Genomic DNA, 349,210 nt, shown 5'->3' with positions numbered 1-349,210 from the left:
TCAATGTTACGCTTGGTTGTCAACCCGCCGAAGCAGGTCTTACCATTTGTCTTTTCCATTCATTCAAAGAACGTGTGATGCTTCCAGTTGAAGCATCAGTGTGACCTATTTGGCCGGTGTTTTCTTTCGTTTTGTTTCCCTTCTTTCGATTTGGGAGTGCAAAGGTAAGAATATTTGTTGAATTGTCAAGCTTCCGATGAAAATTTTTTAGGATTTTTCTTTTTCGCTTTTCAATCTCTATTGCCTCCTATTGAAGCGGGGTGCAAAGGTACGGCGCCTTTTTCAGCTTCTGCAAGAACTCTAAGAAATAAATTTTCTAGGACTTTGCTTAGGCAGCACGAGCAGTAAGACAAGCAAACGTTTCGTGAAGTTCCGACGCTTTCAATTTTTCTAGGAGCTTTTGCTTTCGAGAAACCCGTTGTCCGTTTGACGTTTTGGGACTGCAAAAGTAGGAGGTTTTTTTGAAGAAGAAAAGCGTAGTCGAAAGGTTTTTGCTTGCTGAAGTTGTTCGGCTAGGATTTGGAGCAGGGCCGAGTTCTTAATCAGCGACTTATCAGCCGCATCTTTTTCGGAGTAATTTAGCGTATTGGCTCGGCGGGGAAGAATGCTACCAGATTTGGTCGGTACTGGCGAGGACGCTGGGCTTCGTATTGCTGGATGGAGCGACCAAGTTGAGCCAGAAATGGCAGGCCGATAGATTCGTATTCATAGGTACCATCGTTGATAATGCCGTTACGATTGACATACAGAACGGCACTGAGCATGAATTCTGATTGGTGAAGGGAGTCGGCGAAGTAGGCTACATCGGAGAGGTAGCCGTGGGACATGCCTACTATGTTATAGATGCGAAGCGCGGGTTGGCGGCGTAGTTTGGGGTTGCGGCCGTAATAGAGGTACTTCTTATAAGCATCGAAGTAACGCGCCGAGGTGTAAGGATGGAAGCCGGACTGGTGGGGGGTAGCGTGGAGGTAGCGACGGAGAAAGCGGTAACCGTCGGGGGTGAGGTTGGCTCGTTGGGAGGCAGGGACGCTGGTGGGGAAAAGAATGGTTTGCAAAAAGGTGGTGATGTCGGCAAGAGGGAAATGATTGGCGGTAGTGAAATCGTAGGGTTTGGAGAGGATGCGGCCACCGGCTTGATGGGCGCGGCCTTTGAAGACGGGCCCGAGGGGACTATTGTAGGGACGTGGATTGAACTTGGCCGGCTCCTTATATAAGGTATCGCCTTGGCGCGTGTGAAAGCTGATGGGGTTGGTGTGGCGATTGGCGGTGGTGTCGCAGGGGGCAAAGCGCCGGGTGATGCGCGTGTTGGGGTAGCCGAGTTGGGCAAGGCGGTCGTTGAGGGGGCGCTGGCCGAGGAATTCGTAAAGGCGGGTGTAGGCGATGTTGTCACTAACGAGGAGCATTCGCTTGATGTAGTTACCGACGGTGGCGGTTTGGTCGGAATCAGCGGGGGCTGCGAAGCGGACAGGCGTTTGGCAGTGGAAGGCAGCGCCGGTAGCCAGGATGGTGTTACGAGTGACTCTTGGCTTGTTGAGGGTATTAAGCTTTTCGAGGGATAGGGCCGCTATGGGGAGTTTTACCAGGCTAGCGGGGTTGAAATACTGGCCAGCGTTGAGGTGGAAGGTGTGGGGGATAAAGGTGGGGCGGTTTTGAGCGTCGCGGTTTATCTGGGTGTAAATGATTTGAAGTTCGTAGCTGGGGTTGATGGCGATGCGGGCGAGTTGAGGAGTGGTGCGGAGGAGACTGTCTAATAGCGAGGAGTCGCTGGGCACTAACACCTCCTCTTGGTTCCTGCTGGGCACGTCTTCTCTCCAATAAGAAAGGGCCCTATGAATAGGAGTTGATGCGGCTAAGACAGCTATAGTTGTAATTAATATACTTAGAGACACTGCTATTAGATAATAGCGTAGCGTCCTCAGTTTATAGCGCGTTTTCATAGGGCATAGAATAGAAAGGGCCGTGGTGTTGCCACCACGGCCCTGTGAGGCTGCACTTCTTGGATGATTAGTCAGCCAGAGGAATCAGGCGGCGGGCTAGCAGCAGATTAGAGTCTGTCTGGCGCCAGTTGTAGCCAGTGCCGAAAGGCAGGGCTTTGGGGCGGTGGGTAGAATCAGTGTAGGCGGTGGTGAGCTCGGGCTGGTAATGTTTGGCGAACAGGTTGATGGGACGCTTGTAAGCGCCGTAGTAGTTGAATTGCCAAGCTCCTTTTTGGAAGAACTTCATGGCGATGCCAGAATCATCTTGCAGGATATAGCGGCTGTGGCGCAGGACCAGGCGGCGGACTTCGCTGAAATAGAGTTTGTGCATTAGATACGTAGCCGACTTGACGTAGGTGGTGAGGGGGCCAAGGGAACGCACGAACTGGATGGGAGCCGGCTTGACTTGCAGGCCGTGGTTGCTGAGGTCCGTAGAGAAGTAGTAAACGGTTTTGGGCTGGCCGTCGGGGCCACGCAGCTTCATTTCAACGCCAGGAACGGATTTGGCTAACGCTGCCCCTCGGCTGGCGCTGGTGGCATTGCTGGTGTCGGTGGGAGCATCGAGGAGCTGGCCGGTGGCGTCGAGCTGTACGGGGCGAATGGCAGTGATTTGGTTGCCGGTGCGGGCGGCGAAGAGCATCATAAGCGGCAAGGCCCCGTCGAGCTCTACGGATTTTAGGTCAACAGCCATGTCGTTGGTGCGAAAAAAGCTGAAGTTCAAGACTGACCAAAGGGATGCTTTGACGGCTGGAAACAAGGCGGGATTTTCAAGAGAAGCGCGAACAGGCATGCTGCCAACGGGCTCGAGGCCCATGAGCACGTAGGTCTGGCTGGTGGGGAACATCGTGAAGACGTTCAGGAAATCGGGGCCGCTGAAGGGATAGAAGATGGTGGGGCTGTTTGAGTGCACTTCGTCGAGTTCGGCGCTGGCCCACTTGGTCATACTGGCAGTGTGGGTGGCGCGGTATTTATCCCAACTTTTATCCTGGTCTTGGGCAAAGGCTTGCCAAGCGGGCTGCTCAGCCAACTTGGTCAAGTTGCTTTTGTGGCTGGGGCGCAGGCCACCCAGATAAGCCGCGACATCTTGGGCGTAAGTAGTGTCTGGGTCTGGCGCAGTAAGGCGGTTGGGACGTACGGACGATGCGGTTGAAGAGGGCGATTTAGTGGAATCGATGGCATCTGCGGTGGAAGCCATGGTTTCGCTGGTGGCAACTGTATCCGTTTTGGTATTCGAATCGGAACAGGCGGTCAGCAGAAGCAGAGCGACTGGGAGCAGTCGGACTGCAGCGATGGGGACGTACATTATATAGAACGTAGTTAAAAGGGGGTAATCCAATGAGGATAAAGCCTGATAAAGAAGCTGCAAGTTACAGCTGTGCCTCAGCCTTGGGCAGCAGGCACTGAGCGGACAGTACGTTTCGTGAGGAAGTACACGAGCAAGCCGACGCCCAGGGTTGCCAAGCCATAGAGCGATTCAGTGGGCTTGTCGCGCAGGATAAAAGCCAGCGTCCAGCCGCTTAGGCCCAGGAAAATTAGCGGCGTGACGGGGTAACCCCAGGCACGATAGGGGCGCGGCAAGCCCGGCTTTCTTAGCCGGAGGACGAACAAACCCAGCACCGTGAGAAAGGTGAAAAGATTTAAGACGAAGCCCGCGTACACCAAAACCTCTTTGAAGCTGGGCTTGAGAATAAAAGCCATGGTAATAGCCGTTTGGAGCAAGAGTGCCCGCACGGGAATGCCGGCACTACTGCGGGGCGCCAGCCAACGCAGGGCGGAAATGTCCTCCCCCATCGTCTGCACAATGCGTGGGCCAGCAAAAATCATCGAGCTGATGGTGGAAACGAGGAGGGCCGCTATAACGCCGCCCATGAGCCGGCCGCCGAGGGGCCCGAAAAGTGAGGTAGCCGCAACAAACCCGACTTCAACCTGACCACTTAACCCAGCCAGTGGTGTGGAGCGGAGAAACACATAGTTGAGCCCTACATATAATAGGAGGACCACGGCCGTACCGGCCAATAGAATGCGAGAGAGGTTGCGCTTGGGGTTTTCAATTTCGCCGGTGACGTATACGGCGGCGTTCCAACCGGAGTAAGCATAGCTCACATAAACCAGTGAAACGGCAAATGCGGGACTGACTAGGGCTTCCCAGCCAGCCGCATCGGGCGCGAAGCTTAGGGGTTGTCCCTCCCCTATTACCATGCCGGCGCCGATGAAAACGACCAGCACCACGACTTTCAAGGCAGTGATAATGACCTGCAGGCGGCTGCCAACACGGGTGCTGCTACCATGAACTAAGGTGAGGGCGAGCACTACTGCGACGGAGAGCCACGTGGGCTGAAGGTTTGGCCAGAGGCTCTTGGCGTACTCGCCCAGCGCTAAAGCAGCCAAGGCTGTGGGTGCAGCAAAACCGACAGTTGCGGATACCCATCCGGAAAGAAAGCCAAGGGCTGGATGGTAAATCTGACTTAAGTAGTGGTACTCGCCACCTGAGCGGGGCATAGCGGCGGCCAGCTCACCATAACAAACGGCACCGCATAAGGCAATCAGGCCGCCAACCAACCATAGCATCAGCAGCGCAAAGCCGCTTTGGATGCCCATTACCTGAAACCCGAGGCTGGTGAACACGCCCGTGCCCACCATATTGGCGATGACAATGGACGCGCCGGTCAGGAAGGTAATTTTATAAGGTATGCGGGTAAGCTCAGGCATGGTGCAAAGATGCAAGCCTGTAGCCCGTTGAAAACGGAGTGGGTTCGGGTTGTGGACGCGACGCTTCGCGCCTTGTCGTTTGACGATTTACTTTCGGCGCGAACGACGAGACGCGAAGTGTCGCCTCTCTACAGCTAGAATGGTAGCTGCACTACGCTTGCACCTTGGGCTTTTTGTAGAGGGGCACGGTGCTGCATGGTTCGCCGTACATGATGCTGCTGGTGACTGGAAGCAATTTTTGCATGATGGCCACGTAGGCGTAAGTGGGTACGGGCACATTGCCGCAACCTTTTACTACCACTTTGGCGTCGCGGTACTCTTCGGTATCGATGGCCGCAATGGCTTCCTGAAAGAGGGACTGCTCCAGTGCTTCGAGATTGCCGAAGACGTAGCGGTGCGCATGATTCTGAAGCTTGGTGGCGAGCAGCATGTAGGCCCAGGTGGGCACAATGGCATCAGCAGAGCAGATAATGGCTACGTTCTTGCCGTCGTACTGGGTCCAGTCGTTGGTTTTGACGAACTCGCGGAAATCCTTCTCGCGCAGGATGAGGCCGTGGAAGAGGTTTTCTTTGATATCATACACCACCCGCTCGCCGGGATGAATGAATTCTTCCAGATTGAGGGTAACGAGGCCGCTATTGGCGACGCGGTTGACGAAGAGAGGTTCCATGAGAATATTCGTTATGAGTAGAGCGGCGTGCTGAGCGCAGCTGAGGCAACTCTACTGCTTTGTTATAGCTATAGATAACTTCTGAGGTAGAATTGTCCCGGCTGCGCTCAGCATGACGTTCCGTTTTTTGCGGACTACAAGTCCTTGCTACTTCTTGGGCGTCGTGGTATAAACTTCCTTTAGATAAAACGGCTCATAGTACGCTACGTCCTGAAATTCCTGACGGTGATAGGCCGCTACAGCCAATGCACCAACTGCCACAGCCGAAGGTTCGATGCCAGTTAGAAATCCAGCATTGGGATGTTCCCCCAGCAAGGTCTGAAACTTAGCAGCTCCATTACCAAAGAATAACACAGAATGGTGGCTCAATTGTTCGGCCAGCGTGTCGGCATCGAGTAGTAGCGGCGTGGGAGCTACTACTTTCTGCCCTTCATGGGTATAGAGCGCGGCGTAGACTTCCATGCGGCGAGCGTCCAGCATTGGGCAATACAAATGCGCCTCGGGCCGAGCAGTGACAGCGGCAACTTGTGCGGCGAGTGCCTGCAGTGTACTGATGGCTATCAATGGAATGTCAAGTGCGAAGCACAATCCCTTGACAGCAGCACCACCGATGCGCAGGCCGGTATAAGAACCGGGGCCGTCGCTTACAGCTACAGCAGCTAGGTCAGGCAGCGAATGGCCAGTGTTTGCGAGAAGTTGCTCGATTAAGATGGTGAGGTGGGTGGAGTGCGACTTATCGAGGCGCAGTTCGGTTTGGCCGACCAGGGAGCCATCCGCTACTCGGTGCAGAGCTACCGAGCAGACAGGGGATGAGGTTTCGAGGGAGAGGAGTAGCGTTGGCATTTACGATTACACAAAAAAGCAGACCCTCATGGGGGTCTGCTTTTTATTCATTTAACATCAAAACTACTACTTAGTCCCCGACGACTTCCTAGCACTAGCGGCTTGCCCCGTAGGTTTCAGCAGCGCGGCGTACCGGTTTGCATCATTAAGCACGGCCACGGCGGCAATGATATTGGGGTCGTCGTCGAAGCCAGCCTCGGTGCGACCCTTTTCGAAGTAGTAGCGGGAAACGATTTCCTGCTCCAGTAATTCCTTGATTTCAGGCTTGAAACGCTGGAGGTCGTTGGCCTTGTTTACGGTCACCTTCCTACGAATGGCTTCGAGCTCTAGCTTCACGTCGTCGTAGTGCTTGTCGTCTTTCACCTTTTTACCAAGCTCGGTGAGAGCTTTTTCGGCATCGGTGCTGTAGCTGATGTTTTTGCCCTGGAGGTAGTTTACAAACTTCTGGTACTCCGGGTCGGATAGCTTAAACTGGCGGGCCGGGGCAATGGTGGCGTGCTCGGCGCGGTAGCGCGTGGCATAGTCGAACAGGTAGCTTTTCTGAAGCAGAATGCGGGTGATGTCCGCAATCTCGCGGTCCTGCACTTCAATATCGGGGGCTACACCGCCGCCATCATACACGGTACGGCCAGCATTCGTTTTGAAAGCAGTACGTAGCGAATCGGGGAACTTGCCCAGCGTGCCATCATCGGCGCGGTGGGCGTAATCAATTTCTTGAATGCAGCGGCCGCTGGGAATGTAGTATTTGGCGGTGGTCACCTTCAGCTGCGAGTTGTAGCTCAGCGGGCGGGTGGCTTGTACAAGGCCCTTGCCGAAGGTGCGCTCGCCCACCAGCACGGCGCGGTCGTAGTCCTGGAGCACGCCCGACACGATTTCCGAGGCTGAGGCCGAGCGGTTCGACGTGATGATGGCCACCGGAATTTGGGTATCGAGCGGTTGGTCGAGGGCTTTGTAGGTTTTATTCCACTCCGTCACCTTGCCTTTGGTGCTTACCACGTCTAGACCTTTATCAATGAAAAGGTTGGAAATGTTCACAGCCTCATTCAGCAAACCGCCTGGGTTGTCGCGAATGTCGAACACGATTTTCTTGGCGCCCTGCTCCTTGAGCTTGTTCATAGCCATGCGCACTTCTTTGCCGGCATCCACCGTGAATCCACCCAACTGGAAGTAGCCAACATCGCCGGAAATCATGCCGGTGTAGGGCACATTATCCACCTGAATTCTATCGCGGGTTATGTCAATCTGCACGGGCTGGGTCTGGCCGTAGCGCGTTACCATGAGCTTAACTATCGAATTCGCCTGGCCTTTAAGGAGCTTGCTGATATCCGAATTGGTCTTTTTATCGACCACCACGCCGTTGATGTTCAGAATCTCATCGCCGGGGAGCAAACCGGCTTTTTGAGCCGGATAGCCTTCGTAGGCACTTTGCACGATGGTTTTGCCATTGCGCTTCACCACCGAGGCCCCAATGCCACCGTACTGGCCGGTGGTCATGGTGCGGAAGTCTTCGATGTCGTCCTCGGGAATGTAGTTGGTATAGGGGTCGAGCGAGCGCAGCATGCCGTCGATGCCCGTTTTCACGAGCTTAGCAGGTGTGATTTCGTCTACGTAGTAGGTGTTCACCTCCTTGAACAGGGTAACGAAAATGTCCAGGTTCTTGGCGATTTCGAAATACCGCTCGTTGTCAGAAGCCGCCCGGAAAGACACCAGGCCCAACGTACTCAAAGCCAGGGTAGCGAGTAGTTTTTTACGGATAGTCATAAAATACAGGTAGCAGGTAGGCAAATCTACGGGGCGGGTGGTGGAGCGGATGCTCCGGCCGTTGCGCTCAACAAACGTTGTATTCCGGAAATTAATTTTTTTTCCACCAACGTCAGCGGACTTTTTTCCTTGCCCGTGAAGATAATACCTAGAAGAGCGACCTGATGCCCGCCGGGTTGCTCCAGCAACCGATATTTATTGAGCCGATAGGCCTCGCGAATGAGTCGTTTGAGGCGGTTGCGGTCGACGGCCCGCTTGAAGGTGCGCTTGCTTACACTGATAAGCACCTGCGGGGGTGCCCCGGTGGGCGTGGCGCTCGGCACCCACACCATGCGAAGGGGGTAAACGCCAAAAGAGGAACTCTGCTTGCTAAAAAGCTCTTCGATGAGCTTCTTGCGACACAGGTGTTCCTCTTTTGGAAAGGTATAGCGCTTGGCTGGCGCAGTCCCGGGAACCTCACCTCCCGGCGCCCTCTCCCTTGGAGAGGGGGAGCCGGGTGATTGTGGTTCTTGCATTAGGGAGCTGTTGGCTAACAACTATTAGCTACTGGCTAACAGCTATGGAGACTAGCGCTTGTGCTTGCCTTCGTCGGATACGGTGAGGCGCTTGCGGCCTTTGGCGCGACGACGGGCCAGTACGTTGCGGCCGTTAGCGGTTTCCATGCGGAGACGGAAGCCGTGCTTGTTAACACGCTTGCGCTTCGAAGGCTGATAGGTACGTTTCATGGTATGTCTAGTTTCGAGTTGGGCCGGCAAAGGTACGGGCTTTCTCTGGAAAAGGCAAGGCCCTCAGCCACTTTTACCAGCAATGGGCCGGCTCGAAGTAGCTTTAAGGCCCTTTACACCGTTTTGGCTATGATTCACTACCGCGTTTCCTTCGACAATCCCCTAACGTTTTACCTCCAAATCGAGCTTTCGCTGGATGTGGCCGCTGCAGCTACAGCTCCACTGCAGCTGCAGCTACCCGCATGGCGCCCGGGCCGTTATGAGCTGCAAAACTTTGCGAAGAAAATTCAAAGAGTGGAGGTGTTTGATGCGGCTACCGGCCAGCCCCTCTCCTTCCGCAAGCTTACCAAGGACCGGTGGGAAGTGGCCAACGTTGCTGGCCTGACTGTGCGCGTGCGCTACAATTTCTACGCCCACCAGATGGACGCGGGCGGGTCTTGGCTCGATGAAACACAGCTGTATCTGAACCCGGTGCAGGCGCTGATGTACGTGGAAGGGCGGCAGCAGGAAGCCTGCGAACTGACCGTGGCCATACCCGAGGGTTGGCAAATAGCCTGCGGGCTGCCCCAAACGTTGCCCAACGTGTTGGCAGCACCGAATTTCGACCACTTGGCCGACTCGCCGCTCATCGCCAGCCCCACGCTGGTACACGAACAGTACGAAGCCGGTGGCCTGCCCTTTCACGTGTGGGTGCAGGGTGAGGCTAAACTGAACTGGCCGCAGATTCTAGCTGATTTCAAAGCCTTTTCGGAGGTCCAGCTGCAGCTATTTGGCGGATTTCCGGTTGCAGATTATCACTTCCTGAATCAGTTTTTGCCCTATAATCACTACCATGGGGTGGAACACAACAACTCCACGGTAATTACCCTGGGTCCGGCCGAGCTGATTATGAGCGAAGGCCTGTACAAAGAGCTGCTGGGTGTGAGCTGCCACGAGCTATTCCATACCTGGAACATCAAGAGCATCCGGCCTGCCGAGATGCAGCCCTACGACTACAGCCGCGAAAACTACTTCCGCACCTGCTTCATCGCGGAGGGCATTACCACTTATTACGGGGAATACCTGCTGGCGCGTAGCCACGTGCGCACACCAGAGCAGTATTTTGATGAGTTAAACACCGTGCTGCGCAAGCATTTCGACGATGCCGGCGGCGAGAATCTTTCCCTAGCCGATGCTTCTATGGACCTCTGGCTTGATGGCTACAAATCTGGGGTGCCCGACCGCAAGGTGTCGGTGTACCATAAAGGCGCTTTGGCGGCTCTGATTCTGGACCTTACCATCCGGCAGCTGTCTAGCCACGCCCGCAGTCTCGACGACGTGATGCGGCGGCTGTACGAGGAGTTTGGCAAAACCGGCATTGGTTACACTGAGGCCGATTATATCCGCCTTGTAAATGAAGTGGCGGGGCGCAACATGCAGGCTTATTTCGATAAATTCATTTACGGCACCGCCCCGCTCACCGACCCCTTAAACAAAGTGCTGCACACCGTGGGCTGCCAGCTGTTGGTAGCTGAGAACGGCTCGGCTTCAGAAGGCACATTTGGTTTCCGCACGGTGGTGAAGAACGAGCGCACCGAGGTAAGTGCCATCTGGCCGAACTCGCCGGCGGCGCTGGCCCTGACCGTGGACGATGAGATTGTGGCCGTAAACGGCCGGCGCGTCGACATGAACCTGCAGTCGCTGCTAAACGACGGGGCCGCGAGCTACGAAGTCAGTGTGTTTCGCCAGAGCCGGCTGCTGACCGTGACCCTGGCCGCAATGCCGGGAGTTAGCTTTGGCCAACGATACGCGGTGAACAAGCTAGAGGTGGCTGACACAGCCCAACAGGAAGGATTCAGCAAATGGATAGGGTGGAATTTCTAGTCCGGTGACTGCATAAAAAAGCCCCTTCAATTAGATTGAAGGGGCTTTTTATTTTATAACGACAGATTAGTTGGCTTTTCGACCCGGGCCTTTCTGACTTTTATCAACCGACATAGGCGAGTTGCCCTGCGGGTTACTGCGTGGCTTATTTACCTGCGAGTGGATAATGTCATTGACGTTACCACCCGGCTGGTTGCCCTTGATTTGGTTACCCGAAACAGTAATATGGTTCTGGTTGGCATTCTGGGTAATGGTGCTATCGCTACCCAAGACACCGGCCTCTACCGAAGCCGGAGGATTATTAGAAGCAGTAGGAGGATTCAGCGCATCGGGGCCCATGGGCGAGCCTGGGTCCTTCTTATGTTCAGACGAGTCGTTCTGTTTGTTCTTAGACATGGCAGTGAAGTCAGAGGGAAAGGCTGACAAGGTTTTTACCCTTGTTCCAAGCTTTTGGTTGCCTCTTTGGGGCATAGTCACAAGTTAAGAGCGTTCTGGCTTCTAACTTTTAACTCCCAAATCTTACCCATTAACTCTGCTTACTCCACGTTGGCCACAGCCGACATAGGTACCACGCGCACCAGTTCGGCAAACTGGGCTTCGCGAGCTTCAACCTCTTCATCAGTGAGGTTGAGCAGACGCTCCGTACCAAACTTCTCGACACAGAACGAAGCCATGGCCGAACCGTGGATGACGGCGCGCTTCATGTTTTCGAAGCTGATGTCGTCGGTAGCGGCGAGGTGACCGATGAACCCGCCCGCGAACGTGTCGCCGGCACCGGTTGGGGCAAACACTTCTTCTAAGGGCAGCGCTGGGGCGTAGAACACCTTGCTTTTGTGGAAGAGCAGGGCACCGTGCTCGCCCTTCTTGATGATGAGGAACTTGGGGCCCATGCCCATGATTTTCTTGGCAGCCTTCACCAGCGAGTACTCGCCGCTGAGCTGGCGGGCTTCCTCGTCGTTGATGCTGAGCACGTCTACCATTTCGATAGTGGCGATGAGGTCTTCTAGGGCAATGTCCATCCAGAAGTTCATGGTGTCCATCACAATCAGCTTGGGACGGTTTACCAACCGCTGAATGACTAGGCGCTGTACCTGCGGCGCCAGGTTGCCCAGCATGAGGTATTTGCAATCCTGGTAGCTATCGGGAATGATGGGGTCGAAATCGGCCAGCACATTGAGCTCGGTTACGAGGGTTTCGCGCGAATTGAGGTCCTGCGAGTACTTGCCCGACCAGAAAAACGACTTCTCGCCCTGCTTCACCTGCAGGCCTTCTACGTCTACTCCGTGCTCTTCGAGCAACATGATGTCGGACTGCGGGAAGTCTTCGCCAACCACGGCTACCAGTTTCACAGGCTTCAGCGAATAGGAAGCCGAGAGGCTGATGAAAGTAGCGGCACCGCCGATGATTTTGTCGGTTTTGCCGAAGGGCGTTTCGATGGCGTCGAACGCAACGCTGCCGATGACGAGAAGACTCATGTAGCTGGATTGTAGTGAGAGTGAACAGCCGTACTAAGACGGAAATAAAGCAAGCAACAAAAAAGTCCCCGGAAAATTTCCCGGGGACTTCTTAAATGGGTAAATAATGGGGCTCGAACCCACGACCTTCGGAATCACAATCCGACGCTCTAACCAGCTGAGCTATATCTACCGTGTTGGTTTTGGTGGTGCAAAGATAGAAAAGGAAGCCGAAATGGACAAAAAAAGTTCTGAGGCGCGTTGATTTGGTACCCATAGCTCAGCTTGACGCTCATTTTTCACTCATCTCCAAGCCGCGCGCTTCAAAATCCCGACCTTTGCAGGATGGAACCCAATACCACCCCATCGTTCAACGATTTTAAACTCAACAAACAACTTCTTAGCGCCGTGGCCGAAGCTGGCTTCACAGAACCTACGCCGGTACAGCAGCAGACCATTCCGCTCCTTCTGGCTGGGCACGACGTGCTGGGCATCGCCCAAACCGGCACCGGCAAAACAGCGGCCTTTGGTTTGCCCCTGCTCATGAAAGTGAAATATGCTCAGGGGACCAACCCCAGGGCCTTGGTGCTGGCGCCTACCCGCGAGCTAGCCATGCAAATTGAAACGCATTTGAAGGCGCTGGCGGTGAACACCGACCTGCGGATTTTTGCTATTTACGGCGGCTTGGGTCCCAAAACTCAGATTGAGACCATTGCCGAGGGCGTGGATGTACTCATTGCTACACCGGGCCGGTTGATGGAAATCTACCTGAAAGGTGCTTTGGTGCTTCGGGACTTGAAAACCTTCGTGATGGACGAGGCTGACAAGATGATGGACATGGGCTTTATGCCCCAGATTCGGCGCATTTTGGAAATCATTCCCCGCAAGCGGCAGAACGTGCTGTTCTCGGCTACCATGCCGGAAAGAGTGACGCTGCTGAGCGAGGAGTTTCTGGAGTTTCCGGTGCGCGTGGAGGTCAGCCCCCCGGCCAAAACTGCTTCAACGGTGACCCAGACGCTGTACCAAGCGCCCAACCTGCTCACCAAAATCAACCTGCTGAATTTTCTGCTGTACCGCGACGCGGATACCATGACGCGAGTGCTGCTGTTTACGCGAACCAAGGAGCACGCCGACCAGGTGGCTCACTTTCTGGAGCGCAAGGCGCCCGCTGGCGAGGTGCGCGTGATTCACGGCAACAAGGGCCAGAACGCCCGAATCAACAGCATGGACGCTTTCCGGGCTGGCGAGGTGCGCTACATGGTGGCCACCGACGTAGCCGCGCGGGGCATTGATGTGCCGCAGGTGACGCACGTTATCAATTTCGACGTGCCGATTGTGCACGATGACTACGTGCACCGCATTGGGCGCACGGGTCGGGCTCAGCACATCGGGGCCGCCATCACCTTCGCCAACGAGGCGGAAATGGTGCACATCGGCGAAATCGAGCAGCTTATCAATCAGAAAATCGAAGTGCTGCCGCTGCCCGAAGAGGTAGTGATAGAAGAAACGCCTTTTGAGGAACAGCAGAAAATGGGCCGCGAGCTCGACGAGCGGCGCAAAAAGCTGGACCCCACGTTTCAGGGCGCATTCCATGAAAAGAAAGAGTGGATTAAGCCCGGCGTAACCATCGACAAGCGCACTGGGAAGCCATTTAAAGAAGGCCAGAAGAAGAGCACCAAGGGCTCGAAGGCCAACGTAGGCAAGAAAGGCGGCTCGAACCCCGGCGTGAAAGCCATTAAGGCGCGGAAGCGGCGCTAATGCTGTAGTGGCCGGTTGCTTGTTGTCCGTTTATGTGACTCCTGACAGCGAGCAACCGACTATTATCGGCCGAACATGTGCCCGAAATGGATGCTGGCGAAAGTGAGTGCTCCGCCCCAAAAAAGGGCGCTCCAGAGCATGTGCAGCACAATGCGCTGGCGCGGCACGCCCAATAGCGTAGCGATGACCGTGCCGCCAATGGGTGAAAGCAATATGGGTGTGAGAAAGGCGATGCCTCCCATCCCAAATTTGCGAAACACCTTGATGATGTTGCGGGAGCGTTTTGTGAAGATGGGCTCGCGGCGCAGGCGCCGCTGCTTCTGACGGTGCTGCATCCAGACGCGGCCGATGCCCGAGAAGACAAATACGCTGGTCATCATGCCACCCACGGTGAGTGCCAGGGTCGCCCAAAAGTTCAGGCCCATAGAAGCTCCGGCCAGCGGGCCACCCAAAAACTTGACCGTGCTCAGCAAGAACACAGAAGCGAATTTAAAGGCGGGATGAACCAAAACGAGGTGGAAAAGCAGACTGTGAAACGGGGGGGTGTGATGCGGGGTGGGCGCCCTACAAAGATACCCGCTTTCTGTGGTCTGGGTTCCTTAACATAAGCTGAGCCATAGCTTATGGCGCCTATAGCTTGCTGCCGTAAGAAAGGTCGCCGGCGTCGCCCAGGCCGGGAATGATGTAGGCTTGGTCATTCAAACGCTCGTCGATGGCCGCTACCCAGAGGTTAGCTTCGGGGATTTCGCGGGCCACGTAGGCCAGGCCCTCGGGTGAGGCAATGACAGCGGCGATGTGTACCTGCCGCGGCGTGCCGAAGCGCAGCATGGCCCGGTAGGTTTGCACGAGGCTTTTGCCGGAGGCCAGCATGGGGTCGGCTAGAATTAGCACTCGCTCATCGAGGCTGGGCGCGGACAGGTAATCGACCTGTACCTGCACTTGGGCCGTGCCCTCGATGCGGTAAGCCGCGACGAAGGCGCTGGGCGATTGGTCGAAGTAGTTGAGGAAACCTTGGTGGAAAGGCAAGCCCGCGCGGAGCACGGTGGCGAGGATGGGAAAGTCGTGAAGCAGTTTGCCAGTGGTTTCGGCCAGGGGCGTCTGGATGACCTTGTCGGTGTAGCTGAGGTGGGCGCTGATGCGGTAGGCAATGATTTCTCCTAGGCGTTGTAGGTTGCGGCGAAAACGGAGGCTGTCCTTCTGCACCTCTTTGTCGCGCAGCTCGGCCAGGAAGTGGTTGGCAATGCTGGGTTCGGCACACACCACGTGCACATTGGCCAGCGTGTCGGCGGCATCGGTGGTAACGGCGGGCACAGAAGCAGCGGCCGAAGCAGTAGGAAGTGAAGTTTTGGCCATGCTGGAAAGAAGTTGGAAAGTGAAGGCGGGAAAGAGGGCCAGCCGGAGCCCCGAAGTTGGCAAAAAAACCGGGGGCGGGCAAGAAATGCCGGGGGAATTCGTCTGTACCACCCCCTGCCCTGGCCACGCCAAATGGGCCCATTGAGGGCCCCGGCGGAGGCCGAGCTTATCCTTGCCAACGGCCCGCTGCGTAGGTTTGTTAAGAAATAACCGCCCTTATGTTTTATTGGGTCGCGCCGTTTCGTTTTTTAGGAAGACTATCTGTATTTATGCATAAAGCTCTGCTTCTGATTTCTGCACTGGGGCTGCTGGCTGGCCCTTTGGCCGCCCAAACGGCGCCCACGCCCCCCGCAGAACCGGCTACGCCTACGACACCAACCCAAGAGGAAAAATCGCCCTGGCTGATTTTTGACCAGCCTTTGGATAGCCTTCCCTCTACGCGCAGCAAAGCGACGCGCGAACGCCCCCTTCGCGAAAAGGCGCTACGCACTAGCGCAACGCAGCAGCGTAGCGCGTCGGGCAATAGAGTAGAAGCTACCCAGGGGGCTAACTACGTACCCCTCGACCAAGACACTTACCGCCTGATTGACCGTTACGCCATCAAGTTCGGCGCTGATTCGCTGCATGACCCGCACACCAGCGTGCGGCCCTACAGCCGCATTGGCGTGGCCCACCTGGCCGAGCGCATGCTATCGCCGGACAGCACGCAGGCCTACGGCAACGGCAGCCTTTCCCGCGCCGACCGCTTTAACGCGCAGTATTTATTGAAAGACAACTGGGCCAACTCTGAGTTTGGCGCAGAAGCCAACGAGAGCGAGCGGCCCATCCTGAGTTACTTCTACCGCAACCAGACTGACCTGTACCACGTCGTAACGCCGGATTTCACCCTGCGCGTTAACCCAGTGCTGCTGCTGCAAGCCGGCCGCGACAACAAAATTGACGGCTTGCGCTACGTGAACACCCGCGGTGTGCACTTGGAAGGCACCATCGACCAGCGGTTGGGCTTCTACACGTTTCTGGCCGAAAACCAGATGGCGGTGCCGCAGTACGTGCAAGACCGAATTCAGCGCGACCAAGTGGTGCCCCACGAAGGCTATTGGAAGTATTTCAAGACAGTGGGGGGCAGTCAGTACGACTTCTTCACGGCGCGGGGCGGCATTACATACGCGGCCACCAAGCACATCAACCTACAACTGGCCCACGACCGCAACTTCATCGGCAACGGCTACCGTTCGCTTATTCTCTCGGACTACAGCGCGCCGTATTTCTTTCTAAAGATTAACACCCGCATCTGGAAGTTCAACTACCAGAACCTCTTCTCAGAACTCACCGCTGAGCGCAAAAACGAAGACCAGGTGTACCCTAAGAAGTACATGGCGATGCACCACCTGAGCTTCGATGTGACGCCTAACCTCAACATCGGCGTGTTTGAAGGCACCATTTTGGGCGGAAGCGCCGGGCGTGGCGGCTTTGAGCTACAGTACCTGAATCCACTTATTTTCTACCGGGCCATCGAACAGAATGTGGGCTCGCCCGACAACGCCATTCTGGGCCTGGACTTTAAGTGGAACATTCTTCACACCGCGCAACTCTACGGCCAAGTGGTGCTCGACGAATTTAAGTTGAGTGAGATACGGGCCAGCAACGGCTGGTGGGCCAACAAACAGGCGGCTCAGGTAGGTGCCAAGTACATTGACGTGGCCGGTCTGCGCAACGTTGACCTGCAGGTGGAGTTCAACTACATCCGTCCCTTCATGTACCAGCACGCCGACATTTACACCAATTACCAGCACTACCAGCAGCCCCTGGCCCACCCCATGGGCGCCAACGTGGCCGAAATCCTGGGCGTACTCAGCTACCAGCCCCTTCCCCGTCTGATGCTGGTGGGCAAAGCTTTTTACTCGCAGCAGGGCCTGGACTTAAATGATGCCGATGCCGACCTGCAGAACTACGGCGGCAACGTGCTCAAATCCTACAACACCCGCGTGAGTGAGTTTGGCAACGAAACGGCACAGGGCAACAAAAGCCGCCTGCTACACGCCGACTTCACGGCCACTTACCAGCCGCGCCTCAATCTGTTTCTGGATGCTAAACTGATTGGTCGCAAGCAGACCTTTACTCACACGCCTGCCCGCAATGGCAACGAGGTATATGCTTCGCTGGCATTGCGCTGGAACATCGCGCAGCGGCTCCACGAGTTTTAAACTATGGCTGCGACCACTCTCCTCTACCGCCCCGTTAATCAGCAGGAACTGGACCTGATTGCCGCACTGGCCTGGGAAGCTTTTCCGCCGCGCCTGCCAGAGCAACCCATCTTTTATCCGGTGCTGAACGAGGAATATGCTACCCAAATCAGCCGCGACTGGAATGTGCCTTATTACGGTGTGGGATATGTGGTGCGCTTTGCTGTGGGTGCGGAGTACCTGAAGCAGTTTCCGGTTCAGAACGTGGGCGACCAGCAGCACGATGAGCTATGGGTGCCCGCGGAGGAACTAGCCGTTTTCAATCAGCACATTGAGGGGCTGATTGAAGTAATAGCCGAGTTTCGGCGTTCTTAAAGTCGCTCGAAGCGCTTCCGTAAATGAAAACCTACCTCCGCATTCTCCAGTACGCGCGGCCCATCGCTGATTTTCTGCCGTTGTACCTGGTATACACGCTGCTGACCATTTTTTTTAGCATCGGCAACTTCACGCTCATCATTCCGCTGCTGGACGTGCTCTTCGACACGACCAAGGCTACCGTGGCCGACGCGCCCACGGCATTGCCCGCGTTTTCGCTCAGCATCGCCTACGTTACCGGCGCGTTCAAATACTATTTTGGCCAGATTATCGCCGAACACGGCCGCATTGGGGCGCTCACATTTGTGTGCCTTGTGGTGGTGGCATCGGTGTTTTTCAGCAACCTGTTCCGCTACCTCAGCTTGCGGCTGATAGCCCGGGTGCGGGCCCGCGTTATCCGGGGGCTACGCCTCGACTTGTACCAGCGCATTTTGCAACTGCCCCTCAGCTTCTTCAGCGGCGAGCGCAAGGGCGACCTCATGTCGCGCTTCACTAACGACGTGCAGGAAGTAGAAACCTCGGTGGTCAATACCCTGACCGGCGTTATTCGCGACCCGCTGACTATCGTTTTCTACTTCGTGGTGTTGTTCACGATGTCGACTCAGCTCACGCTGTTTTCGCTGATTTTACTGCCGATTTCGGGGGGCATCATTGCCACTGTGTCTAAGCGGCTGCGGCGGCAGGCCAAGCAAAGCCAGAAGACGCTGGGCACGATGCTGTCGGTGATTGACGAAACGCTGGGCGGAGTGCGCGTCATCAAGGCGTTTAATGCCCAGAAGTACATTCTTGGCAAGTTCATGGACCAGAACGACCAGTACGCCCGCACGTCGCGCAGCATCGACAACACGCGGGACTTGGCTTCGCCCTTCTCCGAGTTTGCGGGGGTGACGGTGGTGGCGGGTTTGCTCTACTTTGGCGGGGTGATGGTGCTGGGCGGACAATCGGACCTGACGGCGGCCAAGTTTATCGGCTACATCATCCTGTTTTCGCAAGTTCTTACGCCTGCCAAGGCCCTGTCATCCTCGTTTGGCAACATCCAGCGCGGTTTGGTGGCGGGCGAGCGAGTACTGAGCATTATCGATACCGAACCGGCCATTCGCGACCGGCCTAATGCGGCCGTGCTGCCACCTTTCGAACACGAGATTGAGTTTCAGAACCTGCAGTTCAGCTACGGCGAAACCCCGGTGCTGTTCGATGTAAACCTGAAAATCCGCAAGGGCAGCACCGTAGCGCTGGTGGGCTCAAGCGGCGGCGGCAAAAGCACGCTGGCTGACCTGCTGCCGCGCTTTTATGACCCCAGCGCCGGCCAAATCCTGATTGACGGTCACGACCTGCGGGCCTGTACCCTGCACTCGGTGCGCGACCAAATGGGCATTGTGACGCAGGAAAGCATCCTGTTCAACGACTCCATCTTCAACAATATCCGTTTCAATACCGAGGCCACAGAAGCCGAAGTAATTGAAGCCGCCAAGATTGCCAACGCCCATGAATTCATTGTGGCCAGCCCCGAGGGCTACCAGACGGTGATTGGCGACCGGGGCTCGCGCCTCTCGGGCGGGCAGCGGCAGCGGCTCAGCATTGCCCGCGCCATTCTGCGTAATCCGCCCATTCTGATTTTAGACGAAGCGACCTCGGCGCTCGACACCGAAAGCGAAAAACTTGTGCAGGAAGCCTTGCAGCGACTGATGCAAAACCGCACCTCGCTCGTGATTGCCCACCGTTTGAGCACCGTGCAGCACGCCGATGAAATTGTGGTGCTGCAGCATGGCCGCATTGTGGAGCGTGGCACTCACGATGAGTTGGTGCAACGCCAGGGCGGCGTATACCAACGCCTCAGCTCCATGCAAACCAACGCCGCGCTGGTGTAGTTTTTATCATCTAACCATCCGGCGGTAGGACCGGTGTCGATTACTTATCTGTTACGTTGCATTTATGCTTGGTAAAAATCCCTTCCGCTGGCTTTTGTTCATTGTCCTATTCATTGTCATAGCGAAGCTGTTCTATAACCTGGGCTACCGGGCCGTTACCCAGAAGTTTGGGCCGAAGGTGGAAACGCCCCGGTCTACTACCCGGGCCAACCGCGAAGCGGAAGGGTTGCGGGGCGTGACCATCGACCCGGCCGACTCGGCGGAAGCTGCTCAGATGACCGCGCCAGCCAAATAGCTCGTTTAATAAGCGCTAATTTGCGGCTGTCTCCGTTGGGCTGCATTTCGCGCCCTTACTTGTTCTCACCCTAGCTCATTTCGCCATGCTTGCCCTCAAACGCATTGTTACCGTCGCAGTAATGATTTACCTGCTGCTGGCGCTGTTGTTCGTTCTTGTTCCCGCGGTGCGCACCTCCGTGATGGGCATGGGCACCGGCCTGTCGGTGCTGGAGCAGGAGCGGCAATTCTATTACACCATGTTTGTGGTGGGCGCCGTGCTCCTTGCGCTGCATCTAATCACTGAGAACCTGGACAGCGTCCTGCTACGTCGTTCCGTGAGCCAGCACGAAATGCGGATTAATGAGCTTAAAGCCAAGCTCTATGACCTGCAGCAGCGTGCTTCGGCGCCGGTGGGCGTGCCCACGGCTCGCACCATCGATGGACGCGTTACCGATGCGCCTGTGGTAGAAAGCCGCCCGGCCAGCCCGGTTACCATTACCGAGCTTCATTCTCCTAACGCCGCGCCCCAGACTACCTCCCCGCAGAACGACCCCAGCCTGCCCAACACGCCGCCAGTCGACCGCCAACCGCTGTAAATTTGCCTGCCTGGGGTGCTGGTGCATGCCAACAGTCAGGTTGAAGCCTGCTAACCAACCTTCAGCCGGCTCCTGACGACTCAACCCCGAATATTCTTTTAAGTGTCCGATACACCCCTGCTCCCTGACCTCATACGCGCTGAATTGACTGAAGCACGCGACGTGCTCGACCGGTTCTTATCAGCGCCGGCCAATTTGGCTCGTATTGCGGAGGCCGCCGAGTTGATGTCCCGCAGCCTGCGCAACGGCGGAAAAATCCTGTCCTGTGGCAACGGCGGCAGCCTCTGCGACGCCCAGCACTTCGCCGAAGAACTCAGCGGCCGCTACCGCGCCGACCGCCGCGCCCTAGCCGCCATCGCCATCACCGAAGCCTCGCATATGACCTGCGTAGCCAACGATTACGGGTTCGAGTTTGTGTTCAGCCGCTTTGTTGAGGCCCTGGGGCGTTCGGGCGATGTCCTCTTAGCCATCAGCACCAGCGGCAACTCACCCAACGTGTTGCGCGCCGCCGAAGCAGCCAAAGCCGCCGGTATGCTGGTGGTATCGCTGACCGGCAAAGACGGCGGCAAACTGGCCAGCATCAGCGATGTGGACATACGGGCGCCGCATTCGGGCTTTGCCGATAGAATTCAGGAAATCCACATCAAGGTGATTCACATCCTGATTATGTTGATTGAGAAGCTGGTGCTGTAAATCCAGCCCAAGGCCAGCGCAGTTGAGGGTTAATTGGCCGGCCATTCGCGCTGCGTGGCTTAAATTGCTGGGCTTATCTCTACCACTTATTCAACTAGGCTCCCATTTAAAGTCGGAGTTACCACCATGCTCACCAAAACCTTCGGCTCGGCCGTGCAGGGCGTCAACGCCTACACCATCATTATTGAAGTGGTGGTTTCGGCCGGTACTGGGTTTAACGTAGTGGGGCTGCCGGACAATGCCATCAAGGAAAGCCAGCAGCGCATTGAAGCGGCCATGAAATTCCGAGGCTACCGGATGCCCCGCACCAAAGTAGTCGTGAACATGGCCCCTGCCGATATCCGCAAGGAGGGCGCAGCCTATGATTTGCCCATTGCGCTGGGCATTTTGCACGCTTCCCAGCAGCTCAATACCGAGCGCCTGAACGAGTACGTCATCATGGGCGAGATGTCGCTTGATGGTGAGTTACGGCCAATAAAGGGGGTGCTGCCCATTGCCATTCAGGCCCGCAAGGAGGGCTTCAAAGGCATTATTCTGCCCATGGAAAATGCCGAGGAGGCAGCCATTGTCAATAACCTTGACGTGATAGCCGTGGCGAGCATGCAGGAGGCCATCGACTTTTTTGAGGGCCGGCTGGAAATTGTGCCGACGAAAGTTGATACCCGCGACTTATTCCTCCATGCCGTCAACAAATACACCGCGGACTTTGCCGATGTGCAAGGCCAGGAAAACATCAAGCGGGCGCTGGAAATTGCCGCGGCCGGTGGTCATAACGTCATCATGATTGGACCACCCGGCGCGGGCAAAACCATGCTGGCCAAGCGCCTACCTAGCATTTTGCCACCGCTTAGCATGCAGGAAGCGCTTGAAACCACCAAGATTCACTCCGTGGCAGGCAAGCTGGCGGGCGGCGGGCTGTTGAGCACACGGCCGTTTCGGGCACCGCATCATACCATTTCGGACGTGGCGCTGGTAGGCGGAGGCAGCAATCCACAGCCGGGGGAAATCTCGCTTTCGCACAACGGTGTACTGTTTTTGGATGAGTTGCCGGAGTTTAAACGCACGGTGCTCGAAGTGATGCGCCAGCCGCTCGAAGAGCGCCGGGTAACAATTTCGCGGGCCAAAGTCAGCATCGAATTTCCAGCCAACTTCATGCTGATTGCGAGCATGAACCCTTGTCCCTGTGGCTATTATAATCACCCAGAAAAGGAATGCGTGTGTGGCCCCGGGGTCGTGCAGAAGTATTTGAACAAGGTTTCGGGCCCGTTGCTCGACCGCATCGACCTGCACGTGGAAGTCACGCCCGTGACGTTTGACCAGATGACAGAGACGCGCAAGGCCGAAACCAGCGCCGAAATTCAGCCACGCGTCGATAAGGCGCGGCAGGTGCAGGAGACGCGCTTTAAAGAATACCCCGACGTGCATTCCAACGCCATGATGCCGCCCCAGATGGTAAAAGACATCTGCGAGATTAACCCCGCGGGCCGCATGCTGCTGAAAACCGCCATGGAGCGCCTGGGCCTTTCGGCCCGCGCCTACGACCGGATTCTGAAAGTGGCCCGCACCATCGCCGACCTGGCGGGCACCGAGGAAATTCAAATTCAACACCTGGCCGAAGCCATTCAATACCGCAGCCTCGACCGCGAGGGCTGGGCCGGCTAACTTTATATGTACAAGTCACTCGTCAAACCCGCCCTGTTTACCCTCGACGCCGAGCGCGCCCACCACTTTGTTTTCGATAACCTGCGGCGGGCCGCCCGCGTGCCGGGCGCCAAGGCCATGTTAAGAGGGCTGTACGACTTTCAACACCCCAGCCTGGAGCGGGAAGTGTTTGGCCTGAAGTTCCCCAACCCGGTGGGCTTGGCGGCGGGGTTTGATAAGAACGCCGCCCTGACCGATGAATTGGCAACGCTGGGCTTTGGGTTTGTGGAGATTGGCACCGTGACGCCCCGGCCCCAATCAGGAAACCCGCAGCCGCGCTTGTTCCGACTGCCGCAGGACGAGGCCTTGGTGAACCGCATGGGCTTCAACAACGACGGGGCGGCGGTAGTGGCGGCGCGGCTGGCCCGGCGCCAGAACCGCCAGCTGCTCATCGGCGGCAACATTGGCAAGAACAAGGACACGCCCAACGAGCGGGCTGCCGAGGACTACGTGGCGTGTTTTGAGGCGCTGGCCGAGGTAGTCGACTACTTCGTGGTGAACGTGAGCTCGCCCAACACGCCCAACCTGCGCCAGCTGCAGGAGAAGAAGCCGCTGATTGACCTGCTGCAGCAGGTGCAAGAGGTGAATTTGAGCCGGGCCACTCCCCGGCCGTTGCTGTTGAAAATCGCGCCCGACCTGACCGATTCGCAACTCGACGACATCCTGGAAATAGCCCGCGAAACCAAGCTCAGCGGCCTGGTAGGCACCAATACCACCATCAGCCGCGACAACCTCCAAACCAATGCTACCCACGTGGCAGCCCTGGGCGCCGGCGGCCTGAGCGGCCGGCCTTTGCGGGCACGGGCCACGGAAGTTATTCGCTACCTGCACCAACGCAGCCATGGCGAGCTTCCCATTATCGGCGCCGGCGGCATTCACTCAGCCGCCGATGCGCAGGAGAAACTGGCGGCGGGCGCGTCACTGGTGCAGCTGTACACCGGTTTTATTTACGAAGGCCCGGCGCTAGTGAGCCGGATTAACAAAGCGTTGGTTCCTTAATAGTGTTGCATGAGCTTAGCAACAACGTTGCTTTTCTTCCTGAGCTAGCGAACAGCACTTCGAAAAAACAACCCGTGCTAATGCACAAGTACTGGCCGCACTAGAGCCGTGCCCCTATCCTGAACTCAACTACATCGGCTGCGCCACGGTGAATTTTTAAATCGACCGCTCCAAATGCCACGTTGGTGAATTGATATTTTAGTCCCAACCGCTCGTAGTAGAACGTGGCCGATTTGTAGGGATTGTACACGTAAATGCCCACGTGCGATACAAAAGCCAGGCGCCCAAACAGCAGCTCGTGGCCCACGAATACGCCGGCCTTTTTCACGTCGGGCTGCTTGATGCCGGCACGGGTGGTGTCTTTCAGCTGGGCTTTTAGCGACTTATCGTAGAAGCCCTCGGCACCTGCTACCAAGTTGGATTTGCGATTGACGCGCCGGCCCACGGCCGCCGTTATGGAATGCACCAAGTACTTCTGGCGGTCGCTTTCGGAGCGCTGCTTGTAGCCCAGGCTGGTGCTCACGTTGTAGAAGGTCTGGCCTAGGTCGGCGGGGGCAGGCGCACTGACGTTCACTCGGGGAGCCGCGCGGAATTCGTGGTAATTGAGGCCCAGCACCAGCGTGGGCAGGTTGGCCCCCAGATTAGGCTTGGTAGTAGCGCCATTGGAAAAATGGTTCAGGCCAAGCCCTGCCAATAGACCGAGGTGGGGTGTGAGAGCATAATCGTACTCAAGTCGAAACTGCAGGGTGGCATTAAAGGCCGAACTGGCCATGTTGTTTTTGTGATTGGTTTCGCGATTGTAAGGATTGGTGAGATAGGCTAGGCCCGTGCCAAGGCGGAAGCTCAGGTCGTGCCTAGGCCCGTGCGAGAACGATTTGTTGATGTAGGGGCTAACCGCCAGCGCATGGCCCAGGATGGGATTATGGAAGTCGTAGTAAATGAATGCTACTCCCACCTTGGGGTACTTATACCAGCCGTGCCAGGGCGCAGCGCCAGTTGTTTGCCGCTGAAAGTTTAACTCGAAGCCCGTGGGGTGCGAGGTCACCAAATGACGGATGGCGGGGGTGTGCGCCATGATGATGCTGCCCTGCGCATACGCCCCCACTATCAAGGGGGCACGCACAGGCACCTCTTCTGCAGTGTGCTCTTGCGCCCGCACGGCAATGCTCAAGCTGCAACTCAGCACCAGCAGAGCGAGCCATCCGCGACGAAAAAGGCAGTAAGTCTGTGGGGTCATGAATTTGCAAGTAGGCATCAAAAATAGAAATCTAATCAAATTCTAATCTCGGCCGAAAGCCCTACTTCATTGGGACTCGTTCGGTTCGATAAGTCGTACAGCCTGAGTTATTTTGGCAAAAATGACGATTTGGCCAAAAAAGCCAGAATACCCAGAGTCAACCCTGACAGCGAAAACCTCGTGCAACTGCACTGCATCACCGTCGTTAGATGGCGAGGACTTACCCTCGATAAAGTTTTTATCCACCCAATTTTTTATTCTGTCCACTATGAAAAAAATTGCTCTATCCCTTGGGCTGCTGGCCGGCGTAGCCGGTGCTGCCAATGCCCAAACTGCCCCCCGTTTCGGCCTCAAGGCCGGTGTTGTAGCCGCCAACGTTAACGGCAAAGATGCCGATGCTCGCTTTGGCGACAACACCCAGAACCGCTTTGGTTTCCAAGCCGGTATTACCACCACCTCCACCATTGGCGTTGGCAACCTGGTGCAATTTCACCCCGAGCTGCTGTATTCGCAGAAGGGTTTCCAATACAAGCAGGGCGGAGCCAACCAAAGAACCACGCTGCACTACCTCGATGTGCCCTTGCTGATGCGCCTGAACGCCGCCGGCCTTCTGTTTGAAGCCGGACCGCAGGCGGGCTACCGCATTGGCCAGTCTACGAAGGGAGACGTGGGCCTGCCCACCGGCAACACCCGTCGCTTCGACCTAGGTTACGTTGTTGGCGTAGGCTATGAGTTGGCCAGCGGCCCCAACATTGGAGTGCGCTACAACGGTGGCCTCCGTAGCCTCTACGGCGATGCCCGGGTTCTCAACTCCGTATTCCAGTTCCAGTTGGGTTTCGCGTTCCCCGGCCGCAGCTAAGGCCTTAGGCTAAGGCAACAGTTAGTTTGAAAAAGCCCGGCTCCCATAAGTGAAGCCGGGCTTTTCTGTAGCTAGGCCAACCGGCTCTCGCCTCAATGGACGGCGGGGTAAGTGGGGCAAAAATGCAGCTTGGTTTAATGGCCTTCTGAAAATCGAAGACCTTGATATGCTTGTTGAGCAAGCTGACACAGGCAGTTCAAATCGCGCCCAAAGCTCAGTTGCAGGGCACCCAGGACCGGCTCTGAACTGCAACAGAATCAAGATGGGAGCAGAGCTGACAGCACAAGCATGCCTTGGTTTTATTGCGCCTCCTTATGGCTGAGTGAAATGCCTGAGGGTCGCCTGCTTAACTCATGTTTTCAGGCCCTTAGCCAGATGCTGCCAGGCATTAAATGCCCGTTAAATATTACTTATTATGCAACCTTCTTCCTCGTTTGCACGGTAAGAGGCCCGAATTCACCGGCAAATAAATTGAGAACCGGTGAACGACCTATTCATTTTAGTTAACCTTCAATTAGCATTATCTGCCATGAAAAAGATTGCAGTACTAGGCTTGTCTCTTTTGAGCGTATCCGTTGCCCAAGCACAAGATGCAGGTGGCCCGCGCATCGGCGTAAAAGTTGGTGCCACCTACTCCAGCATTTCCGGCTCCAGCGTGTCGCAACTAGCTGGCCCCAATTTCGATTCGAGCCTAGGCTCCTATAAGTTGGGCTACAACGTTGGGGTTGGCACCAGCTTCCCGATAAGCAGCGATGGCTTCTTTTCTATTGCACCAGAGTTGATTTACAACCGCAAGGGCTATGAAATTGAGTCGAAGCAGAAAAGCGGTTTGCCCGCCGGTACTGCTTCAGTTGAATTTGAGCAGCAGCGCGTGTTGCACTACCTCGATGTGCCCATTTTGGCCAAAATCAACGCCGGGGGCCTGTTTTTTGAGCTAGGCCCCCAAGTTAGCTACTTGTTTGGTTCTAAGACCAAGCAGCAAACCACCACCAAGTACAACAACGGCGGCAAGGACAAGGTTGAGGACAACGGCACTTTCCAAGACTTCACGGGCGTATCGACCCGCGGGGATGGTTATAAATCCGACCTGGCCCAGTTCGACATCGCCGGCGTAGCCGGCATTGGCTACCAGAGCGAAGCCGGCCTAAGCCTGAACCTGCGCTACGCCCGCGGCTTCAACTCGTTGATTGATTCCAAAAATACCGACAACGAGCCTAAGGCATTCAACAATGCTTTTACTCTTCAGCTGGGCTACCTCCTGCCGCTGGGCCGCTAGGTCTCTCACCAGAAGCTAAGCTAAAAATTTAAAACGCTGGTTGCCGAATGGCAACCAGCGTTTTTTTTGTTGAAGGCGAATATTATGTTTTTTTTAATATATTCTATCACATTTAAAATCAGGCCACTTAAACATAATCCCATCTTATTGCCAAAGCAATACTTACTGCTAGCTCAGGGCTCATGTAAATACCAAGCTTATAATCTAGTATTTAGTTAAAAATTTACACATAGCTTTGCTGCGTAATTTCTTCCTCTCTCACCTTTTTCTCTCTCACACCCATGAAAAAAGTTATTTTATCCCTCGGCCTGCTGGCTGGCGTTGCCACTGCAGCCAATGCCCAAGAGGTTCGTTTCGGCCTGAAGGGTGGTGTTAACTATAGCACCATTACCACCGATGATAACGACGAAGACATTGAAAGCAAAATCGGCCTGCTGGGCGGTGCTTTTGCAAACTTCGGCCTAAGCGACCTGATTTCGATTCAGCCCGAAGTTCTGTATTCGCAGAAAGGCGCTCAATCGGAAAGCATGAACGACGCAAAGTTCAAGCTTAACTATATCGACGTTCCTGTATTGGTGAAAGTGAATGCTGGCGGCTTGTTCTTCGAAGGCGGTCCTCAAGTAGGTTTTCTGGCCGGCGCTAAGATTACGGACGGAACCACGTCGGTGGACGTGAAGGATAACTTCAAATCGGTTGATTTTGGCTATGCAGTAGGCTTGGGCTACCAAGCTGAGAGCGGCCCCATGATTGGCCTACGCTACAACGGTGGCATTACTAACATCAGTAAGGAAACCAGCGACAATGACAAAACTCGCAACAGCGCTTTCCAACTATATGTTGGCTTCGCATTCGGCGGTAGATAGGCTAGAGTTATAAGCTGAATTCAGCACTAAAAAAGCCCGTCTCTATAGCAGAGGCGGGCTTTTGGTTTGATTACAACCGCCTAGGTTAAGCGTACTGTAGCAATCAATCGTCTTTGGGAAGCAATCGGGTTGAGGCCGCGGCGGCGACTTATATTTGCATTTTTGGTGACTCTGCTACATTTTTCTCTCGCGCAGTAATCACAGTTGTAGTTTTGCGGCAGTATTCAATTTGCCGAATTATGAAAAAGTCAATTATTTCGCTTCTCCTCGTCGCTGGTCTGCACGGGGCGGCCCACGCTCAACGCGGCAACCTGGCCCTTGGGGTAAAGGCGGGGGCTTCACTGTCGCGCTTGGTAGGGGAAGACGCTAAGTCGCTGGAAAATATTTTCGGCTTTCACGCCGGCCTCCTTGCTAACCTTAGCCTTAGCAATCACATTGCCTTTCAGCCCGAGCTTTTGTATTCGCAAAAGGGCATGAAGCAGCCTAACAATAGCAGCCCTGTCATCGAAAAGCTCTACACTACCTACCGCTTTAATTACGTAGATGTACCCTTGGCCTTTCACGTCAACACCAACGGATTCTTTATTGAGGCCGGCCCACAAGTGGGCTTTCTAGTAAGTGCAAAATCAAAGTTTGGCAATGCCTCGACGGACATCGAGAGCCGCTACAACACCATCGATTTTGGCTATTTAGCCGGCCTGGGCTACCAGCGTAAATCGGGCCTGGGCGCGGGCCTGCGCTACAACGGTGCGTTCACCAACATCGGCAAGGAGAGTCTGCAGGGCTCTACTACTTACCAGGACCGGACACGAAATAGCGCGTTTCAGCTATACCTGACATACTCTTTTGGAAGGCGCTAAGCCCCGATAATGGTCATAAAAAAGCCCGGCTTCTTTTCAGAAGCCGGGCTTTGTCGTGATAGAAACTCCTTACTACTGCGCGGCTGCGTAGTTGCGGTAGAAATGCGGAATGGTTTCGATGCCCTTCAGGAAGTTGAACACCCCGAAATGCTCGTTAGGCGAGTGAATGGCATCGGAGTCGAGGCCGAAACCGAGCAGGACGGTATCCAGGCCCAACTCCGACTTAAACATGGCCACAATGGGAATGGAGCCGCCGCCGCGCGTGGGCACCGGGCGCTTACCGAAAGTGGTTTCCATGGCGTCGGCTGCGGCTTTGTAGGCCACCGAGTTGGTGGGCGTCACCACGGGCTCGCCGCCGTGGTGGGGGCGCACTTGTACGGTAACCCCGGCTGGGGCAATGCTGGTGAAGTGCTTCTGAAAAAGGTCCGAGATTTCGGCCGAGGTCTGGTGGGGCACCAGACGCATGGAGATTTTTGCGTGAGCCTGCGAGGCGATGACGGTTTTGGCGCCTTCGCCGGTGTAGCCGCCCCAGATGCCGTTCACGTCGAGCGTAGGCCGAATGCTGGTGCGCTCCATGCTGGAGTAGCCTTTTTCGCCGGCCGTGGCGGGCAGGCCAATGCTGGCTTTGAAGTCTTCTTCGGAGAAAGGGGCCTTGGCCATCTCGGCGCGCTCCTCAGCGCTTAGCTCGTCCACCTTGTCGTAGAAGCCGGGGATGGTGATGTGGCCGTTCTCGTCGTGCAGGCTGGCAATCATCTGGCAGAGGGCGTTGATGGGGTTCATCACGGCGCCGCCGTAGAGGCCGGAGTGCAGGTCGCGGTTGGGGCCAGTCACGGTCACTTCGTGGTAGCTCAGGCCGCGCAGGCCCACTTCGATGCTGGGCACGTCGTTGGCCAGAATACCGGTGTCGGAGATGAGGATGACGTCGGCTTTCAGCTTCTCTTTGTTGGCGCGCACAAAGATTTCGAGGTTGTTGGAGCCGATTTCTTCTTCGCCCTCGAACATGAACTTGATGTTGCAGGGCACGCCGCCCTGGCCATCGCGCATCATCATCTCAAAAGCCTTCACGTGCATATACACTTGGCCTTTGTCGTCGCAGGCGCCACGAGCGTAGATTTTCTCGTCCTTAATCACCGGCTCGAAGGGCGGCGAGGTCCACAGCTCGTAGGGGTCGGCAGGCTGCACGTCGTAGTGGCCATACACTAGCACGGTGGGCTTGCTGAGGTCGGTGAGGTAGTCGCCGTAGACGATTGGATTGCCGGCCGTGGGGCAGATTTCGACGTTGTTGACGCCGGCTTCTTCGAGGCGCATCCGGAGGTAGTCGGCAGCCCGCAGCACGTCGCCGTGAAACTTGGGGTCGGCCGAAACGGAGGGAATGCGGAGCCAGTCAATCAGTTCGTCGAGAAAGCGGGTTTGGTTGTCGGAAAGATAAGTGGCCATGCGAGGCTAGAGTTGAAGGATGATGGGTTGGGAACAGGGAAGTAAAAGTAGCGGGCGGGGCCGATACAGAAGCGGAACAGCAGGAGCTACTGCCGCGAGTCCAGCACCAGCTCTTTCAGCATCACATCCCCTAGCTTCCAGGCTTCGACCCAGTCTTTTTCCGGGCTTTCAAAAACAAGGATATACAGGGTGTCGGTCTTGGCATTGCCGATGGCCAGCTGGCAGATGATTTTGGGGTCCGCATCGGCCGGTGAGGCCCGGTAGCGAACCATGTACTTGTGAAAGAGGCCGTCTACGGTGGCTTGCTTTTCCAGCACTTCCAGGTTGGGACCAATGCCGGTGCGGGCGCTGAATGCCTTGGCATAGTCGGGCGCAGTCCGACCGGATTTGGCTTTTAGCTTCCGATTCACGTTGATGCTGACACCGGTTTGAAACTCGCCACCGTCCACAATTTCTTCCTGAGTGAGGAAGTAGGCGTTTGCATCTTTCTGCCCCTCGGGCTTGAAGTACCAGCCCTCGGGCATCAGCATGGCGCCTTTTATTTCGGGCAGTGCCTGCCAGGCAAAGCCAGCGGGCGGGGTACTCAGCTCGGCATTGTATTTCTGCGCAACCGCGGGCAGCGCAACGAGCAGCAAAAACAGAAAACGGAGCATAAAGGAGTGGAAAAGGAGTGAAATGACTGGTCGCTTGATATAGAACCGAAGAGCCGTTGTCAAATGCATTTGACTTCTATAGGCGCTGGTGCTGGCGCGCGTTTCTGACTGGCGACTTGGTTTGAGCCTCTGACTGGCCGCGTGAACGAGGCCCGACTGACCTCCGATTTAACCTTGAGCCAGAGGCTCAAAGCCATTTGGCAGCGCAACGAAAATGCGCGCCAGCAGCGGCTAAGCAGGCTCTTGTGAGAGCCACTCCCCAAGTTACTTTCGCCCAAACAGCGGCACCCGACTCTCGGTCCCGCTGCGCAACCGCCCAATATTGGCCCGGTGAGTATAAATGAGCAAGACAGCCAGCACAAACCCCACGTAGACCATGAAGGGCTGGGCCGGCCGGAACTGGGGCAGCAACTGTAGCAGCGCGAAGGTGAGGCCTGCCGTCATGCTGGCCAACGACACGTAGCGAAACAGCAGCAACATTACAATAAAGACCAGCAGGCACACGCCCACCGTAGCCGGTGCCACGCCCAGCATCATGCCTAGCACGGTGGCCACGCCTTTGCCGCCCCGGAATTGGGCAAAAATGGGATAGATGTGGCCCACAATGGCCAGCACGCCGCATGTCAGCTTGAAGTACAGCTCGTGCTCGGGAGCAATGGCCCCTTGGGTTACCAGCCACATCGGCAGTAAGTAGGCCGCTACAAATCCCTTCAGGGCATCAACGAGCAACACGGCAGAGCCAGCTTTGGGGCCCAGCACCCGAAAGGTGTTGGTGGCACCAGCGTTGCCGGAGCCATGCTTCCGGATATCGGCCAAGCCGAAGAAGCGGCGACCAACCCATAGAGCCGTCGGAATAGAGCCGAGCAGGTAGGCAGCCACGAGGGCGAGTAAGATGTAGAGATAGTTCATGCGGGGATAAATGTAGCGCGAAGCAACGACTACCGCATTTTGCCCATAAACGCAGAACGGCCATGCTAAGCATGACCGTTCGCTTTGCTGCCCTGCAGGGAAGCGCTTAGCTATCGCCGAAGGGGTCCTCTGTTCCTTTCTTCTTGCGTTTCTCTTCGTCCTTCTTCTGTTTCTCTTCCTGCTTTTTCAGCCTTTCGTCTTCCTTAGCCTTTTCCTTAGCCTGGCGCTCGGCTTCCTTTTTGTCTTGGGTAGCGTCGGCAGCTGGGTCAGGGGCGGGGGCAGCTTCTTTAGCTTTCTCCTTCTTGGCGGGCGCTACTGGGGCGGTGGCTTCGTCCATCACCCCATCGCCGAAGGGGTCGTTGGCCTTGGCTTTCTTCTTCTTTTTTGCGGGTTCGGCAGCGGCATCGGGTGTGCCGGGGTCGCTGGTACCAAAGGCGTCGTCGCCCTTGCCCTTTTTCTTTTTCTTGCCGTCCACGGTGTCAAAGTTGTCGGTCGGGGCAGGGTTAATGGGGCGAGCCGCCAGCTTGCCGCTCTTACCCAGGTAGTCTTTCTGGAAGTGCGAGCGGAAGGCATCCACATCCGAATAGTCGCCCACGAAAGCTCCATAGCTAGTGGCCGTGCTATAGTCATACTTGGCTTTGCTTCTGATTTCGTTTTCGAAGCTTTCGCTCGGCGACTTGGTCAGCAGCAGGTTATTAGCGTACTTAAGATAGTACCAGCTTTGCGGCTCCACCTCGAGGTACATCTCCACGACATCGGTAGAGTTTTCGCGGCGAATTTCAATGTGGCCATCGATGAGGGCATTGAGGGCCTGCTTGCCCACGCCCGACAAGCCAATCTTGCCCACCGAATACCAAGCACGGCGCTTTTCGCTCCAACGCAGGTTCACTCTGCTTAGCAAGATGGTATGCATCAGCTTGGGCGACATTTTCATGATGGGCTCGGGGCTGCCCTTGCGCATGGAGTACGCCTCTGTGGCTTTGTTGCCAACGAACTGAGCCAGCTTATACAGCTCGTTCCCGGACCCGTCCTGGGCCTCGGGCGAGCCTTTGGTGAGCTTGGCCAACTCCGCGCCCATTACATCAATGGCTTTCTGGGGCATTTCGATATCGATGCCGAGCATGGCATCAATGGAGTACCGGGCGCTGTCGGGGTTAGCAGACCCCACACCGCTGCCCACCATCTTGTAGTTCTTATTCGAGGTGATGAACGTCATAGGGCCCCGAAACTTCAGTGAGTTGGTGGCGTCGGTGTAGGTGAGGGCAGCGCCCTCGTAGGCGTTGACGTCGCTCGGGTCGTTGCGCGAAATGGTGTAAAGACCTTTTTTGTCGTCATAGCGCAAGTTGCCGTCCACCGTCAGAATGGGCACGTCAGCCTTGTCGGGCACCGCGGCGGCGTAGAGCGGGTAGACCTTGTTGCTCTGGTCCGAGAGGAACAGGCCCGTGATGAGCGGAGTGCCGTCTTCCGACTTGATGTCTTTGAGGTTGAGGCTAAAGTTCTTGGGGTCGATGGAGTCTTTCACTGCCACCCACGCGGCCGAGTTACGGTCTTTGCCAAATTGCAGCTGCACCTGGCCATCGAAGGCAAAGCCGCGGCGCTGCGAGTGCAGCTGCACGTTGCCCCGGTAGGCAATGCGGGGCGTGAGCTGAAATTTGGTGGTAGAATTGACAATCGCCGTGGCCACCGTGGGCGGACCGGCCACAGTCGATTCAAAGCCGCCTTTTTTGTCTTTGTCGCGCTGCAGGAGTTTCACCAGTTTGCCCTTTCCCGCCAGAATAGCCGCCGGGTCGGGCTCGAAGTTGGAGAAGCGCAGGGCTACCGTGTCGCGGGCCGTTTTGAAGCTGTACTCGGCGTTGCCCGTAAAGGCTTCCTTCGACACCACTTCTATCGTGCCTTTCACGAGCCTGTGGAATTTGCCCAATGAGTCTAGCTCGACGGTGGCGTTCTTAAAGCGCTGAATGCGTCCGTTGGCCAGGACATTGACCTTGCCGGAATCGGGAATAATCCACGCATCGGCGGCGGCGATGTAGGGCACACCGCCCACCTTCATCTGGTACTTGGCCAGGTCATACACGCCGCTGGAAGCCCGGAACTTCAGGCCCAGCTGGAAGGGGTTAGTGCTGTAGAAGTACGACTTGGTGGAGTCCGCATTGGCGGCTACGCGCAGCTGCACCTGCTTTTTCTTGAAGTCCCAGCGCCCACCGCTCAGTGTGGTTCTAAATTTAGAATAGGGCAAGTCGATGCTGGCTTTGCTGCCTTCTTCACGCTTAAAGTCGGCGTATCCCTTGTCCAGGTTGTAGTCGAAGGCCACCTCGTTGGCGGTGAGGGCCGGCTTGTTGGCTTCGGCCGATTTTACGTTGAGCGTAGACCGACGCCCGGAATAGCTACCGTTCTTGAAGACGAATTCCGGCGACTTAATAAAAGAATCTGGCCCGTCGAGGGTACCGCTGCCGCCCGTGCTCTTGGGCGTGAGCAGGGCCGTGCCTTTGAAACTATACCCCGACACGGTTTTGGCCTTGCGGTCGGCGGTGCTGTAGAGACGAATGGGCTCGCCCGAGCTGGGTGTGCTCAGGAACATCGAGTCGCGGCGCACATCCCAGTGCATGAGGTAGTTGGGTGGCAAGGTCATCTTGGCGATGTCGACGCCATCGCCTTTCTTGGCCGTAATCTGCCCCGACCGGCCCACCGTCACCACCGAGTCGCGGTAGAACACGAATTTATTGGAGGTGAACGTGCCTGTTTGGTAACTGACGCTGCCATCGGCCTGCAGGCCCCCGCCGTCCATTTTCACCTTATTAAACACACGGCCGCGGCCTTTGTAGAGCGGAAAGCCGTCTTTGGGTACTTCGTACACGAAGCCCAGCGAGCCGTCTTCCTGCACCGTGAGCTTGGTTTGAATATCCGGAATGATGCCGCCGCTGCGGAAGGTACCGTTGAAGCCCGACGCCGACTTACTGATGCCGTTGAGCGAGTCGAGCTTAAACGGCGGAATGTCGAACACCATGGTGGAGTCGTAGGCCCCGCCCAGCACCGACTGCTTGCCGAAGTACACGTTGGCCCCGCTTTGGGAGTCGAAGGCCGGGTACTGACCTTTCTTCTTACGGCCCGACTTGTTATTGGGGTCGTTGAGGAAGAGGCGTCCGGTAGACACCTTGCCTTTGTTGGTGAGGGCAAAGTCGGCGTGCTTGCCGGTGGGCCGGCCCTTGGCGTCCTTGGCTTCGCTGCGAATGACGATAGAGTCAATCTTGGCCATGTCGACGTAGAAGCCGTCGTAATCGAACTTGAAATCCCGGCCGCGAAAGCGCATGGCCGAGGCCACCACGGTGCCGTTGAAGTTGATGTTCCGGTTTTTCTGAATGCGGATAATGGCGCTGTCCGGCTTCACAAACACTGTAGCCGAGTCGTCGGTGAAGTTGAAACGCTCTACGCCCCGCACCAGCAGCTCGTTGGTCACGAGGTTGAGGGTGGCGTTGCGTCCCGAACCCGACAAGGACTTGATGGCAATGTGGTCGTAGTCTTTACGGTCGCGGGCCGAGGCCACGTAGTGCGAGCCCTTGGGCAGAATGATTACCTCGCCGGTTTGGGGAACCCATTGCACGTAGCCATCACGTGCGAGGCCGGCCATGGCGCTGCGCATATTTGGCTCCGAGGTTTTGAGCTCGGTAGCCAAGGTGCTCACATTGATAGTTTTGACATTGCCGTGGCTTTGGCTGTAGCCCAGCAGCATTTGCAAAGGGTGCAGGCGATTGATGCTCTTGAGCTGCTGGTAGCGGCTGTTGGTAAAGAACTCCTTGCTTTCGAAGTCGGCCGCCTGCTGGTTTTTCGAGGACAACACGGCGAAGTCGATGGTGGGGCTACCCAGGTTCCAGGTCAGGGCCTCGGTGCGGATGTCGAGTTGATGGTAAGAGTCGCTGTAGGGTGTGTTTTTATAAAGGCCTTCTTCGCGAGCGAGCTTCAGCTCCTTCTTGCTCTTATTGTACTTGAGCTCGGTGCCGGGGTGCGTTACCGAGTCTTTGGCGCCCTGGTAAATGGTAACTGCGGCGCGGCTGGCCGTGATAATGGAGTCGCCCAGCACGTAGGCCCGCGATGTGGCCTTGAACTTGGGCTTGCCCTCCAGGCTCACGATGAGGTTGGAGGGGGAACCGTCGAGGGCAGCGCTGAGCACCTTGCTGCCGGCCATGGAAATACCGCCGCGGTACTGCAGGTTCTCGCCCAGGTTTTTGATGCGAGCGTTGTTGGTGAGAGAGATGAAGCGCGGGTAACCCGTTTCGGTGTTGCCAGCCTTGCGCCGCACGTTTTTGTAGCTGAGGGCACCTTTCACAGGCGCTTCCAGCACCGCCGGGTATGCTACCGTCACGGTCTGGGCCGTGAATTCGGGCTTGGCCATATCGAAGTCAAACCCCTCCATCTCAGCCGTCACCGGGTTGGCTTTGATGAGCCAAGAAAACTGCCCGCCAGTGGCGACAAACCGATTGGTGTTGGGCACGGCAGTACCGCTTACTTTCTTCAGCATGACCGAGTCTCCGGCCGAGGCCAGGAACAGGTCGGCGTCCTTCACCACAAGCACGGCGCCGCGAGTTGGCGGGGCCAAATAGTCGTCGTAAGGCAGGGCCGAGGGCGTGAACGCTGCGGCAGGAGTGTCAAAGTCGGCGGCGCTTACCACGGGCGCAGCGGGCTTGGCGGGAGTTGTGGCTTTGGCTGGGCTGGCCTTGGCCGGTGCTTTGGCGGCAGTCTTAGCCGGGGCTTTCTTCACGGGAGCGCCCCAGCCATCGTCTGTATCGCCCCAGCCACCACCCGAGGGCGATGACCACATGTCGGCAGTATCCCAGCCGCTGCTGCTGGCTTTCTTCTTAGGGGCAGGTTTGGGGGCGGCCTTCACTGGCGCCTTGACCACAGCCGCGGGCTTTTTCACCGCAGGCTTAGCTACGGGCAGGGCTTCTTCTTTTTTAGGTGCCGGAGCGGGCGCCCCAAACTCCAGGTTGGAAGCCGGGGCGGCAATGGGTGAATAAGCAAACGACACCGTGCCGCCCACGGCCCGCAGCGTACTGTAGCCCGAGCGGTGGAGGTAGCCGCCGTTGAGAAAGCGGTTGGTGCTGACAATAAACTTCTCGGTTTCCTGCGGCGCTTCCTTTTCCAGAGTCTGACCCAGCACATCGAGGTACTGGTCCATTTGCTGGTCGCTGAGCTTGGCCGTGGTGGCACCACCGATTATGGCGCTAAACAGGAGCTCAAAGTGGGGGCGGGGCCGGAACTTCTTAGCCAGCATGGTTTGCGACAACGCCACTATGCGGGCCTGCTGCGACGAAGTAAGACGGTTGGTGCCCCACAGCTCTTTGAGCCGGGCCGCCGTGGCGCGGGCAGCCGCATTGTTGGTGCTGGCCATCATGCTCTGCACGTCCAGCATGTACTGAGCGGGGTCGGTGGAGAGCTTGCCCAACTGGTAACGCGGAGCGGCCGCCGCTGGTGGGGCGGTGGCGGCCGCTACGGGCGGTGGCGTCTTCGGCTGGGCCTGCGCCTGGGCCGAAGTATAGGCGCCCAATAGCAGGCCGAGCCACGAAGTAAGAATAACTAATCGCTTCATATAATCTAGTTGTCGTCTGTAATAGTGACTTGGGTAGCAAGCCGCGCGCGATACCTGTGGGTGATTAATCTAGCAACTCCTCTCCTGCCCTATTCGCACGCCGAATAAATGACAAATCCAGACGTTGATGGGCTGCTTTTTAAACACAAACACCTGGCATGAAGTATAGTGCCTAGTGTTGAGTCAAAAAACCCGGTACAAGTTAGGCACAATCAAAAAAGCAACACAATAACCATCGACCTTTAAGAATAATACCTCCTGATTATCAATAATTTTCTAGACAATGTCCTTTTTGGTTTCTCCTTGTTGTCCTACTTCGGTTACAGGGTAAGCAAAATCCTTGCCTTTACGCCAGCGCTTGGCCCGCGCCAGGGCCGGGCCTTGTGATTGGCAGGCGGGTGCGTTACTTTGGGCTATGAGCACTGCCCCTATTCGCACCGCCTTGCTGGCTTACGGCATGTCGGGCAAACTTTTTCAGGCGCCTTTTTTAAGCGCGCACCCCGGATTTGACTTGCAGTCGGTGGTGGAGCGCACCGAGCGGCGCATGCATCTCGACTACCCCGGCATTCGCAGCTACCCCAGCGTGGCCGAGCTGCTGGCCGACCCCGCCCTGGAACTCGTGGTGGTGAACACGCCCAGCAACACCCACTTCGACCTGGCCCAGCAAGCCCTGCGGGCCGGCAAACACGTGCTGCTGGAAAAACCCGTGGCTACGTCCGTGGCTGAGATGCAAACACTTTGGGCCCTGGCCAAGCAAATGGGCCGCCATCTGCTGGCTTATCAAAACCGTCGCTGGGACAGTGACTTTGGCGCCGTGCGCCGCGTGGTGGAAAGCGGGCAATTGGGCCAGCTTATTGAAGCGCATTTCCGCTTCGACCGCTATAAGCCTGCACTCAACACCAAGAAATTTAAGGAGGAGCCCTTGCCTGGCAGCGGCCTGCTCTACGACCTGGGCCCGCACCTCATCGACCAGGCCATCAGCCTGTTTGGCCAGCCCCTTGGCTTCCATAAAACCACTGGCCAATACCGTCCGGGCAGCCAGGTCAACGATTTCTTCTCGCTGCATCTGCGCTACCCTAAGGGGCTGAATGTGTGGCTGACCTCTGGCCTGCTCGTCGCTGACCCTGGCCCGGCCTATGTGCTGCACGGCGCCCAGGGCAGCTACAAGAAGGGCCGCACCGACCCGCAGGAAGCCCAGCTGCTGCAAGGCGTGTCGCCCCTAGCACCCGACTATGGCCACGAGAAATCCGGCCAGGAGGGCCGGCTTACCTTGGCTGCGGCCGATGGCCACCTCGCTACCCACCCCGAGGCCGCTGCTCCCGGCAACTACATGCAGCTGTTCGACGCTGCACACCAGACCATTCGCCGGGGTGTCCCCTACCCCATTCGGGAAGAGGAATTGCTGTGGCAAAACGAGCTGCTGGCAGCCGACGCGGACTGAGAGAGGACAGGCAAAGTCGCTTCAACTGTTAGGCAGAGCGCAGCGAATCATCTTCCACGCTTTTTTTGTGACGGGCTTCCTCGGCTACTACCAGAAAACCGTAGCAGAACACAAACAGGTTGAGGCCGATTTGCAGGCTTAGCATGTCGGCCACCATCATTACGGTGGCTTGGATGAGGATGAAAAAACCGATGTAGGGGTTTTGCCGCGAATGGCGCGGCACCAAGGGCCCAAACAGTACTGCGAGCCACAACCCCAGGCCGAGCACCCCGCCGCCGAGCATGGCGTTGAGGTACTGGTTGTGCACATCGGCTTGGTTGGCGGGACGCAGGCCAAAGTCTTTCCAGGCATACTGCTCGCGCATCACGGCCTGGGCATCGGCCGGGCCCACGCCCAGCAGCCAATGCTGTTTGATGATAACAACAGCCGTTTCGGCGGCGGCCAAGCGGCGGGCAAGGGAATAGTCGTTAATGTCGTGGCCGAGGAGGTACTGCTCCACGTCCCAAACCGTGGACAAGGTCCGTTGCCGCACCGACTCGAGCGTGTGATACGCCAGCCACGGGCCCGCCCCCAGCAGCAGCAGCAGCCCCAGGCCCAAAGACAGGCGTTTTTTGGCGAACAACTGCCCTACATATGCCAGCAGACCGACGTAGAGCACCAGCAGCCCGGTGCGGTAAGCCAGCACGTGCAGCGTGAGCGCGACCAGCACAGCGGCACCCATCAGCACGGCCCGCAGCCACGGCCGCACCAACGGGTGGCTCCGCAAAAGCAGCCCCCAAAAGCAACTTAAAGCCAGCATTACCCCAAAATAGACGTGAAACACGCCCGTGATGGACTGCATGTTCTGGCCGATGCTGATGGCCTCGTTGGCTGTGCTGGGGTCGAGCAGGTACTGAATGAGCGTAGCAAGGCACACGGCCGTCGTGCTCAGCACATAAAACAGCCCCACTGTTAGGCGCTGGCCAGCTGTGAGAGGCACGGCCAGCGTGAAGGCCAACGGCACACCCAGCCAGGGCAGGCTGCGAAACAGCTCGTGACGCCAGGTAGCCCACTCGCTGGTATAGAAGCCGCTCAGCAGCAGGAACACTACCAGGGCAGCCGCGCGCATAGCGGCACCGTTGCGGAAATAAGCGGGTATTTCGTGCCGCAAGTGCGGGTTGGCCAGCACGGCCGCTACGCCCACCAGCGGGGCAAGTGCCACCAGCGCCCGCGACGCCAGCAGCCCTGCCACACCCGCCAGACAAGCCAGCCACAAAAGGTGCTGCGAAAGACGGCCAGAGAAATAATATGGCACAGAAGAAAGCAAAGTGTAACTCAGGGAGTCAGTCAGCCGTTTGTCAACCGCAAAATCAGCAGCTGGCTGGAAACAGCTCACTAGGTTTGGGCTGTTTCCAGCACCAGCTTGCCGGTGAGTTCGGCCACAGCCTCCGGAGTTTCCATGCGCTTTTGGTACTCCACAATGAGGTGGCCACCGGTGAGCACGTTCAGGCTTTGGTTGAGCTGGGCCAGTTCGGTGTATACTTCAGGTCGGCGGGCCGACGGTGCACCACGTTTAAGGCCGCGGCGACGGGCCAGCCACCCCGCCACCCGCATCCAGGGGTAGTAGAAAGGCAGCAGCGCCAGCGAGGTATAGTTTACGCGGGTGGGGTGCACTTCTACAATGCGCAGGCCCGAGAGAGCGGCCAGCACCCGCTGCTTGGTCACGTTGGCGAAGAAGATGTGACCCAGGTAAACGTCGTGAATGGTTTGGGCATTATCAGAAGCCCAGACTGAGTCGGTTTCGTTCGGGGCCATCAGCTTGTAAGCTTCGCTTTCGAGCAGCAGGTAGCTCAGGCGGGTGCGCAGGTTCGAGTAATTGGGGGTGGTGATGATGGCACGGCCACCGGGCCGCAGCACCCGGTTCAGCTCTTGAAACAAGTGCAACTGATTGGGCATGTGCTCAATCCCTTCCTGGCAAATCACGAAATCGAAGCTGGCCGCGTCGAAGGGCAGCACGCCGTTTAGATTAGCTTTTACACATCTGATAGCTGGGTAGCGGAAAAACTCGGGGTAAAGGTCGGAGGCTGTAACCCTGGCCCCCAATTCGAGCAGAAGCTGAGAAGTGTCCCCGTTGCCTGCCGGCACGTCCAGCACGTCTTTGTCAACAAAATCAGTCTTTCGGCGACGTAGCATGTTGGGCAGCAGAACCTTTATGTCCTTGCTGCCGGAGAAAGCCGGGGGCGAAAAACGAATCATTGAGGGGCTTGGAAAATGAGCTGCAAAGTAAGGCTTCAAAAAATTAGGCCCCTGGTTACAAAGCAGGGCTGCCTCCGCTGCCCTCAGCCTGATGCCTGCGCAAGCTGCCTTTCGCTGACTGGTGCTCCCTCACCACCCCGATATCAGGGTAATAAAAGAATTATTAAAAGTTAATCTGCGCCTGCAGCCGCAACAGGCCGCCGCGCTGCCGGTTGTTAGGCCGCTGAAAATCCTCGAAGCGTCGCGATGACAGCGTGTACATGGTGACCAGTTCGAAGCTGCTGACGGGCTGCCATTCCACGCCCAGCTCTGCTTCGCGCACGGAGTAGCTGCGAGCGTCGCGTTCGTGCTTTTTGCCGCCCTCGTAGTATTGAGCCCGCAGGAAGGGATAAAACTGCTGTTTCTGCAGATGCACCCGATAATTCAACAACACGTAACCACCGTGGAGCGACTGGTTTTCGATAGTGCCAGTGCTGGGGTTGAACTCGGGGCCCCGCCCAATGTTGTACTCAGCCTGCACACCAAATGGCTGCGGGTAGAGCACGAAGGTGGCCGCCACGCGCTGGTCGAGGTAGTTGCGGTTCGGGTTGGTCTTCACCCCGGTAGATAGCTGGTCGGTAGCTACCACATAATTACCGGAATACGCCTGAATACTAGGTTCAATGATATGCCGTCCCACCACCAGCGGGTATGTGAAGCGGGCCACCACGTGCTGCTGGTTGTTGAGCTCGGGGCGGTTTGCCGTTTGGCCGTTAAAAACACCAAAGCCCAGCATTCCATAGTCGCCGGAGCCTTTCAGGCCTTCTTTCACCAGCCGCGCCAAGCGTTGGCGCACGGCAGTAGGCGCCCAGTAGAAAAACACGCCCAGGTCGCGCTCGTTGGAAAAGGCGCTGTTGATGGCATCGTTGCGGTCGAGGGGCAGCCGGTTTTGGCTTGACTGCATGTTTTCGAAGCCGAAGGGAATTTTGCTCTGGCCGATGCGGAAACGAAACTGATTGGCTTTGTCGAGCCCTACGTCAAAGTAGGCGTCGCGCAGCTGGCCAAACTGCAGGGAATTACTGCCGCTGGGGGCACTCGCAAAATCGGGCTGGATGTAGAAGTAAACCCGCTCACTCAGCTGCCCAAAGAAAATAATGCGAACCCGGCGCAGTAATATCCCACCGTTGCGCCCCCACGACCGGTCGCACTGCTCGCAGGTCAGGTCAGGATTGGTTTCGAGCAGGCGGTTGTAGCGCGCCTGCACATAACCCCGAATAGCGAAGGTTTCGAACCACTTTTTATCAGCTGGCCGTGCCTGCACTGTTGAATCAGAAGTCTGACCGAAAGCGCGCCCGGCCACGAAGACCATAAGGGCAATTAACAGTTTATTCATCAATTGATAATACTGGCACAAAGAGAGGCATTATCTATGACCTGTAGATGACCCGTATGTGACGGCAATATTACGAAACCTCCGCCCTATGGTTACCGCTTAAGGAGCCAAGGCGCTGTCCTGTGCTGTTCCTTACCGGGCACAACTGCGCTATCCCATGTCCTTTCGTTCTTTCTTATACTTCACTGCCAGCACGTTAGACAATTGCCTCACACTGAAGGGCCATGCTAGATTGGGCTTGTAGCAGGCGGGCCTAAAGGATGGCCCAGCAACTGTTTGGAAGAAAAACGTAACCGCTTGCGCTTGCTAGTAGTTGTTACTATTCTCCCCTGCCGCCACACGGCCAACTGGCTGGTGGCGAAACCAAGCGTTTTGGCGCACCACTTTTAATATAAAACAATGAGCAAGAACATTCTGATGGTACTGACCTCACACGACCAACTCGGCGATACTGGCCACAAAACCGGCTTTTGGCTGGAAGAATTTGCCGCCCCATATTACGTTTTTAAGGACGCCGGCGCCACCCTCACCCTGGCCTCGCCTAAAGGTGGCCAGCCGCCCCTCGACCCCAAAAGCGACGACCCCAGCGCCCAAACTGATGCTACTGGGCGCTTCAAGAAAGACGCCGACGCTCAGCAAGCCCTGGCCAATACGGTGCGGCTCGACTCGATTTCGGTGGCTGACTACGACGCCGTGTTTTACCCCGGCGGCCACGGTCCGCTCTGGGACCTGGCCGAGGACCAGACGTCCACTAAGCTAATTGAGGAGATGTACGCGGCTGGCAAGCCGGTGGCGTTGGTATGCCACGCGCCCGCCGCTCTGCGCCATGTGAAAGCCCCCGATGGCTCGCCGCTGGTGAAAGGCAAGGCTGTGGCCGGCTTCACCAACACCGAAGAAGAGGCCGTGCAGCTCACCAACGTGGTGCCCTTCTTAGTGGAAGACATGCTGAAGGAAAACGGCGGTAACTACTCCAAGGTGGAGGATTGGAAGCCCTATGTTCTGCGCGACGCCCACCTTATCACGGGCCAGAACCCGGCCTCTTCAGAGCCGGCGGCCCACGAGTTGCTGCAACTGCTGGGCTAATAGCCGAGCGACGTTATTTTGTCAACTGTTCCGGCCACGTCGAAAACGACGTGGCCGGGGCAGTTTTGTAATTGGAGAAAATGCTGTTTGGCTTATTGCCAATCAAGCAGGATGCTTGATGACTTCAACGGGCATTTAAAGGCTAAAGACTTATTGTTGAAGTCAAAACGACGATGAAAAATAATCTTAACTTTTTTTCGTGCGAATTAAATAATATATAAAACCTCAACCTGTTAAGAAAATACTTATCAACCAGCTAGTTGTACTATAATCCGGTGATATGTATCCTTAAACTGGAGAATATGTATTAAAAGGAGCCATAAAAGATTCGTTGAATAGTTCAAGTCCACAATGAGACTTTAAACGTAAGTCGGGTCAATCGTTGCGTTAAATGCAAAGTTTAAGTACTTATTCCGCTCAATTTTTCATCAAATTGAAGTAAATGAACAAAATAATACTATTTGCAACCCGGCTGGCTTTGGTCGCGGGGTTGCTAGTCGGGAATCTAGCCTCCTTCGGCCAAAGCAGTGGCAAAGCCGCTAAAGCTCCCGTGCCACGGGCAGCGCTAGACCACCTCAAAAAGAACCAGCAGGAGTTGCAGCTGGCCAACGAAGACTTGGCCGACCTGGTGCTGAGCAGCGAGAGCGAAAGCAAGCACAACGGCCTTAAGCACCTTTACATTCAGCAGCGCTACCAAGGCATTGAGATTTTCGGCGCGGTTTCGAACGTCAACCTGACTAAGGACGAAAAGGTGCTCAATGTGGGCAACCGATTCCAGAAGCAGCTCGGCAAAAAAATTAAGAGCAAGCAGGCGCAGCTCACCGCTCCGGCGGCCGTAGCCGCTGCGGCCCGACACCTCAACCTCTCTCTCAAAGCTCCGCTCACGGTTACGGAAGCCAGCCAGGCAGCCAATCGTGCCACGGTATTTACCACCGGTGGCATTTCGCTGCGCCCCATTCCGGCTCGCTTGGTGTACCAGCCTTTAGCCGACGGCCAGCTGGCCCTCGCCTGGGAAGTCTCCATCTATGAGCTGGACGCCCGCAACTGGTGGAACGTGCGGGTAGACGCCGTCACAGGTGCCGTACTCGACAAAGACAACATGGTGGTGGAGTGCAATTTCGATAGCACGCCCGGCCAAATGGTGCGCACCCTCCAGCCCGAGGCTGCGCCCTTTTCCTTTTACTCGGTAGCCGCTGGCCCCACGGCCAATGCCTACAACGTATTCGCCATCCCCACCGAAACGCCCAGCCACGGGCCGCGCTCGTTTGTGAGCACCAGCATTGCCGACACAAAGGCTTCGCCCATGGGCTGGCACACCACGGCACCAGGCGTGTCCTTCACCACCACCCGCGGCAACAACGTGCACGCTTACGAAGACCCGGACAACCTCAACGTAGCAGGCCCTAACTCCAGCCCCAATGGTGGCTCCGCGCTACTGTTTGACTACCCGGTTGACTTCAGTCAGCAGCCCGTCACCTACCGCGACGCTGCCACCACCAACTTGTTTTACATGAGCAACATCATGCACGACATTTGGTACCAGTACGGTTTCGACGAGGCCAGCGGTAACTTCCAGACCACTAACCCCAATGCACTGGTAGGCCTAGGCGCTGACCAGGTAAACGCCGAGTCGCAGGACAGCCGCAACGTGGCCACCACCCGCAACAATGCCAACTTCGCTACGCCCGTCGATGGCCAGGCACCCCGCATGCAGATGTATCTATGGAGCGGTGCTCCGGCGAAGGACCTGTTTCAGGTGAGCGCGCCAACCAGCATTGCCGGGATTTACGCAGCCTTGGAAGCATCCTTTAGCAAGCCCCTCACCGCCACCCCGCTCACGGGCAAGCTGGTGCTGGCCGAGTCCACGCCGCCTACTTCGACTGGTAAAAGCGAAGAGGGCTGTGCGGCCTTCACTAATGGAGCGGCCATCAGCGGCAACATCGCGGTGGTGTACCGCGGCAACTGCGCTTTTGCCGATAAGGTGCAGAACGCTCAGATTGCCGGCGCCATTGCCGTAGTGGTTATCAACAACATCAGCGGCGACCCCACCGCAATGGGCGGCACCCCCACCAACCCCACTCCCGCCATCAACATTCCGGCGGTGATGATTAGCCTCGAAACGGGCCAGAGCATCCGGCAGCAGCTGGATGCCGGCACGGAGGTAGCAGTTATTTTGAAAAACACGGGCTCCCAGCCCGAGCTGGACGGCGACTTCGACAACGGCATCATTGCCCACGAGTACGGCCACGGCATCTCGACCCGTCTCACCGGCGGCGCTAACAACTCGAGCTGCCTGCGCAATGCCGAGCAGGGCGGCGAAGGCTGGAGCGACTGGTTCGGCCTGATGCTGACCATAAAGCCCGGCGACACCAGCACCAAACCCCGCGGCATTGGCACCTACGTGCAGAACCAGCCCACCAGCGGCCGCGGCATCCGCCCCTCCCCTTACAGCACCGACTTTGCGGTGAACAACTACACCTACGGCCGCACCAACGACCCCGTGCTCACTGCACCTCACGGCGTGGGCTTTGTGTGGGCCACCATGCTCTGGGACATAACCTGGGCTTTGGTTGATAAGTACGGCATCAGCGAAAACCTCTACACCGGCAAGGCCGGCAACAACATTGCCATGCAGCTGGTCATCGACGGCCTGAAGCTGCAGCCCTGTAACCCGGGCTTCGTCGATGCCCGCGACGCCATTCTGGCTGCCGACCGCGCCAACAACGGCGGCGTTAACCAGCAATTGATTTGGACGGTGTTTGCCAAGCGCGGCCTGGGCTTCAGCGCCAAGCAAGGCTCCACCACCAACCGCTCTGACCAAGTGGAGGCCTTCGATATGCCCCCAGCATTTATATGCGCTGCGCCCACCATCACGGTGCTGCGGACTTCCGATGTGAACACCAACGGCCCCGCTTCCACCATTTACATTGGCTATGGCCCGCAAGACGTGCAGCTGCAAGCCAACAGCACCAGCACCGGCTCGGTGAGCTACACCTGGAGCCCCGCCGCTGGCCTGAGCAACCCCAACGTGGCCAACCCCATCTTCACGCCCACCGCCGTTGGCACCTACCCCATCACGGTGACTTCGACCAACAGCGCGGGCTGCAGTGCGTCGGCCACGGTAACCATTACGGTAGTCGACGTGCGCTGTGGCGCTTCGAACAACCAGGTACTCGTTTGCACCAACAAGAACACGCGTTGCGTGAACTCCAGCGATGTTCCTAACCTCCTAAAGCGCGGCGGCACGCTGGGCAACTGTGGCACCAGCACCAGCTCGTCAGCCTTTGCCGCTCAGGATACTGAGAAAGAAAGCGAGCTGACCAGCCTGCCAAACCCAGCCGTGGGCCAGACTTCGGTGTCCTTCATCCTGCCCGAAGAAGGCAGCTTCCGCTTGGAAGTGCTGAACATGCAGGGCGCCGTAGTGGCTGTGCTGGGCGAAGGCTCCGGTAAAGCCGGCCAGCGCTTCAGCTACGAGTTCAAGAAAGGCTCGCTGAAAGGTGACCTCTACATTGCCCACCTGGTAACGGGCAGCGGCAACAAGTTTACCCGCATCGAGTTGAAAGACTAAACCTGCGTAAGCACGGTGAATCAACCCGGGATTGTGCTTAGGCACGGTCCCGGGTTTTTCGTTTTTAACGTAGTCAGGTAAGGGAAATAAACGGTGGCCCTCTTTGCACCATCAGCTTTCTAGTGCTGTCTACTTTGGGAGATAGCAGGAAGCGAGAGGTATGCAGTTAAGAATGCCACCGTTTTCCTGAACAGCTTTGAAATATAGCTGGGGTCAAAACGCTGACATTCGGCTTCCTTCCCGGGTGTTGAGGCTTCCGCGGTGCTACCCGGCCATCGCAGCTCACAGGTACAGCCGAAACGTAGTGCCTTCTCCCGCCTTGCTGTTCACCGCGATGCGTCCGCCGTGGGCCAGCACCAGCCGGTTGACGAGGAACAGGCCCACCCCGGTGCCATTCGCCGCTTCGGGATGGAAGCGCCGAAAGAGTTGAAACAGCTCGTTCCCGTGCTGGTCCAGGTCGATGCCCAGGCCGTTGTCCTGCACTTCGAGCACCGCCTGACCGGCCTCGCAATAAGCGCGCAGCTGCACCAGCGGGGGCCGGCTGGGGTGGCGGTACTTCAGGGCGTTGGCCACCAAGTTCAGCAGAATCGTACGCAGGTTGCTGCGCACGCCCTCCATCTCGGGCAGGGCCGCAAAATCCGTGGTGATGCGGGCCTGCGTGGCCTGCACTTCCCGGCTCAGCGCCTGCGTTACTTCTATCACCACATCGGCCAGCAGTACGGTTTCGGTGGGTTGGTGACCGGAGGGGCGCTCTTCCTGCACCACGGCGGCCAGATCGGTGATGGTGGTGTCCAACGCGTCCAGCGAAGCCCGCACCAGCCGCAGCACTTGGGCTTCCTCGGGGTCGTGGAAAGTGGCGGTGCGGCGCAGCTCGTCGAAGAGCCCGCGCAAGTTGTTCACGGGCTGCTTGAGGTCGTGGCTCGCGGCGTACACGAAGTTATCGAGGTTGAGGTTGGCGGCGGTGAGCTGGGCGTTAGCGGCGGTGAGCTGGATGTTTTTCTGGGTGACTTCCGCGCGGGTGTTCTGCAGCTCGTCCAGCGAGTCGCGCAGCTGCTGGTTCACGGCGCGCAGCTCGTCATGGTAGGACGTCACGTACTGCCGCCACTCGTTTTTTTCGATGGCGTGCCGCACCGTTTTCATCAGCATGCCTTGGTCGAACTGCTGCTTGACCAGGTAGTCGAGGGCGCCGGTGCTCAGGGCGCGTACGGCCAGCAACTCGCTGCCGCCGCCGGTTATCATCACCACGCACAGGGTGTTGGGCGGGGCCAGGGCCAGGAGTTCAGCCAGCAGGCCCAGGCCGTCGGTGTCGGGCAGGTTGTAGTCCAGCAACACGCAGTCGGGCTGGTAGGCCGCGAACTCGGCCAGGGCCTCGGCGCCCGTGGCGGCCTCCCGGAACTCCAATTGCTCGTACCCCTCAGACTTGCTCAGGTAGCGCCGGTACAGCATGCGGTCCGGCTCGTTATCGTCGACCAGCAGTATTTTTTTCACTCACAGGGGCTAATTTATTCGGGGCAGCTCTGAAGCTTCCAGCCAGTACTGCACGGTCAGGCGCAGCTTGGCTTCGAAGGTGGCGTACTGAATGGGCTTCGTAAGGTAGCCGTTGGCGCCCAGCTGGTAGCAATGCTCCACGTCGCGGCGGCTGGACGAGGTGCTAAGCACCACCACCGGCAAGGCCTGCAGCCGGGGGTCCTGCTTCACGGCTTCCAGCACCGCGCGCCCGTCGGTACCCGGCATATTCAGGTCGAGCAGCACCAGGGCCGGCATCGTGTCGGGCCAACCGGCGGCCTGGCCGTGCCCTTGCAGGTAAGCCAGGGCCTGGTCGCCGTCCTCGCAGCGCACCACGGGATGGGGCAGGTTCAGCTTGCGAAACACGCGGGTGAGGGCCGTGAAGTCTTCGGCGCTGTCTTCCACCACGAGGAGGGGACGAAGGGGAAATACAGTCACTTACAAAGACATGGGAAGGGTGAAATAAAACGTAGCGCCTTCCCCGGGGGCCGACTCGACCCACAGGCTGCCGCCGTGCTTCTCCACCATTTTTTTGGCGATGGCCAGGCCTGCGCCGGTGCCACCGCCATACCTTTCCTGGGGGTGGAGGCGCTTGAACAGCTGGAAGATGCTGGCTTGGTGCCGGGCATCGATGCCGATGCCGTTGTCTCGTACGTAAAAAACGTGAAAGTCGGCTGGATACACGGGCCGGGCGGCGCTGGCCGCCGCTTCAGCCGGGGCTAGTCCCACCGTCACGGTTTTGGCCGGCTGGTCGTTGTACTTCATGCCGTTGCTAATCAAATTATACAACACCTCCTGCAGCCGCACGCGGTCGGCGCGCACCGTGGGCAGGGGGCCGGCCACCGTGAGCGTGGTGTGAGTTTGCTCGAAGCGCGGCTGCAGCAGGTCGGCCACGTCGGCCAGCACCGCGTGCGGGTCCACGTCGGCTACCACCAGGTCGGTGCGGCCCACGCGGGAGAGCTGCAGCAGCGACTCAATCAGGCTTTCCATGCGCTGGCTGAGGCGCACCAGGGTTTCGAGCTTGTGCACGCCCTCGGCGTCGAGGCGGTCGGCGTAGTCTTCCAGCAAAAACAGCGAGTAGTTGTGGATGCCCCGCAAGGGCTCTTTCAAGTCGTGGGAGGCCACGTAGGCGAAGGAGTCCAGCTCGTCGTTGCTGCGCTCGAGCTCGGTGTTGAGGCGGGCCAGGCTGTGGGCGCGGGCTTGCAGCTCGTTGAATACCTTGAGGCGGAGGTCGGAAATGTGCAGGCGGATGTCGCGGGCGGCCGCTAGCTCCATGGGCTGCCAGGGGGCCGAGGTGTTTTCCACCAGCTGCTTCCAGGCCTCAAACGACTGCCGGGGCGAGAGAAAAATCTGCCCGTTGGCCAGCACCTGCGGCTTGTCGTTGCGGCCGGCCCAGGTCACGGTTTGCACCACCTCGGGCCGGAACCAGAGCAGGTAGTTGCTGGGCGCATCGGTGAGGGAGGCGGCGATGAAGCCGCTGGCCGTGGCCCGCAGCGCCAGCCCCGCCGGGTTGAGGGCGGCGTAGGAGTTCGTGTAAAACACGTCCGTCTTAGCGTGTTCCTGTAGCCACGCCAGCAGCTCCCGAATCTGGGCCGGGGTGGGCGTCACGCCCACCGTCACCACCTCGTCGTCGAAGCAGATGGCCGCTCCGCCGCAGTCGAACACGTCCATCACCGTGGGCGCTTCGCGGTGCAGGCCGTCTACGAAATTGGGATGCCGCGACACCTGCGCAAACAAGTGGGCCTGCTGCTCCCGGATGCGCAGCTGCTGCGCCCGGGTGTCGTGCAGCTCCTTGCCGGGCAGCAGCGCCGAAAACGTCTTGCCGATGAACTGGCACAGCTCGCGCAGCTCGTAGCTCACTAGCCGCGGCGTGCGGTGGTGGCAGGTAATCATGCCCCACAGCTGGTTGTCCTGAATCAGCGAGATGGTCATCGTGGCCGCCGAGCCGATGTTGTGCAGGTACTCTAGGTGAATGGGCGACACGCTGCGCAGCATGGCGTGGGTCATGTCCGGCGGGCGGGGGTGCGTGGGGTGGCGCGCCGGCACCAGCGGCACCGGCACGTACCGCGCGTCGGCAATAAAGCGGAGCCAGTTTTTGAGGTACATGGCCCGCGCCTGCTGCGGAATGTCGGTGGCTGGGTAGTGCATTCCCAGCCACGGGGGCAGGTCGGCGTGCCGGGCTTCGGCAATGATTTCGCCGCTCTCGTCGGGCGCGAAGCGGTAGATGGCCACCCGGTCGAAGCCCGTGATGCCGCGCACCTGCTCCACAGCGTGCTGGCAAAAGTCGAGCACGCTGCCGGCGGCCAGCATCTGGCCCAGGGCCGCGTTGAGGAAGGGAAGGTCGAGGGGCGCGGCGTCGGTTTCGCTCACCGGCTCAAACTCTAGCCACAGCAGGTCGTCGTAGCGGTGCAGCACGATTTTGAAGAACGGCTGGCCCGCCACTGGGTCCAGGCGGGCGCCCACCAGCTTTGCCTCCACTCCCAGGGTGTCCAGCACGGCGTCCACCTCGGCCCGCCGGTCGGAACCCAGCAGCTGGTCGAGGCCACCGCCCAACAGGCTTTCGGCTTGCCGGCCAATCAGCGTTTCGGTGTTGGCGCTGGCGTGCACGATGCGTCGGGTGGCCGGGTCCAGGCACAGCACGAAACCGTAGGGCTGAATGGCCCCGGGAATGTGAATCGGCTCCCGGTCGCAGTTGGTGAGGGTAATGGGCACGCGCAGCATCGCCACGTCGGTCGGGCTCACGGTTGAGCTATCCATTGGTCGAGTCGTTGAAAGGTTAAGCCGGCCGACGCCACCACGTCGTCATGGTCCGGGCCGGTGGGGACGGCTTCCGTCAGCAGCTGGCAAAAGGCTTTCCACCGGGGCCCGGTGCGCGCGCCGTAGCCCGTGAAATACGCACGCAGCGGAATGCCGGCCTGCGCCAGCTGCCGGGTGATGAGCTGTCCGCCCAGTGTCGAGCCCTCCAGCACGTACATGGCGCCCAGCAGCTGCAGCCGCGTGTGCAGCGGCGGCATGGCCGGGCATAGCGGCAGGCCAGGCGCGGCTTCGGGCAACTCCAAATCCTGCAGAATCAGGTGGGCCCGCAACCGCTCGGCTAGTTCCCAGGCGGGCGAAAACTCTGCCGCGTGTTGCTGCAGCGCGGTTTCGTAGGGCGCCAGGAATCCGTACATCTTGGCCAGAAAATGCGCCGTTCCTTCGGCGGTCAGCGTGCCCGTCGTTAAGGCTTGATTAAAAGCTTGCCGCTCCAGGGCCTCGTGTTGGGGACGGGTTTCATTCCGCAGACGTAGTAGCAGAGTCGGCGTTTGAAGTGAAAGTGAAGTAGACAAAACCTAAGGAAAAAGGAAATTTGCTGAAAACCACAATATAGCACGTTCGCGGCCCCAACATGCCCTCGAAACCGAGCCGCCGAGTCCTCAAAGAACGACAAGGCGAAGAAAACAGGTGCTGAAAGAACCAGCAGCCGATTATATACGGACTGGGCAGCGCCCCGCCGGGCCCGGCAATTAAAATTCTCCTTTGGCTGAACCACTACCGATAGACGCTCACTGGCTTGGCGAAGGTGCCCAACTGTCCAGATTGAGTTTTAGAAGCTCGTTCACCCTGCAAAGTTCATTTAATTCGGATGGGACATAAGACTCGAAAACTCCTTGCAAGGGTGTTTCTGCGAGCGCTCTAAGGGGCGTCAATACCAATAGGGAGGCAGAACTGCCACGGTTAACCGAATTAGCCAAACGAGGGCTTGCGTACATAAAAACGCGGTAGCAGCTGCACTATGGCGATACCACCCTAATCCTAATGCGCGCTACAAATGAGGCAAGTTATGCCGCTGCAGCACGCCTAGTACCACTTGCAATTACGCAGCCTTGGTCATAGGCTGCGTCAGCTGCTTTTAGTACGAGTAGAGCCGCCATTCCAGCACATACCGCATCAACAGCAAAAAGGGAGGCCGCTGACTGCGGCCTCCCTTTTTTTTCCTCTAGTCAGCAAAGCTGGGAATTAGTCTTGCAGCACAATGCGGGTGAGATGGCTCTTACCACCCGACACAAGCCGGGCCATGTACAAGCCAGCGGCCAGGTTGCCTTTGCTGAACTCGTGCGAGAAGGCCTGACCTGCTTCGCCGTTGCCCTGGGCTACTACGGCGCCCAGCGTGTTCACCACCTCCAGGCGGTATGCGCCGCTCTGGGTGAGCGTGAAGGCAAGAGTGGTTTTGGCAGTAGCGGGGTTAGGCGCAGCCGTGAGAGCTGCATCGATGAGCTGGGACGCGCTGGCCAGGGTTCCATCCGCTGCACGTGACACCTGCTGGTCGCATGCTCCAATAACGGCTTCGCCACGTTCGCGGGTTAGCAGAGCAGTAGCATCGGCGGCATCAACGCACATTTGCTTTCCTTTGAAGCAAACCGAGACCTTTTGGTTCTTATTGCCGCAGCGTACGTCGATAACATTGATAGTAATAGAAGCCGTTCGCGTGCATTGGTTTGCGTTTACGGCTGTAACCGTGAACGTGTAGCTTCCGGCAACAGTAGGCCTAAACACGGGGTTGGCCACGTTGGTGGCGCTCAGGCCAGTGGCCGGCGACCAGGTGTAGGCGAACTCCGGGTCAGCCGCAATGTTGCTGGCCAGCAGCTGTACGCTCTGCGGGCCGTAGCCGAGGTAAATTGTGTTGGCAGCGGCACCAGGGAAATTGGCCAGTGCCGACGCCAGCGTGATGGTGGGCGCTGTGCAAGCATAGACAAGAGGAAGGTCAAAGGCCTCTACTTGGTCGAATCGGTTAGTGGTCAGGCCCTGCTTGGCGCTGAAGCCCAGGCCACGCTTGGCGAATGCACGCCAGATGAGTTCTTGGTTAGCGCCGCCATAGTTCTGGCGGTCGGCCAACAGAATGGCATCACGACCATCAACGAAACCGGGGCGGCAGGCTTGTAGCTTTAAGCCATCCACCACCAGTTGCATGGCCATGTTGTTGCCACCATTGCCCTGATACAAATCAGTATCGTAGCCATACTTATCAACTAACGCCCAAGTCATATCCCATATCATAGTAGCCCACACAAAGCCTATGCCGTGGGGCTGTGATATGGCAGCGTTGTTCGTAGCTGCGTAAGTGAAGTTATTAACAGCAAAGCTAGTGCTGTAGGGAGCTGGCCGAATACCACGGCCCGTAGTAGGTTGACCTGAAGCGTACGTGCCAATGCCTCTCACCTTGTCACCCTTGTCGCCGGGCTTGATGGTCATCATCAAACCAAACCAGTCGCTCCATCCCTCTCCCATCTGCTCGGCATTGCCTAAGCAGGATACGTTGGCTGGCCCGCCCGTTAAGCGGTTAGAGATGCCGTGGCCGACTTCGTGAGCGATAATACCGTTATCAAAGTCACCGTCCAGTTCAGGACCCGAGCCTTCGTTTTTGAGCGAAACAGTTACGTCCGTTCCGGCGTCCAGCACTTCGCGAATAAGCTTGCCGTCTTCTTGCCGAATCATGACAGATGGAATGACGATGGCGGGCACTGGATTGACGGGCGTGCCGCCCATTACAATGGGGTCACCAGACGCGTTATTGATTACAACAACGGCGATGGCGCCAGCTAGCTGGGCGTTCTGCACTTTGTCGGAAAAGCCGCAGTTGCCACGATAAACAACTGCAATGTTACCAGCGATAGCCGCGGCATTGCTAAAGGCTGCACAACCCTCTTTGCTTTTGCCAGTCGACGTGGGAGGCGTAGACTGGGCTACCACCAGCTTACCCGTCACTGGTACTGATGTCAGCCTTGTTGTGCCGAAGGAAGCCTCCCGGGCCGGATAAGCGCCGGTAAGGGAAGAAGGAGTCGTAACCCGGAACAAGTTCTGGTCTGGAATACCATTCCACAGGTACATCTGCATACGGGGCAGAGCGCCATCTACAGGCGTTCCGAAGTTGGCGTTGTTCCGTTGAGGGCCATTAGCCGACGTAATACGGGCGTCCTGAGCCTCGGCCCGTACAAAGTCGTTGCCGAGTCCGCCCTTTTTGAAATTATCGAACTGGAAGTTATCGCTGGCTTCATCAAAGCCATACTGGTACCACATATCGTGAATGATATTGCTCCAGTAGAACAGGTTGGTTGTAGCAGCATCAACATACGTCGCAGGCTGCTTGGTAAAGTCAACGGGGAAGTCAAACTTCAGATTCGGGCCACCGTCTGGACTGTAGTTAAGAACCGTGTAGTTCTTAGCAGCGGTCGGGAAAGGGTTCAGGCCATTGGGGTCTTCGTAGGCATACACGTTGTTGCCACGCGTAATAGTCTTGATGCCCTGAGGGGTATAATGCCAGCCTTCAGGAGAGGCAGTTTTGTCGGCTGCATCCGTTTTGATGAAATCACGTGAGCCGTGGCTAGGGCTCTCCGTTACAATCGGGTAGACTGTGTAGAAATTAGACGTTGGAGCGTTCGCCAAAATTGAGGCAAACTCGAACGACTTAGGCGCTACTGTTTGCTTGTGAGCATGGTTGTCGTGCAAAGGCAGACCATTGGGCCCGTCATTATCGAACTCGCAGTGTACCACAAGGTTGTCCTTATCTAAGAACTCACCCGTAACAGCATCAACCCTGATATTCCACCAGTTTTCAGCATTCAACTCGTAGATAGTCACCTCCCAGGCTAACCGTAGGCTACTATCTTCCATGGGCTGATACACCAGCTTGGCCGGAATGGGCTCGAGCGAAATGCCGCCCGTCGTTAACACCATTTCTTCATTTTTAGCGCCTGTCCGCTTATTCACAGCCAGCGGCTCTTTCACCGTTAGGTTCAGGTACCGAGCGGCGGCGGCTACGGCCGCCTGGGCTGTGAGCTTTGTCTTTACTGATTTTGCTCGGCCCGCAATGTTTTTTTGAAAGCGGTTGCCCATGGCCACCACCTTGTCCTCGCGGCTTACACTCAGGTTGGTCACCGCATTGTGAATCTCAATGCCCTGATGCATTTGCTGCAGGTAGAAATGCTTAACGCCGCTTTTCGCCGAGACAGATTGGCTGCTTAGCTCTATGTCAGCTAGGTCGGCGTCGGTAAGCTTCAGTGCCTGCTTGTTGGCGCGGAGGTAGTCCAGCGCGACCCGCGGCACAGCTTTCTGTTGTGCCTTGGCCGCCTCCTGTCCGAACGATGCATGGCTTCCCATGAACAGTGTTGCCGTTAGCGCGAGCCCGGCCACCCTTGGTATGAATTTATTAATTTATTGAATTTATAATGTGATTGAAGATTTAACCAATTTAAAAATTAATTTAATCATACCAAAAAACTATAAGATTAAAATGATTTAATCTTATCCTCCACTTTAAGCAACTCGCCTCTAAACTCGCTCTCACACATCGGCAGGACTTATTTTTTAATGTCCTTTAGATCGTAACATTATGCTATCTGCTGTCAAAAAAGAGTTCCCCCAGCTCTTGACTTAGCATCGAGATGCAGAAATAAGAACGGTGCTCCAGCTAACAACCGCATTATGAGAATGGTACTTTGGCGACGTACCCCTTCATGATTAGTGCCAACATTGTGCGCCGCGGGTGGCGTAAACAACCCAATATCCACCGTCTATGACAGAGGAGATGATGGCTTACCAAAACGCATCAAGTAGTTAGGCAGTAGTAACACCAAACGCTTCTCAGTTGGTAGCCCTAGTCCCTGCCACAGGCACCCATGACCCTTGTCGGGTCGGGCTCAAGAATCACAGAGCGAGAAAATCGAATGCCACCACCTAGCCCATCTGAACATGACCTGAGTATGTTTGAATGGGCGCTGCAGCAATAGGTGTCGTTGTGAAAACTCCGCGCCCTAAAAGCTACGGCAGCACCAGCCGGCTCCCCAAAGCGCGCTGCAAATCCGGTAAGTCATACCGCTGCAGCACGCCAGGCAGCACCTCCGAATACGCATCCTTGGCCGTTGGTTGCGCCAGCTGTTCCTGATACGCGACAGGTCGCTGCTCCAAGGCAACACGGGTGATGGCAGGTGAGAGCACGGCCGCATGCATTGCCGGGGCTGCGGTCCGGCCGTTGGCGCGAATTTCTATCGGCACGCCGCGGAGGCGGCTATCATTCCGCAGGAAAGCGGCGAGGGTAGCGATATCGGCCACGCGCTGGGCCAGCAGGGGGCGGCCTAGGTGCAGCGCCAGCATGGCATTACGGTATTCGCGGTTGTAGTATTTTGGGTCGTTGAAGGCGGCTGGGTCGGTGGTTTCGCCGAGGCCGCGCAAGTCAGCGAGGAGCACGGCAGTGCCCTGGCGGAGGTAGGCCTGCAGTTGTGCCGTGGTGTCGAGCGCGCTGGCTTTGCCCGCATCGGGAAGCCAGATAAGAATCTTGGAAGGTGGTATGATACTGGTGGGCAACGCCAGCAGCACGGGCAGCGGCGGCTCGCCTTCGCGGCGCAAAATGAGCCTCTGCAAGCTACTACCAGCCCGACGCAGAGTATCGAGTGTTGCTACCGATACGCTTGTAACCGCGACTGCAGATGTGCCTAATTGCTCCTGAACCAGGGCAACCAACGCCTCTGAACCAATTGAAGAACGGCGAGTCGCCAGCCGTTGCGCTGCGGCCCGATGCATCTCTGCCAAGGTAGCTTCGTTGCGGAAAGCGGTATTCACTTGTCCGGTTTTAGTGCACCTCAACTCTTTCTCCGACAAGGTCGCTAATATGCCTTCGCGAATGGGCGTTGCATCGCCATAGAACCACTGCCGAAACCACGTCACAGCCGCCTCCCGCTTGGGCTGGGAAATGCCATGCCCGTCGTCGTAAGTGAAAAGACTGAGCTGCTCCGGCTTGCTCAGGGCCGAGTAAAGGCGGCGGGTTTCATCCGTGGCAGCCGCAATTTGGGAGTAGTCGACAAAGTCGTAACGGCCAGCTAGCATCAGAAGCGGCTTGGGTGCGAACATGATGGGCCAATCGGCCAGGTCGAGGCGGGCGCGGCCAGCGCCGGGCAGCTGCACGCAGCCATCGGCAGGGCCGCTCAGCTCAAGGTTGCGCTCGCCGCTGGCCACGTAGCTGCACAGCGCCGCCACTTTCACCCGCGGCTCGAAGCCCATAAAGTAGGCCGTTTGGGTGGCGCCGCCGGAGTTGCCCAGGCAGCCGATGCGGGCAGTATCGACTTCGGCGCGGCTGAGCAGGTAGTCGAGGCCGCGCGCGTTGTCCCACAGCTGTTCGGCAGGCGTGGTATGGCCCAGCAGGGCTGCGCCAGCATTGAGTAACGTGTGCTCGGTGGTGCCGCCGCGGGCCAGAGATTTGCCGGCCGCATCAGTGAGCTGCATGCGCTCGCCCTGCGAAATGGGGTCGATGACCAGCACCACAAAACCGTGCTGCGCCAACAGGATAGCCGTTTTCTGATATGAAACCGTGGCTTTAGCTTCTTGCTCATGGCCACAGAAGAGCAGCACGCCGGGTTTTTTGCCCTTGCTCGCCGGCACGTACAAGTTAGCCGTAACGTGGTGGTTAGGCTGGCTTTCGTAAATAATCTTCTCGATGCGATATTGGTCGCGCGCCAGCTTGCCGGTAACCTGCGCCCGCAAAGGAGTGCGCACCGGTAGTGGCCCCAGTACCCGCCGGAAACGGGCGCGCACACTGTCGCGGTAAGCCGCAGCCCCGGCCGCCGACTGCGCAGCCTGGTCAAGTTCCGCGGCCCGCGGAGCATACTGGGCGTGCATCTGTTGCAACAGATAGGTGCTGAGCGTAGCTGGTGCTTTCCAGTCGAGCACGTTGGGGCTGCCTGTCTGTTGGGCAGCGGCAGAGTGCCACGTCAGCACCACGGCCATTAAGACAAGCAGAAAGGCCCTCCAACGCATGGCAACCAAGTTATTTCGTCGCGATGCAGCGAAGTTCCTCCACCAAATCGGCTGAGCCGACGAAAAGCGGAGCGCGCTGGTGCAAGTCCCTGGTTGGCGGCACATCGAGCAGCACATCGGCACCGCTCACGGCCACGCCGCCGGCTTGCTCAATGAGGTAAGCCAACGGGTAGCACTCGTAGAGCAAGCGCAGCTTGCCGCCGGGCTTGTCCACCGTGGGCGGGTACATGTAGATACCTCCCGTGAACAGGTTGCGGTGATAATCGGCCACCAGCGAGCCCACGTAGCGGGCCGTGAGACGGCGCTCTTTGCAGGTGGTGAGGAAGGTGCGCACAAATTCCGGATAGTCAAACCAGTTGCCCTCGTTGCATGAAAACACCGGCCCTTGACGCGGAATCTTGATATCAGGGTGCGAAAGAAAGAATTCGCCCAGCGAGTTTTCGTAGGTAAAGCCCGCCACGCCATGGCCCGTGGTGTACACCAGCATGGTGCTGGAGCCATACAACACGTACCCCGCGGCTATTTGCGCCCGGCCACCTTGCAAAAAGTCTTCCTTGCGAGCCGGCCCGCCAATACGCGACACGCGGCGGTAAATGCTAAAAATGGTGCCGATGCTCACGTTCACGTCGATGTTCGAGGAGCCATCGAGTGGGTCAATGGCCACCACGTATTTGCCATTGACGTTGCCAGTTTGAATGATTTCCTCGTCCTCTTCCGAGAGCACGGCGCAGGCTTCTCCCCCATTGGTAAGGGCACGCACAAAGCGGATGTTGGCTTCTACATCGAGCTTTTGCTGGTTCTCGCCCTGCACGTTTTTCTCGCCCATGGCCCCGGTGATGCGCGAAAGGCCAGCGCGGTTCACCTCGCGGTTTACGATTTTACCGGCCAGCGCGATGTCGCGCAGCAACTGAGAGAGCTCACCAGTGGCGTAAGCAAATTCGGACTGCTTGCGCATGATGTAGCGCTCGAGCGTGGTGCCAACGGGCGTGGCCAAGGTGTTTTCGGTAGTCTGGGACATTGGGTGGGATTTTAGATAGAGTTAGGGACCTACAGAACAGTGTAGATACGCCACACCGGCGTATTGCCGAAGAATAATCACTCGTGAACGATGCTGCCCTGTTGGCGCGAACGACAAGACGCCAAGTGTGGCGGCGTCTCTACAAAAGGTTTAACTCAACTTAAGAAGCTTGCTTCTGCGACTGCCACAGCACCACCTGCCAGCCCTGCTTGTTCTTCACCTGCACCACCACGTATTTAATGTGCGCCACGTTGGGTGAGCCGTCGGGCTTGTTGGGCTGATAAATGATGATTTGACCGTTGACAACGGCTGCTTTGCCGTTGTTGTAAGCGCGCACGTTGATGTTCTCCACTTCGATTTTATCATACACGCTCTTACCGTCGCGGATGCTCTGGATGTACTCTGTCTTGTTGTTTTGCTTGCCGTTGGAGTGGGTGTACACCAGGTCATCGGCAAAGGCTTTTTCCAGAAAAGGGTAATCCTTTTTTACCTGGGCTTCAAAGCGCAGGCGCTCCAGGGCCTCTACTTCTTTGGCGGCTTTATCGTTTTTGCCGTTGGGAGTTTGGGCCACAGCGGCCAGGCCCAGCACGAAGAGTAGTGCCAGCGTGAGCAGTTTTTTCATAGGATGGGCAAGCGCTAGGCTGCGGAGGGGGAAGGTTCGTCGAGGTTGATTTGCTTCATGTTTGGAGCCAGGAAGTGCATCAGCACCCAGGCCAGCAGGTAGGCCCCGCCGCAAATCAGGAACATGATGAAGTAAGCTGTTTCCAGCTGGCCAATGTTTTCGTAGTACACGAACATGCGCTTCTGCACCAGTGCCGACAGCAGAATGCCGCCCAGGCCACCGGCCATGCCGCCAATGCCCGTGACCGAAGCCACGGCCCGCTTCGGGAACATATCCGACACGGTGGTGAAGATGTTGGCACTCCAAGCCTGGTGCGCCGCTGCCGCAATGCCAATAACCAGCACGGCCAGCCACATGCTCATCTGGCCCAGGTATTGCGCAAACACAATTGGGAACACGCACAGCGCAATGAGCAGCATCGACAGCTTGCGCGCCCGGAAGGCGGCCATGCCGTTTCGCATGAAATTCAGCGGAATCCAGCCGCCGCCCACGCTGCCCACGCTGGACAGCACGTACACAGCCGCCACCGGCAAGGCCACATCAGTTCCTCTCAAGCCGTACTGCTTGTTCAGGAAATCGGGCAACCAGAACAGGTAGAACCACCAGATTGGGTCTGTTAAAAATTTACCCAGCACGAAGGCCCAGGTCTGGCGAAAGGTCAGAAGCTTAAACCAGGAAACCTTGGACTCGCTGCCGACGGCCACAGCCGCCTGGTCGTCCACATCGCTGTGGATGTAGTCAAACTCAGCTTTGCCGAGGCGCACTTGCCGGGCCGGCACTTCGTAGAAAATAAACCACAGAATAAGCCACACAAAACCCAGGGCGCCGGTAATCACGAAGGCCCACTTCCACCCTATCGTTTCGGCGATGAGCGGCACGGTGAGCGGGGCAATGATGGCGCCCACGTTAGAGCCCGAGTTGAAGATGCCAGTGGCCAGCGCCCGTTCCTTCTGGGGAAACCATTCGGCCGTGGTTTTGATGGCCGCCGGGAAGTTGCCGGCCTCCGTTACGCCCAGGAAAGCCCGGGCTACGCTAAAGCCCAGCGTGCTGCTCACAAAGGCGTGGCCAATGGCAGCCAAGCTCCACAGAAAAGTAGAGAGGGCATAGCCAATCTTGGTGCCCAGCTTGTCGATGATGCGGCCCACGCCCAGCATGCCCACCGAGTAGGCCAGCTTAAAGGCAATTTCAATGTTGGCGTAGTCGCCCGAATTCCACTTAAACTCCGTTTCCAGGTAAGGCTTAAGCAGAGAAATAACGGCGCGGTCGAGGTAGTTGACCGTGGTAGCAAAGAAGACCAGCGAACAAATGGTCCAACGGTACTTCCCAATCGCAGACCCCACATCGATGGATGGAACGTCCGGAGCTAGCTGCTGTGATGGCGTCATATATGGGCGGGTTTAAGGAAGGAAGAACGGTTACTTACCCAACTGGGCGACAATTTGCATTAATTCGGCGATGCGTGCGGCCAGCGCGTCGGTATCATCGGCATTTTTGAAGAGCTGCGAGCCCATGCCCACGGCATTCACGCCGGCTCCAAACCAGGCGCTCAGGCTCTCGCGGGTGGGCTCCACGCCGCCCGTCACCATGAGCTTGGTTTCGGGCATGGGGCCTCGCAGCGCCTTCACATAATCAGGGCCCACCACATTGCCAGGGAAGATTTTGACCACCGCCGCGCCCTGCTGGCTAGCATTGTAAATCTCGGTGGGCGTCATGGCACCGGGCAGCCACGGAATGTCGTGGGCGCGGCATACTTCAGCGACCTCCGCTGTGGCCAGCGGCTGTACGACAAACTCGGCGCCGGCCGCAATAAACTCCTCAGCTTCCTGGGCCTTGTAAATCGTGCCGATGCCGAGCACCATGTCGGGGCACTGCTGCTGCACAAAACCCTGCAGCTGCTCAAACACGGTCATGGCTTGCTCCCCGCGGTTCACAAACTCAAACACCCGAATGCCACCGGTGTAGCAAGCCTGCACAATGCGTTGGGCATAGGCGGCATCGGCATGGTAAAACACGGGCACCACCGGATGGCGGAGCAGGGTAGCAAGGGTGGCGGCAGGCGTGTGGCGGGGCATGTTTGTTTTGATAGTAAGAACAGGAAAAGGGTGACGATAGTCCGTCATGCAGAGCAGAGCGGAGCGAACCGCAGGTCGGCGTAGCCAAGCATCTTTACCGCTTCATTACCTTAAGCAATATTTCCTATTGAGGTAAAGATGCTGCGCTTTGCATAATGTTCTGTTTATTTTCTCATCGTAGCAGGCGGCCGCTGGTGTTGCCGCGCATAATGTCTTCCACTTCGGCCACCGACACGAGGTTGATATCGCCGTGAATCGTGTGTTTCAGGGCCGAAGCAGCGACGCCGAACGTCAAAGCCTGCTGCGGGTTGTTATAGGCCAGTGAGCCGTAGATGAAGCCTGCCATAAAGGCATCGCCGCCACCGATGCGGTCCACGATAGGGTTGATGTCGTAGGTGATGGTCTCGAGAAACTGCTCGCCGTCGTAGAATATGCCTTTCAGGCCGTTGTGCGAGGCGCTGTGGGTTTTGCGGCGTGTGGTAATGACCTGCTTGATTTGCGGAAAACGCTCCATCACCTGCTGAGCCACCGACACAAATTTGTTGTCGGTGCCAGGCAACGGCTGAATGCCGAACAGGTCTTCTGCGTCGTTTTCGGAGCACACCACAATGTCACAACCTTCCACCAGTTCCGACATCACGGCCTGGGCTGTCTGACCGTATTGCCACAGGTTGCGGCGGTAGTTCACATCGGCCGATACGGTGATGCCCAGGCGACGCGCGGCAGCAATGGCCTGGCGCGTGGCCTCGGCGGTGCTGGCCGAGATGGCCGGCGTGATGCCCGTCCAGTGCAGCCAGCCGGCGTCTTTCAAAATCTCATCCCAATCGAAAGCCGCTGCGTCGAGGTGAGCGAAGGCCGAGTTGGCGCGGTCGTACACCACCTTGCTGGGGCGCATCCCCGCTCCCACTTCCAGGAAGTACAGGCCAAGGCGGTCGCCTTGGAAAACTGTGGCGTTCATGTTCACGCCCAAGGCGCGGAAGTGTTGCGCCGCTGCCAAGCCCATGTCGTTGGCTGGAAAGCAAGTGACGTGCGCGGCGGGCACACCAAGGCCTGCCAGTGAGGCGCCCACGTTGGCGTCGCCGCCGCCGTAGGTGATTTCCAGGCTTTGCGTTTGCGCGAACCGATAATTCAGCGGCGGCGATAGCCGCATCATGATTTCGCCGAACGTGACAACTTGCTTCATTCTATTGGGAACTTAAAAGAACGTCATGCTGAGCGCGGCCGAAGCATCTCGCTCGCATCGTTCAATGGTTGAGTTACTACCACACGCGAGATGCTTCGAGAAGCTCAGCATGACGTTGCTTATGGCAATTCTTTATTACTGCGCAGCTACAGCCACTGGCGCTGCTGCTACTTTCTCGAAGCCAAAGTACTCCTTGGCGTTTCCGTAGCAAATATTTTGCACCGTGCGGCCCAGCAATTCCATGTCGGCTGGCAGTTCGCCGTTCTCCACGTCGTTGCCGAGCAGGTTGCAGAGCACGCGGCGGAAATACTCGTGACGCGGATACGAAAGGAAGCTGCGCGAGTCGGTGAGCATGCCCACGAAACGCGGCAGCAGGCCCATGTTTGAGAGCGAGTTGAGCTGCTTCTCCATGCCGTCCTTCTGGTCGAGGAACCACCAGCCGGAGCCAAACTGCATTTTGCCTGCCACCGAGCCATCGTTGAAGTTGCCAATCATCGTGGCAATGAGGTCGTTGTCGGCCGGATTGAGGTTGTAGATAATGGTCTTGGCCAGCTTGTCCTGGCTGTCGAGCCGGTCGAGGAACGTGGAGAGGGCGCGGCCCTGGGGGAAGTCGCCGATGGAATCCCAGCCCGTGTCGGGGCCCAGTTCGCGGAGCATACGCGAGTTGTTGTTGCGCAGCGCGCCAATGTGGTATTGCTGGGTCCAGCCCTTCTCCCAATCCATTTCGGCCAGTAGCACCAGCATAGCCGATTTGAACTGCAGATTCTCAGCGCTGGTCAGCTCACTACCGCCGCGGATTTTCGTGAAAATAGAATCGATTTCAGCGGCCGTGTAGTCGGCAGCATAAATCTGCTCCAGGCCGTGGTCCGACAAACGGCAGCCCAGGCTGGCAAAGAAATCGTGGCGGCGGCGCAAGGCCGTTTCCAGGTCGGCAAAAGTGCGGATGTCCACGGAAGCCACTGGACCCAAGCGGTCGAGGTAGGCGTTGTAACTGGTGGCATCGTCCACGGCCATGGCCTTATCGGCGCGGAAGGTGGGCAGCACGCGCACCTCGCAGCCCGAAGCAGCGATGGCCAGGTGGTGCTCCAGCGAATCAGCAGGGTCGTCCGTGGTGCAGAGGGTTTCCACGTTCATCTTACGCAGCAGGCCCTGCACCGAAAACTCGGGGGTTTGCAGCTTGGCGCTGCACTCGTCGTAAATGCGGCGGGCGCTGTCCTTGTTCAGCAGCTCCGTGATGCCGAAGTAACGCTGCAGCTCCAGGTGCGTCCAGTGGTAGAGCGGGTTGCGCAGCGTGTAGGGCACGGTTTCGGCCCATTTCTCAAACTTCTCCCAGTCGGAAGCATCGCCGGTGATGTAGCGCTCGGGCACGCCGTTGGCCCGCATGGCGCGCCACTTGTAATGGTCGCCGTAGAGCCAGATTTGGGTGATGTTCTCGAACTGCTTGTCCTCGGCAATCTGGTCGGGCAGCAGGTGATTATGATAGTCGATAATGGGCATCTGCTTCGCAAACTCGTGGTAGAGCGTGCTGGCCGTAGCCGTTTGGAGCAGAAAGTCGTCGTTGAGAAATGGCTTCATGGTCTTGTTCTTCTAATAAACCGTCATGCTTCACTCCGCTCAGCATGACGGCTTTTCTATTTTTCTACAGCGACACCCCGCGCTTCCACGGAATAAAATCGGCTTGGTCGTGACGCACTGCGGCAACTTCCTCGCCGCTGGCTACGCGGATGACGTAGTCGAGAATCCGCTCGCCGGCCTGTTCTATGGTTTCCTCGCCGTCGATTACGGTTCCGGTGTTTACGTCGATGATGTCGGGCATGCGCCGGGCCAGGGCTGTGTTGCTAGCCACTTTGATGACCGGGGCAATGGGGTTGCCGGTGGGCGTGCCCAAGCCGGTGGTGAACAGCACGACATTGGCACCCGAGCCTACCTCGGCAGTCGTGGACTCTACGTCGTTGCCGGGCGTACAAAGCAGGTTCAAACCGGGCTTGGTCACCAGTTCGGGGTAGTCGAGCACGGCTACTACGGGCGAAGAACCACCCTTGCGAGCCGCCCCGGCCGACTTCATGGCATCGGTAATCAGACCATCGCGGATGTTGCCCGGCGAGGGGTTCATATCAAAGCCTGAACCTACTGCAATAGCACTGTCGCCATAGGCCTTCATGAGGCTGCTGAAACGCTCGGCCGTGGGTTGGTCTATGCTGCGGTCGACCAGTTCCTGCTCTACGCCGCACAGCTCCGGGAATTCGGCCAGAATAACCGAGCCGCCCAGCGCCACCACCATATCCGACACGTGCCCCAGGGCGGGGTTGGCCGAGATGCCGGAGAAGCCGTCGGAGCCGCCGCACTCCAAGCCGATGTTCAGCTTGGACAGCGGGGCGGGCTCGCGGCGCGCCTGGTTGGCGAGCATCAGGCCCGCGAAGGTCTGGCGCAGCGCGGTACTGATGAGGGTTTCCTCGGTGCCCAGCTTCTGCTGGTCGAGAATATAGAGCGGCTTGCTGAAGTTGGGGTCGCGCTTGTTGATTTCGTCCTGCAGCATGCTGGCCTGCGCGTTCTGGCAGCCCAGGCTGAGCACGGTGGCACCGGCCACATTGGGGTGCGTGATGTAGCCGGCCAGCAGGCCGCACAGAGTCTGAGCATCCTGGCGGATGCCACCGCAGCCACCCTCGTGGGCCAGGAAGCGGATGCCGTCGACATTGGGGAAGGGGCGCGTGCTGCGAGCCGCATCCTGCGCGGTTTCCAGGTCAGCGCTCAAGATTTCTTCTACCGACTTGCCGGCCTGCAGCAAGCTCAGCAGCTTGCGGGTTTCGGGCTGATAACTCTTGCGGCGGCCGTAGCCGAGGTCAGTTATCAGGGCTTCCTGCAGCACTTGGATGTTGCGATTTTCGCAGAACACCAGCGGGATAACCAGCCAGTAATTGGCGGTGCCCACGCGGCCATCGGCGCGGTGAAAACCCATGAAGGTGCGGGTTTGCCAGGCGCTTACATCGGGAGCCGTCCAGGCGGGGCGCTGTTGGGCGTTCTCGTCGTAGCTGTTGGTGGCGTGCTTGATGTTGGCAGTGGTGAGGCGACCGCCGGGACGGATTTCCTCGCGGGCCGTGCCCACCAGCACGCCATACATGGTCACGGACTGGCCGGGGCTTAGGCCGAGGGGCGCGAGCTTGTGCTTGGCCGGAATGGCTTCGCTGGTGGTCACGAACTCATTTTCCCACGGCACTTCGGTGCCAATGGGCAGGTCGGCGAGGGCGACGAGCACATTATCAGCGGGATGAATACGGGCTACTTGATGCTTCACGGGGAAGATTAATTATTGATTGAAGTCGTGCTGTTGAACTAGCGCCTGTCATGCTGAGCTTGCGAACCGAAGGTCGGCGAAGCCATGCATCCTTTCATGTTGATATGGCACGTTCAGCGGAGATAAGCTGCTTCTTTCGTCAGCATGACCGACGTGTCATTCTACGAATTGACAATAGCCGCTTTCTTGGTAAAAAACGCCGCTAATGTCGAGGGTGCGCCTTCTTCCAGAAGCTGGTTAAGGTACTGGCTTACCCAATTGGAGAAACCAGGCAGGCGACTGAGGTCGTGGCCCCAGAGGGCGGTGTTGCGGAGCACGGCTGCGGTCAGCTCCTCGGGCGAGAGGCGGGCCCAGAGGTCGGCGAAGTAGCCGGCGCGGTCGTCCTGGATGGTGTAGGCATGGCCATTGGCTTCGCCCTGTCCTGCTCCCGGCGCCGAAGCCGTGTTGCGCATGAACAGCAAGTAGGCCGCAAAGCCCAGCGCAACGTAGTGCGGCACGGCCTGGTGCTGCTTGTAGTAGTGCAGCAGCGTGGGCACGTTGCGCATCTGCATCTTCATGGTCCCCTGCATGGCAATGGCCAGCCAGCGGTGCTCCAGGTAAGGGTTGCGGAAACGGTCGAGCACCTGCATGCCGAAGCGCTGGCCCACTTTTTCGTCGACCACGTAGGGGATACCGGGCAGCAGGTCAGCCAGCATCAGGTTGTGGATGAAGCGGGTCAGGTTTTCGTCGTCCATGGCTTCGCGTACCGTAACGCAACCCATCAGGTGGGCTAAGGCATAGCTGAGCGTGTGCGTACCGTTGAGCAAGCGTAGCTTCAGCTCGCGGAACATAGTGATGTCGGGCCGGATGACCACGCCCCGCGCCACTGAGTGAAACGACAGGATGTTGCGTACCTTCTCGCCGCCTTCAATGGCCCACAGCGAGTAGGCTTCGGCCACGGTCAGCAACTCGTCCTGGTAGCCCAGGTCGGCTTGCAGCTGCTCGTAGGTAGCGGAGTCGGGACGGCCGGGCACAATGCGGTCGACCAGTGTATTGCAGAAATGATTAGCCGCTTCGAGCCAGTCGATGAACTCGCTGCCCAGGTCGTTGCGGTGGGCCAACTCCAGTACAATGGCCTCGAGCTTGCGGCCGTTGTCGGGAATCAGCTCAGTGGGCACAATCACCAGTCCGCAGTTGACATCACCTTTGAAAGCCTGGAAGCGCTTGTAAAGCACGGCCAGCAGCTTGCCGGGAAACGACTGCGGGGGTGAGAGATGAATGTCTTCATTCACGAGCTGAATGCCGACCTCTGTGGTATTAGAAATTACTACCTGCAGGTCGGGGCTGGCGGCAAAGCTCAGCACCTCGGCCCACTGGCTTTTGGCGGACAAAACCCGGCTGATGCTGGCACACACCACGTTCTCCTCTACCGGCTGCCCATCGTCGACGCCGCGGATGCTCACGGTATATAGGCCATCTTGGCGGTCGAAAGCCGTGGCGTCGCCGCCATCGGTACTTTTCACCACCACAATGCGACCGTTGAAGACGCCCTTGCGGTTAGCCTCGTCAATCATGAAATCGGGCAGGCCGCGCAACAGCACGCCGGTGCCGAATTGGAGCACCTTCTCGGGTAGCGCAAACATCTCGGCTGTGGGCCAAGCCAGGGTGGTGGCGGTAGCGGGTGCAGCCAGGGCCAGCTCTTTGGTTAGGATAGTCATGGGCATGATAAATAGCCGGATTATTTTTTTGCTTCGCCGTTGGTGGTGTTCACGCGTTTTTGCCAGGCGGGGTATTCGGTGGCCAGCAACTTAGCTGGCCAAGTGCCGGCGTAGAGGTAACCAGCGCGGCGTTCGTTTTCAATCTCCGCTAGCTGATAACGGACCTTGCTGTCGCGGCCCACATAGATTGGCCGGTCGGTGTCGAGCTCGTAGAAACGGGCCCAGATGGTGGAGCCAGGCTCCGCTACGATGAGCCGGTCGAGCACTTTCTTGCTGCCTGGGGCTGTAACGACCTTGGTAGCGTAGCCAGTCAGCTTCACTTTTTCGAACCAGCTTATGGCACTTTCAATCGACTTCTTCACCGCATCAGAGGGCTTGTCGATGCCCATCAGAAACCGGACAATTTCCACTGATTCGTCGCCGCTCAGCGAAGCGAGTTCGAAGGCGCGGGCCTTGGCTGGCTGCAGGGTATTTTCGTCGTATTGGGCGCACCAAGCTGTGGGGCGGCCGTTGCGCACGTACTGGGTTTTCAGAATGCACTCCGTGCCGCGGTCCACGGCGGCTTGGGCCTGGGGCGCCAAAGCCGGGTTCAGCACAGCAAACTGCTTGCTCCGGGTGGCCACGTTCCGCAACAACTGCAGCACACGCACCATGGCGTTGTCGTTGTAGGTAATCTGGTGGCGGTAGCCACTGAAGTCGGGGAAGAACTGAGGAAATCCGCCATTGGCGTATTGCATCTTCAGCAGGTAGCGAACGCCGGTTTCGGCGGCCTCGCGGTAGGCGGGGTTGTTGGTTTTTTGAAACGCCGCAGCCAGGTAGCTGATTTCACGGGTCGTGGCATTGTTATCGATGGTGGCGTCGTTCCGGTTTTTGTCGGCCAGGGTGCTGGCCCGCTCGGCAGCGCTCATCGGGTGGGTGTAGTCCACTTTGGCGGTACCTACGGCCTTGGGCCACCCGCCAATGGCACGCTGAAACACCAGCATTTTCTCGGCCGTGGTGTCCTGAGCCGCGGCTTGCTGCGACCTTTGGGCGGTCCGGAAAATTTCCGAACCACCCGCGGCCACCGTCGCCTGCTGAGTCAGGGGCGTTTCAAGTCCCACCTTGCTCATTCCCGCCAACAGGAACAGTAGTTGCAGCGTTATCATGCGTTGATATAGTTGGGCCGGGCCCGGTTGGTATTGACTATAAAAAATCGGTGCGGGCAGGATTGAACACGTCGAGCAGCACGCCGGCTTCGAGGCACTCCACCCCGTGCCACTCGTTAGAAACGGCGTAGAAGCAGTCGCCTTCGCGCAGTACCTTCCGCTCTTCGCCCACAGTCACCACAAACACGCCGCTTTCCACATAGCTCAGCTGCGTGTGCACATGCTGATGCCGGCTGCCAATGCCGCCCTGGTCGAAGGCCACTTTCACCAGCATGGTGTTGGCATCGTAGGTCAGCACTTGGCGACGTACGCCGTCGGCTACCGTTTCCCAGGGCCGGTGTTCGGCCAGGCCGAACACCGGAGGATTTCCATTCAAAGCGTTTACCATGGCGTGAAAAGCAGCGATGAGGCATTGGAAGCCAATGCGACCTAATAACCGAAGTTTTGCTTCAGGACGGGGTCGGCGGCGATGGTGCTTTGCGGAATTGGCTGCAGCTCTTTGCCCATGTTAGGCATGTACTCGGCGGCTAGGCCAGCGCCCGTGCTGGTGGCGGTGGTAGCACCCAACGTGTAGGTAGTGCCGGTGGGGCGGGTATTGGCCACGTACGCGGCGTTGATGGCCAAGCGCCAGTTCACGCGGGTAGTGCCGGCAGGGGCCGTGGTGAGGGCCGTGGGGCGGTAGAACGAGTTCACCCACTGCACCGGGCCGGGCGCCGGCGTACGAAAAAACAGGTAGTCGGGCACGTTCTGGTAGGGCGCCTCGCCCTTGGCCATCTTCTCGATGTTGGATTTGGCTTCGGCCAGCTTCTGCTCAAACAAGTTCCAGCGCAGCAAATCGTACTTGCGGATGGCTTCGCTGCCGAACTCCAGGTAGCGCTCGTTCACGATGGTGTTGAACAGTCCAGCCTTGCTGGTCATGGTGAAACCGCCCGCGGCGAGGGTGCTCAGCGCCCGGGCGCGGTTGCCAGCAAAGGCGCGGGTGCGCACCAGCATCAAGGCATCCTGGGCGGCCTGGGTGGGGCCGTTAAGTTCGTTCTCGGTTTCGGCAAACATTAGCAACACATCCGAGAAGCGGATGAGGGGCCAGTTGTAGCCGAGGTAGTTGCTGGACCCGGTGAGGGGCGGGATGTGCCAGTCGCGGCGAAACTTGCCGTCGGTGATGTTGTTGAGAGCCACGCCCGACTGGAAATTGCTGCCAGTAGGAATGTTGTACGTAGTGATGGTGACGTCGCGGCGCGTATCGGTCGAATCGAAGGCGTAGAAGTAAGTCGGCACTACGGTTACGGCGCCTTGCGTGGAGCCAAAAGTGCCGCTGGCGTTTTGCAAACGCGGTCCGTTGTAGTAGCCCAGCTTGCTGTCCGAAGTTGCCGTAGAACCCGTCATGCCTACTTGAAACATAATTTCGGTGTTGACCTGGGAACGCTGCTCGTTGATGCTCTTAAATACTTCCAGAAAGCTCGGGGTCAAACGGTGCTCGCTGGGGTTGGCCATCAGGTCGGCGCACTCCCGCCGCGCAATGCGGTAGAAGTCGAGGTAGTCGGCGGGGCGCGTCATCTGGTTGCCTTTCAGCGAAAAACCGCCGCGATACAACGCAATACGGGCCCGCAGGGCTTTCACGGCGCCCTTGGTGATGCGCTCATTGGCGGGGCCAGCCTGGCTGCGCCACGGCACGAGTTTGGTGGCCAGGGCCAGGTCATCGACCAAGCGGGCGAGGGTAACGTTGCGGTCGGCGTTGGGCAGGTTGAAGTCCTGGCCCGATACTGACGGCGAGAACTGGGCCGGCACATCGCCCCAATTGCGCACCAGTTCAAAGTAGTACTGCGCGCGCAGGGTCAGTACTTCGCCGTGCAGGCGGTGCATGGCTGCGGTATCGGCCGAGGTGCCACCGTTGTAGAGCGGCGAGAGCGGAATCTGCTGGATGCAGATGTTGGACCGCTCCACTCCCTGGTACAGGGTGTTCCAGGGGTTGGTAATTTCGGTATTAGTGGGCAGGGCCTTGTAGCGCGCAATGCTGCGCCGCGCCCCATCGGGCGCGCCTGCCGAGCCAATCATCTCGTCGGAGTCGAAGGGGAAGTACATGCTGATGCGCGTGCCGTAGCTCTGGTCGCCCGAGAGGGGGTCGTAGGCGCCAATGACGGCGGCAGTAGACCCGGCCACGGTGCTAAACGTGTACTCCGTCGTGTTCAGCGCCAAGGGCTCCACGTCGAGGAAGTCTTTGCAGGAAGTAACCAGCCCGGCACCTACCAGGGCGCTCACGGCCAGTGCGGCACGGAAAGAAATAGAAGATTTCATATTGCTAGCGGGTGGGAGATTAGAGGGAGAGATTCACACCAAACAAGAGGGCACGGCTGCGAGGGTAGGCAGCGTAGTCTACCCCCGGCGTGAGGGGAGTGGCGCGGCGGGTGTTCACCTCCGGGTCGAAGCCGGTGTATTTGGTGAACGTGTACAGGTTGTTCAGCGTCACGTAGAAACGTACCTGCTGCACGTGGGCACGGGTGGTGAGGGCCTTGGGCAGGCTGTAGCCCATGGTGATGTTGTTGACGCGTAGGAACGAGCCATCTTCTATGGCCCACGAGTGCAGGAAGTAGTTGCGGGTAGGGGTCCAGATAGAAGCGTTCTGGTTTACTTCCTGCAAGCGCCCCAGCGTGGTGATGGGGGTGCCATCGGCTTCAATGGTGCGGTAGCGGTTGCTCATCTGATCGAGCAGGTTGCTGTACACCGTGTTGGCCGTGTTGCTCGTGAACTCAATCTTGTTGGCGTTGTAGACGTCGTTGCCCAACACGAAGTTGAGGAATACGCTGGCGTCAAAACCCTTGTAGGTGAACTGTTGGTTCAAACCGCCTACTGCTTTGGGGTTGGCGTTGCCAATTACCACTTGGTCCAAGTCGTTGATTACGCCGTCACCGTTCTGGTCTACCAACCGGAGCGTGCCGGGCTGGGCAGCCAAGCCGTCGGGGGTGCCCGACAGCAACTGGCCCGGCTTCAGCACCCAGCGGTTGCTGCTGGCGTTGTAGCTCTCGAAGTCATTGGCGGTGTAGAAGCCCTGGCGGCCGTTGGTGTAGTCGGTAACATAGCCGAACATCTGGCCTACTGGCTGGCCAACGCGGGCCACGTAGTCGCGGGCCAAAGCCGTGCCAGCCCAACCCGAGCTGATGGCGGGCAATTCGTTGAGGCCCGCGCCCAGGCTCTCAATGCGGCCGCGGTTGAACGAGGTGTTTGCCGTAACCGACCAAGTGAAGTCGGGGGTTTGAATGATGGTGCTGGTCAGCTGCAGTTCCAAGCCACGGTTCGAAGTCGAGCCGATGTTCTGGGTCTGGGTAGTGTAGCCTAGGAAAGCAGGCACCGTACGGTTGATGAGCAGGTCGCTGGTGGTGTTGTAGTAAGCATCAGCGGTGAACTGCACGCGGTTGTCGAACAAAGCGAGGTCGACACCCAAGTTGCGCGAGGTAGTGGTTTCCCACTTCAGGTTGGGGTTGGGCAGGGTGTTGGCTGCCGAGCCCAGCACAATGCTGTGGTTGAGGGCATACGGCGCGCTGCCGGCCGAAAAGAGCTGGTCGCCCAGGAAGTCGGCAATGCGGTTGTTACCCGCCTGGCCGTAGCTCAAGCGCACTTTCAGGTCGTTCACCTTGGTGATGTCCTTGAAGAAGTTCTCACGCGAGACGCGCCAGGCCACCGAAGCGCCGGGGAAGTAGCCGACCCGATTGCCGGGCTTGTACTTCGACGAGCCATCGGCCCGGAGCGTACCCGTGAACAGGTAACGGTCATCGAACGAGTAAGTAACTCGGCCAAAGCCCGACAGCAACCGGTAATCCTGGGGAATGCTCGTGGTGGGCAGCACCGGCTGGGCCGTTTGGCCCGCAGGCAGCACGCCCTGGTTGATGTTGGCCAGCGCTCGGTCGGCGGTGATGTCCAGGGGCAGGAAGTTGGTTTGAATGTACTGCTGAGTGTTGCGCTGGTAGTAGGTTTCTTCACCCACGAGCACGGTCAGGGCGTGAACGCCTTTGTTGAGCCGGTAATCAAGCACGTTGGAGTTGTTCAGCGTGTTCTGGGTACCCGTGGTAATGGAGGCTGTGGGCAGATTCTGGTAGTTGCCGGCTGGCTGGCGCAACAGCGGCGAGAAGCGGCCGTTGAAAGTACCCAGGTCGCCGTTGGTGATGTCGAAACCGGCCGTGGTGCGGAAGGTCAGGTTCTTAACAATCTCGAAGGCGATGTTGCCGCCGATGTTCAAGTTGCGGCGCTTGTCGCGGCGGTACTCGTTGTCGATGGTCAGAATGGGGTTCACCAAACTAGAGGTGGCAAAGAAGTCCTCGTCGAACGTGCCAGGGTCGAGCACCCGGCCCGAAAAGTTGGGCACAGCCAAGGGCTGGTACTGTACGGAGTTGCGCAGGCGCGAAGTGGTGTTCGAACCGGTGGAAGAAGTGCCAGCACCATTAGAAGTTTGGTCGTTGAAGCGCAGATTCAAGCCAAAGCGTAGCTTGTCGGTGGCTTTGGTGTCGAAGCGGAAGTTTACCAGCTTACGGTCGTAGTCGGAAGCGCGCTGAATGCCGTCTTCCCGGTTGCTGGTCAGGCTGAGTGAGTAGGTGGTGCCTTTCACGCCGCCGGCTAACGACACGTTGTGGGTCTGCTGGAAAGCGTCGCGGCCGAAGGTTTCGTCCTGCCAGTTGATGAAGGGGGCGTTGCGGGCCCGCAGCAAGGTGTCGCTGTTGAAGTTGGAGCTGCCGAACAGGTTCTTGAACGAGGGCAAACCGCCCGTGCCGGTACCGGCCTGCTGGGCGCGCTCAAACTGGTAGTTGAGGTAGTCTTCGGGCCCAAGCACGCCCAGCATCTTACTGATGCGGCGCACGCCGGCGAAGCCGTTGTAGCTGATAACAGTGCGACCTTCTGTACCCTTTTTGGTGGTGATGATAACGACGCCGTTGGCACCACGGGCACCGTAGATAGCCGTGGCCGAGGCATCTTTCAACACGTCAACGGAGGCAATGTCCTGCGGCGCAATCACGCCCAGGGCGTTCTCTACCTGAATACCGTCGACTACGTACAGGGGCGAGTTGTCCTGGGTGATGGAGCCACCGCCCCGTACCCGCACCTGCACATTGGTGTTGCCCGGCGTGCCCTCGGCCGAGGTGAGCTGCACACCGGCCAAACGGCCCGTAAGTGCTTCAGCGGCTGAGTTTACCGGAATGTCTTTAATTTGCTGGGCGCCTACCGAAGATACCGAGCCGGTCACGTCGCGGCGCTGCACTTCCTGGTAGCCAATTACCACCACGTCTTCGAGCTGCTTGCTGTCAGAGGCGAGGGTAACGTTGATGGTGGACTGGCTGCCCACCTGCACTGTTTGGGCCACAAAGCCCACGTAGCTAAACCGCAGCTTGGCTGCGGCCGCGTTGGCCTCGGGCAAGGTGATGCTGTAGCGGCCATCGCCGCCGGTAGAGGCACCGTTGGTGGTTCCCTCCACTAGCACCGTCACGCCGGGCAAGCCCTCGCCCTCAGCAGATTTCACGACGCCCTGAACCTGGCGGCTTTGCGCCGCTGCCAGTCCGATGCTCCCCAAGAGCAACAGCCAGAGCAGGAGAAAATGTTTTTTCATCTTTTTTTAAGTTTGGGTGGGAGGTTAAAAAAATCGGTTAGCGCAGGGCCTCCAGAGGCACGGCGTCCATGTCGGTGTATTCACGGTTCTCGCCGGCCATGCCCCAGATGAAGGCATAGGCGCTGGTGCCGCAGCCGGTGTGGATGCTCCACGGCGGCGAGAGAATGGCTTGCTCGTTGTTCACCCACAGCGGGCGCGTTTCGGTGGGCTCGCCCAGCAGGTGCAGCACGCGCTGGCCCTGCGGCAGGTTGAAGTAGAGGTAGGCTTCCATGCGCCGGTCGTGGGTGTGGCTGGGCATGGTGTTCCACACCGAGCCTTCCTGCAGCTGCGTGAGACCCATCACCAACTGGCAGCTTTGGATGCCTTCGGCGTAGATGTACTTGTAGATGGTGCGGCGGTTGGCGGTTTCCGTAGCCCCCATTTCCACGGGCGTAGCCTCCGCTTGGGTGCGGCGCGTGGTGGGGTGGGCGTGGTGGGCTGGAGCCGAGAGTAAGTAGTACTTGGCGGGGTTGGCGGCGTCGGCGCTGGCAAACGTCACTTCCTTGGCGCCCATGCCCACATAGAGGCAGTCCTGGTTGCCCAACTCGTAGGCCTGGCCGTCGACCGTGATGGTGCCGGCGCCGCCCACGTTGAGCGCGCCCAGTTCGCGGCGCTCCAGAAAGAAATTCGCTTTCAACGACTCCGGGCAGGGCAGGGCCAGCGACGAATCGTTGGGCTGAGCCCCGCCTACAATCATGCGGTCGTAGTGCGTGTAGGTGAGGCTAACCTCTCCGGCCACAAACAGGCTTTCAATCAGGAAATGCTCCCGAATGCCACTCGTGTTCAGAGTAGCTGTTTCACGTGGACCGATGGCGAAGCGAGTATTCATTAGGGGATTATGAGTTATAAATTTTGAGTTATGAATTGTTGGTGAGAGCTGATGAAGTGGGAAACCCATAATTCACAACTCATAATTCACACTCTAGCGTCCCATCCAGCCACCGTCGACGGTGAGGATGGTGCCGTGCACGTAGTCGGAAGCGGCTGAAGCCAGGAACACGGCCGGACCTTGGTAGTCAGTGGGCAGGGCCCAGCGCCCAGCCGGAATGCGAGAGAGAATAGCAGCGCTACGCTCCTCATCCTGCCGCAGGGCGGCGGTGTTGTCGGTGGCCACGTAGCCGGGCGCAATGGCATTGACGTTGATGCCCTTGCTGGCCCATTCGTTGGCCAGGGCTTTTACCAGGCTGCCCACACCGCCTTTGCTGGCAGCGTAGCTTGGCACGTTAATGCCGCCCTGAAACGTGAGCAGCGAGGCCGTGAAGATGATTTTGCCACTCCCCTGCTGCAACATTTGCGCGCCAATGGCGCGGGCCAGCCGAAACGGTGCGTCGAGGTTGATGGTCAGCACGGCATCCCAGTCATCGTCGGAATGCTCGGCGGCTGGCGCGCGGCGGATGATGCCGGCGTTGTTGAACAGAATATCAATAACCGGGAAATCGGCCTGCACCTGCTTGATGAAACCATCCAATGACTCGCGCTCGCCAAAATCGGCTTGGTAGCCGCGGTACTCGCGCCCCAGGGCCTGCACTGCCTGCTCCGTTTCGCCGCCCTGGGGCATGTGTACCGAAACACCGATGATGTCGGCGCCGGCTTCGGCCAAGCCCAAGGCAATGGCTTGTCCAATACCCCGGTCGCACCCCGTAACGAGGGCGCGCTTGCCGGCCAAACTAAAAGCGGAAGAGAATGCAGTCATAAAGAAGGACGATGCTGAGACAGTGAGTTGACAAAACCAAAGCCGCGGTGCTGTCGAGGGCGGTTTTGCTACTTAAAGGTTTCGTACAGCAGAACCGGAAAACAAGAGTTGGACAATATTTTTTTGTGCAATCGTTGCCGGGAACGATGCCATTGCCCAACGCCTCCGCTTTTATCCTCAATAATATGGCTCTACTTCATAAAAAACGCCAAATACCTGCCCTGCAAGCCAGCAAGTGTGGCAAGCCCGGTTTATTGCACTTTACCGATAAAACGAGCTTCTTATCTCACCAATCAGCACGACCTATACTGTGGCGTAGTTATATCTACCCGCTTTATAATACCACTAACTGTTGGCAACTTTTCACAAAACCAATCATGCTAACCTTCGGCTTAAAAGCCTTTTGCAGCCAGCCAACAACGCCCGAAACATTAAGCCACGATAGCAGAAGCGGCCGCACCCGGGAAGAGGTGCGGCCACTGAACAGGTCAATCAGGATGGTTTCGTGAGTTATGGCTCGATGTGCCACCAGTCCACGTCCACATTTCCGGAATCATTGGTCTTACCGACCCGACTGCAGAACAGGCCAACCTTGGCCCCAATCCATTTCCCCTCCCGTGCCTGAAATACTTCTCCAACATTCTCAAACTGCTGCCCGTCGGTGCTGTAGCTGAAGCGGCACTTGCCGCCGGCAAGCACCTGCACGCGCAGGTAGATTGGGCCCTTAGCAGGAGGCGTCGTTAGGGGTACGGTTCCGGTTTCCAGGGCTAGTTTTTCGGCATTGCGGCAGGTAGTCTGGGCAATGCGCCATTGGCCGTTTTGACTTGCCACGGATAGGTAGGCGTAGTCGAGGCCCATCACCATCAGTCCTACTTTCTCGCCGTCGGTGCGGGGCGTAAAGGTGAGCTTGGCCGTAGCGGTAAACGTTTCGGCCGGTAGCTTTTGCAGCAGCAGGTTGGGCACCTGCCAGTAATTTTTGAAGTTGGCGGGCACGGGCACGGCGTAGAGGCGGAGGTAGCCCTGCGCGCCGTTGGGATAGGCCCAGCCCATTTGGGGGTTGGCATGCCATTGCCACTGCAGGCCCAGCGAGTTAGCGCTAAACTCGTCGGACGTGGCCGGAGTGGCTAAGGGTTGCGCCGCGCCTGGCACGCGGGGCTTGCGGTGCGTGAGCACGGGCTCGCCCTTGCCATCGCCGTCGGGGTCGGCGCCGATAACGGGCCAGTCGTTTTTCCAGACCATGGGCTGCAGGTGCACCACGCGGCCATAGGGGCCCTGGTCCTGGAAGTGCAGAAACCAGTCTTCCTTGCCGTCAGGGGTGTCGACCCATGCGCCCTGGTGAGGCCCGTTGATGGTCGTTTTGCCCTGGTCCATCACAATCTGGTCTTCATAAGGACCGAACACGTTTTTGGAGCGCAGCACAGTTTGCCAACCGGTGGTGACCCCGCCGCCGGGGGCGAAAATGTAGTAGTAGCCTTTGCGCTTGTAAAACTTCGGGCCTTCGATGGTGGGGTGCTTGGCGTGACCATCGAACACGAGCACGTCGTCGCCAATGAGCTGCATACCGTCGGGACTCATGCGCGATACAGCAATGATGGACTTGAACCCCGCGCGGCTGCCCGCAAAAGCGTGCACGAGGTAGGCCTGGCCGTCCTCATCCCACAGGGGGCAGGGGTCAATCCAGCCCTTGGCTTCTTTGATGAGTTTGGGGGTTTCCCAGGGCCCGGCAGGGTTGCTGGCCCGGGTGACGTAGATGCCGTAGTCCGGGTCGGGGTAGTAGATGTAGAACTGCTTGTTGTGGTAGCGAATGGCGGGGGCCCACACGCCGTTGCCATGCTGGGGCTTCATGAACTCGGTCACAGGCGGTTGCTCACGAAAAACGGTCCCAATGATGGTCCAATTCACCAGGTCCCTGGAATGGAGAATTTGCAGGCCGGGCACAGAGTTGAAGCTCGACGAAGTGAGGTAGTAGTCGGCGCCAACCCGTACCACGTCGGGGTCCGAATAATCGGCGTACAGTACCGGGTTTTTGTAGGTACCGTTGCCCAGGTCGGGCACCCACACCTGGGACAGAGTCGATTGGGCTTCGGCTCGCAGGGCCACCCCAAAAAGCAAGAAGAAGTATACCAGCCGCTTACAATGTGTATTCATATTGAATAGAGTATCTCACGAAGCGAAATAAATAACGCCGGCTGTCCTGATGACAAAGCATCTTCTCCTTGCCGAACGGTTTGTTGTGGCATGATAGGATGCTTCGTGCCTCAGCATGACAGATGAGATGAAGCAAAAAAAGAATGAAGCAGGAGCCTACGCTTCGTAGGCTTTCAGCACCTGCCGGGAGGTGCCCAGGTTGTCGATACCCAGTTGCACCACGTCGCCGGGCTTGAGGTATACGGGTGGCTTAAACCCGGAGCCTACGCCCGCCGGCGTACCCGTCGAGATGACGTCGCCGGGTAGCAGCGTCATGAACTGGCTGACGTAGGAGATGATGAAAGGAATGTTGAAAATGAGGTTGGCGGTGTTGCCATCCTGCATTTTTTGTCCGTTCACGGTTAGCCACAGGCGCAGGTTGTTTACGTCGCCTATTTCGTCGGGTGTGGCCAGAAAGGGGCCCATAGGCGCGAAGGTGTCGCAGCCCTTGCCCTTGGTCCAGGTGCCGCCGCGTTCCAGCTGAAACTCGCGCTCCGACACGTCGTTGTGCACCATATAGCCGGCGATGTAATCCGCGGCGTCGGCTTCGGCTACGTAGGAAGCGCGCTTGCCGATAACCACGGCTAACTCCACCTCCCAGTCAGTCTTCACCGAGTTTTTGGGGATGATAATGTCATCGAACGGCCCGACCAGCGCCGTGGTCGACTTCATAAACAGCACCGGCTCGGCGGGGGGAGCCAAGCTCATCTCGCGGGCATGGTCAGAGTAGTTGAGGCCGATGCACAGGATTTTGGAGGGCCGGGCCACGGGCGCGCCCAGGCGCTCGGTGGCAGCTACTACAGGCAGGTTGCCCGCATTGGCAGCCACAAACTCAGCCAGCCGTTCCAGGCCGTCGTTCTCAAAAAAAGCTTCGTTGTAATCCTCCCCGAACGTGGATACGTCGTAGCGCTGGTCGCCTTGCAGGATGCCTGGTTTTTCTTGGCCGGCCGGGCCATAGCGGAGTAGTTTCATAAAGAATAGAAGGGTTTGGAAAGAAAGGGCTGGAAAGAATAAAAAAAGAACGTCATGCTGAGCGCAGCCGAAGCATCTCTACCGCGTACCTAACAAAAGATTAGTACTGAGGTAGAGATGCTTCGGCAAGCTCAGCATGACGTTTTCAATGGGATTAAGCCCTACACCTACCAATAAACAGTGTAAAGCGTGGTGAGAATAACCATGATGGTAATGGAGCCAATGGCAAAACCGCGGGTCGTTTTGAACATGCTGCGGTCAACCTCCAGGCCGTTGGTTTTCACGCCGCGGCTGGTTTCAAACAGGCTGATGGCGACCATGGCCGCGATGCAGATGATGAACACAAAGCCCATCCGGTCGAGGAACGGAATTTCGTAAACACCCTCAGCGTTTTTAACCGCAAAGCCCAACGGGGACAGGAAGGACAGGTCCGCGTAGAGGGGCAGAAACTTGAACATCACCGACAGCAGGAAGCCGCCAATGGTGGCAAACAGGGCTGCTGTAGAGGTCGTCTTCTTCCAGAAGAAGCCCAGAATGAACATGGCGAAAATACCCGGCGACACGAAGCCCGTGTACTCTTGAATGTACTGGAAACCGCCCTTCTTGTCGATGCCAAGGTGCGGCGCAATCAGCACGCCCATAATCATGGCCACGATAACGGCAATCTTGCCCACGTTCACCAAGTTCTTCTCCGAAGCGCTGGGGTTGATGACTTTCTTGTAAACGTCAAGCGTGAAGATAGTCGCAATCGAGTTGGCTTTGCCAGCCAGCGAAGCCACTACGGCCGCCGTGAGAGCCGCAAAAGACAAGCCCTTGAGGCCCACCGGAAGGATGTTGAGCAGCACCGGATAAGCGCGGTCGGGATTTAAGTCAGCGCCTTCGCCAAACTCGGCGGCCCCAAACACGTCGGCCTTAAACAGCACGTAGGCCGCAATGCCGGGCAATACCACAATCACAGGCATCAGCAGCTTAAGGAAAGCCGCGAACAGGATACCTCCACGGGCCGTGGGCAGGTCGGCGCCCAGGGCGCGCTGGGTGATGTACTGGTTGCAGCCCCAGTAATTCAGGTTCACAATCCACATGCCGCCGAGCAGCACAGTGAGGCCAGGCAGGTCGATGTAGTTGGGATTATCCCGCTTGAAAATCATTTGAAAGTGGTCGCCGGCCTGAGCCGTCATCAAGTTGAAGCCGCTGATAACCCCGCTTTCGCCGTAGCGCTCGGCCACCAGGTTCAGGGCGAGGTAGGTGGTAGCGAGGCCGCCCAGAATGAGGAAGAACACTTGAATAACGTCGGTGAAGCCAATCACTTTCATACCACCCAGAGTGATGAGCACGGCGAACGCCGCCAAGGCGTAGAGGCAGAAGGTAAGGTTAAGGTCGGCAATGCTGCTAATGGCAATGGCGCCCAGGTACAAAATTGACGTCAGGTTGACCACGATGTAAAGCGCCAGCCAGAAAATGGCCATAATCATGGCCACCGTGCCGTTGTAGCGCTGGCTCAGGAACTGCGGCATCGTGAAGATGCGATTCTTGAGGTATACTGGAATAAAGAACACGGCCACCACAATGAGCGTGATGGCCGCCATCCATTCGTAGGTGGCAATGGCCAGGCCCATTTTGAAACCCGAGCCCGACATGCCCACAAACTGCTCGGCCGAGATGTTGGAAGCGATGAGCGAGGAGCCGATGGCCCACCACGTCAGGGAGCCTTCGGCGAGGAAGTAGTCCTTGGAATCTCCCTCAATGGTGCCATCGTGGCCTGTTTTCCGGCGGTAAATCCAGATGCCGTAGCCGGAGACGATGATGAAGTAGACGAAGAATACGATGTAATCAATCGTGTCGAGCTTGTTCATTGAGAAGAGCGGAAATTGGTTTGCTGCAACTCACCATTGCGCAGAATAGCGCACTAGCGGCGAAGCCATGGGAAGGTAATGTTCCGCTAAAAAAACCGCTTCTGAAAGAAAAATCTTGGTTTTTACTTACAATAATTACCGGAAACGTTTCCGATAGCCGTTGAACTACAGAACCCACTGTTGGCCGCTATTTGGCAGTCAGGAGCCAATTCGCCAAGTCTTTTCCGGCCTGGAAATTCTGGTATTCGGCCGGAATCTTGCGCCCGTCCACGTACTCGTTGTACAGCCACGGGTCGCCCAGGACAAACACGCGCCCCTTACCCAGCTTAGCCGTGGCCATAATGACCTTGCCGCCGTTGGTAACCAGCGGCTGGGCGGGTGCCTGAGCCGACAGCACGGCTAACTCCTTCACGTAGGCTGTTTTGGCGTTTTTGAACACGGCTTTGCCGGAAGTTAAATCCACCTTGCCCTGCTCGAACTGGTCGCCTTTCACCATGTTCACGCTCTGGTCGGTGAATTGCACGCCAAAGTTCTTGGCCAGCTGGTTAAAATGCCTCGTTTCCGAGTTGGCGGTGTCGTTAGCGAAGAGCACGAGAGTGCCGCCACCCCGCACCCAATCGGTGATAACATTGCTGTGAGCTGGCGTGATGTAGTTGGGGCTGGGCGACTCCTTGCGCGTGTCGGGGTCGACGATGATGTAGACACTCAGTTTTTTGAGGCTGGCTGCCGTAGGCGCGGCCGGCACAGCCACGGTTTTGGCGCCCAGTTCCCGAAATTGGTTGCCCCAGAGCCAGAAGCCACCGTGGGTGCGCTCTTCCCAGGTGTAGTGCCATTGCTCCTGCTCGCCAGTAATGGGGTTCTTGCGCATCTCGTGGTTGAAATGGTAATCGAGGCCCACAGTTTTGCTCTGACCGAGCGCATTCTCAGCGGCAATTTCCATTTCGGTGCTGGCCAGAATAAACGGGCCGACACCCTTCAAATCGTTTTTACGCAGCGGCTCGCTGAGGTAGTACTCGTAGGAGCCATCGCGGTAGGGCTTGCCGCCCAGGCCGCCCACGCTCACTGTGCCGTTGAAGGCCAGCGCGCCAGTGGGCTCCGTGGCTACAAATGATTTTACCAGGCCATCGTACCCTTTCTGAGCCACTTTAGCAAAGCTCTTATCGAGGTAGCCCATGCGCACGCCCTTGGCCAGCGCGTACACAAACATGCTGGAGCCCGAAGCTTCGGCGTAGTTGCCCTTGCGGGATTCCTGCGCCATCACCAAGCTCCAGGTGCCGGTTTTGGAGTCCTGGTACTTGGCCAGCACGGGTGCCAGGCGCTGTAGGGCTTTCACAATGGCCGGGCGCTGGGGGTGGTTTTGGGGAAAGTAGTCGAGCACGTCGACCAGGGCCATGCTGTACCAGCCAATGCCGCGGTCCCAGAAATTGGGCGACTGGCCAGTGGTTTTGTTGGCCCACTGCTGCTGGCGGCTCTCGTCGTAGCCGTGGTAGAGCAGGCCGGTTTTAGAGTCGACGAGGTTCTTTTCAATCAGGGCAAACTGCTTGGCGATGTCATCGAACCCAGCTGGCTGGTTGAAAACCTGGCTGTATTCGGCGTAGAAAGGCTCAGCCATGTACAGGCCATCCAGCCACATCTGGTTTTCGTAGATTTTCTTGTGCCAGAAGCCGCCTTCTTTGGTGCGGGGTTGGCCGTCGAGCTGCTTGCGCAAAAGCTGGGCAGCCTTGGCGTACTTCTGGTTGTCGGGCACCGAGGTTTGGGCCAGCAGCAATAGGGCGTGGCCGGTGGTGAGGTTGTCGAGGTTGTAATCCTCGGTCTTGTAGGTGCGGATGCTGCCATCCTTCTGCACAAACTGGTCGAGGTCCTTCTTAATGTAAGTGAAGTACTTGGGGTCGCCGCTGCGCTGCCACACCCGCTCCATGGCCTTCAGCATGAGGCCCTGCTCGTAGTCCCAGCGGGCCGTTTTGCGGGTACCAATGAGAATGGAATCGGGGTGCCAGCCAATGAAGGCATCGGCCATCCGCTGCGACATGGGCACGGGGGCGGCTGCCGGGGCCGACTGGGCACTCAGGGATTGGGAAATGGATAGGAGCAGCAAGCTGCCGAACAAGCGAGATATCATAGCGGGGGTTTAGCTACCGGAAAGCAGGGTGGAAATGAAATTCAAAGTAAAGATGAAATTTGCTCTTGCAGGCGCCCCAAAGTTGACACGCAAAAAGCCGTCCGGAATTATCCGGACGGCTTTTTGCCTTTGCTAGGGCATTTTAACGGTAATCGGGGTTCTGGACAAACTCAGTCTTGTTGCTAATGGCATCGAGCTGACGCTGCGGGATGGGACGCACCACGTGGTGGGCCTTGATGTTGGGACCCGATTCCGGGTTGAAGCGCGTGACGCGGTCGACGAGCTTGCCGGTGCGCTTAAGGTCGAACCAGCGGGTTTGCTCGCCGGCCAGCTCGCGGGCGCGCTCATCGAGAAGGAAGTCGAGCGAGAGGTCGGCCGCAGTGATTTCCATTTGGGCCTCGCGGCCGGGAATGGCGGCCCGGCGGCGCACGGTGTTGATTTGGGTGACAGCCAGGGGCAGGTTGCCCAGCTTGAAATTGGCCTCGGCGGCCATCAGGTATACATCGGCCAGGCGCATGGTGAACACGTCGCGGGCGCTCTGGGCCTCGTTGATGGTGGCGCGGGTAGGGTCATCAAACTTTCTCAGGCACACGTAGTGCAGCCGGTCACCGCTCACGGTGCCATTGGCGCGGTACACGGCGCTTTGGTCCCAGATGCGGTACTTCTTGGTGGCTTTCACGGCCGCCGGAACAATGCGCTTTGTGGCAACGATGGCAGTGTCGCCCACGGCCAGGCTGCCCGCAACCGCAGCATTGGCAATCCACGTGGTTTTGAAGCTGGCGGCGTAGCGGGCGTCTTTGGTTTCGTCGAACAGGTTAAGCAGGAACAGCGACGGCATATAGCGGTTGAAAGGACGGCCGTTGGCAATGTCGCGTATCATGCCGGGCTGGTCGTCGTACTTCATCATCCACAGCAGGTGGCCGTTGTTGCTGCCGCGGGGATGCCCCCCGGGGTACGAAGCAGCATCGGCAATGTCGTTCAGGCTAAGGTCGCGGGCGTAGTTCACGGCCCACACCACCTCGCGGTTCTGCTCGTTGCTCATCACCCAGAGGTCGGCGTAGCGGGGCAGCAGCTGAAAGTTGTAGCTCGAAATGACCTTTTGAGCCAGCGTGGCGGCCTCCTGGTTGTTGCCGCGGGTGAGGTGCATGCGCGCCAGGAAGGCTTCGGCGGCGGGCTTGGTGGCGCGGCCGTACTCGGAAGTAGTATTGGGCAGGCTGGCTACCGCGAAGTTGAGGTCTTCAAAAATCTGCTTGTAGAAGTCGGTTACCGGCGTGCGGTTGGCGGTGGTCTGCACCCCCGTGGTGGGGTCGGTAGTGAAATGCACGCCGCCCCAGGTTTCCACAATGTGCCAATAATAGAAGGCCCGCAGGAAGCGTAGCTCGCCTTCCCGCGTCTTTTGCAGCGCGGCCGAGAGGCCCGATTTGCTCACGTTCTGCACGCCGGAGTTGCACACGTTCACGGCGGCGTAGAGCTTGCCCCAAAGGCTTTCGATGGCCGCTGAGTTGGACTGCAGCGTGGTGTAGTCGGTCAGGTCGGGGTTTACGTCGCCGGCGCCGCGGTGCCAGAGGTCGGTGCCCATTTCCGACATGCTGTAGCCGTCCTCCTTGCCGTACCACCAGCGGTTGTAGGAATAGGCAGCGTTCACCAGGCTTTCGAAGCCGGCTGGGGTGGCGTAGGCCGCCTCGGGCGTCACACCCGAGGGGTTGTATTCTTCCAGCTGCTTTTCGCAGGCCGGCAGAGTGCACAGCAGCGTTCCGGCTACCAGCGCTTTTTTCAGAAATGAAGCAGGGTATTTCATCCTTGTACAGTCGAAAGGGGTAGAGGGAAATTAAAAGCCAAGGTTGATGCCCACCGTGATAACCCGCGGAATGGGATTGGAGAGCGGCGCCAGGCCCACGCCGTTGTTGGCGTTGGTGTTCGAAGTTGTCACGGCCCGCTCGGGCGCCGACGTAGCGGCCGAGGCGGCGCGCTCGGGGTCGTAGTTGGCAATGCGGCTCAGAGTGAGCAGGTTTTTGCCCTGCACGTACACGCGGGCCGAGGCCACGCCTATTTTGCCTACCCAGCCGGCTGGCAGGTTATAAGCCAGGGTAGCGGCGCGCAGCTTCACGTACGAACCGTCGCGGTAGGCCAAGGTGGTGCCGTACAGACTGTTTTGCAGGGTCGATTTTGAGATGCTGGCGTCGGGCCGGGGGAAGCTGTTGGTGGGGTTTTCCGGGGTCCAGTAGTCTTGGCGCGAGCTGTTTTCGGTGCCCTGGGGGTCGAACAGCTGGTCGTATTCGTAGTTAATCATCTGGCCGTAGCGGGCGAAAATCTGTACGCCCAGGCTAAAGCCTTTGTAGCTCACATCGGAGCTGAGGCTGCTGCTCCACTTGGGCAGGGCCGAGCCCAGCACCTTGCGGTCGGCCGAAGCCGTGATGACGCCGTCGCCGTTCTGGTCCTTCACCTTAATCTGGCCGGCTTTCACGCCCGCGGGCTTGTTGTCGCCGGTTTGCCAGATGCCGATTTTCTCGTAATCGTAGAACACGCGGGTGGGATACCCAATAAACCAGCCGTTGTTGATATCGTTGGCGTCGGTGCTCAGGGACACTATTTCTTCCACGTTCTTGTACCAAGTGGCGCCCACGTTCCAGCGGAAGCCGCCGCGCTCCATCACGGTCCCGTTCAGGCCCAGTTCCACGCCGCGGTTGCGGGTTTTGCCCACGTTCTGGGTAATCACGCTCACGCCGGACGTGGCAGCCAGCACGCGGTCGAGCAGCAGGTCGTTGGTGTTGGTTTCGTACACATCAACCGAGCCGGTAAGGCGGTTCTGAAACAAACCAAAGTCTAGGCCGGCATTGGCCGTGGTCGAAAGTTCCCAGGTCAGGTCGGGGTTGCCGATGCGATTGCTGAAGGCGTAGCCGGGGGCTGATACGTCGCCGTAGGCAAAAGGAATGCGGTTGAGCAGCGACTGCGAGGAGTAGGGCGGAATGTCGTAGTTGCCGGCCAGCCCGTAGCTGGCGCGGAGCTTCAGTTCGCTCAACACGGTCTGGTCCTTGAGGAAGGCCTCCTCGGAGATGCGCCAGCCCACCGCTGCCGAGGGAAAGAAAGCCCACTTGTTGCCCTGGGCCAGCTTCGACGAGCCGTCGGAGCGGCCGGTAAGCGTGAGCAGGTATCGGCTCTTGAAGTTATACTGCGCGCGGCCCGAGAACGAAATCAGCTTGCTGTCGGAATAGCCGCTATTGATGTTCAACTGCTGGTTAGCGTTGCCCAAAGCATGGAAAAGCTGGTAGCCCAGCAGCTGATTTGCGCCCTGGGCGCGGCCGGTTTCGGTGTTGAATGTGAGCAGCGAGGTTACGCCGGTCAGCGTTAGGGAGTGGTCGCCGAAGGTTTTGCTATAGTTCAGAATATTTTCCCAGCTCCAGTTCGTGTCGAACTGCGTGGCGTACGACGCCTGCGGCATGGAGCCGTTGCGGTCCACGGTATTGGACCCCAAGTAGATGCCCGTGCGGACCGTGCCCAGGGTCAGGCCCACATTGGAGCGGAAGTTCAGGTCGGGCAGTACTTGGTAGTCGACGTAGCCCGTGATGAAGGTGCGTATGGTGCGCAGGTTGTTCTCGTAATTGCCGGGCACCTCGTCCGACAGCGGATTGATGAAGGCTCCGCGGTTGGGGAAAATGGCCAGGTCGCCGTTGGCCTCATAGGGCGAAGCCAGCGGGTCAATCTTGTTGGCGATGTTGAGCGGGTCGCGGCGGTTGTTCTGGTTGTAGTAGGTGAGCTGGTTTTGCGTACCGATTTTGAGCTTGGGCGAGAGGGAGTGCTCCACGTTCACCCGGCCCGAGTAGCGGTCGAGGTTATCGAGCCGCAGGTTGCCCTTCTCGTTGTAGTAGTCGAGCGAGAAATAAAACTTGGTTTGGTCGCTGCCCCCGGCCAGGCCAATCTGGTGCTCCTGCTGCATGCCCTGCTTCAGAAACTCCTTGGGCCAGCTCGTCGATTGCCCGCTGGCAATGGCCTGCTGCTGAAACGTGGAAAAGATTTTCGAGTCGTCAGCGGGGCTATTCCACTGCCCGGTGGTGCGGAACGCTTCGCGACGCTGCGCTATGTAGCCGGACGCGTCGTTCACCAGCGGGTAAAGCACCACGTCGGTCACGCCCACGTAGGAATTGAGCGTGGTGCGGGTTTTGCCCGAAGAGCCTTTTTTGGTGGTCACGATGATAACACCATTGGCCCCGCGCGAGCCGTAAATGGCCGTCGAAGCAGCATCCTTCAGCACCTCCATCCCGGCAATGTCGTTGGGATTGATATCCTGAATAGAGGTGTACTGAATACCGTCCACGATGAACAGCGGGCCGTTGTTGGCCGTGAGCGAGCGGTTGCCGCGCACGGTGATGTTTACGCCCGAGTTAGAGGCTCCGCTGCTGCGCGTGATGTCGACGCCGGGCAGGCGGCCCTGCAACGACTCCATCACGTTGGCCACCGGCACCTTCTTTAGGTCTTCTTCTTTCACCGACACAATGGCCCCGGTTACGTCGCTGCGCTTGGCCGTGCCGTAGCCGATAACCACCACCTCGTTCAGTGCCTTCTGGTCGGCCTGTAGCGATATATTGACGTTGCCTCCGGTGGCAGTCACCGTTTGGGCCACGTAGCCCACGTAGCTCACCACGAGGCGCACCTTGTCGGGGCTGGCCGGCACATCAAGAGTGAAGTTGCCATCGCCCCCGGTGCTGGTGCCGTTGGTTGTGTTCTCCACCACCACGGTAGCCCCTGGCAAGCCGATGCCTGATTCCTTGTCGAGCACCCGGCCGCTCACTTGGCGAGTGGCCTGGGCATGGCTCCTTATGGCGCTGCTCAGCAGCAACACCAGCAGGAGAAATCGCAGCGTAATATTTCCCATAGCATTTTGGTAAAAAAGGGTGAGGATGGCGCTTTAAACCTCAACTGCACTTACCACTTACTGAATCCGATGAGGTGGTCAATATTAGGTGTTCCTCAGACGCTTACTTCCAGGTCAATACTGTGAAACTGCTATTTATTTGCGCATACGTTACCGGGAACGTTCCCGGAAGCCACAATGCCAGTGGTTAGCTACTGGCTACCAGCACGTTTTTGTCCGCGCCAAATGGCGTAGCTCAACGGCAGCCCTCGCCATTAGCAAAAGCAGCCGTTAGCGGCCCCGGCCTTTTTGGGATGCTTAACTTTGGTGAGCACAACACCGCACCGCAGCAATTAAAGTCCCGTCGGCTACGCCACTGGAGTTTTATCCGTTAGGCTCTTGCTCGCCGGTGGGCTGCTTACTTCTTTGACAGCAACACCGTCTTTTTATTCAGCTTCTGGCCCAGCTCCACGCCTTTCTTGGCCAGCTTGGTGTTGGTGTTGGTGAGGCGAATGTCTTTGCTGCGGTCGCCGGTCACGCGCAGCAGCAGGTCGGCGCCGCTGGTGTAGCGGATGCCGTCGAGCGTGATGTTGCGGCTGTTCTGTACTTCCATCACAGGCTTGGTATTGCTCGAGAGTAAGGTCACATTTTTCAGGCGAATATTCTCAGCTTCTTGGCACACCAAGCCTTGCTTGCTTTCAAGCACCGCATTTTCAATGCTGATGTCTTTGATGCTCATCTCCGGTAGGCCGCGCACCAGAATGCCGGTGGCAGCACCCTTGCACGTCACGTTGCGGATGCGGAAGTTGCGGAACTGCGGGGTGCCTTCGTTCAGTGGCTCGGCCGTCATCACGGGCGGGGCAGTGCTCTCGCCCAACAGCGGTACGGGGTCCTTGGCGGCGTAATACATGTCGAAGAGAATGGCCTCGCCGGCGATGTCAGTCATGTCGACGCCGTCCACGAAAATGTTCTCGACCACGCCACCACGGCCGCGGGCTGTTTTAAAACGCAGGCCCACATCGGTACCCATAAACGTGCAGTTGCTGACGTAGATGTTGCGGGCGCCGCCCGACATTTCGGAGCCAATCACGAAGCCGCCGTGTGCGTGGTACACCTTCGTGTCGCGGATGATGAAGTTTTCGGTAGGCACGCCGCGTTTGCGGCCCTGCTCGTCGCGACCACTCTTGATGCAGATGCCGTCGTCGCCTACGTCAAACGTGCAGCCTTCCACGACGCCGTTGCGGCACGATTCCAGGTCCAGGGCGTCGGTATTCTGGCCATACCAGGGGTTTTTGGCCGTCACGTTGCGCAGGGTGATGTTGTCGCACAGCAACGGGTGAATGGTCCAAGCCGGTGAGTTTTGAATGGTGACGCCTTCGAGCAGAATCTGCTTGCAGCGCGTCAAACTCAGCATGTTGGGCCGCAGGAAATCCTTCACGTCGGCAAACTCTTCGGGCTTGGCCTCCTGCCCGGGCTTCAGGATGCCGGGTTTGTTGGCGAGGGAGCCTTTCAGTGATTGGGCCGAGGGGTACCAAGTGTCCTTTTTCTCGTTGAGAACGCCGCCCGAGTCCAGCAGCTTTTGCCACTGCGAAGGATTGAGCTTGCTCTTTTTCACCATGCGCCAAGCGTCGCCGGCGCCGTCGAAGGTGCCTTGGCCGGTGATGGCAATGTTCTCCAAATCGTGGCCGTAGAGCGGGGCCTGGTTGCGGATTGCCTCCTCCCCTTCCCACGTGGTCCGGATGAGGTGATAATCCGACAGCTTGCTGCTGAACTGCACCAGCGCGCCCTTAGCCGCGTGCAGGTTCACGTTGCTTTTGAGCTCAATAGAGGCCGTAAGCCAGAGGCCACGCGGAATGAGCACAGTGCCACCCTTTTCCGAGCAGGCATCGATGGCTTTCTGGATGGCGGCAGTATTCAGGGTTTGACCGTCGGGCACGGCGCCGTACTTCACAATGTTGAATGTGTCTTTGCGGAATACCGGCTCCAGCACCACCGGCAGGTCGTGGGCAAATTTGCCGTCGAAGGCTGTGTGAGCCAGGCGGGAGGCCAGGCCCAGTTTCTGCTCCTGCACGCCCTCAGCCACCAGCTGGGCCACGCGGGTAGCGCCGTACTCCGAAAAGTGAGTATTGTCGTTCTTGGCCGGCGCCACCGGGTTGGGCTGGTAGTAGCCGTTCTGGTAGCTCCAGAACAGCGGGCGGGTGCCCTGCTCGCCAAGCTGCGAGTACAGCGCCCAACTTTTCTCGTGCACATCAATCAGCGGCACTTTCTGAGCTTTGGCAACTTCGCGCACCACACCGGGGTATTCGCCGTGGTCGTCCTTGCGCTTGCCGTTTTCGTCAAAATAGCGGCGACCCACCGGGGTGAGTAGCACGGGGTTAGCGCCCTTCTTCTTGGCTTCCTGCACGTATCTAGTTAGGAGCTGGCGGTACAGTGTCTGGGCCGGGGCCGAGCGCACGCTGTCTTCTACTTTGGAGTCGTTGTGCCCAAATTGGATGAACACCCAGTCGCCGGGCTTGAGTTCTTCCAGCACCTTGGCCCAGCGGCCTTCGCGCAGAAAGCTTTTCGTGCTGCGGCCGTTCACGGCCGTGTTGCGGATAGTCACACTGCCATCAAAATACTGCCCAAACTCCATGCCCCAGCCGCGTTCGGGCTTGGTTAGGTCGGCTTTGTCGGCCATCGTGGAATCGCCGACCAGGAAAATCTGCGTTTTCGGCTCGGCTGCCGGCCGAAAGGCCAAGGTTAGGAAAGCCGCGATACCGGCCAGCAGTAGCACCAAAGTTGATTTAATCATGAGATATAGGAAGTAGTTGCACCCGCCGGCAGCTAGCAGCACGGGGAGTGAAGGCAGTATCGCCCTATACAATATTAGGCCAAATAAGGCCAACAATGAGCCGCGAAGGCCTTTTATTGGGCTGAAAAGACACCTTTTTTTGCGCAATCGATGCCGGGAACGTTCTCGCAACATAGCTTCGCCAGAGTAATTGCCGGCCTCATGCGTTTGCCAACTCAGCTCTTGAGCTGCCTTGCAGAGGCGCTGGCAACGTTCCCGGCATCGATTGCGCAACTAAATCCGCTCAGTTACTTAGATTTAGCAACTATAGATGCCAGCTTGCAAGTAAAACATGACGCTGTTCCTGCAGAGCATGCACTCGTTTTATTACAGATACCCATTTCTAACTACCTAAATTCACTTTACTCCCAACCCATGAAGCACCCATTACTCTCAGCCCTCTTGCTCGCCAGCTGCTTAGGCATAGCCGAAACTGCTGCCGCTCAAAGTCAGGTATTTGTGCACTGGCCCCTAAAACGCAATAACGCTGACAGCTCAGCCGTGCGCGTACCCGCCACTGGCATCACCGTCAGCCCTGCTACACTTAAGCGCTTCGTGCTTTCTAACGGGCTGCCCAACCCCACCTCAGCTGGGACGACAACCACTGCCTACGCCCCTTACTCGAGCATCGGCCAGGCCTTCTCTACTACCGCTGCCGGTGCAAGTGGCAGCGCCACCATCCCTGGAGGCCCGCGCCGTGGTTTCTATCAGCAATTTGCCATCACCAATTCCGGTACGGCTGACCTTCGGGTAGATTCGCTGATTTTTACAGCAGCTACTGCAAACTCGGCCAATGGACGAGTTGCTCTCTCTTACTCCACCACGGGCTTTACTACTGACTCCATTGACTTCGCAGCGGGCAAGGGCCCAACTGGAGCGTTGGCTGCCACAGCCAACGGCACTTTCGGGGCGGCCAGTACCACGCAACCCGCCGCCGCACCAGCGGTATTGCCACAGTACAATGCGGCCCTCACCACAATGGGCAGCACCTTCCGCTTTGGCTTCTTGAGCGGTGGAACTGGCCTAACGTTGGCTGCTGGGAAAACACTAACCGTGCGAATGTATTTCCGCGTGGGCAGCGACACCGAGGGCCGCTACTTCTTACTGCGCAATGTGATACTGAAAAGCACCCAAGCTGCATTGGCTAACCGTGCCATGGTTTCAACCAACTTGGGTGTATATCCCAACCCTACTCAAAACCGCCTAACTGTGCCCCACTCTGCTGCCAAAGCAGGTGCTCGCGTACTAGTGTACAGTGCTACCGGGGCCAAAGTAGCTAGCTACGTGGCCCAGCCCGGCACTACCGAGACGGCAGTTGACCTCACCGCATTAGCCAAAGGTCTCTACATGGTGGAATACGCCGACGGCGCCAATCGCAGCAGCGCACGCATTGTGAAGGAGTAGCGCCTCCTAATTTTATACCGTCTTTGCTTCCAAAGAAAGCGTCCCTGGTCGAACTGGGGGCGCTTTCTTTATATACAAAGTCTAGGATGCTCGTTGTCTGGTTTCATTGTTCTGTTAGGCCATCATTTACAGTGGTTAACTAGCCTTGTTGAAATTCATTTTGCCAGTTCTTCACTGGCATCGTTCCCGGCATCGATTGCACAAATAAAAAGGCTTCAAGCAGAGCCGTATGGGCCATGAGTAGGGTAATATTGGTCAGGATTCCCACCCAACACCATACCCCGTTTCTATGCCAAACTTCTTCTCTTCGTATTTGTCGTGGCGTGGCCCGGCCGGCCGGTTCCGGGTATTGTTGAGCCTTTTGGTGCTGGCCACGTTTGGCTCGCGCGCTTTCGCGGCCGACGTGACCGTGGCCAAAGACGGCTCTGGTGATTTCACCACCGTGCAAGCCGCCATCAACGCGGCGCCTACGGGTCGCACTGCGCTGTATAGCATCCTCATCAAAAACGGGCGCTACCGCGAAAAAATCAACATTCCTTCCAACAAGCCTTTCCTGCAGTTGCAAGGCGAAAGCGTGGCCAACACCATTCTGACCTACGACGACGGCGCCAGCACCATCGTGAATGGCGTGGCCCTGGGCACCCAGAACTCGGCCAGCGTCACGGTGAATGCGCCCGATTTTTCGGCGCTTAACATCACGTTTGAGAACACCTTCGGCGATGGCTCGCAGGCCGTGGCGGTGCTGCTGAACGCCGACCGCGCCGTGTTCAAGAACTGTCGCTTTCTGGGCAACCAGGACACGCTTTACGTGAAGGGCAGTGGCACGCCGCGGCATTACTTCCGCGACTGCTACATCGATGGCAACGTGGACTTTATCTTCGGCAGCTCGGTGGCGGTATTTGAGAACTGCGTGGTGTACGCCAAGACGCGCGCCACCAGCGGCAGCTCCTACATCACGGCGGCCAATACGCCGGCCGGTCAGGCCTACGGCTTCGTGTTCCGCAACACCACGCTGCCCTCGAACACCGGCGGCACCCTGTACGTCCTGGGCCGCCCCTGGCAGAACTCTACCGGCAACTCGCCCCTCGCCCACAACAAAACCGTCTTTCTGAAGTCGACGGTGGGCGCCAACCTGATTCAGCCCGCGGGCTGGGCCGTGTGGGACAGCGGCACCGACCCCAGCCTCATTACCTACGCCGAATTTCGCCCCCGCCACTTCAACGGCAACAACGTAAACACCGCCCAGCGCGTGAGCTGGTCGCGGCAGCTGGCTGCCAGCGACACCGCCCAATACCAGACCAGCACCATCTTCGGCAGTTGGAACCCCTGCAGTGTGGCGCCCAGCATCTGCACCAGCTTCACGCCCGACATCGCAGTATCGAACTTCCGCACCACCAAGGGCGCCACCCAAACCACGCTGAACTGGAACATCAGCTGGGCCATGGCCGGCATCCGCTACGACCTGCTGCGCTCGTCCGACAACGTGACGTTCACCCAAGTAAATACCGTGACGGCGGCTACCGACTCGACCTACAATTTCCAGATGACCGACGCCCTGCCCGCAGCCGGCAGCATTTACTACTACAAAGTGCAGGCCTCCAAAGCCGGCCTGGCCACCCACACCACCCTCGTAGCGCAGGTGTCGAGCATCGCCACCATCACCCCGAATACCGCCACCCTAGGCACCTTTGCCCAGTACCAAACCGGCACCTCGGCGGTGCAGACCTACTCCCTCGCGGCCACCAACCTCACGGCCAACCTGACCGTGACGCCCCCCGCAGGCTACGAAATTTCGCCCAACGGCGGCACGGCTTGGTACGGCAGTAGCAACCCGCTGGTGCTTACACCCACAGCCAACACCGTGGCCGCCACCACCATCAGCGTGCGGCTCAATGCCAGCGCCGTGGGCACCTATGCCGGCAACATTACCCACGCCAGCACGGGCGCCGTCACGCAGAACGTGGCCGTCACGGGCTCGAAAGTGAACACGCCCGCGCCCATCTCCAACCCGCTGAAGTGGTGGTCGCTTAAAGTCAGTGACCAGGACAGTGCGGCCATCCGCTCGGCCGCGACGACAGCCAGCGTGCCCACCTTCCGCCGCTTGGTGCTCTCCAACGGCACCACTGTCACGGCTTACCCGGCCCGCTCCACGCGCTACGGCCAGGCTTTCGCCGCCACGGCCGATGGCTTGTGGACCACCGCGAGCGGAGGCCCGGGCAGCGCCATGTCGCGCCAGCACTACGAGCAGTTCACCCTCACGGCCGGCCCCGGTGCCTCGGTGCGCATCGACTCGGTTACGCTGTGGTCGTCTTTCTACAACACCACCGGCAAGCTGGCTGTGCTGTATTCCAAGAGCAATTTTGCGCTCGATTCAGCAGAAGTAACCGGAGGCCGGGGGCCCGCGGGCGTGATGCCAACCACAGCCAACGGCGCTTTCGCCACTCCCGTAGCCCTGGCAAACCAAAACACCGGTTCCAACCAGACCTACCGCTTTGCTCTTAACAACGCTTCGGGCGTTACGCTGGCCACGGGCCAGACCTTGACAATCCGGCTGTACTTCGCCTGTAACAGCTCCAGCGCGGGCCGCTACGCCCTGCTGAAAGACGTAGTGCTCAAGGGCGAAAACCTGAGCACCGTGACATCCACGCGCGCCGCCAAAAATGGCAGCAGCCTACAACTCTACCCCAACCCGGCAGGCAGCCAGGTTTCAGTAGCTCTCACGGGTTACCAGAAAGCGGCCACGCTCACCCTCTTCAACGCGCTGGGACAGGTGGTGCATACGCAAGCGGTTTCGGGTTCGGCTACTCCCGTGCAGCTCGATTTAAGCAAACTGGCTGGTGGCGTGTACCTGCTCCGCGTGAGCAACTCCGACGTGACTCTGACGCAGCGGCTGGTACGCGAGTAGCTGGGGCCTTTCTTCGGCAGGCACAAACCTAGTCACCATAAAAAAGACCCGCTGGCAAGCCAGCGGGTCTTTTTTATGCCGTGAAACCAGCTATGGCCACAAGCAGTTGCTACTTCCCCTTCACTACCACCGTGCCAGTTCCCTGCGCTGGCTGCCCGGTTACGCTCACGCCTTCCACCACGGCCTGGAAGGTGCCGCTGCCATCGGCAGTGAAGAAGTGCAGCTCGGCTTCGCCGCGGGCATTGGTGCGCACACTAGGGTTCCAGTACAGAGTGCTGGTGCGCGGGTCGGCGGGCGGGTTGGTGAGCAGGGCATTGTAGCGGGGCTGGTAGAACTCGCGGGCCTGGTAGTAGCCCGGCACCTTCACGGTGGCAATGCCAGGCGCAGGCCCGGTGTCGGCGCCTTTGTAGCTGGGGTTGGCGCGCTTGGTGTAAATAGCGATGGCACCGCCCGTGCCGCCAAATATGGCGGCTTCAATGCCCTTGAATACTTCCACCGACTCTACTTCGGAAGATTGAACAGAGCTAATGAGCTCGATATCTGTGCGATTGCCATCCAGGACAAAAAGCGGTGTGCCCTGGCCCCGGATTTGGGCTGTCATATTGGGCGGGTTGCCGGTCACGGTCAGGCCGGCCACACGCCCTTGCAGCAACTGCAGAATTGACATGCCGGACTGAGCAGCAGGCATGCTGGCAAAGTCGATTACGGTGCCGCCGGTAGCCCCGTAAAGGCGGCGGGGGTCGTCTTTGGGCACTTGCACGCGCTTGGCCGTTACGGCTACGTTGTCCAGCCGAATGTTGCGAATGGCCTTCTCGGGGTGAAGCTCCAGGTCGGCGGCCTGGGCCTGGCGGCTGCGGCGCACAAAGGCCGCTACTCCCGCCGGCGCGGCAGCCAGCGACGGCAGCGACGGCAGTGGCTGGTTGCTGGGCACTGGCCCGGCATCAGGCCGGATGATGACGTTGGAGCCGCCCTGCGCCCGCCGGGCCTGTAGCGTGATAATGGCCGTATCGCGCAAGGGAAAGCCAGAAAAGGAAAACCGACCGTCGGCATCTGTGGTGCCGGTGGCCACGTTCCGGCTGGGCCGGGTTTGCATAAAAGTCAGCTGGCTGTTGGCAATAGGACGGTTGCCGTTTTCGCTCACCACCTGTCCGGTGAGCATGATGTCCTGCTCGCGCAGGAAGCGGGGCCGCGGCACTTGGCCGGCCAGCACTTCTTTCCACACAAAGCGCCGCCAGCCCTGGGTGAGCAGCAGGTCGTCGAGGGCCTGGGCCTTAGTAGTCGACTGCTCACGGAAATAATAGCCCGGGTTTTCAACGTACCCAACCAAGTCAGACGTCAGCAGAAGGTTGGAGGCGATGGTTTCGGCATTGGGGTCAAGGGCGGCCAGGCCGGCGTCGCTCACGGCTACCGAGAGGTGGGTGGCCACGGGCTGGCCCGCGGCGTCGGCTACGCGCACGGTGAGCTGCACGGGGGCATGGGCACCGTAGCTGGCTTGGTCGGCCGTAACGGTTACGCGCAAGGCGGCGCCACCATTCTGCACAAAGGCCAGCCGCTCGCACCGCGGCGTGCCCTCCGCATCAAACAAAGTGAAATGGATAATGCCATTGGGGTAGTTTTTTTTGGGCATCTGCCACGTAGCTGGGCTGCTCCCCGTGAGCGTGCGCGAGCCCGGATACGCCACCACGCCGCGCACCTGGGTGAGCAGTTGCACAGGCCCGGGAGCCGAGGCGCTCCCCACGCCCCGGTAGCGCGCTTCAACCAAGAAGTTTTCGGCGTTTTCAATTACGTGCAGGCTGTAGCCGGTGGGCTGCACGGCCGGCAGGGGGTAGTCGGCGGTGCTGCCATCGGGCAGGGTGAGGCGGGCATGGTAGCGCTGGCCGGTGCCGGGCACAAACATGAAGCGTCCCATGCCCGCGTGCCGGGTGCTGAAGCTGGGCACTACCACCGCTTTTTGAGCATTTAAAATCTGTCCCTTTACGGCAATGCTCCGGCCGCTGGCATCGGTGGCTTTGCAGGCCACCACGCCGGGCAAACCTTCTACCAAGTAGCCGCCTTCCGGAAAAAACTGTATGTCCGGCTTGGGCGCCGCCGTGGCCGCGCTCTTGGCTTTGGAAGTATTGCCAGAAGCATCGGAGCCAGTTTCCTGGGGCCCGATGGGCGAGGCTGGCCAGATGCTCAGGCGGCGGCTGTACACGAAATCATCGCCGGCGTTGCGCATCCAGTTGGTGTAGGCACGCAGCACGTAGGTGCCCGCGGCCAAGGAATCGGCAATGTCCAGGTCGCCGCTGGCCCGGCCGCCTTGCAGGCGCAGGGTGCGGCGCGCCACCACCTTGCGGGCGGGCGAGAGCAAGTCGACGTGCAAGACCTGACTGAGGGAGTCGAGTTCATGCCGGGAAGCATCAACCACGTAGGCGCTAAACCAGATGGTTTCGCCGGTGGCATACACAGGCCGGTCGAGGTGGAGGTAGGCTTTCTCGCCTTGGGCGGCGGCGTAAAACTCGCCCACCTGGCGGGCCACCCGCTGCATCAGGCCTTCGTCGGCGGGCTGGAAGCGAAAGGCCGTTATCAGCACTCCCACCGCCAGCAAAGCCGCCATCACTCCATTTTTCACACGCACTACTTTCATGTTTGCAATTCAATCGAAAACCGGTGGTTCAAGAACTCAAACCGACCAGGAAATTACGGCACAAAGATGGCGAAGCCACAAAGCCGGCCGCTTGCGCCGCATCAAGCGGGAGCAAATTGAGTGCAATGCCGCGAACCAATATGGCCTAATGACTCAGAATTAGCCAAAATTTGTTACTCTTGTGATAGATTTAGCCGGGTGAAGATTTCCAGAAGGTGTGTTGTTGCGCCGGCTGCCCATCTCATGAGGGCATCAGCGCAGGTTACAACCCAGCATGGGCCCCCTTTCCAAAAACCCGTCACGCTGCTAAATCTGGTCATTCAGGGAAAGCCACTAGCTTACTGAAACAGCTGTTTATTCTACCTCACTTAGTCAAAGCGCTTGGACCCCGTCACCATCAAGGATATTGCGCACGCCCTGAACCTGTCGACTTCGACGGTATCGCGGGCTTTGCGCGACAGCTACGAAATCAGCCCCGAAACCAAGCGGCTAGTGATGGAGTACGCCGAGCGCCTGAACTACCGGCCCAACCCCATTGCCCTCAGCCTGAAAGGCAGCAGCAGCAAGGCCCTGGCTGTGATTGTACCCCAGATTGCGAACAACTTTTTTTCGCAGGCCATCAACGGAATCGAGGCCATTGCCTACAATCGCGGCTACCACGTCATCATTTTCCAGACCCACGAGTCCTACGAGCGGGAGGTGGCCAATATTCAGCAAGCCGTGTCGCGCCGCGTCGATGGCCTGCTGCTCTCGCTCTCGAGCGAAACGTCCGACGTTTCGCACCTCAAAGCCCTGCATTCCCAGGGCATGCCGCTGGTGCTGTTCGACCGGGTGACGAGTGAGCTAGACGTGACCCAGGTAGTGGCCGACAACTTCGGCGGCGCCTATGCCGCAACTTCCCACCTACTCCAAACCGGCCGGCGCCGCATTGCGCATCTCACTATTCCGCCCTACCTCAGCATCACGCAGGAGCGGCTGGCGGGCTACCGCGCTGCCTTGGAGCAGTACGGCGTGCCCTACGACGAAAACCTAGTGCGCTACGGCACCTTTGGCCCCGACGAGGCCGGGCCCTTGGTAGATGAGCTCCTGGCGCTCTCGCCACCACCCGATGCATTTTTTACGGCCAGCGACCGGCTGGCCCTGGGTTGCCTAGCAGCCCTGCGCCAGCGAGGCGTCGACATTCCTGGCCAGGTGGGGCTGCTCAGCTTCACCAACTCCCAGTCGGCTCACTTGCTCAACCCACCGCTGAGCACCGTGACCCAGCCCGCTCAGGAAATCGGCCAGCTGGCCGCCGAGCGCCTCATCGAACTCATTGAGCGCAAGCACAAGAGCACAGGCCCCGGCACCATGAAGCTGCCCACCACGCTGGTGGTGCGCGAGTCGTCGAGCCCAGTACCCAAGCTTGGTGGGGTAGCCGAACTGCACTAAACCAACGCGTCACGTCGGGCTTGTCAAAGCATCTCTACTGCTTCGTTGCAGCGAAGAGAATCACACTCACCAGTTAGAATTCATTTCTCGTGGTAGAGATGCTTTGACAAGCCCGACGTGACGTTTCGTTTTGCTCGTCCAGTTGTTAACTCAGTTTCTTGCTGCTACTCCCGGGTGCACTTGGCCGTCAGGCTCACGTTGGCATCGGTGTACACCAGCAAGTAATTGCCTTTGGCCAAGGAGCCAATGTTTACGGCAGTTGAAATGCCGCCTGTAGCGGGCGCGAACGAGGCCACGCGCTGACCCACAAAATTGTACACCGTCAGCGCGGCAGTTGCGCTGGCTCGGGGGTGCTCCACCGTAAGACGCTCGCTGGCGGGGTTGGGGAACAGGCGCAACGGCTCGGTGATGGTGCCAATGGTCTTTTTGCCGCTGGTAACCACGGTTACAAGGCCGTTGAGGTAGTTTTCTAGATTGGTGTAGCCATTGGCGGCAATGCCTTGGCGGTCGGCGGCGTTGTTGGGGTTCAGGCCGTTGGCCAATTCGTAGGCATCGGTCATGCCGTCGTGGTCAGTGTCGGCGGGCGCGGGGCCACAGCTTAGCACTGGCCAGGCCGTCTGCGACGTGCTATAGGGCGTACGGGCTGGGTGGCCGCCCTGCACGTCGATGATTCGGCCCGTGCGGCTCTGCACTTCCTGGATGATGCGCTGGTCGACGGCATCGCGGGTAGGCAGCACGCAGCCCACGTTGGCCAGCACGGAGGCATAGGCGTCGGTGGCCGACTGGGTATTGAGCGGCGCTACGTTGAAGGGCGTGCTCACTTTCGACTGCACGGTGTCGGCCAGGGTGCCGCCCTGCATGGTCACACCCAGCCAGTTGCGCTGGGTATTGGTCGCCGACCCGTCCACGTAGTTGCCGGTCATGTACGCTTGGGCGTAGGGCAATACCGGCGCGGTGGTCTGCCTATAAGGATTCCAGATGCGGAAGCGCGAGCCTGAGCTGGTACTAGGGCCTGACTTGTAGTAGTTGTTGACGATGTTGTAGTTGCCGCCCTCGCCCCCGTGCACGTTGTTCGACCCCCAGTTATAGATGACGTTGTTGCGGAAATCGCAGTTTTCCGAGCCAATGGCGGCCCCGTAGCGGGTGCCGTTCCAGCGCGGCGTGCGGCTGAGGCAGTGCGCAAACAGGTTATGGTGGAAGCTAGCGCGCCGCCCGCCCCAGATGCCACCATAGCCGTGGCGCTGGTAGTCGGTATCGCCGGATTCGAAGTGATAGGAATAGTTCAGCGGCTCACTGATGAGGTTCCACTGCAGGGTCATCGAGTCGGTGTTAGCGCCATAGAACGTGAAGGCTTCGTCCATGCTCCAGCTCATGGTGCAGTGGTCGATGACAACGTTCTTGCGGTCCTGGCCGCTGAGGGCGTCTTCGTTGCCGTTGCCGTCCACCATGCCGATGTTGGTGATTTGGGGGTAGCGGTCGCCCAGGCGAAAGCGCAGGTAGCGAATAATCACGTTGTTGCCAGCTACCGATACCTGACGGTCGGCAATGCAGATGCCGTCGCCGGGGGCCGTTTGGCCGGCAAGGGTGGTGTTGGCCGGAATATTCATCCGGGCGGTGAGGTGAATGGTGCCGCACACCCGAAACACAATGGTGCGGTGCGGTGCAGCCGAAGCCGACTGGCTAATGGCATGGCGCAGCGTACCCGGCGTGTTAGTATCGGCCAAGCTGGTTACCTCAAACACCGTGGTGGGCGTGGCTGCCCGGCCCCGGCCCCCGCTCACAAACCGCCCGGCTCCTTCTACCCCCGGAAAAGCCAGCTGTTGTGCCTGCACAGGGGCAGCAGCTGCCAGGCTGGCTACGGTGGCACACAAGCTCAACCCCAGACGAGCCGAATGCCGAATTTGGCTGATGGAAGAAACAAAATGACGAGCGGAGAGATAGGGCATACGGAACGGAGTAGGGTCAGAATAGAACAAAACCGGGCTGCTGCCGCTACCAAATAGCGGCAGCAGCCCGACAATCCTATTCTAATATTACGACCCGAAGCATCCCAATAATGCAACTGGAGCTGGTTTTATTCGCGCAATCGTTCCCGGCATCGATGCCAGTCTGTTTCGCTGGTAGTCAGCCCAAGTCTATTCTTTCTCGAAGATGGCCGACACCCAGCTGCGCAGGGTACGGTGACGCTGGTAGCGCAAGCCACACTTGGTAGCCTCGGCCGTAATCTTGTCCAGGTCCTCCTCATAAAAGCCGCTGAACAGAATGGGGCGGCCGGTGGGCAGCAGGCGGGCATATTCGTGCATGTCTTCGAGCAGCACGTTGCGGTTGATGTTGGCCAGGATGAGGTCGAAAGGAGCTTCGTCGGCTAGGGTTTCCACTCCACCCAGGCGGCACTCGATGGTGCGGCACTGGTTTTCGGCGGCGTTGTCGCGGGCATTTTCCACGGTCCAGGGCTCGGTATCGACAGCCAGAATCTGGCGGGCACCCAGCATCTCGGCCATGATGGCCAGGATGCCCGTGCCGGTACCCATGTCGAGCACACGCAGGCCTTTGTGGTCTACGTCAAGCTGGTTTTCTATCATCAGGGCCGTGGTTTCGTGGTGGCCCGTGCCAAAGGACATGCGCGGCATGATGACGATGTCATAATCGACCCCAGCCGGCTCGGGATGAAACGGCGCCCGCACCGATACCCGCTCGGCAATGACGAGAGGCTGAAAGTTCTTCTCCCACTCGGCGTTCCAGTTCTGACGGGTGATAACGCGGTGGGAGTGGTTCAATTCCCCGATTCCAGCGTAGCGGGCTATGATTTCGGCCACGGCGTCGGGGTTGAAAACGCCTTCGGTGGTGTAGGCCCGAAAGCCTTCGTCGGTGTCTTCAAACGTGTCGAAGCCTACTTCGGCCAGCTCGGCTACCAAGATGTCGGCCAGCTCACGCGGCGCCTCAACGGTCAGTTCAATAAAATCCATTATTCAATGCTCAATTCAAATATGGTTGCAAAGGTCGCAGGAAAAGCCGGGCGTTACGTTGTCTCAGGCACTGAGGCTCCACCTTGGCCACTGCAGCGACGATTGTTGCGCAGCACGGTCTTCGGACCAAGCGACCTGACGAGGTTACGTGGATATGGCCGCATTAGCTGGCAGTGGCGAACGCGAAAGAACGTCATGCTGAGCGGCGCGAAGCAACCTATCACGTTCGAACGAATCGTTGTGGCGTGATAAGATGCTTCGCTCCGCTCAGCATGACGTTCTTTCTGATTACCAGAAAGCTAAGACTTCAAAGCCCTACTGCTTGCAGCCGGCAAACGAGCGCACCTTGGTATAGTGAATGGCAAAGTCGGCCTTGCCACGGTCGGGCGTTACGAATAGCACGTAGTCGGCAAAGTCCCGGGCAGGGGCATCAGCCCACAGCCCGACTTTATCGGCAAACAGCTTGTTGGTTTCCTTGAACACGATGAGGTTGGCAAAGGCCTCTTCGGGCTCCACGTACACCGTGCCGAAGCAGTAGCTGCGCCGGCTGGGGTCAGTTTCGAGGTACACCGAACCGTAGATTTTGCACGGCTCCAACGAGGCTGGTGCCGCTACATCAGGCGCGGCCAGAGGGACCCTGCCCACAGATGAAGAGGCGGGCGCAACAGCCAACAAAGCGGTAAGCAAGAAGGAAAAGAACATAGCGGAAGCAACAAATTTTAGCGCGGAACTACGCAGAAACAATAGGCCCGACCGCATCCAAGAACGGTGCCAAGCAGGATTTAGAACGACTGAATAATGGTAGCAAAGTCCGCAGCTTTTAGCGCGGCGCCACCAATCAGTCCGCCGTCAACATCGGGCTGCGAAAAAAGCTCCCGCGCATTCTGCGCATTGGCTGAGCCACCGTAGAGGATGGTGGTGTCGAGGGCCACTTTGCCGTCGTAGGCGCGGGCAATGCGCTCGCGAATGAAAGCGTGCACCTCCTGTGCCTGCGCGCTGGTGGCAGTGCGCCCCGTGCCGATGGCCCAAATGGGCTCGTAGGCAATGGTTACCTGGTCAAACTCCTCATTGCTGAGGTGGAAGAGACCATCCGCCAGCTGCTTGCCGATGAAGTTGAACGTCTCATCCGACTCGCGGGTGTCGAGCGGCTCGCCCACGCAGAAGATTGGTTTCAGGCCCGCGGCCAGAGCCGCTTTCAGCTTCTGGCCCAGCAAGTCGTCGTCTTCGCGGAGATACTGACGACGCTCCGAATGGCCCAGAATTACGTATTCGCAGCCCACAGAAGCCAGCATTTTGGGCGATACTTCGCCGGTGAAGGCGCCGCTTTCTTTTTGGTGGCAGTTCTGGGCACCAAGGTGGAATTTACCGCCTTGTGGCAAGGCCTGGCCTACGCCGTGCAACAGCGGAAAGGGCGGGCAGATGACGATTTCGGGGGCGTTGGCACCGGTGGCAGCCGAGCTGGCCGCGTTCACGATTTCACCTACCAGAGCGAGGCCCTCGGGGTAGGTCAGGTTCATTTTCCAATTGCCGGCAACGAGGTTTTTGCGCATAAGCTGAAGGTGCGGTAAGGGTGGAGTGATATCGCACAAAGCTAACAGGCCCTGCTTGGCTATCACTTGCAGTGTCGCCCTGGCTACTGGAGCACCCTTCCTACTTTTCCAAGTGCATGGCCCGAGAAGCCGCAATTTCGGCCTCGGCCGCGGCCGCTGCTTCGTCGCGCAGCTGCCAAGGTTCCTTGCGGCCGCCGCGCCGCGACAGCACCACGCCCAGCACCGCGGCCACCCCAGCACCCGCCATCGCGGCCCAGCCCAGCTCTGCCACTTCGCGTAAGCGCACCACCCAAATGGCCACCAGCGCCCAAGCTACTACCAGGGGGAACACCATGTCCCGAAAAGCCCGGCTCATAATCAAAGCCATAGCCACGATGACAAACAGCAGGCACAGCGTCAGGGTCACGGACAGGTTTTCGGCGGTTTGCCAGCCCATTTCCCGCAACCCAATGGTGAAGTTAATGACCGAAGCCACCGAAATCCACCCCAGGTACAGTGAAAACGGCACACCTACCCAAGTCGGAGCTGCACCAGCGAAAATGCGCCGCCGGACGCGTCCGTACGCCACCGCCAGTGAGCCCAGAATAAGCAGCATCACGCCCACGCTGGGCAAAATCATTTCGTAGGCAAAAAGCACAACCCACCCCCCGGTAGCCACGCTGGCCAGCGTTAGCGGCCTAGCCACAGCATCGGGCAGGGAGAGGTTGCGGGCCACGGGCAGCAATTGCCACACTGCGTACACGGCCAGGCTCAGGAAAATCATCCCCCAGATGCTGAACGCATAGTCCGCCGGCGTGAGCAGCGTCGGGTACTTGTCCGAAACTTCCCCCATCGTCTGCCCTGCAAAGGGATGGGTGTTGGCGTAATAGCTGAGGTAGATGTTGCCAAAAATGGCCAATGCCGCCACCCACCGCCACAGCCGGCCCGTGAACGAGCGGTTGGGCACAGCGTAGTTATCGGCAGGGGCTGACGTGGCAGTCATGGTTGAGCTTTTGATAACAAAACCTTCGAAGTGGCGCAGGGCTTTGGATTAGGACGAAAGGCGCCGGTTTTCAGCCAGGAAGCTTCTCGTTTAAACCATCATAACCGCCCTAAGGTTAGCCGCAACTGTAGTTGCTGGTCGCAACGTTACACCTTATCAGCCAGAAAACGTGCAGTATGATTTGTATCCTTCAATTTAACCATCTCTTCGGGCGTGCCTTCGAAGAGTAAATGCCCGCCGTTGAGGCCGCCCTCTGGTCCTAAATCAATCAGCCAGTCAGCACATTTGATGATGTCAACGTTGTGCTCGATGATGAGCACCGAGTTGCCCTGCTCCACCAGCGCGTTTAGAGCGGTGAGTAGCTTGCTGATGTCGTGGAAGTGCAGGCCCGTGCTGGGCTCGTCGAAAATGAACAGGATTTTGTCCTGCTGCAGCGTGGCGCCCTTGGTGAGGAACGAAGCCAGCTTCACGCGCTGCGCCTCGCCGCCCGAAAGCGTATTGGCCGACTGGCCCAGGCGGATGTAGCCCAAGCCCACATCCTCCAGTGGCTTGAGGCGCTCGGCCACTTTGGGCTGGCTTTTGAAGAACTGTACGGCGTCGCTCACCGTCAGTTCCAGCACTTCGTCGATGCCCTTGTCCTGGAATTTGATTTCCAGAATGTCCTGCTTGAACTTGCGGCCGCCGCAGCCTTCGCAGGTCAGGTAGATGTCGGCCATGAACTGCATTTCGATTTTTACCTGGCCCTCACCCGTGCAAACTTCGCAGCGCCCACCCTCGATGTTGAAGGAGAAGTGCGAGGGTTTCAGACCACGCGCCTTGGCCAGCGGCTGCTCCGAAAACAGCGTCCGGATGGCGTCGTAGGCTTTCACGTACGTCACCGGGTTGGAGCGCGACGACTTGCCAATGGGGTTCTGGTCGACGAACTCGACGTGCGACACCTGCCCGTTCACGCCGGTGAGGCGGTCGAACTTGCCAGTGCTTTCACCCGCGCCGCCGCCGAGCATTTTCATCAGCGCCGGCGCCAGTATGCGCTTGATGAGTGTGGACTTGCCCGAGCCGGACACGCCCGTCACTACCGTCATCACACCGAGCGGAATTTTTACGCTCACGTTTTTGAGGTTGTTTTCGCGGGCGCCGGTCAGTTCCAAAGCGTTACGCCAGGGCCGGCGCACTTTGGGCACAGGCACCTCCATTCGGCCGCTTAGGTACTGGCCGGTGTAGGTAGTGGTGTCCTGCAAGAGCTGCTCCATGGTGCCCTGGAACATCAGGTTGCCGCCACCGCTGCCCGCTTCGGGGCCGATGTCGATAATCTGGTCGGCGGCTTCCATCATTTTCTCCTCGTGCTCCACCACCACCACGGTGTTGCCGAGTTGCTGCAGGGAGCGCAGCACGCCGATGAGCTGTTCGGCATCTTTGGGATGCAGGCCAATACTGGGCTCGTCGAGCACGTACATGGAGCCCACCAGCGCCGAACCCAACGAGGTGGCCAGGGAGATACGCTGGCTTTCGCCGCCGCTCAGCGTGTTACTCAACCGGTTGAGGGTCAGGTATCCCAGGCCCACCCGATTGAGGTAGCCGAGGCGGTTGGTGATTTCGGTCACGAGGCGTTCGGCCACTTTGGCGTCGTGCTCGCTCAGGGTCATGTTCTGGAAAAAAGCCAGCGCGTCGGAGATGGGCAGCAGCACGATATCGGCGATGTTGCGGCCGTCGATGCGTACGTACTGAGCGTCTTTTCGCAGGCGGGTGCCGCGGCAGTCGGGGCAGGTGGTGCGGCCGCGGTAGCGGCTCTGCAGCACGCGGTACTGGATTTTGTGGGTCTGCTCGCTTACCCACTTGAAGTACTTATCGAGGCCGTCGAAGTGCTTGTTGCCGGTCCACAATAGGCGCTGCTCGGCTTCGCTGAGTTCGTTGTAGGGGCGGTGAATGGGGAAATCGAAGCGAATGCCGTTTTTCAGCAGTGGCTTCAGCCACTCGCCCTGCTTTTCGGTGCGCCACGGGGCAATGGCGCCTTCGTACACCGTGAGGCTCTTGTCCGGAATCACCAAGTCCTCATCAATGCCCAGCACCGAGCCGAAGCCCTCGCAGGTCTGGCAGGCGCCGTAGGGATTGTTGAAGGAGAAAAAGTTGACGCTGGGCTCTTCGAACACCACGCCATCCAATTCAAACTTGTCGGAGAACATGCGCGAATCGTCCTCGTTGAGGCGCAGGATGCAGGTGCCATGACCTTCGAAAAAGGCGGTTTGCACCGAATCCGAGAGGCGGAAGAGCAGGTCTTCGTCGTTGGGCCGCAGCACGGCGCGGTCAATCATGATGTAGACGTCGCCCTTCACTTCGGGCTTGCCCTCCCCTATCAGCTCTTCGATAAATGCAGTCTCGGTGCCCACCACCACGCGGCTGTAGCCTTTTTGCAGCAGCAAATCCAGCTCCTTGCTCATGGGCCGGGTAGGGTCGGCGCGGTGCAGCGGGGCCAGAATCATGGCCTTGGTGCCCTCGGGCTGCGCAGCCAGAAAGTCGACCACATCGGCCACGTTATCCTTGCGCACCTGCTCGCCACTTACGGGCGAAAACGTGCGGCCCACCCGCGCAAACAGCAGCTTGAGGTAGTCGTAAATCTCGGTGCTGGTGCCCACCGTGGAGCGATTGTTCTTGATGCTGACCTTCTGCTCGATGGCGATAGCCGGCGAAATGCCGCGGATGTAGTCCACGTCAGGTTTGTCCATGCGGCCCAGAAACTGGCGGGCGTAGCTGCTCAGGCTTTCCACGTACATGCGCTGGCCTTCAGCATACAATGTATCAAACGCCAGACTCGACTTGCCCGAGCCGCTCAGGCCCGTGATAACAATGAACTGGTTGCGCGGCAGCGCCACGCTGAGGTTTTTGAGGTTGTGAACCCGGGCATTCTTGATGAGAATGAATTCGCGCGGGTCGAGGTTATCAATGGCGTTGTCGGCGGGGGCCGAAACTTGCAACGAGTCTTTTTTGGGCATAAACGAACTAACAGCGGGAAGGGGGCGGAAGGTTTCGGCCCGGCGCAGCAACTTGGAATGCAAAGGTACGGCTGCCCGCAAGGCTACGGCCGAAGCTTGATGCGGCCCAAGCGCTTAACATTGTAGCATTATACTTTTTGAATTTACAAATGCTCGCTCCCAGCCCCGTTGCTGCTATCTACCAAGTCTTACAACAAGTGCAGGCCAAGGCCGAAGCCAACGCCGGCATTTTCCAGAAAAATGAGGCCGCCACCCGCGCCGCGCTCATTGACCCCGTGCTGCGGGCACTGGGCTGGGACACCAGCAACGTGCGCATGGTAGAACCCGAAAAGACCGTGAGCAACGAGCTGCGGATTGATTACTTGCTGAACGACCCCACCGGCAAACCCTGGGTGGTCATCGAGGCCAAATGCCTGGGCAGCAGCCTGGACAAGTACGGCTACGTGGGCAAGATTTTGGGATACGCCATTTCGCTCAACGTCCACACCGTTTGCATCACCGACGGCCTCGCCTGGCACTTGCACACGCATTTGCAAAATGGTAAGCCCGAGCCCATCGTGTTTACGCTAGCTAAAAACGACTTTTTATCAGCGGCCAACGAACTCCTTCGCTGGCTCGATGCCGCGCAGTGCGGCCACGGCATACTGCCAGTTGCGGAAGAAGCCATAGCTGCCCCCGCAACCCAAACACTGCTCACTAAGCCTGTTTCCAAGCAATTATCAAAACCAAAGCAACAGGCGAATCAGCAAATGCAAAGTGAAACGGCATTCACCAATGCTGCGCAAATACACCAGCTGAATCTATCGCCGGGCCAGAAGCCTAAGCAACTTAGGCTTCCCAATGGCACCATTAAACCCATCTCTACCTGGAAGGATATTTTGCTTGAAGTATGCTACTTGGTGTTGGCAACAAATGCTCATCTGGCCATGCCCTTTCCGGATAAAGCGGGTAAAAAGCGGTTTTTGCTCTCTAATTGAGAAGCAGCCTATTGGTGCAAGCTCTGCCGTGAGCTACAAAGGCCAGGCTGTATTTATTGGGACTAACTACAGCGCAGCTGATTGCATTGCCAATGCCCTTTTCATTATGCAGCAATTGCCGCCAGCCCAGCGCACAGCAAGTCTGGCAATCTCTATGGGGTAAGCTACGAATGCTTTTCAGGGCATGTACGACAACATAAGCTTCTCCAACTACCTGGGTGCCATTACGCAGCAATTTCGTTCTTCACACTTCATGCACATGCTTACTCGCCTTCTCACCGTTGCCATTGCGGCTCTGACTACCATCGGAGTTTGCGCCCAAACCGCTCGTCCCAGCCTTACCGGCAACTGGGTTGGCACCGTTGCCGGCACCGAGTTCACCCTTCACCTCAGCGACCCACCCACCGGGCCCCGCACCGCCACGCTCGACATTCCAGAGCAGAACGCGAAAGGCATTCAGCTGCAGTTCACTGCGCCCGGCGACAGCGTGTACCTGCGCTTGGCCCAGCCCGTGGCACAATTTGCCGGCCTCCGCTCGCCCGATGGCCAGCAGCTGGTGGGCGTGTGGCGGCAGGGCATGCGCGAATTTGCCTTCACCATCACCCGCGCAGGCAGTACCGCCAAGCCGGCCGGCCCGCGTCGGCCTCAGACGCCGCAGCCACCTTTCCCCTACCAATCGGCCGACATCACCTTCAGAAACGAAAAAGCCGGTGTGACCCTGGCCGGCACCTACACCGTGCCCGCCGACATGGGCCCGTTTGCGGCCGTGGTGCTACTCACCGGCTCGGGAGCGCAAGACCGCAACTCGAGCATTTTTGGCCACCAGCTTTTTGCCGTGCTCGCCGACCACCTCACTCGCCAGGGCATTGCCGTGCTGCGCTTCGACGACCGCGGCGTAGGCCAATCGGGCGGCGCTCAAAAAGGCATGACCAGCGCCGACTACACCACCGACGCCCTGGCGGCCCTAGCCTGGCTGCGCGCCCAGCCCGGCATTCGCAAAAGTCAGGTGGGCCTGCTCGGGCACAGCCAGGGCGGCACGGCAGCCGTGGGAGCGGCCGCTCAACCCGGCGGGCCCGATTTCCTGGTGCTACTGGCCTCGCCAGCCCTGCCCGGCGATGAGATGATTGTGCAGCAAGCAAAAGCAATAGCCACTGCATACAAAGCTGACCCTATCCAAATTGAGTTGATTGAAGGAGAGCAACGACAAATAATTGACATTATCAAAAAGACGCCGGATAATGTCTTGGCCCGCGCCGAACTGCTCCGGCTGCTAAATCGAAGCCACTCCACCAATCCTGCGATGCTGGCTCAGCTTAATTCCCAGCTTGACGTGCTCACCTCGCCCTTCTACCGCGACCTGCTGGCCGACCGTCCGGCCCAGACCTTGGCCAAAGTGCGCTGCCCGGTGCTGGCCATGGGCGGCAGCAAAGACGTACAGGTGCCGGTGAAGGCAAACCTGACCGCCACAGCTGCTGGTCTTAAAGCCGCTGGTAACCGTGACGTTACCCTCAAGGAAATACCCGGCCTCAACCACCTGTTTCAGACCGCCAACACTGGCGGGCCTACCGAGTATGGAACCATCAATGAGACTTTTGCGCCGGCCGCGCTTCAGGTGGTCAGCGACTGGATAAGTCAGCGCACAAAGAAATAATCAGGTTTCTATTATGCCTAGCAGAAAAGATAGCTGGCACATACTGTCGGCTATTTGCATTTTCAACAGCTACCTAAATCTCACATCCGCTTGTCAGTAATTTGCGTTTGTTGTACTTTTCAGCTCTTGTTTCACATAAATAGCTCTAAGGCCTGTATTTTATTGGACTATTTTTATGATAAAACTCCTACTAATCGTATCTGCTTCCCTCACGCTGTCTGCCGCACTGCTGGTACAATTGCCCGCTAGCGCCCAAACACGGCGTCCCGTATCCAGCCCTGCCAAAACCCGCCCTGCCGCAAAGCCCGTAGCCGGAAAGCCTGCCGCCGCATCCAAACCAACTGTTATTAAGCCACTCGCGCCACTCAATGGCCAGTGGAAAGGTCCTTTGAAGATGCTCGGCGGCAAAATCACCATCGTCATCACCATGGTGCCGCTCACCAACGGCACCTACTACGCCGCCCTCGACGCTCCACAGCAGCGCATCAGCCGCATGCCCGTAGCAGTGGAGCTGAAGGGCAACAACATCAAGCTTGACATTGAGCAAGCCGGTAGCCGCTTTGTGGGCAAGGTACTGGACGGTGGCGCCAAGCTCAGTGGCACTTGGACGCAGCCCGGCATCAAGGAGCCCATGGTGTTGCTGCGAGCCGCCGCAGGGCAGCCGGCTACGGCCGCTGCTGCTCCATTTCGCCCAGCGCCGCCCTACAGCGTTACCGAAGTAAGCTTCCAGAACCCGGCCTCCAGGCAGCACCTGGGGGGTACGCTCACGGTGCCCGCGGGTGAGGGGCCTTTTCCCGCCGTGGCGCTGCTCTCCGACTTGGGCCCGCAAGGCCGGGAGGTAGAAGTAATTGGCTACTGCATGTTTGGCCAGCTTGCCGACTACCTCACCCGCCACGGCGTTGCCGTGCTTCGATTTGATGACCGCGGCGTGGGCAAATCCTCTGGCACCTACGCCAATGCCACCACCGCCGACCTGGTGACGGACGCGCAGGCCGCGCTGGCCTTTTTGCGGCAGCGCCCCCTTATTGACGCCAAACGCGTGGGCCTGCTCGGGCACGGAGAAGGCGGCAACGTGGCCCTGCTAGCAGCCATGGCGCCCCACCATGCGCCGGATTTCGTGATGTCACTAGCCGCTTATGGCCAGCCGGGTTTCAACGTTTTGCTGCGCCAGCAAGGTGAAATCATGCGCTTGATTGGGTCTGATGCCGCGGAAATCAAAGCGGCGCAGGATGCCTACCAACGCTTGGTGAGCATTGTGAGGCAAACGCCCAACAACGACCTGGCCCAGGCCAAGGTGGCAACCGTCCTCAACAGCACTAATTCGGGCATTACTACCTCTATGGCCCACGCCCGCGCTGTACAGCTTACATCGCCTTGGTCGCGCTACTTCTTCGATTTCAACCCGCTGACTAATTTAAACAAAGTAGTTTGCCCGGTACTGCTGCTCAACGGCAACGCCGATTTACAAGTGTCGGCTAAACGCAACATGACTCCCCTGCGCCGCGGCCTGCACTCTGTGACGGCTTATCGCCTCGATGGCGTCAACCATCTGTTTCAGCCTCCCCCCGCGCAGTGGCCGCTGGTGAATGGGGTGCAGCAGCCCACCTTCTCGCCCGACGCCTTGAAAAAGATTAACGATTGGGTGAACACCAAAATCACCAAAGTCTCTGCTTCGCCGCTGAACGCTAAGCAGCCCGCAGCATTGCCCAAAATGGCCAAAGTGGCGAGCATGTTCCGCAAGGGTTAGCGGCTAGTTTGCTGGCTTACCGACTCAACTGGCAGTGTGCCCTAGCTATTCACCGTCCCTTCGCCCGGAATTGAGTTCGTAAAGCTTCTGTCTACTCTTGGTCGGGCTTTTTTACCCTATACTTGCCAACCGTGCTGGTCCCATGAAAATCCTGGGGCCATAGCTTTCCTCACTACCCATCTTTTTCCAACCGTGCGTTGGACCTACTACCATGGCCGCAACGCCACCCTCGCCGCGGCCCCGCTGGTCGTGGGAAAACTCCGGCCCTATGCGCTGGATACGGCGCTACATGGGCTACTCGCGGGGAGAGGCCAAGGGCATGGTCGGGCTGCTGGTGCTGATGCTAGCGGCCATCGTCGCGCCCATTGTGCTGCGCCCGGCCGCACCGGTTTATCTACCCGAAGCAGACCAAAATGCGCTCGACCAACTGGCCGCGCAGCTAAAAGAGCACCGCACGGCCGAGCAGGGCTATGCCGCACGCTTCCCCAAACGAAACTTCGGGCAGGGCACGGCCAACGGCTCCCGCTACCCCAAAATAGCACAAGTGCGACTCGCACCTTTCGACCCCAACACGCTGACCACTGAAGGTTGGGAAGCCCGGGGCGTGCCCCATTTTGTAGCCGCACGCATCACCAAATACCGCGAAGCCGCCGGCGGCTTTAAAGCCAAAACTCAGGTAAAGAAGATGTACGGCCTGGAAGACTCCGTCTACCAACGGTTGGCCCCCTTTATGCAGTTGCCCGAGGAAGCGCCCAAGCGCGGCGAGCGACCTGACTATGCCGCCAACAAGCCGGGGCCCGATGGCAAATTTCCGCCCTTCGTTACTGCAGCTGGTACGCCCGGCAAATTCCCCAGCAAACCGCGCAACCTTCAGCCCTTCGACCTCAATACTGCCGACACCACACAGCTAATGCAGATTCGCGGCATTGGCGCGGGGCGGGCCAAGTGGGTAGTGCGCTACCGCAACCAGCTCGGTGGCTACCTGCGCGAAGACCAACTGGATGAGGTGTTTGTGCTGCGCGATGCCCCCGACCTGCGCGACAGCCTAAAGAAATACACGTTCGTGGCAGGCGGGTTTGCGCCCAAGCTGGTGAATGTGAACACGGCTACTTTCGACGAGCTCTACCTGCATCCCTACATTGGCAAGCCACGGGCCCGCCTCATTGTGGCTTACCGGCAACAGCATGGGCCCTTCAAGCAAGTGGAAGACCTGAAGCAGATTCCTGTGTTGAAGGCCGAAGATTGGGAGAAAATGCGGCCGTACGTGCGCTGCGAGTAGAGCACCGGTCCTTCTCTGAGGAAGCGAAGTAAAAGATTAGGGCCATCAACAACTTTCGGAGGTAGCAGAACCGTAGTAGGGAGTTAATTCTAGAGGCAGCGGCCCTTAATACTGACGCAGAATTAACCATTGCCCAGCATAAGCGGTTAGCTAGCTACCCTCTGACTTCCCTTGCCATGACTGACAATTCCACGCCCGACTCGGCTGCTCAGCCCGACAGCCCGATTCCCAACGACGGCCGCCGCTCGTTTATCAAGCAAGCCACCGGCTTTCTGGGGCTAGCGCTGGCCCCGCCGCTCATCAGCCAGGCCGAGCGGCTGACGGCACTCTCCAAAAAAGTGGAAGGCGTGACCGAGATACGACTCAAGATTAATGGCGCCGTCCGCACCATCAGCGCCGAGCCGCGGGTGAGCTTGCTCGATGCCCTGCGCGAAAACCTAGACCTCACCGGTACCAAAAAAGGCTGCGACCATGGCCAGTGCGGTGCCTGCACCGTGCTAGTTGACGGCCGCCGCATCAACAGCTGCCTCACGCTGGCTGTGATGAACCAGGGCAAGGAAATCACCACCGTGGAGGGCCTGGCCAAAGGCGAGGAGTTGCACCCGCTGCAAGCCGCCTTCATCGAGCACGACGGCTTCCAGTGCGGCTACTGCACGCCCGGCCAGCTCATGTCGGGCGTGGCCTGCATTAAAGAAGGGCACGCTAAAACCGACGCCGACGTGCGCGAGTGGATGAGCGGCAACCTCTGCCGCTGCGGCGCCTACCCCAACATCGTGGCAGCCATCCGGCAGGTCGAACAAAGCGGTTTCAAGTCTTAATCATGAACAACTTCTCCTACCTCCAGGCCACGCAGCCTAAGGAAGCCACTGGTGCCGTGCGCGACAACAAGCAGGCGGCGTTCATCGCTGGCGGCACCACCCTGCTCGACTTGATGAAGCTGAACGTGGAAAACCACGACCAGCTGGTCGACATTAACCTGCTAGCCTTCAAAGGCATCGAGCAAACGGGCGACGGCCTGCGCATCGGCGCCCTGGAGCGCATGAGCGACGTGGGCGAAAACCCGCTGGTGATGCAACAGTACCCGGTTATTTCACAGTCGCTGCTGCAGGCGGCCTCGCCCCAACTGCGCAACATGGCCAGCATTGGCGGCAACCTGCTGCAGCGCACCCGCTGCGGCTACTTCCGCGACACGGCGTTTCCGTGCAACAAGCGCCAGCCTGGCTCGGGCTGCCCGGCCCAGGACGGCGAAAACCGCGGCTTGGCCATTCTGGGCGGCAGCAAGGCCTGCATCGCCACCTTTCCCGGCGACCTCGCCGTGGCCTTGGTGGCCCTGGATGCCGTGCTGCTCCTCGAAAACGCCAAAGGCAAGCAGCGGCGCGTGCCCCTGGTTGATTTCCACCTGATGCCCGGCAACACGCCCCAGCGCGAAACCGTGCTGGAGCCCGGCGAGCTGATTGTTTCCGTCACGATTCCCGCAGCAGCCCACACCCGCAAGTCAATGTACCTGAAAGTGCGCGAGCGGACCTCTTATGCTTACGCGCTGGCCTCGGCTGCCGTGGGGCTCGATGTACAGGGCGGCCAGATTCGCTCGGCCCGTGTGGCGCTGGGCGGCGTAGGCACCAAGCCTTGGCGCTCCCGCGAAGCCGAAAAGGTGCTAACTGGCGCCCCAGCTACGGAAGCTACTTTCCGGGCCGCTGCCGCCGCCGCGTTACGCGAAGCCCAGCCCCGCGAACACAACCGGTTCAAGGTCGAGTTGGCTCAAAACACCCTGGTCCGTGCCCTCACCGAACTGACGGCGGCATAGGCTTAAAGAACAATGTAGAGATGCCACACTTGGCGTCTCGGTGTTGAACGATGTCTTTGAACAAATAGGACGGCGCAAACGACAAGACGCGAAGTGTCGCGTCTCTACAGCTTCTGCCATAACTCCCCACCTTCGCACGCCTTATCCAGATATGGAAACCGAACCCTCCTTTTTCGAAACCTCCCCCACCCCGAACGTGGTCGGCAAGCCGCTGAACCGCGTCGACGGTCGCGACAAGGTGATGGGCCGGGCCAAGTATTCGGCCGAGTACCCCATTCCCGGCCTCACCTACGGCGTGCTGAAAACCAGCGACATCGCCAAAGGCAAAATTCAGAACATCGACACCAGCGCCGCCGCCAAACAGCCCGGCGTGCTGGCCATCTTTACCCACCTCAACATTCCGAAGCTGGCGGTGACGCCCAACGACGCGGACGGCAAAAAGGCCATCGGTGCGCCCATGGGCTTCATGCCGCTCACGTCGGATATTATTTACTACGCCGGCCAGCCCGTGGCCGTGGTGGTGGCCGATACCTTCGAGCGTGCCACCCACGCCGCCGAGCTAGTGCGCGTCACCTACCTCACTGAGCAGCCCATCGCGGCCTACACCGACCCTAAGGCGAAAATATTCGACCCACAAAAAATTCAGGACGGCAAGACCGATGGCAAAACCCGCCGCGGCGATGCCCGCGCGGCCCTGGCCAGCGCCCCCGTGCAGATGACGGCCGTGTACACCCACGCCATCAACCATCACAACCCCATGGAGCCCGGCGCCACCACAGCCGTGTGGGAAGCCCCCGACCGCCTCACGGTATATGAGTCGACGCAGGGTGTGACCCGGACGCAAAAAGCCCTGTCTACCATGCTGGGGCTGCCGCAGGACCAAGTGCGCGTTATCACGAAGTACATTGGCGGCGGCTTCGGCTGCAAAGGCTCCTGCTGGCCTCACAGCGTGCTCACCGTGCTGGCGGCCAAAGGCGTGGGCCGGCCGGTAAAGCTGTCGCTCACCCGTAAGCAGCAATTCACGGGCATGGGCCACCGCGAAGACCAGACCCAAACGCTCTCCCTGGGTGCAACCAAGGAAGGCAAGCTCACGGCCCTCATCCACGAGAAAACCTCCACCACCTCGCCCTGGGACAACTACGCCGAGTCGAACAGCAAAATCATCAACATGCTCTACGACTGCCCCAACTTCGAAGCCAGCTACCAGTTGGCCCGGGGCAACGTGATGACCTCGACTTACACCCGCGCCCCCGGCGAAGCGCCCGGCTCCTTCGCTCTAGAAAGCCTGATGGATGATTTGGCCTACCGCCTAAACATTGACCCCATTGAAATTCGCCTGCGCAACCACGCCGACAAAGACCCCACCAACGGGCGCCCATGGTCGAGCAAGTCGCTGAAAGAGTGCTACGCCCGCGGCGCCGAGCTCTTCGGCTGGAGCAAGCGCAACCCCAAAGCCGGCGTCACCCGCAACGGCCGCCTGCTGGTGGGCATGGGCATGGCCACAGCCAGCTACCCTGTGCATAACTCCCAGGGTACCGCCCGTGTGCGCCTCTACGCCGACGGCCACGCCGTGGTGCAAAGTGGCGCCACCGACCTCGGCACCGGCACCTACACCGTGATGACGCAGGTAGCCGCCGATTCACTGGGCCTGCCACCTGAAAAAATCCGATTTGAGCTCGGCGACACCAAGCTGCCCACCGCCCCCAACTCGGGCGGGTCGGTGGCTGCTGGCACGGTGTCGTCTTCCGTCTACATGGCTGCGCAAGACGTATGGCAGCGCCTAACCAAATTGGCTATTAAAGACAAAAAATCCCCGCTCTTTGGCGCTAAGGCAGAAGATGTAGTCATTGAAAAAGGCCGCCTGCAATTGAAGAAAAACAAGGCCAAAGGCGAAGACTTCATGGCCCTCATGAAGCGCTCCGAACTCACCGATATCGAAGGCACCGGCAACGGCAAATACGGCGCCGGCTACGAAACCGGTCAGACCGCCAGCCCCGCCAGCTCGGGCAATGTGGAGCAGGCCGGACAGCACTCCATGCATTCCTTTGGTGCCCACTTCTGCGAGGTGCAGGTCGACCCCGACCTTGGCACTGTGCGTGTTACCCGCTGGGTGAGCGTGCACGGCGCCGGCCGCATCCTCAATGCTAAAACGGCCCGCAGCCAGATTATCGGCGGCTCCATTTTCGGTATCGGCGCGGCGCTGATGGAAGCCACCCATCGCGACCACAACTACGCCCGCTACGTCAATGCCGACCTCGCCGACTACCACATTCCCGTCAATGCCGACATCCCGGAAATGACGGTGGAGTTCATCGATGAGCGCGACCCCTACATCAATGCCATGGGCGTGAAAGGCATCGGCGAAATCTCCATGGTAGGCGTTTCGGCGGCCGTGGCCAACGCCATTTTCCACGCGACCGGCAAGCGCGTGCGCGATTTGCCCATCACGCCCGATAAAATTCTGGGCACCAAATCGGTTTAAATGCCTCCGCGGCTCATTACCACTACATCCAGTGCCACTGTTCCGGTAATGCCCGGTTCGGTGGCATTAGTGCTGCTGGCTGCTGGTGCCTCCACCCGCATGGGCCAGCCCAAGCAACTCTTGCCCTACCACGGCCGCACGCTGCTCCGCCACGCAGCAGAAACGGCCGTGGCCACCGGCTGTTCTCCACTCACACTGGTCACCGGAGCAGTCCACGAAGCTCTAGCTGCTGAGGTAGCAGATTTGCCCTTCCAGGTTGTTCACAACTCTGATTGGCAGACAGGTATGGCTTCTTCCATTCAGGCTGGCTTGGCTGCCGCTACCTGTTTCAAGCCCAAAGCCTGTCTCATCATGCTCAGCGACCAACCCCTCGTAACGCCCGAATTGCTCAGACAGCTGGTTGCCCAACAGCAGCAAACCCAAGCACCGGTAGTGGCGGCAGCCTATGGGGAAACCTTCGGCGTCCCGGCTATTTTTGACCGTAGTATGTTTGCAGCCCTAAGCCAACTGCAGGGCACGCAGGGCGCTAATCGTCTCATTGCGGGCCTGGGTTCAGCAGTTGGCCACGTGGCTTTCCCAGCAGGCCTGCTGGATGTCGACACCCCCGAACAATACGCTGCGCTACTCACCCAGCCGCAATCAAACGCATGAGCAACGCCCCCACCGACTGGCTCCTTATTGCCCAACGCCTGCAGGCCCTTGCTCAAACGGGTTTGGTTTACGAGCCCAGTCCCTATGCGCAGGAACGTTACCACGAAATACAGGACCTCAGCCTGCAAATGATTAGCATGCTCACCGGAGAGCCCGTGGCGCAGCTCAACGCCTTGTTTGCGGGCGAAACCAACTACCCCACCCCGAAAGTAGACGTACGGGCGGTCCTGTTCCGCGGCACCGACGAAGTGCTGATGGTGCAGGAGAAGCTGGACGACAACCGGTGGACGCTGCCCGGCGGCTGGGCCGACATCAGCTACACTCCCTTTGAGGTGGCAGTGAAAGAAGCCCGGGAGGAAACCGGCCTCGAAACCCAGGCCGTGCGCCTGCTGGCTTTGCTCGACAAGAAGCGGCACGCCCACCCGCCCCAGCCATGGTACATCTATAAAGCCTTTGTTTTGTGCCGGGAAGTGGGCGGCAACCTACAAGCCGATACCTCCGAAACGGCGGAAGCCCGCTGGGTACATCGCTCCGAATTGGCTTCGCTTGAGCTGTCAACCGACCGCAACACCTTGGCCCAATTGCAATCAATGATGGAGTTTGCTGCAAATCCCGACTTGCCCACGCTGTGCGACTAAACAAGTAACGGCCTAGCCAGACTGCTACTTGTTGCCCATTTCCAGCCGGCGCAGCTTATCCGCCTTCCACGTCGTGACTGCCACCACCAAAAGGGTCATCAGCCCACCAAATACCACCGAAGGCACCGTTCCCATTATCCTTGCCGCCAGGCCGCTCTCAAACGCGCCAATCTCATTGCTGGAACCGATAAAAATATTGTTCACTGCCGAAACCCGGCCCTTCATGTATTCCGGCGTGAATGTGTGAATCAGGGTAGAACGCACGATAACCGAGACAGAATCAAACGCCCCTGTTAGAAACAACAAGCCCAGCGACAGCACGAAGTTCTTGGACAGCGCAAACCCAATGGTAGCAGCGCCAAACCCAGCCACGGCCCAGAGCAGCTTACGACCCGCGTGCCGCCGCAGGGGAAAATAAGTCAGGACCACCGCCATCAGCACCGAACCAACGGCCGGAGCCGCCTCCAAATGCCCAAACCCGGTAGGCCCCACCTTGAGAATATCTGATGCAAAAACGGGCAGCAGTGCCACCGCCCCGCCAAACAGCACCGCGAACATATCCAACGACAGCGCCGCGAGCACCAACTGGTTGCTGAAAATAAACCGCATACCGCTCAGCACGCTGTCCTTCAAATTGAGCCGCTCGCCTTCCATGGGCGGCAGCGGCCGGCCCGCAATCCGCAAGAACTGAAACAGCGCCAACCCCAGCAGCACCGTCGTGACGAGGTACGAATCGGCCACGCCCAGGTGCGCAATCAGGTAGCCCCCAATGGCTGGCCCCAGCACCGAAGCCCCCTGGTAAGTGGTGCTGTTCCAGGTAATGGCGTTCGACAAAAAGGTCCGGTCAGGCAGCAGCTGCGGCATAAACGAGAACAGCGCCGGCCCCATAAATCCGCGTGCAATGCCGCTCACAAAAATCACCCCATATAGCGGCAATGTATACAGCGAGTCCTTGGCCAAAAAGCCAATGCCGTAGGGGCTGGCAAACGCGGCCAGCGCCACCGCGCACAGAAAAAGCACCGCCATGGCCGCCACCACAATGTTTTTGCGGCGCACCGAATCAGCCACGTAGCCGGCATACAGCGACACCACAATGCTGGGAATGGCCTCCGCGAGGCCAATCAGGCCCAGCGCCAAGGGGTTGTTAGTCAGCTTAAATATTTGCCAGCTCACCACCAGGCCTTGCACGCGCGTGGCCACCGTCAGGAGGGTTTTGGCCGATACCAAGCGGCGGAAATCGGGCAGGCGAAGGGCAGCGTACGGGTCGTGGGCAGCCGGAATGGCGCCAGGGTCAGAAGGAAGCATGCAACACGAATAGCGCCATTGCGGCGCGGATGCCCAAAGGTAGCCTCGCCTTCGGCAGTCGTTTGGGTAGTGCTTGACTTTCGACTACATTGCAAACTGATTGTCACTGCTTTTCCGCTGCCTTATGCCCAATTTTGGCTTGGAAATAACGCCGCGTCCCGACCTGCCCGCCATTGTGGCGCGCTGGCAGCGCGAAATCACCGCGTACGAGCTTAAGGCTGGGTACTACGCTGTCCTCGACGCCGCCGATGGGCACCGCTGCTGGCGGTGGCTGCTCGACCTGCGCCGCCGCGAAGAGCTGGCCACACCCGAACTCGACGCTTGGCTCGAAACCGACTTCTTCACCCTGCTACCTAACCGCTACGCAGCCCCGGTGCGCATTGCTTTTCTGGTTTCGCCGCTGCGGGCATTGCAAGCCCAGTCGGCCAGTTCCGTAGCCACCATCAGCAGCAAACAAGACCCCACCCAAGGCTACCACACAGCCCTGTTCACCGACGAAGCTGCGGCATACTATTGGTTAGCCCAATAGCCTGCGGGCATAAAAAAAATTTAGCAGCCGGACAGTCTTTTTTAAATATTTGATTTTTTATATTATATAAAAAGGTCCTTATTACTGGTTTGATGAAGGTTGCGCCGGACAAGCAAAAAGATTCTGGCTTTTTTGTTCGTTGCGCTATTGCGCAAGTGCACTGCATTCCTCTACATTTGGTTCGATTCTAGCGGGCTAAAAGTCCTGCACCCCACGGTCGCGCTCATATTTTTTCAGGTAACTGCATACTATTGGTCTAAAGCTCTACGTTCTCCTAATCCGTAGCCCTTTATGGACCTCTTGCAACCTAGCGACTCCGCGCTCATCTCGCTCTACCTGGCTGGCCAGGAATCTGCTTTCGCCCTTCTTTTGGAGCGTCATCGGAGCCGTGCGTTCACCACCATCATGCTCATCGTGCGCGACGAGGACATGGCGGAAGACCTGCTGCAGGACACGTTTATTAAGGCCATCCACACCATCAAGAGTGGCCGCTACAACGAAGAAGGCAAGTTTGCTCCCTGGATTTGCCGCATTGCCCACAACCTAGCCATCGATTCGTTCCGGCGCGGCAAGCGTGTTCCCCACGTAAGCCTCACCGACAACGAGCGGCTCGCCAGCACGCTCACGATTGCCGACGACGGCCCTGACGATATTCTTGCCCGGGAAGAAACCCACAACCGCCTTCGGGCGTTAATCCAAGAACTTCCAGCCGCCCAAAAGGAGGTATTGCTGATGCGTCATTACGGCGACATGAGCTTTCAGGAAATAGCTGACGCAACCGGCGTTAGCATCAACACGGCCCTCGGCCGGATGCGCTACGCCCTGATAAACCTGCGGAAGAAGATGACCGCAAATTCTCTCCACTATGATCCAAACCTTACCCCATTCGACACTGCTCCAATACGTGTACAACGAGTTGCCTCCTGAAAGGCAGCGCGAGGTAGAGGAGGCGTTGCAGCACGACCCGGATTTGGCTTCCACGTGCGCCGACCTCCTTTTGGCCCAGCGAGTTCTCGACGGCGTACGTCGCGAGCCCCGGCCCGAGACCTCCGAGGCCATTTTGCGCTATTCGCGCACTTTTTTAGCCAACTCCTAAACCCTTTCGGTTTCCTGTTCCTGTCATCCCGGGCGCAGCGAAGAGCCAAAGGATAGCCCACTTAAGGTCCGTAGTTCCCGCAATTACGTTTCTTTGGTTCGCTGTCTCCGGCTTTCGTTGCGCGGGGATGACAGTTCTTTTTTGCTGCTATCCCTCGCTATGCGCCGCGCCGACCGCTTCCAGTACTTCCTCGATTACTTCACCACCAACTTTCCGGAGCCCAAAACCGAGCTGGCCTACGGCAACCCCTATGAGTTAATTGTGGCCGTGGTGCTGAGTGCACAATGCACCGACAAGCGCGTGAACCAGGTAATGCCTGCCCTGCTCGAACAGTTTCCAACGGCCGCACACCTCGGCGCGGCCGCTGCTGAGGACATTTCCCCCTTCATTCGCAGCGTCTCCTATCCCAACAACAAAGCCAAGCACCTCGCCGGCCTGGGCCGCATGCTTACGAGTGAGTTTGGTGGCGAAGTCCCCAGCCAGATTGAGGAACTGCAGCGTCTGCCCGGTGTGGGCCGCAAAACAGCCAATGTAGTGGCCTCCGTTATCTACAACCAGCCCGCCATGGCCGTGGACACGCACGTTTTCCGGGTGTCGCATCGCATCGGCCTCGTGCCCAAAACTGCCACCACCCCACTTGCTGTTGAGAAGGCCTTGGTTCGATACATTCCGCAAGAACTAATTGCCAAAGCTCACCATTGGCTGATTTTGCACGGCCGCTATATCTGCGTGGCCCGCACGCCAAAGTGCAGCATTTGCCCGCTAGCGCCCAGCTGCGCCTATTTCGAAAATCACTTTGGCAAAGCGGCCGCCTACGAGCCCATTCCTGCCGCGTAGGCTCCGGCGGCGCGTTACACATTTGTCATAACCCATGGCAGCACTCAGCAGCATAAACTCAGCACTGTCAGGTATATAATCTTGCATGTTAGAGTATAAGCTCTTTGTCGACCTACCTTTTCCCAGACGCGTCTTCTAGAATGATTTGTACTCGCTGAGCTAACCGCTGCCGGTCAAATTCTTCGATGGCTAAGGCTTGCCCACGGGAGCCAGCCGCGGTCAATACTTCGGGTTGAGCCAGCAGCTCCTGCAGTTTTGTAGTCAGTGCAGCGGCATCGCCAGCTGGCACGTACCAGCCGCAGTTATGCTGCTCCACCAGTGCCCGGGTCCAGCCCTGATTGGTGACAATAATCGGAGTTCCTACCACCAGCGAATCGTATAGCTTCGCCGGCGAATTCGAATCCAGTACCGGCAAGCCCAGGAACGACACAATCGATACATCGGCCAGCCTAAACCAAGTGAATACCTCGTGCCGCGCCTGTCCACCCACCAGCCGAATCTGCCGGGGCGAGCGGGCTGCGGCCGCTGCAATCAGCGGCTCAAAGAACCCGTGCCCCAAAAACAGCCAGACGGCGTCCGTATCTGTGGCGGCCATGGCTTCGGCAGCTGCCACCAGTGTCGGAATATCGTTGGCACGGCCAAAAGTACCAGCATAGAGAATGACGCGTTTGCCCATCAGTTCCTGCTGCTGGCGCAGTGCTTGCACCGCCTCTAGGGTAGCATGAGCAGCCAGTTCCTGGTCTGTGCCATTGAGTACGGTTGTCACTTTGCCAGCCGGAATACCTAGGTCCGTCACGTAGCGCGTCATGTCCGGCGAAAGCGGCAAGATATGCCGGGCACTGGCATACAGTCGCTTCTCGAGTTTATATAGCTGCTGCCGGGCCAAAGCTGTGGGCACCGCGCCCATAGCAATGGGAAACGAAGGCCACAAATCCTGCACCTCAAACACCCACGGCACCTTGCGCCAGTGTGCTACCTGGGCTGCGGCCCACGCGGCCGTCAGGGGAGTACTAATACCCCAAATAACATCCGGTCTATCGATGCGCAAACCTTCCCGCACCGCCCAAAGCCCATATTGTGCGAAGGCCAGGGCACGCCGGGCCGTCCCCATCTTGTTGTTGTACGGGACCCGTGCCTCCCGGATTTCCACGCCGGCCGGCACCCAGGGATAGGCTTGGCTAAGCCGCTGCCCTTTCCAGGCGGGAGTAGTCAGGAGTGTTACGCGGTGCGCTTTGGCAATGTGGGTCAGCAGCGTGTAGTGCCGGCTCGTGGCCGGGCAGTCAGGGTTGGTATGGTACTGGCTGAAAACGGCAATATGCATGCATCATAGGTAACGGCTGGACTTAATAACTGAGCGAAGTGGTAAGCGACACTATACTGCCACCTCTTTAGTCATGCTTCGGGCGGTAGTGCGACTCATTGAGGATGCGCTGCGCATTCTTTTCAGCCATCAGGCGGGTCAAGCTCACGTCGGGGTGCGTGGCCACGTACTTACGCACAATTTGCAGGCCCACCCACTGTCCTACCCGGCCCGGGCAGGTCTTGTCGATTTCGGGCACGTTGGGCCGCTCGCCCACGTATTTCTGCAATAGAAATGGCGTGGTCGAATACAGCAGGTTCTTCTCCAGAAAATGGCCCCACACCCGCGGCTCGTTGGCCTCTAGCCCCACCATTTCGCGGCTGGTGTAGCCCATGAGCAACGAGTCGGGCGTGCACGGCAGCATCAGGCTCGCAAAATAGAGGGCCTTGCCCGAATGCACCATGGCATCAAGCATGGTGTTGGCCGTGAGCTCGTGCTTATTGTACTTGCTCGATATTCCCTGGGCAAGCAGCGGCATCAAGCCCTCGGGGGTGTAGCGGCGCAGCATGTACTGGGGCAAGTCGGGGCGTTTGCTGGCCTTGGGGCCCACAAACCAATCCAGACTCAGCACCAGCAAGCTGTCGTTCACATAAATATCCTTGCTCAGAAACCCACTCACGTAGGTGACAGCCTGCGGCGCATTGAAATCAGGGAAATAATGATGCACCCGACGGAACATCTCGCCCAAGTCGCGCTTGAGCGCGGCGCTGTCGGGAAAAGCAGCTTTGGTTTCGCGACCCAACTGATGCAAGGCATCGTTGGTAGCTAGTTGGGCCAGGTTGGTAGCCAGTTCCTTCTCATTGCTTGGCTGCCGCTGCAAATAGTAGCGGGAAAATGCTGGATTTGCAACCATAAACTGCTGCGCATCAGCCGGCGTTTTTACCTTGAAAAAGGTTGTTTCCAGATGTTTAATACGCACTGGCACGGCTGGCGCATCGGCGGCAGCGTCGGTCCGGCAGCCATCGGAGGCGCCGCTTTTGCAAGCCCCTAACCCAAGGCTCAAGCCAAAAAACACGGGCAGCCAACGCCGCCAGGCAAAATTATTCTTAGTCACGCTCGTTACTTTGGGGTAAAATTAGCCAAAACCCATTGGCAGTCGGCAGTTGCCGAACCCAATGGACCTTTCTGCCTCATATGAAAAAACTATTCTTTGCCCTGTTGGCCTTTGCAGCCAGCATTACTACTGCTTCAGCCCAGGTTGAAATTGGCTTGAAAATATCGCCATCTATCACCAGCCTGCGGGCCGAGTCGCCCAGCGACAAGGCTTTTAAGAGCGACGGCAGCCAGTTTGGCTTCGGCGGAGGCTTGGTGGTCGACTACTTCTTTGGGGAGAATTACGCGATAAGCACGGGCCTGCTGCTAAACGGCAAAGGCGGCACAATTAGCTACCGGGATGCTGCGAGCGGCCAGCCTATCTCTGCAACGCAAAAATTCAACATGCAGTACCTGCAAGCGCCACTCACGGTAAAACTCTTTACAAACGAGGTGGCCCCCGATACTCGTCTTTACTTCCAGGTGGGCGGCTCGCTAAATGTGCCCATTGGCACCCGCATCAACAGCAGCAAGTTCTACACTGACCCTGCCACCAACAATGAAACCAAGGCCAGCGACCATGTCCTGTTCTTCGATGCTGATGCTCTGGCCAGCTTGGGCGTTGAGTTTCAGCTAGCCAAAACCACCAAAGTTTTCGCCGGCATCAGCTACAACCGCGGCTTGGTAGACATTGACCGCTATTTCGAGAAAACTCGTGATTTCAGAGACATCACCATCAAAAACAGTTCCGTAGCGCTAGACCTGGGAATTAAATTTTAACTCCCACTGCTTCGTAAAGCTTCGCAAAAAGAAGGGCCCCGCCGTTTGCATTGGTGCAAACGGCGGGGCCCTTCTTTTTGCGAAATCAATTGTCCAGTTTAGTCGACAATCTCAACTTCGCGGTCTTGCAAACGGCTCATGGCCGCTGCCGAAGAGCGCAGCTGAATTTCTTCGCCTCGCTCATCCTCAATGCGATAATCAGTAAGGCCGAGGCTACTGTCCTTCACTACTTTCACCCATTTGTAGTATTTGAGATACCACTTCATCTGGCGCGAAACCAGACCCTTGGTGTAGTAAGCGTGGAGGAACGGATGCACCGACAGCGTGATGCCCGACTGGTTTTGGTTCACCAGCAAGTCATCAATGCTGTTGTCAATGTCATCAGTAACCTGGATAGACGCCGAAATTTTGCCCGTCCCGCCGCAGGTGGGGCACACCTCGCCGGTCACGATGTTCTCGGCCGGGCGCACCCGTTGCCGGGTAATCTGCATCAACCCAAATTTGGTAATGGGCAGTACGGTGTACTTGGCCTTGTCCAGCTTCATCACGTCGCGCACTGTGTCCTCAACCTTCTTCCGGCTTTCGGCCGAGCGCATGTCGATGAAGTCAATGACGATGATGCCGCCCATGTCGCGCAGCCGCAGCTGCCGGGCCACCTCTTTCGCAGCCAGCAGGTTTATCATGAGGGCCGTAGCCTCCTGGTCGTTTTCCTGGTTGCTCTTGCTGCCCGAGTTCACGTCGATAACGTGCAGGGCTTCAGTGTGCTCAATTACGAGATAACCGCCTCCGGGCACCGTCACCGTTTTGCCGAACAGCGTTTTGAGCTGCTTTTCGATGCCGGTTTGCTCAAAAATCTTGATTTTTGAGTTGTGGAGCTTCAGCAGCCCAAGTTTGTCGGGCGCAATTTTCTGCAGGTAATCCCGCATCTCCTCGTACATCGTCGGGGCGTCCACCATGATGCTGTCGAACGACTCGTTCAGCATATCGCGGAGCATCGACGAAGTGCGGCCCAGCTCACCCAGGACTTTGTCGTTCGGCTTGGCCGTGCGGAGTGTGCTGTAGAGCTGCTCCCACTTGGCCACCATGTCCTGCATGTCTTTGTCGAGCTCGGCCACTTCGCGCCCTTCCGCCACAGTGCGGATGATAACGCCGAAGTTCACAGGCTTGATGCTGGCGATAAGCCGCTTGAGGCGGTCACGCTCGGCCTTGCTCACAATTTTCTTGCTGACGCTGATGGTGTTCGAAAACGGCATCAGCACGAGGTAGCGACCGGCCATCGAAATGTCGGTGCTCACGCGGGGGCCTTTGGTTGAAATAGGCTCCTTGATGATTTGCACCACCAATTGCTGCCCTTTCTTGAATACGCTCTCGGCCTTGCCCACTTTTTCGAGTGGGGGCTCAAACGTGAATTTCTCCAGCCCGGCAGTGCCGGCCCGGCCGCTTTGAACCGTCCGTACCCACTTGGTGAAGGAATTGTATTGTTCGCCGAGGTCGCCGTAGTGTAGAAACGCGTCTTTTTCGTAGCCGATGTCCACAAAAGCCGCGTTCAAACCGGGCATCACCTTTTTCACGGTGCCCAGGAAGATGTCGCCTACTGAGTAATTGGTGTCGTTGCGGTCGAAGTGGTATTCTATCAACCGCTTGTCCTGCAACAACGCAATCCGCTCGCCTTCCTGAGTAGAATTAATGACTAATTCATTACTCAAAGCATTGATTTAGTTAAGGTAACCTGCCAAAATATAACCGCAGCACTACCCCGAAACCGGCAAAGGGAAGCCAGAACCAATGGTTCTGGCTTCCCTCGCGAGCCACGGGAAAAGCACCCAGCGCGGCCACACCCAGGAGGCTACGTGAGAGATAGGTGGCCGACTCCTTTCCCGTTAGGAAAACTGCCGGCCGCCGCTACGCCCCGTGAGGCTTACTTCTTCTTGTGGCGATTCTTGCGCAGGCGCTTCTTGCGCTTGTGAGTGGCAATCTTATGACGCTTTCTTTTTTTACCGCAGGGCATGATGCTTGGGGGTTAAGTTGGTGTTTGATTGGTTGTGTCTACTTCAATTTGGCGACTTCCTCGTCTACTGAAGCGGCCAGGGCCGGGTCAGGACTCAGGCTCTTGGCAGTGAGGAAGGCTGCCTTGGCTTCTTCCTTGGCACCAGTACGGGCCAAGACAACGCCAAGGTAAAACTGCCCGTTCACGTTCTTCGGATTGACTTTCACCAAGTCCTTAAAACGTGTCACGGCTTTGTCGTACTGGTTGCTTTGCACCGCCAGAATGCCCATGTTGTACAGGGCTTTCTCGTTGCGGGGGTCCGCTTCCAATACTTCGCGCAGGAGGGTTACGCCCTGCACGGGGTTGTCGGAGGCCATGTAGGCCATGCCAAGGTTGGTTTTAGCGTCGAGGTTACCCGGCTCTTTCTGCAACACCTTCGCGTAAAGCTCCCGGGACTTACCGCCCAGCAGCTTCACCCGCTCTTCCGACGCCGCAAAGCTAAACGCTTGGAAGTAAGCATCGGCTGCCCGCTGCCAGTTTTGAGCGCTAGGGCTGGCCAAAGCCACTTGCTCCAGGTAGTAGCCAGCACTGTCGAACCGCTCTACGGCTTCGTAGCGACGGGCCAACGTGATGGCGGTTGCCGATTGCGCAGCAGCATTGGGCGCTGCCTTATACTCAGCCAGCAACCGCGCCAGTTCCTGCCGTTGGGCAGGGGTGGCGCTGGTGTGCGGAGCCGCTTCCGGGGCGGAGGCACTGTGGTCATGGCCGTCGTCGTCGGAGTGGGCCCCGCCGTTGTCGATAGCCGTAGCCGGCACCGGCCCCGAGGAAGCCTCGGTTTTGGAGCCGTTGGTATTAGAGCCACCACCGTCGCGGTTAGCCGTTTTAGCTGCGTCCTTATTTAACTCAGAACGGCTTTCTTTTGGCTTCACGATGCCTTTGGGCAACACGTACAAGCCCCCTACCAGCGCGAGCGCGGCGGCGAGGACAACCAATTGATGAGAAGCTGAGCTAGTAGTGGCCATGGGCTGAAAAAAACCGGCCGCCGGGCTTCCCCTTGCGGAAAAGACACCGGCGGCGCGGCCGGTAATTCATTATCTGATAGTAGGTAGCTGGGGTCCCGGTCGGTTGCCCGATTGCGTAACAGTAATCACCTAAATAAGTGTTCAGGAACCTTGCTACTGCGCACTTTATTTACCGCCTATTACTAGATAATTTAAGCTTTAGCAGCAACGGCCTTAACCTTCTTGCTGTTCTTAATTTTAGCCACGAAGGTTTTCGAAGGCTTAAAGCTCGGGATGTAGTGCTCCTCGATGATGAGCGACGTATTTTTCGAGATGTTGCGGGCTACTTTACGGGCGCGCTTCTTGTTTACGAACGAGCCAAAGCCACGTACATAAATATTGTTGCCTTCCGTCATTGAATCTTTCACGACTTTGAAGAAAGCCTCAACAGTCATCAATACATCTGCTTTCTCGATGCCGGTCTTCGTAGAGATTTCGGCGATTACCTCAGCTTTAGTCACGTTGGTATGGTCCTTAGGGGGTTAAAAAAATACGTTTTTAGGCAAAAAAATCCCGCATTCCAGCGTAAGCCCTTGCCCGGTAGGCGGTTCGCCCTTGAATTGGGGCCACAAAGGTAGCCTCCTTTTTTTGTTTTACCAACCAGAATCACGAAACAAGTTCTGGACTCAAATTATTCGCTTTCAAAATTTTGACCAACACAACTCCCCGGCCTTCCTTTCTGGCAGCCGCCCTTTTGGCTTGGTATCCGCGCCATCATCGGGACCTGCCGTGGCGCCACACCCGCGACCCGTACGCTATTTGGTTATCGGAGGTGATTCTTCAGCAAACCCGTGTGGCTCAAGGCCTACCCTACTATAACACCTTCTTGGCGGCTTATCCTACGGTGCAGGATTTGGCCGCGGCGCCCGAAGCCGAAGTCCTGCGCTACTGGCAGGGACTAGGCTACTACTCGAGGGCTCGCAACATGCACCACACCGCCCAGCAGGTGGTGCATGAATTCGGAGGGCAATTTCCCAGTACCTACGCGGGATTGCTGCTGCTGCGCGGCGTAGGCCCATACACTGCGGCCGCTATTGCCTCTTTTGCTTTTGACGAAGCCGTGGCCGTGCTCGACGGCAACGTGTACCGCGTGCTGGCCCGCATTTTTGGCTTGCATTCAGACATCGCCGCGCCCAGCTCACGCAAGGAATTTCAGGCCCTGGCCGACCAGCACATTCCGGCTAGCGCGCCGGCCGATTTCAACCAAGCCATTATGGAGTTTGGGGCCATCCAGTGCACCCCCGTGAAGCCCGATTGTCTTTTTTGTCCTTTGCAAAGCCAGTGCTGGGCGTTTCAGCACGGGCAAGTGGCGCTGTTGCCGGTCAAGAGCAAGGCCAAGGCTTCGCGCACACGTTACTTCCATTACTTCGTGCTGCGCCACGGCGAGCAAACCTACTTGCGCGAACGGCGCGAAAAGGACATTTGGCAAGGTCTCTACGATTTTGCCATGACTGAAACGACCATCGCGGAGTTGCCGCCCGCGGAACTTATGCGCCATCTCGACGCCTTGGGTGCACGCCTCGACACCAGTCAAGCTGCAGAGCCAAGCGCAGCTTATCGCCACGTGCTGAGCCATCAAAAGCTGGAGGCACGCTTTCACTCCATGGCTTTGGCTCAGCCATTACCGGTAAGTACCCTCCGTGACCTAGGCCTGCGGGCGTACTCGGCGGCGGAGATTGAGGCCCTGCCCAAGCCTAAGCTTATTGCCAATTACTGTAGCCAAAATATTTAACCGCAACATTCCCACTCAGATTAGCTATTTTCGCTTTTATTTTTAGCAAAATATTAGCATTAGTCGATTTAATCTCTTATCTTTAAGGCAAGAAAAGCCGGGTGGCTCTTTCGATTCCGTATTTCCTAACGTGCATTAATATGGCCGGAGTAAACAAAGTAATATTGGTAGGCAACCTGGGCAAAGACCCTGAGGTGCGGCATTTGGAAGGCGGCGTGAGCGTGGCTCACTTTACCCTCGCTACCAATGACTACTACAAAGACAAGCAAGGCAACCGCGTAGAACGTACCGAGTGGCACAACATTTCGGCGTGGCGCGGCTTGGCCGACATGGCTGATAAATTCCTGAAAAAGGGGCAGCAAGTATACATTGAGGGCAAACTGCGCACTCGCCAGTACCAAGACAAGGACCAACAAACCCGCTACATCACGGAAATCATCGCAGATGAGATTTCGATGTTGGGCGGCCGGCCGCAAGGCGCTGGCGCCGCCGCCGATGCCAACGGCCAGGTAGTTGCTGAACCGCAACAGACCTTCCGCCAAGAGCCGGAGCTCGACAAACTGCCCTTTTAGTCGTCAACTGACGCATTTCATGAAAAGCCCCGGCACTAGCCCGGGGCTTTTTTCGTTGCGACTGGCACGAGCCAAAGGTTACCTTTGATACCTGGCACGCTGGCCAACGCGGCAGCAGCGCAATCTTATAAGCAACTACGTGGCATTACTACTGAAAAAGCTCTCCTTGGCAGCTGTGGCGTTGGCCTTGCTGGCGGGCTGCTCATCGGCACCGGATTTTACACCTAAGCCCAAGGGCTATAACCGCATTGATTTACCGCCTCACCACTACCAGGTGCTGCCAGGAGACCATCCTTATTCTTTTGAAATCTCTAAGGAGGCAGTAATAAAGCGCGACTCTTCCTACATGGCCCAGCCGCACTGGCTCAATGTGTATTATCCGAAGCTGAACGCGAATGTGCAGATTACTTATATGGATGTGCAGCGCGACCGCCGCCTCTATAATAAGATGATGGAGGACGCGCGCAAGCTGACCGGCAAGCACGAAATTAAGGCCACAGCCATCGATGAGCGCATTTTGAAGACCCCGAGCGGGCTGCGCGCTTCGGTATTTGAATTGCAGGGCGAGGTTCCGAGCCAATTCCAGTTTTATACAACGGATAGCACCAAGCACTTCCTGCGTGGAGCGTTGTATTTCCGGACGGCCACGGCGAACGACTCTCTAGCCCCGGTTATTGAGTACGTGAAAGAAGACATGGTACGGATGCTAAATACGCTGCGCTACCGCTAGTCATTTGCTAGTCATTTGCCATTTATCAATTAACATTTAACAGCTTTAGTAGGCAAGCAAGGTTGCTACTGATTCAGGCGCGTTGATTGATAAGAGGTCATTAAATGTTAAGTGCTAATTGTTAAATGAGTTTCTTCAACACCCGGCTTGAGTTTCTGCGCACAGTGGGCAGCACCCAGCGCGCCCAACTGCTGGGCAAAGAGCTGGGCTTGTTCACCTACGGCGACCTCATTCAGCGGTACCCCTTTCGGTACCTGGACCGGACACAGGTATACAATGTAGCCGACTTGCACGACGACCTGCCCTATGTGCAGGTAAAAGGCATGCTGCGGAACAAGGAGTTGGTGGGCGAAGGTCCCAAGCAGCGCCTCACCGCCAAAGTGGGCGATGGCACCGGCGAGTTGGAGCTGGTGTGGTTTAAGGGGGTCAAGTGGGTGCAACAGTACACCAAAAACAACCAGGAGTACATTGTATTTGGCAAGCCCACCATGTTCAACGGCCGGCCCCAAATGGCCCACCCCGAGCTGGAAGAAGTTACTGAGGCCAAGCCCGGGCAAAGCTTTCTGCAACCGGTGTACAACACTTCGGAAAAGCTTAAAAACTATCATCGCATCGATAGCAAAGCCATCATGCGCATGGTGGGCGAGCTACTGAAGCTGGCGCAGTCGCATGTGGTGGAGTCGCTGTCGCCGGCCCTAATTGAGCATTACGGGCTCATGGGCAAGCCGCAGGCACTGCAGCAGATTCACTTTCCGCAAAGCCCGGAGCTGTTGGCCGCTGCCAAGTTCCGGCTGAAGTTTGAGGAGTTGTTTTACGTACAGCTTAAGCTGCTGCGCCAGCGCGACCAACGCAAGGTGACCCTGGCCGGGCAGATTTTTAATCAGGTGCCGACCCTGGTGGATTTCTATAAGAACCACCTCTCATTTGACCTGACCGGAGCCCAAAAGCGGGTTATTCACGACATTTACAAGGACTTCTGTGCCGGGCAGCAGATGAACCGCTTGCTGCAGGGCGACGTGGGCTCGGGCAAAACCATCGTGGCCTTTATTGCCATGCTGATGGCTGCAGATAACGGAGCACAGAGCTGCATCATGGCGCCTACCGAGATTCTGGCGGACCAGCACTATACCGGTTTGAAGGTGTATGCGGATGCCTTGGGCATTCACATTGGCAAGCTTACGGGCAGCACCCGCACGGCCGAGCGGCGCGTGCTACACGAGGCCTTGCGCAACGGCACCATGCACATGCTAGTGGGCACCCATGCCCTACTGGAAGACGTAGTGCAGTTCCGCAACCTGGGCCTGACCATTATGGACGAACAGCACCGGTTTGGTGTGGCCCAACGCTCGAAACTTTGGCAGAAGAATCCGCACGTTATTCCGCATGTGCTGGTGATGACCGCCACGCCCATCCCGCGCACGCTCGCTATGACGTTGTATGGCGACCTCGATGTGAGCGTGATTGACGAGTTGCCCGCTGGCCGTAAACCCATCGTGACGGTGCATCGCTACGACGCCAACCGCCTAAAAGTATTCGAATTCATCCGCGACCAAGTGAAGCTGGGCCGGCAGGTTTACATCGTGTACCCGCTGATTGAAGAGTCCGAAACCATGGACTACAAGGACCTGACCGATGGCTACGAAAGCGTGTCGCGGGCTTTCCCGGAGTTCCAAATCAGCATTGTGCACGGGCGCATGAAGGCCGAAGAGAAGGACTTCGAAATGCAGCGCTTCATCAAAAAGGAAACCCAGATTATGGTGGCGACCACCGTGATTGAGGTGGGTGTGAACGTACCCAATGCCTCGGTGATGGTGATAGAATCGGCCGAGCGGTTTGGTCTTTCGCAACTGCACCAGCTGCGCGGACGCGTGGGCCGCGGAGCGGACCAGAGCTACTGCATCCTGATGTCGAGCTTTAAGCTGAGCAAAGATGCCCGCACCCGCCTCGAAACCATGGTACGAACCAATAACGGCTTCGAAATCGCCGACATTGACCTCAAGCTGCGAGGGCCTGGCGACCTGATGGGAACGCAACAAAGCGGCGTGCTCGACCTGCTGATTGCCGACCTAGCCAAAGACGGCCGAATCCTGAGCGAAAGCCGGGCGGCGGCTCAGGCCATTCTAGCCGATGACCCCAACCTGGAACAACCCGCTAATGGGAATATCCGGCGCCACATTGAGAGCTTACCGGCTACGGCCGTGAACTGGAGCAGAATCAGCTAGAGAACTGCTCGCCAAAGGCTGGGGCAAAAAAAGACTTTCGAAAAAGTCGCGAATGTTTTCCCTAAAACAGATTTGCCATCAGGCTCGTGTCTGTTTGTTCGGGCTTGGTTTCCGATTGCACTGGCTTTATCGACTGCACGAGAAACATCTGGCTGGCAAAGACCATCGAGGTATCAGTAGCAGGCTTGCTTTCTGTGTTTTTTGCCACGGCAATGGCAGCAGGTTGTTTAGCAAGTTTGCCACTGACAATGAGAGCAAATAATAGCGTAAACTTGAAAAGTGATTTCATAATATTATAACCTAATGCTTTTGCAAAGGTACGAAGCACTAAGTTTTGGGTAGGTAAAATGTGTGAAAGACCAGACAAAAATAATTTATACCGGTGTAAAGAGATGATTATAAGGAAGTTTGTCAACTTATACCATCCGTCCTATTGCACTTCTCCTTGCAGTCACAAAGTAAACGGGGTCTATGTACGAAAGTGACGGTGCTAGTGTTATTGTTAGAATACTTTTTTGTTAGCTGGCTCGCTCTCGGTGCGACATAAAGAGGAGTTTCTAGGTGTAGCTCAGCCGATAGTGGGTACTTTTGGGCATAATCAGTGAGTCACATAAGTACCACAGCTCAATTCAAGAAGACAAAATTCTATGCTTTACCGAGCGTTGCTGACAAGCTTGATGGGAGGAGCACTGCTGAGTTTAGCCAACCCAGCACTGTCGCAAAAAGTGAAGTCGGCCCCCTTCAGCTACTTGCCTGAGCAGGGCACCGACCGCTACGACATGCGGGTGCCAACCAAAACACTTCCCTTAGCCGATGGCTCGGGCTTTGTAATTCTGGCCCATCAAAGCGCAGGCGGCTATGCCGTAGAGCGTTACGATGCCGACCTCAAAAAACAATGGAGCACCACCATTCCGGTGGGCCCCGACGAAACCCTTGAGGCCTTTGGCCGCGGACCGCAGCAGGCCCTGGTGGTGATTCATCAAAAAGATGAAAGCGGCCAGAAGCTGAATGTGGTAGCGGTGAACTTACAAAATGGCCAGAAGGCCACAGCCAAAGCGGTAATAGCCGTGCCGGCCCGTGACCGGCGACCGGGAGTTTCCATCTCGCCCGATGGCACCCGGATGCTGGCCTTCCGCTATTTTACCCGGGAACAGCAAGTGAAAAGCATTGCTGCCACGTTGTTTGACCAGAACCTGGGCAAACTTGAGGACAAGACCTACGACTTTCACGCACTGGGCGACTTCTTCTCCCCAGCCGTTCACGTGGCCAACGACGGCACCCAGTATGTGACGCTGGTTGGCGACCGCATGACCAAGCTGACCGTACGCCGTTACCCGGCGGGCAAGTCGACTGAAGTCAAGGTATTGGGCGTTCCGGTTGGGGGCACTTTTGGAGGCAAGTCCGTGACAATTCGTGATGCCAAATTCAAGGTTCTGAACGACGGAAGCCTATATGCCGCGGCCTTGTGTGCCGACTACCAAAGTGGCGAATACTACAGCCTGAAAGTGGTGAAATACGATTTCAGCGGTAATGGCGACATGAAGTTTTCGCCGGAATTCCGCTTCACTCCCGCCTACTTGGCCGAAGTAGGCAAAGCCAGTGGAGTAGAAGTAAAACGCTTGGAAGACGTATATCTGGGTGAACTGCTGCTGACGGCGGACAAGCAGCTGGTTGTGATTGCCGAGAAGCATTTTGAAGAAGGCGGCGAAGGCACTCCGGTCCATGCCCGCGAGCTGCACGTGTTTGGGTATAACGAGTTTGGCCAGCCTACTTGGCACAGCATTGTGCCCAAAAAACAAGTGGCACCGGCCGTCGATGCCTACACGGGCATCGGCTTCCGGGCGGCGGTGTTTGGGAACACGGTGCAGCTGGTAACGCTGGAAAATATTAACAAAAAGTCGGACCTGTACCTGCGCCGCATCAACGCCCAAACCGGCGTGGTGAGCCAGCCCGAGCGGCTGAAGCTGAACGTGGCCGACGACCAGCAGCTCGCCTACGTGAAAGACTTTACTGCGTGGCTAGGCGAGAAAACCATTATTGGCGTGAGCCGGCCCAGCAAGAAATCGGCAGCCCTGCAGCTAGAAAAAATTGTGGTCAAGTAGCCCATGCATCCCATCAGAAGAAGACGCAACTGGATAGGGCGCATCGCCTGGACTCTGGCCGGGCTGCTGGTGCTCTTTAGCTTTGTGCTGTTCAAACAGGCCTACCACTTTACACACTTCGATGCAGCGGGCGCTGCGCTGCCTACCGGCCCTCCCTCTGCGCTGGCCATGGCTAAGTTTGCGCTGATGGGAGTACCCAACGGGCGCCCCATAGATGGCCCGGCTCCTGACACTGCTTATCAGGACATTACCCTCATGGCGGCAGATGGCACCCATCTGGCGGCGTGGTATGTGCCCGTAGCAAGGCCCCGTGGCACAGTAACCTTGTTTCACGGCTACCACAGCCAGCGTGGAGGGCTTAATTTGGAAGCTCAGCATTTCCGCAAACTGGGCTTCAATACCCTGCAAGTGGATTTCCGGGGCTCCGGGGCGTCGGATGGCAACTACACCTCCATTGGCTACGAGGAAGCCCAAGACGTGAAGGCTGCCTACGACTGGGTATTTCGCCAGAACGTTAACCAGAAAATTTGCCTCTTTGGCACCAGCATGGGCGCAGTTAGCGTACTGCGCGGCATCAGGCTGTTTCCGACTATGCAGCCGCAAGGGCTAATTCTGGAATGCCCTTTTGCCAGCCTGATTGATGCTTCCAAGGGCCGGTTGCGCTCCCTGAGCCAACCCGAGGAGCCGTTGGCACATCTCATTGTGTTCACCGGTAGCCTCCAAAACGGATTTTGGGGTTTCAACCACGACGCCGTGGCCTATGCCCGCGCCGTGCGCGTGCCGACCCTGCTGCAATGGGGCGAGCAAGACCCACGCGTGACCCGCCGGGAAACCGAGGCCATTTATGCCGCCATCCGCGGCCCAAAGCAGTTAGTTACTTACCCCACCGCTCAGCACGAGAGCTACGTCCGCAACGACCCCGCCCACTGGCAGGCTTCGGTGGCAGCGTTCCTTAAATAACCGTGCCAGCCAGCAACAAAAAGGCCGCTCCTTAACCCAGAAGCGGCCTTTTTTACGTCTACAAAATTCGACTAACCCGTAGAATCTAATAAATCAGTGGTCTAGAAAGCGTACTCGTTGGCTTCAATCAGCTTGGCAGCCACGCGGCGGCGGGCTTCCTTCACATTCAGCAATTCGGCTTTGGTGAAGCGCTTCAAGCCCATCAGCAACAGGCGCTGCTCGTCGCCTTCGGCCATGCTGCCGATGGCGTCTTTGCCGGCTTTCTCCACAATGTCGATGGCATCGGCCAAGTACACACGGGCCATGTCAGCTTCTGCAGACAAGGCTTCTTCGCCCTTGGCTGCAGCTTCTTTCTCCACGCGTAGCAACGTGCTCTCGGCGATGTACACCTTGATGGACATGTCGGCGATGTTCATCAGCAACTCCTGCTCTTTGGCGAGGGTGGCAGCGAATTTCTGCACAGCCGAACCGGCCACCATCAGCACAGCCTTCTTCAGGTTGGCAATGGTCTTGAATTCCTTGCTGAACAGGCCAGTCTCCTCTTCTTGGCTCAGGCTCGGAATGCTCATCAGCTCCTGCTGCACGGCTTGGGCCGGGCCCATTAGGTCAATTTCGCCTTTTAGGCCCTTCTTCAGAATCATGTCAACGGCCAGCAGGCGGTTGATTTCGTTGGTGCCCTCGAAGATGCGGTTAATGCGCGAATCCCGGTAAGCACGGTCCATGGGGTAATTGGCCGAAAAGCCGTAGCCACCGTACACCTGCACGCCTTCATCTACTACGTAGTCAAGCACTTCCGAACCTTCTACTTTCAGAATAGCGCACTCCACTGCGAATTCGCGAGCGGCGCCGAGCAGGGCCTCATTCGAGCCTTTGCCTTCGGCTATAAGCTGCTGCTCCATTCGGTAGATGTCGGAGCCGGCCCGATAGATAGCCGATTCCACAGCGTAGATGCGAATGGCCTGCTGTGCCAGCTTGTAGCGGATGGCCCCAAACTTCGAAATCGGCAGTTTGAACTGCACCCGCTCGTTGGCATACTTCACGCTCAGGGTGGCGGCCATTTTGGTAGCACCCAGGCAGGCTGCCGCCAGCTTGATGCGGCCAATGTTCAGCACGTTGAAGGCGATGAGGTGGCCTTTGCCAATCTCCCCCAGCACGTTCTCTTTGGGCACCAGCGCATCAGCCAGGAATACCTGACGGGTGCTGCTGCCCTGAATACCCATCTTGTGCTCCTCGTTGCCAAGGCTCAAGCCGGGCGTGTTCTTCTCCACAATAAAGCCGGTGAACTTGTCGCCGTCAATCTGGGCAAATACGATGAACACATCGGCAAAGCCGGCATTCGTAATCCACATTTTCTGGCCGTTCAGCACGTAGTGCGTGCCTTCAGCATTGAGGACAGCTTTAGTCTTGGCCCCCAGGGCATCGGAACCGGAGCCAGGCTCGGTGAGGCAGTAAGCACCCATCAGCTCGCCATTGGTGAGGCCGGGCAGGTACTTGGTTTTCTGCTCATCGTTTCCGAAGTACAGAATGGGCAGCAGCGCGATGCCCGTGTGGGCCGCGAAAGCTACCGGAAACGAGTGGCCGCCGCCCACGCCTTCCGTCACGCGCAGGGCGGTAGGGAAGTCCATGTCCAGACCACCAAACTGCTCGGGCACGCTCACACCGAACAGGCCCAGCTGCCCCGCTTTTTCCATCAGGCCGCGCATGAGACCCTCTTCGTGGTTGTCGAGGCGGTCCAGTAGCGGATGCACTTCAGAGGCCACAAAGTCCAGACAGGTCTGGTGCATGTAGTTCTGCTCCTCGGTGAAATCAGCCGGCGTAAAGACGTCCTGCGAATCAGTGGGTTTAATAATGAATTCGCCGCCTTTAAGGGGCGCATGCTGCGTTACTTCCATGACGTTGGCTAGGTTAGGAGTGGGATTGTAAAGTTAGGTAAACCGAGGCGAATTTATTAGGCACGCCTACTACTTAGCTTAAAGAAAACCCCGGATGAGCGGGGCTTTCTGCTTTTAGGTTAACGACTAGCTACGGCTGCTAGTTCGCAGATAATCAATTTGAATGCAACTCAACGCACAACATGCGTTGTCGGTCAAGCTGCTGTTACTTCAGCAGTTCGTAGATGCCGGCTACGCCCTGGCCACCGCCCACGCAGGCGGTCACCATGCCGTATTTCTGGCCACGTCCGCGCAGCTCATCAAACAGCTGAATGGAGAGCTTTGCGCCTGAGCAGCCCAGCGGGTGGCCCAATGCAATAGCACCGCCGTTCACGTTCAGCTTGTCGGGGTTCATGCCTAGCTCGCGCATCACGGCAATGGACTGCGAAGCGAAAGCTTCGTTCATCTCAATCAAGTCCATGTCATCGAGCTTCATACCAGCTTGCTTCAGGGCTTTCGGAACGGCTTTCACCGGGCCCATGCCCATGATGCGCGGGTCTATGCCTTCGGTGGCGTAGGTTACCATGCGGGCAATGGGCTCTAAGTTCAGCTCCTTCACCATGCGCTCCGACATCACCAGCACAAAAGCCGCGCCATCCGATGTTTGGGAAGAGTTGCCTGCCGTTACGCTGCCATTGGCGGCAAATACGGGTCGCAGTCGGGCCAATGCTTCCACTGAGGTATCGGCCCGTGGGCCTTCGTCAGTATCGACCACGAACGAGCGGTTTTTCTTTTTGCCCGACGCCTGGTCAACGTAGGTTTCCTCTACCGTGATGGGCAAAATCTGGCTTTTGAATTTGCCTTCCTGAATAGCCTTCACGGCCTTCTGGTGCGAAGCGTAGGCGAACTGGTCCTGGTCTTCTCGGCTGATTTTGTACTCCTGCGCCACGGCTTCGGCCGTGAGCCCCATGCCCAAGTAATACTGGGGGTACTTGTGTGCCAGGTTGTAGTTGGGCACCGTTTTCCAGCCCACGGTGGGCACCATGCTCATGTTTTCGGCACCGCCGGCAATGATGCAGTCGGCCATGCCGCCGCTGATGCGATTCACGGCCATGGCAATGGTTTCCACGCCCGAACCACAGTAGCGGTTCACCACCATTCCCGACACGTTCATTGGCAGGGAGAGCAGCGAAATCATGCGGCCAATTTGGAGGCCTTGCTCAGCCTCGGGCACGGCGTTGCCCACTATTACGTCGTCGACCCGAGCCGGGTCGAGGGCCGGTACTGAGGCCACGAGGTGCTTGATAACTTCCGCCGCAAGGTCGTCGGTGCGGGTGAAACGGAAACCGCCGCGGGGCGCTTTGGCCACTGCCGTGCGGTAGCCGGCAACGATGTATGCTGTGTTGTTAGACATTTAGTTTTGATTGTCATCCTGAGCGCAGCGAAGGACCTTATCACGCTCGCGCCACTTGGTTTATGAAAAGCTAACAAAAGCAGCCGTGATAAGATGCTTCCTTTGTCAGCATGACAAATAATTAGTTGCGCAGCGGCTTGCCAGTGGTTAGGATGCTCTGAATCCGCTCCAGCGTCTTCCGCTCGCCGCAGAGGCTGAGGAAGGCTTCGCGCTCCAGGTCCAGCAGGTACTGTTCGCTTACCTCGGTGGGGGCACTAAGGTCGCCGCCACACATGATGTAGGCCAGCTTGTCGGCAATTTTCTGGTCGTGCTCCGAGATGTAGCGGCCTTCTTTCATGGCGTACACACCGGTCTTAAACATGGCCAGCGCACCTTTGCCGTGCACCTTAATGTTGGTTTTCTGCACCGGCTGGGTGTAGCCGGCATCGGCCAAATCAAGTGCAGCCGCTTTGGCCTGGGCAATCACACGGTTGCTGTTTACCACAATTTCGTCGCCCCGGCGCATAAAGCCCAAGTCGAACGCTTCGGCCGCCGAAGTCGAAACCTTGGCCGTGCTGATGGTGACAAACGTATTACGAATCAGGTTGAGTTCAGGCTCCCCCTCCTCGTACTTGGCTGCCGTGCGCAAGGTCATTTCCTTGGTGCCGCCACCGGCCGGAATCAGGCCCACGCCGAATTCCACTAGGCCCATGTAGGTTTCAGCGGCCGCCACCACGCGGTCGCAGTGCAGGTTGACTTCGCAGCCGCCGCCCAGCGCGAGGCCGTGCGGGGCACCCACCACCGGAATGCTGCTGTAGCGCATCCGCATCATGGCGTTCTGAAACTGCGCAATCATCATGTTCAGCTCGTCGAACTCCTGTTCCAGCGCCTGCATGTATACCAAGCCTAGGTTGGCACCGGCCGAGAATTGCGCCCCGTTGTTGCCTATCACCAGGCCGCGGTAGCCGGCTTCGGCCATGTCGACGCCCTTCAGCAAGCCCTGAATTACGTCCTGGCCGAGCGAGTTCATCTTGGAGTGAAACTCCACGTTCAGGATGCCATCGCCAAGGTCGATAACCGAGGCCCCGGCATTCTTCCATAACACTTTGCCGGTGCTGCGCAGGTTGTCGAGGATGATGAAATTCTCGACGCCGCGGATGGGCTGGTAGCTCTTCAACTCTATGTCGTAGTGCTCCTTTACGCCGTCCGCGTTCACTTTGTAGAACGTGGTGTGGCCGGCGGCCAGCATCTCGGTAACCCAGGCAGCAGGCTCTTTGCCTTCGGCCTGCATCAACTCCACACCTTTCTGCACACCCAGCGCGTCCCAGGTTTCAAAAGGCCCCATTTCCCAGCCGAAACCAGCGCGCAGGGCGTCGTCAATCTTATACAGCGCGTCGGTGATTTCGGGCACGCGGTTGGTGACATAGGCAAACAGGCTGCCGAAGCTCTTGCGGTAGAATTCGCCTGCTTTGTCCTTGCCCGTCACCAGCACCGCGAAGCGCGGCGCCAGAGCATCCATAGTCTTGGTCAGCTCCAGCGTGGCGAATTTCACCTTGGCGCTCGGCTTGTACTCCAGCGTGTTCAGGTCCAGCGCCTGGATTTCCGATTTGCCGCCTTCGCCCTTTGTCTTCTTGTAGAAGCCTTGGCCGGTTTTGTCGCCCAGCCACTTGTTCTCGCCCATTTTCTTGAGAAACTCGGGCAGTTGAAACACGTCTTTGGCTTCGTCCTTCGGCAGGCCCTGGGCTAGGCCGTTGGCTACGTTCATCAGGGTGTCCAAACCCACCACGTCCGACGTGCGGAAAGTAGCCGACTTGGCGTGGCCAATCACCGGACCGGTGAGCTTGTCCACTTCTTCCACCGTCAGGCCTAGCTCCTGCATGATGCGCAGCACATCCATGATGGCGAACACGCCCACGCGATTGGCAATAAACGCCGGAGTATCTTTAGCGAGTACGGTGGTTTTGCCCAGGTACAGGTCGCCATAGTGCATCAGGAAATCCACGATGCCAGCGTCAGTGTCCGGCGTCGGGATGATTTCGAGCAGCTTCAAGTAGCGTGGCGGGTTGAAGAAGTGCGTGCCGCAGAAGTGCTTCTTAAAATCGTCGGAGCGGCCTTCCGTCATCAGATGAATAGGGATGCCGCTGGTGTTGCTGGTGATGAGGGTGCCGGGCTTGCGGAACTTCTCTACGCGCTCAAACAAGCCCTTTTTGATATCAAGGCGCTCCACTACTACCTCAATCGTCCAGTCACAGCCGGCAATATCCTTGAGGTTGTCGTCGAAGTTGCCGGTTTTGATGCGGCTGGCGTCGGCTTTGCGGTAGAGTGGCGAGGGGTTGGAAACGATTGCAGCTTGCAAGGCAGCGTTGACAATGCGGTTGCGCACGGCCGGAGTTTCCAGCTTCAGGCCTTTCTTCTCTTCGTCGGGCAACAGCTCCTTGGGAGCAATATCGAGCAGCAGTACCTGCACGCCAATGTTGGCAAAGTGGCAGGCAATGCGCGAACCCATGACGCCGGAGCCCAGCACGGCAACTTTCTTGATAGTTCGATTCATCCTCGGGTGGGGGAATTAGTGGGAAAGTGATGTAATGGTATAAGAGAGCACGGCTTACTTAGGCCGATGCTTCGTGCCGTAACGGTTTCAACTCAAAGCCCTCAAAGAGACCCTTGCTTTCAATCATACTCGTAATCTGAGCCGTCACCTTGAAGAAGGTATCAAGCTGGCTCTGGGGTATCTTCTCTCGAATTTTCAGGTTGAAGTGCCGCACCGTCTGGCGCGAAACCTCTTTTTTCTCCAGTCCCAGCGGCGTCAGAAAAATGCGCACCGAGCGTTTGTCCACAGAATCGGCCTGCTTGTATATGAGACCTTTTTCTTCCATGCTGCGCAAAATGCGGGTCAGGCTGCGGGTTTCCAGGCCCAGCAGCGGGGCAATTTTGGTGGCCGGCGTACCTTTGTCTTGGTCAATATTCAGCAACACAAACCCAATGCTGGTCGTGATGTCATTCTGAGCCGCCTGGGTGTTATACATCCGCGAAATGGCATGCCAGGCCACTTTAATGTTGTAATCGACGGTTTCTTCGGGTTTCATATTAGTGGGCTAAGAGCGGTAAACTTACGAAGAATTTGTTAGGCTTGCATACTAGTTTTTATTTAAAAAAAGTTGGGCAGCCCAAACGTAGTCGAAGCTGCCCAACTTTTAATTTGTGTTCAAGAACTGCTGCGGCGAGGTCTTAAGCAACGTTTGCCAAGCCTTGTCATTGTCTGGAATTATCGCTTCTCGGTTTGCCGATATAGGCTCTCAATAAGGTCTTTGTTGTTTTCGCTGATGACCTTGCGCTTCACCTTCATGGTGGGGGTCATTTCGCCGCTTTCCACGGTCCAGAGCTCGGGTAGCAGCACAAAGCGCTTCACCTGCTCCCACTGTGCGAAACTCTTGTTGTATTTCTTCACCAAGCCGTCGTACAACCCCACAATTTTCTCATTCTTGATGAGTTCTTCGTTGGGAGCATCTGGCACATCGTTGCGCTTGCACCAGCCGCGAAGGTCGGCAAACGAGGGAACGATGAGAACAGAAGGGAACTTCTGGTCAGCGCCCACCACCATGGCCTGCTCCACAAGGGGGTCTTCTTTCAGTTTGCCTTCAATCACCTGCGGGGCAATGTATTTGCCGCCCGAAGTCTTGAACATTTCCTTCTTTCGGTCGGTAATTTTCAGGTACTTGCCATTCACCAGCTCCCCAATGTCGCCGGTGTGGAACCAGCCTTCTTCATCGAACTCCTTGGCCGTGAGGTCGGGCTTGTTGTAATACCCCTTCATCACAGAGGCCGATTTGGTAAGAATCTCGCCATCGGGAGCAATTTTTACTTGCACGCCCTGAACTACCGGGCCCACGGTGCCAATCATATTGTTTTCCTTCTGATAACCGCCTACGGCAATAACCGGCGAAGTTTCGGTGAGCCCATAGCCCTCCATCACGGGGATGCCTGCTGCCCAGAACACCCGGGCCAGGCGCGGCTGTAAGGCGCCACCACCCGATACAATGCAGCGCAGCTGGCCACCCAAAGCATCGCGCCACTTATTGAAAATAATCTTGTTGGCTAGGGCCAACTGAGTGTTGTAAAGAAAGCCGTGGTCTTTCTGAGTATCGTACTTCAGACCCAGGTCCAGGGCCCAGAAGAACAGGCTCTTCTTCACGCCTTCCAGTTCGTGGCCTTTGGCTACAATTTTGTCATACACCTTCTCCAGCAGGCGTGGCACGGTAGTGAAAATCTGAGGCTTTACCTCGCGCAGGTTGTCGGCAATCACCTCCATGCCCTCTGCGTAGTAGATGCTTACCCCGTTAATCATGTAGAGGTAGGTCACCATGCGCTCAAAAATGTGGCAGAGCGGCAGGAAGCTTAGTGCTTTGTCTTCTTTGGAGACCGGCACGGCAGGCTGCGAGCTGCGGCAGTTGCTCAGGATGTTGTCGTGGGTGAGCATCACGCCCTTGGGGCTGCCGGTGGTGCCGCTGGTGTAGATGAGGGTGAGCAGGTCGTCGGGCTGCACGGCAGCTTTCAGCGGCTCGAGGTCGGCGGCATTCCCCTTTTTGCCCAGTTCCAGCAGCTCGCTGAAGTGGCGAGCACCAGATAGCCGGTCAAAAGAGAAGATGTTGGTATCAGGAATGTTGAGGCCGATAATGGCTTCTTTCACTTTATCTAGCAGCTTCTCATCGGACACGAATATGGCACGCACACCGGCGTCAGCAAAGATGTACTTGTAGTCTTCGACGGTGATGCTGGGGTACATCGGCACGCTCACGGCGCCAATTTGCGAGATGCCGAAATCGGCCAGCATCCATTCGGGGCGGTTCATGCTGATGATGGCCACTTTGTCGCCGCGCTTCAGGCCAAGGGATGTTAGCCCCAGGCTCACGAGGTTGGCTTGGTCTTGTACCTGCTGGGTACTCGTGGGCACCCACTGGCCGTCAATCTTGGCGGCAAATGCGTCCGACTTGGGCGAATTGGCTAGTTGATGGGCCAGTATATCGAAAGTGCGACGAACGTCCATGGGGTGGGTTTTATTAGGCGTGCAGAGTGAAATTCAGCTTAAATAAAGAGCTTTTTTTGTCGCCGTGCTATACTTCTCCAGACGAAACTATAACACAAGGCAAACGGCAAAAAAACAGGCGGTAGGCAAAACCGCCAAAAAGCCCGTGTATACGGGCTTTTCCTGTGTAATTTTGGGCACTTGCCTTTCCGCTCCCAATGAATCTGGCCCTGTTTTTTGACCCGCTGCCGGAAACGCTGACCGCTGCTGTCCCCGCGCCCACCACGCTAGCCGCCTACGCCACCCGCTTCACCGAAACTTTTCCCGATTGGCGCAACGCTGACCTTGCCCTTATCGGCCTCGATGAATGGCGGGGGAGTGCCGCTGGCCCGCCCAACCCTAACCGTCATGGTGCCAACGAGGTACGCCAGCGCTTCTACCAGTTGCAAAAGGGCACCGGCACCGTACGTTTCGTGGACCTCGGCAACCTGCGCCCCGGCCTCACCCTGGAAGACACCTACCAGCGCCTGCGCGAAATCATCGGGGCCTTGTTGGAAGAAAACACGGTCCCGGTGCTGCTCGGCGGCAGCCACGACCTCGACTACGGCCAGTTTCTAGCCTACGAATCCCAGGACCGCGCCATCTGCTTCGCGGTAGTGGATGCCAGGCCCGACATGGCCGAGCCCGGCCCCGGCACCCCACCCGAAGAAAGCCACCTTCGCCGCCTGCTGGTGCACGAGCCCAACTTTGTATTCAGCCTTGCGCACCTTGGCCACCAGCAGTACCTTACGCCTCCCGAGGTACTGGTAGCCCTCGAAAAGCTGCATTTCGAAACCATGAGCGTGGGTGAAGTACGAACCGACCGCCGCTTGGCTGAGCCGCTCATTCGCCAAGCAGAATTCCTTAGCGTGGACATTGCTGCCCTGCGCTGGCAGGATGCCCCTGGCTACTACCCCGCTAACCCCTTCGGCCTCGGCAACGAGGACGCGACCCAGCTTTGCTGGTACGCTGGCCACAACGAACAGCTCAGCTCCTTTGGCCTCTACGGCTACCGCGCCGACCTGGACCCGCACGGCATGGCCGCGGCTACATTGGCTACCATGCTGTGGTATTTCATCGAGGGCTTCTATCACCGCCGTCCCGAAACTGGTTTCGGCACGTTCCGCTTCCTTACCTACACGGTGGTGCTGCCGGGCAACCCCGATAAGCTAGTGTTCTATAAATCGCGCCGTGCCGACAAGTGGTGGATGGAAGTAGAGCGCCTAGGCGACAACTCCGTGAAGCGCGTGGTGCCTTGCACGTACGAAGACTACCTGAACGCCTCGCAAGGAGACCTACCCCAGCGCTGGATTCGACTGCAGGCATTGTTGGGTTAGCATGGCGTTCTAGTGGCACCAAACGACCTTCCCTCCTACTCCCGCAACCAGCTTGCCCTGCGCAACGGCCAGGACCGCGACGAAATCTGGGTGGCCTATGAGGGCCGCATCTATGACGTGAGCCGCTCGCGCCTGTGGAAGCGCGGCCACCACTACGAACACTGGGCTGGCCAGGACCTAACGACTGAGCTCGACAAGGACGCTCCTCACAACGCCAACGTGTTTGACAATTTCCCCGTCATAGGTTTACTGAAATAATACTCCCTGTATGACTACTGAATCCCCCTCCGAGTACAACCACCTCGAAACGCTGCCCACAGCTGAAATCCTGGCCGGCATGAACCAGCTCGACCACACGGTTCCGCAAACCGTAGCCAAGTCCCTGCCCCAGATTGAGCAGCTGGTCGAGGCTATTGTGGGACGGCTGCAGGCAGGGGGAAGGTTGTTTTACATTGGGGCAGGCACCAGCGGGCGGCTGGGAGTAGTCGACGCCTCGGAATGCCCGCCCACCTTTGGCGTGCCAGCCGAGCTGGTGGTTGGCATCATGGCTGGTGGCGATTCGGCTATTCGCGTGGCAGTAGAAGGCGCCGAAGACGACGCCGAGCAAGCTTGGAAGGATTTGCAGGCCCATGGCATCAGCGCCAAGGACGTGCTGGTGGGCATTGCCGCCTCGGGCCGCACGCCCTACGTGATAGGTGGGCTAACCAATGCGCGGGCCGCGGGTGTGGCCACAGGCTGCGTGGTTTGCAACGCCAGCTCGGCCGTAGCCGCCGCCGCCGAGTTTCCGGTAGAAGTAGTTACCGGGCCGGAGTTTCTCACTGGCAGCACCCGCCTTAAAGCAGGCTCAGCCCAGAAAATGGTGCTCAACATGCTCACTACCGCCACCTTTATTCGCCTGGGCTACGTAAAGGGGAACAAGATGGTCGACATGAAGCTGTCCAACATCAAACTCGTGGAGCGCGGCGAACGAATGTTGATGGATGAGCTAGGCATCGGCGAAGAAGAAGCTGCACAGTTGCTGAAACAACACGGCAGTGTGCGAGCGGCGCTGATGGCACGGTAGCAGCATACGCTTTGGCTTGTGCCTCATGCGGTTATTTTTTCCTTCGAACGATTCAGGTCTTTTGGCGTTTCTAGGTAGGCACAAGCTAAAGCATGTGCCACCCACTTATGCATACCATCGAGCCCCACTACAACTGGATAGACCAGTATTCCGCTTCTGAAGACCCGCGGTCGCCGCTGTTCGAAGCGGAGAACAGCTTGGAGTCTTACACCAACACCATCTACGGCTACTACATCCACCCGCAGTGGGACAGCCTGGGGTCAGACACCCTATTCTTCAAGATTCTCTTCGCAGACTATGAAGACGGCGTGGCCGTGCTTGAGTTCATCGGCGAGTGGAACGACGCCATCGAGAACGACATCATGGAGCTGAAGCGCAACATCATTGATGTGCTCATCCACGAAGGCATTCGCAAGTTTATTCTCGTGGGCGAGAATGTGTTTAACTTCCATGGCTCCGATGATGACTACTACGAAGAGTGGTACGAAGACGTAGAAGATGGCTGGATTGCAGGCATTAACTTCCAAGAGCACGTGCAGCGCGAAATGCACCAGTACAACGTCGACAACTACGTCAACTTCGGTGGCCAGCTCGACGATTTGCCGTGGCGCACCTACGAGCCACGTCGCCTTTTCGAAGTAGTGGACAACTTACTCAACCGCCGCTTGGGCTCGCCCGAAACTACTATCGAGCAATAAAAAAAGCCTCGCCGTTACCGGCGAGGCTTTTTTGTCTTAGTTACCTAAGAACTACTTCTTAACTTCTTCAGTAGGAGTCTCGGTAGCAGGAGCCATTTTGTCGGCACCTTCTTCCATAGCGTCAGCTTTGGCATCAGCGTTCTCGATGGTCGAGTCAGCCTTCATTTCAGCGCCGTCGCGTACGGCTTCAGCCTGCTGCTCTACAGCCTCTTCTTTCTTGCTTTCGCAAGCGGTGAACGAGAACGAAGCAGCAGCCAGGGCGAGGAACAATACTTTTTTCATCTTGGTGTTATGTTGAATGGGGTGAATTTCAGTTTTCGAACGATGGCTAGCATTAAGCAAATCATCATATTCGAGGCTTTATACCCGAGCCGATAGAAGGTAACCCTCCACTCAAAACTTTTTTCACAAAACCAGGAGAAACAGCCATTGCTCACCGACCTCGCAAGCACCTACTTCTTCCGGAACACGATGCCAATGGGCACACCCTTGAAGTCGAAATGCTCGCGCATCCGGTTTTCGAGGTAGCGTGTATAGTTGGCTTGCACGTACTGCGGCAGGTTGCAGAAGAAAGCAAATACCGGGTTGTGCGTGGGCAGCTGCGTCACGTACTTAATGCGAATCATCTTGCCTTTGAGCGCTGGCGGGCCGTATTTCTCAATCTCCTTCAGCATGATGTCATTCAGCTGAGAAGTCGGAATTTTGCGGCGCTTGTTGTGGAACACTTCCACAGCCGTCTCAATGGCTTTGTGCACCCGTTGCTTGTTGAGCACCGAAACGAAGATGACCGGGATGTACGCAATAGGCGCAATCTTTTCCAAGATTTTCGCCTCGAAGTCCTTGGCGGTGTTGGTCTCCTTGTTCTCAACCAAGTCCCACTTGTTCACCAGAATAACGATGCCTTTGCGGTTTTTATCGGCCAGAGTGATGATGTTCACATCCTGGGCCTCAATGCCGCGGCTGGCATCCAGCATCACGATGCAGACGTCACATTCTTCCAACGCGCGCAGGCTGCGCATGTTGGCGTAGAACTCGATGTCTTCGCTCACCTTGGCCTTGCGGCGCAAACCGGCCGTGTCGACCAAGATAAACTCATTGCCGAACGCGTTGTAGCGGGCCGAAATCGAGTCCCGGGTTGTGCCGGCAATGTCGGTCACAATGCTGCGGTCTTCCCCGAGCAGCAGGTTTACCAGGCTGGATTTGCCCACGTTGGGGCGGCCCACCACGGCAATGCGCGGAATTTCTGACTCGGGCTCTTCAATGCCCGGGTCGTCGAAGTGGCTTACCACAGCATCCAGCAGTTCGCCGGTGCCGTGGCCGTTCTGGCTGCTGATGGCATAAATTTCGCCATCGCCCAAACCTAGAGAGTAAAACTCACCTACGCCATTGGCGCGCAGATTGGTATCGGCCTTGTTGGCCACCAGGTAAATAGGCTTTTTGCCCATGTAGCGGCGCAGGACGTGAGCAAACTCTTCGTCTAGGCCGTGCACGCCAGAGTCAGCGTCTACCATGAAAAGCACCACATCGGCTTCTTCAATGGCCAGTTTGACCTGCTTGTTGATTTCTCCTTCGAAAATATCTTCCGAATTGTGAACGTAACCGCCCGTGTCAATAACGGTAAAGTTCTTCCCAATCCAGTCGCCGTAGCCGTAGTGACGGTCGCGGGTTACACCGCTCTCGTTGTCCATAATGGCCTTGCGCTGGCCTACGAGGCGGTTGAATAACGTGGATTTGCCCACATTGGGCCGCCCCACGATGGCGATGGTGTTCTGCTTAGACATGTTGTGTGGCCCCAGCCGCCGACCCGACCTAGATTCGGCAGTGCCCGGGGTTATTTAAATAAAAGATGGTCGGTTTGTAATGAATTTGTGATGATGGAGTCCGCCATGCTTCGGCAAGCTCAGCATGACGGGCTGCTTGGTTGGTTCAAAGGTCTATTGGTAACCAAAACGGCTCAAGGCCTTCGGGTCAGTCCGCCAATTCTCGTTGACTTTGACATGGAGCTCCAGAAACACCTTCTTCTGAAAAAATTTCTCCATCTCCTCGCGGGCCCAAGTGCCTACTTTTTTCAATGCCGCGCCGCCTGCGCCGATGATGATGCCTTTTTGGCTACTCCGCTCTACGTATATAATGCCGCGGATATGGATAATAGTTTCCTCCTCTTTGAATTCCTCAATAGCTACTTCGCAGCTATAGGGAATCTCCTTTTTGTAGAGCTTAAATATTTTTTCGCGCACCATTTCGGCGGCAAAAAAGCGCTCCGGCTTGTCAGTCAGCTCGTCTTTGGGGTAATACTCGGGGTGAACGGGCAGGCGCTCGAGCACCAACTGCAACACACCTTCGGTGCCGAAAGCATTGAGGGCCGAGATGGGCAATACTTCAGCCGCGTTGGGTAGCTGCTCTTTCCAGTAGGCCAGCTTGGCTTCTACTTCGGCCTGGTCGGCTTGGTCGATTTTATTGACGAGGAGAATGATGGGAGTATCCACCATTTTGCGCAGGCGCTCTACTACGGGTTCCTCGTCGTGCTTCTCGTAGATGTCGGTGACAAATAGCACCACATCGGCATCTTCCAGCGAAGAGTACACAAACGACATCATGGCGTTATGCAACTCGTACTTGGGCTGAATGATGCCCGGTGTGTCGGAGTAAATCAGCTGAAAATCTTCGCCATTGAGAATTCCTAGGATGCGGTGGCGAGTGGTTTGGGCCTTGCTGGTGACGATGCTCAGCCGCTCGCCCACCAGCGCATTCATCAGCGTTGACTTGCCAACGTTGGGCTTGCCGATAATGCTCACGAAGCCGGCGCGGTGGGGTTTAGGTTCGGGGTTCACGATGGATGGGTTTGATAATCAGGGCCGCAAAGGTACGGATTTTGGAGGGCAAAAGCTAGACAGGCTCTAAATGAGGCCGCTACTGAGGCATCTGCCGCATCTCTTGAGTATCTGCTGGGCTTTCTGCTGCAGGCATAAATCAACGTAAAAGCCACTTGCTTGGCTAACGTACAAACCCAATCTCGCAGCTAGCTGTTTGCTTGGCAGGCTGCTGCCTTAAGACCGGAAATTTCCGTGTTGACCCCGGCCGTCTGCGCCCTGCTTCTGACCTTTGCATTAATGAATTCCTCTGCTCCTGCTACTCCCTCTCGCCGCATTGGCGTACTGCTCGTCAACCTTGGCACGCCCGACTCGCCGAAAACGCCGGACGTGCGCCGCTATCTCAACGAATTTTTGACCGACGTGCGGGTGATTGACAACCTGCCGGCTGTGGTGCACTACCCGCTGTTTCAGGGCATCGTGATTCCGTTGCGGGCTCCTAAGTCAGCCAAAATCTACCAGCAGCTCTGGACGGAGCGGGGCTCCCCCCTCCTATTCCACGGCCTTGACTTGCAGAAAAAAGTACAGGACCAGCTAGGACCCGACTACGTGGTGGCGTTTGGCATGCGCTACCAAAACCCCAGCATTGCGAGGGCGCTGGAAGAGCTGCGCGAGGCGGCCGTGGAGCGCATTATCGTGTTGCCGCTGTTTCCTCAGTACGCGTCGGCCAGCACCGGCTCGGTGCAGGAGAAGGTGATGGAGATTGTGGGCAAGTGGTGGATTGTGCCCAGCATCAGCTTCATCAGTGCTTTTTCTGACGACCCGGGCTTCATTGCTACCGTCGTAGAGTTGGGCAAGCGCGAGATGGCCAAGCACGAGTACGACCACATTGTGTTCAGCTACCACGGCATTCCGGAGCGGCACATCACCAAGGGCAGCGTTCAGAACTACTGCCAGTTTGGAAGCTGCTGCGACACGCTCAACGACAAAAACCGCTACTGCTACCGCGCCCAGTGTTTCGACACCTCCCGTCGCGTGGCCGAAGGCCTGGGCATCACGCCCGACCAGTACACCGTGGCGTTTCAAAGCCGGCTGGGCCGCGACCCGTGGCTGAAGCCCTATACAGACATTGCCCTTAAGGATTTCCCGGCCAAGGGCATCAAGAACGTGCTAGCCTTCAGCCCTGCCTTCGTGGCCGACTGCCTGGAAACCACCATCGAAGTCGGCGACGAGTTCAAGGAAATGTTTGAGGAAGCAGGCGGCGAGCATTGGCAGTTGGTGCCCTCCCTAAACTCGGAGCCCATGTGGGTAGATGCCGTCACTGCCATGATTCGGCGGAGCTAGGGTTGCGGCTTGCTGCGCTTGTTAAGTATAAAATAAGCGCCTGCCTGAGCAACGGAGCAGCTCATCTCTTCGATTGCTCCGGGGTTCTTCAATAAAAAGCGGGCCTCCGAGCTGAAAGGGCTAACTAACGCGCTTCACAGTAATACTTGCTGAGCAGAAGCACGAGTTGCTTGCTTCACAGGTTGCAGTCCTATTTACACGCGTCTGCGGTAGAACGCCGCTGCATCGTAAGAATCACGCTCATAAAACCGGTCGCCTTCACTTGTTGAGTTTAAGCCCAAAGCTCGTAGCATGGCCTCTTCATAGTCGCGGGTAATCTGGATTTCGCTATAGGGTGGGTAATTCAGCACCGTGTCAGCGTTTAGCGCAGGCACGAACACGTTGTCGCCATCTGTATCGAGCGAGGCTACGCCAATGGGCAACAGAATATGATTTTCGTGTTGGCCGCGTTTGAACCGTGTATCGAGTTCCACGTCGAGGTAGCGCACCTTCAGGGCTTCCGGGTCCACAATTAACTCATGGACTTGGCCCAGTGCGTGGCCGTCGCCGCCGCGCACAGCCCAGCCCCGCACGTCAGGGTTGCCATCGGCTACTTCAAAATCAGTCAGGTCGCGCAGGCGGCGCAGCACAGGAGTATCCATAGGAGTTGTCAGTTCTTCGTTTTCAGTTGTTAGGCGTGCATCTTGCGGTTAGCAGCGCCATACTGGCCATCAGCAGTCCTGCCCGTTCGTCAATTAGTGGGCGGGCTCGCTCATCGCACTCAACGCTTCGGCTGCCTGGGTCAAAAATTGTTTGGTCTGCTGCTGGTCGGCAGCGGTAGTACTGCGGCCCGACATCTGGCCCGCCAAGCTCACTAAGTCATTAACCTGATTTTCCAACTCTGGGTATGCCTTCTGCTGCATCGTCCGAATAAGCCCAGCGGCAGCCACGAATCCGGGACGCAGGCTGCTGGTCGACTCGCCCAAGCGGTTGGTGGCGCTGGTCAAGTTATCGCGCTGCTCCGTAATGGCCGGGTCGCGCAGGTCGTCGCGGTCTGTCAATGCTACTAGGGTAGCTGTCAACTGCTGCAAACCCGTCACCGCATAACTTGGGGCAGCAGGGTTAGTAGCCGCATGGGCTGCGAGCGAAGCCGGGGTAAATTGCTCATCATCCTCCTGCGCTTCAACCGCAGTGGCAGCCCGGGTATCGTCGGTGGGAGCACCAGGAGGCGGGCTGCCTGCAGGCGTGGTTTCCATACCGGAGGCAGCAGTTTGGCCGGGCTCATCGGCAGGGTCATTTCGCAGGAAGAAATAAGCAGCTATCGCCACAGCCAAAGCAGCCAGCAGCACGAGAACCCACGGACTAGGAGCAGATTTTTTACGTTGAATATTAATATCAGCCATGCAGAAATATGTTATAGCTACGTTTTACGAAATGAAGCAAAAAGTAGCCATTGAGCTACAACAAGAGTATTTAAATTTTCTATTATAATCAATTCCGGCAGCAAGCGTGCCCATCGAACACAACAGGGCCCCACCAAGCATGACCGACAATTTAGCCACGCCCGGTGGGGCCCTGTTAGCAAGCAAATCTATTGCTTGTCTTTCAAGCTCTTCAACTCATGGTAGGTTTTCTGAGATTGCGCATATTGGCGGTCTACAGCTTGGCGCATCACGCCGGTCAGCGTGTTATCGTTCAATGCTTCTTCATAGGCTTTGATAGCCCATTCTTCCCCGTAGATATTGGAGCCAAGAATAGCTTTCTCGTCGTTGCCGGTGAGAGCAGCTTTGGCATCCATCCAGGCACGGTAGAATTTACCCTTCACGGTGGTGCTGGTCTGGCGAGCGCCACCTTCCTGGCTCAGGTAGGCATTGAGCTGGTTGGCAAATTGCTGGCTTTGGGTTACCAGTTGCTGGTAATAGCCACGTAGCTGGGTGTCTTGGCTCTCGTCTACGGCGCGCTTGTAGCCTTCAATGCGGTCATTGACGAAGTAGAGCAGCTCGTTGAGCGTGGCCGATTGGCCAGCACGGCCGCCTTTATTGCGGCGAGCTAGCAAAGTAGCTCCTACCAGTAACGCCGCGCCGCCCACTACTTTTTGGGTGGTGCTAAGTTTATTAAAGCTGGTGGCGGTTTGGTTGCCCACTTTTTTGAGGGAAGCAGGCACTTGGCCCAGCAGTTGGCCCACGTTGCCCTGCTTAAGCCACTGCTGAGCTTGGCCAATGAAAGAATTAACAGACCCTGTATTAGTGGTCGACGAAGATTGAGGCTGGTTCATTAGTGATATAAAGGCAAATAGTGAAACCTGCTTAGGCTTACGCAGATTAATCCTGCGCGTTAGGAGAATCTTGATTAATAGGCATCTTTCGCAGCTGCTTTACCATGCCACTGGCTTTCTCCGGAGCTCCACTTTATTTTTCTTCACTTCCTAAGCATCAGCCTTCGGTACGTAAGGCAAGCGCCCTTTAACTGAGCAGTTGCCAAACCCTCTTTTTTCCTTCATCTTACACTGCTACCCGCCGATATAGTTTGGCTAGTTGAGCTACTGCGTAGTCAACTTCAGCGGCGGTATTCATTTTACTCATCGAGAAGCGAACGGTAGCGCGGTCGGGGTCGCAGCCCAAGGCATCCAGCACATGCGAGCCTGCCTGCGCTCCGCTGGTACAAGCCGAGCCTCCCGAAGCCGCTACTTTGCTAATGTCAAGGTTGAATAACAGCATTTCGCTAATGGGCGAAGGCGGCAAGCTCACACTCAACACCGTGTACAGGCTTTTATCGGCCACGGCCGAGCAGCCATTAAACTGTACGTCGTCGATTTCAGCGCTCAGCTTCGCGATGAACCGGTCTTTAAGCCCTTGAACGTGGGCTTGGTGCGTGCCCAAATCCCGCACAGCAATTTCCAGTGCTTTGGCCAATCCCACAATGCCATACACATTCTCGGTGCCGGAGCGCACGTTGCGCTCTTGTGAGCCGCCATAAATGAGCGGACTCACCTGAAAACCATAACGGGTATATAGAAAACCTACCCCTTTTGGCCCATGAAACTTGTGTGCCGAACCCACCAGAAAATGGTTTCTCAACTTCTGCACGTCGTGCCGGTAGTGGCCCATGGTCTGTACCGTGTCAGTATGGAACACGGCATCAAATTGAGCGCAAATATTCCCGATGGCCTCAATGTTGTTCAGGTTGCCGATTTCGTTGTTGGCATGCATAAGGCTCACGAACGTGAGCGAATGTGCTGCGAGCAACTCTTCCAGATGCACCAGGTCGAGACTCCCCTGGGCATCATGCCTTACATAGTGCAGCTCGATTTCGCCCGTCTTGGCCATTGCCTGCAGCGGATGCAACACGGCATGGTGCTCGAGCGGCGAAGTAATGGCGTGTTTAAGCCCCAAAGTCCGGACGCTACCAAAAGCCGCATAGTTGTCGGCCTCGGTGCCACCGCTGGTAAAGGTAATTTCTGCCGGAGCAGCTCCCACAAGGTGAGCTACCGTTTTGCGGGCGTTTTCGATGGCAGCACGCACCTGCCGCCCTGGCCCGTGCAGGCTGCTCGGGTTGCCGTAGTGCTGGCTGAGGAAGGGCAGCATGGCTTCCAGCACCTCAGGGTCGAGGGGCGTAGTGGCAGCATTGTCAAAATAAGCGAAGGCGGGTGCAGAAGAGGCGGGGTTGGTCATATAATGAGGGTAAGAACAGAAGATGCCGGACGTGGGTGCGCCCGGCAAATCTGAAGTATCGTTATACAAACGTCGGACATTTGGCCGAAACCAACCCCAGCCCGTAGGGCCCTCGGTGGCTACTGACCTGGGCGCCTCGTCGCGGCGGCTGGCAGGCGTTATGCCTTTACCGCAATAATCTCCTTAATGTCGCCAATGATTTTTTGGGCCAGGTAATCAGCCGTAGCGTTCGAATCAGACTCGGCGTAAATGCGAATTATCGGCTCGGTATTCGATTTACGTAAGTGCACCCATTCTTTGTCAAATTCGATTTTAACCCCGTCGATAGTATTCACCGGGTGCTTGGCATAGCGCTTTTCCATCTTCACCAGCACATCATCGGTGTTGATTTCGGCGGTGAGCTCAATTTTATTTTTGGAAATAAAGTAGCTGGGATAAGAGCTCCGCAGCCGGCTCATGTTGAGCCCGGATTTGGCCAAATGCGTCAGGAATAGCGCAATGCCCACCAAGGCATCGCGGCCGTAGTGCAGTTCAGGGTAAATAATGCCGCCGTTGCCCTCGCCACCAATCACGGCGTTGGTTTCCTTCATTTTGGTGACCACGTTCACCTCACCTACGGCGGCGGCGGCATACTGGCCGCCAGCCTTCTCAGTCACATCACGCAGAGCGCGGGTGCTGCTCAGGTTGCTCACGGTGTTGCCACCGCCTAGCTGCTTCAGCACATAGTCGGCCACGGCTACCAGAGTGTATTCTTCACCGAACATCTCGCCGTTCTCACTCACTAAGGCTAAGCGGTCCACGTCGGGGTCCACCACTATGCCGAGGTCGAAGCCGCCTTTTTCCAGCACCTTGGCAATATCGCGCAGGTGCTCGGGCAGGGGCTCGGGGTTGTGGGCAAAGTCGCCGGTCGGCTCGCAGTGCAGCCTCTCAATGGTTGTTACACCCAGGGCTTCCAGCAACTGTGGCACGGCAAAGCCTCCTGAAGAGTTCACGGCATCGACCACCACCCGGAAATTCCGGGCCTGAATGGCCTCCACATCCACCAGCGGCAGGGCCAGAATGGCTTTGATGTGCTTTTTCAAAAACGTAGCGTCGGTAGTATACTGCCCAAGCTTGCTGACCGTCGCAAACTCAAAGTTTTCGCTTTCGGCCAAGGCCAGCACCTGCTGCCCATCGGTATCGGAAATAAACTCGCCGTGGGCATTCAGCAATTTCAGTGCATTCCACTGCTTAGGATTGTGTGAAGCAGTAAGAATAATACCCCCAGCAGCCTTTTTGGCGGGAACTGCCATTTCCACAGTAGGTGTTGTGCTCAGCCCAAGGTCGCACACATCAAGGCCTAGGCCCTGCAACGTGGCAGCTACCAGCCGGCTAACCATTTCGCCAGAAATACGGGCGTCACGGCCAATGATGATAAGTTTGCTATCAGTGGCCTGCGTTTTCACCCAAGTGCCATAAGCAGCGGCATACTTCACCACGTCGAGGGGAGTAAGGCCTTGCCCAACTGGTCCGCCAATGGTGCCGCGAATGCCGGAAATTGATTTTATAAGAGTCACGGGGTAGAGTTTTTGAAAGCACAAATTTAGGCATTAGCAGCCGGTTGCCGACGCCTCATTTATCTTTGAAATAATGGAAAACACCCCGATTACTTCTAGCGCTCTGCTTACCAGTGCTCGCCGTCCGGCGCAACTCGAAGCTTTTGGCCGCTTGCTCGATGTTCTCGACCGCCTGCGCACCGAATGCCCCTGGGATAAAAAACAGACGCTGCAAACGCTACGCCACCTCACCATTGAAGAAACCTACGAAATCAGCGATGCTATTCTGCGCAATGATTTAACCGACCTCAAAAAGGAACTTGGCGATGTTATGCTGCATTTGGTGTTCTATGCACGCATAGCTGCTGAGCAAGGAGCCTTCGACATCGCCGACGTGCTTAACGCGCAATGTGAAAAGCTTATTTACCGCCACCCACACATTTACGGCGATGCGAAGGCGGATGACGAAGAAACCGTAAAACGCAACTGGGAACAACTTAAGCTGAAAGAAAAAGGCAACACGAACGGCGTGCTCGGCGGCGTGCCTACTTCTCTTCCGGCCTTGGTGAAAGCCATGCGAATTCAAGAAAAAGCGCGTGGGGCGGGCTTCGACTGGGAGCAGCCTGAGCAAGTTTGGGAAAAGGTAAAAGAAGAATTAGGCGAATTCGGCGACGAATATAGCCACGGCCAACCTGAGAAAATGAATCCTGAAAAAGCCGCCGATGAGTTTGGCGACTTACTATTTTCACTAGTCAACTTTGCCCGCTTTGCCGGCATCAATCCCGAAGAAGCACTAGAGCGCACCAACCGTAAGTTTATCAGCCGGTTTCAGTACTTGGAGTCGGCCGCAGCTACCAATGGCGAGCACCTAGCTGACCTCACTCTAGCGGAGATGGATGTGTACTGGGAACAGGCAAAAAGGCATCTAACCCAACCCAAGCAGGGCATTTAGCGTTGTCGCAATTCTACCACATACACACTCCTTTTCTGTTGGCTTCGGCCAAGTTTTCTTTGGTCAGGCCGTGCTTTTTGGTTAGGTTTGCCCAACTAAGACGGCTTGGTGTGTAGATTGGGCTTTGGTAAGTGCTATTTTAGTCCTTTACAACACGGGATTATCGATTGTAGTTTTGCCGTAGCTTGACTCCTAACCAAGTTTTTGCTTTTTCTTTACCCCACACAATTCAACTACTTCACACAACAACCCCAAACAATCCAGAACAATGGAACAGAAAAATGCCATGAATACGAGCCCACGGCCCGCCGCACCGGCCGCCAAAGCCGAAGCCCAAAGCAGCGGTGGTGCCTCGCTGTTCTCCGTCCTGGTTATTATCCTGGCCTACGTTGTCAGCTTGCTCGTTTACAAATTCGTATTTGGTGACGCAAGCCACTTCCAAGGTGGTAACAATGCAAACAACCCAGTGTCGGGTGATTACCTCGGCATTGTGTATAAGGGCGGCCCCGTAGTACCTGTACTGATGTCGATGCTCCTTATGGTTATTACCTTCTCCATTGAGCGGATGCTGACCATTAGCAAAGCCAAAGGCAGCAAAAGCATCGAGTCGTTTGTACGCACCGTGCGCCAGAAGCTAAACGCCAACGACATCAACGGTGCCCTCGCCGCTTGCGACCAGCAGAAAGGCTCGGTTGCCAACGTAGTAAAAGCAGGTTTGATGAAGTACAACGAGATGTCGCGTGAAACCAGCATGGGCACGGACCAGCGGGTACTTGCCATTCAGAAGGAAATCGAGGAGAGCACCGCACTCGAACTGCCGATGCTGGAGAAGAACCTGGTTATTATTTCGACCCTGGCTTCTATCGCTACGCTGACGGGTCTGCTCGGCACCGTATTCGGTATGATTAACGCCTTCGCCGCACTGGCGCAGGCTGGTAGCCCCGACGCAGTAGCCCTGGCAAACGGTATTTCGGAAGCCCTTATCAACACCGCACTCGGCATTGGTACTTCGGCCCTGGCTATCGTTGCCTACAACTACTTCACCAGCAAAATTGACGAGTTGACCTACAGCATCGATGAAGCTGGCTTCAGCATCATCCAGACCTTTGCTGGTCAGCATGGCAGCAATGCAAACGCGGGTCAGCCGGTTCGGACGGTTTAATTCCGTTTCACTGATGCACTAAAATGCGGGGCAATTCGTTCACGAGAACAGAACGGATTGCCCCCTTTTAACCCCACCTCGCAATGCCTAAAGTAAAACCGCACCGTACCTCGCCGTCGCTCGACATGACGCCGATGGTGGACCTGGCCTTCTTGCTGGTGACGTTCTTCATGCTCACCACCAAGTTTGCCCCCGAAGAGACGGTGGTAGTGGATACGCCATCATCTATTTCGGAGATAAGATTGCCTGAAAGCAATATTATCACGCTAACCATTGACTCTAAAAAGCGGGTGTTTTTTGGAGTCGATGATACTAAAACCAAGATTCAGGCTTTGCAAAAAGTAGCCGCCAAGTACGGCGTCAACTTCACTGCAGCGCAAGCCAAGGAGTTTGGCAACCTGCCCAACTTCGGCCTTCCGATCAGCCAGCTTGGGTCTTACCTCAATGTGGAAAAGGAAGAACGCAAGCAGTTGAATGCGCAGCAGCCCGGTATTCCCATGGATTCGCTCAACAATCAGCTTATTGATTGGGTAATGGAAGCTCGACGGGCAAACCAGGCTCTTTTCAAGAAGCCCACCTACATCGCCATTAAAGGCGATGGCAACGCCGACGTACCCACGGTGCAGCAAGTAATCAAGATTCTGCAGGAGCGCGACATTAACCGTTTCAACCTTATCACGGACTTGGAGAATAAGCCCGTAGCTGCCGCTCAATAAACCTGAGCGACTGCACGAGCATATATTCTAGCCCATTCACTTAATTAAATCCCATGGCAGAAATTCAAGGAAAAGCCGATTCCGGTGGGAAAGGTGGGAAGAAACGGGCCAAAAAAATGTCGACTCGTATCGACATGACACCGATGGTGGATTTGGCCTTTCTGCTGCTCACCTTTTTCATGCTGACGACCACCTTCGCCAAGCCCACCGTGATGCAGCTCACGATGCCGGTGAAGAAGACTGACGACGTAGAGGATACTAAAATCAAGGCTTCGCAAGCCATGACCATCCTGCTCGGCAAAGAGAACAAAGCCTATTACTACTTTGGTCTTAACACTCCGAACGACCCCTCCGTACCGAAAGTAGAGCTTAAGGTAACCGACTACTCAGCCAATGGCATCCGCAAAGTTATTTTGGACCGCCAGCGCGAATCTGGCGGCTCGGAAGAGCGGTTACCCATTATCCTCATTAAGCCGACCGAAGACGCCAAGTATAGAAACATGGTGGACATTCTGGACGAGATGAACATCACGAACCAGAAGAAATACGCGCTGGTGAAGGTTCCTAAAGAAGACTTGGACCTTATTAAAGAATCAGCCTTATGATGGATAACGCTCAAATTGCCAAGGCCAGCTTAAACGACATCGTTTTTGAAGGCCGCAACAAGGCATACGGTGCCTACGTGTTGCGTCGTTTGTACCAGCGGCACGTTACGCGGGCACTGATTATTGCCACATCAATTTTTCTGCTGCTGATTTCTTTCCCTCTTATCTCGGCATATCTGAAAGCCAGAGCGCCCAAAGAGGAGAAGAAAAACCTGCAGGAGAACGTATTGATGGACGCTCCTCCCCTGGACGAAACCAAGCCTCCGCCCCCGCCCCCGCCCCCTGAGGCGCCCCCACCCCCGCCCCCCAAACTGACTACTGTTAAATTCACCCCTCCAGTGGTGAAGAAAGACGAGGAAGTGAAGAAGCAGGAGGTTCCAGACCAAGAGGAGCTAAAGGAAAAGACTGTAGCTACCGTGACCGTACAAGGCAACACGAACGCGCCAGACTTGTCTGAGCTAGCTAGCGGCGAAGGCGACAAAGTTGTTGAAGCTGTTGTTGAGAACAAGGTTTACACCTACGTAGAGCAAATGCCAGAACTGCCCGGTGGCGGCGGCAACGCAGCCATTGTGTCAGCCATCCAGAAAGCGGTAAAGTATCCCCCGCTGGCACTTCGCAATCAGGTTGAAGGCCGTATCTTCGTTAGCTTCACGGTGAATGCGCAAGGCGAAGTTTCGGACGTGAAGGTTGTAAAAGGCTTGGGCTCTGGCTTGGATGAAGAGACGATTCGGGCTGTAAAGACCCTTCCTAAATTCATCCCTGGTAAGCAAAACGGCCGTGCAGTGAGCGTGTCGTTTACCGTGCCGATTACCTTCAAGATTCAATAGATTTCCGTTCTGATTTGCATCAGGATAACTAAAAACCCCGGATTGAGCTACGGCTCGGTCCGGGGTTTTTCATTCTATCGACAATTTAATCGTTGTGGCATAGTTGGGTAGCTGGATACTACCATTTGCTGTAAATGCGTTAAAGACAACCAAACCCGTATAGTAGTTATTATCGCTGCTCACACAGCGTAGGCTCAGCGTTTGTTTTAATTACAGCATAAATGAAGTAAGAGACGTTCTAAAATTGCCAGAGCACTAGGCTGCGAAGGTTTACATATTAGACGAAACCCTTTCATAGCTCTTATCCAGAACAACATGTTTATTGGTGGTTTTAAATCATACTTTATATGACGTCGTACCTTCAGTATTTGTAGTTCCTGTACTGCCTAGCATCAGAAAAAGCCCGGTTTCTAGAGGTTTACTGAAACTAGTTCACTGCTATGAAAAGCGACTAATTTTCGACTCTTTTGTGACGTTGTTCAACAACAGCTAATTATTAAGTCGAACCTTTAGCGAGTGACTTAGGGTTTATTACATCTCCTTTCTTGCATTTACTCGTTATGCTTAATATCCCAACAACCGAAGAACGACTCGGCAAGTCTCCCCAACGACTCGTCAACTACTTTGTGCTGGCCATGGCCCTTCTATATATGGGATTGGGCATCTGGCTGTGGGTATCGTCCCAAAGTCCTTCCGATGGTGGCTTCGTTAATCTTGGCACTACTGCACGCCGGGTGTTAGGTTCGGTGTTTATACTTTATGGACTTGTGCGGTTTATCCGAGCCTACCGAGTGAACTTTCGCAAAAAAACTCCTAATGACAATGAATAAGCGCGCATACTTACTTTCTTCTAGCGGCGCTCTTTTGGCCGGAGTTCTTACTATTGTGGCCTGTAATGGTCCCGGTACCTCAGGTGCGGAAGACACCCCGACTAGCGGCACAGTGGCCGTGAGCGTAGACGAAACCTTCGCACCTATTTTACAAGCGCAGATAGATACTTTTTCCAAGCTTTATCCAAATGCACATGTAAAAATGAGCTTCCAGCCTGAAGAAAAGGTGCTGCTAGACCTTATCAACGATAAAGTGAAGGTAGCAGTGGTTTCGCGCGAGCTCAATGCTGAGGAAAAAGCTGATTTTGTCAAACAGACTATTGTGCCACGCACTACTCACGTTGGGACTGATGGCCTGGCTATAGTGCTTAATCGCAGCAACCCTGATACCTTGTTAACAGTGGCCCAGCTAGCTGACATTTTCACTGGGAAAACTGCTAAATGGGAACAGATAAGCGGCAAAAAAGGGCTCTCAGCCATCAACGTAGTCTTTGATGCAAACCGTAGCAGCACGGCACGCTTCGTGCGCGATTCGGTAACACGCGGTGCAGCTTTGACAACCAGGGTATTTGCAGCTGAATCGAACCCTGCCCTCCTCGATTATGTTGCTACGCATCCGAATGCTATCGGCATTGTTGGGGTTAATTGGATTTCGGACCAGGACGACCCCGCCGCAATGAAGTTCTTTAACAAGGTGCGGGTGGCCCGAATCACGGCACGGGCCAACCCCAAGCCCGACGATTACATTCAGCCCTACCAAGTTTATTTGGCTCAAAAAACGCCTGAACAGCTGGCAGAATACCCAGATTTGCAGAATTACCCTCTTCGTCGCAACCTTTACATCATCAGCCGCGAGGCCCGTGTAGGCTTAGGCACGGGGTTTGCATCTTTCGTTGCAAGTAAAAACGGTCAGCTAATATTCCAAAAATCAGGATTGCTGCCCGCCCAAATGCAGGCTCGTATCATTACGACTCCGAAACTGCACTAAACTGTTAACGCCCTGCGTGCGTACCACCTTTTCATTACTGCTTTTTAATCCTTTTTCTCCTCCTATGAGTTTCAAGCCCTGGAAACAGCCGCTGCTCGTTGCCATCGCAATGGTAGCTGGCACTACGGCGGCCACCGCCCAAAACATTCAATCCGCCCAACGTGCCATTGAACTTGGTCGGTACAACGAGGCGCGTGCTGCGTTGCGTCCCGGTTCTTCGCCCGAAGCAGCTTATGAGTTGGGTCGCCTTTATATGAAGCGCGAAATGCCCGACTCAGCTGCTTTCTATTTTAACCGCGCATCGGGCACTTCTCCTTTTGGCAAAGTAGCCGCTGGCCGTGCGCTACTCGCTAAAGGTGAGTTGGCCCCTGCTGAAGCACAATTTGATGCAGCTGTAAAGGCAACTAAAAGCAAAGACGCCAAACTGCTCACGATGATTGCGCAGGCGTATGCCGAGTCGAATGCAAAGAATATGGGCAAAGCCCAGACCTACCTCAACGCAGCGCAAACGCTCAACAAAAAAGATGAGCCAGCGCTGATGGTAGCCCGCGGCGACATATTCTTGCAATCGGACCAAGGCGGCGGTGAAGCCATGAGCAGCTACGACCGTGCCATTACTGCAAACCCAAGCTATGCTCAGGCCTACTACAAAAAGGGGGCTCTGAACGTCCGTTCGCGTAACTATAACGCCGCCCGAGAAAGCCTCACCAAAGCTATTGAGCTTGACCCCAGCTACGCCCCCGCTCACCGGGAGCTGGCTGATATGTACTACTACGCTGGGCAGTATGACCTAGCATTGGAGAGCTTCCAGAAATACATTGGCTTGGCCGAGAAATCGCCAGCTACCGACGCGCAATATGCTTCGTTCTTGTACTTGACCAAAAAGTACCCAGAAGCTTTAGTTGAAGTTAACAAGGTGCTGCAAAGCGACCCCAATAACCTGACCATGAACCGATTGCGGCCCTATTTGCTTTATGAAACCGGCGATTTCGCTGGAGCAGCAACGGCTATGGATACTTACATGAAGGCGGCTCCTGCCGATAAGCTCATCCCCGAAGACTACGCTTACCAAGCCAAAATATTGAGCAAAACAGGCCGTGGCAGCGAAGCCGTGGGCATGATTAAGCAAATTATTGCTAAGGACCCTACAAAGGCTTGTGACTTCCAGAATGACTTGGCTTCCATATACGCTAACCAGAAGGATTTCAAAGGCGCCATCAGCGTCTACAAGTACAAGCTGAACAAATGCAATGGCGACCTGACCGACCAGTTCCGATTGGCAACCGCTTTTAGCAGTGATAAGCAATATGTTGCGGCTGATAGCGTGTACGGCATCATTAATACCGCCAAGCCTACTTATGCTCCTGCTTACCTCTATCGCGCCCAAGTAAATGCGAGCCAGGACCCGGAAGCTAAAAAAGGCCTCGCTAAGCCCTACTACGAGAAGTACATCGAGCTGTCGAAAGAGGCAGGGGCCGAGCCAGAAAAATTCAAGCAAGGCGTTGTGGAAGCGAATGGCTACCTAGGTGTATACAACTTTCAGAAAGGCGATAAAGCTGCTGCACTAAACTACTTCGAGCAGGTGTTGGCCATTGACCCGGGCAACAAAGGTGCTGCTAACAACATCAGCATTTTGAAAGCAAAACCTCGTGCTGCTGCTCCTAGCAAGGCTGCTACAAAGAAGAAGTAACCCTCTTCTATCTTTACCAAACAAAAGCCCCGATGCTATTGCATCGGGGCTTTTGTTTTATTAGCCCTGCTTAATTAGCCCAATTGCGCCACTTTTCAAGCACAGCTGAAAAGTCCTTGGGTAACTCTGCTTCAAAATAGATGTGTTCACCCGAGACGGGATGCACAAAACCCAGCGAACGAGCGTGCAGCGCCTGCCGAGGCATGAGCTGAAAAGCATTTTCCACGAAGGCTCGATAAGTGCCAGTGTTCTGGCCCACCCGAATGCGGTCGCCGCCATAGGTGGCATCTGAAAACAAGGGGTGCCCCAGATACTGCATATGCACTCGAATCTGGTGAGTGCGGCCCGTTTCCAGCACGCAACGCAACAGCGTGACGGGTCCAAAGCTCTCCAGCACTTCATAATGCGTCACAGCAGGCTTGCCTTGCTCTCCGCCTGGGTACACTGCCTGCACTTTGCGGTCGCGCAGGCTACGGCCAATATTGCCCTTAATAGTGCCAGCCGGGCCCGGTGGCGTGCCCCATACCAAGGCCAAATAGCTGCGCTTAATGGTGTGGTGAAAGAACTGTAGCGACAGGTGCGTCATGGCAAATTCGGTTTTGCCGATAACCAGTAACCCTGAAGTATCCTTATCAATCCGATGTACCAAGCCAGGACGAATTTCGCCATTGCGGCCAGTAGGCAAATTAGCCAGGTGATGCGCCAGGCCATTCACCAGTGTGCCCTGCCAATGGCCGTAAGCAGGATGCACCACCAGCCCGGCAGGCTTGTTCACAATGAGCAGTTCAGAGTCCTCGTACCGAATATCCAAGGGCATTTCCTCGGGCACTACCCGTCCTTCGCGTGGCGGCTCTGGCAGCGTAATGGTGATGGTGTCTTGGGGTTTTACCCGGTAGTTGGGTTTCACCGGAACGCCGTTGACCTCCACGGCCAGCGCCCGAATGGCTTCCTGCACCTTGTTGCGTGACGTATTGCGCAAGCGCCCCAGCAGAAACTTGTCGATGCGTAACAGCTCTTGCCCTTTATCGACCACAATGCGGTGGTGCTCATAAAGTTCGTCGCCTAGCTCTGCTGCATCTAAGTCGTCCCCTTCAAAATCTTCAGTGTCTAGCTTGTTGCTTATCATACTTGAGTATTGATGCATGAAAAAAGCCGGAGCTACTGCTCCGGCTTTTTTGCTACTATGCGGCGGATTGCCGCTTATTTCTTGGTTTTGGTTTTGGTCTTGCTATTAGCAGGAGCCGCGGGAGCGGTGGCGGGCGAAGCGGTCGGGCCCGATTTGATGGGAGCAGCCGCGCCGGGCGTGATGCCCATTTTCTTCAGTACCAAATCAGAAATGTCGCCATCCTTGGGCGCGTGCAACAGCAGGGGGCTACCGCCACCATCGGAGTTGAACACGTAGGTAAAGCCATTCTCTTCGGCTACTACGTCAATATTCTTCTGCAATTTATCCAAGGCAGGCTTAAGCAAGGATTGCTGCTTCTGCTGCAACGACTGTTCAGCACTGCGCTGAAACTCCTGAATTGATTGCTGCATGTTCTGCATTTCCTTCTGCTTGTCGGCCTTCACGATATCAGTCATGGTGGCTTCGGCTTGCTGGTAGGCTTTGTATTTGGCTTCCAACTCACCCGACTTACTTCTCAATTGACCTTCCAATTGGGTGTTATAAGCTTTCAGGTCAGATTCTATCTGCTTGCTTTCGGGCATCTGGGCAAGCACGTACTGCACATCGGTGTAGCCAATTTTCAAAGGGGCCTGGGCTTGCGCAGAAGTGGTGGCCAAGGTTCCGGCGGTCAGCAGAGCGGCGGCGAGCGTCAGACGAAAGATTTTCACGAGGTTCATCAAAAGGAAAAAAGGTCAGAAAATTATTAAGACAAAGGTAATTACTTCAAGTTCTTCTTCGTTGCGCGGGCAGGCTTAGGTTTAGAAGCCGGCTTGCCAGCAGCAGCCGGCTCAGGAGCTCCCGAATCAGACTCAAAATTAGGGTCAACGGGCGTTTGGGGCGGGGCCACGGTTTTCACCGTTCCTTTTGGGCCAGGCTGGTTGCGGTCCTCAGCTCCGAGGCCCAATTCTTCTAACACAAATTCCGTGTAATCGTGCGCTGGATTGGTATAAAGCATGGTCAGGTCACCAGACTTGTCGAATAGCACAGCAAGCTGCTTCTTTTTGGCAACTTTTTCCACCGCCTCAAACACTTTGTCCTGAACGGGTTTGTTAAGTTCTTGCCGCTTTTTAAATATCTGGCCTTCATAGCCAAACTGCTTGTTCTGATACGCCTTGATGTCTTGTTCCTTCTTCAGGATTTCATCTTGCCGCTTCTTTTTCATGGGCTCGGTTAGCACCACTTCCTCCGCGCTATAGTTGCGGTACATCTTGTCGAGGTCTTTCTTCTGAGCCTCAATTTCCTTTTGCCACGTTTCGGAGAACGTGTTCAATTCGAGTTGGGCTTTGGCGTACTCAGGCATCTTGGCCATGATAAACTCCGTATCGACCCAACCAAATTTCTGCGCTTGAACTCCAAACGCTACACTTAGCAACAATAGGGCCAGCAGGCCACGAAAAATCTTCATAGATGAGGAAACGTGAAATGCCGTCTGCTAGTGCCCGGCTAGCGAATTTGCTGACCAATGATGAAGTGGAAGTGGTTGGGGTCTTGCTTGCCAGCATTGGGCGAACTTGGAATTACCTGGTCGAAACCATGACCAAAGTCAAACCCTAGCAAACCGAATGCCGACATGAATATGCGGGCGCCTACACCAGCCGAGCGGTATAGCTTGTAGGGGTTGTACTTGTTGTAGGAATCATACGAATTGCCGGCTTCAGCAAACGCCAGCACGTAGACCGTGGCTGCCGGGTTGAGGCTGACTGGGTAGCGCATCTCCAATACGTACTTGTTGAAAGCAATACCACCTGCCTGGCCGCCTTGGGCGGTAGGAATGGCAAATGTGGCATTGGGGTCGTCGTAGCCGCGCAAGCCAATGAAGTCGACACCCACCAGGAAGTTGCCGCCACCGTTATTACCCAAGCCTGCCCCTCCCATTTTAAACCGCTCGAAAGGCCCAATTTGCCGGCCAGCGTTGTAGTTACCCAGAAAGCCAAAGTGGGCTCGGGTGTTGAGTACCAGCTTGCCCACGATGGGAGTAAACCACGATGCGTCGAACATCCACTTGTGGAATTCAATCAGTTGAGTGTTGGGGTGGTCCGGGTTTAGCAGCGAATAGGGCGGCGTCAGGTTCAGGCTCAGGCTGAGAGCCGAACCCCGACGGGTATAGGTGGGGTTGTCGAGGCTATTACGCGCCAGCGTGGTGTTGAAAGTAATGTTGGTAGCAAAGCCTGTAGCAAAGCCGGGAATGATGTTATAGTTCTGTGTCTGGTACTGGCTTAGCGAAAGAGAGTTGCTAAGGGTAAAGTAGTCATCTGGCACGCGCAACTGACGTCCCAAACCTATTGATGCACTGTTTACCTTAATAAAGCTGCTGGTAGAGGCATCCAAAGCCTGTCCGGCACGCTGAATACTGTGGTTCAGGCTGAAGGAAAAAGAGTTAGGGCGGCGCCCACCCAACCAAGGCTCGGTAAACGAAAGCGAGTAAGCTTGGTACTGAACGCCGTTGGCTTGAATGTTCAGAGCCAAACGCTGGCCATCGCCCGATGGCACGGGCGTCCAGTTGCGGAGGGTACCCGCCTTGCGCATCGAGAAGTTATTGAACACCAACCCCACGGTGCCAATGAAGCCGGCAAAACCGCCCCAGCCGCCGGACAGCGTAACCTGGTCAGAGGGCTTCTCAACAACCGTGTAGTTAATATCTACGGTGCCATCCACGGGATTGGGGATGGGGTTGATGCCAATTTTCTCCGGGTCGAAGTAGCCCAAAGTTGCAATCTCACGCTGCGAGCGGATGAGCAGTTCGCGGTTGAACTTATCGCCGGGTAGGGTGCGCAACGTGCGCCGCAACACATGGTCGCTGGTTTTGGTGTTGCCCGAAATATTGATGTCTTTGATGTGCGCTTGCACGCCCTCACTCAAGCGCATCTCAATGTCAATTGAGTCTCCCTCTACCTTGGTCTCCACCGGGTCAATGGTAAAGAAGAGATAGCCATCGTTGAGGTAAAGTGAGGAAATATCCTGCCCGGTAGGGTTGTAGTTCAGTCGCTTATCCAGAACTTCCTTGCTGTACGGGCTGCCAGGCTTGATACCAAGTACGTTGGCCAGGGTCTTGTCGTCGTAGAGGTAGTTTCCGTTCCAGGTAATGTGGCGGAAATAATATTTCGGGCCTTCATCTACCGTAATACGCAGGGCTAGGCCTTCAGCATCACGCACGAGCGTATCGCTGACAATGGTGGCATCGCGGTAACCTTCTGCGTTATAAAACTCTACTAATCCCTTTTTGTCGTCTTCGTACTCGCTGCGCTGAAACTTAGCCGGGGTCAAAATCTTGTACCACTTCCGCTCCTTGGTTTTTTTGAGTTTGCCTTTCAGCTTGCGGTCCGAGAATGCATTGTTGCCTTCAAAAGCAATATCATGAATGCGCACCTTAGCACCTTTGTCTACATCAATGCGCAAAGCCACGCTGTTGGACAAAGAGGAATCCGGAACCTGCATGATGTTAACCTTAGCATCCAAATAGCCTTTGTTAACATAGAACTTGCGTACCTGCGTACGGGTGTTGTTCAGCAAGGCATCAGTGACCACTTTACCGCGAATCAGAGTAATTTTCTTGGTTAGCTCCTCCGTTTGGCCTTTGCGAATACCCGTAAAAGTGAACTTGGACAAGCGAGGACGCTCCTTCAGGTTATAGTCGAGAAAAATTTTATCGCCTTCGGTGCGAGCAATCGTAACGCTCACATCCCCGAGGATGCCCTGGGCCCAGAGTTTGCGGATGGACTTACCAATCTCCTCGCCCGGTATAGAAATAGCGTCGCCTATCCGCAGCCCCGTCAGGCCAATGAGAGTATTGGGGTCAAGGTAACGAGAACCGCTTACTGTGATTCCTCCCAGCACGTACCTCTTAGGCTCATCAATCGAGCCCGTCACGCCCTGTTGCGCCAATACTGGGCCAGCAAGCCCTGCCCCCAGAAACACGAGGGTCAGCACACATTTTACGAAGAAATTACGCACAATAATCATTACAAGTATTTAAGATACAGCAATCTGCTCGCTGGTTTTACCGAATCGGCGCTCCCGGCGCTGGTAGGCCCGAATTGCTTCCTGAAAATGTTCTTTCCGGAAATCAGGCCACAGCAAATCGGTGATGTAAAGTTCAGTATAGGCTAACTGCCAGAGTAGAAAATTGCTAATGCGCTGCTCTCCACTGGTTCGTATGAGCAGTTCTGGGTCGGGCATATTAGCAGTTGCCAAGTAGTTTGCCACCGTAGCTTCGGTGATGTTGGCGGGTTGGAGCTGGCCGCTGGCCACATCGGCAGCCAGGCGCTTAGCGGCTTGCGTAAGGTCCCAGCGCCCGCTGTAGCTCAAGGCCAACACCAACGTCATACGGTTACCCGACTTGGTCAGCTCCATGGCTTCGGCCAGTTCGCGCCTGCAATTAGCCGGCAGCGTGCTAATATCCCCAATAGCTTCCAACCGGATGCTATTTTTAAGCAGGGTAGCCGTTTCCTGTCGAATGGTATGCACCAAGAGCTGCATCAATGCCATTACCTCGAGCGCCGGACGGTTCCAATTCTCAGTAGAAAAAGCGTACAGTGTCAAGTAGCGCACACCAAGCTCGGCGGCCTCCTCCACAGTCTCGCGTACAGCAGTAATGGCGCTTTGGTGCCCAAAGACGCGCAAGCCCCCCCGCTGCTTGGCCCAGCGCCCATTACCATCCATGATAACGGCCACGTGGGCGGGAATATTTCGAGTATCAATTTCGGCCTTGCCGGTCATCTTTGCGGTTTCGCTAAAAGAGGACGCAAGTTACGGAAATGGTTGCATTTAGCTGCTGCCGACAACTCTTAAGCTTCTGCAGATAAGCAGAAGCTTCTATTTATTAATAGGCCCACGCTTCCTGTGTAACTATTACTTTAACAGCTGGCTATCCTTCTTATACTGGTCAGGACAGAGGATTTTGTAGAAGGTATACGACAGGCTAATGCCACTATAATAATACCAATCTTGAGTATGAGGGTTTACCAGAAGTGGGTCCTGGTCCGACAAGTGGTCTAGTTTGTCAGTAAAGGCTTTGCGCACTCCTGTCTCTAACCCGAGGTTGATATGCTTCGACAGGGCGTATTTGAACCCTACACCTGCCGGTATTGCAAAACCCAGCATCGCTCCCTGCCGATTGAAATCGCTTTCCAAAGCTGGATTGTTGGTCACTGTAGTGGTATTGGCATAAAATGCCGCAACTCCAACAAATAGGTAGGGGGTAAAGTGAATTTTAGACGTCCGATGATGATAGTCAAGAAAATTGTACTCCATCACAGCCGAAGCCTCTACTAAACCACCCTTGGTATTAACCTGGCGGTAGTTCTGTAAGGGTGGTACTCCCCCATTCACGCCAACAACGTTGTCATCGGCAGCCCGCAGAAGCCCCGCCGTAATTCCACCACGAAGGGTAATAGGCACCGATACGTCCCTGCGATAGAAAGCAGTGAATGCCGGACGATTATTCTGCAGTTGATATTCGGGAGAGACCTCGCCTCGATAGTTGGTAGCACCAATGCCAATACCTACTTCACTAGTTGTTTGAGTAGTAACGGTGGCGGTTTGCGCCTGGGCAATAGGGCAAAAAAACGCACTCCCCGCTTGCATAAGGCAAACGAGGAGTGCGCTCTGGAAAACAGAATTTGTCATTCAAACTGACTGTAAGGTATAAAATCAGCCAGCAAAGTGCGCTAGCGGAACTTGGGGTTCTTGATACGGGGCGTCAAGATATAGTTCAAGGTTACACCGGTAACGATGTACCAGTCGGTTTTATTGCCAACATCACCTCGTGCTTCGCCTCTGTTGGTAAAGCCAGGGAACTCTCCAGAGGCGTTAGACAACGAAATACTGCGTGTGATGTCGTTACCAAAATACCGTTGCGCATTGGAACCAGTTAAAGCAGCCTCACCAGCATACTTCCCACCAACATCATCGATGTAGTCGGTAAAGGTTTTGCGCCAACCGATTTCCAAGCTAGCATCAAAGTTCCGGTTGATGCGGTAGCGAATACCACCACCAAAAGGAATAGAAGCCTGAAATTTGCTATAAGCACTAGCTTGTCCTTCGGTTTTTAAGTCTGCCAAGGCAATGTATTGCCCTTGATTCAGTCCCAAGTTATTAGGACCTACCAATCCTTTCGGATTATGATAGAAGCCCGCAACACCTGCAAATACGTAAGGTACAAAGTCAGGGCGTTTGAGGTAGTTATTGCGGTTTTCAATCAAGTCGAAAACAGCGACAGCAGATGCCTCTACAATATCATTGCGGAAGCTCATGTTCCGATTGTGCCGAAATCTGGAATCCGGGCCCGACTCATCTGCTGCTAAAGCGTCATCACCGGTGATACGACCATAGGCAAGACCAAAGCGACCCGAAAGACGAGGATAGAAACGACGAGTGATGGACACGCCTGCTCCTACTCGGGTAGCACCAAAGCGCAAGCTGGCGAAGCTAGTGGTCGGGGTTACATCGCCGAAATAGTTCAACGCGTTGAGGCTAAAGCCCACGGAGTTATATTGTTTCCGTTTACTGAATTGCTGAGCATTTGCTTCCGGCGTCGCCACTAGGGCCAGACCGAGCACAAAGGCCGTAGAATACGTGAAAATATTTTTCATAAGGCAGCAAAGATGATGACGCTAAGTTCGGATGTTATGGGCAGCACAGTAGATGCGCAGTTTCAGACAGTGACAAAAGTAGGTGTTATCGGGAACTAAAAAAACTTTGTGAAATTATTTAGAAGATAAATAGTCTGGTTACAATTGTATACCAGCCGGATTTCGGCGGTCAAGGCCCCAATTTAGCTTGCTACGCAAGGTGCTGAGAAAGTTGACATGGTTGAGTTTAACCAGGCGTGCATTGAACGTTTCGCGGCGAACGGCAATCTGAACGGAGGCTTCCACAGGCAAAGAGCGTGAATCGAGAGCCAGCATGTAGCTTGTGCTTCGCCCTTCAATTTCGAAGGAAATCACACTCTGGTCGGAAACTACCAGGGGGCGCACATTCAAATTGTGGGGGCATACGGGAGCGATAATAAAATTGTTGGTCTGGGGCAGCATAACTGGCCCTCCACAGCTCAAGGAGTAGCCGGTTGAGCCAGTGGGTGTGGCCACAACTAGTCCATCGGCCCAGTACGAATTGAGGTATTCGCCGTCGATGTACGTGTGAACGACAATCATTGACGAAGTGTCGCGCTTGAGCACGCTGAATTCGTTTAACCCAAAGTTGAGGCTTCCAAAGACGTCGGGGTCGGTATCGACACGAATCAGGCTACGCTCTTCGATGTTGAAGTGGCCTTTGTAAAGCGCATCAATGGCTTGGGCAATACGGTCGGGGGTGATGGTGGCCAAGAAGCCGAGCCGGCCGGTGTGAATGCCTAAAATTGGAATTTGGAGGCTACCAACATAAGTAACCGTGTCCAGCAGGGTGCCATCGCCGCCAATACTCAGCACAAACTGTACGCCGCGTAGCGAGTCGCCACGGCGAAACTCAGTGACGCCCTCGGGTAACCGAATACGGTTACTGAGGAAAGTTCGGTAGGCTTCGCCAATACGCACTTCAGCCCGACGGGCAGCCAGGTCATCGAACAATGCCTGGATAGCCGGGGCGGCTTCGTCGTCAAAAGGCTTGCCGAGAATGGCGATTTTCATGCAGATGGTAAAAGCAGATTACGTAACAAAACAGCCGGTTACGTAACAAATAAATAACCGACTGAGCGAGACAAGACTGTTAAATCGGGAATTCGGCCCGGAAGAAATAACCGGTTTGGCCCAATCCGTTCAGGGTATATTCGGCAGTAAACACTCGGTCGTAGTACGTGACAAGGTGTAGGCCGAGGCCAATAGCACGGAGCAAATGGTTAGGAAGGCGGTTTTCGGGTGAAAGAGTAGGGCTGACTACGTAGCCCGCATCGGCAAAGATATTCAGGTAGACGGCTAACGGGATGGTGTTGATTTTAGCGTTGCTGACAGATGGCAGCCGCACCGGCTCAGGATGGAACAGACGGTAAGACAGCCCCTGCTGCAACAAGCCGTAGTGGCGGCCGTCGATGACGTATTCATCGTAGCCCCGAATTAAGTCTTCGTAACCCAAAGCCCGCGAATCGGCATAGGCTAGGCGGCGGGTGAGACGAGCTTGGCCGCTGAGACCTGCGCTGTAGTAAAATTCGCGACCCAACGACACGTAGCGGGCATATTTAAGACGGATGGTGGTGAGGCTGGGAGTATAATTATTTAGGAAAATGCGGTGCGTGAAGCGGGCCTGGGCGTACTGGCCAGTGAGCGGGTAGGCAAATGTGTTGCGCTTATTCCGAGTGCTGGTCAGAGTAAAGTCGAGGTATTCGCGCTGGGCGCGTCCCTGGTAGTAATTGGGGTTGTAGAAGTTGACGGAATCGTTGATTTGCTCGCGGTGATAGGAGGCATCAAGCGCGGTAAGGAACTGGACTGTATGCCGAAAGCGCAATCCTGCGGTGACATAGAAACGTTGGATGGGAAAACCCTGGTCAGCTCGCAAGGGAACCAGGCGGTCGGCGCGGGTGATGTAGTCGAGGGTACGGCTTTGGTAAAAGGAGGTTCCTGCTCCGAGCCCGATACGGCGGTAGGTGCCCAAGCCAGGGGCTTCGTAAAACAGTTCGTACTTGCGATTGAAGCCCAGCTGCAGGTTGGCGATAATTTGCTCGTTGCGCCCCCGAAAGTTGCTGCGCACAACGTGTATACCATAATCGACCCGGCGCCAACGGTCCGAACGCTCGCTCCAAGAGCGCAGATTGCGGTCGGCCAGAGAGAGAATGGGCACAGGAAACGTGTACCAACGTTCCTGAACGCCAAAGACGATGATGAGTCTGCCACTGGCACAACTGGCCTGAGCGACCACTGCATGAAACAGCTGTAGGTTGAACAACCGACTCCGATTTTTCTCAAGCCGGGTACTCAAATCAGCCAGAACCAGGGTGTCGCCTTCGCGGAAATCCAACTCAGCGCGGAGAATACGCTCTTTAGTGACGCTATTGCCCGCAAAAAGAATGGTATTAACGGCGGCACGCCCTATGCCCGGGCAGGGAACTACCCGGACCAGCGTGTCTGCAGGCACTACTATGGGACGCAGGGGGCGGGCCAGGGTATCAGCATCCTGAGCAAGGCTTAGGCCAGTGCTGGCCAGAAACACCCACAGCGTCAATAAACTTTTTAGCACCCGGCGCTACACATTCAGATACCGCAGGAGGGCGTCGTAGCGCTCCTGCTCGTCTTCGCTGGCTACCGCATTGCCATTAAACTGAGCCGTTACCACGTACCCAAAACGCTCCAGAGTAGCCGTGATACGGGCCAAGTTGTCAGTGTTAAGCTTGAGGGTAAGGCGGATGCGGTAGGGGTCGACTTCATCCTGCGCCACGAGGGCACTGACGATTTTGGCATTGTTCTCTTCGACGTAGCGGCTTATTTGGGTGAGGGAATAGTCCCGCTCCTCCATGGTGAGCACAATGATGCCGCCCTGGCCACCGGCGGGCTGCTGCCCAAAAGCGGCTAGGGCATCGGCAATGGTCACAACTCCGGCATACTCGTGACGCTCGTCGACGACGGGCACGAGCTGAATTTTATTTTCGATGGCCAACTCCATCACCCGATAAAAGTGCTGGTCGGGGCGCACGAAGGCTTCGGCGTAGCCAATGGGAAGCTCGGAGAGCAGGGCTTCGGGGTTGTCGAAGTCGGCCAAGTCAGCTTCGGTCACGAGGCCGCGGTAGACGCGGTTGTCGAGCACGGGCAGTTGGGCCACATGAAATTCATCGAGCCAGCGCGCTGCTTTGCCCGCCGAATCGGTGCCTTTCAGGGGCGGAATCATTTCGTTGAGTAAGTCTTCGGCGAGCAGGGCGGGCATATTCTAAATTAGTTTATGAGCGTCGGAGGGATAGGTAATGGCTTGGTGAAAGGATAGTGGAAAGGCATTAGCACCGTTGGTATAGGTGGTAAAGTAGTGAACAACAACTAAGCCGGCAGAATGATAACTAAGATTTAACTGGCCAGGGCCGGGGCTGTTTCGGTAGTACGCAAAAACCGGCGCAAGTAGGCATTGAAGCCAGCAGGCCGCTCCATCATGGGAGCGTGGCAACAATGGTCCAGGAAGCGCAGTTCAGCATTGGGCAACAACCGTGCAAATTCGTGCGCAACGGGTGGCGGGGTAATGGTATCGTTCAGCCCCCACACCAGTAGCACGGGCACCTCAATTCTGGTTAACTCCTTGCTCAGGTTATGCCGTTGGGCCGAGCGGGCAATGGCAATGATGCGCAGGCACTTGGAATTGGAGTTGGTCACGTTGAATACTTCGTCTACCAACTCCCGGGTGGCCACGGTGGGGTCGTAGAAGGTAAAGCCGACCCGCTCCTGCACATAGGCATAGTTGCCACGCTTGGGGAACGACGCGCCCATGCTGTTTTCAAACAAGCCGCTGCTGCCCGTAAGTACCAGACGGTTGACCCGCTCGGCGTTTTTAAGGGCGTAAACCAAGGCGATGTGGCCGCCTAAGGAGTTGCCCAGCACTGTGAAATCGGCAGGGAGGGCCAAGGTGGCTACGAAGCCTTCGACGTAGGCTACCAGGCCCGGCACGCCGGCCTGGGTCAGGGGCATGTCGTAAATAGGCAGCAGGGGAATAATGACCCGATGGTCGGGCGCAAACTCCTGCACCACGTCTTGCCAGTTGCTGAGGGCACCAAACAGGCCGTGCAACAGCAGTAGAACCGGGCCCTGGCCTTCGTCTACGTATTCATACCCTTGCTGGTGCTGGCGGCGCAATTTCATCTCGTTTTTCGTCAATTCCCGGCGTTTTGGCAATGATACAACAACGGAGCCAATTGGCCAAAATTGCCAGGCCGTGCGGGGTAAGCAGGGCTTCGGGGTGAAACTGGACGCCGTAGAGCGGCAATGTGCGGTGGCGCAGGGCCATAAGTTCGGGGTTGGGGCCCGTGGTACGGGCCAGGGGCAACACCTGCGTCGGCAGGGGCTCGCCGACGATGAGAGAATGGTAGCGCGTGACCAGCTGCGTGGCCGGAAGCCCAGTAAAAAGGAGGTCATCGGTTTCGCAGAGCATCTCAGCTACTTTGCCGTGCATGGGCCGGGCGGCCCGCCTAATGGTGGCGCCAAAGAACTCGCCTAATGCCTGGTGGCCTAGGCACACGCCCAGCATGGGCACGTGCTGGTGATAAGCCCGGATAACGGCGGGCATCACCCCGGCCTGCGTGGGGGTGCCCGGTCCGGGAGAAAGCACAATGCCCTCGAACTCCAGGGCCTGCAGTTCGTGCAAGGGCACGTCGTTGCGGCGCACCAGCACTTCGGCTCCCAGCTGGCGCAGGTAATCGGCCAGCGTGAAGGTGAAGGAATCGAAATTATCGAGCAGCAGCAGGCGCACCTTGCGTTATTTATGGTTGAATGCTGAGGCCAAGGCAACAATGGTTGGACTCTTATTCTCAACACAATTGAGCCAAGTCAACGGGAAACACTCAAATTTTATAATTCACGCCAAACGCGGCTTTAATTTTTGCCAGCAAATCTTGGGCAATAGGCAGCACGTAGCCGGTGAGTTGCAGCGCCAGCGGGGTGGCTTGCTGCACAATCGGCAGCACCTGCGAGTCAGCCATTAGGGTGGGCGACAGCAGGTGCAGGCCAGCTAACCGTGTGCCGTGCAATAATAAACTCAAGCCCAGCACCCACTTAACTACGCCAGCAGCCCCTCCCAGAATATTGTCGAGCACACCGAGCGGGGTGAGGTGAACGGCCGTTTTGAGCAAGCCGCCGAGCAGGTGCACGCCCCACATGATGGCCACAAACACCAAAGCGAACGACAGCAACGGCAACAAGCCAAAAGCACTGCCCACGTAGTGCCGCACCAGCGGCACAGCCGCCGATAGTAGGCTCAAGCCGCCCACAACGGCCAAAACAAAGGCCACCAGCGAAACCACCTCCAGCACCAACCCGCGCCGAAAGCCTTTTACCGCCCCGATACCGAGCGGAAGCAAGAGCAGGATATCTAGGGCCGTCATACAGTAGCTTACTGCCTGATTGATATGCCGCTGCGCCGATAAAGCGAGTTATAAATCCGCTTTAACGGCGCAGCGGCATATCAATCAGGCAGACCTTACAAGTTAGTATTGTTGAGCAAGTGATTGATTACGTCGGAGATGCGCTTGCCGTCGGCCTGGCCAGACAGCTCACGAGCGGCTACGCCCATTACCTTGCCCAAATCGGAAGGCCCCTGGGCTCCTACGCGTTGAATGATGTGCACCAAGCGCTCAACCAAGTCGGCCTCTGAGAGTTGGGCAGGCAGAAACTCTTCAATGATAGCCAACTCGGCCAGTTCGTTTTCTTCCAGCTCGGAGCGAAACTGCTCTTTATAGATGGCAGCAGCGTCGCGGCGCTGCTTGGCAGCTTTGTTGAGGAGCTTAAGCTCGGCCTCGGAGGTAAGGGCCGCACCGTGGGAGCCCTCGGCAGTTTCGGCTAGCATAATCTGGGATTTAATGCTGCGAAGGGTAGTCAGGCGCACTTTGTCTTTGGCCAGCATGGCTTGCTTGATGGCGGCGTCGATGGTGTCTTTTAACATGAGGTGGTGAATTGGCGGGTTAGCGCGTGGATGTTTGTGCAGTAATGCCTAGTGCCGCGATGAACTGTTGCGGTTAGTCAAGGTGTACGGCTACGCGGCGCACGGTGCATCGGATGCCATAGGGCCCGAATACGATGACTGGCTCGGCAAAGGTCATCAATAGGCCGGGGGAAGCAAAGCGTGGCTTAACCAGAAAGGGTTTCTGCATCGTACTTCTGCTTGCAAGGAAGGCAAGAGGCGTAATTTCGCTTCGAAGCTACAGCAGTTAGTCGGCAAGCAAGGCTCAGCCCTAAAAAGGCCGCTTGCGTAAAGTGTCGAACGGTTGTGCTTCGCAACTACATGTCTTACTCCATTCTTACCTCTTCTGTGACTAAGCTCAGCGTCAACATCAACAAACTGGCCACCCTGCGCAATGCCCGGGGCCATAACCGGCCCGATATTCTGCAGGCGGCCCGCGACATTGAGCGCTTCGGGGCCGAAGGCATCACGGTGCACCCGCGGCCCGACGAGCGCCACATCCGCTACCAAGACGTGCGCGACTTGAAAGCCATAGTGACCACGGAGCTGAACGTAGAGGGCAATCCCACTCCTGATTTTCTGGACCTGGTGCGCGAAGTGCGCCCCGAGCAGGTGACGCTGGTGCCTGATGCCCCTGACGCCATCACTTCGAACGCCGGTTGGGACGTTATCAAGCACCAAGACTACCTGCGCGACGTAGTGGCCGAGCTAAAAGCCCTGGGCTGCCGCGTCAGCATCTTCCTCGACCCTGACCTGGCCCTGGTAGAAGCTGCCGTAACGACCGGCACTGACCGCATTGAGCTTTACACCGAAGCCTACGCCCGCCATTACCTAGCCGACCGCGAACAGGCCGTGGCTCCCTATCGAGCCGCTTCCGCGCGCGCCGGGCAATTGGGGCTGGGCGTGAATGCCGGCCATGACCTTGACCTCGACAACCTGGCCTGGCTGCAGCAGCAGCTGCCCGAGCTGGCCGAAGTCAGCATTGGGCACGCGCTGGTGTGCGATGCCATTTATCTGGGCCTGGAAAACACGGTGCAACTCTACAGACGACAGCTAAGCGGGAGGAATTCCTAATCGGGCCGCATTGGGTGGCAACTGCTCCGTATTCATTTGTCATTGTCACTTCTTAGTTAAAGTCATGCCCCGCCATCCCATCGCCGAATTTGAAGCGCTGCCCTACCCTATTCTTGATGTGCGCGCTCCAATTGAGTTTGCCCAAGGGCACATTCCGGGCGCGCTCAATTTGCCGCTGTTCACCGACGAGGAAAGGGCCCGCATCGGCACCACTTACAAGCAAGTAAGTCAGGAACGCGCCGTTCACTTAGGCCTGGAGTTCTTCGGGCCTAAAATGTCGGAAATGGTGAAAAAGGCGCAGAAACTGGCGCAAGGCAAAGAAGTGCGTCTGCATTGCTGGCGGGGCGGCATGCGTAGCGGCGCCGTGCTGTGGCTGCTGGAGTTGGCAGGTTTTAAGGTGCATCTGCTTGACAAAGGCTATAAAGAATACCGCCATGCAGTACTCGCTTCCTTCGAGACACCGTGTAATTGGAGGGTGCTTGGCGGCCTCACCGGCAGTGGGAAAACCGATGTGCTGCACGCGCTGGTAGCTGCGCCCCACAACCAGCCGGTTCTTGACCTCGAAGGCCTGGCGCACCACAAAGGGTCGGCTTTCGGAGCCATTGGCCAGCCGGCTCAGCCCACGCAAGAGCAGTTTGAGAATAACCTAGCCGCGGCGTTGATGAAACTGCCAACTGCTGCCCCGGTGTGGGTAGAGGACGAAAGCCGGCAAATTGGCCGGCTCACCATTCCGCCCGCCCTGTTTGGACAGCTGCGCACGGCCCCGCGTTGGGTGCTGGAGGTGCCCCGCGCCGCCCGCGTGGCCAAGCTGGCCGCCGAGTACGGCGCCGAAGACCCCACCGAGCTCGCTGCAGCTATCGAGCGGCTGCACAAGCGCCTGGGCGGCCTGGCCACTCAGCAAGCGCTGGCTGCCGTGGAGGCCCGCGACTTTTCCCTTATGGTGGAGCTGGTGCTGGATTACTACGATAAGACCTACACCTATGGCCTGGCGCCCCGGCCCGGCGAGCCCGCCCGCACCGTGGTGCCCGTGCACACCTGCGACCCCGCGGAGAATGCTTACGCCCTGCTACGCGCCACCGCTATTGCCACCAGCTTTTAATCAGTGAACGAGAGGGTTATTTCAGTGCTTAGCCCCGTATTGTTGTAATTTGATTGCTCATTTGAAGATGGCTCTTGCACACCGCCGGCGCTAGTCGATTCATTGTTCCTTTCCCTCCTCTTCTATTCGTAACTTTTACTCTTTTTTCATGCTAACATCCTTACAAGCCCGGCTGAAAAAAGCCAGTCGGTGGCTGCCATTCGTCTTTTTGCCATTCGCAGCGCAAGCACAACTCGGCTACGGGGTCACCAATGCGGTGAACGTAGCGGGCACCTATACGGACCTGGGCACCACCGGCACAACGATTGTGACGGCCAACACCGACGATGCCAACTCCGCAGCGCAACCCATTGGCTTCACCTTTAACTACAATGGCACTGCGTTCACGCAATTCATCCTCAATACCAATGGCCTGATTAAGCTTGGTGGCACCCCTCCTTCCACGGCGGCGCTCTATTACGAGGACTTTGCTGGCGGCACAGGGGTCGACCCTTTGGGCACCACTGCCGGCGCGGCCGATATAAACCTGGTGATGCCTTTCAACATCGACCTGCGCCAGGGCACCAGCACTGCCGAATACAGGGTGTTTACCACGGGCACAACGCCGAACCAAGTATGTACAATTCAGTGGAAAAACGTTAGCGACAAGTCGGAACCCAGCGCAGGAGCGCCTTCCCAGTTTGCGAACTTCAGTTTCCAGGCAAAGCTGTATGAGAACGGCACAATTGAGTTTGTATATGGTGCTGCTACGGCCTCGGCCAACGCCACGGCAACCCGCTTTCCCAATGTAGGCCTGAAGGGCAGCAGCACAGCGGCCAACCAAGTCAACCTGGCGCTGAAAGCAATACCAAATGCCCTTTGGAGCACCACTACTTTTATTCATGAAAACTACACCACGCTGGCCCACAGCATCAATAAGGTAGGACTGCCCGACATAGGGCGCACCTACCGTTTCGTACCAGGGGGTTCCGCAATTCCCAGCCCTGCCAACGACGACCCTACCGGCGCTATTACCCTGCCGATAGCAACTACCTGCACCCCCACCAGCGGCACCAATGCTGGCGCCACAACTACTGCCTCAGCGGGATACTCCAATCCTGGCTGCGGCATTGCCCTGAACCCCAAAGACGTTTGGTATACGTTTACTACTCCCGCTGCCGGCGTGGGCAGCACCGACGTAAGTGTGCAAGTCACCGGAAACGCGGCCGGTCAGGTACGGGTGTTTTCCGCCGCAAGCAGCGCGGGCCCATTTACCTCGGTAGGCTGCGCGGCCGGCGCTACCACAAACACAGCAGCGGAACAGCTGCGCTTGACGGGCCTCACGCCGGGGACTACCTACTATGTATTTGTTTCAGGTTATGGCTCAAATGATGCTCAGGGAGCCTTCACCATCTGCGTTGTAGGCCTGGCAGCTCCTGCTGCACCTGTATACGCTACCCTCCCTTATACCGAAAGCTTTGAAGGACCTTGGATTAACGTGCTATCGACCCGGGACGCCCCCACTACCAGCTGGCGAAACACCCCGGCGACGGGCGATAACTCCTGGCGCCGCGAAGACGATGGCTTTGCATCGGCGGGCTGGCGCTACGCCGACAACGAAGTGCCAACCACAAACTTTCCCATTCCGCCCTATGTAATTCGCTCCAGCACCGGGGCTCACTCGGCCCGCTTCCATTCGTTTGGCACTGCGAGCGGCCTGCAGGGCCGCCTCGACCTGTATGTGAACTTGAGTGGCGCAGGCAGCAAGGCACTCACCTTCGACTACATTAATCCAAGCGGGACCGATAAGCTCGACATCTTTGTGAGCACAGACGGCGGTGCCACTTTTGGCGCCACTCCTGCCCTGACAGCAACCACCAACGCCACGTTTACGGCGAAAACAGTGACACTTGCAAACGTCTCCGCCACCACAGTCATTCGGTTTCAGGCCACGTCCGACTTTGGCGACAATGACATCGGCATCGACAACGTGCAGCTGCGTGTCGTGACCGCCACCCGCAACGAAGCGCTGGCCGCAACGGTGGGCCTTTCCCCCAACCCCGCGCACGGCAGCTTTAAACTGGAAGTTCCGGCTGGTCGCCTCACCGCGGCGTCTGCTTCGCTCCTCAACTCGCTGGGCCAAGTGGTTCAGACGCGCCAGCTGACCTTACCGGCTAGCGGTGGCACCGCCCAGTTTCAGGTTAGCCACTTAGCTCCTGGTGTGTACACTTTGCAGCTAAAAACCGGCAGTGACCTTGTTGTGAAGCGTGTAGTGGTAGAATAGATTTGTCACTATCAGTCATTTTGAAAAGGGCTGGCCAAATGGCCAGCCCTTTTCATTGCTCACAAGTAACCATGGACGCGGGGTAATACCCTTTGACACCTTAGCTAATAGGCACTTTTCGCAGAATAGCCTCAATTAAATCCTTCGTCCGGATTCCGTCCGCTTCGGCTTCGTAGGTAAGCAGGATGCGGTGGTTGAGCACGTCGGCGGCTACTTCTTTAATGTCTTCGGGCAGCACGTAGTCGCGGCCTTCTAGATAAGCCACGGCTTTGGAAGCGCGGTGCAAAGCAATGCTGGCCCGGGGGCTGGCCCCGAACTGAACAGCTTGCGAAAATTCGGGCAGGTCGTAGTCGGCGGGGCGTCGGGTAGCAAACACGAGTTCAATGAGGTATTTTTCCAGGGTTTCGGAAATCTGCACCTGATTGATTTGCTGCCGAATGCCGAAGATGTCGGCTTGGGTAAGCACCGGTTGCACGTCTTCCACAAAACTGAGGTTGGCCATGCGGCGCATTACTTCCAGTTCGTCGGCTTTCTTAAGGTAATCGACGTGCACCTTCAGCATGAAGCGGTCAACTTGTGCTTCGGGCAGCGGGTAAGTGCCTTCCTGCTCCACGGGGTTTTGAGTTGCCAGCACCAGAAAGGGCAAGTCGAGCGGGTACGTAGTCTCGCCGATGGTTACCTGCTTTTCCTGCATGGCTTCGAGCAAGGCGCTTTGCACTTTGGCCGGCGAGCGGTTGATTTCATCCGCCAGCACCAGATTGGCAAAAATTGGCCCCTTCTTTACTTCGAATACCGATTGGTTCTGATTGTAAATCATGGTACCTACCAAGTCGGAGGGCAACAAATCGGGTGTAAACTGCACGCGTTGAAAGTGCAGATGCAGCACTTTGGCCAGGGTCGAAATGGTAAGGGTTTTGGCCAGTCCCGGCACCCCCTCCAGCAAAATGTGGCCGCCCGTAAACAAGCCAATCAGCAAGCGGCTAAGTAGCGGCTGCTGTCCTACCACCACCTTGCCCATTTCGGCAAATACCTGGCGAATGAGGGGATGGTAGTCAACGGGAACAGCCGAAGGAACAGGAACGTCAGAAGCAGGAAGCATAGATAAAAACGGGCAGGACGACTACTGCAAGGTAGGCACAAGCCCGATGTGCCACCATACCGGGGCTAGCCAGGCAGGCAAACGGGCCGTGCTATCCACCAAAAAAGTCCGAAAAGGCCGCAGCCGGAAGTCAGTCGAAAACGTAGAAATGTCCAAGAAGCAATGCTCATCAGGCCCGTAGTACCTGCCTGGCCGATGCCTCATGCGCACCCTGCTTAGCCTCTACAACAATCTTCATGCTCTTCGCTATCAACCCAAAAACCAATTCATCATCAGATACGTAGGTGTGAAACACGTGGTTAAGGAGGCGCTTGTTTGTCCGGTTTTTAGTGAAATCGCTCTGGCTTATAAATAAGTGTTTTTATCTTTGCTACTATCGCCAACGCTGCATTGTCTCCTAATTTTCCTTAGCCTTCCAGTATGAAATCATTTCTGCTAAACAATTTATTACCGAGCTTACTCCTTGCTTTGGCTACTACTGCAGTGGCTTTTGCTCAGCCTGGCAGCGGCGGACCTCAGCCCGGCACCCCCCTTAACCCCACGGAAATCCCCGTTGATGGTGGCATTTCGTTGCTGTTGGCCGGTGGTGTTGCTTATGGCGTAAAGCATCTCCGCAATCGTCGTCGCAAGGCTTAATTCCAGATATAGTTTCGAAAGCGGCTCTCCCGAAAGGAAGAGCCGCTTTTTTGTTGATAAAAGTGCCTTATTGCCTTTCCTGGTCATGACAACAGCTACCCTCACCCCCGCCCCTTCCGGGAACCGGATTCTCTACCGGTTTTTAGTTATTGCTGCGGCACTGTTTCTCGCATGGTTTTTTGGCTACGAGCAACTGCTGAAGCCCGACGGCCGCCTCGACGCTACGCTTTGCAAGCAAATTACTGCCTCCGGGGTAGGACTGCTGCAAATGCTGGGGTTCAAAGCCACCGTTAGCCTCGAGCTTCCTACGCTCGTTGTGATGAGTGGCAAGCCGGCAGTCATTATAGGAGCTCCCTGCAATGGCTTGGTGCTGTACATCCTGTTTGCGGGGTTTGTGGCAGCTTTTCCGGGCCCTTGGCGGCGTAAGCTGTGGTACATTTCTGCGGGCATCGCTCTTATCTGGTGCCTGAATGTGGTGCGGGTTGCGGCACTAGCCATCAACCATCACTACTCTCAGCAATCGGTCGATTTCAACCACCACTACACCTTCACTTTTGTAGTGTACGGCTTCATTTTCGGGCTCTGGATGCTGTGGGCAAAGCGCTTGGCCATTCCTGCCCAAAGCTCCGGAACGCCACAATCCTCGACCGATGCCCTCCGTGCTCAAACAACCTAGCCAAATTACTCCCAAATCTGGCCTGGTGCGCTATGGGCAGTGGGCTATTGCTGGTTTTTTGGTAGGTGTGCTGTTTCTGATTGGCGTTTTCGACGAGCCAGTTCTACAAGCCCTTACTAAGTTCTGGCAAAGCCTGATGGCAAGCCTGGGCCTGAGCCGCACCGCCCAAACCCTCCAGCAGGGAATTGATGGGGGCATCACCACACGCTTCCTACCCGCTGTGGCAACATATGCGGTGCTTTATCTAGGCACCTGTCTGCTGCTACTTCGCATCTTGCTTCCTCCCGCTTCTTGGCTACTGGTGCTGCGGCTTTACGCGGGCGCCTTGGCCATTTACGCAGCCATGGTGCTACTCAATAAATTCACCGGCAACAGTGCCTGGGCTTATCGACTCAGCCGCCAGCTGCTGGACTTTATTGTAAGTCCGCTCCCGGTAGCCGGGCTCTACGTGCTGATGCGAGCCGGTTTCGGCCCTCAGACCTTTCGCTCTTAGCCAGCCATAGGTGCAAAAAGCCGACTGCACCTACCTAAAGCGGTCGGCTGTTTTGTAACGGAGATAAAAGTACCCAACACCGCATAAAACCAGTAAAACAGTTTCTGTTTAAGCAAAATCATGCCTTGTAATGGCACTGAACCCACCACCTGGTGACCGATGACGGCCGATTTTGTCCAAGTTCTGCACCAAGTGCTCCCACAGTTCTTCTACGCCGGCATCTAGGCGGAGGACAGTTAGGAGCCACGCAGGATTCAGCATGGCCTAGACAGGCAGGACCAGCAGCCAAGCGCCCACAGCAGGAAGAAGCGTAGGGGGTATTAGGTGCGAACAAGCGGGCCAGAGGGGCCGCTCGTTTTGGTTTATCAGGTAACGCTGGTTAATTGGCGGTAACGGGGGCTTCAGCGTAGGGCAGGTGCACGAAAAAAGTGGTGCCGCCGCCAAGCTGGGAGTGCACCTCAATGCGGCCGCCAGCATTCTCAATCATGCGCTTGACCATGTAGAGGCCGATGCCCGTTCCGTCGACGTGGTCGTGAAAGCGCTGAAACATGTTGAAGAGTTTGGGCAGATGGTGCCCGGCGATGCCCAAGCCGTTGTCGTGCACTTCGAGCACTGCGAAGCCGGCGCGCAGGTGGCTGCGCACATCCACATGGGGCCGGCGGTCGGGGTGGCGGTACTTCAGGGCGTTGCTGAGCAGGTTGTAAACGATGCTGCGCAGGTTCTTTTCCGAAAAAGGAATGGACGGAAAGCCATCAAGGTGCACGCGAAGCTCGGCATCGGTTTCGCGAAGCAGCGGGGCCAGGTCGAAGCGCACGCCCTCCACTACGGCTCCCAGGTCTACGGCGCTGATGGCCGGCGCGTGCTCCTTCTGGAGCTTGGACACTTCGGTGAGGTGGTCGATGGTGCGCTTGAACCGTTCGACTGATTCGAGCATGCGGGCAAGCGTGGAGGCAGTTTCCTGCTCGGCCACCACGGCCGGCGGCAGTTCCTCGCGTAGCAGGTAGAGCAGGCCCTCGATGTTGGAGATGGGGGCCTTGAGGTCGTGCGAAGCCGTGTAAATAAAGTTGTCCAGGTCGACGTTAGTGCGCCGCAGCTGTTCGTTGCTTTGCTTGAGCTCGGTGATGTCGATGGCCGAGCCCACGTAGCCGTACAGCTCGCCGCCAGCCAGGTAGCTCGGCGCGCCCTGGGCCAGCAGCCAGCGGTACTGCCCGTCGTGGCGCCGCATGCGGTGCTCCAGCACGTAGGGCTGCCCCTGCTCGATGGCCTGCGACAGCGTGGTCCGGGTCAGCTCTAGTTCGTCGGGGTGCAGGTAAGGACCCCAGCCCGTAGCCGCGTACTGCTCCTCGTTGTCCAGCCCCACAAAGTCGAGAAAGGCGCGGTTGATGTAGCGGATAGTCGAATCCGGGTGCACGGCCCACACCATGTTTGGAGCAGCGTCGGCCATGGTGCGGAAGCGGGCTTCGCTTTCCTGCAAGGCCGCCACAATGCGCTTCTGCTGGGTGATGTCGCGGGCCACGGCAAACAGGTGGGGCTGCCCGTTCAGCAGCAGCCCGCCCATGTTTACCTCCACCGGGAAGATGCGGCCGTCCTTGTGCCGGTGCAGGGTTTCGAACTGTGGGATGGTGTCACGCTGGGCCGAGGCAAAAACTTCGTTGAATTCGAAATCCTGGTATATGGGGTCAACGTCGGGCACGCGGAGGTTGCGGGCCTCTTCGGCCGTGTAGCCCCAGGCATCCAGGGCTTTCGAGTTAAGGTAGGCAAAGCTACCGTCTTCACGCATTAGGATGAAGGGGTCGCGGGCCTGGTCGGCCATGAACTTGAAGCGCTTGAGCTCCTCGCGGCTGAACTCTGCCTGCTCCCGGGCCTGCAGCTGCTCGGTAACCTCCACCACAAAGTTGAGAATGCCGTTGATGCGCCCCTGCTCATCGCGCCTAGCCTGGAAGACAATAGTGAAGTAGCGGTTTTCCAGTTCACCGTCGTTGGTGCGGGCCACGGGAATGAGGAATTCCAGGACCCGCTGCGTTTCCCCGGTCTCGTACACGCGCCGGAGCAGGGCTTCTACTTCCGTGCCCCGCAGCTCGGGCAGAGCGTCGTACAGGGGGTGTCCCAGCAGCGTACGGCCGGGCACAAGCCGTTGGTAGCTGGGGTTAGCGAACTCATACACCAAGTCGGGGCCGGCTTGGATGCAGATGCCGACGGGCGCCTGCTCTAACAGCGCGTGGAGCTTCTGCTGCTGCGCCTCGCGTTCCTGGCGGGCCCGCACTTGTTCGGTTACGTCGTAGGCAAATACGGACACGCCCGCAATCTGCCCGTTTTCGCGGTAGGCCTGGTAGGTAAAGCTGAAGTAGTTTTTCTTGCGCCCGCCGCCTGGCTGCTCAATGTCCAGCTGCACCTCTCGCCCCTCAAAGGTTTCGCCGGTCCGGTACACGCCGTCGAGCAGCGCTACAAAGCCCTGCTCGGCCGCGTCAGGCTGAATTTCGACTAGGAGGCGCCCCCGCATCTGGCGGCCGGGAAACAGTTGCTGGTACGCCTCGTTGTGGTACTCTACTCTGTGCTCGGGCCCACGCAACAAGGCAATGCAGGCCGGCGTTTGCTCAAATATCTGGTAGAACGTTTCGCGCTCCTGCACCTGGCGCTGCGCGGCCGCCAGCAGCTCGGCCTGCAGGGCCAGCCCGGCCTGGGTGCGCTCCTGCACGCGGGTTTCGAGCTCCTCATTGAGCTGTTCCGTCTGCTGCTGGGCCCGCACCTGCTCGGTTACGTCGTAGGAGAAATCAAGCACCCCGTCGACATCGCCCTGCGCATTGCGCAAAGGATGCAGCGAAAGGTTAAGAAACACTTGCTCCGGCTCGCCGGTGCCGCGGAAGTCAAACCAGCCTTCCATGGCTTGGGCGTAAAACGGCTCGCCGGTTTGGTACACCCGGTCAAACAAGGTCACCACCCCCAGCCCATTGGCCTCCGGGATACCTTCACGAAACGGCCGGCCAAGGAAAGTCCGGTGTGGAAACAAGCTCTGGTAGGGCGGGTTGACGAATTGGTACACATGGTCGGGGCCGTGATAGGCCGCCACGTAGGCGGGCAGCTGCATGAGCACCTCGTGGAACCGGTGGCGCTGCTCCTCAGCCTCGGCGCGGGCCACCTGCTCGCCGGCCTGGCTTTCGCGCAACTGCCGCTCGGCCACGCGGCTGGCGGTTATGTCCTGAACGGATTGAATGATGAATTGCACCTGCCCGGCCGCGTCGAGCACGGGCGTGTGGCGCGGCAGCCAGCGACGCTCCACAAACCGGCCGGGGTGCGCCCGGTCGGGCACGTCGTAGTGCTGCGGAGGCATCTCGTGCGGCTCTTTGGTCGCCAGCACCTGCTCCAGGGAGGCCCGCACGTTGGCCACGGCATTGGCCTCGGGAGTCTGCGGGTTATTGGGAAAAGCGTCGAAGATGTACTCTCCAACGATGGTGTCCCGCTCGGTTAGGGCCGCGGCCAGGTAGTCGTCGCTGGCGGCCACAATCCGCCACTCCGGGGTGAGCAGCAGGTTGGCGCCAGGCAGGGCGCTGAAGACGGACTGCAGGTCGGACGGTGGCGGGGCCAGGGGCATCAATACGGCGGTGAGGTCGGAGGTCGGGATACGAAGGTCGGGTTTATATGACTGGGTAACTGGGAAAAGAAATTCCCATAGCTCGTCCCGGGATGTGGTGAAGTCGGGGTGCAGCGCTGTTGCTACGCTGCCAGGGGGCAACGGGTGGCGTCTTGGCACCATGGCCTTTGGGCTAGGGACGAAGGCCACGGCAACCTAAACGGCGGCGTGGCCGAAGCGGACGCTGAGCTCATCGAGGCGCTACACGAGGGCACTGGCCAGCGGCTTCGAAGCCTTCGGGGATGACGCCGGCATTAACGTAAGCATGGCCGAACGTGACTGACTAAGTCTGGGGTGTGCTGGTTGCAGTGGGCAGGGTGTCCCGGGTGGAGCGCTTTCAACGAAGATTTTTACAAGAATCACCTCCGCTATGCCCATCTGTACCCTAACGCATAAAAAATGCCCTTCGTGACATCACAAAGGGCATTAGTTGTACCAGAGACGGGACTCGAACCCGTACGTCCGTGAAGACAAGGGATTTTAAGTCCCTCGTGGCTACCATTACACCACTCTGGCATTTGCCCGCCGATGCGGGTTCAAACAAAAAAGACGTTGCGGTAAAGCAACGTCTTTTTTTTAATTTGGAGCGGGAGACGAGGTTCGAACTCGCGACCTCGACCTTGGCAAGGTCGCGCTCTACCAACTGAGCTACTCTCGCGGGAGGTTCATTGCTACTTTCATAGCGCTGAATGGTTCGACAAAGGTAAGGGGCTTTTTTGGCGAAGCAAATGCCAGGGGTATAAATTTTCACCTGACAGGCCTTTTCGCTTCATTTTCAGGCCGAAAAATTTCTTACTTGCCCAAGGTCAGCTTCAGCTCGTTCAGCTTCATCAAGGCTTCGATGGGTGTCAGGGTGTTAATGTCGAGGTGCTGTAGCAACTCGCGGATGCGCTCCAGCGCCGGGTCCGAGGGCTCAAACATGCTGAGCTGCACGGTAGGACGCGGGGCGGTGGCAACGGCCGAGGTAGCCCGCGGCCGCGGAACTGCGGCAACAGCCTCGGTGCCCATGGCTGCTTCCGGCGCACTCCCCGGATGAGGCGAGCCGCCGCGGTGGCCATTGCTATTGGTCAAATCTCCCAAAAAATCGTCGAACTCCGTAGGCACGCTGTCGTCGGCTCCCGCGCTGGTGCGCTCCACTTCGAGGTGGTGCATGATTTCGTTGGCGCGCAGCACCACGGAAGTAGGCATGCCTGCCAGCCGCGCCACATGGATGCCAAAGCTGTGCTCGGAGCCGCCGGGCTGGAGCTTGCGCAGAAACAGGATGCGGCCGTCGGCCTCCTTCACGGCCACGTTGTAGTTGCGCACCCGCGGGCACTCGTCGGCCAACTGGTTGAGCTCGTGGTAGTGGGTGGCGAAAAGGGTTTTGGCCTTGGCTTTGGGGTTGTTGTGCAGGTGCTCCACAATGGCCCAGGCAATGCTGATGCCGTCGTAGGTACTGGTGCCGCGGCCAATTTCGTCCATCAGCACAAGGCTGCGGTCCGAGAGGTTGTTGAGGATGGACGCGGTTTCGGTCATCTCTACCATGAAGGTGCTTTCGCCCTTGCTCAGGTTGTCGGAGGCCCCGACGCGAGTAAAGATTTTATCGATAATGCCGACCGTGGCCGCGTCAGCGGGTACGAAGGAGCCGATTTGGGCCAGTAACACAATAAGGGCCGTCTGGCGCAGCAGAGCCGACTTGCCGGCCATGTTAGGGCCGGTTATCACCACAATTTGCTGCTCGTCTTGGTTTAGGCAGATGTCGTTGGGGATGTAGCTTTCGCCGGGCGGCAACTGGCGCTCAATGACGGGGTGGCGGCCGGCGCGAATGTCGAGCACGGTGCCGTCGTTCACTACGGGCTGCACGTAGCGCTGCTGCCGGGCCGTGAGGGCAAAGCTGGCGAGGCAGTCCGTGACGCCAATGGCGCGGGCATTTTGCTGGATTTGCGGCACGAAATCGAGCGCGGCCAGCACCAAATCGGTGTAGATGCGCTGCTCAATGGCGAACAGCTGCTCCTCGGCGTTGAGGATTTTCTCCTCGTAGGTTTTCAGCTCCTCGGTCACGTAGCGCTCGGCGTTCACCAAGGTTTGCTTCCGAATCCAGGACGTAGGCACCTTGTCTTTGTGGGCATTGGTGACTTCGAGGTAGTAGCCAAAAACCTTGTTATAGGCCACTTTAAGCGACGAAATGCCAGTATTGCGCTGCTCGCGCATCTGGAGCTGCAGCAGGTAGTCTTTACCAGAAAACGCCAGGGCGCGCAATTCGTCCAGCTCGGCGTCGATGCCGGTGTTCAGCACGCCACCCTGGTTGGTGAGCAGCGGAGCGTCGGGCTTGATTTTAGCTAAAATTTCCTGCCGCAGGTTGGCACAGGGGTTGAGCTGGTCGGCGAGTTTCTCCAGGGCTTTTACGCCGGAGGCCGCCAACCGCTCGCGCATAGGAGCGATGGCCTCCAGGGCCCGGGCCAGCTGCAGCAGCTCGCGCGGGTTCACGCGGCGCACGGCCACTTTGCTGATGAGGCGCTCCAGGTCGTTTATCTGGCGCAGGTGCTGGGTGAGGTCGCCCAGCAACTCCTCGTCGGCTACCAGGGCCGCCACCGTATCGAGGCGGCGCTGAATCTGGCTGACTTCTTTCAGGGGCAGCACTATCCATTTGCGCAGCAGCCGGGCTCCCATGGGCGTCAGGGTCTGGTCGAGCACGTCGATAAGAGGCACGCCGCCGGGGTGCTGGGCGTGCACCAGCTCCAGGTTGCGCACCGTGAAGCGGTCAAGCCACACGTATTTATCTTCTTCCAAACGCCCCAGGCTGGCCACGTGGCCCAGGTCGGAGTGCTTGGTTTCGGCGAGGTAGTGAAGGATGCAGCCGGCAGCGATGATGCCTTCCTTCAGCGTATCAACCCCAAAGCCTTTTAGCGACGTGGTTTTGAAGTGGCGGGTGAGCGTGTCGTGGGCATAATCATTGCCAAAAACCCATTCATCCAGCGCGTAGGTGCAGAAATCGGGGCCGAAGTGCTGCTCAAACTCGCTCCGGCTTTTCTTGCAGAATAGCACCTCGGCGGGGCTGAAGTTTTGGAGCAGCTTGCCCAGGTAGTCCAAGGTACCCTGGGCCACCAAAAACTCGCCCGTGCTGATATCAAGAAAAGAGATGCCGGCTTCGGCTTTGCCGAAATGAATGGCGGCGAGGTAATTGTTGGAGCGTCGCTCGAGCACGTTGTCGTGCATGCTCACGCCGGGCGTCACCAACTCAGTGATGCCGCGCTTGACGAGGCCCTTGGCCAGTTTGGGGTCTTCGAGCTGGTCGCAGATAGCCACACGCTGGCCGGCCCGCACCAGCTTGGGCAGGTAGTTATCGAGGGCGTGGTGGGGGAAGCCAGCCAGGGCAATTTCGTTGGGCGTGCCGCCGCCGCGCTTGGTGAGCGTGATGTCGAGAATGCGACTGGCCGTAACGGCATCTTCACCGAAGGTCTCGTAGAAGTCGCCGACCCGGAACAAAAGCACCGCACCGGGGTGCTGCTGCTTGAGCAGGTAGTACTGCTTCATCAGGGGCGTATCGACGGGCGAACCCGGCGCAATGTGGTCGGGCCCAACGGACTTGATAACGAATTGTTTCTTGGGGGCGGCGGTTGCAGACAAAGCGAATAACCTAAGGGAACGCGCCGGGGCGCATTCAGTCGTTGGGCAAAAAAATCTGAAGCCGACTGCCAACTCTCCGGCTACTGACGCAAACATCGAACGCGCTATGGTGCGTTCCTGCGAGCACTTGGCGCCGCGGCGAAGTACCTTTGAGCATGCGAAAACTGACAATGGCCGAGCTAAACCGGGTGGCGGTAGCTGACTTCAAAAGTACGCCCAAAAGCCCGGTGGTATTGGTGCTCGACAACGTGCGGAGCCTGCACAACGTGGGGGCAGTGTTCCGCACGGCCGATGCCTTTGCCCTGGAGAAAATCTGGCTTTGCGGCATCACGGGGCGGCCACCGCATCGCGAAATCACCAAAACGGCCTTGGGCAGCGAGACGTCGGTGGCCTGGGAATTTGCGGCAGAAACCACGGCGGCCGTGGCGGCGCTGAAAGAAGCTGGCTACCAGGTAGTGGCCGTGGAGCAAACCACGGGCAGCGTATCGCTACCCAGCTTCCAGCCGGAGGCAGGCCGCCCACTGGCGTTGGTGCTTGGCAACGAGGTGTTTGGTGTCGACGACGCCGTGCTGGCTCTTTGCGACCTTGCGGTAGAAATCCCTCAATTTGGCACCAAGCACTCGCTTAATGTAGGCGTGGCGGCGGGCGTGGTTCTCTGGGATGCGCTGGTGAAGCTGGGGGTGGTATAAAGCAGCAGGCGAGAACCAGAAGGGCGTCCTCTACGTGTTTACTCGCTCTCGTACTCTTAAGGCTTTCCAGAAGCAACTGAATGAACTTTGGATTAAACTTTGTGGGTGAACCAGAAGGTTGCAAGTCATTAGTTTTGATGCTGTCAATCGCGAGGCGGGGGCAGGTAGTACGGCCACTTGCTTCCGAAACCCGTTAAGTGCTAACCTCCTCGCATTACCTCAATAGCTGCGCTTTCTAACCCTACTCTGGTATGCTTGCTGATTCCGATGTTCGCTCCGATGTAGCCTTGCTGGCCATGCGCCCGTCGGTGCCCACGGCCCCGGCAGAGCCCGGCACGGTAGGAGCCTTCCTGCATGCCACGCTGCGCCCGGTGCTAAAACTGCAAAACCAGCTGCTGCTGGCCATCGTAGCAGATTTTGTATTCGACCACCACATTCCCTTAGCCAAAGCCAGCACCACCGACCAGCAGCGGCTGCTGGCTGAACTGCTGGCCCGCAACACCAAGCTCCGCTACACCGTGGTGGGGTTGGTAAGTGGCGTGTTCAGTGCCGAGGAGTATGCTTTCTACCGCCAGCACCGGTCCGAGCTGAACCGCCGCCTGCTCGAACTGGTGCAGCAGCGCGTGCTCGACCAGACTGCCCTTGTACTTGCCTTCGCAAACGTTTCTTCTGCCAATCAGCAATTTTGCCCTTGATGACGCACTACCAGGTCTTGGAGTTGCCCGAGAATGCCTCAATAGCCGAAATTCGACGGTCTTACCGCCGGCTGGTATTCATTACGCACCCCGACCGCACGCCCGACCCACAGGCGCATGCACGGTATTTTGCCATTAACGCCGCCTATGAAGTTTTGAGCGACCCGTCGCGGCGCGTCGCCTACGATGCCAATATTCAGCCTGGTGCCTCAGCAGCCCGCCCGACCTGGCCCAACCGGGCCCGCGAAGTCGCCCGCAGCACCGCCTGGGCCACCCGTTTCGAGCCCGCCCACGTCCCCTTCACCGTTCGCCACGCAACTGCTTACAAGTGGACCATGCGCTTGCTGCGCCCGCTGTTGGTGGTTTCGCTGCTGCTGTGCGCCAGCCTGGCGCTGGACTACTTCCTAGCCACCGAGAGCACCGAAACGGTCGTGCGCAACGAAACGACTTACATTTATACAGACCAGGGTTCTTATCAAAAAACCGTTCACGAGACGAACAAGGGCACGTTTACCCTTTACAATGACCTGCCCAATGGAGCTCGGGTAGTGGTGAGGCGCACCCCCCTTTGGGGAACCGCTACTTCGGCCCGGCCCTCCTACCACCAGCGGGAGTACCCAATTTCTTCCATCTACGAAGGCAAGAAGAAAATCATCTGGCTGGGACTGTTGCTCATGGCCGCGCTCGGCCTGGCGCCCCGCCTCAAAAGTGACCACCGCTTGATGGCCTCCATAGCGGCGGTGCTGCTGCTGGTGCTTACGGCGTTTCAAATCTTATTGTAGGCCATCCCAGAATCCCAACTGGTGTCGACAAGCATAGTAAGCTCATGAAGAGCGTGAGATGCTGCGCCAGCCAAGGACGTGGCAGTGCAGCCACGCCTCATAGGAAAGCCTAACGGTTAACAACCACAACCAAAAAGGCCAACACGACGCCCTTGGTTGCGTCATGTCGGCCAGTAAGGGGGTTGTAAAAAACGCGTTAGTCGTACTGTGAGTCTCGCAACTGTACGGGCTTGCTCTTTTTTCGGAGCCGCAGGTTGAGCAATTCCACCGTCAGGGAGAAGGCCATGGCGAAGTAGAGGTAGCCCTTCTCAATCTCTTTGTGAGCCGATTCCATCACCAGCATGAAGCCAATCATGATGAGGAACGACAGGGCCAGCATTTTGATGGTGGGGTTGTTATTCACGAAACCTGCAACTACGCCGCTGAATGCCAACATAATGCCCATGGCCACTACCACGGCCGCAATCATCACGAGCACGTTGTCGACCAAGCCCACGGCCGTAAGGATAGAGTCGAAGCTGAAAACGATGTCGATGAGGATGATTTGAAAAATGATATTGCGCATCGTCACCTGCTTGCCGCCTATACCGTTTTCCTGGTCTTCCTCGCCCTGCAGCTTGTTGTGGATTTCGGTGGTGCTCTTGTATATGAGAAACAAGCCGCCGGCCAGCAAAATCAAGTCGCGTCCCGTTACCCCAAAGGGCTCGTCCATCCACGGGAGGTTGAGGTCGAACAACGAGGTTCTTAGCCCCACAATCCACGATATACTGAGCAACAGGACCACGCGGAACACCAGGGCCAGAAGCAGACCAATGGTGCGGCCACGGGCTTGCTGCTCCTCCGGCAGGCGGCCCACCACAATGGAGATGAAGATGATGTTATCTATCCCCAGCACCACCTCCATAAACGTGAGGGTAAGTAAGCTAACCCAAGTAGCTGCCTGGGCGAAAGCACCGAAATCGTACATTGATGCGAGTAGTGAAGGTAATAAGGTGGTAAAGTGGCGGAGCTTAGGAGCTAGGATTTCATGTTCACAAATTGCAGTGGCAGGCCAATGTCGGTTTTGCGGAGCACCGCGATGGCCGCCTGCAGGTCGTCAATTTTCTTGGCCGATACCCGCACCTGGTCGTCTTGCATCTGGGCTTCTACTTTCACCTTGGCATCTTTGATGGCCTTGATGATTTTGCGGCCAAAGTCTTTGTCGACGCCAGCGCGCACCTTGATGGTTTTCTTCACCAGGGCCCCGGCGGCCTGCTCATCGGCCGAAAAGTCGAGGCTGGTACCGTCGATGCCCTGCTTTACTACTCGGCCCAGCAGAATATCCTCCAAGGCTTTGAGGCGCATAGAGTTTTCCGACGACAGCAGGATGGTGTTCTCCTTTTTGTTCAACTCGATGCCACCCTTCGTGTCGCGGAGGTCGTAACGGGTCTGGAGTTCTTTCTGAGCCGTGTTCACCGCGTTTTCCAAGGTTTGCGGGTCTACTTTGCTCACGATGTCGAAGGATGCCATAGCGGGGTGGGTCGTAGTTTTGAGATGAGTAATCGGCCGGAGCCGGGTGCAAAGGTAACGGCCCAACTCTGCCATGGTTGCGTGCTTTTAATCACGGTTCAAATTATGCCCAATTCGCCCATCCGCCCGCCCCGCACTCCTGCCGAATGGGAGGCGTATTACGAGTTACGCTACACGGTGCTCCGCGAGCCTTGGCAGCAGCCCCGCGGCTCGGAGCGCAGCCCCGCCGACGAGGAGCCCGGCACCATTCACGCCCTGCTGCTGGAGGACGAAACCAGCGAGCACCCCATGGCCCTGGCAGTGGGCATGCTGCAACCTACCACTTCCCAGCAGGGGCAAGTGCGGTTTATGGCCTGTGCCCCCCAAGCGGCGGGCACAGGCCTGGGCCGCCAGATAATGGCTGCACTGGAAGCCCGGGCGCAGGCAGCGGGCCTCTCAGAAATTGTGCTGCACTCGCGCGAATCGGCGGTCGGCTTTTACGAGCGGCTGGGCTACGTGGTGGTAGCCCCCTCGCACACGCTGTTCGGGATTATTCCGCATTTTTTGATGCGCAAGCAACTCTAGCGGGTGTTAGAATTTCTCACGGCCGCTCCATAGGTCGGCATACATACGAAAATCGCCGAGTAGGGAAAACCACGGCTGCTGGAAAGTAGACGGGCGGTTGCGCTCGACAAAAAAGTGGCCCACCCACGCAAACCCATAAGCCGCCAAGATGCCCACAGGCAGCCATCCCCACTGCCCGGTGACGGTCAATGTTACCAAAGAAATCAAAAATAGCGTAGTTCCTATAAAGTGCAGCACCCGGGTACCGCGCTTGCTGTGCTCACGTAGGTAGCGCGGGTAGAATTCAGCGAAAGTGAGCGGCAAAGCAGACATGGTTGGGGCAATAGCGATGATGTAGGTAGCGAAGCCAGCATGAGCCAGCTTAAGTTTGGTAAATGAAGCTGATTTTCGGCACAATTACTAGTTCAATTCATTTAATTAGATTTTCCTTCATACTCCGTGTCCGATACTGACTCTGTCACTCGCCGCATTCCTGACTTGGCCGCCATGGTGGCCGCGTACAACGCCATGAACCGCTACGGACAGGCCAACGGCATGGACCTGCACGTGCCCGCCCCCGGCCAGGCCGAGTATCGCATGATAGTCAGGGAAGAGCACCTTTCCTCTCCCAACACCTGCCACGGTGGCGTGCTCGCCGGCCTAATGGATGCAGCTCTGGGCGCAGCCGCACTTTCTCAGGCTTTCACCACCCTGGAGTTTGTGTCGACCGTGGAGTTCAAGATGAACTACCTGCACGCCGTGCACCTGCACGATGTGCTGGTGGCAAAGGGTTTGGTGGACCACACCGGCAAAAAGCTGGTGGTGAGCAGCTGTGTCATTTATCGCGTAGCCCAAGGCAAGGAAGATGTGGCCGTTGCCCGCGGCCTTGGCACCTTCAACCGCTACCCGGCCGACAAGCGTGACTTCGCGAAGCTGGTGATGAGCTAAGAGCTGTGTGTTCAAAAAAAGGCTCGCCTGGTAAACCAGACGAGCCTTTTTAGTTTCTAACTTTTTGAATTCTGGCTTTACAGCTCGGCTGTGGCGGCGTGCACGATTACGGGCTCGTACTCATCCTCCATGTCGCTGAGCTGCGGAGCAGCTACTTTGCGCACGTTGCGGGCACAATCCTCGTCGCGGTGGTTGCGACCCACGGTGAACTCCACCCAATCGCCTTCGCGCAGGTCGTTGAAGTCACCTTCGGTGAGGTCGGCGTAGCTGAAGAACAGATTGTTGGGCGGCATCACCACGAAGCCGAAGCCGTTCTTCAAGTTTTTGATGGTGCTCATGCCTAGCGTGCCCACGGGGCCAGCGGCGGTGGGGCCGGTGGGGCGCACCAGCTTGGGAGCCGAGGCAGTGCTGGGGGCAAAAGCGGCAGGTTCCGACTGGTTCACAAACAGGGCTTCTACAATTTCGTCCTGGGTCTGCAGGCCGCGGTCGATGACGTCGTGCATGGCCACGGGGTAGGTGACCTGCTCCAGCAACTGCTGCGAAGCGCGGGTAACGCGGGTTTCGCCTTTGAAATCTTCGTATTTGAAGTCCCAGTTCAGCAGCATCACGCGGGTTCCCACGGTGTTGAGCTTGCGGATGAGGGGCACGTAGTCACTGTCGCCGGCGATGAGCACCACCACGTCCAGGGTTTTGTGCAGGGCCAGTTCGAGGGCTTCGAGGGAGAGCCACACGTCGATGCCTTTTTCCTGGAGGCGGCCGTCGCGGGTTTTCAGCGCCATGTAGTGCGTTTGCACGCCCAGGTTCATCAGAATGTCGTCGAGCAGGCGGTCGTGGAACAGTCGGTCCTTGTCGCGGGCTTCTGTGGCGGAGAGACGGCCACGGAAAAAGTGCGCGTCGGTTATTTGTGCCAAACGCACGTCTACATCCTCTTCTTCTGCAACTTGATGGCGTATATATTCATGTAATCCTTCCAGGCTGATGCGGGCCTTGCGTTCGTGCTGGAAATAATAATAGTCACTTATTTTTAAAAAATAGTTGCCGTCATAGAAGACACCAACCCGAATTAAGGGGCTGTTCATCTGGTTCATGGTAATGATTTTTATTAAAGTTAGAAATGCGTTTTAGGTGGTACAAATTGTGTGTGGATTGGGTAGAATCGCCACGAAAGCAGGGCACAAGTGCTCCTGCTGCAAGTACATGACAATCGGTATAGCACTATTTCTTCTGGTAGCTGCGCCCGGTGTGCAGCACGTCCCGACTAGATGTTATAATAATTGCTTGACTTAATAGAATGCCCAAGGGCCGGGGCTACTGATAACGCTGGATAGTAATACGAAGTCAATAACAACACCGCCTTGATAAACTGGCATATCTGCTGCGAAGCTAATGGTATTGGCTGACTTATGCAATAGGACGGGCCTGCAGGACAGCAGGCAATTGGGCTCAATTACCCCGTAGCTTTATCTAAGCCACCGTCTAAAAACCAATATTGCCGATTACCAACCCCAAAACCAACAGTCCATAGCCGGCGCAAATGGCTATTTCGAGCAGGTTACCGGAGGCCGAACCAGTGGTGATAATTGGCAGTTTAAAAGAATAACCCGATACCGGCAGAAACCATCTAACCCCGGCCTTAGTCAAACTATCTGCTACCAAATGAGATACATATCCGCCACCAGCAAAGAGCGCGACACTACTCCAACCGAGGTGCTTCTCGGCTAGGTAGCCGATGTACGTCCAGAGGGCGGTGGCCCAGATGGTATGCGTCCAGGAGCGGTGCGAAGTGAAGGGCGCCAGCGCCACAAACGTTCCCAATAAACTTAGCCACAATTGCTCGGTGTAGAGGCCGGCTACCACCGTGCCCAGGCCCGTGAACAGCAACGCCAGCCGACGCGCTGAGCCACCCTGCATGCCCACACCTATCAGCCCGAAGGCCAGGGCCGCGGTGTAGTAGAGCCGCTGCTCGGAGCCAGGGACCAGTTGCAGGTAGGAATAGGCACCCAGCAGCAGGGCGCCTGCCGCAAACGCCCACCGCACGTAGTTCTGGGAGAAACCCAGCCGCTTGCTGAGGCGGCTATCGGGGTGGTCGAGGTCGGGGGCCAAGCTGGAGAAGCCGGCCAGGGCAATGCCAGGCAGCGAAAACGGAGTCCCCGGCACCAAGCCCGCAATAGCTACGCCGGTGATGAGGCCAATGGCCAAGTGAGAAGAGCCGCGCATGGGGTTGGTGCTAGGGTCGGTTATCAGAATTGGAGCTTGTCGTAGGTATCAAGGGCAACTGCTGACTGGCGTTTGCCTGACAACCGACAACGAGCAACTGACAACTAAGCTTAGGCAGCGCCCCTCCGACCACGAAACCACGAAGCTACGGGTAGGCTACGGAAACCTTACCTTCGGCTACACTGTATCCTAAGCCCCTGCCCGACCGGAATCTCTCCGGCCGGGCTACTGTATTTGTTGTTCGCAAGCCATATTTTCTGTGCAAGTAGCTGACTTCCTCCGCCTCTATCGTCTTTCTCCGGAGCTGCAAAGCCTGGCGGCGCGCCTGCGTGGTGCCGCCAAGCCTGACCCCGGCAGTGTACGCCTGCATTTGCGTGGCCTGGTGGGCAGCCAGGATGCGGTGGTGGCGGCCGCCGTGGCCCACGGCCAGCACCCGCACGTGTTTGTGCTGCACGACAAGGACGAGGCGGCTTATTTCCTATCCGACTTGCAGCATCTGCTGCCCGAAGGGCCCGAGGCGCTGCTGTTTCCGAGTTCATACAAGCGGCCCTATCAGTTTGATGAAACGGAAAACGCCAACGTGCTGATGCGCGCCGAGGCCCTGAACCGGCTGAATACGACGCGCGCGGCCACGACTGGCAACAGCGTGTTCATCGTGACCTACCCGGAGGCCTTGACGGAGAAGGTTATCAACCGCCAGAGTTTGGTGAAGAACACCTTCAACGCGAAAGTGGGCGACAAGCTGGATGTGAACTTTCTGGGCGAGCTGCTGGGTGAGTACGATTTTGAGAAGACTGATTTTGTGTACGAAGCCGGGCAGTACGCCGTGCGCGGTGGCATTGTAGACGTGTTCAGCTACGCCAATGAGCTGCCGTTTCGACTGGAGCTTTTTGGCGATGAGATTGAGAGCATCCGGACGTTTAACCCGGAGACGCAGCTGTCGGTAGAGCCGCGGCCCAGCATCAGCATCATTCCCAACGTGCAGACGAAAATGCTGACAGAAACGCGGGAGGCATTCTTTGACTTTCTGCCCCGCACGGCCTGTATCTGGCTGAAAGACGTGCGCCAGACGCTGGATGTAGTGACGGAGCTATTTGAGAAGGCTGAGGCCAACTTCCAGCAGATGCTGAGCGAGGCCGGCGGCATGCAAATCGTGAGCAAGCCAGGCGACTTATTTGAATCGGGCAAGAATTTCAAGAAGTTGCTCGATGAGTTCGCGGTGGTGGAGTTCGGCAAACGCTTTCATTTTAAGAATGCCGAAACCTTCCAGTTTTCGGCCAAGCCGCAGCCCAGCTTCAACAAGGAGTTTGAGCGGATGGTGAAGAACCTGAAGGAGAATCAGCTCCGGGGTTTCACCACTATAATCACCGCCGACACGGTACGGCAAGCCGACCGGCTGCGGACCATATTCGATGAGCTGGACAACAACGTCAAGTTTCAGCACCTGCTACTGGCCCTGCGCGAAGGCTTTATTGATGAGCAGCTGGAGTTGGCCGTGTATACCGACCATCAGCTGTTTGAGCGCTACTACCGCGCACAGGAAACCAAGAAGTTCTCGAAGAAGAAGGCGCTGACGCTGCGCGAGCTGAAGACCCTGCAGCCCGGCGACTACGTGACGCACCAGGACTACGGCATTGCGCGCTTTGCGGGCCTGACGCAGGTGGAAATCAACGGGCAGATTCAGGAGGCCATCCGGCTAGTTTATCGGGATGATGACTTGCTGACCGTAAGCATACACTCGCTGCACAAGATTGCGAAGTATAGCGGCGCCGAGGGCTCGCCGCCTACCATGAGCAAGCTGGGCTCACCGGAGTGGGAGAACAAGAAAAAGTCGGTTAAGAAGAAGGTAAAGGACATTGCGGCCGACCTGATTCGGCTGTATGCGAAGCGCAAAACGGCGCCGGGCTTCGCGTTCTCGCCGGATGGCTTTATGCAGGCCGAGCTGGAGTCAAGCTTCATCTACGAGGACACGCCCGACCAGGCCAAGGCTACCGAGGACGTGAAGCAGGACATGCAGCAGCCCCACCCCATGGACCGGCTTGTTTGTGGCGACGTGGGCTTTGGCAAGACGGAAATTGCCATTCGGGCGGCTTTCAAGGCCGTGGCCGATGGCAAGCAGGCGGCCGTGCTGGTGCCCACCACCATCCTGGCCATGCAGCACTACAAGACCTTCCGCGACCGGCTGGCTACGCTGCCCGTGACGGTGGAGTACATCAACCGCTTCAAGTCGACGAAGCAGATAAAAGAAACCCTGCAGCGCGTGGCCGAAGGGAAAACGGATATCCTCATCGGTACTCATCGGCTCACAAACAAGGACATCAAGTTTAAAGACCTGGGCCTGCTCATTATTGACGAAGAGCAGAAGTTCGGGGTAAAGACTAAGGACAAGCTCAAGGAGCTGAAAGTGAACGTGGATACGCTCACGCTTTCGGCCACGCCCATTCCGCGCACGCTGCACTTCTCGCTGATGGGCGCCCGCGACCTGAGTGTGATTGCCACGCCGCCGCCCAACCGACAGCCGGTGAGTACGGAACTGCACGTGTATGATGAAATTCTGATTCGCGACGCGGTGGCGCGGGAGCTGAAGCGCGGCGGGCAGGTGTTCTTCGTGCACAACCGCGTGAAGGACATTGAGGAAATGGCCAGCACCATTCTGCGCCTTGTGCCCGATGCTAAAATCACCTACGCCCACGGGCAGATGGACGGCGAGATGCTGGAGAAGCGCATGATGAAGTTTGTGGAGGGAGAATACGACGTGCTGGTTTCGACGAACATCATCGAAAGCGGCTTGGACATTCCCAACGCCAACACCATCATCATCAACCGCGCCCACCTGGCCGGCCTGAGCGACCTGCACCAGATGCGCGGCCGCGTAGGCCGCTCCAACCGCAAGGCGTATTGCTACCTGCTCACGCCGCCCGTGGCGCAGCTGCCGGCCGATGCCCGCAAGCGCCTGAGCACGCTGGAGGAGTTTTCGGACCTGGGCGCGGGCTTCAACGTGGCCATGCGCGACCTCGACATTCGCGGCGCGGGCAACCTGCTGGGTGGCGAGCAGTCGGGCTTCATCAACGACCTGGGCTACGAAACTTACCACCAGATTCTGGACGAGGCCGTGCAGGAACTGAAGGAAACCGAGTTCCGCGACCTGTTCCTTGGCGACTCCAACCAGCGCCTGCAAATGGCAGCTGGTGCCGGCCGCCAGCACGAATGCAACGTGGAAACCGACCAGCAAGTGCTCATCCCGGAGAAGTACGTGAGCAACGTTTCGGAACGCCTGCAGCTTTATGCCAAGCTCGACCGCGCCCAGAAGCCGGAGGAGCTGCGCAAGCTACTCGCCAGCATGGTGGACCGGTTTGGACCGCTGCCACCCGAAGTGGAGCAGCTGGCCGACATTGTGCGGCTGCGCTGGCAGGCCTGCAAGGCGGGCTTCACTAAAATTACCCTCAAGCGCGACACGCTGAAGGGCTACCTGCCGGCCGACGACGACCACAAGCAGTATTTCCAAGGCGAGCAGTTCGGCACCATCCTTAACTACGTGCAGACGCACTCGCGCACGGCCAGCTTGAAGGAGAAAAAGGAGCAGCTGATTGTGACGTTTGAGGAAGTGCGCTCCATTCAGCAGGCCAAGCGGGTGCTGAGCGAGCTGGGCAGCGAAGAACCGGTGGCGGCCTAAGCTGAACGGTAAGTATTATTTGCCAACGACAGGAGCAACAATGCCGTAAATGAGCCAGTTGTAATTGCATCCCACCTATTCTCAATCCGACTTCAGTTATGAAAAATATCCTCATTCTGGCCGCTCTGGTCATTAGCACTGCTAGTGCATCGGCCCAGACACCAAATTCGCGTAGTGGCTCACCAGCGGCCGCTGAGCGGGCCGCCAGCCGCACCAACGCTAGCCCAGCACAAAGTCCTGTGACCATTACTCCGAACTACTCGCCGGGCATCGGGCAGCGAGTTGGCCGCCAAACCAATACCACGCCAGCCACTGGCCCAACGCGGGCTTCGCGTTCAAGCTCCAAGCCCAAAACGCGCGGCCAATCCCGGGCCACGGGCAGCACCAACATTGAAAGCGTGAGCAAAACCGAGGTAGGCCGCGAATTGCCCAAAAAGTAAAAACCTAAATAGCCTTCTCACTAGGCAATAAACCCGGCCCGACGCTGTTGCAGCGGGCCGGGTTTATTTTGGTAGTCCCTTGAGGCAAAGCCGTTCCTTTGTTGCGCCTATGAAAGTTGTCGTTTTGGCTATTCTACTGTTGTCAACCACCCATTCGGTTGTGGGTCAATCGCGGCTTAATCTTGTATTGAAGCGGGAGTTGGATAGCATTTACGTCGTGGACCAGCGGTGGCGGAGCATGCTGTTTGACCAGCGCCTGAGCCGCAAGCCCGACTCACTGGCGGCAGCGCTGGGGGTAAGCACCGAGGCCCTGGGGCCCTACATCGGCCGCCGCATGCAGCAGACCGATTCGTCGAACCAAGTGCGGGTGCGCGCCATTCTGAAGCAGTACGGCTACCCAGGCAAGACGCTAGTGGGCACGCCCACCAACGAGGCCGCGTGGTTTGTCATTCAGCACTCCGACGACATCAAAACTTACCTCCCGCTCATAAAAAAGGCAGCCAAGCGTGACGAACTGCCCTTTTACCTGTATGGCCAGATGCTGGACCGCCAGCTCATGCGCGAAGGCAAGGAGCAACTCTACGGCACGCAGGCGCTGGGGTACAACATCCGGAGCACAGCCACCGGGCAGCGCGAGCCCCAGCCGCCCTTTGTGTGGCCCATCAAAGACGCGGCGAAAGTGAACGAGCGCCGTAAGAAAGCCGGCTTCCCAACCACTGTGGAGCAAAACGCCGCCAACCTAGGCATTACCTACCGCGTGGTGACGCTGGATGAGGTGGCCCGCATGCCTAAAGAATAATTCGAATGACCCTCCACTGGACCATTAAACCTTACGAAGACCTCACCCTGAACGAACTCTACGAGCTGCTGCGGCTGCGTGTCGAGGTATTTATAGTAGAACAGAACTGCGTTTTCCAGGACCTCGACCGGCAAGACGACCAAGCCTACCACCTGCTCGGCCACACCGAGGCCGGTGAGCTAGCCGCTTATGCCCGGCTTTTTGACGCTGGCATCAGCTACGAAGAAGTAGCCATTGGCCGCGTGATTGTGTCGCCCGCACAGCGGCGGCACGGTCTGGGCCAGGAACTCATGCGGCAGGCCATTGCGCACTGCGAGGTATTGTATGGACCGCAGCCCATCAAAATTGGCGCGCAGCAATACCTGGAGCGGTTTTACCAAGGCTTTGGGTTCGTGCAGTGCGGGGAGGGATATTTGGAGGATGGTATTCCGCACATTCCCATGCGACGGGCATAGCTGCAAAAATAAAAACGTCATGCTGAGCGGAGCCAAAGCATGACGTTTTAAGGTCGTAGGAGCAGATGCCTTTGCTTACACTTCGCAGCCGTCGGGCCCGCAAGCGGTGCCGTCGGCCAGCATTACCGGGGCTGGGTTGGCAGGCTTCGATTCGTCCCATACTTTCTCGAGCACTTCTGAAAAGAGCTCGGCGGGCTGGGCGCCAGAAACAGCGTACTTGTCTTCGAATACAAAGAAGGGCACGCCGCGCACGTTGATTTGCTGGGCCTGGTACTCGTCGTGACGAACAGCTTCGGCGTAAGTGCCGGCTGTGAGCGCAGTCCGGGCTTCCTCGGCGTCGAGGCCTATTTCGGCAGCCAAGGCTACCAGGGTATCGATTTCATTCAAATTCTGGCCCTGGAGGTAATAGGCAGCCATGAGGCGCTCCTTGGCTTCGTCCTGCTTGCCATGTTTGGCGGCCAGATGAATGAGCTGATGCCCGAGGAAGGTGTTGGTGGGCACGGCGTTATCGAAGTCATATTGCAGGCCTACTTCTTTAGCCATGTTGGCCATGTAGTCGCTCATTTCTTTGGCCTGAGCCACGGGAATTCCTTTTTTCTGAGCCAACGACTCGTACACGTTGCGGCCGGGCTCCGGCTTGTATTCGGGAGTGAGCTCGAAGCTGCGCCACACTACTTCTACGTTGTCGGCGTGCGGAAATTTTTCCAGTGCCTGCTCAAAGCGGCGCTTGCCGATGTAGCAGAAGGGGCAAACGATGTCGGACCAGATTTCAACTTTCATAATAGAGGAGCCAAGGTGGATTGATGTACGTACAACAATCGGGGCACAACAAAAAGTTTATTCAAGGCGCCTAAATACAAAAGCCCACTGTGTAGCGCAAAGCGGAGCACAGTGGGCTTTTGTTGGGTTTTCACCCGCGGCTAGGCCTGGGCTTACAGCTTCTGCTCAGCTTTGGTGTTAACGCGCGCTTCAGCCAATTCCGTGAGGAGTTTGTCGGTTTTCTTTTCTTCTTCCAGGGTCTGGCGCAGCAGCTCGGCTGCCTGGGTCATGCCGAGGTCTTCGGTCATGCGTACGGCCGTGCCGTAACAGGCAATTTCATAATGCTCTATCTTCTGGGCAGCGGCGATGAGCATGGCATCGAGTATCTCGGGCGACGAATCCTTACGCAACAGCTTCTCCGTGTCGCTAATGAGTCCCTTCACGGCGGAGTTCGCCTCGCGGGTAGGCTTAATGTCCATCATGTTCATGATTTGCTCGAGCCGGGCTATTTGCTGCTGGGTTTCGACCCCGTGCGTCTCAAAAGCCGCCTTGAGTTGGGGGTCACTTGCGCTTTCAATCATGGCGGTCATGCCCTCAAGAGCCTGGGTTTCGCCGCTGTGCATCATCTGGACGTCGTGCATCAGCAAGTCCTGCATCGAATTCAACTGGTTCATGGGAAAAGGAATAAGGGTGAATGTGGAAAAAGTAGGGTTGGAAAAGAATCATCCCGACGACTGTCAGGATGCAAAAAGTGCAGTGAACGAGTCCGGTCTCTCAGCTTCCGCGAAGCGCCCTCCGTAACCGGTCCTTATTTGAGCAGAAGGTTTACCAGCTTTCACCCAGCTAGCTAAGTTCTTCGTTGGTCTTTTTATCATGCGCGGCAGGCCAGCACTGGTGAGGTTCTCGGCGCTATACATAGCCTGTGCTCCGTGGTTCAGCAAGTCGCAGAGGTCTGTGATTTGGCTGGCCATAATAACTTGTGAGTAATCGAGTGTCTTTTAACAAGATGTGTGATGGAAGTACGACGGACCAGGCATCAGGTTGAATGCTTTTTTCTTAAGTCGTGGCTGTCAGTTTTTTTTTCTGCTCGCGGTACAGCTTGTTCGCCTAGTGAGGCACGAGGTGGCGGCCGGGTGCAACATTCCGCTACGAGCAGTAGTTAGCTGCCCAGTACCCGCTCCGCAGGAAGCGGCCTTTTTTCAATCTGCCCAAAACACCTCTCATGGAATTCCAAGAATTAGGCACCTCCGGCGTCACCGTTTCGCGCATCACCTTTGGTAGCTGGGCCGCCGGCGGCTGGATGTGGGGCGGCACCGAGCAAAACGACGCCGTGGGCGCCATCCACGCCAGCTACGAGCTGGGCGTGACCAGCATCGACACGGCGCCCGTGTACGGCATGGGTTTCAGCGAAGAAATCGTGGGCGAAGCCATCAAGAGTCTCCCGCGCGACAAGGTGCAGGTGCTCACCAAATTTGGCATGCGCTGGGACCTGGCACAGGGCGACTTTGCCATGAAAACCAAGGACAACAACGGCCAGGACCTCGACGTGTACAAGTACGCCAGCCGCGACAGCATCATCAAGGAGTGCGAAGACAGCCTGCGCCGCCTCGGCACCGACTACATTGACCTCTACCAGCAGCACTGGCCCGACATCACGACCCCCATCGATGAGACCATGGAGGCCCTGAGCCGCCTCATTGAGCAGGGCAAGGTGCGCGCCGCCGGCGTGAGCAACTACTCGGTGGCCCAGATGCAGGAAGCCGAAAAAACGCTAACCCTCGCCTCCAACCAAGTGCCCTACAGCATGGTGCGCCGCGAGATTGAAGCCGATGTGGTGCCGTATTGCGTCGAAAACAACAAGGCCATTCTGGTATACAGCCCCCTGCAGCTGGGCTTGCTGACCGGCAAAATCAAGCCGGGCCAGACTTTTGGCGAAGGCGACCTGCGGGCTGGCCATCGCTTCTTCACGCCCGAATACGTGACTCGTGTCAACGCAGTGCTCAACAAAATTCGGCCGCTGGCCGAAACCAAAAACGCCACTCTCGGTCAGCTTGTGCTGCGCTGGACGCTGGCGCAGCCGGGCATTACGGTGGCCCTGGTGGGCGCTCGCAACCCCGAACAGGCTGTGCAAAACGCCCGCGCCATGAATTTTGAGCTCACCTTTGAGGAACTGGACTTCATCAACAAACAGCTGGGGGCACTGGCCCCGGCGGCAGTGTAGCGTTTCAATCCGGGCCTGCTACCAGAAGATGCATAGCAGGCCCGAGATGAGATGGGTGCTGGCTCTATCTTTGGTGCCGTGCCCCTCGCCTACCGCCGTCTCGTTGTCAAAATCGGTTCCAACGTGCTTACCCAGGACAATGGCTTGCCCGACCTGGACCGCATGGAGCAATTAGTTGCCCAGATTGCGGCCCTCAAAGCGCAGGGGCTGGAGGTAATTCTTGTGTCATCGGGCGCCGTGGCGGCGGGACGCAGCCTGATTTCATTGCCCGCAAAAGCCGACGCCGTGCGTGGGCGCCAGCTATTGGCGGCAGTGGGCCAGGTGAAGTTGCTGAGCACTTACGCCGAGCTGTTTGGGCAACACAACTTGCTGTGCGCCCAGGTACTGGTAACCAAGGAGGATTTCCGCGACCGCCAGCACTACCTCAACATGCGCAACTGCTTCCAGGAGTTGCTGCTGCGCGAGGTGATTCCCATTGTGAATGAGAACGACGTCATTGCGGTAACGGAGCTCATGTTTACCGACAACGACGAGCTGGCCGGGCTGATTGCCGCGCAGCTCGGAGCCGATGCGCTGATTATCCTCACCAACGTCGACGGCATTTTTGACGGCGACCCGCGCCTGCCCAGCTCGCAACTGCTCCGCCAGATTGCGCCCACGGCCACTGGCTTTGCCAACTTCGTCACCAGCCAACGCTCGCAGTTTGGGCGCGGCGGCATGCTCACCAAGTGCCACATGGCCCACAAAGTAGCCAAACTGGGCATCAGCGTGCACATTGCCAACGGCAAAACGGCTGATATTCTGCCCGCGGTGTTGGCCGAAACGGCGGCGCACACCTGGTTTCAACCCAGCAGAACGGCCTCGGGCAAGAAGAAGTGGCTGGCCACGTCCCAGGACGCGGCCAAAGCGGCCGTGCGCCTGAACGCGGGCGCCGTGGCCGCCCTCACCGCCGCTGGCAAGGCTACCAGCTTGCTTCCGGTGGGAGTAGTGGCCATTGAGGGGCAGTTCCGCAAGGGCGATATCATTCGCCTGACCAATGAAAAGGGCCAGGCTTTGGGCCTGGGCATTGCCGAATACGGCTCGGATAAAGCCATGGAGCGCCTGGGCCAGCAACACCAGCGCCCATTAGTACACTACGACTATTTGTTTCTCACCCCTACCCCTGCCTGACCGTGGAGCTGAGCCCCGTTTTTGAAGCCACCCGCCAAGCCAGCCGCGCGCTGGCTTCCTTCGCGCCCGCGGCCACCGATGCCCTGCTGCACGACCTGGCCGATGCCACCGAAGCCCAAACCCCGTTTCTGCTGGCCGAAAATGCCCGGGACCTGGCCCTCATGCCCGCCACCGACCCGCGCCACGACCGGCTGCGCCTCACCGCCGAACGCCTCCGCGGCATGGCCGACGACCTGCGCAACGTGGCCGCTCTGCCCACGCCGCTAGGCCAGGTGATGGCCGAAACCGACCGCCCCAATGGCTTGCGTCTAACCAAAGTGCGCGTGCCCCTGGGCGTGGTCGGCATTATATACGAAGCGAGGCCCAACGTAACGTTCGACAGCCTGGCACTGTGCCTGAAAACCGGCAATGCCTGCCTACTGAAAGGCGGCTCCGACGCAGCCTTTTCCAACGCGGCGTTGCTGGAAGTAGCCCGGCCCGTGCTGGAGCGCCACGGCCTGCCCACCGCCGTTGCCACCCTCCTGCCGCCCGACCGCACTGCTACCGCAGCCCTGCTCGCGGCCGTAGGCTTTGTCGATGTGCTGATTCCGCGCGGCAGCCAGCAACTCATTACCTATGTGCGGGAAAACGCCCGGGTGCCGGTCATTGAAACCGGGGCCGGCATTGTGCACACCTACTTCGATGAAACCGGGGATTTGACTAAGGGCCAGGCCATTATTCACAATGCTAAAACCCGTCGTGTGAGCGTGTGCAACGCCCTCGACTGCCTGCTGCTGCACGAGGCCCGGCTAACTGATTTGCCCGCGCTGCTGGCGCCGCTGGCTGCGGCCGAGGTGCAGCTCTTTGCCGATGAGGCCGCGCATGCTGCCATCGCCGGCCACTACCCGCCCGAGCTACTGGCACCCGCCACGGAAGCCCATTTCGGCACTGAGTTTCTATCGCTGAAAATGGCCGTAAAAACTGTGGGCTCTTTGGAAGAAGCCCTGGACCACATTGCCCAGCACGGCTCGCGCCACAGCGAGGCCATCGTGTCGGAAAACCAGGCGCACCTCGACACTTTTTTGCGCACCGTGGATGCCGCCGCCGTGTACGCCAACGCCTCCACGGCCTTCACCGATGGCGCCCAATTTGGGCTGGGCGCCGAAATCGGTATTAGTACCCAAAAGCTGCACGCCCGCGGCCCGATGGGCCTGGAGGAGCTGACGAGCTACAAGTGGCTGGTGCGCGGCGATGGCCACATCCGAACGTCCTAACTTATGCACGCTCCCACGCACTTTCGGGCCCCCTTGGAGCCCGGCGGCCCCAGTTTCATGCCCACCCAGACCATTGTGGTGCCCGCCAATGTACTCGAAGCGCTGGGAGGCAAGGCCACCAAGCGAGTGGTGTGCACCATTCGCGGGCAGGTGCTGCGGCTGGGCCTATTGCTGCTGGAGGGCGGGGGCCGCTACCTTATGCTAAACAAGGACGTGTGCCGCGCCCTGGACATCGCGCTGGGCGATGAACTGGCCGTTGAAATCATGCCTGACCCCAACCCCGACCACGTGGACCTACCCCAAGAGCTGGCCGAAGCTTTAGCTGCCTGGCCCGAGGCCGAAACGGCTTTCCACACCTACAACGGCGCCAACCGCCGCGCTATGGCCCGCCTCGTGGTCGAGGCCAAGCAGCGCGAAACCCGCGTTCGCCGCGCGGTGCAGCTGGTGGAGCGCTTGGGCCGTGGCCTGCACCCGTTTAGGGGCGATTGATTAGCTTCTTAGAGTTGATGCAGAACTTACTCGATTAGCCGCCAGCAGCTTAGTTCTTGAGCACAATGCTCACGACCTTACCCGGGCCGTCTACCGTGAACTTGCAATCGTCGAAAACCGGCGCGGCCACCTTGGGGCGGAAGTTGTTCGAGAAGGCGTAGGGCTCGGTGGGGATGCCGATGAAGTTCTTGTCTATTTTGTTGTTGTTCAAGTCCTGGGTGATAGCCACGGCCCACTCGCCCTTGGGCAGCTCTACGGGCAGCGTGAACTCACTTTTGCCACCTGGCTTGACGGACTTGGAAAAAACCCACTTGCCGCTCTTCAGGAACCCCTCGCGGGTGTTGTAGAAAAACAGCTTAACGGTAGAAGTGGTAGACACCAGCGACGTTACCACAACCGTTACGGGCTGATTATCGCTAACCCGAGGCGCTGGCACGGCAGCCCCTAACAAGCAAGAACCAATTAATAGCGAAACAGACGACAGCACATTCATAAGCGAAAAACTGAAAACGTGGAAGTAGCGCCTCAACAATTGGGTTTACGGAAAGAGTTCGATAGCAGCCGGGTGCTACGCTTACAATGAGCATGATACCAATTCGAACAAGCCCAGGCGCTTATTTGAGCGGGCCCAGAAGTAGGCCGCGACAACCAGTTGGTCCCAAACACGGTAAGCAGCACCGTTGCCGGCCTTATTCGGCCCCGATATTTACCGCATGGAAGGCTTAACCAAAATTGATGACCTCGGCAAGCCGCGCGTAGTGATAGTGGGCGGGGGTTTCGGCGGGCTGGAGCTGGCCAAGGCGCTGGCTGATGCTCCGGTGCAGGTTGTGCTCATCGACAAGCAGAACTACCACACGTTTCAGCCGCTGCTTTACCAAGTGGCCTCGGCCGGGCTCAATGAGGGCGACATCGTGTCGCCGTTTCGAAAAATCCTGAGCAAGCAGGAGAACTTCTACTTCCGGCTGGCCGAGGTGCAGGGTGTGGACCCCGTGGCCCAGGTAGTAGAAACCACCATTGGGCGGGTGCGCTACGACTACCTGGTGCTGGCCACCGGCGCCACCACCAACTACTTCGGCGACGAGCAGATGGCCCAAAACGCCATCGCCATCAAGAGCGTGGACGACGCTATTGAGTTGCGCAACACCGTGCTCTCTAACTTCGAGCAGGCCCTGCAACTCGGCGATAGGGAACAGCTCAACAGCCTGCTCGACTTCGTGATTGTGGGCGGTGGCCCCACCGGCGTAGAAATTGCCGGGGCCCTGAGCGAGCTGCGCACCCACGTGTTTCCGAAGGACTTCCGCGAGCTGGACTTCAAGCAAATGGACATTCACCTGGTGCAAAGCGGTCCGGTGCTGCTCAAGGGCATGTCGGCCAATGCCTCGCAGCAGGCCCTGGAGTCGCTCCAGAAGTTTGGGGTGCAGGTGTGGCTCGACGCCCGCGTGAAATCCTACGACGGCTACACCGTCACGCTCAATACCGGCCAGCAGCTCATCACGCGCACGCTCATTTGGGCAGCGGGCGTTACGGGCGCACCCATCGCTGGCCTGCGCCCCGACTGCCTGCTGCCCGGCAACCGCTACGCCGTTGACGAGCACAACCGCGTGCAGGGCTACGAGAACGTGTTTGCCATCGGCGACATTGCTGCCATGCGCACCGCTGCGCATCCCGAAGGGCACCCCATGGTGGCCCAGCCCGCCCTGCAGCAAGGTCGTCTGCTGGGCGAAAACCTCGTTCGCCTCCTAGCGCAGCAGGCCCTGCAGCCCTTCCATTACCAAGACAAAGGCGCCATGGCCACCATTGGACGCAACCATGCGGTGGCCGACATCAAGCTTTTCGACAAGGTGTACCACTTACAAGGATTCCTGGCCTGGCTGGCCTGGGGCGTGGTGCACGTGGTTTCCCTCATTGGCTTCCGCAACCGCCTCATGGTGCTGCTGAACTGGACCTGGAGCTACCTCAGCCACGACAAAGGGCTGCGCTACATCATCGGCAAGGCCAAGCCGCCGCTGCAGGAAGCCGAGGTAGAGGAAAAGGCCATTGTGTGAATGAGGTTAACGCCCTCAGCGCAGAAATCTTTGTGAAAATGGGAAAGTCCCACGCAACCCATTTGGCGGGGCGCCGGTCAAGGCTGCAGAGAACCATAATTTCACCTAAATCATTTTTCTGCTATGCGCCTCCTCCCTACTCTTGGCTTTGCCTTGCTCTCGCTCACTGTGTTGAGCTGCAGCGAAAACACAGAGCCAGAGCCACAACAGCCTGAGCCGACTATTTGCTTCCCCTTTGAGCCCAAATGCTACTCAGGCGTGGTAGTGGGCGATGCCTGCCTCGACGGCGTGCTGATTGACGTGGATGCCTCTTTCTCAATTGGAAAACCCGCAGGCGAGCATAAAAATGTCATTGCCGCCGTGAATTTCGCTGACTTGGCCAGCCTGAACCAAGTGGGCAAGCGCGTGTATTTCACCTATCGCAACGACCCTAACCAGCAACGAGCGGTGCGCGCTTGCACCGCCAACACCATGCCGCTACCGGTGCCGCACCTCGTCTTGAGCAACATATCGGCTACAAACTGCGCGAGCACAAGCTCCCGCTAAGCATCACCCTTTTAGTCTGCAAAAAGCAACGCCCGACCGTTTTGGTCGGGCGTTGTTTGTATTGGACAATAGCTAAGGGTCAGTACGGAAGGCGAAAAAGGCTTGAAGGAAAGGGTTGCTGCCAAAAATTCTTTAGTATTAGGAATTTTCCCGCCTAGCCCGCCAGAAACAGCCTGCCCAAGAACGCATCACAGCCGGATGTCAAATGCCAGCGGTTCGAACACCCACTGCCCCACTACGGTATTGTACACCACGCGCACCCCGGCCTCTATGGGCGTGCGCAGGCGCAGCACGTTGAACTGCACCAGCGCATCCAAACCCACATTGCGGTAGTTGCGAATGCCCGTACCCAGGTGGCTGCGCCCCCGCGCCACATCGCCAAACACGGTAGCCCGCAGGCGCTGCACATACAGCCACCGGCCCAACTCCCAATGTGTGAAAGCCAGCGGCAGGCTGTAGTCGACGCTGGTTACGCGCAGGCGGTCGAAGCTGGTGTAGCCCTCGCCGCGCGGAAACGACACGGCCGGTGCAAACTGGTACTGCGCCTGGTCTTGCCACTGGTAGCCCCCGCGTAGCCGCAGGGCATGGTGGCGGCCCAGTCCAGGCAGAAACAAGCTGCCCTGCGCGGCCCACTGCGTGGCTTGCAGCCGTGTGCCAAAGGGCGTGGTGCGCCAAGTGCCCAGGAAGGTGCCCCCGCCCCGCGGCGCCACGTCGCGGGCACTGCGCCGAAGCTGCGAGGCATAGCTAATGGTGTTTCGAATGGCACTCAGCGGCGTGTTGGGGCCGGTTTCGGTTCGGCGGCGCACGGGCAGGTCGTAGTCAAACACCTGCTCGTGCTGGTAGTAGGTGCCAATGGTCAGCCCCTGGAAATACTTGGAGCGGGTGAGGTTGAGCGGCAGGCGCAGGCCGGCCGAGAGGCGGGTGTAGCGCCACTGGTCGCGCAGGGTTCGGCCCTGGTAAATGATGACTGCATCGCGTCCGCCGTAGGTGATATCAACGTCCACCACGGGGTAGAGGGCCTGGTAACTGAGGGCGCCTATTACGCTGGCGGTGCGCTCCACTTGGTCGTAGCCCACGCCCGCAAAAATCTGGGTAGTGTTCAGCAAATCCTGGGAGCGCAGGCCGAGGCTCACGGCATTGCCCGTGGGACTTTGCACTACCCCGTAGCTGAACACGTTGAACGCATGCCGCAGCGGCGAGTAGCGCCTGACGCCGTAGCGGGGAGCAACCGAATCGGGCTGCGCCAGCAGGCGCGGCACAAGCTGGCCGGTGGGCTCCTGGGCCGTAAGCGCGGCGGCATAAGGCCCGGGAATGTCGGCCGTGGCGGTGGGAATGGGCGTCCAGGCAGCGGAGTCGAGCGGCATTTCTACTACCCGGGCGCCGGTGGCCCGGAAATCGTGAAAAGCCAGCGAGCTGCCATCCGGCGATACCGCGGCGTGGTAGGCGCCCAGCGGCCGGGAGGTGACGCGGTAGGTTTGACCGGTGCGGGCACTCACGGCATACAGGTTGTCGATGCCCGACTGCGAGGAGTTGTAGAGCACGAAGCCGCGCCAGGGCTGGGGGTTGGCCAGGTTCACGTTGGCCACGGGCAGTAAGGCGCGCGACGTGCCGGTGGCCGGCTCGATAACCACAATGGTTTTGCCGGCGGCGCTCAGCGTTACGGCCACTACGCGGCGGCCGTCGGGGTGCCAGCGGGGTTGCTGGTAAAAGTCGTTTTGCAGGTTGGGCAGAGTTTGGAGCTCGGCGCCGGTTTGGGCATCCACAATCACGAGGGCATGGCGGTAGTTAACGTCGGTGCGCACGGCTACCAGGCGCTGCCCATCGGGCGAAAGGGCCGCGGCGGCGTAGCGGGCACCCTTGCCCACGCGGGTGAGCCGGCCAGTGGCCAAGTCCAGCACCTTCAGCTCGGAGGCAATGCGCTGGCCCCAGCGGGCATCCTGCTGAAATTCGGGCCACAAGGCTTTGCCTCCGTTCACCGACAGCATTTCCGGGATATTCAGCTGCCCGAGTTCGAACACTTTGCGCTCGGCCCCACGGTGGCGGAGCAGCACCAGCTGTGGAATGTTGTCGAGGCCGGTTTTCAGGGCCAGCACTGTGTTGTCGTCGACGTACTGTGGGTATTGGTATTGGGTATAGATTTTTTCGGTAGCCGCGGCCGCAAACTCGTTTACGGGCGTACTGCTGGGCAGAGCGGCCTGCTGGGCGCGCCAGGTCGAGTCAATTTCCGTCATGGTCCGGTCGTAGAGCCGCTCTACGGTGAGGCCGGTGCTGCGGCGAATGCCGTTGGAAAACGAAAACGGGTAGAATGGAAACCGGTAGTAGTGGTCCAGCACCTTGGCCCAGGCATCGGGCCCGTGGTGGGCCTTCAGGTACGACGTCATGAAATAGCCCAGCACGTACCAGTTGGGCACCTGGTCGCGCAAGGAGCCGTTCACGGCTTTTTGGTAGCTGTAGCGGCGGCCCGCCAGCAGGTTGGCCCGCAGGCCCACGTCGAAGCTGGGAATGCGGCCGCGGCCGCTGCGCGTAAGGGCCGTTTCAATGCCCACGGCATCGCCCTCAAAAAACCACTGGGGTACGCCCACAGCCGCTATGCCCAGCGCGCCATCGCCAAACAACGGAGTTAGCAACCGGCCTATCCCCTGCCGGGCTTTGTCGAACTGGCCCACGTGCCGATATTCGTGCACGGCCAGGCCATCGAGCCAGTCGACGGTGCCCAGGCCCAGGCCCTGCTGCGGCGTGGTGAAAAACTCGGCGTGGCGCGGCAGGAAGGTCACAAAGCCATTGCTGACCGTGGTCTGGTTTTGCAGCACAATGCTGATGGGAGGCGGTTTCACGCCCAGCGTAGCCGCTGCGGGGCCGTGCAGCTGCTCGAGCCGCACGGCGGTGCGCTGCGCAGCGGAGTCGATGGCTCCGGCATAGATTACCCGAAAATTAGGTGTGCGCACCTCCTGCCACCGCAGCGACGGCGGGTTCTGGGGCAGCACGGGCAGGCTTTGGGCCCGAGTGCTGCTTAACGCACTCATAACCAGCAGTCCACAAAGCAACAAAAGACGCATGTAGTATTCGATGAGAAGCAAAACGGAAAAGGCCTTAAAGAACGTCATGCTTTATCTAGCTTCCGCTTGTCGAAGCATCTCTACCGCGTAACTAAATGAATTACTCTTGTGGCAGAGATGCTTCAGCTGCACTCAGGATGACGTTCTGATTTCTGAAAAGAAACTGGTTTCCGGCATCGATTGCGCAACTAAAGTGCACCATAGTTGGCGATAATCTCCTCCTATTCGGCCAACTTACGGACTGAAACCCACCCTAAATCTCATCCTATGGAACGTCGCACATTCGCGCAGCTTACCGGCACAGCGTTGGCCGGCTCTTTACTCACCAACAATGTATTGGCCGCGGCCCTGGCGCCCGGCAAAAAGCAGCGCGTTGCCATGGTGGGCACCGGCCACCGCGGCCTGGGCATGTGGGGCGTCGAAGTCCTGAAAGAGTACGGCAACCAGCTCGAGTTTGTGGGCCTCTGCGACAGCAACCCCGGCCGCGTGGCCACCGGCAAGAAGATGCTGGGGGTGAAGTGCCCCACTTACACCAACTTCGACAAAATGATGAAGGAGACCAAGCCCGACATCCTCATCGTGACCACGGTGGACGACACACACAACGAGTTCATCGTGAAGGGCCTGGAATACGGAGCCGACATCGTGACTGAAAAGCCGATGACCACCGACGAGAAAAAGTGCCAGCAGATTATCGACGCCGAGCAGCGTACCGGCAAGAAGGTCAAGGTCACGTTCAACTACCGCTACTCGCCGCACCGCCAGAAGATTTACGAAATGCTGCGCAGCGGCGTAATTGGCGAGGTCACCTCCGCTGATTTTCACTGGTACCTCGACGTGCACCACGGCGCCGACTACTTCCGCCGCTGGCACCGTCTGCGCGAGCACAGCGGCTCGCTGCTGGTGCACAAGGCCACCCACCACTTCGACCTGCTGAACTGGTGGCTGGAGTCGGACCCCGAGGAAGTGTACGCCAACGGCCAACTCAACTTCTACGGCAAAAACAACTCGTTCCGGCACACCAACTGCCGCCCCTGCCCCCACAAAGACAAGTGTGCCTTCTACTGGGACATGACCAAGGATAAGCGTCTGATGGCCATTTATGCCGACAACGAGAAGTACGACGGCTACCTGCGCGACGGCTGCGTGTGGAGGGAAGACATTGATATTTTCGACAAGATGGCCGTGCAAATCAAGTACGCCAACCAGGTGCAGGTGAGCTACTCCCTCACCACCTACTCGCCCTACGAGGGTTACCGCATTGCTTTCAACGGCACAAAGGGCCGCATCGAGGCCTGGATTAAGGAGCGCCAAATCTGGGACGAGGAGCCCGTCGACGAAATCCAGCTCATCACCAACTTCGGCAAGCGCGAAATCATTCGGATGCCCAACAACGAGCCCGGCCACGGTGGCGGCGACGTACGCCTGCGCAAGCAAATCTTCGCCCCGGAAGGCAACGACCCCTGGCGCCAGGCCGCCGGCACCCGCGACGGGGCTATGGCCTGCTTGGTGGGCATTGCGGCCCGCCACAGCATCGACAGTGGTAAACCCATCAAAGTCGGGGATTTAACTACCCTGAAGCCGTCGGGTACGCGTGGGGCTTGAACCAAATTCGGGGAAGGTTGTTGAAGGCATCGAAAGTAAATTGATGTAGCTACATAAAATGTAGCTACATTCGTTATCTTTGCATTCACAATTCTCCTTATAACACCCCAACGCCATGTCTGAAACCGCCACCGCCGCCGCTACCAAATGGGTAATTGACCCTACCCACTCCGAAGTGCAGTTCAAAATCAAGCATTTGGTTATTTCCACCGTCACGGGTTCGTTCAAGTCCTTCCAGGGCTCAATTCATACCGAAGGCGACACGTTTGACAATGCCAACGTGGAGTTCACGCTCGACGTCGACAGCATCGACACCAACCAGGAGCAGCGCGACGGCCACCTGAAAGGCGAGGAGTTTTTCAACGCCGCTCAATTCCCACACATCAAATTCGAGTCTACTTCCTTCGTGAAGGAAAGCGACGACACCTATAAGCTGCACGGCAACCTCACGATGAAAGACGTGACGAAGCCCGTAACGCTGGAAGCGGAATTCGGCGGTTCGGCCGTCGACTTCTACGGTAACCACAAGGCTGGCTTCGAGGTAAGCGGCAAAATCAACCGCAAGGAGTTTGGCCTCACCTGGGGCGCCGTGACCGAGACTGGCTCCATCGTCCTTGGCGACGACGTAAAGCTGATTGCTAACGTGCAGCTCATTAAGCAGGCGTAAAGCATCGTATTTTAGCAAAAAGCGGCTGCCCCGAAAGGAGCAGCCGCTTTTTTGTGCATGCCGGTGCAGCGTTGTCTACCACTTGCCGGTCAGGGTGATAATTCACCAGTCATCGGCCCATGCGATACATCTTCCTTACAAAAAGCGTTGCCGTGCTGGCAATCGCCCTATTTCTTAGCTGCTGCAAAGATGCCAGCACTCCAGTTCCCGAATGCTATAGCGGAACAGTTCTCGCTTTCGATTGCCACAATGGATACCTTATTCAGGTTGACGAGCAATACCCCATTGGCAAACCGCTCCGGGTGTATGCAACAGCTAATGACAGCCTGCTCCGCCCCAATATTATTGCCGCGGTGAACTCGCTGGACACCCTGGGAAGACCCGGCCAGCATATCTATTTCAGCCACATAGATGATGGCCAACAGCATTCCCGTAATTGGCCCTGCGACACCCAATTCCTGTGGAATAACTTGCCCGTGCCCCATCTGCTCCTGAGCAATATATCGGTAACGCCGTGCCCAGCCGGTACTTCCAGGTAAAGATTCACCCACAAGAACGGGAAGATATAGCCCGTTCTTGTGGGTGAATCTTTACCTGCCTACTTCACTTGCATCGTACCCTGGCCTAGCACCGGCTGCCCGCCTTCAGCCATGCCTTCGACGCTAAGCTGGAACCCGCCTTTGGCATCGGAAGCAAAAAACCGAACCTCCGTTTCGCCCGCGGCATCGGTGCGCACGGTGGGGTTCCAGTAAAGGGTGGCGCGGCGCAGGTCGGGAAAGTTGCGGTTGGTTTTGGGCGAGTCGTAGCGCGGCACGTAGAATTCGCGCCCACAATAGAAACCGGGCAACCTCACTACTGCTACTCCAGGGGCTGGGTCATCGGATGCCTTGCTTTCCGGATTGCCGCGCTTGGTGTACACGGCTATAACTCCGCCAGAGCCGCGGCTGCCAAAAATGGCCGTTTGGCCTCCTTTCAATACTTCAATGGTTTCTACTTCAACAGCGGGAAAATAAGCCAGTGTCTCCAAATCGACTGGTACCCCATCGAGCAGACACAGAGGCCCCGAATTGCCTGACAGTGACGTTATGCCTCGAATAAGCACGCTTGCGGACGGTCCACTCCCCGAGAAGGCAACCCCTGGCACCCGGCCCCGCAGCATGTCTAAGGCCGATAGGCCTGCCATGGGTGGATAATCCGATGCCTTTAGCACCGTGGCATTGCCCACGGGATAAAGACGGCGAGGGTCGTTGACCGTCTTTTTAGCCCCTTTCACTGTGACGTTGCCCAGCATGACGGAGGTAGTGTCGAAGCGAAACTTGCGCTCGGAAGCGCGCTGCTGCTGGCGGCTCTGCAGCACGTCGCTCAGAGCTGCCGGCACCTGCATGGGCAGCGGCGGCTGGGCCTGGCGGGGCACTGGTGGGCCCGAGTCGATGACGAGCTTCACCCACTTGCCATCGCGGGGCGTACGGGCCTGCAGGGTCGCGCGGGTGGTATCGCAGCCTCCCAGGCCCGTAAACAGGAAGCGGCCTTCGGCATCGGTGGTGGTAGCCAGAAACTGCTTCTGCGGTTTGGTCACGAGCCAGGTTATCTTGCTATCGGGCACGGGCTTGCCATTGGCCAGGGTCACTTGTCCCCGCACGCCCAACGAGCGTTCGATGCCAAATTCCCGCTCCGGCGTCAGGCCGGCCAGCACGTTTTTCCAGGCAAAGCGCCGCCAGCCCTGCGTGAGCAGCAAAGCGTCGAGGTGCTGCGTGGTTTCGGGGCTGGGGTTTTGAAAATAATAGCCCGGATTCTCGACGTAGCCGGCCAGGTCGGAGGTGAGGAGCAGGTTCGAGGCGATGGTTTCGGCATTGGCCACCGCGCCCTGACTGTCGGTAATGGCCAAGGATAGGTTGGCGGGCACCGGCACGCGCTGACCAGCCGCATCGACCATGCTCACGCGCACGCGCACCAGCTGGCGCGGCGAGTAGCTAGCCTGGTCCGGCGCGAGGGCAACCCGGTACCCAGGCTGGTTGTAAGCGAAAGCCAGCCGCTCGGCCAGCGGCGCCCCTTGCCCATTAAAAAGGGTGAAATGCACAATGCCGTTGGGAAACTTGCTCTTGGGAATGCGGGCCGTGAACGTTTCACTGCCCGTTACCTGGCCGCGGGCCATGTAAGCCACAGTGCCCCGCACCTGGCCCGTGAGCAACACCGGCCCGCCACTGGTGCCCCGCTGCTGAATGGCTACCAGGTAATCGCTGCCCAGCGTGACCACGTGCAGCGTGTAGCCGCTGCTTTGCACCGCCGGCAAAGGCACAGTCATGGAGACGGCAGCTGGCGCCAGCACCGCGCGATAGCGCTGGCCCAGCACAGGCGTAAACGTGAAGGAACCCATGCCCAAATGGCTGCTGCTGAACGTGGCCACCTGCTGGTCCTGCGCATCCAGAATCTTGCCGGTTACGTCGATGCCGTGGGAAGCGAAGTCGGTTACTTTGAACGCCACCAGATTGGGCAGGCCGGCAACCAGATTACCGCCTTCCGGAAAAAACTGTACGTCGGGGGGAGTGGCCACCACCGCAGCGTTGCTGCGGGCAATGGCCGCCCGGGCACGTACCGCCGACGGCTTCGAGTCCGGGGTTTCTACCTTGGCGGGGTGCCAGATGGCCAGCCGGCGCGAATAGAAAAAATCGGGGCCCGCGTTGCGCATCCAAGCGGTGTAGGCGCGTAGCGTGTAATTGCCCGCCGTGAGGGTGTCGGGCAGCGCAATATCGCCGGGCGCCAGGCCGGCTTCCAAGAGCAGGTTGCGGCGGGCCACGACTTTGTTGCTGCTATTCAGAAGCTCCACGTGCAGCACTTTGCTGAGGGTGTCGGGGCGGTGAAGGGCAGCATCTACCACGTAAGCCTTCAGCCAAATGGTTTCGCCCGCTACGTACCACGGCTTGTCGATGTGGAGATAGGCCTTCTCAGGCAGTGCAGCGGCGTAAAAGCGCTGCACACTCTCCACAATCCGCCGGGCCACATCGTCTTCAACTGGTGGGCGAAAAGCAACGGTGCCGCCAGCAACCAGGCTGAGGCAGGCAAGTAGTTGGACTAATCGGCGCGGACGCAAACGGGTAGAGAAGTACATAGTAGAGTGTGATAGCAGAAAAGCAAGGCCCACCCAATATGGGTGGGCCCGAAGTACGCTACAGAAACTCATATAAAAGGGCTTGAATAAATTATTCAAGCCCTTTTATGAAAATTAAACCCTCTCGACGCTTGCTTCTACAGCTGCGCCGACAGCAATTCCTTATCCGGCACGCTCATGTCCTTGAGGGTGGCCGTGCCCCGCTCCTTGCGCATGATGCGAGAGTACAAGCTGATTTCCTGGTCGAACAGAAACCGGAAAAACAGCTTGGTGTAGCTGGTGTGCGCCAGCAGCGGCTGGTAAAACTCGGGCGCCACGGCCTTGAGCTTGGGCAAGTTGTTCCACGGGATGCTGGGCATGTCGTGGTGCTCGTTGTGGTAGCCCACATTCAGGTTGATGCCGTTCAGGCGGCCGTAGTAGGAATAGGTTTCCTGCTCGGGGCTGAGGGTGAGGTAGTGTTCCTGCACCCAGCGGGCGCCGAGCGGGTGCAGCCCTACCGAGAACCAGAAGCTGAGGAAAAGGTAGAGTAGGGCCGTCCAGCCAAAGAAGTACACAATGGCCACATTGAAGGCCAGCTGAGCCACGATGTTGGCCGCCACGTAGCGGTCGATGGTGGCCACCTCGCGGCAGCGCGCCGTGCGAATGACCTGAAACAGCGGAAAGAAAAACAGCCAGATGGCCTTGCCAATGCTGTAGTTGTGAATCAGCTTGGCCTCGTACCAATCGGGCAGGTCGGCGTCGAGCTCGTGCACGCCCTGGAACACGTGGTGCTTGATGTGGAAATTCTTGAAGCTGATGGCCGTGGGAAACACCGACGGGAAGTTGGCCAGGATGCCGGTAGCCACGTTCTGCCACAGCTTTTTGAACACTAGGTTGTGGGCTGCTTCGTGAATGACCACAAACAGGGTGTGCGAGAAAAATGCCCCCACCAGGTAGGCCACCGGAATGGTCCAGTACCAAGCCTGGTTGCGCAGCAGATAGGCCAGCACCACCTGGGCGGCCACGCAGCCCGCCCCAATGAGGAAGGTGGTGGGGTTGCGGGTCATCAGCTGCTTCACCTCGGGGTGGGCCCTGATGATTTGGCGGGTGCGCACGCGGTGAGGCTCAGGGGCCGTGGCAACGGTGAAAGCAGTGGGAGCGGTGGCCATAAAGAGCTGAAAAAAAGCGCACACAGCGAATTGCCGCCGCGCAGGGCTTCAGGCAAAAATACAGCAAATAGATTCAGTCCCGGAGTCGGACGCTATATCACCTTTAGCCAGGACTTTGCGGTTTCGATGTCGTCGAAGGTGGACACCACCGGACTGCTATTGGTGAACTGCAGCATCAGGTCGGTGCTGAGGCGGCTGTACACGTTGGGCGAGTACACCCAAGCAAAATACTTGAGCCCGGCCGTGGTCATGGCCGGAAACCATTCACGGCCGCCCCATTCCGCGGCATCGCTCCACATGCTGGTCACGCGGGTATTGTCGTTCAGCACCTTTTGGCTCCGGTGCAGCCCCATCAGGCGCAACATTTCGCCGCACCCGTGCTGCACGCTGGCCAAGTCCTGTTGGCCGTGCCAGTCGGCGTGCAGCCATTCATTCAGGTGGTCGTACTTGATGGTGACATGAGGGGTTTCAAGTAGGAGCTGGATGGACATAAACAAACGTGAGAGGAGCACTGGCGCCTGCTACGTCAAATACGTAGCAAAGGATGCAGCCCAGCAAAATCAGTTTTCCACATAGCCCCTGACTTTCTTGAAACAGAATTTATTGCCAGAATAAATACTTAGCATTCGTTTACCAGCGCAGGCAGCAGCATGTTTTGTTTTAACTCGGCTTCGGGGCCGAAGCCGAACTTCTGACTGCTGTTTCTACTTATGTAGGCGGCACTCGAAAGCCGACCTGCCTTCCAATTCGTATGGCATTTACCCAGGCAGAATGCTGGGCGTAGGACCAGCCCGGTGAGGCCGGGTCAAACGCCGCAAATAAGTTAGTTTCGGCACTGTTTCTGTCTTGTTGTTTCTATGAAAAATCGATTGAAGTCTTTAGCGAGTGTTAGCCTGCTGGCCTTTGCGTTTGCTTGCGGCACCCAGCAGCCCGCCGATGCCCAGAACCCGCCGCGCTCCACGGCTGGCTTTGCTCCTGCCAACCTGAACGGGCTGGCCCTGGCCACCTTTGCCGGCGGCTGCTTTTGGGCGCAGGAGGAAGCCTTCGAGCAAATTAAGGGCGTGAAGCAGGTGGTGAGCGGCTACGCCGGCGGCACCAAGGCCAACCCCACCTACGAGCAGGTGGCGAGCCGGACCACCGGCCACACCGAAGCAGTAGAAATTTACTACGACCCCAAAGTGGTGAGCTTTCAGAAGCTGGCCGACATCTTCTTCACGGCCTCGCACGACCCTACCCAGCTCAACCGCCAGGGCCCCGATGTGGGACCGGAGTACCGCTCGGCCGCTTTTTATCGTACGCCGGAGGAGAAACAAATCCTGGAAGCCACCATTGCCAAAGTCAATGCCGCGAAGCAGTATGCCGGCAAAATCGTGACCGAAGTGCAGCCGCTTAAGAAGTTCTGGCCCGCCGAGGACTACCACCAGGGCTACTACCGCCTGCACCCCGAGAACCCCTACATCGCCCATGTATCGGCCAAAAAGGTAGAGCACGTGCAGAAGGAGTTCGCAAAAGACCTAAAGAGCCCTTTATAAGGCGGGACATTGCCCCTGAATTTGCGAGTTTACAAGCCCCAGCCACCTTAGCTGGGGCTTTTTGTTGAAGAAATCCACTGGCATCAAGCTGACACCTATCTTTGAAAAAGCAAGCCCGTTGTGCTGCGCTGTCACTACCCTTTATGCCCACCCCTACCCTGCCCACTCCGGACTTTGAACTGCTATTTGCAGCGCTCCCCGCCCCGTTTGCGGCGCTGTCGCCCGATAGCACGGTTCTGGCCCTGAACACGGCGATGGTGGAACTCCTTGGTCCAGCTGCGGCCGCCCACCTTCCCGGGCAGCCGCTGGCCGCCATCCGCCGGGCCCTGGAAACGGCCGGCCATGTGGTGGCTCCCGCCCAGGCATGGGCAACGGGCCTGCTGGCGGCCCAAGCTGGCGCTACCCAGGTTCTTAGTCCCGACTGGCTGCCGGAAGGGCAGGCAACGGCCACCGCGGCCAGCGGCTTGGGGCATTGGGAAGCTACACTCCAGCCCGTGCCATCCGGCGCGGCGGGCCAGCTGCGCTACCTCCTGCTGCGCCTGCTAAAAGTGGACGAGCACCAGCGCAGCAACGAGCTGCTAAAGGCTCAGCAGCAGCACACATTGCGCATCCTGGACCAATTACCCCTCACCATCAGCACGATGGAGGGCCCCGAGCTTGCGTTTACGTTCCTCTCGGCCCGGGCCCGGAAGTCAATGGGCCCCCGCGCGGCATTGGGCCGTACCGTGGCCGAAAGCCTGCCGGAAATAGCGGCGCAAGGCTACCTGAAAATGCTGGAGAAGGTACGGGAAAGCGGCCAGCCTATTTTTGGTCACGAGGAACGCACCGAGGTGTTGGACCCCGCCACCGGCGAGCCGCACGAGCGCTACCACAACTTTGGGTACTTGCCCTTGCGCAGCGAGCAGAGCACCGGGGTGCTGGCCTACGGCCTCGACGTGACCGAGCAGGTGCAGGCGCGGCACCGCAACGAGGCCCTCGTGGCTGAAGCCCAGGCCGCTGACCAGCGCCTGCGCCGCGTCACCGAAAGCCTGCCTTCCATCACGTTCATCAGCGACGAGGAGGGCCGCATTCTTTATATCAGCCCGCAGTGGTATGCCTACACCGGCACTGGCCCGGCCGATGACATCACCCGGGCCTGGAACGACCACCTGCACCCCGACGACCTGGCCCGGGTGCAACCCGAGTACGCCGCCGCGCTGGCCAACGGCACGCCTTGGCGCTACGAGCTGCGCCTGCGCCGCCACGACGGCGAGTACCGCTGGTTTATGAGCCAGGGCGTGCCCGAGCCCCTGGAGGATGCCCTGGCAGCAGACCGCCCGCGGCAGTGGTTCGGTTCCGACCTCGACATTCACGAGCTGCGCGAAACCCAACGCCAGCTTGAAGCCAAGGACCAGCAACTAAGTCAGATTCTGAGTCAGAGCCCCGCCATGATTGCCACCGTAGCCGGCCCCGACCACCGCTTCACCTTCGTGAATGCTGCCTACGATGAGCTGATGGGGCACCGCGCCCGTGTGGGCGAGCCGGCTGCAAAGTGCCTGCCAGAGGTGGCGGAGCAAGGCTTCGTGAAATTGCTTGAAAGCGTGTATCAATCGGGCAAGCCGTTTGAGGGCCGGGCCATGCCCCTGGATGTGCAGGACGGCTCCGGCGGAGGGCAGCGGAGGTTGTACTTGGACTTCATCTATCAACTCCTGCGCAACAGCCTGGGGGAGCCCATTGGCATTCTGGCATTTGGAGTCGATGTAACTCAGCAGGTGCTGGCCCGCCAGGAAACCGAGGTGCTGCAAGCCGCCGTGCGCGACGCCGACCTGCGCCTGCGCCGCCAGGCCGAGGTACTGCCCATCATCACCTTCAGCACCGACGCCCAGGGCCGCACCACCTATATGAGTCCGCAGTGGTACCACTTCACGGGCCAGAAGCCGGGTGGCCCCTGGGCCGAAGTGGACACCGTGTGGGCCGACCGCGTGCATCCCGACGACCAGGAGAAGAGCCGCTTCGAAATTCAGCAGAGCATCGACTTTACCCGGCTGGGCCGGATAGAAGTGCGCCTGCGCGGTGCCAACGGCCAATACCGTTGGTTCCTGACCGAGGCCGTGCCCGAGCTGAATGCGGCCGGCAAGCTACGGCAGCGCTACGGCTACATGCTGGACGTGCACGAGTTGCGCGAAACGCAGCAGCGACTAGAAGAAAAGGACCGGCAGCTGAGCCAGATATTGGACCAGGCCCCGGCCCTGATAGCCACCCTGGAGGGCCCTGAGCACCGCTTCACGTTTTTCAACCCTACCTACAGCAGGCTGCTGGGCGAGCGCATCCGCTTGGGCCAGTCCATGGCCGAGGCCCTGCCCGAAATTGCGGCCCAGGGATTCATCAAGCTGCTCGACCAGGTGTACGAAACCGGCGAACCGTTTGTCGGGCAGGAAGTAATGGCTCTGATAAATGACCCGGCCACCGGCCAGGTTCAGGAGCGCTACTTTGACTTTACCTACAGTGCGCAGCCCAATGCCCAGGGCATCACCCAGGGCATTTTGAGCTTTGCCGTGGATGTAACGGAGCGGGTGCTGGCGCGCAACCGGGCGGCAGCTGCACAAGCCGAAGCCCAGGCCGCCGACCAGCGCCTGCGCCTGCTGGCTGAAAGCCTGCCCCTCATCACCTACCAGGCCGACGCCAACGGCCACATTGAGTACATTTCACCCCAGTGGTTTGCCTATACCGGCCAGGACCCGGCCTCGTTTGACGCTACCAACAGCTGGGGCAATGCGATTCATCCCGACGACCGGCCTCTGGTGAACGAGTCGTTTATGGCCCACCTTGCGGCGCGCAAAAGTTGGCAGCACGAGTTTCGCCTGCGCCGCCACGACGGGCAGTACCGGCGCCACCTATCGCGCTCGATGCCGGAGTTGGACCCGGACAGCGGCGAAGTGAGGCACTGTTACGGCACCACGCTCGACATTCAGGAACTGAGCGAGCGTACCGAAGAGCTGGCCCGCAGCCGGGCTGATTTTGCGGCCCTGGCCAACAACATTTCTCAACTGGCCTGGATAGCCGACCCAACGGGCAAGGCTACTTGGTACAACGAGCAGTGGTACGAGTACACGGGCTCCAGCCTCGAAGCTGTGCAAGGCTGGGGCTGGAAGGACATACACGACCCCGCTTTTGTAGAAGGTGTGACCGAGCGCTACCTGGCCTGCATTGCGTCGGGCGAGCCCTGGGAAGACACCTTCCCACTTCGCCGCCACGACGGGGAGTACCGCTGGTTCCTGAGCCGGGCGCGGCCCATCCGGGATGCAGCCACCGGCGTGATATTGCGCTGGTTTGGCACCAACACCGACGTAACCGAGCTGCGCCGGCTGCAAACCCAGCTGAGCGCCAGCCAGGAAGAGCTGCGTATTCAGGCCGAGAGCATTCCGCAGCAGGTGTGGACTGCTCAACCCGATGGCACCGTAGACTTTTATAACCACCGCACGGCGGCCTACGTGGGCTCTTCTATGGAGAAAACAGGGGCACCTCATTGGCTCAGCTTTGTGCACCCCGACGACCTGGCCCCCATGCAGGCCCGCTGGGAGCAGGCCATTGCCACCCAGCGCTACTACGAAGCCGAGTTCCGGCTGCGGCGTTACGACGGCGAGTACCGCTGGTTCCTTGGCCAGGCCCAGGCCCGCCGTGCCCCCAGCGGCGAGTTGCTGAAGTGGTACGGCACCAACACCGACGTGCACCAGCAGCGCGTGCTGCAGGAGCAGCTGCTCGCCAGCCAGGCCCGCTTCCAGCAGCTACTCGAAACCCTGCCCCAAATGGCTTGGACTGCCCGCCCCGATGGCCGCGTAGACTACTACAACTGCCGCTGGTACGATTTCACCGGCGGCACCTTCGAGCAGTTGCAGGACTGGGGCTGGGAACGGTTTGTGCACCCCGACGACCTCACATTTACTTTGATGCGCTGGCAGCACAGCCTCAGCACCGGCGAGCCCTACGAATGCGAGAACCGCTGGCGCGACCAGCAGGGCCATTACCGCTGGTTCTTGACCCGCGCCGAACCCCTGCGCGACGAAGCTGGCGCCATCTCCCTGTGGGTAGGAGCCAATACCGACGTGCACGAATTTAAGCAGGTGCAGGAGCAGCTGCAAGCCCAGAATGCCCGCCTAGTGCGCACCAACGAAGACCTGGATAACTTTGTGTACACGGCCTCGCACGACCTCAAGCAGCCCATCAACAACATGGCCAGCATTTTTGAGGAGCTGACCCGCACAGCCTACTTCCGCGACCCCGACGCCATCAAGCTCATCGGCTTCTTTGAGCGCGCGCTGGCCCAGATTTTTAGCACCATCGACGACTTGAGCGTCATTGTCCGCGGGCAACGGCAGCAACAGGAAATACCAGCCGAAGAGGTGTTGCTGGCGCCGCTGGTGGCCGAGGTTATCGGCAGTCTGCAAGACCAGGTCACCCAAAGCGGCGCTGTGTTTGAACTGGACTTTGCTACCTGCCCGGTGGTAACCTTCGTGCGCCCCAACATGCAAAGCCTGCTCTTCAATCTACTGAGCAATTCGCTGAAGTACGCCGCGCCGGGCCGACCGCCCCGCATCCGCGTCAGCTGTACGCCCGATTTGGTGACCGGCCGCCCCATCCTCAGGGTGCAGGACAACGGCATTGGCATCGACATGGACCGTTTTGGCCCGCAGCTTTTCCAGCTGTTTCGCCGCTTCCACACCCACGTCGATGGTACGGGCATGGGCCTGTACCTGGTCAACCGCATTGTGCAAAACCATGGCGGCCACCTCGAGGTGAGCAGTGCGGTGGACGAAGGGACAACATTTCAGATTTATTTGTAGCCCGCACTCCCCTCTCTAAGAAGGAGAGGAGTTAGACTATTCTTTTGCCTACGCTCAATCACACTCATCTCCTAGCCCGTGCTTCAGTCCAAGCTCCCCGACGTCGGCGTCAGCATCTTCACGCAAATGACCTTGTTGGCCCACGAAACGGGCGCCATTAACCTCGCGCAGGGTTTTCCTGACTACGACCCGCCGCAGGAACTGCGTGAGGCCCTCGCTCGCCATGCCCTCACGCCCGGCCACCACCAGTATGCGCCCATGCCCGGCCTGCCGCGGCTACGCGAAGCCATTGCCACCCAAGTAGCCCGCTTGCACGCCAACGCACCAGCCCCCGACCCGGCCACGGAAATCACCGTGACAGCCGGGGCCACCGAAGCGCTGTACGCGGTGCTGGCGGCCGTGGTGCGCCCCGGCGATGAAGTGGTGGTATTTGAGCCGGCTTATGACCTTTATGGTCCCGCCATTCGGCTGCAGGGCGGCGTGCCGCGCTACGTGCGCCTGCCCGCCCCTCACTTCCGTCCCGACTGGGACGCTGTGCGCCGAGTGGTATCGCCGCGCACGCGCCTGGTGATGGTGAACACACCCCACAACCCCAGCGGTGCCGTTTTCACCCCCCAAGACTGGCACGAGCTGGCCCGCCTGCTGGCCGGCACCGATGCCCTCGTGCTCAGCGACGAAGTGTACGAACACCTTGTGTTCGACGACACGCCGCGCATGAGCGCCCGCCAGCACCCTGAGTTGCGTGAACGCAGCTTTGTGCTTTCCTCCTTTGGCAAAACTTACCACGCTACCGGCTGGAAAGTGGGCTATTGCATTGCGCCGCCCGCACTCAGTGCCGAAGTGCGGCGCGTGCATCAGTTTCTAACGTTTGCCGTGAGCACCCCCATTCAGCACGCCCTGGCCGATGTGCTCGCCGCCGATGCCTCAGATGCCCACGCCCGCGGCCTGGCAGCCTTCTACCAGCAGAAACGCGACGCGTTTCGAAGCTTACTGGCAGGTGCAGGCTGGGACCTGCTACCCGTGCCCGGCGGCTACTTCCAGCTAGCCCGCTACAATGCGCTTTCTCCGGCTTCCGACATGGCTTTTGCCCAGTACCTGGCCCGCGACAAGGGCGTGGCCGTGGTGCCGGTATCGGCCTTCTACCACGATGGGTTTGATGACGGGCTGATTCGGTTTTGCTTTGCGAAGCAGGAGGCCACATTAATTGAAGCCGCGAGCCGCCTGCGGTAGGAGGCGTTTGTCATCCTTAATCTGGCGTCCGCTTGCGAAGGACCTTATCACTCAGGAAGGGTAAGCAATAATATTCACAATGCGAACGGGATAAGGTCCTTCGCAAGCTCAGATGACAATTTTTCCCTAAAACATGTCCGACCTCACCGTTTCTTTCCTGCAAACCGAGCTGCACTGGCACGATGCCGCCGCCAACCGCGCCGCCATTAAGCAGCACCTCGACCAGCTCACCGCGCCCACCGACCTCGTGGTGCTGCCCGAAATGTTTACCACTGGCTTTAGCATGGAAGCCCCGGCACAAGCCGAAACCATGGAAGGCCCTACCGTAGCCTGGCTGCGCGAGCGTGCCGCTGCCCTCAACGCCGTAGTCACCGGCAGCGTCATCATTAAAGAAAACGACGCTTACCACAACCGCCTGCTGTGGGTGCGGCCCGACGGCACCCTCAGCAGCTACGACAAGCGCCACCTCTTCACGCTGGCCGGCGAGCAGCACGTGTACACCCCCGGCCGTGCCCGCCTCGTGGAGGAATGGCGCGGCTGGCGCATCTGCCCGCTGGTGTGCTACGACCTGCGCTTTCCCGTGTGGAGCCGCAACCAGCCCGTGGCGCCATACGACCTGTTGCTGTACGTGGCCAACTGGCCCGCTGTGCGCCGCACCGCCTGGATGACCCTGCTCCGTGCCCGCGCCATCGAGAACGTGGCTTGCGCCCTGGGCGTGAACCGCATCGGTCGCGATGCCCTGGGCCATGACTACGCTGGCGACTCTGCGCTCCTGGACGCCCGCGGCAACTACCTGGTAGAAGCCCACGACCAGGCCGGCGTGTTTACCCATACCCTGCGCCGCGACGAGCTAGAGGAGTTTCGAACCAAGTTCACTGCCTTGAATGACGGGGATGCCTTTGAATTCAGTGCACCCTAGTTTTTAAGATTCGCCACATTTCAGGCTGCGGGTAGGCGCTTTTTTGTGCGCTTACTCGCAGTTTTTTTATGGAATTGGTACTGGCTTGTGGTTTCGCAACCCAGCGACTGCCTCTCTACTTCGATGCTCAGGTAAAAGTCAAGTGCAACACTATATGCGAAACACTTTGACTGAGCAGCTTATTGTTATAAGCAAAATTCAATTCTTACCCCATCTTAAATTAACTCAGCATAAAAAATGGGCCAAATTTCGCTCATCAATATCTTAGATTAATCAATGCCAGAAACCCATGCAACCAATTGCCCTTGCGGTTTATACGCAAATGTCCTTGCAACAGATTTTATAGTTTTTTTATTCAAAAAGCTTTTTAATTCGATTTTCAGCGGTAATTTAGACTTCTGTAATCGTGTGGCAGCATAATTATTTAATAAAAACTAACACTAATCAGTCCTTTAAACGAGTCACTCAAATTGTATTTTTTCATTTTAGTGATAATAATTATTTGATACCGCTACTAGTTTTCGCTGGCAGACTATCATCAAAATAAGTCAATTATTCACTCTTGAGCTACTTTGAAGTAGCCGAACACATCCGAAACAATTTCATTTTTTTTGATACCCGCTTTCAAAGCCACAGTACCCACAATGCTTTCGCAATAAATATATAAAGTTTAATAAAATCTAGCTTCCATGATAAAATTTTACCGCTCATTCACTTGGGTAACGTATCTGATTAGTTATTGCCTTACCTGGGCAGCGTCCAGCCAGCAGGCCTGGGCGCAGACAGTGCCTCGGGCTACTATTGTTTCCATTGTGCCCAGCCTCAACACAGGCCAGGACTATTCGCCGTGGTTGAGCGACGACCTGACCAAGCTGGTACAAAACCAATGGAGCTCCATCCATTTCCAGTACGTTGACGTTACGTTGGCGCTGAGTGACCAAACCAGCGTCAGCCGCATTTCGCTTTACGACCACGAAGGTTCCTTTGCCAACTCGCCGGCCTACATTTATGCCTTGCGTGGCAGCGAGCGCACGCTCCTAGGCACGTTTACTGGCGAGGCTTACCTGCAATGGGTTAGCATTAACGTGAGCACGGCCGTTACGGCCGATGCCATCATTGTTCGGAAGTACGGCAACAACCTGCCGCAGAAGGTTCAGGTTTTCGGCACGGCCATCGCCAATCCTACCCTTTCGCAGTCGGTTATCAGCTTCCCCTCTCTGGCCACCAAAACGGTAGGCGACACGCCATCCGACCTGGTGGCCACCAGCAACAATGGCGTTACCCCTATAACTTTTGCGTCTTCTAACCCGGCGCTGGTATCGGTTTCGAATACCAGCGGCCGCTGGCAGGCCACGGCGCTTGCTGCTGGCACCGTTACCATTACGGCCTCACAGGCAGGCAGTGCTACCTACCTGCCCGCCGAAGATGTGGCCCAGCCCCTGACTGTGATGGCGGCCCCTGCGCCTACCACTACGCCCACTAACACTGAACCCTCCGCCGCCAAAATTTCCCTGGACCCCCAGCGCTGGTACCAACTCACAAATGCTCCGGATGGCATCACGCAGCTCTTCGATGGCATCACCAGCGTAAACCCGACCACGGGCTGGGGCAAGATTATCCCAACCTTTGATTCTTATTACCCCTTAAAGGCCGACGAAACCATCACCATCGAAAGCGTGAAGCTCTTCGACGGCAGCGGCAGCTTCGCCAGTACGCCCATGACCCTATCGGTCATCACCGATACTTGGCAGCGCGTTCCGGTGGCCACGTTCACCGGCGAGCAGTACATGCAATGGGTAGGCCCGTACCCTAGCCGGCCCACCACGTTCCGCCTCGACAATGTGGTCAGCAATGCCCGCTACCTGGTCATTACGTCTTCGGGCGGGTACCCCACCGAAATGGAGCTGTACGGCACGCTCACGGCCCCCGCTCCGGCCCCGCAGCCGAGCCCCAGCACGCTGGCCGCGCAAAAACAAATCAAGCTGCGGCAGTCCATGGGCGTGAACGCCTTTGAGTGGGACCTGGAAGACCCCGCCAAGCCTTCGGTAGTAGACACGGCCCGCCTGCGGGCCATGAAGAACTTTGCCGGCATCCGCCACTACCTCGACTGGGAAAAGATAGAGTGGACCGAGGGCGGCTACACGTTCAGCCCCTCGCACCGGGGCGGCTGGAACTACGACGCCATGTACGAGCGCCTCAAGCAGGAAGGCGTGGAAGTGTTGGTGTGCCTGAAAGACATGCCACCATGGCTGCAGGCCACCTACCCGCTGGACCAGCGGGCCGGCGACAATGTGCCCGTGCGCTTCGGCCAGGATTTCCTAGAGCCGGCCTCCTATGTGCAGCACGCCAAAGCGGCGTTTCAGCTGGCGGCCCGGTACGGTTCCAACCCCAACGTTGACCGCTCGCTCCTCAGCGTGAACACCAGCACCGTTTGGAATGGCGATGCCATCAACCAGGTGAAAGTGGGCCTAGGGCTGATAAAGTACATTGAGTGCGACAACGAGCGCGACAAGTGGTGGGCGGGCCGCAAAGCCTACCAGACCGCCCGCGAGCACGCCGCCCACTTGTCGGCGTTCTACGACGGCCACAAAAACACCATGGGCCCGGGCGTAGGCGTAAAAAACGCCGACCCAACCATTCAGATAGTGATGGCCGGCCTGGCCAGCGCCAACTTCGACTACGTGAAGGGTATGATAGACTGGTGCCGGGAGTTCCGCGGCTACAAGGCCGACGGCAGCGTGAACCTGTGCTGGGACGTCATCAATTACCACCTCTACTCCAACGACGCCGGCACTTCGCAGGGAGGCTCCTCTACGCGGGGCGCGGCTCCGGAAGTATCGAATGCCGGCCGCGTGGCCCAGTCGTTCGTGCAAATGGCCCACGAGTACGTTGGCGGCATGCCGGTCTGGATTACCGAAACCGGGTATGACCTCAACCAGGGCAGCCCACTGAAAGCCGTGGCCGTGGGCACGCGGTCAGTGCTGGAAACGCAGGCCGACTGGACGCTGCGCAGTTCCTTGGCTCACGCCCGCTGGGGAGTGGAGCGCGTGTTTCACTACCAGCTCTACGACGACAACCCCACCAGCGCTACACAATTTAACTCGATGGGACTTGTCAATTCTGACAAAACGCCCCGCCCCGCCGCACAGTACCTGAGCCAGGCCAACCAGCTCATGGGTGGCCACGTCTACAAGGAAACCCTCAACGCCGACCCCTTGGTGGACCGCTACGAGCTCAACGGGCAGTCGATGTACGTGCTGGTGGTGCCCGACGAAAAAGGCCGCACCGCACCCTACACCCTGAACCTGGGCAGCGCCTCGCACGCCGATGTGTACCGCCCCACTATCGGCAGCCGAACCATGCAGGTGCAGCGTGTGGCGTTGCAAAGCGGCCAGCTCGCCCTGCAGGTAACCGAAACGCCCGTCTTCGTGGTGGCGGCCCCTGCCACCACCGAGCCTACGCCAACGCCTACCCCCACTCCTACGCCGACTCCAGTTGCCTGCTCGGCTACCGGTACCATTCTGCGGGAAGAGTGGAGTAACGTGAAGGGACGTACCATTGCGGACATTCCGACCCAAACCGCTCCTACCAGCACCAGCCAGCTGACCCAGTTTGAGACGCCCATCAACAAGGGAGACAACTACGGCGCCCGCGTGCGGGGCTACCTCTGCCCGCCCGCCAGCGGCGCCTATACGTTCTGGATTGCCGGCGACGAAGTGGGCGAGCTGTGGCTGAGCACCGATGACTTGCCGGCCAACAAAGCTCGCATTGCGGTGCTCACGAAACTCACCGGCTCGCGGGAGTGGAACAAGTTTGCAAGCCAGAAGTCTGCCCCAATCACCCTGGTGCAAGGCAAGCGCTATTACATCGAGGCCCTGCACAAGGAAAACACGGGTGGTGACCACTTGGCCGTGGCCTGGCAGCTGCCCAACGGCACCATGGAAGGCCCGATTCCCGGCAGCCGTTTGTCGCCGTTCGTTGCGCCCACCGCTTCAAAAACTTCAGCGGCTGTAATTGCTCACGAGCCCGTTGTCAACACCCTGGCCGCCGACGCGGTGACCCTGACGGCGGCCCCCAACCCCCTCACGGCCCAAAGCACGGTTCGCTTCAAAGTTGGCGTAGCTGGCACCGCCACGTTGAGCCTTTACGACATGCAAGGCCGCCTGGTGCGTCAGATTTTCTCCGGAACGGTGGAAGCCGGCGCCGAGCAGGAAGCGGTACTGAAAGCAGCAGATTTGCCAAGCGGCGTGTACACCATTCAACTGCTGACCGCTACCAAGCTGGTTCATCACCGGGTACTTGTCGCCAAGTAAGTAGCAGTGAAACTTGAACGGGCTCCTGCTCAGCTGCCAAGGCAGTTAGGCAGGAGCCCGTTTTATGTGGCTAAAAGACGTCTGAAAGAGGGCGAAAGTGGCAACGCCCCCGGCCCTGGCAGCGGTAAAACACTCTTTTAACTTGGTTAGCAGGTGATGCGCATTAACTGACTTTCTGATTGGTAACTTTTGCGCGTTTCGAACCTAGCCTACCGGATGCTGAGTGGAACAAGAAGCCTCCGACCCTGAGGAAATGGTCAGGGCTTGATGTTTAGATTTTCACCGTTTAGCTGAACTACTGTAACAGCGTCTCGTCAAACCACACATCCTCGTATCCTTCTTCCGGAACAAGCAGAAAACGCCAGCCCGGCGCTAAACCTAAGAAGCGGTGAAGGCTAGGCGCCCACTCATCGAGGTGCGTCACGTGCAACGGCTGAAAAAGGTCTTCCGCGTCCGAGGCTTCCCCAGCCCACACGTACCAGCCCGTGGTGTCGCCTTCGGGCTGGTGCCGTACACCGTGCAGAGGCCTCATGCCGGTTTGAACACCTGCTGCCACGCCTATTTTCAGCTCTTCCGGACTCACTACATACACGGAACCGTATTGCTGGCATAAGCTACGCTGTGCTTCTTCCTTGGTTATGCTCCTGCAAACTAGTGAGCTGCGAAGGAAACGCTTCTATTTTTGAACGCAGCTCGTTTACCTTCGGACCGTTTTTGTGAACGGCGGAGCAAAGGAGCGGTCTTAGTACTTGACATCAAACCGGCCCTGGGAAAGGCGCAGCGAATCCAGGCCGCCGTCTCGCTTCACCGTGGCCTCGAACGTGCCGGCCACAACGCGCGCCACCGTGTCGAGGCGGGTGATGACCACCTGCCCGCGCGCCGTCGGCCCGGTGTAAAAGTTCCCGTTCATCCGCGGCCCGCTCGCTTGGTAGAGGGCGTGCGAGGGCCGAACCCGGGTAATCACCCCCGGGTCAATCTCCTGCTCGAGTGCGTACGTGCCCGGGCGGCGGGCCCCGGCCAGGTGCAGCGTCAAGATTTGGTAATGGTTGCTGTCCTGGTGCCGGAACAAGCCCACGGAGAGCTCATAGGGGCCGCGATAGGACGGGCCATAACGCGCCTGAACGGCAGGGCCGCTGCCCAGCAGGGTGCTCTGTTTGGGCAGCCAGGGCTGGCCGTTCTCCAGGAAGCCGGCGGTGTTCTGACCGGATTGGGTCGCGCGGGGCAGGCCGTTGGGGTCCACGTTGTCTTTTTGACAACCGGCCAAGGTCAGCAAGACGGCGAAGGGCAACCGGCGCGAAAGGACCATGAGCTGGGGGCAAGGGCGAAGGAGCAAGGTACTCCGCAAGTACCTAATCATTTGCTCGAATTCTTAAACCACTGGCATGTCCTCACTATAACACAGCTCTTTAGCATTGCCGGTGCGGTACGAGTTTAATAAACTCGTTCACATTTCAAAGTTCAGGAAACTCAGATAGGAATCGAGTTTCCTGAACTCACCAATAGGCCCAGTAGCTACCGCACCAGCAGCCGCTGCACCGCCGCCGAGCCATCAACACCTTCGGCCCGCACCAGGTACACGCCGGGTGCCAGGCCTGCCAGGTTCACCGCGTGGCGGCGCTGGGCACTACCTACTTGCTGCACCACGCGGCCGGTTAGGTCGAGCAGGGTGATGCGGGTGGGTTTGGCTGTTCCTACGGTAGCGGTGCCGTTAGCAGGATTGGGATAAACTACCAAGGCCAGAGTCCTCGCAGCTTCGGTGCGCGTGGTGGTGATGGTGCGGTTGCGGGTGCCATAGCTGAGGACGCCGCCGGCCTGGGTGCCAATGAACAACTCGGGGGCTCCATCACCATTCAGGTCGGTAGCAGCCAGACCGAAGTGCGAGGAAATCTCCAGGCCCAGGCGGGTGGGCTCGTACTGGCCGGTCAAGGGATTGTAGAGCAGGTCGGTGCGCTCGGCGAAAATATTAGTTAGGGCGCGGTAGTTGGAAAAGAAACGCAGGAAGCCACTGGCATCGGCCGTGAGCAGGTCGGGCTGGCCGTCGCCGTCGAAGTCGGCTACAGTAGCACTCAGGTTGAGGGGTCGGGCCCCGGTAGCGTCGCGAATGCGCCCAAAATCGTTATCCACTAGCACAAAAGCACTGTCCAGCGGCCCGCGGCCGCGGTTGCGGAAGTAGCGCAGGCTCATGCCAGGCTCCTGGATTTCGTTGGTACCAATGAGCAGGTCGACGTAGCCGTCGTTGTCCACGTCGGTGAAGCTGGGCATGTCTGCGCGAGCGGCCGGCAGCACACCGGAGCCAGCGGGGCCCTGGGGTTTGAAATTGATGGCACGGGCCACGTCGAACGCGGCAGGCTGGCCAGAGGCGGCCGTATTGAGGATGTAGTATAGCACGTTGGTGCTGCCATTCCAGGCGCCGTAGGCCAAGTCAAGGGCGCCGTCGCGGTTCAGGTCGACCAGCACGGGCTTGATGCCTTCCAGGCGCCGGGCGGCCAGGCCCAGGTAGTCGTCGGTGACGAAGCGGAATACCGGCCGCACGCGGGTGCCCACGTTGCGGTAGTAGGTGATGGTGGCGCGGTACGCGTTGTTGACGCGGTCGGCGTGGTTGCCGATGAGCATGTCGGGCAGCCCGTCGCCGTCGATGTCGCCGAAGGTAGGAGCAGCGCCTTCGCTCAAGTCTATCATTTCGTTCTGCAGGAAGCCGGCGGGGCGATACTCAAAGGCCGGCGCCCCGCTGGCGGCGGTGTTCTCAAAGAGTTGCACGTGGTTGCGCAGGCTCACCTTGTCGTCGTTGTTGCTGAGCATGTTTGGGGCCACCACGAGGTCGGGACGGCCGTCGAAGTTGGCATCAAACGAATAGGCCGCCGGGAAGACGGGCACGCGGACGGGCGTAGCCGCCGAGGGAAAGCTGGAGCTAATGCCGGCCTGGTTAAATACAGGAGCCAGCGCAGTGCCCTGGTTGAGCAGGCGCGTGAGCTCGGGGCAGTTGTCGCGGCCGTCGAGCAGGTCCAGCGTGCCGTTGCCATCGAGGTCGAGCAGCAGCAAGCTATGTCCACCCGTGTGCAAGGGCCGGGCCACGGTAAAGCACGACTGTCCGCTGAACTTGTACTCGGCACAGCCACCGCAGGCCTGTATGCCACCGTAGTTATCGGTGCTCATTCTGAAAGTAAGGGCGTTGCCGCAAGCGCCCGAGCTGGTGTTGAGGTACAACTCTATGCTGCTGGCACTGATAAAGTCGTAAGTCAGGATGTCGAGCTTGCCGTCGCCGTTCACGTCCTGTATGGCGGGCAGGTTATAGCCCCCAATGGTGAGGTTGGCCGTGCCCTGGAAGCCGCCAGAAAACCGAATCTGGTTGGTGGTGAGCTGAAAGCTGGGGCGGCCGTTGGCCAATACATTGCGAAAAACCCGAATTTCGCCGTTGTTGACGTAGGTAAAGAGGTCGGGGCGGCCGTCGCAGTCGTAGTCGCGCAGCAGGGCCCAGCCTTGCAGATCAGCCGGAAACAGCGACTCGTACTGCGGGGCATACTGCCAGCGGCGGCCCGCAGCGGTGCCCGGCGCGGCCACGCTCAGAAACGTGTAGCAGCGGCTGCTGATGTGGTCGAAGGCAAACAGGTCATCCTGGCCGTCGTTGTTCAGGTCGATGGTGCTGAACTGCGGCGTATCGAAGCCACCGGCCCAGGCGTGGCGCAGCGTGTCGGTGCCCTGCACTACCGCGGCCAATGGCCGGTATTCGAACCCAAACCCCGCTGCCGACTGGGCCCGCACGGCAATTGAAAAAGCCAGCAGGGCCAGTAAAACAAGTGTAGAACGGAGCATAGGCGCAAGGCAGCGGAAACGGTTCGGGTGGGCTATGTCGGCAAGCACAAAAATCAAGCCCACCTTTGTAACAGTTTACACCCGGTTTTCTCTTAGCGTTCAACTTCATGTTGCTCTACTCTCATTACCTGGCGGCCGGTGGCCACGTTAGCACTGACTCGCGCCAACCCCAGCCCGGCACCTTGTTTTTTGCCCTGAACGGGCCCAGTTTCCGAGGCGCGGCCTTTGCACCACAAGCTTTGGAAAAAGGTGCCCGCCACGCTGTAGTGGACGATGCCGACCTCGCCGCCACCGACCCGGCCCGCTACACCTTCGCCACCGACCCGCTGGCGGCCCTGCAGGAACTGGCCCGGCACCACCGCCAGCAGTTCGACATGCCGGTACTGGCCATCACGGGCTCAAATGGCAAAACCACCACCAAAGAGTTGCTGACGGCGGTGCTGGCCCAAAAATTTCGGGTCCTGGCCACCATCGGCAACCTCAACAATCACATTGGCGTGCCGCTCACGCTGCTGCGCCTGCGCACCGGCGAGCACGACTTCGCCGTGATTGAGATGGGCGCCAACCACCGGGGCGAAATAGCAGCTTACTGCAAGTGGGCCTTGCCCACGCACGGCCTCATCACCAACATCGGCAAAGCTCACCTCGAAGGCTTTGGCGGGGCCGAGGGCGTGGCCCTGGGCAAAGGCGAGCTGTTCGACTACCTGGCCCGCAGCGGCGGCACCGCTTTCGTTAACACCCTCGACCCCAAACTGCCCGGCTTGGCCGCGGCCGTGCCCACGCGCCTCACCTACCCCGGCCCCACCGATGCCTACCCTGCTACGCTGCTGGCCGCCGCACCTGCCGTGGCCCTGCGCCTGGCCGATGGCACCGACGTGGCCGCCCAACTCACCGGCGACTACAACTTTCCCAACCTAGCCGCCGCCGCCGCCGTGGGCCAGCACTTTGGTATTGAATCCGACAAAGTAGCCAGCGCCCTGGCCCGCTACAACCCGCAGAATAACCGCTCGCAGCTGCTCCGCACGGAGAAAGGAAACGAGTTGGTACTGGATGCCTACAACGCCAACCCCAGCAGCATGTCAGCAGCGCTGCGCAGCTTCGCTGCACGCCCTGCTGCAGCTGGTCAGAGCAAGCTAGCCATCCTCGGCGATATGTTTGAGCTAGGCAACGAAAGCGCCGCCGAACACCGCCAGCTAGGACAGTTGTTGGCTGAGTTGAACTTGTCCGCTGTATTGCTGATTGGTCCCGAGATGGGCCTGGCGGCCGAGGCAGCCAGGCAAGTTCAGCACTTTCCCACAAAAGCCGAGGCAGCAGAGTGGTTGAGGCAACATCCGGTTAGCAGCCAGCAGGTGCTGGTGAAGGGCAGCCGCGGCATGGCCCTGGAGACGCTGGTGGAACTGCTATAGTGGGGAACCCCGGCCTTTCCAAGCGGAGCGCTTCAACCAAGTAACCTCCCACCTGCCGTTGCTTCCCTCTCTTTTGGAGAGGGAAGCAACGGCACAAGGACAACGTAGCTTAATCTACAGAAAGCCCCATTGCTACTAGCAATGGGGCTTTCTTATTTCCGATTATTTCGTCAAGCTCCCCCTCTCTTTTGGAGAGGGGCCGTGCCTGGCAGGGGTGAGGCTCCGCCGAAAAGGTTCGGCACCTAGGCTGCAGTGCCCAGTTAAAACGGGCTCACAAAGTCTTTCAGCAACGGCAGCTCATCGTCTTTGCCCGATACCAGCGGCGCTACTTCCGTGCCCCAGTTGATATTCAAGTCGGGGTCGTCCCAACGCAGACCGCCTTCGGCACTGGGGGCATAGTAGTCGCTGCATTTGTAGAGGAAAATGGTGTTGTCCTCCAAAGCCATGAAGCCATGGGCAAAACCGGCAGGGATATACAGCATGTTGCCACGCTCGGCCGTGAGTTCTATCATCTGGTGCTGGCCGTAGGTCGGAGAATCGCGACGCAAATCCACAGCGACGTCGAAGGCGCGGCCCTGACCTACACGCACCAGCTTGGCCTGGGCATGCGGCGGACGCTGAAAATGCAGGCCGCGAAGCACTCCTTTCTTGGAGTTCGACTGGTTGTCCTGCACCCATTGGGCATCGGCTCCGGCTTGCGCCATAAGACGGGCGCTGAAGGTTTCAAAAAAATGACCCCGGTCGTCGGCAAACACACGGGGAACAAACTCGACTAGCCCGGCAAGGGGTAATTGCTTTACTTCCATTGGAACAAATGTAAAAAGCTAATAACGGTCATTCGGCGTCTTCGTTAGGGATACGAGGATAATTATTGACTGAGGGTCGGGGCTACCGCCGCACGTCAGCCACGGCGGTCAGGTACTTATCGAGCACCAACCGCTCGTCGAATTTGGTTTCGGCCAGGTAGCGGCTGTTTTGGCCCATGCCTTTTAACTCGGCCTCTGAAAGCCGCAGCACCTGCAGCATCTTGGCAGCTAAATCAGAGCCGCTGCGCACTTGGCAGAGGTAGCCGTTGCGGCCGTCGACCACGGTTTCGCGGCAGCCGGGCACGTCGGTGGTGACGAGGGGCTTACCTACGGCGGCGGCTTCGAGCAGGGTTTTGGGCGTGCCCTCGCGATAGCTGGGCAGCACCACGCAATCGGCGCGGTGCAAGTGGGCGGCCACATCGTCGGAGCGGCCCAGGTACTCGATGTCGCCGCTTTTCAGCCACTCTTCGAAGGTGGCCCGGGGTATGCCCACACCGCCGGCTTCGTCGAGGCCACCCAGTAGCTGAATGCGTGTGCCGGGCACCGCCTCACGCACGATTTTTGCTGCTTCAAAGTACTCCACCACCCCTTTTTCGTAGAGTACCCGCGCCACCATCAGAAACACAAACGGGGTTTGGCGCGTGAATTCGGGAGCCGGGCGAAACCGCGTGGTGTCGACGCCGGAGCCGGGGAGCAAGTCGGTGATTTCACGGCGCACCAACCCGTTTTCCAGGAATAGCTGCCGGTCGTCGCCGTTCTGAAAGAACACCTTGTGCGGAAAGCGAAACGCGAAGCGGTAGAGCCCCAACGCCACCTTGCTCACGAAGTTTTTAATAATAAACACCGTGCCTAGGCCGCTCACGTTATTGATGCTGGGCACGCCGGCCATGCGGGCCGCGATGCTGCCGTAGATGTTGGGCTTGATGGTGTAGTGCAACACCACGTCAGGCTTTTCTCGCTTGTAAATTTTGTAGAAGCGTAGCGTCAGGGCAGCATCTTTTACGGGATTGGTGCCTTTGTTTTCCATCAAAATGGGCACAAATCGGCAGCCGAGCTCGGTTTCGAGGCGCTGGGAATAGTCATCGGGCGGCGCGATGGCCAGCACTTCGTGGCCGGCGGCCTGCAAGGCGCGCACGAGGCTGGCACGAAAATTCCAAATATTCCAACTGGTGTTGATGACGAGGGCGACGCGCAAAATGGTGAGCTGGTGAGTGGGGAAATAGAGAGTTGGGCGCAAAGTTCGCCCTTACAGATTGGACCGCCACCCGGTCAAGAGGAATACTCCCCAATTCACCTCCTCGCTATTTTACCAATTACGCCGGTACTTTGTGGTCACTTTGTGTGTTGTGCCAGGTATGAATATTCGTTTTGCGGCGCTGACGCTGCTGCTTCCTTTGCTTGCCGTTTCAGCAGCTGCGGCCCAGCCCCCGGTGCTGCCGGGCCGGCTGCTGTACCAGAAAAACTGCCAGCGCTGCCATGGCCCCAACGGCAAAGCGGGCCTCAACGGTGCCCACGACCTCACCAAAAGCAACCTCAACGCCTTTGGGCGAACCTATCTGGTAACCAATGGCATGGGCAAGATGCCGGCTTTTGGCAAGACCCTCACGCCCGAGCAAGTACAGCAGGTGGTAGCGTATTCGCTCACTTTGCGGTGATTTGGTTGTTAGTTGCGGCTTGTTGGCGCCAGCCTTCACTCCAGAGAGAAGGCGCACCCAAAAGCGTCAGAAATCCGTTCAGCAAACTGGTAGCGCGTATAATTTTGACAACCCGCGACCACTAGCAACCGACAATCACCCTTTCCATGGCAAACAAACCCACCTCCGGCGGCCGCAAGCCGGGCGGCAGTACCCGGCACTTCACCACCGACAACGCCAAGGCCGGCTTTGTCGCCAGCAAATCGGGCGGAGCCTACGACACCGCCAAAGAGCAGGAAACCGCCGTACTGGTGAGCGTGCCCCCGCGCCGCCAGTCCGAAGCCCAAACCACCGAATACCTCGACGAGCTGGCCTTTCTGATTGAAACGGCCGGCGCCACCGCCACCAAACGCTTCGTGCAGCGCCTCGAAAAGCCCGACATCCGGACCTACGTGGGCGAAGGCAAGCTGGCTGAAATCAAAGCCTACGTGCAGCACGAAGGCACCAGCATGGTGGTGTTCGACGACGACCTCTCGCCTTCGCAGCTGCGCAACCTCGAAGCCGAGCTGCTGGTAAAAATCGTGGACCGCTCGCTGTTGATTCTCGACATTTTCGCCCTGCGCGCTAAGTCGGCTACTTCGCGTACCCAGGTAGAACTGGCGCAGTACCAGTACCTACTGCCCCGCCTCACCGGTCTCTGGACTCACTTGGACAAGCAGCGCGGCGGTGTGGGCATGAAGGGCCCGGGTGAAACCGAAATTGAAACCGACCGACGCATAGTGCGCGACCGAATAGCCTTCCTCAAGGAAAAGCTCGAAGACCTCGACCGGCAGAGCCACACCCAGCGCAAGGCCCGCGGCGGCTCGGTGCGCGTGGCCCTGGTGGGCTACACCAACGTGGGCAAAAGCACCCTGATGAACGTGCTGGGCAAGTCCGACGTGTTTGCCGAAAACAAGCTGTTTGCCACCGTAGACGCCACCACCCGCAAGGTGGTGCTCGACCAAACCCCTTTCCTGCTTTCCGACACGGTAGGGTTCATCCGCAAGCTGCCCACCAAGCTCATTGAGAGCTTTAAGAGCACACTCGATGAGATTCGTGAAGCCGACTTGCTGCTGCACGTGGTCGACATCTCGCACCCCGGCTTCGAGGAGCAGATTCAGGTGGTGAACGACACACTGAGCGACATTGGCGCGGCCGATAAGCCTGTACTATTGGTGTTCAACAAGATAGATCAGTACAAGCCAGACGACGCCGAAAAGGACCCCTTCGGCGAAGTGATGGACGCCGAAGATGACGGCACGGCCCCGCGCCCGCCTCTGGCGCAACTGCAAGCCACCTACATGGCCAAGCTGCACGACCCGGTGGTGTTTATCTCGGCCCAGGAGCGTACCAACCTGGATGAGTTGCGCGAACTGTTGGGCAAGCGCGTAGCTGCCCTGCACCAGCAGCGCTACCCCTACCAATCGGTAAGTGAGTGATTTGGTAGCTCAGTGAGCTAGTGAGTTTGAGTAGAATGTCATTCGTTGTCTGGATTTAGAAGACGGATACGAAAGCAGTTACCGTTCACTAGCTCATTGAGTCGCGAAATTACTCTTCTGCCACCTCCCATTACCTAACAGCCATTGTTCCGGTTTATGCGTATGGGCAACATTCGCCTTCAATAACCTATTCCGGCCCCTTTTATGGCTTTGCTTTTTGCTTATCGTTCCCGGCTATTGGCGGCCGCGTTTCTCTGCATTGGGGGCGTGGCTCGGGCCCAGGATAGGCCCCCCGTGTACCCGCTAGCCGCCCCTTCCGGAGTCGATACCATTGTGGGCCTTCCCAATCGACGCCTGTTTGCCAACCCATCGGTGCTGGGTATGGGGCCAAGCAAGGGACTGATTGTCCGCTACGAACGCATGCCACGGTTCGGGGTGAAGTCGGAGGCCCAGGTGGTAGGCATCAACAACTACGCGGGGCAAATTGATAAAAACGCGCGCCTGTCTATCAAGGGCTACATTCCGGCCTGGAATCGACCGCACCTCAAAGTGGTGGTGGGCCTGAGCTACGAACGAGAGGAGTTCCAGTTCAACGGCCCCGCCACCACCGACTACGAGCTATACCGCAACATCGAAGACAAGGGGTTGAAAAGCATTTCCTCCCAGATAGTAATGCTCCGCCCCGTCGACGAGGTGCACTGGTACCTGGCCCGGGTGAAGGGTGAGTTGAGTGGTGACTACAACGCCGCTACCGACCTGAGTACCCTTGACTACTTCCGCTTCTCGGCCGAGGCCGTGTACGGCTGGAAGCGCAGCGCCCGGTTTTCGTGGGGCCTTGGCTTTCAGTACGGCTACACCTTTGGGCGACTCAGCCTGTACCCGGCGGTACTTTACAACCGCACGTTTAATGACCGTTGGGGCATCGAAGCCTTGTTTCCGGCCCGCATAACGGTTCGGCACAACCTGTCGGAGTCGTCTATTCTCTATGCTGGCTACACCGTGGATGGCTACAACTACATCATCAAGCTGCGCAACGAGCTCGAGCGCCTGAACCCAAACGGCACGCTGGTTTCCGGCAAGATTCCGCTCAGCACCTTGGAGCTGCGCGAAACCGAGGTCAAATTTCGCCTGCGCTGGGAGCGCGAAATATTTAGTTTCCTCTGGATGGGGGCCGAAGCCGGCTACCGCTACAATTACGCCTTCGACGCTTTCGACCGGACCAACAACGACCGCGAAAAAATTATCGATTCCAAGTTCAACGGCGCGCCGTATGCCAGCCTGGAGCTGTTCATCACGCCTCCGCGCAAGTTGCTGGAGAAAGCCGGCGTACGACGCTAAGTGCCGCCCACTCAGGGCAGCAGCCGGATAACGAAGTTCTTCAGCGGGTTCTTTTTGATGATGGTTACGAGTTGGCCGTTGGCGTACTGGTATTCGTCTTCGCGGCCGTCGCGCAGGGCGCTATGTTTATTGGGCGCGGCGCGGCTCAGGGTGAAATAGTCGCCGAAGTATTCAGCATAAGCTTTGGTTTGGCCAGCGGGCTCGCCAAAAAACAGATTGGTAACGGCGTAGGTAATGGGCTGCTTTTCGGTGGCGCGGTAGCTGTGCTTGTATTGCTTGGCCACGATATCGTAGTGGTCGCCCTTCCATTCGGCCCGGGATGCGAAATCGCCCTGGTTGGTGTGCGCTTCCACCGTAGACAGCTGCAGCTGCCCGTTGCGAAAGCGGTTGTTGACCTGGTAATAGATTTTCAGGTTGTAGAACAGAAACTTCACCTTTACGTCGCTCACCAACGTGTAGAGCACGTCGGCACCGGCCTGCGGCTGCCGGGTGGCCGTCATAGTACCCACCCGGAGGCCAGCTACCTCGATGGCATAGCGGCGGATTTCCGGGGCGGCTTTGGGAACCTGGCCCCGGGCAGCCGGCAAGAAACCTAGGCCGCTGAGGAACAGCAGGACAGACGCCCGCTCCGCCCAACCGCTGGCTGTGCCCCAGGCAACCTTACTGCTCATTCAGCTTCCAGTTGTAGTCTAGGTACTCCACTTTGGCCGAGGGGCTCATTTTGGTGCTTGCATACTTGTTTACCCAGCTGGCCACCGACTGGCCATTGTTGCTCCAGTCGCCCTTGTACCAGTCGAAATACTTCGAGAGCAGGACGGCGTCTTTGCCAAGCTTGTTCTTGCTGGGGTCGTTCAGGAAGTCGCGGCCCTGGTCGTCGAGTTGGCGGTCGAGCTTGTCGGCAGTGAACGCCTCGTTGCGCAGGCGCGGGCAGGATATGGAGGCGCACACCAAGGCAAAGTGAATGCGCGGGTCGTTATACTTTTTGCGCAGTGTGCCGTGCTCGATGTTGTCCAGGCTCATCTTCTCGCCGCCGATGCTGAAAAACTTCGAAGCCCAGGGCGTGGTCACGAAGGGAATCTTGATTTTCGAGCCAATGTCCTTGATGCTTTGCACCGGGTAGTGGTTCAGAATGAGGCGGATGGTGTAGGCGTTGTAGGCGTTTATCCAATAAGCCATCTGCTCGTTTTTGCTCCAGCTCTTGGCTGGCGGGTTTTTGCTGAGCAGGTCCAGGTATTGGTCGAACTCCTTCGAGTCGGCTTTAAAGCCTTTGTAGCTCACCAGTCCTTTTTCGTTGACGTGCTTTTTCAGCAGGCGGTCGTAGGCGCTGTGGTCCACGGGCGGCGCCGCGATGCTTGCGGTGGTGCGGGGCGCCAACGGTGCCGGGGCAGGTGCGCCAAAAGCCATCAGGGCCGCCACTGCGCCGATGCCCACAATTACTGCCGGCAACTGATTTATTTTCATTTGATTATTGATTGACTTTTTCATCATAAAGAATATACGAGCCTGCCTTGCGGTAAAGTTTGAGCAAGGTGCCAAACTATTAAGCACTGTGCATTCGTAAGCTTTCCAAACCTTTACTCCCTAATGCTCCTAACTACTGCGCTGCTGGGCCTGGCGGCGCTGGCGCCCGCCGACACCATTCCCAAGCGGTTTTCGCTGTTTCCGCTGCCGGTGGTGTATTACACGCCGGAAACCCGGTTTGCTTACGGCGCGGCGGCCACGGCCACCGTCCGGTTTCGGCGCGATGCCGGCTTTGCCGCCGCGCGCCCTTCGCAGATTACGCTTGGCGCGGCGTACACGCAGAACAAACAGTTTGCGGTGTACCTGCCGTTTCAGGTATTCTACAACCACAATAACTACTACGCCAACGGCGAGCTGGGCTACTACCGCTACAATTATTACTTCTATGGCCTGGGCAAAAACGAAGTGCCGCGGGAGCTGTTCGGCGTCACGTTTCCGCGCGTCCGCCTCAACCTCTTCCGCCGCATTGCGCCCCAACTCAAGCAGGGCACGCTGTATGCAGGCCTGCGCTACCAGTACGAAGACTACGACGTGACCTCGGTGGTAGCCGATGGCCTGCTGGCCTCCGGCACCGTGCCGGGGGGGCAACGCAGCCGGCTCACGGGCGGCGGCGTGGGCTTGTTCTTCGACTCGCGCGACAACTTGTTTTACCCCACCAAGGGCGCCGTGGCCGACGTGCGAACAATGATTCGCAACAAGGCCGTGGGCGCTGGCCTGGCCGGGCAAACCACTTATTCCGACCGCTACGTGGCCGACGTATCGTCGTACCACGCCCTGCATGAGAAATTAATTCTGGCCGTGAACTACTACGCGAGTTTCACCGTGGGTACGGCTCCGTTCAACGCCATCTCGCTGCTGGGCGGCACCCGCCGCATGCGGGGCTACTACGAGGGCCGCTACCGCGACCAAAACACCGGCCTGGTGCAAACTGAGTTGCGGGTTGGGGAATACAAACGGCTGGGGGCCGTGGTGTTTGGCGCGGTGGGCGTGCTGGGCGACGGTGAGACGCTCCTGCGCCTCGATGCCCCCAAAATCGCCTATGGCGCGGGCCTGCGCTTCGTTATTAACCGACGCGACCATCTCAACCTGCGGCTCGATTACGGGCTAGCCCGGCAGTCGAGCGGCTTTTACCTCACCATCGGCGAAGCCTTCTAACGAAGCAGGTTAGCAAGTCTGATAAATAACAGGGAATTTGCACCTTTCCGTAACTTCACCCCATGACTCTTAGCGTTATCATTCCGACCTACAATGAGGCCGCTAACATTGCCCGCTTGGTAGCGGACCTGCGCCGCTACGCCCTGGACGGACAGGTTGAAATACTGGTAGTTGATGCCCACAGCCCCGACGACACGGCCGATGCCGCCCGGCAGGCGGGGGCCACCGTGCTGCTGGCTCCCAAGCCCGGCCGGGCCGCCCAAATGAACCACGGCGCCCAGCAGGCTACTGGCGACATTCTCTACTTTGTGCACGCCGACGTGGGCATTCATCCCGACTACGTGGCCACCATTGGGGCGGCGGTAGCGCAGGGGCACGAAGCGGGCTGCTACCGCTTTCGGTTCGATTCCAACCATCCGCTGTTGCGCATCAACAGCTACGGCACCCGGTTCCCGGGCATAATGAGCCGCGGCGGCGACCAGACGCTGTTCGTGACCCAGGCGCTGTTTCAGCGGCTAGGCGGGTTCAACGAGCGGTTTGTTATTATGGAAGACTTCGAAATCATCCTTCGAATTCGGAAGGTGGCCTCGTTCTTTATCGTGCCGCAGGAAGTTCGGGTGTCGGCGCGCAAGTACGAAACCAACAGCTGGCTGCGGGTGCAAATCGCTAACCTGACGGCTTTTTCCCTGTTTTTCCTGAAGGTGCAGCCCACCCGCATTGCCCGCACCTACAAGGCCATGCTCAACTACCGCTGATGCCGCCTACCGTTCTCGTAACCGGCGCCAACGGCTTTTTGGGCCGCCACATCGTGGCCGAGCTCCTTGGGCGGAACTACGGCGTGCGGGCCCTGGTGCGGCCTCAAAACCACGCGGCCGGCTCAGCGCTCCCCCCCCTGCAGCACCTGCCCATCGAGTGCCACGAAGGCGACCTGAGCCAGCCCGCAACATTAGCCGGCGCGGCTGCCGGCTGCACGGCCATTATTCACGCGGCAGCCATGGCCCAGGTCAACCCCGCCCGCAACCCGGCCGTTTGGGCCGCGAACGACACCGGTACCCAAGCCGTGCTCGACCTGGCGCGACAGGCACGCATTGAGCGGTTCGTGTACGTGGGTACGGCCAACGTCTTCGGCTTTGGCACCCAGGCCCAGCCCGGCAACGAAACCCGGCCCTTCGCCGGGGCCCGCTACGGGCTCGATTACATGGACAGCAAACATGCAGCCACCCAACGGGTGCAGCGGGCCGTGGCCGAGTGGCAGCTCCCCGCCGTGCTGGTGCACCCCACCTTTATGCTCGGGCCCGGCGATGCCAAACCTACTTCCAACGCCCTGCTGCTGGAACTGTACCGGGGCCGCCTGCTGGGCTACCCAGCAGGTGGCAAAAACTACGTGCACGTTCGGGATGTTGCCGTGGCTACCGTCAACGCCTTAAATCTAGGACGTGTGGGGGAGTCGTACATTCTGGGCAACCAAAACATGAGCTATCAAGCGGCCTTTTCACTAATGGCCCACATCATGGGCGTGCCGGTGCCGCGCTGGCCCATTCCGGCCGCCGTGGCCCAGGCCTACGGCGCGGCCTGCGACCTTAAATTTCGCTTGAGTGGCCGGCCCGCGCAGCTGAACTCTGCCATGGTGGCTGTGGCGAACGATGGCCATTACTTTAGCGCCCAAAAAGCCATTGCTGAACTTAGTATGCCCCAAACGCCTTTGGAGCAAGCCATCAGGGAAGCGTTCGACTGGTTTAAGAACAACCGCTATGTTTGAATCCAACCCCGTTGCAGGCACCCTACGCACCGCTAGGCCTACCCTCAACCGGGCGCCCTTACCGGCGCGCACCGGTCCGTTTGCGGGCAAGGTGGCCATCGTCACGGGTTCGGAGTCGGGCATCGGCCGGGAAACGGCGCGGGTCCTCTGCGAAAACGGCGCGGCCGTGGTGCTCAACGGCCGCTGCGCCGAGCGCTTGGAGCAAACCCGGCAGCAGTTTGCCGCGGCCGGGCTGGCAGTAGCCAGTTGCCAGGCCGATGTGACGGACTACGCCGACTGCGAGCGACTTGTGAAAACAGCAATTGAAGAGTTCGGCCAGCTCGACATTCTCATCACCAACGCCAGCATTTCGATGCGCGCCTACTTCGCCGACATGCAGCCCGAGGTATTTCGGCAAGTGCTCGACAGCAACGTGTACGGCACCGTGTATCCGCTCAAAGCCGCCCTGCCGCACCTCACCAAAACCAAAGGCAGCGTCACGTTTATTTCCTCGATATCGGCCCTCAACGGCATGCCCAGCGGCTCGGCCTACTGCGCCGGCAAAGCCGCCGTGGCCAACCTGGCCCACACCCTCCGGCTCGAGCTCGACCATACCGGCATTCACTTCGGCGTGGTGCACATTGGCTTCACGCAGAACGATGCCGAAAAACGCGTGCTCGACGCCGAGGGTCAGCCCGTGCCCATAGCACACCGGCCGCCCCGCTGGCAAAAATCGCAGGTGCAGGTAGCCAATATTATTCTGCGCCACATCCGGCGGCGGCGGCAGCGCACGGTGATTTCAGCTCTCGGCCAGCTGATTGTGCTTGTGCATACGTACCTGCCTCGCCTAGGCGATTGGATTGTGCTCACAACAATTCGGCGTCTGCGTCATTTCTACGAATAATCCGATTACCAAACCCGAAGCTTCCCTCATTTTCGTACGTCTTTAATAAATCATCCAATGGCTACTTATTACAACCCCGACGACCTCAAGAAATTTGGCAAAATCGCCGAGTTCCAGCCCGAATTTGCCGAGAAGTTTTTCTCCTACTACGGGGCAGTATTCGCCGAAGGTGCTCTCACAGCGCGCGAAAAGTCGCTTATCGCCCTGGCGGTGTCGCACGCAGTACAGTGCCCCTATTGCATTGATGCCTACACTTCGGACACCCTGGAAAAGGGCTGCACCGAGCCGGAAATGATGGAAGCCGTACACGTAGCCGCTGCCATTCGGGGCGGGGCCACGCTGGTGCACGGCGTGCAGATGATGAATAAAGTCAAAGAGTTATCTATGTAATCGGATTAGGCTGCGGCCTCAGTCGTTATTCATTCCCGTGAAATCAACCAAATCCCTAAAGGCGTCTGGTCACCAACTGGCCGACTCAGCCTTTCAGCTCACGGTCCTCAGCCGCGAAGCAGCCGATACGCTGCACCTGCCGCGGTTTCACGAAAAGCTGCGCGGCGCCGGGCTGTTCCCGTTGCCGTCGGTAGCGCCTGCCATTTTGCAAATCAACGTGGGCAAAATGTGCAACCAGGTGTGCAAGCATTGCCACGTGGATGCCGGGCCCGACCGCAAGGAAATCATGACCCGCGAGACCATGCAGCAGTGCCTGGACGCGCTGGCCAAGAGTGATATCCAAACCGTGGACCTGACCGGCGGCGCGCCCGAGATGAACCCCAACTTCCGGTGGTTTGTGGAGGAAATCAGCAAGCTGGGCCGCAAGGTGCTGGTGCGCTGCAACCTCACCATCATCGTGGCCAACAAGAAGTACCACGACCTGCCCGAGTTCTTTAAGCTGCACGGCGTGGAAGTAGTCAGCTCGCTGCCGTCGTACAGCGCCGACAAAACCGACCGCCAGCGCGGCGACGGCGTGTTTGATGACTCCATCAAGGCCTTGCGGATGCTCAACGCCGTGGGCTACGGCCAGGAGGGCTCCGGGCTGATTTTGAACTTGGTGTATAATCCCAGCGGTGCCTTCATGCCCGGCCCCCAGAAGGGCCTGCAAGACCAGTTCAAGCGGGCGCTAGCTCGTGATTTCAGCATAGTGTTCAATGAGCTTTACGCCATCACCAACATTCCGGTCAGCCGCTTCCTCGACTACCTCATCGAGTCGGGCAACTATGCCGGCTACATGGAAAAGCTGGTGAATGCCTTCAACCCAGTAGCCGCCGCTGGCGTGATGTGCCGCAACACCGTCTCGGTAGGCTGGGACGGCGGTTTGTACGACTGTGACTTCAACCAGATGCTGGATTTGTACGTGGCCAGCCCCGGTAAGCACATTCGGGATTTTGATGCTGAAGCCCTTAGCCGACGGAACATCGTGGTGAACCAGCACTGCTATGGCTGCACTGCCGGCAGTGGCTCAAGCTGCGGCGGGGCGGTGGCATAAGCTTCGAATAGTAGATATTGGCACGGAAGTTTAGGCCCTATCATCACCACGGTCTCGGGCCTGGTGATGATAGGGCCTAGCTTTTTTGCTTCTTCTCGGGTTCGGTCTTGGTGGAGGCCTCCCGCTGCCGCCGTCTCAGGCCTTTCAGCCAAGCGTAAGTAGCTTCCTGGGCTTGCAGTGGTTTCTTCCCGTCTTCGGGCTCGAGATAGTTGTTTTCAAAATCACGGGCCTTCACAGTGTCGTGCCGCTGCAGGTCGAGCAGGAAGCGGACCTCGGCGCGCAAGGCTTCGTCGAGAATGGGGAAGGCCACTTCTACCCGCCGGTCGAGGTTGCGGGTCATCCAGTCGGCGGACGAAACGAAGACTTTTTCTTCGCCGCCGTGGGCAAAAACGTAGACCCGGCTGTGCTCCAGGAAGCGGTCTACGAGGCCGCGCTGGGTGATGTTTTCGCTGAACCCCGCCTGCCCGGGCACTAGGCACCCAATGCCCCGCACAATGAGCTCCACGCGCACACCGGCCGCGCTGGCTTCGTAGAGCTTGGCAATCATGCCGCGGTCTTCCACGGAATTCACCTTGAGGATGATGTAAGCTTCTTCACCTTTTTGGGCCTGCTTGATTTCGAAGTCTATCAGCGCGTTGAGGCCGGGCCGCAGGCCAAAGGGGGCTACCAGTAGGTGCTCCAGCTCGGGAACGGTTTGCTGGTCACGCAGGTAATCGAATACGCCCTCGGCTTCGCGGGTAAGCCGTTCATCGGCCGTGAAAAGGCCGTGGTCGGTGTAGAGCTGGCTGGTGCTTTCGTTGAAGTTGCCAGTGCTGAAGTAGCCGTAGCGGCGCGTGCTTTCATCGTCTTCGCGGCGGGCTATGAGCAGCAGCTTGCTGTGCACCTTCAGCTCGGGAGGGGTGAAAATGACGTTGGCGCCGGCCCGCTGCAGCTTATCCGACCAAAAAAGGTTGGACTCTTCGTCGAACCGGGCTTTCAATTCCACTATGGCCGTCACCTGCTTGCCGTGCTTGGCGGCTTTTAGTAGGGCCTTCACCACTGCGCTTTTGCTGGCTACGCGGTAGAGCGTGATGCTGATGGCCGACACGCGCGGGTCGGTGGCAGCTTCGCGCAGCAGGCGCGTTACGTAATCGAAGGACTGGTAGGGCGGGTGCAGCAGGTGGTCGCGCTGCCCAATAGCGGCCAGCAGGCTGCCCGTGCGCGGCAGCGTGGGGTGCGGAAGGGCCGGCCGGCCGGCGTAGTAAAAGCTGGGCTCGTCGAACTCCGGAAAGCCGAAGAAGTCGCGGAAATTGTGGTAGCGGCTGCCCTCCACCAGCTCTTCATCGGTGATGCCGGTTTTTTGCTTGATGGCCCGCAGCGTTTCCTGAGGCATTTCGGGGTCAAAGAGCAGGCGGGCGGGGAAGCCGGTGGCGCGCTTGCCAAGGCTGCTCCGAATTTTTTCCATTAAGTCGCCCGACACCTCCTCCTCAATATCCAGCTCGGCATCGCGCGAGAGCTTGATGGCGTTGACAGCTATCTGCTCGTAAGCGGGAAAGAGCTCGGCTGCCCCTACTCGGATGACATCGTCGAGAAATAAAACGTAGCGCTCTTCGCCTTCGTCGGGCAGGCGCACAAAACGGCCGCCGTGGCGCTTGGTGGGCAGCTCCATTATCAGCACCCGCTCGTCGGCCAGCTTGGCTTTGGGGTCGCGCGGTTGGCTGAGGAAGAAGGTGAGATAAACCGTTTGGTCCTTGAGAAAGAGGTGGTGCAAGGTTTCGTCGAGCACCACGGGCGAGAGCAGGTCGCGCACCTTGTGCTGGAAGTACTGCTTGGTCCACTCGCGCTGCTTATCCGTCAGCTCTGCCTCGTTCAGCAGGTGAATGTGATTGCGGTGGAGCTCCGGCAGCAACTGCTCCCGAAACGTGACCCCGAACTCTTCCTGCTGCCGGGATACTTCCTCCAGCACCTTGCGCAGCTCCCGCTTGGGCCGCTCGTTGAGCTTGGCCCGGGTTTTCTTCTTGAGCTTCACCAGCCGCCGCAGGGTGGCCACCCGCACTTTAAAAAACTCGTCGAGGTTGCTGCTGAAAATGGCCAGAAACTTTAAGCGCTCCAGCAGTGGCACGGTGGGGCTCTGGGTTTCTTGCAGCACGCGGGCGTTGAAACGGAGCCAGCTTAGGTCGCGGGAAAGGGTTTTCAAAGGGGCAGGTGAGCTCATGAAGCAGAAGTATGATGGCGCCGTGAGGACTTAAGCCTGGCGGCCGGGTTCCTTTACGATTTTGCCAGAAGTAAAGCTACTTCCCGGGTATACCCCAACATTCCTATTTCCTTGGGCCGGGCCGGCTAATCGACGTTTTTGGGCGAATCAAAGAAGTAGAACTCCGCGTTGGCCTTGTCCACTTCCGCCCACTGGCTGCAGGCAAAGTGCAGGCACACCACGGCAGCCGTGGGCATTTCGTTGATAACCGAAGGCGACAAGGCGCTGGCCGTTTCGGTAATGGTGGGGTTGTGGCCTACCAGCAGCACCGAGCCAGCCGTGTCGGGCAGGCCGTGGATGATGGCCAGCAGGTCGTCGACGTCGGCCCCGTAAATGCCTGGCTCAACTATGATTTTGTCGTGCGGGTACTTCATCTCGCGGGCTACCAGCACGGCCGTGCTCATGGCCCGCACGGCGGGCGAGCTCACCACCAAGTCGGGGCAAATGCGGCGTTTGGCCAAGGCTTGGCCCATAACGGGGGCATCGTCGCGGCCACGGTCATTGAGGGGACGTTCCTGGTCGCTAAGCTCATCGAAGCTCCAGCTGGATTTGGCGTGGCGAAGGAGATAGAGGGTTTTCATGGGACGAAGCTAGGGGTGCTTTGCTTACCCCACGCATTAGGAAAAGGTTATGTTAGCCCCTGGGAGGTGTTTCCAGCATACACCCTCAGCTTTCTGGCTCAGGGCAGTACTAAAAACAAAAAGCCCTGGCTTAATAGCCAGGGCTTTTTGTTTTTAGCGGGCTTTGTAACGGCCGCTCATTCTTTTACAAAGCGCTGATGCGTGGTCGAGCTACCATCGCTGATGGTAAGCATATAAATGCCGGACCGCAGTACCGACACGTTCAGCTGACCATCTGCGAAAGACAGGCCCCGCACCTCGCTGCCGCGCAGGTCGTGTACGCTCACCGCGAAGGGCTGCTCGGGGTCGGCGTTGGCCGGGCGGGCGATGCGCAGCACGTTGGTGGCCGGATTTGGGAACAGGGTGTACTGGTCGGCCAAGCCGCCGGTGGTGCTGGTGCGGGCGGCGATGCTGCCGTCGGTGCGGGCGGTGCCTCCGCTCACGCTCACGGTGAAGTCTTCGGTTTCGCCGTAGCTGTAGCTGTTGCAGCTGGTAGTACCCGAGTTGTCGCTCATCACCACGCGCAGGCGGGTGCTGCCGGTTTTGGCAGTGGAAGGCACTGTGAACGTAGCCGAGCGCGTAGACGCCGAGGTGCTGCCAGCAGCGTTCACGATGAGCTCGCCAGCGTCGGTGAATACGCCGTTTTTATTCCAGTCGGCGTAGATTTTAAAGTACTCGGTGTAAGCCGTGCCCGAAAAACCAGCCGAGAAGTAAATGGTGTAGGACGAGCCGGCCGTGACGCTGGCGCTCAGCGCCGTGCCATTGTAGTAGCCCCCGTCGGCGCCCGAACTGCGGTTGATGCCGCCGAGCTGCACCAGGTCAATCCACTCATAGGCCACGCTGCTGCCTTTGCTGGCACAGTACGAGACGGTAGTGCTGGGGGCTGTGCCGCCCGTCGAGGTTTTGAGCGAAGCGCGGGCGCCGCCGTCGGCAAATAGGGCGTTCATGCGGCTGCTTTGGCCGTTCGAGAACATGTACATGCAAGCGTCGTCGGTGTAGTCCATATAGTTCATGAACATGTCGCCGCTGGTGGTGTTGCCGCAGGTGCGGTGTGGGTAAGCCGGGCAGCCGGTGTTGCTGGTTTGGGCTGTCGGCGTATCGGTTACGTAGTCAGTGCCGCAGGAAGCATCGCCCCAGATGTGGCGCAGGTTCAGCCAGTGGCCTACTTCGTGCGTGCCGGTCCGGCCTAGGTTGAAGGGCGCGGTGGCTGAGCCGTTGCGGCCAAAGGCCGACGTGCGGATAACTACGCCGTCGGTAGCAGCCGCGCCGCCCGGAAACTGGGCATAGCCCAGGATGCCCCCGCTTAGGTTGCACACCCATAGGTTGAGGTAGCTACCGGCAGGCCAGGCGTTGAGGCCGCCGGTGGTCGTGCTTTTCATCTTATCGTCGGTGCCCCAGCTGGTGACGGTGGTCGACTTGCGCTGAATGCCCGTGGTGGCGTTGCCGCTAGGGTCGCGCTTGGCCAGCGTGAAGGCAATGCCCACGTCGGCTACGGAGCCTGCGAAGGCCGAAGGCGTCTTGGTCACGTCGGCGTTCAGCTTCTGGAAGTCCTCGTTGAGCACCGCAATCTGAGATTGAATCTGGGCGTCGCTGATGTTCTGGGCCGTGGTGTTGTACAGCACGTGCACCACCACCGGAATGGTAAGCGTGACGGCCGTGCTACGCTGCAGCGGGCCCGCGGGCTGCGCGGCAAATTGCCGGGTTTGCTTCTCGATGTTGGCCAGGCGCTGAGCCATGGCGGGGTCGGCAGCGAGCTGTGCGGCCAGGGCTTCCATGCTGGCGCAGGTGCGCCCCGGCCGGGTATCGGTTAGCCCGGTGATGCCGCCGAGGTTCTGGCGGCTGAGCGGTGCCGGAGCACTTGCTTCATTGGTGGTTGATTTGGCATCCTGAGCCTGGGTAGCGGCCGGAATGCAGGCCAGGCCCAGCAGGCCCAGCGTCAATTTGTACACGTTAAATCTCATGAGAAACTGAAATGATGTGAAATGGTGGAAAGTAAAAACTCAGGAATAGCCCTGATATGAATTTTGAATATACCGCAGTCAAAAGCCATTTACATTGAACATATCACATCCGGCGCGGGGACTAGATGAGAATAATTCAAATATTATCAGAAAAGGAAGAATGGCTAGGACATTTTTTTGTTCTTCGCTGAAGGCAAAAAAAGAGCCGTCCCATAGACGACTCTTTTCTTAACCAAGGCGTGCGCGCAGGCTTTGTGCACTGGCACGCAGTAGCCAGGTGTTGTAGCAGCGGCTATTCTTTTTCGAAGCGCTGGTGGGTTACTTCCGTGCCGTTGGCTATGCGGATGTAGTACAAACCCTTAGGCAGGGAAGCTACCTGCACGTGGCCGTCGCCATCGTAGCGGGCCTGGGTCATTTGCTGCCCACGCAAGTCGTATACGCTGATGGCGTAGTTGCTTCTGGCCTTGCCCTTGATTTCCAGGTTCAGGACGTCAGATGCCGGGTTGGGGTAGAGCGACATGGGCACCACCGCCATTTGGCGCTGGGCCTTAGCCCCGTCCGAAGACTTCAGCAATTCACGGGCGCCGCCCACGGCGAACAGGGCATCCATGCGGCTGCTCTGGCCGGCCGTGAACATGTACATGCACTGGTCGTAGGTATAGTCCATGTAGTTCATGCTCATGTCGCCCTGGTTGTTGCAGGTAATCTTAGGAAAAGTCGGGCAGCCGCCGTTGCTGGTTTGCTGGGTGGGGGTATCGGCCACAAAGTCGTTGCCGCAAGTGGCATCGCCCCAGATGTGGCGCAGGTTCAGCCAATGGCCCACCTCGTGGGTGGCCGTGCGGCCCAGGTTGTAGTTGCTGGCCGTGCCGCCGGGCACCGACGAGTACAGACACACCACGCCATCGGTTGCAGCCGCCCCGCCGGGAAACTGAGCGTAGCCCAGCAAGCCCTGGCCCAGGTTGCAGAGCCAAATGTTCAGGTACTTATCGCGGGGCCAGGCATTGCTACCGCCTTTATTGGTGTACTTAACGAAGTCGTTGCTGCTGAAGGAGCGGGTTTTTGTTTGCACGCGCACCACGCCGTTGGTGACGCCGCCGGAGGGGTTGCGGGTGGCGAGCACAAAGCGCACGTTGGTGGCCGAGGCTACCCCGGCGTACAACGACGGCACGTTGTTGACGTCGCTGTTCATTTTGGCAAAGTCCTCGTTCAGCACCCGTATCTGGTCTTCGACCTGAGCCTGGGGCACGTTCTGGGCGGCGGTGTTATACACCACGTGCACGACCACCGGAATGGTAATGGTAGTGGTGCCGTCGGTGGTAGAGCGCTGCAGCATGGTGGGCTGGGCCAAATAGCGCCGGGTTTGGGCCTCAATGGCTTCCATGCGCTGGGCGCGGGCGGGGTCGGCGGCCAGCTGGCTCTCAAAAACTTCCATTGTGGCACAAGCGCGCCCTGGCGTGGCCTGCTGCACCGGAGACTGGTCGGGCGCTTTGCGCATTTGCGCGTCCTGCGCAAACAAAGAGGCAGCACTGCCCAGTAGGGCCAGCGCGGAGAGGTATACCTTCTTCATGTAGTAGTTTGGAAATAGAGTGTGGAAAAGGTGAAAAACGAATGAAATGCGGCGGAAATCCGAGTATCAACTCAGAGCAATAAACGGGTTCAACGTTGCCATATAATTAAGGTTATGGTTGTTTTTGGCTTAAAAAATGAAATAATGTTTGTCAAAATTGAATTCACTGATAAAAAACCCGATTTGACTAACACCGGCTGGGTTATAACGGAAATCAGTGTTTAACAGAAAGCCAAAATTTTGCACATACCCAAGGAACTAACTGGTAGCGTGTAAAATAAAAAGCGTCAGTCAATTCTTCGAAGTCAACTCTGGAGTTGACTTCGAAGAATTGACTGACGCATTGGTTATACCTACTAAGTACGCTGCGGTTTATCCGCTAAAAGAGGAAGTCGAAGCCAAGGAAGAGTAGCCGCTCCTCCCCTTTTGAATACGTGACATTGATAACGGCCTGCTTGAGTATGTCGACGTAGACGCCCCCACCGAAACCGGTGTGCAGTGCGCCTAAGCCGGTGCGCACGTCGTTATCGGAATACACCCGGCCGGCATCGGCCAGGCCCAGCACACCCAACTTACCCGGAAACAGGTAGGCATTGAACGAGAGCAGCTGGATGCGCGCCTCAAAGTTACCGTAGAGGCTGCCGCGGCCAGCGTAGCGCGTGCGGCGGTAGCCGCGCAGGTTGGTGGTCCCGCCAAGGGTATTGGCTTGGTAGAAGCGGTAGTCGCCGATATTACGGGTCACGCCCAGGCGGCCGGCGTACGTGATGTGAACGGGGAAGTTGGGCGTGAGGTAGGCTCGGATTTCCGAAGTCAGGCGGCCAAAGCGCAGCCGCTCGTCGTTGAGTTGAAAGTTGTATTGCGCCTCGTTGTACCAACGGATGCCGATGCGCGGGTTTTTGGGCGAAGAGCTGGCGTCGAGGTTGAAGTACAGCAGGCCGCCGAGGTAGTGGTTGGGCCGAAAATCGGAGGCCCGAATACCAAAGCGGCGGTTCTCGTAAGTGACTTCATCGTTGGCGTTGGTGAGGCTGTCGCGGATAACCGAGCCGATGGGCTCCTTCTCTACCTCAAACCGGTCGTACTGCGGGCCATAGCCCATGGTGAGGAAGCTGAACAACTTGCGCTCCAGCGTGGGGGCAATGGTGAGGCGCTCAAAACGCACGCGGTACGCCGAGTTCACGGTGCGCACCGTTACCCGGTCGCGGTTGGCATCGGGCGAGGCAAAGTTTTGGGTGTTGTTGCCGATGCCAAAGAAGTTGTACAGCAGCTGCGGGCCATAGTACTGGGCCGCCACGCGCAGGTCGTGCTTGCCAAACACCCGCGTGAACTGCCCCGTGTAGCGCAGGTTATACGCTTCGCGGGCCGGGGCGAAGTTGGCCACCAGGGTTTGCTCCGAGGCAAAGGGCTCGCGGCGGAAGCCGTAGCGGCGATGCGTGATGCCGCCGCCCAGCAGAATACCGTCGTCGATGTTGAAGCCGAAGAACAGGGCCGGACCGGTGTAGTTGAGGCGGTAGTCTTTGAGGTCGAAGCGCTTGGGGTGGTCGTAGCGGCTCACGTCGACACCCGGCTCCAGATGCAGGCGCGCATCCTTGCCCACGTTGATGACGTTGCCGGTGTCCCCATCGTACACCTGAATTTTGTGGCGGAAGCCGCCCACGTTGCTCACGTCCGTAATCGTGTCGCGGTCAGTGCCGCCTATTAGGCGCATTTCAATGCCCTTTTTGGCCTGGCCCTTCACCTCGTATACGTCGGCACCGCTGATGCCATAGAGGCGCAGCTCTCTGGTAACGTCGTACTCTAACTCGCGTTCAAAGAGGGTTTTGCTGAGCTTGCCCTCCTTCGTGATTTTGCGCACCTGCACGCGGCTGTTGCCGTTGGGCAGGCGCTCCACTACAAACCTCTCGTTCTTCTGGCTGCCGCGCACTTCCACAATTTCCGAGAGCAGATTGGAATACTTGGCGGCCAGGTCGGGCAGCAGTTCGCGGCGGCTTTTGAGCTTGGCAATGATTTCGGGGGCGTGCAGGTTGTAAATCTCTTTGGACCAACGCTCCCGAAACGCCTTCTCGATGATTTCATCGGTCAGGTGCTCCTTCATGTAGGTGGCTTGGGCCACCCACTGCTCGCGGGTCACGCCGCTCAGGAAAGTGCGGTCGTTGGCAAGGGCGGTTTGGTTCAGGCCCTTGTAGTCGGCATAGTCGTAGCCAAAGTTCTGGAAATTGCGAATCGCAAACTTGCGGCTCACGAGATAGGGCAGCAGGCCATCGCCCTTAAAGAAAACGATGTCGCGGTCTTCGGGCACGGCCGTGAACGTGCGGTCGCCGTCCTTGCTCTTCACCTCGGCCCAGCGCCACTGGTCTTCATGCCGGTCCCAGTCGCCCACCCACATATCGAAAAGGCGCGTGCGGGCGAAGGCCACCGCGTCAATCTTGTTGTCGTTGTCTTCGAGTACGCGCTCGAGCAGGCGCTCGGTGCCCACCAAATTTTTGGCGTAGCTCAGGCTGGCAACGTTGCTTTGGTCGTCTTTGGCGTCTTCCTCCAGGGCCGCGGGCCGGTTGGCAAAGGTGCTGTAGTACTGGCCCAGCAGGGGGTCTTGCGGAATATAGACGGGCTCGGGGTTAGTATGCAGAATGCCGGCGGCGGTGCCTAGCGGCGGCAGCACAAACGAGCCATAAGGGTGCTGCGCTGAAATCTGGTCCTGCAGCACGTCTTTTGCCAAGCCGTTGCGCAGGCTCTCGGGCAGCACGGCGGCGGGGTCTTTGTCAATGCCGCGTAGCGAGAAGTTGTGGCCGGCTTCGTTGCGCAGCTTCAGCGAAGCCGTTTGCTTGCCGCCGCCGGTTTTGTAAGGCACCAACCCGCCTTTGGCCGTAGCCAGGTCCAGCACGGGCAGCTTTACGGGCGTGGCCCACTCCTGTCGGTAGTGCTTGCCCAGCAGCCAATTGTGCACGCGGCCGTGCTGGTTGTAGGCCGGGTTTATGGCCACCGTCACGGTGCTGTCGCGGAAATCGGGCCGAGCCAGGGGCAAGGGCTGCACCACTACGTCCTGGTCGTCTTTTTTCTTTTGTTTGTCCTCGGGAGTTACGGGGGGCGCCGGGGTGGTGGCCACGTCGGTCGTGGTTTTGGCATAGAGCGGGGTCCGGAACACCACGCGGGCCTTGTCCCCGTTGCCTTCAGGCACGAAGTATTCGGTCCAGACCTGCCCGTCGTCGTAGTAGTTCACGCGGGCAAATCCCTTCTCCTTGTCCGAGAAAATGGCCCCGCCGTCTTTGCCGGGCTTAACGTGCTGGGTTTTGCAGCCCGAGCCGCTCACAATACAGTGCGTGTCGCCCTCCTTAAAGTACTGCAGGTTGTGCTCGTGGCCGGCAGCGTAGATTATGTTCGGGTATTTGTTGAAGATGTTCATCAGCCCTTCCTTATAAGCCTGGTAGGAAGGGTGGGCAATGTCCTGGCTGATGCCGCCGTACTTGCGGGCAAACGGGTAGATGGAGCCGATGATGGGCAGCGGCAAAAATGCGTACTTCCGCACAATGCTGAGTGGAAAAATATGGTCGGCCAGCGTAAAATAGCCACCGTGCACGCCGTCGCTGAACAAGGGGTGGTGCCCCACCACCATGATATTCTTGTCTTTGTTGCGGGCGATGATGTCTTCGAGCTGGGCCATGAAATCGGTTTCATCGTCGACTCCGCAGCCTCCGTCCGAGCCGTAGGGCCGCTCGTTCTGTTGGGTCAGAAACCACTGCGAGTTGATGGTAATGAGCACCAAGTCGTCCTGCAGCCGGATTTCGTAGGGGCCGGGGCAACCGTTGGCCGGCGTGATGAAGTCGCCGGTGTAGGAAAAAGCGGCCGAGTCGCTGGCCATGTAGGTTTCGGCGTAGCGCTGCTCACGTATCACCTGCTCCAGGCCCCCTTTCAGGCCCTGCTTCCAGTCGTGGTTGCCCGGAATCATGTACTTCTCGCCCTGGTAGCCGCGCAACACGTCAATCTGGTCGCGCAGGCGGCGCTCCGACTCCTTGCGGTCATAGGCGCCCTCCTCGGGCATGCCGTACTCGTAAATATTGTCGCCCAAGTAAATAGTGGTGCTCTTGGCCCCCGCTGCCATAATCTGCTTGCGCATAAAATTCAGCGACGGCTCGCCGCCTTTGGCCGCATCAATGGGCTTGCCGACGTCGCCAATTAAAAACACCGAATACCGGATGCGCGAACTGTCGGGCGGCAGGGTCTTTTCCCAGCCAACGCCTCCGCGGCGGTAATTGGGGCGGGAGTATTTAGGGTTTTGGTCTGATTCGCCCTGGGCCAGGGTACTCAATGGGAACGCCAAAACCGCGCAAAGCGTTAGCAGCGCGGGTCGAAAGCGAAAAAATAAGGGCATAAAGCTAAAAATGGATGGGGCACCGAAGCCCTAACGCGGGTACTGAAGTAAACGTACGACCGGCGCGGGAATGACCTGCTTAGGCCCGTTACGCAAAGCACCGCGGTGCGGTTAGGCTTGTGTTTTTTAACTTCTGTTCAACGCTTCGCGTTCAATGCTGGCAAGCCCGCCGGATGAATCGGCCGTAGCTTAGCCTGTCATGGAAGAACTTACCCCCGATACGGTCGACACCGCCCCCCCTGCTGCACCGGGCACGCCGACCGATTCTCTTGAAAAGGACACTCCCCCTGCTCCCGCAGCCCTGCCCATCGATGCCGCTGAGAAGGCCCCTAAAGCCAAAGTATCCGCGCTGGTAAAGGAGGCTCAGGCCTACGTAACCGAGCTTTTTGGCAAGGAATTGCCCGCCAAGCTTACCTACCACGCGCTGCGCCACACCGAGGTAGTAGCCAAAGAATGCCGTGCGCTGGCGCAGGCCGCCAACCTCAGCCCCGACGATACCGAGGCCCTGCTGCTGGCAGCATGGTTTCACGACACCGGCTACCTCGATGTATACGACGGCCACGAATTCCGCAGCATGGAACGCGCCCGCGCCTGGCTAACCGAGCGCGGCGTCGATGCCGGACGCATCCAGCTTGTGCAGGAACTCATTAAGGCCACGCACCGCGACTCCGCGTCTGAAACCGAGCTCCAGAAAATGCTCACTGATGCCGACATGAGCAACCTGGCGCGCGAAGACTTCCGCTCCAACGCCGAGCTGCTGCGCACCGAATGGGAGCTGGTGCTGGGCAAAACCTACTCCAACCCTGAATGGGCCGAGCTGCAGCTCAACTTCATGCTCGAGCATAAGTACGAGTCGGAAGCCGGCAAGGACCGCTACGAAAAGCCCTTCAAGGTGAACATTGCCGAGCAGCGCGAGCAGTTGAAGAAAACCGAGAAAAAAAAGAAAAAGAAGTCAAAGGAGCTAAGCGAAACCTTCGCCGACCCCAAGCGCGGCGTGGAAACCATGTTCCGCACCATGTACAACAACCACATCAAGCTTTCTGACATGGCCGACAAAAAGGCCGGCATGATGATTCAGCTTAATGCGGTGCTGCTGTCGGTTATCATCACCTACCTGGGTGCCAAGAGCTCGGCCCTGGGCCCGGCCTTTACCCGCAACCCGGTGCTGGCCGTTCCCATGAGCATCCTGCTGCTCACGTCGCTGGCCTCGGTGGTCACGGCCATTCTCTCGGCCCAACCCGACGTCACGAGCTTTAAGTGGCTTAAGAAAAGCCCCGAAATTGCCACCAACCGCCGCGTGAACCTGCTCTTTTTCGGCAACTTCACCAAGCTCAGCCTCGACAATTTCCAGTCCGGTATTCGCGAGCTCATGCAACAGAAGGAAGGCCTCTACACCAACATGGTGACCGACGTGTACTACCTCGGCGAAGTGCTCTCGCGCAAGTACGGCCTGTTGCGCACCAGCTATTCGGTATTCATGGTCGGGCTCATCCTCACGGTACTGTCGTTTATTATTGTACTGCTCTACAAGTCGTAAGGCTTAGCACCACCGAAGCAAGGCCGTGCTCGCGGGTGTTCGTCTCAGCGGGCTGCTCGCGTTTCGGTAGCCCAGGGCCACCACCTTCACCCGGTACTGTCCCGGCAGCACGGCACGCGTTCCAGCACAAATTTCCTCAGGGCATCGGTGTCCGTGCCCTGCGCTACCACTGCCGAGTCGGGGCTGCTCACTAGCACTATGTTCGCAAATTCAACGGGCCGCCGCTGCTCATCCAGCACTTGGCCGGTAAGGTGAGCGCCCGGCAATATCTGGGCCGGGGCAGAGGATGCCAGCAGGCAAAACACCAGCAAGTAGAGTTGCCGCATCGGGGTAGCTGCAGAAAAAAAGAAATTGAACGACCTGTTGTGCAGCGGGTACCAGCTATTTGTTTATTCGTTACAGGGACCATTCACTTTTTATAGGTAAACAAAAGACGTGTTACTGCTCAGGCCGCGAGCAGTTGGCGGCACCCAACTCGGTATGGCGCATCGCAAGCAGGCGCTTGCCTCACCTGCCCGATACCTTACCTTTGCATGACTTACCCGTTCTGGCTGCGTAGTTCAACGGATAGAATAGGCGTTTCCTAAACGCTTGATATGGGTTCGATTCCCGTCGCGGCCACTAAAAAAGGCTGCTTCCTTGAGGAAGCAGCCTTTTTTAGTGGCCTGCCCACCACGCCGCCTGCAACTGCACCGGTCAGCCCTGAAGAACGTAAGCCCTGGTCTGCAGCATTGTCCCCTCCCCCTCCGAGGCCTCAGCGGCAACCACGACTGCGGGCAAAAGATGCCTGGTGCCTCTTCTCTCAGCCCTCGGCTCTGTACACCTTTCTGGCAGGCTAAACGGCTTCATACAGTCTTCAGTCCAGCGTTCGCACCTCCACCAATAAGTTGTCCAATGCTGTGCTCGCGAGGCCTTGTAGCAGGTATTGGGTCACAGCCCGCTTCTTCGCGGCTTTAGAGCAGTAGGCCATATTCTGGCGCTTCAGGATTCCAGTAAGCGAGAAGTACTGGTCGGTGCAGCAGCAAAGGACGTCTCAGCTTTATAGCCCCTACAACCCATTATTTCTGATTCGGCCTTGTTGTACTATAATAACCTAATCTTGAAGTATATTTGGCAGCATTGCTCTATAATGCTTTATTAAATAAAAAAAATTATTCTAAGCATGTAGTCATACTAAATTCTTGCGGATGCGCTTCCTACAGTAGGAATGTGCTGCTAATGAAACAAAGTGATACACCTCCCTCCTCAAGCTAGGAAGTATTAAAAACCAACGCGTGGCGTATGAAAATAAACTTTTACTCACGCATTGTCCTGCTACTTGGTTTGCTAGCAGGCGTTGTCCCACGCGCCTCCGCTCAACGAACTCAAATCAGGGGGTTCGTCGACGCCCTGACCTACTACCAAAACGGCAAAGTAAACTTTGGCCTTGGCGAGCAGGACTTGTTCATTACCTCCGAGATAACGGAGCGCCTGTCCTTCCTCGGGGAAACCGTGTTCAGGTTCTCGCTCGCTTCGCCCACTAATTTTAACATCAGCGTCGAGCGCATAATTCTGAAATATAATTACGCGGGCAACCACAGCGTCTTGCTCGGCAAGCACCACACGCCCATTAACTACTGGAACGACACCTATCACCACGGCCGGGTATTTTTTCCCACCATCGACCGGCCCCTGCTGTTCGCGCAGGGCATTATTCCGATCCACACCACGGGCGTGAGCTTGCAGGGGCAAAACCTGGGCGGCATCCGCTTCGGCTACGATGCCATGGTGGGCAACGGCATCGGGTCGGGCGATGTGGCGGATAACAACCCGGTAAAGTCCGTGACGCTGGCCGTGCACATCAAGCCCACCGACGGCATGCGGCTAGGCGCCTCCCTGTACCACGATGCCATCTCGAAAGGCAGCACCATGCACAACCACTCGGGCGGTGGAGGGGTAAGGCCAGTGGCTCTCACCCGAATAAATCAGGACATCGTGACGGGCTCCATTTCCTACAATGATTCGATTTCCTCCAAGAAATTTGAATTATTGGCCGAAAGCAGCATAGTCTCCAGCCAGTCCGACAGCCTGGGCATGCAGCGCGCCGTGGCTACTTATGTCTATGCCGGCCTGCGCCTGACCGAAAAATTCATTCCCTATGTCCGCTTCGACGACATTCGGTTTACCAGCAACCGGGAAGTGTACTTTCTCTCCGGCAACACTCAATCCTTTGTAGCTGGCCTGCGCTATGAGTTAAGTTATCTGGCTGTTCTCAAGCTCGAATACCAACACGTCACCAGCCCCTTGCACACCACCCCCGACAAGGTCACTTTCCAGGTTGCCGTTGGCTTTTAATTCGTTCTGTATGGCTTGGGTGTATCGATTTACGTTCTGTTTGCTGCTTATCATTGTGCATGGCCGCGCGCCGGCGCGCGCGCAGGACCTCAACCTCGTGGTAATTGGCAATGGCAAAGGGGTGCCGCCCGAGATGAAACTGGCACAGCTGAGGTCGACCATGAAGGGGGAAAAGCTCCGCTGGCCCGATGGCAGCAAAGTGGTAATAGCCCTCCTGAAAACCACCACGCCCATCGGCCAGAACACCAGCCGTAAAATCTATAACATGAGCGCCAACGAGCTGAACAAGTACTGGCTGGCGCTGGTGTTCCAAGGCAAAGCGGATGCGCCCAACTTCTTCAACTCCGAAGCCGAGCTAACGGAGTTTGTTGCCCAAACACCGGGGCCATCGGCGTAGTGAACCAACCCGCACCGGGCAGTAAAACCATCACTATTGACGGGAAAAAGTTTTTATAAGGACAGCCCCTATTCGGCCTGCTACCCAAAGGCCCGCCTGGTATGGTAAACAACTCACGTCTTTCGGCCATCATGAACGTTGTCCGTCGCATGCGCCTCACGGTCAAGACTAAAATCTGGTTGGCGGTGACGAGCATTGTCCTGCTGTTTTCCTTCTTCGTCCTTTTCTACCTGCCCGTCATTCAGGAGCGCAGCCTGCTGAACAACTTCAACAAGGACGTGCAAAACCACGCCAACACGGTGGCGCTGGGGGTGAAAATTGCCATGACTGAACAAAATTTCCAGGGCGTGCAAACGGCCATGGACTTCGTGAAGAAGGACCCCCTCCTGCAATTTGTGAGCTTGCTCCACACCGATACTGTTTGGAACGCCAACCACACCAAGTACCGCATCAACCGGACAGTTTTCAAGACCTACCCCGAGCAAAAGAAGGTAAACGTTGACGCCACGTCCAGTGACTCCTCGGTGGTCAAACGGACCAGTTTCAGCACGCCCATGATGACTGGTGAAATCATGCTATCGTTCTCCACCCGGGAAATTGTGCAGAGCAAACGGCAGATTCGAATCACCTCGCTGTTCTTTAGCTTCCTGGTGTTCAGCATCGGCATCGGAATTGGCTTTGGCTTGGCCAAAAGCATATCGGTGCCGGTTCTGAAGCTCCGGGATGCCGCCACCAAAGTGGGGCGGGGCGACCTTACCCAGCGCGTGCAAAGCAATTCGCGCGATGAAATTGGGGAGTTGGGCACGGCGTTCAACAAAATGGTGACCGACCTCTCAACGACGCGCTAGGAACTCGACGCCCGCACCAGCGAATTACTGGTCGAGCAGCGAAAGTCTGACGACTTATTGGAAGGACTAAAGCGCACGCTGGCCGACCTGCGCGAAACCCAGGAACAGCTAATCCGGCAGGAAAAACTGGCCTCGATTGGCCAGCTCACCAAGGGGCTGGTAGACCGGCTGCTCAATCCGCTGAGCTATATCAACAACTTTTCCGACATCTCGCTGGAGCTTTTGGCCGAATGCCAGGAGTTGCTTCCCTCGGAAGTTTACGCCGACGAATCCATTCAGACGGAACTGGTGCCCCTGCTCGCGATGATTGAAACCAACGCCGGCAAAATCAAAGACCACGGCGCTAGCCTCACCCGGATAGTGCGCAGCATGGACAAGCTCCTGCAAGTAAAGTCGAATGAGTTCGTCGAAGTCGACCTCAATTCATTCATTGACGAACAGCTGGTGGCGTACAGAAACGAGTTAGATGAAACACACCACCATGTTGGCCTAGAGCTGATTAATGGTACCAACCCAGAAAATATCTCTGTTAGAATAGTGCCTACCGAGATGAGTACGGTCGTGTTTAGCCTGCTCAATAACGCGATGTACGCCGTGCTTGAAAAATCCTTACGGCACCCCGATTTTCAGCCCCAGCTTACTGTCGCTACAATCTTTCGGGAAGACGGAGTAGAAATTCAGGTTCGTGACAATGGAGCGGGCATTTCTGCCGTTGAAAAAGAGCAGTTGTTTTCTCCCTTTTTCACCACAAAGCCTACTTCTAAAGGCACGGGCCTGGGCCTGTTTATCAGCCAGGATATTGTCAGGACTCACAAAGGTCACATCACCGTGGAGACTTGCCAGGACGTGTGTACCACGTTCACCATCAACTTGCCCACCGCAGCGACCGTGTCCGTGGGTTGATTACGCACGCCGTGCCAGCACAATACGCAGAGTGCGTTGCTCAGTAGCCTAGGTGCGGAAAAACGCCATACCTAAACGTGCCCGATGGCCACGCCTTCGGCTCAGGGCCCTGACCGGAATTAACATTTTAGTTCTGCGGCACATGGCCAGCTGAGCTCCAGCGCCATGCATTGTGCTCTTCAATATGAGATGAAGCGCTTTGTAAAGTTTATCTCATTTTCCCGCTGCCTACTAACCCTCCCGAATCATCGCTCAACAGCAGTGCCCTCATTGCAGGCACTCCATTGCAAGATTATTCGCACGCATATTCTTAGTAAAATATAATTTTGCTCTGCTTTGATACCTGCAAATACTAGGAAGTGGCCCCAAATATGTTTAAGTATTTCACGGCAACACGCAATCTTGAACATAGCTAATTTTGCTTATTCAAGGCTCTTTACGCTATAAATCTCTACGTATTTATTCTAAAGGCATTCGTCTAGTCCACCTCTACGTTCGACGATTACTTTAGTTGGTTCATCCAAAAAAATTACAGTTTCCGCTTTAGTATCAATTTCGTTAGCGTACCTTTAAATATGGAAACGAAGCCGCACTACGGCTTGCTATTCTATCTATCCTTTTTTCACATCCCACCGTGTCAATCGAACTAGTACTGGCGGCCCCATTGGGCTCCATTGCCCTCGGCATTTCGCCTGAGGTTGCCCCATCTCCCGCCCGCCGCACCTACGACCGCGTGGTGCTGCCCGGCGACTTCCCCGACCCCACCGTCACCAAAATTGGCGACACCTATTATGCTAGTGCTACCTCGGCCGAGTGGGGCGCCGTGTTCCCGATATTCAGCTCCCATAATCTGCTCGACTGGGAATTAATATCCCACGTTTTCCCCAGCAAAGTGCCGGATTGGGCCAGCTCCAACTTCTGGGCGCCCGAATTTCACTACGAAAACGGCCGCACCTACATGTACTACACTGCCCGTAAGAAAGGTGGCATGCTGTGCGTAGCCGTGGCCAGCGCCGACCACCCTGAAGGTCCTTACACTGACCACGGCCCACTGGTAGGCCAGGAGGCTGGCTCCATCGATGGCTTTGCCATGCCCGATGAAAACGGCGACCTCTACCTCATCTGGAAAGAAGACGGCAACTCCTGTCACCAAGACACGCCCATCTGGGCTCAGCGCCTCAACGACGACCGCACCGCTCTCATCGGCGAAGCCACCGAGCTGTTTGGCAACGACGTGAAGTGGGAAGGCCCCCTGGTGGAGGGCTCGGCCCTAGTGCACCACAACGGCTACTTCTACATGTTTTACGCCGGCAACAGCTGCTGCGGCAAGAGCTGCAACTACGCGACCGGTGTGGCCCGCTCGAAGGCCTTACTGGGCCCGTGGGAGAAGTACGACCAGAACCCCATCCTCGACCGCAACACTACCTGGAAATGCCCCGGCCACGGCACCGTTACCCAAATGGACGGCCGCTGGTTTCTGCTCCATCACGCCTACCTCGCCGAGAGCCACGAGTTTGTAGGCCGCCAAGGCTTGCTGAGCGAATTCACTTGGAACGAAGAAGGCTGGCCCGAGTTTGAGCGCCGCAGCCCCCAGGCCGCTCCGCTCACCGATGTGACCCGCCTCAACGTCGCGGAAGAGTTTGAGGGCGACCAGTTGGGCCTGGAATGGCAGTGGCCCATTGGGCAGCAGCCCAAAACCACCGTCCGCGACGGCCAACTGCGCTTGGGAGCCAGCCCCTCGCGCCTCGGTGCCATGGTAGCCCGGCGCTCCAATGTTGCCACCTACAAGGCAGCCACTACCTTGGATTTCGCTAGTCTTCCCGAGGACACTTTTGCGGGCTTGGCCGCCATCGGCGACCCCTACAATGCCTTGGCCATCATGGCCGGCAACGGGCAAGTGCAAATCTGGCACCTGAAGAGCGGCAAGCAGCAGTCGCTGGTGCAGGTGTTCATCGACCCTTGCGATACCATCACCCTCCGCCTGGAAGTGTGGGGCGGCCAGCGCTACCGTTTCGCCTACAGCACCGATGGTGCCTCTTGGCAGCCTCTGCCCACCGAAAGCTTCAGTCTCAATGGCACGTACCTGCCGCCCTGGGACCGCGGCGTGCGCGTGGGCCTGGTGGCTCAGGGCGAAGAAGGCAACACTGCTGTTTTCAACAACTTCATAGTTCGCAACAAGCGCTAGCTGTTGGCACCTAATTGACAAAGGCAGGTCACCCGAGGGGGAGACCTGCCTTTTTTGTGTGAGACAACCTCAACGAAGGAAGCAACTACGAGCCTTTCGAAGATCAGTTTATAATAGCAAGACACGCAGGCGCCATTTCTCGCTCTGAGCTGTTCTATTGAGCAGTTGTGAAGCCGTAGCGCGACCGTGCCCGGCAGCCCTTAAAAACAGCAAGGCCTGACACTGGTAGTGTCAGGCCTTGCTGTTTTGGCTTTTCAGCTGGCGACGCGGCTAGCGGCGACGCTTACTCTTGCTTTTAGAGGCTGACTTCGAAGGCGTGCTTTTCTTCGAGGCGCTGCTTTTGGAAGAGCCTCTTTTTGCGCTCGACTTTTTAGCTGAGGCGCTGCTCTTCTTGGAGTTACTTTTCGCAGCGCTGTCTTTTCTGGAAGTGCTCTTCTTGGCGCTGTGCTTGGACTCGCTGCTTTTGCTTGATTTGGACTTGCTGGCCGCCGACTTGTTTTTGGTCTTCGACTTGCTGCTGTGCGACTCGGACTTGCTATGTCTTTTTGATTTTGAGCTCTTGCTGCTATGCGAGGAATGGCGGCGAGCTGCCCGGCGGGCTTCAGCACGTGCTTCGGCCCGGGCCTCGGCGCGGGCTTCTTCGCGGCGGGCAGCAAGGCGAGCCGTGTTGCGGGCTTCGTAGCTGCGGGTGGTGCGCGCAGGGACCGAACTGGCTTCCTCGGCCGACTCGCTGTAGCGAGCGGTGGCGTCCGATTCTGGGGAGGCAGTGCTCTCCTCAGCGTTGGCCTTGGCGGCTTCTACTGCCAACATCTTTTTGCGGCGTACGGGCATCAGGAAATCCCGTTCAGCACGCTCGCGCACGCTCAGGTTTTCTTCTCCTGGCAGCTTCGTAACAGGGGTTTGCTTCTCGCTTTGAGCTTGGGCACTGCTCCAGGTCAGGAACAGCGAAAAAAGGACAAATAGATGCTTCATAGATGATTAAAATAAACCCGACGTAAGACAAAACTACAGCCCCCCCTGTTTAAATCCAAGGCCGTGACCGTTTTAGAGGGTCAGAAGGGCCTTGAGACCGTCCAACAGCATATTTTACTTGTTGACCACCTCACGGAGCCATCCTCAACCGTAAACCCTTCGAATGGGCCCGAAACTCGGGAGCATACAGGCACTGAACTTCGCTTAAGCCACCCGAAAAATCGCCGGCTTGGGCAGCGCGCAAACGGTACTCAAACACGTGCGTGCCGCGGGGTACGGCCCCCAAAAAGAAGTTGGTAGCCGCGTCGCGCGGCGACTCATAATAGCTTAATCCGTTCTGGTAGCGGTAGCCGCTGGTTTGGGCAATGGGCTCGAGTCCGGCGGCGCGCTGGTCTTTCAAATGCACATACTCGAGGGCCCGGTCGGTGCGCAGCACCAGGCGCACCACCAGGGCCTCCCCTACCTTGAGCGGCGTGGCTGCAGTCACCTTTTCCAATACCGGGCCGCCGGCCGTGCGCGTTTCGCGGTAGAGCTGGCGCTCCAGGCTGAGGGGCGTAGCGGCGGGCGTCAGCTTATCCAACTCCTCAAAGTACTGCCAATAGAGGGCGCCCCAGGCCACGCCGGCATCAGGCTTGGTGATAGACACCCGGCCCTGGGCCGGCAGGACCTCCGCCGCCAGCCAGCTGGTTTTGAAATAGCCGGTGCCGGCCTGGGCCGCCTCGGGCTTCACGGGCTGGCCACCCACGGCCACTAGCAGCGGCTGGGTGGGCACTAGCCAGTCGGAACTGCGCAGCAACAGGGCGTAGCAGGCATCGGCGGTGGCGCGGGTGCTTTCCCAGTGGTGGGTGTGCTTTTGAGTAAGCAGCCAGAGTTTCATCTCATCCACTGCTTTCCGGTCATTATTAATCTCATCGAAGGCTTCGATGAGCGTGGCCTGGGTTTCGGTGGGGGCCTCGCGCCAGTAGTAGCCGCCGCGCACTTCCTTCCAATACATGCCCAGTTCAGAGGAATGAAGCGCATTTTCGGACAAGCCGGTCATTATCAAAGCAGCCACATTCTTATCAACGCCCCCAACCCGCTCGTAATACCTGCTTAGTACGAGGGCGGCTTGGGCCTGCAAGTAGCGTGTCTGACCAGGCCAATACTTGGCGACCTGCCCCCGGTAGTAGGTATGGGCCGTTTTTGAAGTTGGAGCCTCGGCCAGATGCGGCCAGAAGCTGCGGGCGTACAGCGCCTGGATGTGCAGGTCGTGGAGGTTGTTATCGGCTAGTTTCACATTTTTCTGTTTTTGCAGCGTGGCGTAGTCGCTGGCCAGGCTGCTATCCAGGTATTGCAGTGCCTCTTGCAATACCTGGCGGCCCACCGGGTCAGCACTGGCATTGAAGGCCCCTAGTTTTTTCAACTTCCCAAACCCCGCCACAATGAGCTGGGTGATGTACCGGTCTTCGGGCATCTTCTCAAACCAGGGAAAACCGCCGCCGGCCAGCTGCATACTTTGCAGCTTAAGCAGGGCGCGATTGATTTCGCCCTGCATGCGGGTGGCGTCGAATAGCTCGGTGAGGCGGGCCAGACGCTCGGTTTCGCCCTGGGCGTCGCGCACCCAAGGCGTTTCCTGCAGCAGAAGGTTTTTCAAGTCCTCGTTTTGGGCCAGTTTGCTGGCGAGGTTCTTTTTCTGAGCCGCCGTCCCGCTTTGGGCCTGGCGCGCCCACTCGGCCAGCATAGTTTTGAAGCGGGGGTTGGACTTCAGAATTTGGGCCGCGAGCAGGTTGGCGTAGAGGCGGCTGAAGATTTGCTCGGAGCACTCGTAGGGGTACTCCATGAGGTAGGGCAGGCTTTGCACGGCGTACCAGGCAGGGTTGGCCGTAATCTCCAGGGTAAGAGAATGGTTGCGGCGCGTGGCGCTGCTGGTGAGCTTGCTTAGCTCGAAGGTGCGGGCGCCAGGGCCCACGATGGGCAGCGGCAGGCGCTCGGTGACGAGGACGCGGTTGGGTAGCACAGCCAGGGTGTTTTCCTCGCCGTCAGAATAATCTGCGCCGTCTACGCGGAGTGTATAATCAAGCTTGGCTTTCCTTCTTCGTGGCTTCTTAATTGCTCGCTGCTCATTATTGATTGATGAATTGGCCTCTGCAACCACTCGGTAGGTCACTGCTGCCGGCGCAAAGTCAGTAGGCAAGCTGATTTCCCAGCCTAGCGCGGCGCTTTGGTTGGCGGCGGCCACGGCGGGCTGCTGGGCATTGCCTTTTAGCAACTGGCTGGTGATGTCCTGCCCGGTGGCGGCGTCGAGCAGGAAAAGCTGCGCCGTACCACTCACCTTTTGGGTGGTCAGGTTCGAAAATTTGGCGGAGAAAGTGAACGTGTCGCCCTGCCGGAAAAAGCGCGGCGCGTTGGGCGTAATCTGGATTTCCTTTTGGGTGACCAGCTGCCGGGCCAGCTGGCCGGTGTGCAGGTCTTTGTCGTGGGCCAGGGCCAGCAGCTGCCAGCGCGTCACGGCTTCCGGCATTTGAAATTCGAGCACGATGTCGCCGTTTTTATCCGTGCGCAGGGCGGGCTGCCAGAAGGCGGTTTCGCGGAAGTCGGTGCGGGTGGGAATGATGGTGAGGTTGGGGGTTGCTCCTGACTGGCGTGGATTTCTGATTGTAGTAGCATCAGCGGCAACAGAAGCATAAGCACCTAATGTTTCCTCGTCCTTTTTGATGACGGGTGGAGTAAATTTTACGGTAGTCATTTCCGCGTTCCCGGCACTAGCACCAGCGTTAGAATTACCCTGCACCGTCATTCTGCTCACTACTTTATCCCTCAATTCATCTTGGTCTGGTATTACCAAATGGTTCTCCCATGTTCTCAACACTGGATAGCGCACACTCGGCGCATCGTCCGAGGTTTCGATATCGAATAACTGCGCCGAACTCAGCTTCCCAAACTCGCCCTGCCATTCAAACCGCGCCGGGTAATATTCCGACCCCAATTCCAAACCCATGAAGCTGTGCAGGCGGAAAATATCCAGGCTCTGGTCATACAGCGTAGCCAGCAGCTCGGCAACGGCGGGCTGACCGTTGGCCTGATGAATGGTGACGCGCCAGGTTTCCTGCTGGCCGGGCAGAAGCTTGTTGCGGAACGTGGCGATGGACAGACGCAGCGGCTGAGGCCGGGGCACCGTCTCAAATTGGGCCTCGTTGCGATACAGCTCGTTGTCGCGCACTTGCGTGGTGTGCACGTGAAGCGGGCCAGTGGCAGCCACAGTGCCGGTATCCAGCATTATCCGGCGCTGCTCGTTCGCTCTGAGCGTCAGCCACTCCCGGCGCAGGAGTTTGCCGCCGCGCTCGGTTTCCAGTAAAATGCGCGCATCGGCGTCGCGGCTCCCCACCAGAATGTACGCCTTGTTGGGGTTGGTGGTGTCGCCGTGGGCCACAAACCAGTTCGGCGTATCAAAGGGAATCGTGGCCGATTCCGAATCAAACAGCACGAAGTTGAGATAATCGCGCGCCGTATCGGGGCTTATGGCTTGGGCTTCGAGCCGGTAGCGCCCGCTGGGCAATTCGGCCAAAACCGCTTCCAGGTTGATTTCGGAGCTGGTTTTTGTGTCAAAATCCAGCGTTTTCACCAACCGCGGCGCGGGTTCCGGGGTTTCAGTGTTGCGCGATTCGTCTTCTATCGGGCGCGGCGCGGGCACGCCGGGAACCACCGGCCGGGACTGCCGGGCAAAAAGCCGCAGGGTGCCGCTGGCGGGCAACAGCTCTTCCGTTGCGTTTTTGGTCACTAGCGTAAAGGCAAATACACGGCGCTTATCGACCAACCCCGGCCCGGTGAGCAGCAGACTAAGCGGATTGCGGCCGATGGGAAAAGCGCGGGTGCCGGTTCGGGTTTCGCCGGCTGCGTCGGTTACGTCGGCGGTAATTTCGAAGAGGTAGCCGGGCTCCCAGCCGCGGGGCGGGCCCGGCACGTTGGGCACTAGCGGAGGCGTGAACGTGAGGCTGAAACGTCCCCCAGCATCGGTAGTGGTAGTGCCGTGGGCAATTTCCTGCGAACCCCGCCTGCCATAGTCGCCGTCGAAATGAAACAGCGGCCACAGTTCCCGGCGCGTGACGCGGTAGCTCACCGAAGCGCCATCCGTGGCCTGCCCGGAATACGCGCGGGCCTGGCCGCCCACCGTGAGGGGCCGGCCCAATTGCGGGCGGCCGGGCACCGAATCGAGCTGCACGTAGAAGGTCGGGCGCTTGTAGTCTTCCACCGCGAAGGTCAAGCTGCCGTGGTCGGTTTGCAGCCTCATTTCACCGTTTAGCAGGCCCGTGGGTAGCACAAGGGAGCCATGGAAGCTGCCGAATTCGGAAGTGGTGAACGGCAGCGTCTGCACGGTTTGGCCGTTCACGTCCACCAGTCGCAGGCTCACCAGTTGGCTGGTAGCGGGACGACTCCGCTGCCCTCGGGTTTCGGTCAGAATTCCTTTGAAATAGAGCGTCTGGCCAGGCCGGTAAATGGCGCGGTCGGTGAAGAGAAAGGTGCGGCGCTGGGCATCTTCATTATCGTCATCACTTCGCCCATAATAATCCCCAATTGGTGCTTTCCTCAACGTATCGGCACCGCGCCAAATACGAGTAGCAATTACGTCTTCACTTAATTGACCAGTAACGTTTGCTGCTGGCAGCTCTACAATGCCCATGGCATTAGTTAGGCGTACCTCACTCTTGCGAATGACATTATTCCGAGCTTTAACATCGTAATACTGATAGCTTGCCTGCGCCGACACACCTGCTAATGGCTGTCCAGTCTGACGCTCTAACACTAGTAACTGGGGTTTCCCTGTAATTGGCTCGTAATGACTTAGGGCGCTCAATTGGCTGGCACCCAACACAGCATGACTTGTTACCAAGCCTTTCCGCTGAGCCAATGACTTGCTTTTCTGATTGCTGATTATTACCAAGTAATAGCCAACTGGCAGTTTCGGCCCGGCTGTTGCCAGCTTTTGCTCTTTGTAGTCGGAAGTGGGAGCCACAGGAATTGTCCACGTTGCTACCGCTTTTGATTTCAACCTGCGCGCGTTTATCCTCAAAAAACCATCCTCATCGCCGTAACTAGTTCTCTTCAAGCTGGCCCATTCTTTCAGCGAAATTCGGTAGGCCCAAGCGTGTAGCGCCGTCACGTTGCGCGCCTTCACGTCTAGGCGCCAAGCCTGGTTGGGAACGACGATTTCAGAACCTGAAAACTCAAGTTCAGGCCGCTCAATTTCGGCGCGCAGCTGCCGCGCCCGGGCCGCCCCATGCGACTTCGAGAACCGGGCTTCGGCTTCCCGCGTGAGAGCTACTGCAGCTACGGGGTCGGTTTCGCGCTGCAACTCGGCCCGACGAACGATGAACTCCGCGCTAATGGGTAAGTTCTGGTAGGCAGCGGCCAGACGCACAAGCGCCCGCTCATAGTCGTCGACCAGGTCGGTGTTTTGGGTGAGGGCGCGCAGGTAGTCGACGCGCTGCAAGTCCACATCAGCCAGAGCCGCCCGGTTGGCGGGCACGAGTTGCTGGCGCGAGGCCGTGAGGCGCTGCAAAAGGCGTAGCGCGTGCAGCTGCCCATTCAGCGAGTCGGCGCCAGGCGCCATCAGGCGCAGAGCGGCAAACTCCGCAGCCGTGCCAAACAGCTTCGGCTCGGTGAGCTGGAATTGCTGCTCGGGCCGGGTCACGTACAGTTCCTGGTTTTGGAGGCCCTCAATGGCGCGGTGGGCCAGCAAATCGTAGAGCGTGGGGCGCAGGGCCCTGCCTTCGGCATCACCACCCCCGGCCAGGTCGCCAAGCGCAGCCAAAGAAGTGTTGAGCTGGCGCAGCGGCTCGTCTTCCACCGACTCGTAGTAGTGCCGCACGATGGCGGCACCCAGCTTGCCCATGTCCCAGGTGGCAAGCCCGGTACCCGCATCGGCTCCGGCGGTGGGGCCGGTGGTGGCGCTGGCTCCGGCGGTGCGCTCGTAGAGGCGGTAGCGGTTGGCGTTGAGGTAGGTGGTATAAAGCTCGGCCAGCAGCGAGTGCACGATGGGCCGGGCTGGAAAGGTGGCGGTTTTCAGCTCGGTTTCCAGCAGGGCAATGGCCTTCTCGGTTTCGTCTTCTTCGCGGGCTTGCAGCAGCCGGATTTTATAGAGCAGGGAGCGCACGTAGGCGGGGGTGTGCTGCGCTTGGCGGGCGCTCTGGTAAATGGCTTCTACCAACGGTGCGGCCGTGGTGGTCTGGCTTTTGGATAGCAGCGCGTCAATCTTCTTCCACTGGGCCGCGTATGGGTCGGGCGGTGCGGAAGCAGACGAATTGGGGTTGAAAACCATCGTCATCAACAGGCAGACAAACAGAAACAGGCGCATAGGACGGCAACGCGGTGTGTGGGCGGCGCCTTAAAGATGCCAGGGCAGCTTTTATTGCATATCCGGACGCCGATTTAAATTAATACATCAGCAAAGTGTGCACCGGTTGGCCAGCCGGTTTCGACCCGTACTTTTGTCCGGATTGCCACATCGTTATATCTACTTGCCTCACACTCTCTCGTTTCTTTTACCACACATGAAAAACCTTTTATCTGCATGTTGCCTTGTGGCCGGCCTGGTTGCCGCCGCTCCCACCGCCCACGCTCAGACGGCCGTCAGCTTCGGGGCTCGTTTAGGTCTTAACGTTTCGAACTTTTCCTACAAGTATGGCGACATTCCGGCCGGGCTTTCCAACGATGCCAGTCACATCACCGGAGTACAGGTTGGGGGCACGGCCAACATAAGCTTTGGCAAATTGGCGTTTCAACCTTCGGTGCTCTTCAGTCGGAAAGGGTCGCAGCTGAAGTTTACGGGCTCCGACAGTTCCAATCCTCCCTACACCACCACCGTTACCTATACCGCCACACCCAAGCTTCAGTATTTAGAAATTCCCCTGAACTTGGTGTACACTTCCGATGGCGACCACGGCTTTCAGCTGTTCGCGGGGCCGTACGTGGCTATGGGCGTGGGCGGTGCCGGCTCCAGCAAGCTGGCCATCACCAGCACCGACCCCGACATTATGAACAGCGGCGCCGTCAGTTCATTTCCCATCGGCCTAACCATTGAGTACGGCGACCGGCAAAACCCCAACGAACAGCTTAACAGTGGCTTCGGCGGGGGCTTCAGCTCTACCCCGAACGTTATCGCCACTTTCCGCCGCTTCGATGCCGGCCTCAACGCGGGCCTTGGCTACCGGCTGGGCGCTTATCAGCTTCAGCTAGGGTACGGGCTGGGCCTCGTCAATATTTCTCCGAACGACCCCGAGGGCAACGATACTGGCGGCGAAATTTATAACCGCACTTTTCACGTGTCGGCCAATTATTTCTTCGGAGGCAGGTAAACGCTTCTCCGCAACGTAGCTTCTACTACAAAAAACGCCTCGATATGCTATCGGGGCGTTTTTTCTGTAGCAGAAACCCTGGTGTGACTGGGCTATGCTTCATTGTTGTATTAAGGCGCATTCTCCAACGGCAACCGGTCGGCCCGCCTAGGTCGGACCGGAGCAGCCTTACTCTATTAATTATATACCAACTTTTACGCTGCCGAGGCTTTGTTGCTAACGACGTTGCCGGCGAGCACGGCCTCGGCCTGGGCTACGTGCCGCTGAATGTGCACTACCAGAAACTCAAGCTGGTCGGCCAAGCGCAAGAGCAGCAGCGGAAACACGGCGTTGGGAATGAGCACGGCGTTGGCATTTACCTGTCGGGCCAGCAGCACCAGGCGCAGCAGTTCATCGAGCTGGCGGCTGAATACTTCGGCTACCGTTCGGGGCAGGCGGGTGCCGGTGGGAGCGTAGCGCTGGGGCGTGGTGTAGGCTTTTTCGCTGGCCGGGGTGCGCATGGCATTCACAAAGCGCCCACCAAAGAAGCCCTGCTTCACGGTAGGCGTAGGCTTAGAGCCGCGGGCCTGGGCCTTAGCAATGCGCTTGGCAATGCTGGGCAGGTAGTAGCCCCCCACAATGTTGAGGTGTTCGAGGCATTGACCCGCGCTCCAGCGGCTCGGACCGGGCCGCCGGTTCAGCTCTTCGGCGTTCAGGGGGCGAAAGCGCTGCTGCGCCAGAACTCGCAAAGCCAGCAGGTCATTGGTCAGCTGGTCAAAAAACTCGGAGGTGGCGCGGACGACAGCAGGCATAGGCGCGGGGGCTAACAAGCCATAAACATACAATTGGGCAACTGATTATAACCAGCCAACCGCTTGAAAGCAGGTTTAAAAGCTCGGCAATTGGCTGTGGTTCGGCATCTTGGCTGCATCTTAAAACAACAATTCTGGTATTCTGGTGCACTGGCACAGGGGTTGTTGTCGGCTTTTTTCCGGCTATAGTCCAAGGCTTGCGCCACCCCGGAGAGCATGTCCATAATCGGCTGTCGTGCTGACGAAGGAAGCATCTTCTCACGACACAACGATTCGTGGAACCAAACAGGACGCTTGCTTCATGAGCATGACAGCCGCGAGGCAGATGCAACGAGTGAAATGCTTCGCGCCGCCGCCCTCTAACTCGCCCCAACATTCTGGTTTATTCAACCAATACTCTGAAGGTTTGAATGACAAGCCAGACGCTTTTATTGAATAAATTTGTCTCATGCTAATTCGCTTTCTCTTCTCGCCGCGTCGCGGCGTAACAGCTTTGTTGCTGGGGCTGCTGTCGCCCTTGGCGCTGCAGGCCCAAACCACCAACTCGGGCACCGACAAATTTGCACAGCTCGAAACCGTGCTGCCTACTCCGAATACTTACCGCACGGCCAGCGGTGCGCCGGGCAAAGACTACTGGCAGCAGCGCGCCGACTACGACATCAAGGTCACGCTCGACGATACCAAGCAGACCCTTACCGGCCGCGAAACCATCACCTACACCAACCTCTCGCCCGACGTGCTGCCCTACCTCTGGGTGCAGCTCGACCAAAACGTGCTGGAGAAAAACTCCATCACCGCGACAACGGAAGTGAGCCAGTTGCAGGACCGCATGACGTTCAACGCCATTGAAAGCTTGGTATCTGATTTCGACGGTGGTTTTAAAATTGAGAGTGTGACGGGCAAAGACGGCAAAGCCCTCAAAACGGTAACCAATTACACCATGATGCGCGTGGATTTGCCGAAGCCCCTGCGCCCCGGCCAGTCGTTCGCTTTCAACGTGAACTGGCACTACAACATCAATGGCCAGCAGGTGCGGCGGAACGGCTACGAGTACTTTCCGGAGGACCAAAACTACCTCTACGAAATCGCGCAGTTCTACCCGCGCATGGCCGTGTACTCCGACAACCAGGGCTGGCAGCACAAGCAGTTTCTGGGCGGCGGCGAGTTCACCCTGCCCTTCGGCAACTACAAGGTGAGCATCACCGCCCCCGCCGACCACGTGGTGGGCGCGACTGGCACTTTGCAAAACCCTTCCCAAGTGCTTTCTGCCACGCAGCGCCAGCGCCTGGAGCAGGCCAAAACGGCCAAGAAGCCGGTGCTCATCGTCAGCCAGGCCGAGGCCGTGCAGGCGGAGGGCAAGCGGGCCACGGGCACCAAGACGTGGACTTACGCGGCCAAGAACGTGCGCGACTTCGCCTGGACCTCCTCGCGCAAGTTCATCTGGGACGCCATGCAGATTAAGCAGAACGGCAAGCCCGTGCTGTGCATGTCGTACTACCCTAAGGAGGGCAACCCGCTCTGGGGCCAGTACTCAACCGAAGTAGTGGCCCACACCATCAAGACCTATTCGAAGTTCACCATTCCTTATGAATACCCCGTCGCCATCTCGGTGCACGGCCCAATCTTCGGCATGGAGTATCCGATGATATGCTTCAACGGCGGCCGCCCCGAGAAAGACGGCACCTACTCGGCCCAAACCAAGTATGCCATGATTGGGGTAATAACCCACGAAGTGGGGCACAACTTCTTCCCCATGATTGTGAACTCCGACGAGCGGCAGTGGTCGTGGATGGACGAGGGCCTGAACAGCTTCGTGCAGTACCTCACCGAGCAAGAGTGGGAGCGCAACTACCCCTCACGCCGCGGCGAGCCGAAAAATATTGTGGAATACATGCGCACCGATAAAAGCCTACAAACCCCGATTATGACCAACTCGGAGTCGGTATTGCAGTTTGGGCCCAACGCCTACGCCAAGCCAGCCACGGCCCTGAACATCCTGCGCGAGACGGTGATGGGCCGCGAGCTCTTCGACCACGCCTTCAAGACCTACGCCCGGCGCTGGGCCTACAAGCACCCCACGCCGGCCGACTTCTTCCGCACGATGGAAGACGCCTCGGCTGTGGACCTGGACTGGTTCTGGCGCGGCTGGTTCTACACCACCGACCGCACGGACCTGGCCCTCGAGTCGGTGAAGTACTACACCCCGAGCTCCGGCGACCCGGCCGTGGAAAAGGCCCGCCAGCAGCAGCTGCAGGCCGCCGCGGCCCCCTCCATCTCGGCCCAGCGCAACGCCCAAGAGCTCAAAAGCACGCTCGTGGACGAGAAGCCCGAACTCAAGGACTTCTACAACCAGTACAACCCGCTGGCCGTCACGGCGGCCGACCAGCAGCGCTATACGGCTTACCTGGGCGCGCTCAGCCCCGCGCAGCGCCAGCGCCTGGGCCAGCAGCAGCACTTCTACGAGCTGAGCCTGCGCAACGTCGGCGGGCTGGTCATGCCCGTCATCGTCCAGCTGACTTACGCCGATAAGTCGACCGAAGTGCAGACCATCCCGGCCGAAATCTGGCGCAAGAACAACGAGAAGGTCACCAAGATTATCGTCACCAAGCAGCCCGTCGTCTCCTTCGTGCTCGACCCCTTCCAGCAGACGGCCGACACCGACCAGAGCAACAACGCCTTCCCCCGCCAGCCCGCCGCCAGCCGCTTCGACCTCTTTCAGCAGCAGCAGCAAACCCCGCCTAACCCCATGCAGCAGGTCCAGTCGGCCAGTGGCAAATAGCCGCTGGGGTGAATGCACTTAGCAACAAAAAAGCCCGCCAGTTACCTGGCGGGCTTTTTTAATGTTAGGATTCGTTCAACTGCTCGTCGCCATGTTCATCGCGCCCGGCGTTGCGGCGTGGGGCGCGGTAGTCGGCGGTATCATCGTCGCCCTCATTGCTCCTGTTTTCCTCACGGGCTTCCTGACCATAGTTCTGGGCCCGGTCCTCAATGCGCTGGTCGCCTTGGGCGGGCGAGCCAGCGTTGCTGCCGGGCTGGCTGTCGTCGTAGGCGTCGTTGTAGGAGCCGCCTTTTGAGCCCATGCCCTGCGAGGCGTCGCCGCCGTTGCCCTCCACGTAGCCGTTGCGGTCATTGCCCGTGCGGAAGTCAGGAGTTTGGCGGGGCTGTTCCCGGCCGCGGTCGGCGTAGCCCATGCTGCTGGGCGGGCGCTGGCCGCGCTGGTCGGCCAGCTCAGGGTCGTTAGTAGAGTAGCCAGGGTGCTGCTCTTCGCGGTGGCCTTGCTTATCAACGCCGGTTTGTTGCGGCCGATACTCTTCGGTCTGGTTGCGATGCTCGGCACCACTTTGGCCATTGGCCTGGGAGGAAGTGCCGATGTTGCTGGCACCTTCGCCGCGCAGGGAGGTGTGGCCATAATCGTCGGCGAAGCCACTGTCGCGGCTGCTTGGCGCCGACCCATTGTCGACCTGGAAAGCGCTGTTGGCATCGGCGCGGTCGGGCTGGTTGCGGTTATCGCCGTTCGGGCCATCGTAATTCGTGCCGCTAAGCTGGCCATCATCGGCCGCGCGGCCCGATGTGTTGGCCGCTGGGGCACCCTGCTCATAAGCATAGTTAGCACGGTTGTCAGACCGCTCGTTGCCGCCGTCGTAGGCACGGTAGGAGTTGTCTTGCAGGCCCGGGCGGCCGGCACCGCCGTAGTACTGGTCTTCGGCCGAGCTGCGGGGCTGGTAGCTGATAATACGGTTCTGGTTGCCGTAGCCGCCCTGGGTGGTGCCGCCCAGGTCCTGGGCTCCAAACTCGCCGCGGCTGGGGTCGCTGTTTTGGTTTTCGCGGCGCTCCCGGTCGTTGTAGCTGCCCTGGGTGCTGTTGCTGAAGTTGCCGCCGTAGTTATTGGTGGGCTTCAGGTCGTCGGGGTTGGCTTCTTTGTTTTCCTGCTCGTCCGACTCCACATCCACGGCTCCCCCGCCCACACTCGTTTCCGAATCAGCCAACGACTCGCTCGAGGCAGGCGCGCTGGGGCTGATAATGTCGGAGCTGCCCGCGGCGTTTTGGGCCGGAGGACCGCCGGGAATTCCCGTGCCGGTGCCGGGCGGAGTAGGCCGGGCAGCGGTGTTGCCTACCGGGCCGTCTATGCGGTTGCCCGCAATGTCGTTGGTCTCGGTGTTCAGGTTGGTTTCCTCGTTGTTCATGGCAGGAGTGGGAATTAGAATCGGTGAATGGGTGGACTCCTCGTCTATACGCGCCCCCCAACCCGTTGTTCGCCTTGGTCCTGGTCGAAGCCAACCTGCTCCGTAAGCCGAGGCCATTCGCCGCTGGAATTTTACCTTTGCCCGGCTACGTACTTCTGCACTCTGCCCGCGCACCGCCAACCTGCGGCCAGCTGGGTGCGTTAGGCCAAGGCCATCTTCATTTTTACCCCCTCCAACCGCTTATGCTTACCGGCACCGTTAAGTTTTTCGACGACACCAAAGGCTTTGGCTTCATCGTCGCCGACGATAACCAAGAAGAAATATTCGTGCATCAGACCGGCCTCATCCATGAGATTCAGGAAGGCGACCGGGTTCAGTTCAACATCAAAGCAGGCAAGAAAGGGCCCAATGCCGTAGACGTTACCCGCCTGCAATAAGCAATTGGCATTCCGACCAGGCAGCGGACTTGTTCACAGCAACTCGCGGCATCCTGAGTAGAGACGAAGCACAACAAACAGACAAAAGCCGGCCACGCATTGCGCGGAGCCGGCTTTTGTCTGTTTACACTTGTTCCTACATCCTGCATTAAAACGTCATGCAGAATGTAGGAACACGCCGATTGATTGAAACTACTTTTTGTCTGTGTGCTTGGCGACCCGCACACCCATGGCCATGAGGCCCGGCAGCTGGTCTTGGCGCATGTACTGCTCCAGCGTCAGGGTATAGTTGCCGGGTTTGGCGAAGCGCTGGTTGGGCAGGGCCAGTAGCTGAATGTCGTAGATGTCGCCGGTGCCGCTGCCTTTTGGCTCGCCGGTTTTGGGGTCCAGCAGCAGCATCTGGTGCAGCAGGGGCTGCCCCACCCGGCCCGCGGGGCCCGCCAGGGTATGCTTCACGTAGAGGTTGTAGAACCCATAGGCCGAGGCGTGCCGCACGTTGAAATACACATCGTAGGTCGCGGCCGTGTCCTCGATGGCGAAGGTGAACGCCGGCTTTTGCTGCACGTCCCAGGAGTATTTCGGAAAATCAATGTTTTGCTCAAATACCTGGTTAGGGTCGCAGGCCGTGAGCATGCCCAATAGCCCGACGGCGGTGGTTAATCGAAGTGCAAAACGTTGGTACATCGCAAGTAAACAGGGTTGGTTAATCAACTGGCGGCGAAGTAATGCTACGCCGATGGCTTCCCATCGGCGGCATCACCTCGCCGCCAGCCAACTACTTGATTGGCATTTGAAAACACACCGGGGCCTACGCACCGGCAGGGGAAGGAGCCGGCGCTGGCAAGGCATTGCCCTCGCCAGCGGGCCCGCGGCCGCCGCGACGGTTGTTGCGGCTGCCGCGGCCTTCGCGGCGTTCGCCGCCTTCGGCACGTCGCTCCCCTGCGTCGCGGCGTGGGTGCGGCTCGCCACTGCCCTCAGCAGCGGGGCGTGGTGGGCCGCTGGGGGTATTGGCATCGGGACGGCGAGGCCCTTCCGGGCGGCGGGGGCGAGCCCCCGGAGCCGCGCCATCTTTCGGCTCGGGCCGGGGCTCGGTGCCTTCGTTGCGGGGGGCGTCGCTCCGGTTCCGGCCGCCGCGGCGGTTAAGGGGGCGAGCGGCGGCGCCCCGACGGCCGCGCTGCTCCGGCACGTCGCCTAGGGCGGGCACCGGGTTATCGATGTCGGCGGGGCCAGGGCTGGTCATTTGCTCGGGTGGGCGGGGGCCGCCAGGAGGGGCGCCCGCGGGGCGGCGGCCATCGCGGGGCATGCGGCCCTCCCGGGGCGGGCGCGCCTCCCGAGGCTCGTGCAGTTCGGTGCCGTTCTCGGTAACAGCACGTGGCTCGCGCGGTTCCCGTGGCTCGCGGCCTTCGCGTGGGGCGCGGGCCTCGACCACATCGCCTTCGCTGCGGTTTTTCTTGCGCTTGGAGCGCTTGCTGCTCGACTTGATTTTGTCATCCAGGCGGTCGAGCGAGCCCTCTACAATGGCCGATACTTCGGGCTCGGGAGCCTCCTCGCGGGGCGCCAGCAGGCTCTCAATTTTCTCGCCGCGCTTGTTCATCTCCAGCAGCTCGCGCACGCGGGACGTGTCGAGCATCACCCAGTTGTTGTCGCCTTTGAAGGCAAACCACATGCGGCGGCGGAAGATGTCGGTTTTTTGCAAAAAAGCTTCGCCCCGAGCCGTTTGCAACGGGCGCTGCACCTGCGGAATGTCCTTGAGCGCGTCGAGGTAGGCGTCGAGCTCGTAGTTGAGGCAACACTTGAGGCGGCCGCACTGGCCGGCCAGTTTCTGCGGGTTCAAACTCAGGTTTTGGTAGCGGGCGGCCGTGGTGCTCACGGTTTTGAAGTCCTGCAGCCAGGTCGAGCAGCACAGCTCACGGCCGCACACGCCGATGCCGCCGATGCGGCCAGCCTCCTGCCGCAAGGATATCTGACGCATCTCGACGCGCACCCGGAACTCGTCGGCCAAGCGCCGAATCAATTCCCGAAAGTCGACCCGGTCCTCGGCCGAGTAGTAGAACAGGGCACGGGTGCGGTCGGCCTGGTATTCCACGTCGCTCAGCTTCATGCGCAGGCGCAGCTCGCCCACCATGGCGCGGGCCCGGAACATGGTGCCATTCTCAAGGTCGCGCACGGCTTCCCAGCGCTCCACGTCGTCGGGCGTGGCAATGCGCAGGATGTTGCGAATTTCCTTGGAGTCGATGGGCACTTTCTTTTTGCGCATTTGCAGGCGCACCAGTTCGCCTTTCAGGCTCACGTGGCCGAGGTGCCAGCCGCTGCCGGCAGCATCTACTACCACAGCGTCGCCAGTCACGAGCGGCAGGCGCTCGGCGTTGCGCATAAACTCTTTACGGCCGCCCTTGAAGCGGACCTCTACGATATCAAACCCGGCAAAGGAATCCGGGACTTCTACGTCCTGTAACCAATCGAATACATTGAGGCGGTTGCAGCCTCCGGTGCTACAGCCCCCGTTGGATTTGCAGCCGCCCGGCTTGGTGCCGCAGCCCCCGCCGGAAGAACATGATGAACAAGCCACTAGCTAAAAAATATATAGTTGAGGGAAATAGGATTTCCACGAAAATTCAGTTCCTAGCAAAGATACGAAAATCGGCTAGGGCACTTCCGGCCCAATGAGGCCGCACGAAGTAAGGCATTTCAGCCTTGATGAAAAGAACAATAAGCAACTCTAAACAAAGGTTCCTTTTTAAGGGCATGGCACTTTGTGGAGAAACGTATAAGATTTTGGCAATCCTATATTATAAACATAATTATAAATGGCATTAGGGGCATAGAGACATAGATTTTGAAATTTTCTTAATGTTTCACAAAATAGCTATTGTTGATTACAATTATTCTCCTCTAATTGCGTCCCTCCTTCAACAATTTCCAAACTACCACCCCCAAACAACCCCCAACACCACTATGAAAATCAAAAATGTACTTTCTGCCGCCGCTCTATGCACCGTTTCGGCGTTAACACTTTTCTCCTGCTCTAAAGAGCAGGAAACGGTAGCTCCAGCTACCCAGGAAGCTATTGTTTCGCAGGCTGTAATCTCGCAAATTAAGGAAATGGGCCTTACCACCCAAGACATCAAGCGGGTTGACGGCGGCTACCTCGTTGAGGGCGACATTTTGATAACCGACGAAAACCTGGCCAACAAGCCGGATTACCAACTCCTGCGCGTAGGCGACCAGGAGCAGTACCGTACCAGCAACCTGGTAAGCGTAGGCTCGGGCCGCACGATTTCCATTCGCGTATCCACTTCGTTACCATCAGCTTATGTAACAGCCACCGACGAACTAATTCGTCGGTACAATGCACAAAGCCTGCTCATTCGCTTTACCCGGGTAACTTCAGGCGGCAACATTGTCTTCAACCCCGCACCCTCTGGCTCGGGCTACCTGGCTTCGGCTGGATTCCCCTCCAACGGCAACCCTTACTACCAAGTCCTGGTTAATTCCGGCGCCATCGGCACGGCTAACGCCAGCACCTACATTGCTACCATTCTGGCCCACGAAGTGGGTCACTGCATCGGCTTCCGCCACACCGACTATATGGACCGGAGCTACAGCTGCGGCGGCTCCTACGCCAACGAAGGAGCTGGCACCGTGGGCGCTATTCACATCCCCGGCACGCCTACGACGGCTAGCTCGGGCTCGTGGATGTTGGCTTGCATCGGCAGCGGCCAGAACCGCTACTTCACTTCAAGCGACGTAACGGCACTGAAATATGTGTACTAGCCGACGCGGTTGCTAGCGCAACCGATTGGTAACACAAGACCCCGGTCCAATAGCGTCGGGGTCTTTTTTTTACACAAGCAAACGACTCAGAACCTATACGAAAAATGCTTCTTCTGCAGAAAGGCAGTCATGCTGAGCAGCCACTTATTTTCAGACAGGCCCTTGATACCAGCCTGTGCCCTTCCTTTGGGCTCGCTTGTTCGTCGTGCTCGAAAGCAGCCGAACCGGTTATGAAAACCGGTGAGGTAATGCCGGGGATACTGGCTTGAATAAAAACAGTTGGACTTCACGCCCCGGGACGCCACGGCCGTAGAAGGCAACTTTTTTTTTTGCGCAAAGCAGATTTGGTTAACCCCACCCCGCTCATCTGACGCACCCGGCTTTCGGCGCGGATACCAAGCTGGCACGGCACGGGCACCCCAAAGTCCCGCCTCTGCCAGAGGTGGGACTTTGGGGTGCCCCCTACAAAAGCACAACACGACGAGTTGTGGTCGGGCCATCTTTGGTCTGCACCCGCAACAGATATACGCCCGGGCGCAGGCCATTGGTATCGAGGCTATTGACAGAGCCATTGGCGGTTCCGATGCGCTGGAAACGGCCCAGAGAATCGTAAAGCTTCATTATTATCTCATCCTGGCTTCCGGAAATTACGCTCAGGTTAGTGCCGGCATCGGCAGGGTTTGGGAAAACCAGCAAGTCGTCGGCACCCACGTAGTCCACCTCTTCCTCCTGGCTGAAAAATGCCTGCCCACTCGTGGTTTCTAACTGCACCCGGTAGTGGTAGCGGCTGGGCTCGGGGAGCTGGTCGGTCAGCAGCATGGCGAGCTGCGTGACCGGAGTGATGGTTTGCACGGCCTGATACCCGCCCGAGACCCGCCGCTCCAGCGTAACGGACTTCAACAGAAAGACGCTGCCCAGCTCCAGGTCGAACGCCACCGAATCGGTCACGAGTTGGCGCGGCCGAAACGAGCGGAAATAACACGCCGTGCCTTGGGTACTAAAATCGATGGTGCTGCCGGGATTTGCTACTTGGCCCTGCACCACCGGAGCCACGGCGTAGTGGCGGTTAGCCATTTGCGCCGGGCTGAGCAGCGCCGCCGTATCGGCGGTGAGCGCAAAGGGCTCGAGGGTAGTGGCTCCAAGCTGGTATACCTGGTATTGGCCCACGCCAGGCACCTGCGCCCATTGCAACAGGGTGCCGCCATCGGCACAGGTATAGCCCACTTGCAGGGCCGGTGCCTGTACCAGCGCAAAGGTGTCAGAAACAAAAGCACGGTTGCCGGCCACCAGGCGTAGCTGGGCCAAGGCCGTGGTATCGGGCGTGCCCCAGGCAAAGCGGTTCGGCACCAGTGGAACCGCGGCGTCGACCAAGCGCCACTGGGTTTGGCCGATTGGGCGATACTCGAGGCGGGCCATGGTAGCCGGGCCACTCCAGTACCAGCGCAACGTGCTGGCGGCACCGGGGCGGACGTTGCCCGTGTTTTGCGGGCTTACCCACTCCAGGTCAGGAGCATTCACTTCGTAGGCAAGGCTGAAGGATTGGGGCCCCTGGGTCACACCAAAGCCGCGTACGCGCAGCTCGTAGACACCGGCCGCGGGCACAGCCAGGGTTATCTGCTCGATGTTGTTGAGGTGGTCGGGCCGCCGGCGGGCGGGCAGAGCCAGGGAATCGGCGTGGGCGAAGGAGCTGAGCACCCACGGCCGCCAGCGTTGGCCCGTACTGCGCGACACCATCTCCAGGTCCAGGTCGTTGACGAGGGCACGGGCGGCATTAGCAGGTGCTTCGGGGTCGTTCCAAACCAGGGTGGCTTTGAGTTGCTGCTGGCCGAACGGCACAGTGAGGGTGAATACCTGCTCGGTGCCTTGCGCGGTGGTGCCGCTGAAAAACCGGCGGTCAAGCATGGTGCTGATGGCCCCCAGCGCATCCGCCTGCCCAAAGCCGCTCACATAATCCACTTCCGGGCGCCCCAGGTCGTTGGCGCTGTTGATGAGCACCGCTTTTACCAAGGCTGCGCTGGGTAGGGTGCCGCTGTTTTGGTCACGGTACGCTTGCTGCACAAGCAGGCTGAGGCCCGACACTAACGCTGCCGACTCAGAGGAGCCGGCCTCGCCGTAGGCTACCAGTTCGGGCTTTACGCGGCCGTCGTAGGCTGGGCCGCGCGAGCTGCGCGCGCCCACTAGCCCCGAGGGGTCGGTAGCGCCCACGGCCAGGGTGTTCTTCGACATTTTGAACTGCCCCGTGAGGTTGGCCACGCCTGCAACGCCCGCGTATGGCCCGGCAGCACTGGTCTGGGTGCCCGAGTTGCCGGACGAGAATACGTGCAGCAATGCGGGAAATTGCCGCACCTGCCGGTCGTATTCCTGGCTTTCTACGCCGTAATAATTCTCTATGGCTACCCCGTAAGAATGGTTTTGCACCGATACACCCGCCTGAGCAAGCTGCTGACCGTCATCGGGTAGCAGACGGGCAAAGTTGGAGCTGGCCAGGCGCACTCTCCGTGCCACGCCCCGGCCCTGCGGGTGGGAGTTGCCCGCGCCGGCTATGAGCGTGGCCATATCCGTAGCATGGTCTGATGCGGGGCCCGCAAGGGCACTAGGGTTCAGCACGCGCCCTTTAAAATCAATGTCGTTGGGGTTGAACTCCAACTCTTTCACCGAAACTGTGAGCCCCCGCCCGGTGAGCTCGGGGAAATGCGCCTGAGCTGCCCCGATGGCATTGACCGACAAATCGGAGTTGCTCAGTTGACGCTCGGGGTAGGCCTGCCGGTCGGCTACGTCGACAAACGCAACAAATGGACAGGCAGCCAACTGCGCCAGCATGTCCGTCCTGAGGCCTGCTACTGCCAAGGTGTGGGGTGAGGCGCTGGGCTGCGACACCCGTACGGTCCGCAAATGCTGCCCTGCCCATTGCCGAAACGCCGCCGGGTCCGTCACGCTCACGCGCACGGCTCGGGTATGCTGCTGCACGGCCGCAGCCTGCAGCGCCGGAGCCAACTTCCTAATGGGTGCAGGACGAAATGGAACTTGAGCGTGAAGTGCGCCGACGGCAACCAGGGCAAAAAACGTGGTAACTCCCCCGCTTTTTGCCCATGGCAGCCACCGCTTGAAAAAGCCCGTAGGCCCACACATTCTTAACCCCATGTACGCATGTTCTTCGGTAGAGAAATCAGCTCAGCGTGTCTTCTCTCAAAGATAACCCAGATATCATTTTAAATGGATAGAGCGTTGGTCTTAACAGCGAAGAAGGAACCTGCGTGGTGCAGGTTCCTTCTTTAGGTGGCTGCAAAACAGCTTTTACATACCCGGCTTTAGTACCACTTTGGTGCAGTTGTCCAGCTTGTCACGGAAAATCTTGTAGCCATGAGCGGCCTCGCTTAGCGGCAGGCGGTGCGAAATGATGTCGTCGAGCCGCACGTCGCCGTTGGCCACGTGTTTCAGCAGGCGGTCGATGTACTTATGGGCCGGAGCCTGACCGCCTTTCAGGGTGATGCCTTTGTCGAAGAACTGGTGGATGGGGAAGTTATCGAATGGCGAGGAATACACGCCCAGCACCGACACAAAGCCGCCGCGGCGCACGGCGCTCATGCAGGCTAGCAGCACTTTGTCGGAGCCCTTCTCCACATTGATAACAGCTTTGGCGCGGTCGAGCAGGTTGCGGTCGGGCTCGAAGCCCACGGCTTCCACGCACACGTCGGCGCCGTAGCCTCGGCTCATGCTCCGGATTTCGTCTACCACCTGCTTCTGGCTTTCCCACAGGATGCCTTCGGCATTGGCCGTTTCCCGAGCTTTGTCGAGGCGGTAAGCCTGTGTATCGACGATGATAACGCGGCTGGCGCCCCGCAACCAAGCCGACTTGGCTGCCATGATGCCCACCGGGCCCGCACCGAAGATGGCCACGACTTCGCCCCCCCGCACCCCGGCCCAGTCGATGCCGGTGTAGCCGGTGGGAAAAATATCGGTTAGGAACAGCACCCGCTCATCGGTCAGGCCATCGGGCACAATGCGGGGACCGAAGTCGGCGTAGGGCACGCGCACGTACTCGGCCTGGCCGCCGTCGTAGCCGCCATATAAGTCAGTGTAGCCAAACAAGGCGCCCCCTTTTTCAGTCATCAGGCCGCCTTCGGGACCATAGTGCTCGGGGTTGGAATTCTCGCAGTGCCCAGGCAATTCGTGGTTGCAAAACAGGCAATGCCCGCAGGCTACCGGGAAGGGCACCACCACACGGTCGCCGCGCTTGAGGTTGCCCACGCCCCGGCCCACTTCCTCCACAACGCCCATAAATTCGTGGCCCAGGGTCATGGGCCGGGGCTGCGGAATGCTGCCGTTGTAGATGTGCAAGTCAGACCCGCAAATGGCCGTGCTCGTTACGCGGATGATGGCGTCGCGGGCGTCTAGGATTTCGGGGTCATCGACATTGTCGACGCGGACATCTCGCATGCCGTGAATTCGTAGCGCTTTCATGGTAAAGTGGTTGAGGTTGAGGAGGAAGAACTTCCTCAAGCTAACGGCCCACTTTTTCAGAGGTTACCAGCACTCAGACCCGTCCTGCAATAAGCACGGCACTGCCTAAAGCTATTTCCACTGATACACTGCTACTCCCGTAGGCGTGAAAATATACGCCATGGACTCCCCTACCAGCACCTGCCGAACCTCCGCCGGATTAACGCCCGTAGGCAGGGCCATGCGACGTTCCGTGAGGTTGTAAAGGTGGAAAAAGTGAATGGAACCGCCGTCAAAATAATACAGCTCTTCACCACGGAAACCCACCATGTTCAATCCCACAAAAGGTAATTTCTTCTTGTAGTTCCCCAAGTTATCAAACACGTAAACGCCTGTCACGCGGTCTACCAAGTAAATATTGTTCTGGTAGTGCCGCAGAAACCGAAAGTCCGGCCGCGTGCGCCCAATAATCAGGTCTAGCGGCGTGTTTTTGACGAGACGCAAGTTATTGGGGTCGAACTCGCGGAGCACCAGGTTACTCTCGTCGAGCAGCCAGATACGGTTGTCGGGCGCCAGGGTGGCCGCCCGCACGGTGCCATCAAGAAAGTCGGCCAGGCGCACTTCCGTGATAAGCGCCAGAAACCGGTCGAGCAAGACCAGCTGCTGTCGGTCGTCGTTGAAAACCAGAATACTGGTCATGTTCCAAGCTTCGACCTGGGCCGCGTGGCCGGGCTGGGTGGGCGCGAAAGTATTCAGCGGCAAACCCTCGGGGCCGTACTGGCGAAGATTGTTATCGGCATCGGCCACGTAAAGCGTGCCGCGCCGGTCGAGCGATGCCGCGCCCGGGTTGCGCAGTTTGATGTGGCGCATGAGTTTCCAGGGAGCCACGCCCGCCGCAGAATCAACGGCCGGAGTTACTGCCTGCACCGGCGATACCACCACTTGGGACGCCGGTGCTACCGATGCCGCAGAAGGCGCCTTAACCTGGCTATGAGCCGTAGTACTGAGTAAGAACAGGGCCAAGAATAGCTGACCCACTGGCCCGCGTCTGCGGGTGCTACTTCTCAAAATGCTGCAGGGCCAGTTCTTTGCCATCATACACACCGTAGGAGCAATAATTGACCCATTCGCCCAGGTTGACGTAGCGGCTGCCTGGCCCCACGGCCACGTTGAGTGGCAGGTGGCGGTGGCCAAACACGTAATAGTCGTGGTGCGTGCCTGCTTCCACCTCGCGGCAGTACTGCAGCAGCCATTCTTCCTCGCCAAAATACTTCGCATCGGCCTCGCCGTTTTGCAGGCGGCTGTGTCGGCTCCACTTGTTGGCGATGCCAATGCCGAAGTTGGGATGCACCCAGCCAAACAGCCATTGCGCTACCGGCGAAGTAAACACCCGCTTCAGCAGCTTGTATTTATGGTCTTTTGGCCCCAGCCCATCGCCGTGTCCAATGTGAAACAGCTGGCTGCCGATGCGCTGCGACACCTCGTGGCGCAGCACTGGGATGCCCATTTCCTGCGTAAAGTAGCCGAACATCCACATGTCGTGGTTGCCGGTGAATATGGTGATGGGCAGGCCCCCATCGGTTAGCTCAGCCAGCTTGCCTTGCAGGCGGCTGAAGCCTCTCGGAATGGCGTGCTTATACTCAAACCAGAAATCGAAAATATCGCCCAGCAAGTAAATGGCCGCCGCATCCTGCGATACCTCATCGAGCCAGCGCACGATGCGCCGCTCCCGAGCCAACGACGACGCGGCATCGGGCGCGCCCAAGTGAAAATCGGAGGCAAAATACACCCGGTGGCCGGGCTCCAAGGCCAGGTCGGGCAACGTGCGGGGTGGCTTCATAAGGGCAGGTTTTCGGCGTCGTCTTCCAGCAGGAAAAGCGCCAAGCGGCGCGGGCCGTGAGCCCCAAGCACTAAGGTTTTTTCAATGTCGGCGGTGCGGCTGGGGCCGGTGGTGAGCGACACCATGGAGGGCATCTGGGTGCCAAAACGGGATTGCACCACGCGCAGGGCCTCCCCTATTTCGGCCACTACCTGGCTGGGTCGGGCCAACACCACATGCTGGTCGGGGTAAATGCTCAGGCGGCGCCCGCTGGCCGTGGCCGCCGACACCAGCACGCTGCCCGTGCGGGCCACCAGGGCCTCGCAACTGGTCAAACTTAAATCGGCTTGCTCGATGAACTCAGCTTCGTTGGCGCGAAAAGCGACGCCGGCGGCTTGTAGCAGGGCCTGCAGCTTAGGCTCCCATACATAGGGGGCGTCCACTTGCTGGCGCTTTCTAAAGCCGGCCAGCTGCACGGCGAGGTGTTTAAGCGACTCGCAGTAGTAAAACTCGCCGCCTACGCGCTGGAAACTTTCGGCGAAGGCTACCACCACATCGCTGTTATTCAGCGGCGGGTGCACCGGAGCAGTAAAATTGGGCCGGGGCGGCAGCGACGCGGGCTGCGCCAAGCTTTGGCGAATGCGGGCGAGCACGGCATCGCGAGAACTTTCTGCCATGGAGTAAAAATGAGCCGGGTTGAAGCTTCAAAGGTAACCGGCTTCCCAGAAGTGGAATCACTGGTACGAGAAGCCCACAAAAAAGCCAGCCCTTGCAGGCTGGCTTTTAATGATACTGAATAAGCTTAGCGCTACAATCCGGCTACAGCATTGCCGCTTGGCGCTGATGTTTCGTTGTTGCGGTCGTTGTTCTCCATACCGGGCAGGTTCAACTCGGGCAGGTCGTTGCCGAGCTTGCCACCAGCGGCTTGCTCGCCTTTTACTTCGCTGGCGGTTTCGCTGCGGTCGGTGCCGGCCATGTGAGCCTGGTAGTTGGTCTGGCTGTCAAAGGGACGCGGGCCCACAAGGCGGGTCAGGTCTTCCTGCTGCAGCACTTCTTTCTCCAGCAGTTCCTTTGCTACTACTTCCAGCTCGTGGCGCCGCTCAGTGAGCAACTCTTTGGTACGAACGTAGGCATTTTCGATGATGGTGCGAACTTCTTCGTCTATCATCTGCGAAGTGGCTTCAGAGTACGGCTTTGAGAAACCGAACTCGTTCTGGCCCTTTGAGTCGTAGAACGACACGTTTCCTAGCTTGGCGTTCATGCCGTACATCGTCACGATGGAATAAGCCATCTTAGTGATGCGCTCCAGGTCGCTCAGGGCGCCGGTGGAAATTTTACCAAACACCAGTTCCTCAGCGGCGCGGCCACCCAGGGCCATGCACATCTCGTCAATTAACTGCTCGGTGTTGTACAGGAACTGCTCTTTGGGCAGGTACTGCGCATAGCCCAAAGCGGCTACACCACGGGGCACGATGCTCACTTTCACCAAGGGGTCAACGTGCTCCAGGAACCAGCCCGCAATGGCGTGGCCGGCTTCGTGGTAAGCCACGATGCGCTTCTCGCCGGGCGAAATGATTTTGTTCTTCTTTTCCAAGCCCCCAATCACGCGGTCAATGGCGTCGGTGAAATCCTGGTCGGTAATCATCTTTTTGTCGCGGCGAGCGGCAATCAGCGCGGCCTCGTTGCAGACGTTGGCAATTTCAGCACCGGCAAAGCCCGGGGTTTGAGCCGACAGACGGCGAGCGTCCACATCGGGGCCCAGTGTCAGGGGCTTCAGGTGCACCTGGAAAATCTCGGTACGGCCGTTGATGTCCGGCTTGTCGATGCTGATTTGACGGTCGAAACGACCGGGACGCAGCAGAGCTGAGTCCAAAGTATCGGGTCGGTTGGTAGCAGCCAAGATGATAACACCGGAGTCGGTGCCGAAGCCGTCCATCTCTACCAGCAGGGAGTTCAGGGTGTTTTCGCGCTCGTCGTTGCCGCCGGGCGTGCTGCCTTTGCTGCGGCTGCGGCCCACGGCATCAATCTCGTCGATGAAAATGATGCAGGGAGCCTTGGCTTTGGCTTGCTTAAACAAGTCCCGTACCCGGGCCGCGCCCACACCTACGAACATTTCCACGAAGTCGGAACCCGACAGCGAGAAGAACGGCACGTCGGCCTCACCGGCTACGGCCTTCGCCAGCAATGTTTTACCAGTACCGGGAGGACCTACCAGCAGTGCGCCTTTCGGAATCTTACCGCCGAGGATGGTGAACTTGCTGGGGTTCTTGAGGAACTCTACAATCTCCTGCACTTCCTCTTTGGCTTCTTCGAGCCCAGCCACATCTTTGAAGGTAATTTTCACCTTATCGCCGCCTTCAAACAAAGCTGCGCGGCTCTTGCCGATGCTGAAAATCTGACCGCCGGGGCCATTTGCGCTGCCCATGCGGCGCATCAGGAACCAAAAGCCGACAATCATCAGGATAATGAAACCATAGGTACCAATGTAGTCGCCAGGGCTCTGTCGGGTGTCAATGTTCAGGGGCAGGCGTTGCTCCTGAGGCACATCTTTCTGCAGGTTGTTCAGGTTCTCCTGGAACAGTTTGGCGTCGACAACAGGGAAGTAGAACTGGGCACCGGTGCCTGCAGCGCCAAATGGCGTGCGACGTGTCAGCTCCTGCTTATATTCATTCTTGCGCAGGGCCTCGGGCTTGAGGCTCACCTCCACCATCTTTTCGTTGATGATGGTGATTTCGCGCACATCACCAGCCGTGAGCATTTGCTCGAAGCGCTGCTGGTTTATTTTGGCAGGCGAGTTGAGGTTATTCACCCACATCACACCAAACAAAAACACCAGCAGGCCGGCCAACACCCACAGCTGCACACCCGGCCGAGGATTGGGAGCCGGCATCAGGGGCTTCTTTTTCTTATTGTTATTGGGATTTTTATCCGACATGAAAATAGCTAGTTAAATCAGGTATAATTACAGTCAAAACACCGCGCCGAAAACAAATGTTCGGTTCGGTGCAAGACGTATTACCAGCGTATTTATTTTATCCGGCTTTCCGGATTAAGCCGGCTCAGCCTCAATGTAGCTGATGTCGGCATCGCCCCACAGCTCTTCGAGCGCGTAAAACTTGCGGCGGTCGCGTAGAAATACGTGCACCACCACGTCGACGTAGTCCAGCAGCACCCACTCACGGTTGGTGCGGCCTTCGGTCTGCCATGGGCTTTCGCCGGTTACTTTCTCGATTTCTTCTTCTACCGAACGGGCTACGGCATCCAGCTGCGTGTCCGAATTGGCCGAGCAGATGATGAAATAATCCGCCACGGCGTTTTTGAGTTCCTTCAAATTCAGCACCACGATGTCAGACGCTTTCTTGTCTTGCATCCCGCGAATTACCAAATCTGCCAATGTGTCTGAATCCTGACGGACCAACGTGCTTTTCATATTGTGTTATTAGGTTTGAGCTTTGCAGCTGAAAGTCTACGAAGTTAACGAAACGCGAAAGAAGGCCGTGGTTCTCACCCCTCAAACCTTATTCACGGGCCAGCAACTGATTTGGTTGCCGGTATGCGCCTCCACCAACACGGAGGCCCAAGGGCTGATTGTCCAAAACCGGGCCAGCGACGGCTGCACCGTAATTACGGACTTTCAGACCGCTGGCCGGGGCCAGCGCGGCAACCAGTGGGAGGCTGCCCCCGCCGAAAACCTCATGCTTTCGGTGGTGTGGCAGCCCACGTTTTTGGCCGCCGCCCAACAGTTCCGCCTGAGCCAAGCCGTGGCACTGGGTGTACACGACTGGGCTGCTTCCCTACTGGGTCCCGACCCCAAGTTAAAGCTAAAATGGCCAAATGACTTGTACTACGGAAACCAGAAGCTGGGTGGCATTCTCATTGAAAACAGCCTGAGCGGCACAAAGATTCAACACAGCATCATTGGTATTGGACTGAATATCAATCAGCAGACTTTCGCGGTGCCCACGGCTACCTCTATTGGGCAACTCACAGGCCGCCCCTACGCCCGCGAAATCGTGGCCGCTCGCCTGCTCGAGTGCCTGGAGCAGCGCTATCTGCAGCTGCGGGCCGGGCAAGTAGGCAAGCTGCGGCAAGAGTACCTGCGGGCACTGTACCGGTACCAGGAAACTCATTTTTTTTTAGTTGAAGGAAAACAAGTAAGCGGTCAGATTGTCGGGGTGGAAGACGATGGGCGTCTAGCCGTGGCTATTGGCCAGGAACTGCACCGGTTTGGGATGCAGGAAATCCGGCACTTTTAACAACCATTGCGGGCTTTCTGGTATCAGCCTGGTGTATTCGTTGTTTTCGATTGGGGCAAATAACTGCTGGGGAAATGTCAGCTGGGCCTTTGCGCACTTTTTTAGTGTGTGCTATGCAACTTTTTGCCCTTTTAATGGTCTATCAGGTTGACAATACAAGCTTTGCGGCGGCGGCGGGTTAAGCCCAAGCCAAATCGGCACGGTGCTTGTATTTTAATTGGTAGAGGCTGAGGCCTCCTTTCATTTTTACCATCCTGATTTTATTAGATTTTACTATGAGATTCTTTACTCAGTGCCTGTTGTTCATGCTGTTGCCCTTAGCAGTAGCGTTTGCGACGCCTGCCGCCGCCACGCAAGGCACTACTCCGACGGCGGCAACGCCCGACACACGCGCTTCCCTAACTGTGCTCAATGTGTACCCCAACCCCAGCCGGGGCCAAATAACGGTGCAGTTAAACCAAAAAGCCACCGGCGACTACAAGCTGCGCTTGAGCAATATCATCGGCCAGGAGCTGCGTACCATTGCCCTCAAACCGGAGCTCACCAGCGCGGGCCTGCCCGTTGATTTGAGCGACTTCCGTGCCGGCATGTATTTCTACAGCTTGCTCGTAGACGGCAAAGTGGTGACCACGAAGCGGCTGGTTCTGCAGAACTAATTGGAGCTCGTTCTGATTTAATGAATGAAAAGCAGCTTTTAGCTGCTTTTCGTGTTTGTGAGGTATCCGGGGCATTGTAATCTGCCGGTCTTAGGCATCAGCGGCATACCTGGTAGGCCAGCGCATAGATTTACTGGCTTGCCCACGGCCTGCACTTCGTGCTACTGCAACGCTGCAATGCCTACTTTTGACTTTTAACTGCTTTCCTAACTTTCGTTTCCCGACCCTCTGCCTGCTGTATTGGCCCATGGGGCCTATGCTCTTACCGATTCTATGCGTTCCTACAAAAGCCTGAATAACCTCGTTGGCTGGCTCGTTTTCGCCATTGCTGCCGTCACGTACCTGCTCACCCTGGAGCCCACTGCCTCGTTCTGGGACTGCGGCGAGTTCATAGCCTGCTCCTACAAGCTGCTGGTGCCCCACCCTCCTGGGGCGCCCACCTTCCTGCTTCTGGGCCGCCTGATGTCGCTGTTCTCGTTTGGCGACGTCACTAAGGTAGCGGTGCTCATCAATGCCCTGTCGGGCCTGAGCAGTGCGTTCACGGTCCTGTTTCTGTTCTGGATTATCACCCGCATGGCCCGCAAGCTGGTGCTACGCTATGATGCAGCGGCCAGTGCAGTCTCGGCCGAATACATCGAGCCCACCGGCGCCCAGACCCTGCTCATTATGAGCGCGGGCGTGGTAGGTGCGCTGGCCTTCGCCTTTTCCGATTCGTTCTGGTTCAATGCCGTAGAGGGCGAGGTATACGCCATGTCGGCCCTGTGCACGGCGGCCGTGGTTTGGATTATGCTGAAATGGGAAGCCCGAGCCCACGAGCCCGATTCCGACAAGTGGCTCATCCTCATTGCCTACGTTATTGGTCTGAGCATCGGGGTGCACTTGCTAAACCTGCTGACGCTGCCCGCCCTGGGCTTCATCTACTACTACCGCCGCACCGCCAACCCCACCACCAAAGGTGCCATTATCGTAATGGTGGTGAGCATGATAATCGTGGGCTCCATCATGGTGGGCATCATTCCCGGCCTGCCCACGCTGGCGGGCAGCTTTGAGGTATTCTTTGTGAATGCCTTGGGCCTGCCGTTCAACTCGGGCCTGATTATATTCCTGCTGCTGTTCATTGGCTTGATTTACTTTGGCTTCCGGCTTTCGTTCAAGCGCCGCAGCAAGCTGCTGAACACGGCCATGCTGTCCTTCGTGTTCATCATGATTGGGTACTCGAGCTACCTCATCGTACCCATTCGCAGTTCGTTTAAGCCCACCATCAACGAGAACGACCCCGAGGATGTCCTCTCCTTTGTGAGCTACCTCAAACGCGAGCAGTACGGCTCGCGGCCCCTGCTCTACGGCCCGCACCTGTTCTCGCAGCCCGACCACTACGAGGAAGGCGCCCCCCGCTACGCCCGCGACCAGAAAACCGGCACGTACAAGGAAATTCTGCCTCGTCAGCAACAGGCCGGCTACCCCGAAAGCGACAAGATGCTGCTGCCGCGCCTTTACAACTATGAGCCCGACCAGATTGCGCACTACAAGAAGTGGGTCGACATCCAGGACGGCGTGAAGCCCTCCATGGGCCAAAACCTCGGCTTCATGTTCCGCTACCAGATGGGGCACATGTTCTGGCGCTACTTCATGTGGAACTACGTGGGGCGCGAGTCCGACATTCAGCAGGCGGGCGTTGCCGGCCCATTTAGCCCTAGTGCGTCCTCTTTGCCCGCTCGCATTGGCGAGAGCCCGGCACATAACAACTTCCTGGCCCTGCCCCTCATTCTGGGCCTTGTGGGCCTGTTTTTCCAGAGCCGCCGCAACGGCAAAGATGCCTGGGTAACGGGCCTACTGTTCCTCATGACCGGCCTGGCCATTGTGTTCTACCTCAACCAGCCGCCACGCGAGCCGCGCGAGCGTGACTACACCTTCACCGGGGCCACGTTTGCCTTTGCCATCTGGATAGGCTTGGGCGTGCTGGGCCTGGCCGAGCTTTTTGGCAAGGTGGTGAAAGCCGACGGCCTGCGCGCCGGCCTGGCATTGGCAGCAGGCCTGCTCGTTCCCGGCATCATGGTAGCCCAGGGCTGGGACGACCACGACCGCTCCAACCGCTACAACTCGGTGGATTCGGCCAAGAACCTGCTCAACAGCTGCGCCCCGAACGCCATTCTGTTCACCAACGGCGACAACGACACCTTCCCCCTCTGGTACGCCCAGGAAGTGGAGGGCGTGCGCACCGACGTGCGCGTGGCCGTGCTCAGCTACCTGAACACCGACTGGTACATTGCCCAGATGAAGCGCCGCTCTTACCTGTCGCAGCCTTTTCCTATCAGCATGAGCGAAGACCGATATGCGCAGGGCACCAACGACATGCTGCCCTTCGCAGCCAACCCCTCGGTGCAGAGCGTGAACCTGAAAGAATTTATCCAGCTGGTGCAGGACAACAACCCCCTGCTGCAAGTGCAGTACCAGGAAGGCGGACCGGGCATGATGTCGTTTCCGACCCCCAACTTCTACCTGCCTGTTGACACGGCCGCTGTGAAAAAGCTCGGCATCATTCCCAAAGAGCGGGAGAAGCAGCTCGTGTCGCGCATGGAGTGGAGCATGGGCAAGCGCGCCATCGAGAAGAAAAACCTGGTAATTCTGGACATGATTGCGACCAACAACTGGGAGCGGCCTATCTACTTCAGCAGCACCGTGGCCCCGAGCGACTACATGAACCTGCAGCCCTACTTCCAGCTCGAGGGCATGGCTTACCGCCTGCTCCCGCTGAAGGACCCGAACTACGACCCGCGCAGCGGCGACGAAGGCTACGTAGAAAAAGACATTACCTACCAGCACTTGCTGAAGGACTTCCAGTACCGCGGCCTGCAGAACCCCAACATTTTCTACGACGAAAACCACCTGCGCTTCCCGGCCAACTACCGCGACAAATTTGCTCGCTTGGCCTCGGCCTACCTTTCCGAGGGCAACGTGGCCAAAGCCAAGGAAGTAGCCAACAAGTGCCTGGAGCTGATGCCCGACAACACCATTCCCTACGACTACTACTCGCCGCAGCTGGTGCCCGCTCTGGTAGCTGGGGGCGACAAGAAAAAGGCGGATGAGCTGCTCGACACCATGACCCGCCGCTCGGAACAAATGCTGGCTTACTACTCCACCCGGCCCGATGGCAGTCTCTTCGAGGACGACCAGCGCGGCTACCTGCTCAGCCTGCAGAGCGTGTATCGTGCCGCCGAGCTTAGTGGCGACAAGGCTCGTAGCGAAAAGGCCGTTGGCCTAATGAATCAGTACTACCCGCGCTAAATTCTGCGGTTGGTACTATGCTGAAAAGGCCGGTTCGCGCAGTGCGGGCCGGCCTTTTTTCGGAACAAATGCACGCGTTGACACACCCGCTGCTGGTAACTTTCGTTTGAAATCAATAGGGCGTGCCTCCCAAAAGATGAACCCCTTTGGATACCTGCCCACAAACGACTATGGCGATGAGACGACTTATTGGGTTCGGGGCCATGAGCTGCCTGGTGCTGGCTACCATGGCAGCGCGGGAAGCATACGTTCCTCAAGCGGCCCGGCCTGATTACGCCGGGCTTTATCGGGAGGGGCCGCGGCTGGAGGTCGACACCCGCCGCGAGGGCGACAGCTTGCGCGTTTATCTGCGTTTGCCTGCGCCCGCCCGCCTGGGCCCCGGCCACCCATTGCATGTGGTGGCTTGGCCCAGCTACGAAGCCAAGCAGCCCTTGTGGCAGGACAGCATACCGCGGCGCCAGCAGCGCCCCCGCCCCGAAGCCGATGGGGTGCGCCTGAGCTTTTGTTTGGCTGCAGCCCGCGTGCCTGCGGGCACGGTGCTCCAGTTTCACACCGGGCCCATTGATGCCAAAGACGATTACCAGGAACCCACTACCACCGCTTGGTTGCGCCTGACCGAGGCCCACCTGTCCCGCCCCTTCGTCCTAACGGATTCAGTAGGTCAGCCCCTGATGCGGCGCTACGTGCAGGCCGGCGAAACCTTTGGCGTAGATAGCTACGGCCTCTACCAGCCTGTGCGTTGGGCGCGCTACGCCGTGAATCCGATTGCGGCACTCCCGCCCATGACCAACCCTTCGGCTATGCCGGCTGGGCCGCGGGTGCTGCCGATTCTGGATTCGGCTACCACCCGGCCCGGCGAGCCGTTGCGCTTTGGCGAGGCCGGCCTGTATGCACTACGGGTGGGAGGAAACGGCGGAACCGCTTCACGCACGCTAGCTGTAATGATAGCTGAAAATAAGTACCCGGCTCTCACTACAGCCGCCGAGCTGATTGAACCCTTGCGCTACCTCACCACCAGCCAGGAGCGCAAGCGCCTCACCGATGCGCCCGAGCCCAAGCGGGCCGTGGATAGATTCTGGCTCAACATTGCCCAGGGCAACCAAGCCTTGGGCAAGGACCTCATCCGACGCTACTACGGACGTGTAACAGCCGCCAACCATCTTTTTGCTGCTCACAAAGCCGGCTGGCTCACCGACAGGGGCCTGCTGTATATTGTGCTAGGAGCCCCGCCTAGCGTCCGACGCCTGTATAATGGCGAAGAGCGTTGGTTTTATCCGGAAGGTAGCCAGAACGGCGGTCCCATCACCTACACCTTCCGCCCGCGACCGAGTACCTTTGCACCTGATTACTACGAATTGGTGCGCCGACCTGAGTACGAACTGCTCTGGTATGCCGCCGTTGAAAAATGGAGAACCCCACCGACCGCCCTGACCGGCCCGAACGTCCCGACCGCCCCGCGCGCCCGGTAGCTGGCCGCCGCTTCTACGACGGCGCCAACCGTCCCGTCACCCCCAAGCAGTTCCGCCCCGACCGCGGTGGCAGCGAATTTGACGACCGCCCTGCCCGCCCCCGGGGCCGCGGCGGCAGCGACAACCGCGACGAAGCCGCCGGCGACCGCACCGGTCGCTCCGACCGTGGCGAATCGCGCCCGCCCTATCGCGAGCGCAGCGACTCAGCCGACCGGCCCCGCTACGAAAACCGCCCCGCCGCCGACCGCAGCATCGACATGCTGTTTGGCCTGCGCCCCATCCTGGAGGCGCTGAGCGCGGGCCGCACACTGGAGAAAATTTTCCTGCTGCGCGGCACCAAGAACAGCCTTGTTTCTGATATTTCGACCGCTGCCCGCGCCGCCGGCATCCCGGTGCAGGTGGTGCCCGGCGAAAAGCTCGACGGCCTTACCCGCAAAAACCACCAGGGCGCAGTAGCCTTCGTTTCGCCTATCGACTATGCCCCACTCGACGGCATCGTGTCCGGTTTGTTTGAGGAAGGAAAAGTGCCCTTCCTGCTGCTGCTCGACCGCATTACCGACGTGCGCAATTTCGGCGCCATTGCCCGCACCGCCGAGTGCCTGGGCGTGCAAGCCATTGTGGTTCCCGGCCGCGGCGCCGCCCAAATCAACGGCGACGCTCTGAAAACTTCGGCCGGTGCGTTGAACATCTTACCAGTTTGCCGCGAGAACAACCTGCAGGAAACCATCAAGTTTCTGCAGCAGTCGGGCGTGACTGTGGTGGCCTGTACCGAAAAAGCCGACGAAGCCGTTGGCGCTACCGAAGTCGACTTTACTGGCCCGGTGGCCGTGCTCATGGGCTCGGAGGAAGACGGCATTTCTCCGGAACTGCTACGCTTGGCCGATGTGAAGCTGAAGGTGCCCATGGCTGGCCAAATTCAGTCGCTGAATGTGAGCGTGGCCGCGGGCATTATGCTGTTTGAGGTGGCGCGCCAGCGGGTAGCAAATAGCTAATTGTGTCAAGCAATGGAGAGCATACACGCGGTGAAAACAAAGCGCAACCTTGGGCGTCCATCGCTGCTTTCTACCAAGACCTCACCAGCTATGGTTGGGGGCACGAGATGCTAGCCCTAACGCAACACATTATTTCGTCAGGCGCGGCAGAGCGACTGTTTGCCTATACTTCACATGCTACCTTAAAAATAAGCATTTACGCATCAAGAGTTGGAAGTACAGAGGAGCTAACCATTGATTTTGACCAGAAGAAGAAATCATTTTGCTTTCGGTACTATGCCCGTCCGATAATTTATGAGCAGCCTGAGTTTTATCGAGAATACACTCCTGAAATAGTTGCTGAAAAATTCGACCAATTTCTTCGCTGGATTCGCTGGTAAAATTCAATAAAAAAGCCCGCTTTAAAGCGGGCTTTTTTGTACCGTATTGCCAGGCTTCCCTCTTTATGGGAGAAGGGCCGGGTGTGGTTATCGCAAATTAGTTATACCCCACTCCCTTTCTAGCCTTTACATCAGCCACGAATTCCTTTACCCGTTGCTCTTCGCTGCGCTTGCAAATCAGCAGCACGTTGTCATACTCGGCTACGATGTAGTCTTCTAGGCCCTGTACTACTACCAAGCGCTCGGAGGGGGTTTTTATGACGCAGCCCGTGGTGTCGTATAGCAGCACGTCGCCGCTTACCACGTTATTGTGCTCGTCTTGCTGGCCGATGCGGTGAAGCGAATCCCATGTGCCCACATCGCTCCAGCCAAAATCAGCGGGCAGAACGTACACGTTATCGGCTTTTTCCATCACCCCGTAGTCGATGCTGATGTTGCGGCACCGCGAATACGCCTGGCTGATGAAGTTTTCTTCCTGCGGTGTGCCGAGTTTGTCGGCGCCTTCTTCAAAGACCTCGGCAATGTCGCCGAGGTACTGATGAAACGCTCCGATGATGACATCGGCCCGCCACACGAACAGGCCGGAATTCCAGAGGAAATCACCGCTTTCCACAAACATGCGGGCCAGTTCCAGATTGGGCTTCTCGGTGAAAGTTTTCACCTTGTGCAGCTGGCCACCGGGCAACGACTGCTCGTCCATGTACTGTATGTAGCCGTAGCCCGTATCGGGCCGCGAGGGCTGAATGCCAAGCGTGATGAGCACGTCGTTGGTGCGGGCCGCTTCCACGGCCACGCTCATCAGCCGGCGGAACTCCTCTTCGCGCAGCACGGCGTGGTCGGCCGGGGTGACGATGATGATGGCCTTGGGGTCGCGTTGGGCAATACGGTAGCTGGCATAGGCAATGCAAGGCGCCGTGTTGCGGCCAATAGGCTCGCCGAGAATCTGGTCGGCGGGCAAAGCAGGCAGGTGTTCCTGCACCAGTTCGGTATAGCCACGGTTGGTAACCACAAACACGTTTTCGGGTGGGCACACACCGGCAAAACGGTCCACGGTAACCTGGAGCATGGAGCGGCCAACACCCAGCACGTCATGGAACTGCTTGGGGTGGTTGGTGCGGCTAAAGGGCCAGAACCGGCTGCCAATGCCGCCGGCCATAACGATGAGATAAGTAGAATTCATTGGAACAAAGGTATCGTATATGCCAACTATTTGTTGGTGAGCTATTAAGTAGATGGCCACGAAATTGTGTCGGTTTGGCGAAACGCCAACCGAAGGCTGGCGTTATACCAACCCTTCGCGGAGCAAATCGTGCAGGTGGATGAAGCCAGCAAACTGTCCTTGCTCCGTCACGACCAGCTGCGTGATGTTGCGCTGCTGCATACGGACCAGGGCTTCGGCGGCAAAGTCATCAACTTCGATAGTAGCGGGGCGGGGCGTGAGGATGTCGCGCGCCTGCAGGCTTTCTAAATCGGAGAAGCTGCCGAGCATGCGGCGCAGGTCGCCATCGGTAATGATGCCGGCCAGGGCGCCTGCGGCGTCGAGCACAGCGGTGGCGCCGAGGCGCTTACCCGATATTTCGAGCAGCACCTCTTTGAGCGGGGCGTCTACCAGAACCTGGGGGCGCTGGTTTTGGCGGCTCAAGTCGCCCACTTTCAGATAGAGGCGCTTGCCGAGGGTGCCACCAGGGTGCAGGCGGGCAAAGTCAGCGGCGGTAAACTTGCGGCTTTCCAGCAGGCACACGGCCAGGGCGTCGCCCAGGGCCAAGGCGGCGGTAGTGCTGGTAGTTGGGGCCAGGTTGTTGGGGCAGGCCTCTTTGTGCACGGGGGCGTGCAGAATGTAATTGGCCTGCTGGCCCAGGTAAGAGTCAGCGTTGCTAACCAGAGCAGCCAACGGCACGCCTTTGCGGCGCAGCAGCGGCACTAGCACTTTGATTTCGGGCGTGTCGCCGCTCTTGCTGATGGCCACTACAAAATCCTCCGGCTGAATCATGCCCAGGTCGCCGTGAATGGCATCGGCGGCGTGCATGAATAGGGCGGGCGTGCCGGTGCTGTTGAGCGTGGCGACGATTTTGCCCGCCACATGCGCACTCTTGCCAATGCCTGTGACCACTACCCGGCCTTTAAGCTGAAGGATGGCTTGCACGCAATTCTCAAAATCGGGAGTTGCTCCCAAGGCATTGGCCACATCGTGCAGGGCAGCGGCCTCCTCGTGAAGTACCTGACGGGCGATGGCCAGCACATCAGTAGCCGCCGATGCCTCGGCGGCAGCGGCAGGCGGATTAGCAGAATGGGTGGAAGCAAGCATGAGCGGAGCAGGTGGGTTGCCACAAAATTGGGGCATAGAAGTTAAGCCGGGCGCGGAGCTAACTCATAAAAGCCGGCCAAACCATTGCCTTTAAGTAAGAGCGGAGGGACAGCCTATTTAATGGCTGTCCTCTATGTTGAATCCTAATTTAATGGTTCATTCAGTGCTGGTTACTAAAACACGAGAATGCAGGGGCTTTTATATGATTTAATTGTTTTCCACAATTCACGAAAAACACCATTTTTTACGCTGAAAAAGTAGGCTCGTGCTTATCTTCGTAATGAACCGTGCGTCCGTACGTATATCATCTGAGCTCCCGCCCATGCCATCTGCTGCCCTACAAGAAGCCCCAACCCTCGTTGCCGACCTAAAACACACACTAAAAGAAGTATTTGGCTACGGCCAATTTCGAGGAACGCAGGAGGCTGTAATTCAAAACGTACTGGCAGGCCATAATACTTTTGTCATAATGCCGACCGGGGCAGGCAAAAGTTTGTGCTACCAGCTGCCGGCCCTCGTGGTGCCGGGCACAGCCATTGTCATTTCGCCCCTCATCGCTCTGATGAAAAACCAGGTCGACCAGTTGGGCGCCTTTGGGGTAAATGCCCAGGTATACAATTCGACGCTGACCAAAACGGAGATGAACCGGGTGAAGAAAGACGTCATGAGCGGCGACGTCCGCCTGCTGTACGTAGCCCCGGAAAGTCTTACTAAGGACGACACCATTGAGTTCCTGCTGAAGTCAACCATTAGCTTCGTGGCGATTGACGAGGCCCACTGCATTTCGGAGTGGGGCCACGACTTCCGGCCCGAGTACCGCAAGATTCGCGGCATCATTGATAACCTGGGCGGTAATGTGCCCATTATTGCTCTCACGGCCACGGCCACGCCCAAAGTGCAGCTGGACATCCAGAAGAACCTGCAGATGGACGACGCCTCGGTGTTTAAAACCAGCTTCAACCGCACCAACCTTTACTACGAGGTGCGCGCCAAGCACAACACCAAAAAGCAGCTGATTCAGTACGTGAAGCAGCACAAGGGCAAGGCCGGCATCATCTACTGCCTGAGCCGCAAGAAAGTGGAAGAAATAGCCGAGCTGCTGCGCGTGAACGACGTGCGCGCCCGGCCTTATCACGCCGGCCTCGACCAGCAGGTGCGCATCGACAACCAGGACGCATTCCTGAATGAAGAGTGCGATGTGATTGTGGCTACCATCGCCTTCGGTATGGGCATCGACAAGCCCGACGTGCGCTTTGTGGTGCACTACGACGCGCCCAAGAGCATCGAGGGCTATTACCAGGAAACCGGCCGCGGCGGCCGCGACGGCCTAGAAGGCAACTGCCTGATGTTCTATAGCTACGACGACATCCTGAAGCTAGAGAAGTTTAGTAAAGACAAGCCAGTGACCGAGCGCGACAACGCCCACCAGCTGCTGGCTGAGATGACGAACTATGCCGAGTCGTCGGTGTGCCGGCGCCGGCAGCTGCTGCACTACTTCGGTGAGGTGCTGGAGAAGGACTGTGGCTTCTGCGACAACTGCAAGCACCCCAAGGAGCGGTTTGAGGGCGAAGAGGCCGTGGGCCTGGCCCTGCGCGCCGTGGTGCAAACCGAAGCCCGCTTCAACCTCACCCACATTGGGCAGGTGCTACTGGGTCTGAGCAACCCGCACATTGAGAGCTACGCCCACAACGCGCTACCGGTGTACGGGCAAGGTAAAGCACTGGGCGATGCGCAGTTCTGGCACTCGGTGCTGCGTCAGTGCCTGCTGAACGGCTTCTTAGAGAAGGACATCGACAGCATCGGACTGGTACGCATCAACGACAAGGGCATCGATTTCATCGAGAACCCGCGCCCCATCACCCTCACCAAGGACCACAATTTTGACGCCGAGCAGAAGGCCGACGAGGAAAAGGAGGAAGTGCAGCAGGCCGCTGGGCACGACGAAGCTCTGTTCGTGCAGCTCAAGGAACTGCGCAAGCAGGTAGCTAAGCAGAAGAACCTGCCGCCCTACGTCCTTTTCCAGGACCCGAGCCTTAAGGAGATGGCCACCACCTACCCTACATCGCTGCACGACCTGACGCACGTGTCAGGCGTCGGCCAGGGCAAAGCCCAGAAGTTTGGTGCGCCATTCGTGGCCGCTATCAAAAAGTATGTGGAAGACAACGACATTGAAACCGCGGAAGACGTGGTAGTGAAGTCGGCCGTGAACCGCTCGAAGATTAAGATTTACATCATCCAGCAAATCGACAAGAAGATGATGCTGGAAGACATTGCCTCATCCAAGGGCATCGGCATGGGCGAGTTGATGGAGGAGATTGAGCACATCTGCTACTCCGGCACCCGCCTCAACATCGGCTACTACCTCAACGAGATGGTAGAGGAAGACCGGCAGGAAGAAATCTACGACTATTTCATGACGGCTACTACCGACAATATTGCGGTGGCTATGAAAGAGATGGGCGATGACTACACGGAGGAAGAGCTGCGGCTGGTGCGAATCAAGTTCCTTAGCGAAGTGGCCAACTAGGACCGCAGATTTGATGAACTTTGACGGCAAAGCGTGCGCGCCGAACGAAAAGTTGGATTGTCTAGGTTTTAGAAAAACGAAAAAGTCGGCTCCCACGGGGCCGACTTTTTCGTTGATGACAAAATGTTGGTTGAACTAAAAGCGTTTGAAACCATTGTTCCAAAGCAAGCGGAACCACAATAATCCGTTTTAATCCGTCGAAATCCGTTAAATCTGTGGTCCTGTGTGGATAGTCTTTGCCTTGATGGCAGCCCTGGTGTCTGCTACCGTTGTTACTCTCTCGAAATTTGGAGTCCGGAACGTGCCGCCCAGCCTGGCATTTGCAGTGCAGGCTGTTCTTATCCTGATTGTGTCGTGGGGCACGGTGCTCTGGCAGGGGCTGCTGCCAGATATTGGAAGGATTGAACGCCGGGACTGGGGCTTTCTGCTGGCGGCGGGCGTGCTCACGGCGGCTTCCTCGCTGCTGTCGTTTCGGGCGCTGTCGATGGGTGATGCGTCGAGGGTGTCGCCGTTAACCAATGTGGCACTGGTTTTTTCAGTGGTCCTGGCGGCGATATTTTTAAAAGAAAAGCTGACGTGGCAAGTAATGGCCGGCGCCACGCTTATGGCGTGCGGTGCCTTGCTCATTGCCACGGCCAAGCCCGCGGAGAAAGCGGAAAGAGGCAAAAAAAATGGTCGCTCCGAAACCGGAGCGACCATCTACGACACTACGCCGAGGGCTTAGCAATACTCTTCGAAAGCCCCTTGCAGGTTGTTCACGATGCGCATGGCGTCGGAACCTTCGATGTGGTAGCGCTCAATCATGTGCACCAGTTCACCGTCTTTGAACAAGGCGATGCAGGGCGACGAGGGAGGATAGGGCAAGAGGTGCTCGCGCATCTTGGCCACGGCTTCGGTTTCCATGCCGGCAAATACGGTCACGAGCTTGCCGGGCTTTTTATCGGCGCTGGCCAGGGCCATTTTCAGGGCGGGACGGGCCTTGGCGGCGGCACAGCCGCACACCGAGTTCACGGCCACCAGCACGGTGCCTTCGTTTGAGGCGAGGGCCGACTCTACTTCTTCGGGGGTCATCAGCTGCTCAAAACCAACCTCGGTGAGGTCTTGGCGGATGGGCGCCACCATGTATTCGGGATAAACTGCCATTGTCTTAATAGTTTAATAGGCGGCGGGGCCGCGTGTGGTACAAAAGTACGAACGGCTAAAGCATCTAGCGCCCCAGAAAGTTTCGGGCGCGCACGAGCCTTGGCCTTGCTTCAATCATGCTGTGAGCAGATATTGGCAGGCTACGACCTCAAACGCAGCCACCTGCCGCGCCTGCCATGCCTCGTCGAAGCCCAATTCCTGCGCTAGCAGGGCGGCCACAGTGGGAGCTGCGCGCATGGCCGCGGCAGCATCCAGAATCAGGACGCGCACGCGCCGCGCCAGCACGTCTTCGACCGTGCGTGCCAGTTCGTGGCGCGCAGCCCACACAACTTCGGCCTGCAGGAAATCCAGCGTATCATCGAGCTTATCGCCAAGCGCTGGACGCTCGGCGATAAGCTGCTCCAGTGCAACACGGGCGCTGCCGTAGTGGGCCAGAGGGGGATAAGGCGAAGCAGGGCTTGGCGTTGCCTCGGCTCCGTAAATGGGCATATGCGTGGTCTGGCTGCGGGCAGGCGGGAGTTGGGCCAGCGCAATGGCTTGGTCGACGGCATCTTGCCCCATGCGGCGGTACGTGGTCCACTTGCCGCCGGTGATGGTGATGAGCCCACTGGCCGACGCCACGATTTTATGGCTCCGCGAAATTTCTTTGGTTTTAGTGCTGCCGTTGGCCGAGGCAGCCAGCGGACGCAGGCCCACGAAGATGCTGAGTACGTCGGCGCGGGTGGGGGCGCGGGTGAGGTACCGGGCCGCAGTACGCAGCAGGAAATCAATTTCTTCCGGTTGTGCCTGGGGCTCCAGGGCCGCGGTGGGCACGGGAGTATCGGTGGTACCCAGCACTACGCGGCCCATCCACGGCACGGCAAAGAGCACACGGCCGTCTTCGGTGCTGGGAATCATGAGGGCGGCGGTGCCGGGCAGAAACACTTCGGGCAGCACCAAGTGCACGCCCTGGCTGGGCTGCACCAGCGGCCGGGCGCTAGGCTCGTCGAGCTGCCGAACCTCATCAACGAAGATGCCGGTGGCGTTGACTATTGCTTTGGCGCGCAACTCGTAGCTAAGGTCAGTTTCGTGGTCGGTGGCGCGCACGCCGCTTAGGCGCCCGGCGGCATCTTTCAGCAAGCTCCGCACGGCGCAATGGTTGAGGGCTGTGCCGCCGTGGTCAATGCAGGTTTGGGCCAGGTTCACGGCCAGGCGGGCGTCGTCGAACTGGCCGTCGAAGTACCGAACGCAACCGCGCAGGCCAGCAGGGCGCAGGTTGGGTAGGTGGCGCAGGGTTTCGGCTTTGCTCAAGTGCTCGGAAGGGCCGAGGCTTAGGCGCCCGGCCAGCAGGTCGTATAGCTTCAGTCCAAGGGTGTAGAATGGGCCGCCCCACCAATTATAGTTGGGAATAATAAACGACTGGCTGTGGCACAGATGCGGGGCGTTTTTTAGCAGAAGACCCCGCTCATACAATGCTTCGCGCACCAACCCAACATCACCCTGCGCGAGGTAGCGCACGCCGCCGTGCACTAGCTTGGTACTGCGGCTGCTGGTGCCTTTGGCGAAATCGACCTGCTCGAGCAGCAGGGTTTTATAGCCGCGGCTGATGCCGTCGAGGGCCACCCCCAACCCCGTGGCCCCGCCGCCGATGACAATCAGGTCCCAGATGGGTACGGCGTTGAGCTGCTGCAGCAGGGTTTCGCGGTGGTAGGGGTTGGCTTCCATTGGAGTAGAGAGTCTGAATAAAGCCGGAACGTTATGCTGAGTGCAGCCGAAACATCTCTGCAACGATAGTAATCAGTAGCTAATGCAACGAAGCGGTAGAGATGCTTTGACAAGCTCAGCATGACGTTCCGGCTTTCTGCTAATAATTCCTCACCGCAAAAACCCACCCAGCAAATCCACCAGCACCGGCACACTCAGCCAGCCCATCACCAGCACTACCACCCAGCCGGCAGCTAGCATCCATTTCGGGTGCTGGTACCCTTGCATTAGCTGCCGGTTGGTGGCTGCCACCAGCACTATGCCCAATGCTATTGGGAGTATAAGGCCGTTGACCGCGCCGGCGAAAACCAGCAGTTGCGTGGGCTTGCCTATCAGCACGAACACCACTGTCGAAAGCACGATAAACGCCGAAATCCACACCCGCTCGTAGCGCTCGAAAATCGGGTGGAAAGTCTTGAAAAAGGACACCGAAGTATAGGCCGCGCCCACCACCGATGAAATGGCAGCGCTCCAAAGAATCACTCCAAAAATGCGGAAGCCAATTTCGCCCGCCGCCGACCGGAACACGCTCGCCGCCGGGTTGTTGGGGTCGAGTACCGCTCCTTGCCTGAGCACCCCCACAATGGCCAGAAACAGCACAAACCGCATGATGGTAGAAATGACAATGCCGCTGATGGCACTGCGCGTGACCACTCCCTGCTGCGCGGGCCCCTTAATGCCCGCATCGAGCAGCCGGTGCGCGCCCGAAAACGTGATGTAGCCGCCCACCGTGCCGCCTACTATCGTGACGATGGCCGCCGCACTGATTTGCGTGGGCAGCAACGTGTGGTGCAGCGCCTGCAGCACCGGCGGGTGCGCGCTGAAGGCCACCCCCACCGTGAGCAGTATCATGCCCATGCCGAGAACCTTGGCGAAGCTGTCGAGCATCTTGCCAAACTCCCGCACCCAGAATAGCAGCAGCGCCACCCCGCAGCTAATCATCGCGCCCGTTTCGAATGACAGGCCCGTGAGCACGTTCAGGCCCAGGCCGCAGCCTGCTAAGTTGCCGATATTAAATGCAAAACCGCCCAGAATCACCATTGCGGCCAGGAAGTACCCCAAGCCCGGCAACATCTTGTTGGACAAATCTTGCGCCCGCAACTCGCTCACCGTGAGAATGCGCCAGGTGTTGAGCTGCGCGCCAATGTCTAGGATAACCGATACCAGAATCACAAACCCGAAGCTGGTGAGCAGTTGCTGGGTGAACACCGTGGTCTGGGTAAGGAATCCCGGCCCGATGGACGAATTGGCCATGAGGAAAGCCGCTCCCAGGCTGGCCCCGCCCCACCACTGGGCTTTTGGTAACGGCCTCATTTGGAGCTGGCGAAGTGGCCCGCTTGCAGTGTTACGCAGGCTTGGCGCAGGGCCCCGTGCAGGCGCTCGGCAAATTCCAGCGCGTGGGCGCCATCGCCGTGCAGGCACACGGTATCGGCCCGAATGGCCACATCGGTGCCCTGTTGGGTATGCACTCGGCCCTCCTGCACCATGCGGAGCACCTGGGCAATAGCCGCGTCGGCGCTGGTGATGAGGGCATCGGGCTGGCGACGCGGCGTGAGGGTGCCGCTGGCCTGATAGGTGCGGTCGATGAAGACTTCGTGGGCAGTTTTAAGGCCAATTTTCTCGCCGGCTTTGGTCAGTTCCGAGTTAGCCAGCCCGTAGAGCGTGAGCTCGGGCTGCACCTTGTACACCGCTTCGGCGATGGCTTCGGCCAGGGCGGCGTTGGTGGCCGCCATGTTGTAGAGCGCGCCGTGGGGCTTGAGGTGGTGGAGCTGCCCGCCTTCGGCCCGCACGACAGCCGTGATGGCGCCAAGCTGGTACACGGTCATATCAAATGCCTCCTCGGCGGAAATGGCCATGTCGCGCCGGCCAAATCCTACCAGGTCGGGCAAGCCGGGATGGGCGCCGATGGCCACTTTGTGGCGCAGGGCCAGGCGCACGGTTTGCTTCATCACGGCCGGGTCGCCGGCGTGGAAACCGCAGGCAATATTAGCGGAGGTAATGAAAGGCATCAGGGCTGCGTCGTTGCCTATGGTCCAGGCGCCAAAGCTTTCGCCCATGTCGCAGTTTAAGTCAACGGTAGGAGTTGGGGGCATAGAGTGGAATAGAATCAGTTTTGAACGGTGTGGAAACGCATAATTGCGTCTCGGCGAAGAACGCTCGAACGATAGATTAGCCAGCCGGTCCCTATCGGTGCGGACTACGAGACGCAAATATGCGTCTCTACATCGTTCCTAATACTTTCATTGCAACAGCCCGCTGCAACTCGTGCAACCGCCGTTCCTGCGCAAGGTACAGCGTCTGCGCCTCGGCCAATGCCACTTCCTGAAAATGGATGGCCTGTCCCGGCAGCACCTGCGCCAAAGCCGAAAAATCGACTGAGATAACCTGGGCAATCCGAGGATAACCGCCGGTGGTTTGGTGGTCAGCCATGAGCACGATGGGTTGCCCGCTGGTTGGCACTTGCACCGTGCCAAAGGTGACGGCAGTAGACAGCAATTCGGCATCTGTATGGCGGCTCAAAGTATGCCCTTGCAGCCGGTAGCCCATGCGGTCGGCTTCCGTGGTCACCGTGTAAGGCTGCTGCCAGAAATTACGCTGGCTTTCCTCTGAAAACTGCTCGTATTCCGGACCGCGAATGGCCCGAATTATTGGGCGCGGCCGAGGCTTGGGGCACAGTTCTGGCTGCGGGGTCCAGCGGGCTTGCTGCCAGGTTGCAGCTGATTCATTTGAAGCAAGGTTTTGCATGAGCTTTTGGCCTGTGACAGTAGGGCCGGCGCAGGGAATACTATCACCAACTTGCAGGGCTCGGCCGTGCAGCCCGCCGAAGCCCGCACGCAGGTAAGTGGCGTGGCTGCCGAGCACCGGCGCCAGGGCAAACCCTCCCGACACAGCGAGGCAGGCCCTGCTGCCCGCTATGGGCGTCCCAAAGGCCAGCTCCGTGCCGGCCGTCACCCACACGGGACGGTGCAAGCCCATAGGTTGGCCGTTGAGGGAAGGAGATACGTGGGCGCCGGCGAGGGCAATGAGGCAGTTGGTTTCGAAGCGAATTCTGGGGCCCATCAGGGTGACTTCCAGGCCGGCGGTGTTCTCGGGATTGCCCACCAGCAGGTTGGCTACCCGCAGGGCCGTGGCGTCCATGGCGCCGCTCACCACGATGCCGTCTTTCTGGTAGCCGTGCCGGCCAAGGTCTTGCACGGTGGTGAGCAGGCCGGGGCGAAGAATGCTAAGACTCATGCTGCTGGCGGCTATGGTATTCGGCTTCGCTAATGGTCACGAAGCGCAGCTTTTGACCGGCCTGGAGCAGGCTGGGCGTGTTCCAGGCCGGATTGAAGAGCTGCAACGGCGTGCGGCCGATGAGCTGCCAACCGCCGGGCGTGGGCAGGGAATAAACCCCAGTCTGCGGGCCGGCAATACCAACGGAGCCGGCTGGCACCAAGGGTCGCGGCTGGGATTTGCGCGGCGTGGCCAGTTGCGCATCCAGGCCGCCCAGATAGGGGAAACCGGGCGCGAAGCCAATCATGTGCACCAAGTAATCGGGTGCCGAATGCCGGGCAATTACTTCGTCTGACGACAGCCCCGTGTGCTGGGCCACAAACGCTAAATCGGGCCCAAACGCCCCGCCGTAGTAAACTGGGATTTCAACCGTGGTGGCTTCCACCGCTGCTTCGGTAGCCTGAGCCGCGGGCAGTAGGCGCCGCAGGATTTCCGAAGCTCGCTCGTAGGGCTGCTGGCCGGTATCGCTCAACAGCCAAGGGTCGTAGTACACCGTTAGGGTGGTGAAGGCGGGCACGTATTCGCGCAGACCCATAAACGGATGTAGGGCCAAGTAGGCGCTCACGGCCTGAATGGCGCGGTGGGTAGCCGCACTAATGCAGTCACCAAATTCGAGCACAATGGCCGCGTCTCCGAGCGGGAACAGCCGCACGTTGGGAGGCAAAGCAGACAGTGGGTCGGGGACGTTTCTCATGTGCTGGCGGTTACTTTTGGTATTCTCTGCACTGGAACCTCCTGATGAATTTTAGCTTCCGTAAATATGGCAGGGCTGGCGCTTTTGCGCTTGCCGTGCTCACTGCCGCCTGCCAGCGCCAACCTGTATCCCGCCCTGCCGCGGTGCCCGCGACTGCCGAGGCTGGTGCTGCCGATGTTGCCCTGCCGCCTGTGACCACCGGCGTTTCCGAAGCCCTCGCTATTGAGCGCAAAAAGAACATCAGCCGCGTGGCCTATGACCTCAATCTGACCATTCCGGCTCAGAAAACCAAGCCCATTGCCGTGGTCGAGTCCGTGGCCTTCACCCTGCGCGACAACCAGCAGCCGGTGCAACTTGATTTCAAAGCACCTACCGCCAACCTGCAAAGCCTGACCGTGAACGGCCAGCCTGTGCCCCTCGACCACCGCAAGGAGCACCTCGTGCTGCCCGCCGCCGCCCTGAAACCCGGCCGCAACGTGGCTGAAATTCGCTTAAACGCCGGAGAGCAATCGCTGAACCGCAACGCCGATTACCTCTACACGCTGCTCGTGCCCGACCGCGCCCGCACCGTGTTCCCGGTGTTCGACCAGCCCAACTTGAAGGCCACTTTTAAACTACAACTCACCTTGCCAAAAGACTGGCAGGCAATGACGAATGCGCCTTTAGTTGACTCAGCAGCGCACTCCCTCGACGGCACATTGCCAGGGTTCAAAACCTATATATTCGCCACGTCCGACAGCATCAGCACCTACCTGTTTTCGTTCGCGGCGGGCAAATTCACGCGCCTCACCCGGCAGATGAACGGCCGCCCCATGACCCTGCTGCACCGCGAAACCGACCCGTCCAAGCTGCGCCTCAGCCTCGGGCCCATCTTTCAGCTGCACGCCGATGCGCTGCAGTTCATGGAGCAGTACACGGGCATCCCGTACCCGTTTCAGAAGTTTGATTTCGTGTCGATTCCTGACTTTCAGTACGGTGGCATGGAGCACGTGGGCGCTATCGATTACAAGGCCTCGACGCTGTTTCTGGACGAGGGCGCCACGCAGGACCAGCTGCTGGCCCGCTCCAGCCTGGTGGCCCACGAAACGGCTCACATGTGGTTTGGCGACCTCGTGACCATGCAGTGGTTCAACGACGTGTGGATGAAGGAGGTATTTGCCAATTTCATGGCCGATAAAGTGACGCAGGTGGCCGTCAAGAATTCAAACTACGACCTCAAGTTCGTCATCGACCACTACCCCGCCGCCTACGGTATTGACCGCACGGCGGGGGCCAACCCCATCCGCCAGCCGCTGGCCAACCTGCAGGACGCGGGCTCCCTCTACGGCAACATCATCTACCACAAAGCGCCCATCATGATGCGGCAGCTCGAGCGGCTGATGGGCCCAGCCGCCTTCCAGCAGGGCCTGCAGGAGTATTTGCGGAAGTACTCGAACAGCAACGCCACCTGGCCCGACCTCATCGACATTCTGGACGCCCGTACCCCCGCCGACCTGCAGGCCTGGAACCAGGTGTGGGTGAACCAGCCCGGCCGTCCCGTCTTCAGCCACGAGCTGAAAATCAGCGCTGGCAAAATCACGCAACTCACCCTCACCCAGCAGGCAGAAGATGCCTCCGACCGCCTCTGGCCCCAGCTTTTTGAAGTGCTGCTGGTGTACCCCGGCGGCCGCACCAAGGAGCTTTTCGTGAACATGAGCGAGCGGGCCGTATCGCTGCCCCAGGCTGTGGGCCAGCCAGCTCCCAGCTATATCCTGTTCAACTCCACGGGCCTGGGCTACGGCGTATTTCCAGTAGCTCGGCAGCTCACAGCTCAGCTGGCCACGCTAAAGAACCCCGTGGCCCGAGCCGCCGCCTACGTCAACCTTTATGAGAACATGCTCAACGGCCAGGTCATCAAGCCGCAGGAGCTGCTCACGGTCTACCGTCAGGCCCTCACCCGCGAGCCCGAAGAGCTGAACCTGAAGCTGCTTACGGGCCAGGCCAGCGACATTTTCTGGCACTTCCTTAGCCCGGCCCAGCGGCTGGCCGTGGTGCCCGATTTAGAGAAAGACATTTGGGCTGCGCTGCAAAAAAACCCGGCTGCTAATTCCAAAAAGCTGCTATTCAAAACGTATCAGTCCATCGCTCTTACCCCGCCCGCGCAAGCCGGCCTCTACCAAATCTGGCAATCGGAAAAGGCCCCCGCCGGTGTGAAGCTGACCGAGGACGACTACACCGCCCTGGCCCTGGCGCTGGCCGTGCGCGACTACGCTGCGCCGCAGCCCGTTTTACCCCAGCAGCTCGCCCGCATCAAAAATGTGGACCGCCGCCGCCGCTTAGAATTCCTGATGCCCGCCCTGGCGCCCGACGCTGCCACCCGGGATACCTTCTTTGCCTCCCTGGCCGACGACAAGAACCGCGAAAAGGAAGCCTGGGTCACGGCCGCGCTCAGCTACCTGCACCACCCGCTGCGCCACGCTACTTCCGAAAAATACCTGTCCCAGAGCCTGGAGCTGCTGGAGGAAATCCAGCTCACGGGTGACATCTTTTTTCCATATTCCTGGCTGCAGGCCTCGCTGGGCTCTTACCAAACTGCTGGCGCCGCCACCATCGTGCGCGCCTTTCTGCAAGCCCACCCCGACTACAACCCCAAGCTGCGCGCCAAGCTGCTGCAAGCTTCAGACGACCTGTTTCGGGCTGAAAAGCTGGTGCGATGAATTACAACAAGGCAGGCACATGCCCACCCAGAAATTGGCGGCACAGCGCAAGAGATTTTTAAGCCCTGCTGTTCCTCCGTGTAAAAAGGTGAGCAACGAGCCCCGATTCGCTGGCCGAGTTTCCGGGCAAGCCCGTGAAGTGGAATTACGGGCAGGGCGTGGTGTTGGAAGGGATGAAAGGCTTGTGGGAGCGCACGGGCGCCCCGCAGTACTTCGATTACATTCAGAAAAGCATCAATTTTTTCGTGCAGCCGGACGGCAGCATTCGAAAATACTGGCTGGCCGACTACAACATCGATGGGGTAAAAAACGGCACCCTGATGCTGTTTCTGTACCAGCAAACCCACCAGCCCAAGTACCTCAAAGCCGCCGCTGCCTTGCGGGAGCAGCTAAAAGGCCACCCGCGCAACCCCGATGGCGGCTTTTGGCACAAGCAAGTGTACCCGCGCCAGATGTGGCTTGATGGCCTCTACATGGGGCAACCCTTCTACGCGCAGTACGCGGCCCTCACCCACGAAGCGGCGGCCTTCAACGACGTGGCCCGGCAGTTCATCCTCATGGAACAGCACGCCCGCGGCCCCAAAACCGGCCTGCTCTACCACGGCTACGACGCGCGCCAGCAGCGCTGGGCCAACCCCCGAACCGGGCAATCGCCTCATTTCTGGGGCCGGGCCCTGGGGTGGTACGCTGCCGGGCTGGTTGAGGCGCTCGACTACTTCCCCGCCCATCACCCCAAGCGCGATTCCCCAGTCGCTATTTTAGGTCGCTTGGCCGCGGCGGCGCAACGGTACCAAGACCCCACAGTAGCCTCTGGTACCAGGTACTGGACCAAGGTACCGCGCCGGGGAACTACCCGGAGGCGTCTGCGTCGTGTTTGTTGACACACGCCCTGGCCAAGGGCGTGCGACAAGGGCACTTGCCGCCCCGCTACCTAGCCACGGCGACGAAGGCCTCCCAAGGCATCGTTCAGCGGTTCATCGAAACCGGTGCGCACGGACAGGTGAACCTGACCGGCACCGTGGCCGTGGCGGGCCTGGGCAGCCAACCCTACCGGGACGGCAGCTACGACTACTACACCCACGAGCCTATCAAAACCAACGACATCAGGGGCATGGGCGCGTTTATCCTCGCGGGCAACGAGTTGGAACGGGTCACCCAAACAACCAAGCGCCCGCGGACCCTTCCTAAAATAGGCGCCCGTAAAAGGCCCACCCCAAGTAATATGAAAGGGAAATAGCCCGTGCCGGCGCGACGCTGTCATACGAGGAAGCCGGTTACGCCCCCGGTGCTGCTGCGACCCGGCCCTTCTTTCGACCGCCGCCTGTGGGTTCCGCAATGTACGGCACTCTAAATCTTAAGCCTGAAGGGGGCGTTCAGGGGAAACGGTCGAAAAGCGAGACGAGCGTATTTCAGTACTTTGCTTGCCCTCTCTCCATGCGACAACGGGACCTTATTTTTATTCTCTATGCTCATGCCCACCCCGGAGTATGTGTTTGCGTCTGCGATGTTCGTCGGGTATTTCGATTATGCGGTTTTCTGCCTGTTGGCGGGGGCTAGCGTCTGGCGTGCGCGGCGCGGGGTCTCCCTTTCGCTCGGTGATTGGTCCACTCTAGCCGTTGCGCTCGTCTTTTGCCTCCTCCTGCCCCTGCTCTCCATCTCGGTGGAAATCGACCGCACCCGCCGGCCGCCGGGGGTGCCCGTTGATGCGTTCGAACTGCTGTACACCTACCTGCGATTCCCCCTGTACTGGGCCTTATTCGCCTTGCAGCTCCTCTTCTGGAGGTTTTACCGTCCCAGTAAAGGCCGATGTCTACCACCAGAGCATTAAGCCCTAACTCAGCAGAGGGCGTCCCCGGAAACGGTGGTTATGCTACGCTTAAATATCAGCCGTCCTCCCCATCCGGTTTCCCCGCCTCCACATACCGCTGCACAACCGGCAGAAACAGCGGCACCGCCTCCTCCACGTACTCCCGCTCGGCGGCAGTCCAGTGGCGGGGGTGGCCGAAGACGCAGGGCTGCAGAATGCCCCACAGCTGCTCGCCTTCGGTGATGTGGGCGTGGACCAGGGCGCGGTGGCCGAAGGTGCGTCGCTCGAATTTCTGGTTGAGCACGTCGGGGCCGGCTTCGGTTACGTCATCGACAAATACCGAGGGCTGAGCGGCCAGGGCGGCGCGAAAGAGCGGGTCCTCTTTGAGGAGGTCGCCGGTGTCAGCTTGCCAGTCGTGGCGTGGGTCGGGCACGGCCTCATCGAGGCGCCAGACTAGGGCAATGCGGCCACGGCCCTGCGCTGGGTCGCGCACGTAGAGAAAGCAGCGGTCGGCGCGCAGGTGCTGGCCTACCAGCTCAAGGGCTCGTTGCAGGGCTTCAGCGGGCAGGGTGCTGGCATTTTGCAGGGCGGTTTCTAAGTCGGAAAGAGGAGTGCTGGTCATGGATTTGAGTTGATGAGGTGGTGCGCTGGCATCTGTTGCCTTCGCTTGCGGGCGCTATTCTCTGTACGACTTTACTCCCGAGCAAGCGTTCCGTTTTCTACTACGTGAAGCGGACGTTTTCCAGTGCGAGGCTGGCTCGGTTTTCGTACCCTAGTTTTTCATGCGAAGGCTGCCGCTTGCAGCGTCTGCCAGGAATATCAGCGAGTGCACGCAACCTTTGGTGCTATGCAGCGGTCAACGTCGCAGCTCCCCAATCCCAGCTTACCACGCCACACCATACGTCTCATGAAACTACTCTTTGTTTTAACTGCCTTCGTGTGGTGCCTTGCGGGCTGCCAGAAAGATGACTCTGCTGCTCCGCTCATCGATGCGCCCTTCGACCAGCAGGTGACCCTACGGCAGCAGCAAAGCGGAGCCTTCCCCAACCAGCGGATGCCGGAGCTCACCGTCAAAGTAGAAGGTGTGAACGACAGCCGTTGCCCCCAAGACGTGGTTTGCGCGTGGGGAGGCGTTGCCGAAGTAGTGCTCAGCATCCAGGCAGCAGATGGGTCGAGCCAGACACTCAAGTTGGTTTTGTCTGGTGTCAGCGCTGATGCGCAAGGCATGGTGCAAGCCAATGACCGCGGCTACTTGGTAGTGCTCCACGACGTGACGCCCTACCCAAAAACAACCGCGGCTCAACAGCCGAAAAGCATCGTACTGAGTGTGCAGCGGAACTAAGGGCAGCCTTCAGCGACGCAACTTCAAACACCTCAGGCCAGCGGTTTTTCCAGCACCAGCAGCGTCAAAGGGTGCTTGGGAATGCCGTAGCGCGGGTCGGTGGGAAAGGGCTCGGTGGCGCCAGTCTGGCGGTAGCCCAGCCGCTCGTAGAAAGCAATAAGCTCGGGACGCACGGAAATAACGGTCATTTTGCTCACGGCACAGCCGTGCTGACGGCCGTAGTTTTCGGCGGCCCGAATGAGGAATTTGCCCACGCCCCGGCCTTGCCCAGTGGGCGCTACGGCCAGCATGCCCAGGTACATTTTGTTCCCGGTGGGGTGGGTGTAGAAGCTGCCCAACAGCTCGTCGTTTTCTCCGAGGCAGAGCAGCATAGCGGCCTCGGGCACGCCCAGCATGTCCCGAATGCCTTCTTCGTCAATGCGCTGGCCATCGAGCAGGTGGGCTTCGGTGGTCCAGCCCTGGCGGGAGGAGTCGCCGCGGTAGGCGCTGTTTACGAGAGCCGTAAGGCGCGGGGCGTCGGCAAGGGTGGCAGTAGCAAGGCGGAACGGAGAAGTCATGGGTCAAAAATAAGGTTGCTCGCCAGACGGGAATAAAAAGAACGTCATGCTGAGAGAACGTCATGCTCATCTGGTGTCCCGCTTGCCGGTTCATTTGGGTTACTGCCGCAAGTACTGCCCTAGCTCCGACACCGAGGTAATGCCCAACTCCTGCGCCTGCCGCTGCCGCATGAGCAGGGCATAAGTATTATTGAAGCCCAGCGGAGCCAGCCACTCCAGGTTGTAGCGGCTGCGGAACTCTTGGCGAACATAATTGAGCACTGCCTCGGGCCGGCCGCCCAGCGAATCGACCACGGCGGGCGTGGGTTGGAGCAGTACGAGCAAGCCCGTGCCAGTGTATTCGGGGTACATATCAATGGCGCCGTCGCGCAACGCATCGAAGCAGATGGTGGTGCCGCCGAGGCCGGTTTTGGTTTGCACGGTCAGGTTGGTATTGCCGCGGATGAGGGCGGCGTACAGCTCGGCCAGAATGTATTGCTCGGCAAAAATCTTGGAGCCCAGGCGCACGACCGGGGCGTTTTCAACGGCCGGCCGGGGCGCCCGCCACAGCCCGCGCCGCCGCAAAAAAGCTTCGGCAATAACCTGGGGCGACTGGTGCAGGTAGTCGGCGCGGTAGTTCAGGTTGGTCATTACCGAATCCGATATCTGCCCATCGAGCTGGCCGAGCACGGCGGCCAACTCGGGGTGCTCGCGCAACAGAGCGGGGCGTACAACGGGCGCCGCGTAGTAGGGCGGAAATACGTGCTGGTCGTCGTGCAGCACGCGCAGGTTGTAGGCCCGGATGCGACCGTCGGTGGAGTAGCCGTCGATGACGTCGACATTGGCGTTGCGGGCAGCTTCGTACACCAGCGCGGGCGCCAGCACCACGTTGGGCAGGTGCGTGAGGCCGTAGGTCTTGGTGAGGCCGGGCAGCCCATCAGCCCGGCCCACAAACTCGGGGCTGAAGCCAGCCAGCAGCTTGCCCGTGGCGCGGGGCAGCAGGTAGAGCGAGCCCAGCAGCGGCAGCGCCACCAGCAGCGCCCTGCCCACTTGCCTGAGGCGGCGGGCGCTCAGCTTTTGCACCGCGCCCAGTGCCGCATCAAATGCCAGGGCCAGGCCGGCAGCGGGCAGCGCCCCGGCCAGAATCATGGCGGGGTTATTTAAGGCAATGCCGCCAAAAATAAACTCACCCAGCCCGCCCGCCGCTACGTAGGCTGCCAGGGTGGCTACACCCACGTTTATTACCGTGGCGGTACGAATGCCGGCCATGAGCACCGGCAGCGCCAGGGGCAATTCTACTCGGCGCAGCACTTGGCCGTCGGTCAGGCCCAGGCCGCGGGCCGCTTCCACCACGGCCGGCGCCACGCCCTGAATGCCCGTCAGCGTGTTGCGAATAATGGGCAGCAGCGAGTACAGAAACAGCGCAAAAATGGCTGGCTTCGGCCCAATGCCCAGCAAGGGAATCAGAAAGCCGAGCAGGGCGATGCTGGGCACCGTTTGCAGCACGCCGGCCAGGCCCAGCACCGCCGGGGCCCAGCGCGGCCGGCGCGACAGCCACAAGCCCACGGGCACGCCCAGCAGCACGGCCAGCAGCAGCGAAGCCGCCGTCAGGCCGATGTGCTGCAGCGTTTGCTCGCCGAGCTTGTCGGCCTGCTCGCGCCAAAAGGTGAACAGCGCCGCTAGCGTTTCCATACTTCCTCCTCCCGTTGCAAAGCCCACCCGAAAGCAGCCATAAGTTCCGCTACGCTGAAGTGAGCCGAGGCGCCAGCATCAGCAGCGCTGGTCAGGGCTTCGAGGGCCTCGTGCACCGTGGTTTCAGCAGTCAAAGGCAGATGGGCCTGCCCGCTGTCTTGCATTCCTGCATCCTCAGCAAAAACATTGCCCAGCGTGAGGGTGCGCAGCTGCAAGGCAAGCCGCTCGGCGGCAAAAAACCGGCGCACAAAATCATTGGCCGGCCGAAACAGCAGCTCTCGGGGCGTTCCCGACTGCTGCACCCGGCCGGCATCAAGCAGCAGAATTCGGTCGGCTAGCTCGAAGGCTTCGGTGACGTCGTGGGTAACGAGCACCACCGTTTTGCTGCGTAATTCCTCAAGCTCGCGAAACTCTCGGCGGATGCTGGCGCGTGTCAGCGGGTCGAGGGCGCCAAAGGGTTCGTCGAGCAGCACAATGGGCGGGTCGGCTGCCAGGGCGCGGGCCAGCCCCACGCGTTGCTGCTGCCCACCCGAAAGCTGGTGCGGCAGCTGCGCCGCATAGCGCTCGGGCGGCAGGTGCAGGCGGGTGAGCAGCGCCGTGGTACGTGCATGGATGGCGGCCGGGGCGTGCCCAAGCAGGCGCGGCACCACGGCCACGTTTTCGGCCACGGTGTAGTGCGGCAGCAGGCCCACTTGCTGAATAACGTAGCCGATGCCACGGCGCAGTGTTTCGGGCCGCTGGCTGAGAATGTTCTGGCCATTGATTTCCACCGTGCCACTGTCCGGCTCAATCAAGCGGTTGAGCATCTGGAGCAGGGTGGTTTTGCCGCAGCCGCTGGGGCCGAGCAACACCAGTGTTTCGCCGGCCGCCAACTCAAACGAAATGTCCTGCACTACGGCATGCGCTCCGAAGCGTTTGCTGAGGTGAGAAACGCGAATCATGGGCGGTTGAGTTGGGGGCATAAGGAGTAGCTGGAGCAAGGTAAACTCAGCACATCGATTTGGGTTTGCAGCGCACCAGTTCAACCATAGAAGCACTGTTGCTACCTTCGGTCGCTGTCTTCCACTCATCTCTCTTCCCGGCTATGCTTCTGAAATATCTGTTGTCACTCTTGTTGCTTGCGCTGCTGCACCTGCCCGCTGCTGCTCAATTCTATTCGGCTACCGACCCGCTGGCCCATACATTCAGCATTGTGGCCCGCGACCCTGCCACCGGCGAAATGGCCGTGGCTGTGCAAAGCCACTGGTTTTCGGTGGGCACCTCGGTGAGCTGGGGCGAGGCCGGCGTGGGCGTGGTGGCCACGCAATCTTTTACCAATAAGTCGTTCGGCCTGCGCGGGCTGGCCCTACTGAAAAGTGGTAAATCGGCCCAGCAGGCGATAGACGAGCTGTTATCCAACGACGAAGGTCGCGACGTGCGGCAAGTCGCCATCCTCGACAACCAGGGCCGCGTGGCCGTGCACACCGGCCAAAAATGCGTCGACAAGGCGGGCCACATCGCTGGCAACCAGTTTTCGGTACAGGCCAACATGATGCTCTCCGATAAAGTATGGCCCGCTATGGCCAAGGCTTTCGAGCAAAACGCCAAGCTGCCCTTGGCCGAGCGGGTGCTGGCTGCCCTCGACGCCGCCGAAGCCCAGGGCGGCGACATCCGTGGCCGGCAATCGGCCGCGCTGCTGGTGGTGCGCGGCACCGCCACCGAAGGCCCCTGGGCCGACCGCCTCGTGGACCTGCGCGTGGACGACAGCGCCGCCCCGCTCCCTGAGCTGCGCCGCCTCCTAAGCCTGCACCGCGCCTACGAGCACATGAACGCCGGCGACCTCGCCGTAGAGAAAAACGACATGCCCAAGGCCATCAAGGAGTATGAGGCCGCGGAAAAGATGTTTCCCAATAATCTGGAAATGAAGTATTGGCACGCCATCACCCTCGCCAATAAGCAGCAAGTACCGGCCGCCATGGCCCTGCTCCGCCCCATCTTTAAGCAGGAGCCCAACTGGCGCGTGCTCACCGAGCGCCTGCCCAAAGTGGGCCTATTGACGGTGACTGATGCCGAGCTGAAACAGATTCTAGCCTTGAAATAGCCTAGCACTTCAAGCAGAAAAGATAGGCCGTCATGCCGAGCGCAGCCGAGGTATCTCGCGTGTGGTAGTAACTCAACCGTTGAACGATGCGAGCGAGATGCTTCGACTGCGTTCAGCATGACGGCCTCCCATGTCTAACATTCCTTTATGAAATCCATCCTCGCTTCAAGTCTTTTATTCCCACTACTGCTAGGCGGCACCGCCCACGCGCAAGTGCCACTTACCGTGCCCGCACCCGTCAAGAAGTCCTTAGACCAAGTGCAGCCCGCGGCCATCAAAGCCCACATTGCCTACCTCGCCGACGACCGGCTAAAAGGCCGCCAGCCCGGCACCGAGGGCTACCAGATGGCCGTCGACTACGTCACGAAACAACTCAAAGGCCTGGGCGTGCAGCCCGCTGGCGAAGGCGGCACCTACCTCCAGAAGGTTCAGCTGCGCAAGGCGCTTTTGAAGCCCGGAGCCACATTCACCTTGCGTGAGGCGCAGGCGGCCGCGCCGCTCACGGACGGCCAGGACTACGTTATTTACCCCAGCCCCGAGCTGCCCGCCACCACCGTAGCCGATGCCCCGCTGACCTTTGCGGGCTTCGGCATCAGCGCGCCCGAGCTGGGCTACGACGACTACGCCGGCCTCGATGTGAAGGGCAAGGTGGTGGTAATTGTGCGCGGCGCGCCACGCACGTTTGCTTCTACAGTAGCCGCGGCCAGCCAAGACTTGTCGGGCATTCTGCAGGCAGCAGCCAAGCGCGGCGCCGTGGGCCTGATTGTGGCTTCGACGCGCCCCGGCACCCTGCCGGACTTGAAGCGCGGCACCTACAGCGTGCTGGGTGCCAATGGCAAGGTAGCTGCCTCGCGCTCCTTCGCGGTGGGCAGTCGCCAGCAGCTGTACGCGGCTGTAAGCGCCGCTACGCTCCAGCGCCTCATGCAGGGAGCCGGGCTGGATACGGCCCAGGTTTTTGCCACTATCAAGGGCGGCAAGCCGGCTTCGGCTCCGCTGAAAACGGCCGTCAGCGCCAGCGCGCAGTCCACTTACCAAGACATTGAGAGCTACAACGTGGTGGGCAAAGTGACGGGCTTCGATGCCAAGCTGAGCAACGAGTACGTGGTGCACTCGGCCCACCTCGACCACCTCGGCATCACGGCGCCCGTGAAAGGTGACTCCATCAACAACGGCGCTCATGACAACGCTTCCGGCGTGTCCTGCGTGCTGGAAATTGCCAAAATCTACTCCAGGCTCAAGGAGAAGCCCAAGCGCAGCGTACTCTTCGTGTTCATGACCGGCGAAGAGCTGGGCCTGCTCGGCTCGGCTGCCTTTGCTGCCAACCCCACCGTGCCCAAAGCCAGCATTGTGGCCGATGTGAACATGGACATGCCCACCATCATCGCCCCGCTACTCTCGGTGGTGGCACTGGGCGGACAGCACTCTACCTTGCTGGAGCCCGTGGCTCGCGCGGCGGCCTACATGGACATCGCCCTGGAACAGGACCCCGAGCCCGAACAAAACCGCTTTATCCGCAGCGACCAATACAACTTCGTGACCGCCGGCATCCCGGCCCTGCACATCAAATACGGCAACAAAACCGCCGACGGCAAAAACAACCTTAGCGAAGAAGTGCAGAAGTGGCGCGCCGTCACCTACCACAAGCCCCAGGATGATATCAACGGCTTATTTGACTTCGAAGCCGGCAAGAAATACGTGCAGCTGTGCTTCCTGATTGGCTACCAAGTAGCACAGAATCCCGTGCGGCCGACCTGGAACAAGGGCGACTTTTTCGGGCAGCGCTACGCGAAGTAGCTTGCTAAGGGAATAGCGGCGTAGGAAATGAACAAAAAGAGCGTCATGCTGAGCGCAGCCGAAGCATCTCTACCGCAGTAGTAAACCAATCGACAGGTTTACTACCCCACGCGAGATGCTTCGGCTGCGCTCAGCATGACGTTCTGCTATTTGAATAGGTATGTATCGACAAGGTCTATTCCTCGTCCTCAAACCTCCCCATTGCCCCACTCTCAAAGTCAGCAATGGCTTGCACCAGCTCTTTGTTCGTGTTCATCACAAACGGCCCGTAAGTAGCCAATGGCTCCTCAATGGGTTCGCCGGCCAGCACTAGCACAATGCTGTCCTCTGCCGCGGTGATGTGCGCCTCTTGCGAATTCCAGCCCAGCACCACGAGTTGCTTGGTAGCAGCCGGCCGCTCGCCGTGCAGCAGCACGTCGCCTTTCACGATATAGAGGCCCACATTGTAATCGGCGGGTAAGTTTAGGGTTATCTCAGCGCCTTTGGAAAGGTGCACGTCGAGCATGGTAATGGGCGAAAAGGTGGTGGCGGGGCCGCTTACGCCTTTGTAAGTTCCTGCAATTACGCGGATGGTGCCTTTGCCGTCGGGCGTGGGAAGGGTCTTGATGGCCGCGGACGGAATGTCCTGGTAGTTGGGCGGCGCCATCTTGTCCTTTTTGGGCACGTTTACCCAAAGCTGCACCACCTCCAGCGTGCCGCCCTGCCGGGTGAATTCCTTCTCGTATAGTTCCTCGTGCATGAGGCCCGCGCCGGCTGTCATCCACTGCACGTCGCCGGGCCCGATGTTGCCGGCGTGGCCGGCAGTGTCGCGGTGGGCCAGCACACCCTGGTACATCACCGTCACGGTTTCGAAGCCGCGGTGTGGGTGGGGCGGCGAGCCCAGGGGCTTGTCGCTGGGGGGCACCGCCATGGGGCCGATGTGGTCGATGAGCAGGAAGGGGCTGAGCTGGCGGATGCGCGGCCCGGGCATGGGGCTGGTCACCTGAAAGCCGTCGCCCACGGCCTTCTTGTTGCCGTCGATAACCTGAAAGATTCTGCGGTAGGTAGTTTCTGCGGTAGTGTCCATAGTAGATGGCGAAATGTACGGGGGTGGGAGCGGCAACTGGCGGCCTGCTGATAAAAGCAATTGGCCGCAAAATAGTTATCTGCCGCAGGGGTAATAAACGGGCTTGCACACCGATAGTTTTGGCCAACCTATCGCAAACGGTTCCGGTAGTTTAGCTTTAAAAAAGGCTATCTATCAAATAGTTGCGCATACAAAAGCTGCTTCTATATTTACACGCCAGTCTGGTTAAAACTTGTTCTACGAGCAACTCGTGAACCGCTTCTGCTATTTCCGGCTAGTGCTTTCCATTCTTAAAATTCCCCATGCTCACTTTCTTCAAAACAACCGTTTCGGTGCCTGCGCTGGTGGCCTCCCTGGCTTTGCTCGGGGCCTGCCAAGGCAATAGTTCCAAGCAAGAATCCACGGCCACTACGGACGCTTCCAAAGCCGACACCACCACAAACAAAAAGCCGCTTTCCGAGCCCCTGGTGCGGGATATTTACACGGCCGACCCTTCGGCCCACGTGTTTGGGGGCAAGATTTACATTTATCCCTCGCACGACATCGAGGCCGGAATTACAGAAAATGACAACGGCGACCATTTCGCCATGCGCGACTACCACATCCTGTCCATGGACAGCATCAACGGCAAAGTCACCGACCATGGCGTGGGGCTCGACATCAAGGACATACCGTGGGCCGGCCGGCAGCTGTGGGCCCCCGATGCTGCCTTCAAAAACGGCACCTACTATCTGTACTTCCCCGTTAAAGACAAGCAGGATGTATTCCGCATCGGGGTGGCCACCAGCAAGACGCCCACCGGTCCCTTCAAAGCCGAGCCCGCACCCATTGCCGGTAGCTTCAGCATCGACCCCGCTGTGTTCACCGATACCGACGGACAGGCTTACATGTACTTTGGAGGTCTCTGGGGCGGCCAGCTCCAGCGCTGGCAAAAAGGGACGTATGACCCCAAAGCCCCCGAAAAAGAGCCCAACACCGACGTGCCCGCCCTCAACGCCCGCATGGCCAAACTCACCCCGGACATGAAGAAATTCGATGGCCCGGTGAAAGAGGTTGTCATTCTGGATAAGAACGGCAAGCCCCTGCTGGCCAGCGACAACAATCGTCGCTTTTTCGAAGGTGGCTGGATGCATAAATACAACGGCAAGTACTACTTCTCCTACTCCACCGGCGACACCCACCTGCTGGTATACGCCACCGGCGACTCGCCCGCGGGCCCCTTCACCTACCAGGGTGTTATCATGCAGCCGGTACTGGGCTGGACCACCCACCACTCCATTGTGCCCATCAAAGACAAGTGGTACATCTTCTACCACGACACTCAGCTCTCTGGCAAAACCTGGCTGCGCAACATCAAGGTTACAGAAATGAAGCGCCGGGCCGACGGCAGCATCGAGACCATCACGCCCTGATTGTGGGCTACGAATGCCAAGCCGTAGCGCGGACTTTTAGTCCGCGACTCATCGCAAACTGGGTCGCGGACTAAAAGTCCGCGCTACAGCCTCACACGCGTGCTGAAATAAGCCCGGGCTAATGCAGGCCGCTGCTCGATATTACCGTTCTTCAAGCTCGACAGGACGTTATTCTCGAACAGACGCTTACATTAGCCCGGGCCTTTTTTTCAGCAACGCCATGCAAACCACGCAGTCACTCGCGCCCGAGCCGCCCGCCCCCGGCCTCACCAGTCCCGACCTGGCCCCTACCCCGCTGGCCGAGCGCACCTGGGGCACCGGCAACTACGCCGCGCTCTGGATTAGCATGAGCCTGTGCATCCCTACCTACATGCTGGCCAGCTCGCTCATCGAGGGCGGCATGAACTGGTGGCAGGCGCTGCTCACCATTTTTCTGGGCAACACCATCGTGCTGGTGCCCATGCTGCTCAACGGGCGCGCCGGGGCGCAGTACGGCATCCCATTTCCGGTGTTTGCCCGGGCCAGCTTTGGCGTGCGCGGGGCCAACGTGCCGGCGCTGCTGCGGGCCATCATTGCCTGCGGCTGGTTCGGCATCCAAACTTGGATTGGCGGCTATGCCCTCTACCAAATGGCGGTGCTGTGGGTGCCGGGGCTGGCCACGCTGCCGCCTGTGTTTCCGGCCAGTTGGGCCCTCGAAACGGGCCCGGCGCTGGTGTTCCTGCTGTTTTGGCTGCTAAACATGTACGTGGTGTACCTGGGAGTGGAGAGCATCCGGAAGCTGCTGGTGTTTAAGGCATTTTTCCTGCCGGTGGCGGCGGTGGCTCTGCTGTGGTGGGCAATATTGGCCGGCAATGGACTGGGGCCGATTCTGGCGCAGCCGAGCAAGTTCACGTCGAGCGCGGCGTTTTGGGCATTTTTCTTTCCCTCACTCACGGGCATGGTGGGGTTTTGGGCCACGCTCTCGCTCAACATTCCAGACTTTACGCGCTACGCCACCAGCCAGCGCGCCCAGCAGATGGGCCAGGCGCTGGGCCTGCCCACGTCCATGACCCTGTTCTCGTTTGTGGGCGTGGTCGTGACGTCGGCCACGTTCGTGATTTATGGCAAAACCATCTGGGACCCGGTGGTGCTGGCGGCCAAGTTTGAAAGCAAGCTGCTGGTAAGTGCGGCCATGCTGGCAGTGGCCTTGTCCACGCTGGCCACCAATATCGCGGCCAACATCGTGAGTCCCGCCAACGACTTCGCCAACTTCTCTCCCACCCGCATCAGCTTCAAAACGGGCGGCTACATCACCGGCGTGCTCGGCGTGCTCATCTTTCCCTGGAAACTCATTGCCGACCCGTCGGGCTACATTTTCACTTGGCTGGTGGGCTATTCGGGCTTGCTCGGGCCCATCGGCGGCATCATGATAGTCGACTACTACCTCGTTCGCCAGCAGCAACTCAGCGTGCCCGACCTCTACCAGTACCGCGGCCGCTACGCCTACCGCAACGGCTACAATCTCGCAGCCATTGCGGCCCTCATCATTGGTATTTTGCCTAATATCCCTGGCTTCCTCACCGCTATTGGCGCGCTAGACAAGGGTGCCGTGTGGCCCGCCCTGGTGGCGGTGTACAACTACGCCTGGTTTGTGGGTTTTCTCGTATCAGGTGGGGTGTATCTGGTGCTGATGCGCTGGCAAACGGCCAGCCAGCTGCACGCGTTGGAGACCACCGTTGCCCATTCTGCTCCTTCCTCTTCACTGGCCCAATAAGCAGCTTCTTATGGTCGAAGTCACTGTTCATCACGACACCGTTGTATTCACGGTACGCGGCCTGCACAAGGTCTTCGCCTTCAAAAGCGAGCTCACCGTGCCGCGTTCCCACATCACAGAAGTTCGGCAGGACCCCGAGGCCGCCCAGCGCATCGAAGGCCTGCGCGCCGGCGGCACCCACATGCCGGGCCTCGTCACGGCGGGCACGTTCTACCTCGACCAACAGGGCAGCCACAAGCCGTCGTTTATCGACGTGGTCAACCCAGAGAATGTGGTCATAATTAAGCTGCGCGACGAAGAGTACCAGCAGCTCATCATCGAAGTGGACGACCCCGTGGCTGTGGTCGCGCAACTGGCCACCAGCGGATAAGTGCCAACGCCCACCCCTCCCGTACTCCGCTGGAAGGACATCGTCATCTTCGCCAAATACGGCAACCCTGAGCCACCCCGGCGTGTGGAGCACCCCGAGGCGGAGTGGGCCCGGCTGCTCACGCCCGACCAGTACCAAGTGCTGCGCCAGCACGCCACAGAGCCCCCTTATCGGAACGCCTACTGCCGCTCCTACGAGCCGGGCGAGTATGTCTGCGCCGGCTGCGGCAGCCAGCTCTTTGCGGCCACCGAGAAGTACCACGCCATTTCCGGCTGGCCCAGCTTCCGGCAGCCTCGTGCCCCCAACGCCATCCGCTACGCCTTCGACGACAGCTTCAGCATGCAGCGCATCGAGGCGCGCTGCAACGTGTGCGACGGCCACCTCGGGCACGTCTTTCCGGACGGTCCTGCGCCCGGTGGCTTGCGCTACTGCATGAATTCGGCTAGTTTGAAAAGACTAGGCGCGGGAGCCAGAAGTAACTAACGCGGAGCTTGCCTCGTCTGACAAGGGTAGCCGACTCGTCCGCTGCTTCCGATTTCACCGCAGCACTGCCTTCGCCTTCATGCCCAAACTGCATTCTCCGACTTTCCCCGAAGATTTCACCGGCTTCGTCCGCGTCCGCGGTGCCCGCGAGCACAACCTCAAAAACGTCGACGTCGACATTCCGCGCGATGCGCTGGTGGTCTTCACCGGCGTGTCGGGTTCGGGCAAATCGTCGCTGGCGTTTGGCACGCTCTACGCCGAGGCCCAGCGCCGCTACCTGGAATCCGTTTCCCCGTATGCCCGGCGCCTGTTTCACCAGATGGCCGTGCCGGAAGTAGATGCCATCGACGGCCTGCCACCGGCCGTGGCCCTGCAGCAGCAGCGCGGCGCCCCCAGCACCCGCTCGTCGGTGGGCTCGGTGACCACGCTCTCCAACCTGCTGCGCATGCTCTACTCGCGGGCCGGCGACTACCCGGCCGGCCAGGGCATCATCTACGCCGAAGCCTTTTCGCCCAATACCGCAGAGGGGGCTTGCCTCACCTGCCACGGCCTGGGCCGCGTGTACGAAGTGACGGAGCAGAGCATGGTGCCCGACCCTTCGCTCACCATTCGGGAGCGGGCCATTGCGGCCTGGCCCCAGGCCTGGGGCGGCCAAAACCAGCGCGACATCCTCGTGAGCATGGGCTACGACGTGGACACGCCCTGGCGCGACCTGCCCCAGAAGGACCGGGACTGGATACTGTTTACCGACGAGCAGCCCGTGCTGCCCGTGTACCCCGGCTACTCGCCCCAGGAAACGCAACGCGCCATCAAGCGCCGCGAGCCGCCCAACTACATGGGCACCTTCACGGGCGCGAAGCGGCACGTGCTGCACACCTTCGCCACCACCCACAGCCCGCTCATGAAGAAGCGCGTGGCGCAGTACATGCTCAGCAGCGACTGCCCCACCTGCCGGGGCAAGCGCCTGCGCCCGGAGTCCTTGTCGGTGAAGTTTGCCGGCCTCGACATCGCCGAGATGTCGCGCTTGCCACTCAAGCGCCTGGCCAGCCTGCTGGAGCCGTTTGCCAAAGGCACGGCCGGCCAGCAGGCGCACGATGCCAAGCACCCCGAGCAAGCCCTTGTGGCCCGGCGCATTGCCGAAGACCTGGCGGCCCGCCTGGCCGTGCTGCTCGATTTGGGCCTCGGCTACCTCTCGCTGGAGCGCAGCACGCCCACGCTCTCGCCCGGCGAACTGCAGCGCCTGCGCCTGGCCACCCAGCTGTATTCTAACCTGTTCGGGGTGGTGTACGTGCTCGACGAGCCCTCCGCCGGCCTCCACCCGGCCGATACCGAGGCCTTGCTTGCGGCGCTGGCGGGCTTGAAAGACGCGGGCAATTCACTCTTCGTCGTGGAGCACGACCTGGACGTAATTCGCAAAGCCGACTGGCTGGTGGACGTGGGCCCCGCCGCCGGCGAAAAAGGCGGCCACGTGCTCTACAGCGGCCCACCCGAAGGACTCAAGCAAATAAAGGATTCGCAGACGCGGCGCCACCTATTTGCCGACACCGAACCCGCACTGGCAGCCCGCGCACCGCGAACCCCTACCGGCTGGCTGCGACTAACCGGCGTCACGCGCAACAACCTCGACAAGCTCGATGCCGAATTTCCACTCGGCGTGTTCACTACGGTAACGGGCGTTTCTGGCTCAGGCAAATCCAGCCTCGTGAGTCAGGTTATGGTTGAATTAGTAGCCGAGCACCTAGGCCAGGATGTTGCTTTTGAAGAAGAGGAAGCCGACGCCCTCGACCAGCCTGCGCCCGTGACTTTAGGCGGGCAAATTACCAGCGGCATGGAAGGCATTAAACGCCTCGTGCGCGTCGACCAAAAGCCCATTGGCCGCACGCCGCGTTCCAACATGGCCACCTACACCGGCCTGTTCGACCACGTGCGCAAGCTGTTTGCCGCTACGCCTGCCGCCCGCAAGCGCCGCTACGACGCCGGTCGCTTCTCATTCAACGTGGCCAAGGGCCGTTGCGAAAACTGCCAGGGCGAAGGCTTCGTGATGGTTGAACTGCTATTTCTGCCCAGCGTGTACGCCCCTTGCCCCGTGTGCCAAGGCGCCCGCTACAACGCTCAAACTCTTGAAGTACAGTACCGCGACAAGAACATCGCCGAGGTCCTGGGCCTGACCGTGGACGACGCCTGGGAGTTCTTCGCCGAAGAGCCGCCCGTGCACCGCGCCCTCACCGTGCTGCGCGAAGTGGGCTTGGGCTACCTGCGCCTGGGCCAGCCCGCCACTGAGCTCTCGGGCGGTGAAGCCCAGCGCATTAAGCTGGCCACCGAGCTGCAGCGCATCGGCCGCGGCAACACGCTCTACATTCTCGACGAACCCACCACTGGCCTCCACCCTTCCGACGTAGAGAAGCTCCTCGTGCAGCTCGACGGCCTGGTTGAAGCGGGCAACACCGTTATCGTGGTCGAGCACGACATGCGCGTGGTAGCGGGCTCCGACTGGGTGGTCGACATTGGTCCCGGTGCCGGGGAGGAAGGCGGACGCGTGGTAGTCGCCGGAACGCCGGCTAAGGTGGCCAAGGCCAGGGAAAGCCGCACAGCGACGTATTTGCAACGGTTTTTGACGGAAGCTCCGGCAAGTCATTAAGAGCCTACCCCTAAAAATAAATCGGACACCAGATGAGCACGACGGTTTTTTAGCGGAAAGGGCATTTTTCCGATAGGCTCTTAGCTTTTCAGCCCTGACTTCGGTTTATTCGGTAATGGACCCGAACATCACGCCCTCCCTCCCCAACGACCTGTTTCGTCGCCAGGATGAAACCCTCGACGCTCAATTTTATCATCACCCGCGCTTCGTCACCCACATCGACGACCGGGCCATTGCAGCCGTCACGCAGCTCTACCGCGAAAATTTCGCACCAGACAGCTCCTTGCTGGATTTGATGAGCAGCTGGGTCAGCCACCTGCCCGCCGAAGTGCACTACCGCCGCGTAGTGGGCCTGGGCATGAACGCCGCCGAGTTACAAGGCAATCCGCGCCTCGACGCCTACGTGGTACATGACCTCAACCAGCAGCCCGCGCTGCCCTTCCAAGACCAAGAATTCGACGGCGCGGCGATTTGCGTGTCCATCGACTACCTGACCCAGCCGGTGGCGGTGCTGCGCGAGCTGGCCCGCGTGCTCCGGCCCGAGGCTCCGCTCGTCATCACGTTTTCGAACCGCTGCTTTCCCAGCAAAGCAATCGCCGCCTGGCACCACCTCGACGACCGGGGCCATTTGGCTCTGGTGCGCCAATATCTGGTTTCGGCTGGTGGCTGGCAGGCCATCGAGTTGCTCGACCGCAGCCCGCAGCCGCCCGGCCGCTCCGACCCGTTGTACGCCGTGGTGGCGCGCACAGGTACCGCGTAGTCCATCACCTTCCCGGTTATAACTGGTCACGGATTCCAATGCGCTGAACCCGCTTTTGTTCAGGCCAACCATATTTCGAGTCACCAGCAAGCACCACCTATGCGTATTGCTACCGTTGCCTGGAGCACTTTCGTAGTTAATAAACAGGCCCCGGTCCGACGCCCTAGGTGTCGAACCGGGGCCTGTTAGGACTTTCGAAAACAGCTTTTTCAGGGCCTGCTGATTAAGGATGAATACTTTGTACTGAATAACTGACTTGCCTTCCAGCTGCGTTTCGGGCCCAAAGCTGTAATAGTTAATCGGGAATTGATTGTAGAAGCTGACCTCGCCGGAAACAAAGAACTGCTCGCCCGGCGTGAAAAAGCTGTGTTTAAGCTGCACCAAGCTCTGCTTTTTCTGAGTGCGCCAACCGATGAGCCGGGCGTTGGACTTGCGCGTGGTCGTGTCGGCTCCCAACCGAAAGACTGGCAGCACGGCCAGCCCATAGCCCAGGCCTGTTTCGGGCTGCGAAAACACAATGGAGAATGGAATAAAGCTGGGCTTATCCCGCTTTGGGGTACCGGCTGGCGCAGGCACTGCAGCCGAATCCTAGCGCTGGGCCAGCGCGGCTCCCGGCATCTCGCCGCTATGCCAGGTGGAGCAGAATCAACCCACTTTGAGCAGGTGCGCGATGCCAGTTCCAAGTTCGACGTATTGCCCAGCTTGCTGCGGCTCTGCTTCAGCCGCTTCAGGCGGCCAAAAGCAGAAATCTCTTAACTGTGGTGGGGTTTGGCAGGGCTTGCCAGCTCACACCAAGGGCCATTCGCTGAAACAAACGAGCGTTATTTTGGCAGCTGGGCTTGAATGGCTTGAATTTTGGCCTGGTCCAACGGCTTGTGCAGCAACTTCACGACCAGGGGGTACTCGCGGGCGCGGTTCGTGTCTGCTGGAGACACCGACGAGGTGAGGATGTAGACCGCACAGCGGCCCCTCAGGTGCGGCTCCAAGGGCTGGAGGGCCTCCAATACGTCCCAGCCGCCCATCACTGGCATGTTCAGGTCCAGTAGAATGACGTGGGGCAGCGTACCGGTCAGGGCTTGCTCCTGCAAAGCAGCCACGGCCTCCACCGGGGACACGAAGGCGGCCAGGCCCTCTCCTAGTCCTTCCCGTTGGAAGAGCCGCTTGGTCAAAAAGACTGCCGTAGCGTCGTCGTCAATAAGCACGGTTCGCATCACGTAATTAAGGCAGATAAATAAAAAAACGGGTACCCTCGTCCACTTGGCTGCGCACCTCAATGCGCCCGCCCATGCTTTCTATGTGCGATTTGACCAAGTACAACTCTACGCCCCGGCCGGCGTGGTGGGGGTGAAACCGCCGGTAGAGCTGGAAGACGTTGGCTCCGGCCCGTTCCTGGTCAAAGCCCAAGCCGTTGTCGGCCACTACGATGGTTTTGCCCGCTGCCGGGTTTTCGGTCGCGGTGATGACTACGTGCAGGGGACGCTCTTCAGCGCGATATTTGATAGCGTTGGATAAGAGGCTGAAGAAAATGCTGTGCAGGTACGCCCGGTTGGTGTGCACAAGAAATCCCTCGGGGATGTGCACCTCATTGGTACCGCCTGCTTGGGCCACCAGGTTTTGTAAGCCCTGCACGACCTGCTGCACGACGTCGGCCAGGAGCACGGCCTCGGGGGCATTCAGGCCCTGCTGGTCCCGGAGGGCAAGAATGGTGTTCATGTCGCGCAGCACCTGGTCAAGGTGCTGCAGGTTGCCCTGCAAGTGAGCGTGGGTTTCCTGAAAGTACGCCGAGTCGGATTCTTCGGTGCCCAGCAGCTCCACCAGCCCCAAGGCGTTGGACAGCGGGGCGCGCAGGTTGTGCGACACGATGCAGGTAAACTGCTGCAGGTCCCGGTTCTGCCGAAACATTTCCTCCTGGCTTTTCACTTTTTCGGTGATGTCGCGGGCCAACATGTGCACGCCCACCACTTGGCTGTTCTCGACCAAGGGGACTTTCACCACATCCCAGTGGCGGGGGGCGCTGTGGCCTTGGGCAGCAAACATACCGAAGCGCACGGGTTGGCCCGTCGCAAAAGCTTCGCGGAGCTTCTGCCGAAACAACTCTTGCACTTCCGGGGGTAGAAACTCGTGATAGTTGCGGTAGAGCACCTGCTGCTTGGACTGCTCGACCAAGGAGAGAAAGGCCGGGTTGGCGTCGAGGATAGTGCCCGCTTCGTTTTGATAGATAATCAACTCAGGGCTGTTCTCAAACAAGGACTGGAAGCGGACCTTTTTCGCGGCAATCGCGGCAATAGGGAAAGTAGCGTCCATGAACGTAGCAGGTCAATTCCTACTCAACGCAGGACTTATAGGAACGCATACGAACAACAGTTGCTTACCGCTGAAAAGCAACCAAGACCATCCTCACGAATGGCACTCAATATCTGGAAAGTGCCCAGGTGCGGGGTGGAGCAGTTGGTAGCTCGCTGGGTTTATAACCCACAATTCCTTGGCCTGCTGTAAAAACAAGGCACCTTTCCGAATACACTAAAAGCTGGCCTTAACATGCTAATAGCGTCCTACGTACATAAAAGAAGAAAGCCAAGCAATTCATTACGAATCACTTGGCCTCTTCTTAGGTAGCGGGGACTGGACTCGAACCAGTGACCTTTGGGTTATGAGCCCAACGAGCTACCAACTGCTCCACCCCGCACTGTTTGTGATACAAAGGTAATGCGCTTTTCTGGGAAGGCAATGTGTTTTCCTGGAAAATCATGCCCACATCGAGTGAGCCGTTGACTACCAAGCAAGTACTTTATCAATATTAGTGGCTAAGCCCGGTCGCTGGTGGTCTTCACCAGGTTGATACCGGCCATGAAGAAGATAAGGCCCACTATAAAAGGGACAGCGGAATTCGCCTTGCTTAGGCTGATGCCGCCGATTCCCAAAAAGGCGAGGGCTCCGATGATGATGCCGAGGATGCCTAAAATGGTGAGAACCGTGCCAAAGGTGCGTTTCTGGTTCATGGAAGTAGTTAAAGTGAGTGAAAGTCAAATACAAGCTCGGACCAGCCAGAACTGCCCCTCATACGGTAGTTCCCACTAAATAGATAGCACCTTAAAATAGCGCCGCCGAAACAGCTCCTCAGTGGGAACCGGCAGAATACTTCGTGGTGCCGCGGGCAGTAGGCATGGCCTGCAGGGGGCAATCGGCCAGCGCACTGCCCTTGGGCCGGCTCTTTATAGTGGGGCGCATGGTTGGCCATATTGTCGGCGCTGGCTTCAACAGGCTTTATATTGCTGGCATCAGCCTGCCCGCGCGGCTTGCCCAGTATGTGGGGCTGGTGGGCGCAGCTTTAGCCTTGGGACGGCGATGCATTGACAGCTGCCGTATAGACGTCCGCCTCACGTTGGTTTTACTGCAATAACATGATACCTCTTTCCTTCACAACGCCGCGCACGGCCCGCTACCTGAGCCTGGGTGAGCCCGGGCCAGCCATTGAGCATGTTTGGGTGTGCCTGCATGGCCACGACCAGCCAATGTCTGACCTGGCCAACCAACTGCTCAACCTCGATACCCCCGAACGCCTGCTACTGCTGCCCGAAGCCCTGAGCCGCCACGCCCTGCCCACCACCGAGGGCGACGCGCCATGCACCGGCGCGGCGTGGTTTGCGCCCGATTCGCTGCTGGCTGACCTGGCCGACCTTAGTACCTACCTCGACGGCCTGACCAACGACGTGCTGGCCCGTTGCCCTCCCGGCACGCCCCTCACCGTATTTGGCTACGGCCACGGTGCGGCAGCAGCCTGCCGCTGGCTGGCTGGCACCAGCCTCGACTACACCCGGTTGATTATGTGCGCGCCCGTATTCCCAACGGAGATTGACCGCCGGGCAACCTTGGTAGGCCTACCCGAAAGGCCGGTGCTGGTGGTGAGCACCACCAACGACACCTACACGCGTGAGACCATTGGCGAGGGCCTGATGCAGGATTTGCTCGACGTGGGCCTCAGTGCCCAGCAGCGCCTCGTCGACTCGGGGCCCCTGCCACTGGCCGCTTTGGGCGCTAGTGCACCAGTCTAGGCAGGCGTGAGCACCGATTGGAGTTTGGCGTATTGAAACCGATTCTTGAATTAGCGGCGAGCGCCTTGCCAGTTGAGGTAGCCACGGCGCATTAGCTCTCTACTCCCCTGCAGTGACCTTGGTCATGGAAGCGCCCTGCGCGTCGTATGTTAGCTCTCTCTCTTTGCTCCCTTCTACCATGTTTCTTGCTCCTTCCTTGCCCCTGCTACAGCTCACGCCCCGACCCGACCTGGGTATTCTGGTGGGCCGTTGGGGCTTCCAGCCCGAGCCAACTTTGCTGCCCACAGCTTACGAACAGCTCGCCGAGGCCGCCTTGCGCGATGACTGCCACTTTTGGCTGCAGGATATTCGCCGCCGCACCTCCAACGACCCCAATACCACTACGTGGCTTCTCGCCGAGTACTTTCCTAGCATGGCCACGCGCCTGAAGGCCCGGCTCAGCGTAGCGTACTTGGTGGGCCCGGACCTTCATCGCCACATCGTTAACGGGCCCGATTTCGTTCCTGTTGAATTATACAACGACAAGCCCTTTACGATTGGCCTCTTTGGCGACGAAGGCCAGGCAATCAGGTGGCTGCAAGAGCAGCAAGCCGCCGAATAAATTTTTACCTGGAGACACTATTGTGTCGTCCTGCTCTACCTGCTAAAGGCCAACGTGGTGCTGCTGTTTGCGGCGGCGTATTTCGGGCTGTTGCGCCACCTAACGTTTTTCATGCTGAACCGCTTTTACCTGCTGTTTGCGGCCGTGTACCCGGCCTTTCCCGTGACAGCCTTGCTGCCGTCTGAGGCGGCAGGGCCCGCCGCATTGGCGCTGATAGAAACTTCCGGTGCCAGTAGGGGCGCAGCCGCTGGCCCGGGGGCCGGCCTTCGCTGGGCAAGTAGCAAACGGCATGTGAGCATGCAGGCAGGGAAGCGGAAGAGAAGACACTTCTTACAGCGCAACGATGCAGCTACAAAAGCCCGCAGCAGTCTTTTTAGCTACTTTGCACTCGCTAAACCTGCTCTCGCTTACATGAAAAGACTTTGTTCCCGCCCCTGGATGGCAGCTGCTACCCTGGCCCTGGCCAGCTGTGCCGGCAGTAAGCCTGCTCCGGTGGCCTCCACGCCCGCAACAGCCGCACCCGTTACTGCGGCTGCGCCGGACCCCGCTGGAGTAGGCCTCGACGTGGCCGACCTTGACCGCTCCGTAAGCCCCTGCGACGACTTTTATCAATTTTCGGGCGGCAACTGGCTGCGCAATAACCCCGTGCCGAGCTATGCTTCCAGCTGAGGTCCACGCAACCTGCTCGGCAACCACACGCAGGATTTGCTGCGCAAAACCCTGGAAGATGCCGCCGCCAATACGACCGCGGCCCCGGGCAGCAACGCCCAAAAGGTCGGCGACTTCTACGCTTCGGCCATGGACACCGTGGCCATCGAAAAAGCGGGCCTCACGCCCCTGAAGCCGGAGCTGGCCCGGCTGGCGGCCGTGCGCGACAAAGCGGCTTTGCGCGCTGCCATTGTGCGCCTACAGGAGTTGCAAACCGGCGTCTTCTTCCGGGGCGGCGTTCAGGTCGACGAAAAAAACACTTCCCAATACGCCGTGGCATTCGACCAGGGCGGCCTGACGCTGCCCGACCGCGACTTCTATTTCAAGAACGATGCACGTACCCAGAAAGTGAAGGCGGCCTACCAAAGCTACATGACCGAGGTTTTCGGCCTGATTGGTGACACTCCTGCCGTGGCCCAGCGCAACGCCGCCGCGGTAGAGCGCATTGAGAGCCGCCTCGCCAAGGCCTCCCGCACCCGCGTAGAGCTGCGCGACCCGCAGTCCAACTACAACAAGATGACCGTGGCCGCTGCCCAAAAGCGCTACCCGGCTCTCGACCCCAAAAAACTGCTGGCCGACATGCGGCTCGGCAAAGCCCAGGAAATCATCGTTGGCCAGCCTGCGTTTTTTGATGAGCTGAATGCGGTGCTGAAGACCGAGCCCCTGGCCGACCTCAAAACCTACATGCGCTGGCATCTGGTGCGCTCTGTGGCCAGCGCCCTGCCCACGGCTTACGCCGATGCGGCCTTTCGCTTCAACCAGGTACAAACCGGGGCTAAGCAGCAGGCAACCCGCTGGAAGCGCATCCAGGCCGCTACCGACCAAACCTTGGGCGAGGCATTTGGCCAACTCTACGTCGACCAGGCGTTCAGCCCCGAAGCTAAGGCCAAGGCGCTGGAAATGGTCAACAACATCAAGTCCAGCATGGCTGAGCACATCCGCACCAACACCTGGATGACCGAGCCGACCAAGGCAGAAGCCCTGAAAAAGCTGAATGCGCTGCGCGTGAAAATCGGCTATCCGGATGTGTGGAAAGACTATTCAGACTTACAAATCACGCGCGAGAGCTACCTGAAAAACGTGCTGGCGGCCCGCCAGTGGAACGCCCGGCGCCGCACGGCCAAATTCGGTGGGGCCATCGACCGCAACGAGTGGGGCATGACGCCGCCCACCATCAACGCCTACTACAACCCGCTGCTCAACGAAATCGTGTTTCCGGCCGGCTACCTGCAGCCGCCATTCTTCGACCCCAAGGCCGATGACGCCATCAACTACGGCGCCATCGGTGGGGTAATGGGTCACGAAATCACCCACGCTTTCGACGACCAGGGCCGGCAGTACGACTCCGAGGGCAACCTGCGCGACTGGTGGACGCCCGCCGACGCGGCCGAGTTTACGAAGCGCGCCAATGTGGTGGGCAAGCAGTACGACGCCTTCACACCTCTGGACTCGGTGCACGTGAACGGCAAGCTGACCATGGGCGAAAACCTGGCCGATTTTGCCGGACTCACCGTGGTCTATGGCGCCCTGCAGAAGCAGCTTCAGCAGCGCTATGGCGACAGCCCGCGCCCTAAATACGACGGTTTCACGCCCGAACAGCGCTTTTTCCTGAGCTGGGCCCAGCTGCGCCGCACCAACATTCGGCCCGAAGCGCTACGCCAGCAAATTGCCACCGACCCGCACTCGCCGGGCCAGTACCGCACCATTGGACCAATGATGAACATGCCCCAGTTCCAAGCGGCCTTTGGCTGCAAGGAAGGCGATAAAATGATTAGGCCCGCTGCAGAGCGCGCCGTAATTTGGTAGACGACGAAGTGTTCAGGCATAAAAATGGCGCCCTACGTGTTGTAGAGCGCCATTTTTTTATACCACTAGTACAAACCCGGCACAAAACCCTTATTTAGGCAGGTTTTGCCCCTGGTATTAGTGGGCTGACATCTGTGGTTCGCGCTGACTTGCGTTTTGCCCGTCGCCGTTACCTTGCTCAACGGAAACATCGGTGGCTTGCTGGCCCATGCGCTCCGACATCTGGCCGCTGCCCATGGCCTGCTGGCCCTGGCCGCCCTGCACCTGAATCTGATGACGCATGGTCTTTTCCTCGTTCTTGGGCACGGTCACGCGCAGCACGCCGTCTTCAAACTTGGCCTCAATCTGGCGGGGCTCCACGGTATCGGGCAACTGGAAGGAGCGGTTAAACGAGCCGTAGGAACTTTCTACCATGTGGTAACGGCGGTCGTTCTGCTCATTT

272 protein-coding genes, 5 tRNA genes and 1 pseudogene (1 of these 278 running past the window's edge) are annotated in these 349,210 nt (G+C 58.3%); 127 read left to right on the top strand and 151 right to left on the bottom strand.

Annotation, left to right across the window (positions count from 1 at the left end):
- Positions 1 to 578 precede the first annotated feature (578 nt).
- From ACP7AJ_RS04000 to rpmH, 8 genes are all read right to left on the bottom strand, one after another.
- Positions 579 to 1,802 (bottom strand): serine hydrolase, encoded by a 1,224-nt coding sequence (locus ACP7AJ_RS04000; RefSeq protein WP_426058886.1) that lies wholly within the window; start codon positions 1,800 to 1,802, stop codon positions 579 to 581.
- Between the two features lie 202 nt (positions 1,803 to 2,004).
- Positions 2,005 to 3,171: a hypothetical protein gene (locus ACP7AJ_RS03995; protein ID WP_426058885.1), complete on the bottom strand. Its 1,167-nt coding sequence runs from the start codon at positions 3,169 to 3,171 to the stop codon at positions 2,005 to 2,007.
- 185 nt (positions 3,172 to 3,356) lie between these two features.
- The gene (locus tag ACP7AJ_RS03990) at positions 3,357 to 4,685 is read right to left on the bottom strand and encodes an APC family permease (RefSeq protein ID WP_426058884.1); all 1,329 of its coding nucleotides are present in this window, start codon (positions 4,683 to 4,685) and stop codon (positions 3,357 to 3,359) included.
- 151 nt (positions 4,686 to 4,836) lie between these two features.
- Entirely contained in the window at positions 4,837 to 5,355 is a 519-nt protein-coding gene (locus tag ACP7AJ_RS03985) for a DUF2480 family protein (protein ID WP_426058883.1), read from the bottom strand.
- 147 nt (positions 5,356 to 5,502) lie between these two features.
- Entirely contained in the window at positions 5,503 to 6,198 is a 696-nt protein-coding gene (gene tsaB / locus ACP7AJ_RS03980; protein ID WP_426058882.1) for a tRNA (adenosine(37)-N6)-threonylcarbamoyltransferase complex dimerization subunit type 1 TsaB, read from the bottom strand.
- A 66-nt stretch (positions 6,199 to 6,264) separates the two neighbouring features.
- A complete protein-coding gene (locus ACP7AJ_RS03975) occupies positions 6,265 to 7,959 on the bottom strand; it encodes a S41 family peptidase (protein WP_426058881.1) in 1,695 nt (564 codons plus the stop codon).
- Positions 7,960 to 7,985: 26 nt separating this feature from the next.
- The gene (locus ACP7AJ_RS03970; RefSeq protein ID WP_426058880.1) at positions 7,986 to 8,474 is read right to left on the bottom strand and encodes a ribonuclease P protein component; all 489 of its coding nucleotides are present in this window, start codon (positions 8,472 to 8,474) and stop codon (positions 7,986 to 7,988) included.
- A gap of 51 nt (positions 8,475 to 8,525) precedes the next feature.
- Entirely contained in the window at positions 8,526 to 8,684 is a 159-nt protein-coding gene (gene rpmH / locus ACP7AJ_RS03965) for a 50S ribosomal protein L34 (RefSeq protein WP_046246180.1), read from the bottom strand.
- A gap of 129 nt (positions 8,685 to 8,813) precedes the next feature.
- Between rpmH and ACP7AJ_RS03960 the strand changes: the two genes are divergently transcribed.
- Positions 8,814 to 10,547, top strand: coding sequence for a M61 family metallopeptidase (locus tag ACP7AJ_RS03960; protein WP_426058879.1), 1,734 nt, complete (start codon positions 8,814 to 8,816; stop codon positions 10,545 to 10,547).
- Positions 10,548 to 10,613: 66 nt separating this feature from the next.
- Here ACP7AJ_RS03960 and ACP7AJ_RS03955 read toward each other — a convergent pair whose 3' ends face one another.
- The 3 genes from ACP7AJ_RS03955 to ACP7AJ_RS03945 all read right to left on the bottom strand — a co-directional run bounded on the left by ACP7AJ_RS03955 (position 10,614) and on the right by ACP7AJ_RS03945 (position 12,194).
- A complete protein-coding gene (locus ACP7AJ_RS03955) occupies positions 10,614 to 10,943 on the bottom strand; it encodes a hypothetical protein (RefSeq protein ID WP_426058878.1) in 330 nt (109 codons plus the stop codon).
- A 140-nt stretch (positions 10,944 to 11,083) separates the two neighbouring features.
- A complete protein-coding gene (locus tag ACP7AJ_RS03950) occupies positions 11,084 to 12,022 on the bottom strand; it encodes a PfkB family carbohydrate kinase (protein ID WP_426058877.1) in 939 nt (312 codons plus the stop codon).
- A 98-nt stretch (positions 12,023 to 12,120) separates the two neighbouring features.
- Positions 12,121 to 12,194: transfer RNA gene (locus ACP7AJ_RS03945), tRNA-His, on the bottom strand.
- Positions 12,195 to 12,346: 152 nt separating this feature from the next.
- Here ACP7AJ_RS03945 and ACP7AJ_RS03940 point away from each other — a divergent pair.
- Positions 12,347 to 13,759 carry a DEAD/DEAH box helicase gene (locus ACP7AJ_RS03940; protein WP_426058876.1) on the top strand — a complete coding sequence of 471 codons (1,413 nt, stop codon included), beginning with the start codon at positions 12,347 to 12,349 and terminating at the stop codon, positions 13,757 to 13,759.
- A gap of 62 nt (positions 13,760 to 13,821) precedes the next feature.
- On the opposite strand, the gene ACP7AJ_RS03935 is transcribed toward ACP7AJ_RS03940, so the two are convergent.
- Both ACP7AJ_RS03935 and upp read right to left on the bottom strand, forming a co-directional pair.
- A complete protein-coding gene (locus tag ACP7AJ_RS03935; RefSeq protein WP_426058875.1) occupies positions 13,822 to 14,238 on the bottom strand; it encodes a hypothetical protein in 417 nt (138 codons plus the stop codon).
- Positions 14,239 to 14,389: 151 nt separating this feature from the next.
- A complete protein-coding gene (upp, locus tag ACP7AJ_RS03930) occupies positions 14,390 to 15,112 on the bottom strand; it encodes a uracil phosphoribosyltransferase (RefSeq protein ID WP_426058874.1) in 723 nt (240 codons plus the stop codon).
- Between the two features lie 269 nt (positions 15,113 to 15,381).
- Here upp and ACP7AJ_RS03925 point away from each other — a divergent pair, with 269 nt between their 5' ends.
- The 8 genes from ACP7AJ_RS03925 (at position 15,382) to ACP7AJ_RS03890 (ending at position 23,803) form a co-directional block, all read left to right on the top strand.
- Positions 15,382 to 17,316: a capsule assembly Wzi family protein gene (locus tag ACP7AJ_RS03925; RefSeq protein ID WP_426058873.1), complete on the top strand. Its 1,935-nt coding sequence runs from the start codon at positions 15,382 to 15,384 to the stop codon at positions 17,314 to 17,316.
- Between the two features lie 3 nt (positions 17,317 to 17,319).
- Complete coding sequence (locus tag ACP7AJ_RS03920) at positions 17,320 to 17,670, top strand: hypothetical protein (RefSeq protein WP_426058872.1); 351 nt, start codon at positions 17,320 to 17,322, stop codon at positions 17,668 to 17,670.
- A gap of 23 nt (positions 17,671 to 17,693) precedes the next feature.
- On the top strand, positions 17,694 to 19,538 hold the full coding sequence (locus tag ACP7AJ_RS03915) for an ABC transporter ATP-binding protein (RefSeq protein WP_426058871.1): 1,845 nt from the start codon (positions 17,694 to 17,696) through the stop codon (positions 19,536 to 19,538).
- A gap of 94 nt (positions 19,539 to 19,632) precedes the next feature.
- On the top strand, positions 19,633 to 19,833 hold the full coding sequence (locus ACP7AJ_RS03910) for a hypothetical protein (protein WP_426058870.1): 201 nt from the start codon (positions 19,633 to 19,635) through the stop codon (positions 19,831 to 19,833).
- Positions 19,834 to 19,918: 85 nt separating this feature from the next.
- A complete protein-coding gene (locus ACP7AJ_RS03905; RefSeq protein ID WP_426058869.1) occupies positions 19,919 to 20,410 on the top strand; it encodes a hypothetical protein in 492 nt (163 codons plus the stop codon).
- Positions 20,411 to 20,512: 102 nt separating this feature from the next.
- Positions 20,513 to 21,103, top strand: a complete 591-nt coding sequence (gene lpcA / locus ACP7AJ_RS03900) for a D-sedoheptulose 7-phosphate isomerase (RefSeq protein WP_426058868.1) — start codon at positions 20,513 to 20,515, stop codon at positions 21,101 to 21,103.
- A gap of 126 nt (positions 21,104 to 21,229) precedes the next feature.
- On the top strand, positions 21,230 to 22,765 hold the full coding sequence (locus tag ACP7AJ_RS03895) for a YifB family Mg chelatase-like AAA ATPase (protein WP_426058867.1): 1,536 nt from the start codon (positions 21,230 to 21,232) through the stop codon (positions 22,763 to 22,765).
- Between the two features lie 6 nt (positions 22,766 to 22,771).
- Positions 22,772 to 23,803 carry a quinone-dependent dihydroorotate dehydrogenase gene (locus ACP7AJ_RS03890; RefSeq protein WP_426058866.1) on the top strand — a complete coding sequence of 344 codons (1,032 nt, stop codon included), beginning with the start codon at positions 22,772 to 22,774 and terminating at the stop codon, positions 23,801 to 23,803.
- Between the two features lie 100 nt (positions 23,804 to 23,903).
- On the opposite strand, the gene ACP7AJ_RS03885 is transcribed toward ACP7AJ_RS03890, so the two are convergent.
- Positions 23,904 to 25,040 carry an acyloxyacyl hydrolase gene (locus tag ACP7AJ_RS03885; protein WP_426058865.1) on the bottom strand — a complete coding sequence of 379 codons (1,137 nt, stop codon included), beginning with the start codon at positions 25,038 to 25,040 and terminating at the stop codon, positions 23,904 to 23,906.
- Between the two features lie 268 nt (positions 25,041 to 25,308).
- On the opposite strand from ACP7AJ_RS03885, the gene ACP7AJ_RS03880 reads away from it, so the two are divergent.
- From ACP7AJ_RS03880 to ACP7AJ_RS03865, 4 genes are all read left to right on the top strand, one after another.
- The gene (locus ACP7AJ_RS03880; protein ID WP_426058864.1) at positions 25,309 to 25,899 is read left to right on the top strand and encodes a porin family protein; all 591 of its coding nucleotides are present in this window, start codon (positions 25,309 to 25,311) and stop codon (positions 25,897 to 25,899) included.
- Positions 25,900 to 26,428: 529 nt separating this feature from the next.
- Positions 26,429 to 27,175, top strand: a complete 747-nt coding sequence (locus tag ACP7AJ_RS03875; RefSeq protein ID WP_426058863.1) for a porin family protein — start codon at positions 26,429 to 26,431, stop codon at positions 27,173 to 27,175.
- A gap of 281 nt (positions 27,176 to 27,456) precedes the next feature.
- Positions 27,457 to 28,038, top strand: a complete 582-nt coding sequence (locus tag ACP7AJ_RS03870; protein ID WP_426058862.1) for a porin family protein — start codon at positions 27,457 to 27,459, stop codon at positions 28,036 to 28,038.
- A 239-nt stretch (positions 28,039 to 28,277) separates the two neighbouring features.
- Positions 28,278 to 28,898, top strand: a complete 621-nt coding sequence (locus tag ACP7AJ_RS03865; RefSeq protein WP_426058861.1) for a porin family protein — start codon at positions 28,278 to 28,280, stop codon at positions 28,896 to 28,898.
- A 72-nt stretch (positions 28,899 to 28,970) separates the two neighbouring features.
- Here the strand turns inward: ACP7AJ_RS03865 and ACP7AJ_RS03860 are convergent, their stop codons facing one another.
- The 4 genes from ACP7AJ_RS03860 to ACP7AJ_RS03845 form a co-directional block, all read right to left on the bottom strand.
- Positions 28,971 to 30,335 (bottom strand): dipeptidase, encoded by a 1,365-nt coding sequence (locus ACP7AJ_RS03860; protein ID WP_426058860.1) that lies wholly within the window; start codon positions 30,333 to 30,335, stop codon positions 28,971 to 28,973.
- Between the two features lie 86 nt (positions 30,336 to 30,421).
- Positions 30,422 to 30,988, bottom strand: a complete 567-nt coding sequence (locus ACP7AJ_RS03855) for a hypothetical protein (RefSeq protein ID WP_426058859.1) — start codon at positions 30,986 to 30,988, stop codon at positions 30,422 to 30,424.
- Positions 30,989 to 31,252: 264 nt separating this feature from the next.
- Positions 31,253 to 31,897 (bottom strand): glycerol-3-phosphate 1-O-acyltransferase PlsY, encoded by a 645-nt coding sequence (gene plsY, locus ACP7AJ_RS03850; RefSeq protein WP_426058858.1) that lies wholly within the window; start codon positions 31,895 to 31,897, stop codon positions 31,253 to 31,255.
- A 106-nt stretch (positions 31,898 to 32,003) separates the two neighbouring features.
- The gene (locus tag ACP7AJ_RS03845; protein ID WP_426058857.1) at positions 32,004 to 37,478 is read right to left on the bottom strand and encodes a hypothetical protein; all 5,475 of its coding nucleotides are present in this window, start codon (positions 37,476 to 37,478) and stop codon (positions 32,004 to 32,006) included.
- A 415-nt stretch (positions 37,479 to 37,893) separates the two neighbouring features.
- Between ACP7AJ_RS03845 and ACP7AJ_RS03840 the strand changes: the two genes are divergently transcribed.
- Positions 37,894 to 38,919: a Gfo/Idh/MocA family oxidoreductase gene (locus ACP7AJ_RS03840; protein WP_426058856.1), complete on the top strand. Its 1,026-nt coding sequence runs from the start codon at positions 37,894 to 37,896 to the stop codon at positions 38,917 to 38,919.
- Between the two features lie 28 nt (positions 38,920 to 38,947).
- On the opposite strand, the gene ACP7AJ_RS03835 is transcribed toward ACP7AJ_RS03840, so the two are convergent.
- The 3 genes from ACP7AJ_RS03835 to ACP7AJ_RS03825 all read right to left on the bottom strand — a co-directional run bounded on the left by ACP7AJ_RS03835 (position 38,948) and on the right by ACP7AJ_RS03825 (position 42,526).
- Entirely contained in the window at positions 38,948 to 40,213 is a 1,266-nt protein-coding gene (locus tag ACP7AJ_RS03835) for an O-antigen ligase family protein (RefSeq protein ID WP_426058855.1), read from the bottom strand.
- 80 nt (positions 40,214 to 40,293) lie between these two features.
- Positions 40,294 to 41,154 (bottom strand): class I SAM-dependent methyltransferase, encoded by an 861-nt coding sequence (locus ACP7AJ_RS03830; RefSeq protein WP_426058854.1) that lies wholly within the window; start codon positions 41,152 to 41,154, stop codon positions 40,294 to 40,296.
- Between the two features lie 163 nt (positions 41,155 to 41,317).
- Complete coding sequence (locus ACP7AJ_RS03825; RefSeq protein ID WP_426058853.1) at positions 41,318 to 42,526, bottom strand: porin; 1,209 nt, start codon at positions 42,524 to 42,526, stop codon at positions 41,318 to 41,320.
- A gap of 399 nt (positions 42,527 to 42,925) precedes the next feature.
- On the opposite strand from ACP7AJ_RS03825, the gene ACP7AJ_RS03820 reads away from it, so the two are divergent.
- Positions 42,926 to 43,609, top strand: a complete 684-nt coding sequence (locus ACP7AJ_RS03820) for a type 1 glutamine amidotransferase domain-containing protein (RefSeq protein ID WP_426058852.1) — start codon at positions 42,926 to 42,928, stop codon at positions 43,607 to 43,609.
- Positions 43,610 to 44,051: 442 nt separating this feature from the next.
- On the top strand, positions 44,052 to 47,177 hold the full coding sequence (locus tag ACP7AJ_RS03815) for a T9SS-dependent M36 family metallopeptidase (protein WP_426058851.1): 3,126 nt from the start codon (positions 44,052 to 44,054) through the stop codon (positions 47,175 to 47,177).
- Positions 47,178 to 47,459: 282 nt separating this feature from the next.
- Here the strand turns inward: ACP7AJ_RS03815 and ACP7AJ_RS03810 are convergent, their stop codons facing one another.
- The 27 genes from ACP7AJ_RS03810 to ACP7AJ_RS03680 all read right to left on the bottom strand — a co-directional run bounded on the left by ACP7AJ_RS03810 (position 47,460) and on the right by ACP7AJ_RS03680 (position 91,585).
- Positions 47,460 to 48,665 (bottom strand): sensor histidine kinase, encoded by a 1,206-nt coding sequence (locus tag ACP7AJ_RS03810; RefSeq protein ID WP_426058850.1) that lies wholly within the window; start codon positions 48,663 to 48,665, stop codon positions 47,460 to 47,462.
- Positions 48,666 to 48,674: 9 nt separating this feature from the next.
- The gene (locus ACP7AJ_RS03805) at positions 48,675 to 49,121 is read right to left on the bottom strand and encodes a response regulator (protein ID WP_426058849.1); all 447 of its coding nucleotides are present in this window, start codon (positions 49,119 to 49,121) and stop codon (positions 48,675 to 48,677) included.
- Positions 49,122 to 51,440: an ATP-binding protein gene (locus ACP7AJ_RS03800; RefSeq protein WP_426058848.1), complete on the bottom strand. Its 2,319-nt coding sequence runs from the start codon at positions 51,438 to 51,440 to the stop codon at positions 49,122 to 49,124. It abuts the gene before it with no gap.
- The gene (locus tag ACP7AJ_RS03795) at positions 51,422 to 52,009 is read right to left on the bottom strand and encodes a biliverdin-producing heme oxygenase (RefSeq protein WP_426058847.1); all 588 of its coding nucleotides are present in this window, start codon (positions 52,007 to 52,009) and stop codon (positions 51,422 to 51,424) included. The genes ACP7AJ_RS03800 and ACP7AJ_RS03795 overlap by 19 nt, the downstream gene beginning before the upstream one ends.
- 670 nt (positions 52,010 to 52,679) lie before the next feature.
- The gene (locus tag ACP7AJ_RS03790) at positions 52,680 to 55,817 is read right to left on the bottom strand and encodes a T9SS-dependent M36 family metallopeptidase (protein ID WP_426058846.1); all 3,138 of its coding nucleotides are present in this window, start codon (positions 55,815 to 55,817) and stop codon (positions 52,680 to 52,682) included.
- 660 nt (positions 55,818 to 56,477) lie between these two features.
- Positions 56,478 to 58,466 carry an alpha/beta hydrolase family protein gene (locus ACP7AJ_RS03785; RefSeq protein WP_426058845.1) on the bottom strand — a complete coding sequence of 663 codons (1,989 nt, stop codon included), beginning with the start codon at positions 58,464 to 58,466 and terminating at the stop codon, positions 56,478 to 56,480.
- A gap of 10 nt (positions 58,467 to 58,476) precedes the next feature.
- Complete coding sequence (gene fbp / locus ACP7AJ_RS03780) at positions 58,477 to 59,484, bottom strand: class 1 fructose-bisphosphatase (RefSeq protein WP_426058844.1); 1,008 nt, start codon at positions 59,482 to 59,484, stop codon at positions 58,477 to 58,479.
- Positions 59,485 to 59,644: 160 nt separating this feature from the next.
- Positions 59,645 to 60,106 (bottom strand): nuclear transport factor 2 family protein, encoded by a 462-nt coding sequence (locus ACP7AJ_RS03775; RefSeq protein ID WP_426058843.1) that lies wholly within the window; start codon positions 60,104 to 60,106, stop codon positions 59,645 to 59,647.
- 14 nt (positions 60,107 to 60,120) lie between these two features.
- Positions 60,121 to 61,491, bottom strand: coding sequence for an MFS transporter (locus ACP7AJ_RS03770; protein ID WP_426058842.1), 1,371 nt, complete (start codon positions 61,489 to 61,491; stop codon positions 60,121 to 60,123).
- Between the two features lie 30 nt (positions 61,492 to 61,521).
- Entirely contained in the window at positions 61,522 to 62,178 is a 657-nt protein-coding gene (locus ACP7AJ_RS03765; RefSeq protein WP_426058841.1) for a bifunctional 4-hydroxy-2-oxoglutarate aldolase/2-dehydro-3-deoxy-phosphogluconate aldolase, read from the bottom strand.
- A 172-nt stretch (positions 62,179 to 62,350) separates the two neighbouring features.
- Complete coding sequence (locus ACP7AJ_RS03760) at positions 62,351 to 63,361, bottom strand: PfkB family carbohydrate kinase (RefSeq protein ID WP_426058840.1); 1,011 nt, start codon at positions 63,359 to 63,361, stop codon at positions 62,351 to 62,353.
- Positions 63,362 to 63,496: 135 nt separating this feature from the next.
- Positions 63,497 to 64,936, bottom strand: a complete 1,440-nt coding sequence (gene uxaC / locus ACP7AJ_RS03755; protein WP_426058839.1) for a glucuronate isomerase — start codon at positions 64,934 to 64,936, stop codon at positions 63,497 to 63,499.
- A 64-nt stretch (positions 64,937 to 65,000) separates the two neighbouring features.
- Positions 65,001 to 66,653, bottom strand: a complete 1,653-nt coding sequence (locus ACP7AJ_RS03750) for a UxaA family hydrolase (RefSeq protein WP_426058838.1) — start codon at positions 66,651 to 66,653, stop codon at positions 65,001 to 65,003.
- Positions 66,654 to 66,814: 161 nt separating this feature from the next.
- On the bottom strand, positions 66,815 to 68,350 hold the full coding sequence (locus tag ACP7AJ_RS03745; RefSeq protein WP_426058837.1) for a tagaturonate reductase: 1,536 nt from the start codon (positions 68,348 to 68,350) through the stop codon (positions 66,815 to 66,817).
- A 20-nt stretch (positions 68,351 to 68,370) separates the two neighbouring features.
- Positions 68,371 to 69,495 (bottom strand): pectate lyase, encoded by a 1,125-nt coding sequence (gene pelA / locus ACP7AJ_RS03740; RefSeq protein WP_426058836.1) that lies wholly within the window; start codon positions 69,493 to 69,495, stop codon positions 68,371 to 68,373.
- A gap of 37 nt (positions 69,496 to 69,532) precedes the next feature.
- On the bottom strand, positions 69,533 to 69,883 hold the full coding sequence (locus ACP7AJ_RS03735; RefSeq protein ID WP_426058835.1) for a cupin domain-containing protein: 351 nt from the start codon (positions 69,881 to 69,883) through the stop codon (positions 69,533 to 69,535).
- Positions 69,884 to 69,924: 41 nt separating this feature from the next.
- A complete protein-coding gene (locus ACP7AJ_RS03730) occupies positions 69,925 to 71,787 on the bottom strand; it encodes a RagB/SusD family nutrient uptake outer membrane protein (protein ID WP_426058834.1) in 1,863 nt (620 codons plus the stop codon).
- A gap of 19 nt (positions 71,788 to 71,806) precedes the next feature.
- Complete coding sequence (locus tag ACP7AJ_RS03725; protein WP_426058833.1) at positions 71,807 to 75,082, bottom strand: SusC/RagA family TonB-linked outer membrane protein; 3,276 nt, start codon at positions 75,080 to 75,082, stop codon at positions 71,807 to 71,809.
- Between the two features lie 37 nt (positions 75,083 to 75,119).
- On the bottom strand, positions 75,120 to 75,950 hold the full coding sequence (gene kduI, locus ACP7AJ_RS03720; protein WP_426058832.1) for a 5-dehydro-4-deoxy-D-glucuronate isomerase: 831 nt from the start codon (positions 75,948 to 75,950) through the stop codon (positions 75,120 to 75,122).
- A 93-nt stretch (positions 75,951 to 76,043) separates the two neighbouring features.
- Complete coding sequence (gene kduD / locus ACP7AJ_RS03715) at positions 76,044 to 76,814, bottom strand: 2-dehydro-3-deoxy-D-gluconate 5-dehydrogenase KduD (RefSeq protein WP_426058831.1); 771 nt, start codon at positions 76,812 to 76,814, stop codon at positions 76,044 to 76,046.
- Between the two features lie 510 nt (positions 76,815 to 77,324).
- Positions 77,325 to 78,962, bottom strand: a complete 1,638-nt coding sequence (locus ACP7AJ_RS03710; protein ID WP_426058830.1) for a glycoside hydrolase family 43 protein — start codon at positions 78,960 to 78,962, stop codon at positions 77,325 to 77,327.
- 156 nt (positions 78,963 to 79,118) lie between these two features.
- Entirely contained in the window at positions 79,119 to 79,973 is an 855-nt protein-coding gene (locus ACP7AJ_RS03705; RefSeq protein ID WP_426058829.1) for a fumarylacetoacetate hydrolase family protein, read from the bottom strand.
- 167 nt (positions 79,974 to 80,140) lie between these two features.
- On the bottom strand, positions 80,141 to 81,826 hold the full coding sequence (locus ACP7AJ_RS03700; protein ID WP_426058828.1) for a sodium/sugar symporter: 1,686 nt from the start codon (positions 81,824 to 81,826) through the stop codon (positions 80,141 to 80,143).
- A gap of 187 nt (positions 81,827 to 82,013) precedes the next feature.
- Positions 82,014 to 83,945, bottom strand: coding sequence for a glycoside hydrolase family 88 protein (locus ACP7AJ_RS03695; protein ID WP_426058827.1), 1,932 nt, complete (start codon positions 83,943 to 83,945; stop codon positions 82,014 to 82,016).
- A gap of 142 nt (positions 83,946 to 84,087) precedes the next feature.
- The gene (locus tag ACP7AJ_RS03690; RefSeq protein ID WP_426058826.1) at positions 84,088 to 85,743 is read right to left on the bottom strand and encodes a RagB/SusD family nutrient uptake outer membrane protein; all 1,656 of its coding nucleotides are present in this window, start codon (positions 85,741 to 85,743) and stop codon (positions 84,088 to 84,090) included.
- A gap of 30 nt (positions 85,744 to 85,773) precedes the next feature.
- The gene (locus tag ACP7AJ_RS03685) at positions 85,774 to 88,815 is read right to left on the bottom strand and encodes a SusC/RagA family TonB-linked outer membrane protein (RefSeq protein ID WP_426058825.1); all 3,042 of its coding nucleotides are present in this window, start codon (positions 88,813 to 88,815) and stop codon (positions 85,774 to 85,776) included.
- Positions 88,816 to 89,212: 397 nt separating this feature from the next.
- Positions 89,213 to 91,585, bottom strand: coding sequence for a glycosyl hydrolase family 28 protein (locus ACP7AJ_RS03680; protein ID WP_426058824.1), 2,373 nt, complete (start codon positions 91,583 to 91,585; stop codon positions 89,213 to 89,215).
- A 414-nt stretch (positions 91,586 to 91,999) separates the two neighbouring features.
- Here ACP7AJ_RS03680 and ACP7AJ_RS03675 point away from each other — a divergent pair, with 414 nt between their 5' ends.
- Complete coding sequence (locus tag ACP7AJ_RS03675) at positions 92,000 to 93,028, top strand: T9SS type A sorting domain-containing protein (RefSeq protein ID WP_426058823.1); 1,029 nt, start codon at positions 92,000 to 92,002, stop codon at positions 93,026 to 93,028.
- Between the two features lie 289 nt (positions 93,029 to 93,317).
- Positions 93,318 to 95,933, top strand: coding sequence for a pectinesterase family protein (locus tag ACP7AJ_RS03670; protein ID WP_426058822.1), 2,616 nt, complete (start codon positions 93,318 to 93,320; stop codon positions 95,931 to 95,933).
- A gap of 109 nt (positions 95,934 to 96,042) precedes the next feature.
- On the opposite strand, the gene ACP7AJ_RS03665 is transcribed toward ACP7AJ_RS03670, so the two are convergent.
- A complete protein-coding gene (locus ACP7AJ_RS03665) occupies positions 96,043 to 98,559 on the bottom strand; it encodes a TonB-dependent receptor plug domain-containing protein (protein WP_426058821.1) in 2,517 nt (838 codons plus the stop codon).
- Positions 98,560 to 98,940: 381 nt separating this feature from the next.
- On the opposite strand from ACP7AJ_RS03665, the gene ACP7AJ_RS03660 reads away from it, so the two are divergent.
- Positions 98,941 to 99,987 carry a LacI family DNA-binding transcriptional regulator gene (locus ACP7AJ_RS03660; RefSeq protein WP_426058820.1) on the top strand — a complete coding sequence of 349 codons (1,047 nt, stop codon included), beginning with the start codon at positions 98,941 to 98,943 and terminating at the stop codon, positions 99,985 to 99,987.
- Positions 99,988 to 100,151: 164 nt separating this feature from the next.
- Here the strand turns inward: ACP7AJ_RS03660 and ACP7AJ_RS03655 are convergent, their stop codons facing one another.
- The 6 genes from ACP7AJ_RS03655 to uvrA (ACP7AJ_RS03630) form a co-directional block, all read right to left on the bottom strand.
- Positions 100,152 to 101,933 carry a T9SS type A sorting domain-containing protein gene (locus tag ACP7AJ_RS03655; RefSeq protein ID WP_426058819.1) on the bottom strand — a complete coding sequence of 594 codons (1,782 nt, stop codon included), beginning with the start codon at positions 101,931 to 101,933 and terminating at the stop codon, positions 100,152 to 100,154.
- A gap of 189 nt (positions 101,934 to 102,122) precedes the next feature.
- Positions 102,123 to 102,953 (bottom strand): 50S ribosomal protein L11 methyltransferase, encoded by an 831-nt coding sequence (gene prmA, locus ACP7AJ_RS03650; RefSeq protein WP_426058818.1) that lies wholly within the window; start codon positions 102,951 to 102,953, stop codon positions 102,123 to 102,125.
- A 315-nt stretch (positions 102,954 to 103,268) separates the two neighbouring features.
- Positions 103,269 to 103,598, bottom strand: coding sequence for a DUF6150 family protein (locus tag ACP7AJ_RS03645; RefSeq protein WP_426058817.1), 330 nt, complete (start codon positions 103,596 to 103,598; stop codon positions 103,269 to 103,271).
- A gap of 137 nt (positions 103,599 to 103,735) precedes the next feature.
- Positions 103,736 to 104,503: a triose-phosphate isomerase gene (gene tpiA / locus ACP7AJ_RS03640; RefSeq protein WP_426058816.1), complete on the bottom strand. Its 768-nt coding sequence runs from the start codon at positions 104,501 to 104,503 to the stop codon at positions 103,736 to 103,738.
- A 100-nt stretch (positions 104,504 to 104,603) separates the two neighbouring features.
- Positions 104,604 to 105,485: a hypothetical protein gene (locus tag ACP7AJ_RS03635; RefSeq protein ID WP_426058815.1), complete on the bottom strand. Its 882-nt coding sequence runs from the start codon at positions 105,483 to 105,485 to the stop codon at positions 104,604 to 104,606.
- 146 nt (positions 105,486 to 105,631) lie between these two features.
- Positions 105,632 to 108,472 (bottom strand): excinuclease ABC subunit UvrA, encoded by a 2,841-nt coding sequence (gene uvrA, locus ACP7AJ_RS03630; RefSeq protein ID WP_426058814.1) that lies wholly within the window; start codon positions 108,470 to 108,472, stop codon positions 105,632 to 105,634.
- Between the two features lie 149 nt (positions 108,473 to 108,621).
- Here uvrA (ACP7AJ_RS03630) and ACP7AJ_RS03625 point away from each other — a divergent pair, with 149 nt between their 5' ends.
- The 9 genes from ACP7AJ_RS03625 (at position 108,622) to ACP7AJ_RS03585 (ending at position 119,701) form a co-directional block, all read left to right on the top strand.
- Positions 108,622 to 109,449: a hypothetical protein gene (locus ACP7AJ_RS03625; protein WP_426058813.1), complete on the top strand. Its 828-nt coding sequence runs from the start codon at positions 108,622 to 108,624 to the stop codon at positions 109,447 to 109,449.
- A gap of 184 nt (positions 109,450 to 109,633) precedes the next feature.
- Positions 109,634 to 111,100, top strand: a complete 1,467-nt coding sequence (locus tag ACP7AJ_RS03620; RefSeq protein WP_426058812.1) for an alpha/beta hydrolase — start codon at positions 109,634 to 109,636, stop codon at positions 111,098 to 111,100.
- A 175-nt stretch (positions 111,101 to 111,275) separates the two neighbouring features.
- Positions 111,276 to 112,847: an alpha/beta hydrolase family protein gene (locus tag ACP7AJ_RS03615; RefSeq protein ID WP_426058811.1), complete on the top strand. Its 1,572-nt coding sequence runs from the start codon at positions 111,276 to 111,278 to the stop codon at positions 112,845 to 112,847.
- A 211-nt stretch (positions 112,848 to 113,058) separates the two neighbouring features.
- Complete coding sequence (locus ACP7AJ_RS03610; RefSeq protein WP_426058810.1) at positions 113,059 to 114,126, top strand: ComEA family DNA-binding protein; 1,068 nt, start codon at positions 113,059 to 113,061, stop codon at positions 114,124 to 114,126.
- A 176-nt stretch (positions 114,127 to 114,302) separates the two neighbouring features.
- Entirely contained in the window at positions 114,303 to 114,944 is a 642-nt protein-coding gene (locus ACP7AJ_RS03605; protein ID WP_426058809.1) for a (2Fe-2S)-binding protein, read from the top strand.
- Positions 114,945 to 114,946: 2 nt separating this feature from the next.
- The gene (locus ACP7AJ_RS03600; RefSeq protein WP_426058808.1) at positions 114,947 to 115,930 is read left to right on the top strand and encodes an FAD binding domain-containing protein; all 984 of its coding nucleotides are present in this window, start codon (positions 114,947 to 114,949) and stop codon (positions 115,928 to 115,930) included.
- A gap of 151 nt (positions 115,931 to 116,081) precedes the next feature.
- Complete coding sequence (locus ACP7AJ_RS03595) at positions 116,082 to 118,412, top strand: xanthine dehydrogenase family protein molybdopterin-binding subunit (RefSeq protein WP_426058807.1); 2,331 nt, start codon at positions 116,082 to 116,084, stop codon at positions 118,410 to 118,412.
- Positions 118,413 to 119,063 carry a nucleotidyltransferase family protein gene (locus ACP7AJ_RS03590; protein ID WP_426058806.1) on the top strand — a complete coding sequence of 217 codons (651 nt, stop codon included), beginning with the start codon at positions 118,413 to 118,415 and terminating at the stop codon, positions 119,061 to 119,063.
- Entirely contained in the window at positions 119,060 to 119,701 is a 642-nt protein-coding gene (locus tag ACP7AJ_RS03585; protein WP_426058805.1) for an NUDIX hydrolase, read from the top strand. Before ACP7AJ_RS03590 ends, ACP7AJ_RS03585 begins: the two co-directional genes overlap by 4 nt.
- Before the next feature lie 24 nt (positions 119,702 to 119,725).
- Here the strand turns inward: ACP7AJ_RS03585 and ACP7AJ_RS03580 are convergent, their stop codons facing one another.
- A complete protein-coding gene (locus tag ACP7AJ_RS03580) occupies positions 119,726 to 121,006 on the bottom strand; it encodes an MFS transporter (protein WP_426058804.1) in 1,281 nt (426 codons plus the stop codon).
- A 124-nt stretch (positions 121,007 to 121,130) separates the two neighbouring features.
- Here ACP7AJ_RS03580 and ACP7AJ_RS03575 point away from each other — a divergent pair, with 124 nt between their 5' ends.
- From ACP7AJ_RS03575 to nth, 4 genes are all read left to right on the top strand, one after another.
- A complete protein-coding gene (locus ACP7AJ_RS03575) occupies positions 121,131 to 121,535 on the top strand; it encodes a hypothetical protein (protein ID WP_426058803.1) in 405 nt (134 codons plus the stop codon).
- Between the two features lie 291 nt (positions 121,536 to 121,826).
- The gene (locus ACP7AJ_RS03570) at positions 121,827 to 122,462 is read left to right on the top strand and encodes an RNA polymerase sigma factor (protein ID WP_426058802.1); all 636 of its coding nucleotides are present in this window, start codon (positions 121,827 to 121,829) and stop codon (positions 122,460 to 122,462) included.
- Positions 122,440 to 122,631, top strand: coding sequence for a hypothetical protein (locus ACP7AJ_RS03565; protein ID WP_426058801.1), 192 nt, complete (start codon positions 122,440 to 122,442; stop codon positions 122,629 to 122,631). Before ACP7AJ_RS03570 ends, ACP7AJ_RS03565 begins: the two co-directional genes overlap by 23 nt.
- 159 nt (positions 122,632 to 122,790) lie before the next feature.
- Positions 122,791 to 123,468: an endonuclease III gene (gene nth / locus ACP7AJ_RS03560; RefSeq protein WP_426058905.1), complete on the top strand. Its 678-nt coding sequence runs from the start codon at positions 122,791 to 122,793 to the stop codon at positions 123,466 to 123,468.
- A 112-nt stretch (positions 123,469 to 123,580) separates the two neighbouring features.
- Here nth and ACP7AJ_RS03555 read toward each other — a convergent pair whose 3' ends face one another.
- Both ACP7AJ_RS03555 and ACP7AJ_RS03550 read right to left on the bottom strand, forming a co-directional pair.
- The gene (locus tag ACP7AJ_RS03555) at positions 123,581 to 124,789 is read right to left on the bottom strand and encodes a glycosyltransferase family 4 protein (protein WP_426058800.1); all 1,209 of its coding nucleotides are present in this window, start codon (positions 124,787 to 124,789) and stop codon (positions 123,581 to 123,583) included.
- Positions 124,790 to 124,856: 67 nt separating this feature from the next.
- Positions 124,857 to 125,882, bottom strand: coding sequence for a gliding motility lipoprotein GldB (locus ACP7AJ_RS03550; protein ID WP_426058799.1), 1,026 nt, complete (start codon positions 125,880 to 125,882; stop codon positions 124,857 to 124,859).
- Positions 125,883 to 125,962: 80 nt separating this feature from the next.
- Between ACP7AJ_RS03550 and ACP7AJ_RS03545 the strand changes: the two genes are divergently transcribed.
- Positions 125,963 to 126,640, top strand: coding sequence for a porin family protein (locus ACP7AJ_RS03545; protein ID WP_426058798.1), 678 nt, complete (start codon positions 125,963 to 125,965; stop codon positions 126,638 to 126,640).
- 98 nt (positions 126,641 to 126,738) lie between these two features.
- Here ACP7AJ_RS03545 and ACP7AJ_RS03540 read toward each other — a convergent pair whose 3' ends face one another.
- The 3 genes from ACP7AJ_RS03540 to ACP7AJ_RS03530 form a co-directional block, all read right to left on the bottom strand.
- Positions 126,739 to 128,346, bottom strand: a complete 1,608-nt coding sequence (locus ACP7AJ_RS03540; RefSeq protein ID WP_426058797.1) for an Rne/Rng family ribonuclease — start codon at positions 128,344 to 128,346, stop codon at positions 126,739 to 126,741.
- Positions 128,347 to 128,686: 340 nt separating this feature from the next.
- The gene (locus tag ACP7AJ_RS03535; protein WP_426058796.1) at positions 128,687 to 129,649 is read right to left on the bottom strand and encodes a tetratricopeptide repeat protein; all 963 of its coding nucleotides are present in this window, start codon (positions 129,647 to 129,649) and stop codon (positions 128,687 to 128,689) included.
- 191 nt (positions 129,650 to 129,840) lie between these two features.
- A complete protein-coding gene (locus ACP7AJ_RS03530; protein WP_046244842.1) occupies positions 129,841 to 130,149 on the bottom strand; it encodes an HU family DNA-binding protein in 309 nt (102 codons plus the stop codon).
- 188 nt (positions 130,150 to 130,337) lie between these two features.
- Here ACP7AJ_RS03530 and mutY point away from each other — a divergent pair, with 188 nt between their 5' ends.
- From mutY to recG, 4 genes are all read left to right on the top strand, one after another.
- The gene (gene mutY, locus ACP7AJ_RS03525) at positions 130,338 to 131,420 is read left to right on the top strand and encodes an A/G-specific adenine glycosylase (RefSeq protein WP_426058795.1); all 1,083 of its coding nucleotides are present in this window, start codon (positions 130,338 to 130,340) and stop codon (positions 131,418 to 131,420) included.
- Between the two features lie 140 nt (positions 131,421 to 131,560).
- The gene (locus tag ACP7AJ_RS03520) at positions 131,561 to 131,992 is read left to right on the top strand and encodes a single-stranded DNA-binding protein (RefSeq protein WP_426058794.1); all 432 of its coding nucleotides are present in this window, start codon (positions 131,561 to 131,563) and stop codon (positions 131,990 to 131,992) included.
- Positions 131,993 to 132,131: 139 nt separating this feature from the next.
- Positions 132,132 to 132,722, top strand: coding sequence for a gliding motility lipoprotein GldD (gene gldD, locus ACP7AJ_RS03515; protein WP_426058793.1), 591 nt, complete (start codon positions 132,132 to 132,134; stop codon positions 132,720 to 132,722).
- Between the two features lie 125 nt (positions 132,723 to 132,847).
- Positions 132,848 to 134,944, top strand: a complete 2,097-nt coding sequence (recG, locus tag ACP7AJ_RS03510; protein WP_426058792.1) for an ATP-dependent DNA helicase RecG — start codon at positions 132,848 to 132,850, stop codon at positions 134,942 to 134,944.
- 61 nt (positions 134,945 to 135,005) lie between these two features.
- Here recG and ACP7AJ_RS03505 read toward each other — a convergent pair whose 3' ends face one another.
- Positions 135,006 to 135,233, bottom strand: a complete 228-nt coding sequence (locus ACP7AJ_RS03505; RefSeq protein ID WP_426058791.1) for a hypothetical protein — start codon at positions 135,231 to 135,233, stop codon at positions 135,006 to 135,008.
- A 358-nt stretch (positions 135,234 to 135,591) separates the two neighbouring features.
- Here ACP7AJ_RS03505 and ACP7AJ_RS03500 point away from each other — a divergent pair, with 358 nt between their 5' ends.
- Positions 135,592 to 137,046 (top strand): hypothetical protein, encoded by a 1,455-nt coding sequence (locus ACP7AJ_RS03500; RefSeq protein ID WP_426058790.1) that lies wholly within the window; start codon positions 135,592 to 135,594, stop codon positions 137,044 to 137,046.
- Between the two features lie 3 nt (positions 137,047 to 137,049).
- Positions 137,050 to 138,006 carry an alpha/beta hydrolase gene (locus ACP7AJ_RS03495; protein ID WP_426058789.1) on the top strand — a complete coding sequence of 319 codons (957 nt, stop codon included), beginning with the start codon at positions 137,050 to 137,052 and terminating at the stop codon, positions 138,004 to 138,006.
- A gap of 101 nt (positions 138,007 to 138,107) precedes the next feature.
- On the opposite strand, the gene ACP7AJ_RS03490 is transcribed toward ACP7AJ_RS03495, so the two are convergent.
- The 5 genes from ACP7AJ_RS03490 to ACP7AJ_RS03470 all read right to left on the bottom strand — a co-directional run bounded on the left by ACP7AJ_RS03490 (position 138,108) and on the right by ACP7AJ_RS03470 (position 146,314).
- Positions 138,108 to 139,898 (bottom strand): acyl-CoA dehydrogenase family protein, encoded by a 1,791-nt coding sequence (locus tag ACP7AJ_RS03490; protein WP_426058788.1) that lies wholly within the window; start codon positions 139,896 to 139,898, stop codon positions 138,108 to 138,110.
- Between the two features lie 205 nt (positions 139,899 to 140,103).
- Positions 140,104 to 141,291 (bottom strand): acetyl-CoA C-acyltransferase, encoded by a 1,188-nt coding sequence (locus ACP7AJ_RS03485; RefSeq protein ID WP_426058787.1) that lies wholly within the window; start codon positions 141,289 to 141,291, stop codon positions 140,104 to 140,106.
- A 121-nt stretch (positions 141,292 to 141,412) separates the two neighbouring features.
- Positions 141,413 to 143,821 carry a 3-hydroxyacyl-CoA dehydrogenase NAD-binding domain-containing protein gene (locus ACP7AJ_RS03480; RefSeq protein ID WP_426058786.1) on the bottom strand — a complete coding sequence of 803 codons (2,409 nt, stop codon included), beginning with the start codon at positions 143,819 to 143,821 and terminating at the stop codon, positions 141,413 to 141,415.
- A gap of 58 nt (positions 143,822 to 143,879) precedes the next feature.
- Positions 143,880 to 144,356, bottom strand: coding sequence for a MarR family winged helix-turn-helix transcriptional regulator (locus tag ACP7AJ_RS03475; protein ID WP_426058785.1), 477 nt, complete (start codon positions 144,354 to 144,356; stop codon positions 143,880 to 143,882).
- 179 nt (positions 144,357 to 144,535) lie between these two features.
- A complete protein-coding gene (locus tag ACP7AJ_RS03470; RefSeq protein WP_426058784.1) occupies positions 144,536 to 146,314 on the bottom strand; it encodes an AMP-dependent synthetase/ligase in 1,779 nt (592 codons plus the stop codon).
- Between the two features lie 197 nt (positions 146,315 to 146,511).
- Between ACP7AJ_RS03470 and ACP7AJ_RS03465 the strand changes: the two genes are divergently transcribed.
- The 4 genes from ACP7AJ_RS03465 (at position 146,512) to ACP7AJ_RS03450 (ending at position 149,430) form a co-directional block, all read left to right on the top strand.
- Positions 146,512 to 147,669: an arginase family protein gene (locus tag ACP7AJ_RS03465; protein ID WP_426058783.1), complete on the top strand. Its 1,158-nt coding sequence runs from the start codon at positions 146,512 to 146,514 to the stop codon at positions 147,667 to 147,669.
- Between the two features lie 12 nt (positions 147,670 to 147,681).
- Positions 147,682 to 147,927 carry a cytochrome b5 domain-containing protein gene (locus ACP7AJ_RS03460; RefSeq protein WP_426058782.1) on the top strand — a complete coding sequence of 82 codons (246 nt, stop codon included), beginning with the start codon at positions 147,682 to 147,684 and terminating at the stop codon, positions 147,925 to 147,927.
- 10 nt (positions 147,928 to 147,937) lie between these two features.
- A complete protein-coding gene (gene murQ, locus ACP7AJ_RS03455; protein WP_426058781.1) occupies positions 147,938 to 148,732 on the top strand; it encodes an N-acetylmuramic acid 6-phosphate etherase in 795 nt (264 codons plus the stop codon).
- 107 nt (positions 148,733 to 148,839) lie between these two features.
- Positions 148,840 to 149,430: a hypothetical protein gene (locus ACP7AJ_RS03450; RefSeq protein ID WP_426058780.1), complete on the top strand. Its 591-nt coding sequence runs from the start codon at positions 148,840 to 148,842 to the stop codon at positions 149,428 to 149,430.
- A 51-nt stretch (positions 149,431 to 149,481) separates the two neighbouring features.
- Here the strand turns inward: ACP7AJ_RS03450 and ACP7AJ_RS03445 are convergent, their stop codons facing one another.
- The 3 genes from ACP7AJ_RS03445 to era form a co-directional block, all read right to left on the bottom strand.
- Positions 149,482 to 149,712, bottom strand: coding sequence for a hypothetical protein (locus ACP7AJ_RS03445; protein ID WP_426058779.1), 231 nt, complete (start codon positions 149,710 to 149,712; stop codon positions 149,482 to 149,484).
- Positions 149,713 to 149,882: 170 nt separating this feature from the next.
- The gene (gene der, locus ACP7AJ_RS03440) at positions 149,883 to 151,211 is read right to left on the bottom strand and encodes a ribosome biogenesis GTPase Der (protein ID WP_426058778.1); all 1,329 of its coding nucleotides are present in this window, start codon (positions 151,209 to 151,211) and stop codon (positions 149,883 to 149,885) included.
- Positions 151,212 to 151,364: 153 nt separating this feature from the next.
- Positions 151,365 to 152,261, bottom strand: a complete 897-nt coding sequence (gene era, locus ACP7AJ_RS03435; RefSeq protein ID WP_426058777.1) for a GTPase Era — start codon at positions 152,259 to 152,261, stop codon at positions 151,365 to 151,367.
- A gap of 279 nt (positions 152,262 to 152,540) precedes the next feature.
- Between era and hemH the strand changes: the two genes are divergently transcribed.
- Positions 152,541 to 153,584 carry a ferrochelatase gene (hemH, locus tag ACP7AJ_RS03430; protein WP_426058776.1) on the top strand — a complete coding sequence of 348 codons (1,044 nt, stop codon included), beginning with the start codon at positions 152,541 to 152,543 and terminating at the stop codon, positions 153,582 to 153,584.
- 194 nt (positions 153,585 to 153,778) lie between these two features.
- Here hemH and ACP7AJ_RS03425 read toward each other — a convergent pair whose 3' ends face one another.
- From ACP7AJ_RS03425 to glmM, 5 genes are all read right to left on the bottom strand, one after another.
- Entirely contained in the window at positions 153,779 to 154,225 is a 447-nt protein-coding gene (locus ACP7AJ_RS03425) for a PRC-barrel domain-containing protein (protein ID WP_426058775.1), read from the bottom strand.
- A gap of 93 nt (positions 154,226 to 154,318) precedes the next feature.
- Complete coding sequence (locus tag ACP7AJ_RS03420) at positions 154,319 to 154,966, bottom strand: hypothetical protein (RefSeq protein WP_426058774.1); 648 nt, start codon at positions 154,964 to 154,966, stop codon at positions 154,319 to 154,321.
- A 188-nt stretch (positions 154,967 to 155,154) separates the two neighbouring features.
- Positions 155,155 to 155,838: a ferritin-like domain-containing protein gene (locus tag ACP7AJ_RS03415; protein WP_426058773.1), complete on the bottom strand. Its 684-nt coding sequence runs from the start codon at positions 155,836 to 155,838 to the stop codon at positions 155,155 to 155,157.
- 226 nt (positions 155,839 to 156,064) lie between these two features.
- The gene (locus tag ACP7AJ_RS03410; RefSeq protein ID WP_426058772.1) at positions 156,065 to 157,234 is read right to left on the bottom strand and encodes a cysteine desulfurase family protein; all 1,170 of its coding nucleotides are present in this window, start codon (positions 157,232 to 157,234) and stop codon (positions 156,065 to 156,067) included.
- A 158-nt stretch (positions 157,235 to 157,392) separates the two neighbouring features.
- The gene (glmM, locus tag ACP7AJ_RS03405) at positions 157,393 to 158,790 is read right to left on the bottom strand and encodes a phosphoglucosamine mutase (protein ID WP_426058771.1); all 1,398 of its coding nucleotides are present in this window, start codon (positions 158,788 to 158,790) and stop codon (positions 157,393 to 157,395) included.
- A gap of 73 nt (positions 158,791 to 158,863) precedes the next feature.
- Here glmM and mazG point away from each other — a divergent pair, with 73 nt between their 5' ends.
- From mazG to ACP7AJ_RS03370, 7 genes are all read left to right on the top strand, one after another.
- Positions 158,864 to 159,721: a nucleoside triphosphate pyrophosphohydrolase gene (gene mazG, locus ACP7AJ_RS03400; RefSeq protein WP_426058770.1), complete on the top strand. Its 858-nt coding sequence runs from the start codon at positions 158,864 to 158,866 to the stop codon at positions 159,719 to 159,721.
- A 286-nt stretch (positions 159,722 to 160,007) separates the two neighbouring features.
- Positions 160,008 to 160,883 (top strand): MotA/TolQ/ExbB proton channel family protein, encoded by an 876-nt coding sequence (locus ACP7AJ_RS03395; protein WP_426058769.1) that lies wholly within the window; start codon positions 160,008 to 160,010, stop codon positions 160,881 to 160,883.
- A gap of 83 nt (positions 160,884 to 160,966) precedes the next feature.
- Positions 160,967 to 161,599: an ExbD/TolR family protein gene (locus ACP7AJ_RS03390; RefSeq protein WP_426058768.1), complete on the top strand. Its 633-nt coding sequence runs from the start codon at positions 160,967 to 160,969 to the stop codon at positions 161,597 to 161,599.
- A gap of 116 nt (positions 161,600 to 161,715) precedes the next feature.
- Positions 161,716 to 162,204: an ExbD/TolR family protein gene (locus ACP7AJ_RS03385; protein ID WP_426058767.1), complete on the top strand. Its 489-nt coding sequence runs from the start codon at positions 161,716 to 161,718 to the stop codon at positions 162,202 to 162,204.
- Complete coding sequence (locus tag ACP7AJ_RS03380) at positions 162,201 to 163,031, top strand: energy transducer TonB (RefSeq protein ID WP_426058766.1); 831 nt, start codon at positions 162,201 to 162,203, stop codon at positions 163,029 to 163,031. Before ACP7AJ_RS03385 ends, ACP7AJ_RS03380 begins: the two co-directional genes overlap by 4 nt.
- A gap of 822 nt (positions 163,032 to 163,853) precedes the next feature.
- Complete coding sequence (locus ACP7AJ_RS03375; protein ID WP_426058765.1) at positions 163,854 to 164,849, top strand: PstS family phosphate ABC transporter substrate-binding protein; 996 nt, start codon at positions 163,854 to 163,856, stop codon at positions 164,847 to 164,849.
- A 64-nt stretch (positions 164,850 to 164,913) separates the two neighbouring features.
- Positions 164,914 to 166,539, top strand: a complete 1,626-nt coding sequence (locus ACP7AJ_RS03370) for a tetratricopeptide repeat protein (RefSeq protein WP_426058764.1) — start codon at positions 164,914 to 164,916, stop codon at positions 166,537 to 166,539.
- A gap of 70 nt (positions 166,540 to 166,609) precedes the next feature.
- Here the strand turns inward: ACP7AJ_RS03370 and ACP7AJ_RS03365 are convergent, their stop codons facing one another.
- The 14 genes from ACP7AJ_RS03365 to ACP7AJ_RS03300 form a co-directional block, all read right to left on the bottom strand.
- Positions 166,610 to 167,665 carry an RluA family pseudouridine synthase gene (locus tag ACP7AJ_RS03365; protein ID WP_426058763.1) on the bottom strand — a complete coding sequence of 352 codons (1,056 nt, stop codon included), beginning with the start codon at positions 167,663 to 167,665 and terminating at the stop codon, positions 166,610 to 166,612.
- Between the two features lie 74 nt (positions 167,666 to 167,739).
- Positions 167,740 to 168,381: an OmpH family outer membrane protein gene (locus ACP7AJ_RS03360; protein WP_426058762.1), complete on the bottom strand. Its 642-nt coding sequence runs from the start codon at positions 168,379 to 168,381 to the stop codon at positions 167,740 to 167,742.
- A 41-nt stretch (positions 168,382 to 168,422) separates the two neighbouring features.
- A complete protein-coding gene (locus ACP7AJ_RS03355) occupies positions 168,423 to 169,109 on the bottom strand; it encodes an OmpH family outer membrane protein (RefSeq protein WP_426058761.1) in 687 nt (228 codons plus the stop codon).
- 38 nt (positions 169,110 to 169,147) lie between these two features.
- Positions 169,148 to 171,664: an outer membrane protein assembly factor BamA gene (gene bamA / locus ACP7AJ_RS03350; protein WP_426058760.1), complete on the bottom strand. Its 2,517-nt coding sequence runs from the start codon at positions 171,662 to 171,664 to the stop codon at positions 169,148 to 169,150.
- 9 nt (positions 171,665 to 171,673) lie between these two features.
- Positions 171,674 to 172,420, bottom strand: a complete 747-nt coding sequence (locus tag ACP7AJ_RS03345) for an isoprenyl transferase (protein WP_426058759.1) — start codon at positions 172,418 to 172,420, stop codon at positions 171,674 to 171,676.
- Between the two features lie 132 nt (positions 172,421 to 172,552).
- On the bottom strand, positions 172,553 to 173,329 hold the full coding sequence (locus ACP7AJ_RS03340) for a DUF6089 family protein (protein WP_426058758.1): 777 nt from the start codon (positions 173,327 to 173,329) through the stop codon (positions 172,553 to 172,555).
- Between the two features lie 41 nt (positions 173,330 to 173,370).
- Entirely contained in the window at positions 173,371 to 174,294 is a 924-nt protein-coding gene (locus tag ACP7AJ_RS03335; RefSeq protein WP_426058757.1) for a DUF6089 family protein, read from the bottom strand.
- A 138-nt stretch (positions 174,295 to 174,432) separates the two neighbouring features.
- Complete coding sequence (locus tag ACP7AJ_RS03330) at positions 174,433 to 175,326, bottom strand: NAD kinase (protein WP_426058756.1); 894 nt, start codon at positions 175,324 to 175,326, stop codon at positions 174,433 to 174,435.
- 79 nt (positions 175,327 to 175,405) lie between these two features.
- Positions 175,406 to 176,866: a POTRA domain-containing protein gene (locus ACP7AJ_RS03325; RefSeq protein WP_426058755.1), complete on the bottom strand. Its 1,461-nt coding sequence runs from the start codon at positions 176,864 to 176,866 to the stop codon at positions 175,406 to 175,408.
- Between the two features lie 6 nt (positions 176,867 to 176,872).
- Entirely contained in the window at positions 176,873 to 177,547 is a 675-nt protein-coding gene (locus ACP7AJ_RS03320; protein WP_426058754.1) for a CBS domain-containing protein, read from the bottom strand.
- Between the two features lie 134 nt (positions 177,548 to 177,681).
- Positions 177,682 to 178,464, bottom strand: a complete 783-nt coding sequence (locus tag ACP7AJ_RS03315; protein ID WP_426058753.1) for an alpha/beta fold hydrolase — start codon at positions 178,462 to 178,464, stop codon at positions 177,682 to 177,684.
- Positions 178,430 to 179,071 carry an anthranilate synthase component II gene (locus ACP7AJ_RS03310; RefSeq protein ID WP_426058752.1) on the bottom strand — a complete coding sequence of 214 codons (642 nt, stop codon included), beginning with the start codon at positions 179,069 to 179,071 and terminating at the stop codon, positions 178,430 to 178,432. Before ACP7AJ_RS03310 ends, ACP7AJ_RS03315 begins: the two co-directional genes overlap by 35 nt.
- 91 nt (positions 179,072 to 179,162) lie before the next feature.
- Positions 179,163 to 179,702, bottom strand: coding sequence for a CvpA family protein (locus ACP7AJ_RS03305; protein WP_426058751.1), 540 nt, complete (start codon positions 179,700 to 179,702; stop codon positions 179,163 to 179,165).
- A 95-nt stretch (positions 179,703 to 179,797) separates the two neighbouring features.
- Complete coding sequence (locus ACP7AJ_RS03300; protein ID WP_426058750.1) at positions 179,798 to 180,259, bottom strand: GatB/YqeY domain-containing protein; 462 nt, start codon at positions 180,257 to 180,259, stop codon at positions 179,798 to 179,800.
- A gap of 366 nt (positions 180,260 to 180,625) precedes the next feature.
- On the opposite strand from ACP7AJ_RS03300, the gene ACP7AJ_RS03295 reads away from it, so the two are divergent.
- From ACP7AJ_RS03295 to ACP7AJ_RS03285, 3 genes are all read left to right on the top strand, one after another.
- The gene (locus ACP7AJ_RS03295) at positions 180,626 to 181,351 is read left to right on the top strand and encodes a pyridoxine 5'-phosphate synthase (protein ID WP_426058904.1); all 726 of its coding nucleotides are present in this window, start codon (positions 180,626 to 180,628) and stop codon (positions 181,349 to 181,351) included.
- A 64-nt stretch (positions 181,352 to 181,415) separates the two neighbouring features.
- Complete coding sequence (mnmH, locus tag ACP7AJ_RS03290) at positions 181,416 to 182,450, top strand: tRNA 2-selenouridine(34) synthase MnmH (RefSeq protein WP_426058749.1); 1,035 nt, start codon at positions 181,416 to 181,418, stop codon at positions 182,448 to 182,450.
- A gap of 148 nt (positions 182,451 to 182,598) precedes the next feature.
- Positions 182,599 to 184,713: a T9SS type A sorting domain-containing protein gene (locus tag ACP7AJ_RS03285; RefSeq protein WP_426058748.1), complete on the top strand. Its 2,115-nt coding sequence runs from the start codon at positions 182,599 to 182,601 to the stop codon at positions 184,711 to 184,713.
- Between the two features lie 100 nt (positions 184,714 to 184,813).
- On the opposite strand, the gene ACP7AJ_RS03280 is transcribed toward ACP7AJ_RS03285, so the two are convergent.
- A complete protein-coding gene (locus ACP7AJ_RS03280) occupies positions 184,814 to 185,812 on the bottom strand; it encodes an AAA family ATPase (RefSeq protein ID WP_426058747.1) in 999 nt (332 codons plus the stop codon).
- A gap of 420 nt (positions 185,813 to 186,232) precedes the next feature.
- On the opposite strand from ACP7AJ_RS03280, the gene ACP7AJ_RS03275 reads away from it, so the two are divergent.
- The 3 genes from ACP7AJ_RS03275 to ACP7AJ_RS03265 all read left to right on the top strand — a co-directional run bounded on the left by ACP7AJ_RS03275 (position 186,233) and on the right by ACP7AJ_RS03265 (position 187,617).
- Positions 186,233 to 186,448: a PID-CTERM protein-sorting domain-containing protein gene (locus tag ACP7AJ_RS03275; RefSeq protein WP_426058746.1), complete on the top strand. Its 216-nt coding sequence runs from the start codon at positions 186,233 to 186,235 to the stop codon at positions 186,446 to 186,448.
- A gap of 85 nt (positions 186,449 to 186,533) precedes the next feature.
- Positions 186,534 to 187,124 carry an exosortase X gene (gene xrtX, locus ACP7AJ_RS03270; protein ID WP_426058745.1) on the top strand — a complete coding sequence of 197 codons (591 nt, stop codon included), beginning with the start codon at positions 186,534 to 186,536 and terminating at the stop codon, positions 187,122 to 187,124.
- A complete protein-coding gene (locus ACP7AJ_RS03265) occupies positions 187,099 to 187,617 on the top strand; it encodes an XrtX-associated membrane protein (RefSeq protein ID WP_426058744.1) in 519 nt (172 codons plus the stop codon). The genes xrtX and ACP7AJ_RS03265 overlap by 26 nt, the downstream gene beginning before the upstream one ends.
- 379 nt (positions 187,618 to 187,996) lie before the next feature.
- Here the strand turns inward: ACP7AJ_RS03265 and ACP7AJ_RS03260 are convergent, their stop codons facing one another.
- The 4 genes from ACP7AJ_RS03260 to mutS all read right to left on the bottom strand — a co-directional run bounded on the left by ACP7AJ_RS03260 (position 187,997) and on the right by mutS (position 194,758).
- The gene (locus tag ACP7AJ_RS03260) at positions 187,997 to 191,368 is read right to left on the bottom strand and encodes a PAS domain-containing protein (RefSeq protein WP_426058743.1); all 3,372 of its coding nucleotides are present in this window, start codon (positions 191,366 to 191,368) and stop codon (positions 187,997 to 187,999) included.
- Positions 191,369 to 191,678: 310 nt separating this feature from the next.
- Positions 191,679 to 191,761: transfer RNA gene (locus ACP7AJ_RS03255), tRNA-Leu, on the bottom strand.
- Positions 191,762 to 191,827: 66 nt separating this feature from the next.
- Positions 191,828 to 191,903: transfer RNA gene (locus ACP7AJ_RS03250), tRNA-Gly, on the bottom strand.
- 134 nt (positions 191,904 to 192,037) lie between these two features.
- The gene (mutS, locus tag ACP7AJ_RS03245) at positions 192,038 to 194,758 is read right to left on the bottom strand and encodes a DNA mismatch repair protein MutS (protein WP_426058903.1); all 2,721 of its coding nucleotides are present in this window, start codon (positions 194,756 to 194,758) and stop codon (positions 192,038 to 192,040) included.
- A 248-nt stretch (positions 194,759 to 195,006) separates the two neighbouring features.
- Here mutS and ACP7AJ_RS03240 point away from each other — a divergent pair, with 248 nt between their 5' ends.
- From ACP7AJ_RS03240 to ACP7AJ_RS03230, 3 genes are all read left to right on the top strand, one after another.
- Positions 195,007 to 195,540 carry an RNA methyltransferase gene (locus tag ACP7AJ_RS03240; protein WP_426058742.1) on the top strand — a complete coding sequence of 178 codons (534 nt, stop codon included), beginning with the start codon at positions 195,007 to 195,009 and terminating at the stop codon, positions 195,538 to 195,540.
- Positions 195,541 to 195,791: 251 nt separating this feature from the next.
- Complete coding sequence (locus ACP7AJ_RS03235) at positions 195,792 to 196,235, top strand: hypothetical protein (protein WP_426058741.1); 444 nt, start codon at positions 195,792 to 195,794, stop codon at positions 196,233 to 196,235.
- Positions 196,235 to 197,017 carry a J domain-containing protein gene (locus ACP7AJ_RS03230; RefSeq protein ID WP_426058740.1) on the top strand — a complete coding sequence of 261 codons (783 nt, stop codon included), beginning with the start codon at positions 196,235 to 196,237 and terminating at the stop codon, positions 197,015 to 197,017. The genes ACP7AJ_RS03235 and ACP7AJ_RS03230 overlap by 1 nt, the downstream gene beginning before the upstream one ends.
- A gap of 196 nt (positions 197,018 to 197,213) precedes the next feature.
- Here the strand turns inward: ACP7AJ_RS03230 and ACP7AJ_RS03225 are convergent, their stop codons facing one another.
- Positions 197,214 to 197,984, bottom strand: a complete 771-nt coding sequence (locus tag ACP7AJ_RS03225; RefSeq protein WP_426058739.1) for a TerC family protein — start codon at positions 197,982 to 197,984, stop codon at positions 197,214 to 197,216.
- Between the two features lie 50 nt (positions 197,985 to 198,034).
- Entirely contained in the window at positions 198,035 to 198,526 is a 492-nt protein-coding gene (locus tag ACP7AJ_RS03220) for a YajQ family cyclic di-GMP-binding protein (protein ID WP_426058738.1), read from the bottom strand.
- Positions 198,527 to 198,631: 105 nt separating this feature from the next.
- On the opposite strand from ACP7AJ_RS03220, the gene ACP7AJ_RS03215 reads away from it, so the two are divergent.
- Positions 198,632 to 199,090: a GNAT family N-acetyltransferase gene (locus ACP7AJ_RS03215; protein WP_426058737.1), complete on the top strand. Its 459-nt coding sequence runs from the start codon at positions 198,632 to 198,634 to the stop codon at positions 199,088 to 199,090.
- Between the two features lie 6 nt (positions 199,091 to 199,096).
- On the opposite strand, the gene ACP7AJ_RS03210 is transcribed toward ACP7AJ_RS03215, so the two are convergent.
- Entirely contained in the window at positions 199,097 to 199,402 is a 306-nt protein-coding gene (locus ACP7AJ_RS03210) for an Mpo1-like protein (protein ID WP_426058736.1), read from the bottom strand.
- Between the two features lie 126 nt (positions 199,403 to 199,528).
- On the opposite strand from ACP7AJ_RS03210, the gene ACP7AJ_RS03205 reads away from it, so the two are divergent.
- The gene (locus ACP7AJ_RS03205) at positions 199,529 to 200,017 is read left to right on the top strand and encodes a PaaI family thioesterase (protein WP_426058735.1); all 489 of its coding nucleotides are present in this window, start codon (positions 199,529 to 199,531) and stop codon (positions 200,015 to 200,017) included.
- A 77-nt stretch (positions 200,018 to 200,094) separates the two neighbouring features.
- On the opposite strand, the gene ACP7AJ_RS03200 is transcribed toward ACP7AJ_RS03205, so the two are convergent.
- Positions 200,095 to 201,096, bottom strand: a complete 1,002-nt coding sequence (locus tag ACP7AJ_RS03200) for an NYN domain-containing protein (protein ID WP_426058734.1) — start codon at positions 201,094 to 201,096, stop codon at positions 200,095 to 200,097.
- Positions 201,097 to 201,493: 397 nt separating this feature from the next.
- A complete protein-coding gene (locus ACP7AJ_RS03195; RefSeq protein WP_426058733.1) occupies positions 201,494 to 202,234 on the bottom strand; it encodes a metal-dependent hydrolase in 741 nt (246 codons plus the stop codon).
- 259 nt (positions 202,235 to 202,493) lie between these two features.
- Here ACP7AJ_RS03195 and mfd point away from each other — a divergent pair, with 259 nt between their 5' ends.
- The 4 genes from mfd to ACP7AJ_RS03175 all read left to right on the top strand — a co-directional run bounded on the left by mfd (position 202,494) and on the right by ACP7AJ_RS03175 (position 207,601).
- Positions 202,494 to 205,907, top strand: a complete 3,414-nt coding sequence (mfd, locus tag ACP7AJ_RS03190; RefSeq protein WP_426058732.1) for a transcription-repair coupling factor — start codon at positions 202,494 to 202,496, stop codon at positions 205,905 to 205,907.
- A 98-nt stretch (positions 205,908 to 206,005) separates the two neighbouring features.
- Positions 206,006 to 206,347 carry a hypothetical protein gene (locus ACP7AJ_RS03185; RefSeq protein WP_426058731.1) on the top strand — a complete coding sequence of 114 codons (342 nt, stop codon included), beginning with the start codon at positions 206,006 to 206,008 and terminating at the stop codon, positions 206,345 to 206,347.
- Positions 206,348 to 206,456: 109 nt separating this feature from the next.
- Complete coding sequence (locus tag ACP7AJ_RS03180) at positions 206,457 to 207,146, top strand: DUF6624 domain-containing protein (protein WP_426058730.1); 690 nt, start codon at positions 206,457 to 206,459, stop codon at positions 207,144 to 207,146.
- A gap of 5 nt (positions 207,147 to 207,151) precedes the next feature.
- Positions 207,152 to 207,601: a GNAT family N-acetyltransferase gene (locus tag ACP7AJ_RS03175; protein ID WP_426058729.1), complete on the top strand. Its 450-nt coding sequence runs from the start codon at positions 207,152 to 207,154 to the stop codon at positions 207,599 to 207,601.
- A 75-nt stretch (positions 207,602 to 207,676) separates the two neighbouring features.
- Here ACP7AJ_RS03175 and ACP7AJ_RS03170 read toward each other — a convergent pair whose 3' ends face one another.
- Both ACP7AJ_RS03170 and ACP7AJ_RS03165 read right to left on the bottom strand, forming a co-directional pair.
- Entirely contained in the window at positions 207,677 to 208,381 is a 705-nt protein-coding gene (locus ACP7AJ_RS03170; RefSeq protein WP_426058728.1) for a DsbA family oxidoreductase, read from the bottom strand.
- 152 nt (positions 208,382 to 208,533) lie between these two features.
- Entirely contained in the window at positions 208,534 to 209,034 is a 501-nt protein-coding gene (locus ACP7AJ_RS03165; protein WP_426058727.1) for a ferritin-like domain-containing protein, read from the bottom strand.
- Between the two features lie 548 nt (positions 209,035 to 209,582).
- On the opposite strand from ACP7AJ_RS03165, the gene ACP7AJ_RS03160 reads away from it, so the two are divergent.
- From ACP7AJ_RS03160 to ACP7AJ_RS03145, 4 genes are all read left to right on the top strand, one after another.
- Positions 209,583 to 210,581 carry an aldo/keto reductase gene (locus tag ACP7AJ_RS03160; RefSeq protein WP_426058726.1) on the top strand — a complete coding sequence of 333 codons (999 nt, stop codon included), beginning with the start codon at positions 209,583 to 209,585 and terminating at the stop codon, positions 210,579 to 210,581.
- Positions 210,582 to 210,659: 78 nt separating this feature from the next.
- Positions 210,660 to 211,751 (top strand): glutamate 5-kinase, encoded by a 1,092-nt coding sequence (proB, locus tag ACP7AJ_RS03155; RefSeq protein WP_426058725.1) that lies wholly within the window; start codon positions 210,660 to 210,662, stop codon positions 211,749 to 211,751.
- Between the two features lie 2 nt (positions 211,752 to 211,753).
- Positions 211,754 to 213,004 (top strand): glutamate-5-semialdehyde dehydrogenase, encoded by a 1,251-nt coding sequence (locus ACP7AJ_RS03150; protein ID WP_426058724.1) that lies wholly within the window; start codon positions 211,754 to 211,756, stop codon positions 213,002 to 213,004.
- A gap of 3 nt (positions 213,005 to 213,007) precedes the next feature.
- On the top strand, positions 213,008 to 213,493 hold the full coding sequence (locus tag ACP7AJ_RS03145) for a YdeI/OmpD-associated family protein (protein ID WP_426058723.1): 486 nt from the start codon (positions 213,008 to 213,010) through the stop codon (positions 213,491 to 213,493).
- 49 nt (positions 213,494 to 213,542) lie between these two features.
- Here the strand turns inward: ACP7AJ_RS03145 and ACP7AJ_RS03140 are convergent, their stop codons facing one another.
- On the bottom strand, positions 213,543 to 213,929 hold the full coding sequence (locus tag ACP7AJ_RS03140) for a DUF2141 domain-containing protein (protein ID WP_426058722.1): 387 nt from the start codon (positions 213,927 to 213,929) through the stop codon (positions 213,543 to 213,545).
- A gap of 277 nt (positions 213,930 to 214,206) precedes the next feature.
- On the opposite strand from ACP7AJ_RS03140, the gene ACP7AJ_RS03135 reads away from it, so the two are divergent.
- Positions 214,207 to 215,538, top strand: coding sequence for an NAD(P)/FAD-dependent oxidoreductase (locus ACP7AJ_RS03135; protein WP_426058721.1), 1,332 nt, complete (start codon positions 214,207 to 214,209; stop codon positions 215,536 to 215,538).
- A 123-nt stretch (positions 215,539 to 215,661) separates the two neighbouring features.
- Complete coding sequence (locus ACP7AJ_RS03130) at positions 215,662 to 216,084, top strand: hypothetical protein (protein ID WP_426058720.1); 423 nt, start codon at positions 215,662 to 215,664, stop codon at positions 216,082 to 216,084.
- A 188-nt stretch (positions 216,085 to 216,272) separates the two neighbouring features.
- On the opposite strand, the gene ACP7AJ_RS03125 is transcribed toward ACP7AJ_RS03130, so the two are convergent.
- Entirely contained in the window at positions 216,273 to 219,107 is a 2,835-nt protein-coding gene (locus ACP7AJ_RS03125; RefSeq protein ID WP_426058719.1) for a hypothetical protein, read from the bottom strand.
- A 300-nt stretch (positions 219,108 to 219,407) separates the two neighbouring features.
- Between ACP7AJ_RS03125 and ACP7AJ_RS03120 the strand changes: the two genes are divergently transcribed.
- Complete coding sequence (locus tag ACP7AJ_RS03120; protein ID WP_426058718.1) at positions 219,408 to 220,745, top strand: Gfo/Idh/MocA family protein; 1,338 nt, start codon at positions 219,408 to 219,410, stop codon at positions 220,743 to 220,745.
- A 115-nt stretch (positions 220,746 to 220,860) separates the two neighbouring features.
- Positions 220,861 to 221,412, top strand: a complete 552-nt coding sequence (locus ACP7AJ_RS03115; protein WP_426058717.1) for a YceI family protein — start codon at positions 220,861 to 220,863, stop codon at positions 221,410 to 221,412.
- Between the two features lie 167 nt (positions 221,413 to 221,579).
- On the opposite strand, the gene ACP7AJ_RS03110 is transcribed toward ACP7AJ_RS03115, so the two are convergent.
- The 4 genes from ACP7AJ_RS03110 to ACP7AJ_RS03095 form a co-directional block, all read right to left on the bottom strand.
- A complete protein-coding gene (locus tag ACP7AJ_RS03110) occupies positions 221,580 to 221,963 on the bottom strand; it encodes a hypothetical protein (RefSeq protein WP_426058716.1) in 384 nt (127 codons plus the stop codon).
- Between the two features lie 47 nt (positions 221,964 to 222,010).
- Positions 222,011 to 224,518, bottom strand: a complete 2,508-nt coding sequence (locus tag ACP7AJ_RS03105; protein WP_426058715.1) for a TonB-dependent receptor plug domain-containing protein — start codon at positions 224,516 to 224,518, stop codon at positions 222,011 to 222,013.
- Positions 224,519 to 224,655: 137 nt separating this feature from the next.
- On the bottom strand, positions 224,656 to 225,666 hold the full coding sequence (locus ACP7AJ_RS03100) for a fatty acid desaturase (protein WP_426058714.1): 1,011 nt from the start codon (positions 225,664 to 225,666) through the stop codon (positions 224,656 to 224,658).
- Positions 225,667 to 225,758: 92 nt separating this feature from the next.
- Positions 225,759 to 226,157 carry a hypothetical protein gene (locus tag ACP7AJ_RS03095; RefSeq protein WP_426058713.1) on the bottom strand — a complete coding sequence of 133 codons (399 nt, stop codon included), beginning with the start codon at positions 226,155 to 226,157 and terminating at the stop codon, positions 225,759 to 225,761.
- 366 nt (positions 226,158 to 226,523) lie between these two features.
- Here ACP7AJ_RS03095 and msrA point away from each other — a divergent pair, with 366 nt between their 5' ends.
- The 5 genes from msrA (at position 226,524) to ACP7AJ_RS03070 (ending at position 238,480) form a co-directional block, all read left to right on the top strand.
- On the top strand, positions 226,524 to 227,198 hold the full coding sequence (gene msrA / locus ACP7AJ_RS03090) for a peptide-methionine (S)-S-oxide reductase MsrA (protein ID WP_426058712.1): 675 nt from the start codon (positions 226,524 to 226,526) through the stop codon (positions 227,196 to 227,198).
- Positions 227,199 to 227,341: 143 nt separating this feature from the next.
- A complete protein-coding gene (locus ACP7AJ_RS03085; RefSeq protein ID WP_426058711.1) occupies positions 227,342 to 232,018 on the top strand; it encodes a PAS domain-containing protein in 4,677 nt (1,558 codons plus the stop codon).
- Positions 232,019 to 232,096: 78 nt separating this feature from the next.
- Positions 232,097 to 233,248, top strand: coding sequence for a methionine aminotransferase (locus ACP7AJ_RS03080; protein ID WP_426058710.1), 1,152 nt, complete (start codon positions 232,097 to 232,099; stop codon positions 233,246 to 233,248).
- Positions 233,249 to 233,381: 133 nt separating this feature from the next.
- Complete coding sequence (locus tag ACP7AJ_RS03075) at positions 233,382 to 234,167, top strand: amidohydrolase (RefSeq protein ID WP_426058709.1); 786 nt, start codon at positions 233,382 to 233,384, stop codon at positions 234,165 to 234,167.
- 689 nt (positions 234,168 to 234,856) lie between these two features.
- The gene (locus ACP7AJ_RS03070; protein WP_426058708.1) at positions 234,857 to 238,480 is read left to right on the top strand and encodes a PA14 domain-containing protein; all 3,624 of its coding nucleotides are present in this window, start codon (positions 234,857 to 234,859) and stop codon (positions 238,478 to 238,480) included.
- 295 nt (positions 238,481 to 238,775) lie between these two features.
- Here the strand turns inward: ACP7AJ_RS03070 and ACP7AJ_RS03065 are convergent, their stop codons facing one another.
- From ACP7AJ_RS03065 to ACP7AJ_RS03055, 3 genes are all read right to left on the bottom strand, one after another.
- Positions 238,776 to 239,120: an immunity protein Imm33 domain-containing protein gene (locus ACP7AJ_RS03065; protein ID WP_426058902.1), complete on the bottom strand. Its 345-nt coding sequence runs from the start codon at positions 239,118 to 239,120 to the stop codon at positions 238,776 to 238,778.
- Positions 239,121 to 239,222: 102 nt separating this feature from the next.
- Positions 239,223 to 239,813, bottom strand: coding sequence for a hypothetical protein (locus ACP7AJ_RS03060; RefSeq protein ID WP_426058707.1), 591 nt, complete (start codon positions 239,811 to 239,813; stop codon positions 239,223 to 239,225).
- A 179-nt stretch (positions 239,814 to 239,992) separates the two neighbouring features.
- The gene (locus tag ACP7AJ_RS03055) at positions 239,993 to 242,290 is read right to left on the bottom strand and encodes an FG-GAP-like repeat-containing protein (RefSeq protein WP_426058706.1); all 2,298 of its coding nucleotides are present in this window, start codon (positions 242,288 to 242,290) and stop codon (positions 239,993 to 239,995) included.
- Between the two features lie 107 nt (positions 242,291 to 242,397).
- On the opposite strand from ACP7AJ_RS03055, the gene ACP7AJ_RS03050 reads away from it, so the two are divergent.
- Positions 242,398 to 243,696: a UDP-N-acetylmuramoyl-tripeptide--D-alanyl-D-alanine ligase gene (locus ACP7AJ_RS03050; protein WP_426058705.1), complete on the top strand. Its 1,299-nt coding sequence runs from the start codon at positions 242,398 to 242,400 to the stop codon at positions 243,694 to 243,696.
- Between the two features lie 260 nt (positions 243,697 to 243,956).
- Here the strand turns inward: ACP7AJ_RS03050 and rfbC are convergent, their stop codons facing one another.
- Together rfbC and ACP7AJ_RS03040 are read right to left on the bottom strand one after the other, a co-directional pair.
- The gene (rfbC, locus tag ACP7AJ_RS03045) at positions 243,957 to 244,502 is read right to left on the bottom strand and encodes a dTDP-4-dehydrorhamnose 3,5-epimerase (protein ID WP_426058704.1); all 546 of its coding nucleotides are present in this window, start codon (positions 244,500 to 244,502) and stop codon (positions 243,957 to 243,959) included.
- An 82-nt stretch (positions 244,503 to 244,584) separates the two neighbouring features.
- Positions 244,585 to 245,739: a glycosyltransferase family 4 protein gene (locus ACP7AJ_RS03040; RefSeq protein WP_426058703.1), complete on the bottom strand. Its 1,155-nt coding sequence runs from the start codon at positions 245,737 to 245,739 to the stop codon at positions 244,585 to 244,587.
- 118 nt (positions 245,740 to 245,857) lie between these two features.
- Here ACP7AJ_RS03040 and ACP7AJ_RS03035 point away from each other — a divergent pair, with 118 nt between their 5' ends.
- The 3 genes from ACP7AJ_RS03035 to ACP7AJ_RS03025 all read left to right on the top strand — a co-directional run bounded on the left by ACP7AJ_RS03035 (position 245,858) and on the right by ACP7AJ_RS03025 (position 248,952).
- Complete coding sequence (locus tag ACP7AJ_RS03035; protein ID WP_426058702.1) at positions 245,858 to 246,157, top strand: c-type cytochrome; 300 nt, start codon at positions 245,858 to 245,860, stop codon at positions 246,155 to 246,157.
- Between the two features lie 146 nt (positions 246,158 to 246,303).
- Positions 246,304 to 247,614, top strand: coding sequence for a GTPase HflX (gene hflX, locus ACP7AJ_RS03030; protein ID WP_426058701.1), 1,311 nt, complete (start codon positions 246,304 to 246,306; stop codon positions 247,612 to 247,614).
- 204 nt (positions 247,615 to 247,818) lie between these two features.
- Complete coding sequence (locus ACP7AJ_RS03025; RefSeq protein WP_426058700.1) at positions 247,819 to 248,952, top strand: DUF6268 family outer membrane beta-barrel protein; 1,134 nt, start codon at positions 247,819 to 247,821, stop codon at positions 248,950 to 248,952.
- A gap of 11 nt (positions 248,953 to 248,963) precedes the next feature.
- On the opposite strand, the gene ACP7AJ_RS03020 is transcribed toward ACP7AJ_RS03025, so the two are convergent.
- Together ACP7AJ_RS03020 and ACP7AJ_RS03015 are read right to left on the bottom strand one after the other, a co-directional pair.
- Positions 248,964 to 249,623 carry a DUF6134 family protein gene (locus ACP7AJ_RS03020; RefSeq protein ID WP_426058699.1) on the bottom strand — a complete coding sequence of 220 codons (660 nt, stop codon included), beginning with the start codon at positions 249,621 to 249,623 and terminating at the stop codon, positions 248,964 to 248,966.
- Positions 249,613 to 250,413: a DUF547 domain-containing protein gene (locus ACP7AJ_RS03015; RefSeq protein ID WP_426058698.1), complete on the bottom strand. Its 801-nt coding sequence runs from the start codon at positions 250,411 to 250,413 to the stop codon at positions 249,613 to 249,615. The genes ACP7AJ_RS03020 and ACP7AJ_RS03015 overlap by 11 nt, the downstream gene beginning before the upstream one ends.
- 123 nt (positions 250,414 to 250,536) lie before the next feature.
- Here ACP7AJ_RS03015 and ACP7AJ_RS03010 point away from each other — a divergent pair, with 123 nt between their 5' ends.
- The 6 genes from ACP7AJ_RS03010 (at position 250,537) to arsS (ending at position 255,753) form a co-directional block, all read left to right on the top strand.
- Positions 250,537 to 251,628, top strand: a complete 1,092-nt coding sequence (locus ACP7AJ_RS03010) for a BamA/TamA family outer membrane protein (protein ID WP_426058697.1) — start codon at positions 250,537 to 250,539, stop codon at positions 251,626 to 251,628.
- 62 nt (positions 251,629 to 251,690) lie between these two features.
- Positions 251,691 to 252,383 (top strand): TIGR04283 family arsenosugar biosynthesis glycosyltransferase, encoded by a 693-nt coding sequence (locus tag ACP7AJ_RS03005; RefSeq protein ID WP_426058696.1) that lies wholly within the window; start codon positions 251,691 to 251,693, stop codon positions 252,381 to 252,383.
- On the top strand, positions 252,383 to 253,387 hold the full coding sequence (locus tag ACP7AJ_RS03000) for an NAD-dependent epimerase/dehydratase family protein (protein WP_426058695.1): 1,005 nt from the start codon (positions 252,383 to 252,385) through the stop codon (positions 253,385 to 253,387). The genes ACP7AJ_RS03005 and ACP7AJ_RS03000 overlap by 1 nt, the downstream gene beginning before the upstream one ends.
- On the top strand, positions 253,380 to 254,270 hold the full coding sequence (locus ACP7AJ_RS02995; protein WP_426058694.1) for an SDR family oxidoreductase: 891 nt from the start codon (positions 253,380 to 253,382) through the stop codon (positions 254,268 to 254,270). The genes ACP7AJ_RS03000 and ACP7AJ_RS02995 overlap by 8 nt, the downstream gene beginning before the upstream one ends.
- A 57-nt stretch (positions 254,271 to 254,327) precedes the next feature.
- Positions 254,328 to 254,660 carry an arsenosugar biosynthesis-associated peroxidase-like protein gene (locus ACP7AJ_RS02990; protein WP_426058693.1) on the top strand — a complete coding sequence of 111 codons (333 nt, stop codon included), beginning with the start codon at positions 254,328 to 254,330 and terminating at the stop codon, positions 254,658 to 254,660.
- Positions 254,661 to 254,697: 37 nt separating this feature from the next.
- Entirely contained in the window at positions 254,698 to 255,753 is a 1,056-nt protein-coding gene (gene arsS, locus ACP7AJ_RS02985) for an arsenosugar biosynthesis radical SAM (seleno)protein ArsS (protein WP_426058692.1), read from the top strand.
- Between the two features lie 76 nt (positions 255,754 to 255,829).
- On the opposite strand, the gene ppk1 is transcribed toward arsS, so the two are convergent.
- The 5 genes from ppk1 to ACP7AJ_RS02960 all read right to left on the bottom strand — a co-directional run bounded on the left by ppk1 (position 255,830) and on the right by ACP7AJ_RS02960 (position 266,497).
- The gene (gene ppk1, locus ACP7AJ_RS02980) at positions 255,830 to 257,929 is read right to left on the bottom strand and encodes a polyphosphate kinase 1 (protein WP_426058691.1); all 2,100 of its coding nucleotides are present in this window, start codon (positions 257,927 to 257,929) and stop codon (positions 255,830 to 255,832) included.
- Between the two features lie 143 nt (positions 257,930 to 258,072).
- Positions 258,073 to 258,567 (bottom strand): SixA phosphatase family protein, encoded by a 495-nt coding sequence (locus ACP7AJ_RS02975; protein ID WP_426058690.1) that lies wholly within the window; start codon positions 258,565 to 258,567, stop codon positions 258,073 to 258,075.
- A gap of 176 nt (positions 258,568 to 258,743) precedes the next feature.
- Complete coding sequence (locus tag ACP7AJ_RS02970; protein WP_426058689.1) at positions 258,744 to 260,567, bottom strand: GEVED domain-containing protein; 1,824 nt, start codon at positions 260,565 to 260,567, stop codon at positions 258,744 to 258,746.
- A 292-nt stretch (positions 260,568 to 260,859) separates the two neighbouring features.
- Positions 260,860 to 262,134 (bottom strand): M43 family zinc metalloprotease, encoded by a 1,275-nt coding sequence (locus tag ACP7AJ_RS02965; protein ID WP_426058688.1) that lies wholly within the window; start codon positions 262,132 to 262,134, stop codon positions 260,860 to 260,862.
- Between the two features lie 379 nt (positions 262,135 to 262,513).
- Positions 262,514 to 266,497, bottom strand: a complete 3,984-nt coding sequence (locus ACP7AJ_RS02960; RefSeq protein WP_426058687.1) for a metallophosphoesterase — start codon at positions 266,495 to 266,497, stop codon at positions 262,514 to 262,516.
- Positions 266,498 to 266,696: 199 nt separating this feature from the next.
- Here ACP7AJ_RS02960 and ACP7AJ_RS02955 point away from each other — a divergent pair, with 199 nt between their 5' ends.
- Positions 266,697 to 268,034: a Pycsar system effector family protein gene (locus tag ACP7AJ_RS02955; protein ID WP_426058686.1), complete on the top strand. Its 1,338-nt coding sequence runs from the start codon at positions 266,697 to 266,699 to the stop codon at positions 268,032 to 268,034.
- A gap of 86 nt (positions 268,035 to 268,120) precedes the next feature.
- Here ACP7AJ_RS02955 and ACP7AJ_RS02950 read toward each other — a convergent pair whose 3' ends face one another.
- Positions 268,121 to 268,360: a hypothetical protein gene (locus ACP7AJ_RS02950; protein WP_426058685.1), complete on the bottom strand. Its 240-nt coding sequence runs from the start codon at positions 268,358 to 268,360 to the stop codon at positions 268,121 to 268,123.
- A gap of 223 nt (positions 268,361 to 268,583) precedes the next feature.
- Here ACP7AJ_RS02950 and ACP7AJ_RS02945 point away from each other — a divergent pair.
- From ACP7AJ_RS02945 to ACP7AJ_RS02920, 6 genes are all read left to right on the top strand, one after another.
- Positions 268,584 to 268,655: transfer RNA gene (locus tag ACP7AJ_RS02945), tRNA-Arg, on the top strand.
- A gap of 660 nt (positions 268,656 to 269,315) precedes the next feature.
- Positions 269,316 to 270,368, top strand: a complete 1,053-nt coding sequence (locus ACP7AJ_RS02940; RefSeq protein WP_426058684.1) for a hypothetical protein — start codon at positions 269,316 to 269,318, stop codon at positions 270,366 to 270,368.
- Positions 270,369 to 270,378: 10 nt separating this feature from the next.
- Positions 270,379 to 270,765 carry a hypothetical protein gene (locus tag ACP7AJ_RS02935; protein ID WP_426058683.1) on the top strand — a complete coding sequence of 129 codons (387 nt, stop codon included), beginning with the start codon at positions 270,379 to 270,381 and terminating at the stop codon, positions 270,763 to 270,765.
- 131 nt (positions 270,766 to 270,896) lie between these two features.
- Positions 270,897 to 271,613: a HAMP domain-containing protein gene (locus tag ACP7AJ_RS02930; RefSeq protein WP_426058682.1), complete on the top strand. Its 717-nt coding sequence runs from the start codon at positions 270,897 to 270,899 to the stop codon at positions 271,611 to 271,613.
- A gap of 57 nt (positions 271,614 to 271,670) precedes the next feature.
- Positions 271,671 to 272,516, top strand: coding sequence for a sensor histidine kinase (locus tag ACP7AJ_RS02925; protein WP_426058681.1), 846 nt, complete (start codon positions 271,671 to 271,673; stop codon positions 272,514 to 272,516).
- A gap of 634 nt (positions 272,517 to 273,150) precedes the next feature.
- Positions 273,151 to 274,701, top strand: coding sequence for a family 43 glycosylhydrolase (locus tag ACP7AJ_RS02920; protein WP_426058680.1), 1,551 nt, complete (start codon positions 273,151 to 273,153; stop codon positions 274,699 to 274,701).
- A gap of 270 nt (positions 274,702 to 274,971) precedes the next feature.
- Here the strand turns inward: ACP7AJ_RS02920 and ACP7AJ_RS02915 are convergent, their stop codons facing one another.
- Both ACP7AJ_RS02915 and ACP7AJ_RS02910 read right to left on the bottom strand, forming a co-directional pair.
- On the bottom strand, positions 274,972 to 275,673 hold the full coding sequence (locus tag ACP7AJ_RS02915; protein ID WP_426058679.1) for a hypothetical protein: 702 nt from the start codon (positions 275,671 to 275,673) through the stop codon (positions 274,972 to 274,974).
- 130 nt (positions 275,674 to 275,803) lie between these two features.
- Entirely contained in the window at positions 275,804 to 282,004 is a 6,201-nt protein-coding gene (locus ACP7AJ_RS02910) for an alpha-2-macroglobulin family protein (protein WP_426058678.1), read from the bottom strand.
- Positions 282,005 to 282,200: 196 nt separating this feature from the next.
- Between ACP7AJ_RS02910 and ACP7AJ_RS02905 the strand changes: the two genes are divergently transcribed.
- Complete coding sequence (locus ACP7AJ_RS02905; protein WP_426058677.1) at positions 282,201 to 283,004, top strand: outer membrane beta-barrel protein; 804 nt, start codon at positions 282,201 to 282,203, stop codon at positions 283,002 to 283,004.
- Between the two features lie 194 nt (positions 283,005 to 283,198).
- On the opposite strand, the gene ACP7AJ_RS02900 is transcribed toward ACP7AJ_RS02905, so the two are convergent.
- Positions 283,199 to 283,795 carry a DinB family protein gene (locus ACP7AJ_RS02900; protein WP_426058676.1) on the bottom strand — a complete coding sequence of 199 codons (597 nt, stop codon included), beginning with the start codon at positions 283,793 to 283,795 and terminating at the stop codon, positions 283,199 to 283,201.
- Between the two features lie 448 nt (positions 283,796 to 284,243).
- Between ACP7AJ_RS02900 and ACP7AJ_RS02895 the strand changes: the two genes are divergently transcribed.
- Positions 284,244 to 286,574 carry a M1 family metallopeptidase gene (locus ACP7AJ_RS02895; RefSeq protein WP_426058675.1) on the top strand — a complete coding sequence of 777 codons (2,331 nt, stop codon included), beginning with the start codon at positions 284,244 to 284,246 and terminating at the stop codon, positions 286,572 to 286,574.
- Positions 286,575 to 286,638: 64 nt separating this feature from the next.
- Here ACP7AJ_RS02895 and ACP7AJ_RS02890 read toward each other — a convergent pair whose 3' ends face one another.
- On the bottom strand, positions 286,639 to 287,979 hold the full coding sequence (locus ACP7AJ_RS02890) for a hypothetical protein (protein ID WP_426058674.1): 1,341 nt from the start codon (positions 287,977 to 287,979) through the stop codon (positions 286,639 to 286,641).
- Between the two features lie 242 nt (positions 287,980 to 288,221).
- Here ACP7AJ_RS02890 and ACP7AJ_RS02885 point away from each other — a divergent pair, with 242 nt between their 5' ends.
- Positions 288,222 to 288,416 carry a cold-shock protein gene (locus tag ACP7AJ_RS02885; RefSeq protein WP_068189689.1) on the top strand — a complete coding sequence of 65 codons (195 nt, stop codon included), beginning with the start codon at positions 288,222 to 288,224 and terminating at the stop codon, positions 288,414 to 288,416.
- Between the two features lie 192 nt (positions 288,417 to 288,608).
- On the opposite strand, the gene ACP7AJ_RS02880 is transcribed toward ACP7AJ_RS02885, so the two are convergent.
- Entirely contained in the window at positions 288,609 to 289,100 is a 492-nt protein-coding gene (locus ACP7AJ_RS02880; protein ID WP_426058673.1) for a gliding motility lipoprotein GldH, read from the bottom strand.
- Between the two features lie 124 nt (positions 289,101 to 289,224).
- Entirely contained in the window at positions 289,225 to 290,985 is a 1,761-nt protein-coding gene (locus tag ACP7AJ_RS02875) for a PSP1 domain-containing protein (protein WP_426058672.1), read from the bottom strand.
- Positions 290,986 to 291,371: 386 nt separating this feature from the next.
- Between ACP7AJ_RS02875 and ACP7AJ_RS02870 the strand changes: the two genes are divergently transcribed.
- On the top strand, positions 291,372 to 292,190 hold the full coding sequence (locus tag ACP7AJ_RS02870; RefSeq protein ID WP_426058671.1) for a M57 family metalloprotease: 819 nt from the start codon (positions 291,372 to 291,374) through the stop codon (positions 292,188 to 292,190).
- Positions 292,191 to 292,652: 462 nt separating this feature from the next.
- On the opposite strand, the gene ACP7AJ_RS02865 is transcribed toward ACP7AJ_RS02870, so the two are convergent.
- The 3 genes from ACP7AJ_RS02865 to ACP7AJ_RS02855 all read right to left on the bottom strand — a co-directional run bounded on the left by ACP7AJ_RS02865 (position 292,653) and on the right by ACP7AJ_RS02855 (position 297,500).
- On the bottom strand, positions 292,653 to 295,157 hold the full coding sequence (locus tag ACP7AJ_RS02865) for a S8 family serine peptidase (RefSeq protein ID WP_426058670.1): 2,505 nt from the start codon (positions 295,155 to 295,157) through the stop codon (positions 292,653 to 292,655).
- Positions 295,158 to 295,484: 327 nt separating this feature from the next.
- Positions 295,485 to 296,651 (bottom strand): zinc-dependent alcohol dehydrogenase, encoded by a 1,167-nt coding sequence (locus tag ACP7AJ_RS02860; protein ID WP_426058669.1) that lies wholly within the window; start codon positions 296,649 to 296,651, stop codon positions 295,485 to 295,487.
- Positions 296,652 to 296,762: 111 nt separating this feature from the next.
- A complete protein-coding gene (locus tag ACP7AJ_RS02855) occupies positions 296,763 to 297,500 on the bottom strand; it encodes a hypothetical protein (RefSeq protein WP_426058668.1) in 738 nt (245 codons plus the stop codon).
- Here ACP7AJ_RS02855 and ACP7AJ_RS02850 point away from each other — a divergent pair.
- A complete protein-coding gene (locus tag ACP7AJ_RS02850) occupies positions 297,499 to 297,624 on the top strand; it encodes a hypothetical protein (protein ID WP_426058667.1) in 126 nt (41 codons plus the stop codon). The genes ACP7AJ_RS02855 and ACP7AJ_RS02850 overlap by 2 nt on opposite strands.
- A 63-nt stretch (positions 297,625 to 297,687) precedes the next feature.
- Here ACP7AJ_RS02850 and ACP7AJ_RS02845 read toward each other — a convergent pair whose 3' ends face one another.
- The 4 genes from ACP7AJ_RS02845 to rsfS all read right to left on the bottom strand — a co-directional run bounded on the left by ACP7AJ_RS02845 (position 297,688) and on the right by rsfS (position 301,879).
- Complete coding sequence (locus tag ACP7AJ_RS02845; RefSeq protein ID WP_426058666.1) at positions 297,688 to 298,470, bottom strand: UDP-2,3-diacylglucosamine diphosphatase; 783 nt, start codon at positions 298,468 to 298,470, stop codon at positions 297,688 to 297,690.
- Positions 298,467 to 299,126: a LutC/YkgG family protein gene (locus tag ACP7AJ_RS02840; protein WP_426058665.1), complete on the bottom strand. Its 660-nt coding sequence runs from the start codon at positions 299,124 to 299,126 to the stop codon at positions 298,467 to 298,469. Before ACP7AJ_RS02840 ends, ACP7AJ_RS02845 begins: the two co-directional genes overlap by 4 nt.
- 131 nt (positions 299,127 to 299,257) lie before the next feature.
- Complete coding sequence (gene ftsH / locus ACP7AJ_RS02835) at positions 299,258 to 301,384, bottom strand: ATP-dependent zinc metalloprotease FtsH (RefSeq protein WP_426058664.1); 2,127 nt, start codon at positions 301,382 to 301,384, stop codon at positions 299,258 to 299,260.
- Between the two features lie 114 nt (positions 301,385 to 301,498).
- Positions 301,499 to 301,879, bottom strand: coding sequence for a ribosome silencing factor (rsfS, locus tag ACP7AJ_RS02830; protein WP_426058663.1), 381 nt, complete (start codon positions 301,877 to 301,879; stop codon positions 301,499 to 301,501).
- A 67-nt stretch (positions 301,880 to 301,946) separates the two neighbouring features.
- On the opposite strand from rsfS, the gene ACP7AJ_RS02825 reads away from it, so the two are divergent.
- The 6 genes from ACP7AJ_RS02825 (at position 301,947) to ACP7AJ_RS02800 (ending at position 309,487) form a co-directional block, all read left to right on the top strand.
- A complete protein-coding gene (locus ACP7AJ_RS02825; RefSeq protein WP_426058662.1) occupies positions 301,947 to 302,705 on the top strand; it encodes a biotin--[acetyl-CoA-carboxylase] ligase in 759 nt (252 codons plus the stop codon).
- 275 nt (positions 302,706 to 302,980) lie between these two features.
- Positions 302,981 to 303,361, top strand: a complete 381-nt coding sequence (locus ACP7AJ_RS02820; protein ID WP_426058661.1) for a T9SS type A sorting domain-containing protein — start codon at positions 302,981 to 302,983, stop codon at positions 303,359 to 303,361.
- 273 nt (positions 303,362 to 303,634) lie between these two features.
- Positions 303,635 to 306,646, top strand: a complete 3,012-nt coding sequence (locus ACP7AJ_RS02815) for a glycosyltransferase family 117 protein (protein WP_426058660.1) — start codon at positions 303,635 to 303,637, stop codon at positions 306,644 to 306,646.
- Between the two features lie 176 nt (positions 306,647 to 306,822).
- On the top strand, positions 306,823 to 308,115 hold the full coding sequence (locus tag ACP7AJ_RS02810) for a GWxTD domain-containing protein (protein ID WP_426058659.1): 1,293 nt from the start codon (positions 306,823 to 306,825) through the stop codon (positions 308,113 to 308,115).
- Entirely contained in the window at positions 308,052 to 309,107 is a 1,056-nt protein-coding gene (gene rlmB, locus ACP7AJ_RS02805; RefSeq protein ID WP_426058658.1) for a 23S rRNA (guanosine(2251)-2'-O)-methyltransferase RlmB, read from the top strand. The genes ACP7AJ_RS02810 and rlmB overlap by 64 nt, the downstream gene beginning before the upstream one ends.
- A gap of 2 nt (positions 309,108 to 309,109) precedes the next feature.
- A complete protein-coding gene (locus ACP7AJ_RS02800) occupies positions 309,110 to 309,487 on the top strand; it encodes a hypothetical protein (protein ID WP_426058657.1) in 378 nt (125 codons plus the stop codon).
- A 97-nt stretch (positions 309,488 to 309,584) separates the two neighbouring features.
- On the opposite strand, the gene ACP7AJ_RS02795 is transcribed toward ACP7AJ_RS02800, so the two are convergent.
- Together ACP7AJ_RS02795 and ACP7AJ_RS02790 are read right to left on the bottom strand one after the other, a co-directional pair.
- Entirely contained in the window at positions 309,585 to 310,667 is a 1,083-nt protein-coding gene (locus ACP7AJ_RS02795) for a mannose-1-phosphate guanylyltransferase (RefSeq protein WP_426058656.1), read from the bottom strand.
- 102 nt (positions 310,668 to 310,769) lie between these two features.
- On the bottom strand, positions 310,770 to 311,792 hold the full coding sequence (locus ACP7AJ_RS02790) for a KpsF/GutQ family sugar-phosphate isomerase (RefSeq protein ID WP_426058655.1): 1,023 nt from the start codon (positions 311,790 to 311,792) through the stop codon (positions 310,770 to 310,772).
- 322 nt (positions 311,793 to 312,114) lie between these two features.
- On the opposite strand from ACP7AJ_RS02790, the gene recQ reads away from it, so the two are divergent.
- Positions 312,115 to 314,319 (top strand): DNA helicase RecQ, encoded by a 2,205-nt coding sequence (gene recQ / locus ACP7AJ_RS02785; RefSeq protein ID WP_426058654.1) that lies wholly within the window; start codon positions 312,115 to 312,117, stop codon positions 314,317 to 314,319.
- A 223-nt stretch (positions 314,320 to 314,542) separates the two neighbouring features.
- Positions 314,543 to 315,043 (top strand): EamA family transporter, encoded by a 501-nt coding sequence (locus tag ACP7AJ_RS02780; RefSeq protein ID WP_426058653.1) that lies wholly within the window; start codon positions 314,543 to 314,545, stop codon positions 315,041 to 315,043.
- Here the strand turns inward: ACP7AJ_RS02780 and ACP7AJ_RS02775 are convergent.
- From ACP7AJ_RS02775 to pxpB, 6 genes are all read right to left on the bottom strand, one after another.
- Positions 315,040 to 315,462 (bottom strand): BrxA/BrxB family bacilliredoxin, encoded by a 423-nt coding sequence (locus ACP7AJ_RS02775; RefSeq protein ID WP_426058652.1) that lies wholly within the window; start codon positions 315,460 to 315,462, stop codon positions 315,040 to 315,042. The two genes, ACP7AJ_RS02780 and ACP7AJ_RS02775, sit on opposite strands and share 4 nt — an antisense overlap.
- Before the next feature lie 114 nt (positions 315,463 to 315,576).
- Positions 315,577 to 317,166 (bottom strand): glycerol-3-phosphate dehydrogenase/oxidase, encoded by a 1,590-nt coding sequence (locus ACP7AJ_RS02770; RefSeq protein WP_426058651.1) that lies wholly within the window; start codon positions 317,164 to 317,166, stop codon positions 315,577 to 315,579.
- Between the two features lie 150 nt (positions 317,167 to 317,316).
- A complete protein-coding gene (locus ACP7AJ_RS02765) occupies positions 317,317 to 318,519 on the bottom strand; it encodes an NRAMP family divalent metal transporter (protein ID WP_426058650.1) in 1,203 nt (400 codons plus the stop codon).
- Positions 318,516 to 319,298, bottom strand: a complete 783-nt coding sequence (locus tag ACP7AJ_RS02760) for a LamB/YcsF family protein (RefSeq protein WP_426058649.1) — start codon at positions 319,296 to 319,298, stop codon at positions 318,516 to 318,518. Before ACP7AJ_RS02760 ends, ACP7AJ_RS02765 begins: the two co-directional genes overlap by 4 nt.
- Before the next feature lie 127 nt (positions 319,299 to 319,425).
- Positions 319,426 to 320,439, bottom strand: a complete 1,014-nt coding sequence (locus tag ACP7AJ_RS02755; RefSeq protein ID WP_426058648.1) for a biotin-dependent carboxyltransferase family protein — start codon at positions 320,437 to 320,439, stop codon at positions 319,426 to 319,428.
- Positions 320,429 to 321,172 (bottom strand): 5-oxoprolinase subunit PxpB, encoded by a 744-nt coding sequence (pxpB, locus tag ACP7AJ_RS02750; RefSeq protein ID WP_426058647.1) that lies wholly within the window; start codon positions 321,170 to 321,172, stop codon positions 320,429 to 320,431. The genes ACP7AJ_RS02755 and pxpB overlap by 11 nt, the downstream gene beginning before the upstream one ends.
- A gap of 95 nt (positions 321,173 to 321,267) precedes the next feature.
- On the opposite strand from pxpB, the gene ACP7AJ_RS02745 reads away from it, so the two are divergent.
- The 3 genes and pseudogenes from ACP7AJ_RS02745 to ACP7AJ_RS02735 all read left to right on the top strand — a co-directional run bounded on the left by ACP7AJ_RS02745 (position 321,268) and on the right by ACP7AJ_RS02735 (position 325,696).
- Positions 321,268 to 323,868, top strand: coding sequence for a M1 family metallopeptidase (locus ACP7AJ_RS02745; protein ID WP_426058646.1), 2,601 nt, complete (start codon positions 321,268 to 321,270; stop codon positions 323,866 to 323,868).
- Between the two features lie 173 nt (positions 323,869 to 324,041).
- Positions 324,042 to 325,105: pseudogene (locus tag ACP7AJ_RS02740) on the top strand (glycoside hydrolase family 88/105 protein).
- 228 nt (positions 325,106 to 325,333) lie between these two features.
- Positions 325,334 to 325,696, top strand: a complete 363-nt coding sequence (locus ACP7AJ_RS02735) for a hypothetical protein (protein WP_426058645.1) — start codon at positions 325,334 to 325,336, stop codon at positions 325,694 to 325,696.
- Between the two features lie 55 nt (positions 325,697 to 325,751).
- Here the strand turns inward: ACP7AJ_RS02735 and ACP7AJ_RS02730 are convergent, their stop codons facing one another.
- Positions 325,752 to 326,297 (bottom strand): GAF domain-containing protein, encoded by a 546-nt coding sequence (locus tag ACP7AJ_RS02730; protein WP_426058644.1) that lies wholly within the window; start codon positions 326,295 to 326,297, stop codon positions 325,752 to 325,754.
- Between the two features lie 285 nt (positions 326,298 to 326,582).
- Between ACP7AJ_RS02730 and ACP7AJ_RS02725 the strand changes: the two genes are divergently transcribed.
- On the top strand, positions 326,583 to 327,017 hold the full coding sequence (locus tag ACP7AJ_RS02725) for a hypothetical protein (RefSeq protein WP_426058643.1): 435 nt from the start codon (positions 326,583 to 326,585) through the stop codon (positions 327,015 to 327,017).
- A gap of 32 nt (positions 327,018 to 327,049) precedes the next feature.
- On the opposite strand, the gene ACP7AJ_RS02720 is transcribed toward ACP7AJ_RS02725, so the two are convergent.
- The 3 genes from ACP7AJ_RS02720 to ACP7AJ_RS02710 all read right to left on the bottom strand — a co-directional run bounded on the left by ACP7AJ_RS02720 (position 327,050) and on the right by ACP7AJ_RS02710 (position 330,186).
- A complete protein-coding gene (locus ACP7AJ_RS02720) occupies positions 327,050 to 327,574 on the bottom strand; it encodes a GNAT family N-acetyltransferase (RefSeq protein ID WP_426058642.1) in 525 nt (174 codons plus the stop codon).
- A gap of 99 nt (positions 327,575 to 327,673) precedes the next feature.
- Positions 327,674 to 329,245: an ABC transporter permease/substrate-binding protein gene (locus tag ACP7AJ_RS02715; RefSeq protein WP_426058641.1), complete on the bottom strand. Its 1,572-nt coding sequence runs from the start codon at positions 329,243 to 329,245 to the stop codon at positions 327,674 to 327,676.
- Positions 329,233 to 330,186: an ABC transporter ATP-binding protein gene (locus ACP7AJ_RS02710; protein ID WP_426058640.1), complete on the bottom strand. Its 954-nt coding sequence runs from the start codon at positions 330,184 to 330,186 to the stop codon at positions 329,233 to 329,235. The genes ACP7AJ_RS02715 and ACP7AJ_RS02710 overlap by 13 nt, the downstream gene beginning before the upstream one ends.
- Positions 330,187 to 330,335: 149 nt before the next feature.
- Here ACP7AJ_RS02710 and ACP7AJ_RS02705 point away from each other — a divergent pair, with 149 nt between their 5' ends.
- Both ACP7AJ_RS02705 and ACP7AJ_RS02700 read left to right on the top strand, forming a co-directional pair.
- Positions 330,336 to 331,325 carry a DUF1028 domain-containing protein gene (locus ACP7AJ_RS02705; protein ID WP_426058901.1) on the top strand — a complete coding sequence of 330 codons (990 nt, stop codon included), beginning with the start codon at positions 330,336 to 330,338 and terminating at the stop codon, positions 331,323 to 331,325.
- A gap of 147 nt (positions 331,326 to 331,472) precedes the next feature.
- Complete coding sequence (locus ACP7AJ_RS02700) at positions 331,473 to 333,119, top strand: M28 family peptidase (protein ID WP_426058639.1); 1,647 nt, start codon at positions 331,473 to 331,475, stop codon at positions 333,117 to 333,119.
- Between the two features lie 175 nt (positions 333,120 to 333,294).
- Here ACP7AJ_RS02700 and ACP7AJ_RS02695 read toward each other — a convergent pair whose 3' ends face one another.
- Positions 333,295 to 334,185 carry a pirin family protein gene (locus tag ACP7AJ_RS02695; RefSeq protein WP_426058638.1) on the bottom strand — a complete coding sequence of 297 codons (891 nt, stop codon included), beginning with the start codon at positions 334,183 to 334,185 and terminating at the stop codon, positions 333,295 to 333,297.
- A gap of 302 nt (positions 334,186 to 334,487) precedes the next feature.
- On the opposite strand from ACP7AJ_RS02695, the gene ACP7AJ_RS02690 reads away from it, so the two are divergent.
- The 7 genes from ACP7AJ_RS02690 to ACP7AJ_RS02660 all read left to right on the top strand — a co-directional run bounded on the left by ACP7AJ_RS02690 (position 334,488) and on the right by ACP7AJ_RS02660 (position 342,357).
- Positions 334,488 to 335,597, top strand: coding sequence for a glycoside hydrolase family 43 protein (locus ACP7AJ_RS02690; protein ID WP_426058637.1), 1,110 nt, complete (start codon positions 334,488 to 334,490; stop codon positions 335,595 to 335,597).
- A 220-nt stretch (positions 335,598 to 335,817) separates the two neighbouring features.
- Entirely contained in the window at positions 335,818 to 337,350 is a 1,533-nt protein-coding gene (locus tag ACP7AJ_RS02685; RefSeq protein ID WP_426058636.1) for an NCS1 family nucleobase:cation symporter-1, read from the top strand.
- 10 nt (positions 337,351 to 337,360) lie between these two features.
- On the top strand, positions 337,361 to 337,720 hold the full coding sequence (locus ACP7AJ_RS02680; RefSeq protein ID WP_426058635.1) for a hypothetical protein: 360 nt from the start codon (positions 337,361 to 337,363) through the stop codon (positions 337,718 to 337,720).
- Positions 337,721 to 338,203: a peptide-methionine (R)-S-oxide reductase MsrB gene (gene msrB / locus ACP7AJ_RS02675; RefSeq protein ID WP_426058634.1), complete on the top strand. Its 483-nt coding sequence runs from the start codon at positions 337,721 to 337,723 to the stop codon at positions 338,201 to 338,203.
- A 79-nt stretch (positions 338,204 to 338,282) separates the two neighbouring features.
- Entirely contained in the window at positions 338,283 to 340,841 is a 2,559-nt protein-coding gene (uvrA, locus tag ACP7AJ_RS02670; protein WP_426058633.1) for an excinuclease ABC subunit UvrA, read from the top strand.
- Positions 340,842 to 340,956: 115 nt separating this feature from the next.
- Positions 340,957 to 341,601 (top strand): class I SAM-dependent methyltransferase, encoded by a 645-nt coding sequence (locus tag ACP7AJ_RS02665; protein ID WP_426058632.1) that lies wholly within the window; start codon positions 340,957 to 340,959, stop codon positions 341,599 to 341,601.
- Between the two features lie 306 nt (positions 341,602 to 341,907).
- Positions 341,908 to 342,357, top strand: a complete 450-nt coding sequence (locus ACP7AJ_RS02660; protein ID WP_426058631.1) for a hypothetical protein — start codon at positions 341,908 to 341,910, stop codon at positions 342,355 to 342,357.
- 65 nt (positions 342,358 to 342,422) lie between these two features.
- Here the strand turns inward: ACP7AJ_RS02660 and ACP7AJ_RS02655 are convergent, their stop codons facing one another.
- From ACP7AJ_RS02655 to ACP7AJ_RS02640, 4 genes are all read right to left on the bottom strand, one after another.
- Positions 342,423 to 342,812: a response regulator gene (locus ACP7AJ_RS02655; RefSeq protein ID WP_426058900.1), complete on the bottom strand. Its 390-nt coding sequence runs from the start codon at positions 342,810 to 342,812 to the stop codon at positions 342,423 to 342,425.
- Positions 342,813 to 342,819: 7 nt separating this feature from the next.
- Positions 342,820 to 343,905 (bottom strand): sensor histidine kinase, encoded by a 1,086-nt coding sequence (locus ACP7AJ_RS02650; protein WP_426058630.1) that lies wholly within the window; start codon positions 343,903 to 343,905, stop codon positions 342,820 to 342,822.
- 309 nt (positions 343,906 to 344,214) lie between these two features.
- Positions 344,215 to 344,287, bottom strand: a tRNA-Met gene (locus tag ACP7AJ_RS02645).
- 118 nt (positions 344,288 to 344,405) lie between these two features.
- Positions 344,406 to 344,600 carry a hypothetical protein gene (locus ACP7AJ_RS02640; RefSeq protein ID WP_426058629.1) on the bottom strand — a complete coding sequence of 65 codons (195 nt, stop codon included), beginning with the start codon at positions 344,598 to 344,600 and terminating at the stop codon, positions 344,406 to 344,408.
- A gap of 402 nt (positions 344,601 to 345,002) precedes the next feature.
- Between ACP7AJ_RS02640 and ACP7AJ_RS02635 the strand changes: the two genes are divergently transcribed.
- The 4 genes from ACP7AJ_RS02635 (at position 345,003) to ACP7AJ_RS02620 (ending at position 348,768) form a co-directional block, all read left to right on the top strand.
- Positions 345,003 to 345,653, top strand: a complete 651-nt coding sequence (locus ACP7AJ_RS02635) for a hypothetical protein (protein ID WP_426058628.1) — start codon at positions 345,003 to 345,005, stop codon at positions 345,651 to 345,653.
- 178 nt (positions 345,654 to 345,831) lie between these two features.
- Positions 345,832 to 346,254: a hypothetical protein gene (locus tag ACP7AJ_RS02630; RefSeq protein WP_426058627.1), complete on the top strand. Its 423-nt coding sequence runs from the start codon at positions 345,832 to 345,834 to the stop codon at positions 346,252 to 346,254.
- A 411-nt stretch (positions 346,255 to 346,665) separates the two neighbouring features.
- Positions 346,666 to 346,923 (top strand): hypothetical protein, encoded by a 258-nt coding sequence (locus ACP7AJ_RS02625; RefSeq protein ID WP_426058626.1) that lies wholly within the window; start codon positions 346,666 to 346,668, stop codon positions 346,921 to 346,923.
- Positions 346,924 to 346,935: 12 nt separating this feature from the next.
- Positions 346,936 to 348,768, top strand: a complete 1,833-nt coding sequence (locus tag ACP7AJ_RS02620; protein WP_426058899.1) for a M13 family metallopeptidase — start codon at positions 346,936 to 346,938, stop codon at positions 348,766 to 348,768.
- 117 nt (positions 348,769 to 348,885) lie between these two features.
- Here ACP7AJ_RS02620 and ACP7AJ_RS02615 read toward each other — a convergent pair whose 3' ends face one another.
- Positions 348,886 to 349,210 carry the 3' portion of an Hsp20/alpha crystallin family protein gene (locus tag ACP7AJ_RS02615; protein WP_426058625.1) on the bottom strand. Its footprint extends 251 nt past the window's final position, so the window shows 325 of its 576 coding nt (coding positions 252-576); the start codon falls outside the window, past its right edge; it ends in the stop codon at positions 348,886 to 348,888.

Source organism: Hymenobacter sp. B1770, from assembly GCF_049896385.1.
GTDB lineage: Bacteria > Bacteroidota > Bacteroidia > Cytophagales > Hymenobacteraceae > Hymenobacter.
Note: the sequence above shows the minus strand (reverse complement) of the source record. Positions and strands in the feature narration are given on the sequence as shown.

What these genes read in the sequence shown, in the direction of transcription:
- ACP7AJ_RS03820 (WP_426058852.1), top strand. Translation starts at nt 42,926, where the DNA reads ATGAGCAAGAACATTCTGATGGTACTGACCTCACACGACCAACTCGGC.
- ACP7AJ_RS02950 (WP_426058685.1), bottom strand. Translation starts at nt 268,360, where the DNA reads ATGCGGCAACTCTACTTGCTGGTGTTTTGCCTGCTGGCATCCTCTGCC.
- ACP7AJ_RS02640 (WP_426058629.1), bottom strand. Translation starts at nt 344,600, where the DNA reads ATGAACCAGAAACGCACCTTTGGCACGGTTCTCACCATTTTAGGCATC.
- ACP7AJ_RS02905 (WP_426058677.1), top strand. Translation starts at nt 282,201, where the DNA reads ATGAAAAACCTTTTATCTGCATGTTGCCTTGTGGCCGGCCTGGTTGCC.
- ACP7AJ_RS03745 (WP_426058837.1), bottom strand. Translation starts at nt 68,350, where the DNA reads ATGACTATCCTAACCAAAGAGCTGGCCCTGGCTGCACCCGCTACCGCC.
- ACP7AJ_RS03575 (WP_426058803.1), top strand. Translation starts at nt 121,131, where the DNA reads ATGCCCAATTTTGGCTTGGAAATAACGCCGCGTCCCGACCTGCCCGCC.
- ACP7AJ_RS03940 (WP_426058876.1), top strand. Translation starts at nt 12,347, where the DNA reads ATGGAACCCAATACCACCCCATCGTTCAACGATTTTAAACTCAACAAA.
- ACP7AJ_RS02650 (WP_426058630.1), bottom strand. Translation starts at nt 343,905, where the DNA reads ATGGACGCTACTTTCCCTATTGCCGCGATTGCCGCGAAAAAGGTCCGC.
- ACP7AJ_RS02955 (WP_426058686.1), top strand. Translation starts at nt 266,697, where the DNA reads ATGGAAGAACTTACCCCCGATACGGTCGACACCGCCCCCCCTGCTGCA.
- ACP7AJ_RS02975 (WP_426058690.1), bottom strand. Translation starts at nt 258,567, where the DNA reads ATGAAAACCCTCTATCTCCTTCGCCACGCCAAATCCAGCTGGAGCTTC.
- ACP7AJ_RS03725 (WP_426058833.1), bottom strand. Translation starts at nt 75,082, where the DNA reads ATGAAAAAACATTTTCTCCTGCTCTGGCTGTTGCTCTTGGGGAGCATC.
- ACP7AJ_RS03385 (WP_426058767.1), top strand. Translation starts at nt 161,716, where the DNA reads ATGTCGACTCGTATCGACATGACACCGATGGTGGATTTGGCCTTTCTG.
- ACP7AJ_RS03450 (WP_426058780.1), top strand. Translation starts at nt 148,840, where the DNA reads ATGCATACCATCGAGCCCCACTACAACTGGATAGACCAGTATTCCGCT.
- hflX (WP_426058701.1), top strand. Translation starts at nt 246,304, where the DNA reads ATGGCAAACAAACCCACCTCCGGCGGCCGCAAGCCGGGCGGCAGTACC.
- kduD (WP_426058831.1), bottom strand. Translation starts at nt 76,814, where the DNA reads ATGACTGCATTCTCTTCCGCTTTTAGTTTGGCCGGCAAGCGCGCCCTC.
- ACP7AJ_RS03070 (WP_426058708.1), top strand. Translation starts at nt 234,857, where the DNA reads ATGATAAAATTTTACCGCTCATTCACTTGGGTAACGTATCTGATTAGT.
- mutS (WP_426058903.1), bottom strand. Translation starts at nt 194,758, where the DNA reads ATGAAGCAGTACTACCTGCTCAAGCAGCAGCACCCCGGTGCGGTGCTT.
- ACP7AJ_RS03865 (WP_426058861.1), top strand. Translation starts at nt 28,278, where the DNA reads ATGAAAAAGTCAATTATTTCGCTTCTCCTCGTCGCTGGTCTGCACGGG.
- ACP7AJ_RS02880 (WP_426058673.1), bottom strand. Translation starts at nt 289,100, where the DNA reads ATGTACCAACGTTTTGCACTTCGATTAACCACCGCCGTCGGGCTATTG.
- ACP7AJ_RS03390 (WP_426058768.1), top strand. Translation starts at nt 160,967, where the DNA reads ATGCCTAAAGTAAAACCGCACCGTACCTCGCCGTCGCTCGACATGACG.
- ACP7AJ_RS03235 (WP_426058741.1), top strand. Translation starts at nt 195,792, where the DNA reads ATGCTTGCTGATTCCGATGTTCGCTCCGATGTAGCCTTGCTGGCCATG.
- ACP7AJ_RS03115 (WP_426058717.1), top strand. Translation starts at nt 220,861, where the DNA reads ATGTCTGAAACCGCCACCGCCGCCGCTACCAAATGGGTAATTGACCCT.
- ACP7AJ_RS03730 (WP_426058834.1), bottom strand. Translation starts at nt 71,787, where the DNA reads ATGAAATCTTCTATTTCTTTCCGTGCCGCACTGGCCGTGAGCGCCCTG.
- ACP7AJ_RS03600 (WP_426058808.1), top strand. Translation starts at nt 114,947, where the DNA reads ATGAACAACTTCTCCTACCTCCAGGCCACGCAGCCTAAGGAAGCCACT.
- ACP7AJ_RS02885 (WP_068189689.1), top strand. Translation starts at nt 288,222, where the DNA reads ATGCTTACCGGCACCGTTAAGTTTTTCGACGACACCAAAGGCTTTGGC.
- ACP7AJ_RS02915 (WP_426058679.1), bottom strand. Translation starts at nt 275,673, where the DNA reads ATGAAGCATCTATTTGTCCTTTTTTCGCTGTTCCTGACCTGGAGCAGT.
- ACP7AJ_RS03785 (WP_426058845.1), bottom strand. Translation starts at nt 58,466, where the DNA reads ATGCGTTGGAGGGCCTTTCTGCTTGTCTTAATGGCCGTGGTGCTGACG.
- ACP7AJ_RS02700 (WP_426058639.1), top strand. Translation starts at nt 331,473, where the DNA reads ATGAAATCCATCCTCGCTTCAAGTCTTTTATTCCCACTACTGCTAGGC.
- ACP7AJ_RS03950 (WP_426058877.1), bottom strand. Translation starts at nt 12,022, where the DNA reads ATGAGTCTTCTCGTCATCGGCAGCGTTGCGTTCGACGCCATCGAAACG.
- ACP7AJ_RS02840 (WP_426058665.1), bottom strand. Translation starts at nt 299,126, where the DNA reads ATGGCAGAAAGTTCTCGCGATGCCGTGCTCGCCCGCATTCGCCAAAGC.
- tpiA (WP_426058816.1), bottom strand. Translation starts at nt 104,503, where the DNA reads ATGCGCAAAAACCTCGTTGCCGGCAATTGGAAAATGAACCTGACCTAC.
- ACP7AJ_RS03670 (WP_426058822.1), top strand. Translation starts at nt 93,318, where the DNA reads ATGCCAAACTTCTTCTCTTCGTATTTGTCGTGGCGTGGCCCGGCCGGC.
- ACP7AJ_RS03870 (WP_426058862.1), top strand. Translation starts at nt 27,457, where the DNA reads ATGAAAAAAGTTATTTTATCCCTCGGCCTGCTGGCTGGCGTTGCCACT.
- ACP7AJ_RS03975 (WP_426058881.1), bottom strand. Translation starts at nt 7,959, where the DNA reads ATGACTATCCGTAAAAAACTACTCGCTACCCTGGCTTTGAGTACGTTG.
- ACP7AJ_RS03765 (WP_426058841.1), bottom strand. Translation starts at nt 62,178, where the DNA reads ATGCCCCGCCACACGCCTGCCGCCACCCTTGCTACCCTGCTCCGCCAT.
- pelA (WP_426058836.1), bottom strand. Translation starts at nt 69,495, where the DNA reads ATGATAACGCTGCAACTACTGTTCCTGTTGGCGGGAATGAGCAAGGTG.
- ACP7AJ_RS03925 (WP_426058873.1), top strand. Translation starts at nt 15,382, where the DNA reads ATGCATAAAGCTCTGCTTCTGATTTCTGCACTGGGGCTGCTGGCTGGC.
- ACP7AJ_RS03620 (WP_426058812.1), top strand. Translation starts at nt 109,634, where the DNA reads ATGTACGACAACATAAGCTTCTCCAACTACCTGGGTGCCATTACGCAG.
- fbp (WP_426058844.1), bottom strand. Translation starts at nt 59,484, where the DNA reads ATGTCCCAGACTACCGAAAACACCTTGGCCACGCCCGTTGGCACCACG.
- ACP7AJ_RS03905 (WP_426058869.1), top strand. Translation starts at nt 19,919, where the DNA reads ATGCTTGCCCTCAAACGCATTGTTACCGTCGCAGTAATGATTTACCTG.
- bamA (WP_426058760.1), bottom strand. Translation starts at nt 171,664, where the DNA reads ATGATTATTGTGCGTAATTTCTTCGTAAAATGTGTGCTGACCCTCGTG.
- ACP7AJ_RS03425 (WP_426058775.1), bottom strand. Translation starts at nt 154,225, where the DNA reads ATGGATACTCCTGTGCTGCGCCGCCTGCGCGACCTGACTGATTTTGAA.
- ACP7AJ_RS02715 (WP_426058641.1), bottom strand. Translation starts at nt 329,245, where the DNA reads ATGGAAACGCTAGCGGCGCTGTTCACCTTTTGGCGCGAGCAGGCCGAC.
- ACP7AJ_RS03280 (WP_426058747.1), bottom strand. Translation starts at nt 185,812, where the DNA reads ATGCTTCCTGCTTCTGACGTTCCTGTTCCTTCGGCTGTTCCCGTTGAC.
- ACP7AJ_RS03130 (WP_426058720.1), top strand. Translation starts at nt 215,662, where the DNA reads ATGCGCCTCCTCCCTACTCTTGGCTTTGCCTTGCTCTCGCTCACTGTG.
- ACP7AJ_RS03845 (WP_426058857.1), bottom strand. Translation starts at nt 37,478, where the DNA reads ATGAAGCGATTAGTTATTCTTACTTCGTGGCTCGGCCTGCTATTGGGC.
- ACP7AJ_RS03690 (WP_426058826.1), bottom strand. Translation starts at nt 85,743, where the DNA reads ATGAAATACCCTGCTTCATTTCTGAAAAAAGCGCTGGTAGCCGGAACG.
- ACP7AJ_RS02990 (WP_426058693.1), top strand. Translation starts at nt 254,328, where the DNA reads ATGGCTACTTATTACAACCCCGACGACCTCAAGAAATTTGGCAAAATC.
- ACP7AJ_RS03225 (WP_426058739.1), bottom strand. Translation starts at nt 197,984, where the DNA reads ATGTACGATTTCGGTGCTTTCGCCCAGGCAGCTACTTGGGTTAGCTTA.
- ACP7AJ_RS02680 (WP_426058635.1), top strand. Translation starts at nt 337,361, where the DNA reads ATGGTCGAAGTCACTGTTCATCACGACACCGTTGTATTCACGGTACGC.
- ACP7AJ_RS02710 (WP_426058640.1), bottom strand. Translation starts at nt 330,186, where the DNA reads ATGATTCGCGTTTCTCACCTCAGCAAACGCTTCGGAGCGCATGCCGTA.
- ACP7AJ_RS03105 (WP_426058715.1), bottom strand. Translation starts at nt 224,518, where the DNA reads ATGTACTTCTCTACCCGTTTGCGTCCGCGCCGATTAGTCCAACTACTT.
- ACP7AJ_RS03345 (WP_426058759.1), bottom strand. Translation starts at nt 172,420, where the DNA reads ATGACCGGCAAGGCCGAAATTGATACTCGAAATATTCCCGCCCACGTG.
- ACP7AJ_RS02735 (WP_426058645.1), top strand. Translation starts at nt 325,334, where the DNA reads ATGCTCATGCCCACCCCGGAGTATGTGTTTGCGTCTGCGATGTTCGTC.
- ACP7AJ_RS02910 (WP_426058678.1), bottom strand. Translation starts at nt 282,004, where the DNA reads ATGCGCCTGTTTCTGTTTGTCTGCCTGTTGATGACGATGGTTTTCAAC.
- ACP7AJ_RS03380 (WP_426058766.1), top strand. Translation starts at nt 162,201, where the DNA reads ATGATGGATAACGCTCAAATTGCCAAGGCCAGCTTAAACGACATCGTT.
- ACP7AJ_RS03675 (WP_426058823.1), top strand. Translation starts at nt 92,000, where the DNA reads ATGAAGCACCCATTACTCTCAGCCCTCTTGCTCGCCAGCTGCTTAGGC.
- ACP7AJ_RS03890 (WP_426058866.1), top strand. Translation starts at nt 22,772, where the DNA reads ATGTACAAGTCACTCGTCAAACCCGCCCTGTTTACCCTCGACGCCGAG.
- ACP7AJ_RS03505 (WP_426058791.1), bottom strand. Translation starts at nt 135,233, where the DNA reads ATGAAATCACTTTTCAAGTTTACGCTATTATTTGCTCTCATTGTCAGT.
- ACP7AJ_RS03230 (WP_426058740.1), top strand. Translation starts at nt 196,235, where the DNA reads ATGACGCACTACCAGGTCTTGGAGTTGCCCGAGAATGCCTCAATAGCC.
- ACP7AJ_RS03855 (WP_426058859.1), bottom strand. Translation starts at nt 30,988, where the DNA reads ATGCTCCGTTTTCTGTTTTTGCTGCTCGTTGCGCTGCCCGCGGTTGCG.
- ACP7AJ_RS03365 (WP_426058763.1), bottom strand. Translation starts at nt 167,665, where the DNA reads ATGATAAGCAACAAGCTAGACACTGAAGATTTTGAAGGGGACGACTTA.
- ACP7AJ_RS02870 (WP_426058671.1), top strand. Translation starts at nt 291,372, where the DNA reads ATGAAAATCAAAAATGTACTTTCTGCCGCCGCTCTATGCACCGTTTCG.
- xrtX (WP_426058745.1), top strand. Translation starts at nt 186,534, where the DNA reads ATGACAACAGCTACCCTCACCCCCGCCCCTTCCGGGAACCGGATTCTC.
- ACP7AJ_RS03410 (WP_426058772.1), bottom strand. Translation starts at nt 157,234, where the DNA reads ATGACCAACCCCGCCTCTTCTGCACCCGCCTTCGCTTATTTTGACAAT.
- ACP7AJ_RS03395 (WP_426058769.1), top strand. Translation starts at nt 160,008, where the DNA reads ATGAATACGAGCCCACGGCCCGCCGCACCGGCCGCCAAAGCCGAAGCC.
- ACP7AJ_RS03210 (WP_426058736.1), bottom strand. Translation starts at nt 199,402, where the DNA reads ATGTCTGCTTTGCCGCTCACTTTCGCTGAATTCTACCCGCGCTACCTA.
- ACP7AJ_RS03880 (WP_426058864.1), top strand. Translation starts at nt 25,309, where the DNA reads ATGAAAAAAATTGCTCTATCCCTTGGGCTGCTGGCCGGCGTAGCCGGT.
- ACP7AJ_RS03960 (WP_426058879.1), top strand. Translation starts at nt 8,814, where the DNA reads ATGATTCACTACCGCGTTTCCTTCGACAATCCCCTAACGTTTTACCTC.
- mazG (WP_426058770.1), top strand. Translation starts at nt 158,864, where the DNA reads ATGGAAAACACCCCGATTACTTCTAGCGCTCTGCTTACCAGTGCTCGC.
- ACP7AJ_RS03370 (WP_426058764.1), top strand. Translation starts at nt 164,914, where the DNA reads ATGAGTTTCAAGCCCTGGAAACAGCCGCTGCTCGTTGCCATCGCAATG.
- ACP7AJ_RS03015 (WP_426058698.1), bottom strand. Translation starts at nt 250,413, where the DNA reads ATGAAAATAAATCAGTTGCCGGCAGTAATTGTGGGCATCGGCGCAGTG.
- ACP7AJ_RS03125 (WP_426058719.1), bottom strand. Translation starts at nt 219,107, where the DNA reads ATGAGTGCGTTAAGCAGCACTCGGGCCCAAAGCCTGCCCGTGCTGCCC.
- der (WP_426058778.1), bottom strand. Translation starts at nt 151,211, where the DNA reads ATGTCTAAGCAGAACACCATCGCCATCGTGGGGCGGCCCAATGTGGGC.
- ACP7AJ_RS02635 (WP_426058628.1), top strand. Translation starts at nt 345,003, where the DNA reads ATGATACCTCTTTCCTTCACAACGCCGCGCACGGCCCGCTACCTGAGC.
- ACP7AJ_RS02630 (WP_426058627.1), top strand. Translation starts at nt 345,832, where the DNA reads ATGTTTCTTGCTCCTTCCTTGCCCCTGCTACAGCTCACGCCCCGACCC.
- ACP7AJ_RS03685 (WP_426058825.1), bottom strand. Translation starts at nt 88,815, where the DNA reads ATGGGAAATATTACGCTGCGATTTCTCCTGCTGGTGTTGCTGCTGAGC.
- ACP7AJ_RS02850 (WP_426058667.1), top strand. Translation starts at nt 297,499, where the DNA reads ATGAGTTTCCAGGGAGCCACGCCCGCCGCAGAATCAACGGCCGGAGTT.
- ACP7AJ_RS03285 (WP_426058748.1), top strand. Translation starts at nt 182,599, where the DNA reads ATGCTAACATCCTTACAAGCCCGGCTGAAAAAAGCCAGTCGGTGGCTG.
- ACP7AJ_RS02935 (WP_426058683.1), top strand. Translation starts at nt 270,379, where the DNA reads ATGGCTTGGGTGTATCGATTTACGTTCTGTTTGCTGCTTATCATTGTG.
- ACP7AJ_RS02940 (WP_426058684.1), top strand. Translation starts at nt 269,316, where the DNA reads ATGAAAATAAACTTTTACTCACGCATTGTCCTGCTACTTGGTTTGCTA.
- ACP7AJ_RS03360 (WP_426058762.1), bottom strand. Translation starts at nt 168,381, where the DNA reads ATGAACCTCGTGAAAATCTTTCGTCTGACGCTCGCCGCCGCTCTGCTG.
- ACP7AJ_RS02695 (WP_426058638.1), bottom strand. Translation starts at nt 334,185, where the DNA reads ATGGACACTACCGCAGAAACTACCTACCGCAGAATCTTTCAGGTTATC.
- ACP7AJ_RS02995 (WP_426058694.1), top strand. Translation starts at nt 253,380, where the DNA reads ATGTTTGAATCCAACCCCGTTGCAGGCACCCTACGCACCGCTAGGCCT.
- ACP7AJ_RS03265 (WP_426058744.1), top strand. Translation starts at nt 187,099, where the DNA reads ATGCCCTCCGTGCTCAAACAACCTAGCCAAATTACTCCCAAATCTGGC.
- ACP7AJ_RS03055 (WP_426058706.1), bottom strand. Translation starts at nt 242,290, where the DNA reads ATGCTCCGTTCTACACTTGTTTTACTGGCCCTGCTGGCTTTTTCAATT.
- ACP7AJ_RS03825 (WP_426058853.1), bottom strand. Translation starts at nt 42,526, where the DNA reads ATGAATAAACTGTTAATTGCCCTTATGGTCTTCGTGGCCGGGCGCGCT.
- ACP7AJ_RS03145 (WP_426058723.1), top strand. Translation starts at nt 213,008, where the DNA reads ATGCACGCTCCCACGCACTTTCGGGCCCCCTTGGAGCCCGGCGGCCCC.
- ACP7AJ_RS02730 (WP_426058644.1), bottom strand. Translation starts at nt 326,297, where the DNA reads ATGACCAGCACTCCTCTTTCCGACTTAGAAACCGCCCTGCAAAATGCC.
- rfbC (WP_426058704.1), bottom strand. Translation starts at nt 244,502, where the DNA reads ATGGAAGTAAAGCAATTACCCCTTGCCGGGCTAGTCGAGTTTGTTCCC.
- ACP7AJ_RS03490 (WP_426058788.1), bottom strand. Translation starts at nt 139,898, where the DNA reads ATGGAAGTAACGCAGCATGCGCCCCTTAAAGGCGGCGAATTCATTATT.
- ACP7AJ_RS03420 (WP_426058774.1), bottom strand. Translation starts at nt 154,966, where the DNA reads ATGGCTGATATTAATATTCAACGTAAAAAATCTGCTCCTAGTCCGTGG.
- ACP7AJ_RS02765 (WP_426058650.1), bottom strand. Translation starts at nt 318,519, where the DNA reads ATGAGGCCGTTACCAAAAGCCCAGTGGTGGGGCGGGGCCAGCCTGGGA.
- ACP7AJ_RS02685 (WP_426058636.1), top strand. Translation starts at nt 335,818, where the DNA reads ATGCAAACCACGCAGTCACTCGCGCCCGAGCCGCCCGCCCCCGGCCTC.
- ACP7AJ_RS03100 (WP_426058714.1), bottom strand. Translation starts at nt 225,666, where the DNA reads ATGGCCACCGCTCCCACTGCTTTCACCGTTGCCACGGCCCCTGAGCCT.
- ACP7AJ_RS03470 (WP_426058784.1), bottom strand. Translation starts at nt 146,314, where the DNA reads ATGGACGTTCGTCGCACTTTCGATATACTGGCCCATCAACTAGCCAAT.
- ACP7AJ_RS03260 (WP_426058743.1), bottom strand. Translation starts at nt 191,368, where the DNA reads ATGGTGCCAAGACGCCACCCGTTGCCCCCTGGCAGCGTAGCAACAGCG.
- ACP7AJ_RS03085 (WP_426058711.1), top strand. Translation starts at nt 227,342, where the DNA reads ATGCCCACCCCTACCCTGCCCACTCCGGACTTTGAACTGCTATTTGCA.
- ACP7AJ_RS03000 (WP_426058695.1), top strand. Translation starts at nt 252,383, where the DNA reads ATGCCGCCTACCGTTCTCGTAACCGGCGCCAACGGCTTTTTGGGCCGC.
- ACP7AJ_RS03655 (WP_426058819.1), bottom strand. Translation starts at nt 101,933, where the DNA reads ATGCCCTATCTCTCCGCTCGTCATTTTGTTTCTTCCATCAGCCAAATT.
- ACP7AJ_RS03005 (WP_426058696.1), top strand. Translation starts at nt 251,691, where the DNA reads ATGACTCTTAGCGTTATCATTCCGACCTACAATGAGGCCGCTAACATT.
- ACP7AJ_RS03445 (WP_426058779.1), bottom strand. Translation starts at nt 149,712, where the DNA reads ATGAAAAAAGTATTGTTCCTCGCCCTGGCTGCTGCTTCGTTCTCGTTC.
- ACP7AJ_RS02760 (WP_426058649.1), bottom strand. Translation starts at nt 319,298, where the DNA reads ATGCCCCCAACTCCTACCGTTGACTTAAACTGCGACATGGGCGAAAGC.
- ACP7AJ_RS02790 (WP_426058655.1), bottom strand. Translation starts at nt 311,792, where the DNA reads ATGCTTGCTTCCACCCATTCTGCTAATCCGCCTGCCGCTGCCGCCGAG.
- ACP7AJ_RS03665 (WP_426058821.1), bottom strand. Translation starts at nt 98,559, where the DNA reads ATGAAAGTAGTGCGTGTGAAAAATGGAGTGATGGCGGCTTTGCTGGCG.
- ACP7AJ_RS02820 (WP_426058661.1), top strand. Translation starts at nt 302,981, where the DNA reads ATGAGATTCTTTACTCAGTGCCTGTTGTTCATGCTGTTGCCCTTAGCA.
- ACP7AJ_RS03760 (WP_426058840.1), bottom strand. Translation starts at nt 63,361, where the DNA reads ATGAAGCAAGTTGTCACGTTCGGCGAAATCATGATGCGGCTATCGCCG.
- ACP7AJ_RS03695 (WP_426058827.1), bottom strand. Translation starts at nt 83,945, where the DNA reads ATGATATCTCGCTTGTTCGGCAGCTTGCTGCTCCTATCCATTTCCCAA.
- ACP7AJ_RS02855 (WP_426058668.1), bottom strand. Translation starts at nt 297,500, where the DNA reads ATGCGCCACATCAAACTGCGCAACCCGGGCGCGGCATCGCTCGACCGG.
- ACP7AJ_RS03020 (WP_426058699.1), bottom strand. Translation starts at nt 249,623, where the DNA reads ATGAGCAGTAAGGTTGCCTGGGGCACAGCCAGCGGTTGGGCGGAGCGG.
- ACP7AJ_RS03635 (WP_426058815.1), bottom strand. Translation starts at nt 105,485, where the DNA reads ATGACTGCCACGTCAGCCCCTGCCGATAACTACGCTGTGCCCAACCGC.
- ACP7AJ_RS02725 (WP_426058643.1), top strand. Translation starts at nt 326,583, where the DNA reads ATGAAACTACTCTTTGTTTTAACTGCCTTCGTGTGGTGCCTTGCGGGC.
- recQ (WP_426058654.1), top strand. Translation starts at nt 312,115, where the DNA reads ATGCCATCTGCTGCCCTACAAGAAGCCCCAACCCTCGTTGCCGACCTA.
- ACP7AJ_RS03160 (WP_426058726.1), top strand. Translation starts at nt 209,583, where the DNA reads ATGGAATTCCAAGAATTAGGCACCTCCGGCGTCACCGTTTCGCGCATC.
- ACP7AJ_RS02895 (WP_426058675.1), top strand. Translation starts at nt 284,244, where the DNA reads ATGCTAATTCGCTTTCTCTTCTCGCCGCGTCGCGGCGTAACAGCTTTG.
- ACP7AJ_RS02655 (WP_426058900.1), bottom strand. Translation starts at nt 342,812, where the DNA reads ATGCGAACCGTGCTTATTGACGACGACGCTACGGCAGTCTTTTTGACC.
- ACP7AJ_RS03315 (WP_426058753.1), bottom strand. Translation starts at nt 178,464, where the DNA reads ATGAAATTGCGCCGCCAGCACCAGCAAGGGTATGAATACGTAGACGAA.
- ACP7AJ_RS03335 (WP_426058757.1), bottom strand. Translation starts at nt 174,294, where the DNA reads ATGAAAAATATTTTCACGTATTCTACGGCCTTTGTGCTCGGTCTGGCC.
- prmA (WP_426058818.1), bottom strand. Translation starts at nt 102,953, where the DNA reads ATGGATTTTATTGAACTGACCGTTGAGGCGCCGCGTGAGCTGGCCGAC.
- ACP7AJ_RS02690 (WP_426058637.1), top strand. Translation starts at nt 334,488, where the DNA reads ATGCTCACTTTCTTCAAAACAACCGTTTCGGTGCCTGCGCTGGTGGCC.
- ACP7AJ_RS03200 (WP_426058734.1), bottom strand. Translation starts at nt 201,096, where the DNA reads ATGAACAGCCCCTTAATTCGGGTTGGTGTCTTCTATGACGGCAACTAT.
- ACP7AJ_RS03990 (WP_426058884.1), bottom strand. Translation starts at nt 4,685, where the DNA reads ATGCCTGAGCTTACCCGCATACCTTATAAAATTACCTTCCTGACCGGC.
- ACP7AJ_RS03120 (WP_426058718.1), top strand. Translation starts at nt 219,408, where the DNA reads ATGGAACGTCGCACATTCGCGCAGCTTACCGGCACAGCGTTGGCCGGC.
- ACP7AJ_RS02625 (WP_426058626.1), top strand. Translation starts at nt 346,666, where the DNA reads ATGAAAAGACTTTGTTCCCGCCCCTGGATGGCAGCTGCTACCCTGGCC.
- ACP7AJ_RS02665 (WP_426058632.1), top strand. Translation starts at nt 340,957, where the DNA reads ATGGACCCGAACATCACGCCCTCCCTCCCCAACGACCTGTTTCGTCGC.
- ACP7AJ_RS03570 (WP_426058802.1), top strand. Translation starts at nt 121,827, where the DNA reads ATGGACCTCTTGCAACCTAGCGACTCCGCGCTCATCTCGCTCTACCTG.
- pxpB (WP_426058647.1), bottom strand. Translation starts at nt 321,172, where the DNA reads ATGAGAAACGTCCCCGACCCACTGTCTGCTTTGCCTCCCAACGTGCGG.
- recG (WP_426058792.1), top strand. Translation starts at nt 132,848, where the DNA reads ATGAGTTTCTTCAACACCCGGCTTGAGTTTCTGCGCACAGTGGGCAGC.
- rpmH (WP_046246180.1), bottom strand. Translation starts at nt 8,684, where the DNA reads ATGAAACGTACCTATCAGCCTTCGAAGCGCAAGCGTGTTAACAAGCAC.
- ACP7AJ_RS03800 (WP_426058848.1), bottom strand. Translation starts at nt 51,440, where the DNA reads ATGGATAGCTCAACCGTGAGCCCGACCGACGTGGCGATGCTGCGCGTG.
- ACP7AJ_RS03955 (WP_426058878.1), bottom strand. Translation starts at nt 10,943, where the DNA reads ATGTCTAAGAACAAACAGAACGACTCGTCTGAACATAAGAAGGACCCA.
- ACP7AJ_RS03775 (WP_426058843.1), bottom strand. Translation starts at nt 60,106, where the DNA reads ATGAAAAAACTGCTCACGCTGGCACTACTCTTCGTGCTGGGCCTGGCC.
- ACP7AJ_RS03625 (WP_426058813.1), top strand. Translation starts at nt 108,622, where the DNA reads ATGCTCGCTCCCAGCCCCGTTGCTGCTATCTACCAAGTCTTACAACAA.
- ACP7AJ_RS03705 (WP_426058829.1), bottom strand. Translation starts at nt 79,973, where the DNA reads ATGAAACTACTCCGCTATGGCCCGGCCGGCCAAGAAAAACCAGGCATC.
- ACP7AJ_RS03895 (WP_426058867.1), top strand. Translation starts at nt 21,230, where the DNA reads ATGCTCACCAAAACCTTCGGCTCGGCCGTGCAGGGCGTCAACGCCTAC.
- ACP7AJ_RS03495 (WP_426058789.1), top strand. Translation starts at nt 137,050, where the DNA reads ATGCATCCCATCAGAAGAAGACGCAACTGGATAGGGCGCATCGCCTGG.
- ACP7AJ_RS03415 (WP_426058773.1), bottom strand. Translation starts at nt 155,838, where the DNA reads ATGAACCAGCCTCAATCTTCGTCGACCACTAATACAGGGTCTGTTAAT.
- ACP7AJ_RS03170 (WP_426058728.1), bottom strand. Translation starts at nt 208,381, where the DNA reads ATGAAAGTTGAAATCTGGTCCGACATCGTTTGCCCCTTCTGCTACATC.
- ACP7AJ_RS02970 (WP_426058689.1), bottom strand. Translation starts at nt 260,567, where the DNA reads ATGAGATTTAACGTGTACAAATTGACGCTGGGCCTGCTGGGCCTGGCC.
- ACP7AJ_RS02770 (WP_426058651.1), bottom strand. Translation starts at nt 317,166, where the DNA reads ATGGAAGCCAACCCCTACCACCGCGAAACCCTGCTGCAGCAGCTCAAC.
- ACP7AJ_RS03465 (WP_426058783.1), top strand. Translation starts at nt 146,512, where the DNA reads ATGAATCTGGCCCTGTTTTTTGACCCGCTGCCGGAAACGCTGACCGCT.
- ACP7AJ_RS03920 (WP_426058872.1), top strand. Translation starts at nt 17,320, where the DNA reads ATGGCTGCGACCACTCTCCTCTACCGCCCCGTTAATCAGCAGGAACTG.
- ACP7AJ_RS03220 (WP_426058738.1), bottom strand. Translation starts at nt 198,526, where the DNA reads ATGGCATCCTTCGACATCGTGAGCAAAGTAGACCCGCAAACCTTGGAA.
- ACP7AJ_RS02720 (WP_426058642.1), bottom strand. Translation starts at nt 327,574, where the DNA reads ATGACTTCTCCGTTCCGCCTTGCTACTGCCACCCTTGCCGACGCCCCG.
- ACP7AJ_RS03585 (WP_426058805.1), top strand. Translation starts at nt 119,060, where the DNA reads ATGAGCAACGCCCCCACCGACTGGCTCCTTATTGCCCAACGCCTGCAG.
- uvrA (WP_426058633.1), top strand. Translation starts at nt 338,283, where the DNA reads ATGCCCAAACTGCATTCTCCGACTTTCCCCGAAGATTTCACCGGCTTC.
- ACP7AJ_RS03330 (WP_426058756.1), bottom strand. Translation starts at nt 175,326, where the DNA reads ATGAAAATCGCCATTCTCGGCAAGCCTTTTGACGACGAAGCCGCCCCG.
- ACP7AJ_RS03885 (WP_426058865.1), bottom strand. Translation starts at nt 25,040, where the DNA reads ATGACCCCACAGACTTACTGCCTTTTTCGTCGCGGATGGCTCGCTCTG.
- ACP7AJ_RS02965 (WP_426058688.1), bottom strand. Translation starts at nt 262,134, where the DNA reads ATGAAGAAGGTATACCTCTCCGCGCTGGCCCTACTGGGCAGTGCTGCC.
- ACP7AJ_RS03320 (WP_426058754.1), bottom strand. Translation starts at nt 177,547, where the DNA reads ATGCCCGCCCTGCTCGCCGAAGACTTACTCAACGAAATGATTCCGCCC.
- ACP7AJ_RS03180 (WP_426058730.1), top strand. Translation starts at nt 206,457, where the DNA reads ATGAAAGTTGTCGTTTTGGCTATTCTACTGTTGTCAACCACCCATTCG.
- ACP7AJ_RS03375 (WP_426058765.1), top strand. Translation starts at nt 163,854, where the DNA reads ATGAATAAGCGCGCATACTTACTTTCTTCTAGCGGCGCTCTTTTGGCC.
- msrA (WP_426058712.1), top strand. Translation starts at nt 226,524, where the DNA reads ATGAAAAATCGATTGAAGTCTTTAGCGAGTGTTAGCCTGCTGGCCTTT.
- ACP7AJ_RS03815 (WP_426058851.1), top strand. Translation starts at nt 44,052, where the DNA reads ATGAACAAAATAATACTATTTGCAACCCGGCTGGCTTTGGTCGCGGGG.
- ACP7AJ_RS03480 (WP_426058786.1), bottom strand. Translation starts at nt 143,821, where the DNA reads ATGAATCGAACTATCAAGAAAGTTGCCGTGCTGGGCTCCGGCGTCATG.
- nth (WP_426058905.1), top strand. Translation starts at nt 122,791, where the DNA reads ATGCGCCGCGCCGACCGCTTCCAGTACTTCCTCGATTACTTCACCACC.
- ACP7AJ_RS03520 (WP_426058794.1), top strand. Translation starts at nt 131,561, where the DNA reads ATGGCCGGAGTAAACAAAGTAATATTGGTAGGCAACCTGGGCAAAGAC.
- murQ (WP_426058781.1), top strand. Translation starts at nt 147,938, where the DNA reads ATGACTACTGAATCCCCCTCCGAGTACAACCACCTCGAAACGCTGCCC.
- ACP7AJ_RS03135 (WP_426058721.1), top strand. Translation starts at nt 214,207, where the DNA reads ATGGAAGGCTTAACCAAAATTGATGACCTCGGCAAGCCGCGCGTAGTG.
- ACP7AJ_RS03710 (WP_426058830.1), bottom strand. Translation starts at nt 78,962, where the DNA reads ATGAATACACATTGTAAGCGGCTGGTATACTTCTTCTTGCTTTTTGGG.
- ACP7AJ_RS02930 (WP_426058682.1), top strand. Translation starts at nt 270,897, where the DNA reads ATGAACGTTGTCCGTCGCATGCGCCTCACGGTCAAGACTAAAATCTGG.
- ACP7AJ_RS03355 (WP_426058761.1), bottom strand. Translation starts at nt 169,109, where the DNA reads ATGAAGATTTTTCGTGGCCTGCTGGCCCTATTGTTGCTAAGTGTAGCG.
- ACP7AJ_RS03915 (WP_426058871.1), top strand. Translation starts at nt 17,694, where the DNA reads ATGAAAACCTACCTCCGCATTCTCCAGTACGCGCGGCCCATCGCTGAT.
- rsfS (WP_426058663.1), bottom strand. Translation starts at nt 301,879, where the DNA reads ATGAAAAGCACGTTGGTCCGTCAGGATTCAGACACATTGGCAGATTTG.
- ACP7AJ_RS03175 (WP_426058729.1), top strand. Translation starts at nt 207,152, where the DNA reads ATGACCCTCCACTGGACCATTAAACCTTACGAAGACCTCACCCTGAAC.
- ACP7AJ_RS03010 (WP_426058697.1), top strand. Translation starts at nt 250,537, where the DNA reads ATGCTCCTAACTACTGCGCTGCTGGGCCTGGCGGCGCTGGCGCCCGCC.
- ACP7AJ_RS03985 (WP_426058883.1), bottom strand. Translation starts at nt 5,355, where the DNA reads ATGGAACCTCTCTTCGTCAACCGCGTCGCCAATAGCGGCCTCGTTACC.
- ACP7AJ_RS03840 (WP_426058856.1), top strand. Translation starts at nt 37,894, where the DNA reads ATGAGCACTGCCCCTATTCGCACCGCCTTGCTGGCTTACGGCATGTCG.
- uxaC (WP_426058839.1), bottom strand. Translation starts at nt 64,936, where the DNA reads ATGAAGCCATTTCTCAACGACGACTTTCTGCTCCAAACGGCTACGGCC.
- ACP7AJ_RS03300 (WP_426058750.1), bottom strand. Translation starts at nt 180,259, where the DNA reads ATGTTAAAAGACACCATCGACGCCGCCATCAAGCAAGCCATGCTGGCC.
- ACP7AJ_RS03735 (WP_426058835.1), bottom strand. Translation starts at nt 69,883, where the DNA reads ATGGTAAACGCTTTGAATGGAAATCCTCCGGTGTTCGGCCTGGCCGAA.
- ACP7AJ_RS03240 (WP_426058742.1), top strand. Translation starts at nt 195,007, where the DNA reads ATGCGAAAACTGACAATGGCCGAGCTAAACCGGGTGGCGGTAGCTGAC.
- mnmH (WP_426058749.1), top strand. Translation starts at nt 181,416, where the DNA reads ATGCCCCGCCATCCCATCGCCGAATTTGAAGCGCTGCCCTACCCTATT.
- rlmB (WP_426058658.1), top strand. Translation starts at nt 308,052, where the DNA reads ATGGAGAACCCCACCGACCGCCCTGACCGGCCCGAACGTCCCGACCGC.
- tsaB (WP_426058882.1), bottom strand. Translation starts at nt 6,198, where the DNA reads ATGCCAACGCTACTCCTCTCCCTCGAAACCTCATCCCCTGTCTGCTCG.
- ACP7AJ_RS03700 (WP_426058828.1), bottom strand. Translation starts at nt 81,826, where the DNA reads ATGAACAAGCTCGACACGATTGATTACATCGTATTCTTCGTCTACTTC.
- ACP7AJ_RS03500 (WP_426058790.1), top strand. Translation starts at nt 135,592, where the DNA reads ATGCTTTACCGAGCGTTGCTGACAAGCTTGATGGGAGGAGCACTGCTG.
- ACP7AJ_RS03195 (WP_426058733.1), bottom strand. Translation starts at nt 202,234, where the DNA reads ATGCGCGGCTCTTCTCACTTGGCCATTGGCCTCATCACCGGCGTAGCT.
- ACP7AJ_RS03475 (WP_426058785.1), bottom strand. Translation starts at nt 144,356, where the DNA reads ATGAAACCCGAAGAAACCGTCGATTACAACATTAAAGTGGCCTGGCAT.
- ACP7AJ_RS03770 (WP_426058842.1), bottom strand. Translation starts at nt 61,491, where the DNA reads ATGACGCCATCACAGCAGCTAGCTCCGGACGTTCCATCCATCGATGTG.
- ACP7AJ_RS03580 (WP_426058804.1), bottom strand. Translation starts at nt 121,006, where the DNA reads ATGCTTCCTTCTGACCCTGGCGCCATTCCGGCTGCCCACGACCCGTAC.
- ACP7AJ_RS03075 (WP_426058709.1), top strand. Translation starts at nt 233,382, where the DNA reads ATGTCCGACCTCACCGTTTCTTTCCTGCAAACCGAGCTGCACTGGCAC.
- ACP7AJ_RS03680 (WP_426058824.1), bottom strand. Translation starts at nt 91,585, where the DNA reads ATGATTAAATCAACTTTGGTGCTACTGCTGGCCGGTATCGCGGCTTTC.
- ACP7AJ_RS03615 (WP_426058811.1), top strand. Translation starts at nt 111,276, where the DNA reads ATGATAAAACTCCTACTAATCGTATCTGCTTCCCTCACGCTGTCTGCC.
- ACP7AJ_RS03485 (WP_426058787.1), bottom strand. Translation starts at nt 141,291, where the DNA reads ATGTCTAACAACACAGCATACATCGTTGCCGGCTACCGCACGGCAGTG.
- ACP7AJ_RS03275 (WP_426058746.1), top strand. Translation starts at nt 186,233, where the DNA reads ATGAAATCATTTCTGCTAAACAATTTATTACCGAGCTTACTCCTTGCT.
- ACP7AJ_RS03035 (WP_426058702.1), top strand. Translation starts at nt 245,858, where the DNA reads ATGAATATTCGTTTTGCGGCGCTGACGCTGCTGCTTCCTTTGCTTGCC.
- ACP7AJ_RS03830 (WP_426058854.1), bottom strand. Translation starts at nt 41,154, where the DNA reads ATGATTCGTTTTTCGCCCCCGGCTTTCTCCGGCAGCAAGGACATAAAG.
- kduI (WP_426058832.1), bottom strand. Translation starts at nt 75,950, where the DNA reads ATGAATACTCGCTTCGCCATCGGTCCACGTGAAACAGCTACTCTGAAC.
- ACP7AJ_RS02775 (WP_426058652.1), bottom strand. Translation starts at nt 315,462, where the DNA reads ATGGCAGTTTATCCCGAATACATGGTGGCGCCCATCCGCCAAGACCTC.
- ACP7AJ_RS03165 (WP_426058727.1), bottom strand. Translation starts at nt 209,034, where the DNA reads ATGAACCAGTTGAATTCGATGCAGGACTTGCTGATGCACGACGTCCAG.
- ACP7AJ_RS03185 (WP_426058731.1), top strand. Translation starts at nt 206,006, where the DNA reads ATGAAAAATATCCTCATTCTGGCCGCTCTGGTCATTAGCACTGCTAGT.
- upp (WP_426058874.1), bottom strand. Translation starts at nt 15,112, where the DNA reads ATGGCCAAAACTTCACTTCCTACTGCTTCGGCCGCTGCTTCTGTGCCC.
- ACP7AJ_RS03535 (WP_426058796.1), bottom strand. Translation starts at nt 129,649, where the DNA reads ATGGCCACTACTAGCTCAGCTTCTCATCAATTGGTTGTCCTCGCCGCC.
- ACP7AJ_RS02815 (WP_426058660.1), top strand. Translation starts at nt 303,635, where the DNA reads ATGCGTTCCTACAAAAGCCTGAATAACCTCGTTGGCTGGCTCGTTTTC.
- ACP7AJ_RS03605 (WP_426058809.1), top strand. Translation starts at nt 114,303, where the DNA reads ATGACTGACAATTCCACGCCCGACTCGGCTGCTCAGCCCGACAGCCCG.
- plsY (WP_426058858.1), bottom strand. Translation starts at nt 31,897, where the DNA reads ATGAACTATCTCTACATCTTACTCGCCCTCGTGGCTGCCTACCTGCTC.
- ACP7AJ_RS03555 (WP_426058800.1), bottom strand. Translation starts at nt 124,789, where the DNA reads ATGCATATTGCCGTTTTCAGCCAGTACCATACCAACCCTGACTGCCCG.
- ACP7AJ_RS03590 (WP_426058806.1), top strand. Translation starts at nt 118,413, where the DNA reads ATGCCTCCGCGGCTCATTACCACTACATCCAGTGCCACTGTTCCGGTA.
- ACP7AJ_RS03305 (WP_426058751.1), bottom strand. Translation starts at nt 179,702, where the DNA reads ATGACGGCCCTAGATATCCTGCTCTTGCTTCCGCTCGGTATCGGGGCG.
- ACP7AJ_RS02860 (WP_426058669.1), bottom strand. Translation starts at nt 296,651, where the DNA reads ATGAAAGCGCTACGAATTCACGGCATGCGAGATGTCCGCGTCGACAAT.
- ACP7AJ_RS02890 (WP_426058674.1), bottom strand. Translation starts at nt 287,979, where the DNA reads ATGAACAACGAGGAAACCAACCTGAACACCGAGACCAACGACATTGCG.
- ACP7AJ_RS03050 (WP_426058705.1), top strand. Translation starts at nt 242,398, where the DNA reads ATGTTGCTCTACTCTCATTACCTGGCGGCCGGTGGCCACGTTAGCACT.
- ACP7AJ_RS03545 (WP_426058798.1), top strand. Translation starts at nt 125,963, where the DNA reads ATGAAAAAACTATTCTTTGCCCTGTTGGCCTTTGCAGCCAGCATTACT.
- ACP7AJ_RS02755 (WP_426058648.1), bottom strand. Translation starts at nt 320,439, where the DNA reads ATGAGTCTTAGCATTCTTCGCCCCGGCCTGCTCACCACCGTGCAAGAC.
- ACP7AJ_RS03340 (WP_426058758.1), bottom strand. Translation starts at nt 173,329, where the DNA reads ATGACAAATTCTGTTTTCCAGAGCGCACTCCTCGTTTGCCTTATGCAA.
- hemH (WP_426058776.1), top strand. Translation starts at nt 152,541, where the DNA reads ATGAATTCCTCTGCTCCTGCTACTCCCTCTCGCCGCATTGGCGTACTG.
- ACP7AJ_RS02900 (WP_426058676.1), bottom strand. Translation starts at nt 283,795, where the DNA reads ATGCCTGCTGTCGTCCGCGCCACCTCCGAGTTTTTTGACCAGCTGACC.
- ACP7AJ_RS03790 (WP_426058846.1), bottom strand. Translation starts at nt 55,817, where the DNA reads ATGGGAAGCCATGCATCGTTCGGACAGGAGGCGGCCAAGGCACAACAG.
- ACP7AJ_RS03995 (WP_426058885.1), bottom strand. Translation starts at nt 3,171, where the DNA reads ATGGCTTCCACCGCAGATGCCATCGATTCCACTAAATCGCCCTCTTCA.
- ACP7AJ_RS02795 (WP_426058656.1), bottom strand. Translation starts at nt 310,667, where the DNA reads ATGAATTCTACTTATCTCATCGTTATGGCCGGCGGCATTGGCAGCCGG.
- ACP7AJ_RS02960 (WP_426058687.1), bottom strand. Translation starts at nt 266,497, where the DNA reads ATGCCCTTATTTTTTCGCTTTCGACCCGCGCTGCTAACGCTTTGCGCG.
- ACP7AJ_RS03970 (WP_426058880.1), bottom strand. Translation starts at nt 8,474, where the DNA reads ATGCAAGAACCACAATCACCCGGCTCCCCCTCTCCAAGGGAGAGGGCG.
- ACP7AJ_RS03610 (WP_426058810.1), top strand. Translation starts at nt 113,059, where the DNA reads ATGGCCGCAACGCCACCCTCGCCGCGGCCCCGCTGGTCGTGGGAAAAC.
- uvrA (WP_426058814.1), bottom strand. Translation starts at nt 108,472, where the DNA reads ATGCCCAAAAAAGACTCGTTGCAAGTTTCGGCCCCCGCCGACAACGCC.
- ACP7AJ_RS03875 (WP_426058863.1), top strand. Translation starts at nt 26,429, where the DNA reads ATGAAAAAGATTGCAGTACTAGGCTTGTCTCTTTTGAGCGTATCCGTT.
- ftsH (WP_426058664.1), bottom strand. Translation starts at nt 301,384, where the DNA reads ATGTCGGATAAAAATCCCAATAACAATAAGAAAAAGAAGCCCCTGATG.
- ACP7AJ_RS03215 (WP_426058737.1), top strand. Translation starts at nt 198,632, where the DNA reads ATGCCCAATTCGCCCATCCGCCCGCCCCGCACTCCTGCCGAATGGGAG.
- ACP7AJ_RS03595 (WP_426058807.1), top strand. Translation starts at nt 116,082, where the DNA reads ATGGAAACCGAACCCTCCTTTTTCGAAACCTCCCCCACCCCGAACGTG.
- ACP7AJ_RS02845 (WP_426058666.1), bottom strand. Translation starts at nt 298,470, where the DNA reads ATGAAGCCACCCCGCACGTTGCCCGACCTGGCCTTGGAGCCCGGCCAC.
- ACP7AJ_RS02810 (WP_426058659.1), top strand. Translation starts at nt 306,823, where the DNA reads ATGAGACGACTTATTGGGTTCGGGGCCATGAGCTGCCTGGTGCTGGCT.
- ACP7AJ_RS03025 (WP_426058700.1), top strand. Translation starts at nt 247,819, where the DNA reads ATGGCTTTGCTTTTTGCTTATCGTTCCCGGCTATTGGCGGCCGCGTTT.
- ACP7AJ_RS03095 (WP_426058713.1), bottom strand. Translation starts at nt 226,157, where the DNA reads ATGTCCATCCAGCTCCTACTTGAAACCCCTCATGTCACCATCAAGTAC.
- ACP7AJ_RS03860 (WP_426058860.1), bottom strand. Translation starts at nt 30,335, where the DNA reads ATGGCCACTTATCTTTCCGACAACCAAACCCGCTTTCTCGACGAACTG.